This window comes from Candidatus Nitrosacidococcus sp. I8, from assembly GCF_945836005.1.
Lineage (GTDB): Bacteria > Pseudomonadota > Gammaproteobacteria > Nitrosococcales > Nitrosococcaceae > Nitrosacidococcus.
This window is the reverse complement of sequence record NZ_OX241534.1, coordinates 691,772-1,153,144: the sequence shown is the minus strand read 5'-3', so window position 1 is coordinate 1,153,144 and position 461,373 is coordinate 691,772. Positions and strand designations below refer to the sequence as shown.

The following is a 461,373-nucleotide window of genomic DNA, read 5'->3' as shown; positions in this document are numbered from 1 at the left end:
TTGCTAATTTATCAGGATCTACAATTCCAGGAGAAACCGTATTTAAACTCTATGATACCTTTGGCTTTCCTATTGATTTGACTGCTGATATTGCAAGGGAGCGAGGACTAAGTATAGATGTTACAGGATTTGATAAAGAAATGGCTAAACAGCGTATTCGAGCTCAAACTGCAAGTTGTTTCAAAAATCAAAATATTCAGCTACCAATAAATATAGAAACTGAATTTACTGGCTATAATACTTTGCAAGGCAATGGGACAATCATAAGCCTATTTAGAATAATAGATGATACTATCACCTCAGTAGATCAGCTTAATATGGAAGAGAAGGGAATTGTAGTATTAAATCAAACGCCATTTTATGCGGAATCTGGTGGTCAAATAGGCGATCAGGGAGAATTATGCACTAAAAATAGTTTATTTTCTGTTATAGATACCCGTAAACAAGGCTATGCTCATCTCCATTTTGGTAGGATGGTAACAGGCACATTGAAGATAGGAGAGACTATTCAATCTCAAGTAAATGCAGTGTATCGAATTCCTACTAGGGTGAATCATTCAGCTACTCATTTACTTCATGCTGCATTACGAGAAATTTTGGGAAATCACGTAGCACAGAAGGGATCTTTAGTGACTCCTGATCGCTTACGATTTGATTTTTCTCATTATAGAGCAATCACCCAATCTCAGCTCAATAAAATAGAACAGTTAGTTAATGCAAAAATTAGAGAAAATTTACCTATAGAAACTACAATTATGCCTTTACAAGAGGCTTTAGATTCTGGGGTTACAGCTCTATTTGGGGAAAAGTATGGAGAATCTGTACGAGTACTAAAGATGGGGGATTTCTCTACGGAGCTTTGCGGTGGAACCCACATTGGCCAAACTGGAGAGATTAATTTATTTAAAATCGTTAGCGAAACAGGTATTGCGGCAGGAATTCGCCGTATTGAGGCACTGACTGGAAAGCTTGCTCTTGATTGGGTAGAGCATAACGAGACTATACTAGAGACCATCGCATCTCAGCTAAAAGTAGTGCCAGATAAAATTCATGAGAAAATCTCGCAACTACAACAACAAATAGCCCATCAGGAAAAAGAATTACGTTTTCTTAAAACTAAACTGATAAATAGCGAAGGTACGGATTTAAGTGCTCAAGCTCAAGAAATTAAGGGAATTAAAGTATTGGCAGCTTCTCTCGATGGGGCAGATATAGATCACTTAAGAAGTACTGTAGATCAGTTAAAAAGTAAGTTGAACACAGCTGCGATTGTATTAGGAAGTGTTGTAGAGGATAAAGTCATTTTAATTGCTGGGGTAACTAAAAATGCAACCCAATATATTAAAGCAGGTGACTTGGTTAATTTTGTTGCTGAACAAACAGGTGGTCGTGGTGGTGGAAGACCAGATATGGCTCAAGCTGGCGGAAAAGATCCAAGCAAATTAGGCACTGCACTTAAATCAGTACCTAGTTGGGTAGAAAGAAATATAGGTAAATAATTTTATATAAAATGGCTTTAATCGTCCAAAAATTTGGAGGCACTTCAGTTGGTTCTTCTGAGCGAATCGCTTCAGTTGCAAAAAAGGCAGCTACTTTTCGAGAAAAGGGGCATAATTTAGTTATAGTTGTATCTGCCATGAGCGGGGAGACAAACCGATTACTCGCCTTAGCTCATGAAATCAGCTCTAATCCTGATCCTAGAGAGTTAGATGTATTGCTTGCAACAGGAGAACAAGTAACAATAGCTCTATTGAGTATAGCAATTGCTAAATACCATCTTCCAGTGCGTTCTTATACAGGTGCTCAAGCTCGGATTCGGACGGATAGTGCCTATAGTAAAGCACGGATTCAAAATATTGATACAAAGCAAATTTTTCATGATCTTAATCTTGGGCGTATAGTGGTGGTTGCTGGTTTTCAGGGGATAGATGATAAGGGAGATATTACTACTTTAGGTAGAGGCGGATCAGATACGACTGCAGTTGCATTAGCAGCTGCATTGAAAGCAGATGAGTGCCAAATCTATACGGATGTGGATGGTGTTTATACCACTGATCCAAGAATAGTACCTGAAGCACGGCGGCTTAATAGCCTAGCCTATGAAGAAATGCTAGAACTGGCTAGTTTAGGTGCTAAAGTATTACAAATCCGCTCAGTTGAATTTGCAAGTAAATATAATGTACCTTTACGGGTATTATCATCATTTGAGGAAAAAAATGGGGAGGGAACTATTATTACTGCTGAAACAGAAAGAATGGAAGAGCCATTAATTTCTGGAATTGCTTTTAATCGGGATGAGGCAAAACTTACCATATTAGGGGTACCAAACGAACCTGGGGTAGCTTATCGTATTCTTGAGCCTGTTGCTGATGCTAATATTGAAGTCGATGTGATTATCCAGAATGTTGGTCAGGATGGCACTACAGACTTTACTTTTACAGTACACCGTAATGACTATCAGAAAGCCCTGAAAATTCTAAAAGAAACATCAGTACAGTTAATGGCTCGTAAGGTTACAGGAGATGATAAAATTGCAAAGGTATCTCTTGTGGGAGTAGGGATGCGTTCTCATGCAGGGATTGCTAGTACTATGTTTCGTGTCTTAGCAGAAGAGAAGATAAATATCCAAATGATTTCTACCTCTGAAATTAAAATATCAGTAGTTATTGATGAAAAATACTTAGAAACAAGTGTTCAAGCACTACATACGGCATTTAATCTAGCAAAGCCTACTAAATAAAATCCAATTTATCTATAAGAGACTATTTTTCAAATAAAAACTATTAAAGTGCCTAATGATTTTTGTTTTAAATGCTATCCAACTATAGCATTATATATTACAATTTAGGGCTATTGGATCTGTAACCTAGTATGGGCATTGTGAGTATACGGGTTCTAATAAATGGATTTTTTAAGAAAAGGAGATGGAATTTATGCTTATTTTGACAAGGCGTGTCGGAGAAGCTCTAATGATTGGAGATCAAATTACTGTGACTGTGCTTGGTGTAAAAGGTAATCAAGTGCGTATTGGTGTTACTGCCCCAAAAGATGTCACTGTACATAGAGAAGAAATTTACGCCCGCATTCAAAAAGAAAAGAATACTGAACAAAATAGCGAAGCACATACTCAGGTACAACTTGATTAATTACTCGACTTAATTGTGATTCTATAACTTTCTACTTGGAGAGATGGCCGAGGGGCCGAAGGCGCTCCCCTGCTAAGGGAGTATGGGGTTGATAGCTCCATCGAGGGTTCGAATCCCTCTCTCTCCGCCAATTTCCTACCCTTAATTGCTCTTTCTTAGATTTTTAGAAAGATCTTAATCGAAACCTAAATAAGTCATATCTAGTTTTCTAGCCTGTAATCACTATCTCTTATGGCGACAAGTGCAAACTCAAAACAAATGATTACTGGAAAATCTTTTGAGTATGCCTTGCTTATTCAGCTCAAAGAAAAATTAAAAGAGAAAATAAGCGTTAAAATTATTGAAAACTCTGCTTTTATTATTGCAAAAGATTGCTTTAATCTTATTTTAGATTCAGAAAAAAGTGAATATCTACTTTCTGCTAGTTTTGCAGTTAATTTTCTTATGGATCTTGAACCGAGATTATCTAATGATATTGATAAAAATGATATTCTTCAGTTAGAAATTTTGACGGACTATCAAGGAGAATCTGGTGATGTTAGGGATATTCTAATTATTCGATCTGTGCAGAAATGGGAAATAGGTATTTCAGCAAAAAATAATCATAGAGCGGTAAAACACTCTAGGCTTTCTTCTGATATTGATTTCGGAGAGAAGTGGTTAGGAATAAAAGCGTCAAAAGCGTATTTTGATGCAGTATCTCCTATTTTTCAATATCTTAAAATCCAAAGAGAAGAGAGTAATAGACAGAAAAAGTGGAGTGAGCTTGAAGATTATCACTCCTTAATTTATGTACCTATATTAAGCGCGTTTATTGATGAATTAAAAAGATTGGATAGGGAAAATCCAAATGAAGTGGCAAGAAATCTTGTTTTGTACTTAGTAGGTAACAAAGATTTTTATAAAGTAATAAAAAGTAAAAATTTAGTAGAAATACATGCCTATAATTTTCATGGTACCTTAAGTCTACCTTTTAGAAATAAAAACCCAAAGTATCACATTCCAAAAATAGAGCTGCCTTCAAAAGTTTTAGCTATTGATTTTAAAAAAGATAGCAATACAACTTGATTATGATTGGGAACTATCTTTTAGGATACATAATGCCAGCTCAAAAATAGAGTCCTCTTTAAAATTTGATATTAATTTAATTAATTCTCCTAAAAGTCTATTTAAAAATACCCTAAATATAATTCACCATAAGAATTAGTATGAAATTAGTATCATTATTTTCTGGTGCTGGGGCCTTGATCTTGGGTTTAAAAATGCTGGATTTGAAGTTATATGGGCGAATGAATTTGATAAATCAATCTGGGAAACATTCCAAACTAATTTTCCCTATACAGAATTAGATAAAAGAAGTATTACTCAAATTAAATCTGAAGAGATTCCAGAAGTAGATGGCTTTATTGGAGGTCCACCATGTCAAAGTTGGAGTGAAGCAGGAGCAAGACGTGGTATTCATGACTCTAGAGGAAAACTATTTCATGATTACATTAGATTATTAAAAAATAAAAAACCAAGGTTTTTTCTTGCTGAAAATGTTGCTGGAATATTACATCCAAAGCATGCTGAGGCATTTTCAAATTCTTTGATAATATTTGAAAATGCCGGATTCGATGTATCTTATCGACTATTAAATGCTCATGATTTTAATGTTCCCCAAGATAGAAAGCGAGTCATTATTATTGATTATTGGTTATCATAGAGATTTAAAGAAAAAATTTGAATTTCCAAAGCCTCAAGACAGTAACCTAGTCTTAAAAGATGCTATTTGGGATTTATGGAGAGAAAAACCAGCAAGAGAATCAAATGCTGAAACATATGATGAAGTTAATTTATCTGCACCTAATCATGAATATATGAATGGTGGTTTTTCTAGTATCTATCTGTCTAGAAACCGAGTCCGCTCATGGGATGAGCCTTCCTTTACTATTCAAGCAGGAGAAAGACATGCTCCAATACACCCCCCAGCGCCCAAAATGGAATTTATCTCTCAAAATAAAAGAATTTTTGTATCAGGGCAAGAAAGTAAATACAGACGTTTATCAGTAAGAGAATGTGCTCGTATTCAGACTTTTCCTGATCATTATATTTTTAAATATAAAAATATAGCCGATGGGTACAAGATGGTAGGTAACGCAGTACCTGCTAATTTTGCTAAACATGTTGCGCAAAAAATAATGTTTGATTTAAAAACTTAATTAAGTCTTAAATTTAGCGAACTAAATCTGAGAGTACGTTATGTTTTTTGCTAGGAAATAGGCCTAGTGCATAACAATGGTTTCCAGCTTGATAAGTTGAATCTTGCATAAGTAAATTATGTGCATTTTTTAATTGATGGTGTGGAATACCAGGATAAAGATGATGTACTAGATGATAACCATCGCCATGGGGATGAAAAAAATACTCTTGGATAAAGCCAAGCTTATTTCTTGTTTTTTTAAACTCAGTATCACCAATTGTTCCTGCATGCTCCGACATTTGTGCTATAAAACTGATGAGTGGAAGAAATAAAATAGCTGGCAAAAAGAAATACAGGATAAAAGGAACAAAAAGCCCTAAATAAGCTAAGGATACTACAGTTAGAATAACTGTTATTCTACGAGCCATTTCATAGGAAGATTTGGCAGGTTTTAGTAAAGATCCACCTTTGATAATAGCAAATAGCTTCCATCTATAAGCACGTGCGAAAGCACGTGCTAGAATGTGTATCGCATTCCATTTGGTTTTTTGAGGTAATTCATCTAATCCAGTACTTTTATGTCCTTGATATTTTGGGTCACGCACTGGATCCCAGAAAAAACCATGGTGCCCCTCAACATGATCTTTTCGCTCGTTTTCTAGGGCTAATCCTGGATGTAGCCACATAGCACCTGCCCAATAACATATCGTATCGTTTAACTTACGATTCCTAGTTAAATTAGAATGAGAAGCTTCGTGAATCATGTTCTCTATGCCTTTTTGTCTCGAGGCAATGATAAATGCGGCAATTACATATATAGAGAGGGAAATTATCCCAATACCAAGTATATAAAATACCTGCCACGAGATGATTGCTGCCCCTAGCATAATCCCCCAATCCATTGCGTATGCTGCTATGCTCATCCATGGATTAGTTTGCATTAAATCTTTAAGCTGATTTTTAAGATCTGGTGATGAAAAATAACCTTTAGGCAAACGAGATGATTTTATAGAGTTTAGCTCTTTTTCTGATATATCCATGCTTCCTTTTATTATCACTTATTCTTCTAGTAGTTGATTAAAATTTAATTACAAATATATATTTCTTATTAGCTTATTATATACTTAAAAATTAGCCCGAATACCAATTTCGGCTCCCCGTCCTCCTGGTTCGGGTGCAAAATTACGTAGATAAGAAGTCGCATTACGCACATTTTGATTTAATAAGTTGGTTCCTTTTGCAAACATCATAAACTCTGCAATCTGAAAAGAATTAATTCGATATTGTGCTCCTATATCTAATAATACATAACCGGCTGTAGGGGCTTCAAATTGACCCGCATATCTTTGCCGATTAGCTCGGAGAATCTGTAGATTAGCAGAAAGATTATCACCTTTGGCATAATCTACCCGAAAACCATAACGCAGTGGTGGCATACGAGGCACATCACTGCCGGTAGTAAACTGACCACGAGTATAATCACTGAATAAGGTCAGATTAACTAATCCATGTTGATTTTTCATCAGCGGGAATTCAAGTTTACCTTCAAACCCTTTAAAGGTTGCTGCTGCTTGGCTGGTTACCACTATAGGAGCACAAGGAATATTAGGCGGGCAAATTTCCCCTTCTTCAGTAGCAAATTCACCATTTCGTTGCTGGAAAATGTAATTTTCTGCCCAATTATGGAAAAGATTTAGCTCAACACTCATCCAGTTAGCATTGAATGTATAGCCTAAGTCTAGATTATAAAAAGTTTCTTTTACAAGATGGGTATTGCCTAGCTCAAAACTACGGGTAGCATCATGATAGCCATTCATGAGTAATTCTTGCACTTGAGGGGATCGCTCAACACGAGCAAGACCAAGATTAAGGCTGTTTTGATGATTGATTTTCCACAACGCTGATCCAGAGACACTAATGGGTGTATAGTTAAAGCCAGATAAATTTTCTGGGGCAATACTGTCATTTTCCACCCGCATTCCGATCTGGTAAGTGATAGGGTTAGTTTCAAAACTTTCTACTGCAAACACGCCAAAATTATTAATTTGAGAATGGGGGATCAGAATATCTCCATCTCCTTTATCAAAGGCAGCAAAATCACTTGTAATAGCATGAATACCAATCATGCCACGATTCCAATCACTGAGTGGTCGATGGGTTAATTCTATCCGACCCTCATAGCTTTTATTAGCAAAAAAGTCACTAGCTTCACCATTAGTAATTTCAGTATGCTGATAGTCTGTATAACCTAGCCGCATTTTTAAAGATTGAGCAAACTCAAAAGGATTGTTTAATTCGCTTTTAAAGTCGTATCTATTTTGTTGCAAAGCAATACGGGTGGTCTCATCCCCAGTACCATCAAGGGGAATACCGTAATCATTTTCTAAATGGTTAGCACCTATCCCTGCAAAACCTACATTACCTACCCAAGATGCACCTACTGAACCACTCATTGATTCCCCAAAAGTGTTGGGTAATATCCCACGGGAATTTTCTAAGTTTTTAGGCAAAGTGGGGTCGCTAAAACGAGCAGCCGCTTCATCAATTGCTTGTCCGCCAATGGACATATTATCTCGCTTGGTATAAAAACCATCCACATGGAAAGCAATAGGACCTTTACCTCCTTCTAATTTCATTACCGAAGCAGATTCATTAGCAACGCTATTGTAGCGTTGCTCTACACCACCATTAAGCATGTGTTCAAATTGGGATTCGGGAATAAGGTTACTGATTACATTTACCACACCGCCTATAGCACCACTGCCATACAACAAAGATTCGGGTCCCCTCAACACTTCAATCCGCTCAGCAAGTAAAGGCTCAACTGTAGTAGCATGATCAGGGCTAATGGATGAAGCATCATTACTACCAATATCATCAAATAATTCTCGTACTCGGGGACCACTTTGACCACGGATCATTACTCTGCCTACTCCAGGGCCAAAAGATTGATTAGAAACGCCTAGTTCTTGTTTTAATGTCTCACCAATGGTGTCTGCTGCTTTCATACGCAGGTTGCTGCCTTCTAGTACAGTCTTGGGTGTACCTAAATCAAATAAATTATCAACTTGGAAAGGAGCAGTTACTGTTATAGATTCTAATTTTTTAGCCGCTTGATTAATTTCTTCAGATTTTTGATCTGCATGAATAGGAGTTATAAATACGCAAAAAGAGTTCAGGATAAAGAACCTAGAGAAAATAAGAAATATTTTATTCATTGAGATTTTTATTTATTATTAGTTGTAACCTTATATTTTGTATAAGGTTACAACTAATGACCTTATATGAAGTAAAAAAACAAATAAAATAATGTATTATTAGAAGAATTAATAGCTAGTGAGAATAGCATATTGAATTTTTTCTCTAATTCTCATAAAATCAGAGACTATCTTAGCGCCCGTGGCTCAGTTGGATAGAGTACCTGGCTACGAACTAGGGGGTCGGGAGTTCGAATCTCTCCGGGCGCGCCATTCCAGTATAAAATCTCATTTCAGGGTTTATATTCAATAAGGAAATTACTCTCAAACTAATATCCCTCAATTCCTTATGCTGGTAACATTGATGTGTATCGTAGGGCTACTCAGTATAGCTCCACTATCACTTATCTTAATCCGTCATCATACAGTTACTTTTATTGTATATAGCATCTGTTTATTAATCTCTCTTGCACTATGTATTAACGCTATATTGTCAATAAATCAGGTGTCTTCTCAGGTTGTGATCCCACTTGGATTACCTTGGCTTGGTGTACATTTTTATCTCGATTCACTTGCTTATATCTTTCTTGCTATTATCAATTTTGGAGCAGCTAGTTCTTCTCTCTATGCGCTTGGGTACGGACAGCATGAAACAGAACCTTACCGAATACTTCCTTTCTATCCTCTATTTCTTGCAGCTATGAATCTTGTTGTTATCGCTGCTGATGCCTATAGTTTTTTATTTGCATGGGAACTCATGTCACTAGCATCCTGGGCACTGGTTGTAACACACCATCGCTTAACAAAAACTATTTATGCAGGATTTATTTATTTAGTGATGGCAAGTTTTAGTGCATTTATCCTACTGCTTATCTTTGGGTTATTTGCTAGCGCAAGTAATAGTTATGATTTCGAAGCTATTCGCACATATTTTCTATCACCGGAATTGGCTGGAATAATACTTATATTAGCAATTGTGGGTACTGGTGCTAAAGCAGGGCTGATTCCATTACATGCTTGGTTGCCCCTTGCTCATCCAGCTGCACCAAGTCATATTTCAGCACTGATGAGTGGAGTAATGACTAAGGTTGCTGTTTATGCTTTTATTCGAATCATTTTTGATCTAATAGGAGAGTCTACTTGGTGGTGGGGTTTACCCGTTCTTTTGTTAGGTGGTATTACAGCAGTAATCGGGGTGTTATATGCACTTATGGAGACTGACCTTAAGCGTATGCTTGCTTACAGCACTATTGAGAATATTGGTATTATCTTTATTGCAATTGGATTAGCACTTCTTTTTAAAGCGAGCGGCTATGCAAATATTGCTGCTTTAGCACTCACTGCTGCACTATTTCATAGTCTCAATCATATGCTATTTAAAAGCACGCTATTTTTTGGAGCTGGTGCTGCCATTGTAGCAACTGGAGAGCAAAACATGGAGCGATTAGGTGGTCTTATCCATCGTATGCCTGTTTCTTCTGTTGCCTTCCTTATTGCCAGTATAGCTATTTCAGCATTACCGCCGTTTAATGGTTTTGTATCTGAATGGCTAATTTTCCAGAGTATTCTCGCCAGTCCTCAGCTACCACAAATGGGGTTAAAACTGTTAATTCCTGCGATGGGCGTTCTGCTTGCACTTGCAGCAGCTTTTGCTGCTGCCTGTTTTATACGTGCCTTTGGTGCTATCTATCTAGGTCGTGCTCGTACTGAAGCTGCTGCTAAAGCTGTTGAGTCAGATTGCTGGTCACTTTCAGCAATGCTCATCTGTGCTGTTCTTTGTTTAGTGGTAGGTGTACTTCCAGGAATAATTATTGAATGGCTTCAACCAGTCACGACTATATTAGTTAGCGGGAAAATATGGTCACAAACAAATAATTCTTGGATTTCCATCGTACCAATATCTGCAAATCATAATTCCTATAATGGTTTATTGCTTTTAAGTTTCATAGGGATCTTTACAGGTATTGCAGTCATCGTCATTCGCTACTTTACCCCTCGTACTGTACGTAAAGTACCATTTTGGGATTGCGGATACCCAAATCTTAGCACTATGGCACAATACTCTGCTACTAGCCTAGCACAACCTATTCGAAAAGTATTTGCCACAGTCGTATTTTCAGCCCATGAGCAAGTAGAGATTCCGCACCCTGGAAGCAAGCATCCAGCTACTTTACAAAGATTCCTATATGATCCTATTTGGAAGTTTATATATGTACCAATTGCAAATATTATTAGCATATCGGCAGCCTATCTGAACCGTAGCCAATTTCTTACTATTCGCCGTTATCTTAGCTTTGTTTTTATTACGCTGATTATTCTCTTAGTAGTACTTGCTATATGGGGATAATATCTATGCTTGCAGTACAACTAGGGCAGATGCTGATCGTTTTGGTGCTCGCTCCAGTATTGACGGGTATGATACGAAAAATGAAAGCACGACTGCAACGTCGGATAGGTCCATCAATTTTTCAGCCTTATCGGGACCTAAAGCGTCTATTTGCTAAAGATATTAGCCTTGCCGATAACAGTTCTTGGTTATTTCGAGCAGCACCTTATCTCATCTTTGCTATCACTTGGGTAGCCACTGCTCTTGTGCCGACCTTCCAAAGTAATCTTTTATTTAACCAAGTAGGTGATCTCATTACTATCGTAGCACTACTTGGTACTGCACGTTTTATTCAAACTATTGCTGCACTTGATATCGGAACTAGCTTTGGCGGTATTGGGGTCAGCCGTGAAATTATGATTGGATCTTTAGTAGAGCCTGCCATGATTATGGTGATATTCACAGTTGCGCTTGTTGCCGGTTCAACACAGTTGTCGATCATTGCAGCTTTTATGGCAAATATGGAAGGTCTGCGTGTTTCACTGGCAATGGCACTGGTTGCTCTTATTATGGTTGCACTAGCAGAAAATACTCGTATTCCAATCGATAATCCATCAACCCATCTTGAAGTCACTATGGTGCATGAAGCGATGGTGCTAGAATATTCTGGTCACCACCTTGCATTGATCGAATGGGCAGTTTCCTTAAAGTTACTACTTTATATCTCAATGATTGCCTGCATTTTCTTTCCATTTAACTTGATTACGGAAAGTGCAGAGCTTATAGCTTATGGAATCTCTTTTATAGTCTATTTCGTGAAAGTGATGGTAGCTAGTTTCTTATTAGCAGTGTTAGAAATGAGTATTGCCAAAATGCGTGTATTTCGTATACCCAACCTACTTGGCATTGCACTCATGCTTGGATTGCTAGGCACATTATTATTATTTGTATCAAAAGATATATGATATCGCCATTGTTTTTTGATATTGCTCATATATTTGCTGGTAGCCTAATTTTAGTTAGTTTTATGATGCTTTACCAGAATCGACTATTACCACTCATCAGCGTCCTATCGTTACATTCCTTACTCTTAACCTTATCAGTAGTATGGCAGGCACATATTCAAGATAAGCCTGAACTTTATGTAACCGCTTTGATCACACTAAGTTTCAATACTATTGTTATTCCAATAGCACTTCGCCGTATGGTAGTACGTATGGGGTTACAACGAGAAATTGAAGCAACTGTAGGGATTGGCATGACAATGTTACTAGGAATTAGTTTAGTTGCTTTATCCATAGATTTAATGTTACACGTCACTGCGAAATCTAGTATCTTAGTTCGAGAAGATATAACTTTCGCTCTTTCTGTCATCTTGCTTGGACTTTTAATTATGGTAACAAGGCGTAATGCTATCAGCCAAGTTATTGGATTTATGTCTATTGAAAATGGGCTAAACCTTGCAGGTACTGGAGTGCGTGGTATGCCCCTAGTCGTAGAAATGAGTGTTGCACTTACGGTATTAATCGCTTTTATTGTGATTGGTATCTATCTGTTCCGTATTCGAGAACGCTTTGATACTGTTGATCTTTATGTTATAAATCAACTCCGTAAGGAGTAGGGTATGCTTGCATTCAATTTTATTATCCTACTACTTCTTACCCCGCTCGTTGCCGCTATAGTTCTTTCTTTAGTACGAGATTACCGCAGAGCAACCCAGATCAATACCCTTGCTAGTGCTACTGTGTTATTGTTTGCACTACTGCTGTACTTTCATCAACCACCAATTAACAACCTATTATTTATTGATAATCTCAGTATTGTATTTATCATACTCAATGCTTTTATAGGATTCACAACAAGCATTTTCAGTGCTAGCTATGTGAGATATGAGCTAGAGATAGAGCGACTTACCCCTAACTATCTACGTTTTTACCATGGAATGTTTCAGTTGATGGTATTTGGTATGAACTTAGCACTGACAACCAATAATATTGGTCTGATGTGGGTAGCACTTGAATTGGCTACTCTTGCAACTATCATGATGGTAGGTATCTATCGAACCCACAAAGCACTAGAGGCGGCTTGGAAATATTTCATTTTAAGTAGTGTAGGTCTTGCTTTAGCATTGTTTGGCACAATTTTGATCTACTTTTCAGCAGTATCATCTACCCTTAATGAAGGTTTGGGTGCAATGGCATGGACTAATTTACAGCACTATGCAGCTGTATTCGATCCTTCGTTACTAAATATTGCCTTTGTATTTCTTCTGCTTGGCTACGGCACTAAAATTGGTCTGGTGCCGATGCATGCTTGGTTACCAGATGCTCATGCTGAAGGACCAACTCCAGTTTCTGCGGTGCTTTCAGGATTACTTTTGAATATAGCACTCTATATATTACTCCGATTTAAAATGATCATCTCTACAAATCCGGAAACAATCCCAGTAGAATCATTCATGATTTCATTTGGTCTTGGATCCTTAATTTTTGCGGCTTTTATGCTCTATCGATGCTACGACATCAAGCGAATGTTCGCTTATTCATCCATCGAGCATATGGGGATCATTGTTTTTGCCTTTGGAATAGGTGGTTCGTTTGGTAATTTTGCTGGTCTTTTACAAATGGTAATGCACAGCTTAACTAAATCTGCTATTTTTTTCTCAATTGGGCATATCACGCAAGTAAAAGGTACGCAAAATATTGCTGATATCCGTGGTTTGACTAGTAGTCATCCTCTTCTAGGTTGGATATTTGTGATTGGCGTGAGTGCAATTGCCGGATTACCACCTTTTGGAGTTTTTATGAGTGAGTTTTTATTGATCACTTCAACTTTTACACATGCTCCAATACTTGCTGTACTCATAGTCTTTGGGCTACTAATTGCACTTGGTGCATTATTTCTATGTGTAGGATCTGTTGCTTTTGGTGAGCCTAACGAATCTAGGACATCGGTGCGTATATCCTATTTACCCATATTTATACATCTGAGTTTGGTTCTGATAAGTGGGCTTCATATGCCAAGTATAATAGTTGTCTTATTCCAGAATGTTGCAGATTTACTCAAATGACGGCACCTGATCTATCTTTTCCTGATTCATTTCATAGTTTATATGGAGAAATTGTTGCTGATCACCATCCGTGGCCTAGAATAAAAGTACAAAACGATGTTTGGATGACAGCTATTGATCTTATGAGCAGTGGTGTCTTAGTACTTATTGGGCTTTGGGGGGAAATACAAACTGTCCATTTAGCAGTTGCAGATGCTAATAATCTTAGTAAAATTTTGGTTCTCACCCTTTCTTGTCCGGAAGGTCATTATCCGTCTGTAGGGCGTATTCATCCACCTGCTATTCGATTAGAACGTGCTATTGCCGATCTGTTTGGGCTAATTCCAGTAGGGTTACCTGATACCCGTCCTTGGCTAGATCATGGTAAATGGGATAGACAAACTCCCCTTGCAACTCAAAAGAGCCGTGCACAGCAAAACGAAGAATACACTTTTCTTCCCGTTGAAGGAGAAAATATCCATCAAGTACCAGTTGGCCCAGTTCATGCAGGTATTATTGAGCCTGGTCATTTTCGTATTAGTGCAGATGGAGATACAATTGTTCGTCTTGAAGAGCGTTTTGGTTACACACATAAAGGGATTGAAAGCCTTCTTCAAGGTGCTGATTTGAAGCAAGCAGCACAATTAGCATGTCGCTGCTCTGGGGATTCCACCGTTGCTTACAGTCTGGCTTTTGCCCAAGCAGTAGAATCAGCACTTAGTTGGGTACCGCCAGTGCGTGCTGTGTGGTTACGTGCCTTGATGGCAGAACTTGAGCGACTTGCAAACCATTTTGGGGATATTGGTGCTATCTGCAATGATGGTGGCTTTGCCATTATGCTTGCCCATTGTTCAGTGCTAAGGGAGGAAATTCTCCGTGAAGCTTTTTCTTCCTTTGGTCATCGATTGATGATGGATTGCATTGTTCCGGGAGGTGTTGTTACTAATATTGATTCTGTTAACATTACAAATATCATTTCCCTAATGGCAAGTATTCGTCTTCGCTTTCAGCAGCTTGTAAAGCTTTACGATACCATCGCATCGCTACAGGATCGCACCATTGGTACAGGAGTTTTACAAGCAGAACTTGCTCGGCAGTTTGGTGCTGGTGGATTTATTGGCCGTGCCTCTGGTCGCTATTGCGATGCCAGACGCTGGCCTGGCTACCTCCCTTATAACGAGCTAGAATTTGAAGTTCCAGTACTTCAGAGTGGCGATGTAAATGCTCGTATTTGGGTGCGTATTCGTGAAGTGGAGCAATCTATTCAGTTGATTGAGCAAATTCTTGCTAAATTGCCTGAGGGCTCGATACAAGCAGAGCACAAAAATCCTACAAATAGATTAGAGGAAGGTATGGCAATCGTTGAAGGATTTCGTGGTGATATTCTGATCTGGGTTAGAATTGATGCTACAGGTCGAGTCGAGCGCTGCTATTTACGTGATCCCTCTTGGTTTCAGTGGCCCCTTCTAGAAGCTGCAATCTATGGTAACATCGTTGCAGATTTTCCAATCTGCAATAAATCCTTCAATTGCTCTTACTCTGGATCTGATCTTTAAGAAAAGTCTATGCATAAGATACTCTTTGAAAGCCTTATACGTAGCCCATTTACTGAAAAACTAGCTACTTCATCCAATTCAGAAATTACTCGCATGGCTGCTGACTTGGATATTAAGGCTCGCCAACGACTTGGTCGTAGCTTATCCCTACGGCTTGTTGATGCAGGTTCATGCAATGGTTGCGAGCTTGAGCTTAATGCATTAAATAATCCTTATTATGATTTTGAACGATTTGGATTACGCTTCGTTGCTTCACCACGCCATGCTGATGTACTACTTATAACTGGACCTGTCACGAAAAATATGCGTGAAGCATTACTTCGTAGTTACAATGCTATACCGGAGCCAAAATGGGTAGTTGCGGTGGGTGATTGTGCTACCTGTGGTGGATTTTATAAAGATAGCTATGCATGCGAGGGTGGTGCTGATAAAGTACTTCCCGTTAATCTTAAAATTTCTGGTTGCCCACCGTCACCAAATCAATTACTAGAAGGTTTAATTGCTCTCTTAGGTTAAGGAGCTGAAATCGATATAGTTACCCTTATTTAGAGGTTATCTTCTCATGAGCGCCAAGACCTACAAGATTTCCATTAACTTGAGTGCCATAAAGAGAGTAGGGGGTATTATGATATTTTTCTCTGGTCTCTGCCAAGTTTCCCGTATACCGAGGATCTTGAGGACGTTCATGAGCATTAATAAAAAATGCTACATCCCACGCTTGCTGATCACTTAAGCTATTTTCTTGCCCTAAAGGCATATTTCCTTTAATAAAGCCTGCTGCCGTATCTAATCTACCCATTCCTGCCCCCCAATTATAAGAGTTTTTACCCCATAAGGGTGGATATAGATAATGACTACCCATCTTTTGTCCTTGCCCATCTTCACTATGACAAATAGCACATTGAGTATTAAAAATTGCTTGGCCTCTTTGATAATCTGGCTGTTCAGGAGGATTAAATTTTAAAAAGCTTGCTCCTTCAGGAGGAATATCAATTTCTACTCCTTTAGATAGCCAGTGGGAGTAAGCTTCTAAAGCAGTTAAAATCTCACTATCAATCGGAGGTTTTTTTCCATTCATACTATAAAAAAAACAATCCTGTAACCGCTCGATATAATTAATGATCTGCTTATTTTTTTCTCGATACTGAGGATATAGCCCATAGCCTCCCCATAAAGGCATAGCATTTGGTTTACGACCTGCATCCAAATGACAGCTCTTGCAGTTCAATCCATTACCAACATAATCGTTTGCTTTTTCTTGAGTATGGATAAAGATTTCATAGCCTTTACGTACTAATGATCCAAAAATATCATTTGGAATTTCATTATTAGACGGAGGAGTAAAATAAGATGGTTTATTTTCAAGCTCACTACTTATCTTGGTTTGAACAATCTCAGTAGGATGTTGATAGTCACGATATAAGCCGGAGGCAATCCAACCAATAAAAAATGAACAGAAAATAAAAAGAAAATACTCTTTATTTACCAAATACGGTTTCCTGTAATTTACTTGCTGCTTTTACCAGCTCCTGAGACCATTCTTGAGCAGAATTATCGCCTGCACCATCCGTAATATATTTAATACAAACGAAGGGGATTTGCTCTTTTTTGGCAATGAAAGCCAATGGATAAGCTTCCATATCTAACACATTATAATCTAACGTATTATGTGCTATTTCAAATGAATCACCTGTTCCGCAAATCCCTAATTTTAAACTACTTATTTGAATACCATACTCTAATAAAGGCGGTTCATCGGTAAAAGGGGTTTGGTATTTTGCAATTCCAAGGGGCGTAACGTCCATATCCCGTTGGATAAATTGGTTACAACAAATCACATCTCCTTTTTTAAATATATTGCTTCCTGCCGTACCCAAATTTAGGATAATATCCGGTCTTTTCTTTAAAATTATCTTAGTTAATCCATAGGTCGCATTAATTTTTCCTACTCCAGTGAATAACAAAGGAAAATCCTGAAATTTCCCTACCTCTTCATCCTCAATTGCAAAAACAAATAGGGGATTATGATATTCAATATTTTCAATAACTAATTTATTTTTATTCACGCTAAATACTATTGTAGAAATATTAAAAAGTAACTAAAGCATAGCCTTGTTGTTGCAATTCAATACTGGTAGTCATGGCAGATAGAGCTACTTTCACTTGAGGATTAAGCCAGTTATTTTGATAACCATGAGTTGCTACTGCTTGACCACAAGCAAGTAATTCCACTCCTGCCTCGATTAGCTTTTTAATAAGTGGTGAGTTTGGATTATCTACCCCATATTTTTCTTTGTAATGAGTATCATTCAACACTGCATCGGTAGTAGAACCTGAAACGACTACAGTAAATTTAAGTTGATTTGAGGGTACGCCTGCACTGGCATATAAATTAATTGCTCTGGCTACACTGTCTAAGGCAAAATTCATTTTTTTAGGATCATCACTTCCTTTGGTTAGCCAAAACACAACTTTGTAGGTTTGGTTTTTACTTGGTTGGTGAGTAGCATGGGGTAGAGGATGTATTTTACCAACTCCTTCAATAGCAGGAGTTTGCCAAACACTATCCTCTGCAATAGCGTTTTGGTAAGTAAATAACAGGCATAATAGGGCAATAGATAATTTATGGTTCATATTGTTTCTTCCTCATTTAAACTTTCAGCATTAGGCACACTACACATAATAATAAAGCCTATAATAAAGAAAATCACAATGGTACTCATACCAATCCGTTGACTACCAGAAAAATAAGTACCCCAACCTACTAATAAAGGACCTAAAAAAGAGGTGACTTTACCAGAGAGGGCAAATAGACCAAACATCTCATTTCTTAATGTACTCGGTGCTGTTTTTGCCAAAAAAGAACGACTGGCAGCTTGTGCCGGTCCTACAAATACCCCGAGCAATAAGCCAAATAACCAAAAAAGTTTTGCAGTTTTGACCAATAAAACTAAAGTACCAAAGACCATTAACCCAATTAGGGCAATTAAAATTGCTTGTTTACTACCTATCCGATCATCAATCCATGCAAAAATACCTGCACCAAAAGCAGCAGTAATATTTAAGCTAATCCCAAACAGTAGTATATCCTGTTCACTCATATTAAAGGTCCCTGCTGCATATACCCCACCAAAAGTAAATAAGGTTGCTAGTCCTTCAATATAAAATATTCGAGCAATGAAAAAACGAACAATATAGCGATATTGGCGTATATTTTTAATAGAACTATAAAGTTGCCCTATTCCATCTTTTATTGCTTGAGATATGGGTTTTCCTATTCCTCTAGTATCAGGAGTAATTAGAAATAAAGGGAGCGAGAACAGAAAATACCATAGGGCTACCAAAAGAAAAGTAGCGCGCACTGGTTCGGCAGATTCAGTATGAAGCCCAAACCATTGTTCCCCTTTTTGAATAAAGATTAATAGAGCAATAATTAAGCAAAGCACATTACCTATATAACCAATGCCCCAACCCCAACCAGACCACCGTCCAATATGCTTTGATCCGGATAAATCAGGGAGCATAGCGTTGTAAAAAATAGAGGCAAATTCAGTTCCTAAGGTAGCTAATCCTACTAAACTTAGTGCTAGCCAAGTATAACTAGGATCTGGTTCTATCATCCATAAAAATGCAGTAGGAATAATACATAAAATAGTAAATCCAAAAACCCAAAGTTTACGCCGTCCCGACTGATCAGCAATAGCACCTAATATAGGTCCTGCAAACGCAATGATCATGCCAGCAATGCCAAGAGTATTTCCCCATTGAGCACTGCCAATGGTTTCATTTTCTGCGACCTTTTTGGTGAAATAAGCAGCAAAAACAAAAGTGGTGATAATGGCAGAAAAGGAACTACTAGCCCAATCATAAAGTGCCCATGAGAATAGAGCGCTCTTAGATACTGGATAGATAGTTTTATTTTTTTTCATATATGTTGATTATTTCCCATATCCTAAATTAGGGTGTTTATGGATTTTAAGAACTCGTAGAATTTTTATAAGAATTTTTTGATAGATAGGTAAAGCTTCAAAGGCTTCTTGAGCTAATAACCCTAATAGCTGCTGATAGCTTATTTGGGCAGATCGGTATAAAAACCATCCTATGAAAATAAACCACAAACCGCCTATTAATCCAGTACCTAAAAAAGGGATAATAGGAAAATCTAAAATTGTCGCTATTCCTATCATTATAAATAATCCTGCACAAACTTGACCTACTCGATATGCCCAAAAGGTAGCTTGCCTAATATCATGAGTCATTGCCCAAAGTACTGCTCTAAATACTCGACCCCCGTCCATAGGAAATCCTGGAATTAAATTAAATAAGCCTAGGAAAATATTGATAGGTCCTAGCCAAAATAACAAAGAAGTGGCGGGGCTTAGGGATTCTAAAACATGTGCTGAATCTACAGCTTTTATATAATCTAGATCCATTGTTAAAATACTTATTATTAAAATAATTACCCCCAGAATTATGCTAGCAATTGGTCCTGCAAGTGCCATCCATAGTTCAGCTTGCCAAGTATGAGGTTCGTGTTCTAATTGAGCTACCCCTCCAAAGACAAAAAGGGTGATATTTTTTACCTCTATCCCTTTTCTTCTGCCAATTAACGCATGAGAGAGTTCATGAATTAAAATTGATGAGATAAAAAAAAGTGCAGCTAGAGCAGATAATATCCAAATGATCCATGTATGCCAATCTGGATGCCAACTAGGAAATACACTGGTAGCCATTCCCAGAGTAATTAAAAAAAACATAATAGCAAGACTCCAGTCAAGATAAATTTTAATATAAGCAATTTGACCGCAGTATATTCTAGGAAGTAATTTAATTTTCATCTTTACATCTATGATTTTTTTATATATAACTGAAAAAAATATTTTTTATATAAAAAATATAATATAGGGCTTTATTGTATTTCTTTGGGAGTATTTTAATTATGGAACCGTTTACTTTAGTCAGAGGTCTTGTTGCACCTCTTCCTTATGCTAACGTAGATACTGACGCAATTATTCCTAAACAATTTCTAAAATCTATCAAACGTACTGGTTTTGGACCTAATTTATTTGATTCATGGCGCTACCTAGATGAGGGATTGCCAGATAACGATTGCCATAACCGACCGCTTAACCCTGATTTTATACTTAATCAGCCTCAATATAAGGATGCTAAAATTCTACTTGCTCAAAAAAACTTTGGTTGCGGATCAAGTAGAGAGCATGCGGTTTGGGCATTAGTAGATTATGGTTTTCGTGCAGTGATTGCACCCAGTTTTGCTGATATTTTTCATAACAATGCATTTAAAAATGGATTACTACCTATTGTATTGAATGAAGATAATATTAATAAGCTTTTTCAATTATCAGAAATGCAGCCTCACTGTAATTTAACTATAGATCTTCCTGCCCAAGAGGTAATTTTACCTACAGGAGAGGCACTATTTTTCGAGGTAGATGAATTTCGCAAACACTGCTTAAGTGAGGGATTAGATGATATTGGCTTAACATTACAATACGTTAATGAAATACGAGCCTATGAAGCTCAGAAGAAGCTTGAAACCCCTTGGTTATTTCAAAAACTAGGTTAAAAAATACATGACTCAGCGAATTCTAATCTTAGCAGGAGATGGGATTGGACCAGAAATTACCGCAGAGGCAGTAAAAATATTAAAATTATTACAAACCCATTGGAATCTAGATATTGCTCTAGATTTTGGTTTGATTGGTGGATGTGCCTATGATGCAACAGGTACTCCCCTTCCTGAAGAAACCCTTGGGTTAGCCAATAATGCAGATGCGATTTTACTTGGGGCAGTAGGCGGATCTAAGTGGGAATCTCTAGATATTAAAGTACGGCCAGAAAAAGGACTTTTAGGTATTCGTTCTGCTCTTGGATTGTTTGCAAACTTACGTCCAGCAATTTTATATCCCCAACTGGTTGCTGCCTCTACGTTAAAACCAGAAATCGTATCTAATCTAGATATTATGATTGTCCGAGAGCTTACAGGAGGTATTTATTTCGGTCAACCTAGGGGAATACGGCAAACTGATACAGGCGAACGAGAAGGGTTTAATACCCTTGTCTATCGAGAATCCGAAATTAGACGAATTGCTAAAGTTGCTTTTACCACTGCCATGGAGCGAGAAGGTCGTTTATGTTCAGTAGATAAAGCCAATGTCCTAGAAGCTACAGAACTTTGGCGTGAAGTTATGACTGACGTGGCTAAAGATTTTCCAAAAGTAAAATTAAGCCACATGTATGTGGATAATGCGGCAATGCAGTTAGTGCGCAATCCAAAACAATTTGATGTGATGGTCACCACTAATATGTTTGGAGATATTCTTTCAGACTGTGCTGCTATGCTTACTGGTTCTATAGGTATGCTCCCTTCAGCTTCTTTAAATGAGCAAGGTAAAGGAATGTACGAACCCATCCATGGATCAGCACCTGATATTGCTGGAAAAGGTATTGCCAATCCTTTAGCTACTATTCTATCGGTAGCGATGATGCTCCGTTATTCATTAGGCATGCCAGAGTATGCTCAGCGTATTGAAGAAGCAGTCGGTATTGTCCTTAGCCAAGGACTGCGAACCCCCGATATTTATGACTCTAATACCACTGAAGTCAGTACCGATACGATGGGAGATGCGGTTGTTTCTGTACTTACTAATTTCAGTAGTAAATAGTTACATAATATGTGTAAAGTCGATATTTTGGATACCTAATAAAATCCGCTGTAAATTAATTCGTTGAATTATTTTTTCAGCATCAGGGAGATGACCTTTAATAACTCGTGTATGATCCCCATCCAACTTAATCTGAGCATGCTCAGTACCGCAATAGGCATCAATAATATCTCGCTGATCTCCTTGAGGGCGAAGAATGCACTGTGGAGATTTAGGAGGGATAGTAAATAAATTTCCACGTCCTTGATATTGGCAACTACGATCGGTAAGCAGATAATCCAAAGAAGCAGGCATATCAGCCATTTGGGCTGTAGTAGTGATAGGTTCACCTCCATTAAATGATCCTCCTAATATGATAAGAGGTAGTAAGGCCGGTGCAGCATCCCCAAAGGCTTGGACTTCAGCTGCACGTAAAGGGGTAAGTGCCCGTTGATCACTTGTTAAGATAAGTAATCCATCTTTAAAAAAACCCTGTTGTTCAAGTTCTTTCACAAAATGTGCCACTTGGGTATCGGCAAAACGAAAAGCTGCTTGCTCCCCTTGTTGACCAGTTTCTGGATTCATAAAGGGTGGATGGGTGGTTACCGTTTCTAATACAGCCAAATAAGGGTGTTTCCTTGGTACTTCATGATCCAGCCATGTTAAAAAACGCTGATACAGCCATCCATCGTGGGCAGCGTTGAACGCAAATCTTGGCATACCTTGATAAAAGGAATGATCATCTCCCTCTATATGATGGAATCCTAGCTTTTTTAGCCATGTTCCCTTATCCATAAAATTTAAATCGCCCGTAGTAAAAAAATAGCTTTGATAGCCATCAGCTGCAAGACGCTGGGGCAAAGTAGCAGATAGCTTGTCAAAACCTGCATAACCTTCAAGGCTATGGTAGCGATTGACTGCAGGTAGAGGTACAACGCCCCCTAACAAAGCAATTAAACCATGATCAGTAGTAAAGCCATTGGAGAAAAACTGAGTCCATACGGTGCCTTTCTGAGCAAGCTGATCAAGATGAGATGTAGCATCCATAATGCCGAGTCGATCTTTGCTGTGGTACCACGACCAAGATTCGATCAACACAATAATGACATTTTGCCTTAATCCAAGTCCTTGAGTGCATACCCATGGAGGTGGTTTATAGTGAGCTTTCAGCTGTGCCTGATAAGTTTGGCTATAGACTTGATCGACCCCACTAGGAAGATTAATTTCTACTACATTGCGATACAGCCAAGGCAAAGGGTGATGTGTCATGGTAGGCAGCATATAGAGCAAAACACAAGCAAAGACGCTCATCATTAGCCATCTAATACCTTGCTGGCCTAGATAATTGGCTGCCCTTAGATGACCTATCCAGCTAATCAATAAAATGGTGTCTCCTATCAATGTGAGAATCCCAGTTATTGTGGCTAACTTGATCTCTATATAGCTCTTAATAGCTTTGAATTCTCCGCCAAATTTAATGACATCATGCCAACTCAAGCGCATGCCAAATTCAGCTAACATAATAAGATCAGCCGTAATCGCAAAAACTAACCCTATCTGTATCAATAAGGCTAACCATCTTAAATAACGAGGTAATTTAACCCATAAAATAGAGGCAATCAGGAAGATAGCGATTAAAATAAGATCATGTTGTAGCGTGGGGAGGATAAGGCATCCATGACATCCTACTGAGGCGAGATTACCTTGCTCACTAAGCAATGCCCTACCAATAGATAAAAAAATAAACAATAAAGGTAGGCTAAATAAAGCAGCAACCATCTTTTTTATACATAAATATCAAAGATTATTTGAGTAGATTTAATTTAAAATAATTAGAAAATTATCTATATATATAATTATTATTAATTATTTAATAGTAGAATAGTAGATGTTATTCTAAACTATTTAAAATATTCGTAAATGCCATAATATTCACTATAAGAAAATAAATATTTTAAAAAAATAATGCCTTATTAAGCATCAATTTATATTGTGAATAGATATTATCTAATTTCAGATAACCTACAATTTTTGTATTATTTAGTTTTATATTATTTAGGGCAATATCTTTAATGAGTAAGACATTTGATGTAGCGATCGTCGGTGCCACTGGTGCAGTTGGGCAATCCATGTTAGAAGTACTCAAACAGCGTGGATTTCCTGTTAACCAAGTTTATCCACTTGCAAGCGAGCGCTCTGCTGGAGAAAAAATTGATTTTGGTAACAAAAAACTCACAGTAGAGAACTTAGCAGATTTTGATTTTTCTAAAGTACAAATTGGGCTATTTTCTGCAGGAGCAGGGATCTCCGCAGAATATGCACCGAAAGCTGCTGCTGCAAACTGTATTGTCATCGATAATACCTCCCAATTTCGCTACGACAAGGATATTCCTCTGATTATTCCTGAAGTCAATCCTCAATCCCTTAAGGAATATAAAAATCATGGGATTATTGCTAATCCTAATTGCTCTACCATTCAAATGTTGGTTGCTTTAAAACCTATTCATGATGCGGTAGGGATTAAGCGGATTAATGTAGCCACTTACCAAGCTGTTTCAGGTACAGGTAAAGAAGCCATTGAAGAGCTTGCTTTGCAAACTTCTAACCTACTCAATGGTCGCCCGGTTTCTCCAAAAGTCTATCCTAAGCAAATTGCTTTTAATGTGCTCCCACACATTGATTCTTTCCAAGAAAATGGATACACCAAAGAAGAAATGAAAATGGTATGGGAAACTAGAAAAATTCTTGGAGACGATTCAATTCTAGTCAACCCCACAGCGGTACGAGTTCCTGTTTTCTATGGTCATTCTGAAGCGGTACATATTGAAACCCATAAGAAAATTACTGCCGCTGAAGTAAAAGAATTGCTAGAAAAAGCACCGGGTGTTTCCGTAATAGATGAGCGCAAAGATGGGGGTTATCCTACAGCAGTTACAGAAGCCTCAGGCAAAGATGGGGTATTTGTAGGGAGGATTAGGGAAGATATTTCCCATCCTCAAGGGATCAATTTATGGGTAGTTTCCGATAATGTTCGTAAGGGGGCTGCTCTCAATAGTGTACAAATTGCAGAATTACTCATTAAAGATTATTTATAAATTTAAGGAGCATATACAATGTCCGCACTTTTTGATCCTTTTAAGCTAGGAAGTTTAGAATTACCTAATCGGGTTATTTTAGCCCCAATGACGCGAAGTCGTGCTGTAGCAGGAGATGTACCAGCTCCTATGAGCATTTCCTATTATGGACAACGGGCTTCTGCAGGATTGCTTATTACGGAAGGCACGAGCGTTTCTCCTCGTTCCTGTGCCTTTGAAAAAGCACCGGGGATTTATACCGAAGCACAAATCCAAGGTTGGCAAAAAATTACGGATGAAGTGCATCGTAAGGGTGGACGAATTTTTATGCAGCTCTGGCATGGAGGTCGGGCAGGTGCTTATACTATTCTAAATGGTCAACCCCCCCTTTCTCCTTCTGGATTAAATGATGATTTAGATTCCCTCAATGTTTACGGACAGCTCGCTAATGGCTATTACACTAAAATTGTAGCCACTCCATCTCAAGCGATGACCATCACTGATATTGAGCAAACTATTGAAGCTTTTCGGATAGGGGCAATCAATGCAATCAAAGCAGGAATGGATGGGGTAGAGTTTCATGGTGCTAATGGCTATTTAATTCAGCAATTTTTATCCCCAGTCGTCAATCGTCGTGAAGATGATTATGGAGGAAGCCTAGAAAATCGCTTGCGGTTTTTGAAAAAAATTACTCAAGCAGTCATTAGTGAAATAGGTGCTCATCGGCTAGGGGTTCGCCTTTCTCCTACCGCTGCTTATAATAACGCTTTAGATCCTAATTCAAGTGAAACCTATAGTGCAGCAGCCAAAATGCTAAGCGATCTTGGAATACTCTATATCCATCTTGCTGATGCTAATACTTGGAATACCCCATCAGGAGAAATGCCACAGCTTATAGAGATGATTAAACCCAATTACCAAGGGGTGTTAATAGGCAATGGGGGTATCACGCCAGAGTCAGCAACTAACTATATTACCCAGGGCACGTTTGATCTTATTTCTTTTGGTCGATTATTTATCGCTAACCCTGATTTACCTGAACGAATTAAGCAGGGGGGAATTTACAATGAGCTTCGCTCGATAGGTTGGTGGGGCGGAACTGAGGAGGGCTATATAGATTATTCATCCCTACCAGCATAAAAATAAAATAATGATGATTCTTTGCCTTATTAAAATAAAAAAAGCAAAAGATGAAAACCACTTACCAATTTATTATTGGGTTACTCTCTATTTTTTTGTCATGGAATAGCTATAGTATCAGTCTTGGCGAGATTCAGGTTAAATCAAAATTTGGTCAGTTTTTTGAAGCAGAAATACCACTCTATGATATAGACCATATTTCTCCAAAAGAGCTCAAAATTAAACTGGCCTCAGAAGAGGAATTTATCCATGCAGGTCTAAGTTATCCTTCAATACTAAGACAGTTAAGTTTTAAACTAGGGCACAGGGATAAAAAAGTTTTTGTGTATGCTAGCTCTCAAGAACATATTCAAGAGCCTTTTATCAGTTTTTTAGTTTCAGTATCTTGGTCTAAAGGGGAGTTACTCAAAGAATATACCGTACTTTTTGATTTACCTCATGCTAATAAAGAGCAAACGCTTGCATCTGACACAGTACAAGATACTACTCATACTTACGGACCTACTACCTCTTCCGATACCCTTTGGATTATTGCCCGAAAATTACTCCCTTCCCATACCTCTACCTCTATTACTATCCAACAAATGATGCTGGCACTGCAAAAAACTAATCCTCAGGCGTTTTTTCGTGAAAACATCAATAGCCTAAAAGTAGGAAAAATACTTCAGATCCCTAGTGAAAAAGAAGTATTAGCTATTACCTCTGCCAATGAAGCGGCTAATCAAGTACAACAGCAAACGAGTAGTTGGAAAGATCAGCACAATCAATATGCCACATCAGAAAGTGCAGAACTTCATGATGATGAAGAAGATGAATTTGATTCTGAAGAGAAAGGGATAGGGTTGAGCTATACTAATCAAATTGCCATTTTAGAAGATCAAATTATTCAAATTAATAATCGACTCAGGGATCAAGATCAAACCATTCAATCTCTTATTAAGAGCATAGATAAGATAATAAATGCACAAGATACACGGATTAATTCAAATTCCATAGTCTATGATCAACCATCAAATCTAGCTACAACCACTGCTTCTGAAAAACCTAAAAATGAAGTACCGAACACGCAACCTCAGATTAGCCAACAAAAAACCCTACAAACTCCTCAACAGCCTATCCAGCCTGTCAATCAAAGTGCATCCTTTGATTTTGATTCTATCAGAACGCCTCTACTAGGGGGCAGTGGAATATTACTTGTATTTGCCTTATGGTATCGGCGAAGAAAGGCACAATTAGAAGCATATGAAGATTCATTAGCAGAGCAATCTATAGAAGCATATCCGGAAAAAGAGGGAATTAACTCAATAATCAAAGAATCTGAAGCAATATCAGAAACGAGTATAAACCAAGATGAAGCTAGTCAAATTTCTTATCAAGAATATCAAGAATATAAAGATAAAAAAAGCAGAATTTCTGGAATTATTCATGAGATAAAATCTAAATGGCAAGATTTTCGTACTAAACCGGGCCAGCCCTCTTTACCTCCTTTTAATTTAAATAATATCAAACTCCCCTTTAAATTAGGCAAAAAGAAGGAAGATGAAAGTGAGAATAACAACTTATTATGGCAAACCTTAATCAAGGAACAAATCAGCACGCCTAGTTTTCTTCACCAAGAACACTACCAAGCAGATAAGAGTGATAAAGATGATAAGCAAGCTATAGAAAATAATCTAGATCACAATAGCCAAGAAAATAGTTTGAAGAGTAAATTGCAACTGCTTCCTCCTCCAAAGCAGAAATTAGCTTCAATAGAAGTAAGAGAAATTTTTCCCTCCGACTTAAAAAAAATAGGAAGATATACCAATATAAACGGTGAGGAAACAGCTCAGACCACACAAAACAATGTAGACGAGGGCTTAAAAATAAACTTAGAAAAAAGCCCTAGTAATATTCAAAATATAGATGTGGAAACTGCTTATAATTTTGATCCTACTGATAGTCTCACGCATTTTCATCCTCTCTTAACCAAGGAAGAAAACATAGCCCGTGAAGAAATAAACCTAGCAGAAAATACAAACTACAATCTTGAAGATAATTACCAGCAAGTAAATTTTTCTGCTTACTCCTCTTATGATGAAGAAGATATTGGGTATGGTAATGAAATCAGCTTAGAGTTAAATCCTCGTACTGAGGATGATTCGCTCTCTATTGAAGCAGAACAAAATGCGGAAGAAAAAATTGATCAAGCTTTAACCCATGATAGTAAAACAGAAGAATTTGACTATCAAAATTTAAACTTAGACAACATTAAAATTATTTCCCACGGAAAAATATAGCATTCCTAACGAAGACTATGACATCTCTTCACCTCCCATGAATTCTTTCCTATGGGTTTACAACCTAGATCTACAGATTCTTTTATCTGCGTATTGATTAAATTCTCATTTTTTTAAGCACAACAACCTAATGGTACCTACCGCAAAGCAAAATAAACAAATCAAGCAAGAACCCCTAGAAATCATTTTATGGAAAGCAGCAGATAAGCTCAGAAAAAACATTGATGCGGCAGAATATAAGCATGTGGTACTGGGTTTAATTTTCTTAAAATACATTAGCGATTCTTTTGAATCCCACCATGGGTTATTGCTTGCCGGCGAAGGAGGATTTGAATGGGCAGACCCAGAAGATCGGGATGAGTATATAAAACATAATATCTTTTTTGTCCCTGAATCAGCCCGTTGGGCTTATTTACAAAATAACGCCAAACAGCCCACCATCGGGCAGATGGTAGATAGTGCGATGGAAGCTATTGAAAATGAAAATCCCCAACTAAAAGGGGTACTTCCTAAAGTTTATGCAAAACAGAACCTTGATCCTTCCCGTAACGCTTTGTATAAAGACTCACGCCCTAGTCCTGTTTCTTTTTTCTTTCGCAATATGTGCCATACCTCTCGCCCAGGCAATATCTCCTAACGCAGCAATGAATAATTCTGAGTCATTCTCTTCCAGCACAATGCTAAGGTATTCAGCAATCGCCTCTTCACTGTCAAGATAATCTGCTATATCGAAACTAGGTAAATCACTTACTTTAACCATCGCTTAAAACGCCAATGTATTTGCCAAGCTAATTGCTTTTTTATATCCTGTTGTTGTGTGGACTTATCCCTACGAGTGTTTTTTTGGTTCAATGCCACGTTCTTGGCACACAGCTAAAAACACATCCAGCGAGTTTTTACCTTCGGTTTTGAGTTCCTGAGCTGAAGAGGCATAAAAATCTGCACCACCTTTTAGACCAATAAACTCTCCCCGAAACATCTCAATTTCTGGATCATATGTTACCACCGCAGAATAGCCATCAATATTGAGAATATTTCTCATATTAACGCATCTTTAACAAAATCTGGGTTTTTGATAAATAGTTTAATTAGTGATTGTGCTGCTTTTGAGGGTTTGCGAATCCCTTGCTCCCAACTTTCCAAAGTACGAGCCGAAATACCCAAAATCTGGGCAAATTCTTTTTGGCTTAATTGGGCTTTTTGCCGAGCAAGGGCAACATCAGTTTGGGTAATGATATGGGTACGTACAGGGGTATTAGCCAGCATCTCATCCACGGCTTGTAATAATTCTGCCCCAATGTCCCGTTTTGCATCCCGTGCTTCAATTTGTTTATTTGAAAGTTCCATTGAGTTTCTCCACAAGTTGCTTTAATAGCGATTTTTTCAGCTGTGTTACGGCGCTTTTGCCATAAATGGTAAGTAACCAAATTTGACCGTTTGCCAATCGATTATAATAAATTATCCGTACACCACCACGTTTACCTATATGACTAGCTCCCCAACGAATTTTTCGGATACCACCTGCGTTAGGTTCAACATCTCCAGCTTCTGGGTTCGATGCAATAAATACTTTAAATTCGTTGTATTCATCCTCTGTCCAATAGTCAGGATAGAGTTTATTAAATAGGGTAGTTTCGCATACAGTGTACATATTGAATTATCTTATTTTTTCTTATGAAATTATACGACTTAGTCGTATTGAATTAAAGCAAAATTAATTATAAAAAATCATGAATAAAATGACCGAATCTGCCATCGAACAAATGACCATTGAGCAATTACAACAACTTGGCTATCAACACCGCTGCCTCAATCCTTTCATATGCTGATGATGGGGTTGTTGAGTATGGCAGAATTCACATAGCACTTTGAGATTAATAAGGCGATTATCATGCTTTGAGCCATTAATATGATGGGTATGAAGTCCTGTTTTCTCTTTTGAGCAATTTTTACCACATTGATCGCAGCACCAGTTTGCTATTTCCTTGGCTTTCCTGCTAATCTCAGAGAAATCATCAGGATAAACATTTAATGGTGCATTATCAGCATTATATTTAGGTGTTTGGGCATGAAGAGATTGGGGATATTTTGCAAAGAAATCAGTAATTTTAAAATCAGCGACAAACTGAGATCGCTGTTCACCCATTTTTAAAGATTTATAGCCATCAAAATTAAGTTTACTTAAGCAGTTTTTACATACGTTTAAAGGGCGTATTTCTGGAAATGGTTTATTACCAATAATAATATTAATTTTAAATTGCCCATCGGTATGGGTAGAAACTACATATCGATCAAACCTCCCTGTACTTTGCATATCTCTAAGAGTGCCACAATAAGCAAGGTGAAATTTAGGGGCTTGTTCTCTGCCAGAATAACTTGCCACATCCCGAATATAGAGCAGTACCCGATTCCCTTTATAAACTAAAGTACCATCATCAGGATGTTCAATAATATCATTAGAAGAAATATCAATCCCTTCAACTGAGTTTAATTGCTTAAGCTCTGCTTCAGTGAGTCGATTGCTTAACTCTACTGTCATAGAAAAATCTCCATAATGATCTTGCTTGATTCCCATTTTCTCTTTTAGACGATTGAGTGGAGCAAATTGATAAAAATCAGGCAATTTCATGATTGCACCATATTTAGAATCTCTGCAATCCGATCATCGGCATTGAGCTTAACTTTAAATTCCACTCGTTGGGAGGAACGCTTATTTTCGGTGCCATCCTGATGGTAAATTAATTTTGAAGAGGAAAGTCCATTGGCAGTTAAATGCTTTTTTAGCCATAACCGCTCATTCTGAATTTGAGGTAATAGAAATACATGGCTTAACACACTTCTAGTGCGAGATTGGGACAGTGCCATATTTAAAAAATAGGCTTGATGCTCTGTAGTATCCTGATTCCAAATACTGGAGGTATGCCCCTCAATCCGAATCTCTTCAATATAACTTCGGTATTTGTTTGAATCCAAAATCCTAATATAGCGAGGGAAAAAATCATTTAAAATAGCCGTAAATCTTGGCTTAAGTGCGGCTTGACCTATATCAAATAATACTTCTGGTTCTTTAAACCGTAGGGTTAAATCTTTTTTTAGCTCTGCTCCCCATAAAGGTAAATCTGGGGCAAATTCTTGATGCAAATCACGGTACAATTCTAGCTTTACTTCATTATAAATAAGGGCGATTTTCTTCACTTTAATTGCTTCTTGTTCGGCTTTTAACGCCTCCTGTTTAACTTTAATCATAAAGCTAATGGCAACTAGCATAAAAATGACCATTAATCCAGTCATTAAATCAGCCAGAGGAATCCAATGATCTTCCCGAGGTAAATGGTTTTGGTTATTTTGAATCATGATTATTTTTTATCTATGATTGGCAATATTCACTACCTTGCGTAGCTCTTCGGTCAATGGGGTATAATCTTTAACAAATCTCTCTGATAAGCTAGTTAGCTGCCGCCCTAAACTTTCTAAGGATTTTGTGAGCTCTTCAGAAAGTGCTTTATCTAAAGTAGCTACTTGCTTATTGGTATTTGCAATAGATTCTTCAATTTTTATATTAAACTCTTGGTTTAATTGTTTTAAATCTTGCCCTACTTCTTCCGTAGAAGTGCGAATTTGATTTATATTTTCCGTCACTGCACGACTAATTTCTTTTTGATTGGTGCGAGACGAATCGATAAATTCACTTGCTGAATTATTCATTTGTTCACCTACTTTAGAAATAGCACTTTCTAAATCCCCAGTGGAGTTTTGGATCGAATCTGCGATTTTTCTGCCCATCTCGGTGACTAGATTATTTAGCTCTTTGCCTAAATCCTTTGTGCTCTGCTCTAGTTTTTCTCCGACTTCTTGTACTGATTTTTTATGTAATTCGGTATTCTCTAATAATGAGTTATTAACTACTCTTTGATTCTCCTCAACGGATTGAGTTAAATTTTGCATTGAATTGGTTAACTTTTTAGCTGTGTCAGCGGTCAATTCTTCCAATTTTTCTTTTAAATTATGGGTGGTTTGATTGAGATTTTCTCCAACCTCTTTTACTGATTGTTCATGTAATTCGGTACTCTTTAATAATGAGTTATTAACTACTCTTTGATTCTCCTCAACGGATTGAGTTAAATTTTGCATTGAATTGGTTAACTTTTTAGCTGTGTCAGCGGTCAATTCTTCCAATTTTTCTTTTAAATTATGGGTGGTTTGATTGAGATTTTCTCCAACCTCTTTTACTGATTGTTCATGTAATTCGGTACTCTTTAATAATGAGTTATTAACTACTCTTTGATTCTCCTCAACGGATTGAGTTAAATTTTGCATTGAATTGGTTAACTTTTTAGCTGTGTCAGCGGTCAATTCTTCCAATTTTTCTTTTAAATTATGGGTGGTTTGATTGAGATTTTCTCCAACCTCTTTTACTGATTGTTCATGTAATTCGGTACTCTTTAATAATGAGTTATTAACTACTCTTTGATTCTCCTCAACGGATTGAGTTAAATTTTGCGTTGAATTGGTTAACTTTTTAGCTGTGTCAGCGGTCAATTCTTCCAATTTTTCTTTTAAATTATGGGTGGTTTGATTGAGATTTTCTCCAACCTCTTTTACTGATTGTTCATGTAATTCGGTACTCTTTAATAATGAGTTATTAACTACTCTTTGATTCTCCTCAACGGATTGAGTTAAATTTTGCGTTGAATTGGTTAACTTTTTAGCTGTGTCAGCGGTCAATTCTTCCAATTTTTCTTTTAAATTATGGGTGGTTTGATTGAGATTTTCTCCAACCTGCTCTATGGCTGCTTTGTGTAATGCTGTATTTTCTGATAAGGACTGGTTGATGGTATCTTGACTATCTTTTACTGCTCGGGTGAGTTGACCAGTTAATTCCATGATTCTATTTTCAATTTCAGGCAAGCTACCAGAAGCATTGGTTAATAGTGTTCCCAAGGATTCTAGCGTATTAATTAAGGTCTTTTTTTGGGCTTCTAAAGCGGTGAGTAACCCTGAAAGATCGCTGGCAACTTGAGTAAAAATGCTAGATTTATCCACCAGCTGTTGATAATTTTGAGTAGCAGTTTCTGTAGATGTACGAATAGCTTGATATTGTTGAGTTATTTGCTCGATATGATTTTTATAGTTTTCTTGCCAATCTAACAGCTTACCCACAGCTTTATTGAGTTCTTTGAAGTTTTCCCCAAACTGTTCTGTGAGTTTATTATTAAAATCTTGAATTACACTTTGAAGTGCTTCTATCAAAGATTTTGATCCCATTTCAGAGAGTTTCTTTATCGCCTCATTTTGTGCGATTTCTAGATTATGTAAGTTTTTATTATTTTCTGTTTTAAATTCACCTAATTCAGTCTTGAATGAATCTTTCATCTCCTTAGATGAATCTTTAAAATCTTGTCGTAGGAGTTTAAGTTGGGAAACAAGGGAAGTCTCTTCATTACCTGTTAAAGCTTGTTGGATACCTTGTAACAAAGGGGCAATATCTTGTTGATAAGAAGTTGGATGATCCGTATTACTGCTCTCTTTATGAGGAAAGAGAAAATGGTAATGAAGCTTAATGAGTAATGCCCCAGAAACACCGGCAAAGGAAGCTAAAAAAACAGTCTTTAGTCCAGATAACAATTCCGGAAGGCTTGATTCAATGTTATTGACATCAAAATCAAGCAACCCTTTAGCAATACCAAAGAAGGTAGCACAAATACCAAGGGTGGTGAGAATAGCAGGACCATAGGCAATGGCTTTTTCATTTTTTTTATAAAGTTGGAAATGAAAATATAGCCAGAGAAAGAAAATCAGACCAATAAAAAACCAAGCGTCATTGGATAGAGAAGAGAGAATATTCATAGGATTCCTAAGTAGCTTAATAAAATGGTTATCATTCTTTATATTTTTTAATTTGTTATTCTACCTGAAAAAATTTTGATATGAGAATTGCTCTAGGCGTAGAGTATGAAGGGACTCGTTTTTCTGGCTGGCAACAGCAATTGGGAGTGCGTACAGTTCAGGAAGTGTTAGAACAAGCCATTAGTAAAGTAGCTAATCATCCTGTAAAAGTGATTTGTGCGGGTCGTACCGACTCAGGAGTCCATGCCATGGTGCAGGTGATTCACTTTGATACAGAGGTATATCGCCCAGAGCATAGTTGGGTATTTGGTTGTAATGCCAATTTACCTCGGGATGTGGTGGTATTGTGGGCAAAGCCTATAGAAGATACTTTCCACGCTCGGTTTGCTGCCCAAGCTCGCTATTATCAATACCGAATTTTAACTCGAAGGGTGCGATCGGCGCTCCATCACAAGCGAATCACTTGGTGTTGTCATTCTCTTGATTTAGCTACCATGAAAGTAGCGAGCCAGTACTTAATCGGGGAGCATGATTTTTCCTCTTTTCGTGCTACTGGTTGTCAAGCTAAAAGTCCAATCCGAACTATTTATCATCTAGAGCTTATCCAAAAAGAAGATCTGATTTTGATGAATATTGCTGCCAATGGCTTTTTACAGCATATGGTGCGGAATATTGCCGGGGTATTAATGACTATTGGTCAAGGCGAACAACCACCCCAATGGGCAGATCAAGTACTTCAAGCACGCTCTCGAGCGTTGGGGGGTGTTACTGCACCGCCCGATGGCTTATACTTGGTAGGTGTGGATTATCCAGCACAGTTTGATTTACCTAAACCTAACTATCCTGCAATCCTCTAATGCATAATTATTTTTAAGCGATGAGAACCCGGGTAAAATTTTGTGGTATCACACACCGTGAAGATGCCCTTGCTGCTATTCATCATGGGGCAGACGCCATTGGGTTAGTGTTTTATCCTAAAAGTCCTCGATTTGTGACTATTTCCCAAGCCATAGAAATTACCCAAACCCTTCCTCCATTTATTAGCATCGTAGGGTTATTTGTCAACGCCCAGGAACAGGAAATCAAAGATGTGTTACATGCGGTACCCATTGATACCATCCAATTTCATGGAGATGAATCTCCAGCCCAATGTAACTGTTATAATAAACCCTATATTAAAGCCATTTCCATGAAAGAAGGAATCTCCTTACCTCAGATGGCAGAAACTTATCAAGAAGCAGCTGCTCTTTTACTCGATACTTATCAGCAAGGTACACCGGGTGGGACAGGACAGACTTTTAATTGGGATAAAATACCATTAGATTTGACTAAAGAAATTATCCTTGCTGGCGGACTAACTCCAGAGAATGTAGCCCAAGGAATTAGACAAGTGAAGCCTTATGGGGTAGATGTGAGTGGTGGAATTGAACGGAGTAAAGGAATCAAGGATACAGTAAAAATGGCAGCATTTATGAAGGGAGTAGCCAATGCCGATTCAAGATAATTATCAAATGATGCCTGATGATCAGGGACATTTTGGTCCTTACGGGGGCTGCTTCATTGCTGAAACTTTAATGGAGCCAGTAGAAGCCCTTCGTCAAGCCTATGAACATTACCGTAACGATCCAGAATTTCAAGCAGAGTTAAAACACGATCTTATCCAATATGTGGGTAGGGCTACTCCTTTATACTTTGCTAAGCGATGGAGTCAATCTCTGGGTGGGGCTAAAATTTTCTTAAAGCGAGAAGATCTTAATCATACCGGGGCGCACAAAATTAATAATACGGTAGGGCAAGCCTTACTGGCACAACGGATGGGAAAAACCCGCCTCATTGCAGAAACGGGGGCAGGGCAACATGGGGTAGCCACGGCTACAGTAGCTGCTCGTTTAGGCATGGAATGTACTGTGTATATGGGGGCTGAAGATATAGAGCGACAAGCCCCTAATGTGTATCGAATGAAGTTACTGGGGGCAGAAGTGGTTTCGGTCACTTCCGGATCTCGCACCCTAAAAGATGCTTTGAACGAAGCCATGCGGGATTGGGTCACTCGAGTGGATAATACTTTTTATGTTATTGGTACGGTGGCAGGTCCTCATCCTTATCCCACCATGGTACGGGATTTTCAAGCCATTATCGGGCAAGAAGCCCGATCTCAGATTTTAGAACAAACGGGCAAACTCCCCGATGCACTGGTCGCTTGTATTGGTGGTGGTTCTAATGCCATGGGCTTATTTTATCCCTTTATTCAAGACAAAGAAGTGGCTCTCTATGGGGTAGAAGCTGCAGGCGATGGAATTGAAACAGGCCGTCATGCGGCTTCCCTATGTGCCGGTAGACCGGGGGTACTTCATGGTAATCGCACTTATTTAATTGAAGATAGCCATGGGCAAATCATTGATACTCATTCTATTTCAGCAGGGTTAGATTATCCGGGAGTTGGACCAGAGCATGCTTGGCTTAAAGATACAGGGCGAGCCAATTATGTAGCCATTACGGATAAAGAAGCTCTTGCTGGGCTTTATGCTCTAGTAAAAAACGAAGGGATTATTCCTGCTTTAGAGAGTAGCCATGCTCTGGCTTATGCCATGAAATTGGCACCCACTATGTCTTTCGATCAAAGTATCATTGTTAATTTATCTGGTCGGGGAGATAAGGATATGGCCACAATCGCTAAGGCTCAAGGAGTGTCCTTATGAGTCGGATTGAGTGTCGTTTTGATACTTTGAAGCAGCAAGGGAAAAAAGCCCTAATCCCTTATATTACTGCTGGTGATCCTAGCCCAGAAATTACCGTTGCACTAATGCATCGGTTAGTAGCAGCCGGAGCAGATATTTTAGAGCTTGGGGTACCTTTTTCTGATCCTATGGCAGATGGTCAAGTAATTCAAAAGGCTTGCGAACGGGCTTTGAAAGCAGGGACTACTTTGCCTAGAGTCCTTGCTATGGTAAAAGAATTCCGCCAACAAGATTTAGATACCCCAGTGGTACTCATGGGTTATTTAAATCCGATTGAAAGCATGGGTTATCAATGCTTTGCTAAAGAAGCCGCTGCTCATGGAGTAGATGGAGTACTTACGGTAGATGTACCTCCAGAAGAGGCAAAACTACTACTTGAAGCTTATACGGATCATCAATTAGAACCTATTTTTTTACTTGCGCCCACCAGCACGCCAAAACGGATTGAGCAAGTGTGCAAGTTAGCAAAAGGTTTTATTTATTATGTTTCCCTAAAAGGGGTGACTGGATCTAACGCTTTAGATATAAAGGAAGTAGGAGAGCGGGTAGCCTCTATTCGTCACTATACCTCTATTCCTGTGGGGGTAGGATTTGGAATTCATGATCCCCATTCAGCAGCACAAATCGCTACAGTAGCCGATGCAGCAGTGGTAGGGACTGCATTGATTAAATATATTGAACAATATCAAAACGATTCTGAGAAAATTTTAGAAGAAGTAAGTGCTGTTCTCCATGCTATGAGAGTAGAAATAGATAAAGTAACCTTATGAATTGGTTTAGAAAACTTATCCCCTCCAAAGTAACGACTCGAGGTCCTAAACGTAAGTCAGTACCTGAAGGATTATGGCGCAAATGTAGTGCCTGCGATTCGGTGTTATATCACATGGAGCTAGAGCGTAATTTAGATGTATGCCCTCATTGTGACGATCACAAACGTATTGGTGCTAGGCGGCGGCTTTCATTATTTCTTGACCAAGGGGAGCAAGAGGAAGTCGGTACTGATTTACAGCCTGTAGATACCCTAAAATTTAAAGATACTAAAAAATACAAAGATCGGATTACCCAAGCTCAAAAGACAGCAGGAGAACATGATGCACTTATTGTAGTCAAAGGTCATGTGCAAGGACTATCTGTAGTCGTTGCTGCCTTTGAATTTAATTTTATGGGTGGCTCTATGGGATCGGTAGTAGGGGAACGATTTGTCCGTGGGGCAGAGGTCGCTATTTCCTATAAAATTCCTATGGTATGCTTTTCTGCCAGCGGTGGTGCAAGAATGCAAGAGGGGTTATTTTCCCTATTACAAATGAGTAAGACCAGTGCCGCACTTGCGCAGCTCAATCAAGCTGGATTACCTTTTATTTCTGTATTGACCGATCCTACGATGGGAGGGGTCAGTGCTAGTCTTGCCATGTTAGGCAATATTAATATCGCTGAACCCGGTGCCTTAATTGGCTTTGCAGGGCCTAGAGTCATTGAACAAACTGTACGAGAGAAATTACCTAAAGGGTTTCAACGCAGTGAGTTTTTATTGGAGCATGGTGCTATTGATATGATTGTAGATCGCCGTGAATTACCTAAGCGGATTGCCAGTTTACTTGCGATACTAACCCATCAGCCTGCAATACCTACTTAGTTATCTAAATTTTTATGGCTAGATTCTCCCAGCTTCAAGATTGGCTCGATTGGCAAGAAAATGCCCACTGGCCTAGAATTGATCCGGGGTTAGTTCGATCAGGAACTGTGCTACGGCAAATGGAATTAACTCAGCCACCCTTTCTTATCATTACGGTGGGAGGCACTAACGGTAAAGGATCTACCGTCGCCATGCTTGAAAGTATTTTAATTATCGCCGGTTATAAAGTAGGGAGTTATACCTCACCTCATCTATTTCGCTACAACGAACGGATTAAACTTCAGGGGAACCCTGTCACTGACGAAGTTATTTGTGATTCATTTGATCGGATTGATAAAGCTCGCCAAAATACTTCACTTAGTTATTTTGAATTTGGCACTGTAGCGGCAATAGATATTTTCCATAGAGAAAAAATAGAGATTGCCTTATTGGAAGTAGGATTGGGTGGACGATTAGATGCGGTCAATGCCCTAGATCCAGATATTGCCATAGTTACTACGGTAGATTTGGATCATACCCACATTCTAGGTAACACCCGAGAAGCTATTGGTTTAGAAAAAGCAGGGATTTTTCGCCCTAACCAATTTGCGATTTGCGGAGATTTTGATCCCCCTCAATCGCTTATTAAGCGCGCAAAAGAACTCAACACTTCTTTTTATCAAGCAGGGGAAAATTACCACTATCATTTTACTAAACAGGATTGGTCTTGGGAGAGCAAACATACCCAGCATGACCATTTGCCACATCCTAACCTAAAAGGCATATATCAATATCAAAATGCCGCTGGGGTATTAATGGCACTTGAGCTAATCAAGGATCGATTTCCTACTTCAAAAGAATCTATACCCAAAGGGTTAGAATCGATCACTCTTCAGGGAAGATTTCAACGAGTCATAGGAACAGTAGAGCAAATCTTTGATGTATCCCATAATCCTCAAGGAGCACAATTACTCGCTCAATCTCTAGATCAATACCCCATACAAGGCAGAACCTACGGGGTATTTAGTATGCTGGCAGATAAGGATATTGAAGGTACAGTAGCAATTCTTAAAAATCATATTCATACTTGGTTTTTAGGGGGATTAATGGGGGATCGAGGATTAACAGAAGATGCACTTTTCTGGCGCATTAATTCTATTATTGATCCTCAAAAAATCAGTTTATGCTCAAGTATACCAATGGCTTACTTACAAGCTCTAGGACATGCAAGACCCGGAGATCGGATACTTGTGTTTGGATCTTTTCATACGGTGGAAGAGGCGATGCGAGAAGCAGGATTTGCTACCGATGGTAATGATACAGACAAAATGCAAGATTTTTAATTTATATTTAGTAAACAAAAGACAATAATAAACCCCAAATAAATAGCTTATTTGGGGTTTATTCTATCTAGCTAGGATAATTTCAAAAAATTACCTATCACTCATAATAATCATATTTTTTTTCATTCATCCACCCAGAACTATCTGTATTTCTACCAATACATCGATAATCAAAGGCAAACTGGAAAACTACCCGCCCTTTTTTTGTACCACTTCGAATATCACTAATACGCCCCCCAAGATAGGAAGGATCATCCTCGTTTCTGTGTAAAAGAATATAGCCACCTATAAGGTGTTCTATCTGATTTTGTGAGATCTCCCATTCACCGCTTTCCCATATATCATTATCCCTATCAATACACCGATACTCATCGGCTTTTTCTATAAAGTGAATACCCTTAATTTTTTTCATTTTTTTATACCTCGTATTCGGTAAGAATTTTTAGTTACTTGTTAATTTTATATTATAAAAAAGTAGTTTTATGAATGGATACAAATTAATACTACTAATCATTTGATTTTATTTAAAATAAATATAGTAATATTTTGATTATAAAATTAAAATATTAATTTTTTATTAATCAAGGTACTAAATTCGCCTAAACCACAAATCCCAGATACCATGACCTAAGTTTTGCCCCCGATTCTCAAACTTAGTCAGCGGTCGCTGAGGAGCTTGTTTAGGTATTTCTTCATGCAAGCAAGGAGAAAATCCTGCGTATTGTTCAAATACCATATTCATGTGTATAGCATAATTTTCCCAATCTGTAGCTAAATGCACCCAACCTTGAGGTATTGTTTTATGCCAGAGTAAATCTACAAAAGCAGGCTGAATTAATCGCCGTTTGTGATGGCGTTTTTTGGGCCAAGGATCAGAAAAAAAAATCTGCACCCCTGCTAAAGATTGATCAGCAAGGCTGGTCAACACTTTAACCCCATCTTCATTGATCAGTTGCAAATTAGTTAAAGCTAAAGATTCTATTTGGGTGAGTAAATGACCAATGCCCGGGCGATAGACTTCTACCCCAAGAAAATTGATTGCAGGATTCTCTAAGGCTTGCCTCGCTAAAGAATCCCCATTACCAAAGCCAATTTCTAGCACGATGGGTGTTTGGATAGGAAAAATACTGGCTAACTCTAAGCTATCACTTTGTAATGTTAATCCATACTTAGACCATAATTCTTCTAAGGCTTTTTTTTGAGCAACCGTAATTCGTCCTTCCCTACGAACAAAGCTACGAATGGCAGAATTAGAATATTGGGGATCAGGCATAGGTAAAATCTACTTAAAAAATTGAAATTTTAATGCTTTCTGCTAATGGATACTAGCCAATATCTCTCTTAGTTATTATCCAAATAACCCACTGATTCCTCCTAACACTTAAAAACAATTTTTCTCTTTCTTCTAATAAAATCCTTTATTAATAATCTCTTTTTAGGTTTCATCTTTTTCTACCCTAATGATTATAAGAATATTTATTTTTATAATAAATTCAGCTTGTTATTTATCATCGGGGGGGGGGTAAAATGCTAGTTTTTTTTAGCTTTTATTAAAAAGCTAATGCTTCAATAACCATAAGTAATAAACCATATTTACTCAATACTGAGGAACTGCAAAATGAAAAAAATAATAGTCAGTATCGTCTACCTTCTTGCCAGTAGTGCTAGCTATGGCTGGGAAGTGCTAGATCCTATCACTCATCCCACCGCAGGGATTATGGGTGCCACCGTGTGGGGTGTCAGTGCCAATGAGCAATATCAATTTTTCTTCAGCTGTAGAAATAATGATCTTGTTCTGAACACCCGCTTAAAACAACCTTGGATACAGACCGAAACGGAAACTAGAGAGAAACATAACAATTACTACTGGGCATTATTAAATACTACCACCGGTGATTCTAAAATAAGACAAAGACTAGTTACGGAACATGATTTTAACTACCGCATTGACAGTGGCAACATTGAAAAAATGGTTCTCAATCTGGAAACCAATATGGAAGCCTACCGAGGAGAATTAATGGGCGGTCGTAGCCACTATTGGCCCGAAGATATGTTCAAACAAATTGAACAGAAAAAAGGTAAGTACCTCTTTGTCCAAGGCAATGGCATCACCGATACCTTTGATCTCACCGGCATTGAATTAGTCCGCCAAACTCTAGGTAAAGAATGTAGCTTTTAAGCTGTTTTCTCTTCTGAAAGACAAGGAATATCAAAAAAATGAAGAGAATAATCTCTAGTGCATTCCTATTACTTTTCGCTTTACCAGCAAATGCTATATCCAATGGTGAGTTAAGTGACCTTGTCGGCTATACCATTATTGCAAGTAAAAGGTAAAAATCTCTATCTTTACAAAATGGTGGTTGAAGATGAGATATACGATATGAGCAATTACTAGTTTGGTATCTATACCGCACTAAAACAACCGCTTAATATAAAAAACAAACCATTTTATTAGGAATATTAAAACAATGAAAAAACTAAACTTACTCACTAGTATTTTTTTACTCGGATTATCTATAAATGCTCAAGCTCAACTTGCACCAGAAAATGGTTGGTATGTGGCCGATCAGGCCACCGATCAATTTAGTGGCATTAATATTGAGTCCCAAAATAATATGCTTTTTGTCTCTAAATTCAAGTTAGATGGCACCTGGACTAGTGGCAATGGAATTTTCAATAATGACACGGCTCAAGTCCAAATGGTGAAAACCAATCCAGATCATTCCTCTACCCCTGTGGACACCGATGTTTACCGTTGGGATAGCTCAAGTAATTTATCTGTGAATGGAATTAGGATTCATCGGTTTAACTATAATTATGGGCCAAACAAGGTATATTCCTTAATTGGATTTTGGTCAACAACGTACACACCTGCAAATCTTCTAGTTAGCACGGGAGGTCTAGTAAATCTTACCAAGAAAGACACTTTAGAAGGTGGTGAACCTATAGTCGCTGGAACTTATATTGGAACATTAAGGACATCAATGGTAATAATAGGACCTTATCCAGGGGTAGAGAATCTTTATCTTGGCATGCTTGGTGATTCAGATACTCAATTTTTTGTAGCTACTCTAAGAGGGTTGAATGAAATGATAGGTATAATTAGTAATTCTAAGGGGCCTCTTACAGCAGAGGAAATGGCAAATCTATCTCTAAGTAATGGTTCAATGTTTTTAGCTAATCGAGTTAGCTTAAATCCATCTGCATTGAATACTGCTTCGGTTAAAACCGCTTCAGTAAAAGACGAAGCCAACTCAGCCGATCTAGATAATTTAACTGGAGAATTAGCAACGTCACAAAATCTTATTACCCCAGAAGTGGCAAATGAATTGCTAGAACGCTTAAATGCTATAAGCGATAGCAATCCACAAAATTAAACTACCCTTCACAAAGAAGAGGAATAGATCTTATAAGGTTTATTCCTCTTTTTTTTATTGAATTAAAAACAATAAACCATTTTATTGAGGAATATAAACATTGACATCCTCCCCTCCCTAAAGTGAGGGGATTCCCAATATCGCTACTGGGTATTTCCTAATTCAACGAGATTAGCTTATGCAGACTAACTACACAAGACTTACATTCTCTCCAAAGGCAAGCCCCGCAAGTCCTGCGGTTAGTATGTTTTTAGAAGCATTGATATCTCTATCATGTGTAGTTTTGCATTCGGGGCAATCCCAATGGCGAGTATCAAGGGCTAAAAAAGGTAAAGTAAAACCACAATTAGAACAGCGTTTAGAACTTGGGAAAAACTGGTCTATCTTGGCAACTGTTCGTCCAGCCCAATCCGCCTTGTATTTTAATTGGGTCAAAAAGTTAGCCCAACTACAATCAGCAATCGCTTTGGATAATTTGGGGTGCTTAATCATGTTTTTTACACGAAGCGATTCAACACAAATAACTTGGTTTTCGTTTACTAATTTGCGAGATAACTTGTGTAAGTTATCTAATCGACAATCGGAGATTTTGGCGTGAATACGAGCCACTTTCAATCTAGCTTTGGCACGATTAGCCGAACCGAGCTTTTTACGGCTCAAGGTTTTTTGGGCTTTGGCAAGTTTGGTGGCGTATTGAGCTGTCAGGCGAGGATTATCGATTTTGATACCACTATCGGTAACAAACAGGTGTTTAATACCAACGTCGATACCGATATTGGTATCAGATTTTGGCAAGGTTTGATTTTCAAATTCACACAGGCACGATACAAAATACCGCCCTGCACAGTCTTTGGAAATAGTAATAATGCTAGGTTCACTTGGCAGTTGCCTAGACCAACGCACATCAAGGGGTTCTTTGCTTTTGGCAATGTATATTTTACCGTCCGTGTATTTGAACGCACTTTTGGTAAATTCAGCCGATTGCCGATGAGTTTTCTTTTTGAATGTTGGATATTTGGTGCGACCCTCAAAGAAGTTCTTAAACGCTGTTTGTTGGTGTCTAAGGGCTTGTTGAGTGGGAACGCAAGACACATCATTTAAAAAAGCAAATTCAGGTTGTTTTTTCAATTCAGTGAGTTTAGCACTTGCTTGAATATAACCTATTTTTGCTTTGCCTTGGTAATACTCATCAGTGCGCCAACGCAATATCGTGTTATAGACAAACCGCACGCAACCGAACGTTTGAGCAAGCAATTTAGCTTGTTCATCAGTTGGGTAAAAGCGGAATTTATAAGCACGGTGTTTCATGTCTCACATTTTATCATTAAAAATGTGATAAACCAATCAACTAATATGGCGTTTCCTCCATGCCCTAAAGTACATGATTTACACGCCACAAGGAACTTAAGATGAATTACTTAGAATATAAGGATTATTTAGGTACCATTGAACCTGATCTTAAAACAGGGGCATTATTTGGTAAGCTAGAATTTATCCGAGATTTAGTCACCTATGAAGGAGAAACCTTAAAACTATTAGAACAAGCCTTTCAGCAATCCGTGGATGAGTATTTAGAATCCTGTGCCGAATTGGATAAAATCCCGGATAAGCCCCTCAAAGGGACATTTAATGTACGAATTAATCCAGAATTACACCGTAAGGCAGTTTTAGCATCGGGGCATAAATCGATGCCATTGAAGAAAAATTACAGCGGTTAGAAGTTTAATCACTGGTTACTTTAAACCTTTCACCAAGTATTTAAACTCACTTCTCAAACTCTTTTAAAATCTCTTCAGGAAGGGGAGCATCAAAATCATGGGCTATTATTCCTTTACCTCTTGAAAGTCCGGGCGTACGTTCAGCTTTTAGCACTGCACTAGAATTATCCTTTTCCTCAGTTATTGCTTTATCTTTTAAAAAGTTTGTTTTGGATTCCATGATATTTAATACAGCCTAATTTATTATTTCCTAAGTTTTATTCTACTAAAGCATAAATATTTTTTTCTCTCCACTTAGATCCAATCCTTCTTAGCAATCCTTTACAGTCAGTTTATTGATTATACAAATATATTAGATTAAATATAATTAATATCTATTTGTATTTATTGATAATGATAAAATAATAAAAATAAATTAATAACTATAACTAACTTAAAACCATCTAGGAGATAAAAATGAGCAGTATTGATGCTAGGGTGGAGTCTTTATCAAAATTCACCCAAAATTCTATTACCCATAATATTCATATTCCTAGTGAGCTGGATTTATTACAAACTCATTTTTCTCAATATTTTGATAAAAGCGGTCAGTTTTTACTCGATAAATTCACTCAAGCCCTAGGTAGGCAAGAAATTGACATATCTGAAGAAAGCTATTCTATGGGTTGGTTGGGTAAGAATTATGCCCGATTACTTGCCACCGATCCTGCCACCACTTTATTAAAAGAAGACACCCTCCATAACAATCAACTGGAACATACTCAATCCCAAAATCTGTTGATTAAAGGCGATAACCTTGAGGTATTAAAGCACTTAGTTGGTGCATACCATGAACAGGTGAAAATGATTTACATTGATCCGCCCTATAACACAGGCAATGATGGCTTTGTCTATCAGGACAATCGGAAATACCGTGCTGAAGAATTACAGAAAATATTAGATATTGACGAGGAACAAGCCAAACGCATTCTAAACTTTACCCAAAGTAAGAGTAATAGCCATAGTGCATGGCTCACATTTATGTACCCTCGGCTTTATATTGCCAAACAACTGCTTCGGGAAGATGGGGTGATTTTTATCTCCATTGATGATAATGAAGTGGCTCAACTCAAAATGCTCATGGATGATGTATTTGGGGAAGAAAACAGTATTGCCCAAATTCCATGGAAAGGAAAAGGAGGTGGAGCTGATAATAAATTTTTGATAGTTGCACATGAATACATTTGTATGTATTCAAAAAGTAGATTCACTATTGGGGAACAAATTAAGAAGGATGAAAAATTTCCAAAATACGACGGTGGCAAAAAAAGATTCTATAAAACTCAACTTGCCAGAAAATGGGGAGCAAATAGCCGTAGATTAGATAGACCTAATCTATTCTATTCCATCTCTGCTCCAGATGGAGCAACTGTGTATCCTATGTTACCACAAGGAGAAGATGGACGTTGGAGGTGGAAAAAACAAAAAATGTTAGATGAAATACAACAAGGGAATATAGAATTTCTTAAAGATGAAGAGTCTGGAACTTATATAGTTTATGAAAAGATATATCAACCGTTAGAAGGCGAATACAATACAAAAAAATTTTCTACTTGGATCGACTACGCTAAAAACACAGCACGTGGAAGTGAAGAAGTAGGGACATTGTTTGATACCCTTATTAAGGTATTTAATTTTCCAAAACCAACAGTATTAATTAAGTGCTTATTACAAATTGGTAATACACAGGAGGATGACATAATCCTCGATTTCTTTGCTGGTTCTGGCACGACTGGGGATGCAGTAATGCAACTCAATGCAGAAGATGGGGGAAACAGAAAATATATTCTGGTGCAGCTAAATGAAGCTATTGATCCCAAGAAAAATAAAACTGCTTATGATTTTGTGAAGGATGAGCTAGGAGTAAAAAATCCTACTATTTTTGAGATTACCAAAGAACGGCTGATTCGAGCTGGTAATAAAATTAAGAAAGAAAAACCAGAATATACAGGGGATCTAGGCTTTAAAGTATTTGAAACTACCCCTATTTGGGAAAATTATCATCAAGAAGCAGAGGAGCAGGAGCAGTATCAGCTATTTAATCACAGTACCCTTACCCCTGAAGATATGCAAACTTTGCTCACCACTTGGAAAACCTATGATGGGTTTCTGCTTACTCAAGCCTTAATTGCTAAAGATTTAGCAGGCTATGATGCTTATTATGGGAGCCATACTGGGGGGAATTATCTCTATCTTATGAATCAAGGATTTACTACCTATCATCTAATTAGCCTATTACAAACCATGGATGGGGATAGGGAATTTAGTCCTACTGTGGTGGTGTGTTTTGGTTATTATTTTGATAGTAAAAGTTTGCGTGAGCTGGCAGAGAGTTTAAAGCCAGAGAATAATAAAAAACTTAGCCAGATTAAGCTAGAAATTAGGTATTAAGCCATGGCAGAGTTTAACTTTGAAAATGATCTTGATCATCAAACCAAGGCAGTGGAAAGTGTGGTTGGCGTATTTGCCGATCTGCCTATAGAAAAAATATCAGGAGTATAAAGCGATGGTATTAATCCTGTATTTCAATATCAAAATCAACCTATTTATTATGACAATATCCGTAAGATTCAACAAAGCTTTGGGATTATCGAGGAGATAAAAAAAGATGGTTCTATCATTGATGTGATGATGGAAACTGGCACAGGGAAAACCTATACTTACACCAAAACTATTTTTGAACTCAATAAAGCCTATGGAATTTTTAAATTTATTGTGGTGGTACCTACCTTACCCATCAAGGCAGGAACCATTAGTTTTTTAAAATCCGAGAGTTGTCGCCGTCATTTTCATCATCAATATCAAAAAACCCTTGAGTTACATAGTGTAGAGAGCCAAAACCAAAAGAAGCGTAAAAAGCCTAGTTTTCCTCTAGCGGCTAGTCATTTTGTAGAGGCAGGTAATTTTGATAAAAATCATATTCAGGTATTAGTGATTAACTCTGGAATGATTAATTCCGAGACCATGACACGGTCGTTTGATAAAACCTTATTTGATCGCTATAACACGCCCATGGAAGCCTTGGCAGCCACTAACGCTTTTATGATTATTGATGAACCCCACAAGTTTAATCAGGATAAAAAAACATGGGAGAATATTCAAAAAATAAGACCCCAGTTTGTTTTACGCTATGGAGCGACTTTTAAAAAACATGAAAACCTAGTTTATCGCCTCACTGCCATTGAATCCTTTAATCGTGGGTTGGTGAAAGGGATTAATGGTTATATTGCCGAGTTTGACGCAGGTAAAAATGCTTTAGTAAAGCTAGTCAGTACTGATGGGCGTGAAGCAAGTTTTAAGCTTACGGAAGGTAAATCTCATCAATCTGTCAAATTAACTAAATGGGAGTCTTTAAGCCGGATTCATCCTGCTATGACGGGCTTAACTATAGAAGGGTTAAATAAAACTGTAGTAGTGCTTTCCAATGGGTTGGAGCTAGAACGGGGAAATAAGATCAATCCTTATTCTTATGCGCAAACAGTACAAGAAAAAATGATACAAACCGCAGTCCATGAGCATTTTCAGTTAGAAAAACAGCTCCTGACTCGTGAGATACGGATTAAACCACTCACCTTATTTTTTATTGATCAGATAGAAGAATACCGTAATGAGGAGGGTTATTTAAGCAAAACCCTAGAGCAGTGCGTGCAATCTGAAGTCAAAACATTATTAGCAACAGAGCAGGATTTGCGGTATCGGGAATATCTTGAACGAACTTTAGAGGATTTATCCCAAACCCATGGAGGATATTTTTCAAAGGACAACGCAGAAAAAGATGAAGACATTGCACAGGAAGTCAATGAAATCCTTCATGATAAACAAGCACTATTGGATCTAAATAATCCAAGGCGATTTATTTTTTCAAAATGGACTTTGCGTGAGGGTTGGGATAATCCCAATGTATTTCAGATTTGCAAATTACGCAGTAGTGGCAGTGAAATATCAAAACTACAAGAAGTAGGGCGAGGGTTACGCCTACCTGTCAATGAATATGGCAATCGGGTTAAAGAAGAACAATTTTATTTAAATTATTTTGTAGATTTTTCAGAGAGTGAATTTATTGATCAGTTAGTGAATGAAATCAATGAGCAATCGGGGATAGAAAATACACCACCAGAAAAATTAACCAATGGGATGATCAAAGCTTTATTGGGAGGTTATAGTCAATTTGCTCATGATGAAAATCAGTTACTCAAGCAGCTTATTGAAGAAGATCAGATCATTGAGTTTAACAAAACTTTTAAAGTAGATGGCTTTGAAAAACTTAAAACGCTTTATCCCGATATTTTCCAAAAACTAAAAGAAGGCGTAGTTAAGCGTAGTGATAAAAAAGCAAATAAAATTACGGTGCGTACTGAACGCTATCATGAACTTAAAACCCTGTGGGAAAAACTCAATGAGAAAGTGATTCTAGAGTATCAATTTAAGAATGAAGCGGAATTTAAGGCATTGCTTATTAGTTTTTTTTAAAAGCGATGGTTTAGAAAAACAGCTTAAAGAGGATTATCTGAAAATACGCCAAGCAAAGATTGAGGTTAAAAATAATCAAGCGAGTAGTCATCCTATTGAATCCGTAAGCGATGGGCATGCTACCAAAATAACCACCCTGAGCTATAGCCAGTTTTTAACTCAGCTAGCAACGTCTTTGAGTATCAATAGAATCACCTTGCATCAAGCTATGGGGGAAGCCATGGCAGAGTTAAATATCAATCAATATTTAAATGCCACCACCTTACGAGCGATTAAGGGGCAGTTTAATACTTATCTGATGACTCATGCCATCGACAAGTTTAGTATTGATTATCAGCAAATCTCCAATCAAATTCATCCGACTAAATTGACGGATTGCCAAGGTAATGTGCTAAAAGAAATCAATGGAGCAGATATTGGCATATGCTGTGAGGATGAAGCCGTGGCAGACAATTATTTTTTTGAAGAGTTGTACTACGATTCCGAGCTAGAAAAAGAGAATATTCAAGCTCATATCAAAGAGGTGATTGTGTTTACCAAAATTCCTAAGAATTCAATCAGAATTCCAGTGGCTGGCGGTACTACTTATTCTCCTGATTTCGCTTATGTGATTGAATATACTGATGGCAAGAAAAAACTTAACTTTATTATTGAAAGCAAAGGGATAGAGAGTGATGAAGAATTAAGAGCAGTAGAAAAAGCCAAGATTGATCATGCGAGAAGGTTTTTTGGCAAAAGCATTGATATTCAATTTAAAACCCAATTTAGTCAGAATAAAATGATTGATCTGATTGAAGAGATTCGTAGCCAGTGTCATTAGTGTTTATTTAATTTTTTACTTCTCTGCCCTAGGTGTGACTCATTATTTGATTAGATCTATTTAAGTGTAAAGTCTCTGGCATGGCAAGCCAGAGCAATAGTAAGGCTATGATGCCCATGCCAGAGAGGAATAAAAATGCTGTGTTGTAACCTAAATGATCTGCAATATAACCTGCAACTAAATTACTCAGTGCTGCCCCTAACCCCCAACAGGCAGAGGCAGCACCTAGGGTTAAATTATAACGCCCCGTTCCTCGAGTAAGATCAGCAATCACAATGTAGAATAAAGCTCCAAAAATTCCTGCTCCAATCCCATCCAGCAGTTGAACAGAGACCAGATAATAGGAATTGTCAGAAAGGGTATAGAGAAATCCTCGAATGGGTAATACTAAAAAACCCACTAAAAAAATAGGCTTTCTCCCTATAATGTCTGCTTTGCGACCCACATAGATCGCCATGGGGATCATAATGACTTGGGCAACAATAATACAAGCCCCCATCACTAAACTTGCTTCATTAGGATGATCTTGTGCTACTTTTTGCCCTATTAAAGGTAGCATGGCAGCATTAGCAAAATGGAAGAGGGTGATTGCGGTGGTAAAAATTAACAATGGTGGATATTTAAATAGTTCTGTAAAACTCATCGGAGCTTGCTGATCTTTAGTTGCCCCTCTTGCTGCTTTGTAATCAATGATTTTACTATCAATTTTTAATACGGTACCGATACTAAAAATAGCCATAAACGCAACAAACCATAATACCGCACCGGGATTGATCCACCAGCCAGCCACCCCAGCCAAGAGGGCAGAAAGAATATTGCCGCCATGGTTAAAGGCTTCATTGCGACTCACTTGTCGGGTAAATTTACTAGCTCCCACAATCCCAAGAGAAATAGCGGCAATAGCAGGGGGAAATACCGTATCAAAAATGCCAATCACTGTTTGGGTAATGGCAATCGACCAAAATCCAGAAAGATAAGTGGTGATGACGGAACAGATGGCAACGATTCCTGCAGAAACCGCAATGAGTTCTCGCTTTCGGACAACTTGATCGACAAGTCCTCCCATTGGAATACGAGCAAGAACAGTTGCTACCCCTAAAATCGCCATCACAATACCAATGTTGCTGGTGCTCCAGTGCTGGCTAGCAAGGTAAATGGCTAAAAAAGGACCTAGCCCATCTTTTACATCGGCAATAAAGAAATTAAGCCAATCTAGGGCAGGATATTGTTTCATTATTATTTATATATTTTCTTCTTTGAATTTTATTTGGTGATTAACGTGGTGGTGGAGGAGGTCTTTTTCCTGATCTTGGTCCCAACCCTGGTCTTTCTACTGAAATTAACTGATCTTTAGAAATACCCATACGATTTACTTCAATTACCCGGCCTAGCACATTATTGGTTTCATTTCCTTCAATAAATAAGTGTTGCCCTTGATGAGTAAGTTCAGAGAATCGGTAGGATTCTGGGGGTGGAAAATGCAATATGGTGCCATCTTGAAGTAGAATTCCATTGATCTCTCCTTGAGGTCCATGTAAAGCGGTACGCACTTCTCCTTCTGTTTCTATATAGTTAAATCTGCCTTTTTTGGGACCAAAATCTGTAATTGTTTTTCCGGTGGCTTCGTTAGTGATTGAAAATGCTTCTATCAAAGGAAGATTCATTGCCTTTAAACCGTGAATCGTAACTTTATCACTGGGATGCACAAAATAAGCAACTACAGATGAAAGATGGGGAGGAGTTTTGATTTCTGTCCCATCGTTCATAAATAGACCGTCAATATCCCCCTTGGGACTAAGAAGATATTGCTGAATTGTTCCTGAATAAACAGGTAATTGTTCAGGGTTATACATAGGAGCTACCCTAGGTGGGGCAGGAGGTGCAGTACCAGTAGGTGATTGAGGTGGTGGATTCTGGGAAAAAACATGGGTAGAAAAAGCAACGATTCCCATGGCAAAAAGATTCTTGATGATTATATTACGCATCATTTTCTCCTCAAACTATTAAGTTTAGTTTGAGAATTTGATTTATCCACTTATCGCAAGGAGATAGTTTAAATCAAGATATGCTATATAAGAAATTTAATAATTTAAGGAGCATCTTAAATGAAACCCATTATTGCCACCGTTGGTTTACTTTGTTTGAGTAATTTATTTATGACCTTTGCTTGGTATGGGCATTTGAAAGGATTGAGTAGCCAGCCTTGGTTTATTGCTGCTTTTATTAGTTGGGGCATTGCGTTGTTTGAATATCTACTTCAAGTGCCTGCCAATCGTATTGGATATACGGTATTAACTGTAGGTCAGCTTAAAATACTACAAGAGGCGATTAGCCTAACTGTATTTGTTCCTTTTGCCGTGATTTATTTTCATGCCCCCTTAAAAATGAATTATCTATGGGCGGGGCTGTGTATTTTAGGGGCAGTCTATTTTATTTTTAAAGATTGAATTTAATAAATCACTAAAACTGTTTTGCCTCTTTTAGTGCTTCTGGCAGATATTTACTGGGTATAAATAGTTTATTTTTTGTTCTGGTAACTGCTACATAAAGCACGTTGATTTCCTCAATGGCTCTAGTCTTTAGGGCGTGTGCAATATTTTTGATTAACCCTTGATCTTTACCTGTGAGGCAGGGGAGCAGGAGGTTTACTAAGTTTTCAAAATGTAAGTTTAGTAACTCTGATTTTAGTTCTTGAATAATTTCATTGAGTGATTTGCTTAGTTTAGCCTGATTAAAGCTTTCCAGGTTTATATAGTTTTTATCAAAGCTATTTTTGTGGGTAGTATTAGCGTAATTCAAGATAGAAAATAAGGTATGGGCGATTTCATTTTCTTGGTCACCATTATTTTTCCTAATATCTATGAAATGAGTTAATAGCTCATTATTTACATTCTTTTTTAGAGTGTTAATATCAATAAAATCTTCGGTGATTTCCACCTGATCATATTCCATCCCTTTGCTTCGATGGACGGTAGAAAATATGATCTCAGCATCTTGTTTATTTTCCACATGATTACCTTTAAGTGTTTGAATCATATCAGGAAGATTATTTTTGTATTTCTCAACTAAATCAATGAGCATTTGTAGCTCGTTATCTCCTGAGTCTTCAGCATATTTCTTTATGTCGGCAAAGCTCTCCATTTTTTTGATAAGCGCATCCCTAATTTTCCAATGATTATGATGGTATAGATTTAACACATCGTAGAGAGAACCTCCTGTATCTGCATAGGTATAGGAGTTAATGTTCCCTTCAAAATAAATTTTATTGGCTGATTTCCGTTCAATAACTAACTCAATGGCTTTGCTCAGTAGGGCAATATTGCCTCGGGCAAGCACTGCTTTTGAAATAAGAGATTGGGATTTTCCTGTACCGGTAATGGTTGGTGCAATAGGAGTATTAAATATATTTTTAAATTGCAGGATATGCGCGCTTAAATGAGCAATGTTTTGAGGAAATCTAAAACTATTGGTTAAATGATAGGTGTCATAGTCTACTTTTTCTAAAGAATTAATGGCATATCGCCAGCCATAAATTTGCTGATGAGCATCGCCCACAATGACTTTTGTGGCATTTTGCTTTAAAAAGACATCCAACATAACCTCCGAGGCATCTTGCCCCTCATCAAACAAAATATAATCGTAGGGTAGCTTAGGTTCAGAGAGCTGAAATTTTTTCAGATAAAAATCATGAGTAATCTCTATTGCTCCATCCTCCATTTTCTTGAAAAATTCCTCTGCCTTAGTTGCAATTAATGGGTAATACTGATGGACGATGGTATAAACGCTGGCAGGAAGTTTAGCTACTCTTAGAGCATTTAAATAATCTAGTGCCTTTAAATTCATCTCACTGCTATTACAGAAATACACCATATATCTATAAATATGGTTAGCAAGGATATAGTGTAAGTATTTATCTTTATTCTTTTCTTTCTTAAAATTATTTAAAATTCCGTTATCTATATTTAATAATTCGGAAATTTCATAGGTTTTATAATTATTTCTTTTTATCTGATATTGCTTGTTTCGCATAATATAGCCATAAGCAAGCCCATGGGCAGTGTAGGCATGGGCATTGGATAGCCCTGCTTGTTGAAATTTCTCTTTTGCTTCTTGTTGCACCGTTTTATTAAAAGCGAGATATAAAATCCTGCTCTCTTTAGGGCGAGATTTTGCGTACCCAATAATGGTAGCCGTTTTCCCAGAACCAGCCACTGCATTAATTTTAAGATTCCCTTTGGCTTGAATAATTTTTCTTTGCTCTTCAGTAAGATTCATTTGTTTTTGTTTTATCTACTTTTATTTGATTGGATAATTATTTTTAATCATTGAATAATATAATTAGTTTAGATAAAAATTAGAAACCAATGAAAATTATTCATACCTCCGATTGGCACCTTGGGCAGCACTTTATGGGCAAAAGTAGAGAGCTAGAGCATCAGGCATTTTTAGCGTGGCTACTGGATCAAATCAAAATCCATGAAGTAAACGCTTTAATTGTGGCAGGGGATATTTTCGATACAGGAACACCACCTAGCTATGCACGCAAGTTATATAACGATTTTATCGTAGCCTTACTGCCTTTAGGCTGTCAGTTAGTCATTATTGGTGGTAATCATGATTCGGTAGCCACTCTTCATGAATCCCGTGAATTACTCTGCTGCCTAAATTGCTTAGTGGTGGGAGGAATTAGGGAAAATCTAGCAGAGCAGATTCATATTCTCCATGACAAGCAAGGTCAGCCCGGAGCTATTTTATGTGCTGTGCCTTATCTTCGTCCTCAAGAACTAGTCACTAGCCAAGCTGGGGAAAATAGCGATGATAAAGCACAGGGTTTAAGCCAAGCTATTAAACAGCACTATACCAATCTTTATGATCTTGCTTGTGAGAAACGGCAGGAACTAGGTAAAAATTTACCTATCATCGGAACAGGTCATTTAATGGTTTTAGGAGGGCAATCCTCTGAGTCAGTGCGAGATATTTATATTGGTACTTTAGAGGGATTTCCAGCTCAAGCTTTTCCTCCTATGGATTATTTAGCATTGGGTCATCTTCATCGAGGGCAAATTGCAGGAAAACAGGATCATATTCGTTATTCTGGCTCACCGATTCCCTTAAGTTTTGATGAAACTAAGCAAATCAAGCAAGTATTATTAGTAGAGGCTAATCCTAACCAGCCAATTGAAATTAAGTCCCTAAGTATTCCTATATTTCGAAAACTAGCAACGATTAGGGGGAAAATTTCTGAGATTGAAAGCCAGTTTAAAACATTTACCCAATCGGAAATGTTAGATTCCTCCCTAAAACCTAGTTGGTTAGAGGTAGAAATTCAAGACAATGATTATTTGAATAATATTCAAAGTCAACTTCAACCTCTATGGGAAAATTACCCTGTTGAAGTGTTACGAATCAAACGACTGCAGCAAAATATACCAGAGCTAAGAAGAGAGCTTAAAGAGTCGCTATCTGAACTTACGGTAGAAGAAGTGTTTCAACGTCGACTCCAGCTAGAAACATTTGAAGATGACACAGAACAAGAACAACTGACCCAATTATTTAAAGAAATTATTACCACCCTATCAGAAGAAACATGAAAATCCTCAGTCTTCGGCTAAAAAACCTTAACTCCCTTAAGGGAGAATGGAGAATTGATTTTAGAGATCCCAAATTTAATGGCTTGTTTGCAATTATCGGTGCTACCGGGGCTGGGAAATCTACCTTACTCGATGGGATTTGTTTAGCTTTATACCATCAAACTCCACGATTATCTGATACTTATAAGATTATAACTCGCTATACCAGTGAATCTTTGGCTGAAGTGGAATTTCAAGTGGGCGATGAGGTTTATCGGGCTTTTTGGTCTCAAAAACTGGCTCGCAATAAAATTGAGGGTAAACCACAATCGGCTAAGGTGGAATTAGCAAAGGGTAATGGAAAAATTATTGCCAGCCAAGTGAGGGAAAAACTCAATCAAATTGAGCAGATTACTGGGCTGGATTTTGCTCGCTTTACTAAAGCGATGCTCCTCGCTCAAGGGGGCTTTGCTGCTTTTCTAAATGCCAGTGCCAATGAGAAGGCAGCATTATTAGAAGAGCTGACCGGTACGGAAATTTATGGGGAAATTTCTCGAAGAGTGTTTGAATCCTATCGTCAACATGAGATAGATTTACATCTTCTGAAAACCAGTGCTGAAAATATAAAATTACTCACACCAGAAGAAGTAATTGAATTAAACCAAATAAAAGAAAATTTAAAAATACAACAAAATCAATATGATAATGAGTTAAAGGCATTAACTCGGCAGCAACAAATTTACGATCAGATTCAAAACTACCAAAAACAATACCAAGCGAAAACCCAAGAAATTTTAGAAAATCAGAATCATCAAAGACAACTGGAAGTTGCCTTGAATAGTATTGAAGCTAATTTAAAGCACTATAAGGGTAAAGAAAACTTAGGAGAGTATCTACCCAAATGGGAAGATCAGTTTAAGCAACGAGTACAGATCTATGATCGGCAGCAAAAAATAGCAGGAGAGATTAACCAGCTTCAGCAAAAAATAGCACTAGGGGTTGTGCAAATTGCAGAACAAGATAAAACTATTGCCGATTTAGGGCAAGAATTAAAATTCTATGAAGCACAACTCACTAAATTTAGCCAAGGAAAAGAGAGCTTACTAGCTGGAATTTCGGAATCTGACTGGAGACTAGATCGGGATCAGCATTTAAAGCAGATTGGAGATTATGAGCGATTAGCTGATTGGCAGCAAGGATTTCAAACAAAGCAAACACAATACAAGGAAAATGAAAGATCTCTTGAAGCATGCCAGATTAATTTAGAGCAAACAAATCAGCAAATAAAAGAGATTAAACAGCAATTTGACCAAGTTCAAGAACACTTAAATATCCTATCTCAGCTGCGAGATCGAGAACGAGAAATTGTGGATCTTGCACAGTATCGGGCAAAACTCCAACCAGATATGCCTTGTCCTTTGTGTGGTGCTACGGAGCATCCTAAGATTACTCAATATAAAGAAATTAATCTTTCAGAAACAGAGCAAAAACTTCAGGATCAAATAGAAAAGCTAAGAGAGCTACAAGAGGAGCATAAAAAACAACAAATTGCTTTGGCTAAATTAGAAGGTCTATATAATCAAAGCAAAAAAGATCTAATAGAAAATATTAAAGCACGACAGGAGCTAAATAATAAGTGGCTTGAAGCAGCGAGCGGATTAAATATTTCTCTAAAAATTGAACAGACACAAGAGTTTAATATCTTATTTAAAGAAATTAAGCAAAAAATTTCTGATTTAGACGAAATAAATAAACAATTAAATTCTATTAATCTCGGGCTAGAGCAAAAGAAAGAACAGCAAGGAAAAATAGAGCAGCAAATTGAAGAAAAAAAGCATAAACGAGATCTGGCAATCCAAGAGAATAATAACCACCATCAAACTAGCACCCACTTGAAAATACATCTGATAGAGCTGGCACAAGAATACAAAAACTTAGAGCAGCAACTGATTAAATTTTTAAAAGGATTTTCTTTAGATCTGCCCTTACTAGTGCAGCAAAATGATTGGCTTGCAATGCAACAATCCCGATGGAAAGCCTACCAAGGGAAACAAAAGGAATATGAATTAAAGAAAAGTGAGCTTAAGCAAGCACAAGAAAAGCAAAGCTGGCTTGAGGAGGAAAAACGTAAAATTGCCCAAGAAAAAACAGAGCTAGCCGAAAGTAATCCTCAACTTAAAGAAAAAGAGGCGATTAATACAATCAACAATCAAGCGATAGATCGTCAATCAAGCCGAGATTTCATTCTGCAACAACAAGGTGAAATTCAGCAAAAACTCACAAGCAATATAGCTGAACAAAGAAAACAGCAGGATAGTTTGATTATTATTCAAAAACAAGAAAAAAATTATAAACTTTGGGCACAGTTAAACAGTCTAATCGGTTCCAAGGAAGGGGATAAATTTCGCCGCTTTGTCCAAGGTCTCACTTTAGATCACCTGATTGAGTTAGCAAATCAACAGCTAGAAAAATTTCATAACCGCTATCAACTCCGGCGATCATCAGGAGATCAGGAACTAAGATTGGAGATTATAGACACTTGGCAAGGAGATAATTTTCGGGATACCCGGACTTTATCGGGAGGAGAGACTTTTATTGTAAGTCTTGCTCTGGCATTAGCATTGTCAGATTTAGTGAGCCATAAAATGAGTATTGATTCTCTATTTTTAGATGAAGGGTTTGGTACCCTGGATGAAGAGAGCTTAGAGATGGTGTTAGGTGTGTTAGATAGTTTACATGCTAGAGGAAAAACCATTGGGGTAATTTCTCATATTGAAGCACTTAAAGAGCGAATCCCTAATCAAATTTATATTAAGAAAGGAGAGGGATTAGGATACAGTCGGATGGATAAGCGTTTTGTTTTTAACGCTTTATGACAAGCACCTATGAAAAAGGTGGCGTCCCCAAGGGGATTCGAACCCCTGTTACCGCCGTGAAAGGGCGATGTCCTAGGCCGACTAGACGATGGGGACAGGACATTTTATTTGGTGGAGCCAGGCGGGATCGAACCGCCGACCCCTTGCATGCCATGCAAGTGCTCTCCCAGCTGAGCTATGGCCCCGCAAAAAATAAGCATTTTACGTAATTCCTATTAATATATCAAGAATTTATTTTTTTGTCATTGAATGAATGTTAAGAATATATAGATTCTATTCATTTTTCGGTGCTGTTTATTTCAAAACTGGGTGAAACTAAAAAAAAATACTGCCTTTCTAGCTTGGGTTTTTTCCTTATTTTTTTTGTGGTTAGGAGTAAACAATTTAGCTTTAAGTGCTCAAGGACAATTATATCAGTGGGAAAAATGCGGTCCTATGATTGAACCTGCTTCAAAAGATGTGCTTGCCCCGCCAAGTGGCCCTGCTGATATTACCGCTGAGAGTGCCAAGTTAGAAAAAGAGGGGGTTTCTACTTTTCTTGGAGATGTTAAGCTCAGACGAATGGGGCAGTGGCTTGATGCAGATGAGGTATTCTATGATAGACCAGGTCAGACGATAAAAGCATTTGGAGATGTACGTTATCAAGATTCAGGAATAGATATCATTGGAGATGATACTACTATGGATCTACAAATTGATCATAAGGAAATGCATCATGCCCGTTATTTTTTAAGAGATACCCATGGTCGAGGCACTGCTTATAGGATGAGACGTGAAGGAACCGCTAAAACTTTTTTAAGAAATGCCACTTTTACCACCTGCGATGTTGGGAGTAATGCATGGGAGCTTAGGGCAAAAAAAATAGATTTAGATCATGAACAAGGGGTAGGCTGGGCAAAGGGAGTCACTTTTAGGGTTAAGGATTTCCCCATTCTATATTTTCCTAGGATACGTTTTCCTATCGATGATCGGCGTAAATCTGGATTTTTAAGACCTTCGGGGGGGAGCTCTAGTAATACGGGAGCTAATTTTTATATTCCTTATTATTGGAATATTGCCCCTAATCGAGATGCCACTCTAATTCCCCATTATTACGCCGAACGTGGGTTAATGCTTGAAGGAGAATTTCGTTATTTAAATCCCAACAATCAAGGTCAGGTACGGGCTGCTTTTTTACCCGATGATCCAAAACATGGGGGTAGCTCTCGAGGAGCATTTTTCTATCAACACTTTGGTACTCTGACTCCCCGGTTAATTACAAATATTGATGTGAATTATGTTTCAGATAAAACCTACTTTGAAAATTTTAGTAATACCCTAAGCGTTTCTAGTACCTCCATACTGAATAATGAATTTGACCTTATTTATGTGGGTAATGGTTGGAATGCAACTGGGCGGGTACAGGCTTTTAAAAATATTGATCCTGCGATTCCAGATGCCGCATTGCCAGCTCGAAGATTACCTCAATTATTGGTGGATGGGTTTTTACCTAATCGTTTTATGGGATTGGATCTTAAATTTCATGGAGAAGCAGTTAACTTTCAGCGTACTTTTTCATCTAGTGCTGTACGACTAGATTTTTGGCCTACGGTAAGTTTACCTTTTGAACGTCATGGAGTTCATTTTATCCCAAGTGTTGGGATAAGAGATACTCAATATTGGGTAAGAAATAATGAGTCTATTCCTGGAGCAGAAGGGAATATACCTAATTCTAATATCATACAGAATCCAGACTTACTCGGGCTAGGATCTCCAGGATTAGCTCAGTTTGGGGGTAGTGCTAATAGTTCTTTTTTAAGTCGAGTACTTCCAGTACTTAGTTTTGATATGGGTACTACCTTTGATCGGGAAATTAGTTTATTTGGTCATGGACTTCGACAAACTTTAGAACCTCGCGCTTACTATCTCTACGTTCCTTATCAAGATCAAAGTGATTTCCCTATCTTTGATAGTGCTCCTTTAGATTTTTACTTTGCTCGATTGTTTCAGCCTAATCAGTTTACCGGTGCTGATCGGATGAATGATGCTAATCAGATCACTTTTGCCTTAACTAGCCGCTTACTGAGTTCTACTACAGGCAATGAAGTAATGCGGGCTTCTATCGGGCAAATTGAATTTTTCCAAGATCCAAGAGTTACGATGCCCGGCTTCTTGCCCCAGACAGGGTATGGTTCCCAGATTGTTTCAGAATTTGCTGCTCGAATTTCTGAAAATTGGTCCACCACAGAAGAGCTTCGCTATGATCCAGTTCATGATCAAATTGATCTTGGATCTATTGGTGCTCGATATCATAGTAAAAAAAGTGGCATTATATTCAATGCCGATTATCGTTTTCGTCGCCAAGTATTAGAACAAATGGATTTTTCTGGCGTACTTCCTATAGGGAAAAGGTGGAACCTTATTGGACGTTGGTACCATGATATTAAAAATGCTAGAACCCTTGAAGTGCTAGGTGGATTTGAGTATGACAGCTGTTGTTGGACACTTCGTGTATTAGGGCGTGATTATGTCACTAATTTTCAAGGGGATATGAATAAATCCATTATGGTCCAAATGGAATTAAAAGGCTTAGGTAGTATAGGACAAAAAATAGATACCCTACTTGATCGAAGTATCGCTGGCTATAGTTCTCAGTTCTAACTTTAATGGTAGCTAATTTTATGAGAGTAGTTTTTATTCTTTTTAGCCTGTTTTGGATTATCCATAGCTATGGGGCAGGTAATTTGTTTTTAGATCGGATTGTAGCAGTAGTCAATGATGAGGCTATTTTAGAAAGTGAGCTAGAGCAAACTAGCCAAAATATTGAAGCACAATTAGAGGCTAAAGGCGGTCCTATGCCGCCGACAGATATTTTAGAAAAACAAGTATTAGAGCGACTTGTGATGCAACATCTGCAGTTACAACTTGCTGAACGAGTAGGTATTAGAGTGAGTGATGATATGCTCAATGAAGCCCTAAAAAATATTGCTCAACACAACAACTTAACCTTAAGCGAGTTTCGAGATAAATTAAAAGAAAGTAGTATTCCTTTTTCAGCATTTCGAGAAAACGTTCGGGAAGAGATTACTATCTCCCAGCTTCACAAAAGGGAAATAGAAGATCGAATCACGATCAGCGATGCGGAGCTAGACAACTTTATTGCTACTCAAAAAAAGCAGGGCAACCAAGATGCTCAATATCATATTGCCCATATTTTAGTTGCAATACCAGAGGCTTCCTCCCCTGAGGAGATTCAAAAAGCAAAAAAACAGGCACAACAAATTATAGAAAAATTGCGTAGTGGTGCAGATTTTCAAAAAGTAGCCATGAGTTATTCCGATGGCCATCAGGCTTTAGAAGGAGGAGATTTAGGTTGGCGCAAATTATCCCAATTACCTACTTTATTTGTAGATGAAATACCTAAACTTAAAGTAGGAGAACTAAGTAATCCTATTCGTAGCCCAAGTGGTTTTCACATTGTAAAGTTATTAGAAGTTAAAGGCGATGATGTAGGAGAGAAATTAGTACCCCAAGTCCATGCTCGCCATATTCTTATCCGTACCGATGAATTAAAGGGGGATGAGGAGATAGAATTACGTCTCAGTGAGCTTAGACAACGGGCTTTATTAGGAGAGAAATTTACGGAGCTAGCCCGTGCTCACTCAGAAGACAAGGGTAGTGCAATCAAGGGAGGAGATTTAGGCTGGGTTAGCCCTGGTGAGATGGTACCTCAATTTGAGCAGGTAATTTATTCCTTAAACCCAGATGAAATTAGCGAGCCTTTTAAAACCCAATTTGGCTGGCATATTGCCCAAGTAGTGGCTAAAAGAGAGAAAAATATGACCGATTCCTATAGTCGTAATAAGGCAAAGCAAGAGCTTCATGCAAGAAAAGCAGAGGAGAATTTAGAGGATTGGATGCGCCAACTTCGAGACGAGGCCTATGTAGAATACCGCTTAGATAGCTTTAATGGGGAAATTTAGTGTCTACACCGATACAAATCGCATTGACTCCCGGAGAACCTGCTGGCATTGGTCCAGATATAGTTATTGAATTTGCTCAACAATATAGAGAATATGATCTAGTAGTCATTGCTGATCCTGATGTTCTTCTCAGCCGAGCAAAGCAGCGAGGACAATCTTTACAAATTATTCCTTATAATTCTGCATGCTCTGTAGAATCTGGCAAAGTAGGTACTCTCAAAGTGTTGCCGTTATCAACGACTACTCCAGTAATCCCTGGGCAATTGAATCCTAATAATGTTGCTTATATCCTGAATTGCTTACAACGAGGAGTTATAGGGTGTTTAAATAAAGAATTTTCAGCTCTAGTGACCGGACCTATTCACAAAGAAGTGATTAATCAAGCAGGAATTGCTTTTACCGGACATACGGAGTTTTTAGCTCAAGCTTGTAATACCTCACAAGTAGTCATGATGCTTGCTACTTCTGGGCTTAGAGTAGCATTGGCAACTACCCATTTACCTTTGAGTCAGGTTAGTCAAGCTATTACTTATGAAGGATTAATAAATACTATAGAAATTTTACATGATAGCTTGCAGCAAGATTTTGGTATTAGCCATCCTAAAATTTTAATATGCGGCCTTAATCCCCATGCAGGAGAGGGCGGATACTTAGGCGATGAGGAAATAAAAACCATTATCCCCGTTTTGGAGAAATTGCAGGCTAGAGGAATGAATTTAATTGGTCCTCTACCTGCTGATACCTTATTTGTACCTAAATACTTAGAACAAGCGGATGCGGTACTCGCTATGTACCACGATCAAGGATTACCTGTACTCAAGCACTTAGGTTTTGGTCAAGCAGTAAACATTACTTTAGGATTACCTATAATTCGCACTTCAGTAGACCATGGCACAGCCTTAGAGCTAGCAGGTACAGGAAAGGTGAATATAGGCAGTTTAGATACTGCAATCAAAACTGCACTCTATATGGCTAAAAATCGCCAGCAGTATAGGAATATCCATTAAAATGCAGCCTAAAAAGCGCTTTGGCCAACACTTTCTCCATGACCCTTATATTATATGCCAAATTATAGAGGCTATTTGCCCACAACCTAATGATGCTATTGTGGAGATTGGCCCTGGGCAAGGGGCACTTACCTTTCCTTTGTTAAGGAAGATACCTCAGCTTTATGCTATTGAGTTAGATCGAGATCTTGCTAGCTATCTTACTCAGGGGTGTTCCTCTGATTCTATTAAAGGTAAACTTATTTTATATAATCAAGATGCATTACGCTTTGATTTTAGTAAATTAGGAGATCAGCAACCTTTAAGAATTGTAGGTAATTTACCTTATAATATCTCTACTGCCTTACTATTTCATCTATTTACTCAAGCAGATAACATTAAAGATTGCCATTTTATGCTCCAACGGGAAATTGTACTTAGAATGGGAGCAGCACCCAATAGTAAGGATTATGGTCGATTAAGTGTGATGACTCAATTCTATTGCACGGTCATTAGGCTATTTCCCGTAAAACCTGGTGCTTTTCTGCCACCACCTAAAGTAGACTCTATGGTAGTTCGTCTTATCCCCAGAAAAATTTCTTTAGCCCCTGATCTTTCCCCTAGAGTACTCAATCAAATAGTCACTCAAGCTTTTTCACAACGGCGTAAAACTCTAGCCAATAGTTTAAAAGGATGGATAAATGCTGAAGAGCTTACAGAATTAAATATCGATCCTAGACTACGGCCTGAGGCTCTTTCTTTAACACAATACCTCACCTTAGCTCACTACTGGCAGAAAAAAACAACTGATTTATAAAATTGGATAGCCCATTTTATTTAGTAATGTGACCAATTGAATTAGGGGTAATCCAATTAAAGCATTAGGATCAGATCCCTCAAGTCGATCAAACAAGGCAATTCCTAGTCCCTCTGCTTTAAAACTTCCCGCACAATCATAGGGTTGTTCCTGTTGAAGATAGTTTTCTATTTGCTCTTGAGTAAGCGAACGAAAATATACACAAAATGGTTCTATGATAAGTTCCATCTGACCAGTTTTCCCATTCAGTAAACATAATCCCGTATAGAAAATCATTTTTTTCCCGGTAGCTGCTTTGAGTTGAGTAACTGCTCGCTCATGAGTCTCTGGTTTACCTAATATTTTTTCATCTATACTTGCTACTTGATCAGATCCAATAATGAGTCCTTGTGGGAATTGCTCTCTCACCACTTGAGCTTTTTGCTGAGCAAGTCGACCTGATAGCTGTTGTGGTGTTTCTTGTGGTAAAGGGGTTTCATCAATATGTGGTGAATAACACTTAAAAGGAATATTTAAACGTTTTAGTAGTGCCGCTCGATAGGGAGAACTAGAAGCTAATATTAACGGGGGATAAGCATTAAAAATTGCCATGAAATAACTTTTTTATGATCACTATACCTAGCAACAAACCAAAGAATTATTTATATTTACATCATCTATGTAAGCTATATGATACCTATGAAACAATTTATGTTAATCCCTAGATTTTATTTTTTTATCGTTATTTTTTTAGGATCTATTCAGTTAGGGTGGGCAAAGGCTGAAAGTGTTTTTCCTCCCACCCCTGAAGAGCAGTTAGCACAAATCACCCAAGCTGCCCAAGGGGGTAATAAAGATGCTCAGTATATGTTAGGGCTGACCTATGCCCAAGGCGTTTTAGTACCTCGAGATTTTACTAAAGCTGCCCTATGGTATGAAAAATCAGCGAAACAAGGAGATCCCTATGCTCAATATAATTTAGGTCTACTCTACGCCAATGGACAAGGGGTTCCTCAGGATTTTAGAAAAGCAATCGAATGGCTTTATCGAGCAGCAGATCAAGGAGATTCAGATGCTCAGTATGGTCTTGGGATGATGTATCAAAAAGGCAAAGGAGTAAATCAAAATTATATTGTTGCCTATGCTTTTTGGAATACAGCGGCAACTACCTTATCGGGAGCTCGGGATTTAAGAACAGAGCTTACTAAGCTTATGACCTATGAAGAAATTACAATGGCTCAGACTCTAAGCCAGAAAATGAGCCAACCCGGAAATTTGCTTAAAGCTTTAGATGCTTATTTTCAGAGTGAAACTGAGAGTAAAAAAGGATAATATTTATAAAATTAAGATTTATTAAATTTATTCTTGCTTTTTTCGTTATTCGTTCTATCCTTACTTCTGTAAAATGGTTATTATTTATCCGCAGAGGAAAGTTTGAGATGGGTTCCTCTGCGTTTTTTTAGCAATAAATAATTACCATTCTATTACCCCTTAACACATACTATCTGTTTTAGGATGTGTGCAATTTCAACTAAATCCGACTGAGCTGCCATTACTGCATCAATATCTTTGTAAGCGGCAGGGGTCTCATCAATCACTTCTACATCTTTTCGGCATTCTGTCCCTTGGGTAGCTATTTTATGATCAGCAATAGTGAAACGCTTTTTAGCCTGTGAGCGACTCATGATACGCCCAGCTCCATGAGAACAGGAACAAAAAGAATCTTCATTACCTTTTCCTTTAACAATAAAGGATTTAGCCCCCATACTTCCGGGAATAATTCCTAAATCATCTTTTCTTGCCCGTACTGCTCCTTTACGAGTTACCCAAACATTTGCTCCAAAGTGATTTTCTTGAGCTACATAGTTATGGTGGCAGTTTACAGCTTCAAGATCAGTTTTAAAGTGGGCAATCGTTGCTAATGCTTTTTTTGTAGCCTCCATTATGGTAATTCGATTCCGGTAAGCAAATTCCTGTGTCCAATGCACCGCTTCTACATAATCAGAAAACAGAGTCGACCCTTCAGGCAAATAAGCAAGATCTACATCAGGTAAGTGAATAAAATACCGTTGCTTCTCCTCTTTTGCTTTTTCAATAAAATAAGCACCAATACGGTTACCAATCCCTCGACTACCTGAATGGAGCATAATCCACACCTTTTGAGATTCATCTAGGCAGATTTCAATAAAATGATTCCCAGTACCTAAAGTACCCACATGGCGAGAAGCCCGCTTAGTCGCTTTTTCTAGAATAGGATGTTTTGCTACAATGGCTTTTAAACCTAAAGCAAGATCAGGGGTAGGTAACTCCCGATCTTCTCCCCATGCACCACGATCATTTAATCCACCTCTATCGGTACGCCCGTGGGGAATACGTTTTTCTATCTCTGTACGCAATCTATGGAGATTGTCAGGTAAATCAATTGCAGTAAGGGAAGTACGCTGTGCCATCATCCCACAACCAATATCTACTCCTACTGCAGCAGGGATAATGGCTCCTTTAGTGGCAATCACACTACCTACTGCTGCACCTAATCCCCAATGGACATCAGGCATAGCTGCCAGATGCTTATAAATAAAGGGTAGAGAGGCTAAATTTTGTGGCTGTTGTTTGGCCCCTTATCCTCAATAAAAACCCCTTTTGTCCATAACTTAATAAGGAATTTTTCCCCTGTCATTACTTCATAGGGCATAGTTTTATATTTCTATATATTATATCGATATAAAAATGTATGTAAAATACTGTTTTTAGTATAAAAAACACTACTTTATAATTATAAACGTATCAGCTAAACACTTTAGTTAGAGTTTAACCGATGCAATGGAGCACAAAATATAATTAAATTAAGGTAAAGAAAAATGAAAAAACTACTGTATAAGATTTTAGCAGCTGGATTGTTTACTATTGTGTTATCGGGAGTCGTTCAAGCAGATAGTATTACTCTTGACAATCAAGATAACTGGAAATGGGATTGATACGGATTAAATGGACCGGCACAAAGTAGTTTTCATATTGAGACCCGTAATAATGATATAGATGAGACCAGTTGGTGGATGTATGTAGGTTACAACCAGTAGTAGGTAAAAGCGACACTTGGACTGTGAGTGTAAAAGGACATCATGAAGGAAATCCACATCCTGGTGAAAAAGATGCAGAAATATGGATACCAGAAGCTCAGGAATTTTCAAATGGCTATCGTACTGATGAAGATGGTTTAATTCTCAATAACCTTGTTTTTTTTGGTCTAGCAAAGCATGAGGGTCATAATCATTTTGATATGTATATAGTTAAGGTGATTTATGGTGGAGGTGGCAGTCCAAAGACTATTACATTTGATGCAGAACATATGGGTCCAGATTTACCAGAACCAACTACTATATTTCTTTTTGGTATTGGTATGATTAGTTTATTTGGAATAAGAGCGAGAAGAGAGGTAACTGCTATTTAATTGGTTATTTTTATCCTATTTATGATCTTTTGATGAAAAAATAGAGAATCTGAAAACATAGAAAGGGAGTAACTTGAAATAACAGTTACTCCCTTTCTTATTTAGAAAGAAATATATCTAACTACACTTAATTGTATTATTTTGAGGGATGTTAATTCGAGGATCATCCGGAGCTGCCGATATACTTAATGCTAGCTCATATTGGGCTAATGTAGTGTTTTGGCAATGACTAGAATTAGAAGAAAACATATATTGAAAATAATCGGCAATGCCTAAGCTTAATATCTTACTTAAATTAAGCATATTTTTTTCTGCCTCATCATATTGAGTTATTTCATCTACATAATTTTTTTGCAGATTAAAAGTAGCATAATTAATAGTTTGATTAATATGAGTCTGCCAGATAAATCGTAATATATTTTAAGACCAGTTAGGATTTAAACTTGCTAGAAAATCGGCAATATCCTGAGCATTAGCAAATGTATCTGATTCAGCTTGGTTTAATGTTGTAGCATCTCCTGCTTGTGCTGCAGTCATAATAGCAACCACATCACTGATATGCTGTTTTAGTAAATCAGTCAGATTATTACCATTACTCTCTCCATAGTAAGGTTTCATAAAATTACCTATATCGACTTGATTTTGTATTAACCGATTTGCAATAGCGGTCACTGCTGGTGGGTTAGAATTAAAGGCAGCTACGGCTGCATTCGTCCACTCCATGTGCTGTTGCCATAGAGTATGCATCGCAAAATTTAAATCTTCTATGGTGACTGGAATATTAATAGATGGATCAATAGAATCCTGATTATCTGCCTTAGATAAACTAGGAATTAATAGTATAAAAACTATATTTATAATAATATTCTTGGCGTGTTTCATAAAAATCATCAGATGGTTTTCCGTTATTGTTTTGTATATAAATGCTAGGCAATTAACCTAGATGCTGGTTAAGCATAATAAGATATTATCTTATTGAAGAATAAGAGAAAACAGATACTTACTAAGATGGTTAAGTATCTAATTATTCTGATGGTATTTACTTAATAAAAATTTTGTAAGAAGGTAAATAATTAAAAAATCACCTATCTAAGAAATAAATAGAAATAACTTATTAATGTATTTAAGAATATTTTTTCTGTAGTTCTCTGAGATGTTCCTTACGGATAGCTCGTGTATTAGGTAGTCGCTCTGTCTTAATCAGCTCCACTAATTTATCTTTTTCATGCTCTGTAAATACTCGTTTTTCAAACGAGCGAATGTATTTTATATAACTCATACCTTGAAACACATTAGGTGGCATCTCTCCTTTCAGCTGGCAATCTCCAGTAAACACAATTACGGAATAAATTGAATTTAGATTAAGGTTCAATGTTTCTGCTAATGCTTTTTGATGGCGGTAGTTTTGTCGTAGAGGATTTTGGAAAGTATGGCTTTGCTTGTATAGTTTTTGAGTCCAAGACTTATCTTCAGCTTTACCGAAAATCCAGCCTTTCATGTGCTTGGTTTCGATGACAAATAAACCGTAAGGAGAAACAATCAGATGATCAATTTGGGTAGTACCTAGGCTATCTTTAATATAAATATCATGTAAGGATATGTATAGATCTTTAGGTAACTGCCAGATAACTGACTGTTTTATGATTTTCTCGCCTATGGATCCTTTAAATTGAGGTGATTTTGGCTTTGATTTTACATATAAAATTACTATTAATAAGAGCCAAACCCACCAAAACTGAATGGCAATGTTTACCAAATTAAGCATAAGTTTAATTTATTAAGTAAGTAAGATGGTTATGATTCAGAATATATCTTGCTTATTATCTGCTCTCTCCTTCTAATTTAAAATAATGGAAGATAAGCAGATCAAGTAATGACTGAGGGCTGGTCACATCCTGCTTTTTCCTTAATCTGAGCAAGATTCTGGGCTAGGCTAGCAAGGATACTTAATACTTGCTGAGAATCTTGATTGTGTTGGGCAGGATCAAGAGCGAAAGTTTCTAAGTAAACTCTCAAAGTAGCTCCTTGAGTACCTGTTCCTGAAAGGCGATAAATAATCCGTGATCCATCTTCGAAACATAGCCGAATTCCTTGGTGAGATGTGATTGTATGATCCACTGAATCCTGGTAAGCAAAATCATCAGCGGTATAAATTTTATAGTTGCCAAACTGCTTACCTCCTAAAGTAGAGAGCTGTTTATTTAAATCTTCCATCAGCGTTTGGGCAGTTTCTAATGGTAAATCGTCATAATCATAACGGCTATAAAAATGACGACCATATTCTGCCCAGTGATTTTTCACCATAGCAGCGACTGATTGTTTTTTTACTGCCAATAAATTAAGCCAGAATAGCACTGCCCATAATCCATCTTTTTCTCGAATGTGATTGGCACCCGTACCAAAGCTTTCCTCTCCACATAGGGTAATTTTCCCAGCATCTAGTAAATTACCGAAAAACTTCCAACCTGTGGGCGTTTCATAGCAGGGAATATCTAATTTTTCAGCCACCCGATCAGGAGCTTGGCTAGTGGGCATAGATCGAGCAATACCAACTAAACCTTTTTGATAACCGGGTACGAGATGGGCATTAGCAGCTAACACTGCTAGGCTATCGGCAGGGGTTACAAAAAACTGCTGACCTAAAATCATATTTCGATCCCCATCCCCATCAGAGGCCGCTCCAAAATCTGGCGGATTTCCCCCATACATTTTTTCTACTAAGGTTTTGGCGTAGACTAGGTTAGGATCCGGATGACCACCGCCAAAGTCTGGAAGCAGGATATGGTTCAGCAAGGCACCGGGCTGAACCCCTAATCGATGTTGAAAAATTGCTTGAGCATAAGGGCCGGTAATGGCATGCATGGCATCAAAGCACAGTTGAAATCCTTGCTGGTGGAAAAGATCTTTAATTCGATCAAAATCAAATAGGGATTCCATTAACGCAAGATAGTCCGCAATAGGATCAACTACTTCTACTGTCATTTCCCATAAGATATAAATACCTAACTGATCTAAGGGGATATCTTCTGATTCAAGAATATAATATTGCTGAATTTGTTGGCTTTTTTGATAAATAGCTTCGGTAAGGGATTCAGGTGCAGGACCTCCGTTGCTGGCATTGTACTTTACTCCAAAATCCCCATTTATTCCTGCTGGATTATGGCTGGCTGAAAGGATAATTCCGCCAAAAGCTTGTCGGTTACGAATTACACAGGAAACCGCTGGAGTAGAAAACAATCCATTTTGCCCCACAATGATTCTACCAATCTGATTGGCAGCTGCAATTTTCAAAATAATCTGAATCGCTTCTTGGTTGTAATAGCGACCATCTCCTCCTAGCACCAAGGTTTTTCCTGTAGAGGAATCCAAGGCATCTAAAATAGATTGAATAAAATTTGCTAAATAATGAGGCTGCTGAAAGTGTTTAACTTTTTTCCGTAGCCCAGAAGTACCCGGACGTTGATCAAGATAGGGGGTAGTGGGGATTTTGTTAATAGGCATATTATTCTGTTTGCGTAAAAAAATAGCTTGTTAAACCTAAGCATAACAGAATTTAATTTTCTAAAAATTCAATAGTACTAAAACCAAGCACAGTCATCATTAGAGTACCTAGCATATGTAAAGTAATACCGGTAAACGCCCACAGAATCCTACCTTGCTGAAGCATAGTAATCATTTCTAATGAAAATGAAGAAAATGTAGTAAAAGATCCAAGAAATCCTGTCATGATAAGCAAACGCCATTCTTGAGAGGCTTGGGGTACTTTGATAAATATAGCAGCCGCTACCCCGATAAGATAACCACCCAATAGGTTAGCAGTGAGTGTACCAACAGAGATTTTTGCAATGAATAGGGTATCAATCCTACCTAGTTGCCAGCGTAGTAAGGCACCAATAATCGCACCGATAGCAATAGAAAATATAGAAGACCACATAATATCACTCTCCATTTATATTTTAATCAATAAAAATTGGTAGGCGTTATTAGTGGCTAAACCACGGTTATGGAGAATGCCATCTCCAGCAACTGATGAGATTATCGCAACTAAAGTATAGTCTAATTTTGACGAATTTGTAGCTAATTACCCCCTTGATTATTTAAAAAATGCCCATATGTTAGGGTAAGTAATTTTATTGATTATAAAAAAAGGAGATTTTAGTACATGACCACCCCTAGCCCTAAGGAAACCCTAGGCTTTCAAACAGAAGTGAAGCAACTGCTTCATCTAATGATTCATTCTCTATATAGCAATAAGGAAATTTTTTTACGGGAGCTAATTTCTAATGCTGCCGATGCTTCAGATAAACTTCGCTTTGAAGCCCTCACTAATAATGCCCTGTTTGAAGATGATAGTAATCTAAAAATTCAGATTGCTTTTAATAAAGATCAACGCACCATTACTATCACCGATAATGGGGTTGGGATGGAGCGACAAGAGGTGATTGATAATATTGGTACCATCGCAAAATCTGGGACTCGTGCCTTTTTAGAAAACCTCTCCGGGGACAAGAAAAAGGACATGCACTTAATTGGGCAGTTTGGGGTAGGGTTTTATTCTGCCTTTATTGTGGCTGATAAAGTCACTTTAGAAACCCGTAAGGCTGGCTTAGATACTAATCAAGGGGTTCGCTGGGAGTCAGAAGGGGCAGGGGAGTTTACCATTGAATCCATTGATAGACCTACCCGAGGTACCACTATTACCTTGCACCTAAAAGAAGGAGAAGATGAGTTTTTAAATAGTTGGCGATTAAGAACCATTATTACCAACTACTCTGATCATATTGATGTCCCTATTGAAATGATTAAAGAAGTGCATGATCACGATCATAGCCATGATCATGACCATAGTCACGACCACGATAGCGATCACGATCATGGAGATGAGGATAAAAAAGAAGAAAAGGAAGTTAAAGAGATAAAAGAAGAATGGGAACAAGTTAATAAAGCCACTGCCCTGTGGACTTTATCTAAAAACGAAATTAAAGAAGATGAATATAAAGCTTTTTATAAACATATTTCCCATGATTTTGAAGATCCTATGGGCTGGACCCATAATCGGGTAGAAGGAAAATTAGAATATACTTCACTGCTATTTATTCCTGCCCGTGCCCCTTTTGATCTTTGGGATCGGGATCAACGCCACGGGATTAAGCTCTATGTCCAACGCACCTTTATTATGGACGATGCAGAGCAGCTCATGCCCCGTTATTTACGGTTTATTAAAGGGGTAGTGGACTCTAATGATTTACCCTTGAATATCTCCCGAGAAATTCTTCAGAACAACAAAATTATCGATACCATCCGGGGCGGATCAGTGAAGAAAATTCTGGGTGTTCTGGAAGATATGGCAGAAAAAGAGCCAGAGAAATACCAAACCTTCTGGAAAGAATTTGGGCAAGTGATTAAAGAAGGTCCTGGAGAGGATTACGCTAATCGGGAACAATTAGGCAAATTACTGCGGTTTGCCTCTACCCATAATGATAGTGATGTTCAAAATATCTCGTTAACTGATTATATTTCTCGGATGAGAGAAAAGCAGGAGAAAATTTACTACATTACTGCCGATAGTTTCCTCGCTGCTAAAAGTAGCCCTCATTTAGAAGTGTTTGCTAAAAAAGGGGTAGAAGTGCTCGTTCTCTTTGATCGGGTAGATGAATGGTTGATTGCTTCCTTGCCAGAATTTGATGGCAAATCCCTACAATCGGTGACCAAAGGAGAACTTGATTTAGGGGATATGGAAGATGAGCAAGAAAAACAACAACAAAAAGAATCAGAAGAGAAGTTTAAGGATTTAACCGTACGGGTTAAAGAAACTCTAGGGAATAAAGTCAAAGAAGTACGATTGACTCATCGCCTCACCGATTCTCCTTCCTGCCTTGTAGTGGGGGAGCATGATATGAGCAGTTATCTAGGGCGACTTCTTAAAGAAGCAGGACAACAGGCTCCTGAAGTACAGCCTACTTTGGAACTTAACCCAACTCATCCCATCGTGATGCGGTTAAAATTAGAGGAATCTAAAGAAAAATTTGATGATTGGGCTAATTTATTATTTGAACAGGCTTTAATCACTGAAGGTGGAAAACTAGAAGAACCTGCTGCTTTTGCCAAGCGACTTAATCGCTTGCTTTCTTCCTACGCTTTTCGGATATAAGTAAGTTTAGTTTAAGATCTACCCCCACTGTTGCATGGGGGTAGACGAATCTGCCTATGATTTAGGTATTTTCTAATCTTTTATTTTTTCTAATAGCTCCTTCACAAACTCTTTATATTCCGCTTTGATACTAAAATTATCCTTTTCTCGTCCCTTTGGATATTCATAATGAATGATTTGTCTTAAAAAATCCTTTTTAGCTTGCCCAAGTTGATTAGAAATGAGCGCTATGTAAAGCCCAGCTTTATTCTCATCAGATGCTTCCTTCATTCGAACAAATTCTCTTTTTAGCTGCTCTCTGGTAATCTCATCTTTTCTCAAAAGCAGAGGGAGCATAATATCTTTGATTCTTTTAGATGACCATTGCTTGTTTTTTAGATAACTTTTGAGCAACTCTTTTAACTTATCTTCCTCATACTCCCCAGGATTATCCGACATGGGGATAATAAACTTCTTTTTATTAGTTTTTTCCTTTTCTATTTCTTCAGAGATAATAACAGTTTTAGAAAGCAGTTCATTTCCTGATGAAGTCTTGATATAACTGAGTATAATGGCATTAATCGCTAAATCATACTTTGAAGATAGCCACGCTATCATTCGGTTTAAGGATTCATCGATAGAAAAACCCACAAGAAGCAGTCTTTGAGTATTGTTGATAATCAAATCATCTATATCACCAATATTCCCAAAACTATCTGTGATGTAATCCTCTAAAGAGTTTCCTGAATACTTTTAAGGTTAAGGCAAATTTCATTAAGTCTATCCATATCCCAATCTGCAACGTCTGAAGCATAGTCAATAGCTTGAGCAAGAACTTCACGAGGTAGCTTATCTCTCTTTAACTCAATAATGACAAGGTTGCCTTGATTATCAATACCTAAGTAATCTAAAGGACCTGATTTTCTCCATACTTGTTCGCCTATGAGTAAAATATCTTCTCCAAGGATTTTTGGGCTTGTTTTGATCCATTTTTCTAAATCATCTTTTTCTTTTCTACCTTGTTTTGTAAGAGAGGTATCTATTTCGACTAGCTCACCGTTTATTATTTCCCACGTTTTTATTTCTGTTGTCATACTGATGGTTTTTTTAGTTTTGTATTAAATTCTAGCCTACTATTTTTATCAATTTTTTAATCCTTAATTTCATTCCTAAAAAGATAAGCTCTAATATTTTTAAAGATATATTTGATATAAATCTTTAATTCTATTAAATTTATTTTTAAACTTCTATAGACAATAGAGAATTTTGGACTATACCTAATAGCAGAATAAGGAAATTCTTTCATAAAAGTAGGAGGACTACCTAAGTAGGGAACTTACTTGTAGATGCAGATATTAGGAGGATATAAAAATGAAAAGACTTTATTTTTTAATCCAAGATGTTGAAGATACTAGGAGGGTTGTTAATGAGCTTTTACTCTCCCATGTAGAAGAGCGTCACATTCATGTTATGGCCAAGGAAGAGACTGCCTTAGAAGGATTGCCGATAGCAGGGTTTCTAGAGAAAAGTGATTTTATCCCATCACTTGAAAAAGGTATCGTCATCGGAGGGGCTGTGGGCATTATTGCTGGGATAATTGCATCTCATTTTATGGCAGATACAGGCATTATTGCAGGAGGAGCAATACTTGTCACCGCGCTTGCAGGGGTAGGCATTGGAAGCTGGGCTTCATCTATGATAGGCGTAGGTGTACCCAATACCCAAGTGAAGAAATTTGAAGAAGCTGTTAATCAGGGGAATATTTTGATGATGGTAGATATTCCTGCCAAGGATGTAGAGAGGATAAACCATCTTATAGGAAAGGATCGTCCTAAAGTAAAGGCTCATGGTGCTGAACCTGCGGTTCCTGCTTTTCCATGAGAAATGTAGTTATGAGATTAGCGAGTATTTAATTGATTTCTCCATACTATCCCTAGTTAGGCCTACTTAAATGGGCTTAACTAGGGTTTTGTTTATCTACTATTCTTAATTCTTAATGGCTTGTTTTACTAAGCTCATAATATATTCTAGATCATCATCATTTTTTATTTGTAGCTCGTAATCACCATTTCCATGATGCCCTTTGTTTGAAACATTACGGCATAAACCTTTTGGATCATCAAGTCTTCCAATAGATAAATTTATCCATATTACTAAACTACTTTCTCGGATTTGAATATCTACTAAATTGGCTGGATTGAGAAATGCGATATATTTTTTTCTAGCTTTTACTTCCAAAGAATCTAGATAGAGTATAGCTTCCTTAATTTTTCTATAAAGTTCTTTAATCTCTTCAGTAGCTTTAGCTAAATGTTCCTCTTCCGTATATACTTTAATTTCCTGAGCTACTATATTAGTCGTATCATTTCGGTTACTAATGGTTTTTATACTTTCTTGAGCTCCATAGGATGGTAGCTGTCTATATCTTACTGTGTTGTTGTCGTATCTTTTTATCTCCCATAGTTCTATAGGTAAATCTTTAAAGTTAATAGCTTCTTTTTGGTAGGGAGTGAAACTTGGTGAAACAAAAATTACTTTTGACTGAGACCAGTCTATATCATCTTTCCTTAATGTACCTTTGCATCTCTCGTTATACTCAAGGATAAAATCTGCTTTATTATTTAGCATTAAAGAAAGATAGGTATAACCTTGATCAATTACACTAAAGTTTTTATCCCGTTTATACTCAATGATAACAAAGCAAGTACTCTTCTTATCAAAAGCTAGAGTATCAATTCTAAAATTGTGTAAAGAAAATTCAGATCGTACAAAATAAAACCTAAAAATTATTTCTAAATTTTGCTCTGTTATTTCTTGAATTTCCTTTTCTAGCTTAAAAGGATCCTCTTTTATTTGATCAAGTTTAGTGTGATTGATATTGAATAGTGCCATAAGAATTTATTATTTCTCTTATGATCTTACAGGTTGAGAATTTCTTTCGCTTTTTTCCAATGTTTCTTAAGAATGGGCTTACTTACACTCGTTTCACCATTAGAAGGATCACCAGAGAAATGGCAAAATTTTTCAGGATATTCAGGATTACTAAACTCGCTCCATTTTTTATAAGCATCGTAGCTTAATGGCTTTTCAAGATTGAAAGGGATTTCCGTACCTGTTCGAATGCAAAAACCATTTTGCTTTGAATCTGCTGTTTTTGTTTCATTTTTTGAAGACTGCTTTTCTTGAGTAGGTGTTTTTTCTGCCTTTTCTACCGAAACAATGATTTCATCACTGATTCGAATTAATCTTTGAGCCTCTTCATAAATATCTTTATACAATTCTGGGTCACTATTTTTCTCAATATAAATACCCATTTCATTGTTATTAACTTGAGAAAATTCATATAAATTCATAGAGGTAATAATGGCTTCATTTTCGTTTAAATAACATTTGGCATGTAAATCTTTACAAAAGCTAGAACGAATGCTTGTCATGGATTTAAGCCAATTATTTTCTTCAGGCTGTAACTCATTTTTACCGTACACCACTCTAATATCTATTTTTAGCCTATTCTTATCTTCGAGGGATTGTTTAATCCGATCATTGATTTTTAAGTAAGGGCTAATTAATACTAACTTTTCATTCGCTTTATTAATCAGTTGCTGAAGGTGATAAGAAACGCCTGTAGTGTCTAAAAATTTTGCCATATTTTAGATATCCTAAAGTGATTGGTAAAGGTTTATCACCTGCTATTTAGGTAAATTTTAAGTAAAAACCTTACCTAAATAGCAGCTTTAGTTTTTATACAAATAATTTTTCTGATTTTACTATTTTTTTTCAATAATGTGCCTGTTTTTAGGACTCTATATAAAAGAGCTTTTAGCAGAGAAGAATAGGAGAGATCTAAACGCATAGCGATCTTTATTAAAATAGAGATCGCTATAAATAATATTTTTTATAAGACGGGGATAGCCTATTTCTAGGCTCTATTTTTGATTACGCTTTCAGTACTGTGGATAAGCTCTTTAGATCAAAGGCTAGGAATATTTGGGTAAGTCCAAAACTGAAAAAAGTAAAGGAAGTCAAAAAGACAATGCTAATACCTGCAAACAGTGGATTGTCAATCAGGATAAAGGAAAGGATGAGACTTAATATCCCAAGGATAAGTGAAACCCACCAATACTTTACCTTAAATTTTTGTAATTCTATCGCAACTCCAATTGACCAAAAACCTCTAAACATCACCCAAAAGGCAAATAATATGGGTAGAATTATCATGGTGATCTGAGGATAAATCATTAAGATAATACCAAGAATAAGATCTATGATCCCTCCGGCTAAGTGCCACCCCCAGCCATGAATTTCTTTTTTATTAGAAAGAGCAAAAGAAATTCCTGATACTCCCGAGACAAACATCATGACACTAAAAAATACACTCAATGCCAAGTAGCTTGCCATTGGGGTTTTAATGACCCAAAATCCGCCAATAATAAAAAGAATACCTACAACTAAATGAGTCCACCAATTTTTTATAGTATAGGTTTCTTCAGTTTTTTTGGTTATTTTTTCCATATTTTATTGTGCTCCAGTGATTAAAATAATCTGTTTTATTGTGTTATGGGGACGAATCCAGAAATTACAAGTGGATTGAAATTTTAGATTTCAATTTTCATGTATTAAACCTTTCGACCATTGCTTGCATCGTTTGTTTCATTCGTTTTTCCACCATATCTTTTCCTTATAAAATTTTAATAATTAATGCTTATTCCCCGAAAATACTTAACCCTTGCCCATAAGGATTGTTAGGGCTATCTATCCGATAGGGGTTGCCTACTCCGTAGGGATTCCTACTCCGTAGGGATTATTGATACTGTCAGGGGAGAATCGATTACCATAGCGTCCATAGGGGTTAGAGACAGAATCTGGATCATAGGGATTACTACTTAATTTCCCTCGATAGTTTCCTTGGTTATCATAGAGTTTAGGTGCATCAGTGGCATAAGGGTTTTGCGTACTGCGGTTAGAGTAGGGATTACCATATTGCCCATAGGGGTTATTAATACTGTTAGGATTATATGGATTACCAGATCCGTAGGGATTTTCAGTTGAGTTAGGGTTAAAAGGATTTGTGCTAAATTGACCTAAATAAGTATCTCCATAGGCACTGGAAAAAAATATTCCTAGAATGCTAATTAACATTTTAAATTTATTAATTTTTTGTGCTCCTTATGTTTAGTAAGTATGGACTATAAGTTAAATTCTACTAAACTAAAATAATAAATAACATATTGAATTTAATAATAAAATTAATTTTAATATAATTAAACTGATAAAAGATAAGGAAAACATAGCTCATTCTTATTTTAGAAAATCTCCCAGATTCAAATAGATTTAAGATAGGCTATAATTTAGGAGGCTTATTTGCCTGATTCTAATTTAAATTTAACGTTTATTATCACCCAATCTATTCAATCCGTTGCTGCTAACCAATGGAATGAATTAGTAGGCACGGATAACCCGTTTCTTCGTTATGAGTTCTTTATTGCCCTTGAAGTAGGCAATTGTCTTGGGTCTCATATAGGCTGGTTTCCCCAATATCTTTTAGGTAAAGATCTAGAGGATAATTTAATTGGAGCAGCTCCTTTGTTTCTAAAAACTAATTCCTTTGGAGAGTTTGTGTTTGACTATCCTTGGATTGAAGCGTGGGAACAGATGGTAGGACGCTATTATCCTAAGCTGGTAGTGGCTATACCCTTTAGTCCAGTAACTGGGGCTCGCTTGCTTTTACGTTCTGATGTGAGAGGAGAAGTTGCCCAATCTTTTGTTCAACAGGTAATCATCTTGGCAAAAAAATGGGGCGTTTCCTCTCTTCATTGGTTGTTTCCACCAGAACAGGAACTCTCTTCCCTTACTCAAGGTGGGTATGTACAACGGTTAGGCTATCAATTTCACTGGCATAATCAAGGCTATCATAATTTCGATGAATTTTTAGAAACGCTTACTTCTAAACGGCGTAAGGAAGTACGACGGGAGCGAAAACAAGTACAAGAACAAGGTATTACCATTTCTATTATTCACGGTAACGAAGTCACTGAATCCCACTGGCAAGCCATGTATCAGTTTTATTTAGCTACTTTTGAAGAAAAAGGTAATTATCCAGCATTAAGTTTGGATTTTTTTAAATCCCTTGGGGAATCTATGGGAGATTCCGTTATTTTGATGTTGGCAAAAAATTCACAACAAAATTGGATTGCAGGGGCTTTTTATTTACGTAGCCATACCACCCTTTATGGTCGTTATTGGGGATGTATGGAAAATGTTCCCGGGCTACATTTTGAGCTGTGCTACTATCAGGGGATTAATTATTGTATTGACCATAAAATTCATGCCTTTGAGCCGGGAGCTCAAGGTGAGCATAAAATTAGTCGTGGGTTTTTGCCTACCTCCACTTGGTCCGCCCATTGGTTCAGCCACCCTGAATTTCAAAATTTAGTCGCTCAATTTTTTATTAAAGAGCGTAAAGCAGTGATACAAGATATGGCAGAATTATCAAAACACAGCCCCTATAAACAGTCATAAGTTTTGTACTTTAACTATGGATTTTAAAATTATTCCTGTCACCAAGTTTCATCAAAACTGTACTTTACTGATATGTAAAAAGACGAAAAAAGCAGCAGTGGTGGATCCGGGAGGGGATATTGAGAATATTTTAGCTAAAGTAAAAGAGTATGAAGTTACTCTTGAGAAAATATTTTTAACCCATGGTCATATTGATCATGTGGGAGGAGCACAAGCACTTGCCGATCAGTTAAGCCTTCCTATTGAAGGTCCTCATATTGAAGATAAGGCTTGGCTTCAAATGCTATCCACCCAAAGTGAAATGTTTAGTTTTCCACCTGCCCAAGGATTTAACCCAGATCGATGGCTTGTTCAAGGGGATCAAATTTCTTTTGGGGAGATTGCTTTAGAGGTATATCATTGTCCAGGGCATACCCCGGGTCATGTGGTATTTTTTCATCCCCAAAGTAAGTTAGCTTTAGTAGGGGATGTATTATTTAAAGGATCTATTGGACGGACAGATTTTCCCCGAGGAAATTACGAAGATCTGGTTCGCTCTATTCGGGAAAAACTATTCCCTCTAGGGGATGAAGTACAGTTTGTGCCGGGTCATGGTCCCATGTCTACCTTTGGGCTAGAGCGAGAAACTAATCCCTTTGTAGGAAAAAATATTTAAAACTAGTCTTTAGATTGATATGTGCTAGGTTGCCAATGGTTTTTCCATAAATTCCAGCGATATAATCCTTCGGCAAATAAATTATAACCTAATGCAGCAATCTGTTTAATGACAGGTTGGGTAATTAATTTACTCTTCCAAACTTCTTTAGGAGAGTGTTTCCAGATTTCTGCAAAAGCATCAATACCTATTTTTATTTCTCCCTTCTGATCAATCACATGGAGTTTCTTTCGTACTAGCTCAAGATTATAAGAAACATCATGATAAACCCTTGTTTGGGTATGCACATCATGCCAAATGACACCTTTATTAGGCATTTTTGCTTTTTGATACTCAATTCCTGCATTGCAAACAGGGCAAGCACTATTGTAGTAAACCTTAATTGGCTTACTCATATTTTTTTTATCCATAAACTAGCCTGTTGAAAACCACTCTTGAACTTTAATTTTAGCCTGTACCCCGTGTTCTTCTTTAATATGGGCAGAAATAGTTGCCGCAGCAGCTACTAATGTGGCTAAGTCATCGCTATACCCAGCAAAAGGTAAAATATCAGGTATCGCATCAATAGGGGAAATAAAGTAGATTAAAGCCCCATACACTATTCTTTTTGCCCACTTCGGGGTTTGATCGTCTCGGGAAGCATAATAAAGCTTAAGCGCTGTTTCTATTACCTCAATTCCTGCTGATTTTCCATGGGAAACGACTTTATTCCAAAAAGGATGATGTAAACGTGACTGCATTGGTAACGTGCTTTAAAGGATGCTAATCAAGTAATGAATAGCTTTGATAGGTAACCACTAATAACTATAAATTCAATTAATTATTAAAAATCTCTAAAGCGACTCGCTTAGGTAGGGTATTTTTAAATTTTTCTAAATCCTCAAAGAGTTTAGCCTGATCTGCTTCAGGAGTAACGTAAAGAGTTACCGTATTTCCTCCAGTAGTATATCGATCTTGGTTAATGAGGTTTGCGATAGGCTTCCATGATTTTGGTACTTGCGGAAACCAACGATCATATATCATGATAAGACCCACATGGTGATTTGTTAGAAGGTGTTCCATTGCATCTATGTTATATTCGTGTTCTAGCTTTAGTCTTCGCACTTCCTCCGATCCTAAGCCCCAAAGATCTAACACATAGTTTGGGTTTTTGTAGCTTACTAACCCTAAATCATTCACGCCAATAGGTTGGTGATAAAAGTCTTGAGCAAATCGCCGCATTTGATATTGTTGTTCGTAGATTGCTCTACTGGCATAAGGGGTTACAAATGCTATCTTTATATAAGAAGATATGATGAGCGATAACATTAGCATTATTACTGCTAACTTAGACATTTCACTATTATCTGATCTTTTATCACTAATTATAAATAGAATAGATAAACATGATAGTGTTATACAATATACTTCATATCGAGCAAACCACCCCTCCCTTCCTAAGAATAAATGGGCAGTAATAGTCATAGCTACTGCAATACATATTAGGGAACGATTCCTGTAATCTTTCCACATTAATAGAGCATGAATAAACAATAATCCTGTAGTAGCTAGGAAAAAATTGCCTTTTATAGTAGCAATATTTTCTTTAAATTGATCAATAATTGCATGGTTGATTTTAGTATCCACCATTAAGGAGGTTACTGCTTGTGATTTCATTAAGACGGAGCTTGGCAGTATAGGAAGATCTTTCGTTACCATATAAACAACATATGCAATCGTTGCCGTTAGGATTAAAGCTCCGGTGATAATTGCTTCTTTTCTTTGTTTTATAAAAAACAAATATAAAATAGCAGTACCTGATAAAGCATAGCCCTCGAACCGAATTAGAGGTAATAAAACAATCGCAGGTATTAAATACCAACTATTTCTGCCATCACTAGTAGTATTTACTAGCCCAATAAAAACTGCCACAGTCAATAAAACGTGTAATGAATGCTCCATGCCAGTAAAAGGTAGTGCCAGACTACTGGTAAAAGCAATAAGTGATAGACCAATAACTGCTTGAGTAATTATAGAAGTCTTTCTAATTAAACCTTCTTTAATAATAAAATCACTAGCAATATAAAGCGTTGTTGCAGTAAATATAAGATTTAATATTAAAGGTCCAGACATACCTAATCCTATAACTTCAGGAATAGTAAGTAACCAAGGCCATAAGATAGAAGATGAAGGAGAAGCATATTCGCCTAGATTAATTCCATAATTACCATGCAGAATATTATCTGCCACTGCCATATGAATATAAGGATCATCTAGGGAATAAATTAGATACCCATCGGTTAGCTTAAGGCAGAAAAAAAGGATAATAGTAATACCGGTGGCCCAAGTAGCCAGTAAAAATACTTTAAATGGATGAGTAATATTGAGCATACTAGCGTGATAATTCTTATAGATATGAAATTTTAGAGAAAAGAATCGTAATTTACGATATAGAGAATTACTTTATTGAAGGAAAAAAATTCTAGGAGGGCTAGAAAATATAGGGAATAAACTGTTTTGTGCTCATCATATATTTCTTGTATTCTGGAAATTTTTCTAATAATAACTTCTCTTCTTTATAAGCTTTACCGATCAGCACTATAGCCAGCAGAACTAACCCTAAAAAATTAAAAAAGCCACTGTTATAAACTGCTATTCCTAACATAGCAGTAAAGAGGCTAATATACATAGGATGGCGAATATATCCATATATTCCCGTGGTGATAAGTTGGGCATGATCCTTGATTTCAGGATAAACACTAAAATTGCCGGGGCGATTAAAATATAAAGTAATACAGCCAAGAAAAATGCCTATTACAAATAAATATAAACCTAAGTGGATACCCGGAGTATTATCAAACGGGAGAACACAAAGGGATATAGCAAGAAGTTGTAAAATAACTAATATTTGGTTCATTGCTAAAATACTCTATTTAGTCTAAATCCTATTTAGGATAAAGTGTTACCGTACCTTTACCAGTCCCGATCCTCAAAGGTTTCTTTTTTCTTATCTTCCATTCGTTGTCTAACCAAAAAAATAAGAATAATCGGAATACTAAGAAGAATGACAATTTCTATGATGGCAATGAGTTTGGAGATTAAATCCATAAGTTTAGATGCTAGAGAGATGAGACTCAAAGCACATCAATCACTTTAATTTTTAATTTAACTGCAGTGCCATAGGCCATCACCTCTGAGGCACCTGCCATAATCATACTGGTGTTAAATCTAACATTAATAATGGCATCTGCTTTAAGTACTTTGGCATCTTTTATCATTCTTTGGAACGCCTGATCCCGAGAGTTTGCTTGTAGTTTAGTATATTCAGAGATTTCTCCGCCAATCAGGGTTTTTAACCCTGCGATAATATCCCGTCCCACATTTCTTGCTCTGACCGTGCTTCCTCTAGCAACCCCGAGAATTTCAATGATTTCTCTGCCAGGAATAAAATCAGTAGTGGTGATAATGAGTTCATTCATTATTAGTATTTAAATTAAGATGGTTATATTAATTAACTTACTGTAATGTATCGTTTTTTTGAAAAAAAGTAAAAGGATTTTCTTAAACTCTAATAAATCTCTATGGGCTACGGTATGATAGTGCTTAACTATTGTTAAATGTACTTAGAAGTTATGTTAAAAATTTCCTATGAAAAGTGATGTAATTAACGCTGCATATTCTTCCCTACTTGAAAAAGTTGCTGGATCAGAGAAAAAATTTTTCTCCGGCAGGCATCGCCATAGCCATTCAGACCTTGAAAATGCAGTTATCTATTTAAAGCTATTCATTTAGTTCTTAAATGAATAGCTTTAAATAGATAACTGCTAATAGCTATAAACTTACTTAACGATTAAAAATTTCCAGCGTGACTCGATCAGGTAGGGTGTCTTTAAATTCTTTTAAATCTTCAAAAAGCTTAGTCTGATTTGCTTCAGGAGTCGCATAAAAAATTATGCTACTTTTATTACTTCTATAACTTCTTTTTGGGATAGATAATTTTGCGATTGGCACCCATGATTCTGGTATTTCCTTAAGCCAATGTTCATAGATCATCAAAAGACCTATATGGTGATTGACAACAAGTTGATTCATCGCATCAATATCATACGTATTCCCCAATCTTAATTTTCTTGCTTCTTCCAATCCTAAGCCCCACAAATCTAGTACATAGCTTGGATTTTTATAACTTACCAATCCTAAATCATTTGCAACAATGGGTTTGCGATAGAAATCAAGGGTAAAGCGCCGCATTTGGTACAATTGATCGTAAATATCTCTGCTAACACTAGGTGCTAAAAAAGCAGGTTTTAGATAAGTAATCGTAGGAAGTAGTAGCAGTGCTACAATGACTAATTTAGATATTTCATTACACTCTAATTCCTTATGGCTGCTAATAAGAAATAGTATAGATAAGCATGATATTGTAGTGCAGTATGCTTCGTATCGGGAGGACCAAATAATTTGACCTAAAAACAGATGAGCAGTAATAGTCATAGCTACTGCAATACACATTAGGGAACGATTCCTGTAATCTTTCCACATTAAGAAAGAGTAAGCAAATAATAATCCTATTGTAATTAGGAAAAAATTGCCTTTTATAGTAGCAATATTTTCTTTAAATTGAGCAATGATAGAGTGGCTATTTTTAGCATTTTCTGCTAGAGCGGTTATTGCTTCAGATTTATATAAAACAGAACTTGGCAAGATGGGCAGATCTTTAGTGACCATGTAAATAGCGTATACAAGAGTTGCAGTAAATACTAGACCTCCAGCAATCATCGCCTCTTTTCTACGATTAGTAAAAAACAAATATAAAATAGCAGTACCTGATAATGCATAACCTTCAAAGCGAATTAGAGGTACTAAGATGATAGCAGGAATAAGATACCAACAAGATTTATCATTTGATACGCTTACTAAACCAGTGAAAATTGCCACGGTCAATAAAACATGTAATGAATGCTCCATGCCAGTAAAAGGTAGTGCCAGACTACTGGTGCATATAATCAGTAATATACTGATTGCCATTTGCGTAATAATAGATGTATTTTGGATAATATTTTCCTTAACAATAAAATTACTGGCAATAATGAGGGTGATTGCTGTAAAAATTAAATTTAATACTAAAGGGTAATATGTTCCTAATCCTATAACTTCAGGAATAGTAAGTAACCAAGGCCATAAGATAGAAGATGAAGGAGAGGAGAACTCACCTGAATTGATTCCATAACTACCGTGCAAAATATTATTTGCTACCGACATATGAATATAGGGTGCATCTGAAGTGTATATCAAGTACCCTTCAGACAATTTAAGACTAAACAGAAGAATGACAGCTATCCCAATAGTCCAAGTAGCCAGTAAAAATACTTTAAACAGATTTGTAATCATGTTAGTTATAATATTTTCATAGATATAGAGAATTACTTTATAAATATAAACCTAAGTGGATACCCGGAGTATTATCAAACGGGAGAACACAAAGGGATATGGCAAGAAGTTGTAAAATAACTAATATTTGGTTCATTGCTAAAATACTCTATTTAGTCTAAATCCTATTTAGGATAAAGTGTTACCGTACCTTTACCAGTCCCGATCCTCAAAGGTTTCTTTTTTCTTATCTTCCATTCGTTGTCTAACCAAAAAAATAAGAATAATCGGAATACTAAGAAGAATGACAATTTCTATGATGGCAATGAGTTTGGAGATTAAATCCATAAGTTTAGATGCTAGAGAGACAATATTCAAAGCACATCAATTACTTTAACTGCAGTACCATAGGTCCTCACCTCTGAGGCACCTGCCATAATCATGCTGGTGTTAAATCAAACATTAATAATGGTCTGCTTTAAGCATTTTGGCATCTTTTATCATTCTTTGGAACGCTTGATCTCAATCTAATGACTGACCAGGCGTCACAAAAATTGACATATATGTATTATGTCAATAATATATGACATATGGACATATATAATGCTATTGATAGTTTTGCTGCCCTCTCACAAGAAACTCGCTTGAAAGCACTCCGTCTTCTTGTGCGTGAAGAGCCTCAAGGGCTTGCCGCCGGTGAGATCGCACGCCGATTATCCGTACCACATAATACAATGTCTGCTCATCTTTCAGTACTTTTGCGATCAGGTTGGGTAGTTTCGCAGCGACGGAGTCGATCAATTATCTATCATGCAAATTTGAAGCACATGAACGAGACGATACAGTTTCTTGTGCATGATTGTTGTGCGAATCATCCGGAGATCTGTGAGTCATTTATGGTTCCGCAGTGTAGTTGTCTCGAAACCCAAGATGAGAAATAAGGTTATTTATAGAATCGCTAATTTACTGCAGACTCGAATAGATGATTGAAATCTCCAGTAAAACCAATAAAGAATAAAATTATGTATTACGCTAAAGCAAGATAAACAATGAGCGATATTACTACCATTGACAGTCTTCCTAATATCGATCCGAAGCAATTACATCCGATTGATATCGATAGATTAATTGCACCGGGAGCATCTCGCCATCCCCCAAAAATCCTTGTACTCTATGGTTCTCTTAGAAAACGCTCCTATTCTCGTTTGGCTTCAGAGGAAGCTAGTAAACTACTGCGTTGGTATGGGTGTGATGTACGTACCTTCAATCCTTCTGGGTTACCACTACCAGATGATGCAGAATCTGATCATCCCAAAGTCAGAGAGTTACGTAGTTTAGTCGAATGGTCGGATGGTATGATGTGGGTAACCCCAGAACGCCATGGTGCTATGACTGGCGTTATGAAAACTCAAATTGATTGGATACCATTAGCATTGGGTGGTGTTCGCCCCACTCAGGGCAAAACACTTGCTGTTATGGAAGTATCCGGTGGTAGTCAGAGCTTCAACGCAGTCAACCAATTACGGATTCTTGGTCGTTGGATGCGAATGATCACTATTCCTAACCAGTCTTCGGTACCTAAAGCATTTGTGGAGTTCGACGACGCAGGTCGCATGAAACCATCACCGCTGTATCTACGCATTGTCGATGTATGTGAGGAATTAGTGAAGTTCATTTGGCTTATACGTAGTCGTACCACTTATCTTACTGATCGTTATTCAGAACGGGTTGAGAGTGCAGAGGCAGTTTCACGCCGGGTTAATCAAAGCACACACTAAGCCAGAGATCGTTTAGTGTAGTGCATTCATCATGATGAATATTAAAATTAAGATGGTTATTTTGTTTAACTAGCTAAAGGATTTTCTTAAACTCTAATAAATCTCTATGGGCTACGGTATGATAGTGCTTAGCTATTTATTGTAAAAGGTACTTCAAAGTTATGTTAAAAATTTCCTATGAAAAGTGATGTAATTAACGCTGCATATTCTTCCTTGCTTGAAAAAGTGGCTGGATCAGAAAAGAAATTTTTCTCAGGCAGGCATTGCCATAGTCATTCAGATCTTGAAAATGCGGTGATTTATTTTTTAGAGTTTCTACGTGGTTTTGAGAGTTTTAAAGATTTACGCCAACCCTGTGTAACTGTATTTGGTTCGGCTCGTTTTGCAGAAGGGCATCGTTATTACCAATTAGCAAGAGAACTTGGTAAAGCATTAGCCACCGCAGGTTATGGAGTTATTACCGGAGGAGGTCCCGGAGTGATGGAAGCGGCTAATCGGGGCGCAAAAGAATCTGGGGGTTTAAGCTTGGGATGTAATATCCTCTTACCTGAAGGTCATGAACAAAGCCCTAATCCTTATCTTGATAAATTTATTGAGTTTGAGCATTTTTTTGTCCGTAAATTAATGCTGGTAAAATACTCTACTGCTTTTATCATTATGCCCGGTGGATTTGGTACCTTGAATGAAGTATTCGAAATTACTACCCTGATTCAAACAGGAAAGTTAGAACAATTCCCTGTGATTGCGATGGATAAGGCTTTTTGGCAGCATTTGATTCATTTTGCCCATGAGACCATGGTAAAAGAAGGGACTATTAGCCCTAAAGATATTGAGGTGCTACAGATCGTAGATAAAACAGAAGAAGCAGTGAATATTATCCAGCAAGCAACAACCTAGATGCCTACCGCTATAGATCAGTTTTTCATAGCCCTTAAAGCAGCAGGAATGCCTTCTGTTCCTGATGATTTCTCTGTCGTTTCTGAAGCCCAAATTATCTCTTGGCAAGCATTTGAAGAAATTAAAACGGTTGTTAAGGTATTTGAGCAAGTCACCACTCGACCAAGCTGGCAGGCTGGAGTTACCCAAACCATGCCAGAAATTGCTCAACACAGGCGATTAGAATCTTGTTTTTTCAGTGCGTGGGATTTTCATATTCCTCCCGGTGAGAAACCTCAAATCATTGAGTTTAATGACAATGGATCAGGATTATTTTATGCAGGAATTATCAATGAGCAATATCATTTAGCTTTTCACCCAGATCAAGCGGTAGGTATTAAATCAGCTCTATCTTTTACTCGGTTAAAAGATAAAATCCTTGCCTGCATTGAGCAAGAGCTTCATCATTTTTTTAAAACTCAACCTCAAGGAGTATTCCTAATACTAGAACAAGCTGAAATTCTTCAGCATAGTAAATTCAAAGAAGAGCTGTATTTATTACAAAAACTTCTCCAAGACCAAGGCTATGAAACTGCGATAGGTAGCCCTGAAGAAACCAGCTATCGCAATGGGCAATTGTTATGGCAAGATAAACCGGTAATATTTATTATTAACCGCACGACAGATTTTCTCTGGAAAACAGAGAGCTTCTCAAGTATTCGTACCGCTTATCTCGCTGATCAATCCTGTTATATTGCTCCTAACCCTTTTACTTATGGCACTCGAAGTTACAAAGGACTATTAGAACCACTTTCTTTACCTGATTGGGATGAAAAACTAGGAATTAGCCCTGATGAGCGAAAAATATTAAATACCCATATTCCAGAGACACATATTTTACGAGAAGAAAATTTAGATCTCATTGCAGAGCGAAAAGAGGAATTTATTTTTAAACCTGCCCAAGGGTTTGCGGCTCAAGGATTACTTGATAATCGCCAAGTAGGGCGCTCTCGTCTGCGTCGCTTGCTGAAAGATCATCGAGGTTATGTCGCTCAAAAGAAAACGCCAAAAAGCCAGCTGAGTGATAAAAATGGAAAGCCTATGGATTTATGGGTGGATCTCCGAGTATGGGCTTATCAAGGAGAGATTTTAGCACTATCTGGCAGAGCCTCTACTCGTGCAGATGGCATGGATTTATCACTTCCCGGTGGTTGGGTGCCTACCTATGTGAATAACACATAAAAAAATTAGAATATACTATTTACTTATATTGAAATAACCAAAAAATAACTAGGAGTAATGATGACCGCTACCCGAGATTTCCCCAAATATCGTCTTCACCCTTGGCATGGAGCAGAGACAGGGGCTAATCCCCCAGAGTTTGTCCACGCTTATATCGAAATTACTCCTTTTGATCCTATTAAGTATGAATTAGATAAGGCTACGGGATGCCTACGGGTAGATCGTCCACAACATGGTTCTTCGTTACCTCCCAGTCTCTATGGCTTAATTCCTCGTACTTACTCAGCAGATAAAGTAGCAAGCTTATGTGATGGGGCAGATCGAGGAGATGGAGACCCATTGGATATTTGTGTGATAACTGAACGACCTGTGAATCGTTCAGATATTCTGTTAGATGCTCGAGTCATCGGTGGGATTCAAACTATTGATAGGGGAGAGGTAGATGATAAAATGATTGCCGTATTAAAAGGGGATAGTGCCTTAGATTCTGTAAAAGATGTTACAGACTTACCTCCTATTTATGTAGAGCGACTTCGCCATTATTTTGCCACTTATAAAATGGTACCTGATCAGCTCTCTCCAGTGACTCTAGGTAAAACTTACGGTCGTACTCACGCCTTCCAAGTAGTACAAGCAGCCATGGAAGATTATGCAGCTGCCTATATTCATGATGAATAATTAACCAAAAATAAATATTATTCTGCCAAGAGTGGTTGACGAAAAGGACAACCCCTCTTAAAATAGCTTGGATATTCCCCGGTAGCTCAGTCGGTAGAGCGGGTGGCTGTTAACCACTAGGTCGGCGGTTCGAGCCCGTCCCGGGGAGCCATATAAGAACTACAAAGATTCTTACCACTCAATAAACCACCTTCTTAGGGTGGTTTTTTTGTTTGTATCTTAATTTTTCCTGCCTAAGTTTTTAATTAAATATTACCTATTTTTCTATATACACAAAAATAGTGTAACTTATTAAGTTTTTTACTAGTGAGTATTTTTATTCTCTGTTCCTATTTAGGAAAATTGGGGCAATTTATCCACTATCTACTAACGTTTATTGTTGCGCTGGAAATAGGTTATCGAGCTCAATTTGATGAGCGTATTAGTATTTCCGTACTAAAATCCTTAGCCGATACTAACAGCGGAGAAATATTTTCTATGATCTCAACCCTGTTACCACTGGCTTTTTGGGCTATTATTTCATTTACTATCTATATATGGATTGCTAATTATTTCAAATTAGCTACAGATCATAGATCATAGATCATAGATCATAGATCATAGATCATAGATCATAAAAAGAGTGTGCTTAATTTCAGCTCTTTTCTATACAGGGAATATGCTTTACTACGAAGTAAAACATAATCATCAATTCTTACATAGCATAAAAATTTACCCTGAAGCATTTGGAAACTTTTATTATCAATACAATAATTTAGTCTTTGGGGATTTATCGGTTTTAGTGACCAGTTATTTAACGACTGCAAAATATAAAACCCCTACACATAAAGTTTTAAATTCCAGCATAGTGATATCGTGGTTTTTATTCAAGGAGAAAGTTCGGTAGCTACCCACTATAGCTTATATGGCTATGATACAAATACTACGCCTTATCTTTTAAAGATGGCAAAGCATAATAAAGCGGCATCATTGATAAAGTTCATTCTTCTGCTCCTATGACTCGGGATTCTGTTGCCATGACCTTATCATTTCACACCCCAGAAAATGCCTTGCCTTTATTTAAAGAAAAATCAGTGATCGATGTTGCCAATGATAGTGGCTACCAAACCTACTGGTTATCATCGCAACAATTAGAGGGATTACACGATACCCGCTATGGATTTCTTGCTCAATCTAGCCAAATTATCGAATTTACAGAGTTTCAAGATAATAAATTACCTTCCTTATTGAACAAGGCACTTGCAGATAACAGTCATCATAAAAAATTCATTGTACTTCATATGATAGGTAGCCATATCCCCTATGGGGATAAATATGATTCGATAGATAGAAAATCTCTACCTAATGCTGATGAGTATGATTGGTCAGTGCATAAAACAGATAGGGTTATTAAAGAAATAGTAGATATATTGGATACCCAACCCTATCGCTACAGTTTATTCTTTGCCTCTGATCATGGAGAGTTAATTGGGCAAGGACATGGGATGCTTTATGGTGGTCCTCAGCAGTATTTAATCCCTTATTTTATTGTTTCTCACAATACTAATCTGTGCGGTTATATAGAATCCTTACGTTCTGATAATGGCTATTTAAACGGAATAGCCAATAAGTTTGTATTACTAGAGATGCTTGGGATCGAAGTGGATAGAAACTATATTGATGCAGAGCTTAAATCCGATCAAGTACTGCACGCTAATGGCAAAGTATATCAGTGGGAGCAAGTAGTAGTGCAGGATTTTTAATCTCGTTTTTTCTCTTTAGCCCCTCTAGAGGCTAGGATTTATTGATCCTAGTTGTTTAAGACCTAAAAAACTTAATTGCCCCATTGTTTATTAACAATGGGGCTTTTTTATACTGCCCATGATTCATATATCTCTTTGATTTGTTAATATTAATAAAAATTTATAACTAGCAAATTAAATCACTTATCAAATATGGGAGTACGCCAATATGGATCAGGAAGCTAATATTGTTAGCCCTAGTTTTATTACCGATGTAGCAAAATATTTTATGGATTTCTTGGAAACCGATTTCAAGAAACGCCAGCAACCGAAACGAAATTTAACTACTCGAGTCAATAAAGGCCACACCATTGGACTTTATCTGGATCCTTACCCAGATCTTTATAAGATTCTGTATAAAAATTTTATTGCAGGATTTCCTCAAAGCATAAAAATTCAACCTGAACAATATTTAGCTAAAGCTCAAACGAATAGCTCTACTATTCAGATAGAAGACAAAACACTTCAGGGGTTAATAAAAACAATAGTAATGGGAGCTTATGAAACGAAATGGGATAGTTCAGAAGATTTTTCTCGTTTTTATGAAACTACTACAGACCTCATCAGGGCTAAACTTGCCGATTTTGTGGAATCTTTGCTTAAGCAATCAAGTAAAAAAGATAACCTTGAACAATTAAACACCGATATTACCGATAAAATCTATCATCTTGCCGAAGAGATCTTACCCAATATTCTAGAGGCGTTTTTTAAAGCAATAGACCGTGAAGCATTTTATATTCTATATGAGAATCTACAGGTAGACAGGAGCGATCTAAGTGATCTCTCTACTGCTTTAGGCAGCCTTTTCAATACTCAGTCTATTCAAGAGATTTTAGACGAATCCCTAGAGATCATTCCTAGAGATGCCTACAGTGAAATCCTCCAGCTTAATCGCAATAAAGATATGTTGGATAAAACCGAGCTTTATCTTTATTTTGGGGAAATTGGCATTGAAGACTATTCTTTTCCGTTATTTTATACCCCTATTTCCGTGGCACGAGAAAAAAGCACGCTTGAGATTACTTTTGATAGCCTAGTATTTGTCAATATTAAAGCTATTGAGTTTATTGTTCAAAAATATAATGAACTTACCAATCGTAAAGAAAGCGTAGCAGGATGCTTTAATCGGATTATCTACGTTGAAGAAGAGCAGAATCTTTTACCTCAATTAGAAGATGTGATTAACCAGTGCAGAGAAACACTTGGGATTAACCAAACGATTGAACTATCAAATCTAGCAATTCAAAAGATTAAAAATACTGTAAACGTAAGTATCTCTAACCATTTACAGCTCTTTTTATTTGATAAAGCCGATGAAGCACTCCTCAATGACTATGAAGAAATTATTAATAACGAGGGATTGCTTACTGAATCTTTTACAGATCTGATTGGCTCATTTATTACCAAGAACCCAGCTAATGTCATTGAAGAAGTAAATCAAGAATGGCAGAAAAGAACTACCCAAGATAAGCTCATTATTAATAGTCCCATTGCCCTTAACGAGGAACAAAAACAAGCTCTCATTGCGTTACAAAAACCAGATTGCCGAGTAACAATTGTAGAAGGACCACCCGGTACCGGAAAAAGCTATACCATTACGGCAATTATCTGTAAGGCACTATTAGAAAATCAGTCTGTATTGGTGCTTTCTGATAAGGAAGAAGCCTTAGATGTAGTGCAAGATAAAATCACCGATACCCTAAAAAATACCCATGATGGGGTATTTCAAAATCCCATTCTTCGTTTAGGTAAAACCAGTAAAAACTTAGCTAAAATCCTGCAATCCCAATCCATAGAGATATTGCGTACTCAACTGCAGACTTTTCGTAGTCAAGAAACAGAGTTCACCCATAGGGAGGAGGCAACCCTAACTTGGGCAAAATCTATCCTGAAACAAACTATTTAAGCAGGATAAAGTATTGATCTTGCTCAAGTCAAAGCGGTAGTGTTAGCTGAGGAGAAATACCAAGATATTCATTGGTGTGATGAAATTAATGAAAATCTTGCCACCGATCTTAAAGCAGCTCACCAAGCTATTTTAGCCAGTAAAAATAATCCTGCTCTTTATCTATTGCCTATAGTAGATAATCAGGAACTCCTTATCAATCTAGCTATATCCCTTAATCAAGCTATTGAAACAATTGATCCTATTGCTCAAAGCATAGATCAGGATTTTTCATATGAAAAAACTAAGGAATTTTTGAATGCTTACCAGAAATTAGATTCTGCTTTACAAAATAGCCTGCAAAAAAACTTAGAAAATATCAATATAAGTGACATAGCTCATACCCTATCTACTACCCAGTATGGGGGAGTAAAGAGTTTAACTAGTATCCAGAATATCACTGATTTTCTAGCGGCTGCTCAACAATTTAACCAAGCTCGGCAACAAGCTGCTGCTATAAGACAATTTAATCCTAATATTACAAACTTTACGGATCTTATCGAACAAGCCATAAACCATTCCCAAGAGATTGATGAAATGAGTAATTCTTTTATTGATTTTGTCAATCAGCTCTCTGAGCTCGAAAGTGGATTGTTTGGATTTCTAGGCAAGAAAAAGCAAATTAGTAATTTAACAAGGGAGTCAAGAAGAAAACTGCCTTACTTTAATTTAGTTAATCCTGAAAAACAGCTAGAAAAACTCCAAGATTTTGCCGATATACTCTACTTTATTCAAACTCATCAAACACAAAAAATAGAGTGGCAATTAGGGTTTGAACAACTGATGCTAGATGAGTCAGCATTCCAGAAATTTGATTTAAACCATTGTTTAACCCAACCTAAAGAAGTGCTAAAAAAACTTTGCCGACTTAAAGCAGACACCCATAGCTTTGGGGAGATTCTCACTCATCAAGCTACCATTACTCAATTTATTGAGCATTATCCAGAAGTAGCCGATCGGTTAAATTTATCCCAAGGGTTAGCTCAAATGGATAAGATAGACTCTAGATTCCTGCAAATGGATGAGGCATCCCTAACAGATTATTTAGCTACCAAAATATCAGCACAAAACCTTACTGCCTATTTTGAAACCCTCACCATGGATAATTTTTCCCATACGCTAAAGGATCTTTATCAATTAAATGCAACCAAAATGGGGCACATTCTAGATGATCGAATTGTTACTTATGTAGATAACTACAGATCAGATGTAAGAACCATTAAATCCATCCTTAAGAAAAAACAAAAATTCCCCAAACCCTTATTCCAAGGACTGAAACAGGCATTTCCTTGTATTTTGGCAGGTGTTCGAGACTACGCTGCTTATATCCCTTTAGAAAAGGATTTATTTGATCTAGTGATTATTGATGAAGCCTCCCAAGTGAGTATTGCCCAAGCCTTACCTGCTCTAATTCGAGGAAAGAAAATTGTGGTCCTTGGGGATGAAAAGCAATTTAGTAACGTGAAAGCAGGTAATGCCAGCACAGATACCAACCATAAATATAAAAGCAATATTACCAATGCTTTTAAAGCAGCTATTGGTCATCAATCAGGGGATATGCAACAAGTTTACCTAGAGAAAATTAGTAATTTTGATATTAAAAAATCCATTTTAGATTTTTGTCACTTTATTACCAACTATCAAGTGATGCTGAAAAAGCATTTTCGCTGTTATCTAGAGATTATTAGTTACTCTAATAAATACTTTTATAATGACCGGCTTCAATGTATGAAAGTCAGAGCATTACCTATTGGCGAAGTCATCAAATTTACCCAAGTAGAGCCTGTACTCAATAAATATCAGCTTACTAATACAGCAGAAGCTGCTTTTATCTTTGATGAGTTGGTAAAGCTCAAGGAACAAAACTATCAAGGCACTGTAGGGATTATCTCCCCTCACGGTGAGCAAGTTACATTGCTGGTGAATAAAGCTCATGAGTCTCCTATCATGGATTGGCTTACGGAGCGAAAACTAAAAATCATGACCTTTGATACCTGCCAAGGAGAAGAGCGGGATTATATCTTTTATAGCATGGTAGCTACCCTTGAAAACGATAAACATTGGGGTGTATTTCCAAAATCCATGGCAGAATCTCGCCAAGGAGGTAAAGAATTTGGTACTAGGGAACAACGACTTAATGTTGGGTTTAGTCGAGGGAAAGAAACCATTCATTTTGTTTTAAGTAAACCTATCGAGAATTACTGGGGAGAGGTGAAAATTGCCTTACTTCACTACCAAAATATTTTAAAAACTAGCAACTATCACCTAGGTGGTACCGATAAAAAATCCCCTATGGAAACCCTAGTACAGGAATATTTTTATAGCACAGCTTTTTATAAAGCACATAAAGACTCCGTAGATCTGATCCCCCAGTTTCCGATTGGTCAGTATTTAAAAGCCCTAGATCATAACTATCAACATCCTAAATACACCGTAGATTTTCTGCTCACCTTGGGTAAACAAAAACTAGTGATTGAGTATGATGGGTTTAAAGAACACTTTATTCATCGAGAGGAAGTGAATAAGGTGAATTATGGTAGCTACCTTAAAGAAGCGGATATTTACCGCCAGAAAATTTTAGAAGGGTATGGTTATCGGTTTTTAAGACTTAATAAATTTAATTTAGGCAGTAAAAATCCCATTGAGAAATTAAATCACTTATTGGAACAAGCAACCCATACCATTCATTAAAATCTCTTATTACTGTTTTTGGTGCTGCCTCTTTTATGCAGCACCATCATAGCTATATTGTGTACCCTCATTTTTATTACCCACACTATTAAACTAGTGATCTATCCTTTAAAAGATAGAGAATGACAATTAATAAGGTGTTTTTATGATAAAACATAAAACGTTATTTATCATTGTAAGTCTAGATCTGCTTCTCTCCACCTGTGCTTATACTCAAACTAGCATTCCTACTTCAGAAATGTATAGTTACCCATATTGGTTTGGGTTTTCTGGTGGTTACTTTGATAGCTTTCCGTATTACTATCCATACTACCCATACTATTATGGTTACTATCCAGGCAATGGACAGTACCCTGATAATGGGCAATATCCAGACAACGGCAATGATATGAATGGTGCTGATATGAATGGTGCTGATATGAATGGTGCTGATATGAATGGTGCTGATATGGGTGGTGATGGCGGAGATGGTGATTTTTAAATGAGATGTCATGATCAGAGTGTCATGATCAGAGAATGAAACTATGAGTACCTACGAATCCGATTTTTATGGCTGGACCCAAGAAACAGCTCAATTACTAAGACAACAACGATTTAATGAAATTGATCTAGCTGCCCTCATTGAAGAAGTCGAAGATATGGGAAAAAGCGAATGGCGAGAACTTAAAAATAGATTTATTGTATTAATTGCTCATCTTCTTAAATGGCAGTATCAACCAGAACATCGAAGTAATAGCTGGAAAAGTACTATTAAAGATCAAAGACTAAGGATTAGTAGGTTACTTAGAGAAAATCCCAGTTTAAAACCTAAAATAAACGAAACCATTATAGAGGCTTACGAAAGTGGAGTATTGCAAGCGTCTATTGAAACTAATTTGGATGCAGAAATCTTTCCTACTCATTTTGAACAAACAAACTGGACAATAGAACAAATATTAGATGATGTGTTTTATCCTCTATAACTATACTTTGAGAATCCATGAGTGATAGTAAAGGAAGATATACAGAATATAGCAACAAAATAGGGTTATTTAGTAACAGTAAAGGAGGCTTTATTAGCAACGATACGGAAGTTGTACTGAACTTTCCTTTTAAAGATACCGTACTTGAAGCAGGGATGAGTAAGGAAGATTTAGGCCGTGAAGAGCGTTTTTTGCATCAAAAAATAGATGAAGAGGATATCACTACCTTATTTGAACCTAAAGTACTTACTGATTTTCGTACTATTGATCAATCAGGTGAGCAAAAACTAGAAGCAGATAGTGAGTTTGAGTTTTTTGATGAACAAGGAGAGTTAAAACAAAACTTACTCATTAAAGGAAATAATCTTTTAGCTCTGCATACTTTAAAAAATAGATTGGCTGGTAAGGTAAAGCTAATTTATATTGATCCGCCCTATTTTTTTTATTCAACGAAGCCATTAGATTCCTTTAAATATAATACAAATTTTAAATTAAGTTCATGGCTTGTTTTTATAAAAAATCGTTTAGAAATTGCTAGAGATTTATTAAATAGTGATGGAGTAATCCTTATTCATATTAGCGAAGATGGTTTTGCGTATCTTAAAATATTAATGAATGAGATTTTTGGTAGGGATAATTTTGTTGAAACATTTATATGGAAAAACACGGATAATCCGGATTCTTTGTCAAAAAAATCAAGAGCATCAGTTGAATATATTATTGCTTTTGAAAAGCAAATAGACAAATCAAAAAACTATACTGGAAAACTAACTGAGAATGATGATGCTCCTCTCTTAAATACTGGTAATAGAAATAAACCGCTTACATTTCCTGCTGGTGTAATTAAATTTAATATACCAGATGGAGAGATAAGACAGGGTAAACCAGATCGTGTTGAAATAATGAATGACTTTACCATAAAAGATGGTGTAAATAAGCAAACAGTTACACTCTCTGGAGAATTTAAATGGGCACAAGATACACTTAATTCCGAGATTGAAAGTGGTACTTATTTTTTAGTAAAGACAAATAGGTTTTCAGTGAGGTTTCAACGTTCTGATGCTAAACTTATGACTCCTGAAAAATATATTGATGATGTTTACTTATCCAAATCTATTGGAGTAGGTACAAATGAAGATTCTAATTCACACTTAAAAAAATTAAGAATTTCTTTTTCAAATGCAAAACCCGAAAGTATTATAGCTTTCTTTATTAGAGCCATTACTGAAAAAGATGACCTTGTTTTGGATTTTTTTTTAGGAGCAGGAACAACCACAGCCGTTGCTCACAAAATGGGTAGACGTTGGATTGGGATTGAGCAAATGGATTATATCGAGGAAATTACCAAGGAGCGGTTAAAAAAAGTAATTGATGGGGAACAGGGTGGGATAAGTAAAAATGTAGACTGGCAAGGGGGAGGATCTTTCGTTTACTTTGAGCTTAAAAAATATAATCAAGAATATATTGATCAAATTAATGCGGCAGATTCTTTAAGTAAGCTAGAAACCCTCTATACAGATTTACGAAATAATGGATTTTTAAAGTTTTGGTTTGATCGTAAAGAATTTGAAAAAGATGAAAATTTCCGCAATTTAACTTTAGAAGAACGAAAACAAAAACTCATTGAGATATTAGATGAAAATCAGCTTTATCTCAATTATGAAGATATGGAAGACACTCGCCATCAGGTCAGCGATACAGAAAAAGCCCTAACCAATAGATTTTATGGCAAGAAAGACTCATAAAATCAAAGAAACTCTTGAGCATTTTCTATTTAGAAAAATAGAAAATAATCCTGAATATCAGTGTTGGGCAAAAGATTATGAAATCCCTCTTGAGATTACAGATAATTTAAATCCTACAAAGCCTTTACGTGATTATCAAATCACTGCGCTTAAGCATTTTATTTAGCTCTATAAATATGAGCCAGAAAAAGCCAAACATGTGCTTTTTAATATGGCAACTGGGGCAGGGAAAACTTTGGTAATGGCAGCGATTGTCTTGTTTTTATACCAACAAGGCTATCGCTATTTTCTGTTTTTAGTTCATCAGATCCAAATTTTAAATCAGGCTTGTAAAAATTTTACTGATTATAAGTTTGATAAATATCTGTTTAACCCTAAAGGAATAAAAATTGATGGAAAAGCGGTTTCTATCATTGACACAAAGAATATTGATCAAGCTAACCACAATAGCATTCATTTTCTTTTTTTCAGTACCCAAGCACTTTATAGTAGATTAAGAGAAGATCGAGAAAATGAGCTAACTGCTCAATCTTTTAAAGAAAAAAAGGTAGTCATTATTGCCGATGAAGCCCATCGTTTAAATGTAGATACCCGAAGTAAAAAGAAAACCGAGCAAGAAGAAGCCAATAATTGGGAATCGGTGGTGATGGGTGCGGTACATGCTCACCAAGAAAATAAACTCCTAGAATTTACTGCTACGGTGGATCTAGCTCATCTAGCTATTCGAGAGAAATATCAAGATAAGATTATTTATCGTTACGATTTTCTCGCTTTTAACAAAGCAGGTTATAGCAAAGAAGTTAAATTTCTCTACAATCCTGAAACCCACATTGAAGATCAAAAACGGCTGTTAATTGTTAATGCGGTCGCCTTAAGTGAGTACCGTAGGCTCTTTGCTGAAAGAGAGATGGGATTTTCTATTCAGCCTGTGGTATTGATTAAATCTTCTAGTATTTCGCAAAGCGAAGCTGATCGAGCGTTTTTTGATCAAGTCATCAGCTCATTACAACCTCAAGATTTAAAACATTTACAAACCTTAGCACAAGGTAATCAAGGTGGTGAGCATAGAATCATTACTCAGATGTTCGCATGGCTAGAGAATAAACAAAATGGATTAATTTCAGCAGGCGATTGGAACGGGCTAAACAGATTTACGTCTGAAATTCGTCATCGATTTGCCCATGATCATACCCTGATTTATAACAGCCAAAAAAAAGAAAACCCAGAGCAATTACTTAGACTAGATAGTGATCGTAATACCATACGTGCTATTTTTTCTGTCAATGCCTTAAATGAGGGTTGGGATGTACTGAGCCTTTACGATATTGTCCATTTTGATATTTCCGATTCTAAGCAAGTATCCCTCCAAGATATTCAGTTGATTGGTCGAGGAGCAAGATATTATCCTTTTGAGCTTCCTAAGACTTATTTAAAAAATAAAGGGGGTATTTTACAAGGATCTAATCGCCTTTTTGCCCAAAGTAAATTCCAAAGAAAGTTTGATAATAACCCTCATGATCGGGGGAGAATTTTAGAAACCCTGTTTTATCACTTTGTAAAAACGGGTATCTTTCTTGAAAATCTTCAAAAAGAACTGCTCGGTGAAGGAATTATTCATGAAGGCGTGGAAGAAAAAACTATTCACTTAAAGGATAGCTTTAAGCAAAGCAATACCTACCAAAAAGGATTTGTGTTAGTAAATCGTGCAGTACAGCGAACTAAAACTCAAGACTCTGAAATCGATACTACCTTCAAGCAAGTGATTAAAGCAGGTGCTTATCGGCTTAAATCTGCAGGGCTTTCTGATTATGCGCAAAATCAAATTATCGCTGAAACAAGGCAAACTAAAATTTCTATTACAGAAGAATACTTCTCTTTACCTATTATCCGCACAGCTTTAATTTCTGCTGAAGGTAACTTTTTTAGAATTAGTAATCTTAAAAAACATATTATTGGGATAGAAACGATAGATACTTTAATTTATCAGTATTTACCTTTGTATGAAATTCAATATAGCTATGAAAAAGGTAAAGAAATTGAAAATCTTAACCCTAGGGAGAAACTCCAGCTATTAAGAGGGATGATTTTACCTGAAATAAGAAAAGCTATTGATTTGAATATGCCACAGGTTATAGGCAGTAAAGTATTTCGCCCTGTGCCACTTTCCCATATTTTTAGCCAAGAAAAATCTATTTATTTAACTTCTTTTCCAACAGAAGATCCCATTACAGGAGAGAAAATCTATATTAGCTCCGATGAGCGAGCAAAAGCTCAAAGCGATCATGAAAATCCTGAGCTTCAATATGAAATAAGCAAAGCTGATTGGTACGCCTATAGCGAGAATTATGGCACCAGTGAAGAAAAGCGATTTGTAAAATACGTTGCAGGTCAAATTAATGGGCTGCGGGATAAATTTGCAGGAGCTGAAATTTATCTTATCCGCAATGAGCTAGATTACTGGCTCTTTAATCCTCAAGATGGACGGAGGTTTAGTCCAGATTATTTACTTTTTATCAATGATGTTCTAAATGAAACATTCTACTATCAATGTTTTATTGAACCAAAAGGTGGGCATCTCCTCGAGCATGATGCTTGGAAAGAACAAGCCCTGATTAGTTTAAATGAAGGATCTAAAGTAATTTTTGATTCTGAACCAGAAGACAGAGAAAACTATAGGGCTTATTTAGCAGAAATTAAGCAAAGGGGCTATCAAGAAATTAAACCTATCGGGTTAAAATTCTACAACAGTGCCCCTCGAGGAGAGGAGGATTTTGCCTTAGATTTTCAAGAAAAACTATGACAGTAATTTAAAGAGTAGCTAGAAACTAGCTACTCTAAAAATCTATGAATCCTATCCAGTGCTTGTTCTAATTGCTCCATACTAGTGGCAAAAGAAAGTCGTAGATGATTAGGTGCACCAAAGGCAGAGCCGGGGACTAAGGCAACTTCTACTTCATTTAAAATTTTTTCTGCCAGATCTATATCATCCTTAATATCCTTTCGGGAGCGGATGATTTCTTCCACATTTGGAAAGGCATAAAAGGCTCCATCGCTAGGAGTCCATTGCATATGAGGCATGCTATTGAGTTTTGCTAGGACAAAATCATGGCGTTTTTTAAACTGCTGACACATAGCTTTGACGCAATCCTGATCCCCTTCAAGAGCGGCTTGAGCAGCTACTTGGGAAATAGAGGTGGGGTTGGAAGTGCTTTGAGATTGAATAGTTTTCATGGTTTTAATCAAAGGTACTGGTCCTGCAATATAACCAATTCTCCAGCCAGTCATGGAATAAGCTTTAGACACCCCATTTAATACTAAAATTCGTTCATGAAGATCTGGGCAAGCATTGGCAATGTTGCAAAAAGAGTCTTGACCCCAATAAATATGCTCATAGATATCATCGGTAATAATAAATACTTGAGGATGGCGAGCAAGTACTTCTCCTAATGCCTTGAACTCTGCTTTGCTATAGGCTACACCAGTAGGGTTAGATGGGCTATTGATTACAAATAAGCGAGTACGAGGGGTAATGGCAGATTCTAGCTGTTCTGGCGTAATTTTAAACTGTTGGGCTTGAGTAGCAGGAATAATGACCGGTGTGGCTTCTGCAAGAGCTACCATATCAGGATAGGAAACCCAATAGGGGGCAGGGATAATCACTTCATCTCCTGGGTTAAGCAAGGCTTGTGTTAGGTTATAAAAACATTGCTTTCCGCCCACTGAAACTAAAATTTGATCATTCTGGTAGTGCAGGTTATTTTCTCGAGCAAATTTAGTAACAATGGCTTGCTTTAAGCTGGGAATGCCATCGACTGCAGTATATTTAGTAAACCCCTTTTCAATGGCTTCAATCGCTGCCTGTTTAATATGCTCTGGAGTATCAAAATCTGGCTCACCGGCACCTAAACTAATAATGTCTTTACCTTTTGTTTTCATGGCTTTAGCACGAGCTGTAATAGCTAGTGTGGGGGAAGTTTTAATGGTTTCGGTACGTTTGGCAAGGCGAATGTTCAAAAGTTATTCCTATCTAATAAATAGAATGAAGGGGTTATTTACGCTTAATATAACCAATTTATATTTTTTCAGAAAGTATCTATATTCAAAGAATGAAGCATCAATTTCAGCTGGTAAGTGATTATCAGCCAGCAGGGGATCAACCCACTGCCATTCAAAGCCTTGTCCAAGGATTAAATCAGGGAGAGCAGCACCAGATTCTACTAGGTGTTACGGGCTCAGGTAAGACTTTTACCATGGCTAATGTAATTGCCCAAACCCAACGACCTACCATTGTCCTAGCTCCTAATAAAACTCTAGCTGCTCAGCTCTATAGTGAAATGCGAGATTTCTTTCCTCATAATGCGGTAGGTTATTTTGTTTCCTATTATGACTATTATCAGCCTGAGGCCTATATGCCTGCCTCAGATACTTATATTGCTAAAGATGCGGCTATTAATGAATATATCGAGCAAATGCGTTTAGCAGCCACTAAGAATTTTTTGGAACGAAACGATACGGTGGTGGTGGCAAGTGTGTCTGCTATTTATGGCTTAGGAGATAAGGATCGTTATCAGCAAATGACTCTTTCTCTAAAAGTAGGGGAAATTATTGATCAGAGGGAAATTCTACGACATTTAGCAGAGTTACAGTATCGGCGTAGTGAAGGAGAGCTACAGCGAGGAATGTACCGAGTTCGGGGAGAAGTTATTGATATTTATCCTGCTGAATCTGATGAGAATGCTATTCGTATTACCTTATTTGATGATGAAATTGAGCAGCTTATTTATTTTGATCCACTAACAGGAGAGCTTTTTGATTCTGTTCCAGAATTTACTATCTATCCTAAAACCCACTACGCTACCCCTCGAGAAATTCTGCTTCAAGCGGTAGAAGCAATTAAAGTGGAGCTTGCTCAGCAGTTAGAATTTTTTTATCAAACAGGAAAATCAGAAGAAGCTCAACGATTAGAGCAACGCACCCGTTATGATCTAGAGATGATTTTAGAATTAGGTTATTGTTCAGGAATTGAAAATTATTCTCGCTTTTTATCAGGAAGAAACCAAGGCGATCCACCTCCTACCTTGTTCGATTATCTTCCTCAAGATGCCTTATTAATTATTGATGAAAGCCATGTAACAGTGCCTCAACTAGGGGCTATGTATCGGGGAGATCATTCTCGTAAACAAACTTTAGTCAATTATGGGTTTCGACTTCCTTCTGCCTTAGATAACCGACCTTTAAAATTTGAAGAGTGGGAAAATTTAGCCCCTCAAACTATTTTTGTCTCTGCCACCCCCGGATCTTATGAAGGTCAAAAATCAAGAATCATTGTGGAGCAAGTGGTACGACCTACTGGGTTAGTAGATCCAGAAATTGACGTGCGGCCTGCCAATACCCAAGTAGATGACTTATGCTCAGAAATTCATCAAAGAACCGCAGTCAACGAACGAATACTGGTAACTGTGCTGACTAAAAAAATGGCCGAGCATTTAACCCATTTCTTAGATCAGAATGGAGTTAGGGTGCGATATCTTCATTCAGATATTGGTACGGTAGAGCGGGTAGAAATTATCCGGGATTTACGGTTAGGTGCTTTTGATGTTTTAGTAGGGATTAATTTATTGCGGGAAGGATTAGATATTCCAGAGGTTTCTCTGGTGGCAATTTTAGATGCAGATAAAGAAGGTTTTTTACGATCAGAGCGATCTTTAATTCAAACCATTGGGAGATCTGCACGTAATCTTCATGGTAAAGCAATTCTTTATGGGGATAAAGTGACTGGAGCAATGAGAAAAGCCATTGATGAAACAAAACGGCGGCGAGCAAAACAAACAGAGTTTAATCAAGCCCATAATATTACCCCTCGAGGCGTACAAAAATCGATACGAGAAATTATTGATGGGATTTATGCAGAAAAAGATAATAATCAAAATATTGCTAAAATAATGGAAGAAAGTGCTGAATATGCAGATCTTTCACCACAGAGGCTAGGAAAGTATTTAAAGCAATTGGAAAAACAGATGTACGTTCATGCTCAAAATCTAGAATTTGAACATGCGGCACAAGTACGAGATAAAATTAAGCGAGTAAAACAACATTATTTTGATGAAGCAATGGGTTAAAAAAATAATTAAAGAAAATATTAAGCATCCTATCGTATAATTTGCAGAATTTAATCCAAAATTATATAATCTAGAGTTTAGGCGCGTAGCTCAGCTGGTTAGAGCATCACCTTGACATGGTGGGGGTCGTTGGTTCGAGTCCAATCGCGCCTACCACCTATTGGATATCCATAATTTTTTGTTCAACGGGCTTTTAGTATGAGCCATGGACGGGATTTATTAAAGAATGCCTGTAATTACTTTACCTGACGGTAGTCAACGTCAATTTGACCACCCAGTCACTGTTTATGATGTCGCCACTAACATTAGTGAAAATTTAGCAAAAGCAGCCCTTGGCGGCAAAACTCCTAAAGGATTAGTGGATACTTCCTATTGTATTAAGGAAGATATTGCCCTCAGCATTATTACAGACCGAGATCCAGAAGGGCTAGAAATTATTCGTCATTCCTGTGCCCATCTTCTTGCTCAAGCAGTAAAACAACTCTATCCAGAAGCTCAAGTCACTATTGGGCCAGTAATTGAAGATGGATTTTACTATGACTTTGTTTATCCTAAAGGATTTACTCTTGAGGATCTTCAAATTATTGAAGATCGGATGAAGGTGCTATCCGATCAGGATATTTCAGTTCATCGGCAAGTAAAAAGCCGAAATGATGCAGTTTCTTTTTTCCATGATCTTGGAGAAGAGTATAAGGCAAAAATTATTGAATCTATCCCAGAAGATCAAGAGCTTTCTTTATATCAGCAGGGAGATTTTACAGATCTTTGTCGAGGACCGCATGTTCCCTCTACTTCAAAGATAAAAGCCTTTAAACTCACCAAGGTCTCTGGTGCTTACTGGCGAGGAGATGCTAGAAATGAAATGCTCCAACGGATCTATGGCACTGCTTGGTCTGATAAAAAAGCATTAAAAACCTATTTACATCGGATTGAAGAGGCAGAAAAGCGGGATCATCGGAAAATTGGTACAGAATTAGATTTATTTTCTATCCAAGAAGACGCAGGAGGCGGGCTTGTTTTTTGGCACCCTATGGGCGCTAGAATTCGCCGAACTGTTGAAGATCTTTGGCGAGAACGCCACGCAGCATCTGGATATGAGACCTTGTATACACCCCATATTGCACACGAGAATTTATGGCATATCTCAGGGCATACTAGTTTTTATCGAGAATCCATGTATCAACCCATGGAGGATGATAATCAGTTCTATCAGCTAAAACCCATGAACTGTCCTTTCCATGTGTTGATTTATAAAGGACGGCTTCGCTCTTATCGAGAATTTCCTTTACGTTGGGCTGAATTAGGTACGGTTTACCGTCATGAGATGTCCGGTGCACTCCATGGATTAATGCGAGTGCGAGGGTTTACCCAAGATGATGCACATATTTTTTGTCGAGAAGGGCAAATAGAGTCTGAAGTATTGGCTATTTTAGATTTTACCTTAGATATGTTAAAAACATTTGGATTTAATCAGTATGAAATTGAGCTCTCTACTCGCCCAGAAAATTCAGTAGGATCAGATGAAATTTGGGATCGTGCGACACAAGCACTGCGATCAGCATTGGAGAAAAAAGGACTATCTTATGGAATCGATGAGGGGGGCGGTGCATTTTATGGTCCTAAAATTGATATTAAAATTGAAGATGCTATTGGACGTAAATGGCAATGCTCGACCGTACAGTTAGATTTTAATTTGCCTAACCGCTTCGAGATGGAATATATTGCAGAAGATGGTACTCGTCAACGACCGATTATGATTCATCGGGCAGTACTTGGATCGTTAGAGCGTTTTTTTGGGATTCTCATCGAGCATTTCGCTGGTAAATTTCCACCTTGGTTAGCACCAGTACAAGTGGTTGTGATTAATATCACAGATCGACAAACTGATTATGCAGAACAAGTTGAGCAAATATTAAAGAAACAAGGATTTCGATCTACTTTAGACTTGAGAAATGAAAAGATCGGTTTTAAAATTCGCGAACATACTTTAAAAAGAATACCTTATTTACTTATTGTAGGGGATAAAGAAGTAACGGAGCAGCAAGTTGCAGTACGTACCCGATCTGGTAAGGATCTAGGGGCGATGAGTTTAGATAGCTTTTCTGAGTACTTAAAAGCTCAAATTGCCCGTTTTAGCTATGATATATCTGAGGAGGATTAAAACATTATTTCAAACGTTAACTCAAATTCGAAGAAAAATCGTATCAATGAAGAAATTATTGCACCTAAAATTCGCTTAATTGGTATTGATGGTGAACAAATTGGTGTAGTTTCTGTTAAAGAGGCACTGGTAATTGCAGATGAGGAGGGGGAAGATTTAGTAGAAATTGCTCCTCAAGCAGAACCTCCAGTATGCCGAATCATGAATTATGGTAAATTTCTTTTTGAAGAAACTAAAAAGCGCCAAGCTGCAAAAAAGAAACAAAAACAAATTCAGATTAAGGAGATTAAATTTCGACCTACCACTGAAGAAGGAGATTACCAAGTTAAACTGCGTAGTTTAATTCGATTTCTCACCGACGGAGATAAAGTTAAAATTAGTCTTCGATTCCGTGGTCGAGAAATGGTGCATCAGGATCTTGGCTTTAAGCTTTTAGAAAGAATTCAAGGTGATCTTGATGAACATGGTGTAGTTGAACAAAGCCCAAAACGAGAAGGGCGACAAATGCTCATGGTGCTTGCACCTAAGCGATAAGTATTTTGGGCCTGAAGATTGGTTTGCCCAATTACTACTATAAAATTATTTAGCTAATACATTAAGGAGTCAAAATGCCTAAATTAAAAACCAATCGTGGAGCAGCAAAACGATTTAAACGTACTGGTAGCGGTAAATTTAAACATGGTCAAGCATTCCACAATCATATTCTTACTAAGAAAAGCGCTAAGCGTAAACGTCATTTACGCCATAAAGCAGTCTGCAGTGCCTCAGATCAAAATGGCTTAGTTCGTTTATTACCCTATCTTTAAAAAATTTTAAAAGGAATTTACTACTATGCCTAGAGTTAAAAGAGGCGTTACTGCCCACGCACGCCATAAAAAAATTATTGCCCAAGCCAAAGGATATCGAGGGCGTCGTAAAAACGTTTTTCGAGTTGCAAATCAAGCAGTTATTAAAGCGGGACAATACGCTTATCGGGATCGCCGCCAACGTAAACGTCAATTTCGAAATCTTTGGATCGTTCGCATTAACGCAGCAGCTAGAGAATGTGGGCTTTCCTATAGCCGCTTTATTAATGGGTTGAAAAAAGCATCTATTGAGATGGATCGAAAAGTACTCGCTGATCTAGCGGTGCAGGATATGGCTGCATTTACTGCAATTGCAGAGCGTGCAAAAGCTGCCCTTGCCGCTTAATAGCCTAAAATAGATAGCCTGTTGAAATCCCTATGAGTGAGTCTTTAGATGAAATCATACTGCTTGCAAAAAAGGCAGTCTTAGATGTTTCTGATTTGGAATCTCTAGATAAAGTACGGATTCACTACCTAGGAAAGAAAGGAGTATTAACAGGCTATCTTAAAACTCTAGGGCAAATTAGCCCAGAAGATCGCCCTGCTTTTGGAAAAGCAATTAATAATGCAAAATTATTGCTTCAAAGCGAGCTTGAATCCCGTAAGGAAATACTGACTCAAGTATCGCTAGCAGCTAAACTCGCCTCCGAATCTATAGATATTTCCTTACCTGGACGAAGGATGGATATAGGTGGGTTACATCCTGTTACCCAAACTTTAAATAGAATTGAGAATTTTTTTTATCAGCTCGGATTTAAAGTTCATGAAGGACCAGAAATTGAGGATGATTATCACAATTTTGAAGCATTAAATATTCCTGATTCTCATCCTGCAAGAGCAATGCACGATACTTTTTACTTCGATTCTCACCAGTTATTGCGAACCCATACTTCTCCCGTACAAATCAGAGCTATGATGGAGGATAAGCCGCCCTTACGAGTGATTGCTCCGGGCCGGGTTTATCGGCGAGATTCTGATTTAACCCATACCCCTATGTTTCATCAAGTAGAGGGGTTATTGGTAGATGATCAAGTATGTTTTACTGATCTTAAAGGGATTCTCTCTGATTTTCTTCGCTTCTTTTTTGAACAAGAAGATTTAAAAGTACGATTCCGCCCTTCCTACTTTCCTTTTACTGAACCATCAGCAGAAACGGATATTCGATGTGTCCATTGTCATGGCGAAGGATGTCGAGTGTGTAGTCATACAGGTTGGTTAGAAGTGCTTGGTTGTGGCATGGTCCATCCCAAAGTTTTTGCAAATTTAAGGATTGATAGCGAGCGTTATTTAGGATTTGCTTTTGGCTTAGGAGTAGAGCGCCTTGCTATGCTCCGTTATGGAATTAATGATTTGCGCTTATTTTTCGAGAACGATCTACGGTTTCTCCGCCAGTTTAATTAGTATCCTTGCGATTACATTATTATGAAATTTAGTGAATCTTGGCTAAGGACTTGGGTTAACCCTCATTGTGATACGGAAACTCTAACTAATAGATTAACTTTTGCAGGGTTAGAAGTTGATAGTATCACACCTGTTGCTCCTTCTTTTACAGGAGTAGTTATTGCCAAAGTGATAAAGGTAAGGGCTCTTGAAGGTAGTAATAAACTCCATGTTTGCCAAGTAAGTATAACCCAACATGAGACCTTTCAAGTGGTTTGCGGTGCCTCTAACGTGCGATCAGGACTATATGTAGCTTTTGCTCAAGTGGGTGCCAAACTACCCAATGATATTTTCATTGAAAAAAAGAGATTACGAGGGATAGAATCTCAAGGTATGCTTTGTTCTGCTGCTGAGCTAGGATTGGCAAAACAATCTCATGGGATTTTAGAGCTATCCAAAACTGCCCAAGATTTTTTAGGTAAAGATATTAAGGAATTTCTTAATTTAAATGATGTAACGATAGAAATTGGTCTTACTCCCAATCGAAGTGATTGTTTAAGTATTGCCGGGATTGCTCGGGAAGTAGGTACACTGTTTAGTCAGCCAGTACAGCGCCCTGAAATCATTCCAGCCTCTATTGAAATCGATAAAACTTTACCGGTTGAAATTTTAGCTCCAGAGTCTTGCCCTCGATACTTAGGAAGGATTATACAAGGCATTAATCCACAAATCCCAACCCCTGAGTGGATAAAGGAACGACTACAGCACAGTGGTATTCGTAGTCTAAGTCTTCCCATTGATATTACTAACTATGTCATGGTAGAGCTAGGACAACCTATGCATGCCTTTGATTTGAATCAAATAATAGGCGGTATTCAAGTTCGCTACGGAAAACCAGAAGAATCTTTAACCCTATTAGATAACTCTAAAATTACCCTAGATACAAATACGTTAGTGATCGCTGATCACCAAAAAGTACTTGCTTTAGCAGGTATTATGGGGGGTAGCGATTCTGAAATCAGCAATCAAACCCAAAATTTATTTTTAGAAAGTGCTTTTTTTATTCCTACCGCTATTGCAGGGCGTAGCCGAAGCTATGGGTTACATACTGAATCATCCCATCGGTTTGAACGGGGAGTAGATCCTCATCTTCCTCGTCAAGCCTTAGAGCGTGCCACAGGATTACTGTTACAGATTGCAGGAGGCAAAGCAGGACTTATTGTTGAAGCCATTCATAGGGATTTTCTACCCTCACAACCTGTAATTTATTTACGAGAACATCGTATTAAGCAAATTCTAGGAATTTATATTCCTCAAGATCAAGTACTCAATCATCTCACTGGCTTAGGGCTAGAAGTAGCGAGGATAGAGTCAGGGTGGGAAATTAGAATTCCTAGTTTTCGTTTTGATTTAACTTATGAAGTTGATCTAATCGAAGAGTTAGGACGTTTACATGGTTATGATAATTTTCCAACTACAAGACCTGCGGGAGTTATTAAACCTCAATTTCATACAGGAATAAAAATTTCTACTTATGATATACAACAGATTCTAGTCAATCGTGGCTATCAAGAAGCGATTACCTATAGTTTTATTGATCCTCAAATACAGCAGCTCTTAGATCCCGATCAGAGAGCTATTCCACTTGCTAACCCCATATCCTCAGATATGGCAGTAATGCGTACTAGTCTATGGTCTGGGCTAATTCAAGCACTTAAGTATAATCAATACCGCCAACAAGGGCGAATTCGCTTATTTGAATCTGGACTTATTTTTACTGGTCAGTTACCCTCCGTCACCCAAGAATCTGTGATCGCAGGAGTAATTTCTGGTTCTTATTATCCAGAACAGTGGGGTATTCATCCTCAGTCTGCTGATTTTTTTCATATTAAAGGGGATGTGGAATCTTTACTTACGCTAAGTGATAAACAGAATCATTTCCTTTTTGAGCAAAATCAACACCCTGCATTACATCCCGGACAAAGTGCAGAAATTATTTATCATGGTGAATCCATAGGATGGTTAGGCGCACTGCAGCCCGAGCTTGCTAAAAAACTTGATCTTACCCAGCAAATTTACCTTTTTTCTTTAAAAACTAATTCACTACTCTCAAAAAAACACACCATTTTTCAACCCTTATCTAAATTCCCAGAAATCCATCGAGATATTGCATTTTTAGTTGATAGAGATGTTTCGGTAAGAAATGTTTTTGATTGTATAAAAAGTCTTAAATCTGATATACTTAAAGAACATTATTTATTTGATCTATATACTGGAAAAGGAATCGATCCTGATAAAAAAAGTTTGGCACTCAAATTTGTTTTACAGCATCAGGATTACACTTTAACAGATGAAATCGTGCATAATTTTATGGAGCAGATGATAAAAGTGCTTGTAAGTGAGTTAAATATAATTATTAGGGAGTAGCTGATGGCACTCACTAAAGCAGATATGATAGAAGCATTAAATCAGGAGCTTGGCTTAAATAAGCGAGAAGCTAAAGAGATTGTTGAAATGTTTTTTGAAGACATCGCAATGATCTTAGAGCAAGGAGAAACAGTCAAACTCTCTGGGTTTGGTAATTTTGAGCTTCGTAGTAAAGGGACACGGCCTGGGCGTAATCCGAAAACTGGAGAAGAAATTCCTATTACCGCTCGGCGTGTAGTTACTTTTCGACCAGGGCAAAAATTAAGGACACGGGTAGAATCTTATGTTGGAAGCGAGCAACAATAACGAATTACCGGTAATACCAAGTAAGCGTTATTTTACTATTAGTGAAGTAAGTGAGCTTTGTGCTATTAGACCCCATGTATTGCGGTATTGGGAGCAAGAATTTCCTCAGCTTAAACCAGTAAAACGCCGTGGAAATCGACGTTACTATCAACGCCATGATGTCATTATGATTCGCCAAATTAAGGCATTACTCTATGATCAAGGTTTTACCATTGGTGGAGCAAGGCAGCAACTCTCCAGTGATGAAGTAAAAAACGAAAATACTCAGAGTAAACAGATTATCCGCCAAGCTCGTTTAGAGTTGGAAGAAGTTTTAGATATATTAAACAACAGTACCTAATACATTCTCCATCTTCGGGGCGTAGCGCAGCCTGGTAGCGCACTTGAATGGGGTTCAAGTGGTCGGAGGTTCAAATCCTCTCGCCCCGACCATAGACTTATCCGTAATATGGGGAAATTTGCTTTCCCCTATATTCTTTTCCCTATTTGTTATACCCTAGTTTTGTTGTACCTAAATAGAGACCTAGTTATATTTAAATAATCTTCTTGCTTTTACGTACACCATTAGGATTAAACCCCATGGATAATTATGACAAATATGATTTTACGACCCTTGCAGTACGAGCAGGACAGGATCGCACTCATGAAAGAGAGAACTCTGATCCGATCTTCCTGACTTCAAGCTTTGTTTTTGATAGTGCTGCTCAAGCAGCAGCTTGTTTCTCAGGTAATGAGTCAGGGAATATTTATTCAAGATTTACTAATCCTACAGTCAGAGCTTTTGAACAACGATTAGCAGCCTTAGAAGGTGGGGAATCTTGTGTTGCCACTGCATCAGGAATGTCTGCTATCTTAGCCACTTGTTTATCTCTGTTAAAATCAGGGGATCACATTGTTTCTTCAAAAGATATTTTTGGTACCACTCGGGCTATATTCAATAAATATCTAGCACGCTTTGGGATTGAAACCACCTTTGTGCCTCTAGCTGATTTAGCAGCTTGGGAAAAAGCAATTCAGCCTAATACCCGATTATTTTTCCTTGAAACTCCTTCTAATCCCCTAAATGAAATTGCCGATATTGCTCAACTTGCCCAGCTTTCCCAAAAACACCAAGCTCTATTAGTAGTAGATAATTGTTTTTGTACGCCGGCTCTACAACGTCCCTTAGAATTAGGGGCAGACATCATTATTCACTCTGCTACTAAATATTTGGATGGACAAGGGCGATGTGTAGGTGGTGCCGTAGTAGGGGATAAGCAGCGAGTAGGGGAGGAAATATTTGGCTTTTTGCGTACGGCAGGCCCTACCTTAAGCCCATTTAATGCTTGGGTGTTTCTTAAAGGATTAGAAACCCTAACGCTGCGAATGGAGGCACATAGTCGGCAAGCCCAAGCAATTGCAGAATGGCTAGAGAAAAAGCCAGAAATAGCTAGGGTATACTACGCAGGATTGCCTTCTCACCCTCAACATCAGCTCGCAGCAAAACAACAATCTGGATTTGGAGGACTGCTCGCCTTTGAATTAAAAGGAGGAAAGGAAGCTGCTTGGACGATTATTGATTCAGTCTCTTTTATCTCTATTACCGCAAATTTAGGAGATACCAAAAGCATTATTACCCATCCTGCTACCACTACCCACGGCCGCCTTAGCCAAGAAGAGCGAGAATCTGCAGGAATCAGAGATGGGTTAGTACGACTTTCAGTGGGACTAGAATCTCTAACAGATATTAAAAAGGATTTACAACGAGGGTTTGATAAATTAACGTAGATCCTACTAACTAATAGTAGGATCTAAGCTTTAGTAATAATATTTTGGGGAAGTAGATAATAAAATAGCACTATATTTTACCTGCTAATTAGTGGTACTACTAAGAAGCCACCATAAATATAGAGAAATCCCTAAAATACACAGCAAAACGATTATTAACGTATCTTTATTCATACCTTATCTATCCTTTAAAATATGGCTAACGAGGATAATAAAGCAACATGTATACCAAATACACTATTATATTGATTATAGTTTTTAATATATTTAGGGTATAAATATTTTTTGGGAAATGATGCTATTTATTGTCAATTTGTAGCAAAATTTATTACCTAGAATAGCTATTTTGTAGCCCATTATAGCGAAAATCGGTAGAAATCCCCCCTCCCCCTCTCTCCCTTTATCCTCTATCAATTAAAACCCTAGCTTCACTAAGTGTAAGTTAGTTGTAGTACTTACAAGATAAGGAAACAAAACAAATTTTCATACATTCTTATTCCTTTCTTTAAGATGTGCTTCTATGTAAATTCAGTGTCTGATTCTATGAATTTTGGGTGCTTCGTTTAAAATTAAATTTAATCTGATGGCAGTAATTGCACTGGAGGTAATGCCAGATCCAAAAATTATGCTTACCCAGTGAGGAAAATGAGTATAAAACTGAGGTGCTACTAAAGGTACCATGCCCATAGTAATGGATGCAGCGATAATAAGACTATTGACTGTACCTTGCTCAGAGGTCAGATCTACAGAAGAGAGGGTTTGAATGCCGGTAGCTACAACAAGACCAAATACTGCTAAACATGCACCTCCAAGTACAGGCAGGGGTATGCTTGCAATCATTGCAGAGAGTAATGGAAACATACCTAGAATTACGAGGAGAAGCCCAGCGACAGCTACCACATAGCGGCTATATACTCGACTTATTTGAATAATTCCAATATTTTGGCCATAAGCACTACATTGAAATCCATTGAGCACTGCAGAGAAAATAGATCCTAAACAATCTGCTCTTAGGCAATTGATAACATCTTGTTTTTTTATGTCTTTCCCTACAATTTCCCCAATTGCCATAATATTACATGTGGCTTCTATCATAATCACCCACATCACAATCGTCATAGAAATAATGGAAGTGATTTCAAATTTAGGCATGCCAAATGCTAAAAAATGAGGTAATACAAATAAATCTTGAGTCATGGCTTCTGAAAAATCTACTAATCCCATGGGGATGGCAATGAGTGTGCCAGTGGTAATACCCAATAATACAGATACTCGTTTTACAAATTTGGGACCATAACGAACAGCCATAATGGTGATCATAAAGGTAAAGAAACTTAAGCTAATAATATAAGGGGATTGATAGAATGGAGTACTTTCCTGCCCTTGCATCCACTCAATGGAAACAGGGATTAGAGTAAGTCCAATCACTGTCACTACTGATCCTAAAACAAGGGGGGGGAAAAAGTTTAATAAGCGAGCATAAAGAGAAGCCCCAAAGAACATGAACACTGAAGATATAATGACCGATCCCATAATGATTTGCATCGCAGTAAATGGATCTGGAGACATCTGACCTATGATTAACATGGGAGCAATAGTTGAAAATGAAACCCCTTCTACCAATGGGAGCTTTACCCCAATACCCGGTATTCCAATAGTCTGTAATAGGGTGACTGCACCCGATGCTAAAATACTGGTTGATAATAAAATGGTTAGATATGCCAGTGGAAGATCCAGTGCCTTACCAATAATGAGCGGTGGGGCAATAATCCCAGCATAGGCCGCACATACATGTTGAATAGCTAAAAAGAATGTTTCTTTCGGTGCAGGTATGCTATCAAGAGCAAGGTGGGTATCTGTAGCCGAGGATGTAGGAGTTACTTCAGCGGATTCTTTGATGCCATTATTATGATAGTTCATGTACTTTATTATGATAGTTCATGTACTTTTACTATCGCCGCAATAGGGGCATACCCGGGGGCACATTAATGTTCGGTAGCACCGGATACAAAAATTCTAGGATCATGGGTTACTGAAGTAATGACTGCACCTAAAGCGGCTCGTGCATTGCGTTCGTAGTGAATATCTGCATCAGAGAGCATAGTCGTTCTCTGCCCCCATAAAACACCGTGAATAGGTGCCTCTGCTTTAGCAAAAATTGCCGCAATTTGTTGTGCCTCTGCTTTAGTCGCTTCCGTCCTTATATGTAAACCTGCAGAGAGAATCGCAGCACGAACTCCTTCAATATCGGTTACACTGGCTAGTGCCGCATGACCAATTCGATATTGACTAGTTGAGGTTGAAGAATTTCCAAATACCACTACCTCACAGTGATTAATCTCTCCACCTGCTGAAGTGGAGGCCACCGATGAATAAAGAGACATATCATGGGCTATAGCCTCCTCTGTTACCTCATTTTGAGGTATTTCTTTTAATCCAACAGCGACCCCTAATCCCATGGCTCCCCGTGCGTATTTCTTAGAGAGATTAGGATCTTCAGTGACTACATCCTTCCCTTGTGCCTGAGTGCTTGCAATAGCCTCTGGTGTTAATAATGGTCCCTTTACTTGTACATAATGTATATCTTGATGGGCAATCCCTAATTCCTCAACGGCTGTGCCTACTGCTTTTGCTACTGCCATCACATGAGGCATACGACCAATTTGTTCTGGCTTGAGCACTTTTGTCTGCTGAGCTGAAATAACAAGCCGCTTCTCATCACTAGGATTAGGGTTAGTTACAGACATATCTCTTGTAAACACGGTCATGTGAGGAGATAAAACTCCCTCACATCCTCCTGACCAGGCGATAACGATTTGCTTTGTGACTTGAGCAGGAGAAATACCTAACGACTTTCCAAGTGCTTCTGAAACCGTATGGGTGGCTAAAGCTCGAGTAAAGTCATTCGCCCCTCCATTACCCTCTGTTTTCCCTATGATAGCTATTATTTGCGATACTTTAACTACATTGCTATCCAGCAGTTGTTGCAATCCTTGAGCATCGCCCGGATTGTTCATGGATAAGCGGTATATTTCTACTTTCATAACCATCCTCCTTACACTTATTTCTTTGTAAGAAATGCTTACATACATAATGTAAAGTTTAGACGTGAATTATAGAGATGGCTTTTTAGCGTAGAATTTAAACGTAATTTTTTAAGAAGAAATTTTATACGAGGTATTGCTAGTTGTTTGCTATTAAGATTTTCCCTATAATCTAGGCATCCAATAAATTTAAAGCGGGTGTAGTTCAATGGTAGAACTTCAGCTTCCCAAGCTGATAACGTGGGTCCGATTCCCATCACCCGCTCCATAAATTATCGTTGCATTCTTGTTTATCTCAATTCCACGATCATTGTTTTAGAAAAATTTCTAACTAACTAAAAATATTGCCTCTTACCATGAATGCTTCCTCTACGCAAAGTAATAGACTTGCTGGGCTAGATTTTCTTCGAGCTTATGCTGCTTTGTGGGTTTTTCTCTTCCATTATATGGATCTTGCACCCAGCCAGCTAAAGCCGGCACTAGGCTATAATTTTTATACTGGGGTAGGGTGGAACGGGGTGGATTTATTTTTTGTCCTGAGTGGTTTTTTAATTGGTGCTATTCTCTGCCGAAAACATGAAAATATAAAATCTTTCTTAATTCGGCGATTCTTTCGTATTTATCCTGCCTACTTAGTGGTTTTATTTCTCAGTCTCTATGTAAATAAACCCTACTTTATTGCTAACAAACTACTCATCATCAGCCATTTATTGATGTTTCATAACATTATATCGGGCTATGGTGGTACCATTAATGGGGTATTGTGGACCTTAGGTGAAGAATTTCAATTTTATCTTTTAGCTACTCTTATCTTATTACTTCCTCTATCTAGAAGAAATAATACTTTTTGGTATGGTTTATCAGTGATACTCATTGCCGGTAGTGCCCTATATCGTTGGGGAATATTTTGGACTACGACAGATGTGGATACGACCACTCGCTTTTTTTGTATCACCCAACTACCCGGTATGCTTGGGCTGTTTGGAATGGGATTTCTCGCCGTGCAGCTTAAAAAAATCATCGGAATTTATATCACTCGTTTTTTCCGATTCTTTTTCATCCTAAGCTTAGGAGGGGTTTTTTTCTATTTAGAATGGCTATCTCCTCATGTAGGAGACTATTGGGAGCATCAAGAAGTAGTGCTATTAGGGCGGGTTTACTCAGGAGCAGCGTTTTCTTTTCTGGTGCTGGTGTTTTCCTGTGCCCCTGATTGGGTCAATGATTTCCTGAAAAAGAGCGGATTAGTATTTATTGGTGAAATTAGCTACGGAATTTACCTTACCCATTTATTTTTTATAGATTTTCTAAAGCCTTACGAATCTTTTTTTCTCCAGCACCATTGGATGCTCTATTTTGCTACCCTAGTTACCCTTATTGGGATAACCTCTAGCCTGATTTATTTTTTAGTCGAGCGCCCATTTATCAGGCTAGGGGCTTATCTATCAAATAAGTTAACTAACAGGTAAAATTTCTTCCGCTAAAACAATCTCTTCAATATTACCCAGCTGGGAAATCTCTGCCATAATCTCTAAAGTTTTAAGGCTGACCGTAATCACTCGTTGAAACAGTTCCAATGGATAACGGGGATTATTGATAGTTTCATTTGCCCAATCATTGGCATCATTGATAATTCCACTATCTTTATCCTGTCGCACCGATTGTCGCTCCATCACCCACTCCAAGGCAGATTTGCCATTGACCATATAGTCATAGGCACGCTCTGGAATGTTTTCTATGGTAATAAAATCATTGTAGATCATCCGAGTCTGATCCTTCTTCTCCCCCTTCTTTGCAAACTTCATTTGCCGTACATAGAAATGATCAGGGCAAGCATTCACAAAATCTGTATCGTTATGAATTAATTTACCTGAAAAAGTAACAGGATGGAGGGTGGCAGATTCGTAATTGAGGTGGAGATCAGCAAGTTTGCGTCCTGCTTGGGAAAGGACAGTGAAAATGGCAACATTTTAGCCAAAAAAATTCGGGGCAGTTGCTTAGAGAGATTGTCCTTGTACTGACCCCGATAATTCTCACAATGGAGCACCTCATAAATATAGTAGAAAATATCTACTTTGCAAACTTTATTTTTAGGATAGGCTTTTTGAAAATGAGTAAGAATCTCATTTTCAATTCCATCCGCTCGATGATAGCCAGCATGTTGAGAGTGTTGAGCAAATAAATCCTGCTTATCAGAAGAAACTTTTTCATAAAGATATAAAGGGAAACATTGCCCCTTTGAAATCATTTCTAAGTCAGGAATTACATTAGTGATCATTGCTGAAAACTCTTTAGTTGCTCCTCGTCCGGTGACCGCAATCACTACATTTTTTGCTCCTTCATAGGGGAAAATTTGAGGCATTTGATACACCATTTCATTTAAATCACGACTGAAGTACATCCATTGCTTAGTAAATGGGCGATATAAACTGGTGACAATACTGGCTGGATCAAAATTCACCACTTGGTTTTTTATTAAATTTTCTTTAGTACTTCGTACCCAATTAATTTGGGTTGAATCATGATTAATAAATCCATTAACCGTTTTTACTTGGGCTTGCCTAGATAGACTTGAAAAAGCTTGATGAAATTGTTCTCGCTGTTGATTATAAAATCTAATAGTTGTCTGTATATTTTGGGCTAATTTATCTTGATTGCTTTGATACACCCAAGCATCTCTAGCAGTCGCTACTCCTCGTGAATAATTTTTAAAAATAGATTTTACAGTTTTATCTTTTTATCTCCTAGAGACAGATAAGAATCAAAATGGGGATCTCGCTGGTTGAGCCAATCGCCAAATGTATCGGGGATAATGCGTTGCCAGCCTTGAGTTTGGGCAATCCCTGCAATGCTTTGATAATCCCGAATCCGATCTAGTTTTTCTTTTAGCTTTTATCATAGAAATAGATTTTTCCAGAATTCTCTATTGGGTTTTTCACTAAAATAGAAATGGCAATAGGTGCCACACTGGCGTTACCAAAAATATTTTGACCTTCAGAGTTATTGCCTTTGTTACCCATATTCTTTCTAATATTTCCTCGTAAATGAAAAATATAAAGGTGGCTAAATTCACTGGCTAAACATTTTCTTAGTCCATCCATGGCATTACCCTCGATAAAACTGCCATTGGTGACAAAACCAATCACTCCTTGATCTCCAATCCGATCGCTGGCCCACCGAATTGCCCGAACATAGGAATCATATAGGGCATTTTTATTAGTTGCAGTGGATAATCTTGCATAAGTATTACGAACACGAGTGTCTAGATTTTCATAAGCTAAATTAGCATTATTATCATTAGCTGATTTTTGCCCAGCCGAGTAGGGGGGATTGCCCATAATCACCTTAATTTTTAAGGATTGCTGTTTACAACGGCGGGTATTATTTTCTGCCAGAGTAGCATGCACCCAATCTGGTTGGGCGTGGTGTTCATTCATTTGAAAAGTATCGGTCAGGCAAATTTCCTCAAAAGGCGTGTAATCGCCGCCTAGGATTCCATGATAGGTGGCTTCAATGTTAATCGCCGCTAAATAATAAGCCAGCAGCACAATTTCATTGGCATGGATTTCAGTGCGATATTTTTTCGCTAGTCGATCTTGAGGAATAATCCCAGATTGCAATAAACGGGTGATAAAGGTACCAGTACCGGTAAAGGGATCCATAATATGGACTTCATCATCTGCCATACTTTTATTGAACTGATCCTGAAGCACTGCTTCAAGACTATGGATAATAAAGGCCACCACTTCAATGGGGGTGTAGACAATCCCTAGCCGATCTGCCCTTTTCGGAAAGGCATTACGGAAAAATTTATCGTAGAGCTCAATAATGATTTTTTGCTTGCCCTCTGGGGTGTGGATTCCTTCTGCCCGCAAGCGAACACTGTGATAAAACTGATCTAGAGTAGGTTTCCCTAGCTAGCCCATGGGCTTGGATAGGAGTTAATATCTGCTCCATGGCTTTGGAAATAGGGTTATGCTGGGTAAAGGTATATTGCTGGAACAGGGCATCAAACACCGGCTTGGTGATTAAATGCTGGGCAAGCATTTCTACCACTTCTGCATCAGTGATGGAGTCATTTAAATTCTCTCGTAGCTCCTTGGCAAATCGGGCAAAAGCCTGTTGTTCTTGTAGATAATCCGGATTAGCTAAAATCCCTTGAATTCGATCAATATGGGTGTTGGCAATAGAGGCAATGTCCTTGGCCCATTCTTCCCAATGACGACGGTTACCGCATTTTTTCACTAGCTTGGCATAAATGGCACGTTCTATATCCCCCATGTGAAAATCTAGCTCTCCTTGAATACCATAAGGGGCAGGAGAATCGGCTACTCCGATGGTAGGTTGATTCTGTTCCTCTTCTTTAGGAGTTGCGTGGGTTTGATAGGACTCGGTGACGGCAATTACTTCCATTTTTTGCAGATCTGGACCTATCAGCTCCATTTTGTTAATCATGGCATCAAACCGATCATCGTGAGATCTCAGGGCTTGAAGCACTTGCCACACCACCTTGTAAGTTTGGTTGTTATTTAAGGCAACTTCTGGGCTGGTGCCTGCTGGAATCACCACCGGTAAAATGACATAGCCTCGGTTTTTTTGCCTATCTTTGGCTTGGCGCATCACCCGCCCCACCGATTGCATCACCTCCACTTGGGAATTGCGAGGGGCTAAAAATAACACCGCATCTAATGCTGGAATATCCACGCCTTCAGACAGACAGTGCACATTGCTTAAAATATGACAAGTGTTGACTTTAGGTTCTTGTTTTAGCCATGCTAGTTTTTTTCCCTTTTCAAATGCACCCATGGCACCATCAATATGCTGGGTTTCACAGATGAGGGGTAGGCGATCCTCATCTTCCATAGATTCTTGATAAGCCTCCACCACGGTTTGGAACATATAGGCAATTTTTTTGAGCTGACTTGATGGGTTTTGCTTTTGGTGGAGTCAATCACTTGGCAGAAAGCTACTGCCCGCTGCATGGGTTGGGAGTCATCGTTTAAATCCTCTTGGAGTCCTTGCTTGGTTAAGGCTTTCCAGCAACCAATAATTTTAGCGGCATCATTCATCTTAAGCTGATTATTTTCATCTTGTAATAGCCCTTGAATCCGCCGATTGACATGGGTTTCTTCAACAGCAAGGACAATGACTTTATAATCCACTAATAAATCACAGCGTACCGCTTCAGAGAAATTAATGGTATGAAATACCTTGCCATAGGTGGCTTCATCATCCATGGAGCAGGGTAACGCTTTCTTGTTCCGCTTTGGTTTTAGCACTATCCCCATAGATTCGAGGAGTGGCGGTCATATAGAGTCGCTTTTTCCCTTGAATAAAATCCGGCTGATGGATTTTTACAAAATGACTTTCTTGTTCTCCAATTAAGGTTGCTCCGGTAGTGCGATGGGCTTCATCGCAAATAATGAGATCAAAAGGGGCAAGTTGGTAGCTTTGTTGTGCCTGATGAATCACTTCAATACTTTGATAGGTACTAAATACCACTGTCATGTGCTGGGAATCATGATTTTTAGTGACTTGTTTGGCAAGCTGCTTACCATTTGTGGTGGCTGGGTAGGAAAGTTCATAGGTATAGGTTTGAAAGGTATCTTCCCCTTTATGCTTTCCGATTTGGGAATCGGAGCATACGGCAAAGCAATGGAGAGGAATGGCACTTTGCTGAGTCCATTCGGTAAGGGATTTAGAAAGCAGGGCAAGGCTAGGGACTAAAAACAGCACCTGTTTGCCCTGACCTGCCTGTTGTTCGGCAATTTTTAAGCTGGTAAAGGTTTTCCCAGTGCCACAGGCCATGATGAGTTTGCCCCGATCGGCAATTTTAAACCCTGCGATGACCTGATCTAAGGCGATTTGTTGATGATCACGAAGGGAATATTTTGGCTTGAGCGTAACCGAGCCTGTCTTTATGTATTGAGTCCAGTCAATAACACTCCCGATTAAATCCGATTCTGTAATGATAGTTACAGGGGGATTTTGATCTTTAAGAGCCTGAGTAAGATGATGAGTTGCTTCAGATGCGGTGGAGAAAATGAGACGGCGGCTATAGATTTTTTTACTAGAGGCAGCAAGATAAAGAATCAATATCTTTACGATAAAGTTTGGTATCTGTTTGATAGAACTTTGCTTGAATCCCATGGAAATTTCCTTCTTTGGTTTCTGCCACTAGATCAATCCCAGCATCGGTACCAAGCTTACCCAATCCACGATATTTTGCTTCAGCACGCCACTCTTCCCAGAACCATACATTTTGGTATCGATCGGAATATTTCGGCTCATTTTGCAGATAGGTTTTGACTAAATTTTCAAAATAACTGCCTTGATCTCGATGGGTTTGGGCAGAATCACGGAAATGGGTAAGTAGTTCAGCTAAATCTGACATAGGGTTCCTTGATAGATGGTTAATTATATTTGTAATTTTTTAATAAAAATCTTAATTAATAATAAGCTAATTAGTTTTTATTTTAGAAGTATTAAATTTTTGGCTGGATTTGTAAAGATTGGGAATGAATAGCAGCTGTTTACCTGCCTTAGTGGCAAAAAAAATCCCGATCTTAAAATCGGGACTAAGAGTACTATCTCGGTAAAATGGTAGATAGGTAAGATAATTTTATAAATAAATAATTATTAATAATTATTTATTTACTTGTTTATTGTTATAATTAACTTTAAGTGTATCTAATTTTTATTTTGTTGTATAGGAATAAATTTCCTATACTGAAAATATGAGATATAAACAGCAATTCAATTACTTCTTACTTACTCTTGGCTTGTGGCTAGGAGGCTTGTTAGTCATTGCAGATGAGGATTTACCCTTATTTGAAGATAGCTTGGCAGAGGAACTAGGGGAAATTGGGGTAAGAGAACATATTCTAATTAAAGGACTAGAGAGAACCAGAGATATTCCAGCTCTGCCCTTAGTTCAAGGTTCACTTCAAAGGCAAATTCAAAAATTACTGGTAGATTTTAACTATATTCTAGTACATACAGCCGATAATCAAAGAATTAAGGAAATTCTAATCTTAAGTGAAAAAACTGCAGCTCCTCCTGTATTTCCTAATAAAATAGTTTTAAACACTACCCGTAGTGGTACTCATCACTTAGTGCAAGTTTCCATTCAAGGAATAGGAACTGCCATTACTATACCCTTGTTAGTGGATACAGGAGCTTCCTTAGTGGTATTACCTACTTCTGCTATGCCTAAATTAGGGTTGAACCCTAATCAGCTAAAAGATCAAGAAATTCAAACGGCTAATGGAGCTTTGCAAGCAAAACTTAGCCAATTAAAAATACTTACCCTAGGATCTGAAAAAATCCCTAACGTGGAAGCTGCTTTTATTGAAGATCAATTATTAGGATCTTATGGCTTATTAGGTATGAATGTATTGAGGCATTATGTGATCACCATTGACGATCAAAAAAATCAAATTGTGTTAAGTAAATAAAATTATCTATGACAGCCTCCATAAAACCCTACGGCACGTGGCAATCTCCTATTACCACAGAACAAATCACTCAGGGAACCATTGGTCTAGGGCAAACTACACTCACCAAAACGGGTGCTTATTGGTTAGAAACTCGACCTCAAGAAGGAGGGCGGGGAGTACTGATGTATCGATCTGATGAAGAAGAAATATATGAGGTTACTCCGGTTCCTTACAATATCAGAACTAGAGTTCATGAATATGGAGGCGGGGCTTATTTAGTTACGGATGAAGATCGGGTATTTTTCTCTCATTTTGCCGATCAAAGACTCTACGCACAGGAATTAGATACTGATCCACAACCCATCACACCAGAAGGGGCTTATCGTTACGCTGATGGAGTTTATGATAAACAACGCAATCGATTGATTTATGTTCGTGAAGATCATAGTAGTAGTGGTAAAGAACCTATTAATACTATTGTGAGTATTGATTTAGAAGGAAATACTCACTCTATTACTATCCTGGAGTCAGGGGCAGATTTTTATGCCACCCTTCGCTTAAGCCCTGATAGGAATTATTTAGCTTGGATTTGTTGGCACCATCCTAATATGCCTTGGGATAGTACAGAACTGTGGGTGGCTCGTATTGATGCACAGGGGAATTTGGCTGAGAAGGTAAAGGTTGTTGGGGGAAATCAAGAATCTATTTTTCAGCCTGAATGGTCTCCTACAGGAGAACTATATTTTATCTCTGATCGTTCAAACTGGTGGAATTTATACCGATGGGATGGTAAAAAAATTAAAGCAATTCTACCTATGGAAGCCGAATTTGGCTTACCTCAGTGGATTTTTGGGCAATCTACTTACAGTTTTATTTCTCCTCACAAAATAATCTGCACTTATAGTCAAGAAAGTGTTGATCACTTGGCTTATATAGATACCCAAAGCGGGGTTTTAGAAGAAATAAATACTCCTTATACAGGGATTAATTTTTTACATGCTAATGATAAACAAGTAGTTTTTATTGGTGCAGCACCTACTATATTTCCTGAAGTGGCAACTTTAGATATGAAGATAGATAAACTTACTACCCTTCATCAATCCAATACTACGCAATTTGATTCAAATTGGCTTTCTTATGGAGAGCCTATTAGTTTTTCTACGGGTAATGGCACTATCGCCTACGGATTTTTCTATCCTCCTGAAAATAAAAATTTTATGGGATCCGAAACAGAGCGACCTCCTTTATTAGTGATCAGCCATGGAGGACCTACTGCAGCGACAAATAACACTTTAAATCTGAAAATTCAATATTGGACGAGTCGGGGGTTTGGGGTATTAGATGTAAATTATCGGGGCAGTACTAGTTATGGTCGCACCTATCGTCAACAGCTCATAGGACAATGGGGCATTGCCGATGTAGAAGATTGTATTTATGGGGCTAAATATTTAGTCCAGCAAGGAAAAGTGGATTCAGATCGATTAGCTATTCGAGGCAGTAGTGCCGGAGGGTTTACCACCTTAGCTGCTTTGACTTTTCATAATCTATTTAAAGCGGGGGCAAATTATTATGGCATTAGTGATTTAGAGGCCTTAGCTGAAGATACCCATAAGTTTGAATCTCGTTATTTAGATCAGTTGATCGGTCCCTATCCAGAGCAAGCACAACACTATAAAGCGAGATCTCCAATTCATAGTATCGATAAGATAGATTGTCCGATTATTTTCTTTCAGGGACTGGAGGATAAAGTAGTACCACCTAGCCAAGCAGAGACCATGGTTAAACTTTTAAAAGAAAAAGGGTTACCTGTTGCCTATATTACTTTCCCTGATGAACAGCACGGATTTCGTAAAGCGGAAAATATCAGTCATGCCTTAAAAAGCGAGCTTTACTTTTATGGCAAAATTTTTGGCTTTACCCCTGCCGATGCCCTTGAGCCAATCCAAATTGATAATCTTTAAATGAGATGTAAGTATGTTATGAGTGATAGATTTCAACAGTATCTGTTTTTCTTTCTATTAGGAATAAGTATTAGCAATTTTTCAGTAGCGGATAATTTTACGTTTACCTCGCCCGCTTTTAATCATCAAGAGGCGATTCCAGAGAAATATACCTGTGAAGGGCAAGATATTTCTCCTGAACTTACTTGGAATCATCTTCCTAAAGGTGCTAAGAGTTTAGCACTCATTGTATATGATCCAGACGCTCCTGATCCTAAAGCACCAAAGCTCACTTGGGTACATTGGGTGCTTTATAACCTTCCTTTTGCTACTACTGAGTTAGCTGAAGGAATTAATCTTGAAAGCTTGCCTAAAGGCACTTTAGGAGGATTAAACAACTGGAAGCGACTAGCCTATGGCGGACCTTGTCCCCCTATTGGTCGTCATCGCTATTTTTTTAAACTCTATGCTTTAGATACAGCGTTACCTGATTTAAAACAACCTAATAAGGCACAATTAGAACAGGCTATGGAGAACCATGTGATTACAGTAAAAGAATTGATGGGTACCTATCAAAAACACAACTAATTATTTTTGAGCTAAATAGTGGGCTAAATATTCTTTAAAAGAGAGGGTATCGGTGGCCTCCATATGCCGCTGTTTCTGCCAAGATGTTTGAGCTAGCTGGGTAAAATACTCCATCTTATCTTGGCTAAAGGGGATCTCTTTAAAATAATTTGCGTGCTGCTGAGAGAGATCTATAGCTAGTCGATAAAAAGTTCTTCCTGTTTTCTTCATTTCTGCCAAAATTTGGGCAGAAGGGGTGAGATCTGGATCTTCAATAAGGGGATATTGTTGGGTAAGAGCAGTGGTGTAAGGTTGATCCTCTAGTCCTTGATCCAGCAAAGAGCAGATTTCTTCCATTTCTTGATAAATTTCCAATGCCCAAGTTTTAAGCAGTGTATTTTCTCCATTTTGTTGGAGATTAAGTACTGGATCTCTCCCACAACAAGCCACTTTTCGTTGATTATGTTCTGCCTCTTTACGCTGATTTGAATCTAAATTAGGACTTGCTTTTAGCAGGCATAAAATGAGAAAAGCTTCTAAAAAATAGAGTTGATGTTGATTTACCCCTAATGGCTCATAAGGGTTAATATCCAATGCTCTAACTTCAATGTACTGTACCCCTCGGCGTTTTAATGCAAGGGTAGGTTTTTCACCGGATTGAGTAATTTGTTTTGGGCGAATAAAGCTATAAAACTCATTTTCAATTTGCAGAACATTAGCATTGAGCTGACGATAGGACCCATCCACTTCCACGCCAATTTTCTCGTAGGGTGGAAAGGGGGTTTCAATAGCTTTAGTAAGCCCTTCAATATATTCTGAAAGGTTATTATAGGGAATATCTACCCCTGCTTGGGTATCATTTTTATAGCCAATATCGCTCATTCGCAGCGAAGTAGCATAGGGTAAGGTATAGGTAGACGAATCAAAGTGGATAAATCCTTTATGGGGTGTTTTTAAGAAACACTGACAAACTGCAGGAGAAGCACCAAATAAATAGGAAATAATCCAGCCTAAACGGTGAAAATTGCGAAGTAAGTGAATATAGCGTTTATTAATAAAGTGAGCTAAAGGTAATTGGCTATGATTTTGTGCTTGTAAAATTGGCCAAAAGGATTCAGGCAGAGAATAGTTAAAATGAATGCCTGCAATAATTTGCATTTCTCGCCCATAGCGATACCCTAAACCACGGCGATATACATGTTTCATTTGCCCCACATTAGAAGTCCCATAATAGGCAATGGGAATCTCTTTTTCATCTGTTACCGCGCAGGGCATACTGGCTGCCCAAAGCATTTCGTCATTTAAATTTGTATACGTAAATTGATGAGTATGAGTCAGAAAATCGAGGGTTTGTTCTACTTGCTCACAAGGTGGGGTTACAAACTCGAGCAAAGCCTCTGAATAATCAGTCGTAATATAAGGGTGGGTTAAAGCCGAACCTAAAGATTGAGGATGAGATGTTTGGGCAATACTGCCTTTAGGAGTAATGCGTAGGCTTTCTTTTTCCAGTCCTTTTTTGCCTCCTTTGAGAAGCATTTTATAGTCAGATTTAGTAAGCCATCGTAAATGATATTTCAGTTGTTTATCCACGGATTATTTAGGTATTTGCTGCAATAATGTAAACTCAAAATTATAGCTTACCTTATTTATTCATACTTAGGGGAGGAAGATTAATTGTCATGGCTGTTTCCTATTTAGGATACCTTGATTTACCCCGTGGATTTCACGGTCATAACATACTGGTATTTCACGATCGGGATTCAGAGCAAACAGCAGAACGGGTAGATTACAGTAAAAATTTATTAGAGAAAGGAATTTTATGGCAAGGGTTGCCTGCTTGTCTTACTTTGCAATTTAAGTCAAAACAGGTTGTGGCTACTCTGCAAGTAGATGGGGATAGAGATATTTCTGAATTAGAAGCCCTTTCTATGGTACGAAGAATGCTAGGGCTTAATCAAAATATCAATAATTTTGAAAAAACTTATTACCAACATCCTCAATTAGGTGCTTTGTTGAAAAAACAAGCAGGATTAAGAGTCCCGGTATCTAGTACTCCCTTTGAAGCCCTTGTTTGGGCTATTACAGGTCAACAGATTAGTCTTGCTGCCGCTATTTCTATCAGAAGAAAATTAATTAAAATCCTAAATATAAAGCATTCTAGCGGGATTTATTGTCATCCTGATGCAGAAGCATTTTCCCACTTAGATCAAGATAAACTACGCAGCATAGGCTATGCTAAAACTAAAGCAAAAACTTTACTCAATTTAAGCCAAGGAGTTATGGAAAATACCTTGCCTTTAGATAATTGGCTGGCTCAGCAAACATCTGTGGAAGAGATTTCTCAAAAACTTATTGAGGTGCCGGGTATTGGACCCTGGACTATTAGTTATGGCTTACTTAGAGGTTATAGTTGGTTAGATGGATCTCTTCATGGAGATGCTGGGATGCGAAGAGGATTGCAAAAATTATTAGGATTAGAGTCTAAAATAACTGCTGAAGAAGCAGAGAAGTGGCTTGCTCCTTTTTCCCCTTGGCGTGCTTTAGTCGCAGCACATCTATGGATGTCTTTATAGAGGAGTAGTAATAATTACCTTAGATTTAGGGTAGTTGAAATAGTAATTAAGGAGAGATACTTTAAATGAAATCTTATGAATATCGAGCAGCTGCAGTGCAGACTCTCGCTAAAATGGGTGATGTGGAAGCTAATCTTAAAATTTGTGCCCACTATGTAAAACAAGCTGCCCAACAAAATATTCGGGTGATTGTATTCCCAGAGTGCATGAATGTAGGTTATTTATATAACTCTCAACCTCATGCACGTCAAATTGCAGAGACTATTAAAGATGGAAAATTTATTCATGGATTAGCAAAGCTAGCACGTCAACATGATGTATATATTGCCAGCGGTCTTTCTGAGTGGGATCCAGAGGCAGAGAAGATTTTTAATACAGGAATTTTACTTGATCGCAAAGGGGAATTAGTCGTCCATTACCATAAGCAATTTTTAACTACTCACGATCAAAATTGGTTTAAGTTTGGAGAGCGAGGCTTTCCGGTAGTAGAAACTGAATTAGGTCGGGTAGGGATGATGATTTGCTTTGATGGGCGAATTCCAGAAATTCCTCGCTGTACTGCCTTAAAAGGGGCTCAAGTGATTTTAGATATGGCGAACTTCTTTCTGATTGATCAAGCAGAATTATGGCGACCTGCTCGTGCATTGGAAAATGGAGTTTGGATCTGTGCAGCGACTAAAGCAGGGCAAGAACGATCTATTTACTATCCCGGGGGAAGCATGATCGTGGATCCTAGGGGTGAAGTAAAAGCAACGGTAGCTTGGGATATTCACGGGATGGCCATTAGCAATATTGATCCTACCCTTGCCGACGATAAGCACTATGCTTTAAGCTCTGATAAATTTACCGATCGTCGCCCAGATACTTATGGTATTTTGACTAAGTCTTACGAAGAAACTCCCGTTTCAAAGACCAGCATAGAACCGATTATTCCTTCAGAGATGACCTTTAATATGGCAGCGGCACAAACCCATGTCTGCGAGTCCCACCCAACCACCCTTGATCGAGTCATTGAGCAAGTTACCCATGGTGCACGGTTCGGGATTAAAGTGATGGTATTACCTGAATATGTCGCTTCACCTAATTGGCGTATTGATGAAGCTGAGGCTCGGCGGTTAGCTGGAATGAATCAGGAATTACTGCGAAAATTTGGAGAAGTATGTAAAACAGAGAAGTGTGCTCTGCTCGTCCCTAATGTGGAAGAAGTGGGCAGTAAACTCTATCCTACCTCTTTTCTTCTAGGGCTTGAAGGTGAAATTATCATGTCCTATCGTAAAGTGCATCTCTTCAGTGATGAGCAACAATGGGGTACTGCAGGATCAGAATATCCTGTAGTAAACACACCTTATGGGCGCATGGGGATTATGATGGGCTATGATGGTTTATTTCCAGAGGCGGCTCGCTGTTTAGGAGCTAATGGAGCTGATGTGATTCTATGGCCTACCCGAATGCAAGATGAAAAAGAACGGAAGTATTTGTTAGTACCTCGAGCAGCAGATAACCGTTGTGCGGTAATTCTTGCTAATAGAGTAGATGCTCCTTACGGAGGAGGTAGTATGGTAGCACTTCCTACCCAATTCCCCGTATGGGATGTAGATAAAGTAGCTCCAAACTACCCTGATATGCACAAGATTGTGCTAGAGGTGGTAGAAATTGCAAGTAGCCGCCAAAAGAATATGATGGCTAATGTTCATATGTTCGCCAAACGCCAACCTTGGACTTATAGTGCATTAACAGCACAACATAAAGTAGTCAATGTTGCAGGTAAATAAATGATTTTAGATGGTGTGATGATAAATCACACCATCTTAGCTCTCTAATAACCTCATGAAAAATGGCTTCCAAGCAATGACTAAAGCAATAATCATGGAGAGATCTACCCCCATAATAATCCAGTAGCGTAGACGCTCTTTAGCGTCTTTATCTAATTTACCAATAAAGCTCATGAGAATATCAAGGGAAACCACAAAAAGCATAATAAAAGTGAGTGCAGGGGCTACTGCATTTGTCACTAGCTCAAATTCAGTTTTTAAGGTAATAACACGGTCAGTATAGAAAGACAACCAAATTAGAGTAATGGTAATTGCAACTAGAGCAATTCGTAAAGGACCTATATAAAAAATGGATTTCATTATTTTTTCCTAAATCTAATGGAGTTTAAATATTTTTATCTTAAGTTACATCCCGCATGGTGACAAACTCTTCTGCTGCGGTAGGATGGATGCCAATAGTGCTATCAAATAGTGCTTTGGTTGCTCCTGCTTTAATGGCAATGGCTATTCCTTGAATGATTTCACCAGCCTCTGATCCCAGCATATGAGCACCTACTACTTTATCTGTTGTTTTATCTACAATAAGTTTCATGAAGGTGCGCTCATCTCGATCACTTATAGTGTGTTTTAGGGGGCGAAATTGAGTACGATAAACTTTAATATCTCCTAGCTTTTCTTTGGCTTGATCTTCTGTAAACCCTACTGTAGCTAGATTAGGTTGGCTAAATACACAAGTGGGAATATTTGTGTAATCTAAAATAGTACTAGATCCTTCATAAAGATGGTGGGCTAGAATCATTGCCTCTGCGGTAGCGACTGGGGTAAGACTAATTTTTTGAATTACATCTCCAATCGCATAGATGGAGGTTATGGTACTTTGGTAAAAATCGTTTACTATAATTCCTCCTGTTGGATTGAAGCTAACACCTAACTCAGCTAAGCCTAAATTTTCTGTATTAGGACGGCGACCAATGGCATACATAATTTTATTTGCCTGAAGCCTCTCTCCATTATGGAGTAAAGCATTTAATCCTTGTGCTTGTTTTTCAATGGCTTTAACTTCTACATTGGCTCGAAGAATAATCCCTCTTTTAACCATTTCAGATTCAAGAGCCTGCCTTAACTCTCGATCAAAATTCTGAAGTAATGAGTCTCCTCGATAGATCAGAGTAACTTGGCTGCCTAACCCATTCAAAATACTAGCAAACTCAACTGAAATGTAACCTCCGCCTATAATAATAATTTTTTCTGGTAAGGTTTCAAGGAAAAACATTCCATTTGAGTCAGTAATGTGCTCTTTACCCGGAATATCTGGAATAAACGGTACACCCCCGGTAGCAATTAAAATTCTTTCAGCCGTATAAGATTGATTGTTTATCGTGACTTGATGGGGATTATTTACCTTAGCCCAGCCATGGAATAGGGTTACTTTATTTTTTTCTAAAAGATTTTGGTAAATTTGATTAAGCCGCTTAATTTCTCTATTTTTATTTTTAATTAAGTTAGACCAATCAAAACAGGGCTGTTTTATCGTCCAACCGAAATTTACTGCATCTTCAAAATCTTCTGAAAAATGAGCTGCATAGTGAAGGAATTTTTTAGGAACACAGCCCACATTAACACAGGTACCCCCTAAATACTGGGATTCTGCGATAGCCACCTTTGCTCCTAAACGGGCAGCTACTCGGGCAGCTCGAACTCCTCCTGATCCAGCTCCTATAATAAAAAGATCAAAATCGTAATTTACCATGAATAGTAATTTATAAGGTTTTTAAATATTCTAATAATTGATGTCTTTCCTGTTCGGACAATACATCCCCAAATGTATGACCCATATTTCCATAGCCAATGAGGGTGGTATCGTAGATTTTTTTTCGTTCTTCTGATTTTTTAGTGCCTGCTTTACCATGATTTAATTGAGTATAATTCCAGCCTAAGGTTTTATCGTTGTAATCTTTAGTATCAAAAGTTCTGGTCCAGTATTTAGGCCGTTGTGCACTATTGAGTAAAGATTCTAAGGTAGGCACAGAGCCATTATGTAAATAAGGGGCAGTTGCCCAAACTCCATCTAAGGGTGGCGCTAAATAACCATCAACTTTTGCTACATGGGTTCCTTGACCATAAAAAGACTGAGCAAGCCAAGGACCAAATCGATCCAAATCACTACCCATTGCTGTTTTAATATATTCAGGATCGGTACCTATTTCTGCCAAAGAAATCACTAAATTAGGGTATTTTTCTTTTTCTCCATAAGTACCATGGCAACGCACACAATGGGTATTAAAAATATCCTCACCTTGTGTAGCAAGGGATTGATCTATTTTAAAAGGATAAGTGGGTGGTTCAAGGGAAGCAATATATTCTTGAATATCTGGAGCATAGGAATCCACCACTTGAGCATCTTTAACCGATTCAGTACATAGACTTGATGCCATGATTTCAAGGCGAGCATGATCGCCACGACCAGCAGCAGAATAGAACATTCCATTTTGTTTTTTCATCCGCCACCAAGGAGGTACACTTACTGGGGTGGGTTTTTCCGATGGAGGATCCATAAGGAGTTTATTAGACCATGCGAGAGTTTTTGGATCTCGGTGGGCAAAAATTCCCCAAGTAAGATTTACTGCCGAGTTTACACCGATGGTATCTGTTCTCAAATAAGGTGCTACCCCAGTGATCCTATCCACCCATTTACGCCATTCTTTAGCTTCTTGTTCACCTTCCACGTAAACCCCAATACCTTCTGCATTAGCTACCACATCTTGAGTAAGATCTAGAGATTCATTGCCTAACCCCACCATTAGATCTCCATTAAAAGAACTACCATGACAAAGGAGGCAATTATTGACTATTAGTCCAATACCCTCTTGAGTTTCATAGTAGGTTTGGTAATAGGGGAGCTTTTTATTAATCCCTGTTCGTCCAGGAAGTCCATATTGCGGAGGTTGAAATAAATTACTTTTCTGATAAGCAGAGTAAGGAATACCGCAGGTTAAATAGGGCTTATTAATGATGGCATCGTAGCCTGCTTTTGAATCTCCATGCCTTTGCGGTTCTTCAGGGACAAAACCAGGGGTCACTTGAGTGATTTTGGCAATCTCATGAGATTTAGGGGGAGTATCTGAATCGCAAGCAACTAATAACAAGGATGTTAATCCTAAGATGAACCATTGCTTTAATAACATTTTTCTTATCCTCAACCACAATATAAATAATCCACTTCTTCATTTAATCATATTTTTATAATGGGTAGTTAATCTATGGCTGATAACCAGTAAGTTCTTGAAACCCTTTTCCTATCACGTTATTGCCTTGATAGTAACCAGTTACTGTAACTGATCCACTCCAATAATCTAGACTTAAGTTAAGCTCTTGATTTTCTATACTGGGAGTAATGTTAAGATCAATATCATGCTCGGGAATTTGTAGCTGCCAGTGGGTGGGATAAGAAATATGAGTATTAGGGCTTTTCCAATTACTAAGTGGATTGAGTGCAATATCCTCTCTAGTCAGGGTTTCTATCTCTCCTTGAGAGGTCACTAAAGTGCCATTATTAATAGGAGTACCCGTACCATCTATGCGATGGAGTCGAAGAACGAGTAAATCTACCCCGTTGTCTAGCTGAAGTAAAAATCGATCCCATACGGTAGATCCAGTTGGGATAGGTATTTTTCCCCAACTGTGATCAAACCAAGATAGACCTGTCACTGGGTAGCTACTATGTTTGATTTTTATCGTCCCTTTAGTCATCAACCGTGGTAGGGTATAAGCATAAAAATTTCCTAGTGAGGCTTGTGAATCGCCACCAAAATAGAAAGGAAGCTTTAATGGCTGCAATATTAAATCGATACTTGCATTTTCAGTTTTTGCGAATAAAGAAAAACTACTTTTTGCCTCTTCTTCGCTCAATACTTGAAATCGCCAATCTTCTAGCCATACTTTGATAGAATTGTTTGTAGAAGAGGCACCGCTTAGTCCCAAAGCAGTACGGCTGAAGCGTTCAATAGGATAAAATTGAGATTTTAGTATATCAGCTAGTCCAAAATAGCCTCGATAGAGCTCTTGGAACCTCCATAAAGAAGTAGACTGAGAAGAATCTGGCGATTTTAATCCCATTCGAAAAAAATTAAATTGAAATCCAAAATCTCTTCTCTGATCTGATCTTAAATTACCAGCAAAATTCCACGATTCATTTTGATAGCTTGAGTGTGCTCCATGATCTCTAGGAAATAGAAATTGCCATGGCACATCTACTTGAGAGAACCCTATGTTTACTGTGTTTAATAATTGATTAATAAGAGATAAAGACTGCTTACGTGAGATTATCTCTTTTTCTTTTTTCAAAGAGAGAGTTCCTTGGTAAATCCCAAATAAAATAAAGATCAAAAGTAATAAACAAGTAATTATTTTTTTATAAAGAATCATTTATAAATTTGGATAGTTTTAATTTCTTATATTTTCAAATAAGAAATATAAAAAATGTCATAAATAGTGACGTGTAATAGCTAAATTTTTATTTGATAAATCAGTTAATTTTTATTAAAAATCATCCTTAGCAAAATTCAAGTAAAAAAACTTTTTACATATAACTATAAAGTTATTGATATTAATAAACATTAATATGCACAAAACAAGATAGATTGGCACAGCTTTTGCCCCTCTTTTAGAAAAGTAAAGAGGAATACAGCAAAAGTGAGTGCCTAATATGTGGTTAAGAATAGTAATTTCTGTAGTTTTAATTAGTATTAATAGTATTAGCTATAGCGCTAATTTAAATTCCAAAGTAGCACCGATGATTCAAGACCTGCTCATAAAAGAGGGAGGTATTCAAAACTTAAATACGCCGAAACCTTCATTAATAACAAAACAATCTGTTACTTCACAGTCGGAAAAAGAAAATAATCCTCAATTATTAAATCCTACCTTATCTCCTACTACTATAGTAGATGGCATTGCCGTCCGCTTTAAAGATCAAAAAATTCAAGATCTAGCAGAAGATAATTTACCTCCTCCTGATGAAATTACCAATGAATTAGAAGCTATTTTTGGGGAAAAGTTAGTTTTTTATCAAGCAATGGGTAATAAAACCCATATATTTCACTTTCAGACCTCTAAATCTGGAGCAGAAGTAGCAGATCTGATTGAAAACGCAAGAACACTCCCTAGTATTGATCAACTTGAAGCCGATATCCGGGTAAAAATGCAGTTCATTCCCAATGATCCTCTATTTGACCCCTACCAATGGAGCATGAAAGGACAAGCCCAAGGATATATCGGTGGGATTAATGCAACGGGTGCTTGGGATACAACTCAAGGAGACTCTAGTACGATTGTCGCAGTGGTAGATACGGGCATAAATCCTCACCCAGAGTTTGCCGATCGGTTATTACCTGGCTATGATTTTACGGTCACTCCCTATGTGCCAGGCGGATCCGATCCTGGAGATTGGACCACCGCCAATGAATGTGGTGACAATCAACCTGCAGAGCCTAGTTCTTGGCATGGGACTCATGTCACTGGAATTATTGCCGCTGAAGGTAATAACGATATAGGGATGGCTGGTGTAAATTGGAATACTAAAATTTTACCTGTTCGTACCCTCGGAAAATGCGGCGGATCCCTAAGTAATATGGTAAATGGTACGGTTTGGGCTGCAGGCCTGCCTGTTTCTGGTATGACAACTAATCCTAATCCTGCTCAAATTATTAATCTAAGCTTATCAGGAAAAGGAATCTGCCCTTCTCTTTATCAAGAGGCAATTAATCGTGCATTAGATCAGGGTATACTCATTGTAGTGGCAGCAGGAAATAACCAAGAAGATATTAGTCAGGCATTTCCGGGGAACTGTAATGGAGTACTCACCACGGTTGCGACTAATTTTAATGGGGATGCTACCTCTTATACTAATCTTAATTTTATTGGATCTAATCAAAGCAATTTCATTGCTGCTCCCGGAGGAGATGGTAGTCGTAGCTTAGGAATCATTTCAACTACCAGTACAGGTGCCACTACCCCTGAAGGATTTGGTTATGATCAGCAAATAGGTACCAGTGAATCAGCGCCCCATGTGGTTGGCATTGCCTCTTTAATGCTAGGCATCAATCCAGAACTCTCTGGAATAGAGTTAAACTCTTTATTGCCTGCAACAAGCCGTGATTTCCCTGCAGGCAGTGTATGTGCTCAGTACAATAATTTGTGTGGATCAGGGATTGCCGATGCAGAAAATGCGGTTCAAGCAGCCACTACTTTTAAAAAGTATACCCTGATTTACGAGTTTTATAACTCAAGCTCTAATGATTATCTTTTAGCGACTTCAAAGGCACAGATGGCTGCAATGAATCGAGGAGAAGCTGGTCCAAATTGGCAACTGACGGGGAATTTATTTTATGCTTGGTCTGGAGCGACCAATGGGGCACAGCCTGTATGTCAATTTTATAATCAAGGGGCAAATTCTTATTTTTATACTGTAAATTCGAGTGATTGTAGTTATTTACAATCCATTAATCCTACTAATGCGGTTGCCGATGATCTATGGACCTATGAAGGAATTTCTTTTTATGCGCTTGCTCCTATCAATGGAGCTTGTCCTAGTAGTTCCGATCCTATTTATCAAGTTTATAATCAGATATGGGTGAATCATCGCTATACTACCTCTATTGAAGAATATAATAGTATGATTACTCAAGGCTGGCTTGGCGAGGGAATCACTATGTGTGTTGCAATTGTAAGCGTATAACTGTTTGTTATTTAATCTTTAAAAAATTTAAGCTACATTTAGAGATTTTATATTAGAAGTAGCTGTTAGCAATTTATTAAAAATATATCTTATCTCAGTTAAGACGGGTATTTATATTATGTGGTTAGGATTATTAATCGGTATCGTATTGAATTTATTTAGTTTAATTGTCTATGCTGATTCCTTACCTAGTCAGGAGATCCAACCATCTTTAAATTCCAAAGTAGCACCGATGATTCAAGACCTGCTCATAAAAGAGGGAGGTATTCAAAACTTAAATACGCCGAAACCTTCATTAATAACAAAACAATCTGTTACTTCACAGTCGGAAAAAGAAAATAATCCTCAATTATTAAATCCTACCTTATCTCCTACTACTATAGTAGATGGCATTGCCGTCCGCTTTAAAGATCAAAAAATTCAAGATCTAGCAGAAGATAATTTACCTCCTCCTGATGAAATTACCAATGAATTAGAAGCTATTTTTGGGGAAAAGTTAGTTTTTTATCAAGCAATGGGTAATAAAACCCATATATTTCACTTTCAGACCTCTAAATCTGGAGCAGAAGTAGCAGATCTGATTGAAAACGCAAGAACACTCCCTAGTATTGATCAACTTGAAGCCGATATCCGGGTAAAAATGCAGTTCATTCCCAATGATCCTCTATTTGACCCCTACCAATGGAGCATGAAAGGACAAGCCCAAGGATATATCGGTGGGATTAATGCAACGGGTGCTTGGGATACAACTCAAGGAGACTCTAGTACGATTGTCGCAGTGGTAGATACGGGCATAAATCCTCACCCAGAGTTTGCCGATCGGTTATTACCTGGCTATGATTTTACGGTCACTCCCTATGTGCCAGGCGGATCCGATCCTGGAGATTGGACCACCGCCAATGAATGTGGTGACAATCAACCTGCAGAGCCTAGTTCTTGGCATGGGACTCATGTCACTGGAATTATTGCCGCTGAAGGTAATAACGATATAGGGATGGCTGGTGTAAATTGGAATACTAAAATTTTACCTGTTCGTACCCTCGGAAAATGTGGCGGATCTCTGACTGATGTAGTAAATGGGGTTTTATGGGCTGCAGGCCTGCCTGTTTCTGGTGTGCCAACTAACCCTAATCCCGCTCAGGTTATTAACTTAAGTTTAGCAGGAGATGGAGCCTGCCCTTCTCTTTATCAAGAGGCAATTAGCCTTGCGCTTGGACAGGGGGCGCAGATAGTTGTTGCTGCTGGTAATGATCAAAAGGATATCAGTCAGGCATTTCCAGGGAACTGTAATGGAGTACTCACCACGGTTGCAACTAATTTTAGTGGAGATGCTACCTCTTATACTAATCTTAATTTAAACAACCCTAATATTATGGGTATTATTACTGCCCCGGGAGGAGAAACAAATGGAATCATTTCAACTACCAGTACAGGTGCCACTACCCCTGAAGGATTTGGTTATGATCAGCAAATAGGTACCAGTGAATCAGCGCCCCATGTGGTTGGCATTGCCTCTTTAATGCTAGGCATCAATCCAGAACTCTCTGGAATAGAGTTAAACTCTTTATTGCCTGCAACAAGCCGTGATTTCCCTGCAGGCAGTGTATGTGCTCAGTACAATAATTTGTGTGGATCAGGGATTGCCGATGCAGAAAATGCGGTTCAAGCAGCCACTACTTTTAAAAAGTATACCCTGATTTACGAGTTTTATAACTCAAGCTCTAATGATTATCTTTTAGCGACTTCAAAGGCACAGATGGCTGCAATGAATCGAGGAGAAGCTGGTCCAAATTGGCAACTGACGGGGAATTTATTTTATGCTTGGTCTGGAGCGACCAATGGGGCACAGCCTGTATGTCAATTTTATAATCAAGGGGCAAATTCTTATTTTTATACTGTAAATTCGAGTGATTGTAGTTATTTACAATCCATTAATCCTACTAATGCGGTTGCCGATGATCTATGGACCTATGAAGGAATTTCTTTTTATGCGCTTGCTCCTATCAATGGAGCTTGTCCTAGTAGTTCCGATCCTATTTATCAGGCTTATAATAACCAAGCTGCAGCTAGTAATCCAAATCATCGCTTTGCTACCTCTATTGAAGAATATAATAGTATGATTACTCAAGGCTGGCTTGGCGAGGGAATCACTATGTGTGTTGCTGCAGTAGCTTAGGTTAAATATAAATCCTTTATTTATTTATTCTCAACTGCTTTTTCAAACAAGGTAAGAGTTAAAGAATTAGGATCATATTTCTCTTTTAAGGCTTGGTAAGCAGTACCATTATAAAGATGATTAAAGCGCCTTTTATCAATAAAGGTTGAAGAATAGAGCATTTTCCTACCACTTAGACGAAAGCATTCATTGTCCATAATCTTAGTGTAGTAATAGTCTACATCTTCTTTTGGTTTTTCTGTAAGGCAATAACTTCCTAAATTAAAGTAAGTTCTTCTTGCACGAACAGGGTAAAGCGTAGAAGATTTAGGAGAAATAATAGGGAGTGCTACCCAAGGTTTATCATTTAGATCAACATAATTTAGAGCAAATTTAACTAAAGTAGCGGCCTTATCCCAAGGCACCTCCCAATCTTGAATTAATTGCTCTTTAGTATTACCAACAGAAGGTAGGAAACTCAAAATTCTCCTTTTCCATGTGCTATAACGATTATAAACCCCAGAGTTTCTTAAAGACTTAGGGGCATATTTCCTGAATATTTGAGAAATACCAACTTCTGGAATATTCCAAAACCAATCAGGATCATAGCGAAAAATATACTGCTCTGTAGGTAAAAACATTTCTGATTTTTCTCGAGCTACTTTGTAGTAAATATCTTGATAGATATCATCTAAATAAGGAACTTCATCCACAAAATAAGTCTCAGTAAGATAAAATTCGCTTTTATTGTAAAAAAGGCCTTCAATGAAATCAGATCGCCTTTGTCTTACTGCTTTTTTCATTGCCCATAGATAAGATCTAACCCAAGTAAAGCGAGTGTGATTAATTTTTACATGAGGTTTAGCAGGGATAAGTTCTATTTTTGCTTTTAAAATATAACCTAAAGTGCCGTAAGAATTAGGTAATCCATGAAATAAATCTGAATATTCATTATCTGCGGTACAAGTTACCACTGTGCCATTAGGTAGTAATACATCTGCTTCAACTAATCCATCATGAACAAAGCCATAACGATAAGAGCTAGATTCAATGCCAACACCTACAATTGCTCCTCCCACAGTAATATGCTTTAGCTCTGGGGTAACCGTAGGTAAAAATCCTTGAGGAAGAATCTCTGCAACAATTTGCCCATAAGTAGTTAATCCCTCTACCTCAAGAGTAAGATTTTCCTTATTAATTGTAAGCACATGGTTAAATTCTTTGAGTGGAAGCTTAGTAGCTCTTTTAAGTTTTTGCCCTTGATAGCGGAAAAGATTAGAGGTGGTCCCTTTCTCTATACGAATATTTTTTTTCGTTTGGCTGCTATTAATATGCTGTTTTAACTGCTCTAAACGCTGCTGGTAAGTAAATGCTTGTGCCATAGGATTGCCTCTAGTACTTTTGATACCCTATTAGAATTGGTTTAATGGAATTTTAAGATAAGTAATATTGTTACTTTCTGGTAGTGGAAGCTCTCCAGCAGAAATATTAACTTGTAGTGCGGGTAATATTTGGCTTGGATTAGGTAAATTTTGCTCTTTTGCTTTTCTTTTTTCTACAAATTCTATTTCACTAATCCCTTGCCTGGCAATAGGATTATGATATTTTTGGTCAGCCACAGTAGATTCCCAACAAAGGTTGCGACTATTCGGCGGGTAATCATGGCAGGAAAATAATCGTATTTCATTAGGGAGCTGGTAAATTTTCTGGATAGATTGATATAGGATATGTGCATCTCCTCCAAAAAGATCTGTACGACCAGTACCGTAGTCTGGCATGAGTAAAGTATCCCCTACAAATGCAATACCCTCTTCTATTAGATAATAGGTCATACAAGCAGGGGTATGTCCTGGAGTATGAATGGCTTTAGCTTTTAAACTACCAATTTGAAATAGTTCTCCATCGGTAAAAAGATGATCAAACTGGGAGCCATCAGTTCTAAAGTTTATACCTAGATGATAGATTTGGCTTAAATAAGTACTTATTCCTGTTTTGCCGCCAAGTTGTTTTTTTAGATAGTTACTTGCACTAAGATGATCACCATGGAGATGAGTTTCTAAAATCCATAATAAGGTTAAATTTTCTTTGTGGATATATTCAATGATTGAGTCTGCCGCTTCAGTGCTAGTTCTTGCAAAGGCAAAATCATAATTGAGCACTGGGTCAATGACTGCGCACTGTTTATTTTCTCCATAAACGATATAAGAGATCGTATTCGTTTTTGGATCAATAAATGATTGGATATAAGCACTCATAAATAAATTAAATCGCTTATCTAGACAAGATTAACTTTATTTAATCTTAATATATTAAGTAATTAAATTATACTTTCTTCTATTAAAAATTTTTAGCTGTTAAGTGCGTAGATTCTAGCTTTAATATTTAGCTAGAGAAAATATCTAAGAACAAAGGTTAGACTGCCCAAATTGAGCTTTATTTAACTTAAATAAGATAAGTAGAGATGATTTTAGTAAAGAAAAGGTAGATGAAATAAATCCCCCTTTAGGAGGGTTATTTCATCTTAAATTTTAATGAAAGACTATCTTTTAAAATTTTTAGAATTGATTTAGCGGAATTTTTAAATAGCTAATATTATTCCCTTCAGGAGAAGGAAGTTCCCCTGCACGAATATTCACCTGCAATGCAGGTAAAATTAATCGTGGCATTGTAAGACTTTCATCCTTTGCTTTTCTTTTTGTTACAAACTCTGCTTCACTAATCCCTTGCTTTACAATAGGATTGCGGGATTTTTGATCAGCTACCGTAGATTCCCAGCGAATCTCACGTCCATCGGGTGGGTAGTCATGACAAGTGAATAGTCGAGTTTCATTCGGTAATTGGTAGATTTTCTGAATAGAATGGTACATGGCATGAGCATCGCCGCCAGGAAAATCTGCACGCGCTGTGCCATAATCTGGCATGAGTAAAGTATCCCCTACAAATGCAATACCCTCTTCTATTAAATAATAGGTCATACAAGCAAGCGTATGTCCTGGAGTATGAATGGCTTTAGCTTTTAAACTACCAATTTGAAATAGTTCTCCATCAGTAAAAATATGATCAAATTGAGAGCCATCCGTTTTAAAATCAGTGGCTAAATTATATAATTGTTTAAAGTGTTGTTGGATTTGAGCAATATAAGAGCCTATCCCTGTTTTTCCACCAAGTTTCTTTTTAATATACCCTCCTGAGCTTAAGTGATCAGCATGGGGATGAGTCTCTAAAATCCATGCGACCGTTAAATTTTTTCTACGGATACATTCAATCATTTGATCAGCCATTTCCGTACTTATCTTTCCTGCCGCAGGATCGTAGTTTAATACTGGATCAATTAAGGCACATTGTTTATCTTCTCCATAAACGACATAGGAAACTGTAGAAGTTTTTGGATCAAAAAACCCATGAATATTAGCGCTCATAAATTTAGCAATCTCCATCGAATTTTAATAATTATTGAGCTAGGAATATATAAAATTTTTATAAGTTTATAAAAATAAATTATAACTAATAATTAATTAAAATCTATCCTGTAAGATGCTGAAGTATGATTAAGGGTTAACAGATTTTAAATTGATGTTAGATAGAAGAGAAATATATATTAGATTTTTTAGAGAATCTAGAGTAAGAAAGATCAATAGTATCTGATGAGAAAAATATCTATACGTAGGATTGTTAAAAGTAGTGTTTTTTAAGATCAGAGAATTTATGAATGATATTTATGAAACGCTTAAAAGGTATGATGTGAAAAATATAAAAGAAAGATTTATTGAAAATAGGGTCTTTGCCAGTCTTACCCCTCTAAGTAAATATTTTGGAAAATATAGAGTAAGAAATATAGAAAACTTACTTGAAACCATGATTTTTGCTAGTCGCTGGCTGCTGACTCCTTTTTATGTTGGGCTGGTGATTGGTATTTTGCTCTTATTGGTGAAATTTACTCAAGAATTGATTCATGTAGTTTGGCATATTTTTTCATTTTCTGAAAACGAGATTATTTTAGGAATTCTTAGCTTAATTGATATTTCTTTAATCGCTAATTTATTACTGATTATTATTTTCATTGGTTATGAGAGTTTTGTTTCTAAAATTCAACATATGCAAACCCACATTGATCGGCCTGAATGGATGGGGCAGGTGGATTTTTCCGGTATGAAGATTAAGCTCATTGGATCTATTGTGGCTATTTCTGCTATTGAGCTACTTAAGATTTTTATTGATGTAAAAGCGTATAGTAATACGGAGCTTGGTTGGAAGGTAGGCATTCATGGAATGCTTGTAGTATCTGGATTGATGTTTGCTTTAATGGATAGAATTTCAGTCAAACACAAATAATGATTTTGAAATAATAATTAAGAGAAGCTAGAGGAATTACCCCTAGCTTCTTTGTTTTATTTCCTTATAACCTTTTTATACACCACATTTTTTCAATGAAGTTAATATCTCTTCATAAGCTTCAATAAATTTTTGTACACCCTCTCTTTCTAGTTGCTCGGTGATGTCCTTAAAGTTAATTCCCAGCCTTGCAATATCTGCAGCAGTTTTCTCGGCATCATTCATTCCTTGTTCTACTGTATTTGCTGCTACTCCATGATCAGCAAAAGCTGCCATAGTATTTTCAGGCATGGTATTTACTGTATGAGGACCGATGAGAGGATCCACATAAATTACATCAGAATAGTTTGGGTTTTTAGTACTCGTACTTGCCCAGAGTAATCTTTGGAATTGAGCACCTTTAGTTTCTACTGCTTTCCATCGATCGTTATTAATAATTTCCTTAAAAACCTTATAGGCAAGTTTGGCATTGGCGATCGCCATTTTACCTTGTAGTGCTTTAGCCTCTGGGGTATTTTTGCAATTTAAATGCTCATCTATCAGTACATCAATTCGGCTAACAAAAAAACTAGCCACTGAAGCAATTTCCTTAATAGATTTTCCTTCCTTCACTCGTCTTTCCAGTGCCCTTAAAGAAGCGTAGGCAACTTCCTCATAGCGTTCTACAGAAAATAGTAAAGTTACATTAACATTGATTCCCTCATAGAGTAAGGTTTCAATAGCAGGAACTCCTTCCTTTGTTCCTGGAATTTTAATCATCAAGTTAGGGCGGCTGACCTCATTCCATAAGCGTCTGGCAGCAGTTAATGATTTTTCTGTATCATGAGCTAGATGAGGAGAGACCTCAAGGCTTACATAACCATCTAATTTATCTGATTTATCATACACAGGGCGAAGTACATCACAGGCATCTCGAATATCAGTTACCATCAGTGCTTCACATACTTCAGCAGGGGTTTTATTTTCTGCACATAATGTTTTAATTTGTGGGTTGTAATCGCTGCTTCCAGTGATAGCTTTATCAAAAATAGAAGGATTTGAGGTAACTCCCCGTAACCCTTCAGCCTCTACCCGACGTTTTAAACTTCCATTGTGAATCATCCCTCGGGTAAGATTATCCATCCAGCAACTTTGCCCAAATTCAAACAGCTTTAAAAAAGAGCTCATCATTATTCTCCTTGTTGTACGTCTGAATAATTAATAATAAGAATTTGGTAAGGGTAATAATTTATAACACCCTTACCAGGGTAAATAAGTATTTTTAATATAGCTTAAAAAAAGAAAAAATACTTCTTAAAAATAAGAAGGATTAGATAGTAGGGAAGTTTTGTTTTTTAAAGGTTAATTTTTTATAAAACCTTTAATAGATTCTTTTATTTTCTTAGTTTCAAAATCACCGAATTCACTTTGATCTATTGCATCGTTCTGATCTTGATCTACCGAATCAAAACTTTTATTTAGAGAATCCCATTTCTTTGCCTCTTCTCTGTTAATCAGATTATCTCCATTTTTATCTAGCTCTGAAAAGGTAGGTTGGCGATTCCCCCAAGATTGCTCATGTTGAAAATCAGATCTAGGTGCAACAGATTCAGCTGAATAACTCATTTGCGGCAATAGCCATGATAGAGTAAATAAAAATATAAATATAAATATTGTTCTATATGTAAATAGATTTATCATGACTGACCTCCCATAAATATTTGAATATGCTTTAGATAAAGCTAAGGGTTATTACCTCTTAATTAACTAATTGTGTGCATTATATTTTTTATTGTAACATCCATTTAAAATACTCAAAAAAGCCATGAATCAGATTACCTATCTTTCTCAGCTTTTTTTTGCTTTAGAATCAGGTGCAACCCTTATTACTGTAAATAATCGACTTGCTCGAGAGTTTAATCATCGTTATGGAAAAACACAGGAAGAAAAAGGAAATTGTGTTTGGGAAACACCTCAGATTATGCCTTGGTTTTCTTGGCTTCAATCCTACTACAATCAAGCAGCATTACTAGAACCAACCTCTATTCTGCTTAATCACTTACAAGAACAAAGCCTATGGGAACAAGTTATTAAGGAATCTAAATATCACCAAGAATTACTTCAAGTTTCAGCCACTGCTAAAGTGGCACAATCTGCATGGCAGCTTTGGCATGGATGGCGATTATCCATCAATCCTTTATCCTATTACGATACGGAGGAGAGTAAAGCTTTTCAAGAATGGTCGGTATTATTTAAATGCTATTGTGAAAAAAATAATTGGTTAGATTCAGCAATACTGCCAGATAAGCTAATAAATCTATTGACTGCTGATAAAATAGTGCTACCTAAGCAAATGATTTTTTCAGGGTTTGATGAATATCCCCCCCAGCAACAAGCAGTTTTTACTGCTTTACAAAATCATGGGGTAACAATCAGTGAGTTTAATAGTAAGGCTGAAGATAATACAGTACAAACAACACGTCTTCTTTCAACAATAGATTCCATTGAAGAGTTGACCTTAGCTGCTAGCTGGGCAAAAAAACAGCTAGAAGATAACCCAACTAAACAAGTTGGAATTATTATTCCTGAACTAAATACCTTGCGATCTGAAGTAGTTAGAATTTTTGATCAAGTACTTCACCCAAAATCCACCCTTTTTTTATGGGAAAAACCTAGTAGTGATCGAGCTTACAATATCTCTCTAGCTCCTATCTTAACTGATTATTCTCTCATCCAGGCAGCACTACTTATCCTTAAGTTAGCAAGTGATAAAAGACTACCAGTAGCAGAAATGACAAAATTGCTTTTTTCTCCATTTCTTGCAGGAGCAGAGCAAGAATATTCTAATCGAGCTTTATTAGATACTCAGCTACGAAAAAATCGGGAAACAGATATAAATTTGGATCAAGTCCTCGAATTAAGCCACTCTCGATCTCCTCTATTATCTAAAAAACTAAGTAGTTTTAAACTTGCAATAGAAAAACAACCCTTTGAACAATCTCCAAGCCAATGGGTACACACTTTTATTCAGTGGCTTAGATCTTTTGGCTGGTTAGAAGAGCAGCCCTTAAATAGTGAGGAATATCAATTATTAAATTCATGGCATGAAGCTCTAGAATCTTTCGTTAGCTTAGAGCTTATTTATAAGAGTATGAGTTTAAAGAAGAGTATTAACGTACTCAGAAATTTACTTTCGGAAAAATCATTTCAACCTAAAACAGATCGAAATGTACCTATTCAAATTCTAGGAGTTTTGGAGGCTGTAGAAACTCATTTTGATGCTTGTTGGATCTTAGGGCTTCACGATAAGGCATGGCCACAAGCACCTAATCCTAATCCGCTGATCCCCATTGCGTTACAGCGAGATAAAAAATTACCTCATAGCTCTGCAAGAAGAGAGCTGGAATTTACCCGCAGAATTATCAATCGTTTGTTGCAAATTGCCCCTGAAGTCATTGTAAGTTACCCTCAACAGCATGAAGATCAAGTACTAAGACCTAGTCTCTTAATTACTCATCTACCAAAAACCTCCAAAATAGACTTAAATCTAGATTCACCTATTAATTATATTGATCAGGCTTGGCTAGATAGACCGAATTTAATCCAATATTCCGATAAGAATGTTCCTCTAATTCAATCTTCAATAAAAGGGGGTGCAAATTTATTAAAATCCCAAGCTCTATGCCCATTTCAATCTTTTGCTACCTATCGTTTACATGCTCAACCTATTGAAAATCCTTGTTCTGGACTCTCTCCTATGGAGCAAGGAAATCTTATTCATAGGGTACTACATATTTTTTGGCAGGATACCCGAGATCATACCACTCTTATAGGCTATACAGAAAAAGAGTTACAAAATAAGGTAGCTCTAGCAGTAAGAGAAGCTATTGAGCAGCAGAAGAAGACTGCACAGATATTTACCGAAAAATTTAGCTATGTGGAGCAAGAACGTTTAATGCAGCTTACCCTTACATGGCTAGAAAAAGATAAAGCACGCGCTCCATTTAGAGTAGTAGAACTTGAAGGAGAGGAAAAATTTCATTTTAACGGCTTAGATTTTAATATCCGAGTGGATCGGGTGGATGAATTGGAAAATGGCCTATTTGCAATTGTAGACTATAAAACAGGTGAATCTAAAGTAAAACACTGGTTTGGAGATCGTCCAGAAGAACCCCAGATTCCCTTATATGCCCTTGCCCATAAAGAATCTATTGGTGCACTTTTATTTGCTCAAATTCGTCCTAACGAAATGGAATATTTAGGTGCTATCGCAGAAAAAGAGGTGATTTCAGATTTTAAAGAAGTTAAATATTTTTTTGAGCTTAAAGAAGTAAGAGAAAGTAGCTTAGAAACTTGGGAGGAATTATTAACCTATTGGCAGCAAAACTTAGAAACGCTTACCGATAAGATAAAACAAGGCGACAGTAGGGTAGAACCAAAAAATCAGGATACTTGTCGCTATTGTTTCCTATCTAGTTTTTGCCGTATCAAAAGGAAATAATTCATGATAGCTCAAAATATTTCAGATAGTAAGATTCGCAAGCAAGCCTTAGATTCTAGCCGATCTTTTATTGTTCAAGCTCCCGCAGGTTCTGGAAAAACAGAATTGCTTACCCAACGGTATTTAAACTTACTAGCCAAAGTAAATTCTCCTGAAGAAATTGTTGCTATTACCTTTACTCGTAAAGCAGCAGCAGAAATGCAAGCTCGAATCATTGAAGCACTGATGATGGTAGAGGATAATCAACCTACCATAGAGCCTAAAAAAACTACATGGGCGTTAGCAAAAGCGGTACTTGGTCATGATCAAAAGCAAGGCTGGGATTTGCTCCAATATCCTAATCGGCTTCGAATTCAAACCATTGATTCTCTTTGTGCAGGACTCACACAGCAGATGCCTTGGCTGTCTCGTTTTGGTACTCAACCTAAAATTACAGATAGGGCAAAATCCCTTTACCAACAAGCGGCTCATCATACCTTAATGCTTCTCGAACATGGAAATGATCAACAATCGGCTAAAATCGTACGCTTCTTACATCACTTAAATAATCGCTGGAATAACATTGAAGAGCTATTGGTAGAGATGCTTAAGCATAGAGATCAATGGCTACGGCATTTTACAGCTACAGGTGAGCAGCTTAATAGGGATACTTTAGAAAAAACATTGCAAGCAATTATCTCAAAAGCCTTGCTCCAAGTTAATTCTTATTTTTCAAAAGAAATTCTTACTAAACTGTTAGAATCGGCTCATTTTGCAAGTTGCTATATTGAGAGGCAAGACTCTCCGATTCGATCTTTTCAAAATTTTACTCCGCCTTTAAAAACAAATACCGTCTCTTTAACCCATTGGCAGGGGATTGTAGAGCTGTTGCTTATCGAGAAAGGAGAGTGGCGTAAGGATAAAGGAATTAATAAAAAGATTGGTTTTCCGCCAGAATATAAAGATGAAAAAGCAGCTTTTATCAATCTCCTTAATGAAATCCAATCGTTAAAAGAAAGTGAGGCATTACGGGATCAATTACACCAACTACGAAGTTTACCCACTAGCCATTATGAAGATGATCAATGGGAAATCATTCAAGTACTCTCAGAGATCCTGTTACTTGCTGTTGCTCAACTTCAACTGGTATTCCAACTTCAAGGATCAGTAGATTTTACTGAAGTTTCTCAAAGAGCCTCTCAAGCTTTAGAGGAAACTAATGAAGTTCCTACTGATCTCGCCTTAATTTTAGATCATAAAATTAGCCATTTACTAGTGGATGAATTTCAAGATACTAGCTTAAGCCAGTATCTTTTGCTAAAAAAACTCACCTATGGCTGGGAACGAGAAGATGGACGCACTCTGTTTATTGTAGGAGATCCCATGCAATCTATTTATTCGTTTAGAGAAGCAAACGTAGGTCTTTTTTTGTATTCTTGGCATCATGGTCTAGGAGATATTGCTCTAACGCCTTTAAAACTAGAAATAAATTTCCGATCCCAGCAAGCAATTGTAGATTGGGTTAATCTAGGATTTTCTCAAATTTTTCCAAAGCAAGAAAATATTTCACTAGGTGGCGTTCCTTATAGTTTTTCTAAACTATTTCATTCGCTTAATCAACAGCAAACTACCGGAGTACACGTTCACCCTTTCTTTGAAAATAACAGAAAAAAAGAAGCGATTAAGGTTATTGAGCTGATACAACAAACAAAAGAACAAAACCCTAGAGGCATCATTGCACTTTTAGTTCGTAGCCGATCTCATTTAATAGAAATTATCCCTTATCTAAAAAATGAAAATTTATCTTTCCAAGCGCTAGAGATTGATTTACTCAAAGATGAGGAAGTAGTGCAAGATTTACTTGCTTTGACTAAAGCACTATTCCACCCTGCAGATCGGATTAGCTGGTTTTCCATACTACGAGCACCTTGGTGTGGCTTAACTTTACATGATCTATATCAGCTAGCAGATTTAGAATCAGAAAAAACAATTTGGGAATGTATTCAGCAGAATAAGCACACACTAAGTCAAGAAGGGAAACAGCAGCTGGTTAAAATAGAGCGGGTATTTACTGCTGCTTTTAAGCTAAGACGGCACCGTTCTCCAAGACAACTAGTGGAAAGTACATGGCTTGCCTTAGGCGGTCCTGCCTGCATAACAGAGGAACCTCAACTGGAGTCGGCAAAAATCTATTTAGATTTCTTAGAAACCTATAGCCAAGATGGCAATATCTTTGATTTCCAAGCGTTGGAAGATAATATCCAAGAACTCTATGCCCCCCCGGATAGTAGTGGCGAGCTACAAATCATGACGATTCATAAAGCTAAAGGGTTAGAATTTGATACCGTAATTATCCCAGGGCTTGGTTATGCTGGAAAAGTAAGTAGCCCTAAACTACTTATGTGGGCAGAGTATTCAAATAGCGATACCCATGAACGCATAGAGAACAGTCAATTGCTTTTAGCACCTATTAAAGAAACTGGAGGGGAATATCACTCTATCTATCAATATCTTAATAAAATTAGCAAAGAAAAAGAGGATTTAGAAAAACAACGACTACTTTATGTAGCTGCTACTAGAGCGAAACAAACCCTCCATTTATTAGGGCATATAAATTATGATCCAGAAAAAGGAGAGATTAAAGATCCTCAAGCAGGATCGTTGCTTTCTACTCTATGGCCACTCGTTAAAGAAAAGTTTGAAGCAAAAATAGCTGAAATCAAAAACGATACGCTAATAAGTATTACAGAAGAGGAGAGGAAAAATACAGTAGATTCCCATTTATATAAATTAGATTCTCGCTGGCAACAGCCTAGCTTACCTGATGATATTTATATTAGCTACAAAAATGAGATAGAATTTACCGATAGCAATTCAGAGAATCCAATTTTCGATTGGGCTGGAAATTGGGCACGTTATATCGGTATTGTAGTCCACCGTTACTTACAAATCATTGCACAGGATGGCATTGAATATTGGAATTTACAAAAAATAGCCCAGTTAGAACCCAATTTTAGGCAAACTCTACTCAAGCAAGGATTGGTAGATCAAAAACAGCTTGATGATTCTTTACAGAAAATCCAAAATATATTTACTCGGATTTTTGAAGACAATTCAAAAGGAAAATGGATTTTATCATCTAGACACCAACAAGCCCATAATGAATACCCTTTAAGTGGTACTGTAGATCAGGATCCAACTCGGATTGTCATTGATCGAACTTTTGTTGATGAAAACGGTTATCGTTGGATTATTGACTATAAAACCAGTACCCACGATGGGGGAAATCTAGATGAATTTTTAGATCATGAACAAGAACGCTATCGTTCACAACTAGAGCACTATGCTAGTCTTATGACAATGAGAGATCCTGATCGGCAAATATATTTAGGACTATATTATCCTGCACTTTCTGGCTGGAGACAGTGGCGTTGGCAAAACAATAAATAGTTAGAGATAAAATGAAAAAATACGGTATATATATTACATTACCTTCAAATAGCACTATGCGTGCTGCCCACCTATTGGGAGAGAATTGGGATTCCTATCATTGGTACCATACTATAGAGGATAGGGATAAGGCCTTTGAGGAGATGAGATTTCATCTTCCTTATTATCAAAACCGGGATAATCCTAATTTGATAATAAAAAAAGTAGAACAATAGGAGAAATTATGGTTCGCACTGAATCTACAATGCTTGCACTAGGTACGAAAGCACCTGATTTTAAATTATTAGAGCCTAAAACAGGGAGTTTAGTTTCCCTTGCAGATTTTAAAGATCATGCCGCTTTATTGGTGATTTTTATGTGTAATCACTGCCCTTATGTAAAGCATATTGGCAAAGAGCTTGGATTATTTATTCATAATTATCGAGCAAAGGGGTTAGCTACGGTAGGGATTAATGCCAATGACGTGGAAAACTACCCAGATGATAGCCCTGAGAAAATGGTAGATGAAATAAAAATACAAGGCTATAGTTTTCCTTACTTATATGATGAATCTCAAAAAGTAGCTCAAGCCTATAAGGCTGCGTGTACCCCAGATTTTTTCTTGTTTGATAAGAATCGTAAATTGGTTTATCGAGGTCAATTTGATGATAGTCGCCCCGGAAATAGTGTCTCTGTAACCGGTAAAGATCTGAAAATAGCAGTAGAGACAACTTTAAAAGGGGAAAGCCTAATAGGTGAGCAGCTACCTAGTGTAGGGTGTAACATCAAATGGAAACCGGGGAATGCACCCAGCTATTAAGTTATTTTTGTAATGAGAAAATACAAAGTAGCTATACTCAAGCTACTTTGTATCGCATCCATTAACCTAAAACATGAAGCTTAATTAAATAAGATGTTTGCATTCCTGCTTTTTCTTGTCTTGCCACTACGACTACTGAATCACCGGGCTGAATGATTCCCTTTTCTTTTAATTGCTCAAAAGTGGGGGGAATTAAATGGTCTAATTCTTTTTCTTCAGGAATTGCAATCATCGAGTGACCTCGATAAAGCATTAATCTCCGCAATAATTGCTCTTCGCCTACCACTCCATATACTGGGGTACGGCTTCGAACTGCTGCTAAAGATTGGATGGTTTTACCTGTGGCTGAAAAGGCAAGAATACAACGAGCATCCGTATTATAAGCCAAATTCACTACAGAAGCGGCTACCTTATCACGGGTGGTTTGTTGTTCATAAATAGGGATTTCTCTTTTTGTACTATGGAGCTCTTTTTCTGCTTCTCGCACAATCCGATCCATCTCTTGTACCGCATAAACAGGATAAGATCCTGCTGCTGTTTCTCCAGAAAGCATTACCGCATCCGAGCCGCTCATTACCGCATCATGGACATCAGTGACTTCAGCTCGAGTAGGCTTGTTATTATAAGTCATACTCTCTAACATTTGAGTGGCAGTAATGACTGGAATACCAGCTGCATTGACTTGCTGAATCATTTTCTTTTGAATGCCAGGGATTTTCTCTCGAGGAAGCATCACGCCTAAATCACCACGAGCAATTAGAATCCCATCCACCACTTTTAAAATTTTATCTAAATTTCCTAACCCTTCTCGATCTTCAATTTTTGCCACAATGAACGCATCCTGCTTCCCCCATGCTGCTAATCGTTTACGCATTTCCACGATTTCCACATCGGATCGGACAAAAGACATAGCTACCATATCTACATTAAGGCTGACTCCGAATTGGGCATCGGCATTATCCTTTTCATCTATCAATGGAAAATCTAAATGAGTATCAGGAAAAACTACTCCCTTTCTACTTTTAAGATCTCCACCAAGGCTTACTTGGCAGGTAATATCTTCCCCATCTATGCTCAGTACTTTAAGCTCAATGGCACCATCATCTAAATAAATAGATTCTCCGATAGAAACTTGCCTAGCAATCCTCTCATAATCAATACCAATACGTTGATCTGAGACGATTTCTCCATGACCTAAACAAATGGTTTGCCCTTTTCTAAGAGGGATAGATTCTTGATTTTGCACATGACCTGCTCGAATTTTATGACCTTGGAGATCTTGTAGAATTGCTACAGGCCTTCCTAAATTTTGAGATACTTTTCGAATAATTTCTGCCGTTTTTTGATGATCTTCATAGGTGCCATGGGAAAAATTGAGCCGAGCCACATTCATACCAGAGAGAACCATTTTCTCAATGATTGATTCTGAATAACTGGCTGGGCCCAAGGTGCATATAATACGGCAAGAGCGGAAATCTTTTTCAAAGCTAAACAGGGAAGAACTCATTGCTTACCTCTACATAAATTAGAAAAATACTAAAAGTATTAAACCAGCTTTTTAGTCATTTTGCACAATGAGAAAAATTTAGAAAAATAGCTAAAATAAAAAAGCCACCTAATTTAGGTGGCTTTTTATAATTAGAAAAAGCTAAAAATTAGCCTTGATATTTTTGTAACACGATACAGGCATTAGTACCCCCAAAACCAAAACTATTAGACATGGCTGTATTTATTGGCTTGTTATCAACCCTAATTTTTGCAATAGGAAGCGAAAGAGCTGCTGGATCCACATCTTGAATGTTGGCTGAAGCAGAGATAAAGCTATGTTCCATCATAAGTAAAGAATAAATCACTTCATGAACCCCTGTAGCACCTAGGCTATGACCAGTTAAAGATTTAGTAGAACTTAAGGTAGGGATTTGTTCATTACGTTTTTCAAATACTGCTTTAATCGCTTCGAGCTCCTTAGTATCACCTACGGGAGTACTGGTACCATGGGTATTAATATAATCAAGAGGGCGATCTACTGTAGCTAAAGCCTGCTCCATGCACCGAACTGCACCTTCTCCAGAAGGGGCAACCATATCATAACCATCGGAAGTTGCACCATAACCTACCACTTCTGCATAAATTTTTGCACCACGGGCAAGGGCATGATCTAAAGACTCAAGAATCACAACACCACCACCGCCTGCAATTACAAATCCATCTCGATTTATATCATAAGGACGAGAGGCAGTTTCAGGGCGATCATTATATTTGGAGGAAAGAGCACCCATGGCATCAAACATTTGAGTAAGAGTCCAATCTAATTCTTCACCCCCTCCTGCAAAAACTACATCTTGCTTGCCAAATTGAATTTGCTCGACTCCATTACCAATACAATGGGCACTGGTAGAACAAGCAGAGCTAATCGTGTAGTTAACTCCTTTAATTTTAAAAGCAGTAGCTAGACAAGCTGAGTTTGTGCTACTCATAGCTCTTGGCACTATATAAGGTCCCACCCTACGTATTCCTTTTTCCCGTAAAGTATCTGCAGAGGAGACTACATTTCTAGTAGAGGGTCCTCCAGAACCCATAATAATTCCAGTACGAGCATCTGAAATAATTTCTGGAGCAAGTTCTGCATCAGAAATTGCCTGTTCCATAGCAAGATAGTTATATGCGGCACCATCTCCCATAAAGCGTAGAATTTTACGGTCAATAAAATTACTGACATCAATTTTTAATGATCCATGAACATGGCTACGCAAGCCAAGATCAGCATAAGTTTGACAGAACTCAATACCTGATCGACCTTCTTTTAGCGATTCTAAGACTTCCCCTTTGTTGTTACCAATACTAGAGATAATACCTAACCCAGTAATTACAACACGCTTTACATTACTTTCCATGTTATCCCAGCCATATTTAGTTTTGATTATTTAAGTACCCCAAAAACCTCATAAATATTAATTAGGGATATTATAAAAAGATATAAAAAATACGCCAATTTTTCTGCTTAAAAATAGCTTATTTAAAAGAAGTTTTTTAAATATACGCTGCATTTCTTGCAAATTTAGAGCAATAATTATTTCATTAATTATAGATTTTATTATTAATAAATTCAAATAGTTAAAAATATAGTGATAATAAATAGGATAAAAATATACCAATTTTTTCCATATTTATTAATTTATTTAGATATTTATCTAAATAGGATGGACAACAATAAAAAAAATATTATTTAATATAATAAATATACTAAATAGTGATATGAAAAATTAAACATGAACGCTTAGATAGCTTGGTATAGATATTGCTTCTCCATAAGGTAGAAGGGTACTTAATTTAAAAAATTAAGTTTACTTAAGTAAGGAAACACACAATGGAGCATCATATCTTATGCGCAGTTACAAAAAATCACTTTTTTTAAGCACCGCTGGATTAGTAGCAGCTACCCTATTAAATAGCCAAGCTTTTGCTACCCCTACTATTCAGGGGAGCGATTTACAAAATAGACTAAATTCAATTACCCAAGGCAATAGTCCAAACATTAACGTAAATACAGATCAAATTAACCAAACGGGTAATTGGGCAGTAGGTGCCAGTACTGGTAGTGAAACCACTTTTATGTTTGAAAACGTAAGTGGATATACATTTGGTATTTACGACCCTAATGACATAAATAATACCCTAGTTTTATTTGATGGTAGTTCAACGAAAAATGATACTACCTCGCTAAATTATGCAGTAGGTGGAAATTTTACTGCAACCTACTTAGATAGTACAAATCATTTAAGAAATCCTGCCCAAGCAGATGCAACCTTTAGTCAAGGAAATCTGTTTGGTTACTACTTAACTAATAACACGACTGGAGATACCTATTATTCCCTTGCTTCCCTAAATGATCAAGGTATGGATCATATGGCAGCAATAAAAGGTAATGGGCAAACTCGCTTTTGTGCTGACTTTACTATTACCTGCAATCCTCAAGACACAGCAGTATTTGGTGCTGGTGAGTTTATTTTAGCTTGGGATGGTCAAGCTGCGGGTCAAAATAACAATTTTGCCTATAATGACTTTGTTGTCATGGTAGAGTCGGTAGATCCTAGCAGTCCTACTGTACCAGAACCTCATGTTTTAGGATTATTTGGTTTAGGCTTACTCTTAATGAGCTTTGCTCCAAAGCTTAATTCACATAGAGAGTTAAGCTTTATCGCTGCATAGGTTTAGTTCTAATATTCTAAACTCCAAAATACCTCCCTACCCGATAGGGGGGTATCTTTTAGAGAATTTTTGTTGCGGAGATTTTAAGCTAACCCTTACTAAGTAGAGCATACATTCAGAAACTAATATTATGACAAATAATGTCAGTATAAATAAAATATTTTTTATATAGATTATAGTTGTTTGATTATTATCAAATATATGTAATATATAATATATTACTGAATATAGATATGAAGCAAATAGGCTTTTAGCTGAAATTAATTCTTTATAATGAATAAGTTTGACAAAAAAAGTCATAATATGTACTAATTTTTACCTATCCTCCAGTTCATAATTCCTATATTGCAAGATAGCAGCCTTTCTTTAATAGATAACTATATAAATTTATTAAATATTTTTTAACACTAGCTAAATCATATAAGATTGGCATGATTTTTGCTCCTTATCCTAGGTAAATATTTACCTAACTTTCCCTAAGTTAGATGTTTTTAACCACGAAAGGAGCATTTAATGATGCATAATTATAAAAAATAGATTTTTTCTAGTATAACAGGCCTAGCAGCCACTACTTTACTTGCTAGCCAAGCCATGGCAGGTGCCGTAGTTGCACCAGCAAGTTGCCCATCAGGGCAAATGGGATCACCTGTATGTATTTCAACGACTAGTAGTAATGGAGCTGGTAAAGACTTACAAAGCCAGATAAATAACATCACAACTTCAGGTCCAAACATTAATGTCTACACTGATCAAACTAACCCGAGTGATTATTGGTCTATCGGGGCAACCGGTGTTAGTGAAAACTCTTTAATGTTTGAAATTGCAGCGAATGCAGGTATAAACTCTTTTGGGATTTACGATCCTAATAATCCAAAGACTCGTTTGCAGTTATTTTCAGGAACTGCAGGAGCTGGTTATACAACGAGCTTAAGCAATCCATCAGATGGAAATTATGTAGCTCAATATTCTAACGCTAATGGGAATTTTATTAGCGAGCAAACTGCACATTTTAGTACTTCTAATCTTTTTGGTTATTATTTAACCAACGGAGCAGATACTTTCTACTCTGACCCAACCTTAAATGGAACCAGTAGCCTCTATCCAGAGGGCAATCCTAATATGGTTGCAATACAAGGCAATGGTGAGACTCAATTACAAATTGGTACTCGATCCCCTGCTACATTTCTTTTAAATGAATTTATTCTAGCTTGGGAGGATACTGCTCTTGCCTCATCTAATCACGACTATAACGACTTTGTCGTAATGGTAGAATCTGTACACCCTAATGCTAATACTAGTGTGCCAGAACCTGCTATTTTAGGATTATTTGGTTTAGGCTTACTTTTAATGAGTGTTGCTCCAAAGCTCAATCCACGTAGAGAATTAAGCTCTATTGCTGCATAACTTTAGTTCTCATCTCTAGTATATAATACATAACTAGATACATCATTTATTCCAAACTCCAGAATACCTCCCTAAACACCATAGGGGGGTATTTTTTTATGCAGGGTTTTTACCAATACAAATTTTAGTAAAGTGGCACTATACTGAAGGAATGATATATAGATTCTTTCAGACGATAGGAGAAATAAATGCCTCAGATTGCCGCTTATGCTGCTCAAAGATCAGATCAACCTTTAGTTCCTCATACTATTGAACGCCGCATCCCTAATGCTCATGATATAGCCATCGATATTCGCTATTGTGGTGTGTGCCATTCAGACTTACATACGGCACGCAATGAATGGAGAGATACGCTTTATCCTTGCGTACCTGGCCATGAAATTATTGGCACTGTGGTATCAATAGGCAAAAGTGTTACCAAGTTTAAAGTAGGGGACACGGTAGGGGTGGGTTGTATGGTAGGCAGCTGTGGACATTGTCATTCCTGCCAAGCTGGGGAAGAAAATTATTGCGAACAGGGCTTTACTTTAACCTATAACAGTAAAGATTCTAACCATAGCCATACTTTTGGCGGCTATTCCACCCACATTGTAGTTAATGAACAATTTGTACTATCTATTGCCCATCAAAATAATTTAGCAGCAATTGCCCCCTTATTATGTGCGGGCATTACCATGTATTCCCCGTTACGTCATTGGCATGTTGATTCTACTAAAAAGGTAGGCATTGTAGGATTAGGCGGATTGGGGCATATGGGAGTAAAACTTGCCCATGCGATGGGTGCTCATGTAGTGCTATTTACTACTTCTCCTAATAAAGCATCCGAGGCTAGAAATCTAGGTGCCGATGAAGTGGTGATTTCTAAAGATCCAAAACAGATGAACAGTCACGCTGCTAGTTTGAATTTTATTATTAATACGGTAGCAGTACCTCATGATCTTGATCCTTACCTTAGTCTTTTGAAAAAAAACGGGACTCTATGTTTAGTGGGTGTTCCCCCTGAACCTCATCCTATGCCTCATACTTTCAGCCTTATCTCTAAACGCAGGGCGATTGCTGGATCTTTGATTGGAGGGGTTAAAGAAACCCAAGAAATGCTTGATTTTTGTGCAAAGCATAATATTGTGAGCGATATTGAGACAATCCCAATGAAAGATATTAATGTAGCCTACGAGCGAATGCTCAAAAGTGATGTGAAATACCGCTTTGTGATTGACATGCAAACTCTTAGGGATGAAAAATAGCTTAGTTTTCTTAGCCCTATTTATCTAGGCTGTTATAATAGAACACTTTTAAGCCCTAGCATAAAATAGGTAAGTTTGGATGGATAAAAAAATTACACAGGAACAATGTGATGATCACTACGATCCGGAACTTGAAAGTGCAGTAAAACAAATTCTTACTCGGGTGGGTGAAGATCCGGACCGAGATGGGCTTAAAAAAACCCCCGAGCGAGTTGCAAAAGCCTATGAGTTTTTAACCAGTGGCTATCACTTAACCGTAGAAGAAGTAGTAAAAGATGCTCTATTTGATGATGAATGTGAAGAGATGGTCATTGTCAAAGATGTGGAATTTTACTCTTTATGTGAACATCACATGCTTCCTTTCTTTGGTCGAGCCCATGTAGGATACTTGCCTAATAAGAAAATTGTAGGATTAAGCAAAATTGCCCGAGTGATTGACGTGTTTGCAAGAAGGCTGCAAGTACAAGAGCGTTTAACTAATCAAATTGCTCAAGGGCTGATGTCCATTTTAAACCCTCGTGGCGTAGGGGTAGTGCTAGAAGCTTGCCACTTTTGTATGGTAATGCGTGGTGTGCAGAAACAAAATAGCCATACGGTAACTAGCTCTATGCTAGGCACGTTTCAAAAAGATCCCCGTACTCGATCTGAATTTATAGAACTGATTCATCGTACTTCTTAGGTTTTTGTAGCTAGAGTCTTTAGGTTAGACAAGACTCTAGCTTTACTATTTATTTTTTAAGGTTTACGAATTAAGGTTAAGCCATCGGCGATAGGCACCAAGCTTAGGGGTACGCTTTTATCATTAAAGCGAGCTAAGTTAAAGTCACGAATAGCATTAGTATCTTCATCATCGAAATCTGGATCAATGACTCGTCCAGAACGAAGTACATTATCTATTGCAATTAAACCACCTGATCTTAAAAGCTTCCATGTCCGCTGATAGTAATCTTCGTATTCCGTTTTTTCGGCATCAATAAAAGCAAAATCAAAAGTGCCGCTCTCTCCAGCATTAATCATCTGATCAAGAGTTTCAATGGCAGGGGCTAGGCGTAAATCGATCTTATGGGATACCCCTGCTTTTTCCCAATATCGTTTTGCTATTGCAGTCCACTCTTCGCTTACATCACAGCCCACTACCTTTCCATCTGGCGGAAGAGCAAGGGCAGTACAAAGGGAGCTATAACCAGTAAATACCCCAATTTCTAATGTTTTTTTAGCACCAATCAATTCAATGAGTAGTGCCATAAACTGACCTTGCTCAGGGGAAATTTGCATATTAGCCTTTTCCATGGTGTTGGTTTCATCCCGAAGCTCTCTTAAAACATCAGGTTCTCGTAAAGAAACCGAGAGTAAATAATCATATAGGGCATCGGTAATTTGAAGGGTTTTTTTAGACATAATTTATTCCTAATTGTGAATTATTTCCTTTAAAAAAGGAGAAGTTACAGTATGGCTATGGTTTAAAGGACCTTTTCCTTTACCGTAGCCTACGGCGGTTTGAATAGCCTTTTGTACGTAGCGATGGGCGTAAGCGCAAGAATTTTCAATAGATTGTCCTTGAGCTATACCTGTAGCAATAGCTGAAGCTAGGGTACAGCCTGTACCATGAGTATGAAGTGTATTAATTCGCTGAGTTTCAAAAATTTTTTTGCTATTTTTGGAAATTAGTATATCGCAAAGGCGATCGCTAAGTAGATGACCACCTTTCATCAAAATCCAAGGTATTCCTAGATTCTGTAGCTGATAAGTAGCCGCATCCATTGCTTGTAAATCCTTAATTGCTAGCCCAGTCAATGCTTGAGCTTCTGGAATATTGGGAGTGATCAAAGTTGCTAATGGAAAGAGGTAATGTTTTAAACTATCTATGCTTTCTGGATCTAGAAGAGCAGTACCATCTTTAGCAATCATTACAGGATCTAATACAATAGGGATATCAAGAGCAAATGATTTTAAAGTAACTGCCACTGCTTCGATGATTTCTTTAGAGTGGAGCATCCCTATTTTAATACAGTCAGCCCCGATATCCGTAAGTACACGCTTTATCTGTTCAGCGATAAAATCAGGAGGAATAGGTAATATACCAAATACTCCTTGGGTATTTTGAGCGGTTAAAGCAGTAATGGCAGTCGCTGCATATCCACCAAGGGTAGTAACAGTTTTAATATCCGCTTGAATCCCAGCACCTCCGCCAGAATCTGATCCCGCAATAATAAACACACGACCTTTCATAGCACTAGTGTAAACTAAATTGGAAATTATTCTTCATGCAGGGCAACCGCAGGAGCAACTTGAGAGGCACGCCAAGCAGGATAAATCCCTGCTAGTAAGGAAGCAATGAGGGCAAGCAAAATTCCTTGAAATAATTCCATAGGAATAATGTTAAATTCCATGGTCCAACCAAAGGAGCGGTAATTAATAATATAAATTAACCCAGCAGCAGAAACTAACCCTAAAGGAATCGCAAGTAATCCGCATATGATCCCCATTAGTGCAGTTTGACCTGTAATTAACCAGCGAATCTGACGAGGAGTAATCCCAATAGCTCGTAGAGTACCAAACTCACGTGTTCTTTCAAGCTGAAGTGCCATTAAGGCACTTAAAATCCCTGCAAAAGCAATTAATCCCGCTAAGAAGCGTACTATTTCCGTAATAGCAAAGGTACGATCAAAAACTTCTAATGATAAATCTCGAACTTCACGGTTGGTGTTAATTTCAACCCCACTATTAGGCGAAATTAGCGTCAATAACTTGCTACGAAGTGCATCAAAATCAGTATGAGGTTTCACGTAGATACCTATGCTGGATACTTTAGAATCAGACCAATAGTGCTCATAATTTTTTTTATGGATAGTCACTACCCCTTGATTTGATCCATAACTTAAATAAACTCCAGAAACTGTAAAAGAATGGGGACCTTGTGCAGTAGGTAGCATTATTTTTGATCCGGGAGATAATTGATGATGGGTGGCGTAGGGTTCAGAAATGAGTACGGATTCGTCATTAAGAAAAGCATCCCAAGCTTTTTGGGGATGGCCTGCAACAAATTGAAAACTCTCTAGGCTTTGAGGGGCAGGGTTAAAAATCACCATATCGGTGGTATTATTTTCTTCACCCTCAAGGCGAAGCCAATAGGTAGTACTTACCGAATCTATTTCAGGCAATGCACTAATATGAACAATTAGCTGTGAATCTAAAAAACGACTATCGGGTCCAGTATGGGTGCCCGTAGTAGATACATAAAGATCAGCCTGCAAGGTGATTAATAACCACTGATTGACTGAATGACGAAAACTACTGATCATCATCCCAATTCCTATGGTAGCAGCCACAGCAAGGGTAAGGGCTGCCATAGCAATACCTGAGCGACTTAAACTAGCAATAATACTTCGTGCTGAGAGCTGTCCTAAAATACCCAAGCTTTTTTTCAAAAAGGGCAATATAGCTTTAAGTAGAAAAATACCTAAAACAGGAGCAATTAGGGTTCCGCCAATGAGGACTCCCGTCACTCCTAAAAAACCAAGGATAATATTTTTACTTGGTATCAATGAAATGACGACTCCAAACATAAATAGTCCACTTCCCATGAAAGCAGCGCCTTTTATCCAACGGCGAGCTTGACTTTCTAAAGGGGCACGCTTAATACCGATTCCGGGAGGAGTATACACAATTTCTAATGCGGGAATAATAGTAGCAACTAAGGTAGCCCCTATTCCCAAGATGGTCCCTGTAAATAGCGTACTAGGAGAAATAAATAAACCTTGCACCTGTACTTGAGCATAGAGATCATTAAAAGTTTGAATGATAGGGCTGAGTAGAATTTGTGCTAGAAAAATTCCTAGAAGCACACCTCCAATAGATCCTATTATCCCTATGATGAGGGCTTCAGTTAAAAGCAGCAGAAAGGTTTGTTTTTGTGTTACCCCTAAGGCACGAAGTAGTCCAATAGTACGTCGTCGCTGTAACCAAAGAAAAGTGATGGTATTAAACACTATAAATGCACCCACGAGTAGGGCAAGCAGGCTTAATGCAGTTAAATTAATTTTAAATGCATGGGTGAGGGTTCTTAATGCTTGACCACGTTCATTAGTGGTTCTGAGTATTGCTCCTGCTGGCAGTAAATTCTTGAGCTGGTTTTCTTGAATTAATTCCTGTTTACCAGAGGGTAAAATAAGATCAATATGGGTAAGGTGACCTAGTTGATCTAAAATTTCTTGGGCAGTTGCAATATCAGTAATTAGAATCTGAGATAATCCTTTTTGAGTTAAGGTATCTCCTTTAAAAATACCCACTACTGTAAGTAAGTGAGTTGCATTGTTAAATACAACTGAAATTTTATCTTTAAGTGCAACATTTAGTGCCTGAGCAGTCGCCTGTTCAAGGATAATGGTGTTAGGCTCTGTTAATAAAGCTATAAGATTTATTTCTGCTAGATTATTTTTTTGATTAATATAGTCTCGAAAAGGAGCTTCAGCGAAGGGATCAACACCTAAAACCCTTAATTGGTGCGTTTCATCTCCTGATAGGGAAATAAATCCTTCTAGGATAGGTGCTGCCGGTATAGATGAGTAAGCTAGCCGAATCTGGGTATATACTTTTTCATCTAACCCACTAGAACCACCAATAATTTCATGGGTTGTGTGCCCTGCCATACTACTTGTGGTTAGGGTAAAAGATTGATAGGCACTCTCATTGACCAGATCAATGGCAATCACTACGGCAACCCCAAGAATGATTCCAAGTAAGGTAAGTAAAATTTGCCAAGGATGATTAAATAGGCTTCGCCAGCTAATTCGCCAGAAAAAAGAGAGCATTTAATTAAATTTTTCTGGTATTAACCCTGTTGAACTTAGTTTTAACACCCGATCGGCTTGACCTATCATCTCTAAGCTATGGGTTACCATAATTAGAGTCTTACCCTTTTGTTTGATCATCCGATCTAAAAGAGCAAGGACTTGTTGTCCTGTCTCAAAGTCTAAATTTCCGGTAGGCTCATCGGCTAAAATTAATGCAGGATCATGGACGAGTGCACGAGCAATAGCTACTCTTTGTTGCTCGCCTCCTGAGAGCTCATCAGGACTACTATGAGTACGATCAGCTAATCCAACCTCTTGAAGTAGCTCTTTTGCTCTATGTTGTCCCTGGAGGTTATTTTGACCATTAAGTGCTAAAGGTAGTAGCACATTCTCTTCAACCGTAAGGGTAGGGATAAGATTAAAAAATTGAAAAACAATCCCTAGATAGCGTCGCCGAAATAAGGTACGCTCTTCTTCTGAAAGCTGGGTTAGATTTATATTATTAACCTTCACTTCTCCAGTATCTGGATAGTCAATGCCAGCAATTAAATTAAGGAGGGTAGATTTCCCTGATCCACTACGTCCTAAAAGTACAATGCATTCGCCTAATTCAATGGTGGTATTTAAATTTTCCAAAATAGGGTGCTCTGTATTTCCCTTCCAATAGGATTTACTTAGGTTAACTAATTCTAATGCAGGCATTACTATACTATAAGGTAGGATCTTAAATTTATAGGTAATAAATCACAATGAACCGTGACCAAGCATGGGTAGATATATTCTTTGCATTAATCCTTGTTGGAGTGAGTGGAATCACTGTGAAATGGGTAGGTACGTTTATCGCTCCTCATCAGTTATTTGCTGTGTTGATTTTACAAGGTATTACTATTCTTGTTGGAATAAAAGTTTTATTAATGTGCCGTAATCAAGACTGGCAATACATAAAACTACAACCCCTAAAACTTGGTAATATCCCCCAAGCCTTTATTGTGTTAAGCAGTGGCATCGGGGTGAATATATTATTAAATGCCTCTATCGCACTATTTAATATGCCATTACTTACGCAACATCTTAGCCAATTACAAACTCTTGCAAGTCAGTTAGATGGTAACTTCTCCGTACTGGAAGTAAGTTTTATGATGTTGTTTGTAGGTATCTATGAAGAAATTATGACACGAGGTTTTTTATTAAACCGCTGTTCAATTGCCCTTGGAAGTACTCATAAGGGAATCTTATTTTCCTCACTTCTTTTTGGGTTTGGTCATCTATACCAAGGGTGGATAGGGGTAGTACAGACAGGACTCTTTGGTATGATACTTGCCTTTTTTACTAGCCGCTGGAATACTTTATGGCCTGCTATCCTTGCCCATGGTAGTTTAAATACTCTTTCTCTGGTTGCTTTAAATCATTTTACTCCTTAAAAGGATTATGTTCGTTGACTAGACTCAATCTCAGAGAGTTTTTGTAGCATAGATTCCGTTTCTCGTAATAGCTGCTGGTTATTAAATAACAGTTGATAACGTCTGCCTCCCATTTGTCGCCAAAGCACTGCTGAACGAATCCCTGAGAGAAGCAAAGCTCGAACTAATTCAATATTCTCTACTTGCTTTAAATGGGTTTGTTCGCCTCTAATTTGAATCCTTGGCGTAAGGGTGCTAATGGTATTAAGGTAAATTTGGGCAAGACGAGTGATGGTTTCTGGCTGCATTGGGGTTAAATTTTCTGTTTGCAGCTTGAGAATTTCTATCTCATGACCAACTTTATCTAGCATTTGGGTGTTATGTTTTAGTTTTTTTTCTAGATAAATAATAGTTATTAAATAGCGAAGAAGTTCCGGCTCTGCTCGGCGAAGTTTTTTATTAAGCTGTTGATTTAAGAATTTTAGCCCTACAGAAAGCCCTTGGATACCTCCATAAACGCCTTCAGTGGTTTCTGGGTTAAGCTCAAAAATACTAAATAAACTAGCATTCATTGTATCAGTAGCGACACTACCATGGCGTGCTATTTGTTGTACTGAATTAAGTGCCTGAATCATACCTGCTAGAGCTAATACCCTATCATGCCATATTGTTTTCATAGTGCTATTCCTGGTGCATCTGTAGTTGTAATTGTGCCACCCCCAAGACATTCCTCATTTTTATAAAAAACAATGGCTTGCCCTGGGGTTACCGCTCGCTGTGGTGTATCAAAAATAACTTCAATAGAATCGTTAGCCATTTGAGCCAGAGTACAAAGTTGATCGGGTTGGCGATAGCGAGTCTTAGCGGTGCATAAAAAAGGTAGACTAGGAGATTGCCCTATAACCCAATGTAATTCATTTACGTTAACTCTCTGGCTTTGCAGCCATGGATGCTCCTTATCTTGAGCAACATATAGGGTATTTGTTGTCATTTGTTTGCTCACTACATACCAAGGTAGCCCATTACCATTTTTGTGCCCGCCAATACCTAATCCTTGTCTTTGCCCTAAGGTATAATACATTAACCCTTCATGATGACTCACAATTTCTCCTTCTGGAGTGCAGATTTCTCCGGGCTTATTTAACAAATAGCGGCTAAGAAAGTCCTTAAACCGGCGTTCGCCAATAAAGCAAATTCCTGTACTGTCCTTCTTATTATAATTTGAAAATTCTGCTTTAGCAGCAATCTTACGTACTTCCGTTTTTTCAAGATCCCCTAAAGGAAATAAAGTATGGGAAAGTTGTTTTTGACCTAAGGTATATAAAAAATAGCTTTGATCTTTATTATTATCCCTACCTTTAAGCAGGTGATAGACTCCATCATCAGATTGCCAAATCCGTGCGTAGTGTCCAGTAGCAATCAAATGATTGCCTAAACTTAGGGCATGATCTAAAAATACTTTAAATTTTATTTCCCGATTACATAAAATATCCGGATTAGGGGTACGCCCCGCCTCATATTCTTTTAGAAAGTGCTGAAAAACATGATCCCAATAATCCTCAGCAAAATTTGCTTCATAAAAAGGAATGTCTAAAGTAGAGGCAACATTTTTAGCATCCGCCCGATCTTCTATGATAGTGCACTCCGATTCTTCAGTAAAATCCACCCAATTCTTCATAAAAAGCCCATTCACTCTATAGCCTTGTTGCTGTAATTGAAAAGCGGCAACTGAAGAATCCACTCCTCCTGATAAACCCACTAGCACTTTGGGATCAGACATATTTTATTGTGATAGGTTGAGTACTGTTCATAAAAAATAATACTACATTTTATATCGCTTTATGCACCGAGCATAATAATGGTCATTCCTAATAAACATAATCCTACCCCAACCCAATCGGTCCAAGTCGGTATGATTGAATTAACGACCCATAACCAAATTAAAGCCACGCTAATATATACCCCACCATAAGCTGCATACACCCTTCCTGTCGCTTGTGGATGCAGAGTAAGTAGCCAAACAAATCCAGCTAGACTAAATGCCGCTGGGATGAGTAACCAGGCTGATTTAGCTTGTTTAAGCCATAAATAAGGAAGGTAACAGCCCATAATTTCCGCTAAAGCTGTTACCATAAAAAGAATTAAAGTTTTAAGAAAAAGCACTATGAATACAAATCATCAATTTGTCGCTGGTACTGAGAGAGAATTTTATTACGGCGAATTTTAAGGGTTGGGGTAAGCAGTCCATTTTCTATGGTCCAAGGTGTGAGGGTAAGGAATACATTGCGTATCTTAGCGTAACCCGGAAAAGAGCGGGTATGTAATTTTACTCGCCCTAGTACTTGTTTAATTATTTCTGGATGTTTTAAGGATTTTTCCTGATGAGGAGTAAGATCTAAGTTCTTGCTAAGCTCAGTCCATCCCTCAGAATTTAATACAATCAAGGCGGCTAAATAGGGTTTATGCTCACCCACTACCATAACCTGATCGAATAGTGGATCCATGCCAATCACTGTTTCCATTTCTGCCGGAGGAATTTTTTCCCCATTAGTTAGGACAATAATTTCTTTAATTCTACCTGTAATGTAAATTCTATTTTGATCTATCCGTACTTGATCGCCGGTATGAAGCCAATGGTTCTTATCAATTATTTCAGTCGTTGCTTGTGGATTATTCCAATACCCTAGCATGACCCCTGGGCTTCTTACGAGTAATTCACCAGTATTTTCTACCTTAACTTCCACGTCTTGCAAGGGCATACCTATACTATGGGGATCGTTATTATCTGCAGCATTTGCACTGATGGTAGGGCTTGCCTCTGTTAAGCCATAACCTTGAAGTAGGGGTACGCCTAATGCTAAAAATTCTTTAGAAATGTCATAACTAAGGGCAGCACCACCACATACAGCGACTCGGATATTTCCTCCAAATTGATCTAAAATAGGCTGGCTAACTTTACTTTTTAGTAAAGGATAAAGTAAACAAAGCGGATGCCATGGGATTTGTTTTTGCTGTGCTCTAAATTGTTGCCACCCACTGGCTATAGCCAATCTAAATAAGTATTTCACCCATTTAGGTTTTTTCTCTAAGGTTTGGTGAATTTTATCGTAAATTCGTTCATAAACCCGGGGTACGCTAATCATAGCGGTAGGTTTTAAGGTAACTAAGTCTTCGGCTACCTTAGTAGGTGCTCGAGCGTAACTTACAGAGGCGCCTACCATCATAGGTAGGTAATAGCCTAAGGTACGCTCAAACATATGAGATAGGGGCAAAAAAGAAAGTAAGGAATCTTCAGGATAAATAGGCACTCTTTGTAAGCTACTATTAGCATTCCATAAAATATTATGATGACTGAGCATCACCCCTTTAGGATTTCCAGTAGTACCCGAGGTATATACAATGGTAGCTAGATCATTGGGTTCGCAGGGAGGAAGGGCTATCTCTTCTCCATGGAGTGGTAACCACTGATCCATAATATAGAGTTTACTTTCACTTTCATTATTTTCTGCCTGAGTTAAAGAAACTACTTTATTAAGATCGTCTAATGATGCTCCCTGTTTTACTTCCTGCCATTGACGACTATTTTTAATGATCAGTAACTTTACATTGGAATCTTTTAATATATAAAGAATATTCTCCGCTCGATCAGAAACATACAAAGGCACTATCACTAGACCTAAACTCAAAGCGGCTTGATCTGCCAGTACCCACTCAGGGCAGTTTGGCAGCATAATAGCCACCCGATCTCCTCTATTTAAGTTTTCTTTAATAAGTGCTATTTGCCAGCGTTTTAACTGGGTATCCATATCAGCCCAGTTTAATTGCTCCCAAGTTTTTTTCTCTGTATTAAAGTATTGGTATGCAATCTTATTGGGAGTCAGTCGTACTCGTTCTTGAAACAACCCAGGTAGTGTTTTTGCTTTTTCTAAAGCAATTGAATAACTAGTGTTCATGATAAAAAGCTCCTTGCCGTGCTAGTAGTGCACTGCCGTATGCCGCTTCAGTATGAGCAGCAATGGTTATTTTAGTATCTGTTATTTGTTCTCGAATTTTTACCCAAGGAAGGTTTTTTGCTCCACCACCTACGGTTTTAATATGATTGGGAAAGGGTGCTCCAAACTTATGTAATTGGTGATAGCCTTGAGCTTCAATCTGAGCAATGCCCTCTAGAATTCCTTGAAAAAAAATAAGATCACTTTTAGGGCGAGGAGTCACTCTTGGTGAGTAATCAGAATCACAGGTAGGAAACCGCTCGCCAGAATCAACCAAAGGATAATAATTAAGCCCGGTTGGCTCATTAGGTTTTAACATAGGAGTCATCTTGTCTATTTGATCTTGGCTGAAATAATGTTGTAGTACGGCACCACCACTATTAGAAGCTCCTCCTGCCAGCCACAAATCCCCTAATCTATGGCTATAAATTCCTTGATCCTGATTAAAAATAGGTTGGGATGTAATAATTTTTAGCACTAGGGTTGAGCCTAAGGAAGTGACTGCATCCCCAACCTGTTTAGCATCAGTTGCAATCACCGCAGCCACACTATCGGTAGTTCCGGCAACTAAGATAGTATCTTGATTTAAGCCAAAATCACTTACCATCTTTTGATTAACTTTACCTATAGGGGTGCCTGGAGGGACTACCTTAGGTAATAAGGAGCGGGATATAGGGAGATGATTGATCCAAGCAGGCCAAGCCCTATAGTAAGGATCGTAGCCCGTTTTTAAGCAATTGTTCTCGTCACTAATTCCTAACGGTGCTCCCAAACAAAAGGCGATCCAATCGGCTTGATGTACTAAATAAGCTGCATGTTTAACTTTCTCAGGGTAGTGTTGTTGTAAATAGAGTAATTTAGCCAACCCTGAAGTAGCCCCTAAAGCCCCACTATCAAGAGGAGCATATTGGGCAATATATTGTGCTTGTTTTTTACTTAGATTGTGGTGATAAAGCAAGGCAGGAGTAATAGATATACCTTGTGAATCAGCAAGAAATACAGTCCCAGAAGTTCCATTTACTGCAATGGATTTTACTTGATGGGCAGGCACTGTTTGAAAGAGATGGGTGAGTACCTGTTTAATTCCTTCCCACCAAGCTATTGGGTTTTGCTCTTTTGCCTGAGCAATTTCTATAGAAACTGAAAGATAACTTTGCTCTACAATAATACCTTCTTGGGTGATTGCGATGGCACGATAACCAGAAGTACCTAGATCAATTCCTACAAAAAAGGCTTCAGCCATATTATTTATTAGGCTAACTGTACAATGGGAGCAGGACTCCAGTTTGGTTGGCAGTATTCGGCAACTACGTTAGTATAAATTCCGCCTCGTACATTAAACTCAGAGGTCAACCGCATAAATCTAGGATTACAGACTGCAACTAAATCATCTAAAATTTGATTAGTGACTGCCTCATGAAATGCCCCCTGATCTCGATAAGACCAGATATAAAGCTTAAGAGCTTTTAGCTCCACACAGTGACTATCAGGAATATACTCTAAATGAAGGATGGCAAAGTCTGGTTGACCTGTTTTTGGGCAAAGACAAGTAAATTCCGGTATTTTAATCCGAATAGTATAATCCCGCTTTGGGAATGGATTAGGAAAAGTCTCTAATATTTTACTAGGCTGAGTACTCATTTTTAGCTATATTCCTGTAAAAATCTCCAATCTAAATGGGTTATTATCTCTTAAAATAGAAGGATGCGGTTAAAAAAAATTAAGCTGGCTGGCTTCAAGTCTTTCGTAGATGCAGTTAATTTCCCTCTACCCAGCAATCGAGTAGTTATCGTGGGACCCAATGGATGTGGAAAATCTAATATTATTGATGCGGTACGCTGGGTCATGGGAGAGAGTTCTGCTAAATACCTTCGTGGTGATTCTATGGTCGATGTTATTTTTAATGGATCTACTTCCCGTAAACCTATCGGTCAATGTTTTGTGGAACTTATTTTTGATAACAGCCAAGGTAGGTTAGGAGGGCAATATGCCACTTATGCCGAGCTTGCCATTAAACGGCAAGTAAGTCGAGATGGACAATCTAGTTATTTTTTAAATAATACTCGTTGCCGTCGTCGAGATATTGCCGATATTTTCTTAGGTACTGGTCTTGGCCCTCGTAGCTATTCCATTATTGAGCAAGGAACAATCTCTCGCTTAGTTGAAGCAAAACCTGAAGAATTACGTGGTTTTCTTGAAGAAGCTGCAGGCATTTCTAAGTACAAGGAGCGGCGACGAGAAACTGAGCTTCGTATGAAAAATACAGGAGAAAATTTAGCACGGATTGAAGATTTAAAAAACGAGATAGAGCGACAGCTCAATAGCTTAAAACGCCAAGCAGAAAATGCAGAAAAATACCAAATCTTAAAAACAGCTGAGCGGGAAATTAAAAAGAAAATTTACATGCTACGCTGGCAACAGCTTATTGAAGAGAGAAAAAAACAACAACATGCTATTCAAACTCAAGAAAATAAATTAGAAAAAACTACCGCAACCTTAGAGCACTTAGAGTCTCAATGGTTATCTTCTCAAGAAAAATTACAAAATATCCGGGAACAAACTGAAAAAATACAAGCACAGTATTACCATCAAAGCACTGAAATTACTAAACTAGAACAAAGTATTCACTATAGTCAAACTCAGCAAGCACAGGCTAAAAAAGAGCTAGAGCAAGTAGTTATTCGCTTAACCCAAATTGAAGTGATTAGGACTGAAAAACTAGCAATTATTGAGCAAGTAGATTCCTTAATTACTGAAAACAGGCAGGAATATAATAGTGCTCGAATTCAGTGGGAAAGCACCCAAAAACTTTCCAGCACATCTAAAAATGAAATAGAAAATTGGCAAACTCAATGGGAAAAACTAAATCAACATAACCATAAACTAATACAACAATTACAAGGAGATCAAGCCAGTCTAAAGCAATTGGAGCGGCAACAGCTTCAACTTTCCCAGAGAATAGAGCGTCTGGAGCTAGAAAAACAGCAACTTTCTGAAAAAAAAGAAGAAATAAGAATTGATTCTATAGAAAATGAATGTTTTTTCCTAACTCAAGAAATTACAGAACAAGAGGCAAAGCTTGCACAGTGTAAAATCCAAGTTCTAGCCAATGAGAAAGAAGAGAAGCAGTTGATACAAACGCTTCAACAATATGAAAGTCATTGGAACCGATTACAAGGACAACTAAGCTCTTTACAAAAGCTACAAAAAACAGCACTTAGTTACAGTAATAAGGTAGATCAATGGATTCATCAGCAAAAATTAGAAAACAATCCTAAGTTACTCAATAAAATTAAAGTAGAGGTTGGCTGGGAATTAGCAGTTGAAAGAGTCATTGGTACTTATCTAGGGGCAATTTGTATAGACAAAATATCTGCCTTAAATCCAATACAACTCATTCATCTAGCTGGAGAAGAACTCATGCTAGTAGATAGCATTCCAGAGTCCGCATATGCATACTCTCAATCTACTGAAGATAAATCTAGCTTATGGGATAAAGTATACACCTCTCTTCCCCTAAGTTCTCTATTTTTAGGGATTTGCACCACCGAAACTTTAGAAGATGCTTTAGTATTAAAGCCTAAACTTGGTATAGGTGAATCTATCATTACCCGCAGTGGAATTTGGCTGGGAAGCAACTGGATAAGCTTAGGAAATAAAAAAGAAAAAACACAAACTGGAATAGTTACCCGGGAACAGGAAATAAGCCAGATACAAGAAAAAGTAAAGGTACAGCACCAAGAATCTACCCTAATTAAACAAAAACAAAAAGAATTATATAATCAAGTCTATTTATTTAAAAAAGATCAAACTAAACACCAAGAAAATATTAATTCTTTAAAAGAGGCATTACATCACCAACAGACTCGTTTAACTCGAGCTGAGGCTCAAAATGAGCATTATCAGATTCGTTGGAGACAAATTGAGCAAGAGTGTAATGAAGCTAATCATCAATATCGTGATAATGAAGAGGAATCAAAACAGCTTGTCATTCAGCTCCAAAAAATAACCTATGAGGTGGATCAATCTAAGAAGTTTCAAATTGAGCATTTAGAAAGAAAAAAAGAGATCCGTGGTAAAGATGAAAAAATTCAAAATACAGCTATGCTGCAAAAAGAGGTCATTCATCAATTAGAAATAAGGAGTAAAGATTTAGAGAATAGAAAATTGACTGCAAAAGAAATTCTAGAGCAAATCCAAAAGGAATATAATGATCTTACCCAGCGTCAAGTAGAGCTAGCACTAAAATGCTCGAATAATCAATCACCAATACAAAATTTAAAACAACAGTTAGATATACAGCTTCAACAACGGCTTGTGATAGAAAAACAGCTCCATACCCTCAGAGCAGAAATGACTGATGAAGAAAATAAAGTGCATCTACTCCAGCAGCAAAAAAAGGAACAAGAAGCTATTATCTCTGAGGATAGATCTCGCTTATCACAAATACAAATAGAATCCCAAGAAACTAAGGTGCGCGCTCAAACCCTCGAGGAACAAATTAGAGAGCAAGAGTTTAATGTTAAGGAAATGCCAGAAAATTTATTCTTAGCGGAGAATAATGCTGCTCAATTAGAATCTGAGCATAATAATATTTATAGAAAAATTAATCAGTTAGGTGCAATTAATATAGCTGCCATTGAAGAATATAAAACGCAGCAAGAGCGTCTACAGTACTTACAATCTCAGTATACAGATCTAACTGATGCCTTGAATACTTTAAATAATGCTATTGAACGTATTGATAAAGAAACTCGCAGTCGTTTTCGGGAAATATTTGATAAGGTTAATGAAGGATTACAGCTTCTTTTCCCAAAATTATTTGGTGGTGGAAAATCTTATTTAGAGCTAGACAGTAATAATTTACTCAATTCTGGTGTAACCATTATGGCACGCCCTCCGGGCAAGAAAAATAGTACTATTCATCTTCTTTCTGGAGGGGAAAAAGCACTCACTGCCATTGCTCTTGTTTTTTCTATTTTCCAACTAAATCCTGCCCCATTTTGCATGCTAGATGAAGTAGATGCCCCTCTTGATGAGGCAAATGTAGGACGCTTTTGCAATTTAGTAAAAGAGATGTCAGAAAAAGTACAATTTATTATTGTGACTCACAATAAAACCACCATGGAAATAGGAAATCAATTAACTGGCGTCACAATGCACGAACCAGGAGTTTCTCGTTTGGTTGCAGTAGATATAGATAAAGCCATAGAGTTAGCGGCTATTTAGAAAATAGAGAGAAATTTTATGAATAATTTACGTCTTACGTTATTTATTATTAGTATTCTACTGCTTGTACTTATTTATTTTTACTCCCGTTGGGAATTAAAGAAAAGAGGGACAATTTCTGATGAGCAAAATATTAATGATGACAGCCATCAAAAAGATATCGCCAATACCCATAAAGAGGATTTAGACTTAGCAGTATCTAATACAGCCTATCAACAGGAGAATTCTTTTGCCGCACCCTCTGCGATCAACGATGATGTAGATACATCAAGGACAATTCAATTTAAACGCAATCAAGAAATTAAAAAAGAGCAGATAAATTCTGTAGGCTTAGATGAATCCTACGAAGTAGAGGATCCTTTTAATAAAAAGATACCTCCTTATTCTCAAGAAAAATCAAGGTATTCTACCTTTTCTACCGATGAGATAAAGGGAGATAAATATCCCTTAGAAGATAGACAAAAAGAAGCAACTCTACCTTCTTCTCAAGGTATTAAATCTAAATCACCTGCTTATTCACCTAAACTTGAACCTCAATCTAGTTTTACAGAATCTCATGCTAAAAAACAGTCTACTACGGAACAGAGACCAGATCTTATTATTGCTTTAACTGTCACAGCCCGGGGAAAAGGGGTATTTCAAGGTAGAGATATCGCCTCTATTTTAATAGAAAACGGACTCCAATTTGGAGAAATGAGTATTTTTCATGCTTATGCCCGTGATAAACCTATTTTTAGTGTAGTTAATATGGTTAAACCTGGCACATTCAATTTGGATAAGATGAATAGCTTTACCACACCAGGGCTCACCCTATTTATGAGATTGCCTGGTCCTTCCGGAGGATTTGCGGCTTTTGAGGCGATGCTAAATTTTGCTCGCATTCTAGCAAGAAATCTAAGTGGTGATCTAAAAGATGAAAAAAGAAATATTCTAACCACAGAAGCAATCGCTCATATTAAGGAACGAATTCTTGGTTTTAATCGTAACCGTCGATCTTTAGGAATGTAGATTTATCGTATATTTATGCCTACTCCTTGTGATTGGGATAAAAGGCACATTAAAGAGTTACGGCATTTAATTAATGAATATGGCTATGCTTACTACGTACTTGATCAACCTTTAATTGCAGATTTTGAGTACGATCAGCTTTTCAAAGAATTAGAGGATTTAGAGAGAAAATATCCAGCCCTTATTACGCCTGAATCTCCTACTCAACGAGTAGGTGCCGCTCCACTAAAAGCTTTCGCTAAGGTACAGCATAAAATACCCTTACGCTCACTAAATAATGCCTTTGATAGGAATGAGTTAGAACGTTTTGATCAAAGAATTAAAGAGCAGCTAGAGTTATCTGAGATTTGTTATATTGCTGAGCCTAAATTAGATGGACTAGCAGTCAATCTATGCTATCAAGGTGGAATTCTTATCCAAGGAGCCACCCGTGGAGATGGTCAGGTTGGAGAAGATATTACCCATAATATCCGTACTATTCCTACTATTCCTTTACAACTTAGGGGAGAGAATGTACCTAAGTTTTTAGAAGTACGAGGAGAAGTATACATGCCTAAAACAGCCTTCTATCAATTAAATCAAGAGGGTAAATTAAAAGGAGAAAGATCTTTTGTTAACCCAAGAAATGCAGCTGCCGGAAGTTTACGTCAATTAGATTCTAAAATTACTGCAGCCCGATCCTTGGCTATATTTTGTTACGGGATAGGAGAGATAGAGCAGGGGAAGATTCCTATTTCTCAATATAGAGTTTTAATACAGCTAAAGGAGTGGGGATTTCCTGTTTCTCCTTATAGTCAGCTTGTTTGTGATATAAGTGCGTGTTGGACATATCTTGAAAAACTATTAGGACTACGCTCTCAATTACCTTATGAAATTGATGGGGTGGTACTCAAGGTAGATGATTTAACCCAGCAAAATAATCTAGGGTTTACTGCTCGAGCACCTCGCTGGGCAATTGCCTATAAATTTCCTGCCCAAGAAGCTTCCACCCAAGTGCTAGCCATTGAAGTTCAGGTAGGGCGTACTGGCATTCTCACCCCTGTTGCACGATTAGATCCTGTTTCTGTAGGTGGTGTAGTCGTGCGTAATGCTACTTTGCATAATGAATCGGAAGTACAGCGAAAAGATATTCGGGTGGGAGATAAGGTATTAATTCGCAGAGCAGGGGATGTCATTCCTGAGGTCATAAGCGTTATCCTAGAATATCGCCCAGAAAATAGTACTCCATTTGCTATGCCTCAATGTTGCCCAGCTTGCAACTCTGAAATAATTAAAGAGCAACAAGGAACAATTGCTCGTTGTAGTGGTGGGCTATATTGTCCAGCGCAGCAAAAAGGAACGATCAGGCATTTTGTGTCTAGGAAGGCTATGAATATTCTTGGTTTAGGAGAAAAGATCACAAACCAGCTGATAGAATTAGGATTAGTTAAAAATCCATCTGATTTGTATCAACTCACCATAGAAAAACTTTCAGCACTTGAAGGAATTGGAGAAAAGCTTGCTACCAGGATAGTTGACAGGATTGAAAAAAGTAAAGAAACAACTCTTAGTCGTTTTTTATATGCACTAGGTATTCGTGAAGTGGGGGAAACTACAGCTCAACTGCTCGCAAAGGAATTTCGTTCTTTAACTGCTTTAATGATAAGTGATGAAGAGCAACTTCAAAAAATTCCGGAAATAGGCCCTGTTGTTGCTTCCCATATTGTGGGTTTTTTTTGCCAAAATCATAATCGTGAAGTGATATATAAACTACAAGGAGGGGGAGTATTTTGGGTAGAGGTAGATATTAATAAGGAGAGAAATCCTAATCATTTACCGCTTTTAAGACAGATTTTTGTCTTTACGGGTACCCTATCTACAATGACACGCAACCAAGCTAAAGAGAAAATACAAACGCTAGGAGGTAGGGTAAATAATCATGTTTCCTCTAAAACAAATTATGTGGTTGTCGGTACTCAACCAGGATCAACACTTAATAAAGCAAAAGAGCTAAGAGTAGCGATCTTGGATGAATCTCAATTTCAAGGGTTATTAGAACAATAGCATATTTATTTTTTATTAAAAGTATATTGACAATCATTATCATTTGTATTTATATAGTGGTATAAAAACAATAGAGGATGAAGTTATGTACATCTGTGTATGCCGAGCAGTCACTGATAGAAAATTACAACAAGCAATTGATCAAGGAACCAATAGTATTCATGGCTTAAGAGATGAACTTGGGATTATTCAAGATTGCGGCAAGTGCGGTTGTTATGTGCGAGATATGCTACAAAAAATCCAAAATGGTAGCAATCCTACCACTGAGATTGAAAAAGTAGCTTTTTAGATTTTTCTGCTTATTTCATATAGTGTGTGTATTACTACTGCCATATCTATCATGGTTTTAACTGCTCGATCAATAATCTCATTTTCCCTATAATTTGCAGCAGCCCCAAGAGTAGCCCGACTATCAGCAATTAATTGATCCACTTTAGTTTGAGATCCACACTTCTTTTTCATCAAACATAAACCCAGAGGCATAGATTTTTTTAAATTTCTTCTCAATGATGATTCCTTCTCTCATTTGAGATAATAAAATGCCCTACTATGACTCTTTGCTCCTTACCATAGCGAGTGATTCAATCAAACCAGTCTTCTACTCCAAGAAATAGCTTAATGCCTTTTCCGTATTTCTATGAATTTTTCTTTACGAATAGAAATACTAGTTGCACTTGCTTTTTGCAGCATTAAATTCATATAAGCAAGAATTCTATCTGCACTTTGCTCTAGCAATTTTCCCTTCTTCAGCTTACCGGAAGTTAAGGTACTATCAAAATCATATGCAATAATAAAAGGTATATGCCGTTTCATCATTTATTCATTTTTTTATATACTTTGACTGAGCTATTATTTCATGTGGATTCAAAAAGAAATTAAGCTTAACCCATATAAACGAGGATTTCATTTAATTACCCGAGAAATTAAAATGGCTTGCCAGCCAGAACTAGCTCAAATCAAGATTGGGCTATTACATATTTTTATCAAGCATAGCTCTGCATCACTTACGATTAATGAAAATGCTGATCCTACCGTTCGATCTGATTTTGAAAATTTTTTTAGTCGATCTGTACCTGAAAATGAACCTTATTATCACCATGTTTTAGAGGGTAGTGATGATTTACCTGCCCATATTAAAAGTAGTATTTTAGGATCGAACGTGCAGATTCCTATTACCCAGGGGCAGCTTAACCTAGGGATTTGGCAAGGAATTTATTTAGGTGAACACCGAAATTATAGGGGTAGTCGGCAAATTGTTCTTACCCTTTGGGGAGAGGTGTAATTTATTTATCTTGAAAGTGCCCCATTTGTAAAAAACGATCAATAAAGGGCACAACTAATGGGGAGAAAAGTAACCCATTATGGTTGATTTCTAACAAACAATGATCTGTCATTCCTTCTTGTTTTGTTTCTTCAACAGTAATGGTCCCATCGTTAGGCAAAGGTAGGTGGGTAATAATTTTACCTAAATCAGCACTTCGAGTACCAGAAATAACCCCTAATTCTTGCTTGAAATGCCAAGGCGATCTAGGTTCAAGTAATAACTTTTCTTCTGTGCTTTTCCCTAAAATATAGCGACCTAGAGGAAGACTATAAACCTTATGGGCCGCTTTACTGCTTCCAAAAGGACTACCTAAGGCAACTACACGCCCTGATCTTTGATTGGGATAGGTTTCAAAAAAATGCTGAATGAGTAATCCGCCTAAACTATGACCCACAAAATGAATAGTTTCATTTTCTAATTGAGCTATTTGTTGATGTAGTGAATCAGAGATTTCCTTTGGATGCCTTCGTACAGAGGGATAGCCAAAACAAACCACATGATAGCCATAACCTCTTAAACGTTTCGCCATAGGATATAGGCCAAATTTATACATCCAAAGTCCGTGGAGTAAAACAATCGTTTCTTGTTTATTTGTACTAAAATAAGATGTAGTGGGTTCCATTGTGAAAATTAGACGAGTTGATATTTGCTTGTTAAAAATTAGCTACATAGTTTATAACGATCTAATGAATTACTCTAATTTAAGAAAATACCCTATGCTAAAAAAAATAGCACTTATTTTTACTACGCTGATATTAATCGGTTGTGAGAGCCAAGTACCTCTATTGATCCGAGATCAACCACCTAAAAACCCTAGTATTCAGGCAGTACAAACTGATATCCACCGCTATCAAGGTAGTTTTATACGCTGGGGCGGAAAAATTGCTAGTATTCATAATAAAAAAGAAGGTACTATTTTTGAAATTCTTGCTCAACCTTTAGGAGATGAAGGTCGACCTGTAGGGGGGGATGAAAGCTATGGGCGTTTTATTGCTACAGTGGCTGAATTTTTAGATCCAGAGATTTATAAAAAAGATAGGGAAATTACGATTTACGGTAAAGTAGCAGACTTAGAGGAAGGTCAAATTGGAGAACATGCCTATCCTTTCCCAGTGATACAGACTGTAAAATACTATCTCTGGGAGCCGATTACTGCTCGTAATTATTACCCTTACTATGGTGGATTTGGTTATCCTTATGGATTTGGCTACCCTTACGGGTTTGGTTATCCTTATATGTATCCCTATGGTTTTTCACCCTTTGGCTACTACTGGTGGTAAATACAATGATGAATAGAGGAAATAAACAGCAGGTAATAAAGTTTTTATTATTTTTTTTCATAATCTATAGCACTTGGCTATATGCAGATACCAAGCCAGAAGATAAAGAATATTCTCAGCAAGGAGTCATTAGTGCAGCTTCGGATTTCTTTGGAGAATCAACTAAAGCTCTTGCGGAAGTTATTGAAGGAGTGTTTAAAAAACAAGGTCAACCTAATGGCTATATTACCGGTGAAGAAGGGGGCGGTGCATTAGGGATTGGACTGCGTTATGGCGAAGGTGTGCTCCATAGCAAAACTTGGAAAGATAAAAATGTATATTGGAGTAGCCCTTCTATAGGCTTTGATGTAGGTGGTAACCTTTCTAAGGTATTCATTTTGGTTTATCACTTAAAAAACCCTAATGATATTTTTCAGAGAATTCCGGGTGTTGGCGGAAGTTTTTATGTAGTAGGTGGCATAGGGGTTAATTACCAGCAGACAGGTGATCTTATTTTAGCTCCTATTCGTACTGGTGTAGGCTGGCGAGCAGGGGTAAATGTAGATTATATGAAATTCACTGATAAAAAATCATGGATTCCATTTTAAAAAAATAGGGTAAATGAGGGAAATATGAACAAGGGCTGGCATTTTATATTAATGACTATTTTTTTATCTGTTTACACCATAGCTTATAGTGCTACGGTGAGTACCATTGATTTGATTAATGATAATAATGGTGAGGAAATAGAGGCACAAAAATCTGAAGCTCCAGAGATTGAAGAGAGTAGTAATACAGCGGAAGATTTTATCCATACTGATCTTACGCAAATAGCCGCCCAATCTCTTGAGGTACCTACTGATGATATTCAAGGAGCTGTGGAGGATATTTTCAAAAATTATGGGGATCCCATTGGGTATATTTCTGGTACTGAAAATGGGGGAGCTGCGTTTTTTGGAGTTCGTTATGGTAAAGGAACATTACATGGGGAAGATTGGCGGGATCAAGAAATATACTGGCGTAGCCCATCAGTAGGGCTTGATCTCGGTGGTAATGCCTCTAAAGTATTTATTTTTATTTACCATTTAGACAATGTAAAAACGCTATTTCAAAGAATTCCCAATATGGGGAATAGTCTAGATTTTCCCGGAAATATCAAAGTAACCTATATGAAAAAGGATGATTTGGTACTAGCAATAATGCGTAGTAGTTCTGGTTGGCGTGCTGGAGTTAATATGGAATATATACGTTTTGCTAAGGAAAAATCATGGGTTCCTTTTTAGGTCAAAAAGAGTATTGTAGCCTAGCCATCAGTAGGTGCTCTATGCCATGATTTCCAAGAGTTTTTCCCTCTATACCTTGGAAAGTGGTTTGTTGATAGTCCAGCATCATTTTTGTTTGAGAAGTGAAATACCAGTTCACCCCTATCGTCCATCCTTTGGCATCACTTGCACTTTGGTTGGGATTAGAAAATAAAGGGAAAGCATTGGGATCTACATAAAATTCATTATAGCGGGCTTTAATTTCTACTGCACCCCAATGCCCTTGGGATGGGTTAAAAATTTCCTTTACAATAACTCCACCCGGAACTACGTTTGGCTCAAAAATAACATTCTTTCCTATTAAAATATAGGAAGCAGCAAGTTGCCAAGATTGATAATACAAGGTACGTTGAATAACTACATTCTGTACCTCTTGAGCACGGAATACATACTCTCCTAAGGCTCTAAAATGATTTTTAATGTAATGAAATTGAGGAGCAATGGTAAAGTTTTGCCCTGCAGCAATCGTACTACTCTGGTAATTAAAAAAATAAATTCCTCCAATTCCTTGAGCAGGATCTCTGAAATTGGAGAGTTCTCCATTTGTATTGCCGTACATGCTGCCTATTCCAATATCAAGTGCCTTTAGCCAATGATCAGTCTGGTTAATAAAAGGATGAGTCATCACCCTTGTGGCTACATTGTAGCCATGAGATTCCTGAAAATCGGTACTATTTGTGTTATCCCGTACCCCTGCAAAGACACCAAATTGATAACTTAAGCGGTTTTTCCATAGGTCCCCATAGAATTGCATTCCAGTGCTTCGATTGGGAATTAAATTCATAGTAAGTCCTCGTTCAATGAATATAGTATCTCGAGTGGTTTGCTGCATTTCTAATCCTACAGGAAGTCGAAATTTTCCTGCCATGATTCTAAATTGAGACCAGTAACTAAAATCAACAAATCCATCTACAACAAGATTTGTTCTAAACTGACCTAAATCAGGTGTGTATTTAAAATTAAAATAGCGAAATAGCTTGCCAGCAATAGAAGGGCGAGCACGTCTAAACATCAGAGTTTCAGGGGTTTGATCATCAAAAAAAGAACGCCTGTCCCCTTGTAAATACCCATGAATATTTATTTCAAAATCCCGATCGGTAGTACGCAAATAAATTCCTTTTCCAGAGAGAAAATCTGCACCCCATTCAAGGGATTTGGAGTTAGTTTTATCGAATTTATTGGTAGATAATTCCTGAGGAAAACTCTTTTTGGGGAAAGAAAGTCCAAAGAAAAGGAACAGTAAAAAAAATGATATAACCCATAATATTTTTTTTCTCGGACCTACGTCAAAAACAATCAGATACATAATTATTAATGCCGGAAATAAGCAAAAAGTACTTCTTAATTTAAAGAATAAATTTAATACCAATTAATATGAGCAAAGTTGAAAGCGTAATTTGTATTGCTCTATCTGGAAGACTGATACTAAAGCGACTGCCTAAATAAACTCCAGGCAAAGATCCTAAAAGAAGATTACTTAAAATATGTATATCTACCGTCCCCAAATGCCAATGCCCGATGCCAGCAATCAGTGTTAAAGGAACCGCATGAGCTATATCAGTTGCTGCAAGTTGATTCATATACAGATTTGGATAGAGATATAACAAAGCAACTGATCCTAAAGCACCTGCTCCGATGGAAGACATAGTGACGATAAACCCTAGTATCCAACCAGTCATAATGGTACTCACCATAATAAAATTTTGATTCCGGCGGAGATATTGAATTATTTGTACAAACTTGGAGGAATGATTAGCTTTGGCAGCTCGCTTCAACCAGCTTTTTAGCGGCAATACAATTGCCGTTAAAATTAATGCTAGTCCTAATACAAAATTAATAAAGTTTATAAGCTCTTGATCATGGTACTGAAAGATTTTTAATACTTGTAGTGTTATTAAGGTAGAGGGGATACTCCCTAGGGCTAAAAATCCTACAATACGCCACTGAATGGTATGGTGATGCCAATGGCTCCACACGCCACCTACTTTAGTAAGAGCAGCAAAGAGTAAATCAGTACCTACCGCTCTCAAAGGAGAGAGACCAAATCCAAAAATTAAAATTGGAGTCATCAGTGAACCACCACCTACCCCAGTAAGCCCTACTACAAATCCTACGAATAAGCCAGATACTATATATCCTAGTTCCATATGTAATTTCCTATAATTAAGAGAAGAATGACCTAACTAAAATCTCTTTGAATAATATTTAATATTTTATATTAAATAAAATTATATTTTAATAGTTAAATATAATAAAAAATTATATAAACCTATAAGGCTACTATAGCGACAATCTGCATAGGAATAGGAATAGGAATAGGAATAGGAATAAGGAAGCCATTTTATGGAGAAGCACAGGGAGGCAGCTTAAAGCTATGAGTATTTAAACTGTCAGTATTGATTTATTCAGTGTGCAATAAAAATTAAAAGGGAGAAGGGATAGCAATCGTCCCGATCTATCTGATTGTTTTAAGAAAGGTTAATTTAGTTAGAATTTTTAATCTAACAGGTAATTAATTAAAATAAGAACTATTTAACGTACACGTATGGATATATGCATTGTAAGTTTAAAAACTGTGGACAATAAAGCAGGGGATGTAAGAAACGGTAGGATCGTACTGCAAGGAAATTTAAATCTAGAAAACATATTATAGTCTAGTCATCAGTAAATGTTCTACTCCGTGATTTCCTAGGGTTTTTCCTCCTTTTCCCTGAAAAATGGCTTGCTGATAGTCCAGCATGGCTTTCATTTGGGAGGTGAAATACCAATTTACTCCTATAGTCCATCCTTTAGCTCCAGTTGCACTTCTATTAGGATCGGCAAATAAGGGAAAAGCATGGGGATCTACATAAAGCCGGTTATAGCGAGCTTTTATTTCTACTGCTCCCCAGTGGTGCTGGGATGGATCAAAATTCTGTTTTACAATCACTCCGCTTGGTATAAAAATAGCGTTTTCTCCAGTGAGGATATAGGAAGCAGCTACTTGCCAAGATTGATTATAAAGTGTTTTCTGAGCAGTAATGTTTTGTACTTCTTGAGAATGAAATATATACTCTCCAAAAGCTCTAAAAGAACCCCGAGTATAATAAGCTTGAGGGGCAATCTCAAAAATTTGCCCAGCTGCAGCGGTGCCATCTACATACTTAAACATTGGTATACCACCGATTCCTTGGGCAGGTTCTCTAAAATCAGAAAGTTTTCCACTCACATTACCATACATACTACCTATCCCAATTCCTAGCTCTTTTAGCCAGTGATTAGTTTGATTAACGAAAGGATGTGCCATTATCCTTGCGGTAAAATCATAGCCATCATAGGATTGAAAATCAGTAGTAATAGTATTATCCCGCATACCTGTAAAAAACCGAACTGATAACTCAACCGATTAGCAAGTACATCTCCATAAAATTTGATCCCAGTCCCTCGATTAGGAAGTAAATTCATGGGAAGCCCCCGTTCGATAAATAGATTTTCTCGGGCAGTTTGCTGCATTTCTAGCTCCACAGGGAGACGAAATTTCCCTGCCATAACTCTAAATTGAGGCCAATAACTAAAATCAAGAAACCCATCTACTGTCAGTACTTGCCTAAATTGCCCAAAATCAGGCATATACTTAAAACTAAGATATCGGAATAATTTTCCTGCAAGGATTGGGCGAGCACGCCTTGCCATTAAAATATTAAGGGTAGGGCCAAAAAAAGAGCGACGATCTATTTGTAGATACCCATGAACACTAACTTCAAAATCCCGATTGATGGTACGTAAGTACATTCCTTCTCCTGATATGAAGTCAGCACCCCATTCAAGGGATTTAGGATTAACTTCATCTAACCTGTTTCTTTGAATAAATCCTTGTTCAAATCCTTGTAGCCTTTTTGATTCTTTAAACTCAATTTCTGAGAGTTGTAGTAGCTGATTTTTACTTGTTTGAAATAAGTTGATTTCTTTTTTTTCTGCTAACTGGGTAGCAGAAAATTTTTGAGCAAAAGCCTCAAGTGGATAAGAAAAAAATATTATATAAAATATAATAAAAATAATATGCTGAAAACTAATCATCATAAACTTAAATAAATGCCTATAATGTCGGCCATTTTTTAGTTATATTACTGAAACAAAAATCAATCGCTTCGGAGCCCTTTATTCATGACTCATTTTGGTATTGTTTGCCCGGCAGCAACTGGGCATTTAAACACGCTCCTCCCTATAGGACAAAAATTAAAAGAGCGTGGGCATAAAGTAACGGTAATTAATTTTCTAGATGCACAAGCTAGAGTAGTCGCTGCAAATCTGGATTTCTCACCTATAGGTGTACGCGATTTTCCATTGGGAAGTATGGAGGATCCTCTTGCAGAAATGGGGAAAACAGATGGACTAACTTCGTTACGCCATGCAATTGCCTTATTTGGAAAAAAGGCAGCTGCTATTATGGAAGATACTCCTCAGATAATTAAAACAACCGGGATTGATATGTTACTTATCGATCAAACTTCCCGAGGTGCAGATGGGGTTGCTGAATACTTACAGATTCCTTTTGTGAGTATATGTAGTGCCGTAGTGCTTAACGCAGATTCATCTATTCCTCCTGTATTTATGCCTTGGCATTATCGCCCTCCTAGCCTACTTGGCAATATGAGAAACTGGATGGGATATCAGTTACTCTACTATATATCAAAACCTATTAGTAGGGTGCTAAGTAGCTATCGGAAGCAGTGGGGACTTCCGCTTCATCCTAATCCTAATGATGATTATTCCTCCCTTGCTCAAATTAGCCAACAACCTAAAGAATTTGAATTTCCTAGAACTGATTTACCTCCCTATTTTCATTTTACAGGCCCTTACCATACTGAAGAACATCGAGAAGAGGTAGAGTTTCCATGGGAGAAATTATCATCAGATAAACCTTTAGTTTATGCCTCCTTAGGTACTATTCAAAATAAGGCAGAAAGTACTTTTCATATTATTGCCGATGCTTGTAAAAATTTAGATATTCAATTAGTACTATCTCTAGGAGGATCAGGGGATAATACAATGTTTCCTTCCCTACCTGGAAATCCGATTGTAGTAAATTATGCTCCTCAACTAGAATTATTAAAACGGGCTACACTAATGATTACCCATGCAGGATTGAACTCTACTCTAGAGGCACTTACTAATGGTGTACCTTTAGTTGCTATTCCTATTACTAGCGATCAGCCGGGTGTTGCTGCACGTATTGCATGGACGGGAGTAGGAGAGGTAGTACATATTTTTCGCTTGACTGCCCCTAGACTCACTGATGCAATTAAGAAAGTACTAGAAAATAAATCTTACAAAGAAAAGGCATTGAAAATGCAAGAATCAATTAAAAAATCAGGAGGAGTTGATTTAGCCGTTAAAATTATTGAGCAGGTTGCTGCTACAGGAAAACCTGTGTTACCTAATCAAGTTTAATATGTAGTTATCAATATTTTTTTAAAAAACACTGTTAGTAAAAAATATAGGTGGTGTAAAATATGCAAAATACAGATATGTTTAAAGAACAATATGAAAAATTTATAGCGTTCATAACTAAAACGCTAAAAAATATTGGCTTATATCGGCTTTCTATTTATGGTAATCAAGGAAGTATTTTAACCGATGTGCCTCTAGCAGCGACTCTTGTCGTAGTAGGTATACTTATTATGTTTGTGCCAAAATTAACTGCAATAGGTGCACTATTTGCGTTATTTAAGCAGATTAAGGTTGAGATTACTTAATTTAACCATTCCAATCTAAGCGTAAGCTGATTGGCTAATTGCAAGTAAACTTATATGGTATTTTAATAATCAATATAGGCTAAATAAGGTGAATTATGGATAGAATCCGAGTATTTCCTACGCAATCTGATCTTTATAAAGGTGCAGCAGATTATTGGAAAGAGGTGGCTAATTTAGCAATTAGCCAAAAGGGTTCATTTCATGTTGCCTTATCTGGTGGTAATACTCCAAAAGGTTTATACAAATTGCTAGCGAATACCCCCTATATAAATGAGATAGATTGGCAAAAGGTATATATCTATTTTGGGGATGAACGCTATGTGCCTATGGACGATAAGGAGAGTAATTACCGTATGGCACGGGAGTCTTTTCTTGACCAAATCCCTATCCCACCTTATCAAATATTTAGAATACCGACTGAAGATCCAAACCCTCAAGTATCTGCAGATAGCTACGCTGAACTATTAAAAAATTATTTACCTGATCAAAGTAAATTTGATCTTATTCTTTTAGGAGTAGGATCAGATGGGCATACTGCTTCTCTTTTTCCTCATACTTCTATTTTAGAAGTACGAGATCGTTTAGTTGCAGCAGTATACGTAGAAAAATTAAACACTTGGCGAATTAGTATTACCTATCCTTTAATTGAACAAGCACATCAAGTTTTCTTTTTAGCCTCTGGAATAGGTAAATCTCTAGTGATTGCTAATATTTTAAAAAATCTAGAAGGCAAGGACTATCCAATTCAACTCCTGCTACAAGCTAAAGAAGAAGTTGTTTGGTATTTAGATAAACAAGCAGCACAAGCGTGGGAGAATAGACGATGAGAGTATTAGCAGCAGATATTGGAGGCACTAAAACTCTATTTCAGATTATCGAGTGGGCAGCAAGAAGAGAAGATCGCCATGTTCTTGTAGAACATCGCTATCATAGTAATGATTATTTGAGCTTTGATACCTTATTACAAGAGTTTTTATCTGAAGTAGGTAGTAAAATTACCAAAGATCTTGTAAGTGCTTGTTTTGCCGTAGCAGGTCCTGTGGTGAATGGGGTTGCTAAAGCAACTAATCTCCCTTGGCAACTTGATCCAGAGGCACTTAAAATAAAATTTAAAATACCTCAAGTCATTTTAATTAATGACTTTCAGGCACAAGGCTATGGTATCGAGTGTTTATGTCCAGATGATTTTGCAGTGTTGCAACAAGGGGATCCCGAACTAAAAGCACCGCAAACACTTATTGGAGCAGGGACAGGACTAGGTCAAGCACTTCTAGTATGGCATGAATTGTTAGGGCATTATCAAGTATTAGCCACGGAAGGTGGGCATGTAGACTTTGCCCCTTCAGGACCTCTTCAAATTAAATTGCTAGAATACCTCTCCCAGAGTTTAACCAGAGTTTCCTATGAACGTTTATTATCAGGTAGCGGACTGGTTAATATTTATCGTTTTCTTAAAGAGCAGAATCCAACTGCTGAAAATCCTACACTAAAAGATGCGATGCGAGAAGGGGATCCCGCAGCAGCTATTAGTCGTTTTGCTATGGAATATGAAGATTTTTTAGCTCATAAATCATTGGAATTATTTGCTCAAATTTATGGAGCACAAGCAGGTAATTTAGCACTTACCTGCATTTCTCAAGGAGGTGTATTTGTGGGAGGGGGTATTGCTCCTAAAATACTTAAATACTTACAGGCAGGTGGATTTATGAAAGCTTTCCTTAATAAGGGACGTTTATCTGTATTACTAGAACATATTCCGGTTAAAGTAATTTTAGAGCCGAAAGTTGGCTTATGGGGTGCATCTCTAGTAGCTGCAAGGTATACAGATGGAAAAATGTAATATCTTGTTTTAATAGCTAGTTTCATGGAAGATCCCATCTATAAAGTCTCAGTAACGGCAGAACCTCTCTTTATCGAGGAACAATCAGATCCAGATGAATCTAGATATGTCTTTGCTTATACTATAAAAATTTGCAACTTAAGTACGATAGCAGTAACCTTACTAGCAAGACATTGGGTGATTACTAATGGAGAAGGACAAGTACAAGAAATACATGGACAAGGTGTGGTTGGAAAGCAGCCCTACTTAAAGCCAGGTGGGGAGTTTTGTTATACCAGTGGTGCTATGCTTGAAACTCCGGTAGGCACAATGCAGGGTAGTTACTCTATGGTTACTGAAGATGGTGTTGCTTTTGAAGTGGATATAGGCGTTTTTTCACTGGCTGTGCCTGGATGCGTTCATTAAAAATATGGCGATTTATGCCATAGGGGATATTCAGGGATGCTATGATGAGTTACAGCAACTTTTAAGCTATATTCAATTCAACCCTAAATGCGATCAATTATGGCTTACGGGGGATTTGGTAAATAGAGGATCAAAGTCTCTTGAAACACTACGATTTATTCATAGCTTAGGGAATAGAGCAATTACGGTTTTGGGTAACCATGACCTTCATTTACTTGCCCTTGCTGCAAAAGTTAAAGAACCTAGATCCTCCGATACTCTAAACACAATACTGGCTGCTTCAGATAGGGAGGAGTTAATTACTTGGTTGCGATATCGTCCCTTACTCTATCAAGACTTTTTATCAAATACTATTATGGTGCATGCAGGGTTACTGCCTCAATGGGATATTCCTAGGGGGATAGTTTATGCACGATCTTTAGAAAAAGTGTTGCAGGGAGAGAATTGGCAAGAATTTTTAGCCCATATGTATGGAGATACCCCAAATAAGTGGAGTGAAGAGCTAAGAGGCTGGGATCGTTTACGACTCATTTCTAATGGGCTTACTCGAGTACGTTATTGCAATAGCATAGGTGAGATTTCCTTAAAAGAGAAATATGCTCCTAATAGTAAAACTAACAATGAAGGGTTAATTCCTTGGTTTGAGATGCCCAGCCGAAGAAACCAAAAAACTAAGATTATTTTTGGTCACTGGGCTACCCTAAACCCAGGTATTTATAATCAATCTATGTTTGCTTTAGATGGAGGGTGTGTTTGGGGAGGAAAATTAGTAGCCCTGCGAGTTGATGGAGGTATTCCCCGATGGTTTTCTATTCCTTGTCCAAGTTATAAAGCTATATAATAGAGATATTATTTACAGATTATTATCTGGCTCACTCTTTCTGGTCTAATACCTATGCCTACTGCACGTCCAAGCAAGCAGCGTAACCAAGAAGAGCGATTAAGCAATCTGAGGGGCCAAGGAGGAGTTGTTATTTTACTATTTACTTGTAGTGCTGGGGTAATAGCATGCCGATGAATAAAGGCTTGAATCCCTTGTGTAATCTTGGTTGGCCAAAATCTGCGTTGCTGCACCATATGTAGATCAGCTAGAGTCAGACAATTATTTAGTAATGGCACTGCTAGGCAATTGGCAGTAGCAACTGCATCTTGTATGGCCAGATTAATGCCAATTCCCCCTACTGGTGACATAGCGTGTGCGGCATCACCAATACACAATAGCCCTTCTCTTGCCCAATGCTGTAACCGGTCTAGCTTAACGGTCAGTAGTTTAATTTTATCCCAATTGTGTAATTCTTCAACTCGATCAGAAAACATCGGCTGTAGAGTCGCCAAAGCTTGCTGAAAAGCAGACAATCCACGTTGGTGCCAATCAGGAAAGGTACCTTTTTTGATGATAAAGGCACACTGCCAATAGTTACCGCGATCTAACATAACTAGTATTTTTCCCCTATCTATCCTTCCTCCAAGGGAAGCTGTCTGATCGGTATTACGTTTCGGCAGGCACATCCAGAGCACATCAATAGGTACACCCATGTCTATGATAGCCATATTGGCACACTTGCGAATCTGTGATGTGCGACCATCTGCGCCTACAACTAAAGTAGCACGAATGATCAGATCATTTTTCGTGCTGGTATCATACGCCTTGACACCAGCTATTCTACCCGATTCAACTAACAGATCTTTCACTTCTGTATTCATGCGTAAGTTAAAACTAGGCTGAGACTTACCCGCTTCAGCAAGTAAATTAAGAAAATCCCACTGGGGCATCAATACAATATAGGGAATAGGTAGCTGTGAAAAATCTGCAATGGTAAAATGCATATCCCCAATATGGGCACTTATCTGCAACACTTTCTGATGAGATTGTGCTAGCAATGGTTTGAGTAGCCCCAATTGCTGCATAACTTCGAGTGTTGAGGGATGGATAGTATCACCACGAAAGTCACGCAAAAAATCTGCGTGCTTTTCCAATATCGTAACTGCAATGCCTGCACGAGCTAGTAAATAACCTAGCATCATACCAGCCGGTCCACCACCAGCAATGACACAGGTGGTGTGCTCTTCAAGAGACATCATAGAGTGTTCCCTAGAAGGTTATTTGCCTTAGGTACCTCTATGAGTCGCCCTGATTTTACATCATAGATATAGCCATAAACAGGAATATGGTGAGGAACTAAAGGGTGTGTGCAAATTCGCTGTACATCCTCAAAGACACTTTGAGCTTGATCAGCAATAGGAAGCCAATTAATATACTTACCCTCTAAGCTTCCAGGGCCTGTGCCTACATCCCTCCAGCCATTATTATCTAAGGCAGCAGTCTCTAAACTTTTAGCTAAAAGATCAGTGATGGTTTCGTTAGTAAATACTTCCATACCACAATCTGTATGGTGCACTACAAACCATTCATAAGTACCTAGTAGTTTATAGGAAATGACTAAAGAGCGAATAGCATCATCACTTGCTCTTCCTCCTGCATTGCGGATCACATGGGCATCTCCCTCAGAAAGACCTGCAAATTTTGCCGGATCTAGCCGTGCATCCATGCAGGTTAAAATAGCAAAATGTCGCCCTGGAGGCATAGGCAGTTTGCTTTTTTCACCAAAGGTTGTTGCATATTTTTGATTAGCCGCCAGTACCTCTTTTTGAATTTCACTCATACTGCCTCCTTATATTTCGCAGAGTTCTAATAAATTACCTAATCATCAGTACAGTACTTTGAAGCAAGTGCAGATAGTTTAATTTGAGTTTCACCTAAAGCTTGAGCAACATCATACATAGCTAAATTTAAGATACAGTGTAGCTCTTTATTAAATCTATAATCATATTTATTATCAATATCAATCATAACTTGATTATGAATACTATGAGGAATAATGTTATCAAACATCCAGCCACCCCAATAAGCACCGTCTGGAGCAGTTCCTGATTTTAATAATGTTTTGGCAAGGGTTACTCCTGCCATATCGGTAGAGGCATCAGGAAATTTGATACCACGGTCATTCATATGCTTAATTGCGGCATTTACCAAAAAGTCCATTCCAGATAGCCAGTGATTAATTTTTTTTGTACCATCTTTTTCAGATAATTCTGCGATCTCTTGGCTAACAACCTTATCTCCTAGCATTGATATAAGTGCTTTTTTGAAGCTAAAGCTTTTTTCCCCTCCACCTGCTTTAATGAGTGCAGCACTGATACTTAGATCTGGATCGCCATCATAAACAGGACCACCGAACCAGCTGGTTCTTACAAGTTCCTCCTCAGCTAATAGTATTGAACTATTTAATAAGCAGAAAATTGTAATGATGCTTATAGCAAAATTTCTTTTATTGTTAATCACGCATTACGCTCCATTATTTTATATTTTGTCAATTAATAACGACTTGGTAGTTTAGATACTGATTTCAAATGCCAAGGGTTAGAATCAACCTCAGCTTCTAATTTTTGCTCTATCTGATCATCTAGTTTATGAAAAAAATCAAACCCTGTTTTCTCTTCTACGTGATCGATACTGACAAGGTAGTGATCTAATGGCTCATTACCACGCACCTTTTGCGGCATGATAAACGCAAGTACTTTAGGTATTTCACCTTTTTCTTTAGGTGGAACAAGATATATTTTGTAAAAACTCTCTGGGATTTGTATTAAGAAAGAAGACTTAAGTCGTTGGGGATTATCTCCAAAAATAGGACCAGTAAATACCCATACTTCACCAAATTGCTTGGTAAAGTGGTTGATTCCCACTTCCTCTAATCGCTCCCATAATTTTTCATTCAAATTCTTAGTTTGGGGTGTGATGTTAGTTATTTTAAAAGTATCTAATTGCCCTATTTGCCCATAAATATGGCTAATGGCATAATTTGGTGCCATATGCCCCCGATCATAACCACTACCTGTATATGAATCATGGCCTGTAAGATAGAAATTACGCCAATCTGAGCTAAATCTAGGAGGACGTTTATAAGAGGGAGTATTTTCTGGTACTGGTTTTAATAAATAGCTTACCCAGAGAGGGTTGCCTCGAAGATCTGAATAGCCCACTATATAGCCATGATTACGAAAGATACGAGTCCATGTATAAGGAGATATCTGGTTTATGGCTTTTGGGATACCCATGTATACCATTTGGGAACGAGCATATAGCTCATACCCATATAATCCACCTAGAATTAAAAGTATTAAGGGGAAGAAAAGACGAGGGTAGCGTTTTTCAAGTGTAAAAAGATCGGGAAGAACTTTTATGAGTAAACTAAGAGCAGGAGGGCTGCGTTTATAATTTCTTCTTAAGAGTTTAAAAATAAAATCTAAATTCTTTCTTTTCCCTTTCATGCTAGGTAGCTCTTATTTAAAGCAGATATAGTAAAGAACTCTATTAGGAAAATAAATAAAAAATTAATTTTTTATAAGCTATAAAAATTTTTATAAGCTATAAAAATGGATTTATACTATGTTAGTCATCTAATGATGTATTTATTTGTTAGTCATCTAATGATGTATTTATTTAGCTAGTTTTAAAATAGCTATAGAGTTTTTTGTAACCCCTTTCTTTAGTTTAGATAGGACAACAAGTAGATGAGCAACGATAGTAAGAAAGAAATCAGTAGTGCCCATTTAGATGGAATAAGAAAAGCGTGGCTAGTTATTATTCCTTCAATTATTGCCATTATAGGTACAACAATATTTACTGGCAGTTGGTTGGCTTTAATACACACCAAAGAAAAATCTCCAGTCAATACAGTAAAAGAGCGGATGCGCTCACCTGATCAGGTTTTATATGAGGAAATACAAAAGGATACACGTAAAGTATATCTTCAACTACTTGAGGCTAAAATTGGATCAGATACAGATGAGGTAAATAAATTAAATAGCGTATTAGATGATCTTGATACACAAAGAGATGAATTAATTACTAAATATCTTCCTTCTTATGCTGCCAAAAAATATTCTAAAAAGGAAGAGATGTTAGAAACCATGGTAGGAATGCCTTATCCTGTAATTTTTACGATGGGATTATCTGTTGCTATTTTACTTTTTATCATTGTGCATTATTCATCATTATTAATTATTAATAAAAAGTATCCGCCACCCTCTGAAGACGAGCATATCGAAGAAATTTAATATAAATTAAAATTTATTGAACCTCGGTTCCTTGAACGATTATGGAAATAGAAAATGACACGCTATTTGATATTTCTCACTTTTTAAAACATCTCACTACCTCTCCGGGCATTTATAAAATGTTAAATAAAAGCGGAGAGGTACTATATGTAGGCAAGGCTAAGAATTTAAAGAATCGGGTCAATAGTTATTTTACAAAAAATAATCTAACAGCTAAGAATAGTGCACTTATTAGTCAAGTCAACAGTATTGAGGTCACCATTACTCATAGCGAAAGTGAGGCATTGATCTTAGAAAATAACTTAATTAAAGCACTACAACCCCACTATAATATATTACTTAGGGATGATAAGAGTTATCCCTATATTTTTATTTCTAATGATAAATTTCCTAGACTTATCCTCAGTCGTAAAGTAGATTACTCTCTTGGTCAATACTTTGGTCCTTATCCCCATACAAATGCTGCACGAGAAACAATCGCTTTACTACAGGAAATATTTCTTGTACGGCAATGCACTGATACTACCTTTAATAACCGTTCTCGACCCTGCTTAGAATATCAGATTAAACGTTGTACTGCCCCATGTGTGGGACTCATTTCTGAGAAAGATTATCAAGAGGATATTCATTTTATTACTTTATTTCTAAACGGAAAAAATAAAGAGATTATTGATACTCTTGAAGTAAAAATGAAAAAAAGCGTACAAACGCTACATTTTGAACAAGCGACCCATTATCGAAACCAAATTTCTAGTTTAAAGAAAACACAAGAACCACAGTATATTGATAGTAAATTAGGTATAGATTTCGATATTATCGGTGTAGTAACCAAGCAGAATATTGCCTGCATCAATGTTTTTTTTATTAGAGGTGGGCATAATTTAGGGGATAGAACTTTTTTTCCTAAGTTTCAAGGAGAAACTACCCCACAAGACTTTATGGCTGCATTTATTTCGCAGCATTACTTAAAGTTAGAGCAAGATATCCCTTCTACCCTTGTATTAAGCCATAAACTTAAGGATAAAGAATTACTCTCTGAGATACTTAGCAAAAAGAAAGGCAGTAGTGTGAAATTACTTACACCTATTCGAGGTCCAAAAGCAAAGTGGGTTACTATGGCATTGGCTAATGGAGAAAATCGTGTAGAACAACAGTTGATTAAAAAAGAAAGGACTTCTACCTCCCTAGAAGATTTACAGAAACTACTTAGATTGCCCGTATTGCCTAAAAAAATTGAATGCTTTGATATTAGTCATACTCAAGGAGGAGATACAACAGCTTCCTGTGTTGTATTTGACTCCGGGGTTCCTGACAAAACTCGCTATCGTCAGTTCAATATCAGTAATGTTACTGCTGGTGATGATTATGGTGCGATGAGACAGGTACTTACTCGGCACTATTCAAGACTGAAAAAAGAAAAGAAAGCACTTCCTGATCTATTAATCGTAGATGGAGGTAAAGGGCAGTTAAGCTATGCTACTGTTAGTTTAGCAGAGATGGGACTATCTCAAATAAATATACTAGGCATTGCCAAAGGGGTTGAACGTAAAGTAGGGGAGGAAACTCTATTTTTAAATTTAGATAAAACCCCTATAAAACTCCCTTCTAATTCTAAAGTACTACATTTACTACAACAAATTCGGGATGAAGCACATCGTTTTGCCATTACCCATCACCGCAAACGTAGCCTTAAAAAATACGATCACACTTTTTTAGAGAAATATATTTCTGGGCTAGGAGCATCACGTCGCCAACAATTATTTGAGCAATTTGGAGGAATACAGGAAATTTCTAAGTTAAAAATTGAGGATTTAACTCAAGTGAAAGGAATAGGTGAGAATCTTGCTCATCGTATTTATAACTATTTTCACAATAGAAGTTAATTAGTGATATTATTTAGTCTAAAGTGAATAGTGTTCTATAGTTATAAAATATTTATTCATTTTTACAAGTGAAAAATGTTACATATCTATGCCTATCTATACGATTCCTAATTTAATCACTATCCTTCGTCTTATCGCTATTCCGGCTTTGGTGGTTATTTTTTACCTTCCTAATACTCGAGAAATTTGTGCTGCATTGTTTATTTTTGCTGCGATTACAGATTGGTTAGATGGTTATTTAGCAAGAAGATGGCAACAGACTTCACCTTTTGGTGCTTTTTTAGATCCAGTAGCAGATAAACTTATTGTAGTGGTATCCCTGATACTGATTCTACAAAGCTATCCTTCCACCCTGATGGCACTTTCAGTCATGATTATTGTAGGTAGAGAAATTTTAGTATCTGCTTTACGTGAATGGATGGCTAGCATGGGGATGCGTGATACGGTTGCTGTCTCTAAGTTAGGTAAATTTAAAACCACCTTTCAAATGATTGCGATTTCCCTACTTTTATATCGAAATTCGGTAGGATCCATCTCAGTATGGGATATTGGGTTAATGTTATTATATATATCTGCTATTCTTACCTTAGGTTCTATGTTAATATATTTTAGTGCAGCTTGGGCAGCACTGGCACGAACTGGAGAGTACTAGTTTATATCAGTTGACATAGCTGTACCCATTGATGGAATATCTATCTTTAAGAGGCGGGAATAGCTCAGTTGGTAGAGCACAACCTTGCCAAGGTTGGGGTCGCGAGTTCGAGTCTCGTTTCCCGCTCCAGTTGTTTTTGATATTTTTATAAGTAAGCCAATGGATTAGGCTGGGTGGCAGAGGGGTTATGCAGCGGCCTGCAAAGCCGTGGACGCCGGTTCAAATCCGACCCCAGCCTCCAATTTACAAGCCCGGGTGGCGAAATAGGTAGACGCAAGGGACTTAATAAGTTTGAGCACCTAGACTGGAAACATCTAGTGTGAATGGAGTCAAATTCGGGGAAGCCTCAGCATAATATGGATGGTGGTAATCCCGAGCTAAGCCTTTTTAAGGAAAGTGTAGAGACTTAACGGCTCCTGCCTAAACTATGAAACATAGTAGGGTAAAGAGAAAGTCCAGACCACAAATATATATCGGAGCTATCTAAGATATATAGCAACGAAAGTTGTAGTAGGTATGAAAATCCCTCGGGGGAAACCCCATGCCGGTTCGACTCCGGCCCCGGGCACCACATGAAATGAGGATAGATACGCCTGCCTTTAAAAATATTCTCTAAGATCTTAGCTAAATTAAAGCTTTTCCTTCGGATATCCTGCTTCCGTAAGCGGTTTTTATTGCCATCTTTCACAAAACCTTTACTGGCATCTATCATAAAGATTCCTTTCCGCTGTAGTGCATCTTCTTTATCCAACACAATCACACAGGCAGGAATCCCTGTGCTATAAAATAAATTAGCAGGCAAGCCAATGATTCCTTTGGTATAGCCTTTTTTGAGGATTTCTTTTCGAATTGCCCCTTCTGTATTTCCTCTAAATAAAACTCCATGGGGTAAAACCACGGCAGCTTTTCCGGTGGATTTGATGACTTTAATAATATGTAGTAACCAAACATAATCGCCATTTTTATCCGGGGGTATACCAAGGTCAAAACGATTGAATTCATCCTGTTGTGGATTAATCCCGTTGCTCCAGTTTTTTAAGGAAAAGGGGGGATTAGCCACCACATAATCAAATCTTTTCAGCGATCCATCTTCTTCCTGATAAAATGGTCTTGAAAGGGTGTTGTCTGCCACCACCTCAGCGGTGGGATTGTGATGCAAGATCATATTCATTTTGGCAAGGTTTGCGGTAGCAGTTTCTTTTTCTTGACCATAAAGCGTGATTTGCTTGCCCGACTGAGTAGCCACTTTTAATAATAAAGATCCTGACCCACAGGCAGGGTCATGAGCTGTAGTTTGAGGAGTGGTATTATCGGGTCTGATGCCAATTACGGTGGCTAAAATTCTTGAGACTTCTGCCGGGGTATAAAACTGCCCCTTACTTTTTCCAGATTCAGTGGCGAAATTTCGTATTAAATACTCGTAGGCATCCCCTAAAATATCATCGCCATCGGCAGTATTTTTGGCAAAATCCAGTTTACTGTCGTTAAAAATTCCGACTAGGTTAGAAACCGTATCTACCAAATTCTTACCTTTCCCCAGTTTGCTTTCATCATTGAAATCAGGGAATTCACTTAGCTGATTGGCTTCTTTAATTGGATTGAGGATTTACTTGTTGATCTTGTTTCCAATCTCACTATTCCCAATGAGTTCTACCATATCACCAAAGGAAGCCCCTTTGGGGACGGCAATTGCGGCATAGGGATCGTCTTTATATTTGTCAGAAATATATTTTACAAACAATAAGGTAAGGACATAGCCCTTATATTGGGAAGCATCCATCCCCCCACGTAATTCATCACAATATTTACTATTTTATAAGATACAAATATAACTAATATCAAATGGTTAACTGTATATTTATTTTATAATTTTTAGCAGAGTCTTGTTCTATAATCTATTAAATAACTGTATTAACCTGCCTTTTGTTTCCATGTTTTCTACCGTTAAAGCTCCTTATCTTCTGTTACAATTATCTAAATTAGTTTCAATAGAGTATTAAAATGCAGTACTACCATCATATGCCTTTCGGTGCTGAATTAACTACAAAAGGTGTCCGCTTTCGTCTTTGGGCACCCTCTGCCCAGAGCGTAACTCTATTATTAGGAGAAAATGCTCATCCGCTAGAAATGCCTTCACAAAGTGAGGGTTGGTTTGAGTTAGAAACTGATCAAGCAACCGAAGGGACTCTATATAGGTATAGGATAAACGATGGAGCGATTGTCCCGGATCCTGCCTCTAGATTCCAGCCTCAAGATATTCACGGATTCAGCCAAGTGGTAGATCCGGAAAAATTTCAATGGAAAAGCGAGAAATGGAAGGGTAGACCTTGGGAGGAAGCGGTTATTTATGAGGCACATATAGGCGCTTTTACGCCAGAGGGTACTTTTAAAGCACTTGAGGCAAAAATCCCTCATTTAGTAGAATTAGGCATTACCGCTTTGGAAATTATGCCTATTGCTGATTTCCCGGGGCGTTGGAATTGGGGCTACGATGGGGTGTATTTGTTTGCCCCTGATAGTAGTTATGGGACTCCTGCAGATCTAAAATCCTTAGTTCAAACAGCACATCACCATAGATTAATGGTGTTTTTAGATGTAGTTTACAATCACTTTGGGCCGGAAGGAAATTATCTACATCAATACGCTCCAGATTTTTTTACCGAAAAATATCATACTCCTTGGGGTGCGGCCATTAACTATGATCAAGAAAATTCCGAGTGGGTTCGGCAATTTTTTATTAACAATGCGTTATTTTGGTTACTAGAATACCAATTGGATGGTCTTAGGTTAGATGCGATTCATGCCATTTATGATCATTCTGCTCATCATATTCTTAAAGAACTAGCTGAAACAGTTCATTGTACACTTGAGTCTGATCGGCATATTCACCTTATTCTTGAAAATGATAGTAATGAGGCTCGCTATTTGACTCGAAATGAGGAAAATCAACCTAATTGGTATGTGGCCCAATGGAATGATGATATTCATCATATTCTGCATATTTTAGCCACTCAAGAAAAAACAGGCTATTATGTAGATTATGCAGATCGTCCTACTACTCATCTGGCAAAATGTTTAAGCCAAGGATTTGGCTATCAGGGTGAAATATCTCATTTTAGGAAAAATCAACCTAGAGGGGAATCTAGTAAGGATTTGCCACCCGGTGCTTTTATTTCTTTTTTACAAAATCATGATCAAATAGGTAATCGGGCTTTTGGAGATCGGATTAATACCTTAGCAGACGATAGGAAAATAAAAGTATTAACAGCACTTATATTGCTTGCTCCATTTCCTCCTATGTTATTTATGGGACAAGAATGGGGCTCAAAGCAGCCTTTTTTATTTTTCTGTAATTTTGGTGATGAACTATCAACCAACGTTCGGGAAGGAAGAAAGCGAGAATTTGCAGCTTTTCCCGACTTTAAGGATCCGGAAACCCTAGAGAGGATCCCTGATCCAACGAACCCTGTTGCATTTCAAAATAGTAAGCTTAATTGGCAAGAATCTGAAAGTAGCGAGGGAAAGGGGTGGTTAAGCTTATTTAAACGCTTATTAGCGTTACGCCATGAAATGGTGGAACCTAAACTAAACCAGATGACTTCAACAAATGGAATCTACACTTTCTTAGCTGAAAGCGGGCTATGTATTACATGGCAGTTCAAAGATTGCTCTCAATTAATTATGTTCATCAATTTAGGAGAGACAGTAATTCGCTTACCGAACACCCTTCCTAGCCAAGCTATTTTTTCTACTGTTGAACATTTAGATGAAGTAGTTAAAACTCATATTTTACCTAGCTGGTCTCTTATTTGCTTTTTACATACTCTCTCTAACTAATTAAGATTAGGAATCTAAAAAAAATATGCCTACAGAGGTATCCTCGATTAATATTCCTCGTGCGACTTATCGATTACAATTTAATAAATTATTTACTTTTGCTGATGGGGAAAAACTTATTCCCTATCTGCATAAGTTAGGGATTAGTCATTGCTATGCCTCACCTTACCTGAAAGCTCGCTCTGGTAGTCTCCATGGTTACGATATCGTTGATCATAGCCAGTTAAATCCAGAAATAGGTAGCTTAGAGGATTTTGAATCGATGGTGGCTTGTCTGCACCGCTATGATATGAAACAAATTCTGGACATTGTACCTAATCATATGGGGATAGGGGGAGATGATAACCGCTGGTGGTTAGATGTACTAGAGCATGGTCCGGCATCCAAATATGCTTCTTATTTTGATATTGACTGGCAACCTTTTAAGGAAGAATTGCGTGGTAAAGTTTTACTACCAAGATTAGGGAAGCATTACGGCGAGGCATTAGAAGATGGAGATATAAAGCTTTTTCTTTCATCTGAAACAGGTCAATTTACTATCTGTTTTTATGATCAGCATTTGCCTGTTGATCCTAGTACTTACCCATATATCTTGGAGCATAAATCTGATTCATTATTAGGGGGTAATTCAATTGAGACAGATCCTTATTTTTTAGAGTATCAAAGTTTAATTACTGCTTTTAAAAACCTCCCTGATCGAAATGCACTATTAAATGATCCAGAAAGAAGAGAGGAGCGGCTACGAGATAGTATTATTTTTAAACGACGTTTGGGAGAAATTTGTCAGAAATGCCCTGCGATTAAAGAGTTTATTGCCAATATTGTTTCCATATTTAATGGCGGTCAAACTAAACATTTTGATTTACTTCATCACCTACTAGAAAATCAAGCCTACCGCCTTACCTATTGGCGAGTAGCAGCTTATGAGATTAACTATCGTCGCTTTTTCGACGTAAATGATCTTGCTGGGCTCAATATGGAAATTCCAGAAGTATTTACTGCGACCCATAGCTTTATTTTAGAACTGATAAAAACAGGAAAAGTAGATGGACTGCGGATTGATCATCCAGACGGTCTTTATGATCCTCCTCAATACTATCAACGGCTTACGCAGTATATTGCAGAAGCCAAAGGGCAGCCTAGCCAAGTACAAGTAATAGATAATTCTGCTAAGCCTAACTTCTATATTGTTATTGAAAAAATTCTTGCTAGCTACGAGCATCTTCCTCAAAGTTGGTCTATTTGCGGTACGACTGGGTATAACTTCGCCAATATATGTAATGGAGTTTTTATTTATTCATCTACCCAAAAAGAATTAGAGCAAATTTATGCTCGTTTTATTAAGTATCAATTTGACTTTGATAGATTGCTTTATAAATGTAAAAAAATAATTATTAAAACTCGTATTTCAAGCGATCTTACCGTATTGGTGAATATGCTAGATAATATTGCCCAATCCAGCCGGTACTCTCGAGATTTTACGTTAAATGGTTTACGGGAAGCTTTGATTGAAATTCTTGCCTACTTCCCAGTGTATCGAACTTATATTAATGTAGATCGAGTTTCCGAAGAAGATAAACGGTTTATTCAGTGGGCAATAGCACAAGCTAAGAAAGTAAACCCCGGAGAAGATACCACTATCTTTGATTTTATCCAAAGCATTCTTCTTTTAGAAATACCTACCGGCGTGGATATTTATCAAGAAATTATCCCTTTTGTCATGCGGTTTCAACAGTATACAGGGCCTGTCATGGCAAAGGCCTTTGAAGATACCGCACTTTATACCTATAACTATTTTACGTCATTAAATGATGTGGGTTGTGATCCAAGGAATTATGGCACAACGATTGCGGCGTTTCATCGAGAAAATCAAGGTCGAGCACAAAGATGGCCCTACGCTATGATCGCTTCCTCTACCCATGATAGTAAGCGAAGTGAAGATGTTCGTGCTCGTATCAATGTGCTTTCAGAAATACCTGCTAAATGGCGTACGTCATTAAACCTCTGGCGAAGAATAAATATTCTAAAAATTAGGAAATCTAAAGACCATCGAGTACCTAGTTATAATGATGAATACTTGTTTTATCAAACAGTCTTAGGTACTTGGCCACTATATGAGATGGATGAAAAAGAACTGGCTAGTTATAGAGATCGCATCGAAACTTATATGATTAAAGCTATACGAGAGGCTAAAATCTATAGCTCTTGGATTAGTCCTGATCATGAATACGAATCAGGACTAATAGACTTCATACATAGTACTTTGAGCAATTTAGAGAAAAATAGATTCTTAGATAATTTTTTACCCTTTCAAAAGGAAGTTGCTTCCTATGGGTTATTAAACAGTGCATCCCAAGTTTTTTTAAAGTTAACTGCCCCCGGTGTACCTGATATTTATCAGGGTAACGAACTTTGGGAGTTTAGGTTAGTAGATCCAGATAGTCGGGCGCCTGTTAATTTTTCATTAAGAGAGCAAATGCTAGAGGATTTAATTGATACGGCTAACAAGACACAATCTCTTTGTACTTATGCCTATGATCTACTTAAGAATAGAGAAGATGGGCGTTTAAAGCTTTTTTTAATTTGGAAGGTGCTTAATTTTAGATCTAAGTACTCACAGCTATTTGAAAATGGAGAATACATGCCTTTATCTATTCAAGGAGAAAAGGCAGATCATTTATGTGCTTTTTTAAGAAAGAATGAAAACCAAGTAGCTATTATTATCGCCTCTCGTTGGTTCTCTATTTTAGGAAGTGATGACAATGGGCTCCCTTTAGGCGAGTCTTGTTGGCAAAATACTCAAGTAGAAATTCCGGAAATAGAAAAATGTAATATATTTAGGAATATATTAACTGATCAAGAGGTAGAGATTACATCAGGGTTGAGAAAATTCTATATAAATAGTAGTCAAATTTTCACTCATTTCCCTTTAGCTTTATTGATACCATCAACAATGGATTAAAGTAGCAATGAATTTCTTACTCATCTTAAGAAATCCACGGATATGGTTAATTTTAATCATCATTCTAATTATTTTTACCTCATTTCGTAAATCTCGCCCTTATATACTAGGAGTTCTTGGGTTATTAATTTTTGCAGGTTTTATCCTTTCAGAACCAGAGGAGATATCAGAGCGAGCTAAGACCCTGATTCCTGTTAACCAAATTAGTGTATCAGAAGCAGATTTACAGCCTAATCGGGGAGTGGGCTGGAATTTTATTGGAGAAATCTCTAATCAATCCTCTTATATACTCACTGGTTTTGATATTGAATTGATTGTACAAGACTGTAAGGACATACAGAATCAAGAAAATTGTAGTACTATTGAGAAAACAGAAGCTCATATTAGCTTATATCTAAATCCTAATGAGCAAAAATCTTTTCATAAACGGCTCTATCTAAGCGAGCTTCATCCAGAGGGTCAGATAAAGTGGTCTCATCGTGTTCTTTCTACAGAAGCTAAAGTAAATAAAGAGTAGGGTAGTATATATTTGTGTTTTTAGGATAAAATAACAGCACTGTAAATTAAAAAGCGAAAGTGGCGGAATAGGTAGACGCGCTGGTTTTAGGTGCCAGTGGGGTGACCCGTGAGAGTTCGATTCTCTCCTTTCGCACCAAATTAGTTTCTCATCTTCTTAGTAAATCTGCTTTATCTACAATAAATTAAAATAATCTTAAACCACTGAGGTAAGTTTTTATGGAGGTTGTAGTAGAAAGAATTGACGAACTAAAGCGTCGATTGACAGTTAAATTACCGTCAGAAAATATAGGATCTCAAGTTAGGGAGCGAATTCAAGCAATGGCTCCTAGAGCGAAGATTAATGGGTTTCGCCCTGGAAAAATTCCTTATAAAGTATTGGAGCGTCATTACGGTGCTACCGTACATAAAGAAATTATAGATCATTTAGTACAAAGTAGTTTTCAAAATGCGATAAAGCAAGAATCTCTTCAGCTTGCGAGTACACCAAAAATTGACTTTCCCCAGCTTCCCTCAGATCAACCTTTTCAATATATAGCAACTTTCGAGGTTTTACCTCAAATTGAATCGATTAATTTATCAGGGATTAAAGTTAAACGACCAACTGTTCAGATTACTGAGGATGACATAATTCAAGTCATCAATAAACTTCAATACCAATACGTTCAGTGGAATCCTGTGGATCGTCCTGCCCAGAAAGAGGATGGAGTTACTATTTCTTACCGTGGCACTATTGATGGGCAACTTTTTCCTGGTGGAGAGCGGGAGAATTTTTTCACCATCTTAGGTAAGTACACTATGCTTGAGGATTTTGAGAATCACTTAATAGCTGCTCAAAAAGATCAGCAACTCAAATTTAAAATTACTTTCCCAGCAGATTATCATAACCAAGATCTTGCTAGTAAAGTTGCTCAATTTACCGTAGATGTTTTATCTGTGGCAGAACCAAATCTTCCAGAAATTAATGAAGCATTTGCGAAAAAATTAGGAATTAGCGATGGTAGTGTAGAAATGCTTCGACAAGAGGTAAAAAAATCTATGAATCGTAGTTTAGAGCAAGGAATTCACGCTCGTGTACGAGATCAAGTTATGGATTTTCTCCTTGTTAACCATTCTATGGAAGTGCTACCCCAATCTTTAGTAAAGAGTGAAGCAGAGTCTTTACTTAGAAGAGCAAAAGAGAATCTATCTAAAAAAGGAATAGATACTCACAAAATATCTTTAGAGTTGAGTCAGTTTGAAGAACAAGCACGTAAACGTATTGCTTTAGGCATTATTTTAGAGGCTATTATTGAAAAAGCAGATATTAAAATAGATCAAGGAAAAATAAAAGAAAAAGTGGCGGAGTTAGCTGCTAATTACGAAGATCCAGAAGGATTTGCTCGATGGGTTTTTAGTAATCGAGAAAAACTTTCAGAAATTAGAGGTAGTATTATAGAGATGGAGGCAATTAATTGGGTATTAAGCCAAATTGAAGTCTCTGATGAGCCTATGGGGTTCCAAGAAGTTGTACATTGATTTATAAAGATTTACCAAAGTATATTAAACGGACAAAATAGGACATGGCTAATTTTAATACTTTAGTCCCTATGGTTGTAGAGCAAACCAACCGAGGTGAACGAGCCTATGATATTTACTCTCGACTATTAAAGGAACGAGTTATATTCTTAGTTGGTGCAGTTGAAGATCACATGGCTAATTTAGTTGTTGCTCAGTTACTTTTTTTAGAGTCAGAAAACCCGGATAAAGATATTCATCTCTATATTAATTCTCCGGGAGGATCAGTCACTGCAGGGTTATCTATCTATGATACGATGCAGTTTATTAAACCTGATGTAAGTACACTTTGCCTTGGGCAAGCTGCAAGTATGGGAGCAGTGTTGCTTGCTGGAGGAGCTACTGGAAAAAGGTATTGCTTACCCCATTCTCGGGTCCTTATTCATCAACCTTTGGGTGGATTTCAAGGTCAGGCAGTAGATATTGACATTCATGCAAAAGAAATTTTGCTGATACGAGAGCGATTAAATCAAATACTTTCCTATCATACGGGGCAATCCATTGAAAAAATCCAAAAGGATACAGATCGAGATTATTTTATGAGTGCTGCAGAGTCTGTTACCTATGGGATAATTGATACTGTCATTGAAAAACGAGGCGAGATACCTGCAAATTAGTGTAGTAGTGTGTATTATTTATTAAATTATGAAAGCAAATGTACTAGCTCACTTTAATGAGGGACTTTAAGTTATGAGTGATGATAATCCTCAGAAAAGCAAGGATGACAAACTTCTTAATTGCTCCTTTTGCAGTAAGAACCAACATGAAGTAGTTAAGTTAATTGCGGGACCCGACTCAGTATCTATTTGTGATGAATGTGTAGAGCTTTGTAACGATATTATTCGAGAGGAGTTACGGGATAAACCGTTTACCGACAAGAATAACTACCTTCCTACACCCCATGAAATCAGGGATATTCTTAATCAGTATGTGGTTGGTCAAAATCATGCTAAAAAAATATTAGCAGTTGCTGTTTATAATCATTACAAGCGACTACATCTTGGTAAAAAAAATAATGAGGTTGAATTATCAAAAAGTAATATTTTACTCATAGGTCCTACTGGAAGCGGTAAAACTTTATTAGCAGAAACCCTAGCCCGTTTATTAAATGTACCCTTTACTATTGCTGACGCAACAACTCTTACAGAGGCAGGGTATGTTGGTGAAGATGTAGAAAATATCATCCAAAAACTCCTGCAAAAGTGCGATTATGATGTTGAAAAGGCACAAACAGGCATTATATATATAGATGAGATAGATAAGATCTCTCGTAAATCAGATAACCCTTCTATTACTAGAGATGTCTCCGGCGAGGGTGTACAGCAAGCATTGCTTAAGCTTATCGAAGGAACTACAGCATCAGTCCCCCCTCAAGGAGGGAGAAAACACCCACAACAAGAGTTCTTGCAAGTAGATACCACGAATATCCTTTTCATTTGTGGTGGTGCTTTTTCAGGGCTTGAGAAAGTAATTGGAGATCGATCTAAGAAAAGTGGGGTTGGGTTCTTTGCTGAAGTTAGAAGTACTGAAAGTAAACGTAGTGTTGGTGAGATACTAAAAGAGGTAGAGCCTGAAGATTTAATAAAATACGGATTAATTCCAGAGTTTATAGGGCGTATGCCTGTTATTGCAACTTTAGATGAATTAGATGAGGATACTTTTGTACGTATTCTAACAGAACCTAAAAACGCCCTAGTTAAGCAATTTTCTAGTCTTTTTGAAATGGAAAACTGTACTATAGAGTTTCGAAAGGATTCGTTACAAGCTATTGCAACTAAAGCGATGAATCGTAAAACAGGTGCTCGAGGGCTACGATCAATTCTTGAAAATATATTACTGGATGTGATGTACGATCTCCCTTCTATGGAAGGGGTAAGTAAAGTAATCGTTGATAAAAATGTTGTTTACGGAGAATCTGAGCCTTTACTAGTGTATAAGGATCAAGAAAACTACAGGGCAGCATCAGACTAATTGGGTAATGGTATTTGTTTAAATACCGCTCTCTATTATAGGTTTATACATAGAATCAGAGGCATATATGGATAAAGATAGTACAGTACCTGATATAACTGAAGAGACTATACCTGTTTTACTATTACGTGATGTTGTAGTTTATCCATATATGGTTATCCCTCTATTTGTAGGTAGAGAGAAATCCATTAAAGCACTTGAAGTAGCCATGGAGTTTAAACAACAGATACTATTAGTAGCTCAAAAAAATCCTAGCCTTGACGATCCTAAACTAGAGGATATCTATGATATTGGAACTTTAGCCAATATCCTTCAGCTATTAAAGTTACCAGATGGTACCGTTAAAGTACTAGTAGAGGGTAGTGAAAGAGCCAAAGTACAACAATATGTAAATAATGATAGTTATTTTTGTGCTCAACTTTCTCAATATAAAGAAAAAGAATATAGGGTTGATAGTCAAGAAATAAAAGTTTTAGCTCGATCTTTACTCAACCAATTCGAGCAATATGTTAAATTAAATAAAAAAATTCCTCACGAGATATTATCTTCTTTATCGGGTATAGATAACCCTGCCCGTCTTGTAGATACAATTGCTGCACATATAACACTAAAAATAGAGGAAAAACAATCTCTATTAGAAGTAGATGATATCCAAGAAAGACTCGAGCACTTGTTGGCTCTTCTAGAATCTGAAATTGATATTCTACAAATAGAAAAGCAAGTACGTAATCGAGTTAAAAAGCAAATGGAGAAAAGCCAACGAGAATATTACTTAAATGAGCAAATAAAAGCTATTCAAAAAGAACTTGGGGATATTGAAGATATACCAAATGAAGTTGAGGATCTTGCTAGTAAAATTGAAAAAGTTGGGATGCCACAAGAAGCTAAATCTAAAGCAAGAGCGGAACTTAGTAAGCTACAAATGATGTCTCCTATGTCTGCAGAGGCAACTGTGGTAAGAAATTATCTTGATTGGTTGGTGGACGTACCATGGAAAAAAAGAAGCAAAATTAGTGCAAATCTTGTTAAAGCTGAGTCTATTCTTGAGTCTGATCACTATGGCTTAGAGAAAGTTAAAGAAAGAATAATAGAGTATCTTGCGGTACAGCAACGGGTAAAATATCCTAAAGGACCAATTTTATGTTTAGTTGGACCGCCTGGGGTAGGAAAAACATCGATTGCCCGCTCTATTGCCCGCGCAACTAATCGTAAATTCTCTCGCATATCCTTAGGGGGAATTCGGGATGAGGCTGAAATTCGCGGTCATCGAAGAACCTACATTGGTTCAATGCCAGGTAAAATTGTTCAAAATCTAACAAAAGTAGGTACAAAAAACCCCTTATTTCTGCTAGATGAAGTAGATAAAATGGCAATGGATTTCCGCGGCGATCCTGCATCAGCACTACTAGAAGTATTAGATCCAGAGCAAAATCATGCTTTTAATGATCACTACTTAGAAGTAGACTATAGTCTGTCTGAAGTAATGTTTGTTGCTACTGCAAACACCTTAAATATCCCTAGTCCTTTATTGGATAGAATGGAAGTGATTAGAATTCCAGGCTATACAGAAGATGAAAAAATTAATATTGCTCAGAATTATCTTCTTTCAAAATCTATCAGAAATCACGGTTTAAAAAAAAGCGAGATATCCATATCACAAAATGCAATTCAAGATATTGTTCGTTATTATACTAGGGAGGCAGGTGTTCGCAATTTAGATCAAGAAATATCAAAAATTTGCCGTAAAGTTGTTAAAAATATCCAGCTCAATATTGCTAAGAAAGTTGCAATTACTAATAAAAATCTAGAGAAATTTTTAGGGGTAAAACAGTATCGTTTTGGTCTTGCTGAAGATCAAGATCGAGTAGGGCAAGTAACCGGATTGGCTTGGACTGAAATGGGGGGGGATTTACTCACAATTGAAGCAGCAATCATGTTGGGAACAGGTAAATCGGTCTATACTGGTCACTTAGGTGATGTGATGCGAGAATCTATTCAAGCAGCAACTACAGTAGTAAGAAATCGTACAGACCGTCTAGGAATCGCTCAAGATTTTTATCAAAAATATGATTTACATGTCCATGTTCCTGAAGGTGCTATTCCTAAGGATGGACCTAGTGCTGGCGTAGGAATGTGTATTGCTTTAGTTTCTGCACTAACAGATATTCCAGTACATGCACATGTTGCGATGACTGGAGAAATTACCCTACGTGGTGAAGTTTTAGCGATTGGTGGTCTTAAGGAAAAGCTACTTGCGGCATTACGGGGCGGGATAAATGTTGTTATTATCCCTGAAGAGAATTGTAAAGATTTAGTAGATCTTCCAGAAAATGTTAAAAGTGGGCTTGATATTCGCCCTGTTAGATGGATTGAGGATGTACTTGCAATTGCATTGCAAAAAATGCCTCAGCCTAAAGAAATTGAAAATCACCTTATAGATGTGAAAGAAGGAAAAGAGTCTGAATTAATTAGAGCACACTAGCATTTAAATGCTCAAATAGTGGTATTTATTATGGAAGGGTTAATATTAGAAAAAGAAATTAAGCAACGACTTATCGGGGCATTAGTTCTGTTAGGATTAGGTATCATTACAATACCTATACTATTGCGATACCCATCTAATTTAGAACCTAATAGTTTAGGGAGTAGTAATACACCTGGATTTGATCGTGAATTTTCATCATCAGTGGAATTATTATCTAATAATGATCAAAATTTAGATGATCTCGATTCTTTTTTTGAAAGCGAAAATAGAAAGGCTACTCAAGATTCTAATATAGCTAACAGATACAACAATACTTCTCCTCTATTAATTCAAGTAGGAAGCTTTTCTCATAAAGAAAATGCGATACAGATCAGGGACAAAGCAGTTTCTTCAGGATATAAGGCGTTTATAGAATCAATGCAAAGCGGTAATCAAATAATTTATAAAGTAAGAATTCGTTTAAACCATAACCAACCAACAGATCCAGCAGCACTTAAAAAATTACTAGAACAACAATTGGGTACAAAATCTATTTTTATTAAATAAGATTCGCTATGGTGAATCACTTTATTTGGATCGATTACTTAATTACAGGAATAGTTTTAATCTCTAGTTTTATTGGTTTTTCTAGAGGATTTGTTAAGGAATTTTTATCTCTTATCTCTTGGGGGGTAGGATTTTTGGTAGCGTGGCATTTTTCATCCCAGATAACTTACCTAGTTGATGAAATACTTCCGTCTGTCCCATTGTCGTTTCAAACAGCGACTGCTTTTTTTTTATTGCTTATTACGGTTTTGCTGTTGAGTGCTATTGTTAGTGTCCTCTTAGGATTTCTAATAAAAGAGATGGGATTAACAAACATAGATCGCATTTTAGGTATCTTTTTTGGTGCCATTCGAGGTGTAGCAATTATTGTAATTTTAATTGCCCTTTCTGAAATGACTTCACTCTCTCAGGAGGCTTGGTGGAAACACTCTCAATTACTAGTTTACTTTCAAGGTTTTGCACTTCAAATTAAGTCTTATATACCTATGGATATATTGAATTAATTATGGGCGGTGTTATCGGAATTGTTGCAACAGAAGCGGTAAATCAAGCTCTATATGATGGACTTACAATACTACAGCACCGCGGACAAGATGCTGCTGGAATTGTCACTTATGATAGGAGTAAATTATTTTTACGAAAAGGTAGCGGCCTCGTTAAAGATGTATTTCGCACTAATCATATGATGACTCTTAAAGGATGTATCGGAATAGGTCATGTGCACTATTCTACTTCCAATAATTCCTCTCCTACTGAAGCTCAGCCATTCTATGTAAATTCTCCTTATGGAATTACTATCGCTCACAACGGTAATTTAACCAATGCAGCAGAATTGAAACAAGCATTGTTTCAGTCTGATAAACGCCACATAAACACTAATTCTGATTCAGAGGTATTACTCAATGTACTGGCTCATGAATTACAGCAGTTAGATAAAATAGCGCTTACTCCGGATGATTTATTTACAGCAGTTTCTCAAGTCTATAAGCGTTGTCATGGTGCATATGCAGCAATTGCTATGATAGCAGGTTATGGCATATTAGCTTTTCGAGATCCTTGCGGTATCCGCCCATTGGCTTTTGGTAGCCGCTTTATAGAATTAGAAAATAAACATGAATATATTATTGCATCTGAAAGCGTAGCAATTGATTCTCTTGGATATAATCTTATTCGAGATATACAGCCAGGGGAGGCTATTTTCATCGATTCTAATAGCAATTTTTACACTCGTAAATGTGTAGAGAGTACTATATACGCTCCTTGTATCTTCGAATATGTTTATTTAGCTCGCCCAGATTCCATTGTTGATAATATTTCTGTACATAAATCTCGTATGCGTATGGGGGAAAAATTAGCAAGAAAAATTCTACAAGAGTGGCCGGATCATGATATTGATGTGGTTATTCCAATTCCAGATACAAGCCGTAGTGCTGCTCTGCAGCTCTCTTATGCTTTAGGAGTTGTATACCGAGAAGGATTCATTAAAAATCGATATATTGGACGAACATTTATTATGCCGGGTCAGAAGCAAAGGAAAAAATCAGTTCGTCAAAAATTAAACCCGATTAGTTTAGAATTTAAAGATAAAAATGTATTACTCGTAGATGATTCTATTGTGCGAGGTACAACTTCACAGCAGATTATTCAAATGGCTAGAGATGCTGGAGCTAAAAAAGTTTACTTTGCCTCTGCATCCCCCCCGGTTCGTCATCCAAATGTTTATGGGATTGATATGCCTGCAGCCAATGATCTAGTTGCTTATAATCGATCTGAAGAAGAAATTGCTATTTTACTCGGTGCCGATAGACTTATTTATCAAGATTTATCGGATTTAATTGAAGCTGCGCAAAAATATAATCCTAGTATTACAAAGTTTGATACTTCTTGCTTTGATGGGGATTATGTGGCAGGTAATATTAGTTCCAAATATTTCGATTTAAATGCTACAAGTCATATGGAAGCTACTTCTCCTGCTTTAGAAACAAATTCCATGAATGCAATTGAAATTCATAATTTTACCTAGTAAGAATTAGATTTCCCCTTTTTTTATGCTAGCATACTTGCCTAATGAGGTATTGCCTTGGCAGTTAGTGAAATCTGGCACTACCTTGGAAGGAGAGATTTTATTTGCAAATATGCCACGAGTAATAGAAGAGGTTTTAAATAAAACAGGATCGGTATGGGCAAATTTAAAATTTGGGTACGATAATAAGGGAATTCCAATTATTCAGGGCAATATTAAAGCTAATATATATTTTACTTGTCAGCGGTGTTTACAGCCAATGAATACTGGAATAAGTAGTAAAATAGCATTATGTTTGGTTTATAAAGATACGGATATCGATCAATATAATAAATTACCTTATGAATTTATAGTATTAAGTACTCTAGATAATCTTTCTTTATGGGATTTAATAGAAGATGAATTATTATTATCTTTTCCTATAGCACCTAAACATGTGCAAGAATCAAATTGTTTAAGTGGAGAAAGTCCTTCTATAAGCAATCTAAACAATAAGCAAAATTCGTTTTCTGTTTTAAATAAGTTAAAGTAACTTACTAATAATTAGGATATTTTTAAATATGGCTGTTCAAAAAAGCAAAAAATCTACCTCTAGAAAAGGTATGCGCCGTGCTCATGATGCATTAACTGGTCCTACCCTATCTACAGACTCTCTATCTGGAGAGCTTCATCGTAGACATCACATTACCCCTGATGGTTATTATCGGGGAAGACAAGTAATAATAAAAAAGAATAATACCGAGGAAGAGGAATAAATTAGTTTTGGCTATTACAATTGCACTAGATGCAATGGGTGGGGATTATGGCCCCCAAGTTGTTGTCCCTGCCGCATTAAGTGTACTTCTTGAAATAAAAGATGTAACTCTTATTTTAGTAGGGGATCATCAATTAATTTATAATCTAATAATAGCAAATAAAGGAGCACTTGATGAACGGCTAACTATCCAACATGCCTCTCAAAAGGTAGAAATGGATGAGTTACCCTCTCAGGCGTTGCGCAATAAAAAAGACTCTTCTATGCGGGTAGCTATTAATTTGATTAAATCAGGAAAAGCAGACGCTTGTGTAAGTGCGGGTAATACGGGTGCTTTAATGGCAACTGCTCGATTTGTATTAAAAACTTTACCTGGGATAGATAGGCCAGCGATTGTTTCTACTTTACCTACCGTATTAGGACATTGTTATGTGCTTGATTTAGGTGCTAATGTAGATTCCAGTGCTGAGAATCTATATCAATTTGCTCTAATGGGATCGGTGTTAGCTAGTGCTATTGATAATGTACCCAACCCTAGAGTAGGTTTATTGAATATAGGAACCGAACTTATTAAAGGTAATGAGCAAATTAAAAAAGCTGGGCAGATGCTAGCTAAAAGTCGCTTAAATTACATTGGATTTGTAGAAGGGGATGATATTTATAAGGGTAGTGCTGACGTAGTGGTATGCGATGGGTTTGTAGGTAATGTTGCGTTAAAATCTAGTGAAGGAGTAGCCCAGCTAGTTAAACATTTCTTAAAAGAATCCTTTGATAGTAACTTTCTTACCAAGTTTATAGGTTTTTTAACTCTACCTGTTCTCAATAAATTCCGCAAAAAAATGGATCCAAGGCGATATAATGGTGCCAATTTGATTGGATTAAATGGTGTTGTCATAAAAAGCCATGGTGGAGCTGATATTATGGCTTTTGCCCATGCAATTCATATTGCTATTATTGAAGCTCAAAAAGATGTACCTAAACACATTAGTATTCACTTAGAGCCATGGTTAGTAGAGAGGCAAGTCAGTTGAGAAACTATGCTCGTATTATAGGTACTGGAGGATATCTTCCAGAGAAAATACTTACTAATGCTGATTTAGAGCAGATGGTAGACACTACAGATGAGTGGATTACAAAAAGAACGGGCATAAAAAAAAGACATATTGCAGATACAGGGCAAACTGCTTGTGACTTAGCTGAGATGGCTTCCCGTAATGCTCTAAAAGCAGCCCAGATATCCCCTTCGGATATTGATCTTATTATTGTAGCTACGACAACTCCTGATCGGATTTTTCCTAGTACTGCATGCTTGCTTCAGAAAAAATTAGGTATTTCTGGGTCAGCTGCTTTTGATATACAAGCGGTTTGCACTGGATTTATTTATGCCTTAAGTATTGCTGAAAAATTTATTCATACGGGAAGTGCACATACTGCTTTAGTTGTAGGTACTGAAACTCTGTCTAGAATTATTGATTGGCAAGATCGAACTACCTGCGTACTTTTTGGCGATGGAGCAGGTGCTGTCGTATTACAGGCAAGCAAAGATCCTGGAATTATCTCAACTCATTTGCATGCAGACGGTAATTATCAGCAGTTACTTACTGTTCCTGCTGGAATCTCTGAAAATTATCATAAATTAAGAAAAGAGGGAGCATTTATCCAAATGCAAGGCAGTGAGGTTTTTAGAGTAGCTGTACGTACTTTAGAGCGGATCGTGGAGGAAACCTTGGCTGCAAATAATATGGATAAGGGGGAAATTGATTGGTTAATTCCACATCAAGCTAATATTAGAATAATTGAAGCGACTGCAAAAAAGCTAAATCTCCCAATGGAAAGAGTTGTCGTCACTGTTGATTCCCATGGGAATACTTCTGCTGCTTCCGTGCCTCTAGCACTTGATATAGCAGTTCGAGATGGTAGAATTAAAAGGGGAGATAAGTTATTTCTCGAAGCCTTTGGAGGCGGCTTTACTTGGGGTTCGGCATTATTAAAATATTAATATACGTATTATGAGTGACAAGCTTGCTTTTTTATTTCCAGGCCAAGGATCACAAACCGTAGGTATGCTTGCTGAGTTATCTAATGCGTACCCAAAAGTAAAGGAGGTGTTTGCACAAGCATCCACTGTATTAGATTACGATTTATGGCACCTTATTCAAAACGGACCTAAAGATCGTTTAAATCTTACTGAACACACTCAACCTGCGATGTTAGCAGGAGGGGTGGCTGTTTGGCAAATTTGGCGTAGCATGGGTGGAAAATTTCCTGAATTTATGACTGGTCATAGTTTAGGTGAATATAGTGCATGGGTTTGTGCTAATAGCTTAAAGTTTGAGATTGCAGTAGATGCAGTAGCTCATAGAGCTGCTTATATGCAAGAGGCAGTGCCAAAAGATATAGGAGCAATGGCAGCAATCTTAGGACTTAAAGATGAAGAAGTGAAAGATATCTGCCAGCAATTAAACAATAATGGAATTGTGGAACCAGTTAATTTTAATGCACCTGGTCAAGTAGTTGTTGCCGGACATAAGCATGCTGTAGATAAGATGATCGAAAAAGCACAACGTATTGGTGCAAAAGCGTTACTCTTACCTGTAACTATTCCTTCTCATTGCCAACTTATGTTACCAGCAGTAACTAAATTTAAAGAATATTTAGCCAATATTTCTATTACTTCTCCATCTATTCCAGTAGTAAACAATATAGATGTGGCTATTAATAATAATCCTGAAGATATTCGAGATGCTTTAATACGCCAGCTTAATCATCCAGTACGCTGGGTAGAGATAATTAACTTTTTAATAAATCAAGGTGTGGACACATTCATTGAGTGTGGACCAGGGAAAGTTCTTGCTGGATTGGTAAAAAGAATAGATAGGAGTGTAACTGTGCTATCTATTTTTGATATAGATAGCCTTAATAAGGCATTACAAATTACTGAGAAAAATAAATGAGCTTAGAAGGGAAAATTGCCTTAATAACAGGGGCTAGCCGAGGAATTGGCTATGCTGTAGCTCAAACCTTAGCTACACAAGGTGCTGTTGTCATAGGTACAGCCACATCGCAATTGGGTGTAGATAAAATTGATTCATTTATAAGAGAAAATGGCTGGTCTGGTAGAGGTATTATTCTAGATGTTTCTCAATCAGAATCTATTGATCAAGCTCTTACATTAATTTCAGAGCAAATAGGTATTCCTACTATTCTTGTAAATAATGCAGGTATTACTCGAGATGGATTACTGATGAGAATGAAAGATAGCGATTGGGAAGCAGTAATTAATACTAATCTTACTTCGATTTATCGGCTCTCCAAAGGGTGTATTAGGGGAATGCTTAAATCTTCGTGGGGGCGTATTATTAATATATCTTCTGTAGTAGGTATTATGGGAAATAGAGGGCAAACTAATTATGCAGCTTCAAAAGCTGGAATGATTGGTTTTACTAAATCTCTCGCCCGTGAAGTAGGTGCTCGTGGTATTACAGTAAATGCTATAGCTCCTGGATTTATTGAGACAGATATGACTGACGTGCTTACTAACTCTCAGAAAGAGGGATTATTATCTAATATCCCACTAAATAGATTAGGCAATGTGCAAGATATAGCTGCAGCTGTTGCCTTTCTTGCAAGCTCTGAGGCAGGATATATTACAGGAGAAACAATTAATGTCAATGGTGGGCTTTGTATGGCCTAATAAGATGTATTAAGGAAACAGTTAAGACAGTATTAAAATTAATAGAATACTTTTAAACTTATCATTTTTATATAAAAAATATTTTTGGAGAAATAAATTATTATGAGCGATATAGAATCTCGAGTTAAAGAAATTGTAGTTGAACAATTAGGTGTGAATCCTGAAGAAGTAACAAATGAATCATCTTTTGTTGATGATTTAGGTGCTGATTCATTAGATACTGTAGAGCTTGTGATGGCGTTAGAAGAGGCTTTTGAATGCGAAATTCCTGATGAGGAAGCAGAAAAAATTTCTACAGTTCAAGAAGCGATTGATTATATTAAAGAGTGTCAAGATAAATAAAATATAGGCCGTGCGGTAATCAGCGCGGCCTTTTTTCTTTTTTAGTTTAGTGATATTAAAGACCGTTGATAAATAGAAGAGTTGTTGTTACTGGACTGGGTATTATTTGCCCAGTAGGATTAAATATAAAAGATTCTTGGAGTAATATCCTTAAAGGTAAATCCGGGATTAGACCGATTACTGATTTTGATGCTACTCATTTTCCTGTCCATTTTGGCGGTACTATTGAAGGATTTGATGCTAAGAGCTATATTCCTTCTAAGGATTCCAAGAAAATGGATCTTTTTATCCATTATGGTATTGCTGCTGCTAAAGAGGCAATTAGCGATTCAGGTTTAGAAATTAACGAAGAGAACGCAACTAGGGTTGGGATAGCTCTAGGTTCTGGTATTGGTGGGCTTCATGCCATCGAATTATCCCATGAGACTTATCTGAATGGAGGACCAAGAAAAATCTCCCCATTCTTTGTACCTAGCAGCATTATTAATATGCTTGCAGGAAACCTCTCCATTATATATGGCATGAAGGGTCCTAATTTAGCTATTGTGACTGCATGCTCAACAGGTACTCATAATATCGGGGAAGCAATGTATATCATTAAACGAGGTGATGCAGAGGTAATGATTGCGGGTGGTGCAGAAATGTCTACTTCTCCAATGAGTTTAGGTGGTTTTGCAGCTGCTCGTGCTTTATCTACCCGTAATGATGATCCAAAAACTGCAAGCCGTCCTTGGGATATAGATCGAGATGGATTTGTACTAGGCGATGGTGCCGGCGTTTTAGTATTAGAAGAACTAAACCATGCTCAAAACAGGGGTGCAAAAATTTATGCAGAACTTGCAGGGTTTGGAATGAGTGCTGATGCATATCATATGACTCAACCCCCTGAAAGTGGAGAAGGTGCAATTCGTTGTATGAATAGTGCACTTAAAAGTGCTCAAATTAATGTTGAATCTCTAGATTATATTAATGCTCATGGTACTTCTACACCAGTAGGTGATCAAATTGAAGCCCTAGCAATTAAGACTTTTGTAGGAAATTTCGTAAAAAAAATTGCTGTAAGTTCGACGAAATCTATGACAGGTCATTTACTAGGAGCTGCAGGAGGAATAGAAGCGATATTTTCTATACTTTCCATCAGAGATCAAGTTATCCCTCCCACCATAAATGTTTTTAACCTTGATCCTAAATGTGAAGGATTAAATTATGTCATTGGTACATCCCAAGAAAAAGAAGTTAAAGTTGCACTATCTAATTCTTTTGGGTTTGGTGGTACAAATGGATCTTTAGTATTTAAGCAATTTAGTTAATCCTACCTATTGTTTTTCTCTGAAAAAAACACTAATTAACGGTAGCCCATCTTCTAAAGTTTCGTTTTCTGATCGAGGATTTCAATATGGGGATGGTTTATTCGAGACCATCGCAATTCATAAGGGAAGGATTCCTTTCTATAATTTTCATCTTAATCGCTTAAAATTAAGTTGCCACCGATTAAAATTTCCTGTTCTAGATTCAAAGGTTTTAGATAAAGAAGTAACAGAACTCTGTAGTGAAATTTCTCAAGGGGTTCTGAAGATTATCCTTACTAGAGGAATATCAGAACAGAGAGGCTATCGTATTCCACATAATAATAAGCCTACTCGAGTGCTCTCTATCCATCCTTGGCCAGATTATCCTATAGATTTCTCCAAAAATGGTATTACACTTCGGATTTGTACTACTACTTTAGGACATAACCCAATACTCTCTGGGATTAAACACTTAAACCGGCTAGAACAAATACTTGCTCGAAGCGAATGGAGTGATCCAAAAATTCCAGAGGGGATAATGCTGGATAATAAAGGACAAGTAATTTCTGGAACTATGAGTAATATTTTTATCTTCACATCAAATTATTTACAAACTCCAGATCTTAATAATTGCGGGGTTGCCGGAGTAATGCGAGAGTTTATATTACAGAGAGTGCCTACTTTAGGAATAAAAACTATCGTTAAACCAATAAGTTTAAATGACTTAAAACAGGCAGAAGAAGTATTTGTTTGTAATAGTTTAATTGGTCTATGGCCAGTACGTCATTTAGAGGAAATATCTTATCCAATCAGTACTAAAACTAGAGATATTCAAAATCTTATTCAGATGTGGATAGAGGGTTATGAGTAAAAAAAGACTCTTCTTTTTTTTTCTATCTATTATATTATCTTTAGGGGTATGGATTAAATTCGAATATCATAAATTTATTAATACATTTCTTAAAGTAGAGGAAGGCGGCTCTTATTTTGAGATACCTAAAGGAGCAACCGCTCGCTCTATAGCTAAAGAGTTATATGACCAAGGATTACTACTCACACATCCTCTATATTTTTCTTTATTTACTCGCTGGAAGGGAAAAACTCAAGCAATAAAAGCAGGCGAATACTATATTCCTTCCGAAACTACACCTCCTTCTTTCTTAGCGCAAATTGTAAATGGAAAAGTTGTACAGCATAGTTTTACTATTATTGAGGGTTGGACTTTTATTCAGCTAATAAATGCAATTAATAACACTCCTTATCTACAGCATACTCTAATTCAGAGTGGACCTACTGAAATTATGGAGTACTTAGGATATTCAAATATCCATCCTGAAGGTAGATTTTTTCCAGATACTTATTCTTTCCCTGCTGAATTTACCGATATTTCTATTTTAAAACGCGCTTTTCAACTTATGGAAAATCACTTAATGAGTGAGTGGGATAATCGTGCTCCGAATCTACCTTATCAAAACCCCTATGAAGCACTCACTATGGCCTCAATTGTTGAGCGAGAGAGTGCTCTTGAGATAGAGCGGTCTATCATCTCTGGTGTATTTATAAGAAGATTAAAAAAGAAAATGCGATTACAAACTGATCCTACCGTTATTTATGGGCTAGGAGAATTATTTACAGGCACATTACATCGCTCAGATTTAAAGAAAGATACACCCTATAACACTTATACTCGTTTTGGGCTACCTATTACTCCTATCTGTATGCCTAGCCTAAAATCATTGCATGCAGCCTTACACCCTGATGATGGAGATACATTATATTTTGTTGCTCGTGGCGATGGTAGTCATCAATTCTCTACTAGCTATGAAGAGCATAGAGATGCCGTGCAAACCTATATTCTAGGTAAAAATAAGCAGCACTAAATTACCCTATGGGAAAAAACAAAAAAGGATATTTTATATCTCTTGAAGGTATTGATGGTGCTGGAAAAAGTACCCAAATAATATTTATTCAACAGTTACTAGAAAATTTGGGAAAGGAAGTTATCTTAACTCGGGAACCGGGAGGTACTTCCTTAGGGGAAAAAATTAGGGAAATACTACTATCTAGAGATGAAGATAGTATGCTTCCTTATAGCGAGCTTTTACTTATATTTGCAGCTAGAGTTGATCACCTTGAGAAGGTAATTATACCTGCATTAACAGAAGATAAATGGGTCATTTGTGAGCGATTTACTGATTCAAGCTATGCCTATCAAGGGGGAGGTAGAGAATTACCTTTAGAATTGATTCAACTTATTGAAAAATGGACAATCTCTAGCATACAGCCAAACCTTACCTTTCTGTTTGATCTTCCTATCAATATTAGTATGCAGCGAAAACAGGGAAGAGATCGCTTTGAGCAAGAACAGAATGATTTTTTTGAGCGGGTGCGTATGTCTTATCTCCAGCTAGCTAAACAGTATACTAATAGATACTATATTATTGATGCATCCTTAGATAGATTAGAGATACAAAAAGTTATAGAAAAAGAGATTTTCAATTTTTTAAAAAAAATAGAATATGCATGAGCTTTATCCATGGCATCAATCTCACTGGCAGAACCTAATGGCTGCAAAATATGCTAAAAGAGTGCCCCATGCTATATTGCTCTCTGGTCCTAGGGGTATGGGTAAGCATATTTTTGCTGATCATTTAGTAAATAATTTATTATGCGATTTACCTGGAGAAGATAGATTAGCTTGCGGTGTTTGCTTTGGCTGTGTTTTATTTAAAGCAAATACTCATCCTGATCATCTTAGGATATCACTTCCAGAAGAGAAAAAAATAATTTCGATAGAGCAAACTAGGGAAATTTATCAGCATTTAATGTTAAAAGCTAAAAAATCAGTATTTAAAACTGTGACTATTTTAGCTGCTGATAAAATGACTATTAGTGCTGCTAATAGCTTACTGAAAATATTAGAAGAACCTCCTAAGAATACAGTTATTACTTTAATAAGTACTTCACTATTTTCGTTACCCATTACTATTCGTAGTCGGTGCCAAAAATTTCGGTTTTTTACCTCTAAGATAGAAACGGAAAAATGGCTCGTCCAGCAATTACCTTCTATAAATTCTAAGCAAGATATTAACTTAATGCATCTATTGAATTTGGTGGGAGGGGCACCACTAAGAGCATTATCCTATCTAGAACAGGATCTTTTATCGCAAAGAATTAAGCTAGCCCATAATCTTTTTTCCTTAAAAGTAAATATTAACCCTCTCAAGATAGTAGAAGATTATATATTGCAAATATGGGAGGAAGCTCTATATTGGATGATACTATTTATGATGGATATGATTAGAATTAAAAGAAATGTATCTACTGAGCTTTTAATTAACATAGATATAGAAGATTCTCTTAGGAAATTCTCTAGAAAAGTAGAATTAAAATCACTATTTTCTCTTTTAGAAAAGATAGAATATAGTTTATGGTTACTTACGAATCGCACACAAATTAATGCACAACTTCTATTAGAAAAATTACTAATCGATTGGTTTTTTCTTTTCACTTAAACTCTTATGAGTGATATTACTGGATTGCCTTCTATTTATCATCTCTCTCTAACTATTAGGGATATTGATGCACTTTATCAAGCTTACATTCCATTTATAAAAAATGGAGGATTATTTATCCCTACTTCTAAGCACTATAAAATTGATGACAAAATATCAATACAATTCACTTTACTTAATGAAATAGAAGAAATAACCCTTTTAGGGAAAGTTATTTGGATTACTCCAGAGAGTGCTCATAGTAGAACTCCTGGAGTTGGGGTACAATTTGATTCAATTGATGATGATGTGTGTACTAAGATAGAAACCTATCTTGCCGATAGACTTAACTCTGAAAAGCCTACCTATACTATGTAATAAATAAATTATGCTTGTTGATTCCCATTGTCATATCAATTTAATTGACCAACCTGCTTCCCAAACTATAGAAGAAGCGCACCAATCTGGGGTAGGGCATATGCTATGTGTATCTGTAGATATGGAGAGTTTTCCAGAAATTTATAAAATTGCTCAAAAAAATGAAGATATTTCTATTTCGGTAGGAATTCACCCTAACAGTAGTGAAACTAAAGAACCTACTATAGATCAACTAATTGATTCTGGTTCTCTTCCGGAAGTAGTGGGTATTGGCGAAACCGGGTTAGATTATTTTCGTAGTGAGGGTGATTTGTCTTGGCAAAAAGATCGATTTATATCCCATATAACCGCTGCAAAGATTTGTAAGAAACCCTTAATTATCCACACAAGACAGGCAAAAGAAGATACTTTACGTATTCTAAAAGAAGAAGGTGCAGATGAAGTGGGCGGCGTACTTCATTGTTTTACTGAGGATTGGGATACTGCAAAAAAAGGAATAGATTTAGGGTTTTATATTTCTTTCTCTGGAATTATTACTTTCCCTAGTGCAAGGGATCTACAGCAGGTAGCTGCCAAAATTCCAGCAAATAGATTATTAATTGAAACCGATTCCCCTTACTTAGCTCCAGTTCCTTATCGGGGAAAAACAAACACACCAGCTTATGTGCAATATGTGGCAAAACACATTGCAGAGTTAAGAAAAACTTCATTGTCTTGTATTGAAGATATAACCACAGAGAATTTTTTCTCTTTGTTTACTCATGCAGCAAAACATTAGAATATTTTTAGCTTATGAATAATAGGGTAATTTTAACACCTGGCGGTAATACTCCTATAGAATCTACGCTACCGCTTTCTATAATAATTCACTACACTCCTATCTCTGGGGTGGATATTGATATATCAGCGTTTGCTCTAACTGCTGAAGGGAAAGTGCGTAGTGATGATGATATGTGTTTTTATAATCAAAATAATATTTTGGGTGGTACTCTTCGAATGAAAACTAGCTTAGTAGGAAAAGCTGAGTTTTCATTAGATCTACACTGCTTAGATTCTAGTATTTATAAAGTTGCATTAACTGCGACAATACATGAAAATAGAGCAGTATTTAATCAAGTTTTATCTTTATCATTAGGAATCAATGATAATATTGAATCTCAGATTCTTACCCAAGGAATGAAAGAGACTGCCTTGATTCTTGGAGAATTTTATTTACATAAAGATGTATGGAAATTTCGTTGTGTAGGACAAGGATTTGAAGGTGGTTTAGAGCCGCTGGCTAAGCACTTTGGTGTTGAAATTGCTGATGCCACACCACCTGTAACTACTAAAACAATAAATACGCAACAGTCCAACAAATCTAATCTTAACCTCAATAAAATTACCTTAGATAAGACCAGATCTAGTATTAGTTTAGATAAACCTAATTCAGCAGATTATGGTGAAATAAGAGTTAATCTAAATTGGAGCAGTAAGATACTTCAAGAAAGTAATAAAAGCGGAGGATTTCTTGGAGGTATTTTTGGTAACCAAAATAAAGGAATTGATCTCGATGTAGGTTGTCTTTTTGAGCTTAAAGATGGTAGTAAAGGCGTGGTGCAAGCATTGGGAAACGCATTTGGTGCTTTAGACTATCCCCCGTTTATTAAACTTATGGGAGATGATCGTACCGGATCGGTTTCTGGTGGGGAATGGCTTTATATTAATGGTAAAAAATGGAGTGAAATAAGGCGTATTCTAGTCTTTACTTTTATTTATGATGGTGTGCCTAGTTGGAAGGAAACCGATGGCGTAGTTACAGTTTTTGTACCTAATCATCCAGAAATTGAAGTTCGTCTTAATGACGAAGGAGGCGATTATAGAATGTGTGCAATTGCGCTTCTTGAGAATATTAATGATACGATTAAAGTAACACGCCGAGTAGATTTTCATCGAAGGCACGATGAAATGGATCATGTTTATCATTGGGGTTTACACTGGCGTGCAGGAACAAAATAATAGATAAAATAATCAATGGAGAATTTTTTATGGCATTAACTTTACAAAAAGGTGGTAACTTATCCTTATCAAAAACCGATCCAAGTCTGACTAAAATTATTATTGGTTTAGGTTGGGATCCAAGAGCTACCGATGGAGCTGAATTTGATTTAGATGCAAGTGTATTTTTATTAGGATCAAATGATAAAGTTCGTAGTGATGGCGATTTTATTTTTTATAACCAGTTAAAAAGCCCAGATGGTGCTGTAGAGCATACTGGGGATAATCGAACTGGAGCAGGCGATGGAGATGATGAGGTGATAAAAGTGGATTTAACTTTAATTCCCTCTGATGTGGAAAAGGTAGCATTTGCAGCCACTATCCACGAGGCAGATGCTCGCAAGCAAAATTTTGGTCAGGTGGGTAATTCATTTATTCGTCTTGTGAATGAAACCACAGGGACTGAAGTTGTTCGCTATGACTTATCAGAAGATGCTTCTACTGAAACCGCTATGATTTTTGCTGAAATATACCGCCATAATGATGAGTGGAAATTTAGAGCAATAGGTCAAGGCTACGTAGGTGGGCTACGTGCCTTAGCTAATAATTATGGTATCAATATTTAAACTTAAGTTTTAAGCTTAAATTCAAAAATACCCATACCTACTACCATTGCTATCACAAATGCAATAGCTTTCATTTCTCCAAATCCTAAATTCACTAAAGCAGGTCCAGGGCATAGCCCGGCTATGCCCCAGCCGATACCAAAAATAAGGCTTCCTAAAATGAGTTTTGAGTTAATTTGTTGGTGGTAGGGATTTTCATTTCAAAGCCTAAGAAGGATTTCACCCGCTGGCGTGCATACTTAAAAGAAACAAACCCTACGAAAACTGCTCCTAACATCACAAATGCTAAGGAAGGATCCCACTGACCTTTAATATCTAAAAATCCTAATACCTTCTCTGGAAATACCATACCAGAAATTAATAATCCTAAGCCAAATATCAGCCCAGTAAAAAACGAAGTAATTATTCCCATGTTAATTTTCTCTACCCATTTAAGTTAGTATATGCCTGATAAAATATACTGTCGCAAATCCTGCGATCATAAAAGTTAGGGTAGCTACCAAAGATCTAGGGGATAATCTAGATAAGCCGCATACTCCATGCCCAGAGGTACACCCTGATCCTAAGCGAGTACCTATACCAACTAGTAGACCCGCAGTAATTAATGCAATATAGCCAGCATCAATATTTATATTAATCAAGATAAATCCTGTATATGAGAGCAATAGAGGGGATACTATTAGCCCGCTAATAAATGCTATCCGCCATGCAAAATCATATCGAGTTGGGGTAAGCAATCCTCCAACAATGCCACTAATCCCAGCAATTCTTCCATTAAAAAATAAAAACATTCCTGCTGCAATACCTATTAATATTCCTCCACCTAGTGCAGTCCATGGAGTAAAAGCGTTCCAGTCAATTATCATAAAGATAAAACCCTCCAAATCTAGCTTATTACTTTATGTATAGATTATATAAAATTTTTCAATTTAAAATTTATTGGTATTTTATTCAAATTATTACACTTACCATTAGAGTAAAAAATACATACCATGATATGGCTTGTTTACCTATATCCACACTAAAGTGTACGATTGCTTATAATCAGTACGGTGGGTATTGTATTCCTCAGTCATCATCCTATCGTGCAGAGGCACAGAGTATTTTATTAGGCAAGGTATATGAGCCTAAAACTATTGAGTATTTGTTAACTCATTGTGGAGATGTGGAGATAAAGATATTATTCATGCAGGTACTTTTTTTGGTGATTTTTTACCAGCCTTATCAAGAGGAATTAGCGAGAACGCACTTATTTGGGCTTTTGAACCTAATACAGAAAATTTTCGCTGCTCAAGAATTACATTAGAACTACAAGAATTACATTAGAACTAAATGGGATTCAAAATGTTAGATTAGCTAACGTAGGTTTAGGAGTTAAAGCAGGACAGGCATTCATTAAAATAATTGATAATGAGGGCCAAGCACTAGGTAGTGGATCGTATATTAGTATTAGCCCATCACAAAAAGATACTGCTCAATACCAATCGACTAACGTTAGGACAATAGATGAAATTATTCCTAGAGATAGAGAGATTGGTATTATTCAGTTAGATGTAGAAGGATATGAAAAAGAAGCCTTATCCGGTGCACTCCAAACGATTCATCGTTGTTTACCTATTATTATTCTTGAAGTGAATAATAATATTTTAGTTCAAAGTACTTGGTTTTTAGAAAAAATACTGAGTATTGGATATAAAAAAACAGTTGCGTTACATAATAATTTTGTTTTTTTATGTAAGACATAATAAAAAAGAAAAGTTGCGATTATTCATAAATTTATAAATTACAGCTGATACCCCCTTTACACTCTCTCTTAAGAATTAAAATACCATCTGGGCGATATTTTCCTATCTCCGGATCGCTTTCTCTTTTTTTAGGTAGTAAGAGATCATATAGAGTAGGTACTGAGCCATTATGTAAGTAAGGAGCGGTTGACCAGATACCAGTCGTACTTTATAAGAATTGAGCTCTGCTAGTGGATCTGCAGACGTATTAGGATCGTAATTACCATGTCGGTTTGATGGCTTCATATCCCAATTATAAATTACCATTTTTAGTATATCGCTTGCTCGATCAAACCAGCGTTGAAAGAATAGCTTATCTAGATTTGGCGTGACGATTACATTTTGAGTGACTTGCGTGAGTAAAACAGCAGCGGTGCTATCATACCGATATAATTTTTCCCTCTATATTTATTCTTGACTCAGCCAACAGGTAATTTATCTGGGTTAGTAAAAATGTCTTCTTGGGGTAAATAACGAAAGCTCAATCTCTCTATTTTCCTTTGTTTTTTCTAATACTATAAAGAAATCATAGGTATTAAATCAGATCCTTGAGAGGTTGTGTAAAACCATAAACCCTCTGGAGCTGCCCAATTTTGCTTAAGATATAAGATACTCGATAAAATTGCTCCAATTAATAAAAAAGTAGTTGCTATTGAAAATACAATAAGTGTAATGATGTATCTTCTTAATATTTTTTTAGAAATTGAGCACTAATTTTATGATCACTCATCATAACTATCTTACCCCCTTATTTATCGCAATAAATGCATGATAAAATCTTAAAATACAGATGTTTATTAAACACAATCAAATTAAAGATTAAAAAATTAACTGATGCAAAGATATAAAAATAGATATATTAAGCTGGTTTTAATACTACTTCCTTCTTTTAGTATTGCTGCTGCGGATACTTACCCATATGATCCAAATATTCCATATAACAATACACCCCCGAGTAATACGCCATATGTGCCTAATCATCAGTACAATTCTGGTAGACCAGCAGTACCACCCCACGTAAATCAGTATCAGTATCAGAATCAGAATCTAAATTCGAGTCCAAATCAATTTAATCAAATATATAGTAGATCCAATACATGGGTTGGAGCAAAAGAATATGACCCCATTGATGAGCGTACAAATTATTATGTAACAGGGATGGCTACTACTGGAGAAAAAATAGTATTCCAGTGTATCCAAGGAAAATTGAATAGTTTTATCGAATGGCACAGATATATGGGATTCAGTACCCATCATTTATCTATCTATAGAGTTGATTACAAAATAGATCAGGGCGGAAGAAGAGAAACTAAATTAAGAGCAAACCAAGATAATGGAGAAATTACCTATATTTATGGCGGTTCTAATTGGTATAGCCCTTCAGATCTAATGGCACAATTTTCGGAAGGTAAGCATCGTGTCGTTATGCGGGCAACGCCAAATTATGAGGAAAGCGGCGAGCATGATAGAAATCCGCATTTTACGAATAGTAACCCTTTGTTTATTACTCTTGATTTACAGGGTGCTAAAGAGGCATTAAAACCTATACTAGATCATTGCGAATGGAGGCGTGAATAAATAAATGATTGCTTGGCTAGATAATGCAAAAATAATTAGCATATTTGCAGTGATTACTGATACATGTCTCGGGTAATGTGGAGAATTATAGCCAGTTTGGTACTGAAAATTGGTGGAAGTGGTGCACTTTTATTAGATCCTAAAAAAGCCAATGAAGATATAAGGGTATTTTATATGAAAAGGATCTCTAGAGTGGCTATTCCTATCGCTTTTTGGTCAACATTTTTTCTATTTTTTTGGTCTGCCGTTAAAGAATTAGTAAATGGTAAAGAATTAGTAAATGGAAGGACAATAGATTTACATGAGTTTTTGCTAAATTTATTGGAGGGAAAGCCTTATTATCATCTATGGCTTCTTTATATGATTGTTTTTCTTTATATGTTTACACCCATATTAAGAGTAGTAGTACATAATATTTCAAAAGAAGAAGCTATATTTTTTGTTGCACTTATGTTTATGCTATCCATCATGGATAACATGGGTGTATTTATTTTTGATAGGAAGCCTATATTCTTTTTTGAATTATTTTTATTGTATATCCCATATTTTCTTTTAGGTTACCTAATTAGTATAGATAATACGAAGCGTAGCTATAAAAATATTATAATTATATTCATATATCTCAGTGTTACAGTGATTCCTATGTCAGTCAGCATGATGTACATACTCAAATTATGGGCTAATCCTATTATTAGTTATAATTTTACTAAAACTCTATCATCTCCATGTCATTTTTCTTGATGTAATTGTACATGTAACACATAAGAAGTTAATTTATTCTGATAATCAGCTGATGTTGATACCATTAGAAGCTTTAACAGTTTTTATTATGTCACTTATTGTTTCTTTGATCATGCAGAAAATCCCTTATCTAAGAAGGACAATTTAATTATAATTAATACGTTGTTTAAATTACCAGCTTAATTCTAAATAAAATAGTTCGCATAATATATATTATGTTAAATAAAATTTATTATGGCTATCTATAGCTGAAAATATTTTTAATCATGCCTCTTAAATATAGATTCAATAACAAATTTTAGTTATATTTTTATAATAAATTATTTAAGATATATTAGTACCCTATAGCTTTCTTGATTTTAAAGAATAATATCCTATGGAGGGTTATTAAGTGAAAAAAATAAATAAATTTACTCAAAGATCTTTGAGTATTATTGGATTAGTAGGGCTAGTTACTGGGTTTTTTACTGGGTTTTTGCCTACAGTAAATGCAGAAGATACTACCGTTCCAACACCAGATACTACTGTTCCAACACTTCCAGCACCAACAACCACAATAACGCCTATCTCTGCTTCACCTTTAACCCCGGGAAGTCATGTTGCACATTTTAAAAGTCTTCCTGTATACGCTACTATAAGAATTACAGATAATAGTCTTAGATATGCCCCTATAATGGGAACTGTTGATGACTCCGATCAGGATGAACAATACAAAAGTGCTCTTGGTTATGATGGAGATCACTGTACACCACTAAGCCTCTCTATTACTAGCCAAAATTTAGCTCAAAATGCAGATAACGATGTAGCCATTACCCTATTTGGCGGGGCAACCCCTAATGCACTAAATACTATTACAGTAGGATTACCAGATACTGGTACAGTTAATTCTAACTCCACACCTTTTAGTTGCACTATCCCATTGGGGGGTAATAGTTGTACCTTTAGCACAAACAGTCCTGAGGCAACACACCTAACAGGGGTAAACTTCTTAGCTTTCCAAATACTAAATCCACCGAATGATAGCACAAGAATTTATACCACCCTTAAATCTCAATGTGATATTAAGTATTCTTTACCATAAAGATAGATGAGTATCTAGATACGTATTACCTTTTATAAAGTATTTTATGGAGAATTGTAAATGAAAAAGATAAATAAATTTACTCAAAGATCCTTGAGCATTATCGGATTGGTAGGATTAGTAATTGGATTTTCACCTATAGCAAATGCAGAAGATAATACCACCACTACTCCAGTGCCAACAACCCCTATTGCCGCTCCAGCCCCAACAACAGACACAGATCCTCTAGCTCCAGGATCTCATGTTGGAAGTTTTAGTAGCGTGCCTATGTATGCAACTATCAAAACTAATGGAAGCGGTTGGTTTAGCGATGATAATGCTAGATTTGCTCCTACTCTTGGTGTTGTTGAAGATAATAGTCAAGATAATAATTTTAAAGCTGCAACCGGTTATGATGGAGATCACTGCACGCCAATTAGCCTTACTGTAACTAGTGAAAATCTAGCTGAAAATACAAGTGACCCTGTATCAATTACCCTGTTTGGTGGTGCTACTCCTGATAAAATGAGCGTAATGCCAACCACAGGTACAGTAACTTCTGGTCCAAATGTTGCCCCTGACAATGACAATACCCCTAGTGATAATGCAAGCCAAAACACTATGTCTAACGGGCAAAATTTTGGCTGTACTATTCCAATAGGAAGTGCTAGTTGCACATTCACTGCTGATCCTAGTGCAGTTACTTCACCTGCAACAGGTATAAATTTCTTAGCTTATGAGATGCAAAATGCCCCATCTGATAGTACGAGAATCTATACTACCCTTAACTCATCATGCGATATTAAATATACTATTCCATAAGAAAGTAGTATGGCTTTGAACAAAAAAGAGGATGTATATACATCCTCTTTTTTGTTGGAGATATTATTTCTTTTTGCTTAAGAATCTTTCAAGAATCCCGCCAAACCCAGATTTTCCGCTTAAAAGAGAAGAAATAATACTAGTGCCTAAAGCAGAGGAACTACCTTGTAATAAAGAGTTTAATAACCCAGGTAGATCTTTATTTCCAGATGCACTATGTTGTTTTCCAAGATACCCCATAATTACAGGAGCTAAATAAACAAGAGCACCGGAAATTTTAGAAGAATCAACTCCGGTTTTGGAAGCAAGAGCTTCTTCAACAGAATTTCTATTTTCCCCTAATATATTTCCTAAAATTTTGTGCCCATCTACAGCTGCATTTTCATGGTCTAAAGATCCAGATATTTTATCTAAAATACTTCCATCATGTTGCTCTAGAGCTTTTGACAAGCTTTCCTCTCCCTCTTTGCTAGAGGAGGAATTTTTATGAAGCATCTCTAATAGCATTGGTGCTGCTTCATTAAGCATTGCACTGACTTCTTTATCCGTAGATCCTATTTTTTTACTGATTTCACTAATAATCTGAGAACCAGTCTCTCCTTGTAATAATTCTGAAATATTCATTTTTTACTTATCTCTTAAATTGTTAATAAAAAATTTATTAGCATATATATATTTATAAAATTATTGATTAGTTAATTTTGCACCTATTCATTTTCATTCAAATAGGTTTTTTAGGAAACCTAAATCAAATTAGTTGTTCTATTAGGTGCTAATAAACACGCTCCTACAGGAAAGTTAACATAGATAGGCTGAAATATATGACAAATACAGAAAAAAAAAGAACTCGTATTGAGAAAGATAGCTTTGGAGAGATAGAGGTCCCTATAAATCGTTACTGGGGGGCGCAAACTCAAAGATCTGTTATCTACTTCTCTATTGGAGAAGAGCTTATTCCTAAAGAAGTGATTAGATCTTTTGGGCTACTTAAAAAAGCAGCTGCTCTTGCAAATGCAGATCTAAATAAACTTCCTATAGGTAAAGCTCAAATTATTGCTCAAGTAGCAGATGAAATTATTAATGGAAAGCTCAACAAGCATTTTCCACTCCATGTTTGGATGACAGGAAGTGGTACTCAAGCAAATATGAATATTAACGAGGTAATTGCTAATCGAGGAATCGAGATTTTGGGAGGGATTATCGGTAGCAAATCTCCCATTCACCCTAATGATCATGTCAATCTATCTCAATCTTCAAATGATACTTTTCCAACTGCTATGCATATCGCCGCTGCTGTAACTATTCAACATCAGCTACTTCCTTATGTAGAAGGATTAAGAAATGCACTTTACGAAAAAGAAACCCAATTTAGCCATATTGTTAAAATTGGCCGTACTCATTTACAAGATGCTGTTCCTCTTACTTTAGGCCAAGAATTTTCTGGCTATGTTGCACAACTTAATGACAATATAAAAAGAATAAAATCTACTCTACCAGAGCTTTACGAATTAGCAATCGGAGGAACTGCAGTAGGAACGGGATTAAATGCACCTATTGGCTTTTCAGAAAAAGTATGTACTTATCTTAGAGAATTTACAGAACTTCCCTTCTTACCTGCTGCTAATAAGTTTGCTGCACTTGCAGCACATGATGCGATGGTAATGACAAGTGGTGTGCTTAAAACACTTGCATGCTCTCTTATGAAGATCGCAAATGATATTAGATGGTTAGGATCAGGTCCGCGTTGTGGCTTAGGAGAGTTACTCTTACCGGAAAATGAGCCAGGCTCTTCAATTATGCCAGGTAAAATTAACCCTACTCAATGTGAGGCAATCACTATGATTGCAGCCCAAGTGATAGGAAATGATGCTGGTATTGGAATTGCAGGATCTCAAGGGAATTTTGAATTAAATGTATTTAAGCCAATGATTATATTTAATTTAATTCAGTCTATAAGAATTTTATCTGATGGATGTCGTAATTTTAGCCAATTTCTAATAAAGGATTTAAAGGCAGATGAGAATAAAATAGCCAGCTATGTAGAGCAATCACTTATGTTAGTGACAGCGCTTACTCCAAAAATTGGTTATGATAAGGCGGCGGAAATCGCCTATTATGCCCATCACAAAAATCTGTCCTTAAGACAAGCCTGTTTAGAGCTAAATATACTTTCATCTAGCCAATTTGATGATCTTATAGATCCAATTTTGTTTACTCAGCCTTCTGGTTGAATACATAAAGCTTATCGGTTCATTTAAACTATATATCCAGATGATCGGAACAGTATATATTATATTAAGCAGAGTTTATTTTGTTAAAAAATTAGTAAAATCAATTACAAATAAATAATTACCCATAATTTTAATTTATGGCACGAAAGTAGCATATTAGATATTTAGAATAAACATATCGCTAGTAATACTTAGCAAAAAGGAGAATATCTTGTTTACATCAGTGCCAGAACATTACAAAACGCAGAAGGAAATTCATCCAAAAAATTCTTCAGCTTCAAAATATAATAACGTGCTGGAGATCGATAGCACTAGACAATACCTAAATGAAATTCGTGCAACACCTCTACTCACAGCAAAAGAGGAGGTGTACTATGCACGTCTAGCTAAAAAAGGAGATGGTATTGGGCGTAAAAAAATGATTGAAAGCAACCTTCGGCTTGTTGTGAAGATTGCAAAACGTTATATAAATCAGGGATTATCATTACTTGATTTAATCGAGGAAGGTAATTTAGGGCTTATTCATGCTGTAGAAAAATTTGATCCAGAGATGGGATTCCGATTTTCCACTTATTCTGCTTGGTGGATCAGACAATCTATTGAGCGAGCACTAATGAATCAGACAAGAACAATACGTTTACCAGTTTATATTATAAAAGAAATAAAGAGTTATCAGAAAGTTGCTAAGAATCTAACTCAAGAATTAAAACACGATCCAAGTTTTCAAGATATAGCACTACAAATCGATAAACCGACTGAAGAAGTGAGAAGGATATGGAATTTTAAGCAAAACAATACTATTTCTATGGATGAAAATAGAGATGATAAGGAGGTAAATTTTCTGAATAATATTCCAGATGATAGTTCGCTTAGTCCTGATATGTTACTGCAAAAACAAGATATACAATTAAAATTTAACTCTTGGGTAGATCAGTTAAATAAAAAACAAAAAGAAGTAGTAGCAAGGAGGTTTGGACTTTTTAGTCATGAACCACAAACGCTAGAGCAAATTGGTAATACCATTGGTATTACTAGAGAACGTGTCCGCCAGATCCAAATAGAGGCCTTAAAAAAATTAAGGCAAATTTTAGATAAAGAAGAGATCTCAAGCGATTTAATCTTTCATTAAATTGTCACTTAATTAATAGTGCTGCAGCTACTCTACGGCTTTCATTAACAAGAATATTATAAGTTCTACATGCTGCAGCAGTACTCATAAACTCTACACCTATCCCATGATCGAATAATTTTTTAAATAAAGAAGGAGGCGGAAAAAAGAGGTTATTTCCTGTACCTAGTAGAATAACTTCAGGATTTATATCCAAGAATACCTCAAAATACCCCTCCTTTAATTCATCAAAAGTTCTAGGAGTCCATTCCCTAACTTTATCTCTCGTAAGAATTACACTATGGCGTATTATTTGTTTTCTCTTTTCTTGAAAATTTTTACTCTCTCCACCACCTAATATTAATGGAGTTGGAGAAAAAATTTCTATATACCCTATACCATAGGATTTCACTATATAAGAGTCATTTATTCTTTCATCTACCCCGAACTTCATTGTAGACAATAACGAGTTTACTTCACTACAAATTATCTACTCTTTTTCTTAATTCCTTGCCTGCTTTAAAATGAGGAATATATTTAGGCGGAAGAGATACTAACTCTCCTGTCTTCGGATTACGACCAGTTCGAGGAGGACGATAGTGTAGAGAAAAACTCCCAAATCCACGAATCTCAATTCGTTGATTATCTGATAATGATTTACTCATTAATTCCAGTAGAACTCGAACGGCATCGTCTACATCTTTATGTGACAATATCTTTTGCTGCTGAGTGAGCTGATCAATCAAGTTCGATTTAGTCATAAATAATCCCTAATTCTTTGAAGGAATTAATAAGGTATAGCACTACTCATTATTTTCTTTTCTTTCTATTTGTTCTTTAAGAATATCTCCTAAAGTAGTCGTTGAGGTGCTTAAGTTAATATCAGAATACTCCTTAATTGCTTCTGCCTCTTCCTCAATATCTTTTGCTTTGATAGAAATAGTAATTATTCTATTTTTACGATCAATATTGGTAAGTTTAGCTTCTATTTCATCACCAACCTTCAATAGATGTGAGGCATCGTCTACCTTCTCTCGAGAAATATCAGCAGCACGTAACTGCCCTTCTACCCCACTACCTAAGTCAACAATTGCTCCTTTGCTTTCAATGCTCTTCACTATACCTTTTACAATACTACCTTTTGTATTATGAGTAATATAGCTAGAGAACGGATCACTTTCCAATTGCTTAATTCCTAAAGAAATTCTCTCTCTCTCAGGATCCACTGCTAAAATAACAGTATTAATTTGTTCACCTTTCTTGTAATTATGAATTACATTTTCCTCAGTGCTATGCCAAGAAATATCTGAGAGGTGAATTAATCCATCAATGCCTCCTTCTAAACCGATAAAGATACCAAAGTCAGTAATAGATTTGATTTCGCCTGAAATTTGATCGCCCTTATTATATTTCTGAGAAAATTGATCCCATGGATTAGGTTGGCATTGTTTCATCCCTAATGAAATGCGTCGGCGCTCCTTATCAATATCGATAATTACAACTTGAACTTCATCACCTACCTGAACTATCTTTGAAGGATGAATATTTTTATTAGTCCAGTCCATTTCGGACATATGAACTAATCCTTCTACCCCTGGTTCAATTTCAACAAAACAGCCATAATCAGTAACATTAGTTATCCTGCCTGTAAGCGGTGTATCACCAGATGTTCGCTCAGTTAAATTCTTCCAAGGATCTTCTTCTGTTTGTTTAAGCCCGAGAGATACGCGTTGACGTTCTTTATCGAATTTTAGTACTTTAACTGAAATTTTATCATCAATGCTCACTATATCAGATGGATGCTTAATCCGGCGCCACGACATATCAGTAATGTGAAGCAATCCATCTAAGCCTCCTAAATCAACAAAAGCACCATAATCGGTTAAATTCTTTACAGTACCAGTAACAATCTTTCCTTCTTCTAAATTAGCTAACAGAGCTTCTCGCTCTGCACCATGTTCGGCTTCCATTACTGCACGCCTAGAAACCACAATGTTATTTTTTTGTCGATCTACTTTAATTAACTTAAAATCTAGGTTCTTACTTTCTAAATAATTAGATTCTCTAATAGGTCGTACATCAACCAACGATCCTGGTAAAAAAGCACGTACTCCGTCTAAATCAACGGTAAAACCACCCTTTACCTTGCCTGTTAAGGTACCAGTAACGACTCCTCCTGTAGTAAAGGATTTTTCTAAATTATCCCAAACTCGGACAGCTTTAGCCTTTTCTCGGGAAAGTCTTGTAGCACCAAAACCATCCTCAATAGTCTCTAGAACAACTTCAACTTGATCTCCTTTCTGAACGCTTATATTTCCATCGCTATCCCGAAATTGATCTGCTGGAATTTCTCCCTCTGATTTAAATCCAGCATTAACAATTACTATATCAGGTCTAACCTCTATAACTGTTCCTAGTTTAATTGTTCCTGGGGCTTCTAATTGACTTTCCTCAAGCAATTGTGCAAAGCTTTCGCTCATTAATTTCACCAAAATCCTTAATTTGCGGAATATACTAGATTAACTAGATAATAATCTGCAGTTTATGTGTTTATTAATTAGTCCCAGCATAAATAATGCTATAGACTTCCCATTTTAAATGCTTAAATCTTTATGAACTTCTAAAAGTACTTGCTGGAATACCTCATTAATACTCATTGCCGTGGAATCTATGATGGTAGCACTCTCAGCCTTACGCAATGGAGAAATACTGCGATTACAATCTCGCTTATCCCTCTCAACAACTTCTTTTTCTATAGTGGTGAGATTAGCACTTATACCTTTTTCTTTCAACTGGTTATAGCGTCTTAGAGCACGTTTTTTTGGGCTTGCTGTTAAGAAAAATTTAAATACTGCATCTGGAAAAACTATGGTACCCATATCTCTACCATCAGTAACTAACCCTGGCAGTTTACGGAAATTTCGTTGTTTTTTGAGTAAAGATTGGCGTACGGCAGGTAGTGTAGCTAATTTAGAGGCAGTAGCTGCATTATCTTCACTACGAATTTCTTGGCTAATATCTAGTTTATCCCAAATAATTTTAAGTCCTGATGTAAATAAGAAAAATTGAATATCTAATTCTTCTATAAGAGAAGATAGTTTATCTTCATCGGATAGGGAAATTTCACGCTTATTTGCTACTAAAGCTAAGATACGATATAGAGCACCACTATCCAAATAATTCCAATTTAAGTAAATGGCAAGTTTTTGTGCTAACGTACCTTTTCCAGAACCACCGGGACCATCTATAGTAATGACTGGAATATTTATATCCATTAAATATGTTTATAGATAACCTAAGTGAGTAACCAGTGATGAAGTTCTGTCACTGAATCAAGACAACTTATTGGGGAAAATTCCTCCAGACGCTTTTTCTCATGCACGCCGTAACTAACAGCTAAAGCGTCCACTCCAATATTTTTAGCCATTAAAATATCATATTCTGTATCACCCACCATTAAAGTTTCATGTGTATCTACTTGGGTATCTTCCATAATTTCTTGTAGCATCTTAGGGTTGGGTTTAGATTCAGTTTCCTCTGCACATCGAGTAGTATAAAAATAATCCTTAACCCCAGAATCTGATAAGGCTTGGTTCAATCCAGATCTGCCTTTACCTGTGGCAATAGCCATTAAATAATTATGTTTATGCAGCTGATCTAATAACTGTGGAACGCCATCAAAAAGTTGGCTACTCGAAGGATTACTAAAATAGTGAAATCGATATCGTTCCCCTATAGTTTTCAAGTGAGATGAATCTGAATTAGGATATAGCGTATATAGTGCTTCTTTTAAACCTAATCCAATTACATTACGTAATTCGTTATCTGTACGTTGCGGAAGATCTAATTCCTGAATAGTTTTACGCATACTATCCACAATATGCCGCTCAGAATCCATAAGCGTGCCATCCCAATCAAATACAATGAGTTTATAAGAACGCATAAATTAGATTTAAATAATTAAAAGATATTTCAATTTGTATGCTAAATAGCACGGATTGCTAATCCAGCATTTGAAGCTAGTTCTAAAAACCCTGGAAAAGAAGTAGCTACATTCGCGCAGTCATTAATTGTAATAGCATCTTGAGAAGCAAGAGCTGCCATCGCAAACGACATGGCACAGCGGTGATCACCGTGACTATAGACTAATCCCCCTTTAATTTTTCCGCCTTCAATAATAATCCCATCTGGTGTGGATTGAGCTTTAATTCCTAAAGTATTTAAGCCATCTGCCATTACCTGAATACGATCACTTTCTTTAACCCGTAACTCTTCTGCTCCAGATAAAGTAGTGGTTCCTTTAGCACAAGCCGCAGCAATAAATAAAGCAGGGAATTCATCGATAGCAAGGGGAACTAAGTGTTTAGGGATATCAATGCCATGTAATTGGCTTGAGCGAACATAAATGGTACCTACTGACTCACCACCTACCGTGCCTAGTTCTTCTACTTCTATTTGTGCTCCCATAAGTTTAAGAATATTGATAATTCCAGTACGGGTTGGATTAATACCTACATGTTCTAGGATAACTTCTGATCCTTGGCTAATAGCTGCACCAACCATAAAAAAGGCAGCAGAAGATATATCTGCTGGAATATCTATCTCTGTACTATGTAGTTTTCTGCCCCCCATAATACAAATACTGTTATCCTTCTTCTCTATAGGATAACCAAATCCAGCAAGCATTTTTTCAGTATGATCTCGAGTAGGAGCTGGTTCAGTGATACAAGTCTTGTCTTTTGCATAAAGTCCTGCAAAAATCAAGCTAGATTTTACTTGGGCACTTGCAATAGGCATATTATAATTAATACCATTTAAAGCTCGATTTCCATGAATATATAAAGGGGGGGTTCCTTTATCTGTGGTTTCAATAACAGCCCCCATTTGGGCTAAAGGATCACATACTCTTTTCATAGGACGTTTGGAAAGCGAGATATCGCCTTCTAAAGTAGTATCAAAAGATTGACCAGAAAATAATCCTGCTAATATTCGCATTGAAGTACCAGAATTACCTAAATAAATAGGGTCGCTAGGAGCTTGTAAGCCGTGTATACCTACTCCAAAGATTTCCACCTTACCGTTTTCCGGTCCTTTAATAAGGACTCCTAACTCACGAAAAGCCTTCAAGGTGGCTAAAGTATCTTCACCCTCTAAAAACCCAGTAATAGTGGTCTTACCTTCAGCTAAAGCCCCCATCATGATAGAGCGATGAGAAATAGATTTATCTCCAGGTACTCTTATATGACCCAAAAGAGATTGACTAGGTAATACAACAAAAATAATCAAGTTATCTGAAGATTGGGTCAAGGACATATTTTTTCTTTTAGTCTAAGTTAGTCTAGTCTATAGATAAGAATCTCGAATGGATTTTGCTCGAGTAAATAGCTCTGTGAGCGTATTTGCATCCTGCTGAAGAATTGCCTCCCTAATATCTCCTAGCTTATCTATATATTGATCAATTAAATTTAACAGTGGGATATGATTAGCGATACAAATATCTCGCCACATAATCGGATTGCTACTTGCAACCCGAGAAAAATCTCGAAATCCACCGGCTGAAAATTGTAAAAAATCTTCTGGGTGTTCACATTGGCTAAATAAATCAACTAGAGCATAAGCAAGAATATGAGGGAGATGACTAGTCATCGCTAATACTTCATCGTGATGAGAAATACTTACTTTCACAACAGTTGCACCAGTGTATTCCCACATTTTAGTTACTTGTTCAATTGCTAAAGGGTTATTTTCTGGTAGAGGCGTTAAAATAACTTTATGATGAACAAATAATCGGGAATCAGCTGACTCTGGTCCATTTTTTTCAATTCCCGCAATAGGATGACCAGGTATAAAATTATGAAGATGCGATCTAAGATAAGCGTAGGCGAATTTAGTAACCACCCCTTTTGCACTTCCTACATCAGTCATAATAGTTTGAGCACTTAAATCAGGTGCTATTTTCTGAAATAAACCCTTCATTGCACCCACAGGTACTGATAACACAACTATATCAGCCTCTCTTAGGGCATCTTTAAGATTAGCCTCTACCCGATCAGCAATGCCTAAATTTAATGCTTTTTCCCTATGTTCGGCACTACAATCATAGCCTATAACTTCATTTACTGCTCCACGACGTTTTAGTGCGAGTGCAAGAGAGCTACCAATTAACCCAAGGCCTACGATACATAAGCGTTGGATCATTAGATTTCCTCAAGTACTTGTTTTATAGATTGAATAAAAAAGGTATTTTCTTCTTTCGTACCTACCGTAACTCGTAAATGGTTAGGTAGTCCATAGTTTACAATAGGTCTTACAATCACTCCCTTTGCAAGTAAAGATTCATAAATCACATCAGCAGTTCTTCCCATATCTACTGTAATGAAATTTGCTACAGAGGGAATATAAGCTAGCCCTAGTTGAGTAAATGCCTCTACAAACTGCTTCATCCCTTCACGGTTTATTTTTAAACTACGCTGGATATGCTCTTGATCCTCTAACCCAGCTAGAGCAGCAGCTAGTGCAAGATTATTGACATTAAATGGGGGGCGTACCCTATTCATCAAGTCAGCTAAATCAGGATGGGATAAACCATAGCCAATACGTAATCCAGCAAGCCCATATACTTTGGAAAAAGTTCGAGTAATTAATAGATTATGATGGCGATTAAGCCAATCTATAGATCTAGGATAATCTTTTTCATCCACATACTCATAATAAGCTTCGTCTAACACTACAAACACATGTTTAGGGATAGAATCTAAAAAAGATTCTAATTCGTGGCGAGATAGCCATGTACCTGTTGGATTATTTGGATTTGCAATATAAATAAGTCGAGTACGATCATTGATTGCTGCAGCCATCGCTATTAAATCATGACCAAAGTTTTTAGCAGGAATTTCCCTTCCTTTTGCACTTTGAATTTTAGTTAATAACGGATAAAGAGCAAAGCAATATTGGGAATAAAGTACTTCATGAGACTCAGAGATAAAAATACGAGCTATAAAGTCCAATAAATCACTGGAACCATTGCCTAGGGTAATATATTCTGAATTAACATCTAAATGAGAAGACAGCGCAGATTTAAGAAGAAACCCACTCCCATCTGGATATCGGGAGATCCCTTTAAGTACATTATTCATTGCTTTTAATGCAAGGGGGCTAGGTCCTAGAGGATTCTCATTTGAAGCCAGTTTAATCGCATTTTCTACTCTATATTCCCGCTCTAGTTCCTCAATAGGTTTACCAGGCTGATAAGGAGTAAGACTTTGCACTCCTGCTGATGCAAATTGAGTAAATAAATTTTCAGTCATTAATATTTGATCATCTACAAAACAGCTTTTGGATAAGATCCTAAAAGCTTAAAAAAAGAGGCTTGTTTTTTTAATTCAGATAACGCATCCACCATGCTGGGTGAATCTTGATGACCTTCCAAATCGATAAAAAAGGTATATTCCCATAACTGACCACATCGAGAAGGTCTTGATTCTAAATGAGTCATACTAATCTGATTTTCTGCTAGCGGCCGAAGTAAGCTATATAGTAATCCTGGTTGATTTGGTCCAGAAATAAGTAGTGAAGTTTTATCATTTCCACTAGATGTTATTTTTTGAGTACCAATAATAAGAAAGCGAGTAGTATTTCTAGGATTATCTTCTATATAGGATGCCAAACATTGTAGGTTATAAATTTTTTGAGCACGCTCTCCTGCAATCGCAGCACAATTTAGCTCATTGACAGCTCTTTGGGCTGCCTCTCCATTACTATTGACTGGAATCCGTTCACAAGATGCTTCTAAATGAGTATCTAACCATTTCCTACACTGAGCTAGTGCTTGAGGATGAGCGTACACCCGATCTATATTAGCGATAGCACTATTGCTGCTTAATAAGTGATGATGGATAGCAAGTTCAACTTCGCCACAAATTTGTAAGGATGTGTTAAAAAACTCGTCTAAAGTATGAGTAATTGCTCCCTCTATAGAATTCTCTACAGGAACAACTCCGTAATGGGCTAAACCCTCCTCCACATTTCGAAAAATATCGCTAATTCCTGTAACAGATCTAGCATTAACTGATAAACCAAAGTGTTTTAATACAGCTGCCTCAGTAAATGTTCCTTCTGGACCTAGATAGGAAACTGTTAAAGGTGTTTCTAATGCAAGACAGGCAGACATAATTTCACGAAATAGCCGAGCCATTTCCTTTCCACCTAGTGGTCCTTGGTTACGTGAAATTACTCGGCGTAATATATCTGCTTCACGCTCTGGGCGAAAACAGCTTGCATCCATATCCAGTGATTTCTTCAACTGTGCTGTTTTGCAAGCTAATTTTGCCCTATCGCTAATTAATTTTTGTATCTGCTCATCTATAATATCAATTTCTGCTCTAATTTTTTGTAGCTGTAATTGATTACCATCCATAATTGATGAGCAGCAAATTTATAAAACCCGTACTGAAAATATTCCTGAAGTATTGCGAAGCATATTGAGTAAATTTCCTGGAATATGTTGATCAATATCAATAAGAGTATAAGCAAGATTACCTTTTGATCTATTAATCATATCTACAATATTAAGACCTTGGTGAGCAATATGGGTAGAAATTTGTGCTACCATGTTAGGCACGTTAGCATTAATGATGGCAAGCCGCCAACCTTCAGTTCTAGGTAACATAGCATCTGGAAAATTTACTGAATTACGCACTGCGCCATCCTGCAAGAAATCACGGATTTGCTCGGAAATCATTATGGCACAATTTTCCTCTGCTTCATGGGTTGAGGCACCAAGGTGAGGTAACGTAATAATTTGTGGATGTCCCTTTAAGTGGTTTCCTGGAAAATCACAGATATAGGCAGCAATTTTACCTCCTTTAATTGCTTTGACAATTGCCTCTTCTACTACAATTTCTGCACGAGCAAAATTAAGTATTCTTGCTCCTTTTTTAATTCCGGCTAAACTTTTTTCATTAATAAAACCTTTCGTTGAATCTACTAAGGGAACATGCAGGGATAAGAAATCTACTTGAGATAAAAGATACTCTAAGCTTTCTGCTTGTTCTACACTGGCTGATAATGCCCAAGCACGATTAACAGTAATCTGCGGATCATAACCAATCACCCGCATCCCTAAATTTAGAGCAGCATTTGCGACTTCAACACCAATTGCTCCTAGTCCTACAATACCTAGGGTTTTTCCAGGCAACTCAATACCTACAAATTTCTTTTTTTGCGATTCTACTTCTAAGTGAATTTGATCATCAGTTCCAGTTAAAGCAGCAGCTGCTTGCCATGCTTGACAAATATTTCTTGCAGATAAAAATAATCCTGCAAGCACTAATTCTTTCACTGCATTAGCATTTGCTCCAGGCGTATTAAATACAGCAATGCCTTGCTTGCTTAATTTAGATACTGGAATATTATTAGTACCTGCCCCTGCACGACCTACCGCTTTTAGCGTAGAGGGAATAGCCATATCATGCATATTATAAGAGCGTAAAAGAATAGCATCTGGGTGTTTTGATTCTGAAACTATTTCATAGTGATCTTTAGAGAGTCGTTCTAACCCTTTTTCAGAAATATTATTTAATACTTGAATCTTATACATAAAATACTCCCACTCTACTATATGGTTATAGTGCTAAGATGATTGATAATTAACTATCCTTTGGTACGCTCAAATTCTTTCATAAAATCCACTAAAGCGTTGATACCTTCTTGAGGCATTGCGTTATAAATACTTGCCCTCATTCCACCAACAGATCGATGTCCTTTTAAATTTGCTAATCCTGCTTGTTTAGCTTGATTAAGAAATTGCTCATCTAAATTAGAATTAGCTAAGATAAAAGGTACATTCATCCAAGAGCGGCATGTTGGATCTACTGGGTTAGTGTAAAAACTACTATTATCAACAAATCCATAGAGAGTCTCTGCTTTTTTATGATTTATTTCTGCCATAGCCGCAAGCCCGCCTTTTTTCTTCAACCACTTAAATACTAGACTAGAGATATACCATGGATAAGTAGATGGGGTATTGTACATAGAATTATTTTTAGCGTGGATTTGATAGTCAAACATAGTAGGTGTTCCAGATAGTGTTTGACCTATCAAATCTTCTCGGACGATAATGATTGTTAATCCTGCACAGCCAATATTCTTTTGTGCTCCCGCATAAATCACACCAAATTTGCTAACATCGATAGGTCGAGATAACAGAGTAGAAGACATATCCACCGCAAGAGGTACATTACCTATTTCTGGAATCCAGTGAAACTCTACTCCAGCAATAGTTTCATTAGGAGTGTAATGGAAGTAGGCTGCCTCTGAATTTAAATTCCAGTCTTGTTGAGCAGGAATATGAGTAAATTTAGTACTCTTAGTATTTGCAACGACATTTACTTCACAGAATTTTTGTCCTTCTTCTATCGCTTTTTCGGACCAGTGTCCTGTGCATAGATAATCTGCTTTTTTCTTACCACGTAATAAATTCATAGGTACCATAGCAAATTGAGTTGCAGCACCTCCTTGTAAAAATAATACTTTGTAGTTACTCGGGATTGACAGTAACTCTCTAAAATCTGCTTCAGATTCTTCAGCAATCTCTGTATATTGCTTGCCTCGATGAGACATTTCCATGACTGACATTCCCGTATTATGCCAGTTAAGTATCTCATCCCTTGCTTGCTCCATGACCTCACTGGGAAGCATTGCTGGACCAGGACTAAAATTATAGATACGTGCCATTGCCTCTAATTCCTCAATAATTTTAATTTATTATGTAGATTCACTTTCTTCAACAATTCGATCAATACCCACTAAACGATCACCACTCAAAAGATTAATTAATTTAACCCCTTGAGTATTTCGTCCCATCAGGGGAACGCCTTCTACAGGACTGCGAATTAAGGTACCATTATTTGTAATTAATACAATATCATCTTCTCTTTCCACTTGAGTAGCCCCAATCACTTGACCATTCTTAGGGGTAGTACGAATAGAAATAATTCCTTTCCCCCCCCGCCCTTGAAGGCGGTATTGAGTAATCGGTGTGCATTTCCCATAACCTAGCTCTGTTGTAGTTAAGATAGCACCACCTTCTGCAATTACTAGGGCAATTACTCGGCCACTTGTATTAAGGTCAATTCCTTTTACACCTCGTGCTGTTCTCCCCATAGATCTCACTTCTTGTTCTGAAAACCGAATGACTTTACCTTCAGAACTAAATAACATAATTTCCTGCTGACCATCGGTAAGCACTGCATTAATCAAATAATCCTCTTCATCTAAATCTAGAGCAATAATGCCATTAGCACGAGGTCTAGAAAATTCTAGTAGCGATGTTTTTTTCACAACCCCTGAAGCAGTTGCCATAAAAATATACCTACCCTCATCAAATTCCCGTGTTGCAAGAATTGCATTGATTTTCTCATCAGAATCTAAAGGAAGTAGATTAACGATAGGTTTTCCACGAGTAGTTCTTCCTCCTTGAGGAAGTTCATGAACCTTTTTCCAATATACTTTACCTCGGCTTGAAAAACATAATAGCGTATCATGGGTATTACCAATAAAGAGTTTATCAATAAAATCCTCTTCTTTCATGGTGGTTGCCGCTTTACCCTTACCACCTCGTTTTTGAGCACGATAAGTATCTAAGCTCTGAGATTTTATATAACCACCATGAGATAAAGTAACCACTACACTTTCTTCTTGAATTAAATCCTCAATGGCAACATTAACGCGCTCATCTCTAATTTCAGTACGACGAGGACTAATATATTGGCTTTTTATTTCTGTTAATTCTTCTCTAATCACTGCCATCAGTCGATTAGGGTTAGAGAGAATCTCTAATAACGATTGAATTAAAGCAATGATTTGTACATATTCATCAATAATTTTATCTTGCTCTAATCCTGTTAATCGATGAAGACGCATATCTAGTATTGCTTGTGCTTGAATGGGGGATAAATAGTAGTTATTTTCTATAACTCCATAATTTTTATCCAAATTTTCTGGTCTAGAAATATCACTACCCATCCGTTGTAACATATCTGCTACAAAACCTAATGACCAAGATTGGGATAAAAGTGCTTCCTTAGCTGCTGCTGAATTAGGTGAAGCCTTAATCAAAGCGATAATAGGATCAATATTGGTCAATGCTAAAGCTAATCCCTCTAAAATATGAGCCCGCTCCCTTGCTTTTCTTAAGTCAAAAATAGTGCGCCGTGTTACTACCTCTTGACGATGCTCAATAAAATAGGTCAGTACTTGCTTTAGATTTAATACCTGCGGTTGTCCCTTCACAAGGGCAACCATGTTAATTCCAAATACAGTCTGTAGCTGGGTATGAATATAAAGCTGATTAAGTATCACCTCAGGTATATCCCCTCTGCGCACTTCGATGACCATCCGCATTCCTTCCTTATCAGACTCATCTCGAAGACCTACAATACCTTCAATCTTTTTCTCTTTAACAAGGCTACCAATTTTCTCAAGCAGACGAGCTTTATTTACGGTATAAGGTAACTCAGTAACAATAATACTTTGTTTAGCACTCTTTTCATTATTTTCTATATAAGTACGTGCTCGAATGAAAACTCGCCCTCGACCTGTACGATAAGCACTTAAGATCCCATCGATACCATTAATAATTCCAGAGGTGGGAAAATCTGGTCCCGGAATATACTTAATTAATTCATCCACTCCTAGATCAGGATCATCGATTAGTGCAATACACGCATTAAGCACTTCTCCAAGATTATGAGGTGGAATATTAGTGGCCATCCCTACCGCAATCCCAGAGGATCCATTAGCTAGTAAGTTAGGTGTTTTCGTAGGTAAAACAACAGGCTCTTGTTCTACTTCATCATAATTTGGGACAAAATCTACCGTTTCTTTATGGAGATCAGCAAGTAACTCATGGGAAATTTTTGCCATGCGAATTTCGGTATAACGCATCGCTGCAGGAGGATCGCCATCGACAGAGCCAAAATTTCCTTGACCATCTATCAACGGATAGCGCATTGCAAAAGGCTGTGCCATTCTTACAATCGCATCATAAACTGAAGTATCTCCATGAGGATGATATTTACCGATCACATCTCCCACAATTCTTGCTGATTTTTTGTAGGGTTTATTCCAATCATTATGGAGTTGCTCCATCGCATATAACACCCGTCTATGCACAGGTTTTAGCCCATCTCGTACATCCGGTAATGCTCTACCCACAATTACGCTCATAGCGTAATCGAGATAAGATTGTTTCATCTCATCTTCGATATTAACGGGAAGAACTTCTAGGGCAATATCATCCATAACGATTTAATATTCCTTCTATCTATGAGTTTATTTAGGTAGGCTAAGACAGTTATTATATATCGAGATTATCCAATTGCCTAAAATAGGGGAATGAGTGATATAAATAGTGAAATTTACTCATCTGGATACTCAGATGAATTTCTCTCTTTAAAAAATTTTTTTAAATCACTCTCAAAATTTTGCAAAATACTCTCTAATCCATTATTCCATCCTTGCACTAAAGATTCTGGAGTAGGTTTTACAATTTCCGTTTCGATTCTAAAACCTGTTTGTAATACAATTTTTAAAGGATTATCTTGTACTGATTTTTTCTTCTTCTTTTTTTCGTTCTGAATTTGCATAAGATCTTCAATCGAATAATCTTCAGGAGATGGTTCAAGGAGAAAAAACTGGATTTCCATAATGGCTAAAGGTCCCTTAGGGCTATCAAAATCCCCATATAAAGCCGTAATTGCCCCTTCTAAAGTTTGGGTAACTTTAAGTTTAGTTTTGCCTTGAATAGCAGTATTAAAAAGCCCTGTATGGCTTAAATATCGACTGACCTGATCTGTAATCAAAATCTCTGGGGGCTGAATAAATGCTTGGTTCCGCTCTGTCTGAAACCAAGAATTATTCTTCTGGTAAGTTAGGGTAATATCTTGATAACGAGGACTTATTCGAAAAGGTTTTATCTCTAAAATCCGCTCCCTTGCCTCACCAGAGGGCTGTTCAATCACCCGCTCTACTTCTAGGGTATACAATCCCTGTTTTGCAACATTTTTTTTATGAGACGCACATCCACTGACAATACATATAATTAAAAAAACGTAAAAAAATCTAAAAAAAGTATTTACCATAGTGTAAAAATTAGAAATTAGTCTTGTATACTCAACAGGATAATTGATAGCGACTAATAATATTTAATCATAGAAACATTTATGGACATAGATCAACTTAAAGGGATTGTGCGTGATATTCCAGATTTTCCCAAACCCGGCATTTTATTTAAGGATATTACCCCACTTGTTAAAGACCCAGATGCACTAAAGTTCATTATAGGTCATGGATTAAACCTATTCTCAAGGCAAAATATTACTGCGGTTGCAGGAATCGAAGCTCGAGGATTTATTTTTGGATCTTTAATGGCTTGGGAGTTAGGGGTTAGCTTTATTCCTCTACGTAAGCCCGGCAAACTTCCCTATAAAGTACGAGAAATTTCCTATACAACAGAATACAGCACTGCAGCTTTAGAAATCCATGAAGATGCCCTTAGCTCAAAAGATAACGTTTTATTGGTAGATGATTTATTAGCCACCGGGGGATCGGCTAAAGCGGCATGCGATCTAATTAAGCAGCTAGGAGCTACCATAGCTGCCTGCTTTTTCATCGTAGAATTAGATTTCTTAAATGGAAAAGAAATTCTTAAAGAATACCCAGTGCATTCTTTACTTCATTATTAGATATTAAAGAGTTTTTGTTAGGGTGCACTTATAAGTGCACCCTAACAAAAGAGAACCTATTTAGCTCAATGATCTCATCCGAATCCCGAGTAAAAGTAATCCCAACCCAAATAAACTTAAAGTGTAAGGTTCCGGGACACTTTCTGAAGGCGATAGGAAAGTGATGGTGACTAAGCCATCGCCTGATTGAATACCAGCCTGTTCTATCATGTTGGTTGCACTGGTTGCTAGAAAAGAAGTGCCGCCGTCGCTTGGTATGCCTAAGCCACTTCTGCCACCACCGCCGTTGCCACCGCTGCTTTCACTGCTGCTGCTTCTGTTATCGGGACCACCTACTCCCCCTACATCGATAGTGAGCAGCTCACCCACTGAAAGAAAAAAATCCTCCCCCTATCTCGCCACCTAGACCGCCGTTGCTGTCGCTGTTATCAAAGCCACCTGCCGCCCCATAAGCAATAATTTGGTAGGTACCTGCTGTGGGAGCTATAAAGGTCTGGGCACTTCCCGTGTAGTTGAAGGTGGAGGTAATAGGAGCTGCCAAGACTGGGGTAGCCAAAGCAATTAGAGTGAGTAGTGCAGTGCCAGCTAGGGCTGGTTTAAGTTGGCGTTTCACCACAGCACAATTAATGTATGTATGCATAAAGTAAATGCCTCTCATGATTGATTGTATAAATCATTAAGTACAAGCACTTAGAATATGATAGTTTTTCCCTCTTATGCGATCTTAGAAAGATCTTTTATAGTCTTGGAATTCTTTGAAAATATCCTCCCTCCACAAACATAGTTTAAGAATTTAATTAAGCCAAGATTTTCTTGTAATAATTGCCTCTGAAGAAGCCTGTTCATTAAAACTTAAAAGACAGATATTTTTAAGAACAGGTTTTAGAATGACTTGAAATGAATGTAAGATATCTGCCCGAAAAGCATGAAGCGTGATCGTTGTGTCTACAGGATAGGCAGCAATTAAATTTTCTAAATTCTCTGCCGTGGCTTTAATGCCATCTATTGCAATAATGATATCTCCTGCTGCAATGCCTCCAAGTTGCGCTGTACCATGATCAAAAACCTGGCTAACTTTTGCCTCTAATATTTTTGGCGTTAGTTTTACTCCTAGCGTTGCTTGAGGTTGCTCCTCTTTTTTGTTTGAATAATATAATTGGTAGTGAATGCCTACCCATTGAAATAAAGATTCTAACTCTAGATCTGCGGTGCCTCGCAAAGCATGATCAAAAAATGCGGTTAGATCTAAGCCAGACATTTCTTGAACGAGTTGTTCTATTTCATGTTCCAATAAACCTTGGCCTTGCTTACCATAAGATTGCCAAAGTATTTTCATCACATCATCTAAGGAGCATTTCCCATGAGTTTTTTGCCTTAAAGTTAAATCTAAGGCTAAAGCAACTAAAGATCCTTTTGCATAGTAACTGACAATCGCATTGGGAGCATTCGCATCTTGCTGATAAAACTTGGTCCATGCATCAAAGCTAGAATCGGCTAAACTTTGCTTTAATCTCCCTGATCCTTGCAATACTCTAGTAATGGTATGGGAAAGTAAAAACAAATAGCTCTCTGAACTAATTAACCCTGTACGCACTAAGGCAAGATCATCATAATAAGAAGTGATTCCTTCAAATACCCAAAGTAGGCGGGTATAGTTTTCCTTGGTTAAATCATAGGGAATAAATACCATAGGTTTAATTCGCTTTACCTGCCAAGTATGGAAATACTCATGGCTACACAGACCCAGAAAGGTACGATAGCCTTCTTTATTCAAAGGACTGGCTATCTGGGGAAGATGATCCCGATTGCAAATTAATGCTGATGAAGCTCGATGTTCCAATCCCCCATAACCATCACCGGTTGCTTTAATTAGAAAGACATAGCGTTTCATAGGAGCCGGTTCACCGAAGAATCGAATATGGTGTTCACATAAAACTTTTAGATCTTTACATAACCGATCCATATCGGTCCGATGATATCCTGAAATCACAACATCATGGGGTACATTACAGGCATAAAAGGTAGCCAAACTAAATTGCCCCATTTCCACTGGATGATCAATCAACTCTTCATAATTATCTGCCTGATAATTTCCAAAACTATAAGGCTTTGCTCCTGCAGCTTGAAAAGCAGTGGCTACTTTCCAATGTTCATAAGCTTTTCCTATAGGGGGTGAAATGGTAATTTCACAGGGTTGGTTTTCTTGCCCGATGACTTTAAGAAATACGCTACTCCCATTAAAAAACCCTCGAAAAGTATCTAAATAAGCGGTACGCACTGAGTCATCCCAAGCATAGACCTCGTAGATGATTTTAAGAGATTGGGCTACTGGAACGCATTGCCAAGTGGATTTATCTATTTTTTCTATGGCTATAAGTTGCCCCCGAGATTCTGCTTTAAGCTGTATTACATGCTTTGCAAAATCTCGGATCAAATAACTTCCCGGAATCCAGGCAGGTAGTAATAACTTTTGCCCTTTAGGATTAGGATTTAAAATAGTTAAGGTAATTTCAAATAAATGGGCTTGGGGATTTTTGGGGTAAATATGATAATGAATATCTGCCATAATGAATCTTAAATCCTAAGATTTACGAGAAACTTGATAAAGCCAGCCTAATCCTATGATGGCAGAAAGGAAAGAGGCAAGAAAAATACCTAGTTTCGCCTGCTCTATATGGTTTATATCCGTAAAAGAGAGTTGGCTAATGAATAAAGACATGGTAAAGCCAATACCTCCAAGCCATGACATCCCAAAAAAATGCTGCCAAGCCACTCCAGAGGGCAATCTTCCCCATCCTAAGTGAACGGTAATCCAGCTAGAAAGGCTAATCCCAATAAATTTACCTATGGCTAACCCAAACATAACTCCTAAGGTGACTTTTTCTGAGAATAAATCAGACCAAGTGATTTGGCTTAAATCAATTCCGGCATTTGCAAGAGCAAAAATAGGTACAATTCCAAAAGCAACCCAGAGATTAAGAGAGTTTGCCATTCGCTTTAGGGGGCTTTGGGCAATAATCCCAGTATCAATTATTTCTGAAATAGATTGGTTAAATTCTAAGTGAGATAAGCCATTTCTATTTTTTGTTTTAGAGAAATCCTCAGTTTTCTGCTCAAAATCTTTAATATCCCTAGAGCCATAAATAGGAATAGTCATCGCCAGTAAAACACCGGCGAGAGTAGCGTGTACTCCGGATAGCAGCATAGCGTACCAAAGCACACTCCCTACTAATAGGTAAGGAATGAGGCTTTTAATTCCGCTTCGATTAAAAAATAACAGCAATAAAAATAAAAGCCCTGCGGATAATAAAGCTTGAGTATTAATAGTATCTGTGTAAAAAAGAGCAATGACGACTACGGCACCAAGGTCATCGGCAATCGCTAAGGCAGTTAAAAATAAAATGAGATTTTTAGGGATGCGATCTCCCAGTAAAGTTAAAATACCTACCGCAAAAGCAATATCAGTAGCTACTGGAATACCCCAACCTGATATAGCTAAAGTGCCTGTATTAAATCCTGCATAAATGCACGCTGGGACAATCATTCCCCCCAACGCAGCAATAACAGGTAGCAAAGCGTTTTTAAATGAAGAAAGCTCTCCTACTAATACTTCATATTTAAGCTCTAGTCCTACGAACAAAAAGAAAAAAAACATTAATCCATCATTGACCCAATAATGCCACGAGAGTTTTAGGCTAAAGCCTTGGCTGGCTAGGATTTCTAATGATTGATTCCAGAATCGATAGATTGCTTGTTCCCCGAGCCATGTAGATAAAGTTAAGGCAAAAATAGTGGCAATAATTAAGACAATACCCCCAGATGTAGGGCGTTGGAGAAACCCTTTAATGGGTAGTAAAATACGATTACAAGAAGATTCCAAAAAATAAGGGGTATTTATCATCATAAATCATTAATTCTTAATTAATTCAAACCTGAAAATTTATACTAATCACTCTATACTATAAGCCTTTAAGGTCCAAAATTAATTTATTCTAAGGAGTAAAGATCTATTTTTTTAGCATCTTTAATAAAGGTGTAAAGTAATAAATCTAAGATAATTCATGAATTTCCCTACTGAAAACTTACGTATTAAAGAAATAAAAGAACTCATTCCACCTGCCCAGCTTCAAGCAGAGCTGCCTATTACTCATGAGGCAGCAGCAACCGTCTATCAAACCCGACAAGCAATTCAGAAAATTCTTAAAGGTGAAGATGATCGGTTAATTGTAATTATAGGACCTTGTTCTATCCATGATCCTAAAGCTGCTTGGGAATATGCAAAGCGGCTTCAGCAACTAAAAAGTGAACTAAAAGATAGTTTATTAGTTATTATGCGGGTTTACTTTGAAAAACCCAGATCTACCGTAGGTTGGAAGGGATTTATCAATGATCCCCATTTAAACGATAGTTTTCAGATTAATGAGGGGTTGCATTTAGCCCGTAAGCTTTTACTCGATCTAGCCTCGGCTGGCATACCTGCTGCTACTGAATTTTTGGATTTAATTAGTCCCCAATATGTGGCCGATTCAATCTCATGGGGTGCAATTGGTGCTAGAACTATTGAAAGCCAAGTCCATCGTGAGTTGGCCTCTGGGCTTTCATGTCCTGTAGGATTTAAAAATGCTACTAACGGTAGTCCAGATCCTGCTATCGCAGCAATCTTATCTGCCTCAAAACCTCATCATTTTCTTTCTGTCACTCGAGAAGGTCATTCTGCCATTGTTTCGACTACAGGCAATTCTGATTGCCATCTTATTCTACGAGGTGGAAAAACTCCCAACTATGATAAAGAGAGTATTGATAGTACAGCTAAAAAATTGGCTAAAGCAGAACTTGCCCCTCAAGTTATGATTGACTGTAGTCATGGTAATAGCGGTAAAGATCCTAAGCAACAAATTCAAGTAGCTAAGAATATAGCATCACAGATTGCAGCAGAAGATCAACGTATTATTGGGGCCATGTTAGAAAGTCATTTAATCTCTGGTCGCCAAGATATTGTTCCAGGTCAACCGCTTACCTATGGACAAAGCATTACCGATTCCTGTATGGGTTGGGAAGAAAGTGCAGATCTGCTCCATGAATTAGCTCGCAGTGTGGAGAGGCGAAGGGAGGCAAAGAATACTAAGTAAATTTCTGCCAAACCAGTAGTTGGTTATTGGCTGGCATGGCATAATCTTGTTGCAAGGATAATCCTGCAATTTGTGCCAACTTATTTACGGCTTCAAAATCTCGGATCCCTTGTTTAGGGTTCCGGGATTTTAACCAAGTGTCAAATTGCTCATTACTAACACTAGTATAGGTATTATGATAACGAAATGGTCCGTAGATACAGATCATTCCATTTGGCTTTAAAATCTCGCCTACCCTTTGAAAAAAAGATTGTACTTCTTCCCAAGCACAAATATGCAAAGTATTGGCACTAAAAATACCTTCTATAGTAGAAACTGACCAAGGATTCTGTGCCACATTTAAAATGATAGGATTATACAAATTTGTAGATGATTCCAATGTGCTTAAGTTTTCCTTTAAAATTGCTACAGATTCAATATCTTTCTCACTTGGCTGCCAAGTTAAATATGGCAATTGCCTACTAAAATAAGCAGCATGTTGCCCGGTTCCACTACCTATTTCTAGGACTTCACCTGTATCTTTAAAAATAACCTTAAGTCTCTCTAAAATAGGCTGTTTATTATTTTCACAGGCTTGGGAAAAATACTTTATTTGCATACAGAGCAATAAAAAATTAAAAGAAACTAGGCATTAAAATCAAGGGAATTGGTTAAATCTCCGGGTGCGGGAGTACCTGCCGCTTCCAGTGCCTCATCTCGTGTAATAATACCGGGTAAAGGTTCAAGTCCAAATCGTACATTTAAAAATCGCTGTATTGACCCTGTATCATAGATGGTGTGATCTACAAATCCTTGTTTAGCAAATGGGGATATCACGATCGCTGGAATTCTAGTACCCGGTCCCCAACGATCTCCTTTAGGAGGAGAGATATGATCCCAAAATCCGCCATTTTCATCGGGTAACACTAAAATTAACATATGCTCCCATTGGGGACCTTGTTTAAGAGTATGAACAATATTATCAATATGAAAATCCCCAGAATCTACATCTGCATAACCTGGGTGTAAACTTAAGCTGCCTTGAGGTTTATAAAATGCCACTTGAGGTAAGTTACCCGATTCTGCATCAGCTAGAAATTTATTGGTACGAGAACTATTTCCTATACCCCCATCTCGTAGATGATTTTTTCTATCCTCAGTACCTGGAGCGTAGCGCTTAAAATAGTTAAAAGGTTGATGATGATATTGGAAATTTGGCACTTCCGGGAAATTAGCATGAATGCCATTAAAGCCCTTACCCTCTAGTGCCATTTGAAACCCACCCCCATACCAAGCCCATGAAATACCAGCATCAGTTAGACGCCCCCCAATGGTCTCATGGTGTTGTGGTGGAAGCACTGCTGAACTATTCCGTTTAGTTAAATGGGGGTTTTTTTTATCTGCACCTATACCTGAGGGCATATAAGGTGGTTCCATTGAATTGACACAATAAAAATCAGGGGTAAGTGATCCTATTCGAGAAAATTTTAGAGGTCCTTTTTTAGGGTTTATAGGGGAGTATTTATCTAGTATAGGATGAATTCCATGTGCATGCTTCCCCTTAATCAGGGTAATTTTATTCTTAGCAATGCCCCAATCAGCACTAGGGTAAAGTGGAGGTTGAGCAGCAATTAAGTATTGATGTGCCAAAAAAGAGCCCCCAAAGCTACCCATAAACCAGCGATCACATAGGGTATTTTCTTGAGCAAGCTGCCACATCTTTAAATTTGCATTGGTAGTTGTATATCGAGCCATAGGTAGGGCGCCACTATCACTATAAGCGACAAACATGTCATTACGCCCTCCATTAATTTGCAGTTGATTACGGTAAAATTCATGAATTAAATCACGATGAATGACGCTATGGGGTAATGGATCACCCCTTTCATCTGTTAAAACCCATGGAGCATTAGGAAGCGCATGATTAAAATCTTGTAAAAGCTGGTATTTGCGATTTCCCACAACTTGCTCATAGGGCACAAGACCTTTCCATATAGGAGGTAATCGTTTTAATATATCCCCATTAATGTCCCGTTGAACTAAAAGTTCAGGAGGCATACTTGCCAACGGATCTAATAGTCCTGGAAAATCAGCAAATAAGCTATTGAAAGAATGATTTTCAAAATAAATGACAACCACATTATAAATTGTCTCTTCTAGACGTTTTCTAATTGCCTGTTCAGTACGGAGAGAGGTATGAACAAAGGGAGCATATCCGGTAGCAAGTAAGGCACCTGTGACCGCTATCAATTTTAGTGCTTTACGTCGTTCTGGATCCTGAAGAGAATTACTATCATTAAAGTGTAGATCGTCCTTAAAAGTACCTTTCACTATTGAAAAATCCTAAGTATCTTAAAGTAAGCTGGTTTTTTAATTTATTATTTAGAGAAATAAAAAAATTTAAACTTTAAAAATAAATATGTTCATTGAGTTACGTCATTTAAAAACCTTATTAAACCTTCAAGAATACGGTAGTGTAAGTAAAGCCGCTGATCATCTGCATTTGACCCAGTCAGCAATTTCTCATCAATTGAAGTCTCTAGAAGATTATTTTGATTGCCCTCTTTTTATTAGAAAAAGCCACCCACTACAATTTACTTCAGCAGGTATGTGCTTATTGGAACTGGCTACATCCATTTTACCCCAAGTAGAATCTACGGAACGAGATTTAATTGGAATGGCACAAGGACAACTTGAACGGCTTCATATTGCCGTGGAGTGCCATAGCTGCTTTCAGTGGCTTCTACCTGCTATGAATAAGTTTCGCACCCAATGGCCCAAAATAGAGATGGATCTCTCCCTTGGTTTTAGCTTTGAACCATTGCCTGCCCTACGGCGAGGTAATATTGATTTAGTCATTACCTCTGATCCAGTAGATCATCCTGATATTAGATATGAGCCCTTATTTCAATTTCAAGGGGTATTGGTGGTTTCCCCTACCCATTCTTTAAGTGGGAAATCTTGGGTTGATCCCGCTGATCTTAAAAATGAGATATTAATTACCTATCCTGTAGAAAAACACCGACTAAGTATTTATACCCATTTTTTAGATCCTGCCAGGATTAGTCCTGCTGGGCGTAGAACTGCAGAGCTTACCCTAATGATTCTACAGCTAGTTGCAAGTAATCGAGGTGTCACTGTGTTGCCTAGCTGGGCAATTGTCGATGAACTTGCTCGAGGAGATGTTAATTCCCTTAGTTTAGGTAAAGAGGGATTATGGGCAACCCTATATGCTGCCGTGCGTACTAAGGAAAAAGAACTTCATGCTATGAAAAATTTTACCCAGCTTGCCAAAGAGACTTGTTTTAAAAATCTATCGGGCATTCTACCTATATCCCCTGCCCACTCCTCTCTTCACACTATATTTTAGAGTTGATCTTTTAAAAAATATTTATTATATTTAAATGTAAATAATAATTATTTTCATTTTAATTTTTAATAAAAATGAACTCTGTACTACGAACAATAATAATTTGTACTGCATTTACAACAGCCTCTGCATTTTCATCAGATAAATCAGAAGACAACGATTCAGAGATAACAAGTGACCGAGCTGCAAAACCGCTTTCTAAAATGAAAGTCACTGCTCAATCCCATGAAGCTGCCCCCCTTTCATCTATTAAGTTAGATATTCCCGGAACAACCTCTACTATCGGTCGTAGCCAAATGGATCAACAAATGGATCTTACTATTCGTGACCTTGTTCGTTTTGAGCCGGGTGTATCTGCAATTGGTACAGCAGGTCGATTTGGCTTAGATAGCTTTAATATTAGAGGACTGTCCGGTAATCGCACCTATATGGAAATAGACGGGGTACCTATGGCAGATTCTTTTGGGGGTGATATTAGCGGTACTATGCGTGGTGGACGGGATTTTATTAACCTAGATCAACTTAAAGACGTTGATATTATTCGAGGTCCTGCCTCTGCTTTATACCCTTCCTTTGCTTTAGGGGGCTCTGTATTACTTAGAACAAAAGATCCAGTTGATTATTTAAAACCCGGTCAGCTAGCCTCTGGATTTATTAAACAACAGTATACGAATGTGGATGGTAGCTTTTCCACCACTGCATCCCTTGCTGCAGGTAACCAAGAGCATGGTTTTCTACTCACGGGAAATTATCGTACAGGTCACCAAATGAGCAATATGGGCACGGTAGGAGGAACAGGGGCTAGCCGTACCTTAATTGATCCCATGCACTATCATATTGAGAGTTTAAATGCCAAATACGTACATAATTCAGATAATAATCGTAAAGATTTTGCAATTTTTGATGTATTACAACAATATACCACCACTGATGGTTTGGCTCAGTTAGTGCCAGATCGGGCAGGATTTACCCCGAATTTTTATAATTCCCAAGACAGCAGTACTCGAATTCGTGGTAGTGCAGGGCAAGAATTTCAGCAATTAGATTCTATTTTTGCTAATAAACTAGATTGGACGGCTTATTGGCAACAAAGCCAAACAATTAATGATCTTCAAACTGATTCAGCAACGACTGATCGATTTTTTCATACTATGCCACTTAGGCAAACAATAATAGGAGGTAAACTTGTAGCGACTAAAACACTTGATGATAACGAGCAGCAGAGCCCAATTCATCATCAATTGAGTTATGGGACCCAAATATGGGTTACAAATACCCAGTCCAATGCAACAGGCTATGGAGTCAATAAAACAACTGGAGAAGTAGGTAGTGGTCGAGCATTTCTACCAGGTAACTATCCTATGCATCTAATTCCTGAAAGTAATACTTACCGCTATGCCCTATTTGGAGAGTATAAAATTGAATTATTTGATCGCAGCTTAGTCATTACCCCGGGACTAAGAGAAGAATACTATAGTTATCAGCCAGAAGATGATCCGCTATACCAACGTTTCAACCCTGTATTTGCAAAGCAGGATTATAATGTCAACCATCTCTCGCCAAAACTAGGTGCTATCTGGCACTTTACCAAGGAATTTAGTATTTATACTAACTACGCCGATGGATTCAGAGCCCCACTGTTTAGCGATATCGCTGGAGGATGGAGTGAACAAGCAGGACCTGGATTTAATATCGGGTTTTTACCCAACCCAAATATCAAAGCGGAAACCAGCCATAATATGGAAATTGGTGTACGAGGAGAAGGACACGTAGGTTGGTTTAATGCAACTGCATACTATAACCGCTATGACAACTTTATATGGCAGGGCTATGCCCTGTCCCCTTCCCAAGTACCTCCATGGGCATCTCAAACGGTGCCTGGTGGAGGTACAAATTTATTTTTTCAAGCAGTCAACGCCTCCCAAGCGTGGATTAAAGGGATTGAATTAAGTGGACTACTACAGCTAGGTACTTTTCATGATTCGCTAAGAAATTGGTCTTTACGAGGCAATGCGGTTAAAGCTGTGGGCGAGCTTATTGAGCCTGGAAATGATTTTTATTCACCGCTCAATACAGTTGATCCGGCTAAGTTAGTTGCTAGCCTTGATTACACCACATCTAAATGGGGTGCTCAATTAGTAGGTACGTTAGTTGAGCGGCACTATAAATTGAGTGATCCTAGTTTTTTCCGTCCTCCGGGATATGGCACTATGGACTTTTTTGTTCATTACTCCCCAGTTGAAAATCTAACCTTATTTTTTGGAGCCAATAATCTTACCAATGCCAAATACTGGGATTGGGGGAATTTAAATAGTGGAGTACTTGGTAATTTTCTTAACGGTAATGGGGCTAATGATGCAGGAACTGGTGGATTGCCTGTTGACCGGTTTACCATGCCAGGTCGGAATTTTAGTGGTACTTTACAGTTTATTTTTTAAAAAATATTAATGATTATCATTTACATTTTAATTGTTATTTGATATTTTAATTCAAGATAAATAAAATATAGGAGCTATCATGATACGTTACCATCATATATTGACATTAACGACCCTAATTGGAGGAGGAGTAAATGTTGCTTTAGCACAAGAAACTACCCCTAAAGGTATAGAAAATGTAGAGAATGTTTCAGGATGCTTTGATGTTACTTATCGTTTTATTGAAGATGGAGCACATGATATGTTCTCTAAACAACACAAGCAAGAACTGGCCAATCCTAATAGGGAATGGATTAGCTTTAAGGAAAAGGAAGGTGAAAAGAACACATTCATTCTACAACATGTTACTTTCAGCAGAGAGAAAAAAGAACCTCAATCCCATTTTCATGAAATATGGAGATACAATTCTAATACAGGAAGCTGGACTCAAGAAATCCGAAGTAATGCCTATGGGAGCGAAAAAACTAAACTAAGATACGAATGCGCTGCCTCTTGGAATATGAATCAATGGTCGTGTCATTCAGCAAATGAAGCTGGAAAACCTTTTAGAGATAGTGGTGCCACTTTTGGTTTTGATCGCACTGATTATGATCATTTAAATAGAAGTAATTCGATATTAGTTACACCTAAAGGCTGGGTTCAAAGTGAGCATAACAAAAAAGTTTCTGCTTCAGGTACTGTGGTTTCTTATGAATTAGGATGGATCACCTATGAACGACTTGAGGATGGATTTTGCGAAACAGCAATCAAGCCTTATCCAAGAGAAATTTCAACTAAACAACCATAGCTAACGCTAAATTGCACTTCACTTACACTGGACTCTGTTTTAAAGAACTCCACTTACGTAAGTCCCCGAAAACCTCTATCCTCCTAGGGGCTTCGGGGTTTTTTTTAGCTTTTGTTTATCTCTATATGCTGTAACATAGTTAATAATTCATTATTCGATATAAATTAAAAATATAGCTATTACCATGTGCCCAGATCTAGATCAGTTACGCCAAATCGTTATTCATACGGCACAAGAGAATCTCCCTCACCGATTTGCAACGATTAAAAGTCAATGGAAAGCTGATGGTAGTCTACTCACTGAGGCAGATTTAATTATGCAAAAGCAAATTAGTGAATCGCTTACTACTCATTGGCCTCAATTTGCTTTTTTAGGTGAGGAAATGGATGAAATCCAACAAACCCAATTACTCTCAGATACCACTCAAGGAGTTTGGTGCTTAGATCCTCTTGATGGCACTCGAAATTTTGCTGCAGGAATCCCCTGTTTTAGCGTTTCTCTAGCCTTAATTATGAATCAAGAAGTCGTAACTGGAGTAGTATATGATCCATTGCGAGATGAATGTTTTAGTGCGCAAAAAAATCAAGGGGCTTGGATAAATGAAAAAGTATTAGGAAAGATCTATCCTCATGAACCACTCAACAATGGCATCGGTTTAATTGATTTAAAACGATTACCCCCAGATCTTGCCACTCGACTTGCCACCCATCCTCCTTATAGCTCTCAGAGAAGCTTAGGATCGGTAGCACTTGATTGGTGTTGGCTCGCTGCAGGTAGAGGTCATGTTTATCTTCATGGACGGCAAAAAATATGGGATTATGCAGCAGGTAGTTTAATCTTGCAAGAAGCAGGTGGTTATGCTACTACCCTATCAGGAGAATCCGTATTTAAACCCACGCTTCAACCACGATCTGCAGTAGCTGCCTTAAAAAAAGAATTTTTTGATGAATGGACTGCTTGGCTGGGAATTAATTTATTAATATAAATTAATTTTAACGAGCGTTTTTATGTATAAATCCCTTGTAAAGGGTAGTTAAGATAATTTTAATATCAAGCCAAAAAGACCAATTTTCAATGTAGTAAAGATCATACTCTACCCGCTTTTTCATCTTCTCAAGGGTATCTGTTTCTCCTCTCCAGCCGTTGATTTGTGCCCACCCTGTAATACCCGGTTTAATTTTATGTCGCTGCATATAGCTCCCAATCAGCTGCTTATACTCATCGTTATGTTCTATTGCATGAGGTCTTGGACCAACAATAGACATGGTTCCTTCTAGTACATTAAAAAATTGAGGAAGCTCATCGAGACTTGTCTTTCGTAAAAAAGCACCAAAAGGAAAAATCCTTGAATCACCTTTAATTGCTTGGGTTACTTTACCATCTTCCTTATGAGTATGCATGGAACGAAATTTATACATAGTTATTGGGGTTGCCCCTAACCCATGCCTTTTCTGCTTAAAAATAACAGGTCCAGGCGAGCTCAATTTAATTCCTATAGCAATCATTAATAATAAAGGGCTAATTAAAAGAATAATGAAAAATGCTAGTACTTTGTCTTCTACATCCTTAACAAGGATATTAATTCCTGTAATAGGGGTAGCTGATAGATTTAAAACAGGTAACCCAGCAATTTCGGATGTAGAGTAATTAAGTAATTGAAAGCCGTAAATATCTGGAATAAGACATAAATCTACGGTTGAGTGATGTAAATCTTGAATAAACTCTTTGATTAGCCCACCCTCTTCAAAAGAAATCGCAATCCATGCCTGGCTAACTTCCTTTTCTTCGATAAAAGCAGCAGCTTCTTTGATATGTCCTATAGTAGGTAAATTAAATTCATTTTTAAAATCAGCAGGATTTTCACAGAAAAAACCCACGATTTCAATACGCACCCAAGGTGAAGATTGAATTCGTTCAATCACTTCTAAGCTAGATTTTAAAGATCCTATTAGAACAATTTGCTTTCGATAAAATCCTTGATCAATAAACCATTTTGAGGATAAATGCCAAAAAAATCGCTCTGCTAATAGTCCTCCCCAGCCTATAACTGCCCACAGTAATGCCCAGCCTCTAGAAAATTTATCTCCTGTCTTTGTAATAAAGGCAATTAAAATTAAAGTGAGTAAAACGCTCCCCCAGCCTAAAATGATGGATTTAAATCCATCTAAAACAGAATCTTTATGCCATAGTTTAAATTCATACAAACCAAATTGAGGAAACACGATAGCAGTAAGCAAAGTACTCATGCCCACTACAAAATAATACTCTGAAGGGAGTAACCAAGATCCTAAATAGGCTTTATGGGCAATACAAGCAGCAGCAAAAATAATAAGTGCATCATAAACAAAAAGTAAACTTTGCTGCTGATAGGGATATTTGATTGCCATTCTAAACTAGAAAAATGCGGTTGGGCTTATGAATATATGAAAGAATCTAGTCATTTCATCCCAAAATACATCGAATTTATCTTGATTTACAATCACAACATCATTAGCATGAATTTGAGGATCTATTGCTTTCTGGTTACGAATTGCATGTACATTATAAAAATACATTTTTCTATCCTTTCCAATAGTACGAATTAAGCCTACCTTAGATAGATTTGCAAACTCTCCTTCACCTTGAGCCGCAGAAATCGCTTGTACAAGTGTAGTGTGTCCTTCAATAGGAAAAAGTCCGGGTTTTTTTACTTCCCCAGCAACAGTGAATCGTTTACTCACATGCTCCACAATGGAAACACTTACTTGAGGGTTTTGTAAATATTTTTCTCCTAAAATTTGAGTAATATTGGCTTCTAATTCATCAGGGGTTAGTCCAGATGCCTGAATAGAGCCAATTAAGGGTAAGGATATTGTTCCTCCATTATCTACTACAATTTCTTCCTCAGAAATCTCATCCACTTGAAATACATCTACGCTTAATACATCAGATGGACCAATTTGATAATCATACTGGTTAAGTGATTTTGCTAAGTCTGAAACAGATAGCTTTGCTTTAACTTTAGAATCTTCAGTAATAGAAGTAGGATTAGTAGAAGGTTGCTCAAGTTTATGATCGGAAGATTGAACAGCAACTCTTCTAGAGTTATCAGTTAGTTTTCCCTGGTAACTATTATTCACACCACAAGATGGTAAAATTATAAATAAAAGTAAATAAAGAAAAATAACTTTCATAAATTATAAGTTACTTAAGCTAAAGTTTATCAAAAGTAATGCTGCTAAAAGATTAACGGAAAATATTACCTGATGGATTAAGGAATACACCAAAAAATCTAGTAACTTTCCTCCAAACTGCTTTACCGCCATCTTTATTTACTACAATCACATCATTGGCATGAATTTCAGGATCTACTTCTTTTTGATCGCGAATTGCATTTACATTGTAGATATTTATTTTTTTACTACCCGCTACGGTACGAATTAAACCTACCTGGGATAAATCTCCATAGTACTCCTCTCCTTCAGCAATAGAAATTGCTTCTAATAGGGTTGTAGATCCTTGAATAGGATAGAGTCCTGGTTTTTTTACCTCCCCTGCTACCGTAAATCGCTTACTTATATGTTCTATAATCGAAACACTTACATGAGGGTCTTGTAAATATTTTTCTCCCAAAATCTCAGTAATCTCTGATTCAAGCTCTTTGGCAGTCAATCCTTCTATTTTTATAGAACCCACAAGAGGTAAAGAGAGCATACCGTTGTTACCTACTCTCACTTCTTTTTTAGAAAGTTCTTCTACCTGAAATACATTGACCCTGAGTAAATCAGAAGGACCAATTTGCTGATCATACTGATTTAAAACATCTTCACTATCATCAATAGGTAAATTTTCTGAATTAGGATCGATAACAGACAATCCCTCCATACCAAACATACCTGTATCTTTAATTGTCGCTACGGAAATGGGGTCAGTAGAAATTTGTTCAAATTTAAGTTCAGACTGGGTAGCTGCTTTTTCTGATTTTTTATAGCTACTTACTGATCTCCCTTGATAAGCATTGTGCACACCACAAGCAGTCAAAAGCATAGGAATCAATAAATAGGGAAAAATAAGTCTAATCACTATATAAAAAATAAACAGTAACTGTCTAAGTTTGAAATAAATTAAAAATAAAATAAATAATTATTGCAATAATTCTTAACTCTTAAAAATTGAGATTCTTTTCTAAATGAGTCATTACCTGATTATAACCTAAATGATTGACTGCATATTCTCTCGCAGCTAATCCTAGTTTTGATCGTAATTGAGAATCCTTAGCTAGCCCCTGAATTGCTATTATTAACTCTTTAGTATCTCCCGGAGCTACTAATTTTCCACAACCAGAAACTACCTGCCCAACTTGAGTTTCTAGCATTGCAGTAGCAATAATGGGTCGACTACTCGCAAGCATCCCAGTGAGTTTAGAAGGCATCACTAAATCTGCTGCACCTGCCTGCTGAGGTAATACATGAATATCAGCAAGATTTAGCCAGTCATTAAGCCTTTCTGCAGGCTGCAAAGAAAGCCATAACATATTAGATAATCCCCTACTCCGCTCTTCTAACCTAGAACGAGCAGATCCTGTTCCGGCAAGAATAAATAGAATCTCTGATTGATTTTGAAATTTCTGGGCTGCTTCTATTAAAATATCTAACCCTTGTTTTTCCCCCATGGTGCCGGAATAAAGCACAATGATTTTATCCGAGCTAATATTCAATTCCTGCCGATAAGGACTAGGATAAGGTAGTGGATAAATTTTTTGGGTATCTACCCAATTAGGAAATAATATACAACGATCTTTAGTCATGCCCTTATTATAAAGACGGGTAACCATTTTTTCTGAAATGGTAGATACTCGATCAAAACTTTGCAAACTACGCTGCTCAAAAAATTCAGCAGCTTTCCGTAACCAAGTATATTTGAGTAACTTAAGCCCCACTGCAGCATCGAGCTCAAAGTCCTGAATATGAAGCCAAGTTTTAGCCCTAGAAAATTTAGCCGTTACCCAAGCAATAGGAGCACAAAATAAAGTAGGGGCAACTAAAAAAACAATATTAGGTCGCCAAAAAATTTGCCGAAACATGATAGGAATACTGGTGATCATAAAACTAGCGAGATGAATCAATCGCTTAATTCCAGAAGGGCTATGGGGTACCCACAAAGGACAGTGCCATACTTTGATTTTATTACCTTGAGGAGATAAAAAACTCTCTCGATAATAACGCCAAGCAGAATACCCAGTATGTACTTGCCACTCTGGATAATAAGGCGGAGCGGTAATTACTCTAACTTCATAACCATGGTCTGCTAGCCATAAAGCCATTTCCCCCGTATATTTTCCTGTGCCTATAAGTTCTGGAAAAAAATTAATACCATAGAGTAAAATGCGCATACGTTCTTCATATAAGATGGTTAAAAATTGAAGGAAAAAGCTAGTTTAACTAGTCTAGAGAAATAACTACTCAAAATAGTTAAAAGTACGATAACCCTCTTGGCGACAAAGCTCATCCCGTTGAGCAGCTTTTAAGTCCTCCATCACCATTTCTTCTACTAAGGAACTAAAAGAGATTTTTGGCTCCCATCCTAATTTTTCTCTTGCTTTACTCGCATCCCCAAGAAGCGTTTCTACTTCCGTAGGGCGGAAGTAGCGTGAATCAACTTGAATAAGTGTATGTCCAGTCTTAATAGTATCTAACTCTTGAGTTTTGCCAGAAACTGCCTCTACTATCCCTATTTCATCAGTTCCATGACCTTGCCAAGCCATTGTAATCCCTAAAATACTTGCCGCTTGAGTGATAAAATCTCGCACCGAGTGCTGCAATCCAGTAGCAATCACATAATCTTCTGGAATTTCTTGCTGTAACATCAGCCATTGGGCAATCACATAATCTTGCGCATGCCCCCAATCTCGTTTTGCTTCAAGGTTACCTACATAAAGACAATCTTGTAATCCTAAAGCAATTCGTGCCAATCCTCTCGTAATTTTACGGGTAATAAAAGTCTCCCCTCGTACTGGTGATTCATGGTTAAATAAAATCCCATTGCAAGCATACATGCCATAGGCTTCCCGATAGTTTACCGTAATCCAATAAGCATAAAGCTTTGCTGCTCCATAAGGAGATCGGGGATAAAAAGGGGTGGATTCATTTTGAGGAATAGCTTGCACTTTTCCGTATAACTCAGAAGTAGAAGCCTGGTAAAATTTAGTTTTACTTTCTAACCCTAAAATACGAATCGCCTCTAAAATTCGCAAAGTGCCTAAAGCATCAGAGTTTGCAGTATATTCTGGAGTTTCAAAGGAAACAGCTACATGGCTTTGAGCTGCTAAATTATAAATTTCATCGGGCTGTACTTCTTGAATAATACGAATGAGGTTGGTGGCATCCGTTAAATCCCCATAATGAAGCATAAACCGCCGTTTTGCCTCATGGGGATCTTGATAGAGATGATCAATTCGATCGGTGTTAAAAAGGGAAGCCCTCCGTTTAATTCCGTGAACTTCATAGTTTTTTTTGAGTAACAACTCAGCCAAGTACATTCCATCTTGACCTGTAATACCGGTAAGTAGTGCTTTTTTCATTTTTTAGTTAAATCCTAGGCTTTATCCGTATTCTACATAAAAATCGCCATAAGAGAGCAATAGCTACTGCATAATAAAGTAATCGTGTTGAAGAGCGTAGAGGATACTCGGTTGATGAAAGAGCAAACAAGAATAGAAGACCATTACTTATGAAAAAACCAAAACGTTTACGATTTTCCTTATATATACGAAGTTTAATATCTACCCAAGTAGCTATTACGCCAACAAAAAAATAATAGAAAAAAAGCCATACCCAGCCATAGTTTACGAGTTCTCCGAGTGTACCGTAAGGAACAAATGCTTTAATGTATAAAGATTCCCTTACCTGCTTCCAATCAGGTAACCCAGGTAATGTAATAAAAGAAGGTAATGGATTTATACCAATAATAAGAAGTGTCTTTGGAAGAGGTGCACTATTTTTCATATAAGCTGTAAGTGGAACACCAAAAGCTGTATTCCTTATAAGATTATTAACATAATCAAAATATAAACTACCATTATCATCTATTAATATAGATGTTAGATTAGATGGAATAGCCATAAGCCCCTGATTTGGCATTCCTCTGAGTTTCAATGGGATATGTATTAATAGTGGTAAAGATAATATGAAGAATAAAATTAATAGAAAAATTGTTTTTGGTTTTGCTTTCCCTAAAGTAGATCCTACTATATAAAACGCAAATAAAATCACAATTCGGCGAGTTGATAAGCTTAAAAAAGCCAGTAGATAAATTATTAATAACGATATACAAGATAAACGCCAAACAATTGAATTTCTTTCATATGTTAAAGTGCCTAGAATAAAAACTGACGGGAGTGATAACGTCAAGCCTATAATTATAGTACGGTGATTTTCTGTTATTAAATATTCATGATTTAAAAGAAAATTCTGTGGACCTTTACCTAAAATAATCAAAAATATCGGTAGAGAAAGAATAAATAAAGTACTAAAACTGTGACGATATAATTTATTATGATATTTTTTATTAAAGTCTGATATCTTTTTTAGTGCACTGAATTTATCTGTAGATTTATACTCTCTTATTTTTTTAGATAAAAAAAGATAAATTGATGCACCTATTAAAAAAAAACTAATAGAGAAAAAAAAACAGATAGCCCCTCTATTAGTTCTGAATCGTAGACTCCTACATCATAAAAACCACCTAAATACTCATCATTATATTGATAATAAAAGTATCCTAAAGATCCGATTAGTCCATAAATTATGGGAACTCCATGTACTGGGGACCAAAAAGTAAAGTATAGTCGTTTCTTCTTCGCTATAAGAAGAAACAATAAAACCATAATTATTATAAATACAATACTAATCGCCAAAACCATAGATAATTAAGTAGACATACGATTTGTAATCGGCTTAGCTGGGCTTCCTATACAAATTTTCATTGGAGGTAGAGTATTGAATACTGAACTCCTTGCACCTACAACGGTACCAAATCCTATTTCTACTCCTGGGGCAATAAATACATCTGTTCCTACCCATACTTCTGACTCAATAGTGATTTTTCTAGCAAAAATATCAAATGTAGGTAGCTTGTAATCATGACTGCCTGTACAAATATAAGATCTTTGAGAAATAACGGTATTACTTCCTATCTCAATATCTCCAAGACTATATAAAACAGTTTCATCCCCTATCCAAGAATTATCTCCAATTGAAACCTTCCAAGGGTAGGTAATACTTGCAGTCGGTCGAATCTTTACATTTTTACCTATTTTTGCCCCAAATAATTTAAGCAAATAGCATCGCCAACCATACATAAATTGTGGAGAGTGGCGAAATAGAGAAGATTCTACCAGCCACCATATCTGGACAAACCAAGCAGGTTTACCACGGAAATGATCAGGAATATGAAATTTAGCTAAGTTCTGCACTTCTGAAGGCATAAAATCTCTAGCTTAGAGCTATATACTAATCTCTTTCTCAAAAAAATTTGCTATTAACCGATTCCAACAATCAATATTTGATTGATATAGGTAATTAAATTGTATTTTAGTAGCTATAGAAGCTGCTTGAAATTTATCTAAATGAGCAAGCCATTCCTTAATTTGTTTCAAAGCTAGTGATACAAACTCCTCGTGCGAGGCAATAACATACCCATACTTAGCATCAACAATTTCAGAAATACATCCATGGTTATAAGTAATGACTGGAATTCCATGCTGCATAACTTCATGAATAATAAGTGGTTCTGCTTCATTATGGCTAGGAAAAATTAATACATCAATAGAATTAAAAAATAATTCTTTATTTTTACCATACTGAGGACCTATACACTCAATAGTGTGCAGTGCTTTTAGCCGATCTTTAACTTTCAACTCCGTTTCTTTATCCTGGAAAGGGCCAGCTAATTTAGCTTTTATAGGGAGATTATTTTCCTCGCATAATTTAACTAAATCTAAAAATTCAAAAACTCCTTTTTCTTCTGAAATATTACTAAGAAAACCGATCGTTTGTAATTGAGTACGGGGTACAGAAGATATTTCATTAAGAAAATGAACAATATTAGATACAGAAATAACTGTATATTTACCAGGATATAATGCTTTAAGTTGCGATGCCATACCAGAACATAGAGTGATATGCGTACAATTTCCAGAAACCTTAAAAAGCATTTGTGTAAGCAAACTATACTCTTCTAAGTAGGTAAAAGCATGATGATGTAGAAATATTCTTATTTTTTGTAACCGAGCAACTAATAAGAATAATATTTCATAAATTTGTCCAAACCTGCCAGAAATACTCATGTAGAGAATTTTATTTTGTAGATCCTTCATACACATGAATTGTATAAGCCCTACAAATACTCTATACATCCTCTTTAACTTAGTAAAAAATGACTTACTAAGGCTGGATGCCGCTAGATTAATTACAGTAGGAGTAGACCCTATTTTTTCTAGATGCTCTTGTACAGCACTATTTATCATTGCCATACCATGAATTGGCGGTGGAAAAGCTCCTATCATAATAATCTTAGGTAACTCTTTATTCATATGATGGATCTCCAGCAAGGCTGGCGTATTGAGCATATACATTATTAGCTCTCATATGAATTTCATTGTAGTTATTACTATTCAATTTTTGAAGAATATAGCCCTTATTATCTACCCGTTTAGGCGTTGGTTTTGCAGTACTATTTTCAATATCTTCACCAAAAATCCTCTTCTCATGCTCTTCGATTTTTTGAAAGCAAGATTCAACACCTTCTTTATTATGTTGGAATTGATAAAATTGCGTATTAAATTGATTGTTGATTCGTTGTACTACTTGTCCTAGATCGGTCGTAATTTGATTAAATGTAGCTACTACAAATCCATAACGATACTCAAAAATAGATTCGTAAAAACGAATCCAGTTCCTAAAAGCTTGGTTTGGTGTGATTAAATTTTCACCTTGCACATCTCGCTGTATAAGTGAGCAGATAGAATCAATAGGATTTCGAATAATAACTAAAGCTGGTTTTTTCCATCGTACAGCAGCAATAATTTGAGCAGGAGCATGAAAATGATGAGCTATTTGCAGCGGCACAGGTTGGCTTGACTGTATTGCAAAGTAGGTAAAAGTATTTCCACTTCTAGGAAAACTTTCTATGACTAGATCTGTACCTAATGAGACTGGCTGTGCTCTATCAAGGCTATAGCCTCTTAGCTTGGCTATAGGTAGGAATATACTAGGAAAAAGAGAAATAATACAACGCATTTCATAGCGTAATTGTCGATATTTGGTGTAAAGATGATTCATAGTTAAAGAATTAAGTTAAAGATTTTGACCTAGTCTGAAAATTAGACTTTTATATTTTATATAAATAAAAATCCTTCCTATACTAATTGTAATTGCGGTAGTTATAGCAGCACCATTGATACCATATTGTGGTATTAAAATTACGCCAAGGATAATACTAAGTATTCCAGATAAAAGCACCGCACTGGATTCGGATCTTTCATATCCAGCCATAAGTAATAGTAAGCTTGCTGGTCCAGTAATTAAATTAATAAATTGCCCTACTGCTAAGATTTTTAGTGCAGTATCAGCTTTTTGATACCCCTCACCAAAAAAAGAGAGAATATTATCAGAAAACATGAAAGCAAATCCTAAGAAAAAACCTCCAATTATCCCACCAAAAGATATAGAAAAATTCATAATCAATCGTAACGTTTGAATTTGTTTATTATGATAAATCTGAGAGATAAGAGGACCGCATACTAAATTTAAAATTCTCATAGCTAAACTAACAAGTAAAGAGATATAAGCAGCAGCTGTATAGATTCCAGCCTCTTCCATTCCTAAATAAGTTCCTACTAATAAAATATCCCAGCGATTTATTCCTAATCGAATTAATCCTGATACTCCCATAGGAATAGAGGTTTTAAGCCAAAACATAGTTTCATATAAAGGAGGCTGTGTTTTAGCACTTATTGGTAATAGATTCCAAAATTGCCAAAGTGCTATAATTTCTAAAAAAAAAAGTATAAAAAAATAGAAAACTAATAAACTATTTTCAGAGCTGAATTTAAACAAAAGAGTAAAACACAGTATAATCGCTGGTAATAGAACTTGACGAGGAAGAATAGCTTTTGCTATTTGATGTAATCCACGTACACTACTTTCTCGCCATACATCAATTGTTAATGGAATAATTAATAGGGAGGTATAAATAAAATATTGAGCATATAGATTTTCAGATGGCAATAGCCATGATAGCAGCAAAAGTATTGAACCTATCAATATAGAGCTAATAACAATTAGTTTAAAACTTATAGTTATTAATCCATTTAATAAGCTAAACTCGTTCTTTATTTGATACTCTGGGATAAATCGCATCATACTTGTTGAGAACCCAAGAGAAGTTCCTAGTGCGATTGTATTTGCCAGAGTGAGTACATAACTAAAAACACCAAAACTGGCAACTGGCATTGTACGAGCTAATACAAGATTCATTAGGAAATTAGTACCAAGACCAAGAGGTAGTATTATTCCTACACTGAGTAAATTCCTAGATAAAGAGCGAACTAGTTTCAGAAGATTATTTTCTAAAATCATCTTAATCTGAAGAAACAGATACCTGCATTAAATCTACATCGCCAACAAAGCGTACATGACTCCAACGTTTAAACTTATAGTGTAATAAAAGCTTATTACCATCTAATTTTAATTTGTGCCATTGTACAGTAGTCAATAATGGTCCAGGGATATAAGGCCATCGCTTTTTGGCAACTATTTTCGAGGAAAATGGCGTTCTAAATAATATTGGAGATGCAATATAATCCGCAGGTAATTCTTCTGATTTAGAGGCTACTTCGATAACAACTAAGCCGGTATTATGCTTTGGATCATCCACTTCAGCAACCAACAATGCCTTAGCATCCGAATTTCGAAAACGAATGTTTAGATTTAGAATGCTAGGAGAATTCAAAAAACGATCTAGATTCAATAATAAATCATGTTCCCCTTCCATACTTTTTGGAGTAGATGATAGTTTTACGTAGGAGAGATTTTTATCATCTTTAATAATCTCTGATTTCTGCCAATCCTTGAATAAGCTAAGGTTATGTGAATCTATTACTACTAAATCAGTAGTAGCTGCTCTCTTTTCTTTAAGTAATATTTCTCCTGTTCCAGGAGGAATCTTTATTTCTCCTGAAACTTCTTTACCTTCTGGAGTATATAACGGCGTATCTAAAGTTAATTTACCCTCTTTCCCATCATCTGGGGCAACAACTACAAGGGCTTTATCAAATTTGCGAAAATATAATCCATCTTTAATTTGATATTCCTTTTCAGGATTACCCAGATCGATTTGCCAATCTGCATAAGTATCTAGTCCACCAGATCTACCTATATATGCTGGTGCTGAAAAGCTGGTGTGATACTTAAAAAAGGTATTCTCTTGTTTACCAAGAAGGTACGCACAATAAAGATAGCGTTGCCAGAGATAATCTTCTCTATAATCAGTGTAGGATTCAAATCCTCGACCAAAAGCTAATACTTTCTTGTCTGCTGGTAGATTTTTTATAACTTGAAGATAAGGAAGAATATCTTCACTAAAGGTATGTTTTCGTTCTTTTTCTACTAGATTTAATCCAAAAAATTCTATAGCTACTATATCAGCATACTTAAGTAGTTTTAGCTGATCTTCTATCATCCCTGGTCCAAAATTCCATAGACCATTATATAATAATAATTTTGATCCCAGTGATTTTTTGACCTCACTAAAAATATTATCCATACCATCAGGGTACTGATCACAAAGCTCAGCATTTTTTTTGCATAAACGAGTAAGTGGTATAGGGCGAAATTTAAGAGTACGAAATGCAAGATCAACTGCAATTCCATCTGCATTAATTTGTTTTATTATGTTAGTAACGCCATCCACCACATGACTACGATATTCTAGTTTTGTTACATCTCCATAATATTCCATTGGCTTTCCTTCAGGAGAGAAAACATGCAGTTCAGGATGTTTTTGTAGCCAACCCATCATTTCATCACTAGTAGTATGATTAGTAGGAATATAATGGCTTACCCAAGTGTAAAGTAATACAGGTAATGATGAATTAGCTTGGTGTAAGCGATTTACTATTGTAGATAATTGGTAATAATCAATAGGGTCATTAATTTTACTATTTAATATAATGATTGAGGCATTTTCAGTTAAAAATGTTACTACTTGATCATCAAGATGGTGATTAGATCTAAGTTGAACCCAGTAAGGAGCCTTATTAAAGCTAAGTTTCTGGCTTTGTTCCTGTCTTAATTTATTTTTAGCACTATCAAGTGGTGCGGATGAAGATGAAGCACTAGAGATTAATACTAAAAATACAGTAAAGATAAGCAATTGAATCTGTATCATATAAGAATCACCTCTGTCATAGAAACAATTAAATATTATCCATATAACCTATAACTAACTATCACTTGTCACTACATTCTTAGAAGAAAGATAAAGTATTTTCATAGTTTTTTACTTTCATTTATTCATCTTAGTACTTGATAAATAATTTTTTACTTGGTTTAGAGTATCAAATAATATAGGTACATAGCTATATATTTTATTAAATAGATTTAATAAATCATCAACCTCATATTCATGCACAATAATATTTCGTAGTTCTTTAATTTCAACCCATTGCTGGCTTGAATCTATAATTTTAAGTTTTTCCATAAAATTTAATAGATCCAAAAATCTTTGAACATCCGCAAATTCAATAGCAGCAATTGCTCTAAATATCCTTCGAGTTTAAATGTCAGTTAATCTAGCAAAACGAGCTGCTAATGCTTCTTGGGTTTCTAAAAAATCTGAATCAGTATTACTACCTAGTTTAGATGGATTAATTTTTTCATAGGAATATCGAAGTACTACAGCACTTCTTTCGCCAATTTTATAAGGTTCAGTAAGTAGATGATATTTTTCTTCTAGAATACTGTTCATAAAAGAAGAGCATTTTTCTTAATACTTTTTTGAAAGGCAGTTTCAGGTGTGTTGGTATAATTTATTACTAAGTCGATTTTCTGCTCACCGATGAGCTGATAGAGTTGGGTTTTTAGTTTAATTCGATGATCTAAGCGAGTGGAAGAATCAGCCATTCTATTCACCTCTACCAGCAAATCAATATCTCCTCCAAGTTGAGTATCATCGGTTCTGGATCCAAATAAATATACTTTCGCATCTGATCCAATAACAGCTTCGACTGCTTGCTTTATTGCACTTATTTCTTTAGGCTGAAGCCGCATCAGAGTGACTATTTTTTTGTCTGCTGTAAAACAATTTGGGTAAATTTTAGAAAATCATTTAAGCGATTTTCAACAATATGACGAATTATTAATAGATTTAACTTTTCGTATTGATGGGCTGCAATATTGCGAAACCCTACCATTTTTTTCATTTGCTGGCATAGCCTTTCATCGATTATTTCTGCCTGATAAAGCAGTTCAAATCCATCTCTACTCTCTTGAGGTAAGGTGCATTGCTAGGCTAATGGCTACTTCACAAGTCCGTTGTAAGTTCAGCACAATGGAATCTTGGCGAGTGAAATTTGTTTCTAGATCAGCTTCATAGCCATCATATTCTTCTTTAATTCTCCTTAAGCACCGTTCAATAATAGCTACTTTGTTTAGGATGACATCATCCATTAATAAATACTGCCTCGTTGACAAATATCTGCTAAAATCCCTGCTCGATCTTCGTTAAGTTGTACATAATCTAGAAAAACTCGATCTTCAAATAATTCCACATCTATTAATACAGAATCTGCAACAAATAATCGCTGTCCTTTGCTGATAATTTCCATACGAAATACGGTAGAGGCTGGTTTTAGATCCACTAAATCTACTTCTTGGTTGAATATTTCAATGAGTGCTTCTTGGAGTTCATAGCGATATAATTTCTCTAAGGGTTGGCGTGCGAGTACGGCTAAATCTATATCACTTTCTTTCCATGTCTTTCCTGTTACTTGAGAACCAAATATATATACTGGCCATAGATCTGAAATATTTTGCTTTAGATAATTGATGCCTTTAACAAATTTTATTTGCAGATGCTGAACATCAAGCATAGAGATGTCCACTATCTAATCAAACGGATTAGTTAAATTTTCTTTAGGAATCTCTTTAGGCTTAGGCGGATAATAGGGTAAAGAGGCAGTGGGTTTATTTTTTTTGCTATGAATTTGCTGCTGCTCTAACGGATAGAAAAATACTCCGAGTAAAAACGCAAAGAAAATAGCATTCGCCGGAATATGAAGATTAAAATCTACAAAAGTATGGAGTAATAATAGTAGTGTGCCAATACCTGCTCCGATTTGAATAAAATAGAAAATTGATTCTTGCCCCCACTGCCAAATTTTAATCCATCTTCGACCATATACAACAAAACTAGCAACAATCAAAATGGCAGCAGGTAACCCCCCTACTAAAATCCATTCTAAATAGTCATTATGAGCTCGATGCACATAGCCTTCTGTAAAATCAATAGGCTGAAATCGCTGAAAGACTTCAGCAAAACTGCCAGCCCCACTGCCAAAAGGGAAAAATTCATTAATAGCCTGTAAAGTACCAGAATAAATTAGCCCACGACCTTTTTCCATGTTCTCATCTATTACGGCAAAACGATTAAAAATAGGTGTAAGACCAATCTCAAAGGCGAAAATTAGGCTAGAAAAAATAATAAAACCAGCCGTGCCGTAGAGTTTTTTTAAGTCTATTTTTCGGATAAAAACAAAAAAACTTAAAATTAATCCAAGCATCACTAACATAATCCCAGTGCGGGATCGGGTGAAAATTGTACCTAATAGAATAATAATAGCTATGGTAAAACAAAGTAAGAAATAATTACCTTGGTTATTACTCCAGCGTAAAAGAAGTTGATACCATCTTCCCTCTGTCTTAGCTCTTATCTTAGGGTTTCTTTTAATCACTGCGATTAATATGGCTAAAACCACTGGTAATGCCATTTCCAACAAGCCTGCCAAGTGATTGCGGTTTATATAAGTACCTACTGCACTATCGTTATAATACTCATTGCCTAGTCTGAAGGGATTCTCTGATCCTTCACCATATTGAATTAAGCCTAGAATGGCTTCAAAAGAAACGATACCTAAAAATAAATAGATTAGCTTTTTAAGTTGCTGGCTTGTGATATATCGGGTAGAAATAAAAACTGCAATGGGCGGAAGTAATGTAAGCCAAGCAAGCTCTGTTGCACTAGGAATAAGGGCTATAGAGTGCCAGCGGTTAGAAATATTATCTTGATTTAAAGTGTGAGAAATACCTTCAAAATAAAAAAATCTACCCGAGAAAAGCTTTGAAAGGATTTCTATGGGCAGTGGAATCAGTTGAATTAAAGGAACAAGAGCTATCCCTGTGAGGATAGCTCCTTCAGAAAAGGTTATCTTTTGTTTTTTTTTTGCCCTAACCAAGTTAGGGTAAGTAACGCTAGGGCCATCAATTCAAGAGTCATGAGAGGTAATGGCTGAATGCCTGCACGGAACAAAGGGGCAAATAAAATAATTGCCCCTAAGCATAGCCATAATGTATTACTTTCCCTTGTTCTAGGGTAGGCTGATCTAGCATTATTCATAATTGATCATCCTATCTTATTAGGCACTTCCATCAGGACTGGAAGGTGTATATGGATGATGTCCATGGTAAACAACATTATTACCCCGTCCATTTATAATAGGACTATTGTTAAAAGATACGTTATTGAAGTTAAATGTTTGATTATAATATATATTTATATAATTATTAACGATAGTGGTATTAAAGCTAGAATTAAAGGAGTTACCTGAACCCGCAAATTGAAAGTTAGGTCCACTGCCTTGATTTACAAAAGAGGGGTTACCTGTAAATATGCTACTCACACTTGTAGTGCCGCCTGAAAAACTTTGTAAAACTAAACCATTTCTCACTCCTGCAACCCCAGAAAAACTCTGGGCAGTTAGAGAGGAAAAAGATCCAGGCGTAAACGTACTGCTATGACCGCCAGATTGGAAAAACCCCATATTTGAACGAGCTTGGGCAGAAAAATTGATACCAATACCTAATGCTAGGATTAAAATAGTTTGGTTTTTTATATTCATAATACATATACCCTTAATGGTAAGATTATCATTTGAAAATAACTTATAAGCTTTTATACTTTACAAGCCAACTATGCCACTTTTTAGTGGTAGGATCAGCATATATTTTACACTGATAATGACAGTATACTATTAATATTAATTAATATTTTCTTCTTCAACCTGTCTAATTGCTAAAGAGTCAAACCAAATTGTTCCTTTAATCGCAAAATCAGCAGGTGCATGACCCAACAATTCCAAGCGAAGTAATTGAACCTCGCAGCTCTTGTCATCAGGTATATAAAAAGAAAAATTAAATAGCTGCCATGAATTAGCACCTATAAATCGCTGACTTTCTCCAATTTGATTCCACTCTGGGGCAATACAATACATTTTCCACTGCATTCCTTTAGCAGTTTCTAAATTATCTAATCTCACCTTTCCTTGCATTTCGTAATGCCCAACAGGTAATAACATAGGCTGGGTAAAGTGGCGAAATTGAACTCTTTTTCCTGAAAACGTAATACGTAGTGCAGATCCTCCCTCTATACCGTAAGTAGCAGCTGTACTAATTTTCACTCCTTTAGGTTGAAGAAAGCTCCAATCAAACCCTCCTCCTGTATATTCTAAAGGAATTTCAAATCCCCCATTAAAAGGAGTATTTATTACTTTTTTTTCATTTTTATTTAGACCATTTAGCCAAACTTCATAAGCTGCTGTCCAATATCCCTCTTCCTGTAATCGAGTTACAAAAGCGTTACGCTCCCTCTTAGAGGGTAAACTTAATTCGCGTTTCATATGATATAAATTATTTAAAACTTCAGCACGAGTTGCATTTTCTGTAGCATAAATAAAGAAGTTAGACCACCAATTTGGGGTATAGCGTACAATAGGTTCAAACACTTCTATAGTATTGGGGTTTTGAGCAATATTGAGTAAATAAGGGAAGATTTCTTTAGAAAGCCCTTGTTTCATTTGCAAAGCTACATTCCAGCTTTTTACCGCTAGTTCTGGCTGTTGTTGTCTTATCCAAAAACCAGCTGCCTCTAGTCGTAGGGGCCATTGTCTTGGGCTTAAATTTAGAGCAGTGTTAACGAGTTTTCGGGCAGAATAGAAATCTCCAGCTTTTTCTCGAAGCAACCCAAGCATAAGATAAGATCTAGCATCTACAGGATTTTGCCAAATCGATTTTTCTAGTAGCCGTACTGCTTGATTTGGATCGCTCTCTAGCAATTGACTGGCACGATTTCTAAGGGCAAGGGGATTCTTACTATTCCACTCTAGTGATTTTTTGGGATCTTTATCAGCATAATACTCTCCTAGATTTACCGCTAGAATGTGCCAAGCAAGCATAGATACTATAATTATTATAATTAATAATTTAGTCCAATGTAGAAGCTGAAAACCAAACCTAGCTATAATCATATCTGGTAAGAAATAATAGAAAGGTATTCTATAAATTTTTATTTAACATTCTATTTCTATTTATTTTTTTCATTTTTATCTAATGAATTCTCTGAATTAAGAGATTTAATTAAAGGTGATTCTAATTCCATCAAATTTTTTCTTTCTTTTTCTTCAAATTCAATTAATTTTTCTCTAAATAGATCTTTTTTCAGTAGCACTTTATTTTCCTGCTGAAAGGATACAGGGTTACTTTCTCTTGCTTTTTTTTCGTACCAAGCAAAACTGATAAGAGTGAAGGTCAATCCAATACTACCCCACAGAATAATATGGGGTAAATAGCGGATACCTATTGGAAATTTTTGAATAAGATAGAGCAATACTCTATTTTCTTTTTCTTTATTTACTATAGATTTATAGAGGTAAGCTTCTTTTTTTGCTGATTTGTTGTGGAGTTTCTGATCGCTCTTTTGTTTATTTTTCAGTTGGTGGTAAGCATTATTAATCCGAGTAGCATATTTCTCCCCCCAAATTGTGCGCTCTTTTGCCCTATCTGGATGATAAACCAGCATGAGTAAATGGTAATGCTTTTGAAGATCAGAGACAGAGGCAGATCCATTAAATCCTAAAATTCGATAAAGATCCTGATCTTGGTTTAAACAGGCCTGTTCAATATAAAAAAGTGCTGCTTTTTGAATGGTTTCTAAACTAACAGTTTTACGAGAATCTAGTTGAATTTCCTTATTTGCTCCCAAGCGCAACACATCAATAAAAGGCTCTGGCAAAGAACCTTTTTTTAATTGATCCTGATATTGAAGTGGGTTTTGATAAACTGCAAGCAGTAAATCGGCAATAGTATGCCGTTTTTTAGGCATTTAAAATACGATGTAATTTATTCGAATTTATGATCAGCAGGTAAATAATCATAGGTCTTGTCTGCACCATAAGAGTAATGATAGCCACCATAATCATAGCTATAACCATAACCATGGTTTTTACCATCAAATTTATCCAAAATACTCCCAATTACTTTACTTTTTCCAGCCTTTAATCGCTTCAATGCTCCTTGGGCAAAAGCTTTTCGTGTTTGCCCTGCCGCAATGACAAATAATGTAGCCTCCACTAGATTACCTATGATTAATGCATCTGCCAATCCTAATACTGGGGGACTGTCTATAATAATATGGTCGAATTTTTCTTGAGCAATGGAGAGTAAGGACATCATTTTAGCACTCCCTAGTAACTCTGCAGGATCAGGAGGAAGAGGACCTGAGGTAATCACAAAAAGATTAGGTACAATTGTCCCTTGACTAATCTCTGCTGGGCTAAAGTTTCCAGCTAAATAGTTGGTGAGTCCTGTACTATTATCCATTTCAAAAATACGATGTAGCGAAGGATTACGTAAATCCCCATCAATAATCAATGTTTTTTGTCCTGCTTGAGCAAAATGAATAGCAAGGCTTACCGCTGAAGTACTTTTTCCCTCTCCTTGGCTAGTACTGGTCATTTGCAACTTCTTAGGTGCCCCTGTAGGGGTTGCAAACTGCAATGCAGTACGTAAAGATCGGTAGGACTCTGCCAAAGCCGATCGTTTATCCAATATATTAATCAGAGCAAGAGATTGTCCTTCAGGAAGTTCTTTAGTATTAATTAAGGGAATAATACCTAGAGTATGTAACCCAAGTGCCTTTTCAATTTCCTCTGAGTGTTTCAATGTATCATCTAGATGCTCAAATAAAAATGCTAGCCCGATGCCGCCAAAAAGCCCAAGGAACATGGCAAGTAAGGTATTTAAAGTGATTTTAGGTTTATAGGGATCAATAGGAATCTTAGGCGGATCTACCACAGAGATATTATTTGATCCTATTCCACCAGAAACTCCTACTTCTTTGTATCGTTGAAGGAGTCCTTCATACAGCTGACGGCTGGTATCCGCTTCTCTTTTTAGTACTTGATATTGAATGTTTCTTCGTGCTAAATCTTTAATTTCTGCTTTGATCTCTTGGGATTTTTCTTCTAAGGTTTGCTCTAGTACAATAGCTTCTCCCCGATCAGCAGTAATTGCTGACCTTATGTCCTGAACGCTCTCTTGGATTTGTTCCTTTAATTTATCAGCCTGTTTTCTAAGTTGTACCATTTTAGGATAATCTGGCTTATAGATATTGAGATTTTCTGCATATTCATTTTCAATTTTTGCTAAGCTTTCCTGTAAATCTCTGATCATTGGATCCTGTAAAATACGAGATAACCCTTTATCGTTGGTCTTTAGCATTTGCTGATAAGTGGCTTCCGTTTTAGCTCGGGATTCTCTGGCAAGGGCAAGGGATAGGGTAATTTTTTGTAATTCATTAGCAACTTGAGATTGGTTTTCTCCCACATCAATAATTTCATGGCTATTACCATATTCCACCAGTTTTTCCTCTGCCTCTTCCAATCGAGCTTTAATTTGTAGTAGCCGATCTTTTAAAAAATCTCGAGCATAAGCACTGGCTTCATAGCGTCGTTCCAAGCTAGTATTAATAAAAGCTTGAGAAAGAGCACTGGCTACTTGAGTCGAGAGCTTTGGATCAGGGCTATCATAGTAAACTTCCACTAATCTAGAGCTTTTAACTGGGGCAATAGTAAATCCTTCTTGAAACTCTGTGACTAATTTTTCGGTGGCTAAATCTTCATCTTTCTCCTCATCTGCATCTTTTTCTTTTCCTAAGTTTTTGATAAACCCCTTTAACTGCCCGATTAGAGAAGGTTCTTTTTTTGCAAATAAGGGGTGATCAGCAAGCTCAAGTTCTTGAAATACTCGCTTTGCCAAGCTATAGCTCTTTAAGAGTCCATATTGGGTTTGATAGAAATCATCACGAGAGGCAGCCGATTCTGTAGGCGTGACATCCTGGTAATTAGTAATGTTTTGTCCTTCTGGATCAATAAGCAAGGTCACCCCTGATCGATAAATAGGAGTCATTAAAAAACTTGCGGTCATGCCAATAATAGTCACCACTAGAAAGAAAACAAATATGGTCCATTTACGGCGGACTAAAATATGCCAGAGCTCAAAGAGATGGATTTCATCCTCATCCTCTTGTGGGTGTATTCCTCCATGGGAAAGGGCAAAAGAGGAAAGATCTCGCTCGGTAATAAAATTACCTGAGGAAGAAACGTTAGAGGCGGGGTGGGAAGATTGTTCCTCGTGATTCATTTAAATTATTTTTAGAATAGCCATAAAAAATTGCTGCTTAACTCTAACTGACCTATTATATTAAGCTAAGTATAGATAAGTTAAAATCTAAAAAACGATAGAGGCAAATAAAATATTATCCAGATTTTAGCCATGAAAATAAGCCTTTCTTTTTTATTTTTGTGGAACCTGTTCCTAATAGAGCTGGAATTTTAGGAATAGAATCAGGAGATTGATTGTTGAGAATAGCTTGGGGACGATCTTCTACTAAATATCTTGCTTCTTGATCGCCCACCCATTTTTCTGCAGCAACCATTCCTTCCCCTAGTAGGGGAGGTCGTTTTTTTACTCCATGGGAATCAGTAGCTAGGATATGGACCAGCCCATCATCCAACATTTTTTCTCCCCAGTACTGAGCACTTTTACCAAATCGACCGGTTAAGCTCCCTGCAGTGATTTGAATCCAAGTTCCTTTTAAGGCTAAGTCCTTAAATACTGAATAGTGATCTCCTACCCAAGTGAGGCGCTCTGGATGAGTAATGATTGGGACATAACCATGGGCAGCTACGTTAAATGCTAGATCAGCAAACCCAGGAGGGTGTACATGATGAGGTGGTTCAAAGAGAAAATAACGAGATCCATTCAAAGTAGGTACTCTTTTATCCTGCAGTTTTTGCCTTAGATCAGGCGTAATTTGTATATCTGCCCCAAGCACTAATTTGAGTTCAATTCCAGCGAATATAAATTGTTGCTGTAATTTTTCTATTGCCTCTTTAATTCCCTCTACCGTATTGTCATAAAGACCAGGGTAAATATGAGGGGTACATGCAGTAGTGGTAATACCATCTCCAGTAGCTACTTTAGCCATAGCTAGAGCTGTTTCTAAGTCAGGTGCGCCGTCATCAATTTCAGGTAAGATGTGACAATGTAAATCAATCATTTATTCTATGTTCTTTCTATACTAAATCAAATTAGCTTAGCATAAGTAATTTACAAGAATATGAAAATACTTATTTATTAATTATCTTCAATGGATATTTGCGGTGCTTGAGTCCGAGAATCTTTATTTCTTAGAGAAAGTTGCGCTGCTATCCTCCGTGCTACTTCTCTAAATGTTTGGGCAATCCTTCCTTCAGGATCAGTAACTACGCTGGGGTAGCCATTATCTGCATCTTCCCTAATTCTCTTATCCAAAGGGAGTTCACCTAATAAAGGTACATTATATTGAGCTGCCATTTGTGCCCCACCCCCTTCGCTAAAAATTGCCTCTTCATGACCACATTGACTACAAATATGAAGGCTCATATTTTCTACAATGCCTAAAACAGGGATATTGACCTTTTCAAACATTTTAAGCCCCTTACGAGCATCCAAAAGAGCAATATCTTGTGGGGTAGTGACAATCACTGCCCCACTGACAGGCACTTTTTGGGATAGGGTGAGTTGAATATCCCCAGTACCCGGAGGAAGATCTACAACTAAATAATCAATCCCCCGCCAATTAGTATCTTGCAGCATCTGTTGTAATGTGGAAGTTACCATAGGCCCGCGCCAAATCATGGGATCTTCTTCATTTATTAAAAATCCTATAGACATAATCTGAATGCCATAATTAATAACGGGATCCATAGATTTACCGTCCACCACATGGGGGCGTTGTTGAATCCCCAGCATCCTTGGTTGGCTTGGACCATAAATATCTGCATCTAACATTCCTACGCTGGCCCCTTCTACTGCTAGAGCAAGGGCAAGATTAGCAGCTACCGTAGATTTTCCTACTCCTCCTTTACCAGAGGCAACTGCAACAATATTTTTTATATCAGGAAATGGCTTACCCTGTTGTACTTGATGAGATGCAATCTCCCAAGTAATCATGATTTCAATTTTATAATCAGGTGCTAGAGAAATAAGTTTTTCTTTAATTGCTTGCTCTAAAGTAGGGATATATCCTTTTGCAGGAAAACCAAGTTTAATTTTTACCGTAATTTTCTGAGATTCAATTAAAATATCTTCAATAGCTTCTGCGGAAATTAAATCTTGATTAAGGTAGGGGTCTTGATAACTTTTTAGGGCAGTTTCAATTTGGGCTTGGGTTATCATAATAAACTGTGCTCTTTATATTCAAATTTAAAATAAATATATCTAGTAAAGTGAGACAAAAAATTAAAACGTATTTAAAATACATCTTTTGTAATTATAAATTACTTCTAAATACCCTGTTACGTTTCGAATTAGTGTAGCCATGAGATCTCAACTGCGTAATATCATAGAAGATCATACTTCAAAAGGAGGAAGAATTTTTGACTCCATTATTCAGTTTCTTATTTTCTCTTCACTCCTTGCCTATGCTATAGATACTTTGCCCGATAATACGCCAGAGACAAAGTACCTCCTAAGAAAAATTGAAGCTATTTCAGTCATCATCTTTACCATAGAGTATATCTTGAGAATCTATGTAGCTAAAAAACCAATCCGATATATTTTGAGTTTTTATGGCATCATAGATTTACTTGCAATCTTACCTTTCCTTATTAATAACTCTACTCATCTGCTCTCCCTAAGAGCTTTTAGAGCCTTAAGAATTTTTAGAGCATTTAAACTCGTTCGCTATAATAAAGCACTAAATCGATTTGCTATCGCCTACAAATTAGCAAGAGAGGAGATAATTCTTTTTCTTACTGTAGCTGGTATTTTCCTGTTTCTTGCTTCTGCTGGTATTTATTATTTTGAAAATCCAGTACAACCTAAAGTATTCTCTTCTATCTTTCATAGTGCTTGGTGGGCAATTGTGACTTTAACTACGGTAGGTTATGGAGATATTTATCCTATTACTACTGGTGGGAGAGCTTTTACTTTTTTTATTCTACTCATTGGAGTAGGTATTGTAACTATCCCAGCAGGATTAGTAGCCAGTGCTTTAACTGAGGCACGTAAAATAGAAGCAAATACACAAAATAATGAAGAAAGTTTAGAAGAAATAGTGCAAGAGCAAGAAGAATCCAGCCCTAAAGAAAACTCAAAAATTTAAATTGGTGAATCTAATATGTCCCGTAAAATACTTGTCACTAGTGCACTTCCCTATGCCAATGGTTCTATTCATTTAGGTCACTTAGTTGAGTATATCCAAACTGATATTTGGGTTCGATTCCAACGAATGCGGGGGCATCAATGTTATTATGTTTGTGCCGATGATGCCCATGGTACACCGATTATGCTGCGGGCACAAAATGAAGGAATTACTCCAGAGGCTCTAATTCGCCGCTATAGTGCAGAGCATCAAGCAGATTTTGCTGAATTTGCCATTAGCTTTGATACCTACGCTAGTACCCACTCTCCTGAAAATAAAGCTCTCTCTGAGCAAATTTATTTAAGTAATCGAGATAAGGGGCATATTACTACACGCATTATTAAACAAGCTTATGACGAGGAAAAACAGCTCTTTCTCCCTGATCGATTTATTCGAGGGACTTGTCCTCGCTGCCATGCTCTTGATCAATATGGAGATAGCTGTGAGGTTTGTGGTGCGACTTATTCACCAACCGATCTTATTGATCCCAAATCTGTAATTTCTGGGACTACACCAGTTACCCGGGAATCTGAGCATTATTTTTTTAAGCTCAGCCACTTTGAGTCTTTCCTAAAAAGATGGATAGAAGAGAACAAAAATTTCCAACCAGAGGCAGTTAATAAACTCAATGAATGGTTTAAAACAGGGTTAGAAGACTGGGATATTTCTCGAGACGCACCTTATTTTGGCTTTGCTATCCCTGATACAATAAGAAAATATTTTTATGTATGGCTAGATGCTCCTATTGGTTACTTAGCAAGCCTCAAACAGCTATGCGATCGGCAAGAGCTTAGTTTTGATTCTTTTATGGAATTAGAGAGCAGAGCAGAGCTCTACCATTTTATTGGTAAAGATATTTTATATTTTCATGCTCTATTCTGGCCTGCCATGCTTCATGGAGCGAAATTTCGTCTACCTACTGGGATTTTTGCCCATGGGTTTTTAACTATTAATGGTAAAAAGATGTCTAAATCCAGAGGCACCTTTATCACAGCTCGAACCTACTTACATCATCTAAACCCAGAATATTTACGCTATTATTTTGCCTCTAAGCTCAATAGTAGCATTGAAGATTTAGATTTAAATTTTGATGATTTTATTGCTAAAGTAAATGCTGATTTAGTAGGTAAGGTAGTCAACATTGCTAGCCGTTGTGCAGGGTTCATTAATAAACACTTTAATTATCAGCTCTCTGATCGTTTACCTAATGAGTTTCTATTTAAAGAATTTGCTGCAGTTGAAGAAAAAATAGCACAACTCTACGAGGCTCGAGAATATAATGCAGCGATGCGAGAAATTATGATACTTGCTGATAAGGCAAACCGCTATATTGATGAAAAGCAGCCTTGGGTATTAATTAAAGATAAAGATAAGGCTAAAGAGGTAGAAGAAATATGCACATTAGGGCTTAATCTATTTCGTCAGATCATGATTTATCTAGATCCTGTATTACCTACTACGGTTAAAAAAGCAAGAAATTTTCTAAATATCCCTCCTTTAGTTTGGAATGATGTCCATACCCCGCTACTTAAGCATACTATCCATGATTTTAAGCCCTTAATGGTACGAATAGATTCAGGGAAAATAGATGCAATTATGGCAAATACTCAGGAGCACTATAAACTTCATTATCGCCTTACTCATCACTCTAATATAGCTAACCAAAATTCTATTATTGATAATACAAACCAAGAAAGCATTGCTGTTCAAAAACCTACTGAATCGCTTCCTATACCTAACTCCTCCAAAGATAAAAACACACTGACTGAGAATCCAATTAGTGAGGTGGTTTCTTATGAAGATTTTGCAAAAATTGATCTCCGAGTTGCTAAAATCATCAATGCTACCCACGTAGAAGGTGCAGAAAAACTCTTACGCTTAGAATTAGACTTGGGTGGAGAAAAACGGCAAGTATTTGCAGGAATCAAATCAGCTTATGAGCCAGAGCAGCTTATTGGACGGTTGACGGTGATGGTGGCTAATTTAGCTCCTCGAAAAATGCGCTTTGGCAATTCAGAGGGTATGATACTCGCCGCTGGTCCTGGGGGAAAGGACATTTTTCTATTAACCCCTGATGAAGGGGCAACCCCGGGGATGCAAGTAAAATAACTCTATATCTATAACTTAATAAGAAATCATAATCATAATGAATAAGACAGTTCCTTACAACAAGCAAACTATAGATAGTCCTAATTTAATTGCTAGGTTTACCCATCGTATGCGAATTAAAAATTCCTTACAGCTTACTTTAAAATACGCTCCAAGCTCCAAGCTCCAAGCTCCAAGCTCCAAGCTCCAAGCTCTTAGGAAATATTACTGATTTTGGTGCAGGTACAGGATATTTTTTAAAGTTACTATATAAAAAATATCCTGATCTTAATTGCTATGCTATTGAACCATACATGAAACTTAGGGAGAGTAAGCTAGGTGGAATAACGTTTATTAGTACATTTGATGAATTATCCAATAAAAGCCAAAACATAGTTACTGCATTTGAAGTTTGCGAACACCTCTATTCATATGAGCTAGAGAGCTTTATTAAAGAATCAAATAGAGTGCTTCAAGATAATGGTATCTTAATAATTTCAGTACCTATCATGTATGGATTATCACTTTTACCTAAAGTACTAAATCGAATATTTTTGTTTAGAAAATTTGAGTATAGTTTTTTTGAATTTTTGAAATCATTATTCGGTCTTACTATTGATAGACCTTCAAATCCAAAACCTACTCATAAAGGGTTTGATTTCAGAGAATTAAAAAAATATATTAGCAGGCAATACCAAATTGAATCTATGCATTATTCCCCATTCCCACAACTACCATGGTGGCTCAACTCTCAGATATTCTTTATTTTCAAAAAGAATATATAAATGTAAAAAAATGATGGATCACTCCTATGGTTTTATTTTAATCAGTACTATTTTTGTTAATAATTTTGTATTGAGTAGATTTTTAGGGTTATGCCCTTTTATGGGGGTATCTCGAAAACTAGAAACCGCCCTAGGGATGGGGCTAGCTACCACTTTTGTGTTAACCCTATCTGCTATGAGCAGTTACCTAATTGATACCTACCTACTACAACCTTTAAAAATTGAGTATTTACGCACCCTTACTTTTATTTTTGTCATTGCTTTTGTGGTGCAATTTACTGAAATTCTATTAAGAAGAATCAGTCCTCTACTGTATCGAACTCTTGGTATCTTTTTACCCTTAATTACCACCAATTGCGCTGTCTTAGGGGTTGCCTTACTCAATGTGCAAGAAAGTCATGGATTAGTAGAATCCGGAGTTTATGGTTTTGGGGCAGCCATAGGATTTTCCTTAGTGCTTATTCTCTTTACAGCTATGCGAGAAAGAATTGCGGCAGGACTAGTACCTCGTCCTTTTCAAGGATCTCCCATTGGTTTAATTACAGCAGGGATCATGTCTATGGTATTTATGGGATTTACTGGTTTAGTAAAAGGGTAATGCTCCTTGGGATCTTTGCTCTATCCCTGTTAGCTCTTTTTTGTGGTCTGGTACTAGGTTATGCCCACACTCGCCTTGCACCAAAAGAAGATTCCATAGTTACCAAAATTGAAGCATTGCTACCTCAAACCCAATGTGCCCAATGCGGTTATCCCGGATGTCGCCCCTATGCCCAAGCGATTGCCCAAGGAGAAGCGGAGATTAATCTTTGCCCCCCCGGGGGAGAAACTACGATTAAAGCCTTAGCCCAATTACTTGATCGAGAAGTTAACCCCTTAGACTCAAATTTAGTACAAAAGCCTAAATCCTTAGCAGTAATTAACCCTAATCAATGTATTGGCTGTACCTTATGTATTCAAGCTTGCCCAGTAGATGCCATTATTGGTGCCCCTAGATATCTTCATGTAGTGATACCAGAGGAATGTACGGGCTGTGAGCTCTGTGTTACCCCTTGTCCGGTAGATTGCATTGAAATGATTTCTTTAGAAAATAATCGCCAAGATATTCCTAGAACTATTTAATTTTCATGACAATATCTTCTCTTTGGTCATTTTTTGGTGGAATCAAACTGCCCAGCTTTAAAGAAGAAACCGCTAAAGTACCTATTATTCAATCCACGCTACCTCAGTATTTAACTATTTCTTTATCTCAATATAAAAACCAACCTGCTGATCCTGTAGTGTCTGTTGGTGAATCTGTACTGAAAGGGCAAATTATTGCTCAACCCCAAGGCAAAGATGGGGTATCTGTTCATGCTTCTAGCTCAGGAAAAATAGTAAACATTAAGCCCTTTCCTATTCCCCATCAGGCAGGAATTCATGTTCCTTGTATTCAAATCGAAACTGATGGGGAGGAAAAGTGGATAGATATTCAGCAAACTGAAGATTCTTATCAACAGAGTCCAGAAAAATTACTCCAACTAATTGAACAAGCAGGTATTTCTGGACTAGGAGGGGCTGGATTTCCTACCCATAGGAAACTTGCTTTAAACATACCAGTAAATACTCTTATTTTGAACGGAGCAGAATGCGAGCCTTATATTTGTTGTGATGATGCTCTGATGCAAGAGCGAGCGAGTGAAATTCTTGAAGGACTTAACATTATGGCTTATATTCTTAAAGCACAACAGTGCATCATAGGAATAGAAGATAATAAGCCTGAAGCCCACCATGCTTTAAAAGCAACAGTTCCTCCTGAAATTAAAATTATTAAAGTACCCAGCTATTATCCTGTTGGAGGAGAAAAACAGCTTATTAAAACCCTAACAGGTAAAGAAGTACCAAGTGGTAAGTTACCTCAAGATATAGGGGTCATTTGCCATAATGTGAGTACGGCTGCAGCCGTATATCAAGCTATCTACAAGGGAAAACCGCTGATCTCCAGAATCGTTACCGTTACAGGTATTGGGATTGATCAGCCACAAAATATGGAGGTATTGATAGGCACCCCTATTTCTCAGGTATTAAATCAGGTTAATGTAGATTTAACTCAAGCTAATCGTTTAATTATTGGCGGTCCTATGATGGGATTTATTATTGATGATATTGATTTGCCTATTACTAAAACCACCCAATGTATCATTGTTGGAATTCCTGAACAAAAACAACTACCCGAATTACCCTGTATTCGCTGTGGTGCCTGTGTAGAGGTCTGCCCATCTCAGCTTCTTCCGCAACAACTTTATTGGTACGTTAAAGCTAAAGATTTAACTAAAGCTCAAGAGCACCATCTATTTGACTGCATTGAATGTGGTAACTGTGCCTATGTCTGTCCTAGCCATATTCCTCTTGTTCAATATTACCGCCAAGCAAAAAGTGAGGTGTATTTACAAGTACAAGAAAAGGCAACTGCTGATAAGGCAAAAGAACGATACGAATTTCGCCAACAGCGATTAGATCGAGAGCAACAAGAATGGCAAACACGACAACAAGCTAAAAAAATAGCCACTTCAACGGAAGATAAAAAAGCGGCGATTCAAGCTGCCATTGCACGGGCAAAAGCTAAGAAAAAAGACTCCTCTTAATTTATTCTGTTATGAGATTCTCTAAAAACCCTGCTCCCTATATCTATGGGGGTAGCCGTGTCTCTCAAATAATGTATCAAGTCATTTATGGATTACTTCCTGCACTCCTTGTCTATGTATGGTATTTCGGCTATGGAATCCTCATTAATATCATTTTAGCCGGTGTTACTGGATTAATGGTTGAAGGGCTAATGTTGCTCGTCAGAAAACAGCCTTTAAGCAATTTTCTATTAGATGGCAGTGCCTTAGTCACCAGTGTTTTATTAGCTTTTTCTCTTCCTCCTCTAGTCCCTTGGTGGCTGCCTCTCATTGGCACTAGCTTTGCCCTTATCTTTGCTAAGCATCTCTATGGGGGATTAGGCTACAATCCTTTTAATCCAGCCATGGTAGGTTACGTATTATTGTTGATTTCTTTCCCTTTAGAAATGACTCAATGGTTGCTTCCTCATCAAGAATTAAATTTTCACGAAAGCTTAAACTTAGTATTCTATGGAATAACTCACCAAAATCTGGGGGTTGATTCTTTTTCTAGTGCCACGATTTTAGATCAAACCAAAACCCAATTAAATCAGGGAAAAATACTCTCAGAAATTCAAGAGTCAAGCGAAGGCTGGTGGCAATTAAATTTAAGCTTTCTTTTAGGTGGACTATGGTTACTTTATAAAAAAGTAATTTATTGGCAGATTCCTGCTGGATTTATTGCCAGTTTAACTTTATTTAGTGCAGTTATCCATTTCTTGACTCCTGATCATTATCCTACCGTACTGTTTCATGTAATGAATGGTGGCACGTTGCTTGGTGCTTTTTTTATTGCCACTGATCCAGTAACAGGCCCTGCTTCCCCTAAAGGCCGATTAATTTATGGCATAGGGATTGGGTGTCTTACTTATATAATTCGTACTTGGGGTGGTTATCCAGACGGTATTGCCTTTGCGGTATTACTAATGAATATGACTGTGCCCATTATTGATCAATATACCCAGCCTCGAGCTTTCGGTCATAAATAATATGCTACGTACTGGGGTTATACTTAGCCTATTTACTGCTATTGGAGTCAGTCTTATTGCTATGACTTCCCTACTAACTCAAGAAAAAATTGCGGCTAATGATCAAGCCATGCTCCAACAGCAAATTGAATCGGTGCTTGCTCCATATTCCTATAATAATTCGATTTTAGAAGATAAAATTCAAGTGTTTGATCCGGAATTATTGGGATCTAAACAACTTGTGACTGTTTACCGTGCCCGTCAAGACAACCTGCCTATTGCTGCTGTTTTTACCCCCATTGCCCCCAATGGCTATAATGGAGCTATTCGACTATTAGTAGGTATCAATCATCAAGGGATGATAACTGGAGTAAGAGTGATAGATCATCATGAAACCCCTGGTTTAGGGGATAAAATTGAACTAGAAAAATCACCTTGGGTTTTAAGCTTTAATAATCACTCCTTTAGCTATCCTAGTCCAGATCGTTGGGCAGTGAAAAAAGACGGAGGAGATTTTGATCAATTCACTGGGGCCACCATTACCCCAAGAGCAATTGTTCAAGCAGTGTATCGCTGTCTTGAGTATTTTGACTTACACCAACAAGATATTTTTACTACCCCTTTGGAGGAATAATGCCATTTCCCATTCGCCAGTGTTGTCAAATTAGCCAAGAAGGGCTATGGAGTAGTAATGTGGCTTTAAAACAACTTCTTGGTTTATGCCCTCTGCTAGCAGTATCCGCTACGGTGGTCAATAGTTTAGGATTAGGGCTAGCCACCCTATTTACCTTGATCGTTTCTAATCTTTTAATTTCTGTCCTACGCCATTGGATTCCTAATGAAATTAGACTCCCTATTTTTGTGCTGATTATTGCATCAGTAGTTACCATAGTAGAGCTGATCATGCATGCTTATTTTCCAGAGTTACATCGAATTTTAGGAATATTTATTCCATTAATTGTAACGAACTGTGCCATTATTGGCCGGGCAGAATCCTTTGCTTCTAAGCAAAAGGTAGGTTTTGCTCTCATAGATGGAATCACTATGGGGTTAGGATTTACTTTAGTTTTAGTGCTTCTTGGTGGATTACGGGAAATTGTGAGCCAAGGTACTCTCTTTGCAGATGCTCAACTACTTTTTGGATCAGCGACTACCCAGTTAAAAATTACCCTTGCCAAGGATTATGGAGGGTTCTTGCTAGCTGCCCTTCCACCTGGAGCATTTATTGGGCTAGGACTATTAGTTGCATTAAAAAATAGCGTGGATCATTGGATTGTTCAAAGAAAATTAAAAGCTCAAAGTCCATCTAACATACCTCAAACTATCCAAACCTCTGTAGATCGGGTTTCATAGAGATAGAATATGAAAACCTCTGCAGAAATCCATCATCTATTTTCTCAATTTCAAGCTGCAAATCCAGAACCTACTACAGAGCTAAACTATCAAACCCCTTTTGAACTGTTAGTGGCAGTGATCCTATCAGCCCAAGCTACTGATAAAGGAGTGAATAAAGCTACTGCCCTACTTTTTCCTGTAGCCAATACTCCTCAAGCCCTTCTTGATTTAGGGGAAGAAGGATTAAAAGAGTACACAAAAACCATTAATCTTTATCACAATAAAACTAGAAATATCTTACAAACCTGCCAAATCCTCTTAGATCAGCATCAAGGGGAAATCCCTAACAATAGAAAAGAATTAGAAGCCCTATCAGGGGTAGGTCGTAAAACCGCAAATGTAATTTTAAATACCGTCTTTAAAGAACCCATTATTGCGGTAGATACCCATATTTTTAGAGTTTCCAATCGCCTAGGGTTAGCCCCCGGTAAAACCCCTCGAGAAGTGGAAGATATTTTAGTACAAGTAATTCCAGATGAATTTAAATATTATGCTCATCACTGGCTATTACTTCATGGTCGCTATACTTGTATCGCTCGAAAACCTCATTGCCAAACATGCTTGGTTAAAGATTTATGTGATGATTATATAAATAAAAATCTATATATATCAAATAATTAATTGACAATAACTTATATAGATATAGAATATCTCTATGCATATTTGTTTTTAATATGTAAATCATCTTACTTTGAAATATTAGAGAATATAATTATGGCAGATGAATATAAAATATATCTTGTAAATAATCGTTCTGTAGAAAAAGACTTTTTTTTATTTCTAGCTCCCCCGGAGCAGTTAGAAGGGGATAATAGGGTTTATGCTAACAGCAACACACAGATGACGATTAGAGGCAATAGTGGAGATTCGACAAATTCTTTTACAATCCCTGTCCAATATAGTTTTGAGGTTGGTGCATCAAATAAAGCAGTTGCCTTAAATACTAGAATAGATTCATCAACCCCTAGAAATATTGAGTTAGGGGAACAATGGCAAGCAACATACTATGCTCCTAATAGAGGACCAGATTTAGTCAAGTCAGGTAGCACTAACGAAAAAAATTCTGTAGGCATAAGTACTTTGTCTTACGAAAAGGATAAGTATGAGGCAGATGGGTGGTATGGTAGTCAAAGTTTTGGGATTAAAACTTCATCTGGATTTGCCGGTATGACTTGGTCTCCAGAACCAAACGAAACTAGAACCTTAGTGCCAAAACTTGAGTTCTATATAGCCACTGGTAATTTTGGTGAAAATGTTTTGGCTGATTGGACTAATGTATCTAGTAATAGCCAGAAAGTCACTACTAAAGATTTTAGCTCTGGATCTACTAGAGAAGCTACTGTAATCTTAAAAAATGACGGTAGTTGGAGCGTTCACCCAGGTAAACCTGATCTCGCATTAGCTGCTAAAAATAATCAACTCTTTTATCTCTACCAGAGCCATTTAGCGATGTGCCGAGCACACGAAGAGTTTATAAAGATCACTGGTACGAGTAGTGATCATAATCTATTAAAAACATTTAATGGTGGGACAGAAGAAGAGTGTTTCGATAATATCTTAGAAAGTGCTACCGTTAACATTGATTCAGAAAATTCTGCTTTAAAAGGAGATAATAAAATCACTGGGACAATGATTGTTAAGAATATTTTAGGAGGTGTAGGTATAGGTGCTATTGTACTTGTGGCCGGAACCAAATTTAGAATCTCCAATATTTTAGGTAAGACTAAATTTTCTTTTACTTATTCAGGACCCAAATCTATAGCCGCAATATCAGCCTTACTTGCTGCTGCTACTGCTAGCAGAATATCTATTTGTTCTTCTAATAAATAAAATAAATACCTTTACAGACATCAGAAATAGCAGTTTTTTATTTATCATAGGGAAAGTTAGATAAAACTTTCCCTATACTTTATACTTTTGAATAAATACTAATTTCTGCGAGTAGGTATTAAAGATACTTTTATAATGATTCAAAATAAGTAAGCAATTCTCTAGATTGATTATCAAAATAAGCTTAAGGATTTTGTTCTCTAAATCGAGTTTGGCTATGAGGAGGAAACCAACGCTTTAATTGATCGTGCCATGCGTGGCAAAAAGCAGATATATCCCATGGGGGATTAATCAACAAGATACCACTACCATAAAGCCCAGTGGCATCATTAGGATTTGCCCACTGCCATTCACTTTGACACCAATGAGGTAACTTTGCGAGTTTCTTTAACATGGCTTGATGATAGTCAATCTTAACTAACAGCGGATACCATAGCATATAACGACCGACAGGCCATCTTTCATAAGATTTAGTAATAAGATCTGCTAATGTACGACACTCTTCTTTTACTTCATAGCTAGGATCAATAAATGCGAGCCCTCGTTTCGGGCTAGGAGGCAGAAGTCCAAGCAATGCTTCATGGGCATTTCTTTGATGAGTATGGAGATTAAGTTTAAAAGCAAAATTTCTTTTCAACCCTTGATACTCTGTAGGATGTAACTCACAGAACTGTCCTTTATCCTCTGACCTTAAATATTGGCTGGCAAGCCAAGGTGATCCGGGATAGTAGCGTACTCCCCCTGCAGGATTAAGTGTTTTCAGTAAATCTCGCCAGCCTTGTAACTCATCGAGCCAAGGTTGATCAATCACTTGCTTTACTCCCTCTTTGGCTTCCATGGTTTTTAGGGAATCTGCTGTAGTCAAATCATAAAATCCACGACCTGCATAAAAATCAAGATAAGTAAAAGGCTTATCTTTTTTTAGTAGTTGTTGTAGCAGCCAATAAACCATTCCATGTTTATGTAAATCGGCACGATTACCTGCATGAAATGAGTGTAAGTAACTAAGCATGGAAAATAATAATTGTTATAGAGAAATCTAAATTAGGGCAAGCGCATTTATAGAAGAAATTTCTTATGTTATACACTATCCCATATTCTCTTACCTATAAAAACAATAAATGATGACTTACTTTAATTCAGCTTACATGGATTTGCTACATTACAAAAACACTTAGAAAAAAACCATACTCGCCTCCTGCTAGCCACTAATGATCAGCCCTTAGCCAAGCGGCTTGCCTATGAGATAGGTGAAGAACCGCTTTACCTACAGAAATAAATGCCTCTGATACTACAGATCAACAGAATAAGCTAAAGGAAATTACTACTTTAAAACAACGTATCTATATGTTAGAAAAACAGAGAAATGCCTGTGCTCAATTTAACCAGAAAGTAGCATTAAATATAGAACTACAGAAATTAAAGAAACAGCTAACAACATTTAGATAAAAAAACAAAAAGAGAAACTACCATGACCGATCAAACCACGCCCATTTCTAAAAAGTCTATGGATTTAACTCAGTATCACATTGAACAGTTAAAAGCATTGTTCCCCAGTGTTTTTCGAGAAGGAAAAATTGATTTTGAAGCACTTAAGGCAGAATTGGGCGAAACAATAGAAACAGAAAATGAACGGTAGCAATTCACTTAGGCAAGAAAAGAAGCTGCCAAGCGAATTGCTACCACGCCTAGCTTAGGTACCCTCCGCCCTGCCAAAGAAGAATCAGTCAATTGGGATTCTACAGAGAATCTCTATATTGAAGGGGATAACTTGGAAGTGCTCAAGCTGTTGCAAAAAAGCTACTTTGGCAAAGTGAAAATGATTTATATTGATCCTCCCTATAACACAGGCAAAGATTTTATTTATCAGGATAATTTCAAGGATAACCTTGCCAATTGCCAATTGCCAATTACCAACGATTAACCGGACAAAAAGATGAAGCAGGTAATCCCTTAACCACCAATACAGAAACCTCTGGTCGTTACCATTCCAACTGGCTCAATATGATGTACCCTCGGTTAAAGCTAGCTCGTAATTTATTACGAGAAGATGGGATGATTTTTATTTCCATTGACGATCATGAAGCCCATAATCTGCGGAAAATCTGTGATGAGATTTTTGGAGAGGGGAATTTTTATGCACATATAGAATGGATTGCTACAACAAAAGCAATGAATTCGGGTGATGCCAAATTCAAAATACAGAACTGCTTAGAATATGTTCTTGTATATGGAAAAATAGCTATGAGAGAACATTTTCCATTTAATTTAGAAAAAATAGCAGAGAAAAAATATCCATATAGTGATTTAACTAAAGGTAAATATAGATTAGAGGAGATTCAGCAACGAAAAAATATTGGCGTGAAACGAACACTAGCAATGGTGTATGAAATTCCAAAAGCTACTCTAAAAGATGGTTATAGATGGACTATAAGTAATCAAACAAGCCAAGAGTTAATTGCAAATAATGAACTAATAATTAAAGATAAAAAAGCTTATAGAAAACTATTTAAAAGCAATGAGGTTAATGAGAAATATGCACCGCTTTGGTCTCATTTTTCTAATGTTGGAACTAGCGAAAGTGGGCGTGCTGAATTAGATACTTTATTAGATAGTGAAATAGCATTTGAAACTGTTAAACCTAAAGAATTAATTCAAAAACTAATCTTTCACTTTACGCCACAACAATCTACCATCCTCGATTTCTTCTCCGGATCTGCCACCACTGCCCATGCAGTAATGCAGCTCAATGCAGAATCTAAAGCTAAAAAAGCAGGTTATAAAACTATTGCGGAGATTGGCAAAGAACGGATTCGCCGAGCCACTGAAAAGATTAAACAAGAGCATCCAGAAGCGAACATTGATGTTGGTTTTAAAGTCCTCAAACTAGATACCTCTAACATTAAAAAATGGCAGCCAGATTCAAAGCAATTAGAACTGAGTTTACTAGATGCGGTAGATAATATCCTGCCGGATCGCAACCCATTAGATTTACTCTATGAAGTATTACTTAAATATGGTTTGCCCCTCACCTTACCCATTGAAACCATTTCAGTAGGACAACATCAAGCATTCAATGTGGCACACAATAGCCTGATTGCCTGCTTTGATCTTCATATTAATTTAGAAACGATACAAGCCATTATTGGGTTAGCTACTCCTGATAATCCCATTTTACGGGCGGTATTTCGTGATCATAGCTTTGCTAATGATGTGGTTAAGCTCAATAGTATCCAACGACTCAAACAAGCCGGAATTGAAGAAGTGCTCAGTATTTAACCTATCTTTATGGAGCATCCCCATTGGCTGGCAACCAAGCGAGTCATTATAATTGCAGGTCCTAATGGAGCAGGAAAAACCACCTTTGCCCGTACTTTTTTAGCTCCTTACAAGAATGCTATCCGCTTTATTAACGCAGACTGTATTGCCGCTGGTTTATCCCCCTTTGCACCTGAATTAGTATCCGTTCGAGCAGGTAAAATTATGTTAGAGGAAATAGCCCTCTGCTTTCAGCGTCATGAAAGCTTTGCCATAGAAACGACCTTATCAGGAAAAGGCTATTTAAAATATATTCAACGCTGGCGTAGTGCAGGTTATCGAGTGAGTTTATTATTTTTATCCCTCAATAACGTACAAATTGCAATTGAGCGAGTAGCCAAACGCACCACTCAAGGGGGGCATGATATTCCTATCCCTGTTATTAAAAGAAGATTTAAAGCAGGTCTAATTTTGTTTAATACGTATTATAAGAATGCGGTAAATGAGTGGTTTTTGTATGATAATTCAGGTCATAAAACAATGATGCTTGAACGAGGAAAAAACTCATGATCACTGAAGAACAAGCAGTTTTTCAAGATAGTTTTGAGCAAGAAATTCATTTTGCCCTACAATGTGCTGCCCAACTTGCTCGAGAAGAAGCCATTAGGACCAATACTGGGATTGTGATTGAGCAAGAGGGGAAAATTATAGAGATTTCTGCAGCTGAATTAAAAAAACAAGCAAAATATAATCAAACAGCAGAATAAAAAATAGTTTTTAATAAAAGCCTACTTTTTCTGATTACCTCCCTACTTTAATTATTCTACATATTAATTACTATTTTAAGTGGACATTTTATTAGACGAAAATCATGAAAAACGGGTTGAAACCTTAAGATCAGGCGTATTTAAATTTCAACTAGGATTAGCAAGTGATGAAATTAAACTACCATTACAACGGGTAGAAGATGTACAAACACGCTTTAAATCCTCTCCCTTGGCAAATTTTGCAAATGAGTTAGAAAAGGAAGTTATCGTATCTTCTATTTTTGGCACCAATAGATAGTATTGAGGGGGGAACCTTAAGCGAAGAGGAAACCCAACAGACGCTTACCTTATCACCAAAGGAAATTCAAACTATCCATCAACGCCGGATTATGAATATTAAAGATGCCTATGATTTTATCAAGGAAAGAGCATCTAAAATAGATTGGCAACCAAAATTTGAAGAAGTACGCCATATTCATAAATTAATTGCCTATGAATTAGAGACTGAGAATCCTAAAAATATACCCGGTCAGTTACGTAATAACCCAAAAGAGATAGTGACTCGAGTAGGTAATTCTGATCATGGTGGTATTTATAAACCACCTCGACTAGGTAAGGATATTGAATTACTACTCTTAGCATTACTAAATTGGAATCAGGATCTAGCTAAAGTAGGGATACCGGCACTGATTCGTGCTCCTTTAGTGCATTTTTATTTTGAGCTGATTCATCCATTTTGTGATGGTAATGGTCGAGTCGGGAGAGTACTCGAGGCAGGGATTTTGTATGCAGATGGATTTCGCTATGCACCTTTTGCTCAAGCTAAGTATTACCTAAATAACATTCATCAATACTTTGCTCTATTCAATCAATGCCGTAAAAATGCAGAAAAAAATATGATTTTCCTAATCAGCCTTTTGTAGACTTCTTTTTGGCTGGAATGCTTGAAACTATTCATCATTTATACGATCGTGTCGATCGATTTACTAAAATCTTATTATTTGAAGCAAAATTAAAAAATCTTAGAGATGAGAAAAAGATAAACAATCGTCAATATGCCATTATGAATGGAATACATAATCACGAAAAATTATTAACCCTAACCCAATTAAAGCAAATGCCTTGGTTTATTGCCCTCTATGATAAGTTATCCGATAAAACAAAACAGCGAGACATTGCTAAACTGAAGGCATTAAATCTTGTATTCATTGAAAATAAACAGTTAGTGCCTAGTTACTTTAAGGGTAATTAATTTTATTCTTCCTCATAATTCATGAAACTGCAATTTGATCAAAATCTTCCCCATTAAAAAGCCGCTTGGGAAGCGGTGATTGATTTATTTAAAGGAATGGAGCGTTGCACTTCTTCTTTTACCATGCCTCAAGCATCTACTTATGACTCTTTTGGTAGGCAAAGATTTGATTTTAGTTCTCAAGGTTTGGCAAATCGCCTCACTTTAACAGCAGATGAATTATTAGCTAGCTTACAGCAAGCCCAACAAAAATATGGATTAAAGCCCACTGAAAATCTCAATAAAAATAGCCTCCACTATACCGTTGAAATGGAAACAGGTACCGGTAAAACCTATGTATATTTACGGACTATTTACGAATTATATGCCACCTATGGCATGACCAAGTTTATTATTGTGGTGCCTTCTATTGCGATTAAGGAGGGAGTAAAGAAAACCATTGAAATAACTCGGGAGCATTTCATAAGCCTTTATAAAGAAACTCGCTGTGATGCTTTTATTTATGACTCAGGTAATTTAGAGCAAGTTCGTAATTTTGCCGAATCTAGCCATATTCAAATCATGGTGATTAATATTGATGCTTTTCGTAAAAGCTTTACCGATCCTAGCCAAGAAGAAACGAAAGCTAATATTATTCACCGTACTCATGATCGGTTAGAGGGATTAAAACCCATTGATCTGATTGCTCAAACTCATCCAGTGGTCATTATAGTAGATACCACCCCAAAATCAGCAGAAGCTATTGGCTCTTTACATCCTCTTTTTACCCTGCGTTATTCAGCTACCCATCGGGATCAGCATTTACCTATATATAAACTTGATGCAGTGGATGCATATCAAAAAAAGTTAGTAAAACAAATTGCAGTGCTGTCCGTGTTATCTCAAGACGATCATAATCGTGCCTATATTAAGCTACTTGATACTCGTAATAGTCGTGGCGTTTGCGAAGCTCAAGTGGAATATGATAGTGCAACAAAAACAGGAAAAGTAAAGCGAGACAAAAAGTGGCTCAAACAAGGTGCTGATTTATATGAACTGACCAAACGAGATTTATATGAAGGCTATATTATTAAAGATATAAACGTACAGCCCGGCGATGAATGGATTGATTTTACCTCAAAACCAGAGATAATCACCTTAGGTCAAAGTATTGGCAGTAGTGATGATTTAGCTTTAAAGCGACTACAAATTCGCAGTACTATCGAAACCCATCTGGATCGGGAATTACAGCTTAATCCTAAAGGTATTAAAGTACTGTCCCTATTTTTTATTGATAAAGTTGTCAATTACCGTGCTTATGATCCAGCAGGTAATCTTTGCTTAGGGAGCTATGGGAAAATATTTGAGGAAGAATATTTAAAAATAAGCCAGCACCTTAAATATCAATCCTTATTTAAAGAAATAGCTATAAACCAAATCCATGATGGTTATTTTGCTATCGATAAAAAAAAGAAAGCAAAAGATACCAAAGGGAATACTCAGGACGACGAATCAGCATATGACTTAATCATGAAAGATAAGGAACGGCTATTGAGTATGGAAGAACCTTTGCGGTTTATTTTCTCCCATTCCGCTCTACGAGAAGGATGGGATAATCCTAATGTATTTCAAATCTGCACCTTAAATGAAACGGGCTCCACCATCAAAAAACGCCAAGAAATTGGTCGTGGGCTACGGTTAGCAGTAGATCAGAGTGGTTTAAGGGTATCAGATAATAATTTTAATATTAATACCCTGACCGTGATTGCCAATGAGTCCTATGAATCGTTTGCTGAGCAACTTCAAAAGGAAATTGAAGAAGAAGGCAGTATTAAATTTGGGATAATAGAGTCTCATACTTTTGCCAATCTAGCAATCAGTGCTGATGGAGAGGAAATTGATTACTTAGGCACAGAACGCTCTGAACAACTATGGGATCACTTTAAAAAGAAAGGATTAATTAATGCTGAGGGTAAAATCCAAGATTCTTTAAAAATAAGGTTAAGGGACAATACTTTGTGCCATGAGTTACCTGAGGATTTACAAAAATTTGCCCCCGAGATCACTACCCTACTGCAAAAAATTGCTGGCGGATTAGAAATTAAAGATGCTCGCAAATACTTTACCGCTACACCTAAAAAAGAGGTGATTCTTGGTGAGGATTTTACTCAACTTTGGGATCGGATTAAGTATAAAACGACTTACCAAGTGGATTTTGATCTCAGTAAGCTGATTATAGATTGTGCAACCGAGCTACAACAGAGGGTAATCAGTAAGCCTAAACTCACTACTCAGCTAAGTGAAATTGAAATAAAACGTAGCGGTGTCCATGGTAAAGGAATTAGAGAGGATCTACAAACCTATGATATTCAATACGAAAATCTACCTGATATATTAAGTTATTTGCAAAATGAAACTCAGCTAACCCGTAAAACCTTAGTCAATATTTTAATTAAAAGTGAAAAATTAGCTGATTTTAAGAAAAATCCTCAGAAATTTACTGAAAATATTTTGCACATTATTCAGCGGAAAAAAGCCCATGGGTTAGTAGATGGGATTAAATACGAGAAAATTGGAGAAAGTGCTTGCTATGAGCAGCAGCTTTTTATGGAAGAAGAGTTAAAAGGTTATCTTGAGCAAAATATGCTTGAAGTAAAAAAAGGAATTTATAGCCATGTTGTCTACGATTCAAGTGTTGAATCAGCCTTTGCCCAAGATTTAGAAAAAAATGAAGCGGTGAAACTATATGCTAAGCTTCCTAGCTGGTTTAAAATTGATACTTCACTTGGTAGCTACAATCCTGATTGGGCAATTTTTTTAAACATCGCTGATCAAGAAAAACTCTATTTTGTGGTAGAAACTAAAGGAAGTCTTTTTGCTGAAGATCTACGGCAATCAGAAATAGATAAGATTAAATGCGGAAAAGCCCATTTTTTAGCCCTAGATAAGGGGTTGCGATTTGAAAAGGTAAGTAAGCTGGAAGAATTATTCGAGCAGACTTAGCACAAACCTCTAAAGTAGTTATTTGTATAATACCCCCTATTTATTAGAGAGCTTATGAAAAATAACTGGCTAACAACTAAGCAATCATACTACTTATAGCATTTCTCTGATTAAAAGGAGCCACACCCATTAAGAGTAATCCTAATCCAAATAATCCTAGAATAGTTGGTTCTGGCACAGTTGTACTAGCTTTGAAAGCCATATTATCAAGCTCAAAGGAAGGGCTTGTGCTCGATGCTACAACCTTATTAAATGCAATATTTGAGCTAATATTGACATAAGTAGTACCATTTATACCCTGATTCCCATTGGCTGATGTTAATACAGCTGATCCAGTCACTGTACCGATCAAATTATTATTTGAGTCGTAAAAACTTAATGTATTATCATGATCTACAGATCCCCATAATAAGCCCAAATACATCTGCCCTTGGCTAAAATTAAAAGTAATCGTATTTTGAGATCCGCCAGCACCTGCAACTAGATAAGGTGAATTATCTTGACCGGTTGATGCGATATTTTCAAAGTTATCACTATTATTACCTGATAAATAAGGAGCAGCAGCTACCCCAGATTGTGAACCTTGGAAAACCATACCACCATTAAAATCTACGGAAAGACCATTACTTAAGTTATAGGCAACAGTATTAGTAGGGGTGCCATAGGTACCAATAGGGAGTGAATCAAAGTTCTCATAAAAAATACCACTTTCAGTAGGTGCGCCTCCAATAGAAGAACTTACAGTGAGTGGTGTCGCATTTACAGTGAATGCAAATAAAGATCCAGTAATCATCAATAATGCAGTGCAAGCACGGTAAGTCATTGTTAATCTCCTCTATTTTGCTAAGACGTAATTCTTAAACTACGCTATTAAAGGAGCAACAATCATGCCAAATTATCTAAATATTAAAGTTTAATTCTCTCTATTTAGATGAAATAGATTAATTATATTAAGTAATGTTTTTTTAAAATATAAAAATATTGCCTTTAAGAATAGCTCAATTCATTAATAAAAGTGATAAATTTGGTACATCTATCATTCATTTTTGTCACTAATACTTGGTAAAACTAATAATAGGTAGATGAATGAGGAGCATTAAATACCAATAGAAGAGAAAAAGTAGAGTTTTGTACTATGAAGTAGATAACCTAAAGTATAGCTGCCTCTGAAATGAATAAAGAAGTTTTATTTTTCTCTTTCTGCTGGCTTCGCTAGTAAAGGTAAGTAATTTGGAAGAGTTACTGGATCTGATTTAATCAATTCCTGAACTGAAATTTATTCATGTATAAGTTTTCAAAACCTTACATAAAAAAATCCCCCTATTCACTAGGGGGATATATAAAAAGTAACTGGAGAGATATAAATGCTAATCGAGCAATGATTAAGCAATCATACTATTACTCATAGAATTTCTCCGATTAGAAGGAGTTAAACTCATTAAAAGCAACCCTAACCCTAATAACCCTAAAACACCGGGTTCTGGTATATCTACATTATGTTGACTAAAAGCCATATTATCAAATTCAAAGGAAGGTGAATTACCTATTGCTACCACCCTATTAAATGCGGTATCTGAATTAATATTGGCATAGACAGTACCATTTAATCCTTGGTTGTCTGAATTTTTAGTAATTGAATTTAACTCAGATCCTGTAACCTCACCAATATAAGTGCTTCCATCATAAAACTTTAGTACGTTACTATTATCTACCGATCCCCATAATAATCCTAAATACATTTGCCCTTGGCTAAAATTAAAAGTAATCGTATTTCCAGCACCACCGGCACCTGCAACGAGATAAGGTGAATTATCTTGACCAGTGGATGGGTTATTACCAAAGTTATTACCATTATCACCGGATAAATAGGGAGCAGCAGCTACCTCAGATTGTGAACCTTGGAAAACCATACCACCATTAAAATCTACGGAAAGACTGTTATCTAGATTATAGGTACCAGTAGTGGAAGTACTAGATTATAGGTACCAGTAGTGGAAGTATTAGTAGGTACTCCTAATCCAGGAAGCGAATCAAAATTCTCATAAAAAATACCACTTTCAGTAGGTGCGCCTCCAATAGAAGAGCTCACAGTGAGTGGTGTTGCATTTGCAGTTAAGGCAAATAAAGAGCCAGTAATTAATAGTGCAGTACAAGTACGGTAAGTCATTGTTAATCTCCTCTGTTTTGTTAAAAAGCGTAATTCTTAAATTACGCAGTCTTCACGCTATAAAGGAGCAACGATCATGCCAAATTATCTAAATATTAAAGTTTGATTCTCTAACTTTGGATTAAATAAATTCATTATATTGAATAATATTTTTATAAAATAAAAATAATATCTCTAGTTATAACTCTATAATTAGCTAAATCTATTAACAAATGTGATAAATTTAGTACGTTTAAAATCCATTTTTTGTCACCAATACTGAGTTAAGATCAAAATGGATACACAGACTATATTGAAATGCAATTTCCTATAGAGCCTTCATCATACAAAAAGCTTTACTTGTGATTTTTATTATTCTGTAAATAGTCTCATTAAAAAATCAGTAGCTACATAGTCGAGATTTTCTTCATTGGGTATCTTTGTAGGAAATTGAGGATCGCCTAAATGATCTAGTATTAAAGTTGCTCCAGAAAAATTTTCATTTTTGGTATAGTCATTCACAGTCACAATAGTTTTAATTTGAGCACCTATCGCTGCTTTAACACCATTTTCTGAATCTTCAAAAGCAATACATTGGTTTGCATTCAGCCCTAATTTTTGTAAGCAGTAATAATAAATATCAGAGGCAGGTTTTTTATTTCTCACCATATCTCCTGCAGCAATACAATCAAACCATTTAGGTCCTTCGTCTCCAAAATGAGCTTGTAGTAAGCCTATTACATTTTCTTCAGTAGTCGTGGTTGCAATCCCAAGTTTTAAGCCCTTTGTTTTAGTTTCGGAAATCAAGCGAGCAATGCCAGGACGAAAAGGAATTTTTCCCTCTTTAAGTAATTGAAGATAATATTGATTTTTGATCTGATGAAGCTGAGTAATAAATTCATCAATGGCAATAGGGGGAATAAAATTAGGCTGATACTGATTTACATAATGAAGAATACGTTCTTTTCCTCCACTTATTCTTAAAAGCGTGCCATAAAGTCTAGTGCCCCAATACCAATCTAAGCCCGATTCCTTAAATGCTTGATTAAATGCAACTCGGTGTCCCTCTCGTTCTGTTTCTGCTAGGGTACCATCTACATCAAAAATTAATCCTCTCAGTTTCATTATGGTCTATATACTTTAGGGTAGATGAAAATATTAACTATAAAATCACTTTGAAATTACTTTCTTTATAAAAATAATTTATTTAGAATAGTAGGTTTTGTTGTGTTTTTATTATATATCATTCACAATAATTTTATCCCATAGTAGTAGGATCCAAAGATATGGCCGTAAGTAAAAAAAAGAGCTCAGATCAGCCTGATATTAAGCGCGCTCCCTATAAGCGGAGCCCGGGTGAAGAGTATATGGGCAAAAATCAAATGAACTATTTTCGCCAAGTGTTGCAAGACTGGAAACAACAGCTTATAGAAGAGGTCAGTCGTACAGTGCATCATATGCAAGATGAAGCAATGAATTTTCCAGATCCAAACGATAGAGCCTCTCAAGAGGAGGAGTTTACTCTAGAGCTACGAGCACGAGATAGAGAACGTAAACTCATCACAAAAATAAATCAGTGTTTAAAACATTTAGATCATGGTGAATATGGCTACTGTGAAACCTGCGGTGCAGAAATAGGAATTAAGCGCTTAGAGGCAAGGCCTACCGCAACTCTATGTATCGATTGTAAAACTTTAGATGAAATCAGAGAAAAACAACAGTATTAATATTTATAAGTAGAGTAGCAGCCGCTCAATACGCTAGGCGGCTGCCAATTACTACTTTATAAATTAGCGGCGTTCTTAGCTAAATACTGAGCCACTCCTTCTGCAGTAGGAGTAATTGCTTCATCACCCTTATGCCAGCCAGCAGGACATACCTCTCCATGTTCTTCGGTAAATTGAAGTGCGTCAATCAAGCGAAGCATTTCGTCAACAGAGCGACCTAAAGGTAAATTATTTACAACTTGGTGTTGTACAACACCATCTCCATCAATTAGGAAAGAAGCTCTTAGTGCAACCCCATCAGGATGTTCTATCCCATAAGTTCTAGTGATTTCATGGGTTACATCAGCCACTAAAGGAAACCCAACTTTTCCAATTCCACCTTGAGCCACTGGGGTATTACGCCATGCGTGATGGCTAAACTGAGAATCAATGGATACACCAATGACTTCCACATTGCGCTTTTTAAATTCACCTAAACGACTATTATGGGCAAGTACTTCTGAAGGGCACACAAAAGTAAAATCTAAGGGATAGAAAAACAGGACTACGTATTTACCACGAAAATCGGAAAGATGAAAATTTTCTTTAATGGTTCCATCTGCCATCACTGCCGGGGCAGTAAAGTTAGGGGCACTTTGGGTTACAAGTACGCTCATATATTCTCCTTGATTTAAAAGATTATCAATAAGGAATTTGCTAAAATAGCGTGATTATACTCTTCATCCATTTCTAAGATAAAAACAGTTAAAGAATCACCGTTTTTATCTAGTTTAAATTTAGAATAAACTTGGATTTATGAACAAAGAAAATATTGAATCCATCTTACACGAAAAACGCATTTTTTTCCCCTCCTCAGAATTTTCGGCAGCTGCGCATATCTCGAGCAAAGATGCTTTACATGCAATTCGTAGCACTGCAAATAGGGATTTTGAAAGTTTTTGGGCAACTCAAGCGAAAACAGAGCTGACTTGGCACCAAGAGTTTGATACGGTCCTAGATAGAAGTAATCCTCCTTTTTATGGCTGGTTTATAGAAGGTACTTTAAATGTTTCTTTTAACTGTATAGATCGCCATCTTGAAACAAATGGAGGGAAAATTGCCATTATCTCTGAGAGAGAATCTGGGGAAGTCACTACTCTAACTTACCGTCAATTATATCAACGAGTTTGCCGCTTTGCTAATGTGCTTAAAAATCAAGGAATAGGTATAGGAGATCGGGTAGTCATTTACCTACCCATGATATCTGAAGCCATTATCGCTATGCAGGCTTGTGCCCGAATTGGTGCCATTCATTCTGTAGTATTCGGAGGATTTTCTGCCGAAGCTTTAAAAGATCGGATTGAAAATACCGGCGCTAAACTACTCATTACTGCCGATAGTGGTTATCGAGGTGGCAAAATTATTCCCTTAAAAACAGCTGCTGATAAAGCCTTAGCTAAGGGATGCACTACTATTGAGCAAGTGATTGTGCTCAAGTGTACGAATCAAAGTATTACTATAGAACAGGGGCGAGATATTTGGTGGCATGAGGCTGAGGCAAATGTTCATGATCAATGTACGCCTACTTGGGTGAATGCAGAACATCCTCTTTTTATCCTCTATACTTCCGGATCTACAGGTAAACCTAAAGGGATTCAACATAGCAGTGCAGGTTATTTATTAGGCACTATTACCACCATGAAGTGGGTATTTGATATTCGCCATGAGGATATTTTTTGGTGCACTGCAGATGTAGGCTGGATTACAGGTCATAGTTATGTTGCCTATGGTCCCCTTGCGGTAGGTGCAACTATGGTGATTTATGAGGGGGCACCCTCTTTTCCTGATGGGGGGAGATTCTGGAAAATTTGCCAAAATCATGGGGTAAGTATTTTCTATACTGCCCCTACTGCTATTCGGTTATTTATGAAAATGGGTAAGGAAATACCCGAATCTTATGATCTTTCACGATTAAGATTACTCGGATCGGTAGGAGAGCCTATTAATCCAGAAGCTTGGATATGGTATCACCAAGTGATTGGTCAAGGACGCTGCCCCATTGTAGATACCTGGTGGCAAACAGAAACAGGGGTTCATATGATTGCACCTGTGCCGGGGGCTGTACCTACAAAACCGGGTTCCTGCACCCTGCCCTTACCAGGTATTTGTGCTGCTATTATGGATGAAGAAGGCAATCTAGTAACTTCTTCCCATGAAGGGGGACATTTGGTGATTACTCAACCATGGCCCTCTATGGTGCGTACTATTTGGGGAGATAACCAAAGTTACTATGATATTTACTGGGGTAAATTTAAAGGTAAATACTATCTTGCTGGAGATAGTGCTCATTTAGATGAAGATGGGTATTTTTGGATTCTAGGCAGAGATGATGACATCTTAAATGTGGCAGGTCATCGTTTGGGTACGATGGAAATTGAATCAGCACTAGTTGCTCACCCTCAAGTGGCAGAAGCGGCTGTTATTGGTCGTCCTGATAAGATTAAAGGGGAGGCTATTCTTGCTTATATTACCTTAAAAAGTATTGAAAACTTGGATGAGGAAAAACAAAACCTTTTAACACAAGAGTTAAAAACTTGGGTTTCTCACCAAATAGGTTCTATTGCTCGACCAGATGAAATTAAGTTTGTCGATAACCTACCTAAAACCCGATCAGGGAAAATTATGCGCCGCTTATTACGCTCTATCAGTCGAGGAGAGACGATTACCCAAGATATTTCTACTTTAGAGAGCGAGAGTACGCTTGCTCAAAGTTCTCAGCCAAAGTCTTAGTTCATGATTATTTCAAGTGATTTTCAAGCTCCTTGGTGGCTTTCAAATTCGCATTTACAAACTATTTGGGGGGCACGGTTTCGTACTCGTCCGAAAACTTTACTTTTATGGGAGCGTTTAGAGCTCCCTGATGGAGATTTTTTAGATCTCACTTGGAGCGGGCAAGGAAAGAGCCCTATTGTTGTGATTCTTCATGGATTAGAGGGATCCTATCGTTCTCGATATGCTTCTGGAATTTTAGCAGCCATTGCTCATCAAGGATGGCGAGGTGTATTAATGCACTTTCGGGGGTGCAGTGGAGAGCCTAATCGCCTAAATCGGGGCTATCATTCAGGAGATACGGCAGATTTTCAAACCGTACTTAATATTCTGCAAGAAAGAGAGCCTAATACCCCACTTGCCGCTATTGGTTATTCTTTGGGTGGAAATGTACTCCTGAAATGGTTGGGCACTCAAATTAAACAAAATTATTTAAAAAGTGCGGTTGGGATTTCAGTTCCTTTTGATCTGCAGCAAGCTGCACAGCAGCTTGCTCAAAAAGATTCAAAAATATATCAAATTTCTTTAATTAGAGTACTCAAGCACTCTATGCATCGTAAATTTTCTAATAAAAATTGTCCCTTCAACCTAAAGGCTTTAAGAAAAGTACAGACATTTGAAGAGTTTGATAACTTAGTAACTGCCCCACTTCATGGATTTAGAGATGCCTATGATTATTGGCAACAATCTAGCTGCAAACAATTTTTAGCTAAAATAAAAACACCTACCCTTATCCTTCATAGTAAAGACGATCCTTTCTTGCCTCAAACAGCTATTCCTTCAGAGGCAGATCTTTCCGATTCAGTACAATTAGAGCTAAGCCAACAAGGGGGGCATGTAGGGTTTGTCAGTGGTAGCTTTCCATGGAATATGGAATATTGGCTAGATCAGAGAATTATCCGTTTTTTACAAACTTATTTGGGATAACTTTCAATGTATGGCTGAAGATGAAAAAATCCGTATTGATAAATGGCTCTGGGCAGCAAGATTTTTTAAAACCCGTAGCCTTGCCTCAGAAGCAGTCAGTGGTGGTAAAGTACACCTTAATCATCAGCGAGCTAAATCTAGTCATAGAGTAAACATTGGGGATCATCTCTTAATTCGCCGTGAGCAGTTTGAGTATGAAATTGAAGTTCTTAATCTTTCTAAACAGCGACGATCTGCACTTGATGCTGCAACTTTATATCAAGAAACGGAGCAAAGCCAAGCTAAAAGACAAGCACTTGCAACTCAGCTTAAAGAAGAACGAGCCCATTTAGGAATATCTACCCAAGGGCGACCCTCTAAGAAAGATCGGCGGCAAATTATTCGTTTTATTCGAAAAAGCGAATAAACTATCTATACTGCATTCTTCCTTGGAGAAAAGTATTATTTCTTTACTCTACTGATAGATATATAAAAATATAGAATATGATTAACCATCTTATAAAACTTGCTAGACCCTACCAGTACACGAAAAATCTATTTATTTTTCTACCTGCTTTTTTTGGATTCCAAATCACTAATATAGAAACCTTCACAAAAGCAGCGATTGCTTTTATTGGTTTTTCCCTCATTGCCAGCGCTATATATATATTTAACGACTGGATAGATAGAGAAGAAGATGCCCGTCATCCACAAAAATATACCCGCCCCCTTGCATCAGGACAAATAACGATTTCTACTGCTTTTGGTTTTTTGGGCCTACTTTTATTAAGCGGTGGATATATTTTATGGTCACTATCCTTAAATACTTTATTAATCACATTTATCTACTTAATTTTAAATCTTACTTATAGCCTTAAACTAAAACACATTGCCATTATTGACGTAATCATTATCGCTTCGGGTTTTGTAATTCGTCTTTTTATAGGTGCAGAGGCTACTCAAGTGATGCTATCTCACTGGATCATTGTGATGACTTTTTTACTAGCACTTTTTTTATCTCTGGCAAAACGGCGAGATGATGTCCTCATTTACCTAAATACGGATCAAAAACTCCGTAAAGTGATTGATGGGTACAATTTACAATTTCTTGATTTATCCATGATCATGTGTGCTTCAATTGTAATTCTAGCCTATATCTTATGGTCTATTTCTGCTGAAGTTGCACTGAGATTACATACCGATAATTTATATCTAACCTCTGTTTTTGTGTTGCTTGGTGTGCTTCGCTATATGCAAATTACTTTTGTAGAAGAAAGAAGTGGTAATCCCTCCAAAATACTACTGCGTGATTTATTCATCCAGCTTACTTTAATAGGGTGGATAGGTGCATTTATTTGGATTTTATATATATAAAAAGAGAAAAGTAGATGAGTTTTTTAAAAGAAAATAGAGATCTTAAAAAGATTGCATGGCTCGGACTAGGTATTTTTTTAATTTTACTTATCCATACTTTTTATAAATATCATATCCATATTAACTGGGCCATTATGGATGATAGTGCTTATACTCATTATCTATTTAACTATCAAGATGGTTTTATAAAACGAGGGTTAGTAGGGGAAATCTTTAGGCAACTTGATTTTCAAATGAGCTATAAATTAGCTCATGTAATTGGCTACTGCGTTTTCATTATTGCCTCTTTTTCCCTACTTATAGCTATTATTTGTCCCTTTAAAGGCTATTGGCAATCTACAGGGTTTTTACTATTTTTTCTTTTTGCACTTTCAAATTCAGGCACTTTTCAAGGTTTTTATAGGACTTTAGGGCATTTTGATAACATCAATTTTATCCTATCTCTACTATGTATTTTTCTTATCTATAAAATTAAAAAGCCACCTGTTTATATTCTTGCCTATGCCCTAATGGTTATAGCTATTTTAATTCATGAAGCAGCACTACTCATGTTTATACCGTTAGTATTAGCATTTAGCTTCTATTTAGATAGCAGTAAAAAAAATATATTACAGCTACTACTTCTCTCGGGTGCATTATTATTGACGACTACTGCTGTTTTTTACAACGGCATGACTAAAAATTCTACCCTAGATGAGCACTATTCAGAGTTAGTCAATACCTATGGGGATCATGTATATTACGAGGCAGTTGAAGTACTCCATGATCGAGGATTAGAGGAAAATTATCTGTATGTAAAAAATAAAAAGAGTGCTTATAAGGCTAAGGAAAACAAACGAATACTCATTCTTTTACTGCCTACTTTATTAATTTACCTTCTTTTCTGCTACGAAGAAATCAAAAGAGATGGTTATAGTAAGAAATTAATATTGCTTGCCTCTGCATTTAGCCCCCTTGCTTTATATCCTATTGCTGCTAGTTTTTATAGGTGGTGGGGGATGTCTATCACCAATTTTTTTGTAGCTATGGCTTTGATCGCAGCTACGGATAAGAGTTTTCGTGAATTTTTAGTCTCTTTCTTTTACCGACACCAAAATTTAACCTTAATTGCCATCGTATTTTGTACTATTGGTGGAAGTCTTAGATATTAAAAAAATGCTCTTTTTAAAAGAAACAAATGAGTTTAGAAAACTCTATTGGATAGGATTATTTGTCCTTCTAACGCTTATTACCCTTAAGAGTTACTACACTCCCTTTCCATCAGATTGGTTATATACCCATCTATTATTTAATTACCAAGATGAATTTGTTAAACGGGGATTAGTTGGAGAGATTATTCGCCAGCTAGGGGTTGCCATGAGCTATGATTCAGCTCTTTACATCGCTTATGGTATTTTTCTCTCAGTCTGTGCTGCATTATTGATTACTATCATTATACCTTTTAAAGGCTATTGGCAATCGACTGGTTGCGTATTATTTTTTCTTTTTGTTCTCTCCCACTCAGGTACGGTTCAACATTTTTATGATAATTTTGGTGCCTTAGATGGAGTTTGTTTGGTTCTTTCTTTATGTGCTTTACTTGTCATATATAAAATAAAAAAGCCATGGGCTTATTTTTTAGCCTACCCATTTATGGCAGCTGCTCTTCTTGTCCATGAAGGTACTTTTTTTACCTATATTCCCTTAATTTTTGCTTTTAGCCTTTATTTAAATAGCAGTAAAAAAAATATTCTGCAATTACTGTTATTCGGAATAGCTTTATTACTCATGACTACTGCCATTTTCTACTATGGTACAGCCAAGCATTCCACCTTAGATCAGCATTACAAAAAACTGATCAATATCTATGGAGATGATAGTAATGAGGTAACCATCGCTAAAGGAGCAATAGCAGTACTTCATGATCGAGGTATTAAAGAAAATATGCGCCTTGTTGCGTTAGATATAAAAAAATATGGCTCTGAGATCAAAAAAGAGCATCTTATACTTTTTATTACCCTATTTCCTACCTTTCTTATCTATGCAGACTTGATTTCAGAGGATATTAAGAAAAACGGTTACACTAAAAAATTACTACTCTTTGCCTCCGCATTAAGCCCACTTGCCCTATATCCTTTAGGCTATGATTTTTACCGATGGTGGTCTTTGAGCCTCACTAATTTATTTCTAGTTACGGCAATCATTGCAGGGATTGATGATCGATTTCGAGATTTACTTATTTCCTTTTTTCATCGATACCAGTACTTAGTATTGGTTGCCATTATTTTTTGCCTGATTAAAGGAGAATTAGGTGTATCTATGGGTGGTAATCTCTTTTTTAAAGATCTTGAGCTTTACAACTAAAAATGCTCTTTAAAGAAACTGGCGATCTTAAAAAGATTTTCTGGCTCGGATTATTTATCCTTTTACTTCTAATAATTAATAGCTATACAGGGGGAGAACTACGCTATTGGGAGTATACACACTTCTTATTTAATTATTTGGGGAGATAGTTCGCCAGCTAGGATTTACCATGAGCTATGAGTTAGCCACTTATATTGCCTATGGTATTTTCTTTGCAGTTTGTGCTGCATTATTAATTGTAATGACTTATCCGTTTAAAGGATATTGGCAATCTACAGGGTTTTTACTATTTTTTCTTTTTGTTTTTTCCCATTCTGGGACTATTTTGCATTTTTATCACGACTTTGAACACTTTGATGGTATCAATTTAATTTTAGCTTTGCTATGTCTATTTCTGATTTATGAAATCAGAAAGCCATTGATTTATATCTTAGTTTATCTAGTCATGGCAACTGCTTAGTATTAGCTTTTAGTTTTTATTTAGACAGCAGTAAGAAAAATATTCTACGACTCCTACTACTGGGAACTGCTTTGTTATTGATTACATATATGGTTTTTACTTACGGATTAGCACAAAACAGTACTTTAGAACAGCACTATGAAAAATTAGTCCATATGTATGGCGATCAAGTACATAAAAATGCAGTGGCTGTGCTTCACAATCGGTATATTCAGGAAAATATAAATATAATAATAGAAAACATCACCAGTGAGCGGAGAAGTAGAGAAATAATATCAGGGCATATTACACTGTTTATTGCTTTATTACCTACTTTTTTAATTTATGCAGGTTTGATTTATAAAGATATTAGGGAAAATAGTATCAGTAAAAAACTGTTATTTCTCGCTTCTGCGCTTAGCCCTCTTATCCTATATCCTTTAGGGTATGATTTTTTTAGATGGTGGGCATTAGCACTAACCAATTTATTTTTAGTAACTGGAATTATTGCTAGCATTGATAACCAATTTCGAGATTTATTGATCTCCTTTTTTTATCAAAATCAATATTTAGCGTTAATTGTCATTGCTTTTTGTCTGATTAAAGGTGCTTTAATTCATTCAATGTACTAAATATGATGTTCTTTAAAGAAACAGACGATGCAAAAAAAATCTACTGGCTGGGTGTTTTTATATTCTTAGCCCTGCTTGCTCATCTGTTTCATAGTCATGGTCATACCGGGTTAACTTATATAGATAATTGGAGTTACACGCAATTCTTATTTGATTATCAAGATGAATTTTTAAAACGAGGATTATTAGGGGAAATCCTTCGCCAATTAGGCTTTCAAATGAGCTATGAAATAGCCAATACGCTAGCTTATGGGATTTTCTTAGGGGTTTTTCTTACTCTATTACTAGTGTTTATTCTACCTTTTAAAGATTATTGGCAGTCCACCGGTTATTTGCTGTTTTTCCTGTTTATTTTTTCTCATTCAGGGACTATTCAACACTTTTATCATGATTTTGGTCGAACCGATGGGATTGGGTTAATACTTACTTTACTCTCTATATTGATCATTTATAAAAATAGTAATCTATTTGCCTATTTCTTTGCTTATTTATTAATGACCATAGCCATTCTTATTCATGAGGCTACTTTTTTTATCTATATACCTTTAGTTCTTGTTTTTGGTTTTTATTTGAGTTCCTCTAAAGAGGCTAAAATAACACTGAGTGTTTTAGCCAATCTCTTCTTGTGTACTACCTATATAGTCTCTACCTATGGATTAGCTCAAAATAGCACTTTAAATCAGCACTATGAAAAGCTTGTTAGTATTTACGGAGATCGGGTACAGCAAGATTCATTGGCAGTAGTCCATAACCGAGAAATTAAAGAAAATTTCAATTTTACAGTAGTGCAGTTAAAAACAGAGAAAACAAAAACAAAGCACTTTAAGAGATTTTTTGTGTTGATTCCTACGCTGCTGTTAATTGCTAGTCTGATATTTGAAGATATTTATAAAAATGGCTATAGCAAAAAACTACTTTTATTTATTGCTGCTTTAAGCCCCCTTGCCTTGTATTTTTTAGGAGCTGATTTTTTTAGATGGTGGGCATTAGCTTTAACTAACTTGTTTATTGCTTTTGCTTTAATTTCAGGCCTAGATAGTCAATTTCGAAAATTACTGATTTCTTTTTTCTATCGGCATCAAGTATTAGTCTTAGTAGCTATTTCGTTTTCCCTTCTTCAAGGAGATATTGGTGTTAGCTAAAAACAGATAATTAGATGATAAAAACTAAAAAACTAAACTTAGAAGATTATGTTACCTTTTTAATCTCCTTAATACCTGCAGTTTTTTGGTATATTTGGCTGATCAAAAAAGGAATTGCTCTTAGCCCTGATTCAGGCGGTTATCTTTATTCCTCGCTATTTTTATTTAACCATTTTGATCTCTCTGGTTTTAGAACTCAATGGTCGCCCGGGTATCCACTATTTATTGCGGCTATGGAGTGTATACACCCCTCTCCTGCGGTTTCTGCAACATTAATTGCAGCTATCTCATTATTTTTTGCTATTTATTTCGTAAATAAAATCTTAGATTTTTTTGAATTTGAGTATGAGATCTATCTTAAGATTTTCGCAGTAGCCCTACTCATCCTTAATATTAAGTTTATATATGTATATCAATACGCATGGAGCGAGAACCTTTTTACAGCTTTCTCCCTAGCGGTTGTTTATTTTTTAATGAAGCACTATAAGACAAGGCATTTTAAAAATTTAATTTTTGTTTCCATACTTGTATCACTGACGGCACTTACTCGATATCTTGGGTATTATGCTATTTTTTTATTTGCTTTATATGTTTTTTTTATAAGACTAATTGATAAAAAATTATTCGCTTTTAGCTCACTTAAATATTATCTATTAATAGTATTATCAGCTGTTCCATCTATATTATGGGTAGTTAGGAATTATTTAAAAGATCAAACTACCCATGGACTAAGAATCCCCTCTCCTTGGAATATATCAATAAATATTGAAAGATTTGTAGATACAATTACAACTGATAACCAAGCAATTTCATCTCTATACCTGCTGGCTACTTTTCTTTTTTTATTTTTTTTATGTAAAGTATTTATAAAAAAACAATATAGGGATCTTAAGCAATATATTCCTATATGTATTCCGCTGTTTTCTGTATGCATTTATGTTGGGCTCACAATTTATAGTGCAACGGTATCTTATTTTGATCCACTAGATACAAGGTTTTTTGCACCTATCTATCCGTTTTTAATTATTTTCCTTTTTTGGGCAATAGGTTTTATATTATGTTTAACGCACTCAAGGGTAATTAAAAAAGTATTTATTGTTGGGTTTATTGCTCTTGGGTTCCAAGCACTGGCCGTAGAAGCGAATAGCTTTAAGGATTTTATATTTAAAAAATACGATCCTTATATTTATACTGAACTTGGCTACTACGATTCTAGTTTATTTAAAGATACTCAAACATGGTTCTCTAAAATCCTTGCTCAAAACCGTTCAGTAACTGATCTCTATCTGTTTGCAGATTACTTCTATACAGAGGAGAATTTTGTAAGGCGAGATATAGCTAGAGTAGTGCTTTATCGAGACAGAAATTTTGATAAATATCAACTTATAGGCTACAGAGCAGTATCTCATGAATTGCATTTGTTACTAAAGGATAATCATGAGATTGAGCATCAACTGATTTATCATTCAAAGTATTTCTTAGATGAACAAAGTTACGAAAATATTATTCACCATAGCTACATTGCCATATTAGATGACACAAGATTTAAACAATTCTTGGCATATCAACCCAATCCACCTTGCCAAATCACTACTTCCCGTGGTCATCACTTTATCCAATGTTTATAATTCTATATACCCTTTTTGCATTTATTGCTACCGGCATTAATCTTTTATTCCAGTGGCCCATCTTTCATTTTTTTGAAGGTAAATGGGTTTTGTATGGGGCACTAATGGTAGGGACCTTAGCAGGTCTAGTAACTAAGTATATTTTGGATAAAAAATGGATTTTTCGTTATGAAACGAAAAATAAAAAAGATAATCTACAAAAATTTGGGCTTTATTCTTTGATGGGTGTATTTACAACTTTTATTTTCTGGGGTACAGAAATGTTATTTTTTTATTTTTTTTCTTTTGAAGGGGCTCAATATATAGGTGGTGCGATTGGTCTTACTGTGGGCTATATGGTGAAGTATTTATTAGATCGCCGATTTGTATTTGTCTAAAATTATATTATGAAAATCTCAGGATGGGGGCGTTACCCAGTTATTGATGCAGAACCATTATCAAATAACTACCAAATCTGGAAAAATCCTTTTGTAGCTTCAGGGAATTTTCGTAGCTATGGTGATGCAGCTTTAGCTCAGCACTATTTACCCCAGCATCGCCAAAACCATATGCTCTCTTTTGATGAGCAAAACGGATTGCTTACCTGTGAGGCTGGGGTTTTATTTTCAGAAATTATAGAAGCCTTTTTACCTCGTGGCTGGTTTTTACCTGTCACCCCAGGAACCAAATATATTACGGTAGGTGGTGCTATTGCCTCCGACGTTCATGGTAAGAATCACCATGCTCAGGGTTGCTTTAGCCAATACTTAAAATCTTTTGTCCTATTGCTTCCTAATCATCAGTACTTTATCTGCTCTCCTACAGAAAATGCAGATTTATTTCACGCAACTTGTGGTGGAATGGGCTTAACTGGAATTATTACACAAGCCTCTTTTTACTTAAAGCCAGTATCCTCTCAATGGATTAGTCAAACTACGATTAAAACTAGTAATCTTGCAGGCACTTTTGAAGCTTTTGAAGCTCATCAGAGTGCTCCTTATTCTGTGGCCTGGATTGATTGTCTTGCCCAAGGAGAAAAACTGGGGCGATCCTTACTTATGGTGGGCGATTTTGCAACAGATGGTGATTTGGCTTACCAGCCCCCAAAAACTAAGCTTACCATTCCCTTTGATTTTCCTACATTTACCTTAAATAGGTGGAGTGTTAAAGCATTTAACACGCTTTATTATGGTAAAGCTCTTCAAGGGGTTTCTCAGCAGAAACCACATATAGATTCTTTTTTCTATCCTTTAGATGTGATTTCTCAATGGAATCGAATCTATGGTAAAAAAGGATTCGTCCAATTTCAGTTTATTTTACCTAAAACGGTGAGTTTTGATGGATTGACTACTATTTTACAGCGACTTAAAAATTTGGAGAGTTTTTTAGCAGTACTTAAATTGTATGGAAAAGAAAATAAAAATTGGCTCTCTTTTCCTATGGAAGGCTATAGTCTTGCTTTAGATTTCAAAGCAAATCCTACTACAGTAAAGCTTATTCAAGAAGTGACTAATCAAGTAGTTGCACTAGGTGGGCGTATTTATTTAGCTAAAGATGCACTGCTCACCAAAGAGCAATTTGAACAAAGCTACCCAAATGTAGATCGTTTCCGTAAGTTACGACAAGAATTAGAACTAGATTTATACTTTCAATCTTTACTCTCAAAAAGGCTTGCATTATGAATCAAGGACAATGGGTATTAATTTTAGGAGCAAGTAGCAATATAGCAATTGCTTGTGCTAGACGCTACGGAAAAGCTGGATATAATTTATATTTAGCCTCTCGTAACACAGAGACGTGTGAGAAAATAGCCACTGATATTCAAGTACGCTTTAAAGTTGCTACCCAAATATTAGCTTTTGATGTAATAGATTTTACTAGCCATCAAAGCTTTTATAAAGGGTTGTCTATCAAACCGATAGGCGTTGTTTTTGCAGCTGGTTTAATGACTGATCAACAATTAGCACAGCAGGATTTTAATCAAGCAAAAGCGATGATTAATACTAATTATGCAGGTGCAGTAAGCATTTTAGAAATCATTGCTCAAGATTTTGAGCAACGTAAATCAGGATTCATTGCCGTCATTAGTTCAGTGGCAGGAGATCGAGGACGGCAAAGTAACTATATTTATGGCTCTACCAAAACAGCCTTAACTGCTTATCTATCAGGTCTTTGTCATCGATTAAGTTTCTCTGGTGTTACCTTACTGACGGTAAAACCAGGCTTTGTGAATACTAAAATGACTGCGGGTTTAAATTTACCTGCTCGCCTCACTGCACAGCCAGAAGAAGTAGCAGACGCTATTTTTGATGGGGTAATCAAGAAGAAATCAGTGATTTACGTTAAATCTATTTGGCGTTGGATTATGCTCATCATCATCCATTTACCTAATTTTATCTTTCATAAAACAAAACTTTAATTTTTATTATGAATAATGGTATTGCTTTTTTTGACTTTGATGGGACTCTTACCTATCGGGACAGTATTGCCGATTTTATTTTGTTTTCAAAAAGTTGGCCTCAAGCCTTATTAGGGGGAATTATACTTTCTCCCACCTTACTTGCCTATGGTTTAAAACTACAAAACAATAGCCTTGCGAAGGGAAAGGCACTCACCTATTTTTTTGGTGGTATGGCTGAGAGTGAGTTGATATGCAAAGGGCATCAGTATGCTACACAGAGAATCCCGCAAATATTAAAACCTGCGGGATTAGAAAAGATACGCTGGCATCAAGAGCAAAATCATAAAGTAGTGATTGTTAGTGCCTCTATTGATCTTTGGCTTCAAGGTTGGACTGAGAGCCTTGATATGGATTTAATTGCTACTCAATTAGAAACGGTTAATGGGCTAATTACAGGACAATATGTAGGTGAGAATTGCTACGGAGAGGAGAAAGTACGAAGAATTAAAGCGGCCTATGATTTAGATAATTATTCAGAAATCTATGCCTACGGAGATACCCCCGGCGATAAACCCATGCTTGCTTTAGCTCATTTTCCTTTCTATCGCCCATTTAAATAGATTTCTATTGTATTTTAGATCACTGGCATCTCACGTTAAAAAACATCATATTTCAATCCTTACCTACTTACTGATTGCTGTCACTTTCCTTAAGATAATTTTAGTCGTTTTTATTGACCCTTTTATGGGTTATGCCAATAGCTATGATTTTACAAGACAATCCAGCTGTATCGGGATTTGGCAGTCTTATTCAGATAAACCTAAAACAGAAGCGAATCGGCTCTACGCTGTTAATACTTTGATTTTTGACGGAGATCAGAGAAAACAAGCCTGTCTAAAATCTATTGATAATGCATTTCCTTGGATAACCACTGTTTTTCATACTTTTGGGGATAAGATTGATTTTAGGGAAATTGCTTTTTGGAAAGTTGCTTTTTTATCGATCTTACTGAGTAGCTTACTTTTTATTATTAGAGGGGAAATAAATAGGCTTATTCTTGCTTGGCTCTTTTTTTTAGTTTTCAGCGATCTCAGTAATTTGCTCTATATTAATACATTATATGCTGATTTTTCTGCTCTTTTAGGACTATTTTTTGCTTTATTCAGCATAATTTATCTTATTTCGGTAAAGAGAACAGAGCTAAGCCTATCCCTAATTCTCTTTACTCTATGTTCCTTAATATGGCTTGGATTAAGTAAACAGCAATACATGCCTTTAGCAGTACTTCTAGGGTTAATAGGCAGTATTACTTTATTTTTGAAAGGGTATAAAAAGAGCTGTATAGGAATACTACTACTTTCTTTAGGGCTCCCCTTAGCGTACGACCAGTTAAATCAACCTAATTCAGAAAATATGCAAAGTACCAGCTTAGTTAATAAAACTGATACTTTTCTCCAAGCCGTATTAGCTGCAGCTACCAATAAAAAACAAGCAATAGAAAAGCTTAGGTTACCTCAATCTTGCTTAAAAGGAATAGGGATAAGTTGGTACGGCATAGAAAATCCAGATCATCATCCATGCCCAGAGGTTGAGAGCCTCAATAGATTTCAGATTATTGATTTATTTATCACTGATCCTAGGATATTTTTTATTCCTATGAGTAAGGGGATTGCCGGAACATACCCCTATTATCCTACTTATTTAGGGCATCTAGAATTTCAAAATCATAACTTTCAGTACTCTAATCAATATGAGTTACTAAAGACTTCTTCCCTATCCTATGTATTTTCTAAAACTATCCCGCAAAGTGTATTGTCCTTATTTACCTTATTTTTAATCACAGCGAGTTTGATAGTTTGTTTACTGTTAGTAAAATCAACTGATCAAAATTCCTATCTGAAGTTATTTATATCCATAAATAGCTTAGGTAGTTTTGTCCTATTTTATTCTGTGTTTTCCTCCGTATTTGGCGATGGCTATATTGAGCTTCAAAGACATGGGATAGGATTTTTATTGGGGATGAATTTTAGCCTTACAGGGTTTATTTTTTTATTACCTTGTATAAACTATAAAAAATTACTTATCAGCAAGTAATTTTTTTAAATAGCCCCAATCAAAACCTACGCCCGGATCAGTTTTACGCCCTGGAGCAATCTGTTCATGGCCTACAATTCGATCAATAGATAAACTAGGGTAGGTAACTATGAGTGCTTGAATTAGTTGGGCAAGGGTTTGATATTGGATTTGCTCATAAAGAGTAGTATCTGTACCTTCAAGTTCTATCCCAATGGTAAAATCATTACAGTTTGTTCGGCCTTGAAGGGAAGATACCCCTGCATGCCATGCCCGTTTATGAAAAGACACATATTGAGTAAGCAACCCTTGACGGGTAATCAATGCATGGGCAGATACTTTCAAATGATGAATTTCTTGAAAATAGGGATGAGCATTGGAATCAAGAGTATTGGTAAATAGTCTATCAATCCAAGAGTCACCATATGTTCCCGGTGGTAAACTAATACAATGAATCACCAGCCAATCTACTATAGTGTCAGCAGGTCTTTCATCATAATTAGGGGAAATAAGATGGCGTATATGAGCAAGCCAGCCTTGAGAATCTATAGAAAACTTATTTAAAGGAATTAAAGACACGATCATTTTCTAAATATCTATGAATAATCATCAGAATCATAATATTGAAGCAGAAGTTCGCCAAGCACTTGCAGAGGATATAGGCAGTGGCGATATCACCGCTTCCTTAATTAAGGATACCGCTACGGTAAAAGCAACTGTAATTAGTCGAGAAGATGCAATTCTTTGTGGTATCCCTTGGTTTTCAGAAGTGTTTCGTCAATTAGATTCTCATATTAAGATTAATTGGGCATTACAGGATGGAGATTTTATTACCCCTAATCAAATTATCTGCACCCTTATGGGATCTGCTGTTCCCATCTTAATAGGAGAGCGTACTGGCTTAAATTTTTTGCAAACTTTATCTGCTACTGCAATGAGTGCTCATCGCTATGCTACAGCTATTTCAGGATTATCGACTAAAGTTTTAGATACCCGCAAAACGATTCCGGGACTACGTAATGCTCAAAAATATGCGGTACGCTGTGGTGGTTGCCATAATCATCGCTACGGATTATACGATGGGATTTTAATTAAAGAGAATCATATTTTAGCGGCAGGTTCTATTACCCAAGCTATTCAACAAGCAAAAAGAAATAACCCTAAAAATCTATCAATAGAAACGGAAGTAGAAAATCTTATTGAATTTCAAGAAGCATTGGATGCAGGAGCAGATATTATTTTATTGGATGATTTTAAAATTTCAGATCTTATTAAAGCAGTTGAGCTAAATCAGAAAAGAGTAAAACTAGAGGCCTCTGGCAGTATTAATTTAGCAAATATCCGCCAAGTTGCAGAAACTGGAGTGGATTATATCTCTATTGGTGCATTAACTAAGGACATTAAAGCCATAGATTTATCCATGCGGTTTCAATATACTTAGGCTAGGCTCGATGGATTAAACCACAAAAATTGATCATGAAGTTTTACTACCTCACCAATGATAATTAAGGTAGGTGCCTGAATTTCTTCCTTAGTAATGAGACTAGGCAAGGTAGCTAATGTACCTGTAAACACTTTTTGGTTTACGGTAGTGCCTTGTTGAATCAAAGCCACTGACATAGTAGCTACCATTCCATGTTCTATTAATTTTTGGCATAGTAAAGGAAATCCTGTTAGCCCCATATATACCACAATAGTTTGTTGTGGCTGTACTAATGCCTGCCAATTTAAATCTAATTTCCCATCTTTAAGCTGCCCAGTGATAAAAATACAGCTATGGGCATAATCTCGATGGGTGAGAGGAATTCCGCCATAACAAGCACAACCTGAAGCTGCACTAATACCGGGAACAATTTGAAAAGGAATCTGCTCAGTCACTAAGTGGGCAATTTCTTCCCCACCTCTGCCAAAAATGAAAGGATCTCCGCCTTTTAACCGTAGTACCCGCTTACCTTCTTTAGCATGAGTCACTAATAAATCATTAATTTCCTCTTGTCGCAGGCTATGCCAGTTTCTTTTTTTCCCCACGTAAATCTGTTCAGCTTCTCTTCTAACTAAATTTAGAATTTCTGGGCTGACTAAACGATCATAAAGCACCATATCGGCTTGCTGCATTAATCGTAAGGCGCGAAAAGTGAGTAAATCTGGATCTCCAGGACCTGCCCCTACTAAATATACTTCTCCTTGAGAAGGATCTTGATGAGTAATTAATGCTTGATCTAGTGCATTGCTCGCTTCCTGTTCTTGACCAGCTAATACTTGTTCTCCAATTTTTCCTTGTAACACTTTTTCCCAAAATATTCTGCGAGCTTTAGGATCAGTAATATAGAGTTTTACTTTGCTGCGGTAATAAACCGCAAAACGAGCAAGACGACCATAACGATGGGGAATTAAAGATTCTAGCTTAGTACGTAATAGTCGAGCAAGGGTTGGAGATGCCCCTCCAGTAGATAAAGCAATCACTACAGGAGAGCGATCCACAATGGCAGGGAAAATAAAAGTACAAAGCTGGGGACTATCTACTACATTCACTAATATATGACGTACTTGTGCTAATCGGCTAACCTGCTTATTTAGATCTTGATCACTAGTTGCTGCAATCACCAAGTGATAGTCTTCTTGAATATCACTTTTCTGGAATGGTTTTTGTTGTATTTGGATAGATCCCACTTCTTTGGTAAGTATTTGTAATTGCTCGCATATTTCTAAAGCAACAATCGTAACGATCGCTCCTGCCTGATAAAGCAACCCTACTTTTCGGGTAGCCACTACCCCACCCCCTACTACTAAGCATTTTTTTCCCTGTAGATTTAAAAAAATAGGTAAATATTTCAAAAAAATAGAAATTTATAGTAATAAATTAAAATATAGAACACTTCTATAGTCTAAATCTTAGATAAAACAAATGAATTCAAAAATGTTTTTCAATTGAAATAGATATACTTTTATGAGGTTAAAACATCACTTTATAAAAGTAAATGGCATTAACTTACATTATGTTCGCCAAGGATATGGCAAAAAATTAGTAATTTTATTGCATGGATGGCCTGAATTCTGGTATAGCTGGCGATATCAATTATCAGAGCTAGCTAAAAAATTTACTGTTATAGCTCCAGATTTAAGAGGGTTTAACCTTTCAGATAAACCTAATAGAGTAGCGTGTTACCAAACTAAATATGTTATATAAGATATCCATACACTTATAGAACAGCTTAGGTTTCATCAAGCCTTTATTGTAGGTCATGATTGGGGGAGTGCAGTTGCTTGGCATTTTGCTACTTGCTTTCCAAAGCAAACTGAAAAGTTAACTATCCTCAATTGCCCTCACCCTAAATTAATGATGGAAAATCTCCTTACAAACCCCCGTCAGTTGATAAAAAGTTGGTATATGATTGCCTTTCAGATTCCAGTGATTCCAGAGCTAATTCTGAGTAAGACTCTAAAAAAATTTTTTGAATCTAATATGCAAGGCTGGCTCTTTAATAAAGAGTATATTAATGGTAGAGATATTAACCTCTATGTTAATGCGTTTAAGGAAAGAGATTCATTAACTGCTTCTATAAACTATTATCGTGCTGGATTTCGTTATGGAGTAAATAGAGATTTACGTAATAAAAAAGTAGTGGTTCCCACAAGAATTATTTGGGGCAAAAACGATAAAGCTTTAACTACTGACCTTAATAAAAAATTGGATAAGGTAATGAATGCTAGGTATGAAGTAATATATTTAGATTCCTGTAGCCATTGGATTCAGGTGGATTGCCCTCAAGCAGTAAACGAGCTATTGTTCACCTTTTTTAATTAAATATCTTTATTCTTTCAATAAGACGACTGCATGGGCAGCAATACCCTCAACCCTACCGATATAACCCATCTTTTCTGTAGTCGTAGCTTTAATATTTAATCGATTGCTGGGAATGCCAAGAATGGGGGCTAATGTTTCTTTCATACTTGGAATATAGGCAGCAAGCTTTGGTTTTTGAGCAACGATAGTAATATCCCCATTACTTAGGGTTAAGTTCTGCTGATGCACTAAATTCATCACATGTTGAAGTAATTTCTGGCTATCTGCATTTTCAAAGGCAAGATCTGTGTCTGGAAAGTGCTGACCAATATCCCCTAATGCAGCAGCACCCAGTAAAGCATCACATAAGGCATGAATTGCCACATCTCCATCTGAATGAGCAATGATACCCTGTTCAAAAGGAATTTTTACTCCACCGATAACCAGATCTTTTCCAATGCCAAAGCGATGAACATCAAAACCATGACCTACCCGCATTTCTAACTACTCCTATAGGGATAAAAATAATTCTGCTTGGGCAAGATCTTGAGGGTGCGTAATTTTAATATTACTCCCATGACCCTCCACCAGATAAGGAGCATATCCCGCTTGCTCCATAGCGCTAGCTTCATCAGTAACGTAGTTACCATAACGAATAGCGCTGGCTAGTGCATCATGGAGCTTTTTGAATCGGAACATTTGGGGGGTGAGTGCTCGCCATAAATTTTCCCGACTTACAGTAACCACTACTTCTCTTTGATCGCTACCTCGTTTTAAGGTATCACTTACAGGTAATGCGAGTAACCCGCCTACGGAATGGTTGTTTAGAGTCTTAATCAATAAATTTAAATCCATTTGCTGTAAGCAAGGCCTAGCTGCATCATGAACTAAAACCCAATCTTCTGAGTTCGCTAATGTCTGTAAATATACCAAACTATTAAGTACGGAGTGGCAGCGTTCTTTACCTCCTGCAACCCTCATAATTTTAGGGTGTTGTATAGGGAAATACTGGGACCACCAATAATCTTCATCAGAAGTAGCCACTATAATTCCTTGAATAGCCGGGTAATCCAGAAAGATGTTGATAGTGTGCTCAAGTACAGTTTTCCCTAACAGAGGGAGGTATTGCTTAGGGATTTGGCTCCCCATTCGCTTTCCCACTCCTGCAGCAGGGATAACTACCCAATAATTAGGAGAGATCATTTCTCAATAACTTGAAAAAATGTTTCATTTTTTTTAATCATTCCCAGCTCACTTCTTGCTCGCTCTTCTATCGCTTCTAGCCCATCTTTTAAATCTTGCACTTCAGCATTTAGAAATTGATTACGTTCTGCAAGCTTCTGATTTTCTTCCTGTTGCTGCACAATAATTCGATTTAGGTGCTGTAATTCACTAAGACCATTAGGCTTTATCCATATACTATATTGAAGTGATATTAATAACCCGAATAAAATAAGTAATACAATAAATCGCACAAGATAATAGAAGAATTCATATGAGCTATGATCTGGTAAATACTTTATGCCCAGGGAAAGTAGCTTTGTTCCCTAAAGCCTCTTCAATACGAATAAGTTGATTATATTTAGCTACCCTATCAGTACGAGATAAAGACCCAGTTTTAATTTGACCGCTACAGGTAGCCACCGCTAAATCTGCAATAAAAGTATCTTCCGTTTCTCCAGAGCGATGGGAAATTACTGTAGTATACTTGGCATCTTTTGCCATATGAATAGCAGCGAGTGTTTCAGTTAAAGTACCAATTTGATTAACTTTAATTAAAATAGAGTTAGCAATATTTTTATCAATCCCCTCTTTTAAAATTTTGGTGTTAGTAACAAATAAATCATCTCCCACCAGCTGAATCTTCTGATTTAACGTTTGGGTAAGTAAAGTCCAGCCTTCCCAGTCATTTTCGGCCATTCCATCTTCAATAGAAACGATAGGGTAGCGATCTACCCAGGTTTCAAGCACACGAGTTAATTCTTCACTGGTATGTTCTTTACCATCAAAGATATAGTGATTTTTTTTGTAAAATTCAGTACTGGCCAAATCCATAGCTAGCCCTAAATCGTGACCAGGTGTATATCCTGCCTTAGTAATGGCTTCTAAGATTGCTTCAATAGCTGATTCATTAGAGGGTAAATCAGGAGCAAACCCGCCTTCATCTCCAGCATTAGTGTTTAATCCTCGACTGTGGAGTATACTTTTCAGGCAGTGAAACACTTCTGCTCCATAACGGACTGCTTCAGTAATATTTTTTGCCCCAAAGGGTACAATCATAAACTCTTGTATATCTACATTGTTATCTGCATGTACTCCCCCATTGAGAATATTCATCATGGGCACAGGCATTTGGAAAACACCATTTTTATTTAAGTAACCATATAAAGGCTTTTTTTCTTCTTGAGCTGCTGCTCGAGCAGTGGCTAGCGAAACTGCTAAAATTGCATTTGCACCTAATCGAGCCTTATTGGGTGTACCATCTACCTCAATCATCATTTGATCAATCGTTTCTTGCTGGGTTGCTTCCTGGCCTAAAATTCTTTGAGCAATTTCCCCATTGATGTAAGCGACTGCTTTTTGTACTCCTTTGCCGCCATAACGCGTAGAGTCTTGATCCCGCAATTCTATGGCTTCACGAGAACCAGTAGATGCACCAGAGGGTACTATAGCTTGACCTATAGCACCTGACTCAAGGGTAATCTCAGCTTCTACTGTAGGATTACCTCTTGAATCGAGCACCTCTCTGCCAAGAATTTTAGTGATTTTACTCATTTAAGCCTATCTCCCTAATATAAAAAATATATAGATACTATTGATTATTATTTTTTATTGCTCTATCAATAATCTGTAAAGTTATTAATAACACTTCTATCTCTTGTAGAGGCACAGAATTAGGACCATCGCTTAGTGCCTTACTAGGATTTGGGTGAGTTTCCATAAAGATACCCGAAATTCCGACCGCAGTAGCAGCTCGAGCTAATGGAGGTACAAACTCACTTTGCCCACCAGATCTTCCTCCCAATCCTCCGGGTTGTTGTACTGAATGGGTAGCATCAAATATTACTGGACAGCCTGTATTTCGCATAATCACTAAGCTACGCATATCGGAGATTAAATTATTATAACCAAAAGAAACACCACGCTCACAGACCATAATTTGCTGATTACCTACAACTTTTGCTTTTTCTACCACATGTTCCATATCCCAAGGGGCTAAAAATTGTCCCTTTTTAATATTAACGGGCAACCCTTGGCACGCTACATTTTGGATAAAGTTTGTTTGTCGACAAAGAAAAGCTGGTGTTTGTAATACATCAACTACTGCTGCCACTTCTGATAATGGAGTATCTTCATGAACATCGGTTAATATAGGTACTTGTAAATTTTTTTTTACCTTCTCTAAAATAGCTAAACCTTGATCAAACCCTAATCCTCTAAAACTATTGATTCCAGTCCGGTTTGCTTTATCAAAAGAAGATTTATAAATAAAAGGAATTCCTAACCGAGTAGTAATTTCTTTAAGTTTTCCTGCAGTTTCCAACGCAAGCTCTTCGCTTTCAACCACACAAGGACCTGCAATCAAAAATAAAGGATAAGCTAATCCTACTTTAAATCCGCAAAGATCCATAGTTAAATAGCTTTCCTATTTTTGAAAGCTGCTGTAATAAAACTCATAAAAAGAGGATGGCTATCCCGAGGAGTAGAGGTAAATTCAGGATGAAATTGACAGGCAATAAACCAAGGATGATTGGGAATTTCTATAATTTCTACCAGATCTCCTTGAGAGGAAACCCCTGAGATAACCAACCCTGAAGATTTAAGCATCTCTCGATAACTATTATTAAACTCATAGCGATGGCGGTGCCGCTCTGTAATTACCTCTTTACCATACAACGTAGCAGTTTGAGTATTAGGTAATAATTTACATTGATAGGCACCTAAGCGCATGGTACCTCCAAGATCAGTATTCGTACTTCTCTGTTCTAAAGTACCATCATCTCTCTGCCATTCAGTTACTAATGCAATCACTGGATTTTGGGTATGTTGATCAAACTCTGTACTATGTGCTTGTAGTAATCCTACCTTATTACGAGCAAACTCAATAATGGCAACTTGCATCCCTAAACAAATCCCGAGATAAGGAATGTTATGTTCTCTAGCATATTTTGCAGTTGCAATCTTACCCTCAATCCCCCGCTTACCAAACCCACCAGGGACTAAAATAGCATCTAATTTAGAGAGACTATCAATACCCTGTGCTTCAATATCTTCTGAATCAAAATAAGTAATATGGACTCGAGTCCGTGTATGAATCCCGGCATGAATCAATGCCTCAGAAAGAGATTTATAGGCCTCTTTATGATCTACATATTTACCTACTAGACCAATAGTGGCTTCTTTATCTGGATGACCTAAATTATAAAGTACTTGCTGCCACTCAGTCAGTACTGGAGGATTTGAGTTTAACTGAAGATGGTCAGTGACAATGCTGTCTAAGCCCTGATCGCCTAATTCTATAGGTACTTTATAAATACTATCAACGGTTGCAGCTGAAATAACTGCCTTCTCAGGTACATTAGTAAATAAAGCGATCTTACGCCGCTCCTGAGATGGGAGTAAATGCTCTGATCGGCACACTAAAATATCGGGCTGAATACCTATAGATCTAAGCTCTTTCACTGAATGCTGTGTAGGTTTTGTTTTTAATTCTCCTGCAGAAGAAATAAAGGGAATTAAGGTTAAGTGAATATAAAGGGTATTGTGATACCCTAATTCAATACGCATTTGACGAATTGCTTCTAAAAACGGCAGTGATTCTATATCGCCTACGGTGCCACCAATTTCCACTAATGCAATTTCTGAATCTACTGCCCCTCTATGAATACAACGCTTAATCTCATCCGTAATGTGAGGGATTACCTGAACGGTGCTGCCTAAATAATCGCCTTTACGCTCTTTCGCAATCACTCGTTCATAAATTTGCCCAGTGGTATAGTTATTATACCGGGTCATTTTAGTACGAACAAAGCGCTCGTAATGTCCTAAATCAAGATCGGTTTCTGTCCCATCTTCAGTAACAAATACCTCTCCATGCTGGTAAGGACTCATGGTACCAGGATCTACATTAATATAGGGATCAAGTTTAATGAGTGTTACTTTAAACCCCCTAGCCTCAAGTAGTGTACCTAAAGAAGCTGACGTAATTCCCTTGCCTAAGGAAGAGACAACACCACCGGTAATAAAAATAAATTTTGTCATAGATTGGGGGGAATCAAATTAGTGAGGAAGCCAATGAATAACTACTCCCTTCTCCTGAGGTTTAGAAAGAAATGCCTGATCCATTCCTATACCAGCTATAAAAACTAGTTTTTCATTGAAAAATATCATAGGCACCCTTCCCCTTTGCCAAGGAGGAACGCCCTGCTGTTGAAAAAGCTTTTTAATACTATGATGATGATTTTTTAAATAAATCTTCTCTCCTCCTTGGCGAAAAGCAACTACTACTTTATTTTCCTGTAGGAACTTCATTCCTAACCCATCCCCGTAGGTAACTTCTGGGGATAATTTTCCACCAACACTTGAAGGTAGTATAAGTGAGCTTATTCCATCCCAAGAAAGCCTTGTTTCTGAATTATGATAAGGCATAGGAGGCTGGGCATAGATTCTATCCCGATAACGTCTTATTTCTACTCCAGGCCATGCTATTAAAGGCTGAGAATCTTCTATGGCAGGTAGTATTTCATTTAAAATACGTTGTAAATGAATATAATCTGGTAGAGGCAGATTTAGCTGCTTTAACCAATGTCGTAATACATTACGGCAGATGGGTGGAGATAAAGCTCTTAATTTATGAACTGAAAGACCACATTGATTATCTTTAATTCTCTTTAAATACTTATCAGCATGATTCTCTAAAATGTAGCTAGCATCTCTTTGATTCAGCGCTACCCGAGATAAGGTTTGACCTAATCCAGGCCAGCGTTCCTTTAAAGTTGGAATAACCTGATGGCGTAAATAGTTACGATCAAAGTCAGTGTTTTTATTACTAGGATCTTCAATCCAATTTAAGTTTTTTTGGTAAGCATAGTTTTTTAGATCCTGCTGAGTAAAGTTTAGGAGTGGACGAATTAAATAACCCTTACCAAATGATTGATTTAGTGCCATTGCCGCTAAGCCTGAAACCCCAGTGCCTCGAAATAATTGTAATAATACAGTTTCTATTTGATCATCTTGATGTTGAGCAGTAAGCAAACATTCATTTTCTTGTAATTCATCTTTAAGTGCCTGATAGCGTACCTCTCGAGCTACCGCTTCTAGGCTTTGTCCTTTAGCAGGTTGCACATTAACTTTTATTGTTTTACAAGAAATTCTAAGATCATGACAAATTTGATGGCAGTGCTCTCCCCATACGTTAGAGTGGAGATGTAATCCGTGATCTATATATAAAGCAGTTACCGTAATATAAGAAAATTTCTTTTGTAGTTGTGCTAAAGCGTAAAGCAATACATGGGAATCAAGCCCACCGCTATAAGCGACCTTATAAACATTGGAGGGCACAGTTTCTTGTAAGATTTTAAATAACTGACACGAGGAAAATCCCACAATACTTACCCTTGAAACTGACCGTAATTCCTTAGTCGCTCCTGTCTTTGAGTAAGTAACTGGTCAACGGATAATATTTTTAGTTCGGCTAGTTGCTCACTTAGTGTAGTTTTTAAGTGCGCCACCATTGTTTTTATATCCCGATGTGCCCCACCTAAGGGTTCAGGGATAATGCAATCTACTAGATTTAAATCTTTAAGTCGTTTTGAAGTTACCCCTAAAGTCTCTGCTGCATCTGGTGCTTTTTCCGCACTTTTCCAAAGAATAGAAGCGCACCCCTCTGGAGAGATAACAGAATAGATACTATATTCAAGCATACATATACGATCCCCTACGCCAATAGCAAGGGCGCCCCCTGAGCCACCTTCTCCAATAATTGTAGCAATAATTGGTGTTTTTAACCCTGCCATAACGTATAGATTACGAGCAATGGCTTCACTTTGTCCCCGCTCTTCTGCATCAATACCAGGATATGCACCCGGAGTATCGATAAAAGTAAGGATAGGTAATTTAAATTGATCTGCTAATAGCATTAAACGTAATGCTTTTCGGTACCCCTCAGGTCTTGGCATGGCAAAATTACGAGCAATCTTATCCTTAGTGTCTCGTCCCTTTTGGTGACCTATCACTACAACAGGTTCTCCTTCTAATCGAGCAACCCCACCTACAATAGCTTTATCATCAGAAAAAGTACGATCTCCATGAAGCTCTTCAAAATCGGTAAAAATATGATGAATATAGTCTAAGGTATAAGGACGTTGGGGATGTCTTGCAAGCTGGACAATTTGCCAGTCAGTAAGATTACTGAATATGGATTGGGTAAGCTCTATATTTTTATGTTTTAGCTTACTAATTTCCTCAGAGATATTTACTTTATCATCATCAATAAAACTTAACTCTTCGATTTTAGCTTCAAGCTCTGCAATAGGCTGCTCAAAATCTAAAAAGCTTATTTTCATAATATTCTAATAGCTATTTATGGAGTAAATGGAGATTATATCTTTTTTGTAAATTGTAATTAATAATGCACTTTAGTATATTCAATTCCTGAAAGTAAATTGAGACTTGACAATAGATCTTTTGCTGGACGAATGCACCATTGCTTACTGAAAATAATCGGTACAGTAGCTTGCTTATTATGATAGGAAATACGAATTTGACACCCCTCTTGTTTCTGAAAAGGAGTTAGTATCTGTGCTAATTTCTTAATAGATTCTCTTTCCAGTTTAGTACCATTTATATTAATTTCTAACCACTTCGAGAATACTTCACGAGCTTGCTCTAACGTATAAATACACTCGGCAGTGACTGAAATTTGATCTGAATAAGAATCCCATCCAGATTTTCCTTCAATTACCACAATTTGATCAGGCTGTATTAGCTTTTGATTGTCATTGTATATATCAGCAAATACTTTTACTTCTAGTCTAGCACTTTGATCATTTAAGGTGATAAATCCATTTCTCCCTTTTTGGTTTGCTTTACTAAGACGGATAGATTCTATCAATCCACCAATTATAACTTGCTGTCGAGCTCGTTTTAAATTAGATTGCTCAATGATATTCCTAAGCGTAACAGTAGTTATTTCTTTTAATTCAGGGAGGTAGTTATCTATAGGACTTCCACTTAAGTAATACCCTAAAGCGGCTTTCTCTAAAGTAAGTTGTTTTTCCTGATCCCATGACGCTTTCTCTAGATAGCTATTAATCTCTTTCTTATCAGAAATGGTATTTAATCCAAATAAATCATTTTGCCCGACAGCCTTATTATAGGATACTTGTTCTGCCAACGATAAAGCATGGGTTAAAGATGCTTCTAAAGTAGCTCTATTTTTTCCAAAAGTATCTAAAGCACCTGCTTGAATTAATATCTCTAATACCCGTCGATTTGTTTTTCTGAGATCAATGTGGGAGCAAAAATCAAATAAATCCCTATAAGCTCCGTGTTGTTCTCTATTTTTTATAATTCCTTCTAGAGCAGCTTTACCCACTCCTTTAATTGCTCCGAGTCCATAGAGAATCTCTGCTTGATTTTGTGCTTCAAAATAATAATAACTAGTATTAATGTTCGGGGGAAGAATATTTAACCCCATACTCTTGCTCTCTTCTATAAAGCCTACTACTTTTTCTGTATTATCCATATCGGAGGAGAGCACTGCTGCCATATAGAATGCTGGATAATGGGTTTTTAAGTAAGCAGTTTGATATGCAATCAACGCATAGGCAGCTGAGTGGGATTTATTGAACCCATATTCAGCAAATTTTTCCATTAAATCAAAAATATCTGTTGCAATCTGTTCATCTACATTTTGTAATTTTGCCCCAGCAATAAAAATTTCTCGTTGCTTTGCCATTTCTTCAGGCTTTTTCTTACCCATCGCTCGACGTAGCAAATCTGCATTACCTAGGGTATATCCTGCTAGGATTTGGGCAATTTGCATCACCTGTTCTTGATAAACAATGACTCCATAGGTAGGTTTAAGAATTGGAGCTAAATCTGTGTGAGGGTAACTCACTTTTGCTCGCCCATGTTTACGATTAATATAATCATCCACCATCCCAGATTGAAGCGGTCCTGGGCGAAATAATGCAACTAACGCAATAATATCTTCGAAACAATCGGGCTGTAATCTTTTAATAAGATCTTTGATGCCTCTTGACTCTAACTGAAAAATAGCTGTGGTTGCACAACTTTTAAGTAACCCATAAGTTTTTTTATCATCCCTAGGTAAAGCAGTAAGATCTAGCAAAGGTAGTTTTTCAATGCTTCGTTGCCGATTAATAGCGATAAGTGCCCAATCAAGAATCGTTAAGGTACGCAGTCCAAGAAAGTCAAATTTTACTAATCCAATTGCCTCTAGATCATCCTTATCAAATTGAGTGACTCCACTACTTGCCCCTTGTTCACAGTAATCAGGTACATATTCAATAATCTTTTTTGGAGCAATCACAATCCCTCCAGCATGCTTTCCTGCATTGCGAGTAATTCCCTCTAGCTTCTTAGCTAAATTAATCAGGAAATTAACCTCCTCTTCTGCTTGATAGCGAGCTGCTAGTTCCTCAGATTCTTTCAATGCTTTTTCCAAAGTCATTCTTGGATCAAAGGGAATTAGTTTTGCAATTTGATCTACAAAACCGTAGGGATGACCAAGTACTCTCCCAACATCCCGTACTACCGCTTTAGCTGCCATACTGCCATAGGTAATGATTTGAGAGACTCGATCTTGACCATAGCGTTGACTCACATAATCAATGACTTTATCTCGTCGTTCCATACAAAAATCAACATCAAAATCAGGCAAGGAAACTCGTTCTGGATTGAGAAATCGCTCAAAGAGTAGATCAAAAGCTAAAGGATCTAGATCGGTAATTTCTAGAGCATAAGCCACTAAAGATCCTGCCCCCGATCCCCTACCCGGTCCTACAGGGATTTTGTTCTCTTTGGCCCAGCGAATAAAATCAGCTACTATTAAAAAGTAGCCTGCAAAACCCATCTGCTCAATTACGGCTAGCTCCTTTATAAGCCTAGATTCGTAGCGATCTTGATGAGTTTTTTGATCTTCTTGCTTAGGATAGAGTTGATTAAGTCGTTTTGTTAAGCCATTTTTTGCTTCAGATTGAAGAAACGCTTCAGTAGTTTCTGCTTCTTCAGGAATAGGAAAATCTGGAAGATAGTTTTCGCCTAGCGTAATCTCAAGATTACATCGTTTAGCAATCCCTATCGTATTTTCTATTGCTTCTGGAAGATCAGAAAATAACGCCTCCATCTCTAATGGTGTGCGAAAGTATTGCTGATTGCTACAGGAATAGGTGCGGCGAGGATCATTGAGTGTCCATCCCTCATGAATACAAATCCTTGCTTCATGAGCTTCAAAATCGTCCTGATGTAAAAACCTAACATTATTAGTAGCTACTACGGGAGTATCTGAAGCTAAAGCAAGATCTACTGCTGCATGAAGATATTGCTCTTCATTTTCTCTGCCAGTGCGATGGAGTTCTAAATAAAAACGATCAGGAAATTGCTGACTCCAATTTGCAAGCAATTTCTTGCTTTTATGACTGTTATTCGATAATAATGCTTGACCTATATTTCCTTCATGACCTCCAGATAATACAATTAATCCTCCATTATGATTTTTTATCCAATCCCATTGGATATAAGGTGTTCCTTGTACTTGCCCTTCACGATAAGCACGAGAGAGTAAGTAAGATAAGTTTTGGTAACCAATATGATTTTGGCATAATACAGTAAAACGACTAAAGTGATGGTTTTCCTCTTGGCTATCTAAGAGCAAATCAGCCCCGATAATAGGTTTTATTCCTGCGGTATATGCTGATTGGTAGAATTTTACTATTCCAAATATATTATTTTGATCGGTAATAGCAAGTGCAGGCATTTTTGCTGTAATCGCAGCCTGAATTAATGGCTTAATTCGCACCAAGCCATCCACCATAGAGTATTCAGTATGAAGCCGAAGGTGTACAAAAGACATTATGTTTAATTAACAGATATTTTAGCCAGAGAATGAGATGAATTTTAAGCCATTTCAATCACCTTATAGAATTATACCTAAGTATATCTACTCTATGATTTACAGATTAAATCACTAATTAAGAGCAATGGATTCTACTGACTATAGCAAGGAACTACAAGAAACTGTTTATGCAGCATATAATAAAAAAACTTCTCTATGTATTATAGGCGGAAATACAAAGAAATTTTATGGTCGCCAACCTTTAGGCACACCGCTGAGTATTACTCGGCACCAAGGTATTATTAGCTATGAACCTGAAGAATTAGTCATTTCTGCTCGATCTGGAACCTCCCTCTCTGAAATAGAAGCACTACTTGCTGGACAAAACCAGATGCTTGGTTTTGAACCGCCTCATTTTGGGCAAGAATCTACTTTAGGCGGTGTAATAGCAACAGGTCTTTCTGGTCCTCGCCGCCCTTATGGGGGTGCAATCCGAGATTCTATCCTCGGTGTTACTATCTTAAACGGTAAGGGAGAAAAACTCCGATTTGGTGGTCAGGTGGTTAAAAATGTAGCTGGCTATGATGTTTCTAGACTAATGGTAGGAAGTCTTGGCACCCTTGGCGTATTATTAGAAATTTCCTTAAAAGTACTGCCTCACCCACTTATGGAAATTACCCTTGCTCAACCACAAACACCTCAAAGTGCTCTTAATTTATTTAATACTTGGGCAACTGATCATTTGCCTATATCTGGATGTGTTTTTGATGGAGAGTGTGTATATGTTCGCTTGTCTGGATTTGAAGAAACCATACGTCTTGCCCAGCAAAAAATAGGTGGTAATCAGATAGATGATTCCCAAGGGTTTTGGACAGCGGTGAGAGATCATACTCATCCTTTCTTTAAAAAACAACAACAACCCCTATGGCGTTGGTCTATTCCCACTGTGACTCCACCTATTGATTTACCAGGTACTTGGTTTGTGGATTGGGCAGGATCACAACGGTGGTATCACTCAAATTTAGATCCGACACTAATGCGAATTGGGGCAGACCGTATAGGTGGTCATGTTACTGTCTTTCGGGGGGGGGACAGAAATGGGGATATCTTCCACCCTCTATCTAATGCTTTGATGAATTTACACTACCGATTAAAGCAAGCATTTGATCCTCACTTTATTCTAAATCCTGGGCGCATGTATGATGAACTTTAAATAATTATTTTATGCAAACTAAACTTGCAGATTTTATTAAAGATACTAATCAGGGAAAAGAGGCACAAAAAATCATAGAAGCTTGTGTGCATTGTGGATTTTGTACTGCTACTTGCCCTACGTATCAACTCATTGGTGATGAGCTAGATAGTCCGAGAGGAAGAATTTATTTAATAAAAAATGTCCTTGAAGGAAAAGAGGTTAGCCATAAAACTCAACAACACTTAGATCGCTGCCTTACTTGCCGTGCCTGTGAAACCACTTGCCCTTCAGGGGTACGCTATGGACGGTTATTAGATATTGGGCGAGAGGTTGTAGAGAATACAGTATCCCGATCATTTTTAGATCAAATACTACGGAAGGGATTATGTTTTGTTTTGCCCTACCCATGGCGATTTAAAATTTTGCTTAAAATTGGTCAATTTTTTTCTCCTTTTCTTCCTAAAGCACTTAAAGAACAGATACCAACACAAGAAAAAGATAAACTAAGACCTAAAGCCAATCATTCTCGAAGAATGCTAATTTTAGATGGGTGTGTGCAGCCTGTACTTGCTCCTAATATTAATACCAGCACCGCTTGGGTATTAGATCAATTAGGAATTAGCTTAGTATCAGCACCTAGCAGCGGTTGTTGTGGAGCAGTTAATCAACATCTATCGGATCCTTATGGTGCGTTGTATTTTATTAAAAAGAATATTGATGCTTGGTGGCCCTATATAGAGGAAGGTATTGAAGCTATTGTGATGACTGCCAGTGGTTGCGGTGTCATGGTAAAAGATTATGGTACGTTACTTAAAGCAGATCCTACCTATGCAAGAAAAGCAGCTAAAGTAGCGGAAATAACTAAGGATATTAGTGAAGTTATTGCTCAAGAGGATATCACAAAACTTACTATTCCCCCTCATACTCCTAGAAATATCGCTTTTCAATCTCCTTGTACGTTACAGCATGGACAAAAACTTGTGGGAGTAGTAGAGAAAATATTAGAAAAGGCTGGGTTTAACTTAACAAAAGTAGCTAATTCTCATCTTTGTTGTGGCTCTGCAGGTACTTATTCTATTTTGCAGAAAGAGATCTCTCAAAATCTTTTGAAAAATAAATTACAAGCACTAGAAAAAGAGCACCCTAAACTCGTTGCCACTGCTAATATTGGATGTTTAACACACCTGAAAAGTAAATCTTCTATGCCTGTAAAGCATTGGATTAATTTATTGGATCCTACAGATGAGATATAAAATAAGCGCTAATTATTTTAGTTTTTTAACTATATACTGATTTTTAAAAAATAGTAAAGGTAACTATTATTTTATGACAGCGTCAATCGTAGATATAGATAAATGGGTTGAAGGAAAAGTTATTTCTAATCATTTCTGGACAGAGAGTCTTTATTCACTGCAAGTAGAGGCACCTATTAATCCTTTTGAAGCAGGACAATTCGGTCGCTTAGGATTGGTGATTAATGAAGAATTTATTGCGAGATCCTATTCGTTTGTAAATATGCCAGAAGAGAAATATTTAGAATTTTACTCTATTATTGTTTCTGAAGGATTACTTTCCCCTCGCTTAGCTGAGCTGAAACCCGGTGATTCTGTTTGGGTTTTTCGCAAAGGATCGGGATTTTTAACAATGCCTCAAGTTCAGGCTGCCCATGATTTATGGATGCTATCAACAGGAACAGCCATTGGTCCTTTTTTAGCGGTATTAAAGGCAGATGAGGTATGGAAAAAGTTTTCTAAAATTATATTAGCCCACTCAGTTCGTAGTTTCAAAGAACTCTCTTATAGACCTCTAATTCAGAGTATCCAAGAAAAACACTCTGATCAATTTATCTATGTTCCCTTAGTAAGCCGAGAAGAACACGAAAACACGATTCATGGGCGTATTACTACAGCAATTGAAGATGGGCGTATGTCCCAATTTACTGGACTTGAAATCAAATCAGAGTTATCTCAAGTAATGATTTGCGGTAATCCAGATATGGTTAAGGATGTCACTGCAATTCTTAAAAATTATGGGCTAAAAGAAAATAAACGACGCATTCCAGGAGAAATTTCTATTGAAAAATATTGGTAAATGATTACTAGCTTCTTACTAGAATTAAAAAAAACACAAAAAGAATGACTAATCCGATAGGAAATAAAAATCCTTTCCAATCTTTATTTTCTACTTGTTTTGAGTGCTGAAATGCAGTTTTAATTCCAGGGCTAAACCATAAAATTACAATAAGTGCAATGAGTCCAGCTAAAATCATCTCCCAAGTATTGTGTTCTTCCATTAAAATGTAACCTCTCTTTCTTTAGGGTTTTAGGAATAAAAAGATAAAATGTAGCATAAAAAAGCGATGATTATTCGTAAATTGATCCCGTTACTAGAGGCCTTAGATATTAAAAAAGGAATTGTTTGCCTAGTTGGGACAGCAGAAAAAGATACGCTCATTCACCGGCTAGCATCTCTATATTCAGGAAGAATGGGAATTACTTCTATTACCCCCACCACATCTTTTCCTGCAGATATACCTGCTTATCAGATTATTGCTGATAAGAAACAGCAAATGATGCTTATTAATACTGCTACTAAAACCTACCGTATCATTGCTTATGCCCAATCCTCAGAAAAAAAAGGAACTTTACTTGGGATACCTTCTGGATTAATTGAAATCATTCATACTCAAGCCCAATTTAATTTAAGTGTAGTTAGGGTAGATCTCCCTTTTCATAACCTTGATATAAATAATTCAATAGATAAAGAAATATTTTCTCTACCCATAGGAACTACTAAGATAATACCAATTATTTCAATAGCAGAAATGGAGCAATCCCTTTTAGCAAAAACAATATTACCCGCTCGTCACGGGAAAGGCATGAGACTCATTTCTAAAATAGGGATAGGTAACCCAATAAAACCTATCCACTTAGCAAAATCTATGGTTAGATTACTAGAAAGTATAGAAGGGGGAAATAGTATAAAAATAATCCCACTAATTAATATTAATAAAAGCTATTTTACCCAGGAAGAGCAAAATGGAATTACTACCGCAGATCTCGCATTAAGTATTACCCATCAATTTGATCAGGTAGTCATTACCTACACTGACCGTAATACACCTTTTGCTACGGTAGTTTCCCGATATTAAATTATTTATATTTCAATAGGAGTTTCTGGATCATTTCCCCATTCAGACCAAGAAGCTACATATCCTTTGACCTTGGGGTAACCCAGCATATATTTCAGCATCATAGAAGTATGTGACGCTCGTAGATATTTTTGACAGTAACAAACAATTTCTTTATCGGGCGTTACTTTTAATGCCTCTAGCATAGCTTGTATTTCTTTCTTAGGTTTAAAGCGTAGATGATGATCTTTATCAAGCACTTGAGTCCATTCAAAATGTACTGCACCAGGAATACGCCCTACTCGGCTTGCTCGAGCGTCAGTCCCCTGATACTCACCTAAGGTACGCACATCTAAAAAGATTGTATTAGGATCATTGAGGTGATTTAAGACATAGGCTTTATCTACTTCTGCTCTGCCCTGATACTTCCCTTGAAAATTGCTTGATGTAATAGAAGATTCTAAATTTTCTGTTGGTAAATTTTCCGCAAGCCAAGCTTTTAAACCCCCATCGAGTAGCAATGCTCCATCGTGTCCTAATTCGGATAAAACCCAAAGAAGGCGGGCAGCTTGATTATTCCCTACTGAGTCGTAAGCAATTACTTGCTTTTCAGGGGTATAACCAATCCTTGATAAACTTACATTTAACTGAGATATTTCAGGCATCAGCCCTTGGGCAGGTAATCGAGCAACAGATATTTCATCATATTCTAAATGGACTGCTCCAGGTATATGCCCAGAAAGGTAGGATTCCTTACCACAAAGATCTACGATAAGTAAATTAGGATCATCTAAACGCTGAGCTAGTTCTTTAGGTTGTAAAAGCATAAAACTACTCCATCATTCATTCTACAGCTATTAATGAAAGAATTACTTATTTTTTGACTATCTTAATCTAGGTTGTAGGCCAAAGTTTAAGTAATGTTTGAACTAGGGTTGCTAAGGGGATAGCAAAAAATACTCCCCAAAACCCCCAAAAACTACCAAATACTAGAATAGCAATAATAATCGCTACTGGGTGTAAATTGACTACTTCAGAGAATAATAAAGGTACAAGCACGTTACCATCTAAAGCGTGAATTAGGGCATAGATAGTAAATAGATAAGTAAATTCAGATCCAAATCCCCATTGAGCATAAGCCACAAACGCTACAGGAAAGGTAACAATTAAGGCACCAATATAGGGGATAATCACTGATATTCCTACTAAAAAACTAAGTAAAACAGAAAACTGTAATCCCATTAAATAAAAAGTGATAAATACTACTGCCCATACAATTAAAAATTCAAGAAACTTACCCCGAATATAATTACTAATCTGAATATCCACATCATGCCAAACTTGGGTAGCCAGCTGCCTCTTAAGGGGTAAGAATTTTGTAACCCAATGAATAATCCGGCTCTTATCTTTTAAAAAAAAGAATACGAGAATCGGTACAATTATGAGATAAAGGGCGACTGCAGCTAAACTTGCAACTGAGGCTAAGGAAAAAGAAAGTACCTTTTGTCCTAATCGAGCCATCTCAGATCTAATAGCTCTCATTAAGTCCTTAACTTGTTCTTCAGAAAATAAATAAGGGTAGCCATCAGATAAGCCAAGTAATTGATCTTGACCTCGTATAATCATGGAGGGGAGCTGTTTTACAAATTGGGTAAGCTGCTGGGAAAGTAAAGGCAGTAATCCAAAAATAACTGAAAATAAAACAGCTAAAAAAATCGAAAATACTAATGAAACAGCAATCCAACGAGGGATACGAAAACGTTCCATATGCTTTACACTGCCTTCTAGCAAATAGGCAATAACCACGCCTGCAAATACAGGAGTAAGCATATCACCCATGAAGATCACTGTAGTGAACCCAATAATAAGCAGAATAACCAAGCCTACTACTTGAGGATCGCTAAAATGACGCTGAAACCAATTACGCATCAGACGCATTGTTGTAACCCTATAAGTTTAAACAAGCTAGTTGATGGTGCCGAGTGAGGGATTTGAACCCCCGACCTTCGGTTTACAAAACCGCTGCACTACCACTGTGCTAACCCGGCAACTATTATTTATTTTATAAAAATACAGCCTTTTAGAGTTGGGCTTCTACAACTTCAGTACTATGGGCACTTTTATCTTCACAATTATCTAAAGTATTTTCAGATTCATGAGTAACTTTAGTTCTTGTATTTCTAGCAACTTGGGCTAGCCCCCATAACACTAAGTTAGGCAAGTGATCATATTTATCTTGCAATAGAGGAAGTATTTTAAGTGCATCCCCACCCGTAATGACTCGTTTAAATTCCCCTTTAATTTCCGATGCCGCATCATTGCCTACCCTATCAATAAAAGAGGCAGCAGCATATAAAGCTCCTCCAGTAACCGCAGTATCCGTAGTATTGGCAAGTAGAGTATCTCCCCTTTTCTCAGATTCACTAATAGTACTAATACCATTGGTATGATCTGATAAAATTTGGGACATACTGGTAATACCAGGGATAATTAGTCCTCCTAAGTGATTTCCATCTGCTGCTAGTAGATCAACAGTAATTGCGGTACCACAGTCAATAATGCATATTGCTCCATTCTTTCGAAAATTACGATAGCGTTGGCGTACTGCGATTAATCCAAGCCACCGATCGATACCTAAGTGTTCAGGAGTTTCATAGGCATTATGAATACCGTAGCTATTAGCACGGGCAGTTAAAAATTCTGGGGTTACTTGCCAGTAATTTTGGGTACATTCAGTAAGTTGATCCCCAATTCTATCTCCACCTACATTAGCAACAACTACCCTATTTATATCTTTGATATCTTTCCAAACCCGGGAAATATCCCGTTTAATACCTGTTTTTCCTCGGGTTATTGAATCAAACTCCATAGGTCTATTCCCACGCAATTGGGCCCACTTAATTCGACTGTTACCAATATCTACTAATAGGATCATTGAGCTAATCTCAAACTTATTTTGCCACTAGAATAGCATGATCGCTGACTTTTTTCTTCAAATAATAAATTTCCTAAGGTATCAACCCCACAAGCAGTACCATAAATGACTCCACCATTCGTATATAAATATACTTTTTTGTTATAGTAGAGATCCCATTTCTGCCAGTCTTCAAGAAAAGTAGATAACCCGTCTTTTTCAAAGCAAGATAAAGTAAGTAGTAGATGGTGAATAAGTCGTCCTGCTAAATAATCTCTAAAAACAGGTTGTTCACCCATCATTTCTGATAGGCTCCCATAAGATTGATCAATTTTTTTCTGATAAGACTCAGATACGTTTATATTAATTCCAACTCCTATCACTGCGGTAATCAAATTCCCTTGAGATATGAGTTCAATTAAAATGCCACCTAACTTACGAAAATCTAATAGAATTATATCATTAGGCCATTTGAGCCTTAAAAAAGTTATGCCCTCCTCTTCAAAGGCCCTTAGTATACCCACTCCTATGGCAAGGCTTAAACCAGATAACTGGATAGTATTATAGAAATTCCATAGTAGGGAGAGATAGATATTTCCTATTGGAGGTGATATCCAAGTACGGTTATATTGCCCCTTTCCTGCAGATTGCATCTCTGCTAGGCATACTGTTCCTCTAGATGCTCCTTTCTTGGCTTGGGTTAAAAGGTAGTTATTCGTTGAATCTAACTCTTGATGAATCCATAGCTCCGATAGTAGGTTTAAACCATCTCTTCCGATAGAATTTCTTATATTTTTAGCATTTAAGGGGGCAACACTTAATAAAGACAATAGATAAAAATTAATACTTTTATTGTGTATTTGCTAAAGAGTACGCTATTTTCGCAAGCCGCTTTCCTAGAGCACGACAAAGAATAGCTTCCGTATGAGTTAGAGGTAGATCGTTATTTACCCCAGAGAGATGACTAGCACCGTAGGGAGTGCCTCCTGCTTGAGTAGTAATTAATCCTGATTCTGTATAAGGAATTCCTACAAGAACCATCCCATGATGGAATAAGGGTGTCATCATAGAAAGCAATGTAGATTCTTGCCCTCCGTGGAGGCTAGCCGTTGAAGTAAACACCGCTGCAGGTTTTCCGACTAAAGATCCAGAAAGCCAAAGACTAATTGTAGTATCAAGAAAATATTTTAGAGGGGCGGCCATGTTACCAAACCGAGTTGGGCTTCCAAGTGCTAATCCTGTGCATTCCTTTAAATCCTCTAGTGAAGCATAAGGATAACCACTTTGAGGAATAGCATCTTCAGTGGCTTCACAAACAGTAGAGATAGGTGGTACTGTACGCAGCCGTGCTTGTACTCCCTCTATTTCTTCTACCCCTCTTGCTACTTGTTCTGCCATCGCAGCTACATTACCATGACGGCTATAGTAAAGAATAAGAATTTCTATCATAGTTTATAAAATCTCAAGGATACTCTCCGGTGGTCTTCCAATGGCAGCTTTATCACCTGTTAATACAATGGGTCTTTCAATTAAAATAGGATAAGCACACATAGCTTCAATTAATTCTTTATCTGAAAGATTTTGGTTATCTAAACCATTAATTCTATATTCTGGCTCTCCTTGCCGCATTAATTCCCTAGGGGTCTTCCCTAATAAATTAAGGATTTCAACCAACTGATCAAAAGTAGGTGGTGAAGTAAGATATTCAACGATTTCAGGATCGATATTTTGATCATGAATTAATTGTAAAGTCTGACGTGATTTACTGCATCTAGGATTATGATAAATCAACACCTGAGTCATGATATTATCCTTTTAATTTTATTTCTCATATTTAATAGGTATTGGAAATGAGCGTAGATCGGTATTTTCTCGCTGAATAGTTTTTACTGATTTACGTAACTTTCTATTTTCATATCTATATTTCATCACCGAGTTCAAGCTTGCTAAGATACCGAGAATCACCCCTACCAGTAATATCAGGGATAAGAGCAAGGATAAGGGAATAGAAATTGTGCCAAAATAGTAATTAATAGTCACCAGTTCTGCATGGTGATCAGCAAAAATAAGCCCTAATACAAAAACAATAATAAATATTAAAAAATAAAGAAACTTTTGCATAGATACAACGCCCCTATTATAGAATTAGTTCTATTTAATATATTTTAAATACTTTAAATAAAGAGAATTCTTTAAATAATACCTATTATAGTTTCACAAAAAAGAATTATTAAAAATTTTTAGGAGGAAATAACTTATGACATTTGTAGTAACAGAAAACTGTATTAAGTGTAAATACACTGATTGTGTGGAAGTGTGCCCTGTGGACTGTTTTCATGAAGGACCTAATTTTTTAGCCATTGATCCAGATGAGTGCATTGACTGTACTCTCTGTGAATCTGAATGCCCTGCAGAGGCGATTTTCTCCGAAGATGATTTACCTGAAGATCAGAGAAAATATTTAGAAATAAATGCAAAATTGGCTCAAGATTGGCCTGTGATTACTGAGCGAAAGGATCCACCAGAAGGTGCCGAACAGTGGGATCGAATTAAAAATAAAGATGTTGAGGATAAGTTAAAATACCTAGAAGAATGAAAATATCATTAGCACACTATATTAAAAATATTTGAATAAATAGACCAGCCCTCAAGCTGGTCATTTCCCCTCCCCTATTTTTAAATTGTATCTTACCAAGACTCCTCCCGTATTTTAAATTTTTCTAAACAAAATACTTGGTTTAAAAAAACTAAATAGTGGTGATTTTCCCCACCTTAAAGTGGTGGATTATCCTCAAAACATATTACCCTTCCTTTTATATAAAAGAGTCGTACATACCTTTCACTCTAATTTCTATGGGTGATTGAAGCGTATTTTCATTTAATTTTCTAAAGTTGGCACGAAAGTAGCAGAAGTTTCAAATAGCACGTGCTAACTGCCATAGGAAAATTAGGATGAGAATGACGAGAAGCTATATTTTTTTTATTACATTTATTTTATTAACATCTAGTAGCCTATCTTTTGCTGAGGGCGTACAGGAAGAATTTGGTACTTGGGGCTTTGCTGCTTTTAGTGGATCTGCCAAGTTATTTGGTAAAGCCCTAGGATTAGACGATGAAACAGCAAGTAAATTCCACTGGTCTATCATGGGGATGACTCGTAACCGTGATGATTCTTTTCTTAGCAATCCTAATGCAGGGGCTAGTATGAATCCAAGACAGGAACTTTTCTGGAGTTCGTTAGGCTATAGTATTACCCCAAATGCCAGCTTTTGGTTTGGTTATAGCCAGTATTGGGATTTACTTCCGAACGGTAAGCATGATTCAGTGAGCCGTCCCTATCAGGATTTTCTATATACTACCCATATAGGTGGAGGATTTACCTTTACTTCTCGTAGTCGTTTAGAAGAATTGTTTACGGTTTCTGGATATGATGCTACAGGCACTACATTAGGTGATATCGGCATTCGCTTTCGTCAACTCTTCGGTATTTCCCATGCTATTCCCGGTACAAAAAATGTATCTATCTATCTATCCGATGAACTTTGGGAGTACTTAAATAGTTGGGGAGTTAATGGGGATCAAAATCTTGCAGGATTTAACCAGAATCACTTGGCTTTAGGTTTTAACTTTCGCATTAATAGTAATGCTAATGTGACTCTAGGTTATCTAGGAAATTACATTCATAATACTGCACCTCGCAGCCCAGATCTTATGATTCATAACCTCCAACTTGGATTTACCTATAATTTTAATTAACCTTATCTAGTACTGAAGGTCTAATAATCTCTAATCAACTAATAGAGAAAAAAGTACTTAGGGTGAGACAGTTAATTGATCGAACTATACAAGTTCGGGGATTTATTTTAATTGGAGTACTGATTCTTATTGGCACTGTTTTAGGCAGGATGATGTGGAATAATCTTCATTATATGGAGACTCTTCGCTCAAATATGAATTATTCTCGCCAAATCCAGCAAACAAGTTTAGGACTAGAAACCGTACTGCTAGATGCCCTATCAGGGGAAAAAGTGAGAATCAGCCGAGATGATCTAAGAAAACTAAGTGATGAAATTAAACATATTACCTCTTTAGGGCATCATTCAGACGAAGAAACCCCTAAGAATTTACGATGGATAAATCTGATATTAACTGATTTTATTAAAGGAAATAACCAGATTACTCCTCAGATACTCTTTCCTATTTTAAGTTTAATTAACCAAGTATTAAATACAGAAATTGGTCATGATGAGTTAGTTTTGCAAGAAGTGATAATCAAGATTCGCAATGAATTAATGCTTGCCTCTCTGATTATTATCGCTTCACTTATTGCAGTAAAGTGGTTCTTTCAAAGCAGGATATTTAACCCTTTGCAAGATTTAGCAGAACTACTCTCTTCGCTGACTGAAGAAAAACTCGAACCTATTTCTACCTATGGGTTAAATCCCCTACTGCACCCTATTTACAATAGTTATAATGATATGGTGGGTAGATTAAAAACACTAGAGGAGGAAAAACGCCAGCACACTCTCTCTTTAGAAAAAGAAGTACAGGACGCTACTCGTACTTTAATGGAGCAACAACGCAGTTTAGCCCGTGCTGAACGATTGGCAGCAATAGGAGAGTTAGCTGCGAGTATTGCCCATGAGCTTCGAAATCCTCTTGCTGGAATTCAAATTAGCTGTAGTAATCTTAAAAAAGAAATAAATAATCCAGATCAAGCTCAGCGGCTTGGGCTTATTAGTAATGAGATAAAAAGATTAACTCGACTCTTAAATGATCTGCTTAACCAAGCAAAACATACCCCAGAACCATCAGTAAATTTAGAATTAGCTTATGAGGTTGAAGAAATTTTAGCTCTTACTCGCTATCAAATATCTAATCAGCTTAAATTACAATGTAATATTCCCAAAAATCTTTATCATCAGTTCCCAGAGGATGGATTTCATCAAGCTATTCTAAATTTGCTACTAAATGCGACCCATGCGATGGATAAAATTGCTGGGGTTATTAAAATTGATGCTTGGGAGGATAAAGATTCTTTGTGTATAGCAGTATGTGATGAGGGACCGGGATTTTCTAAACAAGTACTAGAGCATGGTATACGTCCTTTTGCCAGCGGCAACGGACAACAAGGTACTGGATTAGGGTTGGCTATGGTACAGCGATTTACTAGAGAATCAGGTGGATATGTACAGTTAACAAATAAGCAACCACAAGGTGCTTGTGTTACCCTTATCTTTCCATTAATAAAAAGATTAGCTTAAAAACATGCTTTTCAGTCTTTTATTAATAACACACTAGCATGCAATTTGCATTACTTATTATTGAGGATGAATTATTATTAGGTGCTGAGCTTTCCCGTCATTATCAAGATGGGGGCTGGGAAGTAGAATGGGCTAAAAACTTAAAACAAGCACAAGAGATTTTATTAGAATCAGAATTCAATCCTCTAGTTATTCTCTCCGATATGAGTTTACCTGATGGTAATGCCTTAGATTTGATGGAAGAGATTAAAGGTAAATACGCCTATGCAGAATGGTTATTATTGACTGGATATGGCAGTGTACCAGATTCAGTACGCGCTTTACGGCTAGGTGCTTATGATTTTTTAGAAAAACCTTGTGAGTTAGATCACTTAGATTTAGTGGTTTCCAGTGCTTTTCGTAGTGCCTCTGCCCATAGGCGATTACTATATCAAACACAGCAACAACACCAAAAATATTCACCCAAAGCATTAGTAGGGCGTAGTCCAGCAACCCAGAGGATAAGAAGTTTACTCACTAGACTTACTCAGAGCCATTTTAGTGCTTTAATTTTAGCTGGGGAAACAGGAACAGGTAAGGGTTTAGTTGCACGTATTCTTCATTATAGTGGTACCCGTGCCCAAGGACCAATGATAGAACTTAATTGTGCTGCATTGCCACGAGATTTATTAGAATCAGAACTCTTTGGTCATGAGATGGGATCTTTTACCGGAGCAAAGTCTCGTCATTTTGGATTTTTAGAGCAAGCCAATGGAGGTACCCTATTTTTAGATGAAATAGGAGAGATGCCCCTAGATCTCCAAGCTAAACTACTTAAAGTACTGGAGGATCGTAGAGTACGCCGATTAGGTGGCAATAAAGAAATTACGATTGATATACAGATTCTTGCTGCAAGTAATCGTAACTTAGAGCAAATGTCAAAGGAAGGCAGTTTTCGATTTGATCTTTATCATCGCCTTAATGTATTGCAACTTACCCTGCCCCCCTTGCGGGAGACCAAAGAAGATCTTGAGGATTTAGTCCCCTTATTTATTTCAGAGTTTGGTGCTGAAGCAAGTAAACAAATTAAAACAATACCAGAGAGAGTATGGGCACAGCTGCGTGATCACGACTGGCCAGGTAATATACGAGAATTACGCAATGTAATTGAGCGTTGTGTTTTATTTTCTGAAGGCGAAATACTCTCAGATCAGTGGCTTCAGCTTCCTATCAAGGAAGTGCAACCTATCTACGCACCTTCTTACTCTCTTAATCATGTGGATCAAATTTGTCTTCCTTTAGATGGGAGCATGGCTTTGGAAGATATGGATCGCCACATTATTGAAATTGCGTTTAAACGGAATAATTATAATATTGCTGCCACAGCTCGTGCTCTTAAGTCTACAAGAGAAACTTTGCGTTATCGGATACAAAAATATAATATTAGATCAACTGATGAGTTGGTTTAGTTATAGCTAACCTACTTATCAAGCCTCTATTTTATTTGTTTCTGATTCAAAAATTATCTTCTCTTAAATGCTGTCTATTCTAGATGTTAAATCTTTAGTCCAATCTTTACCTAAAAAAGCTGGCGATCATCGCCAATTTGGGCAAATTCATGGCAGCAGCTTTGGGCTAACGTTAGCAACCTGTATCGAAAATTATTCAAGTTTTATCATAGGGATTGTTCCAGATACTGCTACGGCAAGTAGGATCGGCGAAGAAATTAAATTCTATCTTAGTGAAAAATCACTACACCCAGTCATTTTTTTACCAGATTGGGAAACTCTGCCCTATGAAAACCTATCTCCCCATCAAGATATTATTTCTGAAAAATTGGAGACTCTATATCAGCTTCCACGTTTAACTCAAGGTATTCTGATTGTATCTATCACTACCTTAATGCAACTGCTTCCACCCCAAGAATACCTTGAGTCTCATAGTTTACTTATTAAAGCAGGGGATATAGTTTCTAGGGATAGCTGGCGCGATCAATTAGTACAGGGTGGGTATCGTCATGTAACACAAGTGATGGAACATAGCGAATTTGCTATTCGTGGCTCTATTATTGATATTTTTCCCACTGGAAGTAAAGTACCTTATCGAATAGATTTATTTGATGACACAGTAGATACTTTACGGAGTTTTAACCAAGAAACCCAGAAATCCCTTCAAATAGTCGATGAAATTCGTTTACTTCCTGCTAGAGAATTTCCTCTTACTAAAGAATCTATCCAATTGTTTCAAAAAAACCATGAAAATGCTTTTGGTCAATCCCAATATAGTTTAATTTATCAAGAAGTAAGCCAAGGAAATACTCCGCCCGGAATTGAATACTATTTTCCCTTTTTCCTTCGGGATACCAGTACTTTATTTGATTATCTGCCCCAAAATACCCTAGGTGTTATTTTAGGAGATATTCATAATGTTGCAGATAATTTTTGGCAAGAAATTAAAGATCGCTATGATCAGTATTCCCACAATATTGAGCGACCTATCCTAAATCCTCAACAGCTTTATCTTCAGCCCAATCAAGTTTTTGCCCAGCTTAAATCCTTACCTAGAATTAGCCTTCAATCCCAATCTTTAGAAGAAAAAATAGGTACGCAAAACTTTTTCACCCAACCCCTTCCTCAACTAAGTTCAAATATCCACACTGCCCAGCCTTTAAACGACTTAGAGCAATTTATTGCCACCTATCAAGGTCGAGTATTATTTATTGCCGAAACTATGGGGCGGAGGGAGACTCTTCTAGAGCTTTTAAAAGATATTCAGCTTACGCCTACTTACTTTAAGGATTGGCAACGATTTTTAGAAGCTAAAGACTCTCTAGGAATTACTGTCTTTCCCTTAGATCAGGGATTATTACTTGCTGATCCAGCGATTACCGTCATTACTGAATCTCAAATTTTTGGGGATCAGGCAATGCAAAGCCGGCGGAGGAAAAAACAATCTTCTGATAATGAAACAAATACCCTAGTTCGAGATTTAGTTGAGCTCACTCTAGGATCTCCAGTTGTTCATGAAGAACACGGAATTGGTCGCTATTTAGGGTTAGAAACTATTACCCTTGGCAAGGTAGCTACTGAATTTATGAGCTTGGAATATGCAGGAGGAGATAAACTCTATGTGCCTATTGCTTCCTTACATTTAATAAGCCGTTATACGGGTGCTTCTGCTGAACTTGCCCCATTCCATAAATTAGGATCAGGGCATTGGGAAAAAGCCAAGCGAAAAGCCAAAGAGCAAATTTCAGATATTGCCGCTAAATTACTGGCTATTTACGCCCAAAGAGCTGCTCGAACTAAAACACCTCTTCCTCCTTTAGATTCCCACTATACTGCTTTTGCCCGAGCTTTTCCCTTTGAGGAAACCCCAGATCAAACCCAAGCTATTGAAGCAGTGATTGGAGATTTAACTTCAGATAAACCTATGGATCGGTTGATTTGTGGAGATGTCGGTTTCGGCAAAACCGAAGTGGCAATGCGAGCAGCTTTTATCGTAGCTTATACAGGTAAACAAGTAGCGGTAGTTGTGCCCACTACTTTACTTGCGCAACAACATTATCAAAGTTTTAAAGATCGATTTGCCGGCTGGCCCATAAAAATTGAAGTAATTTCTCGCTTTGCCTCTCGCAAAGAACAAGAACAAATTATCCAGCAAGTAGCGGAAGGTAAAATTGATATTATCATCGGTACTCATAAACTCCTGCAAAAAGGAATTAGCTTTAATAACCTAGGTTTGGTAGTCATAGATGAGGAACATCGATTTGGAGTTCAACAGAAAGAACGGATGAAGGCTCTACGGGCAGAAGTAGATATTCTTACCTTAACTGCTACCCCTATCCCCCGTACTCTTCATTTATCCCTCTCTGGGATTCGGGATCTCTCCATTATTGCCACACCTCCTGCACGCCGTTTAGCAGTAAAAACTTTCGTCCAAGAATGGAATAATACCCAACTGAAAGAAGCTATTCTTCGAGAAATTAGACGAGGAGGGCAAGTATATTTTCTACACAATGAGGTAGAAACCATCCACAAAATGAATCAAAAGATTCAAGATTTACTTCCTGAAGCAAAAACTGGAATTGCCCATGGTCAAATGCCAGAGCGAGAGCTTGAGCAGGTTATGATCAATTTTTACCATGGTCGCTTTAATGTATTAATATGCACCACCATTATTGAAACTGGGATTGATATTCCTAATGCCAATACCATCATCATCCATCGGGCAGATAAATTTGGTCTTGCTCAACTTTACCAACTACGAGGTCGGGTGGGTCGCTCCCACCATCGGGCTTATGCTTATTTAATTATCCCACCCAAATCTGCAATCACTAAAGATGCGGTAAAGCGATTAGATGCTATTGAATCCTTAGAAGAATTAGGTACAGGCTTTACCTTAGCGACCCATGATATGGAAATTAGAGGGGCAGGAGAATTATTGGGTGAAGGACAAAGTGGGCAAATCCAAGAAATTGGCTTTAGCATGTATCATGAATTATTAGAAAGAGCAATTCAGAGCTTAAAATCTCATGGTACCCTAGATTTAGATCAAGCCTCTTTAAGTTATGGTGCTGAAATTAATTTACATACTTCCGCCTTAATTCCAGAAGATTTCTTACCCGATGTCCATACTCGTTTGGTACTTTACAAGCGGATTGCTGCCGCTAAAGCTATTGAGGATTTAAACGAAATTCAAGTAGAAATAATTGATCGCTTTGGGCTATTGCCCCCAGCAACTAAAACTCTATTTGCTATTAATGAGCTACGGCTAAAAGCCAATCAACTAGGAATTAGTAAAATAGATGCTCATAGCCAAGGAGGTCGAATTCATTTCAATTTAAACCCAACTATTGATCCAGTAGCGATTATTAATTTAATTCAGCAATATCCAGAGCATTACAAACTAGAAGGGCAAGAAAAACTCCTCTTTAAACAAGATCTACCTGATCCCGAATCTCGTCTTAAAGCACTTCATCATTTACTTGATACTTTAGCCATTAAGAAAACCTCCTCTATTTCTTTGCCATCTACTCAAAAATCTAAATCTAAGAAGAGTAAATCTCAACCTGCTTAAATTTTTCTAAAAAACTAGAGACTTAAATGTACTATACCCTAGGCTCATATAGATGGTGCTGAAAGCTAATAAACACTTGTCGTATCTGTGCAACATCACCTAATTTTGTAATCGCATCATTTATGCCACCATACTTAAGATTTAAAAGTGATGGTAACTTAGATTCAGCTAGCTCATCAACGCCTTGATTCATATATTGATCCAATACAAAGTTAATAAAAATTTGCTGGTTGCTATTATTTATCTCTCGCTGAATCTTAATACGAGCATAATCAGCACGTGTAATACGAGTTTGTGTACTGCTGGCAAAGGCAACATAGGCTAGTACATCGTATATATCACTCTCTTCAGCTTTAATAAGCTTTTGTATTTCCTTTAGGGATTCCATATTAAACCCCTTGTCTGCTAGATTTTCTAGCAGGCTTTTTCTAGTGCTTGGATCGCTCCATACTTCTCGCAGTTGATCTTCATCCTTAAAAAACTTTGGTAATATGCCAAATAAATTCTCTAAGAATTGTGCGGCTGATATAGGTTTTCCATCTGCACCCCAAAACGAAGTTGCCATCATGCTCTGAATTGTACGCTGTTTCCCATCTGCCAGCTTGATTTCCAATACTGACTGGTAGAGTGCAGGAGACTTTTCTTGAACTGTTAGCGGCTGTTGTTCCGCTGATGAATATAGAGTCTCAAACCTTAGCTTTGAATCCATCGATTTCGGCTCTAGCGGCTCTCCATCCCACTCTGAATCATTGAATAATGTATGTGCTTTTACAAAATCATAAACTGTAAAGTAATCTTTGCCCTCATAAAGCCGTGTACCACGTCCAATAATTTGTTTAAACTCAATTATTGAATTTATGGGACGTAATAACACAATATTGCGTATATTACGTGCATCTACACCAGTGGAAAGTTTTTGTGATGTTGTTAGGAGTGTAGGGATAGTTTTCTCATTATCCTGAAAATCTCGTAGCCACTGCTCACCTATGGCACCGTCATCTGCTGTGACTCGGTGGCAATAATTAGGATCATTGCTTCGGCTACATTGATTAATCAAGTCTCGAATCATCAGTGCATGTTCTTGATTAGCACAGAATACTAGCGTTTTTTCCTGTTGATTAATCAATTCCATGAACTTCTTGACACGGTACTCTTCACGCTCTTTGATCTTAATGGTACGATTAAAGTCTTTTTCTTCGTAACGTTTACCTTGTTCCACTTCACCTGAAATTACATCATCATCAGGCATATAGACATAATCATCTATCGTGGTGGCTATCTGCACTACCTTAAAGGGGGTGAGAAACCCATCCCTAATCCCATCCTTAAGTGAATATACATAAACTGGATCGCCAAAATAAGCATAAGTATCGGCATTAATAGTACGTTTAGGGGTCGCTGTGAGTCCTAACTGTACCGCAGGAGTAAAGTAGTTGAGAATATCTCGCCAGCTACTTTCATCATTTGCCCCTCCTCGGTGGCATTCATCAATAATGATGAGATCAAAAAAATCTGAAGCATACGCACCAAAATAGGGTGAGGGCTTGTTTTCTTCTGAAGGGCCACTCATGAAGGTCTGAAAAATCGTGAAAAAGATACTGCCATTTTTAGGTACACAGCCCTTTTTACGGATTTCTTCAGGGTTAATACGTATCAACCCACCCTCAGGAAACGCAGAAAAGGTATTGAATGCTTGATCAGCTAGAATATTACGATCAGTGAGAAATAAAATGCGTGGTCTTCGTGTAGGTTCAGCCCCTTCATGCTTCCAGTCTTTTAAATTCCAGCGACTGTGAAATAGTTTCCATGCAACCTGAAAAGCAATCGCTGTTTTGCCTGTGCCTGTAGCGAGCGCCAATAAAATACGGTTACGTCCATGGCTAATCGCTTCTAATACACGCCGGACTGCGATATTTTGGTAATAGCGTAACTGCCAACTCCCCCCTTTATCCTCAAAGGGTATAGCAGTAAACCGATCACACCAAACATTGGCTTGGGCAGAAGTAGCATCCCATAATTCCTGTGGACTAGGATAATGGGATATATCCCCTTCGCAACCTGTTTCCATATCCACTTGGTAAATTTTCTGCCCATTGGTGGCATAGGCAAAACGCACTGCTAAACGCTGGGCATAACCTTTAGCTTGTGCGAGTCCTTCCGTATACGGCTTGCTCCAAGCTTTTGCTTCAATCACTGCCAATTGGATATTACGATACACCAATACATAATCAGCAATTTCCACCCTACCACGCTTGCCTGCACCCTGTAATCGTCCTTGAGTAATAGAAAATTCACGTAAAATACGGCTCCCTTCTACTCTACCCCAGCCAGCAGTGACTAAGGCTGGATCAATATATTCCGCTCGGGTTTCTGCCTCATTCATAGTACCTTGGTAAGAGATGTATCGATGGATTTATTTGTGAGTGCACCTGTAAACGCTTGATGCAATAATGATTGTTTTAATTCTTCTAGAATAGCAAGTTTACGCTGGTAAAGAGATTGGAGGTGTTGGGTTTTTTCCTTTGTCTTCTCTAAAGATTGAACAATTTCAGCTTGTTTAAATATTTCAGGAAATGAAATATTTATTTGGGACAAAACACCTTGGTTTAAACTCTTAATATTTACACCGTTGCCGCCGCTAATCATTTCTTAGCGTACATTCTTTGATTTTAAGAAATGACATAAATAGGTAGGCAATATATCTTTAGAATTTAGTCGAGATCTAATTGTAAAGCCAGAATGAGTAACTCTTTCTGGTGTCTCTCCAACTAAAAGACAACGGCCAATCAAATTAAAATTACCATTAGATCTAACAAACACTATGTCATTTTCAACCAAAATGTCTGAATCAGGCACAATGCCATTTGGGATAATTGATTCAAAATCCTCGAATGGTGCCCAATAATGATTCTGAAAATCTTTTACACCTAACATTTTGATTGAAATTCCTTCACTTGATTTTGTAAAGTTAATTCCATTTCGGAATGTAGCAATTTTTCCAAGGAGTATAGTTTTCCACCCCTCACCCTGCTGGCTAAATACTGCCTCAAGCTGACTTTCAAATAACTCTTGTGCGTTTTTTAAATTCTTTTCCGTATTAGTCTGGGCTATAGCAATCGCCTCAAAGGCTTGATCTAAAATAGTAACAATGCAGTGTTGCTCGGGGAGAGGAGGAATAGGAAAATCAATGGCAAGAATCTGATTTGAAGAAATATGCTTTACAGTTGTAAAACTAGTTACTTTTTCAATAGCTTGAAGATATTTATTTATTCCATAGAAAAGAAATTTTGGTAAAAGTAAATCAGAAAATTCTTGCAATCGGCAAACTCGCTGATTCAGTAATGATGGCTTTCCATACCACTCATAACAACCAAATTCCCCATCCATACCAATTAGGAGATCACCCTTATAAACAATATACTTTTTTTCATAAATGCCATTAAATTTTGTCCTAGTTTCATAACCTGATTTAAGACTACGAATCCGTATGATAGGTATTCCTTCAGAAGGATTGAAAAGCTTGGAATCGAACGCATAACCATTCTGTATAGTCAGAACGTTAGCTAATTGCCTAGTTACTCACCCCTTATTCACTCTACCAATGCTCCAATCCCTGCTAACACCTTCATTGTTTCCTTATCTAGAGTCGCTATTTCTTCTAATATTTCTTGGGGTGAGCGTAAGCCAGATTCTGGCGTAGCATTAGGATTTCTGACTGAGAGATCGTAGCTTTCAGTATTAATATCTGTAGTATCTATAGTCCAGCTTTTAGCAGAATCAGTAAAAGTTTTTTGTAGATCAATAAATTCAGCTAGATCATCGTCATTGAGTGGATTAGTTTTACCAAGGCTACGCCCGGGATCAAGTTGGTAGTACCATATTTTCTGGGTTTGGGTACCTTTTTCAAAGAAAAGTACTACGGTTTTTACCCCTGCTCCCTGAAAAGTTTTGCTAGGACAATCTAGTATTGTATGAAGATTACAGGTCTGTAGCAGCTCCTTACGTAGCGATATGCTGGCGTTATCCGTATTACTTAGAAAGGTATTTTTGATGACAATGGCTGCTCGCCCTCCTGTCTTGACGGATTTTATAAAATGCTGCAGAAAGAGAAAGGCAGTTTCCCCTGTTTTGATTGGAAAATTCTGCTGTATTTCTTTACGTTCTTTACCACCGAAAGGTGGATTTGCTAAGATGACATCAAAACGATCTTTTTCCTGAATGCCAGTGATATTATCTGCTAAGGTATTGGTGCGAGTAATATTGGGGGCTTCAATGCCATGGAGAATCATATTCATGATCCCAATCACATAGGCAAGGCTCTTCTTTTCTTTACCATAGAAGGTATGGGTTTGCAGCGTATCTAAATCACTTGTGGATAAATTAGGTTTTCCACGTAGATATTCATAGGTTTCACATAAAAATCCAGCCGATCCACAAGCACCATCATAGATATGCTCCCCCACTTGAGGCTGAATTACTTGAATCATGGCGCGGATTAATGGGCGTGGTGTGTAGTACTCACCCCCATTTCTTCCGGCATTACCCATATTCTTAATTTTATCTTCGTATAAATGGGAAAGTTCGTGCTTTTCAGTTTGTAACCCAAAGCGTAAGGTATCTATATAATCAATAACATCACGTAGGATATAGCCATTTTCAATCTTGTTTTTAATTCCATTGAAGATTTCACCCATTTTGTATTCAATGGTGTTGGCATTGGTAGCACGTTGATGAAAATCTGCTAGATAGGGAAAGAGTTTATTATTGATAAATTCAATCAAATCATCACCAGTGGTAATAGCATCATGATTTGGTTTGCCATCGGCTGTCTTAGGTGCAGCCCAAGTATTCCAGCGATAAGAATCTTCTAGGATAAAATGATAGGATTTACCTTCTAGTGCTGCCTCGGTAGCTTTATTAATTTCTAATTCATCTAGGTATTTTAGGAATAATAGCCAAGAGGACTGTTCAGCATAATCCAATTCACTAGAACAACCCTCATCTTTTCGTAGGGAATCATCAATGTTCTTAAAAGTTTGTTCAAACATGGAGCGTTGATCCATCCATTATGGATCCTAAAAAGTATTCTATTGCCACCTTTATATAGTGCGTGCAGTAGAATCCAATTTAGGATAAATACTCAGTTTTTTGGTAAGAATGAATATAAGAATGAATAATTGATTCTTAAAATAATTATCTAAAGCAAAGAATATTAAAAATGCCGTGCAATCCCTTTACCGAGCATAATGACAGTAATTATTTGGGCATCTACTAATAAAGAGGCAGGTGCCACACGCCAAGAAAGGGCGTGTCTCATGATAGTAATGTTGACTAGAATACGCCAAAGCAGTAGAGGTAAGGTTAAAAAAATCATGATGGCATCTTGGGGCTGATCACTGGGAAAAGGAATGGTGCCTAACACATATTCTGCAATGACTTCTGCAAGGCTAATTAAGGTACCTACACTAGCCAGACCGATTAAAGTTTGTTGGATTTTATCCCGCATATCTTTGATGGATAAAGGTGCAACTACCATGAGGGCAAGTAAGGATATATCAAATAGGGCGATAAATAAGGATCCTAAAATAGAATAATGAAATTGTGCTATCCAAAAACGGCAGAGGGTATAGCAGCCTATACTCACCCAAAATATTCTTGAAGAGACGGGTAAATTTTGTGCCCCAGTGTCTCGCTGACAGATAGCGATAAGTTCCTTACCAAAACCAACGATATTTAAGCCCATGTGCGATCGTACCTATAATCAAGTAAAATAAAATGAATATAATTTGATTTAAGTGAGATCTATGGAAATTCTACTCAATGGTAAACCCCATCAAATCCCCGAAAATTGCTTACTCTCTGATCTAGTGATACATCTTAATCTTCAGGGAAAACGAATTGCCATAGAAGTCAATCAAGCTATTGTACCCCATAGCCAATATCTTCATTATACTTTGCATGGGGGTGATAAGATAGAAATAGTACAGGCCATTGGTGGTGGTTAGGATATATATAGTTGGTAACTGTCTCATGCTTATTAGTATAAATAAACTTGTGGTACATCATTATGAGTAACCTTGATTCTCCTTTAGTTATTGCAGAAAAGACTTATCAATCTAGGCTATTAGTAGGCACAGGAAAATACAAAGATCTGGCAGAAACAAAAGCGGCTATTGAAGCCAGTGGGGCTGAGATTATTACCATTGCGGTACGCCGTAGTAATATTGGGCAAAATAAAGATGAGCCTAATTTATTAGATGCTATCCCCCAAAATGTCTATACCCTGCTTCCTAATACGGCAGGATGCTATAGTGCAGAGGAGGCAGTGCGTACCTGCCGGTTAGCTCGAGAACTCCTTGATGATCATCGGTTAGTAAAACTAGAAGTACTCGGGGATAAAAATACTCTTTATCCTGATTTAAAAGAAACTTACAAAGCGGCAGAAACCCTCATTAAAGAAGATTTTCAAGTGATGGTTTATACTAACGATGACCCTATTGCAGCAAGGTATTTAGAAAAAATGGGCTGTGTGGCAGTCATGCCTTTAGCTGCCCCCATTGGATCTGGACTAGGAATCAGAAATCCCTATAACATTTTAGAGATTGTACAAAATGCTTCAGTGCCTATTTTAGTAGATGCTGGGGTAGGCACAGCATCAGATGCTGCGATTGCAATGGAGATGGGTTGCGATGGGGTATTGATGAACACCGCTATTGCAGGGGCAAAATATCCCACATTGATGGCTTCTGCTATGAAAAAAGCGATAGAAGCAGGTCGAGAAGCTTATCTCGCAGGGCGTATTCCTAGAAAACGCTATGCCAATGCTTCCTCTCCTACTGAAGGATTATTTTTTTAGTGAGTTTAATTATTTGATTAATCAACTTATTATAGGATCAAGTGCTATTTTACAGGGATTGCATTTGATTCATCGCCCTGGATTGCGGCGTTATGTGTATATTCCTTTTACCATTAACCTTGTTTTCTTTGGTCTTTTTGTTTGGCTAGGAGTCACTTATTTTAGTGATTTGATGAATTCTTTTCTTCCGCAAGAGAGCTGGATTACTTGGCTACATTGGCTACTGTGGCCTTTATTTGCTATTGCAATAGGGTTGTTTTTTTTCTTTTCCTTTTCCATGAGCACCAATCTTATTGGTGCTCCTTTTAATAGCTTGCTGGCTAAAGCCGTTGAACAGCAACTAACCCATACACCTGTAGATGAATTAGCTACCCCTTGGCAAGGATTAGCTAAAGAGGGGTTTCAGGCAATAAAATCAGAAATCAATAAAATAGGTTATTTTCTTTCTCGAGCTATTCCTTTTCTTATCTTATTTTTAATTCCGGGCATTAATATTATTGCCCCTTTTTTATGGTTTGGCTTTAATGGTTGGATGTTAGCACTAGAATACTTAGATTATCCCATGGGTAACCATGGAATTTTTTTTACAGAACAACGAGATAGACTACGTCAGTTTAGAGGACTAGGGTTAGGATTTGGCGTAAGTGTGGTGTTGATGAATAGTATCCCTTTAATCAATTTCCTTGCAATGCCCACTGCAGTGGCTAGTGCTACCCTATTGTGGGTAAGGTATTTAAATCCTAGAGATTGAAATTATAGACTATTTAAAAGTTAGTTAAAATTTTATACACAACATTTATCTTCGTCACAGCCTTTATTTTCATGCTTTTCTTTAGATTTTACATGATCAGCAGCTTGGCTATTATGCTGGGCAGCAGCGATTTTAGCTTCATGGACTAAAAGAGCAATTTCTGCCCCAACCTGCATATCTTCATCCCGACCAAAACTATGTTTACGAATATAGCCTTGATGATCGATGAGTATTAAACTCGGTGTTCCTTGCATATTATAAGTACGCATCGTATAAGGTAGTCCTTGCTTTCCATCGGGTTGATCTACGCCGATGGGAAAAGTATAGCGGTATTCATGAATAAACGCCTCAAGTGCTTCTGGTGTCATTACATTGTGATGTTCAAATACCGTATGTAGCCCAATGACTGTCACATCATTTTCATCGAACAAGTTAGTGATTTTCTGAGTTTGAGGTAATCCATGAATCACGCAGCCGGGGCAAAGCATTTGAAAAGAATGAAGTACAATGACTTTTCCTTTAAGACCAGCTACACTCAAAGGTTGAGGAGTATTAAACCATTGAGATACCTGCCATTCAGGCGCAGGTAAAATTCCGCTTGCACGCATATATTTCTCCAGTAAGCTATACTAAAATTCATTTAGTACCCATTATAATAGGTATTAACGTGTAATGAGCTTAAAATTAGGAGAGATTTATGAATAATCCTTTAGATACTGTCACTGGTACGATTATTTCTGGAATTGTCTTAGCACTGGTACTTGTTGCAGTAATTAAAGTGCTGGCTAGTTAACATTTTTATTGGTGAATAATCATTATGGACTCTATATTAGTTTTAGATCGGTGGTTACATTTTCTTGCAGGAATTACTTGGATAGGATTACTTTATTACTTTAATTTAGTCCAAACTCAAGCAGTAGCGGCTGCTAATAATGACTCACAAGGACCAGGTCCTGCAGCCATTAGTAAATATGTGGCACCTAGGGCACTATTTTTCTTTAGATGGTCTGCACTTGTGACTTGGCTTTCTGGGTTAATTTACCTAGAAACTGCACCTCAATATAGTATTCATGGTGCTTTTACTCTTGGAGTAGGTGCCCATAACCTTGCTTTAACTACTATAGGCATGGGTGCTTGGCTAGGTACGATCATGCTCTTTAATGTTTGGGTACTGATTTGGCCTAATCAGAAGAAATTGCTGGGCTTTGTAGAAGCCACTCCAGAGAAAAAAAAGAAAGCAGCCAGAGTGGCATTCCTTGCCTCTCGGACTAATACTATGCTTTCTTTACCGATGTTGTTATTCATGGGAGGAGCTTCCCATGGGTTACTATTCTAGTCATCTTTGCATTTGTGTTTAGATTTTTACCTGGAGTTATCCTTAGTCAAGCAACCGCAGTAATTCTGACGGTTGCTTTTCTAAACACCCAAGAAATTTCATGGATATGGATGCTGTATGCTTCTTTAGCTTTAATTATTAGCATTTTAGTTGCTTTTTGGTTTAACTCTATTGCTGCCCATCTTAAAAAAGATGCACTCGCCAAAGCAAAAGAAGGCCTCTCTCAAGAGCGAGAACGAATACTCCTTTCAACCGCAGAAGAGAAAAACCGAGTATTTGAACAAACTCATCGCCAGATTATGAAAGAGACAGGGCGTGCCCACGCCAAAGCTAATTTTAAATCGGGTGCAATTATTACCGGCGTGGTTGGTTTAGGGGTAGGATTATTCTCTCTTCAAATGGTGACAGGACTCATCGCTTTGCTAGCTACTGGAGGAGCAGCAACTGCTGGCTATATAGTGTATAGAAAAAGGGGAAATCTATTACCTCATTTTAAAAACAACCAAGCAAAAATTATAGAGCATGATAGATCTGGAGATTCGCAAAAAATTATTGATTTAGATCCTGCTATAACTAATTCTGAATCAGATTTTAAAGCTACTAAATAATACTTTTAACTTGTTTTTTATTATATTCTAATACCTGTAGTGCAATTAATGCAGGAATCCCTAAAATAATATCCCGTAATCGCTTAACGATAGATAAAGCTAGCCCCATTTCAGGAGCAATACCGAATAAGGAACTTAGAATCATATATCCTCCTTCCTGAACACCATAAGCACCGGGTACCATTGCCCCCGCACTCCGAATTGCTTGACCTAAACTCTCTAAAATAATCGCTTGAGTGAAACTGGTAGGCACCCCAGCAAAATGCAGAATAAACCATATTTCAAAAGATCCTAAAAACCAAGCAATGAAGTGTATATAAATGCAGGTTAGGATAGCCTTTGGATTACGGTAAAACCCTTGAATATTATTATGTAGCCCTTTAAGAGCATTTGAAATTGAGAAACGCTTTGTAATCCAAGAAAAAAAACGTTCTACAGAAAGCAACGCACCACTTTTTTGTATTAAGATAAATATAAATATACTAAATATAAGCACTGTTAATCCAATTAAAATCCATTTAACAATTTGCCCATGATACCCGCTATGTATTAATAATCCTAACCCTAATAAGGTAAATACGATATGACTTATTGCTTCTGCAGTTAAATCAACAATTGCACTGGCACTGGCATCACTGCTTTTTAACCCCCTTAAGGTTAATAATCTAGCACCAATAAAAGTACCACCAATAGCGACTACCATAGGTATTAAATTATCCATTGCCTCCCTTATCCATCTAGCATGGACAAATGCAGGTATAGAAGGAGACCAAGAATTGTGAAACAAAACCCTCCAAGCTATTCCAGAGAAGATAATTTGAAGAATATGAGTCATAACGACTGCAAGGATACCTTTCCATCCTACAGATAAGATTGCTTGGATGACATTATCTAAACCTTGTTGTGTGATAAGCCATATTGCTAGGGTTATTCCTGCAATAGTAATCAGTAGTATGCTTAGACGCATATCGAAATTTTTTAAAGTTTAAAGAAAATAAAAAACTAGTTATTAGTAGAAAGATCGCTAAAAGTAATTATTTTTATCTGCTGCGATCTCAAAGACTCTTTTACCTCTAGACTAGTAAGCGTGCAGAGCTCTAAAAAACCAGAACTTGAGTTGCCAGAAATATTTAAATCCGGATGGGTATAGAGCTCAGATACACCCTCAGGAAGGTTATTTATAATCTGTAGAATTTGAGCAGTATCTATTTTTCCTGTATTTTTTAATCCGAAGATAAACTGATTATTTAATATATTATTTTTACGCAATTGATGGGTCATAAAATGTACCCATAATCCAAGAAATAAGTTTGAAACGGTGAAAATAGGCTCATAGGGAAGACGAATTGCACGTACTCCAAATTCCTGCCCCACTTTGAGAATAATTTGAAGTACAGTAGGGTGTAAATGCATATGATGATGGCTATTGACATGATCAAGAGACAATCCTGTAGCTGCAAAAGCTTTAAATTGTGCTCTAATTTCATCCTCTAACTGTTTCTGCACTTTAGGTATAAAATAAAAACGAACTCCAGATCCAAATAATTGGCTACGGAAACGTCCATTCTCTCCTATTAGATCAGGAATCATCTGCGGAGGTAATACAGGGGTTCCATCTACTACGGTAATATGTAATCCAATTTTTAGGGTAGATAATCTATGGGCACGATCAATCGCATTCTGAGTACCAGATTCACCCATCATCAAGCTTGCGGTGGTAAGTATTCCTTGGCAATGGGCTTGTTCAATCGCTTCATTTACAGATGAGCAAAGACCAAAATCATCTCCGGTGATGATGAGCTGCTTCATGCACTATCTTCTCTTTGCCCTAGAAAGCGGAAAAATTCCACTGCCTCTCTCATACGGCGCTTTGTCATTTCCCAACTATGGAGCATTTCCCAAGTAATTTCTCCAATCTTTTTGGGGCGAAAATAAAAACGTTTGTAAAACTCAGAAAGCCCAATAAAAATTTCTTCGTGGGAAAGATGAGGATATTCTAGTGAACTGATTTGCAGCCCATTATCTGCCACTAACCCTTGATTATTCTCCCGTAGCCAACCGTTTTCTTTTGCTTGACGATATAAGAAAGTACCTGGATAAGCAGCAGCTAAGGATACTTGAATGGTATGAGGGTTGATTTCTTGAGCAAAACGGATAGTTTCTTGGATAGTTTCTCGAGTTTCCCCTGGTAAGCCTACAATAAAGGTACCATGGATTTTAATACCTAGCTTATGGCAATCTGCCGTAAAGCGACGAGCAAATTCTACCTTCATCCCCTTTTTTATATTAAGTAAAATTTGCTGGCTACCCGTTTCATAACCTACAAGCAATAACCGTAATCCATTATCCTTCATAATTTTTAAGGTTTCATAGGGAACATTTGCTTTTGCATTGCAAGACCAAGTGACCCCTAGTTTTCCTAATAGACGTGCAGTCTCTTCAGTACGGACTTTATCATCGGTGAACGTATCATCATCGAAGAATACCTCTTTGACTTGTGGAAAGTAACGCTGAATTTTTGCAACTTCTTCAGCAACTACTTCAGGGCTACGGGTACGATATTTGTGTCCACCAATCGTCTGAGGCCAAAGGCAAAAAGTACAATGAGATTTACAGCCACGACCTGTATAAAAAGAAACATAAGGATGCTCTAGGTAGCCAATAAAATAGTCTTCAATCACTAAATCCCGCTTATATACATCAATAACTGAAGGGAGATCATCCATATTTGCAATCAATGTTCGCTCGGGATTATGAATTGCTTTTCCATCAACCTTATAGCTAAGACCATGAATAGTTTCTAATGAATGGCCTTGGGCAACTTCTTGAATGGTGTAATCAAACTCATTACGAGCAACAAAATCAATAGCAGAAGACGCAAGTACTGAGGGCTCTGGATTAACAGCTACATGAGCACCTACTAATCCTATCTTAAGTTTAGGATTAGCCTCTTTTAAAGATTCGGCTACTCTTACATCATTATTAAATGATGGTGTGCTGGTATGTAATATGGCTAATTCATAGTCGTTTACTAATGGTAAAATATCCTGCAAAGATAAACCTCGGGCAGGTGCATCTATTAATTTACTCTCTGGTATAAGTGCTGCAGGTTGAGCAAGCCAAGTAGGATACCAAAAGGATCTAATTTCTCGCCGTGCTTGATATCTTGAACCTGCTCCACCATCAAATCCCTCAAAAGAAGGAGGATTAAGGAATAAAGTCTTCATCATATATTCTGAGTCTCCTTAAATACTAATTGATTGTTGGCCTTAACTGAAAAAGTACGATGACGCCAAGATATTTCTCGACCAAAGAAACTGATTCCCCATACTATAAAGCTAAATATTTCTCGAAAAAGTATTAACCAAAAGCGATCAGCATAGCGAGTATTTACCCTAAATTTATTCTGGATAACATAGTGCATTAGCAATCTTAGAATTAAAATAATACTAAGTGCAATTAATCCATAGGAAAGAGAAGGGGCAGCAATCAGAAATAATAAGGCTATAGGAATAACATTACTGACTATAGAAAAAAAATGCCCTACCGGTTGAACACTATATATAGTTCTTGCCCAGCGTAGCTCATGGAAAAATAAACTCTTTAAACTAGACTCTTTAATAATATCTTGTACTAAATATGGTACTAGATAAACTTGATAACCTAGCTCTGAAACTAATTTTCCTAATATATAATCATCAGCTAAATAAGAAGAGAGTTTATGGAATCCACCAATTTTCTCTAAGAGATCACGGCGAACTCCCATGGTTGGACCAAAGCAGTATTTGATTTTTTGTATAGCATTGGTAGCAAGCACACAAGGCAAAAACCATTCATTAATAAACATAGCACCTAGCTGGGATGCAATTCCCCCAATAGGAATCCCTATATATAAACAAGTAATTGCACCAATTTTGGGATTTTTAAAAGGAGAAATTATTTTGCTTAAATAAGTAGAATCAACTCGCATGTCGCTATCAGCCATGATTAAATAATCATGCTTAGCATAGGGGTACATATTAATCAGATTACTCACCTTAGGGTTAGACCCATATAACCTACTATCTATAACTAGCTTCAAATCTAAGTAGGGAAACTCTTTTAATACCCTTTCTATAATAGGGATAGCAGAATCTTTTGGATCTGTAACGCCAAACACTACTTGGTATTCTGGGTAATCTTGGTTGCAGAAAGAGCAGAGATTTTCATACAATTCCACATCAAGACCACAAATGGGTTTCAGTATAGAAACTGAAGGATATACATCCGGTGGTGTCCATTTTTGCATAGCAAAAATATTTATTTGATACATTGCAAATAGCAAATAAAATGCTGAAATAGCAACACAAATAAAAGTAATAATATAAAAAATTGTTATTTTAGTACTCCTAATTTACCTAAATAAAATGATGTATTACGCCTTAAAATATAGAATATAACTAATTATTTTCTTGAAAAATCTATGATAAACTACTTTTTTTAAAGAGTATTGTTTATTTAAAACTTTAGTTAGGCACTTTTCTTATCTATTAGTAGATAAGTTCATATACTAGTGCTAGGTATTCTTTTATTATGTTAGGATATTTCCTTCAAGTATAGCCAAACCAAAGCTAGTGTAATTGATTTTTAAAGTAGGATAAAGTAATGATTCCTAGTAAACTGAGGCAAAAAGCAAATGTTTACCAACAAATGAATGGTCGCCAGATATTCTTAGCTAAATACAATGAAATCCAACAAGCTCTAGAAGATGGATGTACCACAAAAGAAATTTGGATGATGCTTTATCAACAAGGTATTTTATCTATTCAATACCGTACTTTCATGAACTATATCAAGCTTTCTATAAAAGAAAACGAACAGAGTGTTAGTTATATTTCCCACGAGGTAAAATCGGGGCAAAAGAGAGTAAAACAGCGAAAGAAAAAGCGCTTTGAGTTTAATGCGAGGGGTAAAAGTTTAGAAGAACTTATTTAGAAGATAATACATGGCAAAAGCACATTTTACCTTACAGGGAAAAGGCGGAGTTGGTAAGAGTCTAGTATCAGCATTAATTGCACAGCATCGCCAAGAGCATGGTATTTCTTTAGTATGCATCGATACCGATCCAGTTAATGCTACTTTTACTGGTTATAATGCCTTTCCAGTAGAAAGAGTTGAATTACTTAAAGATAACACAATTGATGAGCGGGAGTTTGATCGTCTCATTGAGATTATTACAGAAAATAGAGACTCAGAAATTGTTATAGATAACGGCTCATCAAGTTTTATTCCCCTTTCTTCATACCTGATTGAAAATGAAGCAATAGAGATGCTCCATGAGATGGGTCATGAAATTTTTATTCATCCAGTGATTACTGGTGGGCAGTCTCTCATGGATACCCTTTCTGGTTTTGACTCATTAGCTCGCCAATTTCCAGAATCTGCTAAGATTATTGTTTGGCTTAATCAGTATTTCGGGAATATTGAAAAAGAAGATAAAACCTTTGAAAAAATGAAGGTCTATCAAGATCACAAGGATAGAGTTGCAGGAATTATAAATATTCCTCGTAATAGCAGCGCTACTTTTGGGGAAGATATGCAACAGATGCTGGAAAGTAGGATGACTTTTGAGCAGGCGATAAAATCCGATCAGTTTAAGCTAATGTCTAAGCATCGTCTTAAAATGATTAAGAAAATTCTTTTTGATCAAATAAATCCCGTTTTAGGAGTAACTGCATCTGTAACAAATACATCCGATTCTGATGATGCATCATCATCTACACCATCAAAAAGAGTAAAAAAAGGAAGCAAAACTGCTAGTAAATAGTAGTAATGAGTTTAAATCGAGATGAAATTATTCAGATAGTTGCTAAAGAGTTCGATATCCTCTTAACTAAGGACGATCCTATACTCGCAGTGTTAGCTGTTCATGATGTAGTGCTTAAAGGCTATACTACTGAGGTTACCAACAATATAGAACAAACCAGAGATCGGCTAGAATTATTTACTAATGACTACCAAAACCAAGTAAAATCCTTAACTCAAGATTTGATTAAAGAGGGATATATTCTACAAACAAAAATCAAAGATTTATTAGAACAAGAATACAAAAATAGCCAGATAAAAAATAAAAGGATAAACATTGCTTTTTGGATAGCTATGACACTTACTAGTGTTGCTTCTATAGCTGCAATTGTTACTATCGCTTTAATTAAAATTCTAGGAATTTGTAGCTAAATTTCTAAGTACATAATGTAATATCCCCCCATTGCAAAAATAATCCCATTCTTTAGGAGTGTCAATACGTACTACAGCATTGAATGTGATTTCTTTGTTTTGAATATCATCGTTAAAAGCAGTAATTCTAACTGTTTTACTTTCTTTTGTAGGAATCGCCATTGAAAATTTTTCCTTACCGGTTAATCCTAAAATAGTAGCATTTTCTCCTGATTTAAATTGTAGAGGTAATACTCCAAATCCTACAAGATTAGAACGGTGGATTCGCTCAAAACTCTCTGCAATAACTGCTTTTATTCCTAGCAAATAAACACCTTTTGCTGCCCAATCACGACTAGATCCAGTGCCATATTCCTTTCCAGCAATCACAATAAGTGGTATTTTTTCTTCACGATATTTCTCAGATGCATCAAAAATACTCATTACTTTATTCGAAGGTATATGGGTAGTCCACCCTCCTTCAGTGTTTGGGGCAAGCTGATTTTTTAATCTTACATTAGCAAATGTGCCACGAATCATTATGTGGTGATTACCTCTACGAGCACCATAAGAATTAAACTCTTCAGGTCTTACTCTTTGATGCTGTAGATATTGACCTGCTGGACTATTTGCGGGAATAGATCCAGCAGGAGAAATATGATCGGTAGTCACTGAATCCCCTACCATTACTAAACAGTGTGCATCTACAATTGCAGATATATTTGGCACTTCCATGCTCATATGTTCAAAATAGGGTGGATGAGCAATATAACTAGAAGGATTCCAATGGTAATTTCTATCCTTAGTAATTTTTATTCCCTGCCAACGATCAGTACCTTCGAATACATCAGAATATTCCTGCTGGAATAGCGTATTCTTCACACTTAGTTGGGTAACCTGGGTAATTTCTTGTCTGGTAGGCCAAATATCCTTTAAATATACATTATGACCTCTTCTATCTTTCCCTAAAGGTTCTGAAGTTAAATCAATAGTAATATAGCCAGCAAGTGCATAAGCAATGACTAAGGGAGGGGAAGTTAGCCAATTGGTTTGAATCTCTGCGTGAATTCTCCCTTCAAAATTTCTATTCCCTGATAAAATAGAAGCTACTGTTAATTGGTTATCATTAATCGCTTTACTTATAATTTCTGGTAGAGGACCAGAATTACCAATACAGGTGGTACAACCAAAACCTACAATATTAAATCCTAGCTTATTAAAAAACTCCATTAATCCTGCTTCTTCTAAGTAAGCAGGTACTACTTGAGATCCTGGGGCAAAAGAGGTTTTTACCCAAGGTTGTGCTCTTAAACCAAGAGCATAAGCTTTTTTTGCAAGTAATCCTGCTGCAATGAGTAAGTCAGGGTTAGACGTATTAGTACAGCTTGTAATCGCCGCAATAACAATTGCTCCATCTTTAAGAGAAATACTCTCCCCATTTAGCAAAATCTTACCTTTTCTAGGTTTATCTAAAGCGGTAGAAGGGAAAGCTACTTTAGTATTTTTTATAGAGACTCGATCTTGAGGGCGTTTTGGTCCAGCAATACAGGGCTCAATAGAGCCCATATCTAATTCGATGATTTCTGTATAATCTGCAGGTTGTTTATTCTCTTGATACCATAATCCTTGTTCTTGAGCATAAGCTTCTACTAAAGCAATATTTTCTTTGGCACGCCCAGTAAGCTTAAGATAGTTTATGGTTTCATGGTCAATTGGAAAAACACTACAAGTAGCTCCATACTCAGGAGCCATGTTAGAAATGGTTGCTCGATCAGCTAAAGAAAGATTATTTAACCCATTACCAAAAAACTCAATAAATTTCCCTACTACCCCTTTTTTCCTAAGTAATTCAGTTATAGTAAGCACTAAGTCTGTTGCAGTAGTTCCTTCAGGGATTTTTCCGGATAATTTAATGCCAATCACTTGCGGAATAAGCAAGGAAAGTGGTTGACCTAGCATAGCGGCCTCTGCTTCTATTCCACCTACCCCCCAGCCTAATACACCCAAGCCATTAACCATAGTGGTATGGGAGTCTGTGCCTACCAAAGTGTCTGGGTAAGCTTGAAATATCCCATTTTTATTATGAGTAAAAACTACAGTAGCTAAATACTCAAGGTTAACTTGATGGATAATCCCAGTTCCAGGAGGCACAACTCGGAAGTTAGAAAAAGCATATTGTCCCCAGCGTAGAAATTCATAGCGTTCCTGATTACGGGCATATTCTTTTTCTATATTTTGAGTTAAAGCACTTTGATTACCAAAATAATCCACCATAACGGAGTGATCAATGACTAAATCCACAGGGGATAAAGGATTAATCCGGTTTGGATCCCCCTTTAGATTTTTCATTGCATCCCTCATGGCAGCCAAATCTACTACCGCAGGTACTCCAGTGAAATCTTGCATTAATACCCGGGCAGGAGTAAAACAAACTTCCGTATCAGATTCTACGTTTGGATTCCAATTTAATAGGGCTTCAATATTACTTTGGGTAGTATTGATACTATCCTCAGTACGAAGAAGATTTTCTAACAAAATTTTTAAAGTATAGGGAAATCGATCTATATCGTATCCCTGTTGTTTAAGTAGATTTAGAGAAAAAATCCCATAGGATTTATCCCCTATTTTTAAAAAAGATTGGGTATTAAAACTATTAGGCATCCTGCTTTGTTCTTCTCCGTATTTTGGCGAATCTTATCTAATAAAATTACCTTTATGAATTATCCCATATCAGTAAGAAATTCTATGCTCTCAATAAATGCTTCTGCTTCCCCTTGAGTATCTTTAGTATTCATTTGGAAACTAAAGCCACTGATAAGCGGTACCCGACCTTTCTTAAATTGTTCTTTAAACGCTTCATCAAGATTAAACATAGTAGTTACTGTTTTTTCAGTAGTACCGCCGCTTAAAGCACAGAAATAACGCCCTCCTTTTTGATAATACTTTCCTGTATAGGCGTATTCTTCTTGATCTTTTTCCCCAAGAAACAAACCGATAAAATAAGGAGAATTAGGCAAAACTACTGAACCACTATCTATTTTCTGCTTTCCGAAAGTAACCATAACGGCAATAGGTACTCGATAAACTCCATCATCCCAACTTGCTCCCTCAGGATATTTATCCACACCCCACTTTATCTTAATGTATTTTGCATTTTTTACGGTAACTTCTTTAATGAAAAGACCCGCCTCTTCATTACTAGTACTAATTACTAACTTATGATTTTCAAATCTGGGATTTAGCTTTTTAGCCCCTAGCTGAAACTCAAACCCCTGTTTCTCTAGCCAAGGTATAGCATCACCATCAGGTTGTTGGGTAAAATCCATACGATAAACCACTTCTGCAGATGCAATCTTTCCTAATAAGACGAAAGGCAGCATTACAGTTAGAAAGTATACAAGTGGCAAAAAATTTATCTTTTGGTATTTCTTAATATAAGTAATCATAAACATATCTTTAAATCTCAGTTAACTAGATAGATCTCTTCTTGATTTAAGAGCAGCACCACCTTATTAGATAATCTACTCTATATACTACAAATAGATTACTCACCTTTAAATAGGTTCATTGCTGATCAAGTTCCTTTTTGAGAATATATTCTCTTGATGGAGTAATATACGTTTACGCTCTATTCCCCAACGATAACCAGATAAATTACCATTACTGCATACTACACGGTGGCACGGAATAGCAATCGCTATTCTATTCGCTGCACAAGCCCCCGCAACAGCTCTTGCAAATTTAGTGGGTAATCCAAGATGCGTTGCAACCTTAGTGTAACTCCAAGTTTCCCCTAATGGTATGTGGCATAGGGTATGCCACACACGTTGTTGAAATTCAGTACCCTGTATATCTAAAGGAATACTAAGCTTAACTGTAGGATCTTCAATAGTAGTTATTATTTTTTTTAATACTTTATCAAATATAACCGTATTCTTGATTAGCTGGGTAGCTGGAAAATAAGATTGAAGATCGCTAATTAGGTTATCTTGAGTTTCTCCAAATAAAACAGCACAAACGCCTTTCTTCCCTATACGTTGAGCAGCTAAAACCCAGCCTAATGAAGATTCTTGGATTCCAAAAATAATTTTTATCATTCTATTTTTATCTTGTAACAAGCGATCTTTTGGATTACATCGTTTACATGGACGAAATCCAGCTTGCTCTGCTTCCTTATAGTTTTGATAAAACCTAATATTTTTTGAATTAGGGATGGGAGATGAGCAAGAAGGTAAGCAGTAGATTCCAGTAGTTTTTACAGAATAAAGAAATTCTCCATTGGCACTTACATCCCTCGTAATAAGTTGAAACCAACGGGGATCATGAGTAATTTGATTTCTCATTTTTACTATTGACTCCATTAAGTTGAAAATCTAGTCTAGATAGAAAAATGGCGGAAGAGATGGGATTCGAACCCATGAATGGTTTTACCCATTGCCGGTTTTCAAGACCGGTACCTTCAACCACTCGGCCACTCTTCCTGTGTTTATAAAATCAATAAAGTATTATACGGAAAAACACTGTAATTTACGATACGCATCACTTCTCAATATTGAGCGCCGCACACTACAAGCTATATTTAATTTGATATACTTAATTTCTAAGAAATTGAGAACTAATATACTTAATTTGATGTCTGAGTAGTATATTTCATAAACATGTATAGTGATTTGAGGGGATTATTATAAATATGAATAACAACCAAATGGAACAAATGACTGCGCAAGCGGTGATGCCTTCAGTATTAGCAACGAATAAGATGTTGCGTAATACTTATATGCTACTCGCTACTACATTATTGTTTAGTGGGGTTGCTGCTGGAATCGCTATGATAACTCAGGCTCCGCCAATGCATTGGGCAATTACAATGATAGGCTATTTTGGCTTATTATTTTTAACTAATGCACTACGTAATAGTGCATGGGGGCTAGCAGCAATTTTTGCCCTAACAGGCTTTATGGGTTACACTCTGGGGCCTATTATTAGCTTCTATCTCCATTTACCTAACGGGCACGAAACTGTAATGTTTGCTCTTGGCGGAACTGGTCTAATATTTTTAGGGCTATCAGCCTATGCGGTAACCACTAAGAAAGATTTTAGCTTTATTAGTGGGTTTTTAATGGTAGGCATGCTAGTTGCTTTTCTCGCAGGATTAGGTGCCATGTTTTTCCATATACCAGCTTTATCCTTAGGCGTTTCGGCAATGTTTATCCTACTTATGTCAGGTTACATTTTATTTCAAACAAGCCTGATCGTTAATGGAGGAGAAACTAATTATATTATGGCTACAGTTACTCTATATGTAGCAATATATAATTTATTCCTTAGTTTGTTGCAAATTCTAAGCGCACTAAGCGGCAATAGACAGTAGATTTAGCTTTTAATTTAGTTAGCTTAAAAAGCCCCGATAGATTGGGGCTTTTTAGTTGTTGGTTTTATATATTTTATTTTTACTAATTATGTTCAATATTGCGAATGAGTATTTTCTTAAAATTTTCTATTTCTTTTTTTAGCACTAAAACAAATTTATCTATTTGATTTAGTGTATTACCCGCTCCGATACTTACTCGAATTGCACCTTGAGCTAGAGCATATTCAACTCCCATAGCTAAAAGTACGTGGCTTGGCTGATGACCATTACTGTCGCAAGCAGATCCACTAGAGACTGCAATCCCTGATTTATCTAAAGCCATTAATAAAGTTTCCCCCTCAATGCTAGGAAAGGAAAAAAATATAGTATTGGGTAGTCTCTCTACTTTTTCGCTGAAAATAATAATCTCTGGTAATTCTTTTTGTAACTCACGCTCTAAATGAGATCTTAAGAAACACCAAAATTCCATTCGTTGGGCTAGCTCTTCATTTGCAATTTCTGCCGCTTTTCCAAACCCAACAATAGCGGCTACATTTTCTGTACCGCTACGTAATCCTTTCTCTTGCCCACCACCAAACAGAATAGGATCAATATCTAAGGCACTATTAATAACTAGCGCACCTACTCCTTTAGGGCCACCCATTTTATGGGCAGAGATACTCATTAAGTGAATATTATTTTCAGCAAAATTAATCGGAATTTTCCCAATAGCCTGTACTGCATCTGTATGAAATATACCATGACAAGATTGAACATATTCGCTTAACTGAGGAATATCTTGCAATACGCCTGTTTCATTACTTGCCCAAAGTATAGATACAAGTTGATTAGTTTTGCATGCTGCGTTCTTTAAGCTATCGAGCGTGATTTTTCCGTCACAATTTGGTTTAATTTCAGTAGTTTCAAACCCTTGCATTCGCAGAGAATGAGTAGGCTCTAAAATAGAAGAATGCTCTATTCCACTTACAATTAAACGATCACAGGAATTAAATTTAATTGTTCCAAATAAGGCTAAATTATTTGCTTCAGTACCGCCACTTGTGAAGATAATTTGAGAAGGCTCTGCATGAATTAGATTAGCTATCTGTATACGAGCATGTTCTATAGCCTCTTTAGCAATACGACCGTATCTATGTACACTAGATGGGTTACCCTGTTGTTCTTTAAGGTAGGGAAGCATTACCTCTAAAACCCGCTCATCAAGCGGTGTTCCTGCATTGTGATCAAGATAAATCGCTGCCATATTGCTATCTTGTTTCCTGCTTTTTTAGGTTATTTTTCTCAATATTATTCTCTGTTAGATCAATAAAACCTAAGCATTCTTCCGGGATGAGTTTATTTAGTCTTTGAATTATAGTTGTCATTTGTTCAATACGATTATCTAGACTATGGATATGAGCAATTAAATCATTAACTGTACGCTCTAGAGGATCTGGACTATTAGGTATTGCACCATAGGCTTCAAAGCCAATACATTTAATAGCTATTTGCTGTTTTATTTTTTGGTGCTCTTTTGAGTTCATAATGTGCCCAGGTATACCTATCACTGTAGCATTTTCCGGAATATTCTTGACAACTACAGTATTGGAACCTATTCGTACGCCATTACCAATATGAATGGGTCCTAACACTTGAGCACCTGCCCCTACAATGACATTATTTCCCAAAGTTGGATGGCGTTTCCCCTTTTGCCAACTCGTTCCTCCTAAAGTAACCCCATGATAAAGAGTGCAATCATCCCCAATTTCAGCAGTTTCTCCAATCACTACCCCCATACCATGATCAATAAAAAACCTCCGCCCAATTCTTGCCCCAGGATGAATTTCAATCCCTGTCAGCCAGCGACTGAATGTAGAAATAAATCTAGCAAGCCATCTCATATTTAAATTCCACAAGCAATGGCTGATTCTATGCCATAAATTTGCATGAAATCCTGGGTAAGTAGTGATAACTTCAAATACACTTCGAGCAGCAGGGTCTCGATCAAAAATACAATTTATTTCTTCACAAATTCGATCAAACATGTATTTAATATAAATGAATTAGCTATTTTTAGCGATCACTTTTTTTCAATAGCAGTCAAAATTCCTCTTAAAATATTTACTTCTCGAGAATCTAGGGATATTCTTAGAAGCAATCGACGCAGGCGGCGCATTAAAAGCTTAGGCTTATCAGGATCTAGAAAATGGAGTGTTATTAGCACCCTCTCTAAGTGGTGAAAAAGATTTTCTAAATCACTTGTTGTACTTAGAGGAGAATTAGTATGAAAAGTATAGATTTGATTAACGCTTGAGTGGTGTGCCATATGGATTTCGTAAGCTATGACTTGCACTGCAGCTGCTAAATTAAGAGAGCTATAGTGTGGATTGCTTGGTATTTGAACTAAGTAATTACAATAGTCTAATTCTCTATTTTCTAGCCCTATCCGCTCACTACCAAATACAATAGCTATTTTTTTCCCTTGTGCTATTTCAGCGGCTACTTGAGTTCCACAGATTCTAGAATCTATACTTGGATAGAGCATATTTCTTGTTCTAGCACTTAATCCATACACTATTTGGCAATCTGAAATAGCTTCAATTAAATTAGGAAATACTCTAGCTCGTTCTAGCAAATGGTTAGCACCTGAAGATCGAGCAGTAGCAATATCAGAAGGAAAAACTTTTGGGTCAACTAAATACAACTGAGACAACCCCATAGTATGCATAGCTCGAGCGGCTGCTCCAATATTGCCAGGATGGGTAGTAGAGACTAAAACGATACGAACCTGATCAAGTAGCATAAGTTAAAATATATATGCTATATATCGGCAATAAGCATTGCATCACCGTAGCTAAAAAATCGATAGTGATTCCTTATTGCATATTGGTAAGCAGAAAATATTTGTTCACGGCCTGCAAAGGCACATACCAACATAAGTAATGTACTTTTAGGTAAATGAAAGTTAGTAACAATACCATCTATACAGCGAAACTTATAGCCTGGGAAAATAAAGATATTAGTTTCCCCTTCATAGGGTGTTATGGTGCCCAACGCAGCAGCACTTTCTAAGGCACGTACAGTAGTGGTACCTACTGCTATAACTCTCCCTCCCTGTTTTTTAGTATTTTTTATTTGTGCGCATACTTGATCTGAAACTTCGATATATTCTGAGTGCATTTGATGCTGGGTAATATATTCAGTTCGTACTGGCTGAAATGTGCCAGAACCAACATGGAGCGTAATATATCCTAGATTAACTCCTTTATTTTTCAGTCGATCTAATAAAGTATGATCAAAATGAAGACCTGCAGTAGGGGCAGCTACTGCACCTAGGTGAGTAGCATAAACTGTTTGATAACGATTTTTATCTATTTCTTCTGCTTCTCTTTGGATATAAGGAGGTAGAGGAATACGCCCCGATGTCTCTAACATTTTAGAAATAGGTTCCTTATTTAAGAAATGTAATTTAAATAAATCATCTTTCTTTTCAATAACGATTGCCTCTATCCATTTTTCTAACAATAAACGTTTTCCTATTTTTAATGGTTTATTGGAACAAATATGAACCAATGCATTATGGTTATTTAAAATTCGCTCAATAAACACTTCTACTTTCCCTCCGCTGTCTTTTACACCTAGGAAACGAGCGGGAATAACTTTAGTGTTGTTAAGAATGAGTAGATCTTTTTCTGTAAGTAAATCACATATATCAGTAAATTTCCGATCTTCTATATTTCCAGATTGGTGGTTTAAAAATAGTAATCGACTTTGACTTCTCTGATGAGATGGATAATCAGCAATAAGATCTTTTGGGAGATCGTAGGAAAAATCATTAAGCAGCATGTATTCGCTAAAATCCATATTTTAGTTTTAGAAATTTTCTTCTTAAATTAGTATAAATTTAGCTATAATATATATAGACAAAGCCGGGGTGGCGAAATTGGTAGACGCGCCAGACTCAAAATCTGGTAGTGGTGACACTGTGCGAGTTCGAGTCTCGCCCTCGGCACCAAATTTACTGGGGATTATACTACGCTTAAGCTAGGTAATAGATCGCTGCTATTCTTGAGATTATCAAAGCAGGTTATCTCAGTAATCGAACCATTATCGACCACATATACTTTATCTACTTGTCTTATTATATTTAAGCGGTGGGTAATAATAATTGTGGTACGCCCATTTAGAAACGTAAATAAAGCTTGATATAACTTTCTTTCTGTTTCCATATCTAAGGCGGAAGTTGCTTCATCTAAAATCACTACTTTAGGGTTGGCTACAACCATTCGTGCAATAGCTAGCCGTTGTTTTTGCCCGCCAGATAGTTTAGTTCCTTGGCGCCCCACTAAAGTATCTAACCCATGATCCATATTCATTACAGTTTCTCTTAATTGGGCAATAGTGAGTGCCTGCCAAAGCTGGTCATCTGGTACATCCTTACCTAGGGTAAGGTTAGTACGAACTGTATCGTTAAATAATGCGGGATTCTGTAATACTGCAGTTACATTATTACGAACTATATCCAAGCCAATTTTTGTAATAGGAATTCCATCAAAAAATACCTCTCCTGATTGGGGGTAATATAAACCTAATAAAATTTGAGTAAGCGTACTTTTTCCTTCACCACTCATGCCAATAAGAGCGATTCTTCTCCCAGCTCTAATATTTAAGTTAGCGTGATTAAATATTAGAGAACTATTAGTAGGATATGAAAAGCATATATTTTTTAAAGATATGCTTGTTGTTTTCTTACCTATAAATATATCCTTAGTACATGAGTAATATGGATCGTTTTTTAGAGCTAAGAGCTTATTAATTCTCGTTAAAGCACCTGTAGCACTAGCAAATGCATAACGCATATTTACTATTTCTTGCACAGGAGCCATCATGAACCATAAATAACTAAATATAGCAAACATTTGACCAATACTGAGATTGGAGAATACGACCAAAAGCATTGCTGTCGCCCGAAATATCTCTACACTACATAAAAAAATTAAAAAAGATAAGCGATTAGCCATCTCATTTTTCCATGTATAAGTAGTAGAGTGATTTCGTATGTCATTGGCTAAATTTATCAGCTTTTGGATATAATATTTCTCCCGATTAGCTGCTCTAATTTGTTGAATAGAATCTAATGTTTCAGTGAGTGAGCTTTGAAAAGTTTCATAAGCAGTATTTTCTTTTATTTTCCAGTATTTTATTTTTTTACTAAAAGTAATAGTGAAATAAATTACTAATGGGTTTGCAAATAAAATAAATAATCCAAGCCACCAGTTAATCCACAGTAGAATAAAAGCAACTCCTATAATAGTAAGCAGGGCAACCGTAAATTTACTAATTGTAGTATTTATAAATTGATCTATTGCTTCTAAATCAACAGTAAAATGAGAGGCGACAGCACCACTGCCTAGGGTATCATATTCACTTAATGAGACCTGTTGTAAGTGAGTTAATAATTTTAAGCGTATATGGTAAATGATATTTTTGGAAATATAAGTAAACTGTCGTACCTGCCATATATTGAGTAGCAAAGAGCCTATTCGTAGTAGAAGTACAAGAATAGTAATAAATGTAATATAAAGAATAGGGCTATGCCATTGGATGGGGGAAAGATAGTTCATTATATGAACAACTGCTCCCTCTTTTTTTAGGAGGACTTCGTCGACTAAGGTAGGCATGAGCAGAGGGATAGGTGCTGACAGGAGGGCAGAGCATAGAGCAATGATTTGAGCAAAGAAAAAAGAGGAGCGATGATAAGAGAAGATAAAAGCAAGAAGATTTCGCCAATCAAAAGGAGAAGGCAGATTTCCACGGACATCAGAATAGCTATTAGGGATCATACAAGCAGAGTAAAAACAGGCAAAAAAAAATCCCTTAACATAAACTAAACTTGTATGCTAAGGGAGTTGCATAAAAAATAAATGCCTGGTAGTGACCTACTTTCACATGGGTAACCCCACACTATCATCGGCGCTAAGCAGTTTCACTTCCGAGTTCGGGATGGGATCGGGTGGGACCTACTTGCTATAGCCACCAGGCAAAAACTAAAAAACTATAAAATTGAGAAACCTTAAGAAATTAGAAGCCTTAATCAATATACCAAACTTGCTTGGGTGTTATATAGTCAAGCCTCACGGGCGATTAGTATGGGTTAGCTTCATACATTACTGCACTTCCACACCCCACCTATCAACGTTGTAGTCTTCAACGACCCTTTAGGAACCTTAAAGGTTCAGGGAGATCTCATCTTGAGGCAGGCTTCCCGCTTAGATGCTTTCAGCGGTTATCCCTCCCGAACATAGCTACCCGGCAATGCCACTGGCGTGACAACCGGAACACCAGAGGTTCGTCCACTCCGGTCCTCTCGTACTAGGAGCAGCCCCTCTCAAATCTCCAACGCCTACGGCAGATAGGGACCGAACTGTCTCACGACGTTCTAAACCCAGCTCGCGTACCACTTTAAATGGCGAACAGCCATACCCTTGGGACCGGCTACAGCCCCAGGATGTGATGAGCCGACATCGAGGTGCCAAACACCGCCGTCGATATGAACTCTTGGGCGGTATCAGCCTGTTATCCCCGGAGTACCTTTTATTCGTTGAGCGATGGCCCTTCCACACAGAACCACCGGATCACTAAGACCGTCTTTCGACCCTGCTCGACCTGTCCGTCTCGCAGTCAAGCACCCTTTTGCCTTTGCACGCACCACGCGATTTCCGACCGCGCTGAGGGTACCTTCGCACTCCTCCGTTACTCTTTGGGAGGAGACCGCCCCAGTCAAACTACCCACCATACACTGTCCCCAATCCGGATCACGGACCTAGGTTAGAACTCCGAATATTCCAGGGTGGTATTTCAAGGACAACTCCACTAAAACTAGCGCCCTAGCTTCTCAGTCTCCCACCTATCCTACACAAGAAGATTCAAAATCCAGTGTAAAGCTATAGTAAAGGTTCACGGGGTCTTTCCGTCTTGCCGCAGGTATACTGCATCTTCACAGCAAATTCAATTTCACTGAGTCTCGGGTGGAGACAGTGTAGCCATCGTTACGCCATTCGTGCAGGTCGGAACTTACCCGACAAGGAATTTCGCTACCTTAGGACCGTTATAGTTACGGCCGCCGTTTACCGGGGCTTCAATCAAGAGCTTCGCCTTACAGCTAACCCCATCATTTAACCTTCCGGCACCGGGCAGGCGTCACACCCTATACTTCCTCTTTCGAGTTTGCAGAGTGCTGTGTTTTTAGTAAACAGTCGCAGCTACCTGGTCACTGCAACCCCTCTCCGCTCCAAGCGCATGGCTCTTCACGTACCAGGGGCACACCTTCTCCCGAAGTTACGGTGCCAATTTGCCGAGTTCCTTCACCCGAGTTCTCTCAAGCGCCTTAGGATTCTCACCCTACCCACCTGTGTCGGTTTAGAGTACGGTCTCATATAACCTATCGCTTAGAGGCTTTTCTTGGAAGCAGGGCATCAACTACTTCGCTCTCTTGATAGAGAGCTCGTCATCATGTCTCAGAATTATATACTCTCGGATTTTCCTAAGAGTACTCCCTACACACTTAAACTAGGATATCCAACACCTAGCTAGCCTAGCCTTCTCCGTCACCCCATCGCAGTTATATCAGGTACCGGAATATTAACCGGTTTCCCATCGACTACGCTTTTCAGCCTCGCCTTAGGGGCCGACTCACCCTGCGTCGATTAGCGTTGCGCAGGAACCCTTGGGTTTTCGGCGAGGGGGTTTCTCACCCCCTTTATCGTTACTTATGTCAGCATTCGCACTTCCGATACCTCCAGCATGCCTTACAGCACACCTTCAACAGCCTACGGAACGCTCCTCTACCGTATAAACAATTAAGTCTATACCCGCAGCTTCGGTATATTACTTTAGCCCCGTTACATCTTCCGCGCAGGCCGACTCGACCAGTGAGCTATTACGCTTTCTTTAAAGGATGGCTGCTTCTAAGCCAACCTCCTGGCTGTCTATGCCTTCCCACATCGTTTTCCACTAAGCAATAATTTTGGGACCTTAGCTGGCGGTCTGGGCTGTTTCCCTCTCCACGACGGACCTTTTCACCCGCCGTGTGTCTCCTATGATCGCACTTCTTGGTATTCGGAGTTTATATCGGTTTGGTAAGGCGGGATGCCCCCCTAGCCGAAATAGTGCTCTACCCCCAAGAGTGATTCATAAGGCACTACCTAAATAGTTTTCGAGGAGAACCAGCTATCTCCGAGCTTGATTAGCCTTTCACTCCTAGCCACAGCTCATCCCCTACCTTTTCAACGGGAGTGGGTTCGGGCCTCCAGTGAGAGTTACCTCACCTTCACCCTGGCCATGGCTAGATCGCCCGGTTTCGGGTCTATTCCCAGCGACTATACGCCCTATTCAGACTCGGTTTCCCTTCGGCTCCCTTATACAGTTAACCTCGCCACTGAAAATAACTCGCTGACCCATTATACAAAAGGTACGCAGTCACACAGTAATCGTGCTCCCACAGCTTGTATGCATATAGTTTCAGATTCTATTTCACTCCCTTAATTAGGGTTCTTTTCACCTTTCCCTCACGGTACTTGTTCACTATCGGTCGGTAGGTAGTATTTAGCCTTGGAGGGTGGTCCCCCCATCTTCAAACAGGATACCTCGTGTCCCGCTCTACTCATTGCTCACCAATAAAGCCTTTTCGTATACCGGGCTATCACCGTCTATGGCCGGATTTTCCAATCCATTCTACTAAAACTCTATTCGCTTTTGGGCTAGTCCCCGTTCGCTCGCCACTACTGAGGGAATCTCGGTTGATTTCTTTTCCTCTAGGTACTTAGATGGTTCAGTTCCCTAGGTTCGCTTTAATATCCTATATATTCAGATATTAATGACTACTAAATGTAGCCAGGTTTCCCCATTCGGATATCCCCGGATCAATGCTTGCTTGCCAGCTCCCCGAGGCTTTTCGCAGACTGCTACGTCCTTCTTCGCCTCCTACCGCCAAGGCATCCACTATATGCACTTATTCACTTGACTATATAACCCCAAACAATCTGGAATTATATAACTTCCACTCAAATACAGTATTACCTAAGCTTCTATTATTTCTCTTACTTTCTCAATTTTTTAAAGAACTAATATACAAATAATTTGTATGGGTACTTGTGGTTCACTAAACCTACTTGAAATATTAGGAGGTGATCCAGCCGCAGGTTCCCCTACGGCTACCTTGTTACGACTTCACCCCAGTCATTAACCACACCGTGGTAAGCGTCCCCCCGAAGGTTAGACTACCTACTTCTGGTGCAACTAACTCCCATGGTGTGACGGGCGGTGTGTACAAGGCCCGGGAACGTATTCACCGCGGCATTGCTGATCCGCGATTACTAGCGATTCCGACTTCATGCAGTCGAGTTGCAGACTGCAATCCGGACTACGATCGGCTTTCTGAGATTAGCTCCACCTCGCGGGTTGGCAACCCTCTGTACCGACCATTGTAGCACGTGTGTAGCCCTGGCCATAAGGGCCATGATGACTTGACGTCATCCCCGCCTTCCTCCGTTTTGTCAACGGCAGTCCCCTTAGAGTTCCCGACCAAATCGCTGGCAACTAAGGGTAGGGGTTGCGCTCGTTGCGGGACTTAACCCAACATCTCACGACACGAGCTGACGACAGCCATGCAGCACCTGTCTTGTCGTTCCCGAAGGCACCACAGTATCTCTACTAAGTTCGACAGATGTCAAGGCCAGGTAAGGTTCTTCGCGTTGCATCGAATTAAACCACATGCTCCACCGCTTGTGCGGGCCCCCGTCAATTCATTTGAGTTTCAACCTTGCGGCCGTACTCCCCAGGCGGAGAACTTAACGCGTTAACTGTAATACTGAGAGGTTTACCCTCCCAACATCTAGTTCTCATCGTTTAGGGCGTGGACTACCAGGGTATCTAATCCTGTTTGCTCCCCACGCTTTCGCACCTCAGCGTCAGTAATGACCCAGGAAGCCGCCTTCGCCACTGATGTTCCTTCCGATATCTACGCATTTCACCGCTACACCGGAAATTCCGCTTCCCTCTATCATACTCTAGCCGAGCAGTATTAAATGCCATTCCTAGGTTAAGCCCAGGGCTTTCACATCTAACTTACTCAACCGCCTACGTGCCCTTTACGCCCAGTAATTCCGATTAACGCTCGCACCCTCCGTATTACCGCGGCTTGCTGGCACGGAGTTAGCCGGTGCTTCTTCTGTAAGTAACGTCAATTCTAAATATTATTAGTATTTAGCTTTTCTTCCCTACTGAAAGAGCTTTACAACCCGAAGGCCTTCTTCACCCACGCGGTATTGCTGGATCAGGCTTGCGCCCATTGTCCAATATTCCCCACTGCTGCCTCCCGTAGGAGTCTGGGCCGTGTCTCAGTCCCAGTGTGGCTGATCATCCTCTCAGACCAGCTACCGATCATCGCCTTGGTAGGCCTTTACCCTACCAACTAGCTAATCGGACATAGGCTCATCTCTTAGCACAAGGCCCAAAGGTCCCCTGCTTTCCTCCGTAGAGTGTATGGGGTATTAGCTCGGGTTTCCCCGAGTTGTCCCCCACTAAAAGGTAGATTCCTATGCATTACTCACCCGTCCGCCACTCGCCAGCCACCTAAGCAAGCTTAGGTGCTGTTGCCGTTCGACTTGCATGTGTTAAGCATACCGCCAGCGTTCAATCTGAGCCATGATCAAACTCTTTAGTTTAATCTTTTGTCACTTTTACATCTTTCTAGCAAATATCTTTCAATACTCGCTATATTCATGAAGTAGTCAGCTCACGCAAGTACCCACACAAATTATTTATATATAAAATGTATAAAGAGCAAAAAAACACAGTTCCTATTATAGGGTTAATCCATATAATCTGCAACTAAAATTACTAGATATGATAGAGAATAACCAGCTGATATGAAATCAGCACTTCCTGTGTAAAGACCGAAATTATAATACAAAAAAAAATTCTTGCAAAGTACTTTTATAATTAATTTTATAATAAAGTACTAAGTTAAAAATTAACTAATAAATACAAAGGATTTTAATTTATGCCAAGACTTATAGTAATAAAAGATAAACCTAATCACGATCCTGATCAAGGACGTGTTATTCCTATTTTTGTTGAGGAAGAAGACAAATCTCTTAGACTTCCAAAATCTGATGATTTCCGCCATGGGAATAAAATCTTTGTTTCAAAAGGGTACACTGAGATTGAGCGTAGATATAAAGATAGCGAATTATTCACGCTAACGGATTATAAAGAAAATGAAAATGATCGTGATAAATGGAAGGAGCATCTAAATCAGCAACAGTTCTATGCTTTAGGATCTTGGAGTGATCCTATTAAATCTAATACTTACATACCTATAATTTCTGGAGAAATACCTAATCTAAACACAGGAGAGATAAATTTCTCTGATTCTCAAGCTAAAGAATTTCTTATTCACTCTAACGTAAAATATTTTTTTATTTTAAATAGAGAAAAAGTAAGTGGACCATTCTCATTAATAAGTAACAGTGAGCTTGATAGAGTTGAACCACTAATAATTTCAGCTAATCCCTTAGGTCTTAAACCACACTATATTGCTCATTTTAAGTCGGCAGATCTTAAAAATCATACTATCAATAGTACGGTACTTGACCGATCTTTTCTTATCTCTCTGAAAGAAATAAAAAACTCTAAGGTTGATTTTCAAGAGCAGGATTATATTTCAGATGAAAATTTAATTTCTTATTTTAAGAAGAATAAATTTGGAACAGAGATCCCTAATGATGGGAAATATTCTATTAAAGGATTACTTGATTTTATAAAAACAAACCATGACAAAATTAAAACACAGGAAGAAAGCCCAGAGCGGATAAAACGGCTAGAGAAAATTTTAGAGCAATTTATTAGAGAATCAGGTAATGATAAGGAAATTATTCGTGCATTTTTTAAAACAGCGGAAGGAGAAAAGTATTTAGAGAATTATGTTGAAAGCCACTCACAAGTTTTGCCTGAACATATAAGAGAAGAGTTAAATAAAAAGAAGCGAATTCAAAAAGAAGATTTAAATAAAGAGTATGAAAAAGAAAAACAGATTCTAGAGAACGATCTAATCAAAATAAAAGATGAAATTGAACAGCAAAAAGCAGAGCGAGAAAAAACTAAAACAGAAAAAGAAGAAGCATTAAAACAAGATCATCAAAAACTACTTAGGGAAAATGAAACACTTAAGAAAGAAAATGAAGAACTAAAAAGTGAAAATCAGGAAATTAGGAATATTTGTAATTTACAGACTGAAAAGAATAAGCTTGCAGGCGTAATTGAGCATCTGGAAGGAAGCAAAACCAAACTAGAAGGGGAGGTAAAAAATATAAAAGAAGATATTAGAATAAATAAGAGATTCTTTCAGGATCCTAAACAAATTAAAGAAGCAATTCTTGAACATCATGCTTTAGTACGTATCCTCAATGGGATACCCTCTGATACGGATACAGTGATAAAGCCTATTGAGTTAAAAAAATCTCAAAAATCTCTAAATGCAGAAGATACAAACTCCAAAATGGAGTTTATTAAAAACTTGCAAGAACGATTTAATCACAGTAATATCCCAGGTCGTTCATTTTCTTATGATGAAATAACAAATCTGTTACTCTGTGTAATACAGTCGTTTTTAACAATATTTGCTGGTCCTCCGGGGATGGGAAAAACATCCTCTACCCTGCGACTAGCAGATAGTTTATACCTAAACGATACAGAGTCATCTGATAAAGCAAGTGCTTTCTTAAGTATTTCAGTGGGTCGTGGTTGGACTGCTAATCGTGATTTATTAGGATTTTACAATACCCTAAAAAATGTGTATCAGCCGGCACGTACTGGCTTTTATCAATTTCTAAAAAGTACTAAATTATTAGAGGAATCATTTTTAAATCTAGTTTTACTAGATGAAGGAAATTTATCTAGTATGGAATACTACTGGTCTGATTTTTTAGGTCGGTGTGATCAAGGAGAAAAGAAGACTTCCTTGGATACAGGAATGCCTGATGAGAAAGAGCGGTTTCTTAAAATTCCAGCAGGACTACGATTTATTGCTACGATTAATAATGATGAAACTACGGAAAGGATCTCCCCTCGTCTTATTGACCGTGCCCCTATCATCCTTTTAAATAATAGCGATTCTCAAGCTATTTCTGAATCTATTACAGATGGTTTTAACGGTGCCGTAACTTATCAAGAATTAAAAGCAGCATTTTGCCCTGAGATACCTGAAGATACAGAATTAGATTCAGATAATGAATTAAATGAAATCATTCATCTCTTAAAAGAAGCTTCTATTTTTGTGAGCCCCAGGAAGAAAAATGCAATTCGCCAATATTGCTATGTTGCTCAAAATTTAAATTACCAACAATATGAGTTGGATTATGCGATTAGCCAGCATATTCTGCCGCTTATTCATGGCTATGGAAGCCATCTTCAAGATACGCTAAAAAAAATAGAGGAAACCTTAGATAAGTTTAGCTTTTCTATCTCCCGTAATATTTTGCGTACCATTATAAAAAATGGAGATGAATTTGCTCAAACCTATTCATTTTTTTAGGCAGGAATTCTCTATGGTTTTAAAAATTGAAGTTATTAAGGGAGAAGCACAAAACATATGCTACTCCTTACACCCTATTACAGAAATCCAACCTAGAGCTATCATCTTGAGAGAAGATGATGTACTAGCGCTATCCATTCAGTTAAAGCAGAATTATGAAAAAGAAAATCTATTTTTAGCGCTTCACGAGCAGGAAATCCCCTGCTCGGAAAAGCATATCAAAGATAATCAATATCAATATACATGGCTGCCTAACAGAGAGAATGAAGCCTTATTTCTAAATTATTATGGCATTGCAGAATTTGATCTTATTCGTAAACAAAATGATGAAATAGAAATTATTCGACAATTTCATCCTATTGAAATTCTTGCTAAGAAAATTAACGCAGATCGAGTAGAAGCCATGCTTAATTTTCTAGCTGAGCAAAATGAAGAAATTCTTGCTGATTTTTTTCGAGTCACTAGAAGAAAGTCTGGTTTCCAGGAGAAAGGAGCAAGAGATGATCTATTTTTAATAGAACGGTTAGAGAAAAATATTCAATTTTTAGACAAGACACTTCCTACTATTTATGTTAGGCCGCTTACTCATTGGCATGAACAAACTCAATTTATTACGCCTAATGAAAACACACTGATTGATGATTCTGGGCTTGCTTGGCTAGCAACACATACGGATCAACTCTACCAGGTAGACAGTATAGAGGAGACTACACTCCATCTTGATGGAACATTCTATGGTGCATACCAAATCCCAGAGGTTAAATTTATTCCTCAGACAGATATTTATGAAAATCAAGTATTACATGGATTTATTGCTCTAATGATTCGTGATGTAAGCCAGATTATAAAACAATTAGAGGAAGCTACGTATAACAATAAACTTACTGAAAAGCCGGAATATAATGGTTATCGGTCTTTTTTTAGTCAAAAAAATCTCTTCTTAAGAGATCTTAACAATAATAAAATTCAACGATGTAAACATTTGAAATGTCAGCTTGAGGTATTTTCTCGGCAAATTCAGCATAAAATTCCTGTGAGTAGAATCATAACAAAGATAATTCAAATAACACCAAAAGCTAAACGGTATTCTTACTATTTTAAAATATTTCAAAAAATGATGGATTGGCAGCGTTATGGGAGTCCTGATTGGAGTACCCAAGAAGAGCTTTCCTCCATTCGGGATATGCCAAAACTTTTTGAATATTACGCTTTATTTTTAATAAAACATTATTTTGATCGATCTTTTACTGTAGATGAGATATCTAGTAGTACGAAAAATTATGAGGGTGATATAGCAAGTTTCTATTATAGATGGGGTGATTTTATGTTAAAGGTTGAATATGAGCCTAAGATATATCAGACTCGCTACAAGGAATTTCATACCCACAGATTAATCAATTCTGAGCAATGGAAAGTAAGTAGAGAAGGTCAAATTTCTCGAAGATCTGGTCGAGGAAAATATAATTATCGTTCTCCTGATATTCTAATTAGTTTAGAGGGTATTCAAGGTAATATTATTTATTTTGTTGTAGATGCGAAATATAAAAATAATGAAAAAGTATTTATTTATGACCTTCCCGAACTTACTCTGAAATACCTCCATGGTATTCACGAGAAAGAGACAGGTAAAAATCTCTCCTGTGGATTAATGCTTATTAATCCAGATACAGAGAGTTATAAACAGGGGCAGACTCGGCATTATCATCGTGACGAATATAATATTTATGGAAATCACCCAGTTATTCCTGCCATGATGGTTTCTTCCATCGTGGTTGGGTCGGCTCATCATGCAGGTTCAAACTTAACCCGAGATCTAGCTCAAATCATTCAATTTATGAAAGGAAATCTTGTGAAAAATGAAGTGAGTATGGAGAAAATATCTTTTAAGGCTGCTATTTAATTAAATTTGCAAGTGCTTGTTCGTAGGACTGCTCTAATTCATTGAAGCTAGCTACATCAATGCCAAGATCATAAATAAGCCCATCTTTAAGACCATAGCACCAGCCATGGACAGTAAGCTGCTGTCCACGATCCCAAGCATCTTGTATGATCGTAGTACGACACGCATTAATCACTTGCTCAATAACATTGAGTTCGCATAAAAGATCATGATGCTTTTCTTGCGGTGTCTGTATAAGTAGTGATCTATGGTGTTCCATAGTATCCCCAATATAGCGGAGCCAATTATCAATTAGTCCCATTCGGCTGCCTTTTAATGCAGCTAAGACTCCTCCACAACCGTAGTGACCTACAATCATAATATGTTCTACTTTTAAGATATCTACTGCAAATTGAATAGTAGATAAGCAATTCATATCCGAATGGAGTACTAAATTAGATACATTGCGATGAACGAAAACTTCACCGGGATCCAGATCTACGATTTGATTAGCGGGTACCCTAGAATCTGAGCAACCAATCCATAGATATTTTGGGGTTTGCTGATGAGATAAGCGAGTAAAAAATTCTGGATCTTGATTCTGAATCCGCTGGGACCATAGGCGGTTTTTCTCTATCAGTTCATTAACTGAACTGATATCAGCTTCTTTTTTTGAATTCATATTATAAGTTGAGGTAATTGATGCCGGAGATAGGAGTTGAACCTACGACCTTGGCATTACGAATGCCCTGCTCTACCAACTGAGCTACTCCGGCAATTGGCTTAATAGTATAAACTACTTAGATGCCTAAAGGGATTTATATAGAGAATTTTATTTTTATGCTACTCAAAATAAATAGCTAATAGATATTGAGCGATGAAAAAAAATGATCCACTCTCTGATTCCGATAAAGCCTTATTCCAAGAGGCTGTGGAGGGGATATCTCCGCTGGAGCAAAATAGAATTTTCCCCTTCAAAAAATCTCTATCCCCTATTCCATACCAATTTCACCAAGATGAAATGCTAGTTTTTAAAGATATGCTCTCTGATTCCTTTCAAGCTACAGAGATAGAATCTGGGGAAGAATTGATTTATTTTCGTCCAGAGCTAGGTAAACGGCAATTAAGAAATTTACGCCAAGGAAAATTTAGTATTTCTGCTGAGCTTGATCTTCATGGAATGAATGTACCTACTGCTCGCTATGAACTTACTCAGTTTTTAGGGAACTGTAAAAAAAGAAATATTCGTAGTATACGGATTGTTCATGGCAAAGGGTTAGGCTCTTATCACAAAGAACCCATCCTTAAAAATAAAGTAAATACTTGGTTGCAGCAACGAGACGATGTACTTGCTTTCTGTTCTGCCCGTACTTTTGATGGAGGGACAGGAGCAGTTTATGTACTCCTTAGGCGATTAAAGCCTCGTTAGCCTAACCAATAGCGTGCATTTTGAAACATTCGTAACCATGGTCCATTACTACCCCAATTTTTAGGGCACCAAGAATATTGAGCAGTAAGAAATACCCGTTCAGGATGAGGCATCATAATGGTAAATCGACCATCATTATTAGTAAGCCCTGTAATTCCTTGTGGTGAACCATTTGGGTTAAATGGATAATTTTCTGTGGATTGTCCGTAATTATCTATAAATCGAAGGGCTATATTCTGACTGGCTATGCTCGCCTCTATGCTTTCTTGATCTTTAAAACGGGCATACCCTTCTCCATGGGCAACCACAATTGGAATTTTAGAATTTTCCATACCTTGAAAGAATAGAGAGGGAGAGTTTAGCACTTCTACAGTTATCAATCGAGCTTCAAATTGTCCAGAATAATTAGGTATGAATTTTGGCCATAACGTAGCACCCGGAATAATTTCTTGTAAATAAGAGAACATCTGACAACCGTTACATACACCTAAAGCGAAACTATCTTTTCTGATAAAAAAGGTAGCAAATTCATCATAAGCAAGAGGATTCATCAAAATAGTATTAGCCCAACCACGACCTGCACCGAGTACGTCTCCATAGGAAAACCCACCGCAAGCAACTAATCCTTTGAAATTAGAAAGGCTAACTCTTTTTTTCAAAATATCACTCATATGTACATCTATGGCAGTAAACCCCGCACGATCAAAAGCGGCTGCCATTTCAATGTGACCATTGACACCTTGTTCTCTTAAAATTGCAATAGGAGGACGTGCTCCAGTAGCAATATAAGGAGATGTAATATTTTCTGCTGGATTAAAAGTAAGTACTGGATTTAGTCCAGGGTTATTTTGATCTAATAGAGAATCAAATTCTTGTTGGGCACAGTCTGGATTGTCTCGTAGACTCTGCATATGATAGCTAGTTTCTGCCCAGATTCTTTGATAGTAGATTCTGTCTTTCTCCAGTACTACCCGACCATGAAAAGAAAAGCTAAGTTTATCGTTAGTATCAAGATTACCTAAGAGGTAGGTATCATTTCCTAATCCGTGTTGGTGTAAATAAGTTAATACCTGTTCTTGATCTTTATACTTAATCTGAATAACTGCACCGAGTTCCTCATTAAAAAGAACAGATAACAAATTATCTGTATTTAAAGCGTCTAAAGCTATTTGAATACCACAATGACCAGCAAATGCCATTTCACATAGGGTAGCAAATAATCCACCATCGGAACGATCATGATAAGCAAGTAGTAGTTCTTTATCATTAAGGTGTTGAATAGCGCTAAAAAAACGAATCAGTAAGCTAGAATCATCCAGATCTGGAGGAACGTACTCAGTTGTTTGGTTATGGACTTGAGCGAGTGCTGTACCACCAAGGCGATTTTTTCCTTGCCCTAAATCAATAAGTAATAATAGGGTATCTCCCACATCTGTTTGTAGTTGAGGAGTTAGAGATTTCTGCACATCAGACACTGGTGCAAAAGCACTGATAATTAGAGAAAGAGGCGCTTTCATCACTTGCTCTTTACCCTCTTGTCTCCAAGTAGCCCCCATAGACAAAGAATCTTTTCCCACAGGAATAGTGATTCCTAATTGTGGACAAAGCTCCATGGCTACTGCCTTTACCGTATTAAATAAGGCAATATCTTCTTTTGAATCTCCGCAAGCAGCCATCCAATTTGCAGATAACTTGATTTGATTTAAGCTATTGATAGACGCACTTGCAATGTTAGTAATGGCCTCTCCTACTGCCATACGCCCTGATGCTGCTGGATCTACAAGGGCAATCAGAGGTCGCTCTCCTATAGACATAGCCTCTCCAATATGACCCTGATAACTTGCTAAAGTGACCGCACAATCTGCGACTGGCACTTGCCAAGGGCCTACCATTTGATCTCGAGCAACTAATCCAGTAATTGATCGATCTCCAATCGTAATTAAAAAACTTTTACTAGCAACCGAAGGAAGGCGAAGTACCTTTTCAGCAGCTTGAAATAAGGTAATTTCATTATGTTGTAAGGGAGTAAGACGATAAGTATATTTCTGAAGAATATTCTTAGTCGTTTTTGGTGGGTTACCGAAAAGCAGATCCATGGGAATGTTCACCGAGTTATTATTAAAGTAGGAATCAGAGACAATTAATCGTTCCCGCTCAGTAGTTCTACCCACTATTGCCCAAGGACAACGCTCCCGCTCGCAAATATTTTGAAATAGATCAATTTGATTAGGATTAACAGCTAACACATAGCGCTCTTGGGCTTCATTACACCAAATCTCCAATGGAGATAAATTGGGTTCATCACTAGGAATTTCTCGTAATTGAAATTCTCCCCCCCTATGACTATCATGTACCAATTCAGGTAAGGCATTAGATAACCCACCAGCTCCCACGTCATGAATAGATAAGATAGGATTTTCATGACCTAATGCAGTACAGCGATCGATTACTTCTTGGCAACGTCTTTGCATTTCAGGGTTACTCCGCTGGACAGAGGTGAAGTCCAAAGACTCATCCCCTTCTCCTGAAGCTAAACTAGATGCTGCCCCTCCTCCTAGACCTATCAGTAATGCCGGACCTCCAATCACAATTAAAGGAGTCTCAGCCGGTAAGGATTTTTTTTGTACTGCTGTAGGACGAATATTGCCTATTCCTCCTGCGATCATAATCGGTTTATGGTAGCCTCTAAGCTCTGAATCACCTCCTCTAGATATTTTTTCTTCAAAAGTACGGAAATAACCACATAAATTGGGTCGCCCAAATTCATTATTAAAAGCAGCAGATCCAATAGGTGCAGCTAACATAATATCTAGAGCTGAAGCCATCCAGCTAGGTTTACCATAGTTTATTTCCCACGGCTGCTTAAAATTTGGAATATGCAAATTGGAAACAGAAAATCCAGCTAACCCTGCTTTAGGCTTTCCTCCTTGACCGGTCGCACCCTCATCTCTGATTTCTCCTCCAGATCCGGTGGCAGCTCCAGCAAAAGGAGAAATAGCGGTGGGATGATTATGGGTTTCTACTTTAATTAGTACATGTCGTTCTTCTTCTTGATAACTATAATTGGAGGCTCCTAAATTACCTACTATAAAATGAGGTGCTTTTCCCCCAGCGATCACAGCTGCATTGTCTTTATAAGCGGATAAAATACCCTCCGAATAAGATTCATAGGTAAAACGAATCATTTCAAATAGGCTTCGTTGCTGTAGTTGATTTTCAATCACCCAAGCAGCATTAAAAATTTTATGCCGGCAATGCTCAGAATTTGCTTGAGCAAACATCATCAGCTCTATATCTGTGGGGTTACGTTCTAATGCTTGATAACTCGTAATTAGATAATCAATTTCATCATCTGTTAAAGCAAGCCCCATTTTTTTGTTTGCTTCTTTAAGGGCATCTTTCCCATTACTTAAAATATCTATCGTGGCTATTGATCTTGGCTCGTAGAATTGAGATATATTTGGTACTTCTTGAATATTATGAAAAACCTTTTCAGTCATCCGATCATGAATGAGTAAATTTAAGATATTAAGCTGAGATGGTAAAAGATTGGCTTGATTACTTGTATAGAATAAATAAATCAGTCCTTTTTCTAGCCGTTTAATTTTAGTTAAACCACAGAGGTGGGCAATATCTGTAGCCTTACTTGACCAAGAAGAAATTGTTCCCGGTCGTGGGATAACTATAAGTTGATTTTGAAGCTGGTTTTCTGAAAAGATAGGAAGACTTTCAGCCTCTAATAGCTGTTTAAGCTGACTGCTTTCTTGATCAGATAGAGATTGAGCAATATCACAATAATAAAAATATTTTACTTCCACTGAAGTAATATCTATTACACTATCCTGTAGCTGAGCTAGGAGTTTTTTAAGACGAAAGGAAGAAAATGCAGTTTGGCCGTATAATTGCAATATCATGATTTATATTCAGCGTAAGACTTACTATTTTGCTAATAGAGCTTTTTGAAATGATGAAATCTAAAAACAATTCAAACAATCCATTGGAATCTCCTATACCTGTCCCAAGTCTCCTTCGCCGCTTCTGTGCTATTTTTTACGATAGTGTATTGCTGGTGTTTATGCTTTTTCTACTCACCACTTTTATTACTTTACCTTTTAGACAAGGAGAAGGTATTGAATCTGGAAATATACTCTATCAAGTATATCTCATATCTGCCACCATCATTTTTTTCAGTGCTTTTTGGATTTATAGAGGGCAAACGATAGGAATGTGGGTCTGGCGGATTAGAGTACAACAATTAGATGGTAGCAATATTACTTGGTTACAAGCTTTGTCTCGTTTTGGGCTGTCTTTAATTTCGTGGTCACTGTTAGGTATCGGATTTTGGTGGGCACTCTTTGATAAAGAAAACAGAGCTTGGCACGATCGTTTTTCTGAAACCCAGCTTATCTTGTTACCTAAACCTAGTAAACCCGACGCATCATAATCATCCCAATCCCCAAGCTTAAAAAAGAAGGGAAAGCAGCACTTAAAAACAAAGGAAACCCAAATACGATTCCTACCTGATTAAAAAGGCGATTAAAAAGAAAGAAACCAATACCAACCAAAGCACCGACTAAGATTCTCTGCCCCATACTCACCGAACGTAAAGGACCAAATACAAATGGGATAGCTAGAAACATCATAATAAGCGCATTAAAAGGGGCAACAATCTTGCTCCAAAAAGCCTGTTGATGCCGATCAGTGGCTTGCTTATTCTCTCTTAGATATTTGATATAGTGATGTAGTCCCCAAACAGAAAATTCATGAGGATCAACCATAACAACTTGTAATATCTCCGGGTTTAATCTCGATTTCCAAATTGCCTCTGGTACATGGTTAATAATAACTCTCTTTGAGAAAATACGCCGCTGGGTTACTTCCTTTAAATGCCAGCCATCATTAAGATAAGTAGCACGAACCGCCTGAGTAATGTTTCTAAGCTTGTGTTGCGGATCGAATTCAAAAATTTCAATGTCTCTATATTCACCACTAGCTAACACCTGACCAATACGATTAAAAGTATCTCCAGTTCGAGTCCAAAACCCTTCTTTGCTTTGCTCGCTAGGAACACTCACTTTTGTAAGGGATCGTAACTTATCCGCGGCCCGTTCTGCAGGAGGAGCAATAATTTCTCCTATAAGTGCAGTCATAACGACAAAGATCATCCCGGTAGATAGGGCAGATTGAATAATTCGTCCTATGGAAAATCCAGCAGATCGCATTGCAATTAATTCACTTTGAGATGCCATATTACCTAGTCCTAAGACACTACCCAATAAAACTGCTACGGGGAGTAAATCATAAATATGCTGTGGGATAGAATATAGGGTGTATTTAATTGCATGGGAAATTTCGTAGGATCCATGACCTACATCTTCAAGCTCGGTAACAAATGATAAAAACGTATGAAGAGATATAAGTACAAGTAAAACAAGAAAGGTATAATGGATGATGGCTTGCCCTAAATAACGATCCAGTATTTTCATTTTTTATTTTGAAAAATACTAATATGGCGTAGTAAGTAAAATAGAGATTGAAGTGCCCCTAAAAAATTAAATTTTGGCAAGCTACTACGTAGCCAACTTAGTATTTTCTGTAAAGGTCGGGGCGGCCAAAGGGAGACTAAGACAAGCATCAACATGACTATATGTACCCACCATAGACCAAATATGGTAGAGACTATCCCCTTATCTATCCAATGCCTTGCTATTCCTATGGTATTACTATAGATAAGATAAGTAACAATTGCAGATACTAACCCTGAGTAGCGTCCTTTTCGAGGCTCGTAGCGTGTTAGAGGTACTGCAAACATCACCAATAGTAAAGTCGAGATAGGCATAGATAAGCGCCATTGCACTTCTGAAATATCATTAGGAGCACCCATTATCCATAGCTTTAGTGTAGGAATAGTTTTATGACGAATGTTAAATTCACGCTCTCCTCCTTTTCTTACTAATAATCCGTGGCGAGCATAGCGGGAGATTCGCATACTATTATCAGCAGTAGGAAGATCATAGCGATATCCATCCTCTAAAATTAAGTTTTTATTCCCATTTTCCTCATCAGTCTCGAGATGCCCTTGTTTAGCTCGAAAAATAACTTTTTGATCAGGCTGCTGCATTTGAATAAAAATATCTTTCATCACTAATTGATCCTTACTCAATCTCTCTGCATAAAATATTCGCTCTCCACTATGAGTCTTTTTAAAATCTCCTGCCACTAACCCTGTGGTTTCTGCAGCAAGCAGTGCTTGTTGTTCAATACGATAACCACGAGCTAAGGCAAGGGGGGCTAAATATAAAGAAATAGTACCTACTACCATTGCAAGTAATACTCCAAAAATAAGCATTACTCGCAAAAGATGATTACGCCCTACTCCGCAGGCATATAAAGCGATCGTCTCACCATCATTCCCCATTCGGCCCAGTACCAAAATCACTGCTAAAAAAGCAGCCAAAGGTAATAATAGAACAAGTGCACCTAAAGATTCATAGCTCGCAAGAGAAAGCACAGTACCTGCTGGGATATCTCCTCGGGCTGCTTTTCCTAAAAAATGGATAAAACGAAGGCCGCCAAAGATCAGCATTAAAATTAAGGTAGAAGCAGCTACATTTAGGCTTAATTCTTTAAGGATATAGCGATCGATAAGAAAGATTCTAAGCATTTTTCACATTATCTATGAAAAAACGATTAAACTTTAGGAAAGACACAATAACGCATCCTAGGAGTGCATCATGGACTATAATATCGTTTACGGCACTGCAGACAAATTACACACCCCTGCACTTATCATAGGGATTTATGAAGATGAAAAACTTTCTCTTTCTGCTCAACATATTGATAAAGTAAGTTGTCATTATTTATCTAAATTAATCACCCATGGTGATTTTACTGGAAAAATAGGGCAGACTTTATTACTTTTTTCCCTTCCTGGCATAGGAGCAGAGCGAGTCTTACTCATGGGCTGCGGTAAAAAAAACGAATTTGATATAAATAAATTACGTGAAACTTGGCTAGCTACAGTAAAAACACTCCAAAAAACTGGTGCTAATAAGGCTACTGCCTGCCTTTTAGAGCTAAAAAACGAAAAACAAGATAGTGCACAATGGGCAAAATTAATTGTAGAAACTGCTGAGTATGCCCTATATCACTACGATCAAACAAAAAGTAAAAAGGACGCCGATTCATCTAAGCTCGAAAAGATTTCTTTATTATTAGAAGAAATTACACTGCAACCCACTATTGATCAAGGTATTACTTGGGGAAAAGCCATAGGTAAAGGAGTAAAACTTGCTCGAGATCTGGCTAATCTTCCTGGGAATATCTGTACCCCTACCTATTTAGCTGCTTCTGCCTGCAAAATTTCCCAACAATATAGAGAGCATGTACAAATACAAGTTATTAACCAAGATGATATGGAAAAACTTGGAATGGGAGCTTTGCTTTCAGTAGCTAAAGGCAGTATAGAGCCACCTAAATTTATAATTCTAGAGTACAAAGGAACAAAACAGGATGAACAACCTATTGTCTTAGTGGGTAAAGGAGTAACCTTTGATTCTGGAGGTATTTCGCTTAAACCTGCTGATCGCATGGATGAGATGAAATACGATATGTCCGGTGCTGCAAGCGTTCTTGGCACAATTAAAGCGTGTGCAGAACTTAAACTACCTATTCACGTAGTAGGGATTACTCCTAGTGTAGAAAATCTTCCAAGTGGTAAGGCGAATAAACCAGGTGATATTGTTACTAGTCTTGCTGGGAAAACCATAGAAGTACTCAATACGGACGCAGAGGGGCGGCTGATTTTGTGTGATGCTCTTACTTATAGTAAACGTTATCATCCAAAAACAGTTATTGATATTGCAACCTTAACGGGAGCGTGCGTTATTGCTTTAGGGGCTCACCCTAGTGGTTTATTAAGTAATAATCAAGACCTCGCTAATCAACTGATTGCCGCAGGGGAAGTTAGTGGTGATCGAGTTTGGCAGCTTCCCCTTTGGGAAGATTATCAATCTCAATTAAAGAGTAATTTTGCTGATATAGCTAATGTAGGTGGTAGAGAAGCAGGGACGATTACTGCCGCTTGTTTTCTCTCTCGATTTACTGAAGATCTATGTTGGGCACATTTAGATATTGCAGGTACAGCATGGCTTGGAGGGAAAGAAAAAGGAGCAACTGGTCGCCCTGTATCCCTGCTTACTCAATACTTAATCCAGTCTGCTCAAGAAAAGAAGTAATGCGTAGTTATGAGACAGATCGATTTTTACCTACTCAATAGTAATAAATTAGGAGAAGATAAGCGATTTGCCTGTAAACTTACTGAGAAAATCTATCACTTAGGGCAAAAAATCTATATTTATACCGAAAATAAAGATCAGGCACAAAATATAGATAATTTATTATGGACTTTTCGCCAATCTAGTTTTGTGCCCCATAGCATGATTGTGGATCATAATGGAGAAATTCCCATATCTCCCGTATTAATTGGGTATCAAGATAAACCAAACATACCAATAGATTTATTAATTAATTTATCCTTACAAGTACCAAGTTTCTATAAAGACTTTCAACGAATCGCAGAAATTATACTTCAAGATGAATTAAACCGCCAAGAAGGTCGTAAACGCTACCGCTATTACCGATCTCAAAGCTATGAGTTAGTAGCCCATGAAATCAAGGTATAGATAAAGCAGATTGTAATAAATTCATTGCGGTTTGGCCACCATTTGTCTTTACATAGTCAGTGACTATAGGCATAAATTGCTTAATCATTTCTGGAGAAAGGTTAAGTTTCTTAAATGATTCAGAGAGTAATGTCATGTTTTCCAAAGAGTTACTTTTACCTATTAGTGCTGCTAACTTCCCTTCTGTTCCAGACCCTAATTTAGCGATAGGTGCAGCAGCTATCATGCTATCTATTCCGGGTACTGACTGAGATAAGCTTTGGAAAGCCTGTGGTTTCATATTGTTTTGTGCTGCACGAAAGATAGCCCCTGATCCTCCTAATGCTTGCTGTGGAGAAATGTTTAACTGATTAGTCAAGGCACTTACTAGTTCTGATGCCCCTGCGACTAAAGCGCTGCTAAAACTATTAATAGAAAAAAATAAAGTGAGTACGAATAGTATTTTGTGCTTAATAGGGTACATAAATAGGTATTTTTTTTAATTAGAAATCTTCAAAATAGCATTTAATTTTTCTTTAAGTAGCGGGTAAACCAGCATACTACCAGCAGTAGTTAAATGATCCTGATCCCGATATAAAAACTGCCCACTCTTAGTCCAAGGGCAGATTTTAGAATCGCATAATGCTTCATCTGTATTTAGAATATAAGCGTTAGGGAAATAAGGGATAATTTTTTCTAGAATTTCATTGACTTTTGCTTGATTCTGCAAATGCGCTTTTAATGAGATTGAAAATTTGTTTAGATTCTTCTCTAAAACATCGCTACTCTTAAAGCTATTGAACCGCAGTACACTAAACGGGGGATCTTTTTTTTGCCATGGATTATCTTCTAACAGAAGTATAGGAATATCTAAAGTGCTATAGTAAGAAAGAGTGTTTGTCAATCCATATTTGAAGTACTCTATATCATCTTGTAAAACTATCTGCTCATGAATAGCTTTTAGCCCTTCAATTTCATCTCCAAATAATTTTAGCTCCCTATTATAAGCCATCCAGCGAGCTACTAGAATTATAGCCGCAGGTTTTTGATCTTTAACAAATTCAGATACTTTCTTCCCGAGATCTAAGCAATACCAATTATTTTCTAACCCTAAAACTTCTATTCCTAATAAGAGTAAGCAAGTATTTGCATTAGTGTTTAGCACACGAACATGATTTTCTTTGCCATAGTGATCAAGAGCAGGAATTATACTTCGAATATGACTATCGCCGTAAGTCATGATCCAAGTCTCGGCTTGAGGATCCCCTAGGGTACAAAACCACTTCTCTGGGTAAGTAGCTTTTCTATAGAGATTAGAGCATCTCTCTACTATTGGGTTTGAAATAGTTGATCGAATGTACTCTCCTGCTCGATCATCAAAGATTTTAAAAGGTCGATGGGATATTCCCTCTTTTTGAAAAATCACCAGTCCAGCAACTCCAATAATTACTACACTAGTCAGCAAAACTAGAGTAGATTTCCCCTTAGCCGTACTACGAATAGGTTTCTCTAAGTATTTATAGGTCAGCCACGCTAAAAGAAAAGAGAGTAAAGGGGCAGCAATCTTTAGAGCATGACGATAAAGCTCATTACCTCTAATATCCCCTACAATCACAATAAAAAAAGACCATAAAGCCCAATGCCATAAATATAACGGATAACTGATTAAACCAACCCAAATCGCAATAGGAGAGGAAAGCACATAGCGATTAATCACACTATCAGGCCCTGCATTAATCAGTAGTACCGTACCTAGGATAGGTAAAAGAGCATAAATCCCAGGAAAGGGATAATCTGGATGTATCGTGATAAAGCCAATGAGGATTAACCCTAGCCCTAGCCAAGATTGTAGCGAAGAGTATTTAGGAAAAAGAGACTGTCGGCTGTAATGAATTGCTCATGCAAGATAGGCCCCTGCCATCAATTCCCATGCTCGGGTCGTAGGAAAGTAAAAATCAATGACCTTATCATAATAGGCATAGCCAAGATTAATAAGAAAAGAGAGGCTAATAATTATTGTGATGGATCGAGTTAGCGACCAACCATAGTGAAGAATAGCCCAGAGTATGAGGGGCCAGAAGATATAAAATTGCTCTTCAACAGATAAACTCCATAAATGAAGCAAGGGTTTTTGAATGGAGGAGAGATCAAAGTAGCCCGATTCGCTCCAGAGCATGAAGTTTTGAATAAAACCTGCACTAGTGGCAATATGTTGACCTAATTTTTGATATTCATTTTCAAGGTAAAAAACCCAACCAATGATAAGAGAGAAAAGCAGAATAACAATAAGTGCTGGGAAAATTCTTCTGATACGCCGTTGATAAAACTTGATAATGCTAAAGCTATGGGTTTTAAATTCTTTTAAGAGGATACCGGTGATGAGATAGCCGCTGATGACAAAGAAGATATCTACGCCAATAAAGCCTCCAGTTAATAAGCTTTTAGCATATTCATAGTGATAGGCAATTACTGCCAGTACGGCCAGTGCCCTTAGCCCATCAATATCTGGACGGTAGGTATATTTATGAGCGGTGTGCATTTTGTTTTAGGTAAGGAGTTTTGTTAGTTGTAACTTTTTGCTATTTTTTCTTTATTTTATGGGTTTATAAGGAGTGAAACCCTTCCTAGAGGTTACAAGATAAACAGAAGTTAAGGCACTATAGTAATTGGGCCTGAAAAATAGCGCATAATCTTTTCGCTAACACTTCCAAGTAGCAATGATCGAATTTTAGAAAGCCCTCGCCGTCCCATTACAACCATGGCATTTGGATGATCTTCTAGATAAAGTAAAATTTCTTCAGCAGGATCGCCAATAAGTGTTTTCTCTTCAAAATTACTTGGCTTACCGCCAAGAGCCTCATATATTCTAGCAAAGGCTTTTTTAGATCTTTCTTCCTTAATTTGATCTATATCCTCCTGATTTTCATAACTAATAGTCACTAGACCTAATCCAAAAGTATCATCTACTCCAATAGGCTTCTCATTGATAGAGAAAACGTGGATAAGTATTACAGGCGTTTTTGCAACTTCAGCTAATTTAGCTGCAAAACTAGCTGCATTCTGGGATCCTTTTGATCCATCTACTGGAACAACGATAGAGCTAAAATGAGTATCCATAGACAATCCTATCCAGGGCGCCCATCTATTCTAGATTTCCATAATATGGGCGTGTAATAATATAAAAAGATGAGATAAGCAGCAACCCAGAGTCCACCTGCTAAAAATAGTGCTACAGTAGATACCTGCATAGGTAATAAAGGAGCACTTACACGAGTAATTGCCGCTAACGTAATGAAAATATAAGATTTTAACATCCCATGAGGGAGTTCCATAGGTCTTCCTGTATGGCCAAGTGCTACTCGGGACATCATTCCTAGAATAAGAGTACCCATGGCACCTGTTGCAAGCATATGCAGGGCTATGTTTCGATAATCATCAATTAAATAGGAAGAATTCAGGCCTTTAGCAACCAGTCCCGCACAAATCCATAAATAACCTAAATTTAAAATCCAGAGCAAAGGGTGAGGAAAAGTTTTATGCCAGCCCCAACCTAGTAGACGAATAAAGTTTAAACTACCCGCAGCAATTCCTAGATAGCCTGCATATTTTTCCATGCTAGGAATAGTCTCTATTATTAAAAACACTGCTGTAGTAGTTAATGCTAGATGGTTTAACCAAGTAAGCTGGTAGATTTTAACACCAGGTAATCTATTTTGGGTAAATGCGGGGATAACTCGACCACCAATAATTACCATTAGTAGAGTAACTACATTAATTACAGTTTGTAATACAAAAGGAATGATCCCCATGGAAAGATAGCCCATCCAACTTAAATGAAATAAAGTGTTACAGATAATGAGCCCACCTAGTATAGCTAAAATTCCCATATTCCTAGTATTACGGGTTGCAATAATGGGTCTACCTACAAAAAAGAGTAGACAAGGAACAAAAGCTGTATCAATGATAGCAATCGCTATATCGGGTATGTTATTTGCTAAGAGCATAACAACTCGCCCAGCTATCCACACTATCAGTAAGAAAAATAAGGAGAATCCACTGGCGGTAGGTCGCCCAGTCCAACTTTTAACTGCAGTTAAAAGAAATCCAGCAATAATTGCAGATACAAATCCAAATAGCATTTCATGAGCATGCCAATAAGGTAAGGGAAGGTTAACATTATATTCAACACCACTAAGCAGTAAAAGCCATAAAACCATCCAAGCACAGCTCGTTACTGCTCCGAACCAAAAAAATGGACGAAATCCAGTTGCAAAAAATACCCATGGTTTCTTTTGTTGAGATTCAGAAGCAGGATTAAGTGAAGACATAAATGCTAAACTCCTGTAAATACCAGCCTAAATTATAACCATTCTTATTACGGTTAACTTATTGTAATAAAAAGAAAAATTTGAAATACTAAAGATAATCTAGTAATCTAAGGTCATTAGTAAAAAATGCTTAGCTATGGAGTATAACACTATGAAAGGTAACACACAGATTATTAGTTATTTAAATAAAGTGCTGAAAAACGAATTAACGGCGATTAATCAATACTTTCTACATGCACGAATGTTTAAAAATTGGGGATTTAAAAAATTAAATGAATATGAGTATAAAGAATCTATTGATGAAATGAAGCACGCTGATAAATTAATAGAGCGAATTTTATTTCTAGAAGGTCTTCCTAATCTTCAAGAGCTGGGTAAGCTCTTTATTGGTGAATCTCCAAAAGAAATGCTTGAATGCGATTTAAAGTTAGAGTTTGATAATTTGCCTATACTAAAAGAAGGTATCGCTTACTGCGAAGAGCAAAAAGATTATGTTACTCGTGAATTGTTTGAGGAAATTCTAGAGAGCGAGGAAGAACATATTGACTGGTTAGAAACACAACTAGATCTAATAGAAAAAGTAGGGCAACAAAATTACTTACAATCTCAGATGTCATGATTCTATTTGTGAGCCCTGATAGATAGTTTTCAGGGCTTAATTTTCATTAAAGCTCTTCAGATTGCAACATATTTATATGATCTACATATAAATTCAATAGTTACTCCCCAATCTGATTTGTTTGATATGATCCTTGATCATACCCGATAAGGTGAACCTTATCCTTTTTTTCTGTAATACTTTTTTAAACCTTGTAGCTAGGATTACGCTAAATTAGTATTAGATCTAATGCCATTGTAGAAAGTGAGGCTAGCATTTTTCTAGATCTACAGCAGTACTATAAGCCGAAACGCATATTCCTGTTGCGTTAGTAGATATTAGATCAGCCTCTCTAACTACTCTAAATTCGTGAGCAATCTCATTTGTTGATATATGAACCATTTTTTCTCTTTCATTAATTCATTATTTATGTTTTTTATTTATGCGTATAATTAATATAACTAAATGAGAGTTCAAACTATCCAATATTCTTATTTATAAAGCATCCCTTTTAAGAGTATATTTGCTCTGAAATAAATCTAAACGCCTTGTATAGATATTGATTGTTTCCAACAATAATGACTGAACGCAATAAAAAATCAGAAGATCACTTATTTAAAAACTGTAGTGCTCCAATCGGTGATTTTCATTTCGATAAAGCAACTGCCTCTGTTTTTGATGATATGGTGAATCGCTCTGTACCTTTTTATTCTGAAATGCAGCGGATGGCAGGAGAAATTGCTACAGATTTTGCAATTCCGGGATCCTCTTTATTTGATCTTGGTTGTGCAACAGGTACTACCTTGCTACAGCTCGATTCTGTGCTGCACCCTGATGTTTATTTTATAGGGGTAGATAATTCAGAGGATATGCTGGAGAAGGCAAGACAGAAATCCTCATTGCAAAACAGTACCCGAAAATATAAGTTTATTGCTGCTGATCTACACCGAGAGCGAGTTGTAGAAAATGCTTCCGTAGTCATTATGATTCTTACCCTTCAATTTATTCGCCCTTTATATCGCACTCAGATGATTCGCAGCATCATAGAAGGGATGAGGTCGCAATCTTGCTTGATCATTTTTGAAAAAATTACCGTAAACGACAGCTTATTTAATCGGCTCTTTATCAATTATTATTACAATATGAAAAAGCAGCAAGGCTATTCAGAAGTAGAAATTGCAAGGAAGCGAGAAGCACTAGAGAATGTATTGATTCCTTATCGCCCAGAAGAAAACCGTGAACTTCTTGTGGAGGCGGGGTTTACCCATATTGAGGAGTTTTTTCGCTGGTATAATTTTAGCGGAATTTTAGCAGTTAAATAATTTTGTATGAATAAAGAGCAAAAAACCCTTTTTATCCGCTATGGAGATTTTATTTTTAAATACCGAAATGGTGTTTTTCCAATTATTTTAGCAGTTTTATTTTTAAGTTTTCCCCCCATAAATTCAGATGATGTTCGTATCAATCTAGCTGTTATTTTATTTGGTCTTTTTGTTTATCTCTTCGGAGAAGGAATTCGAGTAATGACCATTGGGCTAACCTATATTAAGCGAGGAGGAAAAGATAAACAGGTTCATGCAGATAATCTTATTATGGAAGGATTTTTTGCCCATTGCCGAAATCCTCTATATTTAGGGAATTTATTTATATACTTAAGCTTTTTCATTATCCATGGCAATATTTGGGTATATATTTTAGGTATCCTGTTTTTTCTTATCACATATAACGCTATGGTAGCTGCTGAAGAGTTTTTTTTACAACAAAAATTCAGCACCATCTACATAAAATACTGTAGTCAGGTAAATCGATGGTTGCCTAACATTACTGGGTTAAAAGATGCTTTTAAGCAAATAACTTTTAATTGGCGCCAAGTTATTGGAGCAGATTATAGTAGTGTCTATAGTGCAACGATGGTGATACTTCTTACTACCTATTATAAACAGATAGGCTTAGAGGATTCTGCGATTGTCCTCTCTGCTACTCAATTATTAAAGATTGGAATTGTACTCACAAGTACGATGGTAGTTACTAAGCTTTTAAAGAAGAAAGGTTATTTATCTAAAAATCGATAGGTTGCAAGTACTGGCTTGTGATCTGAGGGAGCGACATTATTAATAAAAAAATCTACGGCATCACAATTCATAGGCTTTAAATTTCCTCGATGTAATATCCAATCTAAGGTTTCTGGAACATGAAATAAGGTAGGCATAGTAGGACGGGTAATGTGTGGGGCACGCCCTAGAGCACTAAAACAGTCAGTTAGGCCAGCTTCTCTGAGTATTTGTAGAGGTAAAAAATTGTCGTTTAAATCTCCCATAAATAATAAGGAATCTTGAGGAGAAGTAAATTGATTTAACACTCTAATCGTGTTTTGTGCTTGGGTTATTCGAATATTAACTCCATCTTTACGCTCCTGTTTGTTTCCGGACCAAGTATAGTGTGCCGTTGTAACAAGTAGTGGTGGCATGTCTAAATACTTAGGTTGTAATTTTACCCAAAACAAACGGCGCCATTTTTCTAAATGACCTATTTCTTCAGCGCCATAGACAATAAGGTTAAAGAGGGCCTTATTCCAATAAATATTTCCTTCCCTAAACCATCCTTCAAAAGAATCCTCTACTCTTTGGTGATTAGGTAGGGTTTGATCTAGTAAATTTCGGCTTTGAGGACATAATTCTTGCAAACAAAGGATATCTGGCTGATGGAGGGTAATAAATTGATGAAGAGATTCTTTACGAGAATCCCAATATTTATAATTCCATAAATTATAAGTACCTACGACAAACCTTAGAGGAGTAATAGGCACCTAAATATAGTGATGATCTTGAAACCAATGAATAGCATCTGCAATGGCTTCTTGGGCAGATCTATGAGTATACCCTAATTCTTGCTCTGCTTTTTTGCTAGAGAAAAACATATGTTTTTTTGCCATCCGCACACTATCAATAGTAATCATAGGCTCTTTTCCATAGGTGAGATAAGCCCAACCTTGGACAAGATAAGCAATAGGTAAAACGATATAGTGAGGAAGTTGAACTTTAGGAGGATTACGGTTTGTGATGCGAGCAACAATTTCTAAAATCTCCTGTAGATAAAGATTTTCACCACCTAGAATGTAACGCTCACCTGTTTTTCCTTTTTCAAAAGCGAGTAAATGTCCCGTAGCCACATCATCTACATGAACTACATTAAGCCCTGTATCTACATAGGCTGGTATTTTTCCGGAAGCTGCCATCGTAATAACTTTCCCTGTAGGGGTGGGTTTAATATCTTGAGGGCCAATAGGCGTAGAGGGATTCACAATCACTACATCTAACCCTAAGGATTTTATTAATTTTTTAACTTCTTCTTCTGCAAGAAATTTTGATCTCTTATAATGCCCAATCATCGTCTCAAGACTAGAGGGAGTATTTTCATCTGCTGGGCTATGATCTGGATTAATACCAAGGGCAGCTACACTGCTAGTGTAAACGGTTCGCTTTACTCCTGTTTGTGCAGCAGCAAGAAGGATATTTTTGGATCCTTGAACATTATTATCATAAAACTCTTGGGGGTTGCGAGACCATAATCTGTAATCTGCTGCCACATGGAACAATGATTGGCAACCTTGGAGTGCTTTTTCTAAGCTTTTTGGATCTCTAAGATCTCCTTCAAAAATCTCTACTGGAAGATTATCTAAATTAGCACGGTTACTACTAGGGCGGACCAGTACTCGAACAGTTTCCCCTAAATTTACTAACTGCTTGGCAACTGCTGATCCTACAAATCCTGTAGCTCCTGTTACTAAACTAGTCATGATGATTAATGACCTAGAGGGATACCGTAAATAAACATAATTTGGTTCTCACCAGGATTACGTTTATTGATACCGGCACTGGAGATATGACCAAATCTAAATCCAACCCGATGTCCTGCAGTCATTCCATGATCAAACTCGTAAGCAAACTCGATTCCTTCATGAAAATTAAAGATACCTCCAAGATCTTTACTTCCTCCTTGACTGTATCCTCCTACAGAGAAAAATGGAGTGATTACAATATTATAGAATTTATAATCTCCATAGATACCTCCATAGCCGAAAACACCTCCATCAGTATTTGCCAGAATACCTGCCATAGGTGCTACAATGCCAAAAAACTTTTTACCAAAGCGCCATTCAGCAAATGCAGAAGGTGCCATTTTAGAATGCACTGTATCAAAACTACCAATACCAAATCCTAAGCGACTAGGTTCCTCTTTGATCCAATTTTTCGCAAGCCAGTCACTATCCTTAACATAATCGACTAAATCATTGTCTTCACCTCTACTTCTGGGGTTAGACTTCATGTCTTTTTCGTAGCTACTACTAGACTGTGTATCTTCTTCATAGCTACTGCTGGATTGTGTGTCTTCTTCATAGTTTAAATCTTCACTATCGCTGTATTCCATTCTTTTTTCATAGTCTGAAAGATTAATACTGTGAGTATCCATAGTTGGGGGCGTATCTTCTACTGCTCTTGCATATGCAAAACTACTCCAAGAAAGGAAAGCTAATATAATAGTTTTCAAAAGTAACTTCATTAATTATTACCTATTTTATTTACATACATAAGGTAGTATCTTGACTATTATCTCTACCCTTTCTTAGTATCGTACTTAATTTTTACCTTCAGTAGCAGGTGGTGAAACATTTCTGTTACTAATATTTCTGTCTGACTGTTGTTTGTCTATTTTTGAATTAAGATCACTAGCAGTAGCACAGCAAGAAAGACAATCTGGTAAGCAAGTATAATAATATTTATCAGAATTGTCTTGATTTACACTACCTATACTACTCTTAGTAGTAGCAATTCCGTCTACATTGGAACAATCTCTATTCTTCTTAGTCTCATTTAAAAGATCGCAAGCAGAAAGATTTACAATAATTAAAATAACAACTAAACAGGCCCTCATCTCTTCGATTTAATAATTTTAGATACTTAGAAACATAATTAAGATTAATATAGTATTGAATGAAGGTAGAAGGAAGTAAAAACTTCATTGAAGCAAACTAATTTCAATATTATTTATTTTAATAAAAATTTTAAGAGGTATTTATGGCTTTAGATTGGTTAAAAGGTAAATTTAATGAAGTTTCTGCTAACCTGAAAGCAGAGGTTACTAAAATTAAAAATAGGGATTTATTAGAAGGTATTGTAGCAGGCTGTACGATGGTTGCTTATGCCGACGGTATAGTTAAACCAGAAGAAAAACAAAAAATGATGGGTTTTTTGAGATCTTCGGATGTACTTTCTGCATTTGATACAAGAGAAATCATCGAGTTGTTTGAAAAGTATTCTCAAAAATTTGATTTTGATCATACATTTGGTGAAGCAGATGCACTTCAGGTTATCGGAAAACTCAAAAAAAAGGAATCAGAGTCTAGGTTATTAGTTCGAGTCTGTTGTGCTATTGGAGCATCTGATGGAGATTTTGATGATACAGAAAAAAATGTAGTGAGAAAAATTTGTGCAGATTTGGGTTTAAATCCAGCTGATTTCGATCTTTAGAGAGAGCAAAAATATGTCAGTAAATTTACAAAAAGGACAAAACGTATCCCTGAGTAAAGAAGCACCTGGGATTAAAGAAATTAATTTTGGTTTAGGCTGGGATGCACGTTCCACCGATGGTGCTGATTTTGACTTAGATGCCAGTGCTCTTATATTGGGGGAAACTAATAAAGTCCTAAGTGATTCTCACTTTGTTTTCTACAATAATACTGCAGATCCTAGTGGAGCAGTAATACATACAGGGGATAACCGAACAGGAGCTGGAGAAGGAGATGATGAGTGTATTTCAATAAATATCTCTAAATTATCACTTGAGGCAAAAAAAATTGTGTTTGTAGTTACAATCCATAAAGCAGAGGAAAGAAAACAAAACTTTGGTCAAGTTAGCCATGCTTTTATTCGAGCCATAAATAATTCAGATCATAGCGAAGTAGCTCGCTACGATTTATCAGAAGATGCAAGTATTGAAACGGCAATGATTTTTGGCGAACTTTATCGTCATGGAGAGGAATGGAAATTTAAAGCTGTAGGTCAAGGCTATGCAGGGGGATTAGCAGGAGTTGCCAAAGATTTTGGTGTAACTGTTGGCTAGGGATAATTGAGATTATTTCCTTAGACTTAAAGAAATACGCTGGTAATTTTTATCTAGCGTATTTTTTATGTCTCAAATTATTTATCTAGCTGCTGGAGTATTAGAAATAGAAGTTCATAGGGCTGAACTTCCCTTAGATAATTTACTTAGTTTTGCCTCTCGCACTAACCCTAAACGAGGTTATTTATTTGTCTCTAAAGTTTTAGGCAAGCATCTTCCTTGTAAACCTTCAGTCATGCGGGATATTTATCAGCGTTTAGGAAGGTTTCTTGTAGCGGCTAAAAAACCTATGGTAATAATAGGTATGGCGGAAACTGCAATAGGTTTAGGTGCTGGAGTAGCTCATGATTTGGTTCAAAATATCCAGCATAGCGATATTATTTTTCAGCAAACTACTCGGCATCAACTCTCTGCAGAAGTATGGATTCGTTTTGAGGAGGCACATAGCCATGCTCCAGGACATATTCTCTATCGTCCTTTATCCAGATTTCAAGAGCAATTCCACTATGCTAAGACTCTTGTTTTAGTAGATGATGAAATTAGTACAGGTAATACTTTACTTGCTTTAGGAAAACAACTAATCAAAGTATTACCCCATATTTCTCAAGTTATTATTGTTTCTATTGTAAACTGGCTCTCTGATAGTCAAAAAACCTTATTTGAACAGTTAAATAAACCTGTTGCGTTTATAAGCTTACTAGAGGGTCGCTTTGTATTTACTCAGAATCTAAAATTTAACCCTAAACTACCTTGTCAACCCAAAAAAACACAACCAATAATACAAGCCCAACAATATACAGGGCGAAGAGGAATAAATTTCAAGGAATCAAAACTAATTGAATGTCCTTCTCCTAAAACAAATAAAGTATCTATTATTGGTACGGGAGAGTTTCAATTTCAACCTTTTTTATGGGCAGAAAGGTTAGAACAACAAGGGTTTGATGTACTTTTTCAAAGTACTACTCGATCTCCTATTGAAACTGGTCATGTTATTCATAGTAAATTAAGTTTTAAAGATGAATATAGGGAAGGTATTGATCACTATTTATATAACCTTCCTAGAGATCGGGAAACAATTATTGCATACGAATCTTTAGGGTTAGTTGGCAACCATAATTTACCAGGGATAATAGCTGGTACAGTATGGGAGTTTAGTTAAGGATAAAAGATATATATTCAACTTACGGTAAGCTTCTACTTGATCAGTAAGATAAACTAAAAATAAACTTTATCTGTGAATCAGATACTAAAAAATAAATTTGTACCCCATCTTTTTACTGGCAGTTACCATCCAGATGACTGTCAATTTTTACTCACTCCACTACAAATAGAAGCATTATCTATTTTAGAGAAAGAAAAATTAATTCAATCAGGAAAAAAACACTATTCAGAAATGATAAGTGCAGAATCTCTACCTAGTCCTTTATATTTTAAGCTTTTTAAAAAATTAACCCTACAGTATAAAAAGCGTTTAGCAAGAGAGGTAATTAGCCTTGCCTACCATATTGCTCAAACCTATCCTACACCTATTACTTTAGTATCTTTAGCACGTGCAGGGACACCCATTGGGATTTTATTACAGCGGGCTTTAAGTCGGCATCTACATATGGATTCTCAGCACTATTCAATTTCTATTATTCGAGATCGAGGAATTGATCAACAAGCCCTTAATTTTTTACTTAATACGCGTCGTCGTCCAGCAGAAGGCGTAGTATTTATTGATGCGTGGACTGCAAAAGGGATAATTACGCAAGAATTTAAACAAGCAATTGCTGACTGGAACCAGCACCACTCTAATGACCAACTAAATAATAATCTTTATGTTATTTCAGATATAGCAGGTGTTGCAAATGGTGCTGCTACTTATGAAGATTACCCTATTCCTTCAGGAGTTCTCAATGCTTTAGTTTCAGGTTTGATCTCCAGAACCATCTTAAATGATCATATTCAAACTGGTCAGTTTCATGGCTGTATCTATTATGATCATTTACAGCCCTATGATTTAAGCAATTGGTTTATTAATGAAATAGAATCTGAAATAGATCCTAGGCAAATTAAATCTTTATCTTTTAAATCTCGCATAGATCGATTTTACCAAACTAAGCTTTACTTAGAGAAGTGTACTAAAGAATATGGCATTGAAAATATTAACTACATTAAACCCGGTATTGCAGAGGCGACTCGGGTTATATTACGTCGTATTCCAGAAAGGATTTTATTGAAAAACCCTGATTCTAATCAGGTAGCTCATTTAGTCTTCCTTGCAAAGGAAAAGCAAATAGTTATTGACCATAAGCCGGAAATGCCATTTGCAGCTATGGCATTTATTAAAACTATTAATTAGCGTGTCTACTCATTTTTGCCACTATATGGCATTGGGTGCAACTTTATATATACCGGCTACTCGAACAGATATGGATCAAATTCTTAACCAAAAAAAACAATTAAGGATTCGTTCAATTATTATTTGCACTGAAGATGCCATTTCAGAAGAAGATTTGGTTCCAGCACTCGCTAATATACAATCTGTATTGACTCAAATCCGCCCCTCTCCTATCTTGAAATTTATTCGTCCTCGTAATCTTAAAGTATTTACCCAACTAATAAGGATGCCTGGAATTGAGAATATCAATGGCTTTGTATTGCCTAAAGTGGATGAAAGCAATCTATTATCCTATGGGGAAATTGCTGCTCAAAGGCTTACCTCATTTTTAATGCCTACTATTGAAACAGATTTAGCATTTAACCGGAATCGTCTTGACGTGTTTAGAGAGAGGCTAGCAGAACTTGCTAACCCCATTCTTTGTTTAAGAATTGGAGGCAATGATTTATTAGGGTTACTGAAGTTAAAGCGACCTAAAAATCACACGATTTATGATACCCCGCTACGAAATGTAATTAATGATATTATTCTCACGTTTCGCCCTGCAGGTTATGAACTAGCCGCACCTGTATTTGAATATTTCAATAACCATAAGATATTACAACAAGAAATAGTATTAGATATGATTCATGGGCTATTTACCAAAGCAGCAGTGCATCCTTCACAAGTTGCAGTAATAGAATCTAGTTATCGGGTATGTAAGCAGGATCTAGATTTAGCAAAAATAGCTTTACAAGAGAAAACTACAGCAATTTTCAAACTTAATGAACAAATGGTAGAGCCCAGTACTCATCGATTTTGGGCAGAAGATTTGTTGCAGCGTGCTAAACATTATGGAGTATGCTGTCAGCAATTGTAATTAGATAAAAGTATGTTCTGACACTAAATTAATAAACTAATTAAATATATGACATTTCTTATTCAACACTTTAAATACTCTCTGATTGTTACTGCTATTGGCTTAAGTGCTGCTTTCCTATGGGGGGGCTTAACTGGGGTATTCGTTGTCGCTATTTTAGGAATCCTTGAAGTAAGCTTATCTTTTGATAATGCGGTGGTGAATGCCTCTGTACTCAAGGATATGCATCCTGTCTGGCAACAGCGTTTTTTAACCTGGGGTATTTTAATTGCTGTGTTTGGAATGCGATTACTTTTTCCCATTGTAATTGTGACTGAAACATCTGATTTAGGGATGATTGAAGTGGTAAAAATGGCGTTAGGAGATCCTGATCGTTATTCAGAACACCTTATCGCAACACACGCAGAAATATCTACTTTTGGAGGCATGTTTTTGCTTATGGTATTTTTATCATTTCTCTTTGATGAAAAAGAGCTGTACTGGTTAGGTGCTATAGAAGAAAAATTAGCAAAGATAGGGCATATTAAATCTAATGAAATGCTTATTTCATTAGGTATTTTATTGATTGTGCAACATTTTTTACCTATAGATCATAAACTTAGTAGTCTCCTTTCCGGGGTAAGTGGTATTTTCTTGTTTTCTTTAATCCATACTGCCTCTGAATTATTTACGGAGAAAGAAGGGGAGGTAATGGCTTATACGGCAAAACATGCAGGAATTATGGGTTTTCTCTATCTTGAAGTGCTAGATGCTTCTTTTTCATTTGATGGGGTCATTGGTGCCTTTGCTATTACCAAAGATATAATTATTATTATGTTAGGTCTTGGGATAGGCGCTATGTTTGTTCGATGCTTAACCGTTTATTTAGTAGAGCAAGGAACCTTAGATGAATATGTATTTTTAGAGCATGGTGCTCACTATGCTATTGGGGCATTAGCCTTAATTATGTTGATGAGTACCCAAATTGAAGTACCAGAAGTCATTACTGGTTTAATTGGTGCTACCTTTATTGGGTTAGCGTTATTTTCTTCCATTAGATATAAGAAGGATTTACCGCCCCAAGAACAAGAAGAAACAACTTAATTATCTATTTTCTTTATTCTTTCGGAGGAATCATGTCAATACAGCTTACCAAAGGTCAGAAAATTTCCCTTGAAAAAGAAGCACACCATAGCCTATCTAAAGTGATTATGGGCTTGGGCTGGGATGCAGTAGAGAAAAAAGGTTTTTTTGGCTTTGGCGGAGGAAAGCAATCAATAGATTTAGATGCCTCTTGCATTTTGTTTAATCAATCAGGAAATTTGGTAGATACGGTTTGGTTTGGTCAGTTAAAAAGTAAAGATGGAAGTATTACCCATACCGGCGATAATCGTACTGGAGATGGGGAAGGAGATGATGAACAAGTTATTGTAGATCTTTCTAGAGTGCCTGTAGAAATATCTAGTCTTGTATTTGTGGTTAATAGCTTTACTGGGCAAAGCTTTAATCAAATTGAGAATGCTTTTTGTCGCTTAGTGGATCATGATAGTAGCGAGGAAATTGCCCGCTATGATCTAAGTTGCCAAGGAAGTCATAATGCTCAAATTATGGCGAAAGTCTATCGTCATAATAACGAATGGAAAATCCATGCTATTGGTGAGAATGCAACTGGAAAAACTTTCCACGATTTATTACCAGCGATACGACCTTTTTTATAAACCCATAAAATAAAGAAAAAATAGCAAAAAGTTACAACTAACAAAACTCCTTACCTAAAACAAAATGCACACCGCTCATAAATATACCTACCGTCCAGATATTGATGGGCTAAGGGCACTGGCCGTACTGGCAGTAATTGCCTATCACTATGAATATGCTAAAAGCTTATTAACTGGAGGCTTTATTGGCGTAGATATCTTCTTTGTCATCAGCGGCTATCTCATCACCGGTATCCTCTTAAAAGAATTTAAAACCCATAGCTTTAGCATTATCAAGTTTTATCAACGGCGTATCAGAAGAATTTTCCCAGCACTTATTGTTATTCTGCTTTTCTCTCTTATCATTGGTTGGGTTTTTTACCTTGAAAATGAATATCAAAAATTAGGTCAACATATTGCCACTAGTGCAGGTTTTATTCAAAACTTCATGCTCTGGAGCGAATCGGGCTACTTTGATCTCTCCTCCATTCAAAAACCCTTGCTTCATTTATGGAGTTTATCTGTTGAAGAGCAATTTTATATCTTCTGGCCCCTCATACTCTGGGCTATTCTTCACTATGGTTGGTCGCTAACTCGATCCATCACAATAATTATTAGCCTCTCTTTTCTTATTAATCTTGGCTATGCCTATTATGATAAGGTCATTGATTTTTACTTTCCTACGACCCGAGCATGGGAATTGATGGCAGGGGCCTATCTTGCCGCAATTCATTACAGCCGACAGTCTCTTTTTCCTAAATACTCTTCGCTACAATCTTGGCTAGGGCTAGGGTTAATCCTCATTGGCTTTATCACGATACATCCAGATTATCCCTTTCCTGGGATTTATGCTCTTTTACCTATCCTAGGTACGGTACTACTGATTAATGCAGGGCCTGATAGTGTGATTAATCGCTATGTGCTTTCCTCTCCTATTGCGATTTGGGTTGGTTTAATCAGTTATCCGTTATATTTATGGCATTGGGCTTTATGGTCTTTTTTTATTGTGATTGTAGGGGATATTAGAGGTAATGAGCTTTATCGTCATGCTCTAAAGATTGCTGCCCCTTTACTCTCTTTTCTTTTAGCGTGGCTGACCTATAAATACTTAGAGAAACCTATTCGTAGTACGGCTAAGGGGAAATCTACTCTAGTTTTGCTGACTAGTGTAGTAATTATTGGAGTTGCTGGACTGGTGATTTTTCAAAAAGAGGGAATATCCCATCGACCTTTTAAAATCTTTGATGATCGAGCAGGAGAGTACATTCGATCAACTATTTCAAACCCAATAGTAGAGAGATGCTCTAATCTCTATAGAAAAGCTACTTACCCAGAGAAGTGGTTTTGTACCCTAGGGGATCCTCAAGCCGAGATTTGGATCATGACTTATGGCGATAGTCATGCTCAAAGTATGATCCCTGCCTTTGATCACTATGGCAAAGAAAATCATGTCCGTATATTGCTCACTAGTGGTGATAGTTGTTTACCCTTGCTAGAAATAGAAATTATAGACTACCCGCATTGCTCATCTATTTGGGAAAAAGTAGCTGAATTTGTTAAAGATAAAAAACCTGCAGCTATAACTCTAGTAGCTCAATGGACAATCTATGATAACAACTTAAAAAAACCTAGAAAAATAAAAATTCTTCATAAACCAAAGGAATTACAGAATATAGAGTACTTTAAGTATGGATTAACAAAAACCCTAACCTATTATAGCTCTCTAGGTATTTCTATATTGCTCTTAGAGGACAATCCACAACAAAGAGGCAACCCACCATTGAATGTATTACGATTCAATCTGGTCAGTAACAGGGATATTTTAGAGCAAAAAATGAATGGGTATGCAATTTCTTTAGAAACTCACTTACAAGATCAAAAACAGATAAACTCGATACTGAAAAATATTGCTTCCTATTTCCCCAACACCTATATTCTAAATACATACAAAGCGTTATGCAACTCTATGATTTGCCCTTGGGCTAAAGAGGGGCAGTTTTTATATTTCGATTATAACCACTTAACTACCGCAGGGAGTATGCTGGTTTATCCTTTACTTAAAGAAAAATTAAACGCTATTTTGAATATTCACTAAGATCTTTGAGATGAATTAAAAATTAAGCTAACCTTTGTTCCTTTGCTATTTTTTCCTTGTTCCATCTTAACTTGTATGCGATGTAAATCTGCAATTTCTTTGACAATGGCAAGCCCTAAGCCGCAACCATCCTGTTGATTTCTTGATATACGATAAAAGCGATCAAATACCTTATCGAGTTCTGATTCTGGAATCCCATAGCCTTCGTCCTCTATGGTAAGTATGGGCTGAGGTATAGCCTCTAGCGTAATCCATACTCTACTCTGTTGTTGGCTATAGCGAATAGCATTATCTATAAGATTATTTAATAGTTCACGAAACAATGTCTCTATTCCTCGAATTTGGATAGACATAGATGGGCTATCAAAACTTAGCTCTATGTTATGCTTCAGTGCATAGGGTACCCACTCAATACAAGTTTCTCTAACAAGATGATTTAAATCTATAGGTAAAAGTTTGTTATTACTCTCTATGGCAGCTTCAGATTGAGCAAGCATCAATAATTGGCTATTTAAGTGTGCAATTTGATCTACACTATTTTTAATTTTAATCAGTGCTGGTTCCATTTCCTGTAAGTTATTAAGCCGTAATACTCTTTCTGCTTGAATTTTAAGCCCGGAAAGAGGGGTACGTAATTGATGGGCTGCATTTTCAATAAATGCTTTTTGTATCACCATGGTTTTCCTTAACTTTGCGAGTAAATTATTCATAGTATGAATAAGAATGCGTATCTCAGAAGGGACATGAGTATTAGAAATAGGTGTTAAATCTTGCGGTGATCGCTGAGAGAGTTCTTGGGTGAGTGTATATAGAGGTGTTAATCCTCGTTTTATTTCAAACCGCATATACAAACCAATAATCAGAATAAGTAAGATTTCAGGAATGATCACTGCAAAAATAATATGTTTAACCATATTGTGCCGCTTGTTTAAAGTTTCAGCGACCGTTACCAATACTTTATCCGAAGTATCTTTTGGGGTGATTATTATGGAAACTCCTCTTATTTTTTTATGATGGATTTCACTATCGAAATAAGCAGGAGAAGTTAAGGTAAAGTCTTTATTAGCAATATTAGAATTAGAGATAAATTTATCGCCAGCAATAAATCCAACTTGCTGAGATTCTATTTTAAAAAAAGTTCGATCTATATCATCCCACTGAAAAATCCTAAGTGCGGAAGGTGGTACCTCAAAGACTACCTTTCCTTCTTTAGATTTAACCTCTTGAGCAAGAGAAGTAACCGAATCTAGTAACCAGTTATCATAAGTGGTATTTACATAGTGCATAGTCACGTAATAGGAAATAAAACTATTTACGATAACAAGGGAAGTGAGAGGAAAAATTAAATGTAGCAGTAATCGTAACTTAAGGCTTTGAATTTTTATCACTTGAATTTTTCTCTAACAAATACCCTAGACCTCGTAAGGTACGAATATTAATGCCCCAAAGTTCTAATCTTTTTCGTAATCGATGAATATAGACTTCAATTGCATTATCACCGAGTATTTCTCCATGTATGGATAGTCTTTGGGCAATTTTATCTTTACTGATTACTTTTCCTAAATTGAGAAACAATATCTCAAGCACTGCATATTCTCGAGATGAAAAACTTTCAGATTTTCCATTAACATATATCTGATGAGCTTGAGTATCTAAAGTAAGATTACCCATAGCTATATGATGAAACCCGCCATAGCTACGGCGTATAAGAGCGCGAACTCGTGCCTCTAACTCTTTTAATTCAAAAGGTTTACTCATATAATCATCAGCCCCATGTTCAAGACCATTGACCCGATCATCTAATCCATTTCGAGCCGTGAGTACTAAAACAGGTACTGAGTTTTTTCTACCTCTTAGATTTCTTAAAATTTCATAACCATCTAGTCCGGGCAGATTTAAATCAAGGATAACTAAATCAAAATTTTGAGTGAATAAAGCACAATCTGCATAAGTACCTGTAGTAGCACTAGTCACATCATATCCAGTTTGGCTCAAAGTTTGGATTAATCCATCAGCAAGCGTAGCGTCATCTTCAACTAATAAGATTTTCATTTATAAAAAACTGAAAGGTTTTTGAAAGGTTCACTAATTAATATAGTAAAGGGTTATTTTTGTACTTGGAGTGATTTAGTTAAATGTTTGTTTTTTTTAAAAACCAGCTTGCATTTCCACCTTGTATATATTTGATGGGACTTGCTTTATGGCTTGTATCTATTTTTCCAGCCCAAGGGATAATGTTGACTGAACAACAAGCGCTTGCCCTATTCTATCAGCAAAATTTAGATATCATTGCTGCAAAATATGAAATTAGCCGAGCTAAAGCAGAAGAAGTCATTGCAGCAGCGATCCCTAATCCTGTACTTACTTTTGAATCTAATGAAATAGCATTTCGTTATCCAGGCGGTGCCTCTCCTTCTGCTCTTGTACTCATAGAACAATTAATTGAGTTAGGAGGAAAACGAAAACTGCGGATAGAAAGTAGCCAATTAGGAACAGAGGCAGCTATTAGCGATCTTCAAGATACCATTCGGATACTGAGTAACGTGGTACGCCATCAATTTTATTCATTGTTACTGGCACAAAAATCGGTGACTATTGCTCAAGAGACGGCTAAAGATTATCAAGAAATCTTACAGGCGAATAAACTAAGATTTAAAGTAGGGGATATTGCAAAGCGAGATCTTACTCGCATTGAGGTAGAAACCCTAAACGCTCAGTCAGATTTAGATAATGCTTTAGCCCATCTAACTCAAGAACGTGCTGAGCTAGCAAAAATACTAGCATGGCCTGAAGAAGCCGATACTCTTAAAGTGGTAGAACAATGGCCAAAAATTGAAAAATTTCACTATCCTTTAGATAATTTAGAATTATTGATACAACACGCCTTTTCCCAAAGAGCAGATATAAAATCAGCTCAACTACGAGTCGAACAAGCCAATAAAAATCTTACTTTAGCCCATCGTTTAAAAATTCCAGATATTACTTTGAATGCTGGTTATACCAGAGATTTTGGAAACATTGTATTAGAAAGTGGAATTGTTGGCGTAAGTGTTCCATTACCTATTTTTTACCAGCATAAAGGGGAGATTGATAAAGCTTCAGTAGAGTTAAATAGTACAGAGTTAGAAATTCAGAAAATTAAACAAAAATTAAAAACAGAAATTATCAGTGCAGTGGCTGCTTGGAATTCTGCAACTACGGTAATGAATAGGTATCAACAAGATGTACTCAATCGAATCGATAATGTACAAGAATCGGCTGAGTTTGCTTATAACCATGGCAGTGTAGATATTGTAGATTTAATTGAAGCAAAGCGGAATTATAAGACAAAAATGTTGGAATACTATACTACTCTAGCAAATCGTAGCTTTGCTTATGCGGATTTATTAAGTGCACTAGGAGAAGAAAGTGCTCTGTAAGTACTACTAAGTATTATGAGTAAAAACTCCACTTATTTATTATTATGTATGGTTATCACTCTAGCAAGCTGTAGTGATAATGCTAATCAGCAGCAAAACGCACCTACTATAAAGATACAGGGGAATCAAATTACTTTTCCGCAAGCTTCCCCTGAACTATCTATAGTCACAGCTCAGGAATACGCACAACATACCTTGAAAATATCTGGGCGATTGCTATGGAATGAGGATGAAACTGTAAAGATATTTAGCCCTTTGGATGGTCGAGTTATTGAAGTTATTGCAAATATAGGGCAACAGGTAGAATCTGACCAACCACTTGCTGCAATCCAGTCCTCAGATTTTGATACATTACAAACAGAATACCGTAAAGCAGCCAGCAATATGGTATTCATGAAAAAGAGGCTTGCAAGACAGCAAGAACTCTACGAACATGGCATTGCTGCTCGCAAAGAACTAGAAGAAGTTCAAGCAGGTTATACTGATGCAAAAACCAGCTTAAAATACGCAGAATCCCTACTTAGTCCTTATGGAAATCCCCTTCATTCTACCAAATGGTTTTATCTTAAAAGTCCTTTAACAGGAACCATAGTGCAAAGATCGATTAATCCTGGTCAGCAACTTAATCCCAACCAAGAGGGTCAGCCTTTATTTGTAGTGACTAACCCTACTTCCCTATGGGCACAACTAGATACTACTGAAGAGAATTTACCTTATTTAGTACCAAATAAACAGATCATAGTTACAAGTAAATCCTACCCTAAAGCTCGTTTCTCAGGGGAAATTACCTATATTTCTGATTTTGTAGATTCTACCACTCGCACTGTAAAAGTGCTTGCTAAAATTCCTAACCCAGATCGAAAATTAAAAGCCCAAATGTACGTGACTGCCCAAATACCTATTCATGCTCAACCTAACCCTGCAGTTATAGCTAAGGCTGTTGTTTTAGATAAAGATAAATTTTATGTATTTATCAATATAGAAAAAGGTAAATATATTCGCCGTCAAGTAGAGGTTGGCATAGAAAATCAAGGGATGATCCCCATCCTCTCTGGGCTGCAAGTAGGAGATAAAGTAGTTTCTGAGGAAGCAATTTATTTAAACCATCTCTTCCAATCTAGAGGTTAGTTGCAATGATTCGAAATATTGTAGCTTTCTCTCTCCATCAGCCTCTTTTTATTTGGTTAGGGCTTGTACTCTTTATTGGCAGTGGCTTTGTTGCTTTTTATAATTTACCTATAGAAGCGTTTCCAGATGTTTCAGATACGCAAGTTTCAGTCATTACCCAATATCCAGGGCAAGCTGCTGAGGAAATTGAAAAACAAATCACTATTCCCTTAGAAATAGGATTATCTGGGCTACCAAGTGCTATACGGATGTTCTCCCATACTATGTTTGGGCTATCATATCTTATGATTACTTTTGACGATAAGGTAGATCCCTACTTTGCCCGTCAGCAAGTGTTAGAACGATTACAAAATATCGATATGCCTCCCGGCATTAATTCAGAAATGGCCCCTCTTGCTACTGCCATTGGTGAAATTTATCGCTATAAAATAGCCTCAGACTATATGAGTTCTATGGATTTACGCACCTTGCAAGATTGGGTCGTTTTACGCCAACTAAAACAAATCCCGGGAGTGGCTGATATTGCAAGTATTGGTGGTCTAATTAAACAATACCAAGTTCACCCTGATCTAAAAAAGATGCGAGACTATCAAGTTAGTTTAGAAGAGCTATTTAGTGCAATTGAACGGGCAAACGCCAATGGAGGAGGTGGTCCAGTTGAACTTGGAAGCCAGCAATTTTTATTGCGAGGTATTGGACTACTTAAATCTAGTACTGATATTAGCAATATTGCTATTACTGAGCGAGAGGGTGTACCTATTTTAGTAAAAGATATTGCTGAAGTAGTAATTGAAGGACCTCCAAGACAGGGAATTATGGGAGAAGGAAAAAACGATGATCTGGTTTCTGGGATTATTATGATGCGAAAAGGGGAAAATCCCTCTGTTGTGTTAAAAGCGATTAAAGAAAAGGTAGATTTTCTCAATCAACAGGTATTACCTAAAGGTGTATCCATAGTGCCTTACTATGATCGATCTTGGCTTATTCAAAAAACTTTACACACCGTATTTGGTAATCTTAGGGAAGGTGCCTTATTAGTGGCTGGAGTTTTATTCTTATTTCTTGGAAATTTACGTGCTGCAATCATCGTAGCTATAATCATTCCCCTTTCCTTATTGGCTACTTTCATCGGGCTTACTTGGATAGGGATCCCTGCAAATCTATTATCCCTTGGGGGTATGGATTTTGGCATTATTGTAGATGGTGCCGTCATCGTAGTTGAGAACGTTTTTCGTAAACTTGGAGAAAATAAAGAGATTCTTAATCATCATGACCGAAAAAATAAAGTATTAGAAGCAGTAACTGAAGTAAGCCGCCCTACTTTGTTTTCTATGTTGATTATTATTGCTGCCTATATTCCTATTTTTACCTTACAGCGTCATGAAGGCCGTATCTTCTCCCCTATGGCCTATTCCGTTACTGCAGCCCTAGTTGGTGCTTTAATTCTTTCTTTTACTTTAGTTCCTCTATTATGCTACACCCTTCTACGCAAGGATTTACCTCATCATGAAAATAAATTAATTAATCAATGCAAAAATATTTACCAACCCTTATTATTAAAAGCACTCCATCATGGCAAAACCATTATATTTATTGCATTTATTTCTTTACTAGGAAGCTTAGGCATTGCACAAAAGTTAGGTACTGAATTTCTTCCGGAGCTAGATGAAGGGGCAATATGGATTAATATCCCCTTACCTCCAGGTATTTCTGTCTCTGAAACACAGATCGCTACAGGGAAAATTCGCACTGTATTACAAAACATTATAGAAGTTGATACAGTGATTTCTAAGGCAGGTCGTCCAGATGATGGTACTGATCCAAAATTAATAAACAGCACAGAGTATCTAGTTAATTTAAAACCACAATCTGAGTTGCGACAGGGTTATAGAAAAAAAGATCTAATTAGAGAGATGGATCAATTACTGTCAACCTTACCTGGAATAGCCCCCTCATTTTCTCAACCTATCCGGGATAATGTATTGGAAAGTATTTCTCAAATAAAAGGGCAAATTGTCATTAAGGTGTTTGGTGATGATTCATTTATTCTTAAAGATCTAGCAGAACAAATACTCCGCTCCATTAATCACATACCTGGTGTGGCTCAAGCGTTTATTGATCAAAAAGGAGACTTACCTCAATATCTTATTGAAATAGATCGGGAAGATGCGGCCCATTATGGACTAAATGTCGCTGACTTACAGGATCTAGTAGAAGTTGCTTTAGGTGGCAGAATTGCAACTGAATTTTGGGAAGGCGAACGCCATTTTAGTATAGTGGTACGTCTTAAAGACGAGGATCGATCTCCTGCTCGATTACAGGATATTCTTATTGATACGCCCCATGGAGGTCCTATCCCTGTTTCTGAGGTGGTGGATTTTCATATTGCTAGTGGAGCAATGGATATTAGCCGGGAAAATGGACGACCTGTTATTGCAATTGGGATATTTATTCAAGATAGAGACATGGGTAGTGTGGTTGCAGATATGCAGCAACAAGTCGCTAAAACTATTACCTTACCTAAAAATTACTCAATTACATGGTCTGGTGAATTTGAGAGTCAGAAACGAGCAATGAATCGGCTGATGCTTGTCATTCCTCTTTCTATTTTACTTATTTTTATCTTACTATTTAATGCATTTAATTCGTTTAAAAATTCCTTACTAATTATTACTAATATTCCTTTTGCTCTTATTGGTGGAATTCTTGCACTATATATTACGGGACTCCCCCTTTCAGTTTCAGCTGCTATTGGCTTTATTGCCTTATTTGGGCAAGCGGTACTTAATGGTGTAGTTTTAGTGACTCGTTTTGAGCAGTTACGAAGTAAGGGAAAAACACTTTATCAAGCTGTAGTTGAAGGATCTTTACAACGACTGCGTACTGAATTGATGACAGCCAGCCTAGCCATGTTAGGACTATTGCCTATGGCCTTATCTAATGATATTGGATCTGAGGTGCAACGCCCTCTAGCAATTGTAATTATTGGAGGGTTAATTTCTGCAACTTTATTAACCCTAATTGTATTGCCCACACTATATCTGATGTTTTCAGAAAAACCATCAAATCAAAAGAGCATAACTATACCAGTATCTTAAATTACTATTACTATTTCTCTAACCCTACTAATGCTACCTGTAGATAACCGATAGTACGCAAATAATCCATAACTTCCATAAGATTATCATAAATTACTGTTTTATCTACTTGTAAAAAAATACGCTGGCTTTTATCTCCTTTAGTTAAATAACGCAAAGCAGGTTCAAGGGCTTGTAAACTAATGTGATGATTATTGATTGATAGACTCAAATCTGCACTGATTGCTAGATAAATAGGTTTATCTACTTGGAGTTGAAGATCTGTAGTACTATTTACCTCCGGTAAATCTACAGGAATATCCACTGTGGTTAAGGGAGCTACTACCATAAAAATAATTAATAATACCAATATTACATCAATAAATGGAGTGACATTTATTTCATGAATTTCTGGAAGATCATCTTCACTAGAGTATTTTTTACGTATCATAAGCGTTACTAAAGAGGTCTATGGTAGTGTTGCTGCTTTGAAATTTCTAAGGATTGTTGATGATCAATACTGCGGCTTACCAGCTGTAAAACCTCACTTGAAATGTCAGTAAGCAAACTTCGATAATGAGCGATAGCCCTAGTAAAGAAATTGTAAATAATTACTGCAGGAATCGCAGTAATTAGACCTATTGCAGTCACTAATAACGCCTCTGCAATTCCGGGGGAAACTACCGCAAGATTTGTAGTATTGCTTTGAGAAATCCCAATGAAACTATTCATAATCCCCCATACTGTACCAAATAAGCCTACAAAAGGAGCTGTTGCTCCAATGGTTGCTAAAATCCCAATATTTTTTGACATGTGCCGACTTACCATCACCTCAAGCCGATCCAGCCGTAGGGAGATACGCTCTTTAATTCCTTCTAAAGGTGAATGATCCCCAGATAGGTAGATCTCATGTTCTATGGCCTCTGCAAATAAGCCAGGTACTCCTTTTGCATGATGTAATAACTGTATTACTTTAGTCAGAGCATGAGTTCCTTCCAGCTTTATTAGGATATTTTGTAGCTCACGTTGTGCTACATTTAATTCTAAAATTTTTGCAATCCAAATTCCCCAAGTAGCAATAGAGGCAAAGATAAGTCCAATAATAATTATTTTTACAATAATATCTGCATCTAAAAACATCCCCCAAGGAGAGAGATTATAAGGTAGCGTAGCTACCCCTACTACTGCAGAAGGAGTTAGTGGTGCCGCTTCAGTGGATAAAGATTCACCCCAAGCATTTGGGGCTAAAAGAAAAAATATTATATTGAAAAACCATTTATGTTTCTTAAGAGGCATAAAAAAATCAAGAAAGATGGCTATCACTCTAGATTACCTTTGTAAAGGTATTAACTTGATATTCATTTTAACACCTGTTTACCTACTGTGGCGTTAAAAGCATAAAGGGTATGCCAGTAATTAGAGAGATTATTGATATGAATTTGATAGGTTTCCAAGTAAACCTCTTGAGCATCGATAACTTCCATAAAAGTATGGGTATCAATATGTACCCGATCACGTATATTCTGTGCCATCTTCAATTTAGCGGGATCTTCAATAGTAATAGTTTCATAGGATGCTTGATAAGCCGCTAGTGCTTGTTCAACCTCCGCTTGTAACTCAAGTATTTTTGCCTCTAAATTTAACCTTGCTCGAGTATGGGCTGATTCCATTTTAGCAATATTACCTTGGTTACGATCAAATAAAGGTATGTCTAACTGAAACCCAGCTTGCCAAGAATTAGCATCAGGCATACCTAGGGCTTTTCTTTGAAATTGCCGGTTATACCCTATATAAGGAATGATTTCTGGGTAGGCCTGTTTTTTTTCAAAGTGTATTCCTGCTTGAGTTTGCTCGATTTCATATTGACCTGCCAGAATATCTGGGCGATTTTCTTTAGCAATTCTTATCGATTCTTCTAGGGAGATGGGTGGATCTGGGTTATGTACTTCTAAATCTCCTGCTAAAGTTAGAATAGTAGGATTTTTAATCCCTAAAAATACCCGTAATCGACTGATTGTTTCAGTTAATTTTACTTTCTTGTCTCGTACATCTTGTCGGCTGCTAAATAAGGATAAACGAACACGTTCAAGTCTGATATTATCCGAAGGAACAGTTTTATTTCGATCAAGAATATATTGTTCTACTGTAGTAAAATTGCCTAAACTTTCTTGAGCAAGAGCTAACATGGCCTGTGCTTCTAAAGCGTCATAAAAAGCAAAAATAGCACCATAAATCCGTTCACGAATAAGCTCATAAAAATTAGCAGTAGCTACATCTACTCCTTTTTTTGCAACGATAATAGCCGCTGCTCGCTTACCAAACACAAACCAATCAATAGGAAATTCTACCGCTATATTAAGCTGTGGTGGACCTCCTGCATGTTGAGGTGTATAAGGATGAGTCAAAGGCATCAATTCTTGATTAGTTAAAAAAGTAGGGTTAGGAAATAATCCTGCAGTAATAGCCTCTGCCTCTGCTTGATTAATACTTTCAAGCCCTGCCTTAATTTGCGGATCATGTTTTAATGATCGCTCAATAACTGCATCCAAGGTTAATCCCTTTAAGTTTACTAAAAACTCCTTTTGGGTTGAAAAAAAAGAATTGGATATAGTGCTGGATAGATTTGGAATACTCAGTGAAGAATTATTCTCAAAATCACTTACTGAAGATAAATGATTTTGAGCAAAACACAAACTATAAGTAATAAGAAAAATAAATACCCAAGCTGCTTTTAGTTTAAAGCTACTTTGACTTGCTATCATAAATTGTAAAATTACTTATATGTATTAAGTAAAATTGATATAGCGCTGTTTAAGGTAGTGGCAAAGCCCAATAAATACTAATATCCAAGCAGCCAAAGCAAATATAATTGAAATAGAAGGGATAAATTTGATTAAATCAAGAGGAATAATTTTTCCTAACTGAAACGTGCAATTAGTATACATTCCTAGGGGAAACACCATACTCCAGTACTGCATATTGTACTGTAGAATTGGGATACAATGTACTATATGCCGCCAAATACCAAGCAACAAAAGCAAAGGAAACCACCAATTACTCATTGCCCAGAATGCAAGGGTAACCCCTTTAAGGAAGGGCTGAATTTCTTCTAAAAAACCCCAATGCTGAATATTTAAAATTAAGATAGCACCTGCTAATGTAGCAATCGCCTCTACTCCCATGTTAATCCAGTAAGGAGGAGTAAGAATCACTGGATTAAAACGAAAGAAAAAAATCGATAGAACATAAGTGAAATAATAAAAACATAAAGCACAGAGCCAATTAGAAAAAAAATAAGAGCAATAAATAAAAGATCTTCTTTGATTTTAACTAAATTCGTAGCAACTAATGTGGTGGTAATAGAAATACTAAAAGTAGCGACAATAGGTAAAGACCATGCGCCTACTAACCCTTCTTCAAGAGAAAGTTTTTTTTGAATTATGGCCATACCATAAAAAAATCCATACATAATACCTAGCCAGCTCATTACCCCTATTACCAATAAAATTTCTCCAGTAATAATTTGATTAGCTAGTAAAATAGATTGGCTGCCTAATACACAGCTTGCTGCAGGAAAAGTAAAAAAAGTAGGTCCTGTATGATAAGAGAGGAAATCTGCGAAGACTGCTCTTGGATAAAGTATAAATCGTCCTAAATTCAGTCCCCATAGCAGAATATAAGCAATGATATTAATACCAAATAAGAGATAAGCAATTTTCTCAAACCCTAAATTATGGGTGGCAATAGAAACAATACCGGTTGCCATAACAAGTGCAAAATAACCCGGGGGTAAATGATAAATATCTTCTGTTAATTTTTCTAAAAATACTTTTCTTTTGCTGAGCACTTAGTTCATATATCCTTTTTTATTAAAATAGATATATAGATTTTATCTATTAATTTAACATTGATTAGATATATAAAAAGTAATGTAGATCATTAACAGAAAAACACTATCTGCGATGAATAACTCTTTACTTTTAAGGAAAAATAAGAAAGTATTGATATTTAAAAGAGTTATTTATGTTTTTTATGGGGTGAATTATGACTTATCCAGTAAAACTACTTATGTCTGAGTTTGTAACCCATGATGTAAAACGTTTCATTGTTGAGCGACCACCTAATTTAAATTATGAGCCTGGACAAGGGGTTGAGCTGGCAATTAATGATCCTAAATGGAAAAATGCAGGGAGAGCATTTACCCCTGCTTCTTTAAAAGAAGATAAAGTATTGGAATTTGTCATTAAAAGATATTCGGATCATCATGGGATAACAGATAAACTGCATACTCTAAAAGCAGGTGCTGAATTGTTAGTTTCAGATTCTTTTGGTACTCTGACCTATCAAGGTCCCGGTGTTTTTATTGCTGGAGGAAGCGGGATCACTCCTTTTTTAGCTATGATCCGCCAACTCTCAGAACAAGGATCACTTACTAACCATACTTTAATTTTTACGAATAAATCTCCAGCAGATATTATCTGTGAGAAAGAACTTCGCTTTCATTTTAAGGAACGTTGTATACTCACTTGTACAGATAGTAGCAGTGCTGGTTATAATCACAGGTTAGTAACAAAAGAATTTTTGAAGGAAAAAATCTCAGATTTTAGCCAGCGTTTTTATACCTGTGGTCCACCTCCTTTTATGAAAGCGGTGAACCAAGCACTTACTGAGCTAGGGGTAAGTCCAGATGCTTTATTGTTTGATACTTAATTAGTTGTTTCTGAAAAAATAATTATATGATCACTATTGAATTTGTTTGTCTTGTTGATTTAGATGAAGCGTATTTGTATCGCAACAGGGTTATTGTGTCTTGAAACAGGGAAAAGGCTGTTTTTTGAAAAAAACTAACAAAAAACTAGGCTGAATCCGAGAGAATTAGAATCTCTAAATCGATTCATTGAAGTACTCAGGAATCCCGAAAAGCGGTGGTGGAATCCCTACTGGGGGATGTATGAGTACCTTCTTACTTATGACCTAACTAAAGGATAAGAAAGTTCTTGTTATTGGCTGTGGCTTTGACGATGATGCTCTACGACTTGCAAAGCTTAGTGCTAGAGTGAGTGCCTTTGACCTCAGTCCAGATTCTCTTGAAATTGCAAAAGCACTGGCATTGAAAGAAGAACTCGAAATCGACTTTCGGGAAATGCTAGCTGAGAGAATGTATACCCTGATAGTACTTTTGACTTGATACTGGCAAGGGACATACTGCATCATGTTGATATTCTAAAGACAATGCATGAAGCGGTAGTGCACAGTAACGCCTAATACCTCGTTATTTAAGCATTTTTTCAAACCCCTGTGGAGTTATACCTCTCAGCCGATCGTGAATCGTAAGTTGAGATCCAGCATAACAGCTAGGCATCTTGTACTATCTAGATACAAGTGATATCAGCTGCCCATACTAGGTTAGACTGTTTGGGAGAGAAATCGCTATTCAACTTATGGCCAGCTACTGGCTAATTGTGGCTGCTATTTATTGTAAGTTACTCGCATAAAAGTTAGTTTATGGTAATAGGAGTACGAGCATAGATACTATGAGTCTGAATATCAAGATAGCGAAGTTCATATCTCCCTATTTCCTTGGGCAAGATTAAAGTAAAGTGCCCATTCTTACTCATAGAAGAAATTACAACCCAATTAAAATCAGGCTGATTTAATTTAGCAAGGGAAACTCTTTGATCTTTACTTTTAATGCCATTTAAATTAGGTATGGTTAGTGTTTCTCCAGCCTTAGCTTGAGTAGGTGTCTTTGAGCTTATATTTTGATCTTTAGGATCGTTTTCTGTTTCCACTACCTCTAAAGGTATCTGAACTAAAGTATGCTGCCTTTCATGCATTATATATCGAATTTCATATTGTCCTGCTTTCATAGGTGCACTTAAGGTAATATGTTGGATACCCTTTCCATGTTTAAAAAGCTGACTATATACTTCTTCGTCCCCCTGAATACTCTCTCTATCATCTGCAGGAACAATAGCAATATAATCTTTACTATCTATGGTGAGAGACCAATTAATAGGGATTTCTTCGCCAACGGTTACTGTACTTGGAGCATGGAGTATTACTTTAGGTTGAGTGATAATAATAGATGCCGAGGCTAATACTTGCCCAAGTAAAGTATAGCGAACTTCATAAAGACCAGGATTTGCTGGAGCACGTAGTTGAGCTTGTCCCTTTTTTTTCCCTCGCTGCTGTAAAAAAGATTCGCTTAATATACCGTGAGCATCCGATTCTGCACCGGCAGGTACTATTACTATATAACCACCAAAACCTTCTTGAGATACAGAAGTAGAATCCCAAAATATATTAAAGTATGCACCTGCAGCAGCATGTTCTGGGGCAGTTAAAGTGACTTGTGCTGCTATCCCATATATAGATATTACTAATAATAGTGCTGTAATTAAAAATTTTTTTATGCTCATCACGCAATTGTTCTTAGACAGTTTTAGTAATTTCTTATTATAGTGCTCTTTAAGCATTATTTTCTTTAGAGCAAATATAATCGAACCATTTAGCGCTCATCTGATCAGGCAGTCTATTTTGAATTTGACGTGCGACTAAATTATCTAGATCAATCCATGCTAGAGGTTGATCCTGTTCAGCACAAGAAAATACTGCCCGAGTACGTTTGCCTGTTTCAGGGTCAATTTGCCATTGTAAACACTGGCCACATACGCCTTTAAGCATACATTGCATTGGGCTGCCTACCATTCCAATAGCCTTTACATCAGGGTGAAAAGCAGTTTTTAGTATATCTTTTAAAGCCGTTTGCAGTCCTAATAACAAACTGGTAGATCCCATAATGAGCAATCTATTTACTTTTCCTAGAGAAAAAGGACTACTTTTAGATTCATGATAATGCTTTAGTAAAGAGACAATATCGGATTGTACAATGCTTATATCTTGAGACCGTCTTGGGGTAATTTTAGGTTCTTTATTGGTGCACCAAATCACTTGATCAGCCGATTCCTCAAGTTCATCTTGCCGATCTAGATCTGAGGCTGAGCTAAAAGAGGCGATATAAATGACTCGATTACCTGCTGCTTTAAGTGCAGGGCCTACATCGAGCATTACTGCAGCACCCCAGCGACCTGTAATCACTAATACTGTTTCATCTGCTGGAATTTCCGTAGGTGCACCCGTGGGTCCCATTAGTACAATAGGATCTCCCGGCTTTAATTTACCCACAAGACGAGGTCCCGTACCCCATTGTAAAACCATCAATCGAATCTGATCTTCTCGAACCCCAGTACCACTCACCGTAAGCAATGGAATTTGCATTTTTGTACCATCTACTTCTGGGCTATTGGTTTCATAGCTTTGAAGACGGAAAAACTGTCCTGGTCGGAAATTTTTTGCTGCAAGGGGTGCCCTTACCCAAACTTCCACTACAGAAGGATTATTTTTATTTATTTCCGTAATTTGTGGTGTAAGTAAATCTGCTATTTTTTCTTGAAAATAAGGGTAATTATCTCCTTGGTCTGATTTATGCAATAACCTAAGAGCGTTCATTATATGAGGATAGCTTCGTTTACTTGAGGCGATAGCTTTTACCACACTGCCATGAAATACAGGATGGGTATCTCCTACAAAAGTAACCTTATGTTGCTGATCGTCATAGGAAGTGAAAGGGCCAAATTCTGGTGATTTACAGTGATCTGCCACCTGTACTGGCTGTAGCCCTTCAGGGTGTTCTACATAGGGTAAAAAATGATCTGCCTCTAGTTTTAAATTCCCAGAATGCTCATGCTCATAAATGGTGTTTGGTAGCGTACCTGCAGCGATAAAGACTGCTCGAGTAGGTAAGGTAATTTCTCCTGGTGTACCTAGCCAACGTCCCTCCTCTTGCTTCATGCGCCGGCAAACAAGAGTTTTTACATGATGATACTGATCCAATTCAACTCGTAGAGGTTCTAAACCTTCTGCATAATAAAGCCCCTCCTCCATGGCTTTAATAACTTCTTCGTGGTTTCTTTGATAGGCAGGAGAAGCATTTAATCCTTTGCGATAAGCAATAGTAACTCCACCCCAGTTTTGAATTAACGAAATAAAGCCTGGATTTTCTCCTGCTTGAGTCGCTCTTTCTCGCTCTTTTTTAACCATACGACCATGATTTAGAAATTCTTCTAAAATTTCTAAATCCTCTTGGTTAAGCCCAGATCGTACTTTTTCTTCTCCTTGTTCAGCTACCATCTTTTCATACCGATCCAAGGTCTTCTCTACTTGTCGTAAGTAGTACACTTGAATCTCAGTAGCCGTATCAATAGCTGTTAATCCACCACCAATAACAACTGCAGGAAGTCTCACTTGTAAATTAGCAAGACTACTTTTCTTGCCTGCACCAGTGAGCTGTAGTGCCATTAAAAAATCACTGGCTTGTCGCATACCTCGAGCAAGGCTATTGCCCATAGAAATGGTTCTAGGCAACCCTGCACCTGTCGCAATGCATACATGGTCATATCCAAGTTCCCATGCGTTTTCTAGTTTGATGGTGCCACCAAAACGAACTCCACCAAAGACTTGAAACAGAGACCGCCTTAGTAAACTTAAATAAATGAGTTTAAGAAAGTTTTTATTCCAGCGAACTGTAATGCCGTATTCTGAAACCCCACCAAAACCAAGTAAAATACGATCATCCAAAGATTCTTGAAGATCAGACCAGTGACGTACTGGCTCTTTTATAAATTTTTCTGGTAAAGGTTCAATTTTTAACCCATCAATGCCAGTCACCGCACACCCTTCCATAGTTAGATGGTGTGCCATAGTAAAACCAGCAGGTCCCATGCCTGCAACGAGTACTTTATAACCTTGATAGGGTTTAGGTAAAAATTGCTGATGACGCAGGGGATTCCAACGAGTAAGTAGATCGTAAATTTCCACTCCCCAAGGTAAATTTAATACATCGGTCAGTACTCTAGTTTCAATTTGAGGAATATTAACTGGATCTTGTTTCTGGTAAATACAAGCTTTCATACAATCATTGCAAATGCGATGGCCTGTAGCAGGCACCATAGGATTGTCCACCATCGCCATAGCAAGTGCGGAGATAGTATAACCATCTCGCTTTAGGGTGTGCATTTCAGAAATTTTTTCTTCTACAGGGCAACCAGTAAGAGTGACTCCTAAAGAATCGGTTTTAAACCCTAACTCTGGTTGATCTTTTTTCTCAGGAAACCCTTTAGAACAGTAATCTCCCCCATGTTCATGGCAATAGACACAATAATGCACTTCTCCCTGAACTTCTCGGGTAGACATTCCCTGATCAGTTAAGGTAAATCCATCTCGTTGTCGAAAGGTTTTAGGATCAGCTTGTAGTCGCTCTAAATTACCCTGCTTTTCATGGTTAAGCACTACTAATCGAGCATGGTCCGTTTTTTGTGGTAGATGAAAACTAGTCCAACCAGAAACAGCTTTTTGTCCTTCTAGATCAGAAAGGGCAAGCACACACCATTGAGTAAACGAAAGAATAGCTTCTTCATTTGTTTCTTCATTGGCTAACAAATTCTGGGCAAATTGAGCTACCCTCAGCTCTCGATCAGAAAACGCAGATCCTACTTTAGTAAGCTGATTAGTAAGCCAAGAATCTAAAGCTGAAAAAGATAGAGTAATAGGCTGCCGATATCGTCGCCCACGCTTTAACACCCATTCTTTTTTAAAATCAAGAATAACGTCGTTACTTAAAGTGTTTTTAGCACTTTTATTTAAAGCATCTTCTATCTTAAATAGTTGGCCTATAAAGTTGTTTAAATAAAGGGATAGCTCTAAAAGTAAATGGCTTTCTTCAATAGGTGATAGGGAGATCTTGCTGTTACGATAATCAATTGTTCTCTGGTAGAGACTAGGATCCTTATTTTTTACTGATTGTAAAAACTCTTGATCTAACTCAACTAAGCCATCAAGCTCAAATAATCTAGTAAATTGACGATGATTCAAAGCAAACTCATCCCCTGATGCCATTATTTCTCCTAAAAAATCGAGTAAATTAATTTAAATATAAAAAGCTAGTAATTACGATAAAGGTGGATCGAGTTTCATTTCCACTTGCCGCTTTTTATTATTGTGGAACACTTCCAGTATTATCTTTTCCCCTGGCTTACGCCGTTTTAAAGCAAGAATCACATCTGTTGAATTACGTATTATTTGATTTTCAATAGTAACAATCACATCACCTAAATGTAATCTCCCAAAAGAGTCCCGAGTCATACCTTTCAGTCCAACACGATCTGCACTACTATTAGGAATTACTCGTAAGATTACTGCTCCTTCAACATCAATATTCTCAATCACTCGGGAAGGTAAAATTTCAACTCCTAAACTGGGTTGTTCAATTTTACCTTTAGCAATTAGCTCAGGAACTACCCAATTGACGGTATCTACAGGAATAGCAAACCCAATCCCGGCATAAGCCCCTGATGGGCTATAAATCGCTGTATTTACTCCAATAAGACGATTACTGCTATCTAGAAGTGGACCTCCAGAATTTCCGGGATTAATCGCAGCGTCAGTTTGGATTACATTACGAATAGGCACTTTAGCTACCGACTCAATTTCTCTCCCTAAGGCACTGACTACCCCTGTAGTTAAAGTTTGATCTAGACCAAAAGGATTACCAATTGCAAAAGCTTTTTGCCCTACTTGCAGGTCATTTGATCGTCCAATAGAAATAGGTTTAACCTTATTTTGAGGAATTTTAATTTTAAGTACGGCAAGATCCTCTTGAGGTGCTACCCCAACTAAAGTAGCATCCCAAGTAGTGTGATCGTATAAAGTTATTTTTGCAGCATTTGATCCTTGAATAACATGAAAATTAGTGACAATATGACCATCCTTATCCCAAATGAATCCTGAGCCTGTCCCTTTTGGAATTTCTTGTGTATTTAAACTAAACCAATCCCTACGCACAGCAAGGGTAGTAATAAATACTACAGAGGGAGAAGTACTTTGGAAAAGTCGAATAGTCGCTTGCTCTTCTGAAGAAAAGTTTCCTCGCTCTATTACCGCTCTAGGTTGAGGGTTTAAAGATGGTACTTCTGTGGATTCACACTGATTAATTGTTACCACAAATAAAACAAGCAAAAGTAGAAATAAAAAAACAGAATAAGTACTTTTACTCTGATAAAATGACATAGTAAGTGATGTAGGTAAAATTATGCCCTATGAGCAGGGGAGCGACCTTTTTCAGAAAGGTAGTAGTGATCAATTAATTTAAATGAGTTATCAAGCTCATAGACTAAAGGTACACCAGTCGGAATTTCTAACTCCATTACTTCTTCGTTGGATAATCCTGCAAGGTGCTTGCATAGTGCGCGTAGCGAATTACCATGAGCAACAATAATAAGCTCTTTTCCTGAGGCAATATCAGGCAAAATACTCTCTTGCCAGCACTGCATGACTCGATCTAGAGTAGTTTTTAGAGACTCAACCAAGGGAAGCTTACTTGGATCTATATGTGCATAACGCCGGTCAAACCGAGGATGGCGAGGATCATTTATATCCAATGCAGGAGGCTCAATATCGTAGCCACGACGCCATTGATGTACTAAATCTGCACCATATTGCTTTGCAATTTCTGCTTTGTTTAAGCCTTGCAAACTTCCGTAATGACGCTCATTAAGTTCCCAACGCTTTTCAGTAGATAACCAACTTATATCCATTTGATCCTCTACTAATCGAAGGGTATGAATAGCTCGTTTTAATAGCGAAGTATAGGCTTTATCAAACTCGTAACCAGCATCTTTTAGTATTTTACCAGCATGGCTTGCTTCCTTGATGCCATTTTCTGAGAGCTCAACATCAGTCCAGCCAGTAAAACGATTTTCTAAATTCCATATACTCTCTCCATGACGAAGTAAAGTTACTCTATGCATAAATCAGCCCTTTATTTATAAGAATTTCCCCCTAGATAGTCTATCTATACTTTAGGGCAGAAATATAAAAAAACCTATTTAATAAGCAGATAAAAAGTTTTATTTTTTTGTTGAAAATAATTATAAACTTAATAATCTACCAGAGATACTTATTTTAAAATATGATAAAAACAAGCAATTATTATTGCTAAATAGCCCCATCTTAATTATATTGAATTTTGAAGTATTCTATAAATTTTTAAACCATCTTTAATTTTATATGAATAGTGTTTTTCCTAAAAAACTAGTTTATTTTCTGTGCTTAATATTAATTAGTAGTTTTTTTAATGCTGCTCTGGCATCTGGTATAGGAAGAGATGACTATGACCAAGAAGCTGAAATGAATATAGATGATTCAGTAGATACTGAAAGTCGGAATTATTTCCGGAAACTCGGGGACCTACTTATTGCTCGACCTATATTAGGCGTAGCTACCGGATTAGGATCTGCTGTTTTTTTAGTAAGCTTACCGTTTACAGCGATTAGTGGGCATGTAGAGGGTGCTGCTAATACTTTAGTTAAAGGTCCTGCACGAGCTACATTCGCCCGTTGTTTAGGTTGTCGTACTCATAAATCAAAAGAAGAAGATTACTCAGAAAAAGATGCACCATCCAGAGATTATTCACCCAATCTAGCGGATAAATATTAATATATTAGAAATATTAGTTATTCAATAATATGATCTTCTAAATCATCTACTTCATTTTCTAAAACAATAGTTTGAGTGCTAATTGATATACCTGCTAGGTGTACTGTTTCTTCTGTACCAGAAATGAGAGGATGCCAATTAAATAATTCTTTTCCCTCACTAATGAGACGATAAGCACAGGTTTTAGGGAGCCACCTTAAAGCCTCATTAAAATTTTTCCGTAAACTAATACAATCTCCAACTACTTGAGTACGATGACAGTAATTTGAGCAGCGGCCACTATGGATATTTAATAAACGACAAGCAACATTAGTGTAAAAAATTTCTCCAGTATCTTCATCCTCTAATTTATGGAGACAGCATTGACCACATCTATCACATAGAGCCTCCCATTCTTCATTAGTCATTTCATTTAAGGTTTTATGTTTCCAAAAATTTGGTGCTACCATTACCACCCCCAATAGATATAAAAATCATTTGAGAATAACTTTAAAAACTAATTCTTGCCCCTCGCCAATAAGTTCACTACGACTTACTTTAACTATGACTTCATCACCGGGTTTTTTATCCCACATCACCTCTTTAATATTAGACATTTTCGAAACAGATTGATCATTTAAAGCAAGAATTTTATCCTTTATCTTAACTCCTGCTGTTTTCGCTGGGCTTTCTTTAGAAAAGTCCTCAACCTTAAGACCATGCTCTATAGTCTCCTCTAACATCAGTCCAAGAAATCCTGCATTAGGCAATTGTTTCTCTTGAGAGATCAAAGTATAGTTTGCAACCGCAGGCTCTATTGCTCTTTCCCAATCGTTTAATATGATAGATGTTTTTATATTAGGTAAACGACGGTAAAGTCGATTGGGAATCCCAGATCCATAAGCAAAGTGTCCATTACCAGCCAACACTACCATATAATTATCTGGATGATCTTTTAAAAAAGATGCTGCTCTATCAGCCATCGTTTCATCCCAAACAAGTTGAGCTTCATGAAAAGTCTCGAAGCTTCCAAAAAACTGAGGGTGATCCTGAAATATCCTTTTTAACCGATGAGCATACTCCTCGTCTGAAAAATCAATATCTGTGGGAATTTGTGCCTTTTCTTGTGTTGTAAGTTTACCTAATCCATCTCTACCCACCTTTTGTACAATTTCTGTCGGTGCATTTAGTGCAATTATAGGAATATGATGGGCACGGGCATACTTTAAGATAGGTTCATATAATCGAAAATCATAACGCCAACGATTATAGTATTCGGTTTTCTTGATTAGTTCATGAGTAGTTAACTTTCCAGCAATGTATTGATCCAAGTATTTTTGGAAAGGCTGTTGGAAGTATTCCATACCAATAGCTAGATTAGTATGTTTAAGATAAAGCCCACGAATAATTGAAAGCTGGTTTAGGTGATGATCAAAGCGAGGATGCTGCTCCCCAATAAAAACCACTTGATTATTAAGTAGTTTTGGAATTAGCTTGTTTATTGGTAATAGTGCTTTAAGATCAATAGCTTGTGTGGTATAGGAAGGTTGAGTATTTTCTTTAAAATGAGAGTGTTGTTTATATTCACTATGAGAATGTATCTGTTCTTCTCCGTATACTGAAACACTACTAAGAAAAAAGATAAAGTAAAGAATTAAGACAAGGGCTTTATTATTCATAAATACTAACTGAGGCTATTTAAATTATGTATTGACTATTCCATTCCTTGAGTATACAGGCTTTTCCTTTTTTTAATTTAATTAAAACCTAATAAAAATCTAGATATAAATAATATAAAAATTAGAAATAATCATATTTTGTCATCAATCATAAATAATAATTACTTATGTAATCTTAGTATTAAAAATAATTAAATATTATTACTCAAAATATCGTCACTAGTAATGACGCTCTTTAGCTAAAAAACTACTACCCAGATTAGATAGCCCCAGCAGTTTCTTCTAGCACAAAAAGAAATTTATTTGTTTATTTAAAATAAATTAATCTTTATAAACAAATATATAAAATATATTTACTCAAATTATCAGAGATTAAATTTTAATAAATTTGTGCCGCTTATATATTTTGGTATATTTTTTGCTTATTTAAACCTTAAAGGAATAAGGTTTTTAGTGACATTATTAAAATTTTTCTTATATAACACTTTATTTTTACTTATTTTTTAACTTAAATAAATAAAAATAATTCTAAAACTATCTTATGCAAGGAAAAGTAAAATATGAATGATTTCAAAAATATAACCCTAAGAAAAAATACTAACTGGAAACCAATCCAGATCTTAGGCAAATTTATTCAATATCTACAAACTCATAGGAGTAATACAGAGACTTTTATTGGTATCTATCAGCGCTATCTAGAGCTTGCAGAAGAAACGCAGGATATAAGACTTAAAGTCCTATTTCGGAAAAAAGCTCAAGAGGCTTTTATCAATTAAAGATATGAGAAGCGATGGAATAATGACAACTATTATTGGTCTTATATTCTGTTTTGTATTATTTTGTCTATCGGTAATAGTTGGTTAAGAGGAAATTTTGGAAATTTATAGTGATAAATCTTGCTGAGAGGAAGTATGGCTATCACTCTCAGCAAGGACTATCTAAGGGTTATCTTGTAAAGACTTAGTAATATAAATTACCAACCAAATCCAAACCAACCACCCGGACCACCAAACTCAGCAAAACCACCTACAGGAGGAACTGGCATAACAGGTACTACCTCTACTACTACACCAGGTGCTGGATAACCCATATAGGGATTTCCTGCATAATAAGGATTACCATAAATAGGCACGGAGGGTATTACTTCTACTACACCAGGGGCTGGATAACCCATATAGGGATTCTCTGCGTAATATGGATTATAAGGATTACCATAAATAGGTGCGGAGGGTATTACTTCTACTACTTCAGGTCCTTGATAAATTATTTCTTCTGATGGATAACCTCCTGCATAAGGGTATCCTACCCTATAGAGATTATAAGTAGTCAATGATTGTCCTACTGCATTAGTTGTTACCAATACCAACCCTAAAAATAACATCTTTTTCATCATGGCATGCCTCCACAATAGAAAAATTCAAACTATCTTTCTTTATTATTAATAATAGAACTATTTTTTATATTTTCCAGTAGGAGGGCAATTTAAATTTTTAATCAATCAGCCCATAAACTTGCAATGATAAGTACTGGGGCAAATGCGAGTGCCTCTAAAGGAGAATGGAAAACAAACTCAGAAAAATAGGCAATTTTCTCAAAAAATAGAAATATATTGTCCATAAGTAATAGCCGTCAATTTAAATTGATAGTTAATTTGCTTTTCAAAATGTTAAATTAATACGCTGCCTACCTAATAATAGATGATCTGATTCTGTAACAGGAAGCACACCATGATACCGTAATCTATCTACTCCGCCCCATACTACAATATCTCCATGGTAAATAGGAAATTTTTGAAGAGGATCTTTTCGCCTCAGGCCTCCAAATAAAAATACTGCACCAATTCCTAAAGATACGGACACTATCGGTGCATTTAAATCTTGTTCATCTCGATCTTGATGAAGGCTTAAGCAAGCACCAGGGCAATAAGAATTAATTAAACAAGCATCAGGGATAAATCCTAAAAAGCCTACTTTTTTAGCTGCATGATTAGCTAGTTCTAAAAATGCTTTGGGTAAAGGGGGCCAATCTTGATTTGTTTCAGGATCCTGTGGAGTATAACAGTATCCTTTTTTACTACTAGTCCAGCCTAAATTTCCACAATTACTCATAGCTACTGACATTTTTTGCCCGTTAGGAGTCATCATATGTCGTAAGGGTGCTTGGGCTAATATAGTATTTAAAGCAGCTAATATATTATTTATATAAGGTAGTGCGTAACCACGTAATATATAAGCTTGGATGCCAATAGGCTGGCATATATCTCCATCTACCTTAGAAAATAAATCATCAGAAAAATTATCGAGCATCATGAAAGATAATGCCTAATGTATAGCGATTACCTGAATGTAAGCGGCTTACACCATGACGCATATTTACTCGATAAAATCCTCGTTTACCCTCAATGGGTCTTTGATTTACTGGGAAAATAATCCCATCCCCACAATGTAATGAAATCACTTCAGCTCGAGATTGCATCCGTGGTCGCTGCTCGGTCAATACAAATTCCCCTCCAGTAAAATTTTGATAGGGCTGAGATAATAATATAGTCATCTGCAATGGAAAAATTTCTGTTCCATAAATATCCTGATGCAAGCAATTATAATCTCCTATTTTATATTTAAGAATTAAAGGAGTGGGTCGAGTTTGCCCTAATATGTGACATTTTTGTAGATATTCTCCATGGACTTTAGGATAGAGAGTTTTATATTTAATTGCTGACACCACTTATTAGCTAGATATGCTAGGTATGGATAAAATTCACTTCTTAGTTTCTCTATAATAATGGGCAAAGGATAAGTAAAATATTTATATTCTCCTTGGCCAAAATTGTAGCGAGCCATAGTAATTTTGCTTCGGTACAAGGAATCATTATCATATTGAGCAATGAGTACTTGGCACTCTTTTAAATCTAATAAGTTTGGAATTTTCCCATAGCCATAAGTATTTAAATCTTGATAAATCTGATTCCAAAGTAAATGAGAAATAGATTTCATACTCTTATGGCGATTTTTTAAGATAATTTAATCTGAACTTGCTTAATACTCTTTTAAAGGTTAGGTAAAATCTGATAGGTTTCTATTATGACTGATCAAGACTTATTGTATCGTTTCTTATTTGAAGAAGCAGAAATTCGAGGAGAATGGGTGCAATTAAATACCAGTTGGCAGACTATTCTCTCCTATAATATTTATCCCCCCGCTATTCAAACTCAGTTAGGCCAGCTATTGGCTGCCGGAGTATTACTTTCTGCTACCCTTAAATTTAAAGGTACACTGATTATTCAAGTACAAAGTACAGGATCTATTAAAGCCTTAGTAGCACAAGTATCTCACCAAAGAGCTATTCGAGGACTAGCCCGATGGGAAGGGGAAATTTCTCAACAACAATCATTTTCAGAGCTCTATCATTCAGGTCGGCTTACCTTAACCCTACAAAGAGAAGGTGCTTCCCCTTACCAAGGTACTGTCCCTTTGGAAGGAGAGAGTTTAGCCGAAGCACTACAATCCTATTTTATCCGATCTGAACAGCTTGAAACTCGGATATGGTTAGAATCTAATGAGGAAAAAGCAGCTGGATTTTTCTTACAAGAATTACCTAGTCAACAAGATCATGCGGTGGATTGGGAACGAGTTACTCTACTTGCTAACACAATTACCCCAAAAGAGTTATTAAGCCTTCCCTGCACAGAATTACTTTATCGTCTCTTTCATGAAGAGCAAGTACGTTTGTTTGATCCAGAACCCGTATTTTTTCGCTGTAGCTGTAGTAAAGAACGTATTGAAAATACACTGGTCGCTTTAGGGGAAAAAGAGGTGAGATTAGCTCTAGCAGAGCAAGAGAAAATAGAGGTTACTTGTGGATTTTGTAATCGACAATATCGCTTTGATTCAGTAGATATTGCCCAACTATTTAGCAGTGAAATTAAAACTCCTACCTCATCTACCCATCATTAAATGATGGGTAGATACGCATCTCAAGTTAAATTAATTTCCTTTGATTTAGATGAAACAGTCTGGCCCAGTGTAGAGGTATTAAGAAAAGCGGAAGAAACTCAGTTTCAATGGCTAGAAAAAAAAGCCCCTCGCTTAACTTTGGCACATAATATTGAAAGTTTGAGAGAACATAGACAGCATGTACGAAAGATGTATCCAGAAATGGCCTACAATCTTACTGCAATGCGGATGATTTCTTTAAACCAACTCTTACAAGAATTTAGCTACACCTTAACTTTAGCTGAAGAAGCAATAAGTATTTTTCTTGAAGCGCGTAATCAAGTGACACCTTATCCAGATGTAATTCCCGTACTCGATTGTTTAATAAAAAAGTATATCTTGGTCTCTTTGACTAATGGGAATGCGGAAGTAAGCCAAACGCCTTTAAAAAATTATTTTCAAATTTCTCTAACACCAGCTATTGCAGGTACTGCTAAACCAGATCCAGATATATTTCATCAAGTACTTAAGAAGATTAAAATCGAGCCATACCAAGCTATTCATGTGGGAGATCATCCAACCTATGATATTGCTGCAGCTCAACAGGTAGGAATGCGTGCTATTTGGATCAATCGTAATGACATGGTATGGCCAGAGGAACTGCCTCCTCCTGATGGTATCATTAATAATCTTTATGAATTGGAGCAGTGGCTATAATAGATGAATATCTATTTTCTCTTAAATTAATTTATAAGGTAAAAGTAAATATTTATGAATAATACGGCGAGCATACAATCTTCTACCCATCCTGCATTTAAGTGGTTACGGAGCCAACGAATTGATTCTCTTAATCTAACCGTAGAAGAATATGATCATAGTAAAACTGGAGCGAAACATTTCCATTTAGCAGCAGATCATCCAGAAAATGGCTTTTTGGTTGCATTTCGTACGATTCCTATGGATTCTACTGGGGTGGCTCATATTTTAGAGCATACCGTGCTATGCGGTAGTAAAAAATATCCTGTCAGAGATCCTTTCTTCATGATGCTACGCCGATCTTTAAATACCTTTATGAATGCTATGACTAGTTCAGATTGGACTGCTTACCCTTTTGCTAGCCAAAATATAAAGGATTTTAATAATTTACTGCAAGTTTATTTAGATGCAGTGTTTTTTGCCAATTTAGATTATCTAGATTTTTCTCAAGAAGGTCATCGAGTAGAGTTTGAGGAATCTAATAATCTTCAAAGTGATCTAGTATTTAAAGGAGTAGTGTTTAATGAAATGAAAGGAGCAATGAGTGCTCCTACTTCTATTTTATGGCATACTCTTTCTAGCCACTTATTTCCTACCACAACTTATCACTATAATAGTGGCGGCAAACCCAGCTGTATTCCAGATTTAACCTATGATCAGCTCAAAGCATTTTATAAAACGCATTACCACCCCTCTAATGCGATTTTTATGACTTTCGGGGATATTCCAGCCCAAAAACATCACGATCATTTTGAGACTTATGCGCTCTCCTTCTTTGAACGCCAAAATCTTCATTTTAAAGTGCCAGATGAAAAACGTTACCATATACCCATTCAAATTGAAGAAACCTATGCTCTAGATTCTGAAGAAACCACGAATAAGACTCACATTGTATTAAGTTGGCTTTTAGGTAAGAGTACTGACTTAATTGCTCAATTAAGAGCACACTTACTCTCCGAAGTCTTATTAGAAAATAGTGCCTCTCCCCTACGTTACTTGTTAGAGACTTGCGGATTAGGCTCTTCTCCCTCTCCTCTATGTGGTTTGGAAGAAAGCAATCGAGAAATGAGTTTTGTCTGCGGCATTGAAGGGTCTGATCCTACGCATGCAGAAACTCTTGAGAAGAAAATATTGGAAGTTTTAGAAGAAGTAGCTGAAAAAGGTATTCCACAAGAACAGGTAGATGCAGTACTTCATCAGCTAGAATTACATCAAAGGGAAGTAGGTGGTGATCGGATGCCCTATGGACTCCAACTATTACTAGGAGGATTATCTAGTGCGATTCATTATGGTGATCCAGTAGGGTTATTAAACCTCGATCCTGCTTTAGCGCAACTTCGGCAAGAAATTAAAAATCCTAACTTTATTCAAAACTTAGTACGGGAAAATCTACTTAATAATTCCCATAGAGTTCGCTTAGTATTAAAACCAGATTCTCATTTGAGTGCAAAACGCATCGAAGCAGAAAAATCTAGGCTTGCTCAACTTAAATCTCAAATGAGTGAAGCACAAAAGCAAACTGTCGTGGATTTAGCTACTACCCTTGTTGATCGCCAACAAAAACAGGATGATCCTGGTATTTTGCCTAAAGTAGGAATTGAAGATGTTCCTCCAGATTTAGCTATTCCTCAAGGGGAAAAAGCTAAAGTAGGTAACCTGCCACTTACTACCTACAGTCAAGGAACCAATGGTCTTGTTTATCAACATATTGTGATTGATTTGCCTCATTTAGAGGATGAATTATTAGCAGTATTACCCCACTACAGTGCGTGTTTAACAGAACTAGGAGTAGGAAATCAAGACTATCGCCAAACTCAAATTTGGCAAAGTAGCGTCAGTGGCGGAATCAGTGCAAGTAGCACTTTACGCAGTGCTATTAATGATCTACAGCAGACAAATAGTCACTTTATTTTTTCAGGTAAAGCGTTAAATCGAAACCATGGTGCATTGAATGAATTACTACAAACCACCCTAGAATCAGTAAGATTTGATGAATTAGATCATTTACGAGAAATTATGGCACAGCGAAGATCTGGATGGGAGGATAGTATTACTGGCAGTGGCCATAGTCTTGCCATGGCTGCAGCATCTAGCGGTATGAGTCCTTCTGCTGCTCTTTCCCATCGCCTAACTGGTCTTGCGGGTATTTCTTTCTTACAAAAATTAGATTCAAGCTTGGAAAATAAAGAATCTTGTGAAGAGCTAGCTCATAAATTTCAGCAAATTCATAAACAAATTTTATCTGCTCCTCGCCAATTACTTTTAATTAGCGAAGAAGAACATCAATCAGGGTTTCTTCGAAATTTACCTCAATATTGGGGGCAAAATAGCAACACTGATTACAATACTTTTACTAGGCTAACATTACCGAAAATACAAGAATCAGTACATCAAGCGTGGACCGCTAATACCCAAGTAAATTTCTGTGCTAAAGCCTATTCTACAGTACCTATTGATCATCCAGATGCTGCTGCTCTTTCAGTACTTGGTGGCTTTTTACGTAACAACTATTTACACCGTACTATTCGAGAACAGGGAGGGGCCTATGGTGGTGGAGCCAGCCAAGATTCAGAAAGTGGTGCTTTTCGCTTTTTCTCTTATCGAGATCCTCGACTCACTGAGACCTTAAAAGATTTTGATCAATCGGTACAGTGGTTATTAGACAATGATCATCCATGGCGTTTAGTAGAGGAAGCTATTTTAGGGGTAATTAGTGCCATTGATAAACCAAAATCCCCCGCTGGAGAGGCTAAAAGTGCTTTTTATAATGAACTCTATGGGCGTACCCCAGAGCAATGTCGCCGTTTTCGCAATCGTATTTTAGAAGTTAAATTAAATCATCTTAAAGAAGCAGCAGAAAAATATTTTCAGCCTGAAAAGGCAAGTATTGCCATCCTTACTAATACAGCAAGAGTTGAGCAATTAGAAGACCTAAGGCTAACTGTACATAATCTATAAAGGCTATGAAAGCGGGATTTATCGGTTTAGGTGCCATGGGTATACCCATGGCACGAAATTTAGCTAACGGCGGGTTTTTATCTACTATTTGGAATAGAACTCAAAGCGTAGCAGATACCCTTGCAAAAGAGTTACGGGTAACATCAGCACAACGGCTTAAAGATCTTGCAGAAAAAGCAGAAATTATCTTTATCTGTGTCTCTAAAGATGAGGATGTACTAGCTGTTATAGATAGTTTAAACCCCTATTTTAGTGAACGGCATATTGTTATAGACTGCTCTACTACCAGCAGTGAAACTGCGAGAAAAGTAGCTTGTATTGTTCGCAGTAAAGGGGGAGATTTTTTAGATTCCCCTGTTTCAGGAGGGGTAGAAGGAGCTCGCCAAGGCACATTAGCTTTTATGGTAGGTGGAAATGCAAATACTATATCTAAAGTCTATCCTTTACTCAATGCTATGGGTAAATTTATTACTCATATGGGAGAAATAGGAACAGGACAGGCAACTAAAGCGGTAAATCAGGTAATGGCAGCAGGTATTAATGAAGCAGTTACTGAAGCACTAGCTTTTGGTCAAGCACAGGGACTAGATATGAGTAAAGTAATAGGGGTAATTACTCGAGGAGCTGCAAGTAACTGGTTTTTAGAACATAGAGGGGACACCATGATGAAAGGAGTTTTTAATCATGGATTTAAAGTAAGATTACATCAAAAAGATTTGCAAATTTGTAAGGAAATTGGGGAACAATTAAGAATCGATTTATCTCTTACTAAAACAACTCTTGCTCACTATCAGAAGTTGATAGACCAAGGGTTTGGGGAAGAGGATATTTCTGCCCTATTTAGGCTAAAATCCTACTTATCTTGACACTGTATAACTATAAAAAGGTAAAAATAAAAAGAGTATGGCTAAATTTTTCATCAGTACAGGCGCATTCTTTGCCGCTTTAGGAATCCTTCTAGGTGCTTTTGGTGCCCATGGCTTAAAAAATAGATTAGAAACTCATATGCTAGAGGTATGGCATACCGGGGTAAATTATCATATGTACCACGCCTTAGGGCTTATTTTTATAGGAATTTTATTACATCAAATTGGAGATAGCTCGTTAATTAAATGGTCAGGCAGACTTATGATTACAGGGATTATTCTATTTTCTGGTAGTCTTTATCTGCTTGCATTCACTGGGATAAAATGGCTAGGTGCGATTACTCCTCTAGGTGGTATCAGTTTTATTACTGCTTGGTTGCTACTTAGTTTTGCTCTTTTACGTGCTAATTATTGAAAATAATAATTTTGCTCATTCTTACTATGCCCATCTTAGATCAAGCATTAATTAATCGAAAACTAAAAATAAACCAGCAAGGAAGACATTTTATCAAAGGTAATTCTATTGCACCTCCCTTCCCTGAACAGATGGAAAGAATTTTACTTGGAATGGGCTGTTTTTGGGGGGCAGAGAAAAAATTTTGGGATCTTGATGGCGTATACACTACTGGTGTAGGTTACAGTGGGGGTTATGCCTTTAACCCCTCTTACCAAGAGGTGTGCACGGGTATTACAGGTCATGCTGAGGTAGTACTTGTAATTTTTGATCCAAATATTATTTCTTACCAGAATTTACTAAAAGTATTTTGGGAATCTCACGATCCTACCCAAGGAATGCGCCAAGGTAATGATGTGGGTACGCAATACCGATCTGCAATTTACACATACAATGGGCGGCAAAACCTAGCAGCAGAAGAATCTAAATCCATATATGAAAATGCCTTAAAGCAAGCAGGATTTAGATCTATTTCTACTGAAATTAAATCGGCCCCAAAATTTTACTATGCTGAACCCTATCATCAGCAATATTTAGCTAAAAACCCAGATGGCTACTGTGGCATAGGAGGTACTGGCATTTCCTTTCCAATATAGCTCCTTAATATGAAAGTTGGCTATAGATAGCCAGCTTTATATTATTTATAGTTATCTTAATAGGGCTTTAATAGCAGATTTTTTTTGGAAATCTACTTTCAATAAAATAGAATCTACCACGCATCAAGGGTAATATCTTCAGTGGCTATCCATGCACCTACCATAGTGCCTATATGCTCTGAGTCTAAATAATAGGTATCTTGATGTGCCCAAGTGGCAGGGTTACCATGAAAATACATTCCCTGCACACATTTTCCCTGCTCACTAAATATTATATTTAGTAACTTTTGCATAAATTGATGGGTCAGTATCTTCTCTGCTGACTGACGAAATTTGCTAAAATAACGTGGATTTAAGCTTTGAGGGTTAAGGATTGAATTTAGCATGAACCCATGCTGAGTAAAAATATGACGTTCAGGATTTGCTGTCGCTTGCCGATAAATAAAGCGGTTTGAAGAGATGGCTTCTGCGTCAAAGGCTGAATTAGCCTCATCAAGAACTTGGTTAGGAATTAGATTACGTACTACCACATAGCCATATTTTTCATAATAATCTTTGATGGCTAATGGCTAATGGCTAATGGCTAATGGCTAATGGCTAATGGCTAATGGCTAATGGCTAGATATATCTTCTAAAGTGAAATAGGTAAAATCATCGGTAGGTGTTACTGGAATATCCATATGATAACCAATAGGATCGGTAATACTGTATAAATTCTTGGTATTAGTAGATGTGTTCATTTTTATGGTACCTCAATGTGAATGATTATTTTTATAACAACACAATAAACTATATTATAGTTAATATAAACCACTAAGTAGTGGATGTAGCACAAAATGAACATAACCTCTACAACTTATAAATCTCAATATAATGCCAATAAGCTACAAAAGAGATTACGCCGTCTAGTTGGGCAAGCGATTGATGATTTTAATATGATTGAATCTGGAGATAGGATCATGGTATGCCTTTCTGGAGGAAAGGATAGTTATGGGCTTTTGGATATTTTATTGAACCTTCAAAAGCATGCCCCTATTTCCTTTGAACTAATTGCAGTTAATTTAGATCAAAAGCAACCGGGGTTTCCTGAACACTTACTGCCTAAGTACTTAGAATCCATTCAAGTGCCTTATCACATTGTAGAGCAGGATACCTACAGTGTAGTTAAACGAGTCATTCCAGAGGGTAAAACTACCTGTTCACTTTGTTCTCGTTTGCGGCGAGGTATTCTTTATGGTACCGCTGAAAAGCTAGGAGCAACAAAAATTGCATTGGGTCACCATCGAGATGACATTCTAGAAACCCTGCTTCTTAATATGTTTTATGGAGGCACCCTGAAGGGAATGCCCCCAAAACTATTAAGTGATGATGGTAAAAATATTGTGATTCGCCCCCTTGCCTATTGTAGGGAAAAGGATTTGGCTGCTTATGCAGCGATTAAAGAATTTCCTATTATTCCTTGTAACCTTTGCGGTTCTCAGCCTAATCTCCAGAGGCAAGTGATTAAAGAAATGTTGCAAAGCTGGGATAAAAAGTTTCCGGGACGATTAGAGACTATGTTCCGTGCATTACAACATGTAAAACCCTCTCACTTGGCTGATCCTAGCTTATATGAATTTAAAAGTATTCAGCAGCAAAATACTCCTTTCCCAGAGGGGGATAAGGCTTTTGATGAAGAGACTCTATTAGATTTTTCAAAACTATTTGCATCAGCGGACAAAGATCAAGAGTTTTAAATATCATATCTTTTATATCCTCTAAATTTACTTCCTTCTTCCGTAGAGATTATTGGCAACAAGGATTTAATCAAGCACTAAATACCCTAGCCCGAGATTGGATCTTCGTATTTAAAGCTTGCTTATCCGTTATGTTAAGTGGCTGGCTTGCTTTTCGGTTAGAGCTTGAAGAGCCTGGTACCGCTATGCTGACCTGTGCTATTGTGTTGAATCCAAAAAGCGGTTTGGTGCTTGCTAAAAGCTTTTACCGAATTCTAGGTACTCTTGCAGGATCTTTAGTTGCGTTATGCTTAGTTGGATTATTTCCGCAAGAGCGAGCCTTTCTTCTAGGAGGTGTTGCTCTATGGCTAGGCTTATGTGCAGGTGGTGCTACCCTATTACGCAACTTTAAATCCTACGGCTTTGTACTAGCTGGTTATACTGCTGCAATTGTAATTACCCCTGTAGTAGATAATCCGCAGGATATTTTTCATTCAGTCGTTATGCGCACTTTAATGGTATTGCTAGGTATTTTAGTAACTGCAGTAATTAGCGATGTGATTATACCTCAAGGACTAGGGAGGGATCTTAAAATCACACTTTCAAAGCAATTTCAGGAATTTTTGATTCTGATTCAAAATTGCTGTCCTAATAATAATACAAAACAATCTGATGTAGAGCAGATCTATGCTAGTTTTAGTTTTCAAGCTGTTGAGGCAGAAACTCTATTAAGCTCAGCCCTATTTGAAGATACGGATATACGTAGATTTAAGAATCATATACGCCAGCTTAACCAACGTTTTATGATTGCCTCTTTTGCTTACTGCGAGCTATTGGCTTTTATGAAGCGATTGCAGCAGCAGAGTATCAATTCATATCAATTACTTGCTGATTTTTTTATACAAACTTCTAAAGATCTGGTAAAGCTATCTACCCTACCAATAGATCATCTGCTTTTTTCATTACAATCCCTGCGTAGACAATTAGAAATACAAACAGATGAACTAAAGAAGGGGTTTGATCAACACAGCTACCAGTCTATTGAATTCAATACTGGATCTCAGCTGATCATAAATTTTTTAAAGGAATTTGAAGTTTATGTTAATACTTATGCAGTAGTTATTAATTTAAGTAAGCTTCCAGAGCACTCTAATACTAAGGAGACAATTTTCAGCCATAGTCATGATTGGCTAGGAGCAATATTAGCTACTTTTCTTAGTGCTGGGGTAATTCTTGTAGATGGTCTATTTTGGATCTTGACTGAGTGGCCTTCAGGCGGCGATATGGTGGTAATGGCTGGGGTTCTATCTGCATTGATGATTAGTAGTGCCTCTAACCTAAAGAAAAAACTCAATATATTATGGATAGCATGGTTTATTGGCAGTGCATTAGCACTTTTATGTTTATTTTTAGTATTACCTTACATGGATGGATTTATCCTTCTAACTATGGGGATGCTTCCTTTTCTCATATTGATTTTTTATCTCTATACTCGCCCTTTATTCGCCTCTCTGGGGGCATTTGTCGCTTTATCGTTTTTTCTATTATTAGAGTCGGCATTTACTCAACATTATGATATTCCCCAGTATATTAATCAGGCAATTGCACTTTTATTTAGTATTTGGTTAGTCAATATTGCATTTATTTTGTTTACTCATGCCTCAGAGAGCCATTTTTTCTATAAAAGATTAGTTTACAAAATCCGAGATGAAATAGATCAGGCATGTGATAAACCACTGAATAATGCCCGTAATCACTTAGAAAGTATTCTTCGTGATTGCTATCAGCAAGTTACCATATACTTAGGAAAAGATGCTCTTGTTACACAATATATTTTAGCGTGGGCACTATCAGTACATGAAGTAGGGCATATTATGATTAAGTTACGGACTGAACAAAAGCGGACACCAGAACATCTTCAACGAAGATTAACTAGTATCATGATAGCAATAACTACTTTATATAAGGTACCAAAATATAGAAACCTATTACATGCCCAGCAAGTTGTAGCTAGAATTTTACATAGTGCGGATAAAGATAATACTAGCAACATTACGCAACAACTATACCTATTGCATTTAATTTTAATGGATCAGCAATCGGTATTTATGAATATGAAAAAGCAAAGCAACTTTGTTTAATCACCTTATGGATAATTTTCAAATACAGCCCTACATTGCAAGCTATCGAGAGCAGATTTTAGCCGTTTGGGAAAAATCTGTACTTGCTACCCATAATTTTTTATCTCTAGGTGATTTTAAAGAAATAAAGAAATTAGTAAGCAATATAAATTTTAGCGATTTTCAAGTTTTTTGCTTAATAGATAAGGATAAGGTATTAGGTTTTATTGGTATTTCGGGCAATAAGGTAGAAATACTTTTTGTAGATCCCAGTTATTTTAGGCAAGGATTTGGATATAGATTATTAAACTTTGTTGTAATAAAGTTTAACGCAAATGAAATAGACGTAAATGAGCAAAATATAAAAGCGCTAAAATTCTATGAAAAATTTGGATTTCAAAGATACGATAGATCTGAGAAAGATAACCAAGGCAGGAACTATCCTATTTTAAAAATGAGATTAGCTAACTATATATAAATTATACTCGAATGGTATTTATTCTATTTGATCTACTGCTTAAATAGAAACTTTGCTAAGTAACCCCATTCTAATTGATGTATGCAAAGAAGTTGATGAGCTACTATTTTATGCTTGAGAAGTAGCTAGTCATTTAATTTTTTAGTACTTGTTTATATATACAGATATGTATAAATCACAGAACAAACATGGTGTTCTCTTCACTGGAGGGTTGGCAGCTATTCTTGCCTCAACCTGCTGCCTTGGACCATTAATATTAGTTACCTTGGGATTTAGTGGGGCATGGATCGGTAGTCTGACAATATTGGAACCCTACCGTCCATTGTTTATCGGTGTGGCATTAATCTCGTTATTTTTTGCTTGGCGAAATATCTATTATCCAACACAACCCTGCAGCTCCGAAAAAATCTGCACAATTCCACGAGTACAAACGATTTATAAGATTACCTTTTGGACTATAGTTATTTTAGTCCTGATTGCACTCGGATTTCCATATGTTCTACCATTTTTCTATTAATTGGACGGAGTTTATCATGAAAAAGCTGCTTGTTTTCTTTTCTCTTGCTGTATTCACTACTCCAGTGCTGGCTATCACTCGAATAATTACATTGTCAGTTTCAAACATGACTTGTGCTGCCTGTCCGATCACGATTAAGAAAGCACTTTCTAGAGTTGATGGTGTAAGCAAAATCGATATTGCTTTTGACAAGCATGAAGCCGTTGTTACCTACGATGATGCTAAAGTTGATGTACAGAAATTAACTGAAACTACTAAAAATTCCGGTTATCCATCTAGTGTCAAGCAGTAAGCTGTAGTACAAACTAAATAGCTAGCCTAGACCGAGGAGGGCTACCTGCAAGAAATTTTAACTATTAAGCAGTTAACTCCGGTGGCATACTATTGATAAATATTTAGCTATTGCTCTACATTTAAAAAGTACTTATGCCAGCTGAATTAGTTTTATTTGATGTGCTTGTTCCAGGATTGCTGGTTATATTTATCCTGAGCACATTTGTATTATGGTTATTTGATTGGCTAGCAAGTTACTATCGCTGGTACCATTATGTTTGGCATCCTGCCCTATTTCGCCTTGCCGTATTTACTATTATTTTCAGCTTATCTGGGTTATTCATAATAAAGTGAGATTGCTATGAATGCCACTTCTGTGATTCGTTTTTGTATTACTACTATCGTAGTAATTATAGCAGTGATAGCAGCGTGGCTATTATGGAATCACTATATGTATTCTCCTTGGACGAGAGATGCTAGAGTATATGCAGAAGTAGTAAAAGTAGCTCCAGATGTTTCTGGGTTAATTACCCATGTAACAGTTAAGGATAATCAACAAGTACGCCAAGGTGATCTTTTATTTGAAATCGATCAAGAGCGATTTCAACATGCAGTAGATCAAGCTCAGGCGAGTCTAAACATGGCGAAAGTATCAGTAAAAGTAGCTGATGCGGAAATTAAAGCTACAAAAGATAGTGCTGCTGCGGCTCAAACCACCTATCTCATGCATCACCAAGAATCTGATCGTAGGCGAAATATGAATAAATATGCCACTCAAGAGGAGCAAATGAATACAGAAGCCATTGCCAGAGCAGCTTATGCTCAATGGCAAGCAGCACTAGCTAACCACGATCAGGCTAAAGCAAATAAGGTAAAAGTACTAGCAGATATAGAAAGTGCGGAAGTGGCATTAGCAATAACAAAACTTGATTTAGCTCGCTCTAAAATATATGCACCTATTGGTGGTTATATCACTAATCTGGATGTATATATTGGTGAATATGCCCATGCAGGACAAGCTTATATGGCGTTAGTAAGTCGCCACAATATTTGGATTTATGGCTATTTTGAAGAAACTAAGCTACTCGATATTCGAGTAGGAAATAAAGCCGATGTCCGCTTAATGAGTGGGGCACGCTTTAAAGGCAGCGTGGAAAGTATTGCTAGGGGAATCATTGATAATCAAAATAGAAGAGGTGTTAATTTACTCGCTGATGTAAACCCTACTTTTAATTGGGTGCGTTTAGCCCAGAGAATTCCCGTGCGGATTAAAATCGACTATAATACGGTACCTCAAGATTTACTATTAGCTGCAGGCCTTACCGCAACAGTAATACTTCATCCTGTAGCTAATAAATAAGCTAATTTGCACTTCCCTGTGCTTTTTTCTGCAAAAAAAACAGAATCTCCTAAATCTTATAATTTCTTAAGCTCGAAGTGTTTTAGCCGCTTCAACCATGGTACATA

General features: G+C 37.0%; 441 protein-coding genes, 15 tRNA genes, 3 rRNA genes, 8 pseudogenes and 1 riboswitch (2 of these 468 only partly in view). Of the genes and pseudogenes, 248 read left to right on the top strand and 219 right to left on the bottom strand.

What is annotated here, in order from left to right; genetic code table 11:
* The 7 genes and pseudogenes from alaS to OOL07_RS05695 form a co-directional block, all read left to right on the top strand.
* Nucleotides 1–1,499 carry the 3' portion of an alanine--tRNA ligase gene (gene alaS, locus OOL07_RS05720; protein ID WP_264695536.1) on the top strand. The gene continues 1,120 nt to the left of window position 1, outside the view, so 1,499 of the gene's 2,619 nt are visible here — the last part of the coding sequence; its start codon lies off the left edge, out of view; it ends in the stop codon at nucleotides 1,497–1,499.
* 11 nt (nucleotides 1,500–1,510) lie between these two features.
* A complete protein-coding gene (locus tag OOL07_RS05715) occupies nucleotides 1,511–2,740 on the top strand; it encodes an aspartate kinase (protein WP_264695535.1) in 1,230 nt (409 codons plus the stop codon).
* A gap of 193 nt (nucleotides 2,741–2,933) precedes the next feature.
* The gene (gene csrA, locus OOL07_RS05710) at nucleotides 2,934–3,146 is read left to right on the top strand and encodes a carbon storage regulator CsrA (RefSeq protein WP_264695534.1); all 213 of its coding nucleotides are present in this window, start codon (nucleotides 2,934–2,936) and stop codon (nucleotides 3,144–3,146) included.
* A 37-nt stretch (nucleotides 3,147–3,183) separates the two neighbouring features.
* Nucleotides 3,184–3,276 (top strand) — tRNA-Ser (locus OOL07_RS05705).
* A gap of 101 nt (nucleotides 3,277–3,377) precedes the next feature.
* Nucleotides 3,378–4,353, top strand: a pseudogene (locus OOL07_RS05700) (HaeIII family restriction endonuclease).
* Nucleotides 4,354–4,359: 6 nt separating this feature from the next.
* Nucleotides 4,360–4,851, top strand: coding sequence for a DNA cytosine methyltransferase (locus OOL07_RS09285; protein ID WP_413774128.1), 492 nt, complete (start codon nucleotides 4,360–4,362; stop codon nucleotides 4,849–4,851).
* Nucleotides 4,799–5,347, top strand: coding sequence for a DNA cytosine methyltransferase (locus OOL07_RS05695; protein WP_264695533.1), 549 nt, complete (start codon nucleotides 4,799–4,801; stop codon nucleotides 5,345–5,347). The genes OOL07_RS09285 and OOL07_RS05695 overlap by 53 nt, the downstream gene beginning before the upstream one ends.
* A gap of 13 nt (nucleotides 5,348–5,360) precedes the next feature.
* Here the strand turns inward: OOL07_RS05695 and OOL07_RS05690 are convergent, their stop codons facing one another.
* Entirely contained in the window at nucleotides 5,361–6,368 is a 1,008-nt protein-coding gene (locus tag OOL07_RS05690; RefSeq protein ID WP_264695532.1) for a fatty acid desaturase, read from the bottom strand.
* An 84-nt stretch (nucleotides 6,369–6,452) separates the two neighbouring features.
* Nucleotides 6,453–8,546 carry a TonB-dependent receptor gene (locus tag OOL07_RS05685; RefSeq protein ID WP_264695531.1) on the bottom strand — a complete coding sequence of 698 codons (2,094 nt, stop codon included), beginning with the start codon at nucleotides 8,544–8,546 and terminating at the stop codon, nucleotides 6,453–6,455.
* 175 nt (nucleotides 8,547–8,721) lie between these two features.
* Between OOL07_RS05685 and OOL07_RS05680 the strand changes: the two genes are divergently transcribed.
* The 7 genes from OOL07_RS05680 to OOL07_RS05650 all read left to right on the top strand — a co-directional run bounded on the left by OOL07_RS05680 (nucleotide 8,722) and on the right by OOL07_RS05650 (nucleotide 15,972).
* Nucleotides 8,722–8,798 (top strand) — tRNA-Arg (locus OOL07_RS05680).
* 76 nt (nucleotides 8,799–8,874) lie between these two features.
* Nucleotides 8,875–10,872: a hydrogenase 4 subunit B gene (hyfB, locus tag OOL07_RS05675; RefSeq protein WP_319804025.1), complete on the top strand. Its 1,998-nt coding sequence runs from the start codon at nucleotides 8,875–8,877 to the stop codon at nucleotides 10,870–10,872.
* A gap of 5 nt (nucleotides 10,873–10,877) precedes the next feature.
* Nucleotides 10,878–11,816 (top strand): respiratory chain complex I subunit 1 family protein, encoded by a 939-nt coding sequence (locus OOL07_RS05670; protein WP_264695530.1) that lies wholly within the window; start codon nucleotides 10,878–10,880, stop codon nucleotides 11,814–11,816.
* Nucleotides 11,817–11,878: 62 nt separating this feature from the next.
* Nucleotides 11,879–12,472, top strand: coding sequence for a hypothetical protein (locus OOL07_RS05665; RefSeq protein WP_264695529.1), 594 nt, complete (start codon nucleotides 11,879–11,881; stop codon nucleotides 12,470–12,472).
* A 3-nt stretch (nucleotides 12,473–12,475) separates the two neighbouring features.
* Nucleotides 12,476–13,921: a hydrogenase 4 subunit F gene (locus tag OOL07_RS05660; RefSeq protein ID WP_264695528.1), complete on the top strand. Its 1,446-nt coding sequence runs from the start codon at nucleotides 12,476–12,478 to the stop codon at nucleotides 13,919–13,921.
* A complete protein-coding gene (locus tag OOL07_RS05655; protein ID WP_264695527.1) occupies nucleotides 13,918–15,456 on the top strand; it encodes a hydrogenase large subunit in 1,539 nt (512 codons plus the stop codon). The genes OOL07_RS05660 and OOL07_RS05655 overlap by 4 nt, the downstream gene beginning before the upstream one ends.
* A 9-nt stretch (nucleotides 15,457–15,465) precedes the next feature.
* Nucleotides 15,466–15,972 carry an NADH-quinone oxidoreductase subunit B family protein gene (locus tag OOL07_RS05650; protein ID WP_264695526.1) on the top strand — a complete coding sequence of 169 codons (507 nt, stop codon included), beginning with the start codon at nucleotides 15,466–15,468 and terminating at the stop codon, nucleotides 15,970–15,972.
* 25 nt (nucleotides 15,973–15,997) lie between these two features.
* Here the strand turns inward: OOL07_RS05650 and OOL07_RS05645 are convergent, their stop codons facing one another.
* From OOL07_RS05645 to OOL07_RS05625, 5 genes are read right to left on the bottom strand one after another with little or no spacing between them, the layout of a single operon-like run.
* On the bottom strand, nucleotides 15,998–16,945 hold the full coding sequence (locus OOL07_RS05645; protein WP_264695525.1) for a c-type cytochrome: 948 nt from the start codon (nucleotides 16,943–16,945) through the stop codon (nucleotides 15,998–16,000).
* On the bottom strand, nucleotides 16,935–17,522 hold the full coding sequence (locus tag OOL07_RS05640; RefSeq protein WP_264695524.1) for a 5'-methylthioadenosine/S-adenosylhomocysteine nucleosidase family protein: 588 nt from the start codon (nucleotides 17,520–17,522) through the stop codon (nucleotides 16,935–16,937). Before OOL07_RS05640 ends, OOL07_RS05645 begins: the two co-directional genes overlap by 11 nt.
* A gap of 22 nt (nucleotides 17,523–17,544) precedes the next feature.
* Nucleotides 17,545–18,090 carry a DsrE family protein gene (locus OOL07_RS05635; protein WP_264695523.1) on the bottom strand — a complete coding sequence of 182 codons (546 nt, stop codon included), beginning with the start codon at nucleotides 18,088–18,090 and terminating at the stop codon, nucleotides 17,545–17,547.
* Nucleotides 18,087–19,385: an MFS transporter gene (locus tag OOL07_RS05630; RefSeq protein ID WP_264695522.1), complete on the bottom strand. Its 1,299-nt coding sequence runs from the start codon at nucleotides 19,383–19,385 to the stop codon at nucleotides 18,087–18,089. The genes OOL07_RS05635 and OOL07_RS05630 overlap by 4 nt, the downstream gene beginning before the upstream one ends.
* A 9-nt stretch (nucleotides 19,386–19,394) precedes the next feature.
* The gene (locus OOL07_RS05625; protein ID WP_264695521.1) at nucleotides 19,395–20,294 is read right to left on the bottom strand and encodes a site-2 protease family protein; all 900 of its coding nucleotides are present in this window, start codon (nucleotides 20,292–20,294) and stop codon (nucleotides 19,395–19,397) included.
* A 101-nt stretch (nucleotides 20,295–20,395) separates the two neighbouring features.
* On the opposite strand from OOL07_RS05625, the gene leuD reads away from it, so the two are divergent.
* Entirely contained in the window at nucleotides 20,396–21,043 is a 648-nt protein-coding gene (gene leuD, locus OOL07_RS05620) for a 3-isopropylmalate dehydratase small subunit (protein ID WP_264695520.1), read from the top strand.
* Between the two features lie 7 nt (nucleotides 21,044–21,050).
* Nucleotides 21,051–22,142, top strand: coding sequence for a 3-isopropylmalate dehydrogenase (gene leuB, locus OOL07_RS05615; protein WP_264695519.1), 1,092 nt, complete (start codon nucleotides 21,051–21,053; stop codon nucleotides 22,140–22,142).
* Here the strand turns inward: leuB and OOL07_RS05610 are convergent, their stop codons facing one another.
* Complete coding sequence (locus tag OOL07_RS05610) at nucleotides 22,143–23,900, bottom strand: LTA synthase family protein (protein ID WP_264695518.1); 1,758 nt, start codon at nucleotides 23,898–23,900, stop codon at nucleotides 22,143–22,145.
* Nucleotides 23,901–24,193: 293 nt separating this feature from the next.
* Here OOL07_RS05610 and OOL07_RS05605 point away from each other — a divergent pair, with 293 nt between their 5' ends.
* The 4 genes from OOL07_RS05605 to OOL07_RS05590 all read left to right on the top strand — a co-directional run bounded on the left by OOL07_RS05605 (nucleotide 24,194) and on the right by OOL07_RS05590 (nucleotide 29,251).
* Nucleotides 24,194–25,216 carry an aspartate-semialdehyde dehydrogenase gene (locus OOL07_RS05605; protein ID WP_264695517.1) on the top strand — a complete coding sequence of 341 codons (1,023 nt, stop codon included), beginning with the start codon at nucleotides 24,194–24,196 and terminating at the stop codon, nucleotides 25,214–25,216.
* 18 nt (nucleotides 25,217–25,234) lie between these two features.
* Nucleotides 25,235–26,335 (top strand): alkene reductase, encoded by a 1,101-nt coding sequence (locus tag OOL07_RS05600; RefSeq protein ID WP_264695516.1) that lies wholly within the window; start codon nucleotides 25,235–25,237, stop codon nucleotides 26,333–26,335.
* 50 nt (nucleotides 26,336–26,385) lie between these two features.
* A complete protein-coding gene (locus OOL07_RS05595) occupies nucleotides 26,386–28,614 on the top strand; it encodes a FimV/HubP family polar landmark protein (protein ID WP_264695515.1) in 2,229 nt (742 codons plus the stop codon).
* A 130-nt stretch (nucleotides 28,615–28,744) separates the two neighbouring features.
* Nucleotides 28,745–29,251 carry a type I restriction-modification system subunit M N-terminal domain-containing protein gene (locus tag OOL07_RS05590; RefSeq protein ID WP_264695514.1) on the top strand — a complete coding sequence of 169 codons (507 nt, stop codon included), beginning with the start codon at nucleotides 28,745–28,747 and terminating at the stop codon, nucleotides 29,249–29,251.
* Here OOL07_RS05590 and OOL07_RS09280 read toward each other — a convergent pair.
* The 7 genes from OOL07_RS09280 to OOL07_RS05560 all read right to left on the bottom strand — a co-directional run bounded on the left by OOL07_RS09280 (nucleotide 29,180) and on the right by OOL07_RS05560 (nucleotide 34,461).
* Nucleotides 29,180–29,374, bottom strand: a complete 195-nt coding sequence (locus OOL07_RS09280) for an addiction module antidote protein (protein ID WP_413774105.1) — start codon at nucleotides 29,372–29,374, stop codon at nucleotides 29,180–29,182. The genes OOL07_RS05590 and OOL07_RS09280 overlap by 72 nt on opposite strands.
* Nucleotides 29,375–29,443: 69 nt before the next feature.
* Entirely contained in the window at nucleotides 29,444–29,656 is a 213-nt protein-coding gene (locus tag OOL07_RS05585) for a type II toxin-antitoxin system HicB family antitoxin (RefSeq protein WP_264695513.1), read from the bottom strand.
* Nucleotides 29,653–29,961, bottom strand: coding sequence for a helix-turn-helix domain-containing protein (locus OOL07_RS05580; protein WP_264695512.1), 309 nt, complete (start codon nucleotides 29,959–29,961; stop codon nucleotides 29,653–29,655). The genes OOL07_RS05585 and OOL07_RS05580 overlap by 4 nt, the downstream gene beginning before the upstream one ends.
* Nucleotides 29,945–30,265: a transcriptional regulator gene (locus OOL07_RS05575; RefSeq protein ID WP_264695511.1), complete on the bottom strand. Its 321-nt coding sequence runs from the start codon at nucleotides 30,263–30,265 to the stop codon at nucleotides 29,945–29,947. Before OOL07_RS05575 ends, OOL07_RS05580 begins: the two co-directional genes overlap by 17 nt.
* A 144-nt stretch (nucleotides 30,266–30,409) precedes the next feature.
* Nucleotides 30,410–31,243 carry an HNH endonuclease signature motif containing protein gene (locus OOL07_RS05570; RefSeq protein WP_264695510.1) on the bottom strand — a complete coding sequence of 278 codons (834 nt, stop codon included), beginning with the start codon at nucleotides 31,241–31,243 and terminating at the stop codon, nucleotides 30,410–30,412.
* Nucleotides 31,240–31,968 (bottom strand): OmpA/MotB family protein, encoded by a 729-nt coding sequence (locus tag OOL07_RS05565; protein WP_264695509.1) that lies wholly within the window; start codon nucleotides 31,966–31,968, stop codon nucleotides 31,240–31,242. Before OOL07_RS05565 ends, OOL07_RS05570 begins: the two co-directional genes overlap by 4 nt.
* 9 nt (nucleotides 31,969–31,977) lie before the next feature.
* The gene (locus OOL07_RS05560; RefSeq protein WP_264695508.1) at nucleotides 31,978–34,461 is read right to left on the bottom strand and encodes an apolipoprotein A-IV repeat region-like domain-containing protein; all 2,484 of its coding nucleotides are present in this window, start codon (nucleotides 34,459–34,461) and stop codon (nucleotides 31,978–31,980) included.
* 80 nt (nucleotides 34,462–34,541) lie between these two features.
* Here OOL07_RS05560 and truA point away from each other — a divergent pair, with 80 nt between their 5' ends.
* The 6 genes from truA to folC are packed head-to-tail and all read left to right on the top strand — an operon-like array spanning nucleotide 34,542 to nucleotide 40,154.
* Nucleotides 34,542–35,318, top strand: a complete 777-nt coding sequence (gene truA / locus OOL07_RS05555; protein WP_264695507.1) for a tRNA pseudouridine(38-40) synthase TruA — start codon at nucleotides 34,542–34,544, stop codon at nucleotides 35,316–35,318.
* A gap of 20 nt (nucleotides 35,319–35,338) precedes the next feature.
* Complete coding sequence (locus tag OOL07_RS05550) at nucleotides 35,339–35,965, top strand: phosphoribosylanthranilate isomerase (protein WP_264695506.1); 627 nt, start codon at nucleotides 35,339–35,341, stop codon at nucleotides 35,963–35,965.
* On the top strand, nucleotides 35,949–37,160 hold the full coding sequence (gene trpB, locus OOL07_RS05545; protein WP_264695505.1) for a tryptophan synthase subunit beta: 1,212 nt from the start codon (nucleotides 35,949–35,951) through the stop codon (nucleotides 37,158–37,160). Before OOL07_RS05550 ends, trpB begins: the two co-directional genes overlap by 17 nt.
* Nucleotides 37,157–37,969, top strand: a complete 813-nt coding sequence (gene trpA, locus OOL07_RS05540; RefSeq protein WP_264695504.1) for a tryptophan synthase subunit alpha — start codon at nucleotides 37,157–37,159, stop codon at nucleotides 37,967–37,969. Before trpB ends, trpA begins: the two co-directional genes overlap by 4 nt.
* Nucleotides 37,966–38,832, top strand: a complete 867-nt coding sequence (gene accD, locus OOL07_RS05535) for an acetyl-CoA carboxylase, carboxyltransferase subunit beta (RefSeq protein WP_264695503.1) — start codon at nucleotides 37,966–37,968, stop codon at nucleotides 38,830–38,832. Before trpA ends, accD begins: the two co-directional genes overlap by 4 nt.
* Before the next feature lie 14 nt (nucleotides 38,833–38,846).
* Entirely contained in the window at nucleotides 38,847–40,154 is a 1,308-nt protein-coding gene (gene folC / locus OOL07_RS05530) for a bifunctional tetrahydrofolate synthase/dihydrofolate synthase (RefSeq protein WP_264695502.1), read from the top strand.
* Nucleotides 40,155–40,251: 97 nt separating this feature from the next.
* Here folC and OOL07_RS05525 read toward each other — a convergent pair whose 3' ends face one another.
* Both OOL07_RS05525 and trmB read right to left on the bottom strand, forming a co-directional pair.
* The gene (locus tag OOL07_RS05525; protein WP_264695501.1) at nucleotides 40,252–40,566 is read right to left on the bottom strand and encodes a hypothetical protein; all 315 of its coding nucleotides are present in this window, start codon (nucleotides 40,564–40,566) and stop codon (nucleotides 40,252–40,254) included.
* Nucleotides 40,567–40,743: 177 nt separating this feature from the next.
* Nucleotides 40,744–41,427 carry a tRNA (guanosine(46)-N7)-methyltransferase TrmB gene (gene trmB, locus OOL07_RS05520; RefSeq protein WP_264695500.1) on the bottom strand — a complete coding sequence of 228 codons (684 nt, stop codon included), beginning with the start codon at nucleotides 41,425–41,427 and terminating at the stop codon, nucleotides 40,744–40,746.
* Nucleotides 41,428–41,772: 345 nt separating this feature from the next.
* On the opposite strand from trmB, the gene OOL07_RS05515 reads away from it, so the two are divergent.
* Nucleotides 41,773–42,333 (top strand): hypothetical protein, encoded by a 561-nt coding sequence (locus tag OOL07_RS05515; protein ID WP_264695499.1) that lies wholly within the window; start codon nucleotides 41,773–41,775, stop codon nucleotides 42,331–42,333.
* A gap of 289 nt (nucleotides 42,334–42,622) precedes the next feature.
* Nucleotides 42,623–43,531 carry a hypothetical protein gene (locus OOL07_RS05510; protein WP_264695498.1) on the top strand — a complete coding sequence of 303 codons (909 nt, stop codon included), beginning with the start codon at nucleotides 42,623–42,625 and terminating at the stop codon, nucleotides 43,529–43,531.
* A gap of 189 nt (nucleotides 43,532–43,720) precedes the next feature.
* On the opposite strand, the gene OOL07_RS05505 is transcribed toward OOL07_RS05510, so the two are convergent.
* Nucleotides 43,721–44,839, bottom strand: coding sequence for an RNA-guided endonuclease InsQ/TnpB family protein (locus tag OOL07_RS05505; protein ID WP_264695497.1), 1,119 nt, complete (start codon nucleotides 44,837–44,839; stop codon nucleotides 43,721–43,723).
* 101 nt (nucleotides 44,840–44,940) lie between these two features.
* Here OOL07_RS05505 and OOL07_RS05500 point away from each other — a divergent pair, with 101 nt between their 5' ends.
* Nucleotides 44,941–45,249, top strand: a complete 309-nt coding sequence (locus OOL07_RS05500) for a type II toxin-antitoxin system HicB family antitoxin (RefSeq protein ID WP_264695496.1) — start codon at nucleotides 44,941–44,943, stop codon at nucleotides 45,247–45,249.
* A 46-nt stretch (nucleotides 45,250–45,295) separates the two neighbouring features.
* Here the strand turns inward: OOL07_RS05500 and OOL07_RS05495 are convergent, their stop codons facing one another.
* The gene (locus OOL07_RS05495) at nucleotides 45,296–45,469 is read right to left on the bottom strand and encodes a hypothetical protein (RefSeq protein WP_264695495.1); all 174 of its coding nucleotides are present in this window, start codon (nucleotides 45,467–45,469) and stop codon (nucleotides 45,296–45,298) included.
* 236 nt (nucleotides 45,470–45,705) lie between these two features.
* On the opposite strand from OOL07_RS05495, the gene OOL07_RS05490 reads away from it, so the two are divergent.
* From OOL07_RS05490 to OOL07_RS05480, 3 genes are all read left to right on the top strand, one after another.
* Nucleotides 45,706–47,679, top strand: a complete 1,974-nt coding sequence (locus OOL07_RS05490; protein ID WP_264695494.1) for a site-specific DNA-methyltransferase — start codon at nucleotides 45,706–45,708, stop codon at nucleotides 47,677–47,679.
* Between the two features lie 120 nt (nucleotides 47,680–47,799).
* On the top strand, nucleotides 47,800–49,758 hold the full coding sequence (locus OOL07_RS05485; RefSeq protein WP_319804044.1) for a type III restriction-modification system endonuclease: 1,959 nt from the start codon (nucleotides 47,800–47,802) through the stop codon (nucleotides 49,756–49,758).
* Nucleotides 49,718–50,578, top strand: coding sequence for a restriction endonuclease (locus OOL07_RS05480; protein WP_264695493.1), 861 nt, complete (start codon nucleotides 49,718–49,720; stop codon nucleotides 50,576–50,578). Before OOL07_RS05485 ends, OOL07_RS05480 begins: the two co-directional genes overlap by 41 nt.
* 28 nt (nucleotides 50,579–50,606) lie before the next feature.
* Here OOL07_RS05480 and OOL07_RS05475 read toward each other — a convergent pair whose 3' ends face one another.
* Both OOL07_RS05475 and OOL07_RS05470 read right to left on the bottom strand, forming a co-directional pair.
* Nucleotides 50,607–51,812 carry an MFS transporter gene (locus OOL07_RS05475; RefSeq protein ID WP_264695492.1) on the bottom strand — a complete coding sequence of 402 codons (1,206 nt, stop codon included), beginning with the start codon at nucleotides 51,810–51,812 and terminating at the stop codon, nucleotides 50,607–50,609.
* Nucleotides 51,813–51,852: 40 nt separating this feature from the next.
* Nucleotides 51,853–52,566, bottom strand: coding sequence for a hypothetical protein (locus tag OOL07_RS05470; protein ID WP_264695491.1), 714 nt, complete (start codon nucleotides 52,564–52,566; stop codon nucleotides 51,853–51,855).
* Between the two features lie 117 nt (nucleotides 52,567–52,683).
* On the opposite strand from OOL07_RS05470, the gene OOL07_RS05465 reads away from it, so the two are divergent.
* On the top strand, nucleotides 52,684–53,025 hold the full coding sequence (locus tag OOL07_RS05465) for a DMT family protein (protein WP_264695490.1): 342 nt from the start codon (nucleotides 52,684–52,686) through the stop codon (nucleotides 53,023–53,025).
* Between the two features lie 13 nt (nucleotides 53,026–53,038).
* Here OOL07_RS05465 and OOL07_RS05460 read toward each other — a convergent pair whose 3' ends face one another.
* The gene (locus OOL07_RS05460) at nucleotides 53,039–54,853 is read right to left on the bottom strand and encodes a UvrD-helicase domain-containing protein (protein WP_264695489.1); all 1,815 of its coding nucleotides are present in this window, start codon (nucleotides 54,851–54,853) and stop codon (nucleotides 53,039–53,041) included.
* An 89-nt stretch (nucleotides 54,854–54,942) separates the two neighbouring features.
* Between OOL07_RS05460 and sbcD the strand changes: the two genes are divergently transcribed.
* Together sbcD and OOL07_RS05450 are read left to right on the top strand one after the other, a co-directional pair.
* Nucleotides 54,943–56,169: an exonuclease subunit SbcD gene (gene sbcD, locus OOL07_RS05455; RefSeq protein WP_264695488.1), complete on the top strand. Its 1,227-nt coding sequence runs from the start codon at nucleotides 54,943–54,945 to the stop codon at nucleotides 56,167–56,169.
* Nucleotides 56,166–59,024 (top strand): AAA family ATPase, encoded by a 2,859-nt coding sequence (locus OOL07_RS05450; RefSeq protein WP_264695487.1) that lies wholly within the window; start codon nucleotides 56,166–56,168, stop codon nucleotides 59,022–59,024. Before sbcD ends, OOL07_RS05450 begins: the two co-directional genes overlap by 4 nt.
* Before the next feature lie 19 nt (nucleotides 59,025–59,043).
* Here the strand turns inward: OOL07_RS05450 and OOL07_RS05445 are convergent.
* A tRNA-Glu gene (locus OOL07_RS05445) sits at nucleotides 59,044–59,120 on the bottom strand.
* A 13-nt stretch (nucleotides 59,121–59,133) separates the two neighbouring features.
* Nucleotides 59,134–59,209: transfer RNA gene (locus OOL07_RS05440), tRNA-Ala, on the bottom strand.
* A gap of 124 nt (nucleotides 59,210–59,333) precedes the next feature.
* Here OOL07_RS05440 and OOL07_RS05435 point away from each other — a divergent pair.
* Genes OOL07_RS05435 through rsmA form a run of 4 tightly spaced genes read left to right on the top strand, consistent with a single transcriptional unit; the run spans nucleotide 59,334 to nucleotide 64,789 of the window.
* Nucleotides 59,334–61,664 (top strand): LPS-assembly protein LptD, encoded by a 2,331-nt coding sequence (locus OOL07_RS05435; protein WP_264695486.1) that lies wholly within the window; start codon nucleotides 59,334–59,336, stop codon nucleotides 61,662–61,664.
* Nucleotides 61,665–61,684: 20 nt separating this feature from the next.
* Nucleotides 61,685–62,986 (top strand): peptidylprolyl isomerase, encoded by a 1,302-nt coding sequence (locus OOL07_RS05430; RefSeq protein ID WP_264695485.1) that lies wholly within the window; start codon nucleotides 61,685–61,687, stop codon nucleotides 62,984–62,986.
* Nucleotides 62,986–63,993 (top strand): 4-hydroxythreonine-4-phosphate dehydrogenase PdxA, encoded by a 1,008-nt coding sequence (pdxA, locus tag OOL07_RS05425; protein WP_264695484.1) that lies wholly within the window; start codon nucleotides 62,986–62,988, stop codon nucleotides 63,991–63,993. The genes OOL07_RS05430 and pdxA overlap by 1 nt, the downstream gene beginning before the upstream one ends.
* A 1-nt stretch (nucleotide 63,994) precedes the next feature.
* Entirely contained in the window at nucleotides 63,995–64,789 is a 795-nt protein-coding gene (rsmA, locus tag OOL07_RS05420) for a 16S rRNA (adenine(1518)-N(6)/adenine(1519)-N(6))-dimethyltransferase RsmA (RefSeq protein ID WP_264695483.1), read from the top strand.
* On the opposite strand, the gene OOL07_RS05415 is transcribed toward rsmA, so the two are convergent.
* On the bottom strand, nucleotides 64,784–65,380 hold the full coding sequence (locus OOL07_RS05415; RefSeq protein WP_264695482.1) for a Maf family protein: 597 nt from the start codon (nucleotides 65,378–65,380) through the stop codon (nucleotides 64,784–64,786). The two genes, rsmA and OOL07_RS05415, sit on opposite strands and share 6 nt — an antisense overlap.
* A gap of 87 nt (nucleotides 65,381–65,467) precedes the next feature.
* Here OOL07_RS05415 and OOL07_RS05410 point away from each other — a divergent pair, with 87 nt between their 5' ends.
* The gene (locus OOL07_RS05410; protein ID WP_264695481.1) at nucleotides 65,468–66,100 is read left to right on the top strand and encodes a tetratricopeptide repeat protein; all 633 of its coding nucleotides are present in this window, start codon (nucleotides 65,468–65,470) and stop codon (nucleotides 66,098–66,100) included.
* Between the two features lie 152 nt (nucleotides 66,101–66,252).
* Here OOL07_RS05410 and OOL07_RS05405 read toward each other — a convergent pair.
* A pseudogene (locus tag OOL07_RS05405) lies at nucleotides 66,253–67,362 on the bottom strand (RtcB family protein); the annotation flags it as partial.
* 455 nt (nucleotides 67,363–67,817) lie between these two features.
* Between OOL07_RS05405 and OOL07_RS05400 the strand changes: the two are divergent.
* Nucleotides 67,818–68,216 (top strand): PEP-CTERM sorting domain-containing protein, encoded by a 399-nt coding sequence (locus OOL07_RS05400; RefSeq protein ID WP_264696345.1) that lies wholly within the window; start codon nucleotides 67,818–67,820, stop codon nucleotides 68,214–68,216.
* Between the two features lie 117 nt (nucleotides 68,217–68,333).
* Here OOL07_RS05400 and OOL07_RS05395 read toward each other — a convergent pair whose 3' ends face one another.
* The 5 genes from OOL07_RS05395 to crcB form a co-directional block, all read right to left on the bottom strand.
* Nucleotides 68,334–68,519: a hypothetical protein gene (locus OOL07_RS05395; protein WP_264695480.1), complete on the bottom strand. Its 186-nt coding sequence runs from the start codon at nucleotides 68,517–68,519 to the stop codon at nucleotides 68,334–68,336.
* 117 nt (nucleotides 68,520–68,636) lie between these two features.
* The gene (locus OOL07_RS05390; protein ID WP_264695479.1) at nucleotides 68,637–69,107 is read right to left on the bottom strand and encodes a hypothetical protein; all 471 of its coding nucleotides are present in this window, start codon (nucleotides 69,105–69,107) and stop codon (nucleotides 68,637–68,639) included.
* A 232-nt stretch (nucleotides 69,108–69,339) separates the two neighbouring features.
* Nucleotides 69,340–69,981 (bottom strand): nuclease-related domain-containing protein, encoded by a 642-nt coding sequence (locus OOL07_RS05385; RefSeq protein WP_264695478.1) that lies wholly within the window; start codon nucleotides 69,979–69,981, stop codon nucleotides 69,340–69,342.
* A gap of 101 nt (nucleotides 69,982–70,082) precedes the next feature.
* Nucleotides 70,083–71,717 carry an alpha-D-glucose phosphate-specific phosphoglucomutase gene (locus OOL07_RS05380; protein ID WP_264695477.1) on the bottom strand — a complete coding sequence of 545 codons (1,635 nt, stop codon included), beginning with the start codon at nucleotides 71,715–71,717 and terminating at the stop codon, nucleotides 70,083–70,085.
* A 52-nt stretch (nucleotides 71,718–71,769) separates the two neighbouring features.
* Nucleotides 71,770–72,150 (bottom strand): fluoride efflux transporter CrcB, encoded by a 381-nt coding sequence (crcB, locus tag OOL07_RS05375; protein WP_264695476.1) that lies wholly within the window; start codon nucleotides 72,148–72,150, stop codon nucleotides 71,770–71,772.
* 33 nt (nucleotides 72,151–72,183) lie between these two features.
* Nucleotides 72,184–72,246: riboswitch (Fluoride riboswitch) on the bottom strand.
* Between the two features lie 132 nt (nucleotides 72,247–72,378).
* Here crcB and htpG point away from each other — a divergent pair.
* Nucleotides 72,379–74,367 carry a molecular chaperone HtpG gene (gene htpG, locus OOL07_RS05370; RefSeq protein WP_264695475.1) on the top strand — a complete coding sequence of 663 codons (1,989 nt, stop codon included), beginning with the start codon at nucleotides 72,379–72,381 and terminating at the stop codon, nucleotides 74,365–74,367.
* A 72-nt stretch (nucleotides 74,368–74,439) separates the two neighbouring features.
* Here htpG and OOL07_RS05365 read toward each other — a convergent pair whose 3' ends face one another.
* Nucleotides 74,440–74,997, bottom strand: a complete 558-nt coding sequence (locus OOL07_RS05365) for a hypothetical protein (RefSeq protein WP_264695474.1) — start codon at nucleotides 74,995–74,997, stop codon at nucleotides 74,440–74,442.
* Nucleotides 74,998–75,077: 80 nt separating this feature from the next.
* Nucleotides 75,078–75,440 (bottom strand): PDDEXK family nuclease, encoded by a 363-nt coding sequence (locus OOL07_RS05360; RefSeq protein WP_264695473.1) that lies wholly within the window; start codon nucleotides 75,438–75,440, stop codon nucleotides 75,078–75,080.
* Nucleotides 75,441–75,717: 277 nt separating this feature from the next.
* On the opposite strand from OOL07_RS05360, the gene OOL07_RS05355 reads away from it, so the two are divergent.
* Nucleotides 75,718–76,227, top strand: a complete 510-nt coding sequence (locus OOL07_RS05355) for a DUF1269 domain-containing protein (protein ID WP_264695472.1) — start codon at nucleotides 75,718–75,720, stop codon at nucleotides 76,225–76,227.
* A gap of 105 nt (nucleotides 76,228–76,332) precedes the next feature.
* Here OOL07_RS05355 and OOL07_RS05350 read toward each other — a convergent pair whose 3' ends face one another.
* The 4 genes from OOL07_RS05350 to OOL07_RS05335 form a co-directional block, all read right to left on the bottom strand.
* Entirely contained in the window at nucleotides 76,333–77,238 is a 906-nt protein-coding gene (locus tag OOL07_RS05350) for a DUF5655 domain-containing protein (RefSeq protein ID WP_264695471.1), read from the bottom strand.
* Between the two features lie 26 nt (nucleotides 77,239–77,264).
* On the bottom strand, nucleotides 77,265–77,993 hold the full coding sequence (locus tag OOL07_RS05345; RefSeq protein ID WP_264695470.1) for a phospholipase D family protein: 729 nt from the start codon (nucleotides 77,991–77,993) through the stop codon (nucleotides 77,265–77,267).
* Between the two features lie 289 nt (nucleotides 77,994–78,282).
* Nucleotides 78,283–78,858 (bottom strand): HdeD family acid-resistance protein, encoded by a 576-nt coding sequence (locus OOL07_RS05340; RefSeq protein ID WP_264695469.1) that lies wholly within the window; start codon nucleotides 78,856–78,858, stop codon nucleotides 78,283–78,285.
* Between the two features lie 258 nt (nucleotides 78,859–79,116).
* Nucleotides 79,117–79,485, bottom strand: a complete 369-nt coding sequence (locus OOL07_RS05335) for a hypothetical protein (RefSeq protein WP_264695468.1) — start codon at nucleotides 79,483–79,485, stop codon at nucleotides 79,117–79,119.
* A 222-nt stretch (nucleotides 79,486–79,707) separates the two neighbouring features.
* Here OOL07_RS05335 and OOL07_RS05330 point away from each other — a divergent pair, with 222 nt between their 5' ends.
* Both OOL07_RS05330 and OOL07_RS05325 read left to right on the top strand, forming a co-directional pair.
* Complete coding sequence (locus tag OOL07_RS05330; protein ID WP_264695467.1) at nucleotides 79,708–80,865, top strand: GNAT family N-acetyltransferase; 1,158 nt, start codon at nucleotides 79,708–79,710, stop codon at nucleotides 80,863–80,865.
* Nucleotides 80,866–80,881: 16 nt separating this feature from the next.
* On the top strand, nucleotides 80,882–81,520 hold the full coding sequence (locus tag OOL07_RS05325) for an MBL fold metallo-hydrolase (RefSeq protein WP_264695466.1): 639 nt from the start codon (nucleotides 80,882–80,884) through the stop codon (nucleotides 81,518–81,520).
* Between the two features lie 2 nt (nucleotides 81,521–81,522).
* Here the strand turns inward: OOL07_RS05325 and OOL07_RS05320 are convergent, their stop codons facing one another.
* From OOL07_RS05320 to OOL07_RS05295, 6 genes are all read right to left on the bottom strand, one after another.
* Nucleotides 81,523–81,930 carry a thiol-disulfide oxidoreductase DCC family protein gene (locus OOL07_RS05320; protein ID WP_264695465.1) on the bottom strand — a complete coding sequence of 136 codons (408 nt, stop codon included), beginning with the start codon at nucleotides 81,928–81,930 and terminating at the stop codon, nucleotides 81,523–81,525.
* Between the two features lie 3 nt (nucleotides 81,931–81,933).
* Nucleotides 81,934–82,260, bottom strand: coding sequence for a YkvA family protein (locus OOL07_RS05315; RefSeq protein ID WP_264695464.1), 327 nt, complete (start codon nucleotides 82,258–82,260; stop codon nucleotides 81,934–81,936).
* A 76-nt stretch (nucleotides 82,261–82,336) separates the two neighbouring features.
* On the bottom strand, nucleotides 82,337–83,890 hold the full coding sequence (locus OOL07_RS05310) for a DUF8728 domain-containing protein (protein ID WP_264695463.1): 1,554 nt from the start codon (nucleotides 83,888–83,890) through the stop codon (nucleotides 82,337–82,339).
* 100 nt (nucleotides 83,891–83,990) lie between these two features.
* Nucleotides 83,991–84,416 carry a methyltransferase family protein gene (locus OOL07_RS05305; RefSeq protein WP_264695462.1) on the bottom strand — a complete coding sequence of 142 codons (426 nt, stop codon included), beginning with the start codon at nucleotides 84,414–84,416 and terminating at the stop codon, nucleotides 83,991–83,993.
* A 56-nt stretch (nucleotides 84,417–84,472) separates the two neighbouring features.
* On the bottom strand, nucleotides 84,473–84,607 hold the full coding sequence (locus OOL07_RS05300) for a hypothetical protein (RefSeq protein ID WP_264695458.1): 135 nt from the start codon (nucleotides 84,605–84,607) through the stop codon (nucleotides 84,473–84,475).
* Nucleotides 84,608–84,633: 26 nt separating this feature from the next.
* A complete protein-coding gene (locus OOL07_RS05295; RefSeq protein ID WP_264695461.1) occupies nucleotides 84,634–84,978 on the bottom strand; it encodes a YbjQ family protein in 345 nt (114 codons plus the stop codon).
* 169 nt (nucleotides 84,979–85,147) lie between these two features.
* Between OOL07_RS05295 and OOL07_RS05290 the strand changes: the two genes are divergently transcribed.
* A complete protein-coding gene (locus OOL07_RS05290) occupies nucleotides 85,148–85,291 on the top strand; it encodes a hypothetical protein (protein WP_264695460.1) in 144 nt (47 codons plus the stop codon).
* Nucleotides 85,292–85,342: 51 nt separating this feature from the next.
* On the opposite strand, the gene OOL07_RS05285 is transcribed toward OOL07_RS05290, so the two are convergent.
* Nucleotides 85,343–86,890, bottom strand: a complete 1,548-nt coding sequence (locus tag OOL07_RS05285) for a DUF8728 domain-containing protein (RefSeq protein ID WP_264695459.1) — start codon at nucleotides 86,888–86,890, stop codon at nucleotides 85,343–85,345.
* Nucleotides 86,891–87,082: 192 nt separating this feature from the next.
* A complete protein-coding gene (locus OOL07_RS05280) occupies nucleotides 87,083–87,217 on the bottom strand; it encodes a hypothetical protein (RefSeq protein WP_264695458.1) in 135 nt (44 codons plus the stop codon).
* 317 nt (nucleotides 87,218–87,534) lie between these two features.
* On the opposite strand from OOL07_RS05280, the gene OOL07_RS09275 reads away from it, so the two are divergent.
* From OOL07_RS09275 to OOL07_RS05210, 16 genes and pseudogenes are all read left to right on the top strand, one after another.
* Nucleotides 87,535–87,810, top strand: coding sequence for an ArsR/SmtB family transcription factor (locus OOL07_RS09275; RefSeq protein WP_413774127.1), 276 nt, complete (start codon nucleotides 87,535–87,537; stop codon nucleotides 87,808–87,810).
* A 108-nt stretch (nucleotides 87,811–87,918) separates the two neighbouring features.
* Nucleotides 87,919–88,647, top strand: a complete 729-nt coding sequence (arsH, locus tag OOL07_RS05275; protein WP_264695457.1) for an arsenical resistance protein ArsH — start codon at nucleotides 87,919–87,921, stop codon at nucleotides 88,645–88,647.
* 177 nt (nucleotides 88,648–88,824) lie between these two features.
* Nucleotides 88,825–89,544: an LOG family protein gene (locus tag OOL07_RS05270; protein ID WP_264695456.1), complete on the top strand. Its 720-nt coding sequence runs from the start codon at nucleotides 88,825–88,827 to the stop codon at nucleotides 89,542–89,544.
* The gene (locus tag OOL07_RS05265; protein ID WP_264695455.1) at nucleotides 89,545–90,765 is read left to right on the top strand and encodes a hypothetical protein; all 1,221 of its coding nucleotides are present in this window, start codon (nucleotides 89,545–89,547) and stop codon (nucleotides 90,763–90,765) included.
* A gap of 57 nt (nucleotides 90,766–90,822) precedes the next feature.
* Complete coding sequence (locus tag OOL07_RS05260) at nucleotides 90,823–91,443, top strand: inorganic pyrophosphatase (RefSeq protein ID WP_264695454.1); 621 nt, start codon at nucleotides 90,823–90,825, stop codon at nucleotides 91,441–91,443.
* 75 nt (nucleotides 91,444–91,518) lie between these two features.
* Nucleotides 91,519–91,594, top strand: a tRNA-Asn gene (locus OOL07_RS05255).
* A gap of 155 nt (nucleotides 91,595–91,749) precedes the next feature.
* Nucleotides 91,750–92,025, top strand: coding sequence for a hypothetical protein (locus OOL07_RS05250; RefSeq protein ID WP_264695453.1), 276 nt, complete (start codon nucleotides 91,750–91,752; stop codon nucleotides 92,023–92,025).
* A gap of 383 nt (nucleotides 92,026–92,408) precedes the next feature.
* Nucleotides 92,409–93,185, top strand: coding sequence for a sulfatase-like hydrolase/transferase (locus OOL07_RS05245; protein ID WP_319804043.1), 777 nt, complete (start codon nucleotides 92,409–92,411; stop codon nucleotides 93,183–93,185).
* A gap of 208 nt (nucleotides 93,186–93,393) precedes the next feature.
* Nucleotides 93,394–95,130, top strand: coding sequence for an AAA domain-containing protein (locus tag OOL07_RS05240; RefSeq protein WP_264695452.1), 1,737 nt, complete (start codon nucleotides 93,394–93,396; stop codon nucleotides 95,128–95,130).
* Nucleotides 95,131–95,169: 39 nt separating this feature from the next.
* Nucleotides 95,170–97,860 (top strand): AAA domain-containing protein, encoded by a 2,691-nt coding sequence (locus tag OOL07_RS05235; RefSeq protein WP_264695451.1) that lies wholly within the window; start codon nucleotides 95,170–95,172, stop codon nucleotides 97,858–97,860.
* A 145-nt stretch (nucleotides 97,861–98,005) separates the two neighbouring features.
* Entirely contained in the window at nucleotides 98,006–98,341 is a 336-nt protein-coding gene (locus OOL07_RS05230; protein ID WP_264695450.1) for a pentapeptide repeat-containing protein, read from the top strand.
* 43 nt (nucleotides 98,342–98,384) lie between these two features.
* Nucleotides 98,385–98,822, top strand: coding sequence for a DUF29 domain-containing protein (locus tag OOL07_RS05225; RefSeq protein ID WP_264695449.1), 438 nt, complete (start codon nucleotides 98,385–98,387; stop codon nucleotides 98,820–98,822).
* A gap of 155 nt (nucleotides 98,823–98,977) precedes the next feature.
* Nucleotides 98,978–100,567: a site-specific DNA-methyltransferase gene (locus tag OOL07_RS05220; RefSeq protein WP_264695448.1), complete on the top strand. Its 1,590-nt coding sequence runs from the start codon at nucleotides 98,978–98,980 to the stop codon at nucleotides 100,565–100,567.
* On the top strand, nucleotides 100,548–100,733 hold the full coding sequence (locus OOL07_RS05215; RefSeq protein ID WP_264695447.1) for a hypothetical protein: 186 nt from the start codon (nucleotides 100,548–100,550) through the stop codon (nucleotides 100,731–100,733). The genes OOL07_RS05220 and OOL07_RS05215 overlap by 20 nt, the downstream gene beginning before the upstream one ends.
* A 30-nt stretch (nucleotides 100,734–100,763) precedes the next feature.
* Nucleotides 100,764–101,261 (top strand): annotated as a pseudogene (locus OOL07_RS09305) (DEAD/DEAH box helicase family protein); the annotation flags it as partial.
* 213 nt (nucleotides 101,262–101,474) lie between these two features.
* Complete coding sequence (locus OOL07_RS05210; protein ID WP_489667112.1) at nucleotides 101,475–103,367, top strand: hypothetical protein; 1,893 nt, start codon at nucleotides 101,475–101,477, stop codon at nucleotides 103,365–103,367.
* A gap of 29 nt (nucleotides 103,368–103,396) precedes the next feature.
* Here the strand turns inward: OOL07_RS05210 and OOL07_RS05205 are convergent, their stop codons facing one another.
* Entirely contained in the window at nucleotides 103,397–104,581 is a 1,185-nt protein-coding gene (locus tag OOL07_RS05205) for a pyridoxal phosphate-dependent aminotransferase (RefSeq protein ID WP_319804023.1), read from the bottom strand.
* A gap of 92 nt (nucleotides 104,582–104,673) precedes the next feature.
* On the opposite strand from OOL07_RS05205, the gene uvrB reads away from it, so the two are divergent.
* From uvrB to OOL07_RS05145, 12 genes are all read left to right on the top strand, one after another.
* Nucleotides 104,674–106,686: an excinuclease ABC subunit UvrB gene (gene uvrB, locus OOL07_RS05200; RefSeq protein WP_264695446.1), complete on the top strand. Its 2,013-nt coding sequence runs from the start codon at nucleotides 104,674–104,676 to the stop codon at nucleotides 106,684–106,686.
* A 79-nt stretch (nucleotides 106,687–106,765) separates the two neighbouring features.
* A tRNA-Val gene (locus OOL07_RS05195) sits at nucleotides 106,766–106,842 on the top strand.
* 70 nt (nucleotides 106,843–106,912) lie between these two features.
* Nucleotides 106,913–108,847, top strand: a complete 1,935-nt coding sequence (thrS, locus tag OOL07_RS05190) for a threonine--tRNA ligase (RefSeq protein ID WP_264695445.1) — start codon at nucleotides 106,913–106,915, stop codon at nucleotides 108,845–108,847.
* 3 nt (nucleotides 108,848–108,850) lie between these two features.
* Entirely contained in the window at nucleotides 108,851–109,381 is a 531-nt protein-coding gene (infC, locus tag OOL07_RS05185; protein WP_489667111.1) for a translation initiation factor IF-3, read from the top strand.
* Nucleotides 109,382–109,455: 74 nt separating this feature from the next.
* Nucleotides 109,456–109,653: a 50S ribosomal protein L35 gene (gene rpmI, locus OOL07_RS05180; protein WP_264695444.1), complete on the top strand. Its 198-nt coding sequence runs from the start codon at nucleotides 109,456–109,458 to the stop codon at nucleotides 109,651–109,653.
* A 25-nt stretch (nucleotides 109,654–109,678) separates the two neighbouring features.
* Nucleotides 109,679–110,038 carry a 50S ribosomal protein L20 gene (rplT, locus tag OOL07_RS05175; RefSeq protein WP_264695443.1) on the top strand — a complete coding sequence of 120 codons (360 nt, stop codon included), beginning with the start codon at nucleotides 109,679–109,681 and terminating at the stop codon, nucleotides 110,036–110,038.
* A 32-nt stretch (nucleotides 110,039–110,070) separates the two neighbouring features.
* A complete protein-coding gene (gene pheS, locus OOL07_RS05170; RefSeq protein ID WP_264695442.1) occupies nucleotides 110,071–111,093 on the top strand; it encodes a phenylalanine--tRNA ligase subunit alpha in 1,023 nt (340 codons plus the stop codon).
* 21 nt (nucleotides 111,094–111,114) lie between these two features.
* Nucleotides 111,115–113,499, top strand: coding sequence for a phenylalanine--tRNA ligase subunit beta (gene pheT / locus OOL07_RS05165; protein ID WP_264695441.1), 2,385 nt, complete (start codon nucleotides 111,115–111,117; stop codon nucleotides 113,497–113,499).
* Nucleotides 113,500–113,502: 3 nt separating this feature from the next.
* Nucleotides 113,503–113,805 carry an integration host factor subunit alpha gene (locus tag OOL07_RS05160; RefSeq protein ID WP_264695440.1) on the top strand — a complete coding sequence of 101 codons (303 nt, stop codon included), beginning with the start codon at nucleotides 113,503–113,505 and terminating at the stop codon, nucleotides 113,803–113,805.
* On the top strand, nucleotides 113,783–114,145 hold the full coding sequence (locus OOL07_RS05155; protein ID WP_264695439.1) for a MerR family transcriptional regulator: 363 nt from the start codon (nucleotides 113,783–113,785) through the stop codon (nucleotides 114,143–114,145). Before OOL07_RS05160 ends, OOL07_RS05155 begins: the two co-directional genes overlap by 23 nt.
* Before the next feature lie 15 nt (nucleotides 114,146–114,160).
* A tRNA-Pro gene (locus OOL07_RS05150) sits at nucleotides 114,161–114,237 on the top strand.
* Nucleotides 114,238–114,384: 147 nt separating this feature from the next.
* Nucleotides 114,385–115,572, top strand: a complete 1,188-nt coding sequence (locus OOL07_RS05145) for an O-succinylhomoserine sulfhydrylase (RefSeq protein WP_264695438.1) — start codon at nucleotides 114,385–114,387, stop codon at nucleotides 115,570–115,572.
* Nucleotides 115,573–116,100: 528 nt separating this feature from the next.
* On the opposite strand, the gene OOL07_RS05140 is transcribed toward OOL07_RS05145, so the two are convergent.
* Nucleotides 116,101–117,492 (bottom strand): nucleobase:cation symporter-2 family protein, encoded by a 1,392-nt coding sequence (locus OOL07_RS05140; RefSeq protein ID WP_264695437.1) that lies wholly within the window; start codon nucleotides 117,490–117,492, stop codon nucleotides 116,101–116,103.
* A 65-nt stretch (nucleotides 117,493–117,557) separates the two neighbouring features.
* The gene (atzD, locus tag OOL07_RS05135; RefSeq protein ID WP_264695436.1) at nucleotides 117,558–118,616 is read right to left on the bottom strand and encodes a cyanuric acid amidohydrolase; all 1,059 of its coding nucleotides are present in this window, start codon (nucleotides 118,614–118,616) and stop codon (nucleotides 117,558–117,560) included.
* A gap of 194 nt (nucleotides 118,617–118,810) precedes the next feature.
* Here atzD and OOL07_RS05130 point away from each other — a divergent pair.
* Together OOL07_RS05130 and OOL07_RS05125 are read left to right on the top strand one after the other, a co-directional pair.
* A tRNA-Gly gene (locus OOL07_RS05130) sits at nucleotides 118,811–118,884 on the top strand.
* An 88-nt stretch (nucleotides 118,885–118,972) separates the two neighbouring features.
* A complete protein-coding gene (locus OOL07_RS05125) occupies nucleotides 118,973–120,082 on the top strand; it encodes an acyltransferase family protein (protein ID WP_264695434.1) in 1,110 nt (369 codons plus the stop codon).
* On the opposite strand, the gene OOL07_RS05120 is transcribed toward OOL07_RS05125, so the two are convergent.
* The 7 genes from OOL07_RS05120 to OOL07_RS05095 all read right to left on the bottom strand — a co-directional run bounded on the left by OOL07_RS05120 (nucleotide 120,068) and on the right by OOL07_RS05095 (nucleotide 125,007).
* Entirely contained in the window at nucleotides 120,068–120,574 is a 507-nt protein-coding gene (locus tag OOL07_RS05120) for a type ISP restriction/modification enzyme (protein WP_264696341.1), read from the bottom strand. The two genes, OOL07_RS05125 and OOL07_RS05120, sit on opposite strands and share 15 nt — an antisense overlap.
* Nucleotides 120,475–121,329, bottom strand: coding sequence for a type ISP restriction/modification enzyme (locus OOL07_RS05115; protein ID WP_264696340.1), 855 nt, complete (start codon nucleotides 121,327–121,329; stop codon nucleotides 120,475–120,477). Before OOL07_RS05115 ends, OOL07_RS05120 begins: the two co-directional genes overlap by 100 nt.
* Before the next feature lie 169 nt (nucleotides 121,330–121,498).
* Nucleotides 121,499–122,488, bottom strand: a complete 990-nt coding sequence (locus OOL07_RS05110) for an N-6 DNA methylase (protein WP_264695433.1) — start codon at nucleotides 122,486–122,488, stop codon at nucleotides 121,499–121,501.
* Entirely contained in the window at nucleotides 122,436–123,419 is a 984-nt protein-coding gene (locus tag OOL07_RS05105) for a hypothetical protein (protein WP_413774126.1), read from the bottom strand. The genes OOL07_RS05110 and OOL07_RS05105 overlap by 53 nt, the downstream gene beginning before the upstream one ends.
* Nucleotides 123,389–123,850, bottom strand: a complete 462-nt coding sequence (locus tag OOL07_RS09270; protein WP_413774104.1) for a hypothetical protein — start codon at nucleotides 123,848–123,850, stop codon at nucleotides 123,389–123,391. The genes OOL07_RS05105 and OOL07_RS09270 overlap by 31 nt, the downstream gene beginning before the upstream one ends.
* A complete protein-coding gene (locus OOL07_RS05100) occupies nucleotides 123,843–124,709 on the bottom strand; it encodes a DEAD/DEAH box helicase family protein (RefSeq protein WP_264695431.1) in 867 nt (288 codons plus the stop codon). The genes OOL07_RS09270 and OOL07_RS05100 overlap by 8 nt, the downstream gene beginning before the upstream one ends.
* A complete protein-coding gene (locus tag OOL07_RS05095) occupies nucleotides 124,684–125,007 on the bottom strand; it encodes a restriction endonuclease (protein WP_264695430.1) in 324 nt (107 codons plus the stop codon). Before OOL07_RS05095 ends, OOL07_RS05100 begins: the two co-directional genes overlap by 26 nt.
* 343 nt (nucleotides 125,008–125,350) lie before the next feature.
* Here OOL07_RS05095 and OOL07_RS05090 point away from each other — a divergent pair, with 343 nt between their 5' ends.
* From OOL07_RS05090 to OOL07_RS05080, 3 genes are read left to right on the top strand one after another with little or no spacing between them, the layout of a single operon-like run.
* On the top strand, nucleotides 125,351–126,070 hold the full coding sequence (locus OOL07_RS05090; RefSeq protein ID WP_264695429.1) for a retropepsin-like aspartic protease family protein: 720 nt from the start codon (nucleotides 125,351–125,353) through the stop codon (nucleotides 126,068–126,070).
* Nucleotides 126,071–126,078: 8 nt separating this feature from the next.
* A complete protein-coding gene (locus OOL07_RS05085) occupies nucleotides 126,079–128,013 on the top strand; it encodes a S9 family peptidase (RefSeq protein ID WP_264695427.1) in 1,935 nt (644 codons plus the stop codon).
* 18 nt (nucleotides 128,014–128,031) lie between these two features.
* The gene (locus OOL07_RS05080) at nucleotides 128,032–128,580 is read left to right on the top strand and encodes a YbhB/YbcL family Raf kinase inhibitor-like protein (protein WP_264695426.1); all 549 of its coding nucleotides are present in this window, start codon (nucleotides 128,032–128,034) and stop codon (nucleotides 128,578–128,580) included.
* Here the strand turns inward: OOL07_RS05080 and gshA are convergent, their stop codons facing one another.
* Nucleotides 128,581–130,149 carry a glutamate--cysteine ligase gene (gene gshA, locus OOL07_RS05075; protein WP_264695425.1) on the bottom strand — a complete coding sequence of 523 codons (1,569 nt, stop codon included), beginning with the start codon at nucleotides 130,147–130,149 and terminating at the stop codon, nucleotides 128,581–128,583.
* Nucleotides 130,150–130,238: 89 nt separating this feature from the next.
* Between gshA and OOL07_RS05070 the strand changes: the two genes are divergently transcribed.
* Complete coding sequence (locus OOL07_RS05070) at nucleotides 130,239–131,132, top strand: DNA-3-methyladenine glycosylase family protein (protein ID WP_264695424.1); 894 nt, start codon at nucleotides 130,239–130,241, stop codon at nucleotides 131,130–131,132.
* A gap of 65 nt (nucleotides 131,133–131,197) precedes the next feature.
* Nucleotides 131,198–132,904 carry a carbon-nitrogen hydrolase family protein gene (locus tag OOL07_RS05065; protein WP_264695423.1) on the top strand — a complete coding sequence of 569 codons (1,707 nt, stop codon included), beginning with the start codon at nucleotides 131,198–131,200 and terminating at the stop codon, nucleotides 132,902–132,904.
* Nucleotides 132,905–132,940: 36 nt separating this feature from the next.
* Here the strand turns inward: OOL07_RS05065 and OOL07_RS05060 are convergent, their stop codons facing one another.
* From OOL07_RS05060 to OOL07_RS05045, 4 genes are all read right to left on the bottom strand, one after another.
* Nucleotides 132,941–133,264 (bottom strand): hypothetical protein, encoded by a 324-nt coding sequence (locus OOL07_RS05060; RefSeq protein WP_264695422.1) that lies wholly within the window; start codon nucleotides 133,262–133,264, stop codon nucleotides 132,941–132,943.
* A gap of 40 nt (nucleotides 133,265–133,304) precedes the next feature.
* Entirely contained in the window at nucleotides 133,305–134,654 is a 1,350-nt protein-coding gene (gorA, locus tag OOL07_RS05055; RefSeq protein ID WP_264695421.1) for a glutathione-disulfide reductase, read from the bottom strand.
* 10 nt (nucleotides 134,655–134,664) lie between these two features.
* Nucleotides 134,665–136,089, bottom strand: a complete 1,425-nt coding sequence (locus OOL07_RS05050) for a c-type cytochrome (protein WP_264695420.1) — start codon at nucleotides 136,087–136,089, stop codon at nucleotides 134,665–134,667.
* A 73-nt stretch (nucleotides 136,090–136,162) separates the two neighbouring features.
* Complete coding sequence (locus tag OOL07_RS05045) at nucleotides 136,163–137,248, bottom strand: lipocalin-like domain-containing protein (RefSeq protein ID WP_264695419.1); 1,086 nt, start codon at nucleotides 137,246–137,248, stop codon at nucleotides 136,163–136,165.
* Nucleotides 137,249–137,696: 448 nt separating this feature from the next.
* Here OOL07_RS05045 and OOL07_RS05040 point away from each other — a divergent pair, with 448 nt between their 5' ends.
* Both OOL07_RS05040 and OOL07_RS05035 read left to right on the top strand, forming a co-directional pair.
* Nucleotides 137,697–139,640, top strand: a complete 1,944-nt coding sequence (locus tag OOL07_RS05040; RefSeq protein ID WP_264695418.1) for a S8 family peptidase — start codon at nucleotides 137,697–137,699, stop codon at nucleotides 139,638–139,640.
* A 118-nt stretch (nucleotides 139,641–139,758) separates the two neighbouring features.
* The gene (locus OOL07_RS05035; RefSeq protein WP_264695417.1) at nucleotides 139,759–141,816 is read left to right on the top strand and encodes a S8 family peptidase; all 2,058 of its coding nucleotides are present in this window, start codon (nucleotides 139,759–139,761) and stop codon (nucleotides 141,814–141,816) included.
* A 20-nt stretch (nucleotides 141,817–141,836) separates the two neighbouring features.
* Here OOL07_RS05035 and OOL07_RS05030 read toward each other — a convergent pair whose 3' ends face one another.
* From OOL07_RS05030 to OOL07_RS05020, 3 genes are all read right to left on the bottom strand, one after another.
* Nucleotides 141,837–143,177 (bottom strand): FAD-binding oxidoreductase, encoded by a 1,341-nt coding sequence (locus OOL07_RS05030; RefSeq protein WP_264695416.1) that lies wholly within the window; start codon nucleotides 143,175–143,177, stop codon nucleotides 141,837–141,839.
* 30 nt (nucleotides 143,178–143,207) lie between these two features.
* Nucleotides 143,208–144,050: an MBL fold metallo-hydrolase gene (locus OOL07_RS05025; protein WP_264695415.1), complete on the bottom strand. Its 843-nt coding sequence runs from the start codon at nucleotides 144,048–144,050 to the stop codon at nucleotides 143,208–143,210.
* 300 nt (nucleotides 144,051–144,350) lie between these two features.
* Entirely contained in the window at nucleotides 144,351–145,214 is an 864-nt protein-coding gene (locus OOL07_RS05020) for an MBL fold metallo-hydrolase (protein ID WP_264695413.1), read from the bottom strand.
* A 286-nt stretch (nucleotides 145,215–145,500) separates the two neighbouring features.
* Here OOL07_RS05020 and OOL07_RS05015 point away from each other — a divergent pair, with 286 nt between their 5' ends.
* Nucleotides 145,501–146,127, top strand: a complete 627-nt coding sequence (locus OOL07_RS05015) for a TIGR00645 family protein (RefSeq protein ID WP_264695412.1) — start codon at nucleotides 145,501–145,503, stop codon at nucleotides 146,125–146,127.
* A gap of 75 nt (nucleotides 146,128–146,202) precedes the next feature.
* Here OOL07_RS05015 and tal read toward each other — a convergent pair whose 3' ends face one another.
* On the bottom strand, nucleotides 146,203–147,294 hold the full coding sequence (gene tal / locus OOL07_RS05010; RefSeq protein WP_264695411.1) for a transaldolase: 1,092 nt from the start codon (nucleotides 147,292–147,294) through the stop codon (nucleotides 146,203–146,205).
* Nucleotides 147,295–147,468: 174 nt separating this feature from the next.
* Entirely contained in the window at nucleotides 147,469–147,732 is a 264-nt protein-coding gene (locus OOL07_RS05005) for an EF-hand domain-containing protein (RefSeq protein ID WP_264695410.1), read from the bottom strand.
* Between the two features lie 199 nt (nucleotides 147,733–147,931).
* On the opposite strand from OOL07_RS05005, the gene OOL07_RS05000 reads away from it, so the two are divergent.
* From OOL07_RS05000 to OOL07_RS04985, 4 genes are read left to right on the top strand one after another with little or no spacing between them, the layout of a single operon-like run.
* Nucleotides 147,932–150,607, top strand: a complete 2,676-nt coding sequence (locus OOL07_RS05000; protein WP_264695409.1) for a PD-(D/E)XK nuclease family protein — start codon at nucleotides 147,932–147,934, stop codon at nucleotides 150,605–150,607.
* Between the two features lie 3 nt (nucleotides 150,608–150,610).
* Nucleotides 150,611–154,036: a UvrD-helicase domain-containing protein gene (locus tag OOL07_RS04995; protein ID WP_264695408.1), complete on the top strand. Its 3,426-nt coding sequence runs from the start codon at nucleotides 150,611–150,613 to the stop codon at nucleotides 154,034–154,036.
* An 11-nt stretch (nucleotides 154,037–154,047) separates the two neighbouring features.
* Nucleotides 154,048–154,251 (top strand): hypothetical protein, encoded by a 204-nt coding sequence (locus tag OOL07_RS04990; protein WP_264695407.1) that lies wholly within the window; start codon nucleotides 154,048–154,050, stop codon nucleotides 154,249–154,251.
* Between the two features lie 8 nt (nucleotides 154,252–154,259).
* Entirely contained in the window at nucleotides 154,260–154,835 is a 576-nt protein-coding gene (locus OOL07_RS04985; protein WP_264695406.1) for a thioredoxin family protein, read from the top strand.
* 61 nt (nucleotides 154,836–154,896) lie between these two features.
* Here the strand turns inward: OOL07_RS04985 and pyk are convergent, their stop codons facing one another.
* Together pyk and fabB are read right to left on the bottom strand one after the other, a co-directional pair.
* Nucleotides 154,897–156,342 (bottom strand): pyruvate kinase, encoded by a 1,446-nt coding sequence (gene pyk, locus OOL07_RS04980; RefSeq protein WP_264695405.1) that lies wholly within the window; start codon nucleotides 156,340–156,342, stop codon nucleotides 154,897–154,899.
* Between the two features lie 148 nt (nucleotides 156,343–156,490).
* Nucleotides 156,491–157,729 carry a beta-ketoacyl-ACP synthase I gene (gene fabB, locus OOL07_RS04975; RefSeq protein ID WP_264695404.1) on the bottom strand — a complete coding sequence of 413 codons (1,239 nt, stop codon included), beginning with the start codon at nucleotides 157,727–157,729 and terminating at the stop codon, nucleotides 156,491–156,493.
* Nucleotides 157,730–158,219: 490 nt separating this feature from the next.
* Between fabB and OOL07_RS04970 the strand changes: the two genes are divergently transcribed.
* The 4 genes from OOL07_RS04970 to folE all read left to right on the top strand — a co-directional run bounded on the left by OOL07_RS04970 (nucleotide 158,220) and on the right by folE (nucleotide 162,371).
* On the top strand, nucleotides 158,220–159,044 hold the full coding sequence (locus OOL07_RS04970; protein ID WP_264695403.1) for a hypothetical protein: 825 nt from the start codon (nucleotides 158,220–158,222) through the stop codon (nucleotides 159,042–159,044).
* A 591-nt stretch (nucleotides 159,045–159,635) separates the two neighbouring features.
* Nucleotides 159,636–160,448: a DUF4114 domain-containing protein gene (locus tag OOL07_RS04965; RefSeq protein WP_264695402.1), complete on the top strand. Its 813-nt coding sequence runs from the start codon at nucleotides 159,636–159,638 to the stop codon at nucleotides 160,446–160,448.
* A 188-nt stretch (nucleotides 160,449–160,636) separates the two neighbouring features.
* The gene (locus OOL07_RS04960; RefSeq protein ID WP_264695401.1) at nucleotides 160,637–161,692 is read left to right on the top strand and encodes an NAD(P)-dependent alcohol dehydrogenase; all 1,056 of its coding nucleotides are present in this window, start codon (nucleotides 160,637–160,639) and stop codon (nucleotides 161,690–161,692) included.
* A 79-nt stretch (nucleotides 161,693–161,771) separates the two neighbouring features.
* Nucleotides 161,772–162,371, top strand: coding sequence for a GTP cyclohydrolase I FolE (gene folE / locus OOL07_RS04955; RefSeq protein WP_264695400.1), 600 nt, complete (start codon nucleotides 161,772–161,774; stop codon nucleotides 162,369–162,371).
* 56 nt (nucleotides 162,372–162,427) lie between these two features.
* On the opposite strand, the gene OOL07_RS04950 is transcribed toward folE, so the two are convergent.
* The 4 genes from OOL07_RS04950 to OOL07_RS04935 are packed head-to-tail and all read right to left on the bottom strand — an operon-like array spanning nucleotide 162,428 to nucleotide 167,187.
* Nucleotides 162,428–163,090 (bottom strand): class I SAM-dependent methyltransferase, encoded by a 663-nt coding sequence (locus OOL07_RS04950; protein WP_264695399.1) that lies wholly within the window; start codon nucleotides 163,088–163,090, stop codon nucleotides 162,428–162,430.
* Between the two features lie 9 nt (nucleotides 163,091–163,099).
* Nucleotides 163,100–163,921, bottom strand: a complete 822-nt coding sequence (gene thiD, locus OOL07_RS04945; RefSeq protein WP_264695398.1) for a bifunctional hydroxymethylpyrimidine kinase/phosphomethylpyrimidine kinase — start codon at nucleotides 163,919–163,921, stop codon at nucleotides 163,100–163,102.
* A gap of 26 nt (nucleotides 163,922–163,947) precedes the next feature.
* Nucleotides 163,948–166,503, bottom strand: coding sequence for an ABC transporter permease (locus tag OOL07_RS04940; RefSeq protein ID WP_264695397.1), 2,556 nt, complete (start codon nucleotides 166,501–166,503; stop codon nucleotides 163,948–163,950).
* Nucleotides 166,504–167,187: an ABC transporter ATP-binding protein gene (locus OOL07_RS04935; RefSeq protein ID WP_264695396.1), complete on the bottom strand. Its 684-nt coding sequence runs from the start codon at nucleotides 167,185–167,187 to the stop codon at nucleotides 166,504–166,506.
* A 47-nt stretch (nucleotides 167,188–167,234) separates the two neighbouring features.
* On the opposite strand from OOL07_RS04935, the gene OOL07_RS04930 reads away from it, so the two are divergent.
* Nucleotides 167,235–167,906, top strand: coding sequence for a CPBP family intramembrane glutamic endopeptidase (locus OOL07_RS04930; protein WP_264695395.1), 672 nt, complete (start codon nucleotides 167,235–167,237; stop codon nucleotides 167,904–167,906).
* Nucleotides 167,907–167,911: 5 nt separating this feature from the next.
* Here the strand turns inward: OOL07_RS04930 and hflD are convergent, their stop codons facing one another.
* Genes hflD through queF form a run of 6 tightly spaced genes read right to left on the bottom strand, consistent with a single transcriptional unit; the run spans nucleotide 167,912 to nucleotide 173,518 of the window.
* On the bottom strand, nucleotides 167,912–168,562 hold the full coding sequence (hflD, locus tag OOL07_RS04925) for a high frequency lysogenization protein HflD (RefSeq protein ID WP_264695394.1): 651 nt from the start codon (nucleotides 168,560–168,562) through the stop codon (nucleotides 167,912–167,914).
* Complete coding sequence (gene mnmA / locus OOL07_RS04920; RefSeq protein ID WP_264695392.1) at nucleotides 168,559–169,665, bottom strand: tRNA 2-thiouridine(34) synthase MnmA; 1,107 nt, start codon at nucleotides 169,663–169,665, stop codon at nucleotides 168,559–168,561. Before mnmA ends, hflD begins: the two co-directional genes overlap by 4 nt.
* A 59-nt stretch (nucleotides 169,666–169,724) precedes the next feature.
* On the bottom strand, nucleotides 169,725–170,048 hold the full coding sequence (locus OOL07_RS04915) for a YnfA family protein (protein WP_264695391.1): 324 nt from the start codon (nucleotides 170,046–170,048) through the stop codon (nucleotides 169,725–169,727).
* Nucleotides 170,048–171,838, bottom strand: coding sequence for an AMP-dependent synthetase/ligase (locus OOL07_RS04910; protein WP_264695389.1), 1,791 nt, complete (start codon nucleotides 171,836–171,838; stop codon nucleotides 170,048–170,050). The genes OOL07_RS04915 and OOL07_RS04910 overlap by 1 nt, the downstream gene beginning before the upstream one ends.
* Nucleotides 171,828–173,120, bottom strand: coding sequence for an FGGY-family carbohydrate kinase (locus OOL07_RS04905; RefSeq protein ID WP_264695387.1), 1,293 nt, complete (start codon nucleotides 173,118–173,120; stop codon nucleotides 171,828–171,830). Before OOL07_RS04905 ends, OOL07_RS04910 begins: the two co-directional genes overlap by 11 nt.
* Before the next feature lie 8 nt (nucleotides 173,121–173,128).
* Nucleotides 173,129–173,518 carry a preQ(1) synthase gene (gene queF / locus OOL07_RS04900; RefSeq protein ID WP_264695386.1) on the bottom strand — a complete coding sequence of 130 codons (390 nt, stop codon included), beginning with the start codon at nucleotides 173,516–173,518 and terminating at the stop codon, nucleotides 173,129–173,131.
* Nucleotides 173,519–173,581: 63 nt separating this feature from the next.
* On the opposite strand from queF, the gene smc reads away from it, so the two are divergent.
* From smc to OOL07_RS04880, 4 genes are all read left to right on the top strand, one after another.
* On the top strand, nucleotides 173,582–177,106 hold the full coding sequence (gene smc, locus OOL07_RS04895; protein ID WP_264695385.1) for a chromosome segregation protein SMC: 3,525 nt from the start codon (nucleotides 173,582–173,584) through the stop codon (nucleotides 177,104–177,106).
* Between the two features lie 18 nt (nucleotides 177,107–177,124).
* Nucleotides 177,125–178,114: a cell division protein ZipA gene (gene zipA, locus OOL07_RS04890; protein ID WP_264695384.1), complete on the top strand. Its 990-nt coding sequence runs from the start codon at nucleotides 177,125–177,127 to the stop codon at nucleotides 178,112–178,114.
* A 9-nt stretch (nucleotides 178,115–178,123) separates the two neighbouring features.
* Complete coding sequence (gene ligA / locus OOL07_RS04885) at nucleotides 178,124–180,157, top strand: NAD-dependent DNA ligase LigA (protein WP_413774125.1); 2,034 nt, start codon at nucleotides 178,124–178,126, stop codon at nucleotides 180,155–180,157.
* An 85-nt stretch (nucleotides 180,158–180,242) separates the two neighbouring features.
* Nucleotides 180,243–180,446, top strand: a complete 204-nt coding sequence (locus tag OOL07_RS04880) for a (2Fe-2S)-binding protein (protein WP_264695382.1) — start codon at nucleotides 180,243–180,245, stop codon at nucleotides 180,444–180,446.
* Here the strand turns inward: OOL07_RS04880 and OOL07_RS04875 are convergent.
* Together OOL07_RS04875 and OOL07_RS04870 are read right to left on the bottom strand one after the other, a co-directional pair.
* Nucleotides 180,443–180,619 (bottom strand): hypothetical protein, encoded by a 177-nt coding sequence (locus tag OOL07_RS04875; protein ID WP_264695381.1) that lies wholly within the window; start codon nucleotides 180,617–180,619, stop codon nucleotides 180,443–180,445. The two genes, OOL07_RS04880 and OOL07_RS04875, sit on opposite strands and share 4 nt — an antisense overlap.
* A gap of 153 nt (nucleotides 180,620–180,772) precedes the next feature.
* Nucleotides 180,773–180,973 carry a hypothetical protein gene (locus OOL07_RS04870; protein WP_264695380.1) on the bottom strand — a complete coding sequence of 67 codons (201 nt, stop codon included), beginning with the start codon at nucleotides 180,971–180,973 and terminating at the stop codon, nucleotides 180,773–180,775.
* 40 nt (nucleotides 180,974–181,013) lie between these two features.
* Between OOL07_RS04870 and OOL07_RS04865 the strand changes: the two genes are divergently transcribed.
* The gene (locus OOL07_RS04865; protein ID WP_264695379.1) at nucleotides 181,014–181,439 is read left to right on the top strand and encodes a secondary thiamine-phosphate synthase enzyme YjbQ; all 426 of its coding nucleotides are present in this window, start codon (nucleotides 181,014–181,016) and stop codon (nucleotides 181,437–181,439) included.
* Nucleotide 181,440: 1 nt separating this feature from the next.
* On the opposite strand, the gene OOL07_RS04860 is transcribed toward OOL07_RS04865, so the two are convergent.
* A complete protein-coding gene (locus tag OOL07_RS04860; RefSeq protein WP_264695377.1) occupies nucleotides 181,441–182,103 on the bottom strand; it encodes an esterase/lipase family protein in 663 nt (220 codons plus the stop codon).
* Nucleotides 182,104–182,197: 94 nt separating this feature from the next.
* Between OOL07_RS04860 and OOL07_RS04855 the strand changes: the two genes are divergently transcribed.
* Genes OOL07_RS04855 through OOL07_RS04845 form a run of 3 tightly spaced genes read left to right on the top strand, consistent with a single transcriptional unit; the run spans nucleotide 182,198 to nucleotide 184,023 of the window.
* Nucleotides 182,198–182,761: a Slp family lipoprotein gene (locus tag OOL07_RS04855; RefSeq protein WP_264695376.1), complete on the top strand. Its 564-nt coding sequence runs from the start codon at nucleotides 182,198–182,200 to the stop codon at nucleotides 182,759–182,761.
* Between the two features lie 5 nt (nucleotides 182,762–182,766).
* Nucleotides 182,767–183,348 (top strand): DUF1134 domain-containing protein, encoded by a 582-nt coding sequence (locus tag OOL07_RS04850; RefSeq protein WP_264695375.1) that lies wholly within the window; start codon nucleotides 182,767–182,769, stop codon nucleotides 183,346–183,348.
* Between the two features lie 24 nt (nucleotides 183,349–183,372).
* A complete protein-coding gene (locus OOL07_RS04845) occupies nucleotides 183,373–184,023 on the top strand; it encodes a DUF1134 domain-containing protein (RefSeq protein ID WP_264695374.1) in 651 nt (216 codons plus the stop codon).
* A gap of 1 nt (nucleotide 184,024) precedes the next feature.
* Here OOL07_RS04845 and OOL07_RS04840 read toward each other — a convergent pair whose 3' ends face one another.
* The 4 genes from OOL07_RS04840 to OOL07_RS04825 all read right to left on the bottom strand — a co-directional run bounded on the left by OOL07_RS04840 (nucleotide 184,025) and on the right by OOL07_RS04825 (nucleotide 188,121).
* Entirely contained in the window at nucleotides 184,025–185,368 is a 1,344-nt protein-coding gene (locus tag OOL07_RS04840; RefSeq protein WP_264695373.1) for an OprO/OprP family phosphate-selective porin, read from the bottom strand.
* Between the two features lie 40 nt (nucleotides 185,369–185,408).
* Nucleotides 185,409–186,209: a sulfite exporter TauE/SafE family protein gene (locus OOL07_RS04835; RefSeq protein WP_264695372.1), complete on the bottom strand. Its 801-nt coding sequence runs from the start codon at nucleotides 186,207–186,209 to the stop codon at nucleotides 185,409–185,411.
* Between the two features lie 500 nt (nucleotides 186,210–186,709).
* Nucleotides 186,710–187,414 carry a porin gene (locus OOL07_RS04830; protein WP_264695371.1) on the bottom strand — a complete coding sequence of 235 codons (705 nt, stop codon included), beginning with the start codon at nucleotides 187,412–187,414 and terminating at the stop codon, nucleotides 186,710–186,712.
* Complete coding sequence (locus OOL07_RS04825; RefSeq protein ID WP_264695370.1) at nucleotides 187,348–188,121, bottom strand: OprO/OprP family phosphate-selective porin; 774 nt, start codon at nucleotides 188,119–188,121, stop codon at nucleotides 187,348–187,350. Before OOL07_RS04825 ends, OOL07_RS04830 begins: the two co-directional genes overlap by 67 nt.
* Nucleotides 188,122–188,205: 84 nt before the next feature.
* Here OOL07_RS04825 and OOL07_RS04820 point away from each other — a divergent pair, with 84 nt between their 5' ends.
* The 6 genes from OOL07_RS04820 (at nucleotide 188,206) to OOL07_RS04795 (ending at nucleotide 192,883) form a co-directional block, all read left to right on the top strand.
* Nucleotides 188,206–189,492: a glycosyltransferase gene (locus tag OOL07_RS04820; RefSeq protein ID WP_264695369.1), complete on the top strand. Its 1,287-nt coding sequence runs from the start codon at nucleotides 188,206–188,208 to the stop codon at nucleotides 189,490–189,492.
* A gap of 62 nt (nucleotides 189,493–189,554) precedes the next feature.
* Complete coding sequence (locus OOL07_RS04815; protein ID WP_264695367.1) at nucleotides 189,555–189,797, top strand: DUF4342 domain-containing protein; 243 nt, start codon at nucleotides 189,555–189,557, stop codon at nucleotides 189,795–189,797.
* A 95-nt stretch (nucleotides 189,798–189,892) separates the two neighbouring features.
* Nucleotides 189,893–190,624: a 6-phosphogluconolactonase gene (gene pgl, locus OOL07_RS04810; RefSeq protein WP_264695366.1), complete on the top strand. Its 732-nt coding sequence runs from the start codon at nucleotides 189,893–189,895 to the stop codon at nucleotides 190,622–190,624.
* Nucleotides 190,621–191,637 (top strand): glucokinase, encoded by a 1,017-nt coding sequence (locus OOL07_RS04805; RefSeq protein ID WP_264695364.1) that lies wholly within the window; start codon nucleotides 190,621–190,623, stop codon nucleotides 191,635–191,637. Before pgl ends, OOL07_RS04805 begins: the two co-directional genes overlap by 4 nt.
* A 24-nt stretch (nucleotides 191,638–191,661) precedes the next feature.
* Nucleotides 191,662–192,042 (top strand): Co2+/Mg2+ efflux protein ApaG, encoded by a 381-nt coding sequence (gene apaG, locus OOL07_RS04800; RefSeq protein WP_264695362.1) that lies wholly within the window; start codon nucleotides 191,662–191,664, stop codon nucleotides 192,040–192,042.
* A gap of 4 nt (nucleotides 192,043–192,046) precedes the next feature.
* On the top strand, nucleotides 192,047–192,883 hold the full coding sequence (locus tag OOL07_RS04795; protein WP_264695360.1) for a symmetrical bis(5'-nucleosyl)-tetraphosphatase: 837 nt from the start codon (nucleotides 192,047–192,049) through the stop codon (nucleotides 192,881–192,883).
* Nucleotides 192,884–192,891: 8 nt separating this feature from the next.
* Here the strand turns inward: OOL07_RS04795 and OOL07_RS04790 are convergent, their stop codons facing one another.
* From OOL07_RS04790 to OOL07_RS04775, 4 genes are read right to left on the bottom strand one after another with little or no spacing between them, the layout of a single operon-like run.
* The gene (locus tag OOL07_RS04790; protein ID WP_264695358.1) at nucleotides 192,892–194,124 is read right to left on the bottom strand and encodes an FAD-dependent oxidoreductase; all 1,233 of its coding nucleotides are present in this window, start codon (nucleotides 194,122–194,124) and stop codon (nucleotides 192,892–192,894) included.
* Nucleotides 194,121–194,705 carry a beta-class carbonic anhydrase gene (locus tag OOL07_RS04785; protein ID WP_264695357.1) on the bottom strand — a complete coding sequence of 195 codons (585 nt, stop codon included), beginning with the start codon at nucleotides 194,703–194,705 and terminating at the stop codon, nucleotides 194,121–194,123. The genes OOL07_RS04790 and OOL07_RS04785 overlap by 4 nt, the downstream gene beginning before the upstream one ends.
* Nucleotides 194,706–194,743: 38 nt before the next feature.
* Nucleotides 194,744–195,385: a hypothetical protein gene (locus tag OOL07_RS04780; RefSeq protein ID WP_264695356.1), complete on the bottom strand. Its 642-nt coding sequence runs from the start codon at nucleotides 195,383–195,385 to the stop codon at nucleotides 194,744–194,746.
* 32 nt (nucleotides 195,386–195,417) lie between these two features.
* Nucleotides 195,418–196,374 (bottom strand): DNA/RNA non-specific endonuclease, encoded by a 957-nt coding sequence (locus OOL07_RS04775; protein WP_264695355.1) that lies wholly within the window; start codon nucleotides 196,372–196,374, stop codon nucleotides 195,418–195,420.
* Nucleotides 196,375–196,617: 243 nt separating this feature from the next.
* Between OOL07_RS04775 and OOL07_RS04770 the strand changes: the two genes are divergently transcribed.
* The 5 genes from OOL07_RS04770 to OOL07_RS04750 all read left to right on the top strand — a co-directional run bounded on the left by OOL07_RS04770 (nucleotide 196,618) and on the right by OOL07_RS04750 (nucleotide 199,939).
* Nucleotides 196,618–197,163 (top strand): hypothetical protein, encoded by a 546-nt coding sequence (locus OOL07_RS04770; protein WP_264695354.1) that lies wholly within the window; start codon nucleotides 196,618–196,620, stop codon nucleotides 197,161–197,163.
* A 41-nt stretch (nucleotides 197,164–197,204) separates the two neighbouring features.
* Nucleotides 197,205–199,046: an excinuclease ABC subunit UvrC gene (gene uvrC, locus OOL07_RS04765; RefSeq protein WP_264695353.1), complete on the top strand. Its 1,842-nt coding sequence runs from the start codon at nucleotides 197,205–197,207 to the stop codon at nucleotides 199,044–199,046.
* Nucleotides 199,047–199,134: 88 nt separating this feature from the next.
* On the top strand, nucleotides 199,135–199,698 hold the full coding sequence (gene pgsA / locus OOL07_RS04760) for a CDP-diacylglycerol--glycerol-3-phosphate 3-phosphatidyltransferase (protein WP_264695352.1): 564 nt from the start codon (nucleotides 199,135–199,137) through the stop codon (nucleotides 199,696–199,698).
* Nucleotides 199,699–199,751: 53 nt separating this feature from the next.
* Nucleotides 199,752–199,827: transfer RNA gene (locus OOL07_RS04755), tRNA-Gly, on the top strand.
* Nucleotides 199,828–199,865: 38 nt separating this feature from the next.
* Nucleotides 199,866–199,939 (top strand) — tRNA-Cys (locus OOL07_RS04750).
* Nucleotides 199,940–200,338: 399 nt separating this feature from the next.
* Here the strand turns inward: OOL07_RS04750 and OOL07_RS04745 are convergent.
* Nucleotides 200,339–201,499 (bottom strand): annotated as a pseudogene (locus tag OOL07_RS04745) (class I SAM-dependent DNA methyltransferase); the annotation flags it as partial.
* A gap of 200 nt (nucleotides 201,500–201,699) precedes the next feature.
* Here OOL07_RS04745 and treZ point away from each other — a divergent pair.
* The 27 genes from treZ to OOL07_RS04610 all read left to right on the top strand — a co-directional run bounded on the left by treZ (nucleotide 201,700) and on the right by OOL07_RS04610 (nucleotide 228,149).
* Nucleotides 201,700–203,535 (top strand): malto-oligosyltrehalose trehalohydrolase, encoded by a 1,836-nt coding sequence (gene treZ, locus OOL07_RS04740; RefSeq protein WP_264695351.1) that lies wholly within the window; start codon nucleotides 201,700–201,702, stop codon nucleotides 203,533–203,535.
* 25 nt (nucleotides 203,536–203,560) lie between these two features.
* The gene (gene treY, locus OOL07_RS04735; protein ID WP_264695350.1) at nucleotides 203,561–206,497 is read left to right on the top strand and encodes a malto-oligosyltrehalose synthase; all 2,937 of its coding nucleotides are present in this window, start codon (nucleotides 203,561–203,563) and stop codon (nucleotides 206,495–206,497) included.
* A 7-nt stretch (nucleotides 206,498–206,504) separates the two neighbouring features.
* On the top strand, nucleotides 206,505–207,014 hold the full coding sequence (locus OOL07_RS04730) for a hypothetical protein (protein WP_264695349.1): 510 nt from the start codon (nucleotides 206,505–206,507) through the stop codon (nucleotides 207,012–207,014).
* A gap of 53 nt (nucleotides 207,015–207,067) precedes the next feature.
* A tRNA-Leu gene (locus OOL07_RS04725) sits at nucleotides 207,068–207,152 on the top strand.
* Between the two features lie 80 nt (nucleotides 207,153–207,232).
* Nucleotides 207,233–208,531 carry a trigger factor gene (gene tig / locus OOL07_RS04720; RefSeq protein WP_264695348.1) on the top strand — a complete coding sequence of 433 codons (1,299 nt, stop codon included), beginning with the start codon at nucleotides 207,233–207,235 and terminating at the stop codon, nucleotides 208,529–208,531.
* A 44-nt stretch (nucleotides 208,532–208,575) separates the two neighbouring features.
* Complete coding sequence (gene clpP / locus OOL07_RS04715) at nucleotides 208,576–209,187, top strand: ATP-dependent Clp endopeptidase proteolytic subunit ClpP (RefSeq protein ID WP_264695347.1); 612 nt, start codon at nucleotides 208,576–208,578, stop codon at nucleotides 209,185–209,187.
* 73 nt (nucleotides 209,188–209,260) lie between these two features.
* On the top strand, nucleotides 209,261–210,541 hold the full coding sequence (gene clpX, locus OOL07_RS04710; protein WP_264695346.1) for an ATP-dependent Clp protease ATP-binding subunit ClpX: 1,281 nt from the start codon (nucleotides 209,261–209,263) through the stop codon (nucleotides 210,539–210,541).
* A 67-nt stretch (nucleotides 210,542–210,608) separates the two neighbouring features.
* On the top strand, nucleotides 210,609–213,023 hold the full coding sequence (gene lon / locus OOL07_RS04705) for an endopeptidase La (RefSeq protein WP_264695344.1): 2,415 nt from the start codon (nucleotides 210,609–210,611) through the stop codon (nucleotides 213,021–213,023).
* Between the two features lie 30 nt (nucleotides 213,024–213,053).
* The gene (locus OOL07_RS04700) at nucleotides 213,054–213,572 is read left to right on the top strand and encodes an SPOR domain-containing protein (protein WP_264695343.1); all 519 of its coding nucleotides are present in this window, start codon (nucleotides 213,054–213,056) and stop codon (nucleotides 213,570–213,572) included.
* 8 nt (nucleotides 213,573–213,580) lie between these two features.
* Complete coding sequence (locus tag OOL07_RS04695) at nucleotides 213,581–214,075, top strand: CvpA family protein (RefSeq protein WP_264695342.1); 495 nt, start codon at nucleotides 213,581–213,583, stop codon at nucleotides 214,073–214,075.
* Between the two features lie 2 nt (nucleotides 214,076–214,077).
* Nucleotides 214,078–215,595 (top strand): amidophosphoribosyltransferase, encoded by a 1,518-nt coding sequence (gene purF, locus OOL07_RS04690; RefSeq protein WP_264695341.1) that lies wholly within the window; start codon nucleotides 214,078–214,080, stop codon nucleotides 215,593–215,595.
* Between the two features lie 25 nt (nucleotides 215,596–215,620).
* Nucleotides 215,621–216,127: a YceD family protein gene (locus OOL07_RS04685; protein WP_264695340.1), complete on the top strand. Its 507-nt coding sequence runs from the start codon at nucleotides 215,621–215,623 to the stop codon at nucleotides 216,125–216,127.
* Nucleotides 216,128–216,155: 28 nt separating this feature from the next.
* Nucleotides 216,156–216,350: a 50S ribosomal protein L32 gene (gene rpmF, locus OOL07_RS04680; protein WP_264695339.1), complete on the top strand. Its 195-nt coding sequence runs from the start codon at nucleotides 216,156–216,158 to the stop codon at nucleotides 216,348–216,350.
* A gap of 7 nt (nucleotides 216,351–216,357) precedes the next feature.
* Complete coding sequence (gene plsX, locus OOL07_RS04675; protein ID WP_264695338.1) at nucleotides 216,358–217,380, top strand: phosphate acyltransferase PlsX; 1,023 nt, start codon at nucleotides 216,358–216,360, stop codon at nucleotides 217,378–217,380.
* Nucleotides 217,353–218,348 (top strand): beta-ketoacyl-ACP synthase III, encoded by a 996-nt coding sequence (locus tag OOL07_RS04670; protein ID WP_264695337.1) that lies wholly within the window; start codon nucleotides 217,353–217,355, stop codon nucleotides 218,346–218,348. The genes plsX and OOL07_RS04670 overlap by 28 nt, the downstream gene beginning before the upstream one ends.
* 10 nt (nucleotides 218,349–218,358) lie before the next feature.
* Nucleotides 218,359–219,303, top strand: a complete 945-nt coding sequence (gene fabD, locus OOL07_RS04665; protein ID WP_264695336.1) for an ACP S-malonyltransferase — start codon at nucleotides 218,359–218,361, stop codon at nucleotides 219,301–219,303.
* Nucleotides 219,300–220,043: a 3-oxoacyl-ACP reductase FabG gene (gene fabG / locus OOL07_RS04660; protein WP_264695335.1), complete on the top strand. Its 744-nt coding sequence runs from the start codon at nucleotides 219,300–219,302 to the stop codon at nucleotides 220,041–220,043. Before fabD ends, fabG begins: the two co-directional genes overlap by 4 nt.
* Before the next feature lie 102 nt (nucleotides 220,044–220,145).
* Nucleotides 220,146–220,385, top strand: a complete 240-nt coding sequence (gene acpP / locus OOL07_RS04655) for an acyl carrier protein (RefSeq protein WP_197743664.1) — start codon at nucleotides 220,146–220,148, stop codon at nucleotides 220,383–220,385.
* Nucleotides 220,386–220,450: 65 nt separating this feature from the next.
* On the top strand, nucleotides 220,451–221,695 hold the full coding sequence (gene fabF, locus OOL07_RS04650; protein ID WP_264695334.1) for a beta-ketoacyl-ACP synthase II: 1,245 nt from the start codon (nucleotides 220,451–220,453) through the stop codon (nucleotides 221,693–221,695).
* A gap of 19 nt (nucleotides 221,696–221,714) precedes the next feature.
* Nucleotides 221,715–222,545 (top strand): aminodeoxychorismate lyase, encoded by an 831-nt coding sequence (gene pabC / locus OOL07_RS04645; protein ID WP_319804042.1) that lies wholly within the window; start codon nucleotides 221,715–221,717, stop codon nucleotides 222,543–222,545.
* Nucleotides 222,538–223,554 (top strand): endolytic transglycosylase MltG, encoded by a 1,017-nt coding sequence (mltG, locus tag OOL07_RS04640; protein ID WP_264695333.1) that lies wholly within the window; start codon nucleotides 222,538–222,540, stop codon nucleotides 223,552–223,554. Before pabC ends, mltG begins: the two co-directional genes overlap by 8 nt.
* An 8-nt stretch (nucleotides 223,555–223,562) precedes the next feature.
* On the top strand, nucleotides 223,563–224,201 hold the full coding sequence (gene tmk, locus OOL07_RS04635) for a dTMP kinase (RefSeq protein WP_264695331.1): 639 nt from the start codon (nucleotides 223,563–223,565) through the stop codon (nucleotides 224,199–224,201).
* A complete protein-coding gene (locus OOL07_RS04630) occupies nucleotides 224,194–225,189 on the top strand; it encodes a DNA polymerase III subunit delta' (protein WP_264695329.1) in 996 nt (331 codons plus the stop codon). The genes tmk and OOL07_RS04630 overlap by 8 nt, the downstream gene beginning before the upstream one ends.
* Before the next feature lie 6 nt (nucleotides 225,190–225,195).
* A complete protein-coding gene (locus tag OOL07_RS04625) occupies nucleotides 225,196–225,546 on the top strand; it encodes a PilZ domain-containing protein (protein WP_264695327.1) in 351 nt (116 codons plus the stop codon).
* Nucleotides 225,547–225,556: 10 nt separating this feature from the next.
* Entirely contained in the window at nucleotides 225,557–226,324 is a 768-nt protein-coding gene (locus OOL07_RS04620) for a TatD family hydrolase (RefSeq protein ID WP_264695325.1), read from the top strand.
* Between the two features lie 14 nt (nucleotides 226,325–226,338).
* Complete coding sequence (locus OOL07_RS04615) at nucleotides 226,339–227,544, top strand: TerD family protein (RefSeq protein WP_264695323.1); 1,206 nt, start codon at nucleotides 226,339–226,341, stop codon at nucleotides 227,542–227,544.
* Between the two features lie 29 nt (nucleotides 227,545–227,573).
* On the top strand, nucleotides 227,574–228,149 hold the full coding sequence (locus tag OOL07_RS04610; protein ID WP_264695321.1) for a TerD family protein: 576 nt from the start codon (nucleotides 227,574–227,576) through the stop codon (nucleotides 228,147–228,149).
* A 2-nt stretch (nucleotides 228,150–228,151) separates the two neighbouring features.
* Here the strand turns inward: OOL07_RS04610 and OOL07_RS09225 are convergent.
* A pseudogene (locus tag OOL07_RS09225) lies at nucleotides 228,152–228,561 on the bottom strand (DUF6691 family protein).
* Nucleotides 228,562–228,580: 19 nt separating this feature from the next.
* Nucleotides 228,581–229,015 carry a YeeE/YedE family protein gene (locus OOL07_RS04595; RefSeq protein WP_264695317.1) on the bottom strand — a complete coding sequence of 145 codons (435 nt, stop codon included), beginning with the start codon at nucleotides 229,013–229,015 and terminating at the stop codon, nucleotides 228,581–228,583.
* 35 nt (nucleotides 229,016–229,050) lie between these two features.
* On the opposite strand from OOL07_RS04595, the gene OOL07_RS04590 reads away from it, so the two are divergent.
* Entirely contained in the window at nucleotides 229,051–229,455 is a 405-nt protein-coding gene (locus OOL07_RS04590; RefSeq protein ID WP_264695315.1) for a hypothetical protein, read from the top strand.
* Nucleotides 229,436–229,894, top strand: a complete 459-nt coding sequence (locus OOL07_RS09265) for an FkbM family methyltransferase (protein WP_413774124.1) — start codon at nucleotides 229,436–229,438, stop codon at nucleotides 229,892–229,894. Before OOL07_RS04590 ends, OOL07_RS09265 begins: the two co-directional genes overlap by 20 nt.
* Nucleotides 229,895–229,925: 31 nt before the next feature.
* Here the strand turns inward: OOL07_RS09265 and OOL07_RS09260 are convergent, their stop codons facing one another.
* Nucleotides 229,926–230,090 (bottom strand): c-type cytochrome, encoded by a 165-nt coding sequence (locus OOL07_RS09260; RefSeq protein WP_413774123.1) that lies wholly within the window; start codon nucleotides 230,088–230,090, stop codon nucleotides 229,926–229,928.
* Between the two features lie 677 nt (nucleotides 230,091–230,767).
* Between OOL07_RS09260 and OOL07_RS04580 the strand changes: the two genes are divergently transcribed.
* The 4 genes from OOL07_RS04580 to OOL07_RS04565 all read left to right on the top strand — a co-directional run bounded on the left by OOL07_RS04580 (nucleotide 230,768) and on the right by OOL07_RS04565 (nucleotide 234,134).
* The gene (locus OOL07_RS04580) at nucleotides 230,768–231,511 is read left to right on the top strand and encodes a hypothetical protein (protein WP_264695312.1); all 744 of its coding nucleotides are present in this window, start codon (nucleotides 230,768–230,770) and stop codon (nucleotides 231,509–231,511) included.
* Nucleotides 231,512–231,607: 96 nt separating this feature from the next.
* A complete protein-coding gene (locus OOL07_RS04575; RefSeq protein WP_264695309.1) occupies nucleotides 231,608–232,252 on the top strand; it encodes an acyltransferase in 645 nt (214 codons plus the stop codon).
* 391 nt (nucleotides 232,253–232,643) lie between these two features.
* Nucleotides 232,644–233,333, top strand: coding sequence for a hypothetical protein (locus OOL07_RS04570; protein WP_264695307.1), 690 nt, complete (start codon nucleotides 232,644–232,646; stop codon nucleotides 233,331–233,333).
* A gap of 60 nt (nucleotides 233,334–233,393) precedes the next feature.
* Entirely contained in the window at nucleotides 233,394–234,134 is a 741-nt protein-coding gene (locus OOL07_RS04565) for a hypothetical protein (protein ID WP_264695305.1), read from the top strand.
* A gap of 63 nt (nucleotides 234,135–234,197) precedes the next feature.
* Here the strand turns inward: OOL07_RS04565 and OOL07_RS04560 are convergent, their stop codons facing one another.
* On the bottom strand, nucleotides 234,198–234,758 hold the full coding sequence (locus tag OOL07_RS04560; RefSeq protein ID WP_264695304.1) for a DUF937 domain-containing protein: 561 nt from the start codon (nucleotides 234,756–234,758) through the stop codon (nucleotides 234,198–234,200).
* 197 nt (nucleotides 234,759–234,955) lie between these two features.
* On the opposite strand from OOL07_RS04560, the gene fumC reads away from it, so the two are divergent.
* Both fumC and rpoS read left to right on the top strand, forming a co-directional pair.
* Complete coding sequence (gene fumC / locus OOL07_RS04555) at nucleotides 234,956–236,365, top strand: class II fumarate hydratase (protein ID WP_264695303.1); 1,410 nt, start codon at nucleotides 234,956–234,958, stop codon at nucleotides 236,363–236,365.
* Nucleotides 236,366–236,576: 211 nt separating this feature from the next.
* Nucleotides 236,577–237,494: an RNA polymerase sigma factor RpoS gene (rpoS, locus tag OOL07_RS04550; RefSeq protein ID WP_264695301.1), complete on the top strand. Its 918-nt coding sequence runs from the start codon at nucleotides 236,577–236,579 to the stop codon at nucleotides 237,492–237,494.
* A gap of 4 nt (nucleotides 237,495–237,498) precedes the next feature.
* Here rpoS and OOL07_RS04545 read toward each other — a convergent pair whose 3' ends face one another.
* The 13 genes from OOL07_RS04545 to OOL07_RS04485 all read right to left on the bottom strand — a co-directional run bounded on the left by OOL07_RS04545 (nucleotide 237,499) and on the right by OOL07_RS04485 (nucleotide 251,614).
* Nucleotides 237,499–237,927 (bottom strand): Mth938-like domain-containing protein, encoded by a 429-nt coding sequence (locus OOL07_RS04545; RefSeq protein WP_264695299.1) that lies wholly within the window; start codon nucleotides 237,925–237,927, stop codon nucleotides 237,499–237,501.
* A 25-nt stretch (nucleotides 237,928–237,952) separates the two neighbouring features.
* Nucleotides 237,953–238,234, bottom strand: a complete 282-nt coding sequence (locus OOL07_RS04540) for an integration host factor subunit beta (RefSeq protein WP_197745181.1) — start codon at nucleotides 238,232–238,234, stop codon at nucleotides 237,953–237,955.
* Nucleotides 238,235–238,276: 42 nt separating this feature from the next.
* Nucleotides 238,277–239,953: a 30S ribosomal protein S1 gene (gene rpsA / locus OOL07_RS04535; RefSeq protein WP_264695297.1), complete on the bottom strand. Its 1,677-nt coding sequence runs from the start codon at nucleotides 239,951–239,953 to the stop codon at nucleotides 238,277–238,279.
* A gap of 114 nt (nucleotides 239,954–240,067) precedes the next feature.
* A complete protein-coding gene (gene cmk / locus OOL07_RS04530; RefSeq protein WP_264695295.1) occupies nucleotides 240,068–240,748 on the bottom strand; it encodes a (d)CMP kinase in 681 nt (226 codons plus the stop codon).
* 20 nt (nucleotides 240,749–240,768) lie between these two features.
* The gene (locus tag OOL07_RS04525) at nucleotides 240,769–241,416 is read right to left on the bottom strand and encodes an HAD family hydrolase (RefSeq protein WP_264695294.1); all 648 of its coding nucleotides are present in this window, start codon (nucleotides 241,414–241,416) and stop codon (nucleotides 240,769–240,771) included.
* A gap of 41 nt (nucleotides 241,417–241,457) precedes the next feature.
* Complete coding sequence (aroA, locus tag OOL07_RS04520; protein WP_264695293.1) at nucleotides 241,458–242,786, bottom strand: 3-phosphoshikimate 1-carboxyvinyltransferase; 1,329 nt, start codon at nucleotides 242,784–242,786, stop codon at nucleotides 241,458–241,460.
* Nucleotides 242,787–242,816: 30 nt separating this feature from the next.
* Complete coding sequence (locus tag OOL07_RS04515) at nucleotides 242,817–243,671, bottom strand: prephenate dehydrogenase (RefSeq protein ID WP_264695291.1); 855 nt, start codon at nucleotides 243,669–243,671, stop codon at nucleotides 242,817–242,819.
* Nucleotides 243,671–244,780 carry a histidinol-phosphate transaminase gene (gene hisC, locus OOL07_RS04510; RefSeq protein ID WP_264695289.1) on the bottom strand — a complete coding sequence of 370 codons (1,110 nt, stop codon included), beginning with the start codon at nucleotides 244,778–244,780 and terminating at the stop codon, nucleotides 243,671–243,673. The genes OOL07_RS04515 and hisC overlap by 1 nt, the downstream gene beginning before the upstream one ends.
* A gap of 14 nt (nucleotides 244,781–244,794) precedes the next feature.
* The gene (pheA, locus tag OOL07_RS04505; protein WP_264695287.1) at nucleotides 244,795–245,889 is read right to left on the bottom strand and encodes a prephenate dehydratase; all 1,095 of its coding nucleotides are present in this window, start codon (nucleotides 245,887–245,889) and stop codon (nucleotides 244,795–244,797) included.
* 18 nt (nucleotides 245,890–245,907) lie between these two features.
* Complete coding sequence (locus OOL07_RS04500; protein WP_264695285.1) at nucleotides 245,908–247,071, bottom strand: phosphoglycerate dehydrogenase; 1,164 nt, start codon at nucleotides 247,069–247,071, stop codon at nucleotides 245,908–245,910.
* Nucleotides 247,072–247,124: 53 nt separating this feature from the next.
* On the bottom strand, nucleotides 247,125–248,207 hold the full coding sequence (gene serC / locus OOL07_RS04495) for a 3-phosphoserine/phosphohydroxythreonine transaminase (RefSeq protein WP_264695283.1): 1,083 nt from the start codon (nucleotides 248,205–248,207) through the stop codon (nucleotides 247,125–247,127).
* A gap of 30 nt (nucleotides 248,208–248,237) precedes the next feature.
* The gene (gyrA, locus tag OOL07_RS04490) at nucleotides 248,238–250,775 is read right to left on the bottom strand and encodes a DNA gyrase subunit A (protein WP_264695281.1); all 2,538 of its coding nucleotides are present in this window, start codon (nucleotides 250,773–250,775) and stop codon (nucleotides 248,238–248,240) included.
* A gap of 116 nt (nucleotides 250,776–250,891) precedes the next feature.
* Nucleotides 250,892–251,614 carry a hypothetical protein gene (locus OOL07_RS04485; RefSeq protein ID WP_264695279.1) on the bottom strand — a complete coding sequence of 241 codons (723 nt, stop codon included), beginning with the start codon at nucleotides 251,612–251,614 and terminating at the stop codon, nucleotides 250,892–250,894.
* A gap of 81 nt (nucleotides 251,615–251,695) precedes the next feature.
* Here OOL07_RS04485 and OOL07_RS04480 point away from each other — a divergent pair, with 81 nt between their 5' ends.
* Complete coding sequence (locus OOL07_RS04480) at nucleotides 251,696–252,217, top strand: adenine phosphoribosyltransferase (protein ID WP_264695276.1); 522 nt, start codon at nucleotides 251,696–251,698, stop codon at nucleotides 252,215–252,217.
* A gap of 60 nt (nucleotides 252,218–252,277) precedes the next feature.
* Here OOL07_RS04480 and OOL07_RS04475 read toward each other — a convergent pair whose 3' ends face one another.
* The 4 genes from OOL07_RS04475 to nhaA form a co-directional block, all read right to left on the bottom strand.
* Nucleotides 252,278–252,427 (bottom strand): PEP-CTERM sorting domain-containing protein, encoded by a 150-nt coding sequence (locus tag OOL07_RS04475; RefSeq protein ID WP_264695274.1) that lies wholly within the window; start codon nucleotides 252,425–252,427, stop codon nucleotides 252,278–252,280.
* 151 nt (nucleotides 252,428–252,578) lie between these two features.
* Nucleotides 252,579–252,857, bottom strand: coding sequence for a hypothetical protein (locus OOL07_RS04470; RefSeq protein WP_264695272.1), 279 nt, complete (start codon nucleotides 252,855–252,857; stop codon nucleotides 252,579–252,581).
* Between the two features lie 153 nt (nucleotides 252,858–253,010).
* Nucleotides 253,011–254,783: a M61 family metallopeptidase gene (locus OOL07_RS04465; protein WP_264695270.1), complete on the bottom strand. Its 1,773-nt coding sequence runs from the start codon at nucleotides 254,781–254,783 to the stop codon at nucleotides 253,011–253,013.
* Nucleotides 254,784–254,798: 15 nt separating this feature from the next.
* Entirely contained in the window at nucleotides 254,799–256,121 is a 1,323-nt protein-coding gene (gene nhaA, locus OOL07_RS04460; protein ID WP_264695268.1) for a Na+/H+ antiporter NhaA, read from the bottom strand.
* 157 nt (nucleotides 256,122–256,278) lie between these two features.
* Between nhaA and OOL07_RS04455 the strand changes: the two genes are divergently transcribed.
* Nucleotides 256,279–257,346 (top strand): 3-deoxy-7-phosphoheptulonate synthase, encoded by a 1,068-nt coding sequence (locus tag OOL07_RS04455; RefSeq protein ID WP_264695267.1) that lies wholly within the window; start codon nucleotides 256,279–256,281, stop codon nucleotides 257,344–257,346.
* Here the strand turns inward: OOL07_RS04455 and OOL07_RS04450 are convergent.
* Together OOL07_RS04450 and acpA are read right to left on the bottom strand one after the other, a co-directional pair.
* The gene (locus tag OOL07_RS04450) at nucleotides 257,339–257,944 is read right to left on the bottom strand and encodes a class I SAM-dependent methyltransferase (protein ID WP_264695265.1); all 606 of its coding nucleotides are present in this window, start codon (nucleotides 257,942–257,944) and stop codon (nucleotides 257,339–257,341) included. The two genes, OOL07_RS04455 and OOL07_RS04450, sit on opposite strands and share 8 nt — an antisense overlap.
* Nucleotides 257,945–257,970: 26 nt before the next feature.
* On the bottom strand, nucleotides 257,971–259,656 hold the full coding sequence (gene acpA / locus OOL07_RS04445; RefSeq protein ID WP_264695263.1) for an acid phosphatase: 1,686 nt from the start codon (nucleotides 259,654–259,656) through the stop codon (nucleotides 257,971–257,973).
* 88 nt (nucleotides 259,657–259,744) lie between these two features.
* Between acpA and OOL07_RS04440 the strand changes: the two genes are divergently transcribed.
* The 4 genes from OOL07_RS04440 to OOL07_RS04425 all read left to right on the top strand — a co-directional run bounded on the left by OOL07_RS04440 (nucleotide 259,745) and on the right by OOL07_RS04425 (nucleotide 264,905).
* Complete coding sequence (locus OOL07_RS04440; RefSeq protein ID WP_264695261.1) at nucleotides 259,745–260,695, top strand: LysR family transcriptional regulator; 951 nt, start codon at nucleotides 259,745–259,747, stop codon at nucleotides 260,693–260,695.
* Nucleotides 260,696–260,769: 74 nt separating this feature from the next.
* Nucleotides 260,770–263,133, top strand: coding sequence for a TonB-dependent hemoglobin/transferrin/lactoferrin family receptor (locus OOL07_RS04435; protein ID WP_264695259.1), 2,364 nt, complete (start codon nucleotides 260,770–260,772; stop codon nucleotides 263,131–263,133).
* Between the two features lie 79 nt (nucleotides 263,134–263,212).
* Nucleotides 263,213–263,920: a DUF6607 family protein gene (locus tag OOL07_RS04430; protein ID WP_264695258.1), complete on the top strand. Its 708-nt coding sequence runs from the start codon at nucleotides 263,213–263,215 to the stop codon at nucleotides 263,918–263,920.
* Between the two features lie 184 nt (nucleotides 263,921–264,104).
* The gene (locus tag OOL07_RS04425; RefSeq protein ID WP_264695256.1) at nucleotides 264,105–264,905 is read left to right on the top strand and encodes an inositol monophosphatase family protein; all 801 of its coding nucleotides are present in this window, start codon (nucleotides 264,105–264,107) and stop codon (nucleotides 264,903–264,905) included.
* Between the two features lie 7 nt (nucleotides 264,906–264,912).
* Here the strand turns inward: OOL07_RS04425 and OOL07_RS04420 are convergent, their stop codons facing one another.
* The 25 genes from OOL07_RS04420 to apbC form a co-directional block, all read right to left on the bottom strand.
* On the bottom strand, nucleotides 264,913–266,307 hold the full coding sequence (locus OOL07_RS04420; RefSeq protein WP_264695254.1) for an undecaprenyl-phosphate glucose phosphotransferase: 1,395 nt from the start codon (nucleotides 266,305–266,307) through the stop codon (nucleotides 264,913–264,915).
* Nucleotides 266,308–266,313: 6 nt separating this feature from the next.
* Nucleotides 266,314–267,039, bottom strand: coding sequence for a polysaccharide biosynthesis/export family protein (locus OOL07_RS04415; RefSeq protein ID WP_264695252.1), 726 nt, complete (start codon nucleotides 267,037–267,039; stop codon nucleotides 266,314–266,316).
* Nucleotides 267,040–267,145: 106 nt separating this feature from the next.
* Nucleotides 267,146–267,946 (bottom strand): polysaccharide biosynthesis/export family protein, encoded by an 801-nt coding sequence (locus OOL07_RS04410; RefSeq protein WP_264695250.1) that lies wholly within the window; start codon nucleotides 267,944–267,946, stop codon nucleotides 267,146–267,148.
* 118 nt (nucleotides 267,947–268,064) lie between these two features.
* Nucleotides 268,065–269,291 carry a glycosyltransferase WbuB gene (locus OOL07_RS04405; protein WP_264695248.1) on the bottom strand — a complete coding sequence of 409 codons (1,227 nt, stop codon included), beginning with the start codon at nucleotides 269,289–269,291 and terminating at the stop codon, nucleotides 268,065–268,067.
* A 66-nt stretch (nucleotides 269,292–269,357) separates the two neighbouring features.
* Nucleotides 269,358–270,479 carry a GDP-mannose 4,6-dehydratase gene (gene gmd, locus OOL07_RS04400; protein ID WP_264695246.1) on the bottom strand — a complete coding sequence of 374 codons (1,122 nt, stop codon included), beginning with the start codon at nucleotides 270,477–270,479 and terminating at the stop codon, nucleotides 269,358–269,360.
* Between the two features lie 7 nt (nucleotides 270,480–270,486).
* Complete coding sequence (locus OOL07_RS04395) at nucleotides 270,487–271,020, bottom strand: hypothetical protein (RefSeq protein WP_264695244.1); 534 nt, start codon at nucleotides 271,018–271,020, stop codon at nucleotides 270,487–270,489.
* A gap of 806 nt (nucleotides 271,021–271,826) precedes the next feature.
* A complete protein-coding gene (locus OOL07_RS04390; RefSeq protein WP_319804022.1) occupies nucleotides 271,827–272,384 on the bottom strand; it encodes a putative colanic acid biosynthesis acetyltransferase in 558 nt (185 codons plus the stop codon).
* 18 nt (nucleotides 272,385–272,402) lie between these two features.
* Nucleotides 272,403–273,491, bottom strand: coding sequence for a glycosyltransferase family 4 protein (locus OOL07_RS04385; protein ID WP_264695242.1), 1,089 nt, complete (start codon nucleotides 273,489–273,491; stop codon nucleotides 272,403–272,405).
* Nucleotides 273,484–274,239 carry a hypothetical protein gene (locus tag OOL07_RS04380; protein ID WP_264695239.1) on the bottom strand — a complete coding sequence of 252 codons (756 nt, stop codon included), beginning with the start codon at nucleotides 274,237–274,239 and terminating at the stop codon, nucleotides 273,484–273,486. The genes OOL07_RS04385 and OOL07_RS04380 overlap by 8 nt, the downstream gene beginning before the upstream one ends.
* A 15-nt stretch (nucleotides 274,240–274,254) precedes the next feature.
* Nucleotides 274,255–275,538 (bottom strand): oligosaccharide flippase family protein, encoded by a 1,284-nt coding sequence (locus tag OOL07_RS04375; RefSeq protein ID WP_264695237.1) that lies wholly within the window; start codon nucleotides 275,536–275,538, stop codon nucleotides 274,255–274,257.
* Between the two features lies 1 nt (nucleotide 275,539).
* The gene (locus tag OOL07_RS04370; RefSeq protein WP_264695236.1) at nucleotides 275,540–277,348 is read right to left on the bottom strand and encodes a putative glycoside hydrolase family 15 protein; all 1,809 of its coding nucleotides are present in this window, start codon (nucleotides 277,346–277,348) and stop codon (nucleotides 275,540–275,542) included.
* A 117-nt stretch (nucleotides 277,349–277,465) separates the two neighbouring features.
* The gene (locus OOL07_RS04365) at nucleotides 277,466–277,660 is read right to left on the bottom strand and encodes a HepT-like ribonuclease domain-containing protein (protein ID WP_264695234.1); all 195 of its coding nucleotides are present in this window, start codon (nucleotides 277,658–277,660) and stop codon (nucleotides 277,466–277,468) included.
* A 75-nt stretch (nucleotides 277,661–277,735) separates the two neighbouring features.
* Nucleotides 277,736–277,927 carry a hypothetical protein gene (locus OOL07_RS04360; protein WP_264695232.1) on the bottom strand — a complete coding sequence of 64 codons (192 nt, stop codon included), beginning with the start codon at nucleotides 277,925–277,927 and terminating at the stop codon, nucleotides 277,736–277,738.
* Nucleotides 277,924–278,229: a nucleotidyltransferase domain-containing protein gene (locus OOL07_RS04355; protein ID WP_264695229.1), complete on the bottom strand. Its 306-nt coding sequence runs from the start codon at nucleotides 278,227–278,229 to the stop codon at nucleotides 277,924–277,926. Before OOL07_RS04355 ends, OOL07_RS04360 begins: the two co-directional genes overlap by 4 nt.
* Nucleotides 278,230–278,237: 8 nt before the next feature.
* Entirely contained in the window at nucleotides 278,238–278,405 is a 168-nt protein-coding gene (locus tag OOL07_RS04350) for a HepT-like ribonuclease domain-containing protein (protein ID WP_413774122.1), read from the bottom strand.
* Nucleotides 278,406–278,439: 34 nt separating this feature from the next.
* Nucleotides 278,440–278,628: a HepT-like ribonuclease domain-containing protein gene (locus tag OOL07_RS04345; protein ID WP_264695226.1), complete on the bottom strand. Its 189-nt coding sequence runs from the start codon at nucleotides 278,626–278,628 to the stop codon at nucleotides 278,440–278,442.
* Nucleotides 278,628–279,050 carry a type VII toxin-antitoxin system MntA family adenylyltransferase antitoxin gene (gene mntA / locus OOL07_RS04340; RefSeq protein WP_264695224.1) on the bottom strand — a complete coding sequence of 141 codons (423 nt, stop codon included), beginning with the start codon at nucleotides 279,048–279,050 and terminating at the stop codon, nucleotides 278,628–278,630. The genes OOL07_RS04345 and mntA overlap by 1 nt, the downstream gene beginning before the upstream one ends.
* A 15-nt stretch (nucleotides 279,051–279,065) precedes the next feature.
* Nucleotides 279,066–280,412, bottom strand: coding sequence for an O-antigen ligase family protein (locus OOL07_RS04335; RefSeq protein ID WP_264695223.1), 1,347 nt, complete (start codon nucleotides 280,410–280,412; stop codon nucleotides 279,066–279,068).
* Nucleotides 280,382–280,573 carry a hypothetical protein gene (locus OOL07_RS04330; RefSeq protein ID WP_264695222.1) on the bottom strand — a complete coding sequence of 64 codons (192 nt, stop codon included), beginning with the start codon at nucleotides 280,571–280,573 and terminating at the stop codon, nucleotides 280,382–280,384. The genes OOL07_RS04335 and OOL07_RS04330 overlap by 31 nt, the downstream gene beginning before the upstream one ends.
* 19 nt (nucleotides 280,574–280,592) lie before the next feature.
* Complete coding sequence (locus OOL07_RS04325; RefSeq protein ID WP_264695220.1) at nucleotides 280,593–281,075, bottom strand: hypothetical protein; 483 nt, start codon at nucleotides 281,073–281,075, stop codon at nucleotides 280,593–280,595.
* A gap of 138 nt (nucleotides 281,076–281,213) precedes the next feature.
* A complete protein-coding gene (locus tag OOL07_RS04320; protein WP_264695218.1) occupies nucleotides 281,214–282,407 on the bottom strand; it encodes a tetratricopeptide repeat protein in 1,194 nt (397 codons plus the stop codon).
* A 128-nt stretch (nucleotides 282,408–282,535) separates the two neighbouring features.
* Nucleotides 282,536–283,333 (bottom strand): J domain-containing protein, encoded by a 798-nt coding sequence (locus OOL07_RS04315; protein ID WP_264695215.1) that lies wholly within the window; start codon nucleotides 283,331–283,333, stop codon nucleotides 282,536–282,538.
* Nucleotides 283,334–283,350: 17 nt separating this feature from the next.
* Nucleotides 283,351–285,651, bottom strand: coding sequence for a GumC family protein (locus tag OOL07_RS04310; RefSeq protein WP_264695212.1), 2,301 nt, complete (start codon nucleotides 285,649–285,651; stop codon nucleotides 283,351–283,353).
* A gap of 115 nt (nucleotides 285,652–285,766) precedes the next feature.
* The gene (locus OOL07_RS04305; protein WP_264695210.1) at nucleotides 285,767–286,570 is read right to left on the bottom strand and encodes a tyrosine-protein phosphatase; all 804 of its coding nucleotides are present in this window, start codon (nucleotides 286,568–286,570) and stop codon (nucleotides 285,767–285,769) included.
* Between the two features lie 77 nt (nucleotides 286,571–286,647).
* Nucleotides 286,648–287,730 carry an iron-sulfur cluster carrier protein ApbC gene (gene apbC, locus OOL07_RS04300; RefSeq protein WP_264695208.1) on the bottom strand — a complete coding sequence of 361 codons (1,083 nt, stop codon included), beginning with the start codon at nucleotides 287,728–287,730 and terminating at the stop codon, nucleotides 286,648–286,650.
* A gap of 142 nt (nucleotides 287,731–287,872) precedes the next feature.
* Here apbC and OOL07_RS04295 point away from each other — a divergent pair, with 142 nt between their 5' ends.
* From OOL07_RS04295 to OOL07_RS04240, 12 genes are all read left to right on the top strand, one after another.
* On the top strand, nucleotides 287,873–288,658 hold the full coding sequence (locus tag OOL07_RS04295) for an ion transporter (RefSeq protein WP_264695207.1): 786 nt from the start codon (nucleotides 287,873–287,875) through the stop codon (nucleotides 288,656–288,658).
* Between the two features lie 15 nt (nucleotides 288,659–288,673).
* Nucleotides 288,674–290,806: a methionine--tRNA ligase gene (gene metG, locus OOL07_RS04290; RefSeq protein ID WP_264695205.1), complete on the top strand. Its 2,133-nt coding sequence runs from the start codon at nucleotides 288,674–288,676 to the stop codon at nucleotides 290,804–290,806.
* Nucleotides 290,807–290,843: 37 nt separating this feature from the next.
* Entirely contained in the window at nucleotides 290,844–291,017 is a 174-nt protein-coding gene (locus OOL07_RS04285) for a hypothetical protein (protein WP_264695203.1), read from the top strand.
* Nucleotides 291,010–291,570 carry a class I SAM-dependent methyltransferase gene (locus tag OOL07_RS04280; protein WP_264696336.1) on the top strand — a complete coding sequence of 187 codons (561 nt, stop codon included), beginning with the start codon at nucleotides 291,010–291,012 and terminating at the stop codon, nucleotides 291,568–291,570. The genes OOL07_RS04285 and OOL07_RS04280 overlap by 8 nt, the downstream gene beginning before the upstream one ends.
* A gap of 13 nt (nucleotides 291,571–291,583) precedes the next feature.
* Nucleotides 291,584–292,168 carry an electron transport complex subunit RsxA gene (rsxA, locus tag OOL07_RS04275; RefSeq protein WP_264696335.1) on the top strand — a complete coding sequence of 195 codons (585 nt, stop codon included), beginning with the start codon at nucleotides 291,584–291,586 and terminating at the stop codon, nucleotides 292,166–292,168.
* Nucleotides 292,168–292,689, top strand: coding sequence for an electron transport complex subunit RsxB (gene rsxB, locus OOL07_RS04270; protein ID WP_264695201.1), 522 nt, complete (start codon nucleotides 292,168–292,170; stop codon nucleotides 292,687–292,689). The genes rsxA and rsxB overlap by 1 nt, the downstream gene beginning before the upstream one ends.
* A gap of 5 nt (nucleotides 292,690–292,694) precedes the next feature.
* A complete protein-coding gene (gene rsxC / locus OOL07_RS04265; protein WP_264695198.1) occupies nucleotides 292,695–294,191 on the top strand; it encodes an electron transport complex subunit RsxC in 1,497 nt (498 codons plus the stop codon).
* A gap of 11 nt (nucleotides 294,192–294,202) precedes the next feature.
* The gene (locus tag OOL07_RS04260; RefSeq protein ID WP_264695196.1) at nucleotides 294,203–295,198 is read left to right on the top strand and encodes an RnfABCDGE type electron transport complex subunit D; all 996 of its coding nucleotides are present in this window, start codon (nucleotides 294,203–294,205) and stop codon (nucleotides 295,196–295,198) included.
* 1 nt (nucleotide 295,199) lies between these two features.
* A complete protein-coding gene (rsxG, locus tag OOL07_RS04255) occupies nucleotides 295,200–295,811 on the top strand; it encodes an electron transport complex subunit RsxG (RefSeq protein ID WP_264695195.1) in 612 nt (203 codons plus the stop codon).
* Entirely contained in the window at nucleotides 295,811–296,530 is a 720-nt protein-coding gene (locus tag OOL07_RS04250) for an electron transport complex subunit E (RefSeq protein ID WP_264695193.1), read from the top strand. Before rsxG ends, OOL07_RS04250 begins: the two co-directional genes overlap by 1 nt.
* A gap of 9 nt (nucleotides 296,531–296,539) precedes the next feature.
* A complete protein-coding gene (gene nth, locus OOL07_RS04245; RefSeq protein WP_264695191.1) occupies nucleotides 296,540–297,193 on the top strand; it encodes an endonuclease III in 654 nt (217 codons plus the stop codon).
* A 93-nt stretch (nucleotides 297,194–297,286) separates the two neighbouring features.
* On the top strand, nucleotides 297,287–298,402 hold the full coding sequence (locus OOL07_RS04240; protein WP_264695189.1) for a hypothetical protein: 1,116 nt from the start codon (nucleotides 297,287–297,289) through the stop codon (nucleotides 298,400–298,402).
* A 184-nt stretch (nucleotides 298,403–298,586) separates the two neighbouring features.
* Here OOL07_RS04240 and OOL07_RS04235 read toward each other — a convergent pair whose 3' ends face one another.
* Nucleotides 298,587–299,414: a 23S rRNA (adenine(2030)-N(6))-methyltransferase RlmJ gene (locus tag OOL07_RS04235; RefSeq protein ID WP_264695187.1), complete on the bottom strand. Its 828-nt coding sequence runs from the start codon at nucleotides 299,412–299,414 to the stop codon at nucleotides 298,587–298,589.
* Between the two features lie 263 nt (nucleotides 299,415–299,677).
* On the opposite strand from OOL07_RS04235, the gene OOL07_RS09255 reads away from it, so the two are divergent.
* The 9 genes from OOL07_RS09255 (at nucleotide 299,678) to OOL07_RS04195 (ending at nucleotide 306,661) form a co-directional block, all read left to right on the top strand.
* Nucleotides 299,678–299,851 carry a DUF4391 domain-containing protein gene (locus tag OOL07_RS09255; RefSeq protein ID WP_413774121.1) on the top strand — a complete coding sequence of 58 codons (174 nt, stop codon included), beginning with the start codon at nucleotides 299,678–299,680 and terminating at the stop codon, nucleotides 299,849–299,851.
* Between the two features lie 22 nt (nucleotides 299,852–299,873).
* Nucleotides 299,874–300,041 carry a hypothetical protein gene (locus OOL07_RS04230; protein ID WP_264695185.1) on the top strand — a complete coding sequence of 56 codons (168 nt, stop codon included), beginning with the start codon at nucleotides 299,874–299,876 and terminating at the stop codon, nucleotides 300,039–300,041.
* A gap of 257 nt (nucleotides 300,042–300,298) precedes the next feature.
* Nucleotides 300,299–301,681: a site-specific DNA-methyltransferase gene (locus OOL07_RS04225; RefSeq protein WP_264695182.1), complete on the top strand. Its 1,383-nt coding sequence runs from the start codon at nucleotides 300,299–300,301 to the stop codon at nucleotides 301,679–301,681.
* Nucleotides 301,682–301,690: 9 nt separating this feature from the next.
* On the top strand, nucleotides 301,691–302,230 hold the full coding sequence (locus OOL07_RS04220; RefSeq protein ID WP_264695179.1) for an ATPase: 540 nt from the start codon (nucleotides 301,691–301,693) through the stop codon (nucleotides 302,228–302,230).
* A complete protein-coding gene (locus OOL07_RS04215) occupies nucleotides 302,227–302,427 on the top strand; it encodes a hypothetical protein (protein ID WP_264695177.1) in 201 nt (66 codons plus the stop codon). The genes OOL07_RS04220 and OOL07_RS04215 overlap by 4 nt, the downstream gene beginning before the upstream one ends.
* Nucleotides 302,428–302,506: 79 nt before the next feature.
* Nucleotides 302,507–302,725 (top strand): hypothetical protein, encoded by a 219-nt coding sequence (locus tag OOL07_RS04210; RefSeq protein WP_264695176.1) that lies wholly within the window; start codon nucleotides 302,507–302,509, stop codon nucleotides 302,723–302,725.
* On the top strand, nucleotides 302,709–303,350 hold the full coding sequence (locus tag OOL07_RS04205; protein ID WP_264695174.1) for a Fic family protein: 642 nt from the start codon (nucleotides 302,709–302,711) through the stop codon (nucleotides 303,348–303,350). The genes OOL07_RS04210 and OOL07_RS04205 overlap by 17 nt, the downstream gene beginning before the upstream one ends.
* A gap of 8 nt (nucleotides 303,351–303,358) precedes the next feature.
* A complete protein-coding gene (locus OOL07_RS04200; RefSeq protein ID WP_264695173.1) occupies nucleotides 303,359–303,679 on the top strand; it encodes a hypothetical protein in 321 nt (106 codons plus the stop codon).
* 75 nt (nucleotides 303,680–303,754) lie between these two features.
* Nucleotides 303,755–306,661: a type III restriction-modification system endonuclease gene (locus OOL07_RS04195; RefSeq protein ID WP_264695171.1), complete on the top strand. Its 2,907-nt coding sequence runs from the start codon at nucleotides 303,755–303,757 to the stop codon at nucleotides 306,659–306,661.
* Nucleotides 306,662–306,737: 76 nt separating this feature from the next.
* On the opposite strand, the gene OOL07_RS04190 is transcribed toward OOL07_RS04195, so the two are convergent.
* The 4 genes from OOL07_RS04190 to OOL07_RS04175 all read right to left on the bottom strand — a co-directional run bounded on the left by OOL07_RS04190 (nucleotide 306,738) and on the right by OOL07_RS04175 (nucleotide 309,932).
* Nucleotides 306,738–307,484: an Npun_F0296 family exosortase-dependent surface protein gene (locus OOL07_RS04190; RefSeq protein WP_264695169.1), complete on the bottom strand. Its 747-nt coding sequence runs from the start codon at nucleotides 307,482–307,484 to the stop codon at nucleotides 306,738–306,740.
* Between the two features lie 559 nt (nucleotides 307,485–308,043).
* Nucleotides 308,044–308,571: an Npun_F0296 family exosortase-dependent surface protein gene (locus OOL07_RS04185; protein WP_264695168.1), complete on the bottom strand. Its 528-nt coding sequence runs from the start codon at nucleotides 308,569–308,571 to the stop codon at nucleotides 308,044–308,046.
* A gap of 32 nt (nucleotides 308,572–308,603) precedes the next feature.
* Entirely contained in the window at nucleotides 308,604–308,828 is a 225-nt protein-coding gene (locus tag OOL07_RS04180) for a hypothetical protein (protein ID WP_264695166.1), read from the bottom strand.
* A 351-nt stretch (nucleotides 308,829–309,179) separates the two neighbouring features.
* Nucleotides 309,180–309,932, bottom strand: coding sequence for an HAD family hydrolase (locus OOL07_RS04175; RefSeq protein ID WP_264695164.1), 753 nt, complete (start codon nucleotides 309,930–309,932; stop codon nucleotides 309,180–309,182).
* A 161-nt stretch (nucleotides 309,933–310,093) separates the two neighbouring features.
* Here OOL07_RS04175 and dksA point away from each other — a divergent pair, with 161 nt between their 5' ends.
* Entirely contained in the window at nucleotides 310,094–310,534 is a 441-nt protein-coding gene (gene dksA, locus OOL07_RS04170) for an RNA polymerase-binding protein DksA (RefSeq protein WP_264695162.1), read from the top strand.
* Nucleotides 310,535–310,590: 56 nt separating this feature from the next.
* Here dksA and OOL07_RS04165 read toward each other — a convergent pair whose 3' ends face one another.
* Entirely contained in the window at nucleotides 310,591–311,190 is a 600-nt protein-coding gene (locus OOL07_RS04165) for a peroxiredoxin (protein WP_264695160.1), read from the bottom strand.
* A 139-nt stretch (nucleotides 311,191–311,329) separates the two neighbouring features.
* On the opposite strand from OOL07_RS04165, the gene acs reads away from it, so the two are divergent.
* The 15 genes from acs to wsfD all read left to right on the top strand — a co-directional run bounded on the left by acs (nucleotide 311,330) and on the right by wsfD (nucleotide 326,280).
* Nucleotides 311,330–313,303 (top strand): acetate--CoA ligase, encoded by a 1,974-nt coding sequence (acs, locus tag OOL07_RS04160; RefSeq protein WP_264695158.1) that lies wholly within the window; start codon nucleotides 311,330–311,332, stop codon nucleotides 313,301–313,303.
* 3 nt (nucleotides 313,304–313,306) lie between these two features.
* Nucleotides 313,307–314,269: a hydrolase gene (locus OOL07_RS04155; protein WP_264695157.1), complete on the top strand. Its 963-nt coding sequence runs from the start codon at nucleotides 313,307–313,309 to the stop codon at nucleotides 314,267–314,269.
* A 10-nt stretch (nucleotides 314,270–314,279) separates the two neighbouring features.
* On the top strand, nucleotides 314,280–314,675 hold the full coding sequence (locus tag OOL07_RS04150; RefSeq protein WP_264695155.1) for an RNA-binding S4 domain-containing protein: 396 nt from the start codon (nucleotides 314,280–314,282) through the stop codon (nucleotides 314,673–314,675).
* A gap of 77 nt (nucleotides 314,676–314,752) precedes the next feature.
* Entirely contained in the window at nucleotides 314,753–315,622 is an 870-nt protein-coding gene (locus OOL07_RS04145) for a UbiA prenyltransferase family protein (RefSeq protein WP_264695153.1), read from the top strand.
* A gap of 14 nt (nucleotides 315,623–315,636) precedes the next feature.
* Nucleotides 315,637–316,773: a hypothetical protein gene (locus tag OOL07_RS04140; RefSeq protein WP_264695152.1), complete on the top strand. Its 1,137-nt coding sequence runs from the start codon at nucleotides 315,637–315,639 to the stop codon at nucleotides 316,771–316,773.
* A gap of 4 nt (nucleotides 316,774–316,777) precedes the next feature.
* The gene (locus tag OOL07_RS04135) at nucleotides 316,778–317,965 is read left to right on the top strand and encodes a hypothetical protein (RefSeq protein WP_264695150.1); all 1,188 of its coding nucleotides are present in this window, start codon (nucleotides 316,778–316,780) and stop codon (nucleotides 317,963–317,965) included.
* A gap of 169 nt (nucleotides 317,966–318,134) precedes the next feature.
* Nucleotides 318,135–318,425, top strand: a complete 291-nt coding sequence (locus OOL07_RS04130) for a hypothetical protein (RefSeq protein ID WP_264695148.1) — start codon at nucleotides 318,135–318,137, stop codon at nucleotides 318,423–318,425.
* A 71-nt stretch (nucleotides 318,426–318,496) separates the two neighbouring features.
* A complete protein-coding gene (locus OOL07_RS04125; protein ID WP_264695147.1) occupies nucleotides 318,497–319,036 on the top strand; it encodes a hypothetical protein in 540 nt (179 codons plus the stop codon).
* A gap of 2 nt (nucleotides 319,037–319,038) precedes the next feature.
* Nucleotides 319,039–320,178 carry a hypothetical protein gene (locus OOL07_RS04120; protein WP_264695146.1) on the top strand — a complete coding sequence of 380 codons (1,140 nt, stop codon included), beginning with the start codon at nucleotides 319,039–319,041 and terminating at the stop codon, nucleotides 320,176–320,178.
* 14 nt (nucleotides 320,179–320,192) lie between these two features.
* Nucleotides 320,193–321,806, top strand: a complete 1,614-nt coding sequence (locus tag OOL07_RS04115; protein ID WP_264695145.1) for an ArnT family glycosyltransferase — start codon at nucleotides 320,193–320,195, stop codon at nucleotides 321,804–321,806.
* Nucleotides 321,797–322,183, top strand: coding sequence for a GtrA family protein (locus OOL07_RS04110; RefSeq protein ID WP_264695144.1), 387 nt, complete (start codon nucleotides 321,797–321,799; stop codon nucleotides 322,181–322,183). The genes OOL07_RS04115 and OOL07_RS04110 overlap by 10 nt, the downstream gene beginning before the upstream one ends.
* A gap of 9 nt (nucleotides 322,184–322,192) precedes the next feature.
* Nucleotides 322,193–323,467 carry an FAD-binding protein gene (locus OOL07_RS04105; protein WP_264695143.1) on the top strand — a complete coding sequence of 425 codons (1,275 nt, stop codon included), beginning with the start codon at nucleotides 322,193–322,195 and terminating at the stop codon, nucleotides 323,465–323,467.
* On the top strand, nucleotides 323,464–324,204 hold the full coding sequence (locus tag OOL07_RS04100; RefSeq protein ID WP_264695142.1) for an SDR family oxidoreductase: 741 nt from the start codon (nucleotides 323,464–323,466) through the stop codon (nucleotides 324,202–324,204). Before OOL07_RS04105 ends, OOL07_RS04100 begins: the two co-directional genes overlap by 4 nt.
* 8 nt (nucleotides 324,205–324,212) lie before the next feature.
* Nucleotides 324,213–324,806 carry an HAD family hydrolase gene (locus OOL07_RS04095; RefSeq protein ID WP_264695141.1) on the top strand — a complete coding sequence of 198 codons (594 nt, stop codon included), beginning with the start codon at nucleotides 324,213–324,215 and terminating at the stop codon, nucleotides 324,804–324,806.
* A 7-nt stretch (nucleotides 324,807–324,813) separates the two neighbouring features.
* Nucleotides 324,814–326,280 carry a glycan biosynthesis hexose transferase WsfD gene (wsfD, locus tag OOL07_RS04090; protein WP_264695140.1) on the top strand — a complete coding sequence of 489 codons (1,467 nt, stop codon included), beginning with the start codon at nucleotides 324,814–324,816 and terminating at the stop codon, nucleotides 326,278–326,280.
* Here wsfD and ampD read toward each other — a convergent pair.
* Nucleotides 326,263–326,844, bottom strand: a complete 582-nt coding sequence (ampD, locus tag OOL07_RS04085; RefSeq protein ID WP_264695139.1) for a 1,6-anhydro-N-acetylmuramyl-L-alanine amidase AmpD — start codon at nucleotides 326,842–326,844, stop codon at nucleotides 326,263–326,265. The two genes, wsfD and ampD, sit on opposite strands and share 18 nt — an antisense overlap.
* Before the next feature lie 13 nt (nucleotides 326,845–326,857).
* On the opposite strand from ampD, the gene nadC reads away from it, so the two are divergent.
* Complete coding sequence (nadC, locus tag OOL07_RS04080) at nucleotides 326,858–327,700, top strand: carboxylating nicotinate-nucleotide diphosphorylase (protein WP_264695138.1); 843 nt, start codon at nucleotides 326,858–326,860, stop codon at nucleotides 327,698–327,700.
* On the opposite strand, the gene cysG is transcribed toward nadC, so the two are convergent.
* The gene (gene cysG, locus OOL07_RS04075; protein WP_264695137.1) at nucleotides 327,697–329,094 is read right to left on the bottom strand and encodes a siroheme synthase CysG; all 1,398 of its coding nucleotides are present in this window, start codon (nucleotides 329,092–329,094) and stop codon (nucleotides 327,697–327,699) included. The genes nadC and cysG overlap by 4 nt on opposite strands.
* A gap of 112 nt (nucleotides 329,095–329,206) precedes the next feature.
* Between cysG and OOL07_RS04065 the strand changes: the two are divergent.
* Nucleotides 329,207–330,064, top strand: a pseudogene (locus OOL07_RS04065) (alpha/beta fold hydrolase).
* 6 nt (nucleotides 330,065–330,070) lie between these two features.
* On the opposite strand, the gene ispF reads toward OOL07_RS04065, so the two are convergent.
* The 9 genes from ispF to dnaE are packed head-to-tail and all read right to left on the bottom strand — an operon-like array spanning nucleotide 330,071 to nucleotide 341,141.
* Entirely contained in the window at nucleotides 330,071–330,541 is a 471-nt protein-coding gene (gene ispF, locus OOL07_RS04060; RefSeq protein WP_264695133.1) for a 2-C-methyl-D-erythritol 2,4-cyclodiphosphate synthase, read from the bottom strand.
* 12 nt (nucleotides 330,542–330,553) lie between these two features.
* Complete coding sequence (gene ispD, locus OOL07_RS04055; RefSeq protein ID WP_264696331.1) at nucleotides 330,554–331,243, bottom strand: 2-C-methyl-D-erythritol 4-phosphate cytidylyltransferase; 690 nt, start codon at nucleotides 331,241–331,243, stop codon at nucleotides 330,554–330,556.
* Nucleotides 331,243–331,518 carry a cell division protein FtsB gene (ftsB, locus tag OOL07_RS04050; protein WP_264695132.1) on the bottom strand — a complete coding sequence of 92 codons (276 nt, stop codon included), beginning with the start codon at nucleotides 331,516–331,518 and terminating at the stop codon, nucleotides 331,243–331,245. Before ftsB ends, ispD begins: the two co-directional genes overlap by 1 nt.
* Before the next feature lie 25 nt (nucleotides 331,519–331,543).
* Nucleotides 331,544–332,818 carry a phosphopyruvate hydratase gene (gene eno / locus OOL07_RS04045; protein ID WP_264695131.1) on the bottom strand — a complete coding sequence of 425 codons (1,275 nt, stop codon included), beginning with the start codon at nucleotides 332,816–332,818 and terminating at the stop codon, nucleotides 331,544–331,546.
* Nucleotides 332,819–332,855: 37 nt separating this feature from the next.
* Nucleotides 332,856–333,674: a 3-deoxy-8-phosphooctulonate synthase gene (kdsA, locus tag OOL07_RS04040; RefSeq protein WP_264695130.1), complete on the bottom strand. Its 819-nt coding sequence runs from the start codon at nucleotides 333,672–333,674 to the stop codon at nucleotides 332,856–332,858.
* Between the two features lie 2 nt (nucleotides 333,675–333,676).
* On the bottom strand, nucleotides 333,677–335,305 hold the full coding sequence (pyrG, locus tag OOL07_RS04035; RefSeq protein WP_264695129.1) for a CTP synthase: 1,629 nt from the start codon (nucleotides 335,303–335,305) through the stop codon (nucleotides 333,677–333,679).
* 18 nt (nucleotides 335,306–335,323) lie between these two features.
* Nucleotides 335,324–336,649, bottom strand: coding sequence for a tRNA lysidine(34) synthetase TilS (tilS, locus tag OOL07_RS04030; protein WP_264695128.1), 1,326 nt, complete (start codon nucleotides 336,647–336,649; stop codon nucleotides 335,324–335,326).
* A 5-nt stretch (nucleotides 336,650–336,654) separates the two neighbouring features.
* Nucleotides 336,655–337,608 (bottom strand): acetyl-CoA carboxylase carboxyltransferase subunit alpha, encoded by a 954-nt coding sequence (locus OOL07_RS04025; RefSeq protein WP_264695127.1) that lies wholly within the window; start codon nucleotides 337,606–337,608, stop codon nucleotides 336,655–336,657.
* Nucleotides 337,609–337,667: 59 nt separating this feature from the next.
* The gene (gene dnaE, locus OOL07_RS04020) at nucleotides 337,668–341,141 is read right to left on the bottom strand and encodes a DNA polymerase III subunit alpha (RefSeq protein WP_264695126.1); all 3,474 of its coding nucleotides are present in this window, start codon (nucleotides 341,139–341,141) and stop codon (nucleotides 337,668–337,670) included.
* Between the two features lie 127 nt (nucleotides 341,142–341,268).
* Here dnaE and glcE point away from each other — a divergent pair, with 127 nt between their 5' ends.
* From glcE to OOL07_RS04005, 3 genes are all read left to right on the top strand, one after another.
* Nucleotides 341,269–342,336: a glycolate oxidase subunit GlcE gene (glcE, locus tag OOL07_RS04015; RefSeq protein WP_264695125.1), complete on the top strand. Its 1,068-nt coding sequence runs from the start codon at nucleotides 341,269–341,271 to the stop codon at nucleotides 342,334–342,336.
* Between the two features lie 11 nt (nucleotides 342,337–342,347).
* Nucleotides 342,348–343,571 carry a glycolate oxidase subunit GlcF gene (gene glcF / locus OOL07_RS04010; protein WP_264695124.1) on the top strand — a complete coding sequence of 408 codons (1,224 nt, stop codon included), beginning with the start codon at nucleotides 342,348–342,350 and terminating at the stop codon, nucleotides 343,569–343,571.
* Nucleotides 343,572–343,644: 73 nt separating this feature from the next.
* Nucleotides 343,645–344,409 carry a ferredoxin--NADP reductase gene (locus tag OOL07_RS04005; protein WP_264695123.1) on the top strand — a complete coding sequence of 255 codons (765 nt, stop codon included), beginning with the start codon at nucleotides 343,645–343,647 and terminating at the stop codon, nucleotides 344,407–344,409.
* 7 nt (nucleotides 344,410–344,416) lie between these two features.
* On the opposite strand, the gene OOL07_RS04000 is transcribed toward OOL07_RS04005, so the two are convergent.
* On the bottom strand, nucleotides 344,417–344,611 hold the full coding sequence (locus OOL07_RS04000; RefSeq protein WP_264695122.1) for a hypothetical protein: 195 nt from the start codon (nucleotides 344,609–344,611) through the stop codon (nucleotides 344,417–344,419).
* Between the two features lie 66 nt (nucleotides 344,612–344,677).
* Here OOL07_RS04000 and OOL07_RS03995 point away from each other — a divergent pair, with 66 nt between their 5' ends.
* A complete protein-coding gene (locus OOL07_RS03995) occupies nucleotides 344,678–345,469 on the top strand; it encodes a hypothetical protein (RefSeq protein WP_264695121.1) in 792 nt (263 codons plus the stop codon).
* A gap of 5 nt (nucleotides 345,470–345,474) precedes the next feature.
* On the opposite strand, the gene OOL07_RS03990 is transcribed toward OOL07_RS03995, so the two are convergent.
* From OOL07_RS03990 to OOL07_RS03955, 8 genes are all read right to left on the bottom strand, one after another.
* Nucleotides 345,475–346,275 carry a sulfurtransferase gene (locus OOL07_RS03990; RefSeq protein WP_264695120.1) on the bottom strand — a complete coding sequence of 267 codons (801 nt, stop codon included), beginning with the start codon at nucleotides 346,273–346,275 and terminating at the stop codon, nucleotides 345,475–345,477.
* Between the two features lie 67 nt (nucleotides 346,276–346,342).
* Complete coding sequence (locus OOL07_RS03985; protein ID WP_264695119.1) at nucleotides 346,343–347,386, bottom strand: AI-2E family transporter; 1,044 nt, start codon at nucleotides 347,384–347,386, stop codon at nucleotides 346,343–346,345.
* Between the two features lie 35 nt (nucleotides 347,387–347,421).
* Nucleotides 347,422–347,496: transfer RNA gene (locus tag OOL07_RS03980), tRNA-Thr, on the bottom strand.
* Between the two features lie 32 nt (nucleotides 347,497–347,528).
* Nucleotides 347,529–348,383 (bottom strand): type III pantothenate kinase, encoded by an 855-nt coding sequence (locus OOL07_RS03975; protein ID WP_264695118.1) that lies wholly within the window; start codon nucleotides 348,381–348,383, stop codon nucleotides 347,529–347,531.
* A complete protein-coding gene (locus OOL07_RS03970) occupies nucleotides 348,380–349,192 on the bottom strand; it encodes a biotin--[acetyl-CoA-carboxylase] ligase (RefSeq protein WP_264695117.1) in 813 nt (270 codons plus the stop codon). The genes OOL07_RS03975 and OOL07_RS03970 overlap by 4 nt, the downstream gene beginning before the upstream one ends.
* Nucleotides 349,193–349,211: 19 nt before the next feature.
* Nucleotides 349,212–349,811, bottom strand: coding sequence for an NAD(P)H:quinone oxidoreductase (wrbA, locus tag OOL07_RS03965; protein WP_264695116.1), 600 nt, complete (start codon nucleotides 349,809–349,811; stop codon nucleotides 349,212–349,214).
* Nucleotides 349,812–349,814: 3 nt separating this feature from the next.
* Nucleotides 349,815–350,165 carry an arsenate reductase (glutaredoxin) gene (gene arsC, locus OOL07_RS03960; RefSeq protein WP_264695115.1) on the bottom strand — a complete coding sequence of 117 codons (351 nt, stop codon included), beginning with the start codon at nucleotides 350,163–350,165 and terminating at the stop codon, nucleotides 349,815–349,817.
* 18 nt (nucleotides 350,166–350,183) lie between these two features.
* On the bottom strand, nucleotides 350,184–350,483 hold the full coding sequence (locus tag OOL07_RS03955; RefSeq protein WP_264695114.1) for a LapA family protein: 300 nt from the start codon (nucleotides 350,481–350,483) through the stop codon (nucleotides 350,184–350,186).
* A gap of 136 nt (nucleotides 350,484–350,619) precedes the next feature.
* On the opposite strand from OOL07_RS03955, the gene fdxA reads away from it, so the two are divergent.
* From fdxA to mfd, 5 genes are all read left to right on the top strand, one after another.
* Nucleotides 350,620–350,958, top strand: coding sequence for a ferredoxin FdxA (gene fdxA / locus OOL07_RS03950; protein ID WP_264695113.1), 339 nt, complete (start codon nucleotides 350,620–350,622; stop codon nucleotides 350,956–350,958).
* A gap of 362 nt (nucleotides 350,959–351,320) precedes the next feature.
* Complete coding sequence (locus tag OOL07_RS03945; protein WP_264695112.1) at nucleotides 351,321–352,118, top strand: DUF2490 domain-containing protein; 798 nt, start codon at nucleotides 351,321–351,323, stop codon at nucleotides 352,116–352,118.
* Between the two features lie 62 nt (nucleotides 352,119–352,180).
* Nucleotides 352,181–353,626, top strand: a complete 1,446-nt coding sequence (locus tag OOL07_RS03940; RefSeq protein WP_264695111.1) for a sensor histidine kinase — start codon at nucleotides 352,181–352,183, stop codon at nucleotides 353,624–353,626.
* Nucleotides 353,627–353,664: 38 nt separating this feature from the next.
* Complete coding sequence (locus OOL07_RS03935; protein ID WP_264695110.1) at nucleotides 353,665–355,074, top strand: sigma-54-dependent transcriptional regulator; 1,410 nt, start codon at nucleotides 353,665–353,667, stop codon at nucleotides 355,072–355,074.
* Between the two features lie 67 nt (nucleotides 355,075–355,141).
* Entirely contained in the window at nucleotides 355,142–358,684 is a 3,543-nt protein-coding gene (gene mfd, locus OOL07_RS03930) for a transcription-repair coupling factor (RefSeq protein WP_264695109.1), read from the top strand.
* Nucleotides 358,685–358,715: 31 nt separating this feature from the next.
* Here the strand turns inward: mfd and hsdR are convergent, their stop codons facing one another.
* The 5 genes and pseudogenes from hsdR to OOL07_RS03905 form a co-directional block, all read right to left on the bottom strand.
* Nucleotides 358,716–361,067, bottom strand: coding sequence for an EcoAI/FtnUII family type I restriction enzme subunit R (gene hsdR / locus OOL07_RS03925; protein WP_264695108.1), 2,352 nt, complete (start codon nucleotides 361,065–361,067; stop codon nucleotides 358,716–358,718).
* Nucleotides 361,064–361,279: a restriction endonuclease subunit S domain-containing protein gene (locus tag OOL07_RS03920; RefSeq protein WP_264695107.1), complete on the bottom strand. Its 216-nt coding sequence runs from the start codon at nucleotides 361,277–361,279 to the stop codon at nucleotides 361,064–361,066. Before OOL07_RS03920 ends, hsdR begins: the two co-directional genes overlap by 4 nt.
* A gap of 54 nt (nucleotides 361,280–361,333) precedes the next feature.
* Nucleotides 361,334–362,248: pseudogene (locus OOL07_RS03915) on the bottom strand (restriction endonuclease subunit S); the annotation flags it as partial.
* A 26-nt stretch (nucleotides 362,249–362,274) separates the two neighbouring features.
* Nucleotides 362,275–363,732 (bottom strand): class I SAM-dependent DNA methyltransferase, encoded by a 1,458-nt coding sequence (locus tag OOL07_RS03910; RefSeq protein WP_264696329.1) that lies wholly within the window; start codon nucleotides 363,730–363,732, stop codon nucleotides 362,275–362,277.
* Nucleotides 363,733–363,896: 164 nt separating this feature from the next.
* Nucleotides 363,897–364,427 (bottom strand): hypothetical protein, encoded by a 531-nt coding sequence (locus tag OOL07_RS03905; RefSeq protein WP_264695106.1) that lies wholly within the window; start codon nucleotides 364,425–364,427, stop codon nucleotides 363,897–363,899.
* 61 nt (nucleotides 364,428–364,488) lie between these two features.
* On the opposite strand from OOL07_RS03905, the gene thiS reads away from it, so the two are divergent.
* The 3 genes from thiS to cysZ all read left to right on the top strand — a co-directional run bounded on the left by thiS (nucleotide 364,489) and on the right by cysZ (nucleotide 366,291).
* Complete coding sequence (gene thiS / locus OOL07_RS03900) at nucleotides 364,489–364,689, top strand: sulfur carrier protein ThiS (protein ID WP_264695105.1); 201 nt, start codon at nucleotides 364,489–364,491, stop codon at nucleotides 364,687–364,689.
* A 62-nt stretch (nucleotides 364,690–364,751) separates the two neighbouring features.
* The gene (locus OOL07_RS03895) at nucleotides 364,752–365,540 is read left to right on the top strand and encodes a thiazole synthase (RefSeq protein ID WP_264695104.1); all 789 of its coding nucleotides are present in this window, start codon (nucleotides 364,752–364,754) and stop codon (nucleotides 365,538–365,540) included.
* Nucleotides 365,541–365,553: 13 nt separating this feature from the next.
* Nucleotides 365,554–366,291 carry a sulfate transporter CysZ gene (gene cysZ, locus OOL07_RS03890; protein WP_264695103.1) on the top strand — a complete coding sequence of 246 codons (738 nt, stop codon included), beginning with the start codon at nucleotides 365,554–365,556 and terminating at the stop codon, nucleotides 366,289–366,291.
* Between the two features lie 32 nt (nucleotides 366,292–366,323).
* Here cysZ and OOL07_RS03885 read toward each other — a convergent pair whose 3' ends face one another.
* Nucleotides 366,324–366,899, bottom strand: coding sequence for a peroxiredoxin family protein (locus tag OOL07_RS03885; RefSeq protein ID WP_264695102.1), 576 nt, complete (start codon nucleotides 366,897–366,899; stop codon nucleotides 366,324–366,326).
* 209 nt (nucleotides 366,900–367,108) lie between these two features.
* On the opposite strand from OOL07_RS03885, the gene OOL07_RS03880 reads away from it, so the two are divergent.
* The gene (locus tag OOL07_RS03880) at nucleotides 367,109–367,627 is read left to right on the top strand and encodes a urate hydroxylase PuuD (protein WP_264695101.1); all 519 of its coding nucleotides are present in this window, start codon (nucleotides 367,109–367,111) and stop codon (nucleotides 367,625–367,627) included.
* Nucleotides 367,628–367,641: 14 nt separating this feature from the next.
* Entirely contained in the window at nucleotides 367,642–368,235 is a 594-nt protein-coding gene (locus OOL07_RS03875) for a hypothetical protein (RefSeq protein ID WP_264695100.1), read from the top strand.
* On the opposite strand, the gene OOL07_RS03870 is transcribed toward OOL07_RS03875, so the two are convergent.
* From OOL07_RS03870 to hpnI, 4 genes are read right to left on the bottom strand one after another with little or no spacing between them, the layout of a single operon-like run.
* Nucleotides 368,228–369,202: a flippase-like domain-containing protein gene (locus OOL07_RS03870; protein ID WP_264695099.1), complete on the bottom strand. Its 975-nt coding sequence runs from the start codon at nucleotides 369,200–369,202 to the stop codon at nucleotides 368,228–368,230. The two genes, OOL07_RS03875 and OOL07_RS03870, sit on opposite strands and share 8 nt — an antisense overlap.
* A 35-nt stretch (nucleotides 369,203–369,237) precedes the next feature.
* Nucleotides 369,238–370,044: a hopanoid biosynthesis-associated protein HpnK gene (gene hpnK / locus OOL07_RS03865; RefSeq protein ID WP_264695098.1), complete on the bottom strand. Its 807-nt coding sequence runs from the start codon at nucleotides 370,042–370,044 to the stop codon at nucleotides 369,238–369,240.
* On the bottom strand, nucleotides 370,041–371,465 hold the full coding sequence (hpnJ, locus tag OOL07_RS03860) for a hopanoid biosynthesis associated radical SAM protein HpnJ (protein WP_264695097.1): 1,425 nt from the start codon (nucleotides 371,463–371,465) through the stop codon (nucleotides 370,041–370,043). Before hpnJ ends, hpnK begins: the two co-directional genes overlap by 4 nt.
* Nucleotides 371,462–372,595, bottom strand: coding sequence for a bacteriohopanetetrol glucosamine biosynthesis glycosyltransferase HpnI (gene hpnI / locus OOL07_RS03855; RefSeq protein WP_264696328.1), 1,134 nt, complete (start codon nucleotides 372,593–372,595; stop codon nucleotides 371,462–371,464). The genes hpnJ and hpnI overlap by 4 nt, the downstream gene beginning before the upstream one ends.
* A gap of 284 nt (nucleotides 372,596–372,879) precedes the next feature.
* Here hpnI and OOL07_RS03850 point away from each other — a divergent pair, with 284 nt between their 5' ends.
* From OOL07_RS03850 to OOL07_RS03840, 3 genes are read left to right on the top strand one after another with little or no spacing between them, the layout of a single operon-like run.
* Nucleotides 372,880–373,209: a TraK family protein gene (locus OOL07_RS03850; protein WP_264695096.1), complete on the top strand. Its 330-nt coding sequence runs from the start codon at nucleotides 372,880–372,882 to the stop codon at nucleotides 373,207–373,209.
* Between the two features lie 10 nt (nucleotides 373,210–373,219).
* Nucleotides 373,220–374,041 (top strand): nucleotide-binding protein, encoded by an 822-nt coding sequence (locus tag OOL07_RS03845; RefSeq protein WP_264695095.1) that lies wholly within the window; start codon nucleotides 373,220–373,222, stop codon nucleotides 374,039–374,041.
* Between the two features lie 5 nt (nucleotides 374,042–374,046).
* Complete coding sequence (locus OOL07_RS03840) at nucleotides 374,047–374,451, top strand: hypothetical protein (RefSeq protein WP_264695094.1); 405 nt, start codon at nucleotides 374,047–374,049, stop codon at nucleotides 374,449–374,451.
* Here the strand turns inward: OOL07_RS03840 and acnA are convergent.
* From acnA to OOL07_RS03820, 4 genes are all read right to left on the bottom strand, one after another.
* Entirely contained in the window at nucleotides 374,434–377,091 is a 2,658-nt protein-coding gene (gene acnA, locus OOL07_RS03835; protein ID WP_264695093.1) for an aconitate hydratase AcnA, read from the bottom strand. The two genes, OOL07_RS03840 and acnA, sit on opposite strands and share 18 nt — an antisense overlap.
* 59 nt (nucleotides 377,092–377,150) lie before the next feature.
* Nucleotides 377,151–377,837, bottom strand: coding sequence for a hypothetical protein (locus tag OOL07_RS03830; RefSeq protein ID WP_264695092.1), 687 nt, complete (start codon nucleotides 377,835–377,837; stop codon nucleotides 377,151–377,153).
* 147 nt (nucleotides 377,838–377,984) lie between these two features.
* The gene (locus OOL07_RS03825; RefSeq protein ID WP_264695090.1) at nucleotides 377,985–378,773 is read right to left on the bottom strand and encodes a methylated-DNA--[protein]-cysteine S-methyltransferase; all 789 of its coding nucleotides are present in this window, start codon (nucleotides 378,771–378,773) and stop codon (nucleotides 377,985–377,987) included.
* A gap of 48 nt (nucleotides 378,774–378,821) precedes the next feature.
* Nucleotides 378,822–378,911: transfer RNA gene (locus OOL07_RS03820), tRNA-Ser, on the bottom strand.
* A 209-nt stretch (nucleotides 378,912–379,120) separates the two neighbouring features.
* Between OOL07_RS03820 and OOL07_RS03815 the strand changes: the two genes are divergently transcribed.
* Entirely contained in the window at nucleotides 379,121–379,801 is a 681-nt protein-coding gene (locus OOL07_RS03815; protein ID WP_264695089.1) for a Bax inhibitor-1/YccA family protein, read from the top strand.
* An 82-nt stretch (nucleotides 379,802–379,883) separates the two neighbouring features.
* On the opposite strand, the gene OOL07_RS03810 is transcribed toward OOL07_RS03815, so the two are convergent.
* From OOL07_RS03810 to queA, 4 genes are read right to left on the bottom strand one after another with little or no spacing between them, the layout of a single operon-like run.
* The gene (locus OOL07_RS03810; RefSeq protein ID WP_264695088.1) at nucleotides 379,884–381,044 is read right to left on the bottom strand and encodes a cysteine desulfurase family protein; all 1,161 of its coding nucleotides are present in this window, start codon (nucleotides 381,042–381,044) and stop codon (nucleotides 379,884–379,886) included.
* Nucleotides 381,045–381,048: 4 nt separating this feature from the next.
* On the bottom strand, nucleotides 381,049–381,825 hold the full coding sequence (gene cysE / locus OOL07_RS03805; protein WP_264695087.1) for a serine O-acetyltransferase: 777 nt from the start codon (nucleotides 381,823–381,825) through the stop codon (nucleotides 381,049–381,051).
* Nucleotides 381,826–381,860: 35 nt separating this feature from the next.
* A complete protein-coding gene (locus tag OOL07_RS03800; protein WP_264695086.1) occupies nucleotides 381,861–382,583 on the bottom strand; it encodes an RNA methyltransferase in 723 nt (240 codons plus the stop codon).
* 17 nt (nucleotides 382,584–382,600) lie between these two features.
* Complete coding sequence (gene queA / locus OOL07_RS03795; RefSeq protein WP_264696327.1) at nucleotides 382,601–383,626, bottom strand: tRNA preQ1(34) S-adenosylmethionine ribosyltransferase-isomerase QueA; 1,026 nt, start codon at nucleotides 383,624–383,626, stop codon at nucleotides 382,601–382,603.
* Between the two features lie 82 nt (nucleotides 383,627–383,708).
* Between queA and OOL07_RS03790 the strand changes: the two genes are divergently transcribed.
* Nucleotides 383,709–383,795, top strand: a tRNA-Leu gene (locus OOL07_RS03790).
* A gap of 13 nt (nucleotides 383,796–383,808) precedes the next feature.
* Here OOL07_RS03790 and OOL07_RS03785 read toward each other — a convergent pair.
* The 4 genes from OOL07_RS03785 to OOL07_RS03770 form a co-directional block, all read right to left on the bottom strand.
* Nucleotides 383,809–385,623 carry an ABC transporter ATP-binding protein gene (locus tag OOL07_RS03785; protein WP_264695085.1) on the bottom strand — a complete coding sequence of 605 codons (1,815 nt, stop codon included), beginning with the start codon at nucleotides 385,621–385,623 and terminating at the stop codon, nucleotides 383,809–383,811.
* 83 nt (nucleotides 385,624–385,706) lie between these two features.
* Nucleotides 385,707–385,821 (bottom strand): 5S ribosomal RNA (gene rrf / locus OOL07_RS03780).
* A gap of 82 nt (nucleotides 385,822–385,903) precedes the next feature.
* Nucleotides 385,904–388,804, bottom strand: a 23S ribosomal RNA gene (locus OOL07_RS03775).
* Nucleotides 388,805–388,958: 154 nt separating this feature from the next.
* A 16S ribosomal RNA gene (locus OOL07_RS03770) occupies nucleotides 388,959–390,504 on the bottom strand.
* Together the 16S, 23S and 5S rRNA genes form the textbook arrangement of a ribosomal RNA operon.
* A gap of 338 nt (nucleotides 390,505–390,842) precedes the next feature.
* Between OOL07_RS03770 and OOL07_RS03765 the strand changes: the two genes are divergently transcribed.
* Nucleotides 390,843–393,374, top strand: a complete 2,532-nt coding sequence (locus OOL07_RS03765) for a DUF8727 domain-containing protein (RefSeq protein ID WP_264695084.1) — start codon at nucleotides 390,843–390,845, stop codon at nucleotides 393,372–393,374.
* A gap of 13 nt (nucleotides 393,375–393,387) precedes the next feature.
* On the top strand, nucleotides 393,388–395,274 hold the full coding sequence (locus OOL07_RS03760; protein ID WP_264695083.1) for a DUF2357 domain-containing protein: 1,887 nt from the start codon (nucleotides 393,388–393,390) through the stop codon (nucleotides 395,272–395,274).
* Here the strand turns inward: OOL07_RS03760 and can are convergent.
* Together can and OOL07_RS03750 are read right to left on the bottom strand one after the other, a co-directional pair.
* Entirely contained in the window at nucleotides 395,267–395,935 is a 669-nt protein-coding gene (can, locus tag OOL07_RS03755) for a carbonate dehydratase (RefSeq protein WP_413774102.1), read from the bottom strand. The genes OOL07_RS03760 and can overlap by 8 nt on opposite strands.
* A gap of 21 nt (nucleotides 395,936–395,956) precedes the next feature.
* Nucleotides 395,957–396,029: transfer RNA gene (locus tag OOL07_RS03750), tRNA-Thr, on the bottom strand.
* 101 nt (nucleotides 396,030–396,130) lie between these two features.
* On the opposite strand from OOL07_RS03750, the gene OOL07_RS03745 reads away from it, so the two are divergent.
* Nucleotides 396,131–396,682: a Smr/MutS family protein gene (locus tag OOL07_RS03745; RefSeq protein WP_264695082.1), complete on the top strand. Its 552-nt coding sequence runs from the start codon at nucleotides 396,131–396,133 to the stop codon at nucleotides 396,680–396,682.
* Here the strand turns inward: OOL07_RS03745 and purL are convergent.
* Nucleotides 396,679–400,593, bottom strand: a complete 3,915-nt coding sequence (purL, locus tag OOL07_RS03740; protein WP_264696325.1) for a phosphoribosylformylglycinamidine synthase — start codon at nucleotides 400,591–400,593, stop codon at nucleotides 396,679–396,681. The genes OOL07_RS03745 and purL overlap by 4 nt on opposite strands.
* A 53-nt stretch (nucleotides 400,594–400,646) precedes the next feature.
* On the opposite strand from purL, the gene OOL07_RS03735 reads away from it, so the two are divergent.
* Nucleotides 400,647–401,126 carry an RDD family protein gene (locus OOL07_RS03735; protein ID WP_264695081.1) on the top strand — a complete coding sequence of 160 codons (480 nt, stop codon included), beginning with the start codon at nucleotides 400,647–400,649 and terminating at the stop codon, nucleotides 401,124–401,126.
* Here the strand turns inward: OOL07_RS03735 and lptG are convergent.
* Together lptG and lptF are read right to left on the bottom strand one after the other, a co-directional pair.
* Nucleotides 401,104–402,168, bottom strand: coding sequence for an LPS export ABC transporter permease LptG (lptG, locus tag OOL07_RS03730; protein ID WP_264695080.1), 1,065 nt, complete (start codon nucleotides 402,166–402,168; stop codon nucleotides 401,104–401,106). The two genes, OOL07_RS03735 and lptG, sit on opposite strands and share 23 nt — an antisense overlap.
* A complete protein-coding gene (gene lptF / locus OOL07_RS03725) occupies nucleotides 402,165–403,346 on the bottom strand; it encodes an LPS export ABC transporter permease LptF (RefSeq protein WP_264695079.1) in 1,182 nt (393 codons plus the stop codon). The genes lptG and lptF overlap by 4 nt, the downstream gene beginning before the upstream one ends.
* A 70-nt stretch (nucleotides 403,347–403,416) precedes the next feature.
* On the opposite strand from lptF, the gene OOL07_RS03720 reads away from it, so the two are divergent.
* Together OOL07_RS03720 and OOL07_RS03715 are read left to right on the top strand one after the other, a co-directional pair.
* Nucleotides 403,417–404,919 carry a leucyl aminopeptidase gene (locus OOL07_RS03720; protein ID WP_264695078.1) on the top strand — a complete coding sequence of 501 codons (1,503 nt, stop codon included), beginning with the start codon at nucleotides 403,417–403,419 and terminating at the stop codon, nucleotides 404,917–404,919.
* A gap of 9 nt (nucleotides 404,920–404,928) precedes the next feature.
* Nucleotides 404,929–405,366, top strand: coding sequence for a DNA polymerase III subunit chi (locus tag OOL07_RS03715; RefSeq protein ID WP_264695077.1), 438 nt, complete (start codon nucleotides 404,929–404,931; stop codon nucleotides 405,364–405,366).
* On the opposite strand, the gene OOL07_RS03710 is transcribed toward OOL07_RS03715, so the two are convergent.
* The 5 genes from OOL07_RS03710 to OOL07_RS03690 all read right to left on the bottom strand — a co-directional run bounded on the left by OOL07_RS03710 (nucleotide 405,356) and on the right by OOL07_RS03690 (nucleotide 409,673).
* The gene (locus OOL07_RS03710; RefSeq protein WP_264695076.1) at nucleotides 405,356–405,829 is read right to left on the bottom strand and encodes a DUF2780 domain-containing protein; all 474 of its coding nucleotides are present in this window, start codon (nucleotides 405,827–405,829) and stop codon (nucleotides 405,356–405,358) included. The two genes, OOL07_RS03715 and OOL07_RS03710, sit on opposite strands and share 11 nt — an antisense overlap.
* A gap of 15 nt (nucleotides 405,830–405,844) precedes the next feature.
* Nucleotides 405,845–407,062, bottom strand: coding sequence for an acyltransferase family protein (locus tag OOL07_RS03705; RefSeq protein ID WP_264695075.1), 1,218 nt, complete (start codon nucleotides 407,060–407,062; stop codon nucleotides 405,845–405,847).
* 180 nt (nucleotides 407,063–407,242) lie between these two features.
* Complete coding sequence (locus tag OOL07_RS03700) at nucleotides 407,243–407,884, bottom strand: acyltransferase family protein (protein ID WP_264695074.1); 642 nt, start codon at nucleotides 407,882–407,884, stop codon at nucleotides 407,243–407,245.
* Nucleotides 407,885–407,994: 110 nt separating this feature from the next.
* Nucleotides 407,995–408,462 (bottom strand): universal stress protein, encoded by a 468-nt coding sequence (locus tag OOL07_RS03695; RefSeq protein WP_264695073.1) that lies wholly within the window; start codon nucleotides 408,460–408,462, stop codon nucleotides 407,995–407,997.
* Between the two features lie 8 nt (nucleotides 408,463–408,470).
* Nucleotides 408,471–409,673, bottom strand: coding sequence for an NnrS family protein (locus OOL07_RS03690; RefSeq protein ID WP_264695072.1), 1,203 nt, complete (start codon nucleotides 409,671–409,673; stop codon nucleotides 408,471–408,473).
* Between the two features lie 151 nt (nucleotides 409,674–409,824).
* On the opposite strand from OOL07_RS03690, the gene bfr reads away from it, so the two are divergent.
* The 3 genes from bfr (at nucleotide 409,825) to OOL07_RS03675 (ending at nucleotide 412,343) form a co-directional block, all read left to right on the top strand.
* Nucleotides 409,825–410,292 carry a bacterioferritin gene (bfr, locus tag OOL07_RS03685; RefSeq protein ID WP_264695071.1) on the top strand — a complete coding sequence of 156 codons (468 nt, stop codon included), beginning with the start codon at nucleotides 409,825–409,827 and terminating at the stop codon, nucleotides 410,290–410,292.
* Nucleotides 410,293–410,849: 557 nt separating this feature from the next.
* Nucleotides 410,850–411,593, top strand: a complete 744-nt coding sequence (gene cmoA / locus OOL07_RS03680) for a carboxy-S-adenosyl-L-methionine synthase CmoA (protein ID WP_264695070.1) — start codon at nucleotides 410,850–410,852, stop codon at nucleotides 411,591–411,593.
* Nucleotides 411,594–411,599: 6 nt separating this feature from the next.
* Nucleotides 411,600–412,343, top strand: a complete 744-nt coding sequence (locus tag OOL07_RS03675) for a methyltransferase family protein (protein ID WP_264695069.1) — start codon at nucleotides 411,600–411,602, stop codon at nucleotides 412,341–412,343.
* Here OOL07_RS03675 and OOL07_RS03670 read toward each other — a convergent pair.
* The 4 genes from OOL07_RS03670 to OOL07_RS03655 all read right to left on the bottom strand — a co-directional run bounded on the left by OOL07_RS03670 (nucleotide 412,322) and on the right by OOL07_RS03655 (nucleotide 415,203).
* Nucleotides 412,322–413,077, bottom strand: a complete 756-nt coding sequence (locus OOL07_RS03670; RefSeq protein WP_264695068.1) for an endonuclease/exonuclease/phosphatase family protein — start codon at nucleotides 413,075–413,077, stop codon at nucleotides 412,322–412,324. The two genes, OOL07_RS03675 and OOL07_RS03670, sit on opposite strands and share 22 nt — an antisense overlap.
* Nucleotides 413,078–414,067, bottom strand: coding sequence for a hopanoid-associated sugar epimerase (gene hpnA, locus OOL07_RS03665; RefSeq protein ID WP_264695067.1), 990 nt, complete (start codon nucleotides 414,065–414,067; stop codon nucleotides 413,078–413,080). It lies immediately after the preceding gene.
* Between the two features lie 5 nt (nucleotides 414,068–414,072).
* On the bottom strand, nucleotides 414,073–414,831 hold the full coding sequence (locus tag OOL07_RS03660) for an acyloxyacyl hydrolase (protein WP_264695066.1): 759 nt from the start codon (nucleotides 414,829–414,831) through the stop codon (nucleotides 414,073–414,075).
* Between the two features lie 75 nt (nucleotides 414,832–414,906).
* The gene (locus tag OOL07_RS03655; RefSeq protein WP_264695065.1) at nucleotides 414,907–415,203 is read right to left on the bottom strand and encodes a hypothetical protein; all 297 of its coding nucleotides are present in this window, start codon (nucleotides 415,201–415,203) and stop codon (nucleotides 414,907–414,909) included.
* A gap of 143 nt (nucleotides 415,204–415,346) precedes the next feature.
* Here OOL07_RS03655 and OOL07_RS03650 point away from each other — a divergent pair, with 143 nt between their 5' ends.
* The 8 genes from OOL07_RS03650 (at nucleotide 415,347) to OOL07_RS03615 (ending at nucleotide 423,404) form a co-directional block, all read left to right on the top strand.
* Nucleotides 415,347–415,799 (top strand): tellurite resistance TerB family protein, encoded by a 453-nt coding sequence (locus OOL07_RS03650; RefSeq protein ID WP_264695064.1) that lies wholly within the window; start codon nucleotides 415,347–415,349, stop codon nucleotides 415,797–415,799.
* Nucleotides 415,800–415,812: 13 nt separating this feature from the next.
* The gene (locus OOL07_RS03645) at nucleotides 415,813–416,391 is read left to right on the top strand and encodes a TerD family protein (protein WP_264695063.1); all 579 of its coding nucleotides are present in this window, start codon (nucleotides 415,813–415,815) and stop codon (nucleotides 416,389–416,391) included.
* A gap of 67 nt (nucleotides 416,392–416,458) precedes the next feature.
* The gene (locus tag OOL07_RS03640; protein ID WP_264695062.1) at nucleotides 416,459–417,550 is read left to right on the top strand and encodes a phosphoribosyltransferase domain-containing protein; all 1,092 of its coding nucleotides are present in this window, start codon (nucleotides 416,459–416,461) and stop codon (nucleotides 417,548–417,550) included.
* Between the two features lie 75 nt (nucleotides 417,551–417,625).
* A complete protein-coding gene (locus OOL07_RS03635; RefSeq protein WP_264695061.1) occupies nucleotides 417,626–418,735 on the top strand; it encodes a cysteine protease StiP family protein in 1,110 nt (369 codons plus the stop codon).
* Between the two features lies 1 nt (nucleotide 418,736).
* The gene (locus OOL07_RS03630) at nucleotides 418,737–419,633 is read left to right on the top strand and encodes an HpcH/HpaI aldolase/citrate lyase family protein (protein ID WP_264695060.1); all 897 of its coding nucleotides are present in this window, start codon (nucleotides 418,737–418,739) and stop codon (nucleotides 419,631–419,633) included.
* 48 nt (nucleotides 419,634–419,681) lie between these two features.
* The gene (locus OOL07_RS03625) at nucleotides 419,682–420,716 is read left to right on the top strand and encodes a DUF475 domain-containing protein (RefSeq protein ID WP_264695059.1); all 1,035 of its coding nucleotides are present in this window, start codon (nucleotides 419,682–419,684) and stop codon (nucleotides 420,714–420,716) included.
* Between the two features lie 32 nt (nucleotides 420,717–420,748).
* On the top strand, nucleotides 420,749–421,330 hold the full coding sequence (locus tag OOL07_RS03620) for a TerD family protein (protein ID WP_264695058.1): 582 nt from the start codon (nucleotides 420,749–420,751) through the stop codon (nucleotides 421,328–421,330).
* A gap of 64 nt (nucleotides 421,331–421,394) precedes the next feature.
* Nucleotides 421,395–423,404, top strand: a complete 2,010-nt coding sequence (locus OOL07_RS03615; protein WP_264695057.1) for an acyltransferase family protein — start codon at nucleotides 421,395–421,397, stop codon at nucleotides 423,402–423,404.
* Here OOL07_RS03615 and OOL07_RS03610 read toward each other — a convergent pair.
* Complete coding sequence (locus OOL07_RS03610; protein WP_264695056.1) at nucleotides 423,401–424,792, bottom strand: sensor histidine kinase; 1,392 nt, start codon at nucleotides 424,790–424,792, stop codon at nucleotides 423,401–423,403. The genes OOL07_RS03615 and OOL07_RS03610 overlap by 4 nt on opposite strands.
* A complete protein-coding gene (locus OOL07_RS03605) occupies nucleotides 424,770–425,456 on the bottom strand; it encodes a response regulator transcription factor (protein ID WP_264695055.1) in 687 nt (228 codons plus the stop codon). Before OOL07_RS03605 ends, OOL07_RS03610 begins: the two co-directional genes overlap by 23 nt.
* Before the next feature lie 83 nt (nucleotides 425,457–425,539).
* On the opposite strand from OOL07_RS03605, the gene OOL07_RS03600 reads away from it, so the two are divergent.
* Genes OOL07_RS03600 through OOL07_RS03590 form a run of 3 tightly spaced genes read left to right on the top strand, consistent with a single transcriptional unit; the run spans nucleotide 425,540 to nucleotide 431,049 of the window.
* On the top strand, nucleotides 425,540–426,823 hold the full coding sequence (locus OOL07_RS03600; RefSeq protein WP_264695054.1) for a TolC family protein: 1,284 nt from the start codon (nucleotides 425,540–425,542) through the stop codon (nucleotides 426,821–426,823).
* 15 nt (nucleotides 426,824–426,838) lie between these two features.
* Nucleotides 426,839–427,951: an efflux RND transporter periplasmic adaptor subunit gene (locus tag OOL07_RS03595; RefSeq protein ID WP_264695053.1), complete on the top strand. Its 1,113-nt coding sequence runs from the start codon at nucleotides 426,839–426,841 to the stop codon at nucleotides 427,949–427,951.
* Nucleotides 427,952–427,956: 5 nt separating this feature from the next.
* A complete protein-coding gene (locus OOL07_RS03590; protein ID WP_264695052.1) occupies nucleotides 427,957–431,049 on the top strand; it encodes an efflux RND transporter permease subunit in 3,093 nt (1,030 codons plus the stop codon).
* 10 nt (nucleotides 431,050–431,059) lie between these two features.
* Here OOL07_RS03590 and exbD read toward each other — a convergent pair whose 3' ends face one another.
* The 5 genes from exbD to OOL07_RS03565 all read right to left on the bottom strand — a co-directional run bounded on the left by exbD (nucleotide 431,060) and on the right by OOL07_RS03565 (nucleotide 434,875).
* Nucleotides 431,060–431,479: a TonB system transport protein ExbD gene (gene exbD, locus OOL07_RS03585; protein WP_264695051.1), complete on the bottom strand. Its 420-nt coding sequence runs from the start codon at nucleotides 431,477–431,479 to the stop codon at nucleotides 431,060–431,062.
* An 8-nt stretch (nucleotides 431,480–431,487) separates the two neighbouring features.
* Nucleotides 431,488–432,324, bottom strand: coding sequence for a tonB-system energizer ExbB (gene exbB / locus OOL07_RS03580; protein ID WP_264695050.1), 837 nt, complete (start codon nucleotides 432,322–432,324; stop codon nucleotides 431,488–431,490).
* 62 nt (nucleotides 432,325–432,386) lie between these two features.
* A complete protein-coding gene (locus OOL07_RS03575; RefSeq protein WP_264695049.1) occupies nucleotides 432,387–433,790 on the bottom strand; it encodes a TolC family protein in 1,404 nt (467 codons plus the stop codon).
* 24 nt (nucleotides 433,791–433,814) lie between these two features.
* Nucleotides 433,815–434,336: a tellurite resistance/C4-dicarboxylate transporter family protein gene (locus OOL07_RS03570; protein WP_413774120.1), complete on the bottom strand. Its 522-nt coding sequence runs from the start codon at nucleotides 434,334–434,336 to the stop codon at nucleotides 433,815–433,817.
* A complete protein-coding gene (locus tag OOL07_RS03565) occupies nucleotides 434,237–434,875 on the bottom strand; it encodes a tellurite resistance/C4-dicarboxylate transporter family protein (protein ID WP_264695048.1) in 639 nt (212 codons plus the stop codon). Before OOL07_RS03565 ends, OOL07_RS03570 begins: the two co-directional genes overlap by 100 nt.
* Before the next feature lie 197 nt (nucleotides 434,876–435,072).
* On the opposite strand from OOL07_RS03565, the gene OOL07_RS03560 reads away from it, so the two are divergent.
* On the top strand, nucleotides 435,073–435,738 hold the full coding sequence (locus OOL07_RS03560) for an FAD-binding oxidoreductase (protein ID WP_264695047.1): 666 nt from the start codon (nucleotides 435,073–435,075) through the stop codon (nucleotides 435,736–435,738).
* 292 nt (nucleotides 435,739–436,030) lie between these two features.
* Nucleotides 436,031–436,216, top strand: coding sequence for a class I SAM-dependent methyltransferase (locus tag OOL07_RS03555; RefSeq protein WP_264696321.1), 186 nt, complete (start codon nucleotides 436,031–436,033; stop codon nucleotides 436,214–436,216).
* Between the two features lie 310 nt (nucleotides 436,217–436,526).
* On the opposite strand, the gene OOL07_RS03550 is transcribed toward OOL07_RS03555, so the two are convergent.
* From OOL07_RS03550 to gpmA, 4 genes are read right to left on the bottom strand one after another with little or no spacing between them, the layout of a single operon-like run.
* A complete protein-coding gene (locus tag OOL07_RS03550) occupies nucleotides 436,527–437,450 on the bottom strand; it encodes a hypothetical protein (RefSeq protein WP_264695046.1) in 924 nt (307 codons plus the stop codon).
* Nucleotides 437,451–437,499: 49 nt separating this feature from the next.
* A complete protein-coding gene (locus tag OOL07_RS03545; RefSeq protein WP_264695045.1) occupies nucleotides 437,500–440,985 on the bottom strand; it encodes an FAD-dependent oxidoreductase in 3,486 nt (1,161 codons plus the stop codon).
* Between the two features lie 51 nt (nucleotides 440,986–441,036).
* Nucleotides 441,037–442,155: a S1C family serine protease gene (locus tag OOL07_RS03540; RefSeq protein ID WP_264695044.1), complete on the bottom strand. Its 1,119-nt coding sequence runs from the start codon at nucleotides 442,153–442,155 to the stop codon at nucleotides 441,037–441,039.
* 20 nt (nucleotides 442,156–442,175) lie between these two features.
* Nucleotides 442,176–442,895, bottom strand: coding sequence for a 2,3-diphosphoglycerate-dependent phosphoglycerate mutase (gpmA, locus tag OOL07_RS03535; protein WP_264695043.1), 720 nt, complete (start codon nucleotides 442,893–442,895; stop codon nucleotides 442,176–442,178).
* Nucleotides 442,896–443,154: 259 nt separating this feature from the next.
* On the opposite strand from gpmA, the gene OOL07_RS03530 reads away from it, so the two are divergent.
* A complete protein-coding gene (locus tag OOL07_RS03530) occupies nucleotides 443,155–443,583 on the top strand; it encodes a hypothetical protein (protein WP_264695042.1) in 429 nt (142 codons plus the stop codon).
* Between the two features lie 17 nt (nucleotides 443,584–443,600).
* On the opposite strand, the gene OOL07_RS03525 is transcribed toward OOL07_RS03530, so the two are convergent.
* Nucleotides 443,601–444,032, bottom strand: coding sequence for a YcgN family cysteine cluster protein (locus OOL07_RS03525; RefSeq protein WP_264695041.1), 432 nt, complete (start codon nucleotides 444,030–444,032; stop codon nucleotides 443,601–443,603).
* A 24-nt stretch (nucleotides 444,033–444,056) separates the two neighbouring features.
* A complete protein-coding gene (locus OOL07_RS03520; protein WP_264695040.1) occupies nucleotides 444,057–445,241 on the bottom strand; it encodes a ChaN family lipoprotein in 1,185 nt (394 codons plus the stop codon).
* A gap of 560 nt (nucleotides 445,242–445,801) precedes the next feature.
* Between OOL07_RS03520 and OOL07_RS03515 the strand changes: the two genes are divergently transcribed.
* Nucleotides 445,802–446,017 (top strand): hypothetical protein, encoded by a 216-nt coding sequence (locus tag OOL07_RS03515; protein WP_264695039.1) that lies wholly within the window; start codon nucleotides 445,802–445,804, stop codon nucleotides 446,015–446,017.
* Nucleotides 446,018–446,214: 197 nt separating this feature from the next.
* Here the strand turns inward: OOL07_RS03515 and OOL07_RS03510 are convergent, their stop codons facing one another.
* The 4 genes and pseudogenes from OOL07_RS03510 to OOL07_RS03495 form a co-directional block, all read right to left on the bottom strand.
* Entirely contained in the window at nucleotides 446,215–446,634 is a 420-nt protein-coding gene (locus OOL07_RS03510) for a hypothetical protein (RefSeq protein WP_264695038.1), read from the bottom strand.
* Nucleotides 446,635–446,735: 101 nt separating this feature from the next.
* Nucleotides 446,736–446,858 (bottom strand): hypothetical protein, encoded by a 123-nt coding sequence (locus tag OOL07_RS03505; RefSeq protein WP_264695037.1) that lies wholly within the window; start codon nucleotides 446,856–446,858, stop codon nucleotides 446,736–446,738.
* A gap of 41 nt (nucleotides 446,859–446,899) precedes the next feature.
* Nucleotides 446,900–447,550 carry a DNA oxidative demethylase AlkB gene (gene alkB / locus OOL07_RS03500; RefSeq protein ID WP_264695036.1) on the bottom strand — a complete coding sequence of 217 codons (651 nt, stop codon included), beginning with the start codon at nucleotides 447,548–447,550 and terminating at the stop codon, nucleotides 446,900–446,902.
* A pseudogene (locus tag OOL07_RS03495) lies at nucleotides 447,537–448,081 on the bottom strand (2OG-Fe(II) oxygenase). Before OOL07_RS03495 ends, alkB begins: the two are co-directional and overlap by 14 nt.
* 240 nt (nucleotides 448,082–448,321) lie before the next feature.
* Here OOL07_RS03495 and hslO point away from each other — a divergent pair.
* The 6 genes from hslO to msrA are packed head-to-tail and all read left to right on the top strand — an operon-like array spanning nucleotide 448,322 to nucleotide 454,803.
* Complete coding sequence (gene hslO / locus OOL07_RS03485; RefSeq protein WP_264695033.1) at nucleotides 448,322–449,194, top strand: Hsp33 family molecular chaperone HslO; 873 nt, start codon at nucleotides 448,322–448,324, stop codon at nucleotides 449,192–449,194.
* On the top strand, nucleotides 449,195–449,890 hold the full coding sequence (locus tag OOL07_RS03480; protein WP_264695032.1) for an HAD family hydrolase: 696 nt from the start codon (nucleotides 449,195–449,197) through the stop codon (nucleotides 449,888–449,890). It begins immediately after the preceding gene.
* Between the two features lie 54 nt (nucleotides 449,891–449,944).
* Entirely contained in the window at nucleotides 449,945–452,887 is a 2,943-nt protein-coding gene (locus OOL07_RS03475; RefSeq protein WP_264695031.1) for an insulinase family protein, read from the top strand.
* 5 nt (nucleotides 452,888–452,892) lie between these two features.
* Entirely contained in the window at nucleotides 452,893–453,753 is an 861-nt protein-coding gene (locus tag OOL07_RS03470) for an NAD(P)-dependent oxidoreductase (protein WP_264695030.1), read from the top strand.
* 37 nt (nucleotides 453,754–453,790) lie between these two features.
* Nucleotides 453,791–454,168 (top strand): DUF423 domain-containing protein, encoded by a 378-nt coding sequence (locus tag OOL07_RS03465; protein WP_264695029.1) that lies wholly within the window; start codon nucleotides 453,791–453,793, stop codon nucleotides 454,166–454,168.
* Nucleotides 454,169–454,194: 26 nt separating this feature from the next.
* Entirely contained in the window at nucleotides 454,195–454,803 is a 609-nt protein-coding gene (gene msrA / locus OOL07_RS03460; RefSeq protein WP_264695028.1) for a peptide-methionine (S)-S-oxide reductase MsrA, read from the top strand.
* Nucleotides 454,804–454,916: 113 nt separating this feature from the next.
* On the opposite strand, the gene OOL07_RS03455 is transcribed toward msrA, so the two are convergent.
* Nucleotides 454,917–455,363 carry a phytanoyl-CoA dioxygenase family protein gene (locus tag OOL07_RS03455; RefSeq protein WP_264696320.1) on the bottom strand — a complete coding sequence of 149 codons (447 nt, stop codon included), beginning with the start codon at nucleotides 455,361–455,363 and terminating at the stop codon, nucleotides 454,917–454,919.
* Nucleotides 455,364–455,414: 51 nt separating this feature from the next.
* The gene (locus OOL07_RS03450; protein WP_264695027.1) at nucleotides 455,415–455,543 is read right to left on the bottom strand and encodes a hypothetical protein; all 129 of its coding nucleotides are present in this window, start codon (nucleotides 455,541–455,543) and stop codon (nucleotides 455,415–455,417) included.
* Between the two features lie 96 nt (nucleotides 455,544–455,639).
* Between OOL07_RS03450 and ttcA the strand changes: the two genes are divergently transcribed.
* The 7 genes from ttcA (at nucleotide 455,640) to OOL07_RS03415 (ending at nucleotide 461,266) form a co-directional block, all read left to right on the top strand.
* Nucleotides 455,640–456,539, top strand: a complete 900-nt coding sequence (gene ttcA / locus OOL07_RS03445) for a tRNA 2-thiocytidine(32) synthetase TtcA (protein ID WP_319804021.1) — start codon at nucleotides 455,640–455,642, stop codon at nucleotides 456,537–456,539.
* Nucleotides 456,488–458,659: an FUSC family protein gene (locus tag OOL07_RS03440; protein ID WP_319804040.1), complete on the top strand. Its 2,172-nt coding sequence runs from the start codon at nucleotides 456,488–456,490 to the stop codon at nucleotides 458,657–458,659. The genes ttcA and OOL07_RS03440 overlap by 52 nt, the downstream gene beginning before the upstream one ends.
* 7 nt (nucleotides 458,660–458,666) lie before the next feature.
* On the top strand, nucleotides 458,667–459,116 hold the full coding sequence (locus tag OOL07_RS03435; protein ID WP_264695026.1) for a GNAT family N-acetyltransferase: 450 nt from the start codon (nucleotides 458,667–458,669) through the stop codon (nucleotides 459,114–459,116).
* A 166-nt stretch (nucleotides 459,117–459,282) separates the two neighbouring features.
* Nucleotides 459,283–459,633, top strand: a complete 351-nt coding sequence (gene merT / locus OOL07_RS03430) for a mercuric ion transporter MerT (protein WP_264695025.1) — start codon at nucleotides 459,283–459,285, stop codon at nucleotides 459,631–459,633.
* Nucleotides 459,634–459,649: 16 nt separating this feature from the next.
* Complete coding sequence (gene merP, locus OOL07_RS03425) at nucleotides 459,650–459,925, top strand: mercury resistance system periplasmic binding protein MerP (protein WP_264695024.1); 276 nt, start codon at nucleotides 459,650–459,652, stop codon at nucleotides 459,923–459,925.
* 134 nt (nucleotides 459,926–460,059) lie between these two features.
* Nucleotides 460,060–460,260 carry a DUF1656 domain-containing protein gene (locus tag OOL07_RS03420; protein ID WP_264695023.1) on the top strand — a complete coding sequence of 67 codons (201 nt, stop codon included), beginning with the start codon at nucleotides 460,060–460,062 and terminating at the stop codon, nucleotides 460,258–460,260.
* 7 nt (nucleotides 460,261–460,267) lie between these two features.
* Entirely contained in the window at nucleotides 460,268–461,266 is a 999-nt protein-coding gene (locus OOL07_RS03415) for an HlyD family secretion protein (RefSeq protein ID WP_264695022.1), read from the top strand.
* Between the two features lie 66 nt (nucleotides 461,267–461,332).
* Here OOL07_RS03415 and metE read toward each other — a convergent pair whose 3' ends face one another.
* Nucleotides 461,333–461,373 carry the 3' portion of a 5-methyltetrahydropteroyltriglutamate--homocysteine S-methyltransferase gene (gene metE, locus OOL07_RS03410; protein WP_264695021.1) on the bottom strand. It continues 2,233 nt past the right edge of the window, so the window shows 41 of its 2,274 coding nt (coding positions 2,234–2,274); the start codon falls outside the window, past its right edge — the gene reads right to left on this strand; it ends in the stop codon at nucleotides 461,333–461,335.

Bases quoted from the DNA above. Each gene is read 5' to 3' on its own strand.
- OOL07_RS05715 (WP_264695535.1), top strand. From the start codon at position 1,511: ATGGCTTTAATCGTCCAAAAATTTGGAGGCACTTCAGTTGGTTCTTCT.
- csrA (WP_264695534.1), top strand. From the start codon at position 2,934: ATGCTTATTTTGACAAGGCGTGTCGGAGAAGCTCTAATGATTGGAGAT.
- OOL07_RS05695 (WP_264695533.1), top strand. From the start codon at position 4,799: ATGTTCCCCAAGATAGAAAGCGAGTCATTATTATTGATTATTGGTTAT.
- OOL07_RS05690 (WP_264695532.1), bottom strand. From the start codon at position 6,368: ATGGATATATCAGAAAAAGAGCTAAACTCTATAAAATCATCTCGTTTG.
- OOL07_RS05685 (WP_264695531.1), bottom strand. From the start codon at position 8,546: ATGAATAAAATATTTCTTATTTTCTCTAGGTTCTTTATCCTGAACTCT.
- hyfB (WP_319804025.1), top strand. From the start codon at position 8,875: ATGCTGGTAACATTGATGTGTATCGTAGGGCTACTCAGTATAGCTCCA.
- OOL07_RS05670 (WP_264695530.1), top strand. From the start codon at position 10,878: ATGCTTGCAGTACAACTAGGGCAGATGCTGATCGTTTTGGTGCTCGCT.
- OOL07_RS05665 (WP_264695529.1), top strand. From the start codon at position 11,879: ATGATGCTTTACCAGAATCGACTATTACCACTCATCAGCGTCCTATCG.
- OOL07_RS05660 (WP_264695528.1), top strand. From the start codon at position 12,476: ATGCTTGCATTCAATTTTATTATCCTACTACTTCTTACCCCGCTCGTT.
- OOL07_RS05655 (WP_264695527.1), top strand. From the start codon at position 13,918: ATGACGGCACCTGATCTATCTTTTCCTGATTCATTTCATAGTTTATAT.
- OOL07_RS05650 (WP_264695526.1), top strand. From the start codon at position 15,466: ATGCATAAGATACTCTTTGAAAGCCTTATACGTAGCCCATTTACTGAA.
- OOL07_RS05635 (WP_264695523.1), bottom strand. From the start codon at position 18,090: ATGAACCATAAATTATCTATTGCCCTATTATGCCTGTTATTTACTTAC.
- OOL07_RS05630 (WP_264695522.1), bottom strand. From the start codon at position 19,385: ATGAAAAAAAATAAAACTATCTATCCAGTATCTAAGAGCGCTCTATTC.
- OOL07_RS05625 (WP_264695521.1), bottom strand. From the start codon at position 20,294: ATGAAAATTAAATTACTTCCTAGAATATACTGCGGTCAAATTGCTTAT.
- leuD (WP_264695520.1), top strand. From the start codon at position 20,396: ATGGAACCGTTTACTTTAGTCAGAGGTCTTGTTGCACCTCTTCCTTAT.
- leuB (WP_264695519.1), top strand. From the start codon at position 21,051: ATGACTCAGCGAATTCTAATCTTAGCAGGAGATGGGATTGGACCAGAA.
- OOL07_RS05610 (WP_264695518.1), bottom strand. From the start codon at position 23,900: ATGGTTGCTGCTTTATTTAGCCTACCTTTATTGTTTATTTTTTTATCT.
- OOL07_RS05605 (WP_264695517.1), top strand. From the start codon at position 24,194: ATGAGTAAGACATTTGATGTAGCGATCGTCGGTGCCACTGGTGCAGTT.
- OOL07_RS05600 (WP_264695516.1), top strand. From the start codon at position 25,235: ATGTCCGCACTTTTTGATCCTTTTAAGCTAGGAAGTTTAGAATTACCT.
- OOL07_RS05595 (WP_264695515.1), top strand. From the start codon at position 26,386: ATGAAAACCACTTACCAATTTATTATTGGGTTACTCTCTATTTTTTTG.
- OOL07_RS05590 (WP_264695514.1), top strand. From the start codon at position 28,745: ATGGTACCTACCGCAAAGCAAAATAAACAAATCAAGCAAGAACCCCTA.
- OOL07_RS09280 (WP_413774105.1), bottom strand. From the start codon at position 29,374: ATGGTTAAAGTAAGTGATTTACCTAGTTTCGATATAGCAGATTATCTT.
- OOL07_RS05585 (WP_264695513.1), bottom strand. From the start codon at position 29,656: ATGAGAAATATTCTCAATATTGATGGCTATTCTGCGGTGGTAACATAT.
- OOL07_RS05580 (WP_264695512.1), bottom strand. From the start codon at position 29,961: ATGGAACTTTCAAATAAACAAATTGAAGCACGGGATGCAAAACGGGAC.
- OOL07_RS05575 (WP_264695511.1), bottom strand. From the start codon at position 30,265: ATGTACACTGTATGCGAAACTACCCTATTTAATAAACTCTATCCTGAC.
- OOL07_RS05570 (WP_264695510.1), bottom strand. From the start codon at position 31,243: ATGAAATTGCCTGATTTTTATCAATTTGCTCCACTCAATCGTCTAAAA.
- OOL07_RS05565 (WP_264695509.1), bottom strand. From the start codon at position 31,968: ATGATTCAAAATAACCAAAACCATTTACCTCGGGAAGATCATTGGATT.
- OOL07_RS05560 (WP_264695508.1), bottom strand. From the start codon at position 34,461: ATGAATATTCTCTCTTCTCTATCCAATGACGCTTGGTTTTTTATTGGT.
- truA (WP_264695507.1), top strand. From the start codon at position 34,542: ATGAGAATTGCTCTAGGCGTAGAGTATGAAGGGACTCGTTTTTCTGGC.
- OOL07_RS05550 (WP_264695506.1), top strand. From the start codon at position 35,339: ATGAGAACCCGGGTAAAATTTTGTGGTATCACACACCGTGAAGATGCC.
- trpB (WP_264695505.1), top strand. From the start codon at position 35,949: ATGCCGATTCAAGATAATTATCAAATGATGCCTGATGATCAGGGACAT.
- trpA (WP_264695504.1), top strand. From the start codon at position 37,157: ATGAGTCGGATTGAGTGTCGTTTTGATACTTTGAAGCAGCAAGGGAAA.
- accD (WP_264695503.1), top strand. From the start codon at position 37,966: ATGAATTGGTTTAGAAAACTTATCCCCTCCAAAGTAACGACTCGAGGT.
- folC (WP_264695502.1), top strand. From the start codon at position 38,847: ATGGCTAGATTCTCCCAGCTTCAAGATTGGCTCGATTGGCAAGAAAAT.
- OOL07_RS05525 (WP_264695501.1), bottom strand. From the start codon at position 40,566: ATGAAAAAAATTAAGGGTATTCACTTTATAGAAAAAGCCGATGAGTAT.
- trmB (WP_264695500.1), bottom strand. From the start codon at position 41,427: ATGCCTGATCCCCAATATTCTAATTCTGCCATTCGTAGCTTTGTTCGT.
- OOL07_RS05515 (WP_264695499.1), top strand. From the start codon at position 41,773: ATGAAAAAAATAATAGTCAGTATCGTCTACCTTCTTGCCAGTAGTGCT.
- OOL07_RS05510 (WP_264695498.1), top strand. From the start codon at position 42,623: ATGAAAAAACTAAACTTACTCACTAGTATTTTTTTACTCGGATTATCT.
- OOL07_RS05505 (WP_264695497.1), bottom strand. From the start codon at position 44,839: ATGAAACACCGTGCTTATAAATTCCGCTTTTACCCAACTGATGAACAA.
- OOL07_RS05500 (WP_264695496.1), top strand. From the start codon at position 44,941: ATGAATTACTTAGAATATAAGGATTATTTAGGTACCATTGAACCTGAT.
- OOL07_RS05495 (WP_264695495.1), bottom strand. From the start codon at position 45,469: ATGGAATCCAAAACAAACTTTTTAAAAGATAAAGCAATAACTGAGGAA.
- OOL07_RS05490 (WP_264695494.1), top strand. From the start codon at position 45,706: ATGAGCAGTATTGATGCTAGGGTGGAGTCTTTATCAAAATTCACCCAA.
- OOL07_RS05480 (WP_264695493.1), top strand. From the start codon at position 49,718: ATGAAGCGGAATTTAAGGCATTGCTTATTAGTTTTTTTTAAAAGCGAT.
- OOL07_RS05475 (WP_264695492.1), bottom strand. From the start codon at position 51,812: ATGAAACAATATCCTGCCCTAGATTGGCTTAATTTCTTTATTGCCGAT.
- OOL07_RS05470 (WP_264695491.1), bottom strand. From the start codon at position 52,566: ATGATGCGTAATATAATCATCAAGAATCTTTTTGCCATGGGAATCGTT.
- OOL07_RS05465 (WP_264695490.1), top strand. From the start codon at position 52,684: ATGAAACCCATTATTGCCACCGTTGGTTTACTTTGTTTGAGTAATTTA.
- OOL07_RS05460 (WP_264695489.1), bottom strand. From the start codon at position 54,853: ATGAATCTTACTGAAGAGCAAAGAAAAATTATTCAAGCCAAAGGGAAT.
- sbcD (WP_264695488.1), top strand. From the start codon at position 54,943: ATGAAAATTATTCATACCTCCGATTGGCACCTTGGGCAGCACTTTATG.
- OOL07_RS05450 (WP_264695487.1), top strand. From the start codon at position 56,166: ATGAAAATCCTCAGTCTTCGGCTAAAAAACCTTAACTCCCTTAAGGGA.
- OOL07_RS05430 (WP_264695485.1), top strand. From the start codon at position 61,685: ATGAGAGTAGTTTTTATTCTTTTTAGCCTGTTTTGGATTATCCATAGC.
- rsmA (WP_264695483.1), top strand. From the start codon at position 63,995: ATGCAGCCTAAAAAGCGCTTTGGCCAACACTTTCTCCATGACCCTTAT.
- OOL07_RS05415 (WP_264695482.1), bottom strand. From the start codon at position 65,380: ATGGCAATTTTTAATGCTTATCCCCCGTTAATATTAGCTTCTAGTTCT.
- OOL07_RS05410 (WP_264695481.1), top strand. From the start codon at position 65,468: ATGAAACAATTTATGTTAATCCCTAGATTTTATTTTTTTATCGTTATT.
- OOL07_RS05395 (WP_264695480.1), bottom strand. From the start codon at position 68,519: ATGCTTAATTTAAGTAAGATATTAAGCTTAGGCATTGCCGATTATTTT.
- OOL07_RS05390 (WP_264695479.1), bottom strand. From the start codon at position 69,107: ATGATTTTTATGAAACACGCCAAGAATATTATTATAAATATAGTTTTT.
- OOL07_RS05385 (WP_264695478.1), bottom strand. From the start codon at position 69,981: ATGCTTAATTTGGTAAACATTGCCATTCAGTTTTGGTGGGTTTGGCTC.
- OOL07_RS05380 (WP_264695477.1), bottom strand. From the start codon at position 71,717: ATGCCTATTAACAAAATCCCCACTACCCCCTATCTTGATCAACGTCCG.
- crcB (WP_264695476.1), bottom strand. From the start codon at position 72,150: ATGTGGTCTTCTATATTTTCTATTGCTATCGGTGCGATTATTGGTGCC.
- htpG (WP_264695475.1), top strand. From the start codon at position 72,379: ATGACCACCCCTAGCCCTAAGGAAACCCTAGGCTTTCAAACAGAAGTG.
- OOL07_RS05360 (WP_264695473.1), bottom strand. From the start codon at position 75,440: ATGACAACAGAAATAAAAACGTGGGAAATAATAAACGGTGAGCTAGTC.
- OOL07_RS05355 (WP_264695472.1), top strand. From the start codon at position 75,718: ATGAAAAGACTTTATTTTTTAATCCAAGATGTTGAAGATACTAGGAGG.
- OOL07_RS05350 (WP_264695471.1), bottom strand. From the start codon at position 77,238: ATGGCACTATTCAATATCAATCACACTAAACTTGATCAAATAAAAGAG.
- OOL07_RS05345 (WP_264695470.1), bottom strand. From the start codon at position 77,993: ATGGCAAAATTTTTAGACACTACAGGCGTTTCTTATCACCTTCAGCAA.
- OOL07_RS05340 (WP_264695469.1), bottom strand. From the start codon at position 78,858: ATGGAAAAAATAACCAAAAAAACTGAAGAAACCTATACTATAAAAAAT.
- OOL07_RS05335 (WP_264695468.1), bottom strand. From the start codon at position 79,485: ATGTTAATTAGCATTCTAGGAATATTTTTTTCCAGTGCCTATGGAGAT.
- OOL07_RS05325 (WP_264695466.1), top strand. From the start codon at position 80,882: ATGGATTTTAAAATTATTCCTGTCACCAAGTTTCATCAAAACTGTACT.
- OOL07_RS05320 (WP_264695465.1), bottom strand. From the start codon at position 81,930: ATGGATAAAAAAAATATGAGTAAGCCAATTAAGGTTTACTACAATAGT.
- OOL07_RS05315 (WP_264695464.1), bottom strand. From the start codon at position 82,260: ATGCAGTCACGTTTACATCATCCTTTTTGGAATAAAGTCGTTTCCCAT.
- OOL07_RS05310 (WP_264695463.1), bottom strand. From the start codon at position 83,890: ATGCTCAATATTACTCATCCATTTAAAGTATTTTTACTGGCTACTTGG.
- OOL07_RS05305 (WP_264695462.1), bottom strand. From the start codon at position 84,416: ATGAACCAAATATTAGTTATTTTACAACTTCTTGCTATATCCCTTTGT.
- OOL07_RS05300 (WP_264695458.1), bottom strand. From the start codon at position 84,607: ATGGATTTAATCTCCAAACTCATTGCCATCATAGAAATTGTCATTCTT.
- OOL07_RS05295 (WP_264695461.1), bottom strand. From the start codon at position 84,978: ATGAATGAACTCATTATCACCACTACTGATTTTATTCCTGGCAGAGAA.
- OOL07_RS05290 (WP_264695460.1), top strand. From the start codon at position 85,148: ATGAAAAGTGATGTAATTAACGCTGCATATTCTTCCCTACTTGAAAAA.
- OOL07_RS05285 (WP_264695459.1), bottom strand. From the start codon at position 86,890: ATGATTACAAATCTGTTTAAAGTATTTTTACTGGCTACTTGGACTATT.
- OOL07_RS05280 (WP_264695458.1), bottom strand. From the start codon at position 87,217: ATGGATTTAATCTCCAAACTCATTGCCATCATAGAAATTGTCATTCTT.
- arsH (WP_264695457.1), top strand. From the start codon at position 87,919: ATGAGCGATATTACTACCATTGACAGTCTTCCTAATATCGATCCGAAG.
- OOL07_RS05270 (WP_264695456.1), top strand. From the start codon at position 88,825: ATGAAAAGTGATGTAATTAACGCTGCATATTCTTCCTTGCTTGAAAAA.
- OOL07_RS05265 (WP_264695455.1), top strand. From the start codon at position 89,545: ATGCCTACCGCTATAGATCAGTTTTTCATAGCCCTTAAAGCAGCAGGA.
- OOL07_RS05260 (WP_264695454.1), top strand. From the start codon at position 90,823: ATGATGACCGCTACCCGAGATTTCCCCAAATATCGTCTTCACCCTTGG.
- OOL07_RS05240 (WP_264695452.1), top strand. From the start codon at position 93,394: ATGGATCAGGAAGCTAATATTGTTAGCCCTAGTTTTATTACCGATGTA.
- OOL07_RS05230 (WP_264695450.1), top strand. From the start codon at position 98,006: ATGATAAAACATAAAACGTTATTTATCATTGTAAGTCTAGATCTGCTT.
- OOL07_RS05225 (WP_264695449.1), top strand. From the start codon at position 98,385: ATGAGTACCTACGAATCCGATTTTTATGGCTGGACCCAAGAAACAGCT.
- OOL07_RS05220 (WP_264695448.1), top strand. From the start codon at position 98,978: ATGAGTAAGGAAGATTTAGGCCGTGAAGAGCGTTTTTTGCATCAAAAA.
- OOL07_RS05215 (WP_264695447.1), top strand. From the start codon at position 100,548: ATGGCAAGAAAGACTCATAAAATCAAAGAAACTCTTGAGCATTTTCTA.
- OOL07_RS05210 (WP_489667112.1), top strand. From the start codon at position 101,475: ATGGGATTTTCTATTCAGCCTGTGGTATTGATTAAATCTTCTAGTATT.
- uvrB (WP_264695446.1), top strand. From the start codon at position 104,674: ATGAAGCATCAATTTCAGCTGGTAAGTGATTATCAGCCAGCAGGGGAT.
- thrS (WP_264695445.1), top strand. From the start codon at position 106,913: ATGCCTGTAATTACTTTACCTGACGGTAGTCAACGTCAATTTGACCAC.
- rpmI (WP_264695444.1), top strand. From the start codon at position 109,456: ATGCCTAAATTAAAAACCAATCGTGGAGCAGCAAAACGATTTAAACGT.
- rplT (WP_264695443.1), top strand. From the start codon at position 109,679: ATGCCTAGAGTTAAAAGAGGCGTTACTGCCCACGCACGCCATAAAAAA.
- pheS (WP_264695442.1), top strand. From the start codon at position 110,071: ATGAGTGAGTCTTTAGATGAAATCATACTGCTTGCAAAAAAGGCAGTC.
- pheT (WP_264695441.1), top strand. From the start codon at position 111,115: ATGAAATTTAGTGAATCTTGGCTAAGGACTTGGGTTAACCCTCATTGT.
- OOL07_RS05160 (WP_264695440.1), top strand. From the start codon at position 113,503: ATGGCACTCACTAAAGCAGATATGATAGAAGCATTAAATCAGGAGCTT.
- OOL07_RS05155 (WP_264695439.1), top strand. From the start codon at position 113,783: ATGTTGGAAGCGAGCAACAATAACGAATTACCGGTAATACCAAGTAAG.
- OOL07_RS05145 (WP_264695438.1), top strand. From the start codon at position 114,385: ATGGATAATTATGACAAATATGATTTTACGACCCTTGCAGTACGAGCA.
- OOL07_RS05140 (WP_264695437.1), bottom strand. From the start codon at position 117,492: ATGAACTATCATAATAATGGCATCAAAGAATCCGCTGAAGTAACTCCT.
- atzD (WP_264695436.1), bottom strand. From the start codon at position 118,616: ATGAAAGTAGAAATATACCGCTTATCCATGAACAATCCGGGCGATGCT.
- OOL07_RS05125 (WP_264695434.1), top strand. From the start codon at position 118,973: ATGAATGCTTCCTCTACGCAAAGTAATAGACTTGCTGGGCTAGATTTT.
- OOL07_RS05105 (WP_413774126.1), bottom strand. From the start codon at position 123,419: ATGGGTGCATTTGAAAAGGGAAAAAAACTAGCATGGCTAAAACAAGAA.
- OOL07_RS09270 (WP_413774104.1), bottom strand. From the start codon at position 123,850: ATGGATGATGAAGCCACCTATGGCAAGGTATTTCATACCATTAATTTC.
- OOL07_RS05095 (WP_264695430.1), bottom strand. From the start codon at position 125,007: ATGTCAGATTTAGCTGAACTACTTACCCATTTCCGTGATTCTGCCCAA.
- OOL07_RS05090 (WP_264695429.1), top strand. From the start codon at position 125,351: ATGAGATATAAACAGCAATTCAATTACTTCTTACTTACTCTTGGCTTG.
- OOL07_RS05085 (WP_264695427.1), top strand. From the start codon at position 126,079: ATGACAGCCTCCATAAAACCCTACGGCACGTGGCAATCTCCTATTACC.
- OOL07_RS05080 (WP_264695426.1), top strand. From the start codon at position 128,032: ATGAGTGATAGATTTCAACAGTATCTGTTTTTCTTTCTATTAGGAATA.
- OOL07_RS05070 (WP_264695424.1), top strand. From the start codon at position 130,239: ATGGCTGTTTCCTATTTAGGATACCTTGATTTACCCCGTGGATTTCAC.
- OOL07_RS05065 (WP_264695423.1), top strand. From the start codon at position 131,198: ATGAAATCTTATGAATATCGAGCAGCTGCAGTGCAGACTCTCGCTAAA.
- OOL07_RS05060 (WP_264695422.1), bottom strand. From the start codon at position 133,264: ATGAAATCCATTTTTTATATAGGTCCTTTACGAATTGCTCTAGTTGCA.
- gorA (WP_264695421.1), bottom strand. From the start codon at position 134,654: ATGGTAAATTACGATTTTGATCTTTTTATTATAGGAGCTGGATCAGGA.
- OOL07_RS05050 (WP_264695420.1), bottom strand. From the start codon at position 136,089: ATGTTATTAAAGCAATGGTTCATCTTAGGATTAACATCCTTGTTATTA.
- OOL07_RS05040 (WP_264695418.1), top strand. From the start codon at position 137,697: ATGATTCAAGACCTGCTCATAAAAGAGGGAGGTATTCAAAACTTAAAT.
- OOL07_RS05035 (WP_264695417.1), top strand. From the start codon at position 139,759: ATGTGGTTAGGATTATTAATCGGTATCGTATTGAATTTATTTAGTTTA.
- OOL07_RS05030 (WP_264695416.1), bottom strand. From the start codon at position 143,177: ATGGCACAAGCATTTACTTACCAGCAGCGTTTAGAGCAGTTAAAACAG.
- OOL07_RS05025 (WP_264695415.1), bottom strand. From the start codon at position 144,050: ATGAGTGCTTATATCCAATCATTTATTGATCCAAAAACGAATACGATC.
- OOL07_RS05020 (WP_264695413.1), bottom strand. From the start codon at position 145,214: ATGAGCGCTAATATTCATGGGTTTTTTGATCCAAAAACTTCTACAGTT.
- OOL07_RS05015 (WP_264695412.1), top strand. From the start codon at position 145,501: ATGAATGATATTTATGAAACGCTTAAAAGGTATGATGTGAAAAATATA.
- tal (WP_264695411.1), bottom strand. From the start codon at position 147,294: ATGAGCTCTTTTTTAAAGCTGTTTGAATTTGGGCAAAGTTGCTGGATG.
- OOL07_RS05005 (WP_264695410.1), bottom strand. From the start codon at position 147,732: ATGAGTTATTCAGCTGAATCTGTTGCACCTAGATCTGATTTTCAACAT.
- OOL07_RS05000 (WP_264695409.1), top strand. From the start codon at position 147,932: ATGAATCAGATTACCTATCTTTCTCAGCTTTTTTTTGCTTTAGAATCA.
- OOL07_RS04995 (WP_264695408.1), top strand. From the start codon at position 150,611: ATGATAGCTCAAAATATTTCAGATAGTAAGATTCGCAAGCAAGCCTTA.
- OOL07_RS04990 (WP_264695407.1), top strand. From the start codon at position 154,048: ATGAAAAAATACGGTATATATATTACATTACCTTCAAATAGCACTATG.
- OOL07_RS04985 (WP_264695406.1), top strand. From the start codon at position 154,260: ATGGTTCGCACTGAATCTACAATGCTTGCACTAGGTACGAAAGCACCT.
- pyk (WP_264695405.1), bottom strand. From the start codon at position 156,342: ATGAGTTCTTCCCTGTTTAGCTTTGAAAAAGATTTCCGCTCTTGCCGT.
- fabB (WP_264695404.1), bottom strand. From the start codon at position 157,729: ATGGAAAGTAATGTAAAGCGTGTTGTAATTACTGGGTTAGGTATTATC.
- OOL07_RS04970 (WP_264695403.1), top strand. From the start codon at position 158,220: ATGCGCAGTTACAAAAAATCACTTTTTTTAAGCACCGCTGGATTAGTA.
- OOL07_RS04965 (WP_264695402.1), top strand. From the start codon at position 159,636: ATGGCAGGTGCCGTAGTTGCACCAGCAAGTTGCCCATCAGGGCAAATG.
- OOL07_RS04960 (WP_264695401.1), top strand. From the start codon at position 160,637: ATGCCTCAGATTGCCGCTTATGCTGCTCAAAGATCAGATCAACCTTTA.
- folE (WP_264695400.1), top strand. From the start codon at position 161,772: ATGGATAAAAAAATTACACAGGAACAATGTGATGATCACTACGATCCG.
- OOL07_RS04950 (WP_264695399.1), bottom strand. From the start codon at position 163,090: ATGTCTAAAAAAACCCTTCAAATTACCGATGCCCTATATGATTATTTA.
- thiD (WP_264695398.1), bottom strand. From the start codon at position 163,921: ATGAAAGGTCGTGTGTTTATTATTGCGGGATCAGATTCTGGCGGAGGT.
- OOL07_RS04940 (WP_264695397.1), bottom strand. From the start codon at position 166,503: ATGCTCTCTTTTTTCTGGCGAATTAGCTGGCGAAGCCTATTTAATCAT.
- OOL07_RS04935 (WP_264695396.1), bottom strand. From the start codon at position 167,187: ATGCCTGCATTAGAATTAGTTAACCTAAGTAAATCCTATTGGAAGGGA.
- OOL07_RS04930 (WP_264695395.1), top strand. From the start codon at position 167,235: ATGAACCGTGACCAAGCATGGGTAGATATATTCTTTGCATTAATCCTT.
- hflD (WP_264695394.1), bottom strand. From the start codon at position 168,562: ATGAAAACAATATGGCATGATAGGGTATTAGCTCTAGCAGGTATGATT.
- mnmA (WP_264695392.1), bottom strand. From the start codon at position 169,665: ATGTCTGATCCCAAAGTGCTAGTGGGTTTATCAGGAGGAGTGGATTCT.
- OOL07_RS04910 (WP_264695389.1), bottom strand. From the start codon at position 171,838: ATGAACACTAGTTATTCAATTGCTTTAGAAAAAGCAAAAACACTACCT.
- OOL07_RS04905 (WP_264695387.1), bottom strand. From the start codon at position 173,120: ATGGCTGAAGCCTTTTTTGTAGGAATTGATCTAGGTACTTCTGGTTAT.
- queF (WP_264695386.1), bottom strand. From the start codon at position 173,518: ATGAGTACTCAGCCTAGTAAAATATTAGAGACTTTTCCTAATCCATTC.
- smc (WP_264695385.1), top strand. From the start codon at position 173,582: ATGCGGTTAAAAAAAATTAAGCTGGCTGGCTTCAAGTCTTTCGTAGAT.
- zipA (WP_264695384.1), top strand. From the start codon at position 177,125: ATGAATAATTTACGTCTTACGTTATTTATTATTAGTATTCTACTGCTT.
- OOL07_RS04880 (WP_264695382.1), top strand. From the start codon at position 180,243: ATGTACATCTGTGTATGCCGAGCAGTCACTGATAGAAAATTACAACAA.
- OOL07_RS04875 (WP_264695381.1), bottom strand. From the start codon at position 180,619: ATGAAAAAGAAGTGTGGATCTCAAACTAAAGTGGATCAATTAATTGCT.
- OOL07_RS04870 (WP_264695380.1), bottom strand. From the start codon at position 180,973: ATGATGAAACGGCATATACCTTTTATTATTGCATATGATTTTGATAGT.
- OOL07_RS04865 (WP_264695379.1), top strand. From the start codon at position 181,014: ATGTGGATTCAAAAAGAAATTAAGCTTAACCCATATAAACGAGGATTT.
- OOL07_RS04860 (WP_264695377.1), bottom strand. From the start codon at position 182,103: ATGGAACCCACTACATCTTATTTTAGTACAAATAAACAAGAAACGATT.
- OOL07_RS04855 (WP_264695376.1), top strand. From the start codon at position 182,198: ATGCTAAAAAAAATAGCACTTATTTTTACTACGCTGATATTAATCGGT.
- OOL07_RS04850 (WP_264695375.1), top strand. From the start codon at position 182,767: ATGATGAATAGAGGAAATAAACAGCAGGTAATAAAGTTTTTATTATTT.
- OOL07_RS04845 (WP_264695374.1), top strand. From the start codon at position 183,373: ATGAACAAGGGCTGGCATTTTATATTAATGACTATTTTTTTATCTGTT.
- OOL07_RS04840 (WP_264695373.1), bottom strand. From the start codon at position 185,368: ATGTATCTGATTGTTTTTGACGTAGGTCCGAGAAAAAAAATATTATGG.
- OOL07_RS04835 (WP_264695372.1), bottom strand. From the start codon at position 186,209: ATGGAACTAGGATATATAGTATCTGGCTTATTCGTAGGATTTGTAGTA.
- OOL07_RS04830 (WP_264695371.1), bottom strand. From the start codon at position 187,414: ATGCGGGATAATACTATTACTACTGATTTTCAATCCTATGATGGCTAT.
- OOL07_RS04825 (WP_264695370.1), bottom strand. From the start codon at position 188,121: ATGATGATTAGTTTTCAGCATATTATTTTTATTATATTTTATATAATA.
- OOL07_RS04820 (WP_264695369.1), top strand. From the start codon at position 188,206: ATGACTCATTTTGGTATTGTTTGCCCGGCAGCAACTGGGCATTTAAAC.
- OOL07_RS04815 (WP_264695367.1), top strand. From the start codon at position 189,555: ATGCAAAATACAGATATGTTTAAAGAACAATATGAAAAATTTATAGCG.
- pgl (WP_264695366.1), top strand. From the start codon at position 189,893: ATGGATAGAATCCGAGTATTTCCTACGCAATCTGATCTTTATAAAGGT.
- OOL07_RS04805 (WP_264695364.1), top strand. From the start codon at position 190,621: ATGAGAGTATTAGCAGCAGATATTGGAGGCACTAAAACTCTATTTCAG.
- apaG (WP_264695362.1), top strand. From the start codon at position 191,662: ATGGAAGATCCCATCTATAAAGTCTCAGTAACGGCAGAACCTCTCTTT.
- OOL07_RS04795 (WP_264695360.1), top strand. From the start codon at position 192,047: ATGGCGATTTATGCCATAGGGGATATTCAGGGATGCTATGATGAGTTA.
- OOL07_RS04790 (WP_264695358.1), bottom strand. From the start codon at position 194,124: ATGATGTCTCTTGAAGAGCACACCACCTGTGTCATTGCTGGTGGTGGA.
- OOL07_RS04785 (WP_264695357.1), bottom strand. From the start codon at position 194,705: ATGAGTGAAATTCAAAAAGAGGTACTGGCGGCTAATCAAAAATATGCA.
- OOL07_RS04775 (WP_264695355.1), bottom strand. From the start codon at position 196,374: ATGAAAGGGAAAAGAAAGAATTTAGATTTTATTTTTAAACTCTTAAGA.
- OOL07_RS04770 (WP_264695354.1), top strand. From the start codon at position 196,618: ATGAGCAACGATAGTAAGAAAGAAATCAGTAGTGCCCATTTAGATGGA.
- uvrC (WP_264695353.1), top strand. From the start codon at position 197,205: ATGGAAATAGAAAATGACACGCTATTTGATATTTCTCACTTTTTAAAA.
- pgsA (WP_264695352.1), top strand. From the start codon at position 199,135: ATGCCTATCTATACGATTCCTAATTTAATCACTATCCTTCGTCTTATC.
- treZ (WP_264695351.1), top strand. From the start codon at position 201,700: ATGCAGTACTACCATCATATGCCTTTCGGTGCTGAATTAACTACAAAA.
- treY (WP_264695350.1), top strand. From the start codon at position 203,561: ATGCCTACAGAGGTATCCTCGATTAATATTCCTCGTGCGACTTATCGA.
- OOL07_RS04730 (WP_264695349.1), top strand. From the start codon at position 206,505: ATGAATTTCTTACTCATCTTAAGAAATCCACGGATATGGTTAATTTTA.
- tig (WP_264695348.1), top strand. From the start codon at position 207,233: ATGGAGGTTGTAGTAGAAAGAATTGACGAACTAAAGCGTCGATTGACA.
- clpP (WP_264695347.1), top strand. From the start codon at position 208,576: ATGGCTAATTTTAATACTTTAGTCCCTATGGTTGTAGAGCAAACCAAC.
- clpX (WP_264695346.1), top strand. From the start codon at position 209,261: ATGAGTGATGATAATCCTCAGAAAAGCAAGGATGACAAACTTCTTAAT.
- lon (WP_264695344.1), top strand. From the start codon at position 210,609: ATGGATAAAGATAGTACAGTACCTGATATAACTGAAGAGACTATACCT.
- OOL07_RS04700 (WP_264695343.1), top strand. From the start codon at position 213,054: ATGGAAGGGTTAATATTAGAAAAAGAAATTAAGCAACGACTTATCGGG.
- OOL07_RS04695 (WP_264695342.1), top strand. From the start codon at position 213,581: ATGGTGAATCACTTTATTTGGATCGATTACTTAATTACAGGAATAGTT.
- purF (WP_264695341.1), top strand. From the start codon at position 214,078: ATGGGCGGTGTTATCGGAATTGTTGCAACAGAAGCGGTAAATCAAGCT.
- OOL07_RS04685 (WP_264695340.1), top strand. From the start codon at position 215,621: ATGCTAGCATACTTGCCTAATGAGGTATTGCCTTGGCAGTTAGTGAAA.
- rpmF (WP_264695339.1), top strand. From the start codon at position 216,156: ATGGCTGTTCAAAAAAGCAAAAAATCTACCTCTAGAAAAGGTATGCGC.
- OOL07_RS04670 (WP_264695337.1), top strand. From the start codon at position 217,353: ATGGTTAGTAGAGAGGCAAGTCAGTTGAGAAACTATGCTCGTATTATA.
- fabD (WP_264695336.1), top strand. From the start codon at position 218,359: ATGAGTGACAAGCTTGCTTTTTTATTTCCAGGCCAAGGATCACAAACC.
- fabG (WP_264695335.1), top strand. From the start codon at position 219,300: ATGAGCTTAGAAGGGAAAATTGCCTTAATAACAGGGGCTAGCCGAGGA.
- acpP (WP_197743664.1), top strand. From the start codon at position 220,146: ATGAGCGATATAGAATCTCGAGTTAAAGAAATTGTAGTTGAACAATTA.
- mltG (WP_264695333.1), top strand. From the start codon at position 222,538: ATGAGTAAAAAAAGACTCTTCTTTTTTTTTCTATCTATTATATTATCT.
- tmk (WP_264695331.1), top strand. From the start codon at position 223,563: ATGGGAAAAAACAAAAAAGGATATTTTATATCTCTTGAAGGTATTGAT.
- OOL07_RS04630 (WP_264695329.1), top strand. From the start codon at position 224,194: ATGCATGAGCTTTATCCATGGCATCAATCTCACTGGCAGAACCTAATG.
- OOL07_RS04625 (WP_264695327.1), top strand. From the start codon at position 225,196: ATGAGTGATATTACTGGATTGCCTTCTATTTATCATCTCTCTCTAACT.
- OOL07_RS04620 (WP_264695325.1), top strand. From the start codon at position 225,557: ATGCTTGTTGATTCCCATTGTCATATCAATTTAATTGACCAACCTGCT.
- OOL07_RS04615 (WP_264695323.1), top strand. From the start codon at position 226,339: ATGAATAATAGGGTAATTTTAACACCTGGCGGTAATACTCCTATAGAA.
- OOL07_RS04610 (WP_264695321.1), top strand. From the start codon at position 227,574: ATGGCATTAACTTTACAAAAAGGTGGTAACTTATCCTTATCAAAAACC.
- OOL07_RS04595 (WP_264695317.1), bottom strand. From the start codon at position 229,015: ATGATAATTGACTGGAACGCTTTTACTCCATGGACTGCACTAGGTGGA.
- OOL07_RS04590 (WP_264695315.1), top strand. From the start codon at position 229,051: ATGTATAGATTATATAAAATTTTTCAATTTAAAATTTATTGGTATTTT.
- OOL07_RS04580 (WP_264695312.1), top strand. From the start codon at position 230,768: ATGCAAAGATATAAAAATAGATATATTAAGCTGGTTTTAATACTACTT.
- OOL07_RS04565 (WP_264695305.1), top strand. From the start codon at position 233,394: ATGAAAAAGATAAATAAATTTACTCAAAGATCCTTGAGCATTATCGGA.
- OOL07_RS04560 (WP_264695304.1), bottom strand. From the start codon at position 234,758: ATGAATATTTCAGAATTATTACAAGGAGAGACTGGTTCTCAGATTATT.
- fumC (WP_264695303.1), top strand. From the start codon at position 234,956: ATGACAAATACAGAAAAAAAAAGAACTCGTATTGAGAAAGATAGCTTT.
- OOL07_RS04545 (WP_264695299.1), bottom strand. From the start codon at position 237,927: ATGAAGTTCGGGGTAGATGAAAGAATAAATGACTCTTATATAGTGAAA.
- OOL07_RS04540 (WP_197745181.1), bottom strand. From the start codon at position 238,234: ATGACTAAATCGAACTTGATTGATCAGCTCACTCAGCAGCAAAAGATA.
- rpsA (WP_264695297.1), bottom strand. From the start codon at position 239,953: ATGAGCGAAAGCTTTGCACAATTGCTTGAGGAAAGTCAATTAGAAGCC.
- cmk (WP_264695295.1), bottom strand. From the start codon at position 240,748: ATGGATATAAATATTCCAGTCATTACTATAGATGGTCCCGGTGGTTCT.
- OOL07_RS04525 (WP_264695294.1), bottom strand. From the start codon at position 241,416: ATGCGTTCTTATAAACTCATTGTATTTGATTGGGATGGCACGCTTATG.
- aroA (WP_264695293.1), bottom strand. From the start codon at position 242,786: ATGTCCTTGACCCAATCTTCAGATAACTTGATTATTTTTGTTGTATTA.
- OOL07_RS04515 (WP_264695291.1), bottom strand. From the start codon at position 243,671: ATGATCCAACGCTTATGTATCGTAGGCCTTGGGTTAATTGGTAGCTCT.
- hisC (WP_264695289.1), bottom strand. From the start codon at position 244,780: ATGACTGAAAATTTATTTACTCAATTTGCATCAGCAGGAGTGCAAAGT.
- pheA (WP_264695287.1), bottom strand. From the start codon at position 245,889: ATGGATGGTAATCAATTACAGCTACAAAAAATTAGAGCAGAAATTGAT.
- OOL07_RS04500 (WP_264695285.1), bottom strand. From the start codon at position 247,071: ATGTATAAGATTCAAGTATTAAATAATATTTCTGAAAAAGGGTTAGAA.
- serC (WP_264695283.1), bottom strand. From the start codon at position 248,207: ATGGCACGTATCTATAATTTTAGTCCTGGTCCAGCAATGCTTCCCAGT.
- gyrA (WP_264695281.1), bottom strand. From the start codon at position 250,775: ATGGATGATATTGCCCTAGAAGTTCTTCCCGTTAATATCGAAGATGAG.
- OOL07_RS04485 (WP_264695279.1), bottom strand. From the start codon at position 251,614: ATGGTAAATACTTTTTTTAGATTTTTTTACGTTTTTTTAATTATATGT.
- OOL07_RS04480 (WP_264695276.1), top strand. From the start codon at position 251,696: ATGGACATAGATCAACTTAAAGGGATTGTGCGTGATATTCCAGATTTT.
- OOL07_RS04475 (WP_264695274.1), bottom strand. From the start codon at position 252,427: ATGATAGAACAGGCTGGTATTCAATCAGGCGATGGCTTAGTCACCATC.
- OOL07_RS04470 (WP_264695272.1), bottom strand. From the start codon at position 252,857: ATGCATACATACATTAATTGTGCTGTGGTGAAACGCCAACTTAAACCA.
- OOL07_RS04465 (WP_264695270.1), bottom strand. From the start codon at position 254,783: ATGGCAGATATTCATTATCATATTTACCCCAAAAATCCCCAAGCCCAT.
- nhaA (WP_264695268.1), bottom strand. From the start codon at position 256,121: ATGATGATAAATACCCCTTATTTTTTGGAATCTTCTTGTAATCGTATT.
- OOL07_RS04455 (WP_264695267.1), top strand. From the start codon at position 256,279: ATGAATTTCCCTACTGAAAACTTACGTATTAAAGAAATAAAAGAACTC.
- OOL07_RS04450 (WP_264695265.1), bottom strand. From the start codon at position 257,944: ATGCAAATAAAGTATTTTTCCCAAGCCTGTGAAAATAATAAACAGCCT.
- OOL07_RS04440 (WP_264695261.1), top strand. From the start codon at position 259,745: ATGTTCATTGAGTTACGTCATTTAAAAACCTTATTAAACCTTCAAGAA.
- OOL07_RS04435 (WP_264695259.1), top strand. From the start codon at position 260,770: ATGAACTCTGTACTACGAACAATAATAATTTGTACTGCATTTACAACA.
- OOL07_RS04430 (WP_264695258.1), top strand. From the start codon at position 263,213: ATGATACGTTACCATCATATATTGACATTAACGACCCTAATTGGAGGA.
- OOL07_RS04425 (WP_264695256.1), top strand. From the start codon at position 264,105: ATGTGCCCAGATCTAGATCAGTTACGCCAAATCGTTATTCATACGGCA.
- OOL07_RS04420 (WP_264695254.1), bottom strand. From the start codon at position 266,307: ATGGCAATCAAATATCCCTATCAGCAGCAAAGTTTACTTTTTGTTTAT.
- OOL07_RS04410 (WP_264695250.1), bottom strand. From the start codon at position 267,946: ATGCTTTTGACTGCTTGTGGTGTGCACAATGCTTATCAAGGGAGATCA.
- OOL07_RS04405 (WP_264695248.1), bottom strand. From the start codon at position 269,291: ATGCGCATTTTACTCTATGGTATTAATTTTTTTCCAGAACTTATAGGC.
- gmd (WP_264695246.1), bottom strand. From the start codon at position 270,479: ATGAAAAAAGCACTACTTACCGGTATTACAGGTCAAGATGGAATGTAC.
- OOL07_RS04395 (WP_264695244.1), bottom strand. From the start codon at position 271,020: ATGGCTATTCCATCTAATCTAACATCTATATTAATAGATGATAATGGT.
- OOL07_RS04390 (WP_319804022.1), bottom strand. From the start codon at position 272,384: ATGCCTTCAGAAGTGCAGAACTTAGCTAAATTTCATATTCCTGATCAT.
- OOL07_RS04385 (WP_264695242.1), bottom strand. From the start codon at position 273,491: ATGAATAAAGAGTTACCTAAGATTATTATGATAGGAGCTTTTCCACCG.
- OOL07_RS04380 (WP_264695239.1), bottom strand. From the start codon at position 274,239: ATGAATCATCTTTACACCAAATATCGACAATTACGCTATGAAATGCGT.
- OOL07_RS04375 (WP_264695237.1), bottom strand. From the start codon at position 275,538: ATGATTTTAGAAAATAATCTTCTGAAACTAGTTCGCTCTTTATCTAGG.
- OOL07_RS04370 (WP_264695236.1), bottom strand. From the start codon at position 277,348: ATGATACAGATTCAATTGCTTATCTTTACTGTATTTTTAGTATTAATC.
- OOL07_RS04365 (WP_264695234.1), bottom strand. From the start codon at position 277,660: ATGGAAAAACTTAAAATTATAGATTCAAGCCAGCAATGGGTTGAAATT.
- OOL07_RS04360 (WP_264695232.1), bottom strand. From the start codon at position 277,927: ATGAACAGTATTCTAGAAGAAAAATATCATCTACTTACTGAACCTTAT.
- OOL07_RS04355 (WP_264695229.1), bottom strand. From the start codon at position 278,229: ATGCGGCTTCAGCCTAAAGAAATAAGTGCAATAAAGCAAGCAGTCGAA.
- OOL07_RS04345 (WP_264695226.1), bottom strand. From the start codon at position 278,628: ATGGATGATGTCATCCTAAACAAAGTAGCTATTATTGAACGGTGCTTA.
- mntA (WP_264695224.1), bottom strand. From the start codon at position 279,050: ATGCTTGATGTTCAGCATCTGCAAATAAAATTTGTTAAAGGCATCAAT.
- OOL07_RS04330 (WP_264695222.1), bottom strand. From the start codon at position 280,573: ATGAATAATGCTAGATCAGCCTACCCTAGAACAAGGGAAAGTAATACA.
- OOL07_RS04325 (WP_264695220.1), bottom strand. From the start codon at position 281,075: ATGAATATAAAAAACCAAACTATTTTAATCCTAGCATTAGGTATTGGT.
- OOL07_RS04320 (WP_264695218.1), bottom strand. From the start codon at position 282,407: ATGCTTGCTTGGCACATTCTAGCGGTAAATCTAGGAGAGTATTATGCT.
- OOL07_RS04315 (WP_264695215.1), bottom strand. From the start codon at position 283,333: ATGCCTAAAAAACGGCATACTATTGCCGATTTACTGCTTGCAGTTTAT.
- OOL07_RS04310 (WP_264695212.1), bottom strand. From the start codon at position 285,651: ATGAATCACGAGGAACAATCTTCCCACCCCGCCTCTAACGTTTCTTCC.
- OOL07_RS04305 (WP_264695210.1), bottom strand. From the start codon at position 286,570: ATGATTGATTTACATTGTCACATCTTACCTGAAATTGATGACGGCGCA.
- apbC (WP_264695208.1), bottom strand. From the start codon at position 287,730: ATGATAACCCAAGCCCAAATTGAAACTGCCCTAAAAAGTTATCAAGAC.
- OOL07_RS04295 (WP_264695207.1), top strand. From the start codon at position 287,873: ATGAGATCTCAACTGCGTAATATCATAGAAGATCATACTTCAAAAGGA.
- metG (WP_264695205.1), top strand. From the start codon at position 288,674: ATGTCCCGTAAAATACTTGTCACTAGTGCACTTCCCTATGCCAATGGT.
- OOL07_RS04285 (WP_264695203.1), top strand. From the start codon at position 290,844: ATGAATAAGACAGTTCCTTACAACAAGCAAACTATAGATAGTCCTAAT.
- rsxA (WP_264696335.1), top strand. From the start codon at position 291,584: ATGGATCACTCCTATGGTTTTATTTTAATCAGTACTATTTTTGTTAAT.
- rsxB (WP_264695201.1), top strand. From the start codon at position 292,168: ATGCTCCTTGGGATCTTTGCTCTATCCCTGTTAGCTCTTTTTTGTGGT.
- rsxC (WP_264695198.1), top strand. From the start codon at position 292,695: ATGACAATATCTTCTCTTTGGTCATTTTTTGGTGGAATCAAACTGCCC.
- OOL07_RS04260 (WP_264695196.1), top strand. From the start codon at position 294,203: ATGAGATTCTCTAAAAACCCTGCTCCCTATATCTATGGGGGTAGCCGT.
- rsxG (WP_264695195.1), top strand. From the start codon at position 295,200: ATGCTACGTACTGGGGTTATACTTAGCCTATTTACTGCTATTGGAGTC.
- OOL07_RS04250 (WP_264695193.1), top strand. From the start codon at position 295,811: ATGCCATTTCCCATTCGCCAGTGTTGTCAAATTAGCCAAGAAGGGCTA.
- nth (WP_264695191.1), top strand. From the start codon at position 296,540: ATGAAAACCTCTGCAGAAATCCATCATCTATTTTCTCAATTTCAAGCT.
- OOL07_RS04240 (WP_264695189.1), top strand. From the start codon at position 297,287: ATGGCAGATGAATATAAAATATATCTTGTAAATAATCGTTCTGTAGAA.
- OOL07_RS04235 (WP_264695187.1), bottom strand. From the start codon at position 299,414: ATGCTTAGTTACTTACACTCATTTCATGCAGGTAATCGTGCCGATTTA.
- OOL07_RS04230 (WP_264695185.1), top strand. From the start codon at position 299,874: ATGACCGATCAAACCACGCCCATTTCTAAAAAGTCTATGGATTTAACT.
- OOL07_RS04220 (WP_264695179.1), top strand. From the start codon at position 301,691: ATGGAGCATCCCCATTGGCTGGCAACCAAGCGAGTCATTATAATTGCA.
- OOL07_RS04215 (WP_264695177.1), top strand. From the start codon at position 302,227: ATGATCACTGAAGAACAAGCAGTTTTTCAAGATAGTTTTGAGCAAGAA.
- OOL07_RS04190 (WP_264695169.1), bottom strand. From the start codon at position 307,484: ATGACTTACCGTGCTTGCACTGCATTATTGATGATTACTGGATCTTTA.
- OOL07_RS04185 (WP_264695168.1), bottom strand. From the start codon at position 308,571: ATGGTTTTCCAAGGTTCACAATCTGAGGTAGCTGCTGCTCCCTATTTA.
- OOL07_RS04180 (WP_264695166.1), bottom strand. From the start codon at position 308,828: ATGACTTACCGTACTTGTACTGCACTATTAATTACTGGCTCTTTATTT.
- OOL07_RS04175 (WP_264695164.1), bottom strand. From the start codon at position 309,932: ATGAAACTGAGAGGATTAATTTTTGATGTAGATGGTACCCTAGCAGAA.
- dksA (WP_264695162.1), top strand. From the start codon at position 310,094: ATGGCCGTAAGTAAAAAAAAGAGCTCAGATCAGCCTGATATTAAGCGC.
- OOL07_RS04165 (WP_264695160.1), bottom strand. From the start codon at position 311,190: ATGAGCGTACTTGTAACCCAAAGTGCCCCTAACTTTACTGCCCCGGCA.
- acs (WP_264695158.1), top strand. From the start codon at position 311,330: ATGAACAAAGAAAATATTGAATCCATCTTACACGAAAAACGCATTTTT.
- OOL07_RS04155 (WP_264695157.1), top strand. From the start codon at position 313,307: ATGATTATTTCAAGTGATTTTCAAGCTCCTTGGTGGCTTTCAAATTCG.
- OOL07_RS04150 (WP_264695155.1), top strand. From the start codon at position 314,280: ATGGCTGAAGATGAAAAAATCCGTATTGATAAATGGCTCTGGGCAGCA.
- OOL07_RS04145 (WP_264695153.1), top strand. From the start codon at position 314,753: ATGATTAACCATCTTATAAAACTTGCTAGACCCTACCAGTACACGAAA.
- OOL07_RS04140 (WP_264695152.1), top strand. From the start codon at position 315,637: ATGAGTTTTTTAAAAGAAAATAGAGATCTTAAAAAGATTGCATGGCTC.
- OOL07_RS04135 (WP_264695150.1), top strand. From the start codon at position 316,778: ATGCTCTTTTTAAAAGAAACAAATGAGTTTAGAAAACTCTATTGGATA.
- OOL07_RS04130 (WP_264695148.1), top strand. From the start codon at position 318,135: ATGAGCTATGAGTTAGCCACTTATATTGCCTATGGTATTTTCTTTGCA.
- OOL07_RS04120 (WP_264695146.1), top strand. From the start codon at position 319,039: ATGATGTTCTTTAAAGAAACAGACGATGCAAAAAAAATCTACTGGCTG.
- OOL07_RS04115 (WP_264695145.1), top strand. From the start codon at position 320,193: ATGATAAAAACTAAAAAACTAAACTTAGAAGATTATGTTACCTTTTTA.
- OOL07_RS04110 (WP_264695144.1), top strand. From the start codon at position 321,797: ATGTTTATAATTCTATATACCCTTTTTGCATTTATTGCTACCGGCATT.
- OOL07_RS04105 (WP_264695143.1), top strand. From the start codon at position 322,193: ATGAAAATCTCAGGATGGGGGCGTTACCCAGTTATTGATGCAGAACCA.
- OOL07_RS04100 (WP_264695142.1), top strand. From the start codon at position 323,464: ATGAATCAAGGACAATGGGTATTAATTTTAGGAGCAAGTAGCAATATA.
- OOL07_RS04095 (WP_264695141.1), top strand. From the start codon at position 324,213: ATGAATAATGGTATTGCTTTTTTTGACTTTGATGGGACTCTTACCTAT.
- ampD (WP_264695139.1), bottom strand. From the start codon at position 326,844: ATGATCGTGTCTTTAATTCCTTTAAATAAGTTTTCTATAGATTCTCAA.
- nadC (WP_264695138.1), top strand. From the start codon at position 326,858: ATGAATAATCATCAGAATCATAATATTGAAGCAGAAGTTCGCCAAGCA.
- ispF (WP_264695133.1), bottom strand. From the start codon at position 330,541: ATGCGGGTAGGTCATGGTTTTGATGTTCATCGCTTTGGCATTGGAAAA.
- eno (WP_264695131.1), bottom strand. From the start codon at position 332,818: ATGAGTAAAATCACTAAAATTCTTGGCAGAGAGGTGCTCGATTCAAGA.
- kdsA (WP_264695130.1), bottom strand. From the start codon at position 333,674: ATGGATCTTTGCGGATTTAAAGTAGGATTAGCTTATCCTTTATTTTTG.
- pyrG (WP_264695129.1), bottom strand. From the start codon at position 335,305: ATGACAAAATTTATTTTTATTACCGGTGGTGTTGTCTCTTCCTTAGGC.
- OOL07_RS04025 (WP_264695127.1), bottom strand. From the start codon at position 337,608: ATGAAAATAAGCTTTTTAGATTTTGAGCAGCCTATTGCAGAGCTTGAA.
- dnaE (WP_264695126.1), bottom strand. From the start codon at position 341,141: ATGTCTTTTGTACACCTTCGGCTTCATACTGAATACTCTATGGTGGAT.
- glcE (WP_264695125.1), top strand. From the start codon at position 341,269: ATGGATTCTACTGACTATAGCAAGGAACTACAAGAAACTGTTTATGCA.
- glcF (WP_264695124.1), top strand. From the start codon at position 342,348: ATGCAAACTAAACTTGCAGATTTTATTAAAGATACTAATCAGGGAAAA.
- OOL07_RS04005 (WP_264695123.1), top strand. From the start codon at position 343,645: ATGACAGCGTCAATCGTAGATATAGATAAATGGGTTGAAGGAAAAGTT.
- OOL07_RS04000 (WP_264695122.1), bottom strand. From the start codon at position 344,611: ATGGAAGAACACAATACTTGGGAGATGATTTTAGCTGGACTCATTGCA.
- OOL07_RS03995 (WP_264695121.1), top strand. From the start codon at position 344,678: ATGATTATTCGTAAATTGATCCCGTTACTAGAGGCCTTAGATATTAAA.
- OOL07_RS03990 (WP_264695120.1), bottom strand. From the start codon at position 346,275: ATGCTTTTACAACCTAAAGAACTAGCTCAGCGTTTAGATGATCCTAAT.
- OOL07_RS03985 (WP_264695119.1), bottom strand. From the start codon at position 347,386: ATGCGTCTGATGCGTAATTGGTTTCAGCGTCATTTTAGCGATCCTCAA.
- OOL07_RS03975 (WP_264695118.1), bottom strand. From the start codon at position 348,383: ATGATCCTATTAGTAGATATTGGTAACAGTCGAATTAAGTGGGCCCAA.
- wrbA (WP_264695116.1), bottom strand. From the start codon at position 349,811: ATGATAGAAATTCTTATTCTTTACTATAGCCGTCATGGTAATGTAGCT.
- arsC (WP_264695115.1), bottom strand. From the start codon at position 350,165: ATGACTCAGGTGTTGATTTATCATAATCCTAGATGCAGTAAATCACGT.
- OOL07_RS03955 (WP_264695114.1), bottom strand. From the start codon at position 350,483: ATGCAAAAGTTTCTTTATTTTTTAATATTTATTATTGTTTTTGTATTA.
- fdxA (WP_264695113.1), top strand. From the start codon at position 350,620: ATGACATTTGTAGTAACAGAAAACTGTATTAAGTGTAAATACACTGAT.
- OOL07_RS03945 (WP_264695112.1), top strand. From the start codon at position 351,321: ATGACGAGAAGCTATATTTTTTTTATTACATTTATTTTATTAACATCT.
- OOL07_RS03935 (WP_264695110.1), top strand. From the start codon at position 353,665: ATGCAATTTGCATTACTTATTATTGAGGATGAATTATTATTAGGTGCT.
- mfd (WP_264695109.1), top strand. From the start codon at position 355,142: ATGCTGTCTATTCTAGATGTTAAATCTTTAGTCCAATCTTTACCTAAA.
- hsdR (WP_264695108.1), bottom strand. From the start codon at position 361,067: ATGAATGAGGCAGAAACCCGAGCGGAATATATTGATCCAGCCTTAGTC.
- OOL07_RS03910 (WP_264696329.1), bottom strand. From the start codon at position 363,732: ATGTTTGAACAAACTTTTAAGAACATTGATGATTCCCTACGAAAAGAT.
- OOL07_RS03905 (WP_264695106.1), bottom strand. From the start codon at position 364,427: ATGGGCTTAAATATCGTTGGTTTTGGTAAGGAACTTATCGCTATCTGT.
- thiS (WP_264695105.1), top strand. From the start codon at position 364,489: ATGGAAATTCTACTCAATGGTAAACCCCATCAAATCCCCGAAAATTGC.
- OOL07_RS03895 (WP_264695104.1), top strand. From the start codon at position 364,752: ATGAGTAACCTTGATTCTCCTTTAGTTATTGCAGAAAAGACTTATCAA.
- OOL07_RS03885 (WP_264695102.1), bottom strand. From the start codon at position 366,899: ATGCGTGCAAGCGGAATTTTACCTGCGCCTGAATGGCAGGTATCTCAA.
- OOL07_RS03880 (WP_264695101.1), top strand. From the start codon at position 367,109: ATGGACTCTATATTAGTTTTAGATCGGTGGTTACATTTTCTTGCAGGA.
- OOL07_RS03870 (WP_264695099.1), bottom strand. From the start codon at position 369,202: ATGCGTCTAAGCATACTACTGATTACTATTGCAGGAATAACCCTAGCA.
- hpnK (WP_264695098.1), bottom strand. From the start codon at position 370,044: ATGAAGCAGCTCATCATCACCGGAGATGATTTTGGTCTTTGCTCATCT.
- hpnJ (WP_264695097.1), bottom strand. From the start codon at position 371,465: ATGATGAAGACTTTATTCCTTAATCCTCCTTCTTTTGAGGGATTTGAT.
- OOL07_RS03850 (WP_264695096.1), top strand. From the start codon at position 372,880: ATGATTCCTAGTAAACTGAGGCAAAAAGCAAATGTTTACCAACAAATG.
- OOL07_RS03845 (WP_264695095.1), top strand. From the start codon at position 373,220: ATGGCAAAAGCACATTTTACCTTACAGGGAAAAGGCGGAGTTGGTAAG.
- OOL07_RS03840 (WP_264695094.1), top strand. From the start codon at position 374,047: ATGAGTTTAAATCGAGATGAAATTATTCAGATAGTTGCTAAAGAGTTC.
- acnA (WP_264695093.1), bottom strand. From the start codon at position 377,091: ATGCCTAATAGTTTTAATACCCAATCTTTTTTAAAAATAGGGGATAAA.
- OOL07_RS03825 (WP_264695090.1), bottom strand. From the start codon at position 378,773: ATGAGAAATCAAATTACTCATGATCCCCGTTGGTTTCAACTTATTACG.
- OOL07_RS03815 (WP_264695089.1), top strand. From the start codon at position 379,121: ATGAATAACAACCAAATGGAACAAATGACTGCGCAAGCGGTGATGCCT.
- OOL07_RS03810 (WP_264695088.1), bottom strand. From the start codon at position 381,044: ATGGCAGCGATTTATCTTGATCACAATGCAGGAACACCGCTTGATGAG.
- cysE (WP_264695087.1), bottom strand. From the start codon at position 381,825: ATGTTTGATCGAATTTGTGAAGAAATAAATTGTATTTTTGATCGAGAC.
- OOL07_RS03800 (WP_264695086.1), bottom strand. From the start codon at position 382,583: ATGCTACTTGATCAGGTTCGTATCGTTTTAGTCTCTACTACCCATCCT.
- queA (WP_264696327.1), bottom strand. From the start codon at position 383,626: ATGCTGCTTAATGATTTTTCCTACGATCTCCCAAAAGATCTTATTGCT.
- OOL07_RS03785 (WP_264695085.1), bottom strand. From the start codon at position 385,623: ATGATCCCTAATAGCTATTCTGATGTCCGTGGAAATCTGCCTTCTCCT.
- OOL07_RS03765 (WP_264695084.1), top strand. From the start codon at position 390,843: ATGCCAAGACTTATAGTAATAAAAGATAAACCTAATCACGATCCTGAT.
- OOL07_RS03760 (WP_264695083.1), top strand. From the start codon at position 393,388: ATGGTTTTAAAAATTGAAGTTATTAAGGGAGAAGCACAAAACATATGC.
- can (WP_413774102.1), bottom strand. From the start codon at position 395,935: ATGAATTCAAAAAAAGAAGCTGATATCAGTTCAGTTAATGAACTGATA.
- OOL07_RS03745 (WP_264695082.1), top strand. From the start codon at position 396,131: ATGAAAAAAAATGATCCACTCTCTGATTCCGATAAAGCCTTATTCCAA.
- OOL07_RS03735 (WP_264695081.1), top strand. From the start codon at position 400,647: ATGATGAAATCTAAAAACAATTCAAACAATCCATTGGAATCTCCTATA.
- lptG (WP_264695080.1), bottom strand. From the start codon at position 402,168: ATGAAAATACTGGATCGTTATTTAGGGCAAGCCATCATCCATTATACC.
- lptF (WP_264695079.1), bottom strand. From the start codon at position 403,346: ATGCTTAGAATCTTTCTTATCGATCGCTATATCCTTAAAGAATTAAGC.
- OOL07_RS03720 (WP_264695078.1), top strand. From the start codon at position 403,417: ATGGACTATAATATCGTTTACGGCACTGCAGACAAATTACACACCCCT.
- OOL07_RS03715 (WP_264695077.1), top strand. From the start codon at position 404,929: ATGAGACAGATCGATTTTTACCTACTCAATAGTAATAAATTAGGAGAA.
- OOL07_RS03710 (WP_264695076.1), bottom strand. From the start codon at position 405,829: ATGTACCCTATTAAGCACAAAATACTATTCGTACTCACTTTATTTTTT.
- OOL07_RS03700 (WP_264695074.1), bottom strand. From the start codon at position 407,884: ATGCACACCGCTCATAAATATACCTACCGTCCAGATATTGATGGGCTA.
- OOL07_RS03695 (WP_264695073.1), bottom strand. From the start codon at position 408,462: ATGGATACTCATTTTAGCTCTATCGTTGTTCCAGTAGATGGATCAAAA.
- OOL07_RS03690 (WP_264695072.1), bottom strand. From the start codon at position 409,673: ATGTCTTCACTTAATCCTGCTTCTGAATCTCAACAAAAGAAACCATGG.
- bfr (WP_264695071.1), top strand. From the start codon at position 409,825: ATGAAAGGTAACACACAGATTATTAGTTATTTAAATAAAGTGCTGAAA.
- cmoA (WP_264695070.1), top strand. From the start codon at position 410,850: ATGACTGAACGCAATAAAAAATCAGAAGATCACTTATTTAAAAACTGT.
- OOL07_RS03675 (WP_264695069.1), top strand. From the start codon at position 411,600: ATGAATAAAGAGCAAAAAACCCTTTTTATCCGCTATGGAGATTTTATT.
- hpnA (WP_264695067.1), bottom strand. From the start codon at position 414,067: ATGACTAGTTTAGTAACAGGAGCTACAGGATTTGTAGGATCAGCAGTT.
- OOL07_RS03660 (WP_264695066.1), bottom strand. From the start codon at position 414,831: ATGAAGTTACTTTTGAAAACTATTATATTAGCTTTCCTTTCTTGGAGT.
- OOL07_RS03655 (WP_264695065.1), bottom strand. From the start codon at position 415,203: ATGAGGGCCTGTTTAGTTGTTATTTTAATTATTGTAAATCTTTCTGCT.
- OOL07_RS03650 (WP_264695064.1), top strand. From the start codon at position 415,347: ATGGCTTTAGATTGGTTAAAAGGTAAATTTAATGAAGTTTCTGCTAAC.
- OOL07_RS03645 (WP_264695063.1), top strand. From the start codon at position 415,813: ATGTCAGTAAATTTACAAAAAGGACAAAACGTATCCCTGAGTAAAGAA.
- OOL07_RS03640 (WP_264695062.1), top strand. From the start codon at position 416,459: ATGTCTCAAATTATTTATCTAGCTGCTGGAGTATTAGAAATAGAAGTT.
- OOL07_RS03625 (WP_264695059.1), top strand. From the start codon at position 419,682: ATGACATTTCTTATTCAACACTTTAAATACTCTCTGATTGTTACTGCT.
- OOL07_RS03620 (WP_264695058.1), top strand. From the start codon at position 420,749: ATGTCAATACAGCTTACCAAAGGTCAGAAAATTTCCCTTGAAAAAGAA.
- OOL07_RS03615 (WP_264695057.1), top strand. From the start codon at position 421,395: ATGCACACCGCTCATAAATATACCTACCGTCCAGATATTGATGGGCTA.
- OOL07_RS03605 (WP_264695055.1), bottom strand. From the start codon at position 425,456: ATGAAAATCTTATTAGTTGAAGATGACGCTACGCTTGCTGATGGATTA.
- OOL07_RS03600 (WP_264695054.1), top strand. From the start codon at position 425,540: ATGTTTGTTTTTTTTAAAAACCAGCTTGCATTTCCACCTTGTATATAT.
- OOL07_RS03595 (WP_264695053.1), top strand. From the start codon at position 426,839: ATGAGTAAAAACTCCACTTATTTATTATTATGTATGGTTATCACTCTA.
- OOL07_RS03590 (WP_264695052.1), top strand. From the start codon at position 427,957: ATGATTCGAAATATTGTAGCTTTCTCTCTCCATCAGCCTCTTTTTATT.
- exbD (WP_264695051.1), bottom strand. From the start codon at position 431,479: ATGATACGTAAAAAATACTCTAGTGAAGATGATCTTCCAGAAATTCAT.
- exbB (WP_264695050.1), bottom strand. From the start codon at position 432,324: ATGCCTCTTAAGAAACATAAATGGTTTTTCAATATAATATTTTTTCTT.
- OOL07_RS03575 (WP_264695049.1), bottom strand. From the start codon at position 433,790: ATGATAGCAAGTCAAAGTAGCTTTAAACTAAAAGCAGCTTGGGTATTT.
- OOL07_RS03560 (WP_264695047.1), top strand. From the start codon at position 435,073: ATGACTTATCCAGTAAAACTACTTATGTCTGAGTTTGTAACCCATGAT.
- OOL07_RS03550 (WP_264695046.1), bottom strand. From the start codon at position 437,450: ATGAGCATAAAAAAATTTTTAATTACAGCACTATTATTAGTAATATCT.
- OOL07_RS03545 (WP_264695045.1), bottom strand. From the start codon at position 440,985: ATGGCATCAGGGGATGAGTTTGCTTTGAATCATCGTCAATTTACTAGA.
- OOL07_RS03540 (WP_264695044.1), bottom strand. From the start codon at position 442,155: ATGTCATTTTATCAGAGTAAAAGTACTTATTCTGTTTTTTTATTTCTA.
- gpmA (WP_264695043.1), bottom strand. From the start codon at position 442,895: ATGCATAGAGTAACTTTACTTCGTCATGGAGAGAGTATATGGAATTTA.
- OOL07_RS03530 (WP_264695042.1), top strand. From the start codon at position 443,155: ATGAATAGTGTTTTTCCTAAAAAACTAGTTTATTTTCTGTGCTTAATA.
- OOL07_RS03525 (WP_264695041.1), bottom strand. From the start codon at position 444,032: ATGGTAGCACCAAATTTTTGGAAACATAAAACCTTAAATGAAATGACT.
- OOL07_RS03520 (WP_264695040.1), bottom strand. From the start codon at position 445,241: ATGAATAATAAAGCCCTTGTCTTAATTCTTTACTTTATCTTTTTTCTT.
- OOL07_RS03515 (WP_264695039.1), top strand. From the start codon at position 445,802: ATGAATGATTTCAAAAATATAACCCTAAGAAAAAATACTAACTGGAAA.
- OOL07_RS03510 (WP_264695038.1), bottom strand. From the start codon at position 446,634: ATGATGAAAAAGATGTTATTTTTAGGGTTGGTATTGGTAACAACTAAT.
- OOL07_RS03505 (WP_264695037.1), bottom strand. From the start codon at position 446,858: ATGGACAATATATTTCTATTTTTTGAGAAAATTGCCTATTTTTCTGAG.
- alkB (WP_264695036.1), bottom strand. From the start codon at position 447,550: ATGATGCTCGATAATTTTTCTGATGATTTATTTTCTAAGGTAGATGGA.
- hslO (WP_264695033.1), top strand. From the start codon at position 448,322: ATGACTGATCAAGACTTATTGTATCGTTTCTTATTTGAAGAAGCAGAA.
- OOL07_RS03480 (WP_264695032.1), top strand. From the start codon at position 449,195: ATGATGGGTAGATACGCATCTCAAGTTAAATTAATTTCCTTTGATTTA.
- OOL07_RS03475 (WP_264695031.1), top strand. From the start codon at position 449,945: ATGAATAATACGGCGAGCATACAATCTTCTACCCATCCTGCATTTAAG.
- OOL07_RS03470 (WP_264695030.1), top strand. From the start codon at position 452,893: ATGAAAGCGGGATTTATCGGTTTAGGTGCCATGGGTATACCCATGGCA.
- OOL07_RS03465 (WP_264695029.1), top strand. From the start codon at position 453,791: ATGGCTAAATTTTTCATCAGTACAGGCGCATTCTTTGCCGCTTTAGGA.
- msrA (WP_264695028.1), top strand. From the start codon at position 454,195: ATGCCCATCTTAGATCAAGCATTAATTAATCGAAAACTAAAAATAAAC.
- OOL07_RS03450 (WP_264695027.1), bottom strand. From the start codon at position 455,543: ATGAACACATCTACTAATACCAAGAATTTATACAGTATTACCGATCCT.
- ttcA (WP_319804021.1), top strand. From the start codon at position 455,640: ATGAACATAACCTCTACAACTTATAAATCTCAATATAATGCCAATAAG.
- OOL07_RS03435 (WP_264695026.1), top strand. From the start codon at position 458,667: ATGGATAATTTTCAAATACAGCCCTACATTGCAAGCTATCGAGAGCAG.
- merT (WP_264695025.1), top strand. From the start codon at position 459,283: ATGTATAAATCACAGAACAAACATGGTGTTCTCTTCACTGGAGGGTTG.
- merP (WP_264695024.1), top strand. From the start codon at position 459,650: ATGAAAAAGCTGCTTGTTTTCTTTTCTCTTGCTGTATTCACTACTCCA.
- OOL07_RS03420 (WP_264695023.1), top strand. From the start codon at position 460,060: ATGCCAGCTGAATTAGTTTTATTTGATGTGCTTGTTCCAGGATTGCTG.
- OOL07_RS03415 (WP_264695022.1), top strand. From the start codon at position 460,268: ATGAATGCCACTTCTGTGATTCGTTTTTGTATTACTACTATCGTAGTA.